The organism is Pseudomonas sp. S3_B08 (assembly GCF_054667725.1).
Map to the genome: position 1 here is coordinate 4,542,523 of NZ_CP162750.1, position 461,373 is coordinate 5,003,895.

A 461,373-nucleotide genomic window follows, 5' to 3' on the forward strand; every position below is an offset into this window, starting at 1 on the left:
CATGGTCACGCCGATCACCACATACTGAATCAGCAGCGGTGCATGGGGATTGATGAACTGCGGCAACACCGCGAGCATGAACACCAACGCCTTGGGGTTGCTGATGTTCACCAGAAAGCCGCGAAACACCAAAGCCAGCGGCTTGCCGATCGGCCGCACTGCGGCGTCATCGCTCATGTCCATGGGCAGCGCCCGCCATTGCTTGATCGCCAGGTAAACCAGATAGGCGACACCGAACCATTTGATCGCATGGAATGCTGTGGCCGAAGCGGTGAGCACAGCGCCAACACCCGCGCCGACAATCGCGATCTGCACCGCCAGACCGATCTGCAGGCCCAGTGCGTTCCAGTAGCCGCGCCAGAACCCGTATTGCAGACCGCTGGACATCGACGCGATGGCGCCCGCGCCCGGGGACAGGCTGATCACCCAGCAGGCGGCAAAAAATGCCAGCCATGTTTGAAGCTCCATCGCACACCTCGGCTGATGCTGTAACAAGTCGTCAAAACTAATGCTGTTTGGGGCTAAAAGCAAAAGATCGCAGCCTTCGGCAGCTCCTACAGGGATCGTATTCCAAATGTAGGAGCTGCCGAAGGCTGCGATCTTTTGATCTTGCTGGAAAAGCTACTTCTCAAAGCCACTCGACGGAAACACATCTGTCCCGCGCCAACGCCGCACCGAACGCTGGAAGAACAGGCTGTTCGGCACCTGCACCATGGCGCTGCCGGTGCCCAACTCTTCGGCCTCGACCAGCGTGGTGTAGAGCAGATTGATCGCGATCACCCGGCCTTTGACGCCAGGCTTGTCGGTGGTATCCACCAGCTCGACTACGTCGCCGAGGCGGAACGGCCCGACGGTGAAGATCAGAATCGCGCAGAGCAGGTTCGACAGCACGCTCCACATGGCGAAGAACGCCACCGCCGCCACCGCGACAAATCCCGACAGCGCCGTCCACAGCACCGTGGCCGAAACGCCGAGGCGCTCGAGCACGAAGAGCAGCGCGCTGCCCATGATCAGCCAGCGCAACACGCCGCGTAGCGGCATCAGCAACTGCGGCGGAAACGGATAGCGCTCACCCAGGCGAGTGAGGCCTTTGGCGACGAAACGCTGGGTCAGGTAACCGGCCAGCAGAATCAGCAGAATCTGCGCGGTGAACCACAACGGTTCGACCCACACCGCCGAGAAAGGCAGCTTGAAGGCTTCCATCAGGACAACGCCTCCAGCTCCGCCTGCATGCTTTCCAGGGTTTCCAGCGCTTCCATCCAGGCTTCTTCCAGCTCGGCTTCACGAACCTTCAATTTCGCCTGTTCGGCGAGCAGATCACGCAATTCATTCTTGCGCGCCGGCTCGTAGATATCGCTGTCACCGAGGCTGGCATCGACCTTGGCCAGTTTCTCGTGGAGCTTGCCCAGCTCGGCTTCAAGCTTGTCGGCCTCGCGCTTGTGCGGCGCCAGTTGCTGACGCAACGCTGCCGCCGCCTGGCGCTGCGCTTTCTTGTCGGTCTTGTCCGGGTTGACAGGCGTGTTGCTGACCGGCGCATTGCGCTGACGGTATTCCACCAGCCAGCGCGCGTAGTCTTCGAGATCGCCGTCGAACTCTTCGACCTTGCCGTCAGCGACCAGATAGAAGTTGTCGGTGGTGCTCTTGAGCAAGTGCCGATCGTGAGAGACCACCAGCACCGCACCGCTGAATTCCTGCAGGGCCATGGTCAGCGCCAGACGCATTTCCAGATCGAGGTGGTTGGTCGGTTCGTCGAGCAGCAGCAGGTTCGGCCGTTCCCAGGCGATCAACGCGAGGGCCAGACGCGCCTTCTCGCCACCGGAGAAATTCAGCACCGGCTCATCGATGCGCGCACCCCGGAAGTCGAAGCCGCCAAGGAAGTCGCGCAAGGTCTGCTCGCGCTCACCCGGCGCGAGGCGCTGCAAGTGCAGCAACGGGCTGGCCTTGGAGTCCAGCGAATCGAGCTGATGCTGGGCGAAGTAGCCGACCACGGTGTTTTCGCCACGGGTCAGGCGCCCGGCCAGCGGTTCGAGCTCGCCGGCGAGGTTCTTGATCAGCGTCGATTTACCCGCACCGTTCGGCCCAAGCAGACCGATCCGCGCACCCGGGGTCAGTTGCAGCTTGACCTTCTCGAGGATGGTCTTGTCGCCATAACCCAGGCGTGCATCGGACAGGTCGATCAGCGGACTGGAGATCTTGGTCGACTCGCGGAAGACAAAGTCGAACGGCGAATCGACGTGGGCCGCCGACAATTCTTCCATGCGCTCCAGCGCCTTGATCCGGCTCTGCGCCTGACGGGCCTTGGTCGCTTGCGCCTTGAAGCGAGCGATGTAGCTTTCCATGTGCGCACGCTGCGCCTGCTGCTTCTCGTAGGCCTGTTGCTGCTGGGCCAGACGCTCGGCACGGGCGCGCTCGAACGCGGTGTAGCCGCCCCGGTAGAGAGTCAGTTTGCGCTGATCGACATGGGCAACGTGATCGACCACTTCGTCGAGGAAATCCCGGTCGTGGGAAATCAGCAGCAAGGTGCCCGGATAACTCTTCAGCCACTCTTCGAGCCAGATGATCGCATCGAGGTCCAAGTGGTTGGTCGGTTCGTCGAGCAGCAGCAGATCCGACGGGCACATCAGTGCCTGCGCCAGATTCAGACGCATCCGCCAGCCACCGGAGAAATCGCCTACCTGACGATCCATCTGCTCATTGGTGAACCCAAGACCGGCGAGCAGCTTGCGCGCCCGCGCATCGGCGGTGTAACCGTCGGCGCTGTCGAGTTCGGCGTGCAGGCGCGCCAGCGCGGTGCCGTCGTGGGCCTGCTCGGCGGCGGCAAGCTCGCGTTGCACCTCGCGCAGACGCAGGTCGCCATCGAGCACATAATCGACCGCCAGGCGTTCGAGGGTGTCGACCTCCTGGCGCATGTGCGCGATACGCCAGTCGGCCGGCAGCAGGCAGTCGCCCGAATCCGGGTGCAACTCGCCGCGCAGCAGGGCGAACAGGCTGGATTTGCCGGCACCGTTGGCACCGATAAGGCCGGCTTTGTGGCCGGCGTGCAGGGTCAGCTCGGCGTCTTCTAGCAGACGTTGCGGGCCACGCTGTAAAGTCAGGTTCTGAAGTCGGATCATAATGGCGGCGGAGTCTACCAGCTTCGCTCACAACTGGCGCGAGTAGCACGATGTCCTCTGACCTGTGGAGCTTTGCCCTTGATGTCTACGCCCGCCCGGGTGTGGAAGATGCCTGCCTGCAATTGCAAACGGCGGGCGCCAATGTCTGCCTGCTGCTGTGCGGTTTGTGGCTGGAGCAGCGCGCGGTGGCCTGCGATCAGCCGCGCGTACGCCTGCTCAAGGCTCTCACCGCGCCATGGGATATCGAAGTGGTGCAGCCGCTGCGAACCCTGCGCCTGCAATGGAAAGCGCGGGCCATCGACGATGCGGTGGTGGCCGGCATGCGCGAGCAGATCAAATCACTGGAGCTTGAAGCTGAGCGCACCTTGCTTTCACGCCTTGAAGGTGTGGCGCAGGAGTGGACGCGCAACGATGCAGGTTCGGTGACCTGGCTTGAAGACCTGGCCGGCAATGCCGCCAGCCTGAACCGCGACGAGCTGCAAGTGCTGCGCGTCGCGGCAACCGGCACTTAGGAAGCGCTGGTCGGGGTGCTGCTGACGTTCGACGAAGCAGCTGGCGCTGGCGCAGTCGAAGTGGTCGAGTGGGCGGCGGACGACGGTGCCGACGCAGCTGGAGCAGCCGGGGTAGCGGCAGTGACAGGCTTGGCCGCTGGAGCGGTGGCCGGTTTGGTCGCGGCTGGTTTGGCAGCTGCAGGCTTTTTCACCGCTGGTTTTGCGGCTGGCTTGGCGGCCGGTTTTGCAGCAGCGGTCGCAGGCTTGGCAGCAGGCTTGGCGGCCGGTTTCGCAGCGGTTTTTGCCGCAGGTTTTGCTGCCGATGTTGCGGCTGGTTTGGCAGCCGGTTTTACCGTCACTTTCGCAGCAGGTTTGGCGCCGGCCGGCTTGGCCGCAGTCCTGGCAGCAGGCTTCGCAGCGGCAGTCTTGGCAGCAGGTTTTGCTGCTGGTTTCGCTGCTGCTTTGGCAGCAGGTTTGGCGGCTGCGGTTTTCGCCGGTGCAGCTTTGCTCGCGGCCGGTTTTGCAGCGGCTTTGGCAGGGGTGGCTTTCACTGCTGGCCTGGCTGCAGCAGGTTTGGCTGCGGTGGTTTTAGCCGCCGGTTTTGCCGCGCTCGCCGCCGGCTTCTTCGCTGCAGTTTTCGCCGCTGGTTTGGCAGCCGCTTTCACTGGCGCCTTGGCCGCTGGTTTGGTGGCGGTTTTCGCAACAGCAGGTTTCGCCGCAGCGGTCTTCGCCGGGGCTTTGCTTGCAGCAGGTTTAGCAGCGACTTTCTTCGCTGGTGCTGCTGCCGGTTTGGCCGAACGCGACGACAGAACTTTGCCCACTGCTTCCTGAACGCGGCCAACACCCTGGGCCAGTTTCAGGCTTTCCTGGGCATCGCGCTTGAGCTGCAGAATGTAGCTGCGGGTCTCGGACTGGCGATCTTTCAAAGCGTCCAGCAGGTCTTCGAGTTCTTTCACGGAAGACTTGGCTTTGTTCTGAGCCTTGGCTTTGCCGGCAGTGGCGGCGTCCTGCAACTTGGTGCGCGATTTGTGCAGTTTTTCCTGCGCCTTGCCACGCTGTTTTTCCAGCTTGGCGAGCAGTTTTTCAGCATCAGCCAAGGCTTGCGAGCAAGCGTTTTCCAAATGCTCGAGCAGGCTGCCCGACAATTGTTGGAGTAAGTGCAACGGAGTATTTACAGGCTTCTTGGTGGCCGACATGGTTTACCTCCTGGCTGACGTGAGTGCGGCTCATACTAGACCTCTGCTGATACCGCCGCTAGGGCATGTTGACAGTATCTGCACCGTTGCGTTGCACCGCAGCCGAAATGTTCTGCGCCGAGGAAAAAGCAGTTCACCGATGCAGACGTTTGCACTGGCATAATCCCCCGCATCTCAGGTCGGAGAGTGCCCATGTCGCGCTACTTTATTTTGTCCCTCTGCGTGTTTTTTTCGACGGCGTATGCCGATGAAAAAACCACGGCGAACGATGCTCATGATCTGGCTTACAGCCTCGGTGCCAGCCTCGGCGAACGACTGCGCCAAGAGGTGCCGCAGTTGCAGATCCAGGCGCTGATCGAAGGTCTGCAACAGGCATATCAGGGCAAGCCACTGGCGTTGAGTGAAGCGCGCATTGAACAGATTCTGGCCGACCATGAATCGCAAAATGCCGAGCAGGCTTCACGGCAGTCGAGCGATGCTGCGATGGAAAACGAGCAACGCTTTCTCAGTGCGGAAAAAGCCAAACCGGGGGTGAAGGAACTGGCCGATGGCATTCTCCTGACTGAACTGGTTCCGGGCACTGGCGCCAAGGCCGGCCCGGACGGCAAAGTGCAGGTGCTGTATGTCGGCAAGCTGCCGGACGGCACTGTGTTCGATCAGAACACCCAGCCGCAATGGTTCAACCTCGACAGCGTGATTGCCGGTTGGCGCACCGCCTTGCAGAACATGCCGGTGGGGGCGAAATGGCGGCTGGTGATTCCATCGGATCAAGCCTATGGCGCCGACGGTGCCGGCGACCTGATTGCGCCGTTCACGCCTCTGGTTTTTGAAGTGGAGTTGCGTGGTGCGACGAGCTGATCAGGCATAAAAAAACGGTGCGCTTGCGGGCGCACCGTTTTTCATGAAGGACGTGGATCAGGCCTGAACCGAATATTCTTCCTTGTGTGCCGTGTGCAGCACTTCGATCAGGCAATCCTCAAGTTCAAAGCGCTCATGCAGCAAGCCGCCCAATTCCTTGAATTTCTCCGCAACGCATTTGCCTTCGTCGCACAGATCATTGAATGCGAGCAGCTTCTCGGTAATGACGTCGATGCGCGGGTAGATGGTCTCGGCGAGTTCCAGGCCGCGCTTGTCGTTGAACGCCTTGGCTTCGCCGGTCAGCTGTTCATAGATTTCGAAGTGACCCGCCGATACGTAATCGACCAGTACACCGCAGAACTCCAACAAGGGTTTGCGGCTTTCGGACAGCGAATCAGGCTGCGCACCGAGCTTGTCGTAGGCGACGATCAGCTCTTCACGCTCCTGCAACCAGCGGTCGATCAGCAGATGAACCCCACCCCAACGTTCCTGAGCATTCTGACAACTTTCGAGCATGGCGATCTCTCTTCCCTTGTGGGTCATGCTGCTCTACACCCGCGCCCCTGTTCTGATTTGACTGGTGGACGATCGGGCAGAGCGTCATCGAGCAACATAAATCCAATGACACGTGCCGGCCAGATTATGCCCGCACGCCTATGGCTTCAAGGTACGCAGGAGATAAAGTTCATACAAGTGTTTAATCCCTGACCAGCATGTGGTGCGACGCTTCGTCGCTGACCGGTCGTTGCAGAGCACTCCAGATCAGACGCAGCAACTGATAAACCGCAAGGATCGACACACCGACAAAAAACAGCAGGCTCCATTCGGGGATGCTCAAATCGAACAGTGTCCAGGAAATATCCGCACAATCAGCGCCGCCGTTGAACATCCGTTGCAAGGCGCAGATCCACGGCAGTTCGCTGAACAGTGACTCCACGGTGGGCGAGCATTTGACCAGTTGCAGCATGGAGTCACTCTGAATCAACACCTGCCGCCACGCAGCGGTGGTTCCCCCCAGACTGGCGCCGAGCGCAAACAGCCAGTACCACCATAAGCCAACGCGCCGGGGGCCATGCACCGCCGCCACGCCACAGCCGATGCACAGCAATGTGAGGAACAACCGCTGCACCAGGCACAGACTGCAAGGCGTCAGTCCGACCGCGTATTCGAGGTAATAGGAAGCTCCCAGAGCAAAGGCCCCCGCAATGAAAGCCATGAAGAACAAGGAGCGTGAGCAGGCCAACGACATGGCTTTTCCGTAACAGTAGAGACAGACGGTTACGGTAGAGGAAAGCGTGTCAGCCTTTCAAGGCAAGGGCCTGGCGACAGTTCACCACAGGTGTAGGGAAAACCCGACAGGCTCGATAGGAAACGGTGAAGCGCTTTGTAGGACTTTGTCTGTAGAGCGCAAAGAAGGGGAATTTTCGGTCATTGAAGTTCACGAGGGAGCAACCTCCCTCGCCATTCAGACCTTCGCCGCAACCGGCAACGGCGCCGCCAGCAAGCGTTCATCCAGCAGCCCCAGACCTTCCTGGAACAACTGATTGCTGCGCTCGGTATCGCCAAGCTGTGCAAGCAGACGGGCCAACTCCGCACAGGTCTCCGGATTGCGCTGCACGCGCAGACTGCTTTCCAGATAGTCACGGGCCTTGCCCCAAAGGCTGGTTTGCAGACACAGGCGTCCAAGGGTCAGCAGCAGGCTCGGATCGGCCGGGTGCTCCTTGAGCCAGCCCTCGGCCGTCTGCAACTGACGCGCAGGATCACTGCCACGAACCAGACCATAAAGCCGCGCCAGATGGCTGTCGTATTTGCGCTTGAGCGCTGTACGCAGGACCTCTTCGGCCTCGACCTGAGCGCCCAGCTGGCGCAATTGCTCGGCATAGGCCAGTACCAAAGGTGCTTCCTGACGCTGCGCCGAAGTCAGCTGTTCCCACGCCCGCTTGAGCGATTGCAGACCCACCGTACCGTCTTCTTCACGATGCGCTGCCAGCGAGAGGTTCTCACCCCAGGCGCGCCGTTCGAGCTCGGCCAGTTCTGCCGGCGGCAGCACTTTGTCCTTGCGCAACTCAGGCAGCAAACGAATCACCGCCGACCATTCGCCACGCTGCTGATGCAGACGTTGCAATTGACGCAACGTCTGCGCGCTGCGCGGATGCCGTTCATGCATTGCCTGCAAGGTCACCAGCGCACCGTCGGTGTCGCCACGATCGGTCTGCAATTGTGCGTGACTCAGAGCGATCGCCAATTCGGCTTGCGGCTGACGCTCCAGCGCACGTTCGAGCAAACGATCACTTTCTTCGTACTGACCTTGCTCGTTCGCCGCACGTGCGGCGCCGAGGTAATAAAGCAATGGCTGGCGCTCGGCTTCCGCCGCGCGGGTCAGATGCCGTTGCGCACTGGCCCAGCGACCTTCAGCCAGATCCAGCTGCCCGTGCTCGATCGCCACTTGCACGCGGCGGCTGCGATTGCGTCGCGACCACGGATTGACCACGCCGGTGGAGGTCATCACCAGCTCGACCAGCACCTTGATGCCCCAGAACAGCAGCCACAGCACCGCTATCACCGCCAAGGTCGCCCACAGGCTCGATTCGTAGCGGAAGCTCTTGTACGCCACCAGCACGTAACCGGAATGCTCGGCAATCGCCAGGCCCAGCGCTGCCGTCGCGGCGATGACCAGAAACACGATTACATAGAGGCGCTTCATGGGGTCGCCTCCTGCGCAGCATTGGCGGCAGGCTTGGCGAACGGTTTCACCGATTCTTCAGCATTGACGTTACGCCGCTCCAGATACCCCTGCACCGCACTCAAGGTGCCGGTCAGATCCGGCGTCTTGACGGTGACCGGTTCCTTGCTCAGCTCGGAGACCTGTTCCAGCATGACTTTGCTTTGCGGATTGTCCGGGTTGAAATTGCCCTTGAGCACATCGCGTGCCTCGGCCAGCGCCTGGGTGTACACCGCCGCCTGACCGTTGAGCGCCGCCCACTGCGCTTGCTCCAGCGCCAGGCTCAGGGCCAGGCGCACCTGGCTCAGGCTTTGCCCGGCCAGCAGCGGTTTGACGTTTTTGTCAGCGTTGAAATCGATGCGGATATAGCGCGACACCTTGTCCCACCACTGCGCCCAGCGACCGGCGCCATCGCCATCGGCGGTCAGCCCCAGCAGGGACTCGCCGCGATCCTTGTACTCCGGCGCCAGCTCGGTGAGGTCGATGACCTGATCGCGCAGCGCGCCGAGACGCAGGAACAGCCCGGTGCGATCCGGCTGTTCGGTGCTGCGCAAGGCGACCAGGGTTTTCGCCACTTGCTCGCGCGCGGCGAAGGAACCCGGATCGTTCTGCTCACGGAGAATTTCATCGGCGCCCTGCACCAGTGCCTGGGCGCTGCTGATGTCCTGCAGCGCTGAAAGGCGCAGGCTGGCCAGACGCAGCAAGTGCTCGGCCTCGGCCAGACGCCAGTCCTTGCGGCTGGCGCCGAGGACGGTTTCCAGACGTTGATTGAGGCGCTGCTGATCGCCCTGCAATTGCGTGACCAGACGCTGGCGCTCGGCGAGCTCGTCAGCACCGGGCAGCTGCGCCAGGCGTTCGGTCAGACGCTGTTCGTTGAGCTTCAGACTCTGCGCCTGATCGTTCAGCGCCTGCACCTGACTCGACTGTTGCTGCGTGTTGTTCTGCAGGTGGCGCACCTGCCAGACACCCCAGCCGCCAATGGCGACACCGGCGGCGCCGAGCAGCAGGGCGACAATTGCCAGTCCATTGCCTCGGCGCGGCTCTTTGGCCGGTGGTGGAGTTTCAACCTGGGCATCGAGCGCAGGCTGGACGTCATCTTTTGGCAAGGCTGTTTCGCTCACGTATCCATCCTTTGCATTAGAAAACGGCACGGGACATTCCCGTAACGCCGTCAGCAAAGCCGCGGCACTCGCGCCGCGGCAATCCACAACTGTTTGAGCCCCGGCGGCACGTGCCAGCTCGGCGACTCTCGGACTTGGAACAAACAACGGCAACGGCGCGATCTTCGGCCAGGCATCGCCGGCCATCTGCCGCAGGTGCTCGAAACCCTGTCCACTGCTGACCACCAGCCCGTTCAAGCGTTCCGCTTCGATCCGCCGTGGCAGCTCGTTCAGCGGATAGGCTGGCAGTTCACGGCGATACAACTCCAGATACTCGACACTAGCACCAAGCGCGCGCAGGCGCTCGGCGAGCAGTTCACGACCGCCCTCGCCGCGCAGGATCATCACCTGCGCGCCGGGCTGGCTGACCGCCTCGCGCAGACGCGGCAATTGCAACAAGGCTTCACTGTCATCGCCGTCAACCGGAAAGCTCACATCGAGACCGTGTTCGCGAAGAATGCCTGCGGTCGCCGCGCCGACGCTGAACCACGGCATGCTCAATGGCGGCGCACCTTCAGACTTGAGCAAGTCCACCGCGATCCGCGCCGCCGGTTTGCTGACCACGATCACTGCGCTGCAAGCGGGCAATCGCGAAATCGCTTGGCGAATAGTGTCAGAGACCGGCAGCGGAACAATGTCCAAAAGCGGCAGACAACTGCTGAAAATCCCGTGCCCGGCCAGCTGTTCGGCCAGCGCCGCGCAGTCGTCTGCCGGGCGCGTCAGCAGCAGGCGCCAGGCTGTCACTCGTGACCCGCCTCGCCGTAGACAGCTTTGAGAATGTCGTCAGCGCCTTGCTTGAGCAAGTCTTCAGCGACCTGCACACCCAAGGTTTCCGCGTCGGCACGCGGCGCCCGGGCTTGGGCACTGAGAAGCTTGCCACCGCTCGGCTCACCGACCAGACCGCGCAACCACAACTGCTCGCCCTCAAGCACGGCGTAGCAGGCGATCGGCACTTGGCAGCCGCCGTTCAAATGTTTGTTGAGGGCGCGTTCGGCGTTCACCCGCGAAGCGGTATCGGCGTGATGCAAAGGTGCGAGCAAGGCGTGGATTTCGTGGTCGGCGCTGCGGCATTCGATGCCGACCGCGCCTTGGCCACCGGCCGGCAGGCTGTCATCGACACTGATCGCCGAAGTGATGCGATCTTCGAAACCCAGGCGGATCAAGCCCGCCGCAGCGAGGATGATCGCGTCGTACTCGCCGGCGTCGAGCTTGGCCAGACGGGTGTTGACGTTGCCACGCAGGAAACGGATCTGCAGATCCGGGCGACGCGCCAGCAATTGCGTTTGCCGACGCAGGCTCGAGGTGCCGACGATGGCACCGGCAGGCAGCGCTTCAAGACTGGCGTAGGTGTTGGAGACGAAAGCATCGCGCGGGTCTTCACGCTCGCAGATGCAAAACAGGCCCAGGCCTTGCGGGAAGTCCATCGGCACGTCTTTCATCGAATGCACGGCGATATCCGCTTGGTTTTCCAGCAGCGCGGTTTCCAGTTCCTTGACGAACAGGCCCTTGCCGCCGATCTTCGACAGTGGCGAGTCGAGCAGCTTGTCACCGCGACTGACCATGGGCACCAGCGTCACCAGCAGGCCCGGGTGGGCCGCCTCGAGACGGGCTTTGACATATTCGGCCTGCCAGAGGGCCAGCGCACTTTTACGGGTGGCGATGCGGATTTCGCGAGGGGACATGGAACAATCCGTACTGAATAGATACGGCGGATAATAACAGCTCAGTCAATTTCACTTTGACCTGAATCAGAACCGGCGCGGCCTCCCTGGCCTGCCATGCCGGGTAAAAGAACGCGAAAGGCCCGGAGAAGACCGGGTCACAGCCCCTGCATCATCTTGCGCACACCGGCAACATGCCGCCGGCTGACAATCAGCGCATCGCCATTGAGGCCTTTGAGGAACAACTGGAAATGTCCCAGTGGGGTGCGTTGCAAGCGCTCGATGCGGTCGCGAGCGACCAGCGCGTTGCGGTGGATACGCACAAAGCGTTCGCCGAATTCGTCTTCGAGGGCTTTGAGGGGTTCGTCGAGCAGCACCTCGCCGGCTTCGTGACGCAGGGTCACGTATTTGTGGTCGGCGATGAAGTAGACCACCTGATCCAGCGGAATCAGCTCGATGCCTTTACGGGTCCGTGCGCTGATGTGGCTGCGTGGGCCGTTGCCACTTTCGGCAGCGGGACGGGTCAGGGCCGAGAGTTGCGCCCGGTTGGGACGTTCAGCCCGCTTCAGGGCTTCATTCAAGTGTTCGGTTCGCACAGGTTTCACCACATAGCCCACGGCGCTGGCCTGCAGGGCTTCCACGGCAAATTCATCGGGACTGGTGCAAAACACCACGGCCGGCGGCGTCTCTCGTTCGCACAGTCGGGCAGCAACCTGCAGGCCATCGAGGCCCGGCATGCGGATATCGAGCAGCACGATATCCGGCTTGTGGCTGTCGATCAGCGCTAACGCCTCCTCGCCATTCGTGGCACTGGGCTCCAGGACTGTGTAACCCTCGAGCTCGCTCACCATACGGCTTAGGCGCTCGCGAGCCAGGGGTTCGTCATCAACGATCAGGACATTCATATTGCGCTGGATTCCTGCGTGAGTCTCGCACAAGGATAGCGTAGACAGGTGTAGTGACCTCCGTCACCGCGATCCACGCTAAGACTAGCCCGAGCGCCAAAAAGTGCCGTACGTCGGCCAGCAATATTTGCCAGCGTCCGGGTCGAACGGCTCAGAGCCCAGTGTTTCCTGCGTTTCTCGCGGTGGGTGACCGTTGTACAACTCACCCGCCCCCTCTTCTTATAGCCAGTGGCCGGACCTTTGCATGATCCGCATTCGCACCGACCCTTATGTCCACTGTAGACGTTCGTCGGAACGATATTGCTCAATCAAAAAATATCCTTTTGTAAATTCCTTGCAGACCGCGCCGGACATGCCTGACACATCCGCGAAAAAACGTATCGACCGGTGTCAGCGACAGGATTGGCAACCCTGTTATTATCCGCGCCAGCGTTTCACGCCATTTCTTCAAGCCGATACGAGCGAATTCATGAGCACTGACAAGACCAATCAGTCCTGGGGCGGCCGCTTCAGTGAACCCGTCGACGCCTTCGTCGCCCGCTTCACCGCCTCCGTCACTTTCGACCAGCGCCTGTATCGCCACGACATCATGGGCTCAATTGCCCACGCCACCATGCTGGCCAAGGTCGGCGTGCTGACCGATGCCGAGCGCGACAGCATCATCGATGGCCTGAAGACCATTCAGGGCGAAATCGAGGCCGGCCAGTTCGACTGGCGCGTCGACCTCGAAGACGTGCACATGAACATCGAAGCACGCCTGACCGACCGCATCGGCGTCACCGGTAAAAAGCTCCACACTGGGCGCAGCCGCAACGACCAGGTCGCCACCGATATCCGCCTGTGGCTGCGCGATGAAATCGACCTGATCCTCGCCGAGATCACCCGCCTGCAAAAAGGCCTGCTGGAGCAAGCCGAGCGTGAGGCCGCAAGCATCATGCCGGGCTTCACCCACTTGCAGACCGCGCAGCCGGTAACTTTCGGGCACCACATGCTGGCCTGGTTCGAAATGCTCAGCCGCGACTACGAGCGTCTGGTCGACTGCCGCAAGCGCACCAACCGCATGCCATTGGGCAGCGCCGCACTGGCCGGCACCACCTACCCGATCGACCGCGAATACACCGCGCAACTGCTCGGCTTCGACGCCGTCGGCGGCAACTCGCTGGACAACGTCTCCGATCGTGACTTCGCCATCGAATTCTGCTCGGCCGCAAGCATCGCGATGATGCACCTGTCGCGCTTCTCCGAAGAGCTGGTGCTGTGGACCAGCGCGCAGTTCCAGTTCATCGATCTGCCGGATCGTTTCTGCACTGGCAGCTCGATCATGCCGCAGAAGAAAAACCCTGACGTGCCCGAACTGGTACGCGGCAAGACCGGCCGCGTCTTCGGCGCGCTGATGGGCCTGCTGACCCTGATGAAGGGCCAGCCGCTGGCCTACAACAAGGACAATCAGGAAGACAAGGAGCCGCTGTTCGACGCCGCCGACACCCTGCGCGATTCGCTGCGCGCGTTTGCCGACATGATCCCGGCGATCAAGCCGAAACACGCGATCATGCGTGAAGCGGCACTGCGCGGTTTCTCCACTGCGACTGACCTGGCGGATTATCTGGTGCGCCGTGGCCTGCCGTTCCGTGATTGCCATGAAATCGTTGGCCACGCGGTGAAATACGGCGTCGACACCGGCAAGGATCTGGCCGAGATGAGCCTCGAAGAACTGCGTCAGTTCAGCGATCAGATCGAGCAGGACGTGTTTGCCGTGCTGACCCTGGAAGGCTCGGTGAATGCCCGCGATCATATCGGCGGGACTGCGCCGGCGCAGGTCAAGGCTGCGGTGGCGCGCGGTCAGGCCCTAATCGCCAGCCGCTAGAAGCATCGCGGGCAAGCCCGCTCCCACAGGGTTCTTCGTGGAACACAATTTTGCGTTCGACCCATAGCCCTGTGGGAGCTGGCTTGCCAGCGATGACTGACTTCTGAGCGCTACAAAATTCACTTCTTGGCAGCAATCATCGCCAAAAACGCCGGCATGGCCGCGTCTTTATCCGCCGCAATCTTCTGCACATGCGGATTCTGCTCTAACCGCTCCAGCAGCGCTTTCGCCTGCGGCATCTCGGCCAGCAGATCAATCCCGAACAGCTTCTGCCCGACCGCACAGGCCAGCGGCACGCTGTAGAGGAAATACAAATCGGCAATGCTCAGGCTGTCACCCGCCACATACGGGGCGAACTGGCCATGACGGCCCAGCGCGGCGAAGCCCAGCAGCAGCTCGGTCCGGGTTTTCTCTTTGATCGGCTCCGGCAATGTCATACCGAAAAACGCCTCGCCATAGCAGGCACGCCCCGGCAACTCGATGTACAACTCGATCTCCTTGGCAATCGCCAATACCTGCGCGCGCTCGAACGGATCGCTGGGCAGGAGCGGCGTGCCCTTTTGTGATTGTTCGAGGTATTCGAGAATGATCGCGGTTTCGTTGATATAACCGGCGTCGACACCCAGCACCGGGACCTTGCCGCGCGGGCTGATCGCCAGTGACTCCGGGGTTTGCGCCGGGTAGAACGTCACCTCTTCGAAGGGCAGGCCTTTTTCCAGCAGCGCCAGTTTGACCATGTTGTAGTAGTTGCTGACAGCAAATCCGTAGAGCTTGAACATCACAGAGCCTCCAGGCCGTGCGGGGTGGGCAGTGCCTGTTTATAGATCGCCGCGACGTTTCCCGCCAGCAGCATCACGCCGCTGAATGCGGGTAAACTGGCGCCTTTCCCTGAGGAGCCTGCCATGAGCGAGCCGACAGATATCGTCAACGATGACGACGAAGAAGCATTCACCGAAGCGACGCTGATCGAAGCCATCGAAAACCAGATCGAAAGCGACAACCCGCCGGCGGCCAAGGCGACATTGAACAAGCTGACCCTGGTCGGCATGGAACGTGAGGAGATCCTCAACCTCATGGCTCACGTGCTTGCCTATGAGATTGACGCGATGCTCGATGAAGACCGCGCGTTCAACACCGAATGGTATGAAGCAGCCTTGCGCGCATTGCCAGAGCTGCCACCGGAAAAGCTCTAAGATCAAAAGATCGCAGCCTTCGGCAGCTCCTGCACCAATCTCCTGTAGGAGCTGCCGAAGGCTGCGATCTTTTTTATGCGGACTACACTGGAATTCGCCTCAAGACAAAATCCCCTGATCCGAGCACTGGACATGCTGCACCAGCGGGTTCACCTTAGAGGCGCTGTCGTCCAATTCCTAGAAAGTCTGGAGTCCTTATGTCGCTTACCCCTGAGTTGGTTGCCGAACTGGAAGTCCTTGCACTCTTCAACCTGGACAGTTCCCAGGAAGGTCTGAAAATTCATCAGACCGCTGCCCCGAAACACATAGCCGCCGCCAAACGCCTCTTCGAAAAAGAACTAACCGACCAGCCCGATGGCGGTTATCTGACCAGCCTCGGCCGCGATGCCGCGCAAAACGTGCAGACCGTACTGACGATTCTGAGAGAGCAGGAAACCGCCTGACTTTTTCCGACTTTGCCCACGGAAACTCCTGCCACGGGATTTCCGCGGGCCAGCCTGATCACTGCCAATGAAAATCTGACGTCAAAAAACAAATTCAGCTTAAACCTCCTGCTGCGCAGAGGCTAAACTGCGGCCATTCCGAGACCCTCTACGTCCGAGCCTGCAAGCCGGTTTGAGCTGACATGACGCGCACCCACGAAATCCGCCCCGACCTGGACGAAGGCATCGACCGCAAGGTACTCAGCCAACTGCGCGCCCGTTTTCTCAAACTCAATGAAGGCCGCCTCGGCCGCGCCCTCGAAGGTTTGTCGACGCGCCAGCAAAGCGTGCTGACGCTGTTGCCGCTGTTCTTTCACGTCAATCATCCGTTGCTGCCCGGCTATGTCTCGGGCAGTACGCCGGCCGGTCTCTCGAATTATGAGCCGGACGCCAATGCGCTGACCGAGGCGCAGCGCCTGACCCGCTCGTTTTCTTACAAACCGCGCCATGGCAGCAACCCGCCGCGACCGATTCACGGTCTGTTCCTGATGGGCAGCCTCGGCACGCTGGCACAGGCCGATCAGAGCGACATGGATGTGTGGGTCTGCCATGCCCCAGATCTGAGCGAAAGCGAACTCGCCGAGCTACGCAAGAAATGCCAGTTGCTGGAAACCTGGGCCGCGAGCCAGGGTGCCGAGGCGCATTTCTTCCTGATCGACCCGGCGCGCTTCGTCAAAGGCGAACGTGATGCTCAGCTCAGTTCGGAAAACTGCGGCAGCACCCAGCACTATCTGCTGCTCGACGAGTTTTATCGCACGGCGATCTGGCTGGCCGGGCGCACGCCGATCTGGTGGCTGGTGCCAGTCTATGAAGAAACAGCCTACGACGCTTACACCCACACCCTGCTGTCCAAACGCTTTATTCGCGCCGACGAAACCCTGGATCTCGGGCCGATGGCGACCATTCCGCCCGGGGAATTCATCGGTGCCGGATTGTGGCAGTTGTTCAAAGGCATCGAGTCGCCCTACAAGTCGGTGCTCAAACTGCTGCTGACCGAGGTGTACGCCAGCGAACATCCGCAAGTGCAGTGCCTGAGCCTGCGCTTCAAGAAAGCCGTGTTCGCCAATCAGCTCGATCTCGATGAGCTTGACCCGTACATGGTCGTGTACCGGCGTATCGAGGAATACCTGCTCGCCCGCAACGAACCGGAGCGTCTTGAGCTGGTGCGCCGCGCGCTGTATCTGAAGGTCAACCGCAAGCTCACCGGCAACAGCCGCAGCCAGGGTTGGCAACGCGCACTGCTCGAACGCCTGGCCGGCGAGTGGCACTGGGATCAGCGGCAACTGGCGCTGCTCGACAGCCGCAGTCAGTGGAAAGTCCGCCAGGTCAGCGCCGAGCGCCGCGCGCTGGTCAACGAACTCAACTACAGCTATCGCTTCCTGACCCAGTTCGCCCGCAGCGAACAGACTGTCAGCCTGATCAACAAGCGCGACCTCAATGTGCTCGGCCGGCGCCTGTATGCGGCTTTCGAGCGCAAGGCCGACAAGGTCGAGTTCATCAATCCGGGCATCGCCCCGGACCTGGCCGAAGACACCCTGACCCTGGTGCAGTCGCCGAACAAAAAGGAGCCGGGGCAGACCCAGTGGGGTTTGTACAACGGCAGCCTGACGGCGCTGGAGTGGGAACATTTCGCGCCGATCAAGCGCAGTCGCGAGCTACTTGAACTGCTGACCTGGTGCCACCGCAACGGCGTGATCGACAGCAGCACCCGCCTGGCCCTGCATCCGGGCACCAGCGACTTGAGCGAGTTCGAGCTGTTCAACCTGCTCGGCAGCCTGCAGCAGTGCATCGCCCTGCCCTTGTCCACCGTCGCCGAAGAGCCCTTGCTGCGCGCCGCCGTGCCCAGCGAAGTGCTGCTGCTGATCAACGTCGGCGTCGATCCGCTCAAGCATCACCGTGATCTGAATATTTTGATGACCACCGAACGCACCGACTCGCTGAGCTATGCCGGCGTGCGCGAGAACCTGGTGCTGACCCTCGATCAGGTCACGCTCAACAGCTGGAACGAAGTGCTGGTCAATCGTTTCGACGGCCCGCATGCGCTGCTCGACTGCCTGCGCGATTACCTCAACAACCTGCCGCGCGGCCCGGTGCAGCCGTCGCTGAAAGTGCGCTGCTTCTGCCACAACCGCGCGCAATTCATTGCCCGCCGCGTCGAAGAAATCGTCGACACCGCGCAGACCCTGTTGCTCAGCGAGCTGAATCACCGCTACCTGATTCAGGTGCAGCAGCACTATCACGTGCTGGAGCTGGTGCCGGGTCAGGTCAACCATGTCGCCCTCGCCACCCTGCCGGCACTGCTCGATTATCTGGGCGAAGAACAACCGCGCTACAGCCCGCTGCACCTCGACCCGATGGCGCTGGAAGATCACGACCTCGCGCTGATCCTGCCGATGGGTCAGCCGGAGTGCATTCAGGTGTTCTATCGCATCAGCGAACAGCAGGCGGAGCTGTACGTGCTGGATGAATTCAATGCGCTGTGGCAACAGCAGCTGCCATACCACGACGAGCAGAGTCTGCTGGTGCCGCTGCAGCGTTTTCTGCAATCGATCCAGTACCGCCGTGAAGCGCAATTGCCGATGGACGGTGGCCCTGCGGGCAGCCCCGAGACTTTGTATTACCAGCTGTTGCCGTCAGGCCCGGGGCGCTCGCGCAGGGTCGAAACCCGACCAGCACCGCAGACCCCGGTGAACAAACCGTTCTACGACGTGCAGGCAATCATCGGCAAAGCCGCACCCGGCGAAGTGCAGGTCACCTTGTACTGCAATCAGCGGGAATTCAGCGAGCTGGAGCATGGCGACCAGTTGTTCAGCGTGGTCGCCCGGGAGATCGTCGAGCAGCGTCGCGAGACCGAGCGTTATCGCTGCTACATCACCGACCTCGACCTGTCGGGTCTGCTCGGTGACGGGCACAGTTCAAGCAATCTGTATCTGCGCTACAAGGCGGACCTGGAGCGCTCGTTGAATGAAGCGCTCGAACAGGTTTGAAGCGGGGATTTATTCGGGAAAGGCGCCGCCGTTGACCGGTTGCGATTCCACTTCCAGCAAGGTCAGTTTCAGCGATTTGCCGCCCGGCGCCGGCCAATCGATATGCTGACCGACCTTCAGGCCCAGCAGCGCACTGCCGACCGGCGCCAGAATGGAAATTTTGCCTTCGTCGGCGTTGGCGTCCTTGGGATAGACCAGCGTCAGGTGGTAATCCTTGCCACTGCCTTCTTCGCGGCAATGCACGCGGGAATTCATGGTCACGACATCGGCGGGCACTTCATCGTGGCCGACCACGGTATCGGCGCGGTCCAGCTCGGTTTGCAGCGCAATCACGCCCGGCGCAGCCTGGTCTTTGTCGCTCAGGCTGTCGATCAGGCGCTCCAGACGTTGCACGTCCAGACGGGTAAGGGTGATGGAAGGTGCGGTCATGATCCAGGCAGACTCCTTTCTTCTGCACAAAAAAAGCAAAACCCCGCCAAAAAAGACGGGGTTTTCACCGTGCCTCGGTGGTTTGAGGCGTTCGCGGACACTATCACAGCTCAAAAAATATACAAGTCACGCCCTTTTTTGCCTGGGTGAAACCCTTGTGGCGAGGGGATTTATCCCCGTTCGGCTGCGCAGCAGCCGTATAGATTTTGGGGCCGCTACGCGACCCAACGGGGATAAATCCCCTCGCCACATTATCAACAGGCTTGGGATTTTCGTGCGGTAGCCTGCTGGCAAATCACCCGGCGCCGCTGATCGTCCGCCGAGCGCCATTCGCGAATGTCTTCAACGTGGCGTGCGCAGCCGAGACAGACTTTCTGTTCGTCCAGTCGGCATACGCCCGTGCACGGCGAAGGCACCGCCGGGCTGACGTTGCTGTAGAGCGGTTTCGGCGGGCGAACAGGCGCGGCATCCGTCACGAATCACAGACCTTCGAAATCGAATTCGGCGCCAGCCTGCTGCTTGACGAGGCGCTGAAGCATTTCGCCCAATTGCTCTTCGCTCTTGTCGCACATCCAGCGCTCGCTTTCTTCGTCGTAGTCGAAGTGGAAACCACCGGACACGGCCGCCAGCCACAGCTGACGCAACGGCTCCTGGCGGCTGAAGATCAGCTGCGAGCCATTTTCGAACTTGACGGTCAAGACACCTGCCGAGCTCTCCAGGTCGATATCCAGGTCGCTGTCATCAAAGATATCTTCCAGCGTCTGCTGGGTAGCATCGACCAGATCGTGGAAACGGGCTTCGGACAAACTCATTGCGGCAACCTCAAAAATGTCTGATCAGGCTCAAGCGCCGAAAGATACGGACGCTGCCGACCGATTGCAAAGATTAACGACCAAGCACCTGTCGGCCCATCCAACACCGCCCCCGTGGGAGCGAGCCTGCTCGCGAAAGCGGTGTGTCAGGCAACGAGCCTGTTGAATTTGCCGACGCCTTCGCGAGCAGGCTCGCTCCCACGGGGATGATGCGCATCACAGGAGCCCCGCCGGACGGGAACCCCCTCGCATAGGCAAGCTGCCGGGTGGCCGGTATACTCCGGCGCAATTAACGCATTTTCAAGGATTTCGCCATGAAGCGCCTGATCTCTTCCCTTGCTGCGCTCGTCGCGGTTGCCTGCCTCGTTTCGGCCTGTGGTCAAAAAGGCCCGCTGTACCTGCCGGATGACGATCAGGACCCGGCCGAACAAGCCCAGTCTTCGCAGAAGCAGCCATCCAAGGCTCACAAGCACGACGTTTACTAAGGGATCGCCATGGACGCTTTTAACTACCGTGGCGGGGAGCTGTTCGCGGAAGGTGTGGCGCTGTCCGCCATCGCCGACCGCTTCGGCACGCCCACCTATGTCTACTCGCGCGCGCACATCGAAGCGCAATATCTGGCCTACGCCGATGCGCTGGCCGGTATGCCGCATCTGGTCTGCTTCGCGGTCAAAGCCAACTCCAACCTCGGCGTACTGAATGTCCTGGCCCGTCTCGGCGCCGGTTTCGACATCGTTTCCCGTGGCGAGCTGGAACGTGTACTGGCCGCTGGTGGCAGCGCCGACAAGATCGTTTTCTCCGGCGTCGGCAAGACCCGTGACGACATGCGCCGCGCCCTCGAAGTCGGCGTGCACTGCTTCAACGTCGAGTCCACCGATGAGCTTGAGCGCCTGCAAGTAGTCGCCGCCGAGCTGGGTGTTCGCGCCCCGGTTTCGCTGCGCGTGAACCCGGACGTCGATGCCGGCACCCACCCGTACATTTCCACCGGTCTCAAAGAGAACAAGTTCGGCATCGCCATTGCCGACGCCGAAGACGTGTACGTGCGCGCCGCGCATCTGCCGAACCTGGAAGTGGTGGGCGTTGACTGCCATATCGGTTCGCAACTGACCACGCTGCCACCATTTATTGACGCCTTGGATCGCCTGCTGGATCTGGTCGACCGTCTGGGCGATTGCGGGATTCACCTGCGCCACATCGATCTCGGTGGCGGCCTGGGCGTGCGTTACCGCGATGAGGAGCCGCCGCTGGCTGCCGACTACATCAAAGCCGTGCGCGAACGTCTCGACGGGCGTGATCTGGCGCTGGTGTTCGAGCCAGGCCGCTTCATCGTTGCCAATGGCGGCGTGTTGCTGACACAGGTCGAATACCTCAAGCACACCGAGCACAAGGATTTCGCCATCGTCGACGCGGCGATGAACGACCTCATCCGTCCGGCGCTGTATCAGGCGTGGATGGACGTCACGGCGGTGAAACCGCGCGACAGCGCTGCACGCAAGTACGACATCGTCGGCCCGATCTGCGAAACCGGCGACTTCCTCGCCAAGGACCGCGAGCTGGCGCTGGAAGAAGGCGATCTGCTGGCGGTGCATTCGGCCGGCGCCTACGGTTTTGTCATGAGTTCCAACTACAACACCCGTGGCCGTGCCGCCGAGGTGCTGGTGGATGGTGATCAGGTTTTTGAAGTGCGTCGCCGCGAAACCGTGGCCGAGCTGTTTGCCGGCGAAAGCCTGCTGCCGGAGTAACCCATGCTGCTGCGTTTTACCAAAATGCACGGCCTGGGCAACGACTTCATGGTCCTCGACCTGGTCAGCCAGCACGCGCACATTCAGCCCAAACACGCCAAGCAATGGGGCGACCGCCACACCGGTATCGGTTTTGACCAGTTGCTGATCGTCGAAGCACCGAGTAACCCGGATGTGGATTTCCGCTACCGGATCTTCAACTCCGACGGTTCGGAGGTGGAGCAGTGCGGCAACGGTGCGCGCTGCTTCGCCCGCTTCGTGCTCGACAAGCGTCTGACCGCCAAACGGCAGATCCGCGTCGAGACCAAGGGCGGCATCATTGAACTGGACGTGCGTAACGACGGCCAGATCGGCGTGAACATGGGCGCGCCGCGCCTGGTGCCGGCAGACATTCCATTCCAGGCGCCGGCCCAGGCCAGCAGCTATCCGCTGGAAGTCGATGGCACCACGGTCGAACTGGCCGCCGTGTCGATGGGCAATCCCCATGCGGTCATTCGCGTGGACGACATCAACAGCGCACCGGTGCATGAACTGGGGCCGAAGATCGAACACCACCCGCGCTTTCCGGCGCGGGTCAATGTCGGCTTCCTTCAGGTCATCGATCGCCATCGCGCGCAACTGCGTGTTTGGGAGCGCGGCGCCGGGGAAACCCAGGCCTGCGGCACCGGCGCCTGTGCGGCGGCGGTGGCGGCCATCAGTCAGGGGTGGATGGATTCGCCGCTGTTGATCGACCTGCCCGGCGGACGTCTGTCCATCGAGTGGGCCGGCCCGGGCGAACCGGTATTGATGACCGGTCCGGCAGTGCGTGTATACGAAGGACAAGTGCGTCTTTGAGCGAGCAGAAATCATGACCGACAAGCCACAGGTACCCGCCCGACCAGCCGACGAATCAGCGCCCGAGAGCCTCGAGGCAGCCGCGGTAGCCGCCTACCTGGAGGCTCATCCGGACTTCTTCGTCGAGCACGAAGAGCTGCTGCCGTCGTTGCGCATTCCGCACCGACGCGGCGACACCGTGTCGCTGGTCGAGCGGCAGATGACCATCCTGCGCGACCGCAATATCGAGATGCGCCATCGCCTTTCGCATCTGATGGACGTGGCCCGCGACAACGATCGCCTGTTCGAAAAGACCCGCCGCCTGATTCTCGCGCTGATGGATGCATCGACCCTGGAAGACGTGGTCATCAGCGTTGAGGACAGCCTGCGTCAGGATTTCCAGGTGCCTTTCGTCAGCCTGATCCTGCTCGGCGACAACCCCGCACCGGTCGGCCGCTGGGTGACTCACGCCGACGCGCAAACCGCGATCGGCGGCCTGCTCACCGAAGGCAAAAGCGTCAGCGGCAGCCTCCGTGAACATGAGCTGGATTTCCTCTTCGGCGAAGAACAGCGCCAGCAGATCGGCTCGACCGCCGTGGTTGCCGTCAGCCATCAGGGCATTCACGGCATTCTGGCCATCGCCAGCCGTGACCCGCAGCATTACAAGAGCTCGGTCGGCACCCTGTTCCTCAGTTACATCGCCGAGGTCATGGGCCGTGTGCTGCCACGGGTCAACAGCTCGCTGCGCTCGGTACGCTGACCATGGAACGACAACTGGACGCTTACTGCGAACATCTGCGCAGTGAGCGACAGGTGTCGCCGCACACCCTGTCGGCTTATCGCCGCGACCTCGATAAAGTCCTCGGCTGGTGCATCAAGCAGAACATCGGCAGCTGGGCCGCGCTGGACATCCAGCGCCTGCGCAGCCTGATCGCCCGGTTGCATGCGCAAGGCCAGTCCTCGCGCAGCCTCGCCCGCCTGCTCTCGGCGGTGCGCGGGCTCTATCACTACTTGAATCGCGAAGGCCTGTGCGACCACGACCCGGCCACCGGCCTGGCCCCGCCGAAAGGCGAACGGCGCCTGCCGAAAACCCTTGATACCGACCGCGCATTGCAGCTGCTGGAAGGTGCGGTCGAGGACGATTTTCTCGCCCGGCGTGATCAGGCGATTCTTGAGCTGTTCTATTCTTCTGGCCTGCGCCTGTCCGAGCTGACCGGGCTCAATCTCGATCAACTCGACCTCGCCGACGGCATGGTTCAGGTGCTCGGCAAGGGCAGCAAGACCCGACTGTTGCCGGTTGGCACCAAGGCCCGCGAAGCCTTGGAACACTGGTTGCCGCTTAGAGCCATGACCAACCCGGCGGACGATGCGGTTTTTGTCAGCCAGCAAGGTCAGCGTCTCGGCCCGCGCGCGATTCAGGTGCGGGTCAAACTGGCTGGCGAGCGCGAACTGGGGCAGAACCTGCATCCGCACATGCTCCGGCACTCGTTCGCCAGCCATTTGCTCGAGTCTTCACAGGATCTGCGCGCGGTGCAGGAATTGCTCGGCCACTCCGATATCAAAACCACGCAGATCTATACCCACCTCGACTTCCAGCATCTGGCGGCGGTCTACGACAGCGCCCATCCCCGGGCCAAACGCATGAAAGGCGATGATTCATGAGCATTCAGTTGATCACCTTCGACCTCGACGACACTTTGTGGGATACCGCGCCGGTGATCGCCAGCGCTGAAACCGTGTTGCGCGAATGGCTGAGCGAGCATGCGTCGAACCTGGGCGCGGTGCCGGTGGAGCATTTGTGGTCGATTCGCGAGCGAGTGCTGGCGGGCGAACCGGGCCTCAAACACCGCATCAGCGCGCTGCGCCGACGTGTGCTGCTCCATGCGCTGGAAGAAGCCGGGTATGCCCACGGCGAAGCGTCGGAGCTGGCTGACAAGGCTTTTGAAGTGTTCCTGCATGCGCGGCATCAGATCGAAGTGTTCCCGGAGGTCGAGCCGCTGCTGGAGCTGCTCGCCAATCATTACGCCCTCGGCGTGGTCACCAATGGCAATGCCGACGTGCGCCGGCTGGGGCTGGCGGATTACTTCAAGTTCGCCTTGTGCGCCGAAGACATCGGCATCGCCAAACCGGATGCGCGGCTGTTTCATGAAGCGTTACAGCGCGGTGGTGTGGGTGCTGAAGCGGCGGTGCATGTCGGCGATCATCCCGGCGATGACATCGCCGGGGCGCAGCAGGCGGGGTTGCGCGCGGTGTGGTTCAACCCGACAGGCAAGTTCTGGGAGGCGGAGCGCTTGCCGGATGCGGAAATTCGCAGCCTGACCGAATTGCCCGCCGTGCTCTCGCGCTGGAATGCTTCCTCGAACTGATCTACAGCCCTGTGGGAGCGAGCCTGCTCGCGAATGCGGTGTGTCATCCAACATGTATATCGGCTGACATGCCCTCTTCGCGAGCAGGCTCGCTCCCACAGGGACTGCATTTGTTTTCAACGAATTTATTTCAGGCATGAAAAAGCCCGCAGCGACGGCGGGCTTTTTCAGCAAGCGAGCGACGCGCCTCAGATAGGGCGGCTGCCGTACTTGTTATCCGGCTTCTTGGGCGGATCGGCGACCACGTTGGCCTCCACTTCCTGCACCTTGCCGCCGCGCGCAAGGAATTCTTCCATGGCCTTGGCCAGGGCGTCACGCTCCTTGTTCTTGGCTTCGATGCTCGGCAACTCGTCGACCGAGACCGCAGCCTTGGCTTTGCCTTTGGCAGCCGGGGCCGGCGTGTCGTCACCGCCATCGTCTTCGGTAACGTCTTCCGCTGCCGCTCCCAGGCCTTCCTCGGCCTCGTCTTCGTCGCCTACTTCGAGGTCGTCGTTTTCCAGATCATCGTCGCTCATGTTCTACCTCATGACTTGCCAAAAGCAGATTAGTTATAGACCAGCTTTGGCGGCTGTCGAAGCCGCCGTTGAAAAATCTTCTGCCGCTGCCCGGCAGCGGCTCATGCCTGTTCACCGTGCAAGGTGGCGAGGACTTTACGGGCACCGCCATGATCACGGTGCTCGCCCAGATAAATCCCTTGCCAGGTACCCAGTGCCAGCCGCCCTGCCGCAACCGGCAGACTGATCTGGCAACCGAGCACGCTGGCCTTGAAGTGCGCCGGGAGGTCGTCCAGGCCTTCGTCGTTGTGCTCGTAGCCGTCTGTTCCTTGTGGGATCAGACGATTGAAAAATCGTTCGAAGTCGCGACGAACTGCCGGATCGGCGTTCTCGTTGATGGTCAACGACGCCGACGTGTGCTGCAGCCACAAATGCAACAGACCGACCCGACAGGTCTTGAGTTCAGGCAAGCCTGCGAGCAACTCGTCCGTCACCAGATGAAAGCCCCGGGGCCTTGCCCGCAGGGTTATCAGAGTCTGTTGCCACATACAGTTCTCCGCTCGTTCGGGGCGCATTCTAGCGTGCTCTGAAAAAAAACAAAGGCCCTAATATTCCTGCAGCGATGTAAGCGATTGCCCGCAGAAAAAGCCTCGTCGTAAAGACGACCAAAGCCGTAAGAAAAATCCTTTCAGCCGCACCTTGAATGACAAATCCCGGACAAAAAAATGCCCGGCGAACCGGGCAGTTTTTTATCGCGCGTACTTACAGGTTGTAGCCGCGTTCGTTGTGTTGTGCCAGATCGAGGCCGACCGACTCTTCTTCCTCGGTTACGCGCAGACCCATGACGGCGTCCAGCACCTTGAGGATGATGAAAGTCACGATCGCGGTGTAGATCACCGTGAAGCCGACGCCTTTGATCTGAATCCAGACCTGCGCGCCGATGTCAGTCACGGTGCCGAAGCCGCCCAGTGCCGGTGCGGCAAACACACCGGTGAGGATCGCGCCGAGGATACCGCCGATACCGTGCACGCCGAAGGCATCCAGGGAGTCGTCATAGCCGAGTTTGCGTTTCAGGGTGGTGGCGCAGAAGAAGCACACCACGCCTGCGGCCAGACCGATCACCAGTGCACCCATCGGGCCTACAGTGCCAGCGGCCGGAGTGATCGCGACCAGACCGGCGACCACACCCGAAGCAATGCCCAGTGCGCTTGGCTTGCCGTGGGTGACCCACTCGGCAAACATCCAGCCCAGTGCCGCAGCGGCGGTGGCGATCTGGGTAACCAGCATGGCCATACCGGCAGTGCCGTTGGCAGCGGCAGCGGAACCGGCGTTGAAGCCGAACCAGCCAACCCACAGCATCGCCGCGCCCATCAGGGTGTAGCCGAGGTTGTGCGGAGCCATCGGTGTGGTCGGGAAGCCTTTGCGCTTGCCCAGTACCAGGCACGCGACCAGACCGGCGATACCGGCGTTGATGTGCACCACGGTGCCGCCAGCAAAGTCGAGCACGCCCCAGTCCCACATCAGGCCGCCGTTACCGGACCAGACCATGTGCGCGATCGGTGCATAAACCAGCGTGAACCAGATGCCCATGAAGATCAGCATCGCAGAGAACTTCATGCGCTCGGCGAACGCACCGACGATCAGCGCCGGGGTGATGATCGCGAAGGTCATCTGGAAGGTGATGAACACCGCCTCAGGGAACAGCGCCGCCGGGCCGGTGATGCTCGAAGGCGTGACACCGGCGAGGAACGCCTTGCCCATGCCGCCGAAGAACGAATTGAAGTTGACGACGCCCTGCTCCATGCCGGTGGTGTCGAAGGCAATGCTGTAGCCATAAATGACCCACAGGATGCTGATCAGACCGGTAATGGCGAAGCACTGCATCAGCACGGAAAGAATGTTTTTCGAGCGAACCATACCGCCGTAGAACAGCGCTAGGCCGGGGATGGTCATGAACAGCACGAGCGCTGTCGAGGTGAGCATCCAGGCGGTGTCGCCGGAATTGAGGACTGGCGCTGCCACTTCGTCTGCCGCCATGGCGATGCCGGGCATTACGATGGACAACAGGGCGCCTAGCCCTGCGAATTTACGCAGAGTCATATTGTTTTCTCCTGGGGCGTTGGGTTTGTGGCAGCGCTTAGATCGCGTCGGTATCGGTTTCGCCGGTACGGATGCGGATCGCCTGTTCCAGATTGACCACGAAGATCTTGCCGTCACCGATCTTGCCGGTGTTGGCCGCTTTGGTTATCGCCTCGATAACCCGATCCAGATCCTTGTCGTCGATGGCCACGTCGATTTTCACCTTGGGCAGAAAATCGACCACATATTCCGCGCCGCGATACAGCTCGGTGTGACCCTTCTGCCGGCCGAAGCCTTTGACTTCAGTGACGGTAATGCCCTGCACGCCGATTTCGGACAGCGACTCGCGCACGTCGTCCAACTTGAACGGCTTGATGATGGCAGTGACTAGCTTCATGAAACTCTCTCCCGAATTGGTGGACTTGCCCCAGGAAAACAAACCCGTCTCAAGTCTAAGCGCAGTGCCTGGCTTTGTAACGCATCGTTGACGCCAGCTAACCGCATCAGACGAAACTCCCCGCTTCGTCTGCCGCACTGCATTCGTCACAGCGACTGCATCAGTGCATGGGTCGAGGGTGACTAAGCAGAAACCTTGCCAGCTCGGCAAAAACCCTGCATTTCAATCGCTTGGCACCTGTTGCAAGCGCTCGGGCAGAAAAGCTTTTGCCGATACGCACAACAACGGTGCGCCACCGTCCGTCCCCCTGCGCGAAAAGCGTGCATCCGTGCAACGGGATTGACTATAGACACTGCGTGATACACTGCCGGCCATTGTTTCCAGGACATTTCCCATGCTCGCGCCCAAAGACTTCCTCGACGCCCTGAGCGGCACCGCCTCCCGCCTCTTCAACGGCGAAACCCCGCTGCCGAAAGCCGAAATCGAAAGCCAGTTCAAAATGCTGCTGCAAAGTGCCTTCAGCAAACTTGATCTGGTCAGCCGGGAAGAGTTCGATAGTCAGATGGTAGTGCTGGCGCGTACTCGCGCCCGCCTCGAAAGCCTCGAAGCCAAAGTCGCCGAGATGGAAGCGAAGCTGACACCGCCCGCTGAATAATTCGCGTCCCCTGTGGGAGCTGCCGAAGGCTGCGATCTTTTGATCTTCAGCCCTTCAACCATCCCCGCAACGTCCTACAACCTTAATGACCGCCGTCCGATTGCGCCCAAAAGCCCAGGTTTCTAAGCTCATCTGATGCTGAATGTTCAGCAGAGGGTTGGGCGACCCGGGCAGGGCCATGGTGGAAAAGGGCTTCGCGGATGCAGCAATCGCTATGAGCCCGCATGCCGGAGCTGGGCTCTGCGCAAATCGTAAGTCGACTGAAGATTCATCCAGAACTCAGGCGTAGTGTTGAGCTGAATGGCGAGGCTGATTGCCAGATCGGCGCAGATCCTGAGCTGGCATTTCACAAGCTCTTCGATCTCGCTTTCGGGCCATTTCGTGGGCATGGCCAGATCCATGACGGTCATGCTCAACGGCTCCATGAATTCCTTATTCAGAACCTCGCCCGGAAGAATCGGGCGCATACCACTGCGGTCCATTTTTTTTCGCCTCCAGAGGCTGCGTTGAGTGGCCAAACTGGAACATCCGACTCCGGATACAAGATCTTCACACCCCTTTCGCCAGCGTCCTACAAATATTAGGGCATGGCCCTACAAACATCAGCGTCTGCGCCTGATTCCGTGAGCTCTTCGCTGTGATTAGGCTGGTGGCTTTCGCCTGCGCTGGTCGATCCTATTCGTCGAGTTCCAGGCGATACACATTGATCGCCAGACACTCTGGTTCTGGATCCCTCTTGTCTGATTTGCTCAAGCTCAAAGAAAACACGCTGGTTCAGCATCCAGATGGTGGTTACATCTTTGGCACGATCCCCGATATGCCAAAATTCGGCTTGCCAGGCGGGAAGATTTATCTGCGGGTAGGTATTCACCGTCGAGCGAATAGTGGTTTTGGCGTAGTGCACATTTGGGAAGCCCATAGTGCCGATTTGCTCAAGCATGGTTGCCAGACTGCCGATGGGGTAGCAGCGATTGTTGCGAAAATGATCGTCCCGGGGGCGCAAATCTATTGTGAGTTCAAAGAACAACGATGTGGAAACAGGGTCGCGGTACTGAGGACATCTATGGGAACACTGATTCTTGAACCGCGACACGAGCGCGCCACAGGATTTGGTTACTTCGTGGTGACTTGGTACCCGCAAAAACGTGCACATGGCACGTTAGTGGGGCAGATACCACGAGCACCACCAAATCAGAAATAAAAAAAGGCGTCCGATGGACGCCTTTTAAGTATTTTTTGAGGAGTAGTCGCAGCGATTCTTTAGCTCCTGGCTTTACGGCCTTGGGTTCAGAATCCGACAGGCTAGCCCGTCGTCACTACTTCAGAGAAACCAGCTTTCTCTGCTGCCAAAAATGCGGGGGAGCTTTTGCTGGTGCCCAGTCCCGACGAATGCGCAGTTGCAGTCCTCGAATGGGATGATCCTTCAATGCCGTGCGAGAGTCAACGCTCTAATTCAGGCAAGCAGTGACAGCCCATCGGGTCTGGATACGTCTTGTAAACCTCTATTTCAGCACCGAAACCCGGCTCAACTACCCTTCAAAAACCCGCATGAAGCGGCTCCCCGATTCAGCTCAAGGAACGACCATGTCCCTCTCCATTGTCCACAGTCGCGCCCAGATTGGCGTGGAAGCCCCCGCTGTTACCGTCGAAGTCCATCTGGCCAACGGTCTGCCGTCGCTGACCATGGTCGGCCTGCCTGAAGCGGCGGTGAAGGAGAGCAAGGATCGCGTACGCAGCGCGATCATCAATTCCGGACTGCAATTTCCGGCGCGGCGGATCACCTTGAATCTGGCGCCGGCGGACCTGCCCAAGGATGGCGGGCGGTTTGATCTGGCGATTGCCTTGGGGATTCTGTCGGCGAGTGTGCAGGTGCCCTGCCTGACCCTGGATGAGGTGGAATGTCTGGGTGAGTTGGCGCTGTCGGGTGCCGTGCGGCCGGTGCGTGGTGTGCTGCCGGCGGCACTGGCGGCGCGCAAGGCCGGGCGGGCGCTGGTGGTGCCTCGAGCGAATGCAGAAGAGGCGTGCCTGGCATCCGGGCTCAAGGTGTTTGCGGTCGATCATTTGCTGGAAGCGGTGGCGCATTTCAATGGGCACACGCCGGTCGAGCCTTACGTTTCCGATGGTTTGATGCACGCTGCCAAGCCCTATCCCGACCTCAACGAAGTGCAGGGTCAAACAGCCGCAAAGCGCGCACTGCTGATTGCCGCAGCGGGAGCTCACAATTTGTTGTTCAGCGGGCCACCGGGAACCGGCAAGACGCTGCTGGCCAGTCGTCTGCCGGGTTTGCTGCCGCCGCTTTCCGAATGCGAGGCGCTGGAAGTGGCAGCGATTCAATCGGTCGCCAGCGGGGTTCCCTTGACTCACTGGCCGCAGCGGCCGTTCAGGCAACCGCACCATTCGGCTTCAGGGCCGGCATTGGTCGGTGGCAGCTCGAAACCGCAACCCGGCGAGATCACCCTCGCCCACCACGGCGTGCTGTTTCTCGATGAGTTGCCTGAGTTTGATCGCAAGGTGTTGGAAGTTTTACGCGAGCCTTTGGAGTCGGGACATATCGTCATCGCGCGGGCCAAGGATCGCGTACGTTTCCCCGCGCGATTTCAATTGGTTGCCGCGATGAATCCGTGCCCCTGTGGATATCTTGGCGAACCCAGCGGCAAATGCTCGTGCACACCGGATATGGTCCAACGCTATCGCAACAAGTTGTCAGGGCCGCTGCTGGATCGTATCGATCTGCACCTGACCGTGGCGCGGGAGGCAACCGCGTTGAATCCGGCAGCCAAGCCCGGCGAAAACAGCGCCAGCGCTGCGGCGTTGGTCGCCGAAGCGCGGGAGCGCCAGCAGAAACGTCAGGGCTGTGCCAATGCGTTTCTCGATCTGCCGGGGCTCAAGCGTCACTGCAAGTTATCCACAGCTGACGAGAAATGGCTGGAGGCGGCCTGCGAGCGACTGATCCTGTCGCTGCGCTCGGCGCATCGCCTGCTCAAGGTCGCGCGCACGCTGGCGGATCTCGAGCAGGCCGATGCGATTACCCGCGAGCATCTGGCCGAGGCACTGCAATACCGGCCGGCGACACCTTAATGCTCGGTCAGATCAACCAGCGGTGCCTGACGCACTTCGGTATCACGCCCGGCCTGAATCTCGGTCACGCGCTTCAAGGCGTTATCCACCGCAGCTTTATCCGCCAACAGGCTGTAGCTGATCTGGAACTGCTTGTGCTGTTTTGGGGCGATGGTCGGCACCAGATTCAACGGCCGCTGATAGCGACGGTTGTAGGAAAAACTGGTTCCCGGTTCCAGGCCGGTGACGTAGCCCTGCCCCTGGGTGTCGGTGTTTTTCCACAGCGAGAACACCGGCAACTGCTCGGTGTTGAAGCCTACGGATACGCCGAGACTACCGGCCTTGTTGTGCAACACGGTCAAGGTGTCGCCCTTGGCGTCGGCGTAAGGCACGACGTTGTAGACGGTTTCGTCGTAATCCTTGGTTGGCGCGCGATAGGTCTGCCAGTCGGGCAGATCACCCTTGGCCTTGTCGTTGAACGGCGACACCTGCTTCACCGGCGCAGCGAATTTTGCCCCTTGCTCAAGAAACGGTGTGCTGAAATTGCTGTGATACAGCGCCTGATATTCCTTCGCATAGTCGCCGTTGTTGGTCAGAGTGTCGTTAAGGACGAAGCTTGCGCTGCCCGGTTCGGTGACCAGTTCGGTCGCTACCGAGAAATCGACTTTCTTGAATGCCTGCTCTTTCAGCTCGCCACGCAGCGTGATGGCATACGGCGGCTTCTCGTCGATGTGCAAAGTGACGGTGCTGGCCGGGATGTTGGCGGCGCGACCGTGCAAGGTCAGCAATTCGCCGTTATCCATGCCAGGATGGCCAACCCACTCGTAACCGCAACGGGTGACCAGCTCATTGAAGCCCTCCAGCCAGCCCAGACCACCGCGACCGTTGAGCTCGATGAACGCCGGGTTGACCACGTCCTTGACCGGCGAATCCCAGCCCATGCGCACGTCGCCCACCGAGGCCTGCAACACGTTCATGCCACGGGTCGGCACCACCGAGAGTTTCATCGTGCCGTTATCGATGTCGACGATGCTGACGCCCTCCTGACGACCGCCATGCAGAGTACGCAGGGTCACGGAAAACGGTTTGGCGGTTTTTACACCGAGTTGCTCGCTGGTGATCGTCCGGTTTTTTGCCGGAGTGCTGGCGTCGAGCAGGACATAGTCCCAGGCCATGGCGTGAGAAGCGGCAGAGAATGCGCCGAGGGCGACGAGGAGTTTGAGCGGGGTCATGGCAGCAGCCCTTTATTGGAGTTGTGCCATTTTTATAGCGCTGCGGAAACGTTTCAGCAAGTGCAAAGAAGAGGTGGGAGAAAAGCATTCGCAAGCAGGCTCGCTCCCACAGGGACATCGGGCCTTCACAATATTTGTGAATTACGCCGACTACTGTGGGAGCGAGCCTGCTCGCGATAGCTGTTTCAAAGATGCATCAACGGAAGCGGTCAACCTCGGAACGCAGATCCGCCGCCAGCTTCTCCAGCTCTTTCGCGGTGACAGCCAGGTTCGACACCACCTCACGCTGCTCGCTGTTGGCCAAGGCGATGCTCTGCAAGTTGCTGCTCAGCAACGTTGCAGTGCTGCTTTGCTCCTGAGTGGCCGTGGTAATCGCGGCAAACTGCTGCCCCGCCGAACGGCTCTGCTCGTCAATCCGCGCCAGCGCCGAGGCGACATTGGCGTTGCGCGACAGACCTTCCTGCATCAGCACATTGCCCTGTTCCATGGTGCTGATCGCATTACCGGTTTCCTGCTGAATGCTGTGGATCATGCTGGAGATTTCGTCGGTCGCCTGACGGGTACGCGAGGCGAGGCTGCGCACTTCGTCCGCGACCACGGCAAAACCGCGACCTTGTTCACCGGCACGAGCGGCTTCGATGGCAGCGTTGAGCGCCAACAGGTTGGTCTGCTCGGCGATCGAGGTGATCACACCGACAATGCCGCCGATTTCCTGAGAACGCTGCCCCAGCGTGTTGATCACGCTGGCGGTGCTGTTCAGCGCACCGGCGATCTGCTCCAGCGACGACGACGCTTCTTCCATCGAGCTTCGGCCGATCTGCGTCTGCTGAGCGTTTTCCTGCGCCAGGCGCTGGGTCGCGCCCATGTTGTCGGCGATGTTCAACGACGTCGCGCTGAACTCTTCCACGGCGCCGGCCATGCTGGTGATTTCGCCCGACTGTTGCTCCATGCCTTCGTAAGCACCACCGGACAAACCGGACAGCGCCTGCGCACGGCTATTGACCTCTTCCGAAGCGCGGCGGATGTGCTCGACCATGGTCGACAGCGCCTGGCTCATCTGGTTGAACGCGCGGGACAGCTGCCCGATTTCATCGTGGCTCGATACGTTCAGACGCACGCTCAGATCACCAGCACCCAAGGCCTCAGCCTGACGCACCAGATCGCCCAACGGCGCGAGTTTGCTGCGCAGCAGCCAGACCACGGAACCGACCGCAAGCAACATCGCCAGCAGGCTGCCGATCGCCAGTTGCGTACCGACGCTCCAGGTCACCGCGCGGATCTCGGCTTTCGGCATGCTCGCCACCACCGACCAAGGGCCACCTTCGAACGGCACGGCGATGCTGTAGAAGTCCTCGCCCTTGTCGCTCCAGAACTCACCCTTGCCCGGGGTTTTGACCAGGTTGTTGATGGTCGGGGCGGCTTGATCCAGGTTTTCGACGCCGGCAATCGGCACCAGCCATTTGTTCTGCTCGTCGAGCAGGGCCAGCGAGCCGGTCTTGCCAATGCGGAAGCGCTTGAGATTGGCGAACTGCGCGTTCTGCGCGTCGGTGTAATCGAAACCTACGTACAACACGGCGATGATCTTGCCGCCCGCATCGCGCACCGGTGTGTACTGCGACATGTAGTAGCGCTCGAACAGCAGCGAGCGACCGACATAACTCTGCCCCGCCATCAACTTCGCGTAGGCCGGGTTGGCATGATCGAGCACGGTGCCGATGGCACGGGTGCCGTCCTGCTTGCTGACGTTGGTGCTGACGCGAATGAAGTCTTCGCCGCTGCGCACGAACACCGTAGCCACGCCGGCAGTCATCTGCTTGAACTCGTCAACTTCCTTGAAGTTGTTGTTCAGCACTTCGTTGCCCAGATGCAGACCCGGGGTCTGCACGCCGGCCACGGTCACTGGCTGATCAGGGTGCACACTCAGGCCACTGCCGAAGCGTTTTTCGAACAGACCGCTCAGGCGCAGGGTGCTTTCGCGCAGCGTACCGTGGAAGGTACTCAGTTGATCGGCCAGCAGCCGGGCCTCACTGGCCAGATGCTCTTCACGGGTGGCGAGGTTGGCGGAATCCAGCGAACGCAAGGCGAACACCGTACTGCCGCTGATGACTATCGCCAGTATCACAGCAAGGGCAAGACCCAGCTGCGAGGCGATCCGAGCACGAGGTTGAGACATGAACAGCTCCTGGCCGAGCCACCGAATCCTCCTTGATCGCGGTAATTGCCCGGAAAATATTCTAATAGTGGGGTGTAGCGCGAAACCGGCACGACGGTTCCACAAGCTCGTAGTCGGCGGTAAAACCGAATACTTGAGCGCATTGCGTGGGTATGGCGCAGTAGTGGCATTGTGCCGGCTCGAACGTTTCAGCTCAAGCGCGCCACCGCCGGCAGTTGCATGGCGCGGACTTCGCTCTGCAGAAAATCGCTGAGGCGGCGCAAACGTTCACCTCCCGGACGCGGTTTCGGCCAGACCAGGTAATAATTCAGGCCACTGGCGACGGCCGTTGGCCACGGCAGGCTCAAGCGCCCCTGCGCAACATCTTCGGCAACCATCAACAGATCACCCATCGAAACGCCGTAGCCGCGCGCCGCCGCGATCATGCCCAGCTCCAGCGTATCGAACACTTGCCCGCCCTTGAGCGAGACCTGATCGGACAGGCCCATGCGCTCCAGCCAACTGCGCCAGTCGCGGCGATCGGGGGTCGGGTGCAGCAGTTCGGCGGTCGCCAGACGCGCTACGTCCCAAGGTTGATCATTGAGCAGGTTCGGCGCACCGACCGGAATCAATTCCTCGGGAAACAGCAGGCTCGCTTCCCAGTCCGGCGGGAAATGCCCGTCACTGAGCAACACCGCGCAATCGAACGGTTCATTGTTGAAGTCCACCGAATCGATATCCATCCATGCGCTGGTCAGTTGCACCTCATTGCCCGGCTGCAAATGGCGGAAGCGACTCAACCGCGCCAGCAGCCAACGCATGGTCAGGGTCGATGGCGCTTTCATGCGCAGGATGTCGTCCTCGGCACGCAAGGTATTGCAGGCGCGCTCAAGGGCGGCGAAGCCTTCGCGGATTCCGGGTAGCAGCAGCCGTGCCGATTCGGTCAGTTGCAGGTTGCGCCCGCTGCGATGAAACAGCCGGCAGGCGAAGTGTTCTTCAAGGGTGCGCATGTGCCGACTGACCGCGCTCTGGGTGATCGACAATTCTTCCGCCGCGCGGGTGAACGAGCTGTGTCGCGCTGCCGCTTCGAATGCGCGAAGGGCATACAACGGCGGAAGGCGTCGGGACATACAAAAAGCTCCAGTAGCGGGGATATAGCCAATCCGGCGGGTACGTTTCAGGATGAGTATTAATCATGCCACCCATCCTTTTTATCCCTTTGTGCAAAGCCTGCCAAGCGCCGAGAATCGACGCTCTTCTGCTTCCTCTGATATTTGGGTGGTGATGACCATGCAGCATCCTGTGCGTACCGAACTCTGGGCCATCCTGCGGCTGGCGGGGCCGCTGATTGCTTCGCAGTTGGCGCACATGCTGATGGTGCTGACCGATACTCTGATGATGGCGCGCCTGAGCCCCGAGGCGCTGGCCGGGGGCGGCCTCGGTGCGGCGAGCTACTCGTTCGTGTCGATTTTCTGCATCGGCGTGATTGCAGCGGTCGGCACTCTGGTGGCGATCCGTCAGGGTGCCGGCGACATCATCGGTGCCGCGCGCCTGACCCAGGCCGGGTTGTGGCTGGCCTGGCTGATGGCCCTCGGCGCCGGGCTGCTGTTGTGGAACCTCAAACCGGTGTTGCTGCTGTTCGGCCAGACCGAAACCAACGTCAACGCCGCCGGGCAATTCCTCATCGCCCTGCCCTTCGCCCTGCCCGGTTATCTGAGCTTCATGGCGCTGCGCGGCTTTACCAGTGCAATCGGCCGGGCGACGCCAGTGATGGTCATCAGCCTCGCCGGCACGGTGGCCAACTTCCTGCTCAACTACGCGCTGATCACCGGCATGTTCGGCCTGCCGCAACTGGGTCTGACCGGCATCGGTCTGGTCACGGCGATTGTCGCCAACTGCATGGCACTGGCGCTGGCCTGGCATATCCGTCGGCATCCGGCTTATGACGCTTATCCGTTGCGCGCCGGTCTGTCGCGGCCGAACCGGCAATACCTGAAAGAACTCTGGCGCCTGGGCCTGCCGATTGGCGGCACCTATGCGGTGGAAGTCGGGCTGTTTGCCTTTGCCGCGTTGTGCATGGGCACCATGGGCAGTACGCAAATGGGTGCGCATCAGATCGCCCTGCAGATCGTGTCGGTGGCCTTCATGGTCCCGGCCGGGATGTCCTATGCCATCACCATGCGCGTCGGCCAACACTACGGCGCCGGGCAACTGGTCGATGCACGGATGTCCGGGCGTGTCGGTATCGCTTTCGGCGCCGTGGTGATGCTCGGCTTCGCCCTGGTGTTCTGGCTGTGGCCGAACCAGTTGGTCGGCCTGTTCCTGGACCATAATGACCCGGCGTTTGCCGAGGTGATCCGTCTGGCGGTGAGCCTGCTGGCAGTAGCGGCGTGGTTCGAGCTGTTCGACGGCACGCAGACGATTGCCATGGGCTGTATTCGCGGGCTCAAGGATGCCAAGACTACGTTTCTCGTGGGGCTGGCTTGCTATTGGCTGATTGGCGCACCGGCGGCGTGGTGGATGGCGTTCCATTTGAACTGGGGGCCGACGGGCGTCTGGTGGGGATTGGCGCTGGGCCTGGCGTGTGCGGCGGTGAGCCTGACGCTGGCATTCGAATGGAAGATGAAGCGGATGATTCGGCGCGAGCCGCAAGCTCAAGGTTTCAACATCCCCCAGGCCGAATGAGGGTTTCCTTTGTGGGAGCGAGCCTGCTCGCGAAGACCGAGTGCCAGGCCCAGATCATTCAGCTGACATAACGCCTTCGCGAGCAGGCTCGCTCCCACGGGGATTTGCGCCGGCCGCAACAATTGTGATCAACCGACGATTTCCAGGGCCGGCTGCTGGTTCGATCCAGACGTCAGATATTCCACCAGCTCATCCAACGGCAACGGCCGGCTGATCAGATAACCCTGCACCTGATCGCAGCCGAACCCGCGCAACAACTCCAGTTGCTCCGGCGTCTCGACGCCCTCGGCGACCACTTCCAGATGCAGGTTGTGCGCGAGGTTGATCATCGCGTGCACCAGTTTGCGGTTCTCTTCGCGCTGTTCCATGCCGCCGACAAAACTCTTGTCGATCTTCAGCAAGGTGATGGGCAGGCTGTTGAGGTGCACGAACGACGAAAACCCGGTGCCGAAATCGTCCAGGGAGAAGCGCACACCGAGGCGGCCGAGCGCATCCATGGTCTGTTTGACCAGATCGCTGCGCCGCATTACCGCGGTTTCGGTCAGTTCGAATTCCAGCCACTGCGCCTCGACGCCGCGCTCGGCAATCAGACGGCTGAGTGTCGGCAGCAACTGGCTGTCCTGAAACTGGCGGAACGACAGGTTGATCGCCATGTGCAGCGCCGGCAGACCCTGCTCGCGCAAAGCCTGCATGTCGCGCAAGGCGCGAGAAATCACCCAGTAACCCAATGGCACGATCAGACCGCTCTGCTCGGCCAGCGGGACGAACTCGCTCGGTGGCAACAGACCGCGCTCGCCATGACGCCAGCGCACCAGCGCTTCGAGGCCGACAATCTGGCCGTCCTCAAGATTCAGGCGTGGCTGGTAATGCAGTTCCAGCTCATCGCGGCGCAAGGCCCGGCGCAGCTCGCTTTCGAGATCGGCCATGCTCCGCGCGTTGCGATTGATGCGTTCGTTGAAGATATGAAAGGTGCAGCCCTGCGTGCTCTTGGCCTGCTGCATGGCGATGTGCGCGTGCCACATCAATGGATCGGCGCCGCCATTGGCGCGGGCATGGGCGATGCCAAGGCTGGAGCCGATCAGCAGGCTCTCGCCGTCGACCCAATAAGGTTCGGCCAACGCCTCAGTGATGCGTTCGGCCATCCACTCGGCGCGTTGCGGCGCGCGGCGGGTATCGATCAGCAGAGCGAATTCATCGCTGCCCAGCCGTGCCAGTTGATCGCCGGCCTCCAGCTGACTTTTCAGGCGCGCGACAACTTGCAGGATCAAGCGATCGCCGGCCTGATGACCAAGGGCATCGTTGGCATGGCGGAAGTTGTCGAGATCGAGATGGCCTAGGGCAAGACCGCGCCCGTCGCCCTCGGCAAGACGCGCAGTAAGCAGGGTCTGAAAGCCCTGGCGATTGGCGATGCCGGTCAGCGGGTCCTGTTCGGCGAGGCGCTGGAGAGTGTTTTCCAGCACGCCGCGCTCGCGCACATGGCGCAGGCAGCGCTGGAGCATGCCGGCGTCGAGAGCGTCGAACACCAGCCAGTCGCTGACACCGACCGGCGCGGTGGCCGGCTCGTGCTCCAGCAGCAGAACGGTCGGCAGGCTGCAACGCCCGGGCGGCGGTTGCAACGCTGGCAGGGTCAGCAGTACCGCGTGGCGGTTGTCCTCGAACAGGCGGCTGACCGAATCCCAGTTCGGCGCACTGATCAGCACCGCCGCGCTCCCCATCGGAGCCAGACACTCACGCAACAACGCTGTCCACGCTGGCTCTTCGGCCAGTAGCAGCAAACGCAAGGGTTCGACAGGCGTAGACAAGCTGACTCCCTAGACTCTGCAATGATGTAGGCGGGGCATTATGCCGGTGTGCTGAACAATGACCAATGCGTTGTCTGATGACAACGACCTCTAAACGTTATTTTGTGTCACGAATGAGAACATTAGCCGCAAAATCCCCGCGTATCCTGCGTGAAAGTAACAAAACCGGCAAATTTGAATCGCGTGTTGCGTCACAAGTCGGACAGAGCAGCACAAATCGCTGAGCCTGTTAAAATGCCGGCCCATTTCGTCAACGACTCCCGAATTTTCGTATGTCCCGACTCAATCCCCGGCAGCAAGAAGCCGTGAACTACGTCGGCGGCCCTCTATTGGTGCTCGCCGGTGCTGGCTCCGGCAAGACCAGCGTGATCACGCGCAAGATCGCGCACCTGATCCAGAACTGCGGCATCCGCGCCCAGTACATCGTCGCCATGACCTTTACCAACAAGGCCGCGCGCGAAATGAAAGAGCGGGTCGGCACCCTGTTGCGTGCCGGCGAAGGGCGTGGCCTGACCGTCTGCACCTTCCACAACCTGGGCCTGAACATCATCCGCAAGGAGCATGCGCGGCTGGGCTACAAACCCGGTTTCTCGATCTTCGACGAAACCGACGTCAAAGCCCTGATGACCGACATCATGCAGAAGGAATACGCGGGCGACGACGGCGTCGACGAGATCAAGAACATGATCGGCGCCTGGAAAAACGACCTGATCCTGCCCGCCCAGGCCCTGGAAAACGCGCGCAATCCCAAGGAACAGACCGCCGCCATCGTCTACACCCACTACCAGCGCACGCTCAAGGCGTTCAACGCGGTGGACTTCGATGACCTGATCCTGCTGCCGGTAAAGCTCTTCGAAGAACACGCCGACATTCTCGAAAAGTGGCAGAACAAGGTCCGTTACCTGCTCGTCGACGAATACCAGGACACCAACGCCAGTCAGTATCTGTTGGTGAAGATGCTCATCGGCAAGCGCAACCAGTTCACCGTGGTGGGCGACGATGACCAGTCGATCTATGCCTGGCGTGGCGCGCGTCCGGAAAACCTGATGCTGCTCAAGGACGACTATCCGTCCTTGAAAGTGGTGATGCTGGAGCAGAACTACCGCTCCACCAGCCGCATCCTGCGTTGCGCCAACGTGCTGATCTCGAACAACCCGCACGAATTCGAAAAACAGCTGTGGAGCGAGATGGGCCACGGCGACGAGATCCGCGTGATCCGCTGCCGCAACGAGGACGCCGAAGCCGAGCGCGTGGCCATGGAAATCCTCAGCCTGCATTTGCGCACCGACCGCCCGTACAGCGATTTCGCGATTCTCTATCGCGGTAACTACCAGGCCAAGCTGATCGAATTGAAGCTGCAGCACCACCAAGTGCCGTATCGCCTGAGCGGCGGCAACAGCTTCTTCGGTCGCCAGGAAGTGAAGGACCTGATGGCTTACTTCCGCCTGATCGTCAATCCGGATGACGACAACGCCTTCCTGCGCGTGATCAACGTGCCGCGTCGCGAGATCGGCTCGACCACCCTGGAAAAGCTCGGCAACTACGCCACCGAGCGCAAGATCTCGATGTACGCCGCCACCGACGAAATCGGTCTGGGCGAACATCTCGACAGCCGCTTCACCGATCGCCTGGCGCGCTTCAAGCGCTTCATGGACAAGGTTCGCGAGCAGTGCGCCGGCGAAGATCCGATTTCGGCGCTGCGCAGCATGGTCATGGACATCGACTACGAGAACTGGCTGCGCACCAACAGCTCCAGCGACAAGGCGGCGGACTACCGCATGGGCAACGTCTGGTTCCTGATCGAGGCGTTGAAAAACACCCTCGAAAAAGACGAAGACGGCGAAATGACCGTCGAGGACGCCATCGGCAAACTGGTGCTGCGCGACATGCTCGAGCGCCAGCAGGAAGAAGAGGACGGCGCCGAAGGTGTGCAAATGATGACGCTGCACGCCTCCAAAGGGCTGGAATTTCCCTACGTGTTCATCATGGGCATGGAAGAGGAAATCCTCCCGCACCGCTCCAGCATCGAAGCCGACACCATCGAAGAAGAACGCCGCCTGGCCTACGTGGGCATCACCCGCGCCCGCCAGACCCTGGCATTCACCTTCGCAGCCAAGCGCAAGCAGTACGGCGAAATCATCGACTGCGCGCCGAGCCGCTTTCTGGATGAGCTGCCGCCGGACGATCTGGCCTGGGAAGGCAACGACGACACCCCGACTGAAGTCAAAGCCGTGCGTGGTAATAGCGCATTGGCCGATATACGCGCGATGTTAAAGCGCTAGAATCGACTACTTTTTAATCTACCTTCGGCGCCCATCGCGCCACCAGAGGAAGCTGTTGTGGAAGCACTGCACAAAAAAATCCGCGAAGAAGGCATCGTGCTTTCCGATCAGGTCCTGAAAGTCGACGCTTTCCTGAACCACCAGATCGACCCGGCCCTGATGAAGCTGATCGGTGACGAATTCGCCGCGCTCTTCAAGGACTCCGGGATCACCAAGATCGTCACCATCGAAGCCTCGGGCATCGCCCCGGCGATCATGACCGGTCTGAACCTCGGCGTGCCGGTGATCTTCGCCCGCAAGCAACAGTCGCTGACCCTGACTGAAAACCTGCTCTCGGCGACCGTCTACTCGTTCACCAAGAAGACCGAAAGCACCGTGGCCATTTCCCCGCGCCACCTGACCAGCAGCGACCGCGTGCTGATCATCGACGACTTCCTGGCCAACGGTAAGGCCTCGCAAGCGCTGATCTCGATCATCAAACAGGCCGGCGCCACCGTCGCCGGTCTGGGCATCGTTATCGAAAAGTCGTTCCAGGGCGGCCGCGCCGAACTGGACTCGCAGGGCTACCGCGTCGAGTCGCTGGCCCGGGTGAAATCGCTGAAGGATGGCGTCGTTACCTTCATCGAGTAACCAGCGGCACCGAGTTTCCCCTGTGGGAGCGAGCCTGCTCGCGAATGCATTGTGTCAGTCACCCTGTTGAGTGAATGACACACCGCTTTCGCGAGCAGGCTCGCTCCCACAGGGGGTTCTGGGGGTGGTCAGTTATTGCGTGGTGGCTTTTAAGCCGGTGAGGAGCAGCCGCTGGAAAAGGTCTTCCTTCAACCCCTCCGGATTGGTCAGCTGCATCCGCTCAAGGTGTTCCGGGAACGTTGAGGCCTCCGGCGCATCCAGCGCTGCCTTGCCCAATTCCAGAATCTCAGTCAGCTTGAACTTGCTCTTCAGCCAGTTCAGCGCCCGCAGCAGATCCCGTTCGATCACAGTGAAATCACAGCCCAGCGGATACTCCGGAAACAGGTTCGGATGTCGCGCGGCAATCGCCTGCAAGCGTTGCGGTGTGTTATCGGCAAACCGTGGATCGATACGGAAATCCTTTGGCAGCTTGCCGACTTTCTGCGCCTGTTCGATCAGTCCCGGCTGGAAGCGAGAATCGCTGATGTTGAGCAGCGCTTCGATCACCGCTGCGTCGGATTTTCCGCGCAGGTCGGCGATGCCGTACTCGGTGACGACGATGTCGCGCAGGTGCCGCGGGATCGTGCAGTGGCCGTAGTCCCAGACGATATTGGAACTGACCTCGCCGCCCGATTCGCGCCAGCTGCGCAGGATCAACATCGATCGCGCGCCCTCCAGCGCATGGCCCTGAGCAACAAAGTTGTACTGGCCGCCAACCCCGCTGAGCACGCGTCCGTCTGCCAATTGATCAGCCACGCCGGCGCCGAGCAGAGTCATGGTGAACACGGTGTTGATGAAGCGCGCATCGATGCGCTGCAAGCGCTTGAGCTCTTCCTGGCCGTACAGCTCGTTGATGTAGCTGATACGGGTCATGTTGAATTCCAGCAGCTTGCTTTGCGGCAACTCGCGCAGCCGTTCATAAAAGCTGCGCGGGCCGAGGAAGAAGCCGCCGTGGACGCAGATACCGTCAGGCTGTGCCGCTTCATCTAGGCTGCCGGCGTTGGCCTGCTCTTGGGTCGGCACATCCGGATAGACCTTGCGCCGGATGATCCCGGCATCCGCCAAAACCAGCAGCCCGTTGACGAACATCTCGCTGCAACCGTAGAGGCCTTTGGCAAATGGCGCGGTGCCGCCCTCGCGCTGAATCAATTGCGCCCATTGGCTGAGGTTGATGTCATCGAGCACCGCCTGATAGCCGGCGTTATCGGCCTGCCGCGCGAGTAGCGCAGCAGTCAACGCATCCCCCATCGAGCCGATACCAATTTGCAATGTACCACCATCGCGCACCAGCGCACTGGCGTGCAAACCAATGAAATGATCCTGAAAGCCCACCGGCATGTTCGGCGTGGAAAACAGCGTGCTGCTGTCCTTTTCGTCGATCAGCAGATCAAACGTGTCGATATCGACTTCCGCATCGCCGGGCATGTACGGCAGATCCGTATGGACCTGGCCGACCAGCACAATGGTCTCCCCCGCCTCGCGGCGCTTGGCGATCATCGGCAGCAGGTCGAGGGTGATGTCCGGGTTGCAGCTCAGGCTCAGACGATCGGGATGCTCACTGTTGCTGGCCAGCAGTTGCGCCACAAGGTTCAGGCCCGCCGCATTGATGTCGCGGGCAGCATGGCTGTAATTGCTGCTGACGTAATCCTGCTGCGCCGGCGCGCTGTTGAGCAGACTGCCCGGCTGCATGAAGAACTGTTGGATTCGGATGTTGGCGGGCAGGCTGTCATGCTGGAGATCGGCGAGAAAATCAAACTCCGGATAATCACCAAACACGCGTTCGACGAAAGGCTCGATAAAGCGCTTCTGCAACCCATCGCCCAGATTCGGCCGACCGAGGCACAGCGCGGTATAGATCGTCAGCTGCCGCTCGGGCAGGCCCTTGATGCGCCGGTATAGCGCGTTAACGAAGTGATTCGGCTTGCCCAACCCCAGCGGCAGGCCCATGTGGATGTGCGCAGGCAAACGCGCCAGCACGTCGTCCACCGCCTGTTCGATCGAACACAACTGCACCATCTGAAGCCTCCCGCCCGTTCCGTTGATAGGGGTAGACCGAGATTGCCGGGGAATTACTTCAGAGGGAAGGTGATTGGTGCGAAAAAATGGCCAAAGTTTCGACATAGGGCGAATCGCCTCTGTTAAGTCAGCAAGACGAACTGCCTCACAAGCGCACAGCTTTTTTCCTACATCACCTGTAATTCAATCACGCGCAACTACCAGACGCGTCTCAATTGTACTTATTTCATACATAGCTAGCATTGGACGCAAGATTCAAACGCTTTGCAAAAAAGGACCTCTCGCTTCGGAAGCACTGACCTCTAATGAAAAGCAACCTGATACTCTGCTGCTTTGGTGTAGGCATTGCGATTTTAACGAGCGCATCCCCCTATTTAATTGGCGCCTCAATCAATCTGTATCTGGCAAGCGACAGCTTTCATTTGTACGCGCTCGCGGGCGCTTCGCTCCTCCTCATCGCCACGCCCCCATTAAAGCTGGCAGCCAACATCTATCTACAAAAAACCGCGTCCAAAACAAGATTTATTCTGAAGAAGGCAATCCTGAATCACCTACTAGACAGAAGCTTCGAGCATACGCAAAAACCAGGCGAGCGGATCGAACTCATCGATGGCGACGTTGATGGCTCGATATATTTATATCACTCAATTTATCTGGATGTATCGCTGAACTGCAGCATCATTATCGCTGCGCTCCTGGTGACTGCCCACTATCATCCACTTCTGGCACTCGCACCACTTAGCGGCCTCGTTTATGCTATTGCGGCATATATTCTAAATCGAAAAAATAGCAACTCACTGTTTGCTGAGTACGTTCAAGAAAACACCGTAACAATAGGCGCCATCTGTGAGCTTTTGCTTAATGCAAAGCCATACACCAACAGGATCAAGATCGATATAAAAAATATCGAGCGCCTCGCTTTTCGCTCAAGCCTCAAAGCTACAACATTCGAATCAATGTCAGGCACATGTTATCCGGTAGCGATAGTGGTTTTATTATTGGTATCGGCCCATCTGCTAAGCGTTGGCGAAACGAATATAGGCTCAATTTTTGCCTCAGCCATCTATCTTGAACGCGTTCTGAGCCCCACGATGTCACTGATATCTATCTACTACTCGAGCAGAGAGGCATCTTATAGACGTAGTCGAATTCGTAGCTACGAACTGCAGCACGAGGGGCATTGAACTATGTTTATATGCTTGCGAAATAACCTGACCGTTTTTCTGCTTTCGGTTATTTGCCTTACCGTAGCAAGTATATGTCAATTGTTAATACCATCAGTCGTCGCAAAGAGCCTGTCGGCTCTTACTACTGGCTCCATTAACGCTGAATTTTATTTCACTCTTATCGCTGTTTTTCTAACCAAGCTATCAAGCCAAGCTCTGGGCAATTCCTTGGCAACGCTCATGGAAGCAAGATCCCGTTTTCTACTTGTCAACTTCATTGTGCATGATAAACGCCCCTCTCCATTATGTTCTCGGGTGACATTGATAAAAGAAGACGCGGAAAAAATTGCTTCCGTCATTCATGACACAATCCATCTCATAGGCTCTTGCATTTTGACGGTTTCCGCAGCCTATATTCTGCTCCAGGAAAACATCTATTTCTTCCTGCCCATCGCTTTAATTATTGTGTTGACGTGGGTGCAATTAAGATTTGCCAAGCCTGTAATCCAGCGGTTATATGCAGCAGAAATGTCGAAGGAAGATTTGTACAAAGAGTCGCTTATCAGCGCCTTCAACGTTTCCAGCGATGGCAAGCAAAGTAAAATGCAACTCATCAGTAGCTATGGATATTTGAAGGACACGGTAAGAGCACGCTACAAGTATCTGAAAGCAAGCGCCATACAATCCTTCTGGCCGGAAATGGCTATATCGGCGGGGACGGTATCGGTTATTTTCTTCAGCGCCGCTGCCACGCCGGAATTATTTGGCGAGCGTCTTATTGCTTGTCTCGGTTATATCGGAATTTTTACCATGGCCAGCACGGGTTCGATAAGACTCGGCATAACGATGATTGGCGTGAAGGTATCCGTCGATAGAATCTTCAGAGGGCATCGATATGAATGATCTGTTTATCCAGCAAATACGCCTGAAGCCAGACGTGACGGTGGGTGACCCGCTACAAAACCTCTTCCCCCTTGAACTGCGCAACTCGATAACGGTTTTTATTGGCGAAAATGGTGCTGGAAAGTCCACATTACTTGAAGCTATTGCCATCAAGTCAGGTTGCAATCCAGAAGGCGGTGGGAAGAATTTCAATTTCTCGACTGAGAACACTCATTCAAAACTGCACGAAAGCCTGACGCTCTCAAAAGGCTACCGAAGGGAGAAGGACGTTTTTTTCTACAGGGCAGAAACCTTCTACAACTTGAATACTGCAATTCGCAAGCTTGATGCAGAGGCGAGCTTTGATCCCGAAATAAAGACCTATTACGGCGGCGTGGATATGCACTGCCTATCGCACGGTGAAGCCATGGAGGCGTTGTTTCAACATCGATTCAAAGCCCAAGGTCTGTATGTGCTCGACGAGCCGGAAGCATCGTTATCCCCGTTGAGGCAATTGGTATTTATCCACCGGATCCTAGAGCTTTCGCGCGGCGGCGCGCAGTTCATCATCGCTACTCATTCTCCCCTCATCATGTCGATCCCGGGATGTGATCTGAGGCAGATATCGGGAGGGCGCTGCGAGCAAATAGCGCCCGAAGATACCGATGCTTACGCCGTGTACAAAGCGGTGCTCAATTCTGCCGGTGCCTATATTACGAAAAACATGCAGTGAGATTGCGGGCACAAAAAAAACCGTCCTGAGACGGTTTTTTCGAAGGCGACGCTGATTACAGACCGGACATCTCTTTGATCGCGCCCTTGAGCTCTTCATCGGAGCAATCGGCGCAGGTGCCTTTTGGCGGCATGGCGTTGATGCCGGTGATGGCCTTGGCGAGGATGCCGTCCAGACCACCCTGATGATCGGCCCGCTCCTTCCAGGCTGCCTTGTCGCCGATCTTCGGCGCGCCGAGCAGGCCCGTGCCGTGACAAGCGTTGCAGTGCTTGGCGATCACGTCTTTAGGGGCCTTTGCTCCGCCGCCACCGCCAGCGGTAGCAGCCACTTCCATACCCTTGCATTCCTGCCCTTGAACACACACCTGGCCGACGGGCTCAAGACGTTTGGCGATGTCGTCATTTGTCGCAGCTTGAGCGCTGACAGCCCAGAGGGCCAGTACGGTTGCTGGTGCAGCCAGCATTTTCATAATTAGGTTCACGCGTTCACCCTCAATGGTGGCTATTCACGCCTGCGGCCACGGTTCGCAGGCGGGCGCAAGTATAGCGGGTAGGCCGCTGTACTGAAACAACCCCATGGTTAGAGGGGTCTTGTTGCCCATCGGTAAAACGGTTCCGGGGCCTTTGCCGTATTGGCTTGGCGCCTTCTGCTTAGAAATTCGCCGGCGTGGCTGCGCTGATTAGTCGCGCCGGCACGTCGAACGGGTTACGGAAACGATGCGGCTTGGTACTTTCAAAATAGTAGCTGTCGCCGGCTTCGAGGATAAAAGTTTCCAGCCCCACCACCAGTTCGAGGCGGCCTTCGACCAGAATTCCGGTTTCCTCGCCCTCGTGGGTGAGCATTTCTTCGCCAGTGTCGGCGCCCGGCGGGTAGATTTCGTTGAGGAAGGCGATGGCGCGGCTCGGGTGGGCGCGGCCGACCAGTTTCATGGTCACGGCGCCGTCGGAGATGTCGATCAGCTCATTGGCCTTGTAGACGATCTGGGTCGGCTGGTCCTGCAGGATCTCTTCGGAAAAGAACTCGACCATTGACATGGGAATGCCGCCGAGCACCTTTCTCAGCGAACTGATCGATGGGCTGACGCTGTTCTTTTCGATCATCGAAATGGTGCTGTTGGTGACGCCCGCGCGTTTGGCGAGTTCACGCTGGGAAAGCCCTTTGAGCTTGCGGATCGATTGCAGTCGTTCACCGACGTCCAAGGCGGGAGCCTCCTGATGTTGTAAGAATATTGAGCGTTATCATGGCGACAGCGTTCAGTATTTACAACACTTGGCCCCCGCAGCGGCGTCAACCCTCGGAATAGAGCCTTGGCACACGTTTCAGGTTGCAGAAGATCTGATACGGGATGGTATCGGCCCACTTCGCCACATCGCTGGCGAGGATGTTTTTGCCCCACAGTTCGACGTTGGAACCGAGGCCCGCTTCCGGTATGTCGGTCAGGTCGATGCAGAGCATGTCCATCGACACACGCCCCAGCAGGCGGCTGAGTTTGCCGGCCACCAGCACCGGCGTGCCGGTCGGCGCCTGACGCGGGTAACCGTCGGCGTAACCCATGGCGACCACGCCGATGCGCATCGGCTTGTCGGTGATGAATCTGGCGCCATAACCGATCGGTTCGCCGGCCGGCAATTCACGCACGCTGATGACTTTCGATTCGAGGGTCATCACCGGTTGCAGGCGTTCAGCGACGGCGTTGGCTTCTTCGAAGGGGGTCGCGCCGTAGAGCATGATGCCCGGGCGTACCCAGTCGCTTTGGATTTCTGGCCAACCGAGCACGGCTGGCGAGTTGCGCAGGCTGACTTCCGCCGCCAGACCCTGACGCGCCGCTTCGAACACCGCGACCTGCTCGGCGCTGCTTTGCGCATGCAGTTCATCGGCGCGGGCGAAGTGGCTAATCAGCACGATTTTCGCCACCTTGCCGCTGGCCAGCAGACGCTGATAGGCCGCTGGATAATCTTTCGGATGCAGGCCGACGCGGTGCATGCCGGAATCGAGCTTGAGCCACACCGTGATCGGTTTGCTCAGGACTGCCTGTTCGATCGCTTCGAGCTGCCACAGCGAATGCACCACGCACCAGAAATCATGCTCGACGATCAACGCCAGCTCATCGGCTTCGAAGAAGCCTTCCAGCAGCAGTACCGGCGCGCGAATTCCGGCAGCGCGCAGCTCCAATGCTTCTTCGATGCAGGCCACGGCAAAACCGTCAGCGTCGGCTTCCAGCGCCTGAGCGCAACGCACCGCGCCATGGCCGTAGGCGTCCGCCTTGATCACGGCGAGCGCCTTGGCGCCGGTGACTTCGCGGGCAATTCGGTAGTTGTGGCGCAGGGCTTGGAGGTCGATCAGGGCACGGGCAGGACGCATGGCGGCAGACTTCTGGGCGGTCATGGGAAGAAAAACCGGCGCTGACTGACGACGCGAACCGTCAACAGCACCGGGAGAGGGATCTGTAAAACGTTATGGCAGCGCGGCGACGATGGATATCTCCACCAGAATGCTCGGCTTGGCCATCTTCGCTTCGACGGTGGCACGGGCCGGCGGGGCGCCTTTTGGCAGCCACTGATCCCACACCGCGTTCATCCCGGCGAAGTGCGCTTCAATGTCGTTCAGGTAGATCGTCGCCGACAACAGATGCTGCTTGTCCGTCCCGGCCAGATCGAGCAGGCGCTCGATATTGGCGAGCACCTCGCGGGTCTGCTGTTCAATTCCGGCGTCAAAGTCGTCGCCGACCTGTCCGGCCAGATACACGGTGCCGTTGTGGCTGACGATCTGACTCATGCGCTCATTGGTGAGCTGGCGCTGGATTGACATGTTTTGCGGACTCCTGGATCTGGTTGCCGTAACGGGAAATATCGAGGCCTTCGGCGCTGATCTGCGGCTTTTTCTTCGCCATCAGGTCGGCGAGCAAACGGCCGGAACCGCAGGCCATGGTCCAGCCGAGCGTACCGTGACCGGTGTTGAGGAACAGGTTCTTGAACGGCGTGGCGCCAACGATCGGCGTACCGTCCGGCGTGGTCGGACGCAGGCCGGTCCAGAAACTCGCTTCGGCCAGATTGCCGCCCTGAGGATAAAGGTCGTTGACGATCATCTCCAGGGTTTCGCGCCGGCGCGGGTTCAGCGACAGGTCAAAACCGGCGATCTCGGCCATGCCGCCGACGCGGATGCGGTTGTCGAAACGGGTGATCGCGACCTTGTAGGTCTCGTCGAGAATGGTCGAGGTCGGCGCCATGTCCGGGTTGGTGATCGGCACGGTCAGCGAGTAGCCCTTGAGCGGATACACCGGGGCCTTGATGCCCAGCGGCTTGAGCAACTGCGGCGAGTAGCTGCCCAGCGCCAGTACGTAGCGGTCAGCGGTTTCCAGCTTGCCGTCGATCCACACGCCGTTGATGCGATCACCGGCGTAATCGAGCTTCTGGATGTCCTGGCCGAAACGGAATTCCACGCCGAGCTTGCGCGCCATTTCGGCGAGGCGCGTGGTGAACATCTGGCAGTCGCCGGTCTGGTCGTTGGGCAGACGCAGCGCGCCAGCGAGAATGTCAGTCACGCCTGCCAGAGCCGGTTCGACGCGGGCGATGCCGGCGCGGTCGAGGACTTCAAAGGGCACGCCGGATTCTTTCAGCACGGCGATGTCTTTGGCGGCGTTATCCAGTTGCGCCTGAGTACGGAACAACTGCGTGGTGCCGAGGCTGCGGCCTTCGTAGGCGATACCGGTTTCGGCGCGCAATTCGTCGAGGCAGTCGCGGCTGTACTCGGACAGACGCACCATGCGCTCCTTGTTCACCGCGTAACGGCTGGCGGTGCAGTTGCGCAGCATTTGCGCCATCCACAGGTATTGGTCGATATCAGCGGTGGCCTTGATCGCCAATGGCGCATGGCGTTGCAGCAGCCACTTGATGGCCTTGAGCGGCACGCCCGGCGCGGCCCACGGCGAGGCGTAACCCGGCGAGACCTGGCCGGCGTTGGCGAAACTGGTCTCCATGGCCGCAGCAGGCTGCCGGTCGACCACCACCACTTCAAACCCGGCACGGGCCAGATAGTAAGCACTGGCGGTACCGATGACGCCGCTACCCAAGACCATGACGCGCATTTTCAATCCCTCATCGCGGCTTTTCGCCGAACTGTTTGTTAGAGCAATGATGGGCGCAGTGTAAAAAAGAAATGCCAGTGCTTTTCACTATATAAGCGCCTATATTTGGCGACAATTCTCGGCAAAAACCCTTTTCACGGAGGCGCATCCCCTATGCGTACCAACACTCAGACCAAACGTGAGCTGGACAAGATCGACCGCAACATCCTGCGCATCCTCCAGGCGGACGGGCGGATTTCCTTTACCGAACTCGGGGAAAAGGTCGGTCTCTCGACCACGCCCTGCACCGAGCGCGTGCGGCGCCTGGAGCGCGAGGGGATCATCATGGGCTACAACGCCCGGCTCAATCCGCAGCACTTGAAGGGTAGCTTGCTGGTGTTTGTCGAGATCAGCCTCGACTACAAATCCGGCGACACATTCGAAGAATTCAGACGCGCGGTGCTGAAGCTGCCGCATGTGCTGGAGTGCCATTTGGTGTCAGGGGATTTCGACTATCTGGTGAAAGCGCGGATTTCCGAGATGGCCTCGTACCGCAAACTGCTCGGCGACATTCTGTTGAAGCTGCCGCATGTGCGTGAATCGAAGAGCTATATCGTCATGGAAGAGGTGAAAGAGAGCCTTTGCCTGCCGATTCCGGATTGATCACCGCAATGATCGTTCCCACGCTCTGCGTGGGAATGCAGCCCGGGACGCTCTGCGTCCCAAAGGCCGAACGCGGAGCGTCCGAAGAGGCATTCCCACGCAGAGCGTGGGAACGATCGCTTACACCAACACCTGCCGATTCGCCGCCATGTACTCGAAAATCTGCTTCTCGACCCGTGGATGTATCAACTCCACCGGCCGCCGCTCGTTCGGGCACGGCAGGGTCTTGGTCGTACCAAACAATCGACAGATCAGCGGCCGCTCTTCATACACCGTGCAGCCATTCGGCCCCAGGTGCACACAGTTGAGTTCTTCCAGCGCGGCATCCTGCTCGGCGCGGGATTTGCGCGGCAGCCGGGCCATTTCCTCGGGCGACGTGGTCACCGGGCCGCAGCAGTCGTGGCAGCCCGGCACGCAGTCGAACGTGGGGATCTGCTGACGCAGGGTGCGGATTTTCTGACTGTTGCAGCTCATCGAAACGGTGACCAAAGTGGCGGGCTGATGATTGTGCCGCAAAAGTCCGGATCCAGACACCGCAGGCCGACCGATGTTGCCCACGTTCGGGCGCGCGGCTTATGCTCCGTCAAATTTTCTCGACACTCAGCCGTTGGATGATGCCCATGACCGCCCGCGCCCAGACCACCGCGAGCCAACCCCACGTTGCCTCTTATTACGCCGCCAGCAGCCAGCCGCAGCCTGATCATCCCGTGCTGCAAGGCGAGGTGGTGGCGGATGTCTGCGTGGTCGGCGGTGGCTTTTCCGGGTTGAACACGGCGCTGGAACTGGCCGAACGCGGTTTCAGCGTAGTGTTGCTGGAAGCGCACCGGATCGGCTGGGGCGCCAGCGGTCGCAACGGCGGGCAGTTGATTCGCGGTGTCGGTCACGGCCTTGACCAGTTCGCCAATGTCATCGGTGCCGAGGGCGTGCGCGAGATGAAACTCATGGGCCTGGAAGCGGTGGAGATTGTCCGTCGGCGCGTTGAGCGTTTCGGCATTGCCTGCGACCTGACCTGGGGCTACTGCGACCTCGCCAACAAGCCTTCCGATCTCGACGGTTTTGCCGAAGATGCCGAAGAACTCCGCAGCCTGGGTTATCGCTACGAAACCCGTCTGTTGCAGGCCAGTGAAATGCACACCGTGGTCGGTTCCAAGCGCTATGTCGGCGGTTTGATCGACATGGGTTCCGGGCATCTGCACCCGCTGAATCTGGCGCTGGGCGAAGCGGCAGCGGCGCAGCAACTGGGCGTGCAATTGTTCGAGCAATCGGCAGTGACGCGCATCGATTACGGCCCCGAAGTGAAGGTGCACACCGCGCTAGGCTCGGTGCGGGCGAAGACTCTGGTGCTGGGCTGCAATGCCTATCTCCATGACCTCAACCCGCAACTGAGCGGCAAGGTCCTGCCCGCCGGCAGCTACATCATCGCCACCGAACCGTTGAGCGCAGAGCAGGCGCACAACCTGCTGCCGCAGAACATGGCGGTCTGCGATCAGCGGGTGGCGCTGGATTACTACCGGCTCTCGGCGGATCGACGCTTGTTGTTTGGCGGCGCATGTCATTACTCGGGACGCGATCCGAAAGACATCGGCGCCTATATGCAACCGAAGATGCTTGAAGTGTTCCCGCAACTGGCCGGGGTGAAAATCGATTATCAGTGGGGCGGGATGATCGGCATCGGTGCCAACCGCTTGCCGCAGATTGGCCGGCTCGCCGACCAGCCGAACGTGTATTACGCCCAGGCCTATTCAGGGCATGGGGTGAATGCCACACACCTGGCCGGCAAGCTGCTGGCCGAGGCGATCGGCGGGCAGCATGGCGGCGGCTTTGATCTGTTCGCCAAGGTGCCGCACATCACCTTCCCCGGCGGTAAGCACTTGCGCTCGCCGTTGTTGGCGTTGGGGATGTTGTGGCATCGGCTGAAAGAGTTGGTCTGAGGGTATCTCGGCGGCCCTTGATCCGCTTTCGCGAGCAGGCTCGCTCCCACAGTAACCGCGTTTATTCAGGCAGAACGCAGTCACTGTGGGAGCGAGCCTGCTCGCGATGAGGCCCGCAAGAACAATACAGATCTCATATCCGCCAAAACGGCTTCAACCCCTCCTCCCTTGCCTGCTCTCGCGTCAGCCCGACATCCCTGAGTTGCTCCGGCGTCAGTCCCAACAACGCCTTGCGCGTGTGCAGACGATGCCAGAACAGCTCCCAGCGACTGAGGCCGGACGGCGCGTTACGCAGCAGATTGCGAGCGTTGTCCTTTTGCCCTGCCGCCAGTTCCTGACTGTGTAACGTCAGCCGCACATCGCTCAAGCCGTTCATTTTCGTTGCTCCTGTTTACTTGGGTAGCCAGAGATTCCATGATGCGCGGGCGAGCAAAACCATTACAGACTCAAAGAACCAGTATTAACTCCATACAGATTTGCCGATTCATCGACTGAATGACTGATTTTTGCCGCATCTGTACTGGTTTTCACCAAGACGCACCGAGGCCACCATGACTCTGTATGTAAACCTCGCCGAATTGCTCGGCACCCGCATCGAACAAGGCTTCTATCGTCCCGGCGACCGCTTGCCGTCGGTGCGTGCCTTGAGCGTCGAACACGGAGTCAGTCTGAGCACGGTGCAGCAGGCGTATCGCGTGCTAGAAGACAGCGGTCTGGCCACGCCAAAACCCAAGTCCGGCTATTTTGTCCCCGTCGGACGCGAGTTGCCGGAGCTGCCCGCAGTAGGCCGCCCCGCGCAACGGCCGGTAGAGATTTCGCAATGGGATCAGGTGCTGGAATTGATCCGCGCCGTACCGCGCAAGGACGTCGTGCAATTGGGACGTGGCATGCCCGATGTTGGCTCACCTACCATGAAGCCGCTGCTGCGCGGGCTGGCGCGAATCAGCCGCCGGCAGGACATGCCTGGTCTGTATTACGACAACATCCACGGCAACCTCGAACTGCGCGAACAGATCGCACGGCTGATGCTCGATTCCGGCTGTCAGTTGAGCGCCAGCGATCTGGTGATCACCACTGGCTGCCACGAAGCGCTGTCCACCAGCATCCATGCGATCTGCGAGCCGGGTGACATCGTCGCGGTGGACTCGCCGAGTTTCCACGGCGCCATGCAGACCCTCAAAGGCCTGGGCATGAAAGCCCTGGAGATTCCCACCGATCCGCTCACCGGGATCAGCCTCGACGCCCTGGAACTGGCGCTGGAACAGTGGCCGATCAAGGCCATTCAGCTCACCCCAAACTGCAACAACCCGCTCGGCTACGTCATGCCCGAGTCGCGCAAACGCGCGTTGTTGACGCTCGCCCAGCGTTTCGACGTGGCGATCATCGAAGACGATGTGTATGGCGAGCTGGCCTATACCTACCCGCGCCCGCGTACGATCAAATCCTTCGACGAAGACGGCCGCGTGTTGCTCTGCAGCTCGTTCTCCAAGACCCTGGCGCCGGGGCTGCGCATCGGCTGGGTGGCGCCGGGCCGATATCTGGAGCGAGTGCTGCACATGAAATACATCAGCACCGGCTCCACCGCACCACAACCGCAGATCGCTATCGCCGAATTCATCAAGGCCGGCCATTTCGAGCCGCACTTGCGGCGTATGCGCATGCAGTACCAACGCAATCGTGACGCGATGATCGACTGGGTGACGCGCTATTTCCCGGCCGGCACCCGCGCCAGTCGCCCGCAGGGCAGCTTCATGCTCTGGGTGGAGCTGCCGGAAGGTTTCGACACGCTGAAACTGAATCGTGCGCTGCACGATCAGGGCGTACAGATTGCCGTTGGCAGCATCTTTTCCGCCTCGGGCAAGTACCGCAATTGTTTGCGGATGAACTACGCTGCCAAACCAACAGCGCAGATCGAAGAAGCGGTGCGCAAGGTCGGCGCTGCGGCAATCAAATTACTCGCTGAGACCGACTGACCTTTTTTGCGCGCCCGGCGTCCAAATTGCCGACCTCAGCCGCCAACCGGAACGACCCTACGTGAGCTTCAGACAGCCCCTACTCGCTTTACTGATACTCGCCTCGTTCCTCAGCGGCTGCGCCAGCCTTGATGTGCCGCGCGAACCAAGCCAGGCCCTGCCGGCGTCGGACTCCAGCTTCGGCCGTTCGATTCAGGCTCAGGCCGCGCCCTACAAAGGGCAGTCGGGGTTTCGCCTGCTCTCGGACAGTGGCGAGGCCTTTACCGCCCGCGCCGAGCTGATTCGTCATGCGCAGGTCAGCCTCGATTTGCAGTACTACATCGTCCACGACGGCATCAGCACGCGGATGCTGGTGGAGGAAGTGTTGAAGGCGGCCGACCGTGGCGTGCGCGTGCGCATCCTGCTCGACGACACCACCAGCGACGGCCTCGACCAGATCATCGCGACCCTTGCGGCACATCCGCAGATCCAGATTCGTTTGTTCAATCCGTTGCACCTGGGGCGCAGCACCGGCGTAACACGCGCGGCCGGGCGACTGTTCAATCTGTCCGTGCAGCATCGGCGCATGCACAACAAGTTGTGGCTGGCGGACAACAGCGCGGCCATCGTCGGCGGGCGCAATCTGGGCGATGAATATTTCGACGCCGAAGCCAACCTGAATTTCACCGACATCGACATGCTCAGCATCGGCCCGGTGGCCGAGCAGCTCGGGCACAGTTTCGACCAGTACTGGAACAGCGCGCTGAGCAAGCCGATCGACGAATTCCTCTCCAGCCAACCGACCGCCGTCGACCTGCAAAACACGCGCACGCGCCTGGAAGAATCGCTGGAAGAAACCCGCAAGCAGAACCACGCGCTCTATCAACAGTTGATGAAATTCACTACCGACCCGCGCATGGACATCTGGCGCAAAGAGCTGATCTGGGCCTGGAACCAGGCGCTGTGGGATGCGCCGAGCAAGGTCCTGTCCAAGGGCGAACCCGATCCGCATCTGCTGCTGACCACACAACTGGCGCCGGAACTGACCGGCGTCAGCAAAGAGCTGATCATGATTTCCGCCTACTTCGTGCCCGGCCAGCCGGGGCTGGTTTACCTGACTGGGCGCGCCGATGCCGGGGTCTCCGTAAGTCTGCTGACCAATTCGCTGGAGGCTACCGACGTGCCGGCGGTGCATGGCGGTTACGCGCCCTATCGCAAGGCGTTGCTTGAACACGGGGTGAAACTCTATGAGTTGCGCCGCCAGCCTGGGGATAACTACGGCAGCGGGCCACGCGTGTTCTACAGCAAGTCGTTTCGCGGCTCGGATTCCAGCCTGCACAGCAAGGCGATGATCTTTGATCGACGCAAATCGTTTATCGGCTCGTTCAATTTCGACCCGCGCTCGGTGCTGTGGAACACCGAGGTCGGCGTCCTGGTGGACAGCCCGGAACTGGCCGAGCACGTGCGCGCACTGGCGCTGCAAGGCATGGCGCCGACCTTGAGTTATCAGGCGAAACTCGAGGACGGCAAGGTCGTCTGGGTCACCGAGGACAACGGCCAGATGCATACCCTGACCAAAGAACCGGGGAGCTGGTGGCGGCGCTTCAACTCATGGTTCAGCACCAGCGTCGGCCTGGAGCGGATGCTGTAAAAAGCAAAGATCGCAGCCTTCGACAGCTCCTACAGTTGGAAATGCGTTTGCCCTGTAGGAGCTGCCGAAGGCTGCGATCTTTTGATCTCAAGCAGTCTGGATTTTGCCGAAGGCGCCCTGGCGCAACAACAGGATAACCAACCCGAAAGCCCCCGCCGCCATCAACAGTGGCAACGCATGCCCGTTGATCCACTGACTCCCCGCCCCCGCCGCCAACGGCCCGACCAGACAACCGACACCCCACAACTGGGCAATATGCGCATTGGCGCGCACCAGCGCATCGTCACGATAACGCTCGCCAATCAGAATCAGCGACAGGGTAAACAAGCCGCCAGCACTGGCGCCGAACAGCACCCAAAGCGGCCAGATCAGCAGCGTGTCGAGCAACATCGGAATGGCCAGACTCGACAGCATCAACACCACCGCGCAACCAGCGAACAGCGTGCGCCGCGACAGGTAATCGGCCAATGCGCCGATCGGCAATTGCAGCAGCGCATCGCCGACCACCACGGTGCTGACCATGGCCAGCGCGATTTCGGCGGTGAACCCCTGTTGCAGGCAGTACACCGGCAGCAGCGTCAGGATCATCGCTTCGAACGCGGCGAACAATGACACCGCCCAGGCAATCGCCGGCAGCTCACGGGCGAAGCCCCACAGATCACCAAACGTGACGCTGTTGGCCTCGCTGCTCGGCGCGCCGCTGCGCCCCAGCAGCAGGAAAGGCGAGAGCGTCAGCAGACCGGCCCCGACCCAGAAACCGTAATCATGCTCGGTACCCAGCGCACCCAGCAGCAACGGACCGGACAGCTGGCTCAGCGCATAGCTGCTGCCATACAGCGCCACCAGACGCCCGCGCCACTGCTCGACCACCAGCTGATTGATCCAGCTCTCGCCGAGGATGAACACGATGGTCAGGATCACACCGATCAGCAACCGCAGCAGCAACCAGATCGGATAACTCGGCAGCAGCGCCAGCAGGCCGATCGACAATGCCCCGGCCCACAGGCACAGGCGCATCAGGTTCGCCGTGCCGAAATACGCAGCGAGATGGCTGGAAACCTTCGCCCCCAGCAACACGCCGATCGCCGGCATGGCTGCCATCACACCGATCGCGAACGAGCCGTAGCCCCAGCCCTCCAGACGCAACGACACCAGCGGCATGCTGACCCCCAGGGCCAGGCCGACACTCAAGACAGACGCCAACACGGCGAAATACGTCGCCCACCGCATGTTCCACGCTCCTGTGGATATTTTTATATGCACCACAAAATCACTGTGGGAGCGAGCCCCTGTGGCGAGGGGATTTATCCCCGTTGGGTCGCGCAGCGGCCCCAAAACCTGCAACCACGATGTACCAGGTACACCGCGTGCAATGGTTTAGCGACTGCTTCGCAGCCGAACGGGGATAAATCCCCTCACCACAGAGGCTCGCTCCCACAGGGGATCTCTGTTTGGTCAGGAAGCCCGGAGTGACCGGGCTCGCTAACGTCTTACAGCTTGATCCACGTCGCCTTCAGCTCGGTGTACTTGTCGAAGGCGTGCAGCGATTTGTCGCGACCGTTACCCGACTGCTTGAAGCCACCGAACGGCGCGGTCATGTCGCCGCCATCGTACTGGTTGACCCACACGCTACCGGCGCGCAGGGCCTTGGCAGTCAGGTGCGCCTTGGAGATGTCCTGGGTCCACACCGCTGCGGCCAGACCGTATGGCGTGTCGTTGGCGATCTGGATGGCTTCTTCGGCGCTATCGAAAGCGATCACCGACAACACTGGGCCGAAAATCTCTTCCTGAGCAATCTTCATCGCATTGCTCACACCATCGAAAATGGTTGGCTCGACGTAAGTGCCACCGGTCTCCTGGAGGATGCGCTTGCCGCCGGCGACCAGTTTGGCGCCATCGCTATGGCCGGATTCGATGTACGACAGCACGGTGTTCATCTGCTGGGTATCGACCAGCGCACCGACGTTGGTCGCCGGGTCCAGCGGATTGCCGGGCTTCCAGGTTTTCAGCGCCTCGATCACCATCGGCAGGAATTTGTCCTTGATCGAGCGCTCGACCAGCAGACGCGAACCGGCGGTGCAGACTTCGCCCTGGTTGAAGGCGATGGCGCTGGCGGCGGATTCAGCGGCGGCCTGCAGATCCGGCGCATCGGCGAAGACGATGTTCGGGCTCTTGCCGCCGGCTTCCAGCCAGACGCGCTTCATGTTCGATTCGCCGGCGTAGACCATCAGTTGCTTGGCGATCTTGGTCGAGCCGGTGAAGACCAGCGTGTCGACATCATTATGCAGACCCAGCGCCTTGCCGACGGTGTGGCCATAGCCCGGCAGCACATTGAGCACGCCTTTCGGAATACCGGCTTCAATGGCCAGCGCAGCGATACGGATGGCGGTCAGCGGCGACTTTTCCGACGGCTTGAGGATCACCGAGTTACCGGTCGACAGCGCCGGGCCGAGTTTCCAGCAAGCCATCATCAGCGGGAAGTTCCACGGCACGATAGCGCCGACCACGCCCACCGGCTCGCGAGTCACCAAGCCCAGTTGATCATGTGGGGTCGCGGCGACTTCGTCGTAGATCTTGTCGATCGCTTCACCGCTCCAGCTCAGCGCCTGCGCCGCACCCGGCACGTCGATGTACAGCGAATCGCTGATCGGCTTGCCCATGTCGAGGGTTTCCAGCAGCGCGAGTTCTTCGGCGTGCTGTTTCAGCAGGCTGGCGAAGCGGATCATGGTGGCTTTGCGTTTGGTCGGCGCCAGGCGCGACCAGACGCCGGAGTTGAAGGTGGCGCGGGCGTTTTCTACAGCACGGTCAGCATCGGCGGCGTCGCAGCTGGCGATCTTGCCGAGCAAGCGGCCATCGACCGGGCTGATGCATTCGAAGGTTTCGCCGGAAACGGCGTCGGTGTATTCGCCATTCAGGAAGGCGCGGCCTTCGATTTTCAGATCGCGGGCGCGTTGTTCCCAGTCGGCACGAGTCAGGGTGGTCATTCGGGTGTCCTCCTCTTATTGAATACGAGCACCGCAAGCGCTGCGGCGCTGTTCAAGAATTCTGCCCGGCCAGCCTGCACTTTCGGCCCGAGGCACCCGCCACCCTAAACCAGCGACCGGGTTTGTTTCAATATATTTGACATAAGCTGGCCATACGGCCTTGCGGTGTTCATTTTAATAAACATAGACTTTGGCCCATTCCAGCCAACGCGCCGTCATTAACGGAGAAAACAACAATGAACATCCAGAACGTCGTCGACATCAGCCTCGCCAGCAGCGAAGCCGAGCGTTATCGCCCGGACCCGGCGAAAGTGCTCAAGGGCGACCCTGAGCAAGCGGTGTTTCATCAATACGACAGCCCTTGTGGGCAAATGGGTGTTGGTGTGTGGGAAGGCGCGGTGGGCCAGTGGACGGTGAATTACACCGAGCATGAGTACTGCGAGATTCTGCAGGGGGTTTCGGTATTGCGTGACAGCGATGGCAATGCCAAGACCTTGCGCGTTGGCGATCGCTTCGTGATCCCGGCGGGGTTTCGCGGAACCTGGGAAGTGCTGGAGGCTTGCCGCAAGGTTTATGTGATCTTTGAACAGAAGGCTTGAGATGTTTGCTGGCTGATCGGCCCTCATCGCTGGCAAGCCAGCTCCCACAGGTTTTGTGCATGACACAGGTTCTGTGAAGACCGGCAATCAATGTGGGAGCTGGCTTGCCAGCGATAAGGCCTAACCGGTCACCGCAGAATCCAAGCAAAAAAAAGGCCCGTATCTCACGATACGGGCCTTTTTTCGCAGTCAGGAAAAATCAATTACTTGATTTTGCCTTCCTTGTACATCACGTGCTTGCGAACAACCGGATCATATTTCTTGATCTCGATTTTGTCCGGGGTAGTACGCTTGTTCTTGTCGGTAGTGTAGAAGTGACCAGTACCGGCGCTCGAGATCAAACGAATCAATTCACGCATGATTAGCTCCCTTAAATCTTGCCATCGCGGCGAAGTTCGGCGAGCACGACAGTGATGCCACGCTTGTCGATGATACGCATGCCTTTGGCAGATACGCGCAGACGCACAAAACGTTTCTCTTCTTCAACCCAGAAGCGGTGATGCTGCAGGTTCGGCAGGAAACGACGACGGGTTTTGTTGTTTGCGTGGGAAATGTTATTCCCAGTCACCGGACCCTTACCGGTAACTTGACATACTCTCGACATGCCTCAGCCCTCTAAAACCACATGCCCAACCCGGCATGGGTTGGCCGCTTAATCTCTCAGTCATTTGGCGCCAGGCGCCGCGTTTCTTTAGAGGTCTTACCGGCTACACCTACAGTGAAGGAACCGGGCCCCTAGAAAAGAGCGCTGCTTTATACCAGAAAGACCGGGGTGCAACAACAATCGGTGTGCAATCAATCGGCAAAAGGGCGATTTTTTCCGCCGCAGACGCCTTGGACAAAGGCTGCGGCCAGTTTTGACCACTCGTCGCAGAAATCCCGTCCTACAGGCGATTCAGACTTTTCATCGGGCGGCCCACGCTCGAAACCGCGCAAGAGTGCGCCTGAAAATGCAAAAAGGGGATAGTCATTTGCAATTCAGAGCTCTAGGGTAGGACTTTTCCAGACTGCACTTGCAGATGGGCCTTCGATCTGTAAAGGAAACCGACCATGCGCCTCGCTGCCCTACCCCTGTTGCTCGCCCCGCTCCTGCTGACCCCCCTCGCCCAGGCCGCCGCGTTGAGCGTGTGCACCGAGGCCAGCCCTGAAGGGTTCGACGTGGTGCAGTACAACTCACTGACCACCACCAATGCTTCGGCTGACGTATTGATGAACCGCCTGGTGGATTTCGACACCGCCAGCGGCAAGGTCATTCCGAGCCTTGCCGACAGCTGGGAAGTCAGCACCGACGGCCTCACCTATGTGTTCAAACTGCACCCGCAGGTGAAATTTCACACAACCGATTACTTCAAGCCGAGCCGCGAGCTGAGTGCCGAAGACGTAAAATTCAGCTTCGACCGCATGCTCGACCCGGCCAACCCGTGGCACAAAGTCGCGCAGAGCGGCTTCCCCCATGCGCAGTCGATGCAACTGCCAAGCCTGATCAAGAAGATCGACGCCCTCGACCCGCTGACCGTGCGTTTCACGCTTGATCATCCGGATTCGACCTTCCTCGCGACCCTGAGCATGGGTTTCGCCTCGATCTATTCCGCCGAATACGCTGACAAACTGATGAAGGCCGGCGCCACCGACAAACTCAACAGCCAGCCGATCGGCACCGGCCCGTTCGTGTTCAATCGCTTCCAAAAAGATGCAGCGATTCGCTACAAGGCCAATCCGGACTATTTCCGTGGCAAGCCTGCCGTCGACCCGTTGATCTTCGCCATCACGCCGGACGCCAACGTGCGCCTGCAAAAGCTGCGGCGCAATGAATGCCAGATCGCCCTGTCGCCGAAACCATTGGATGTACAGGCCGCGCTGAAGGAACCGACGCTGAAAGTCGAAAAGACTGACGCTTTCATGACCGCTTTCGTGGGCATTAACAGCCAGCATCCGCCGCTGGACAAGCCGGAAGTGCGCCAGGCGATCAACCTCGCTTTCGACAAGGCCAACTACATCAAAGCCGTGTTCGAAGACACCGCCGAGGCAGCCAATGGGCCATACCCGCCGAACACCTGGAGCTACGCGAAGAACCTGCCGGGCTATCCGCACGACGTGAACAAGGCGAAGGCTTTGCTGGCCAAGGCCGGCTTGAAGGACGGCTTCCAGACCACAATCTGGACGCGGCCATCGGGCAGCCTGCTCAACCCGAACCCAAGCCTCGGCGCGCAGATGCTGCAGTCGGATCTGGCCGAGATCGGCATCCAGGCAGAAATCCGCGTGATCGAATGGGGCGAACTGATTCGCCGCGCCAAGGCCGGCGAACATGATCTGCTGTTCATGGGCTGGGCCGGCGACAACGGCGACCCGGACAACTTCCTCACCCCGCAATTTTCCTGCGCGGCAGTGAAGTCCGGGACCAACTTCGCCCGCTACTGCAACGCCGATCTGGACAAGCTGATCAGCGCCGGCAAGACCACCAGCGAGCAAGGCGTGCGCACCAAGCTGTATGAGCAGGCACAAGCGCAGATCCAGCAGCAGGCATTGTGGCTGCCACTGGCGCACCCGACGGCCTACGCTTTGACGCGCAAGGATGTTCAGGGTTATTCCGTCAGCCCGTTTGGCCGCCAGGATTATTCCAAGGTCAGCCTCAAATAACCTGCCTGACACACCGGTGGATGGAAACAATCTGTGGGAGCGAGCCCGCTCGCGAAAGCGGTCTTTCAGCAAACAATGATGCTGACTGATAAAACGCCTTCGCGAGCAGGCTCGCTCCCACAAGGTCCAGAATCGGCGCCGAGAACTACATCCAACCACACTCCGCCATCGACAGCGGCTCGCCGTCGCCGACGATGAAGTGATCGAGCACTCGCACGTCAATCAGTTCCAGGGTTTTCTGCAGGCGCTTGGTCAGCAGCCGATCTGCCTGACTCGGATCGGTGTTGCCGGACGGATGGTTGTGACACAGAATCACCGCCGCCGCGTTATTGGCCAGCGCGCGCTTCACCACCTCCCGGGGGTGCACGCTGGTGTTGTCGATCGAGCCGCGAAACAGCGCCTCGAAATTCAGCACCTGATGTTTCGAATCGAGAAACAGGCAGCCGAACACCTCGTGCGGCTCATGCCGCAGCATCGCCTTGAGATAATCGCGGACGACCTGAGGGTTTTCCAGTGCCGGTTTCTGTCGTGAACGCTCGGCCAGATGGCGCTTGCTCATTTCCTGCGCGGCTTGCAGCTGCGCGAACTTGGCCGGGCCGAGGCCCAGTTGTTTGCTGAATGCGTCCTGATCGGCCTCGAGCAGCAAACGCAGGCCACCGAATTGCGTCAGCAGATGTCTGGCGAGGTCCACAGCGCTTTTTCCGGGCAATCCGGTGCGCAGAAAAATCGCCAACAACTCAGCGTCCGAAAGACTCCCTGCGCCGTGTTCCAACAGCCTTTCCCGCGGCCGTTCCGCCGCCGGCCAATCGCGAATACTCATAGCACCTCCTTGTCTGTGGGCGCCGCTGTTCCGTAGCGGTCGCTGTGATATCGTAGCCCATCTTTTTGGCGGTCGATTCAACCCTGGGGAGGGGTATCGCGCCGCCGTCATCAACGAAATGAAAGGCAGACCTATGCAGCGGCTGTATCGGAAACGCATCGTTCTGGGCGTCGGCGGCGGCATTGCGGCCTACAAGAGCGCCGATCTGGTTCGCCGCCTGATCGACCAGGGTGCCGAAGTGCGCGTGGTCATGACCCATGGCGGCGCCGAATTCATCACCCCGCTGACCATGCAGGCCCTGTCGGGCCACCCGGTTCACCTCGACTTGCTCGACCCTGCCGCCGAAGCCGCCATGGGTCATATCGAGCTGGCGAAATGGGCCGATCTGGTACTGATCGCCCCGGCCACCGCCGACCTGATCGCCCGTCTGGCCCAAGGCATCGCCAACGATCTGCTGACCACCTTGGTGCTGGCCACCGACGCCGTGGTTGCTGTCGCGCCAGCGATGAATCAGGCGATGTGGCGCGACCCGGCGACCCAGGCCAACCTGCAACTGCTGGAAAGCCGTGGCCTGAAGACTTTCGGCCCGGCCTCGGGCAGCCAGGCCTGCGGCGACGTCGGCATGGGCCGCATGATGGAAGCCACCGATCTGGCACTGCTCGCCGCCGATTGCTTCCAGCGCCAGGCATTGACCGGCAAGCATGTGGTGATCACCGCCGGCCCGACTCAGGAAAACATCGACCCGGTGCGCTACATCACCAACCACAGCTCCGGCAAAATGGGTTTTGCCCTCGCCGAAGCAGCCGTGGAAGCCGGCGCCCGTGTCACTTTGATCAGCGGCCCGGTGCACTTGCCGACGCCTGATCGCGTGACGCGGATCGATGTGGTCAGCGCCCGCGACATGCTCGCCGCCTGCGAATCGGCCATGCCTTGCGACGTGTTCATCTCGTCGGCAGCGGTGGCGGACTACCGCCCTGAAGTCGTCGCCCCGCATAAACTCAAGAAAGATCCTACGAGCGGTGACGGCTTCGTCCTGCAAATGGTGCGCAACCCGGACATCCTTGCCACTATCGCGACCCGTCCCGACCGTCCGTTCAGTGTCGGCTTCGCCGCCGAAACCGAACACCTGCTCGACTACGCTGCACGCAAGCTGAAGGACAAGAATCTCGATCTGATCGTCGCCAACGACGTCGCCAACCCGAGCATCGGTTTCAACAGCGAAGAAAACGCCTGCAGCGTCATCGACCGTGAGCTGCACGCCACGGTTTTCGCCCAGACCAGCAAGAGCAAGATCGCTCGCCAACTGGTCACTTTTATCGCCGAACGTCTGAACCAGGTTTAATTTACATGCACGCTTTGCAAGCCAAGATCCTCGATCCACGCATCGGTAGCGAATTCCCGCTGCCGCAATACGCCACTCCGGGCTCCGCCGGCCTCGACCTGCGCGCCATGCTGGAACAGGACATCTTGATCAAACCGGGTGAAACCGTGCTGATTCCCACCGGCCTGTCGGTGTACATCGGCGACCCGAATCTCGCCGCGCTGATCCTGCCGCGCTCGGGCATGGGCCACAAACATGGCATCGTGCTGGGCAATCTGGTCGGCCTGATCGACTCCGATTACCAAGGCCCGCTGATGGTCTCCTGCTGGAACCGCGGCCAGAGCGACTTCACCATGACCGTGGGCGAACGCCTGGCGCAATTGGTGCTGGTGCCGGTGGTGCAGGCGCATTTCGAAATGGTTGAAGAGTTTGTCGAGACCGAGCGCGGTACCGGTGGTTTTGGCCATACCGGCACCAAATAACCGGATAGAAATTATTGTGGTGAGGGGATATATCCCGGTTGGGCTGCGAAGCGGCCCCAAGATTTTGGGTCTGCTGCGCAGCCCAACGGGGATAAATCCCCTCGCCACAAAAAATGCGCTACATCTGCAGCAGGTTTTAACACCGTAAATCAAGGTTTTGCCGGCCGAAAGCCACGCCAGCCGGGGCGTCATGGCCCTTTCATAGCACGAACTCTCTGTGGAAAACGCCGTCATACCCTTCAGTTTGAGCCTGCCGTCGAATCATTCGCCGGTCTGTCCCGCCCTTTTCGAGATGGAGCATGTCCACAGATGAGCACCCCCGCCAAGATCGCCCCGACGCTGCCTGACAGCATTTTCCGCGCCTACGACATTCGTGGCACCGTGCCGGAATACCTCAACGGTGAAACCGCCTACTGGATCGGTCGCGCCATCGGCTCGCAGAGCCTGGCTCAGGGCGAACCGAACGTGTCGGTCGGTCGTGACGGTCGCCTGTCCGGCCCGGAGCTGGTCGCGGAACTCATTCGCGGCATCGCCGAGAGCGGTTGCCACGTCAGCGATGTCGGCCTGGTGCCAACGCCGGCACTGTACTACGCCGCCAACGTGCTGGCCGGCAAGTCCGGGGTGATGCTCACCGGTAGCCACAATCCGTCGAACTACAACGGCTTCAAAATCGTCATCGCCGGCGACACCCTCGCCAACGAGCAGATTCAGGTGCTGCACGAACGCATCAAGAACAACGACCTGAGCACTGGCCAGGGCAGCGTCACTCAGGTCGAAATCCTCGACCGCTACAACACCGAAATCGTCCAGGACATCAAACTGGCCCGCCGCCTGAAAGTCGTGGTCGACTGCGGCAATGGCGCGGCCGGCGTGATCGCCCCGCAACTGATCGAAGCGCTGAACTGCGAAGTCATCCCGCTGTTCTGCGAAGTCGACGGCAACTTCCCGAACCATCACCCGGATCCGGGCAAACCGGAAAACCTCGTAGACCTGATTGCCAAAGTCAAAGAGACCAACGCCGATATCGGCCTGGCCTTCGACGGTGACGGCGACCGCGTTGGCGTGGTGACCAACACCGGCAGCATCGTCTACCCGGATCGTCTGCTGATGCTGTTCGCTCGCGACGTAGTGGCGCGCAACCCGGACGCGGAAATCATCTTCGACGTCAAATGCACCCGTCGCCTGGTGCCATTGATCAAGGAATACGGTGGTCGGCCGCTAATGTGGAAGACCGGTCACTCGTTGATCAAAAAGAAAATGAAACAATCCGGCGCACTGTTGGCCGGCGAAATGAGCGGGCACATCTTCTTCAAGGAACGCTGGTTCGGTTTCGACGACGGCATCTACAGCGCCGCACGTCTGCTGGAGATCCTCAGCAAGGAAAAATCCACCGCGGAAGAGCTGTTTGCGACCTTCCCGAACGATATTTCCACGCCGGAAATCAATATCCATGTGACCGAAGAGAGCAAATTCAGCATCATTGATGCACTGCACGATGCTCAGTGGGGCGAAGGCGCCGACCTGACCACCATCGACGGCGTGCGTGTCGATTACGCCAAAGGCTGGGGCCTGGTGCGCGCGTCCAACACCACACCGGTGCTGGTGCTGCGCTTCGAGGCCGATGACGAGGCTGAATTGCAGCGCATCAAGGATGTGTTCCACGCCCAACTGAAACGCGTTGCACCTGATCTCCAACTACCGTTCTGATCCACCCGGAGCCCTGAATGACCCTCGAACGCGAAGCCGCCGCCAACACTGCCAAGGTCCTGTCCGAAGCGCTGCCTTACATCCGACGCTATGTCGGCAAGACCCTGGTGATCAAATACGGCGGCAACGCGATGGAAAGCGAGGAGCTGAAAACCGGCTTCGCCCGCGACATCGTGCTGATGAAAGCCGTGGGCATCAACCCGGTGGTCGTGCACGGTGGCGGCCCGCAGATCGGTGATCTGCTCAAGCGCCTGTCGATCGAAAGCCACTTCGTCGACGGCATGCGCGTTACCGACGCGGCGACCATGGACGTGGTGGAAATGGTCCTTGGCGGTCAGGTCAACAAGAGCATCGTCAACCTGATCAACCGCCATGGCGGCAGCGCCATCGGCCTGACCGGTAAGGATGCCGGGCTGATCCGGGCGAAGAAGCTCACCGTCTCCCGCCAGACCCCGGAGATGACCCAGCCGGAAATCATCGACATCGGCCATGTCGGCGAAGTCGTCGGCATCAATACCGAGCTGTTGAATCTGCTGGTCAAAGGCAACTTCATCCCGGTCATCGCGCCGATTGGCGTCGGTGAGAACGGCGAGTCGTACAACATCAACGCCGACCTGGTGGCGGGCAAGGTTGCCGAAGCACTGAAAGCTGAAAAGCTGATGCTGCTGACCAACATTGCCGGCCTGATGGACAAGTCGGGCACCGTGCTGACCGGCCTGAGCACGCAGCAGGTCGACGACCTGATCGCCGATGGCACGATCTACGGCGGCATGCTGCCGAAGATCCGCTGCGCACTGGAAGCGGTTCAGGGTGGCGTAGGTAGTTCGTTGATCATCGACGGTCGTGTGCCGAACGCGATCCTGCTGGAAATCTTCACCGATACTGGCGTGGGTACGCTGATCAGCAATCGCAAGCGTCCTTGATCGCTGATACACCGGAGATCGCAATCTGCGGCAGCGCCTGCAAATTTCGTTGATGCGAAATTTCTGTAGGAGCTGACGAAGGCTGCGATCTTTTTTGTGCGCGCAGGAAACGCCTGACTCGACACAGCGAAACGTCCGACATCCCTCCAGAACAAATCTCCATAGGATCTTCCCCTCATCCAACGGAGATCTTCCCATGCAAAAAAACAGCGTTCCTTACGGCAGTGACATTTCGGCTGGCACTTACGCCTGCGTGGACTGCGGCCGAGAGTATTCAGCCCCTTCGCAGACTTCGATGCCGCCCTGCCCTGACTTCACCGAAGCCTCTCACCCACTCAAGGGCTGGAAAGTGCTCACCGGCCAAGGAGATGCACCCCAGGATCCCTACCCAGCCGCCAGCGACAAATAACCGGAGCGGCGACTCATGCAGATCTCGTTCACGATCGACGCCGATGCTTTCGAGCAGGAACAAAAGGAACCGGTAAAAAAGACCTTGCGCATCGGCGACGCTGAAATCGCCCATGCCCTGGAGCGCATCGCCAAAGCCAGCCTGACCGAATACCTGAAAATGCTGGTTGAGGGCGGCATGCCCAGCCGGGCGGACGAAGCCAAACAGGATCGCCTGCTGTATCTGATTCAGAGTTACTTTGGGCAAACCCTGCCGACCGAATCGCAGATCTCGACGATCTTTCAACTGACACAGAGCCAAAGCAAAACCCTGCTGAAAAACACCGTTTCGCGTTTTCGCAACCAGCTCGACGACATCCTGCAGCACAGCATGCGCGCCGTAATCCAGTCCGCCGAGCATGCGCAAAACGTGTTTCTGGTGGTGATCAGCTCGGACGTGATCCGCGATGAATTGAACATGCTCATCACCCAGAACGAGCCGACCTTCAAACCCATCACCAAACGCAAGGGCAGCGCCGGGCAATTCGAGATCAGCGAAGATTCCCACGCATTGCTCTGTGCAACGCTGGGTCTGAATGCCGTTCAGTGACATCGTCGCGGTCAGTGGCTTGCTGCTGACCCTGACCACGTTCATGTTCAATCTGGCATGGCCGGCGCTTAATGCAGCGTTGGCTGAGGATGAATTTCAAAAAGGTTCGCAGGGCCGAAAGCGCAGTCGAGACAAGGTGATGGCTGCTTTCTGCTGGCAAGCAGTGCCACTGACGTGCGCGTTTGTGGCGCTGTTTTACGTCAACTTGCCGGCTGCGGTTAGCATCATCGACAGCAGCACGCTGGATTTGTGGGATTTCGATGTGGATCGCACGTTGTACGTGATGGTGGTTGTAGCGCTGCTGGTGTTTGCGCTGGTCAATGCGGGACTGGCGCTGAGACTGCTGATCAAATGGCAAAAACTGCGTAGACCACTGTAGGAGCTGCCGAAGGCTCGGGCCGCGATCGGACGATCTTTTGATCTTGATCCTGAAAAACAAGATCAAAAGATCGCAGCCTTCGGCAGCTCCTACAGGTGCGTATCACACGCCAAATTGGGCGCGGTACGCTTCCACGGCTGGGAGGTGTTGCTTGAGCTGCGGATCGTCGGCGAGGAACTCCAACACCTGATTCAGCGAGACGATGCTGATCACCGGAATGCCGAAGTCACGCTCGACTTCCTGGATGGCCGACAATTCGCCGTTGCCACGCTCCTGGCGGTTCAGCGCGATCAGCACACCGGCGGCTTTGGCGCCGTCTTGGGAAGCGATGATCTGCATCACTTCACGAATGGCGGTGCCGGCGGTGATCACGTCGTCGATGATCAAGACTTCGCCAGTCAGCGGCGCGCCAACCAGGCTGCCGCCCTCGCCGTGGGCCTTGGCTTCCTTACGGTTGAAGCACCACGGCAGATCACGATCGTGATGCTCGGCCAGCGCAACGGCGGTCGTGGCCGCCAGCGGAATACCTTTATAAGCCGGGCCAAACAGAACGTCGAAGGGGATGCCGCTCTCGGTGATGGCCGCAGCGTAGAAACGTCCCAGCTGGGCAAGGGCCGAACCCGAATTGAACAGGCCGGCATTGAAGAAGTAGGGACTGGTGCGCCCGGACTTCAGGGTGAACTCACCGAAGCGCAAAACGCCGCGATCGATGGCAAAACGAATGAAATCGCGCTGATACGCTTGCATGAAAAAAACCCCAAATACCACGGATTTAGCTAATTAGCTTGACGCCGTGTATCATACACGCACGCGATTTTTGGGGCCATTTATGCGGATCATCAGTGTGAACGTCAATGGTATTCAGGCGGCAGTCGAGCGCGGTTTGCTCAGTTGGCTGCAAGCCCAGAATGCCGACGTCATCTGCCTGCAGGACACCCGTGCCTCCGCCTTTGAACTGGATGACCCAGCCTTCCAACTGGATGGCTACTTCCTTTATGCCTGCGATGCTGAAGTCCCTGCCCAAGGCGGCGTGGCTTTGTATTCGCGGTTGCAACCGAAGGCTGTCATCAGCGGTCTCGGTTTCGAGACGGCCGACCGCTACGGGCGCTACCTGCAAGCAGATTTCGACAAAGTCAGTATTGCCACCTTGCTGTTTCCTTCGGGGATGAACGGCGATGAGGACTTGAACCAGAAGTTCAAGCTCATGGACGATTTCGGCAAGTACCTGGACAAACAGCGACGCAAACGTCGCGAGTACATTTATTGTGGCTCGCTGTACGTTGCGCAGCAGAAGCTCGACATCAAGAACTGGCGCGACAGCCAGCAATCTCCAGGCTTCCTGGCGCCGGAACGCGCCTGGATGGACGAGATTGTCGGCAACATGGGCTATGTCGATGCGCTGCGCGAAGTCAGCCGCGAAGGCGATCAGTACAGCTGGTGGCCGGATAACGAACAGGCCGAGATGCTCAATCTGGGCTGGCGTTTCGATTATCAGATCCTGACCCCGGGCCTGCGTCGCTCGGTGCGCAGTGCACGCCTGCCGCGTCAGCCACGGTTTTCGCAGCACGCGCCGCTGATCGTCGACTACGACTGGACGCTGACCATCTAAGCGACGTATCGCAGCCAAAGAAAATGCCCGCATCGTGAGATGCGGGCATTTTTTATGCGCCGTGCTTCCTAAACCGCAGCGAAGAATGGCAAGGCCAGGTACAGCTTGATCACGATGACGTTAACGATATCGATGAAGAACGCTCCTACCATCGGCACCACCAGAAACGCGATTTGCGAAGGCCCATAGCGCTGCGTCACCGCTTGCATGTTGGCAATGGCCGTAGGCGTGGCACCCAGCCCAAAGCCGCAATGTCCCGCAGCGAGCACGGCGGCATCATAGTTGCTGCCCATCACCCGGAACGTTACGAAAATCGCGAACAGCGCCATGACCAGCGCCTGCACGGCCAGAATGATGAAGATCGGCAATGCCAACGCCGCCAGATCCCAAAGCTTCAGCGACATCAGCGCGATCGCCAGAAACAGCGAGAGGCTGACATTGCCGAGCACGGAAACTTCACGTTCGAACACCTGATACAAGCCAAGTGCTGACAGACTGTTGCGCAACACCACACCTACAAACAGCACGCAAACAAACGTCGGCAGTTCGAACGCAGTGCCATGCAGAACGCCATTCAGAAGGTTGCCAGCGAGCAGGCTGACGGCAATCAGCGCCAGCGTCTCGACGAACGAAAACGGCGTGATTGAGCGTTCCTTGTTTGGCTGTTCAAAACCTCTTGGCAGTCGCGGCGCTTGTTGCGGATTGCAACCCGGCACTTGCACGCGCTTGATCAGCAACCGGGCAACGGGCCCACCGATCAGACCACCCAGCACCAGACCGAACGTCGCTGAGGCCAGCGCCAGCTCTGAAGCCGACGCCAGGCCATATTTCTCGCTGAACACCGCGCCCCATGCCGCGCCAGTGCCGTGGCCGCCGGCCAGCGTGATCGAGCCCGTCAGCAAGCCCATCAAAGGGTCGAGCCCGAGCAGGGTTGCCAAGCCGATACCCATGGCATTTTGCACCACCAGCAAGCCAATGACCGCCAGCAGGAAGATACCGACTATGCGGCCGCCCTTCTTCAGACTGGCAAGGTCAGCACTCAAGCCAATGGTGGCAAAGAAAGCCAACATCAGGGGGGTTTGCAATGATGTATCGAAGCGCACTTCAATGTCGAAAGTGCGCAATATCAACAGGAGCACGGCAACCACCAGGCCACCCGCTACCGGTTCAGGAATATTGTAACTTCGCAGAAAGCCGACACGCGTAACAAGTCCGCGTCCGAGCAGCAGTACTAAAGAAGCGGCCACGAGCGTGCCGTAGAAATCGAGCTCAATCATGTGGATTATTCTTGGCTAAGTATTCACGAGGCGAGCGTTTACCTGGGCTCGACGGGTGAACCGGCTGATTTTCTCAACACTGATTACTGGGGAATTCAAGTGCCATCGATGGCTTGAACATATCGGAATGTTTCAACCGAAACATTACATCGGGCAACTTTAACAACCAGCTCGCGCCAATAACAAGAACGGGAATAAGCACTGGACCGATCAGTTGTGACCAAAGATGTAATAGAGGAACATCAGCAAATAAATGCCAAACCGCACATCGTTAACAGACTAGTCCTACAACAAAAACCAATTATTAAGTTGCACAAATAAAAATACCCCGATAAGTCGGGGTATTTTCATATTGTGATACAACAGACTTTCACTTGATCAATCGCCAGGTGAACGGATATCTGTATGGGAAACCTTCGTTGGCTTTGACCCCTGCAATGATCGTCAGGACCAGTGCGGCGATCGCCAACAAACCAAACAGGAAGAAACCAATGATCAGCAGCATGAGCAGGAAGCAGATCATTGAGGCTATCGCCACCGTGATCTGAAAATTCAGCGCCTCTTTGCCCTGTGCATCGATAAAAGGGTCTTTCTCGCGCTTCATCTGCCATAGAATCAACGGCCCGATCAGATTGCCGAACGGAATCCAGATCCCCAGCAAGGCGGACAGGTGACAGGACATTGCCCACTGGCGAACCTCCTGGCTCGGTTTGGGCAGCAAATCTTGCTCGTCACTCATCATGTCCTCCTTGTGGTCGAAAACCTCAGTCGGCCAGTGCAGCCTTCTGCAGTTCGAAGATCTCGGTCATGCCTTTCTTCGCCAGTTCCAGCATGGCGTTCAAGTCTTCAGGCTGGAACGGCGCGCCTTCAGCAGTGCCCTGCACTTCGATGAAACCGCCGGTGCTGGTCATCACTACGTTCAGGTCGGTTTCAGCAGCGGAATCTTCAAGATAGTCCAGATCCAGCACCGGCTCGCCCTGGTACATGCCCACCGAGACTGCACCGATCATCTGCTTGAGCGGGTCACCGCCTTTCAGGCCGCCGCGCTTCTTGATCACTTTCAGGGCATCGACCAGCGCAACCATGGCGCCGGTGATTGACGCGGTGCGAGTACCGCCATCGGCCTGGATCACGTCGCAATCGACATACAGGGTCACGTCGCCAAGCTTGGACATATCCAGCGCCGCGCGCAGGGAGCGGCCGATCAGACGCTGGATTTCGAGAGTACGACCGCCCTGCTTGCCACGGCTGGCCTCACGCTGGTTACGCTCGCCGGTGGCGCGCGGCAGCATGCCGTACTCGGCAGTCAACCAGCCCTGGCCCTGGCCTTTGAGGAAACGCGGCACGCCATTTTCGATGCTGACGGTGCAGATGACTTTGGTATCACCGAATTCGACCAGTACGGATCCCTCGGCGTGTTTGGTGTAGTTGCGGGTGATGCGGATCGAGCGGAGCTGATCGGCAGCGCGACCACTTGGACGTTTCATAGGGATACCTGTACTGAGGACGGAAAACTGCCGAGCATTATAGAGCGCTGCACCGCGAGTGGGCACTGGTTAAAACCGCCGGCCGACGACCGAAGCCCCTCAAGCGCGCATAACCGACGGGCTGCAGCGCTTTGTCACACCGTGTGTTTGGGCGCATTCGCCGCACTGCGCTACAATCCTGCGCCTTTGCTGCCAGTCGGCTTAAATTCATTGAAATCGCGCCTGCGAAACAGCGTTTCGCGCCGATCTGCATTGCGAGGTCACCGCCATGGTGCACAGCATGACCGCCTTCGCCCGCGTCGAGAAAGCCGGCGTTCAGGGCACCCTGAGCTGGGAACTGCGCTCGGTCAACAGCCGCTATCTGGAACCGCACCTGCGCTTGCCCGAATCGTTTCGCGACCTCGAAGGCGCCGTGCGTGAAGCGCTGCGTCAGGGTCTGTCGCGGGGCAAACTGGAATGCACGCTGCGCTTCACCGAAGAAAGCACCGGCAAACCGCTGCAAGTGGACCGCGAACGCGCCGCACAACTGGTTGCCGCTGCGGAAACCGTGGCCGGGCTGATCAAGAATCCCGCCGCGCTGAATCCGCTGGAAGTGCTGGCCTGGCCCGGCGTGCTGGTGGCCGATGCGACCGACCCGCAAGCGCTGAACGCCGAAGCGCTGGCGCTGTTCAATCAGGGCTTGAAGGATCTTAAGGCTGGCCGCGAGCGCGAAGGCGCGGAGCTGGCTCGTCTGATCAACGACCGCCTGACCTCCATCGAAGAGGACGTGGTGACCCTGCGTGAACTGGTGCCGCAGATGCTCGCCACCCAGCGCCAGAAGGTCCTCGATCGCTTCGCCGACATGAAGGCCGAGCTCGACCCGCAGCGCCTGGAACAGGAAATGGTCATCCTCGCGCAAAAAAGCGACGTGGCCGAAGAACTGGATCGCCTGAGCACTCACATCATCGAAGTCCGCCGGGTGCTCAAGTCCGGTGGTGCCGCCGGGCGGCGTCTGGACTTCCTGATGCAGGAGCTCAACCGCGAAGCCAACACACTCGGCTCCAAAGCCTTCGACCCGCGCAGCACCCAGGCCGCCGTCAACCTCAAGGTGTTGATCGAGCAGATGCGCGAACAAGTGCAGAATATTGAGTAAGGCTACCCTGACATGACCCAACACACCGGCACCCTGTACATCATTTCCGCGCCATCGGGCGCGGGCAAGAGCAGTCTGGTCAAGGCGTTGACCGACGCCGACCCGGAGATCCGCGTTTCGGTCTCGCACACCACCCGCGCCATGCGCCCGGGCGAAGTGGATGGCGTGAACTACCATTTCGTGACCCGCGAAGAGTTCGTGAAGATGGGCGAGCACGGCGACTTTCTTGAACGCGCCGAGGTCTTCGGCAACTTCTACGGCACCTCGCAAAGCCGCCTGCAGCAGACGCTGGACGAAGGTCACGACCTGATTCTGGAAATCGACTGGCAAGGCGCCGAGCAAGTGCGCAAGCTGATGCCGCAAGCACGCTCGATCTTCATCCTGCCGCCATCGTTGCAAGCCCTGCACCAGCGCCTGACCAACCGCGGCCAGGACAGCGACGAGATCATCGACGGCCGCATGCGCGAAGCGGTCAGCGAGATGAGCCATTACGTCGATTACGATTACCTGATCATCAACGACGATTTCGCCCACGCGCTGGACGATCTGAAAGCGATTTTCCGCGCCAATCAGCTGCAACAGAAACGCCAGCAAGTGCGTTTCGGCAAATTGCTGGCTGAGTTGCTCGGCTAAAACAGCACTTCCCAAAATGCCTGCAAGCGCTTTACATTGGTGCTTGCAGCGCGTTGAAGGGTCTGGTCAAAAAATCAGCGCTTCCCTAATCGCTGGTGATTTTTTAAACTGCTCAGTCCGCTCGCCCAACCGGGCAGCGCGCATATTGCATTCGCTCCGAGGAATACCATGGCCCGCGTAACCGTTGAAGACTGCCTAGAACACGTGGAAAACCGCTTTGAGCTGGTCATGCTCTCTACCAAGCGTGCCCGTCAACTGGCCACCGGCGGCAAAGAGCCATTGGTGCAGTGGGAAAACGACAAGCCGACCGTTGTCGCGCTGCGTGAAATTGCTGAAGGCCTGATGAGCTACGAGTTCATCGCCGAGCAGGAAATCGTCCAGGATGAACCGCTGTTCGCAGCGTTCGAGGACGAGTCGAACGAGGCCGTCTAAGCCTATGCCTGGTCGACGTAGCACGGCGCGGGGTCACAGCTTTCGGCAGGAATCATCATGCCGAGCATAGACGCCCTCGCCGATCGCTTATCGACCTACCTCGGCAACGACCAGGTCAACCTGGTCCGCCGAGCGTATTTCTACGCCGAACAAGCCCATGACGGTCAACGCCGTCGCAGCGGCGAGGCGTATGTCACGCATCCTCTTGCCGTGGCCAATATTCTTGCCGACATGCACATGGACCATCAGAGCCTGATGGCCGCGATGCTGCATGACGTGATCGAAGACACCGGTATCGCCAAGGAAGCGCTGCAAGCGCAGTTTGGTGAAACCGTGGCCGAACTGGTCGACGGGGTCAGCAAACTGACCCAGATGAATTTCGAGACCAAGGCCGAAGCGCAGGCGGAAAACTTCCAGAAAATGGCCATGGCCATGGCGCGCGACATCCGGGTGATCCTGGTCAAGCTCGCCGACCGCCTGCACAACATGCGCACGCTGGAAGTGCTGTCCGGCGAAAAACGCCGGCGTATCGCCAAGGAAACCCTCGAGATCTACGCACCCATCGCCAACCGGCTGGGCATGCACGCGATCCGCATCGAATTCGAAGACCTCGGCTTCAAGGCCATGCACCCGATGCGTTCCGCGCGGATCTACCAGGCGGTCAAACGCGCCCGGGGCAACCGCAAGGAAATCGTCAACAAGATCGAAGAATCCCTCGGTCACTGCCTCGCCATCGACGGCATCCAGGGCGAAGTCAGCGGTCGCCAGAAACACCTCTACGGCATCTACAAGAAAATGCGCGGCAAGCGTCGGGCCTTCAACGAAATCATGGACGTTTACGCGTTCCGGATCATCGTCGACAAGGTCGATACCTGCTACCGCGTATTGGGTGCTGTGCATAATTTGTACAAACCGTTGCCAGGGCGCTTCAAGGATTACATCGCGATCCCCAAGGCCAACGGCTATCAGTCGCTGCACACCACGTTGTTCGGCATGCACGGTGTACCGATCGAGATCCAGATCCGCACCCGCGAAATGGAAGAAATGGCCAACAACGGCATCGCCGCCCATTGGCTGTACAAATCCAGCGGCGACGAGCAGCCCAAAGGCACGCACGCCCGCGCTCGCCAGTGGGTCAAAGGCGTGCTGGAAATGCAGCAACGCGCCGGCAACTCGCTGGAATTCATCGAAAGCGTGAAGATCGACCTGTTCCCGGACGAGGTCTACGTGTTCACGCCCAAAGGCCGGATCATGGAGCTGCCAAAAGGCTCCACGGCGGTCGACTTTGCCTACGCAGTGCACACCGATGTCGGCAACAGCTGCATCGCCTGCCGGATCAATCGTCGTCTCGCGCCGCTGTCCGAACCGCTGCAAAGCGGCTCCACGGTCGAGATCGTCAGCGCTCCCGGCGCCCGGCCGAACCCGGCATGGCTCAACTTCGTCGTTACCGGCAAGGCGCGTACGCACATTCGTCATGCGCTGAAGCTACAACGCCGCTCCGAGTCCATCAGTCTTGGCGAACGCCTGCTGAACAAGGTCCTCAACGGTTTCGACAGCTCCCTGGAGAAGATCCCGGCAGAGCGCGTCAAAGCAATGCTTACCGAGTACCGCCTCGAACTGATCGAAGACCTGCTCGAAGACATCGGCCTGGGCAACCGCATGGCCTATGTCGTTGCCCGTCGCCTGCTCGGCGAAGGTGAGCAGCTGCCGAGCCCGGAAGGTCCGCTGGCGATTCGCGGTACCGAAGGCCTGGTGCTCAGCTACGCCAAATGCTGCACGCCGATCCCGGGCGACCCGATTGTCGGGCACCTGTCGGCGGGCAAAGGCATGGTCGTGCACCTGGATAACTGCCGCAACATCAGCGAAATCAGGCACAACCCGGAAAAATGCATCCAGCTCTCGTGGGCCAAGGATGTCACCGGCGAATTCAACGTCGAGCTGCGCGTCGAGCTGGAACACCAGCGTGGCCTGATCGCCCTGCTGGCCAGCAGCGTCAACGCGGCCGACGGCAATATCGAGAAAATCAGCATGGACGAACGCGATGGTCGCATCAGCGTCGTGCAGTTGGTGGTCAGCGTCCACGACCGTGTGCACCTGGCCCGCGTGATCAAGAAACTGCGCGCCTTGACCGGGGTGATCCGCATCACCCGCATGCGCGCATAACCTGCCCATTACAAGGAGTCCTACATGACCAAAACCGTCATCACCAGCGACAAGGCCCCGGCCGCCATCGGTACTTACTCCCAGGCGATCAAGGCAGGCAACACCGTGTACATGTCGGGCCAGATTCCTCTGGACCCAAAAACCATGGAACTGGTTGAGGGCTTCGAAGCCCAGACCGTCCAGGTCTTCGAGAACCTCAAAGCCGTGGCCGAAGCTGCCGGCGGTTCGTTCAAGGACATCGTCAAACTGAACATCTTCCTCACCGACCTGAGCCACTTCGCCAAGGTCAACGAGATCATGGGCAAGTACTTCGACCAGCCATACCCTGCCCGCGCCGCCATTGGCGTGGCCGCCCTGCCGAAGGGTGCGCAGGTTGAAATGGATGCCATTCTGGTCATCGAGTGATGCGCACGGCGCGGCCTTCACGCCGCGCCGACTGCCGCAAGAAAAGGTTTTGAAAGGATTTCACCATGCGCAAAGCGCTAGCTCTCTCGCTGCTCGCCCTGTTTCTCGGCGGCTGCGCCAGCGACCCTGCCGACCGTGACATCAGCGGCACCTGGATCAACCAGGTGGCGATCGATGCCGCCGCCAAGGGCGGTCCCCTGCGTGAAGCGCTGCAGGCTTACGGCCCGAATCTGGAGTGGGACGTCAACACCAAGGCCGGCCAGGCCCGCTATACCAACGGTTTTGAGAACGTCGAAGGACGGCTGCTGGGCGAAGAGTCCGGCGCCTGGAAAGTCGATTTCTACGGCAGCTCCGCCAGCGAACTGAAACGCGATGGCGGGCGCCTGCAGCAAGCTGCCAGCGACAACGAACCCGAACAAGTCTTCGATCGCGCACAGATCCCCGTGCCGGAAGGCGCGCCAATCGGTGCCAGCTTCGAACGCGCGCTCTACTCAGCATACCTGGGCGGCAACTGGACCATCGCCAGCGGCCAGGGTGAAGGCGGCACCGTGCAGTTCCAGGCCGACGGCCAGGTGACCGGCCTGCCGGGCGTTGACCGTTATGCCTTGTGTCTGGCCGGCGATTGCGCGTCCATGAGCAATGGCAACGACAGCATGTGGCTGCAACTCAATGGCCAGGGCAATAACTGGATCTTTGTGCGCAAGGGCAAGGAGCTGGAGATTCTGCAGGCAGTCAATGCTGCGCTGGCAGATGAGCAACCGCAGTTTGCCGCGGGTGAGCGCAAGTGGTTGCTGGAAAAACAGTAACCTGCTTCCGAAACCTCAGAAGATCAAATGTGGGAGCGAGCCTGCTCGCGAACGCGGTGGGTCAGTCAAACTGATAATGACTGACATACCGCATTCGCGAGCAGGCTCGCTCCCACAGTGGTTTTTGTGTTGCTGAAAATTCAGCACTTACCTTCAAGAATCGCTGCGTAGCCTTCACGATAGCTGGGATACTTCGGCACCCACCCCAACGCTTTCGCCCGCGCATTGCTGCAACGCTTGCTGCCGGTGCGCCGCACACTGGCGTCGTCCGCCCATTCAGTCACACCCAGATATTCGCGCAACCAGCCCACCACCTCGGCCAATGGCGCTGGCGCGTCATCCACACCGATATAGAGCTCGTCCAGCTTGACGCCCTCGCGGTCTTTTTCCAGCAAGAACGCCAGCAGCCCCGCTGCATCATCGGCATGAATACGATTGCCATACAGCGGTGGCTCCGTAGCCACGCGATAGCCGCGACGCACCTGAGTCAGCAGCCACTCGCGGCCCGGGCCGTAAATGCCGGTCAGCCGCAGCACACTTGCCGGGATGCCGCTATTGAGCGCGACCTGCTCGGCTTCGAGCATCAAGCGACCTGAATAACCGGCCGCGACCGTCTCGGAGGTCTCATCCACCCATGCTCCGTCCTGCTGCCCGTACACGCTGCTGCTGGACACGAAGATCAGCCTCTCGGGCACTTGCCCATAGTCACCCAGCCAGCTCAGCACATTCTGCAAACCCTGCACGTAGGCCTTGCGATAGCCCTCTTCGTCGTGATCGGTGGCCGCGGCGCAATACACCAGATAGTCGACAGCGCCTATCGGCCAGGTCGCCGGGCACTCTTCGCTGAACAGGTCGCCGGCGACGCCGATGACACCCTCCGGCAGCTTGGAAACGTCGCGGCGCAGGCCATGAACCTGCCAGCCAGCCGCCAGCAATTGCGTGGCCAGACGACTGCCGACATCACCACAACCGGCAATCAAAAGAGAAGGCGCGGACATCAGAAAACTCCCATCAGAAAGGCACAGACTAGCTCTGGCACAGGACGAACGGCTAGCAATGAAGGAAAAAAAGTTACTCTATTACTTTTGTTAACAAGAATTACTTGCAATAATGCACGCCACTTTTGTTCTCGGCCTCACGAGGCCTGGAAGAGCAACAACGTTTTTCTATCTCAGGTCCGGCCAGCATGACACGTAATCAAACTCCCGCTTCGCCAACCACTCGACCTCGCGCCTGGAGCGCCGTCGCGGCTCTGTTGCTCAGCCTGATGCTGGCACCGACCGCCGCCTTCGCCGACGCTCAAGCACCCGCCACCCCAGCCGCCACCGAGCAGAGCGCACCCGCTGCCGCTCCGGCTGCACCAGCCGCCACCGATCCGGTGCAGGCTGTCGACGCCGCCGACGCACCTGAAGCCCTCGAAGCCGACAACACCTTGGGCATGGCCCACGACCTTTCGCCGTGGGGTATGTACCAGAACGCCGACATCATCGTGAAAATCGTGATGATCGGTCTGGCCATCGCTTCGATCATCACCTGGACTATCTGGATCGCCAAAGGCTTCGAGCTGATGGGCGCCAAGCGTCGTCTGCGTGGCGAAATCGCTGCACTGAAAAAAGCCACCACCCTTAAAGAAGCAAGCGCCACGGCCGGCAAGGAAGGCACCCTCGCCAACCTGCTGGTGCACGACGCGCTCGAAGAGATGCGCCTGTCGGTCAACAGCCGCGAGAAAGAAGGCATCAAGGAACGCGTCAGCTTCCGCCTTGAGCGCCTCGTTGCTGCCTGCGGTCGCAACATGAGCAGCGGCACCGGCGTCCTCGCCACCATCGGTTCCACCGCACCGTTCGTAGGTCTGTTCGGTACCGTGTGGGGCATCATGAACTCCTTCATCGGCATCGCCAAAACCCAGACGACCAACCTTGCAGTTGTCGCACCGGGCATCGCTGAAGCGCTGCTGGCCACTGCACTGGGTCTGGTTGCGGCGATTCCTGCGGTGGTGATCTACAACGTCTTCGCCCGTTCCATCGCCGGTTACAAGGCACAGGTCTCCGATGCCTCGGCAGAAGTCCTGTTGCTGGTCAGCCGCGATCTCGACCACCAGCCTGAGCGCAGCTCGCAGCCGCACATGGTTAAAGTGGGGTAATCGGCCATGGGCCTGCATTTGAAAGAAGGCGCAGACGACGATCTGGCCGAGAACCACGAAATCAACGTCACGCCGTTCATCGACGTGATGCTGGTGCTGTTGATCATCTTCATGGTGGCCGCGCCGTTGGCCACTGTGGACATCAAAGTCGACCTGCCGGCCTCGACCGCCAAACCGGCGCCGCGGCCAGAGAAACCGGTGTTCCTCAGTGTGAAAGCTGACCAGCGCCTGTTCCTCGGCGACGATGAAGTGAAAGCCGAAACCCTCGGCGCTACCCTCGACGCCAAGACCCAGGGCAAGAAAGACACCACCATCTTCTTCCAGGCCGACAAAGGCGTGGATTACGGCGACCTGATGAGCGTGATGGACAGCCTGCGCGCCGCCGGTTACCTGAAGGTCGGTCTGGTCGGACTTGAGACGGCAGCCAAGAAATGATCACGACGCGCCATAAGCTGACGCGTTACAGCGGTAGCCTGGCCGTGGTGCTGGGCGTGCACGCGCTGACCATCGCGCTGGCGCTGAACTGGACCGCCCGCCCGCCCATCGAATTGCCGCCGCAGGCAATGATGGTCGAGCTGGCCCCGTTGCCTGCCCCGCCACCGCCGGCTCCGCCGAAAGTCGTCACACCGCCGCAGCCACCGGCTCCGGTGGAAGAATTGCCGATTCCGAAACTGGCTGAAGCACCGAAAGCGGAAATCGCGGTACCGAAACCCAAGCCGAAGCCCAAGCCAAAACCGCCGAAGCCGGTCGAGAAAAAGCTGCCAGAGCCGCCGAAGGAAAAACCTTCCGAGGAGAAACCGGCCGATACCCAGCCGACCCAGGCACCGACGGAGAAATCCGCCCAGCCTGCACCAGGTCCGTCGCCGGCTCAGTTGGCGGCCAAGGCCAGTTGGCAAGGCACTCTGCTCGCGCATCTGCAGAAGTACAAGAAGTACCCGCAGAGTGCGCAGTCGCGGGGCAAGGAAGGCTTGAATCGTCTGCGTTTCGTGGTCGATGGCGAAGGTAATGTGCTGTCGTTCGAACTGGTGGGCCGCTCTGGCAACGCTGATCTGGACCGGGCCACCCTGGACATGATCCGCCGCGCGCAACCGCTGCCCAAGCCGCCGGCCGACATGCTCAACAACGGCTCGATCGAAATTGTTGCGCCGTTTGTTTATTCGCTGGAACGCCGCCGCTAAGCAACACCGCAATACCTGTGGGAGCTGGCTTGCCAGCTCCCACAAGGTTCTCCGCCAGCCGAGAGAACCAAGCCAAGAGGCACCGAAAGGTGCCTTTTGCATATCTGCCAGCGGCAAACCGACCTCGACCGGTGTCGCACTCAGCCCGCAGTCTGATAACGTGCGTCTATCGATTGCAGCCGGTATGCTTGGCGCGCATCTTCATGGACGCTTGCTATGACCCTCACAGAATTACGCTACATCGTTACCCTCGCCCAAGAGCAGCATTTCGGCCATGCCGCCGAGCGTTGCCACGTCAGTCAGCCGACGCTGTCGGTGGGCGTGAAAAAACTTGAAGACGAACTCGGTGTGCTGATTTTCGAGCGCAGCAAAAGCGCCGTGCGCCTGACCCCGGTCGGCGAGGGCATCGTCGCCCAGGCGCAGAAAGTCCTCGAACAAGCCCAGGGCATCCGTGAACTGGCCCAGGCCGGCAAGAACCAGCTGACCGCACCGCTGAAAGTCGGCGCCATCTACACCGTCGGCCCGTACCTGTTCCCGCATCTGATTCCACAACTGCACCGGGTCGCCCCGCAGATGCCGTTGTACATCGAAGAAAACTTTACCCACGTGCTGCGCGACAAACTGCGCAACGGCGAGCTCGACGCGATCATCATCGCCCTGCCGTTCAATGAAGCCGACGTGCTGACCCTGCCGCTTTACGACGAGCCGTTCTACGTGCTCATGCCGGCCCAGCATCCGTGGACCAAGAAAGAATCCATCGACGCCGGCCTGCTCAACGACAAGAGCCTGCTGCTGCTCGGTGAAGGTCACTGTTTCCGCGATCAGGTGCTCGAAGCCTGCCCGACCCTGACCAAGGGCAATGACGGCGCCAAGCACACCACGGTGGAATCCAGCTCGCTGGAAACCATTCGCCACATGGTCGCGTCCGGCCTGGGCATCTCGATCCTGCCGCTGTCGGCGGTGGACAGCCATCACTACGCCCCCGGCGTGATTGAAGTGCGCCCACTGACCGCGCCGGTGCCATTCCGCACCGTAGCGATCGCCTGGCGCGCGAGCTTCCCACGGCCGAAAGCCATCGAGATCCTCGCCGACTCCATTCGCCTGTGCTCGGTGGCCAAGCCAGCGGCGCCGGTCACGGCCGGTTAAGCGAGCGTCATGACGGAGCTGTCGCAAGTGTCGGTGACGGCACTCAAGGGTGTCGGCGAAGCCATGGCCGAGAAACTGGCCAAGGTCGGCCTCGAGAATCTGCAGGACGTGCTCTTCCACTTGCCGCTGCGTTATCAGGATCGCACCCGCGTGGTGCCGATCGGCGCATTGCGACCGGGGCAGGACGCCGTGGTCGAAGGCACCGTCAGCGGTGCCGACGTGGTCATGGGTCGCCGCCGCAGTCTGGTCGTGCGCTTGCAGGACGGCACCGGCGGGCTGAGCCTGCGCTTCTACCATTTCAGCAACGCGCAGAAGGAAGGGCTCAAGCGTGGCACGCGGGTTCGCTGCTACGGCGAAGCCCGGCCCGGCGCCTCAGGCCTGGAAATCTACCACCCCGAATACCGCGCCATCACCGGTGACGAACCGCCGCCAGTGGATGAAACCCTGACCCCGGTCTACCCGCTCACCGAAGGCCTGACCCAGCAGCGCCTGCGCCAGTTGTGCATGCAGACCTTGACGCTGCTCAAGCCGAGCACCCTGCCGGACTGGCTGCCGACCGAACTGGCCCGCGACTACCAACTGGCACCGCTGGCCGACGCGATCCGTTACCTGCACAACCCGCCCGCCGATGCCGATGTCGATGAACTCGCCCTTGGCCATCACTGGGCGCAGCATCGCCTGGCTTTCGAAGAACTGCTCACGCATCAACTTTCACAGCAGCGTCTGCGCGAAAGCATGCGTTCACTGCGCGCGCCGGCGATGCCGAAAGCCACAAAGCTGCCACCGAAATACCTGAAAAACCTCGGCTTCAACCCGACCGGCGCGCAACAGCGCGTCGGCAACGAAATCGCCTACGACCTCAGTCAGCACGAACCGATGTTGCGGCTGATTCAGGGTGACGTTGGCGCGGGGAAGACCGTGGTTGCCGCCCTCGCCGCACTGCAAGCGCTGGAGGCCGGTTACCAGGTTGCATTGATGGCGCCGACCGAGATCCTCGCCGAACAGCACTTCATCACCTTCAAACGCTGGCTCGAACCGCTGGGCATTGAAGTCGCGTGGCTGGCCGGCAAGCTTAAGGGCAAGAACCGCGTCGCCGCGCTGGAACAAATCGCCAGCGGCACACCGATGGTGGTCGGCACCCACGCGCTGTTTCAGGACGAAGTACAGTTCAAGAATCTGGCGCTGGTGATCATCGACGAACAGCACCGCTTCGGCGTGCAGCAGCGTCTGGCGCTGCGGCAGAAAGGCGTCGGCGGGCGCATGTGTCCGCATCAGTTGATCATGACCGCCACACCGATTCCACGGACGCTGGCGATGAGCGCCTACGCCGACCTCGACACCTCGATCCTCGATGAATTGCCGCCCGGGCGTACCCCGGTCAACACCGTGCTGGTCACCGACACCCGCCGCGTCGAAGTCATCGAACGGGTGCGCAGCGCCTGTGCCGAAGGTCGTCAGGCCTATTGGGTGTGTACGCTGATTGAAGAATCGGAAGAGCTGACCTGTCAGGCCGCCGAAACCACGTTCGAAGACCTCACTGCCGCCCTTGGCGAATTGAAGGTCGGGCTGATTCACGGGCGCATGAAACCGGTAGAGAAAGCCTCCGTCATGGCCGAGTTCAAGGCCGGCAACCTGCAACTGCTGGTCGCCACTACAGTGATCGAAGTCGGCGTCGACGTGCCCAACGCCAGCCTGATGATCATCGAAAACCCCGAGCGCCTCGGCCTCGCGCAGCTGCACCAGTTGCGCGGTCGCGTCGGCCGGGGCAGCGCCGCCAGCCATTGCGTACTGCTCTACCATCCGCCGCTGTCGCAGATCGGTCGCCAGCGCCTGGGCATCATGCGCGAGACCAACGACGGTTTCGTCATCGCCGAAAAGGACCTCGAACTGCGTGGCCCCGGGGAAATGCTCGGCACCCGCCAGACCGGCCTGCTGCAATTCAAGGTCGCCGACCTGATGCGCGACGCCGATTTATTGCCCGCCGTGCGCGATGCAGCCCAGGCTTTGCTGGAGCGCTGGCCGACCCACGTCAGCCCATTGCTTGACCGTTGGCTGCGGCATGGGCAGCAATACGGCCAAGTGTGAGCACCGTCGCAGTTTGTGCAGGATCGTTCCTACAGAGCTGGTTATACTCCTGCCATTGTTTCAAAAACGGATACAGACCATGACCGAAGCTGCTCTCGTCCCCGAATCTCCGCAAGCTCCGTCTGTTATTCGGCTGCTGCTCAACAAGCTGGGCGTTGCCTACGAAGAAGTGCTCGACCACCACGGCCTCAATGCCTCGCGCAAAGTGCAGGCCGTGTTGCTGGACGACGCCGTGGGCGCGTTGATGGTGCTGTTTCCACAGAGCCAGTTGCTGGATCTCAATCGCCTCGCCGAACTCACTGGTCGCCGACTCACAGCGGTGTCCACCGAACGCCTGGAAAAGATGCTCGGCAAACACAATCTGAGCCTGCTCCCAGGCCTGCCGGCGCTAACCAGTTCGCCGTGCCTCTACGAAGAAAGCCTGCTGCGCGAGCCGAAGCTGCTGATCAACTCCGGCGAGCCGGGCCTGCTGCTGGAAATCAGCAGCGAAGACTTCAAATCGATGCTGACCAAGGCCAGCGCCGCCAACTTCGGCGAAGCCCTGAGCAGCATCCGCCCGAACCTCGACCGCCCGGACGATGACCGCGAGGAAATCACCCAGGCCGTGCAGGCGTTCACCGCACGCCGCATTCAGCAGCGTCTGGAAGCGACCATCGAGATTCCGCCGCTGGCCGAAACCGCGCAAAAAATCATCAAGCTGCGCGTTGACCCCAATGCCACCATCGACGACATCACCGGCGTGGTTGAAACCGACCCGGCGCTGGCCGCGCAAGTGGTGAGCTGGGCGGCGTCGCCGTACTACGCCTCGCCGGGCAAGATTCGTTCGGTGGAAGACGCGATCGTCCGCGTGCTGGGCTTCGATCTGGTGATCAACCTCGCGCTGGGCCTGGCCCTCGGCAAGACCCTGAGCCTGCCCAAAGACCACCCGCAACACACCACGCCGTACTGGCAGCAGTCGATCTACACCGCCGCCGTCATCGAAGGCCTGACCCGCGCCATGCCGCGCGCCCAGCGCCCGGAAGCAGGCCTGACGTATCTGGCCGGTCTGCTGCATAACTTCGGTTACCTGCTGCTGGCCCACGTGTTCCCGCCGCACTTCTCGCTGATCTGCCGCCACCTGGAGGTCAACCCGCACCTGTGCCACAGCTACATCGAGCAACACCTGCTCGGTATCAGCCGTGAACAGATCGGCTCGTGGCTGATGCGCTACTGGGACATGCCGGATGAACTGGCCACCGCCCTGCGCTTCCAGCACGACCCAAGCTACGACGGCGCCTACGCCGAATACCCGAACCTCGTCTGCCTGGCCGTACGCCTGCTACGCAGCCGCGGGATTGGCTCCGGGCCGGATGAAGATATTCCGGATGCCCTGCTTGAACGCGTCGGCCTGAGCCGTGACAAAGCCAACGATGTCGTCAGCAAAGTGCTTGAGGCTGAAGTGCTGCTGCGTGAACTGGCTTCGCAGTTCAGCCAGGCATAAACAATCCGCTCTCACGAGATCATTTCAAATCGGTGAGAGCGGGCTTTCATCAGTGCTTATCAAGAAAAGTAGCGCGCTATCCACCCGCCAACAGGAAGGCTAAGCTCGTCTTTATAAAGTTCACCGCAGATGGCAATTTTGCCTTGGGACGTGATCACTGCATCCAGGGCAGACGCCATTCGATCGGGCTGACTGAAAGCCAACCAGCCCTTATCAGTGTTGAATGACTTATCGAGCGTACCGGTGAGTAAGTAACGTGCGCACACTGCCTGCGTATCGTAAAAAATATCTCCGCTGCCACTTGTGCCGGCAACGATCAACTTACTGTCCTCCGCTCCGCCAAACGCGCAAGATTGCCACTGCTGACCTTTCTCAGGTGATAGCTTGGAATACAACGGTTTACCTTCGTTGAACACTAGATTCGGTGAGCCGTTCTCGTTGAGCACGACAATTACACCTGTACCCTCGGGAAAATTGTCTTCGAATTGACCTCCTACTATGGCAATCATCCCGTCCTTTGTTCTGACGGCAATATCGCGAAAACGGGGCATATAACGGGACGTAAGCACCACATCGGGAAATTCCTCGTCCCGCACTCCATCCTCTTTGAAACGCACAACATAGGTACCAAAGGTACCTGCATCAAAGTAATCGCCAATTACTACTAAACTACCGTCCGCCTGTGCAGCCACTCCACGCGCGGCATTATCACCAGCAATTCCCAACTCAACCCAGGTCGAACCGGTCTTGTTAAAGGTTTTGTCTAATGTTCCATCAGGATTGAGTCGTATAACCGAACCCTTGGTTTGCGAAGAAGAAGGATCGTAAGTAAAAGTAGCCAGGACAATTTTGCCGCCTGGCAACTCGATGCCGCGTACTCCAGAATTGTCGCCGCCCTGAACAACTGACACGGCATCCAGGCCCGCACTTCGCCGGGCAGTACGCAACGCTCCTCTGCTAAGAGTTGCGGGCACCGCACGGTCTGGAAGAACAAGGACTCCGCCCTTGCCAAACTTGTCGTTGAGACTGCCATCGTCCAGAAGTCGAACAACCAAAAGACCGTTTTCATTAGGTCGCCATGAGTACTCCAAGACGATCAGGAATCCGCCATCACTGAGTAGGCTGGAGCCTAAAATGCTAACAATGTGTTTCTCAGGAATCGTAATGCGCGCAAAACCCCGCTGTTCCACCCCGAAGCCGGTGCCTGCATCGAGTTGCCCTTTTTGAGTGAGTCGCACGATCACGAAGCCGCGGGGATAACCCGGCTCATTCGCCACCGCAACCAGCCTGCCATCGGGCAGAGAAACAATGGCATGAGGAGCGATGCTGGCGAATTCAGGGAAATCCCAAATGCGTGCTCCGTTGTTACCAAACTCAAGATCGGGCGTGCCAGACTTGGTAGTCATGATAGTTATTCTCCAAACAGGTTCAGTCCCTTTACCGCTGGACCATCTCCTCATGAAGCACCAAGACGCCAGTAAAAGCACCTGTCACTTCTGACAGGTGCTTATGGTATTTAGAGACAAATGACCGACTTGGCGAGCCAGCGACCAATATCAGGCCTTACTCGGTTTAGCCTTGCGCGGCTTCAAATACTTCATCAAGCCCTGAAACCACATCACCAGCGCCGGATTGCCCTTGAGCTGGATCGACTTGTCCTGAATCCCCTGCATAAACGCCAACTGCTTGTTCTTCGCCTGCATTGTGGCAAAGCCATAACCGGCATCTTTAAACGCAATCGCAAACGCCGGCTCCGGCACCACGCCAGACTTGCTGGTGATGCGCTGATCCTTGACCACGAAATGCCGCGCCACTTTCCCGTCCAGCGTCTGCAACTGAAACACCAGATCCTTGTCACCCAACTGCTGCTGGAACGCAGGATTTGTCCGGCTGGCCTTACCCATCAACAAACCCATCATCCACAGGAGAAAACGAAATTTCATGCGCACAGCCTCAAAAGGAAAATGAACGGCCGGGGCAGTGTAAGGGATTCGGACGATAACGCCAGTATCTGACACTGTTGGAAGAGGATGCAGACCATTTCCCGCACGATGACCACCAAGTCACGATTCAGCGCTCGCCCACTGATCGTTCCCCCGCTCCGCGTGGGAATGCATCCCGAGACGCTCCGCGTCTCACCACTCACCTTTCCTACACCTGTTGAAACACATCCCTGTAGGAGCTGGCGAAGCCTGCGATCTTTTGATCTTGCGGCCCGCGAATCTATGGGAAATTTCCTGCAAAGTGCGGGGCTGTCCATGAACTAGGCGAGCTCGAAGATCACCGATAGGCTTTCTGCGTCATCGGGTATTCGGTGACCGGATGTGCAAGTCCGAATTCGGGAGCAATTACTTCTTACTCCAAGGGATTTACACCGATGACCAATTCAACTACCAACACGGAGGACACCTCCCCCTACGAATCTTTCGATTCAAGAAAACTACATGAAGCCGCCGAACGCGCCCTCGATCACCAGTTCTGCAAACCCGACCTCCCTCAGGCCCCACGCCGCGAAGGCCTGTTCAGCCTGAACCCGGACATCGACGCCGAAGCCCTCCTGGCCAACGCCTCGGAAGACCTGCTATCCATCAGCATCATCGCTGCGGACCTTGCGGACGACATAGATGGCTCACGCCGCTCGATTGCATTGGCATTGAGTAGGATGGCGGACGGGGTCAGATTGATGGTGGAAGGGACGCTTGATCACATTGAAGTGCGAAGCGTGGCGGCCAAGCCGTAGCGAGATTGGTGAATGAAAGAAAGGGGACGTTAAGTCCCCTTTTTGAATATTCCCTGCTTCACCACTGGCAACCTGTTTCAGGTTTCGCATCCACGTTGTAATCGTTTTCAAACGAATACTTCTTTGCAGACTTGTAATTCGTATACGTCATCGCATCAACCCGGCCACCCTGAGTGACCATCTGATACTCACCTGTCAGTGCGCCATCAACTACTTCAACCCAAGTTGTCGTGTACTGGTAGGGCCGGCCATACACGAGTTCTTCTTGTTCAGTACTGCGATGAACCAGCCCGATAGCCTTTTTCGACTTGCTGTACTTGACGCCAGCACCGCTCCATTTGGCGACAGAGTCGTAATAGGTTCGGAATTCAAAATTTATGGGTTTGCCTTCGTAGGAGCGAAAGCAAAAAACCTCGGTCGTGACCTCGCTATGAGCCGCCAGAGGAACGAAAACGAGCAACGCGGAAAACAATGCAGACGAAAATTTCAAACCGAACATTCCTTTAGCGGTTCATGGGTACAGAACACACAGTTACAGCAACTCAACGAGCTCTTGTCACGCCTCGGGCGCCACAGCACTGCGCTCACCCACCCTCGCCGGGATCTTCGAAACCGTCCCCGCTTCAGACATTCGCGATGCGTATTGCTTGTACGCCGCCACCGCCCGCTCTTTATCGTTCACGGCCCAATAACTGTCAGCGAGATTCAGGTAAGCAACCGTCCTGTTTGGGTGGTTGGCAATCACTGCATTGAGCAACTCAATCGACTCAGCGTAGTAACCCGCCTCGCCGAGCAGAAAACCGAGGTCGTTGGACCAGCCGGGACGCTGCGGGTAGTAGTACTTTGCGACGATATAGCTATCCGGGGGACAAGTGTCATGCGAGCCACCGCCCATCAACGCGTAGCTCATCGTATCCTTGAAGGAAGAGTCATCACCCTTTCGGTAGGCTGCCAGCGCCATATCCAGCAAATCAGCCGAATTGACGGTCATCAATTTCTTTCTAACGCCCTCAATACTGCCAGTACGAGCAACCTGCAGCTTCTGCAGCACTTCACGCCCATCGAAAGAAGCGAGAGTGATGGGGCCCAGTGTCTGCACCGGCAACTCCACTGCGCTAACAAGCGACCGGTCACAGGAGTCGTTATTCGCCACCTCCAGCAGAGCTTTCAGCTCAAACTGCTTTGAACCTCTGTTGAAGGCGAACAACAGGTTGAAGTTGTAAACCGCGTTATCTTCCTCGCTGGTTACCAGCGCGATGTAATCCCCAGCCTCAACGAACGGTTGCTTGACCACAGCTTCCTCAGCCTGTGGATCAATGACGGTCATGACGCCAGGGCGACCTTTGAGTACATGGACGCTGAAGACACCCTGAAGCGCAGACGAGTACTGACTCTTGATCAGAGGCAGCGCCTTCGACGTATCGAGTAAGATGTCCTCGTCACGCGCTTGTTCCGGCGCAATCAACAATCGGTTAGAAACTTCGTCCGCATCGCCCGCCAGTACAAACACCTTTTGCCGTGATGCATCACCCAGCAAGCTAGCCGGAATTTCCTTCAGGACTTGTGGGGCAGCGAGTGCGTATGAAGTGGTTAGCAGCCCAAGGCTCAACACGATAAAGCGGAAGAACATATTCACTCTTTCAGTCCCTGAATTTCGGATCGCTTAACGACGCGTTGCGGAATCTTCTGCGCTTTACCGGCGGCACTCATCGCGTCGCGGTACTCGCGATAATAACGCTGCGCTTCCTCTTGGCGATCAAGGCGCCACAGCGAATCAGCCATGTTCAGCATCAGCACTGTGCGTTTGCCGACAGCCTCAACGCCTCGATAAAACTTCATCGCCAACTCATCGTTGCCGCCCTCGGCCAAGTAAAAACCGAGGTCGTTGTAAGCCTGAACACTTTGCGCGGGGGGATGACACGCCATGTAGGATTCCGGGCTCAAAAAGCTCAGGCTCCATTCGATGGACTCTGCTCGGAACTGCGCAGGCTGGATACCCGAAGCATTTTTCAGCAGGTCCTTGGGTGACTTAGTCTCCAAGACAGGATTGAGCACCCCGCCCTCTTCGGAAACCCATTGATTGCCTACCCATTTACCCTCACAAAACCGCTCGTAACTCTCAGCAAGCACGCAACCGGTTTCCATCGAGATCACATCGCAATGCCCTTGTGATGTCGCTATTTCCTCACCGTTCTCACCTATGACTACGCCGTACTCCACCGCAGTCGCCAGTAGAAATTTTTTGTCAGGGCTGAGCCATTCAGGATAAGCCTGAGCACCAATGCCGGCATGGAACAACGGGAACGTTTTTCCATTCGCGGTGAACCAGGCATTGGTAGATTCCACGACGGGTGAAGTCCATTTTTTTTGCCTGGAACGTCACTGTGTTTCCGGCGGCTCCCACTATTGGCGGGTCAACGGCAAAGACATTGGTAGCGCTGAACAAGCTGCCGATCATCAACACCCACTTAAGGCTGGCCATAGACGATCCTCTTCATCGCCGGGCTTTCTGACATTAACTGTCCCTTCGTAACGCCATAGGCTTTGATCAGCTCTTCCCGAGATCCCTTCGAGCCGAAAGAGCGTTGGTTATTATCGAAGCTGTATTGCTCCAATCGCCCTGCTGTCGAGTAATACCCATGCCACTCCGCGCAGGCACCACAACCGCCATAGCCGCCTATCGAAACAAGACTGCCCTTGGTGCCTTCCACGCAATCCATCGCCACAACAACATTGCTCAACATCTTCGTCTTCGCACCGTCGGAAGTGAGCTGTGAAACTTTGCCGATATCGCGACGAAGCACTTTGCCGCCGATGTTGATGGTTTGGTCAGAGCAAACCGGGATGACGTGGGTTTGCGCACCATCCACCGTCACCGATCGGCAGGACGACACCAACACCACTTCAACACCGCCGCACTGCATGACATCGCGTTGGGTAAAGGTGTCCGAAGGCGCGGCGAAAGCTGGCAGAGAGAGCAGCAGCGAAACGCTGCCCGCGAGAAGACGGTTCATCCACTCACTCCTCATCCATCGGCGACGATTCCACGTCGGTCATGCTCAGCAGCCGGAATTCGTTGTTCACAAACTCGTAATAACGATCCCGATTACCGCTTTCCAACACATTCCCATGCGCATCTTCTTCGCCGTCGAGCGTGATGCCGGACACGATGATCAAGCGGCTGTCGGGCTGGTAAACAATGCCGAACGTGCTGCCGTCGTAAGCATTCGGCAGACCGCCAACGACTTCCCCAGTCTGAGCGTCCAGCACTTCGCCGCAAATGGCGCTGCCGCCACAGCCGAGCCTGTGCAGGATGTAATGGCCGGCGAAGTTGACCTTGCCTTTCAGGGCTTGCACCCGCGCTAGGTCCATCATTGGGCTGCTGTTTTCCTGCGGCACCAGTTTATGGTTGGGGCCGGTGAAAACTGGCGTGACGGTGTAATCCTTGAAGGCTGGATCGGCAGCGAATGCCATGGACGCGGCAGCCAATATCAAGCTGCCGAGAAGAACCGAAAATCCTTTCACGTAGTAACTCCGTAAATGCAGCGGGGACCGTCGGCTTACTCAGCCTGCCCTTCGTAACGCTGTGTCTGCGGGTCGAATTGCCACAGATGTGGCCGGGTCATGGCCTTTTCACCCTTGTAGCGAATCCGTCCGCGCTTGTCCCTGATGTAGGAGTAGATCTCGATGTCCTTGAACTCACCTCCCCCCTTGGCTGGGCCGTCCAGAACTTTGACCCCGGCGAAGTAACCGCCGCCCGAATACCTCAAATAACCACGGCACTGGATCAGGAAGGCGAATGTGCTATCCATTGATGAGCCAATGCCGACGCGGGAATTGAAGATGAAGTCCTCGATGCCATCGCCATTTAGATCGCCGCGAAAAACCACGTGGCCCGGATCGATAGAAAATTCTTTTCCATCGAGACTGGAAAGTATGTCTTCCGGATGTTCACTGCTCTGCGGCCATTGCGATAAGAAATATTTTGAGTCAGCTTCCTGATTGCAAACATCTGCCGCCATAACCGCTATCGGGAACCAGCTCACACATAACACCAGCAATCGTTTCACTTCGCATCCTTTGAATTAATCAATTCCAACTCACCATCCCGATACAACACCTCACACCCCACCCACGCCGGATCCACCTGCGGCATCACCGCCGACGGCTTGCGCAACTCGCGCAACAGCGTCGAGCCATGGGACAAGCGCCCACCCATCCGCGCAATCACCGCACGCGCTGTTTGGTAATGCGCATGTCGCCCCGGATCGAGGGTGTCTTCGAGCAAAATATCCTCGCCCAGAATGCCTTGCACCTGCCCCGGATAAATCATGAACTCGGTGGCCTGCTCCGCACCTTCGCGACCGTCCTGCCAGAAGCTGCCGTCTCGGGTGCGAACGTCGGGATGCGGTGCAAACCAGTGCTCGCGATCCGCCAGCGGCATCGCGTGGTGCAGGCGGAAGAAGATGCGCATCAGGTTGTCGCGATACCACTCGCGTACTTGCAGGTAGTAACCGCGTAGGCCCGGCAGGCCGGTCGAATGCGCTAGGCGGATCAGCCCTGACCATTGCGGGAATGCTTGTAACGGCAGCTCAGTCGCCGTAGGTCGAGGCGTAGCGGGATCGGTTTCCCACGGCAATCGATGCGGGCTGTTTTGGAGGTTGTCGTACGCGGTCGGCGGGCGGCCCAGCCAGTCGCCGCCACTGCTGGCCAGCGCCGTGGCGATGCACAGATTGCCTTGCACCACGAACACGTAAAACCGGGTGAACCAGTCCGCAAGTTGTTGGCCATTGGCACTCTGGGCGAAGAGTTCGGCCAGCTCCCGATCAAAGCGCTGCAAGCCATTTTCAAGGCTCAGCAAATGGCTGCGAGCCTTGCGTTGCATGCGCAAAAACAGCGGCAACGAACGCAACATCTTCAGTGGCTGCCACGGCAAATGCGGCGTCGCACCACCGACTTCACCGGCGTAGTTAGCGGCGCTGATGCCCCAGTCGGCCAGCCGGGCAAGAAACAGATCATTGTTGATATAGGACGCGCCGCCGAACACGGCGGTGAACGGCTCGTTGTCCTGCAACACCCGCGCATCCCAACGCGCCATGATCGCAGGGATACTCGCTGCCGCGCGGCGCTGGGCGTATTCCACCAGCACGCTCGGTTGCGGCGGCAGGATCTCGGCGATGTTGGCGGCGGTCAGGTGCCGGCGCCAGCCGTAATCGCTGATCGGCCGGTATTGCAGCAGCCACAGTTGTGAGCCGTCCCAGGCCCATTCGACATCGCCGGGCACGTAGTGGAACACGCGCAGTACGTCTTGCAAAAAGCGCCAGAGCAGGTCTTCGGTCAAACCGTGGGACGGCGTGAACGTGCCGCTGCGCCAGGCATCGCCGAGCCGCGAAAGCGTTGCCCGCGAGGGGCTGACGTGACCGTCGGCCAGCGATTCGAGATGGCCTTCCACCCACTCAAGTTCTACCGAGAGATGGCGCACGAAAGCGATGCCGGAAACGACCGGCGTGATGAAGCGCTGCACCACCACTTCCTCGACGCCCTCGGCCGTCAGTTCGGCGATGCGTTTCGGCACATTGGCGGTCGGCTCGCGCAGATAAGTCGTGCTCAAACCGGCATTCGCCGAATCGGCCTGATCCTCGCCATAACTGGAGGAGCGCACCGCCCAGATCACATCAGGTTGGGCGGCAAGAAATACCGGCAGACGCGGATCGCTGCAATCGTTGAGCGTCAGCGCTGCCGGCACCGCTTGCCGCGCCAGTTCAGCCAGACGCAAACGCCCGCCCTTGGTGTGAGCGACAAACCCGCGCTCGCCCGACTCCAGCCACTCGGCGAATTCGGCGGGCGAGTCGATCCACGGGTAATGGCCCCAACCGGGTTTCAGGCTGATGGTCAGATCTGCGCGGGCGAGAATCGCCGACCACGCTGCCGCTTGCTCGATACCGAGCACAGCGTCCTGATCGCCCCAAACCACCTCGACCGGATCGGTGATCCACTCCAGCAGCGGCAACGCGGTGTCGGCGCGAATCAGATCCCAGTGCGGCACAAACGCACGGCAGCGCGCATAGCCGGCGCCCATGCGCTGGTACTGCGCGGGCGTCCAGGTCTGGTTGGAGAACTTGCGCGCGAACAGCGTGGGTTTGTTCGACAGCAGCCAGTGGATGGTCTTGCGGATCGGCAGCGGCGACATCAACGCCGGCAAGCGACGCTGCCACAAAAATGCCCCAACCGGCGCCAACAGAACACTGCGGGAAAAGTGCCCGGGCCGACGCTGCAACGCGTGCAGCACCAGCAACGCATTGACCCCGACTGCCATGATCGCGCTGCCCTTCTGCGTCATCGCCACCAAGGTCTGCGCGTAGTCCGCCAGATCCTCGCAGGGTGGCAGCGGATTGGCGCCGAAGCCCGGCAACTCCAGCGGCACCACGTCGTAGCGCTGGAAGTGCGGCAGTGCGTCGTCCCACCAATCGGCGGCGCTACCGTTGCCGGCCAGCAGGTACATCAACGGCTTGCTCATGAGCGATCCTCAGGTCAGATCGCGCAGAGCGGCGTCGAGTGTTGGATAGCGGAATGTGTAGCCGGCCTCGGTCAAACGCTGCGGCACCACGCGCTGACCGTCGAAGAACAGCTGCGCCATCTCCCCCGCCATTGCACGCACTGGCGCGGCGGGAATGTGCAACCACACCGGACGCTTGAGGACCTTGCCGGCCTGCTCGGCAAACGCTGCCTGACTGACCGTCTCGGGCGCGACCATGTTGTAGGTGCCACGCAGATTTTCGTCGTTGAAAGCCCGCGCGATCACCTGAAGCACATCGTCGCGATGCACCCAGCTCATGATTTGCCGACCATCGCCCATGCGCCCGCCGAAACCCAGGCGGAACGGCAGCAGCAACGGCGTCAACGCACCGCCGGGACCGAACACTACGCCGAGACGCAGCACTACCTGACGCACGCCAAACTCGGTGGCCGGTTGCGCGGCGGCTTCCCAACGCGCGCAGAGTTCGGCCATGAAGCCGTCGCCCTTGCTGGCGTGTTCGTCGAGGCTTTCGCTGGCATCGCGCACGCCGTAGAAACCGATGGCCGAGGCTTGAATCCATAGCGAGGGTTTCTGCTTGGTGTTCTTCAGCCAGGTCATCAACGCTTCGGTGGTGCCGACCCGGCTGGCGAGCAGTTGTGCCTGACGCTTGGGAGTCCAGCGTGGGCCGGCGACGGGTGCGCCTGCGAGATTGATAACCACGTCGAAGGTTTCGTCGTGGCTGAGTTCGCTGAGCGAATGCACACAGCGGACGCGGCCGTTGAATAGATTGGCCGCGCTCAACGGATCGCGCGTCAGTACGCTGACCGAGTGGCCCGCGTCGAGTAATTGATTGACCAAGGCTTCACCGATGAACCCGGTGCCGCCGGTGATTAGCACTCGCTTGTAGGCGCCATCGGCAAACGGGTTGGATTGGCTCGGTGCCTTTACTGAAGAAGCCTTTCGTCGGTCATGCCGATACAGCCAGAACAGTGGCGGCAACAACACCAGCAATGCAAAACCGTCGAGCCACAGGTGCGACCAGACCTGTTGTTGCGCTGAGAGCCACATGTCCTGCGGCGCCCATAACAGGATGCCGGCAATCAACCAGCCCCAGATTGCCGGGGTTTTCAAGCGATTGCCCAAGTGCACCAGCGCGAGCATATACAGCGAATAACTTTGCAGCGTCGCGCCGAACAGCGCGAGCCACCAGACTTGTTGTTCGTGGCCGGCGGTGGGAACCGCATCGGCATCCCAGAACGACAGTTCGAGGACTTGCAGGTAGCCATCGAGCAAGCCGGAGTCACCGGCCCAGGTCAGGGTAAGACCGGCGAGGATGTGCGTGATCGCAGCGGCATATAGCCAAAGCACCAACGCTGGGCGAAGCGAGGAAGAAGAGGCTGGCATTCCGTGTCCTGAGCGCGTTCCTTGGGGGTGGGGAGTTTAAAGGAAAATCGCGGTCGTCAGATGCTCAAGCGTTAAACGTTTTAGCGTGAGGGATTCAGACAAAACTTTTGCAAAAACCGCCTCAAACAGCCCCTCGAAATTCAAATGCAGTGGCTGGCTTTGATCGGCGCCGTGGCTGACGATCCCAATCGCCCCACGTTGAAGACGCCCAACTGGTCACCTTTGTCAGCCGCCATTTGATAACAGGCTAAAAGAAAAAGAGGACAGACCATAAAAGAAAAAAGGGACAGACCGCGTTTTTCGGGTAATTGCTAAAATCGTGGTCTGCCCCCATTTCACTGTCCCCATTTCACCCATGTCTCCATTTCACCCAAACGGGGCAGATTTACTCATGCTCAACGATAAAATAGCCATCGCACGAAACTAACAAAGCCGAACCCCCATGCGACTTCGAAATTTCATTTATCCTGCGCGGTAAAATATTTTTTAATACTTGCAGCGTCTTTATAACTGCAAACCACCTTCGCTCCAGAAACTAAGTCCTTTCCATCCTTGCAGTTTTCCAAAGCTGGATCAGATGGGTCACCTGTGAAATAGAGCAATGAAGCGTTTTCACCATCGACCCTGAGCGGAAGCTCCATGACTGAATACGAAAAACCATCAAACGCGGAGTCAGACAGCTTGCTCTTCACCAAGACATACATTGATTTACCGCGTCGCTCCGGAGATTTCCAATCGTAGAAGAAGACGGAGGCAATTTGATCACCCTCAACTTTCCAAACATATTTGAAAAATGTTTTATCTGAACCAATCGGAGAATAATATATTTCGGCGTCAGCAACATACTCTCCGTTCACCAGTTTTTTCAGACTATTTTTTAAAAAGAACACTGCAATCTTTTTTTCTCCTACTGAAGCCACGACCGCTGGATGAAACTCACTCAATGTAGGTGCCGCATCTGCTAACACATTGGATACGACCAAGCTTATGACCATCGCAAAAATGCAACGAATTTTAGACAGTTTCAAATATTTTTTCATTTTTATATATCCTCTGGAAATGCTTCCGACGTTCATCATAACTATCAGTATCTCTGTTAATAATACGAGTAACAGCATCTACGTTTTCGTCCGCATCACCCTTATCCGCTTCTACAAAAATATTGTTTTTAAGCCAGAAATAAACACCCGAACGAACAGAGTATTTAAACTGTGTATGCAAGATATCCGGCTGACCAACAAAATCAACTTCTTCATCCCAGAACGTTTTATGATAATCCTTAAAGGCTTGATAGTTTGCTTTACCCGTTAAATGTTTAAGACCTCTACCACGATATTTCCACCCCTCACCAGACGATATATTGCCGTTACCTAATTTCCCGCCATATGCTCGATTCGCTATCGCGATCTGATTTTCGTGAGACACATATTTATTAGATCCTGGATATCCATAAAGTGTTGCTTCATCAGGGTGATCCCTAAAATACTTAAATGTACCCTTTAGGCCAGGCACTCCATAGGTAAAGTCCTCTACCACCGCGCACTTCGATCCAATTTCCTGCCTTACCTGAGCAAAAAAGTGACTCAACCTCAACGGAGTATCTAATTTATATCTTTCACAGTTTTCATTTAGCTGGGTGGCAACTTCCGCCAATAAGACATCTTGTTCGGAGGTATTTTTTAGTCCTTCAAATACCCTTTTTAACATCTCGACGGTGATCTTTATTTTTCCGCGACTACCGATCTGATTACCAAGAAATGCAATTGGATGAAAATGCCATAAAACGCCATCACCTAAGCCTTTAGACTGTATAACTGAATCATCCCAAAATATTAAACTATCTATTCGTTCTTTTTCGTGATTTAGAACAGATGGGTAATTCTCCAGCAATGTATCCAGCCGCGCCCATTTGGAAGAGTCCGACTTAGATTTCCACTCCGTAGGGTGATATGCAATGAGCTTTGACCAATGATCCCTGAACTCAATATTCTTGAGTGCAATCGGGAAATCTTCGGGAGTGACTTTTTGATCTCTGTTACCAAATCGATCCAAGTCGTTATATAAGGTCTGGAAGAATTCTGGCATATCATCAGGATCCAGAAAACCATCAGAATTTGAATTTGATTCCTTAACGACGCGAAAGCCTAGTTTTTCCCAGTCGTGCTGAGCAATAAGCTCCGCCCCTTCTTTTTTGAGCAAACCCGATTTGCTTTCTGATTCATCAACTACGGTTACTTCGTACCACTCTTCAGGGTCCTTATAGATAACAGTTTTCCCAAGCTCCACAAAGGTTTCATTCGAAATTGTCACAACCCCAGTTAGAGGGGGCTTACTTTTCAAAGTTGTATTCGCTGGCAAGTGCAAGTATTGCTTTCCTTGCTTCACTGCTGCCTTGTTTTTCAAGAAATCCTCAATTCTCGGATCTGCCGAAAAAATTTCCACATGGACTTGATAACTTCTCGAAACCCCTCCATCAGGACCTGCCAATGTTTCATTTAAACCAAGAAAGCCGATTACGTCACCTGCCTTAATTGCCGTATCCATAGCTACGACCTTGTCAAACTCCGTAGGAATCAATCCAAGCAGTTGAACATAAGGCTTTTCAACACAAGCCCAAAAAGTTGCTGGGACAGGAGTGGAATGGCTTTTCAAACCGGTTGCAGTGCCAGAAGTACTTGGCACGAAGCAACATTCCGCCATTTTGTATGACTTAGAGCCAATCTTCAGGCTAAAAACTTTCCCACTATCAAATTCTATTACGCTATTTGTACAAAGTACTAAATCTTCGTTTTGCCCCAGACTATTTACCTGTCTCATTGCAGCCCCAGCTAAAGCGCCGTTACTCTGCGGTGAGGGGGCTACCCTTAAGGTAAGCCCAGAGCCGGTAACTATAGCTCTGACCTTGCCCTTCCAATAATCTGGCTTCTTTCGCTCCGGTGCAGTTATTGCTTTCCAGCTCGCACTGCCATCACCTCTTGGGTATGCAACACCGTTTTGCTTGTAGGCGAACCAGAAATCCTGTCCTGGCGTGCGTCCACCTACTGTACCTTTAATTAGTTTGCCTTTCGCGTGGATGTGATCAGAGTGCTCTTCAAGTATTTCAATTTGAGTTCCAGCAGAAATCGAACCGTATTCGATGCAGCCAGTCGCACCAGCAACATCGCTTCGAGCTTTAAACCCACTTGCGATCATCTTTATTTTCTGATGGCCCGTCTGTTCTGGTTCATCCGCGTACCTCTGGTATGGTAGCAAATGCATATACAGGCTATAAAATACGAGTTCATTACTAGTATTGGGCACGACCTCTTTATTAGGTGGTGATTTATAGTCGTGCTTGACAAGGCAGAATGAATTTGAGTACTTCAATTCCTCTGTAGTACTCGAACCTTCAAACTCAGTCTTTAAATAATCCTCATTCAACCGATAGGCTACGACGACACCATCTCCAATACAACGAATAGGTTCATCTCTCACACACTGCGGAGCAGTCTTATGCGTGATATGAATACCGCCATGCCAAAATCCATGATTCCCAAGTAAAAAGTTACCTGAGCTTTCACTCTCAAGTGCTTTAAAGATTTCTTCAGCATCCTTAAATTGCGATCCGTCCGCTTTTCTAAACGGGTACTGAAAATTCATTAATGGTGTAGATTCTACCGGTGCAGGTGCAGGTGCAGGTGCAGGTGCGGGCGCAGGTGCGGATCCTTCCCCCGTCCGAGTCGATTCCTTAACCCTTAGAAATTTTGTAGGGACTGGCCAAAAATATGCTTTGCTATAGGCACCAAACTTTGCAGTAGCTGGACCAGAGCTTTGCGCCCCAAAAAACTCACCATATTGAGAGTCCAGCGTACTATCATAGTGCTCTACGATACCCGTATGATTTAGCGTTTTATTATCTCGATTAGAGATTACGTTAATCCAGAGTACGATATCTCCTCGCCTCACATTAGCAGGACTAATTACATCATAGTATTGAAGTGCGGCTGCACTATTTAGCCCCGCCGTATTCTGGTAAGGAACTTGATATCCAGCGCCTGTGAGCAACAGGTTTACCATATGAGAGCAATCGACGATTTTTTTGCCATTTTCTACGACGAAACCATCTCCTCCTTCCTTATATCTATAGTTAGCACTCGTATAGTTACTTGATAAATCTAGTGGCTCTGTCATTTCTGCTTCCTGCAATAATCAGTAGCAATAGCTCGCTTTAGTAATTTCAGCGGTCTGTTTATTTAGACGTTCCAAATGTGCGATAGACCCTTTGCTGCCTTTTTTGGCAGCCACTTGGTAGCACGCAACCGCCCGGGACATGTCCTTCGTTACCAGCTCTCCAGTTTCAAAGGCACGCCCGAGTGCATTTATCGCAAAAGCACTTCCCATACGGGCCGCTTGCGTCAGCGCTTCCTCGGCCTGTGCTGGATGCTGGCAAGGGCCATTGGAGGAAATGTTGTTTCCATCGCAATAAAACAACGAGAGGCTCATCGCCCCCTCAGGCAGAGTGGTCGCTGCTGCCTTGAATAGCTGCTCAACCTTCTCCGCTTGCAACTGCGGAGCCATTCCGGAAAGACTCAAGCTTGCTGCATTCAAACTAGCCTGGGGATCACCGGAAGCGGCTGCGCATAGATAGTTTTCCAAGGAAGCTTCAAACAACTCACCTGTGAGTCGGTACTGCTCCAGCCCCCCTAGGCCTCTAAAGGCCTCTGCACGTTGAAAGCAAAAATTCTCTGCCTCGCTCATGCGGGGCTTGCTCGTCTCTACGAGATCTTTCTCACTGATCGACCAATCTTCAACCCCCTCAAGCACCCAACACGCTTGGCGAGAAAAATTAAAAATCTTGATGTTGCTATTACCTGCTCGCTTATCCACTACGTTGAAATGATTATCGTCAATCTCCTCAACCTCTACGCCTTCAGTCTTGTCCGCGCCTACAGGCGCCATCAACGGAAACGCTAAATTGGTGCTAGTAAGCCCCATCGTTTTAGGCTCAAAAACCCCATGATCTCCCACCGGTTTCAAAACCAGCGACTTCACCGTCATCGCAGTCAAACGCTGCTGGGTTTCAGCATTCGCAGAAAACGCCGGCAGAAACTGGGAAAAATCCTCGGACGGGCATTCATCCGCATAAGCGCTGCCATGAAACAGGCTCAACAGCGACGCGGTGAAAACCGCTATCGCGATGCCATTGCTCTTCTTCAAAACACGATTCATGTCGATCACTCGGAAAACACAAAAAAAGCCTTCGGTTTAACTTTCTCAGGCGGTGCATTCAACAACGCCTGATCCATCAAACTCCCCGCCTTATCCTTATCCGCCGCCCCCGGCAGCACCGGCGGTTTAATCCCGATGCCAGTCCCCGATCCCGCAGAACCACCCGCATTGATCTTGATCACCGGCCCAACCACCGTGACCCCACCGCCATCCAGCTTGATAAAGCTCCCACCCCCAAGAATGGTCAGCTCTGTCCCCGCCTCAATAACGATCTTGTCCCCAGCCTTGAGGTGAATCTCTTTCCCCACGCTGGTCAGCTGCGCCGTGCCCAACTTCACATGCTGGTTCCGCCCAACCGTCAGGTGATCATCCAGCTTCGCTTCAATCTTGCGTTCAGAGATCGTGGTGCGGTGCTCTTCAGCCTTCAGCTCGGTGTAGGTGTTCTTAACCACCGTGTCATGACGTTCATTACCGACGCGAATCTTCTGGTCATGCTCAACGTTCTCATCCCAATCGCGCTGGGCGTGGATGTAGATCTGCTCGGCACCTTTCTTGTCTTCGATGCGCAGTTCGTTGTACCCACCACCACCCGGCGAGCTAAGCGTTTTGAACACGCTGCGAGTCTTGTTCGCCGGCAGTGCATACGGCACCGGGTTTTCCTTGTGGTACAGGCAGCCGGTCACCAGCGGTTGGTCGGGGTCGCCTTCGAGGAAGGTGACGAGGACTTCCATGCCGATGCGCGGGATGCTGATGGCGCCGTAGCGGTCGCCGGCCCAGGAGCTGGAGACGCGTAGCCAGCAGCTGGTTTTGTCGTCGGCCAAGCCTTCGCGGTCCCAGTGGAATTGCACTTTGATGCGGCCGTATTGGTCGCAGTGGATTTCTTCGCCTTTTGGGCCGGTGACCATGGCGGTCTGGCTGCCGAGCACGCGCGGTTTCGGGTGTTCGAGGGCCGGGCGGTAGAACACGTCCCACGGGGTGGCGAGGAATCGGTTGCGGTAGCCCTGGTGGAAGTCATCTTTTTCGTCGGTGGTGTCGCTGGTCACGCCTTCTTCGAGGACTTGCGGTTGTTTGCCTTCGTGGAAGATTTCGGTGAGCAGCCAGAGGTCGTTCCACTCGCTGCGCGGGTGGTCGGACATTTCCATGAAGTGGCCGCTGACCAGTTTGGTCTGGTCGCCGCGACCTTCGGCCTGGCGGTAGTCGGCGCGGTGGCGTTCGAGGGCGCGCTGGCTGAGGAACTTGCCTCGGGCGCGGTCGATGAAGCGGCCGGGGTAGTCGTAGTCTTCGAGATCCGGTTCAGTGCTGTCGCCGTCCGGTTTGTAGGCCGCTTCCATTCGCAGGCGCGGTTTTTCGAAGTCGTAGTCGCGGCGCGTGGTGCGGGTGGTGCGGGTTTCCAGGCGCAGTTTGAAGGCTTTGATCACCGGCTCGTCGGCGACCATACCGCTGCCCTGCACATAAGCAGTTGGCTGCCCAAGGTTCTGGAACACGGTCTGGTCGTCGCCGAACACCAGCAGGTGGGCCTTTTCGCTGTGCTGGAAGTGGTAGTGAATGCCTTCCTCTTCGCACAGGCGCTGAACGAAATGCAGGTCGGTTTCGTCGTACTGCACGCAGTAGTCGCGATCCGGGCACGGCTGGCTGAGCTGGAAGCTGTAGGCGTTGCTCTTGATGCCGTGCTCTTCGAGGATCAGCGCGATGATTTTCGGCGCCGACATCTGCTGGTAGATACGCTGGTTGGTGCGGTGATGCAGGTATTGCAGTTGCGGCACGATCGAGACTTTGTAGCGGGTCAGGCGCTTGCCGGCATCGCCCTGGGCGACGCGGTAGATCTGCCCGTGAATGCCCGAGCCCTGTGGATCGAACGCGAGAAACGCCTGCTTGTGCAGCAGTTGTTCGAGATCCAGGTCGGGGTTTTCGCTGACCAGTTCGAGGTCGAAGCGATACGCCTGGCTGATGCCTTCGGTGCCGGTGAACGACAGCACTTGCAGGTCGCCGACGTAGTCTTCGACCTTGAGGCTGAAGTGGGTTTCGTTAGCTGAGTTGAACATCGTGTGCTCCCTGTTCGAATGTCATCCGTTACGCCCGAAGTCGCAGACGTTGCAGCCAGGACGAAGTGGCGCCCAAGGCGTCACGCAATTGTTGGGCAGTGATGGTGCGTTCTGCCGGGTTGAAGCTCAGCGCGGTTCGCAGCGCTTGCCAGCCGTGCTGGGGTAGATTCGCTGGGGCGCGCAGCTCGCGCTCCAGGTGCTCGTCGCGGGCCTGGGTCGAGGGTAAGCGGCGGAACGGGTGTTTGCCGCCCGCCAGTTCATAGATCACGCAGGCCACGCCGTACACGTCCGCGCTGGCCGACAACGGTTGGCCCTCAAGCAGTTCGGGGGCGGCGTAGCCCGGGGTCCAGGCATTGAAGCGCTCGCGGCTCAGATGCGGCAGGCCGGGCAAGGTGCCCTCCTCTGCCTGTCCCAGACCGAAGTCGAAAAGGCGCAGGCCGTCTTCGCTGAGCATGACGTTGCTCGGTTTCAGATCACCGTGCAGCACGCCGCGACGGTGGGCGTAGGCCAACGTGTCGAGCAGCGGCAGGACGATGTCACGCAATTCTTGCCACGGCAGGCCGAGAGGCCGCTCGCAGAGCAATTTGTCCAGGGTCAGGCCACGCATGTATTCCATGGTGATGAAGGCCCGCTGGCAGTCGGTGTCGACTTCAAAGGTGTGCGCACGCACGACATTGTCGTGGCGCAGGCGTCGGGTCAGGGCGAACTCGCTGTAGAGCAAGGCACTGGCATCCGGCGATTCGGCAAATTCTTCGCTGAGGATTTTCAGCGCAATGTAAGGGTCGGGATCGCCGAACTGCTCATGCAGCAGATCCCGCGCCCGGTAAACAGCGCCCATGCCACCGGCCCCGAGCAGACGCTCGAGGTGGTAGCGACCGGCGAGTACATCCGGCAGCGCACCGATGCTGGCCTTGGTCGGCGCCAGCAACGGTTCGGCCTGGTTGCCCTTGGCGAAGGCGAAGTAGGTCAGGTTGTTGGCCTGTTCTTCGCTGATCAGCAGGTCATCGATGGGCGATTCGAGTTCACTCATTGGCGGATCACCACGGCAGTCAGGTTGTCGCGAGCGGCGCCCCGCAGAGCGCCGTCGAACAAACGTTCCAGCGCCACGTGCGGCGCGCTGAGGCTGAGGGCGTTGCCGAGGGCATCGCTGCTCAGGCCCTGATACAAACCATCGCTGCAGAGCAAAAACACATCGCCCGGGTAGACCTCGAGTTCAAGCACATCCAGGGTCAGTGTGTCGGCGGCGCCGACGGCTCGGGTGAGTGCCTGAGCCGCTGGGTGCGCTGCCGCCTGTTCGACGCTCATTTGCTGCTCGTCGATCAGCTGCTGTTGCAGCGAATGGTCCTTGGACAGCTGATACAGCCGCTGCCCGCGCCACATGTAGCAACGACTGTCGCCGGCCCAGATGCAGGCCGCGCGATTGCCTTCCACCAGCAGCGCGACGACGGTGCTGCCCATGATGCTGTCGTGGCGTCCGGCGGTGACGGTCAACTCCTGCCCCAAGCGCCGGTTCAGCCAGTGCAGGCACTGGCGGATGGCTTTGAGGCGTTCGTCGAAGTCCTCGTGTTGCGGCAACTCAGCCAGGCTGGCAACGATCAACTGGCTGGCGATGTCGCCACCCTGATGACCGCCCATGCCGTCCGCGACCACCCACAGCCCATGCTGCGGCGAGTCGAGGAAGGCATCTTCGTTGCGCGCCCGCACCTTGCCCGGGTCGGTACGCGCCGCGCTGCGCCAGGGACTGGCCACCAGCATCAGAGCTGCACCGGCATACGGAAGGTGCGCAACACGCCCATGTCGAACGGGTTCGGCGTGCGCTGGCTGGTCAGCAGGTAGTTGGCGCGCAGGCCGCCCACGTCGGCTTTCAGTACCAGCACGTCACGACCGTTCAGGTACTCGGTCTGCATCAGGTCGAACAAACGGAACAGCGACCATGGGCCGGAATTCTTCTCGATGCCGATCGGACGCCCCGCCATCTTGTCCATGACCAGACTGGTGCGACCGTCTTCAGCATCGGTCGGCCACTTGAAGGTCATTGGCAGGATCGGGCCGTGGCGGTATTCCATGGTCTTGTCGCCGAACTTGAATTCGGAACGGCTGACCGCCGGATCGAGGGTGTACGGCTCAAGCTTGAACTGCACCGTCGGCTCGGCCGGGTTGATCGAGAAGAAGCTCTGGCGAATGGTCTGCGCCGCCGCCATCTGATCGAGGTAGACCTTCGATACCGGCAGGCTGTGACCGTCGACGCTGCGCATGCGGTAGTTGCCCGGATCGCCGCTGACGAATGGACGCATGTAGCTGTCGAAGAAACGGTCGACGGTACCTTGAGCACGGAAGAACTCGCGGAAGTCGCTGATCGCCACATCGCTGGTGCTGCTGGCGCTGAACGGATAACGCTTGCTGATGGTTTTGCCGTACACGCTGTACAGCTCGTTCTGATAACGGCCGTTCAGGTATTGATAGGCATCGTTGAGCACGAGACGCCACGAGTCCTCGGCCAGCACGTTGAACCACACGCTCAGCGGACGCGGCAGACGACCGGAGGCATTGCGCAGGTTGGTCAGCGCATCACGCTGGCCGCTCATGCGCGTCTTGGCCATCTCGAACGCGGCTTGCTCCGGCGTGCTGGAACGGGCCAGACCGGCCAGTTGCAGTTGCAGGTCGTTGAGTGCGCTGAACGCTGGCGTCAGGTCGGCGCCCGGGCCGTTGTTGTCGTCGAGCAGACGATGCAGTGGTTCGAAGCGGCGTTGCAGGGATTTCTTCGCGGTGTCCGGCAGGTTCTTCGCCACGTTCAGCGCCGAAGCCTTGTCGGCGGCAGCGGCGGCGAGTTTGCCGACCTTGCCCAGTTTGCCTTTCTGTCCGGCCAGCGCATCGGCAGCTTCGCCGGCTTCATCGACCGGATCAGCCGCGGCTTCGAAGCGGGTGTTTTCACGCACTTCGGTGAGCAGCGCGAGGACCGGCGAGTTCGCCGAAGTCAGGCCCGCCAGTTGCTCGGCGCCTTCGCCAGCGTCGCTGATCGGTGGCAGTGCGACCTGGCCAACGGCTTCGCTCCAGTAGTTGGCGTAGTCGCGGAAGTACAGCTGCTCAAGCTCGACCATCAGGCGACGCAAATCCATGTCGCTGATGCCCGCGCCTTCGCCCAGCACCCAGTTGTCACGCAGGATGTCGGTGACCAGCGCCGCGCCCTGCACCGAGAAATACTGCTGATAACCCTGCTGGGTGTAGAAACCCGGGATCACGTATTCAGTGCCGATGAACAACGAACCTTGCGGGCCGAGGTGCTGGCTGAAGCGGTAGTCCGGCAGGTTGCGCGCCTGCTCGCGGAGCATGCGGTAAACCACGTTGGCCAACGATTCGCTGCGCAGGACCTGACGCGCCTGCGTCACCAGTTGATCGTTCAGCGGGTAGATGAACGGCTGCTTGAGCAAGCGCTCAAGGTGCGTGTTCAGACCATTCTGCACCGCAGTGTTACCGGTGTAGCGCTGCGACCAGTCAGTGGCGACCCAGTCCTTGAGCCACGCCGCGTCGCGACGATCCTTCATGTTCAGCATCAGGTACGCGCGCAGGCTGTTGAGCAGGCGATCGCGGTCCTTCATGTTGGCGCGGATCTGCCCCTCGAGCATGGTCGCCACCCGTGGCAGCAACTGCGCTTCCAGCTCACGCTCGTAGGCGGTTTTCACCACCGGGTTGATCTCTTCGCCCTGATACAGGCCGCCACGCTCGTGGTACGACACGTCGCTCTTGTTCGGGAACACCTGGGTCGCGGCGTAGCTGGTGTCGAGGACTTTCAGCACGCCCATGGCGTCATCGCGCGGCGTCACGGCCGAGCGTTGCTGGGTCCAGTTCTGCGCCAGCGTGCGCAGGTTTTCCAGACGCTCGTAGTTGGCCGAGAAACCACCGGCCCAGAGCATGCCGAACAGTGCCAGTGCCGCCAGTGCACCGACGTACAGCGCACGCTGGCCCCAATGAATGCGGCTGCGCTCGCGCTTGTCCAGACCGGCCAGATCGGCCTCGGGGAAAATCACTTGGCTGAGCAAGTGGTGGATGAACCGCGAACGGCCGCTGCGCAGAGTCGGCAGCACGCCGGCGTTCATGCCCAGGCTGGCGCCGATGCCGGCGGTGGTCGAATCCATTTCCTGAGTCAGGTGCGGTGCGCTGGTCAGGTAGAAACCGCGCAGTTGCGTGGCGCGCTGATAGCGGTTGCCGGTGAACGCCATGTCGACGAACAGGCACAGGCGCTCGCCGATCTGCCCGAGCTGATGCGGGAAGTCGAGGATGCGGCCACGGCGCTGAGTGTCGCGCTCGGAGTGCATGCGCATGATCACTTGGCTGTTCAGGCGGCGCAGCAGCTCTTCGAACTCGTTGCGCAGGACCGTGACGTCGGTGCCGACCTGATCCTTGCGGAAACTGGTGCCGAGCACCTGATCGCTTTCTTCGCGGGTCAGTTGGTCGAAGAACTCGTCGAAGCCGAGCAGCTTGTCAGCCTTGCTCAGGACCAGATACACCGGCACGTCGACGTGCAGCTTCTGATGCACGTCCTGCAAACGGCTGCGCACCTGGCGTGCGAGGGTTTCGATGTCCTGCTCGCTGCCGCCGGTGAGGGTTTCCACCGGAATGGTCACCAGCACGCCGTTCAACGGACGTCCGCGACGACGCTTGCGCAGCAGCTCCAGCAGGGTTGTCCAGGCGTTGCCGTCGACTTCGGCGTCCGGTTGAGTGGTGTAACGCCCGGCGGTGTCGATCAGTACACCGTGATCAGCGAAATACCAGTCGCAATGACGGGTGCCGAGGGTGTCGCGGGTCAGCTTGCGGTCGATCTTGTTGATCGGAAATTCCAGACCGGAAAAGTCCAGCAGGCTGGTCTTACCCGAGGCCTGCGGACCGATCAGCAGGTACCACGGCAAGTCACTGCGCCAGCGCTCGCTGCGACCGCGATACAGGCTCGACGTCTTCAGGGTTTTCAGCGCGTCCTTGAACCGCGCCTTCAACTCTTTCTGTTCTTCGTCGATCAGCTCTTCGCGGCGAATGCGGTCCTGACCGTCCTCGCTTTCTTCCTCGGCTTTCTTGCGGATACCCGCGCGCCAGCTGACGAAGACCATGGTCAGGCCCCAGATCAGGAACAGCACGCTGATGGTCAGCAGACGCGAGGTCGCGCTTTCCCAGAACTTGTAATCATCCACCGCCAACAACGGGCCGACGAACCACACCAGCAGCGCCACGAACAGCACCAGCAGCAGAGTCCAGACCCAGGTCTGGCGCAGGAAGGCGCCGACTTTCTTGAAAAACTTTTTCATCACACGTCCCTGTTTTACGGCTGCGCCTGCGGTTGCACCGCGGCTGGATCAAGCGGCTGATAAGGATGCAGAACGGTGTCGCGTTGTTCGCTCAGGACCCAGGCGAAGCCCGAATACATCACCACCAGACAGACCAGAGTAAAGAGCACCACCATCCACGCCGGCACGATGCGCACCAGGTTGCGGCGCTGATCGTTGAGGCCTTCCCAGTGCGGCGACAACTCGCGCGGCACGTCGCCACGCAACTGACGGATCTGCCGGTACAAGGCGTCGCGGATGCCTTCAAGCTCAAGCATGCCGCGCGCCTGCACGCGGTACTTGCCCTCGAAACCGAGGGACAGGCACAGGTACATCAGTTCGAGCATCGGCAGGTGCTTGACCGGGTTTTTCGACAGCCGATCGAGCAGCTGGAAAAACTTCTCGCCGCCGAAGGTTTCGTTGTGGAAGCTGCTCAGCAGGCTCATCTGCGACCACTCGCTTTCGTTGCCCCACGGCGTGGTCACGACGGCTTCGTCGACCACGGTGCAGAGCACGTAACGCGCGGCCATTACCTGGCTGCTTTCCGCACCGTTGTGCAGGGCGCGCACTTCGAACAACTTCAGCCCGGCGGTCAGCCGCTCATTGAGCGCGTACAGATCTTCGCGGGTCTCGCTGTGCTTGAGACGCACCACTTCCGAGAGCAGGCCGGACGAGGCCGCCACCAGCGAGTTGAGGCTGATATTGAACGCCTCCGCCGGACGCAGGCGCGCGGCGTAGATCATTCGTTCTTCCAGTTGCTCGAAACGCGGCGGCGCGGCGAAGTCGGTCAGCGGACTCGATGCCGGTCCGTGGCCCTGACGGTCGAGCAGGACGGTTTTGTCGTCCTGGTTGTAATCCGTTTCCTTGATCATGTCGGTCAGTTCCTGATGGCCCAGAATTTCAGTTCAAGCTCGGCGAATTCGCCGGACACGTGGAACGCGAAACCGCCGGAGCGCTCGAGTTGTGCCAGGTCTTCGGAACTGAGTTCGAGGATGAAATAGGTTTTGTTCGAGTGGAACGCGATCTGCCGTGGGGCCACCGGCAACGGTTTGACCTTGATCCCCGGCAAGTGCAGGTTGACCAGTTGGCGGATGCGCTCCACCGGGCCGACCTTGAGGTGCTGCGGCAAGCGCTGACGCAGTTCTTCGGAGTCGCAGTTGGCACTGGCTGCCAGCACGAACGAGGCCGAGCCGAGCAGTTTGTGATCGTGCAACGGCGAGACGATGATGCCGTACTGACGCGCCTGCAGGATCAGTTCGATGGCGTGCTGTTCGAGCACCATCGACAGCACTTGGCGGATCGCTTCCATCAGTTTGCGAAAGCTCGCGCCCTGATCGGCGTGGGAATAGCGGCTGTCCAGACGCGGGCGTTTGCTCTCGCCGGAGAAGGTCGCCAGATCGCCGAGCATGGTCAGCAGCGTGCGGTACAACTCTTCCGGATGCACCTGCTCCAGACCCAGATAGTGACGCAGCAGCAGTTCGGTGCGGTTGATCAGTTGCAGCATCATGAAGTCACCGACTTCCGCACCGCCGACCTTGCCGTTGGAGCGAATCCGCTCGGCAATGGTGTCGCCACGGTGGCTGAGCATGCTGATGACTTCTTTCAGGCACGACAGCAAATAGCTGGAGGCGTGGGCCTGAATGTAGGTCGGCACGAAGTCCGGGTCGAGGCTGATCACGCCGTCGGGCGTGGTATCGAGCACGTCGCAGATTTTCAGCTTCACGTAGGCCTGATCGCTCTGCTGCTCGCCGAGCAACAGTTTGAAATCCGGGCGACCGCAGCTGACCTGACTGGCGGAATCGTCGCCGGCATTGGAGTCGGCGACTTCGGCGTCATACGCGGTGTAGCGCGCGAGCACGTCGGATTGCTCCGGGCGCCGGGCCTCGATGTGGTTGCCAGTGACCAGCGGCAGCGCCAGATAGATCGGCGTGTTGCCGGTGTTCGGCGGCACGTCCAGCGCCAGCGGCTCAGTGTTGCCACCGAGTTCGAACAGGCTGCCGTCCGGCAGAATCCCCGAGGCTTCACTGATCACCAGTTTGCCCATGTTGAGGAACTGCAAGTCGATTTCCAGATTGAGAAAACCCCAGGTGTAGCCACCGAGCAATTGCGTGCGGGTTTTCATCTGGTGATCGTAGTAGCGATCGTTGTGCTGGAAGTGCTGCGGTCGCAGCAGCATGCCTTCCTGCCAAATGACTTTATGGGTGTTCATGATCAGTCATCCGCCTTGGCGAGCACTTGTTGGGTGTTGCGGATACCGGCCTGATCGAGGGTCAGATCAGCCTCGGTGAGTTCCAGCGGAGTGATCTGCACGGTGTGCCGCCATTGGGTATCGGCAAGGTCGCGATAAGCGGCGAGGACGCCCACGTAACGGCTGCCCTCCTCCACGCTGAGTTTCAGTTCCACTGTTTCACCCGGGCGCAGTTCGAGTTCTTCGCTGGCCACCAGATCCGGGTTGAGGGATTCCTTGGCGCGTTCGTAGAGGCTGAAGAAGTCAGCGTTCTCGAAGGTCACCGGGTGCTTGAGTTCGAACAGGCGCACGACGATCGGCGACGGCCGCCCGTTGAGGTCCGGATTGAGCTGATCGCTGCCGGTCAGCTTGAGGTTGATCTTGGTCACTTTCGAGTACGGCGACAGCGACGAGCAACCAGCGAGCAGCACCAGCACGGTGAGCGCAGTCAGCGTCTTGAAAAAGCGGTCGAGCGGCGAGACATGCGCATCATCCTTGGTGGTCGGTGTGGAGGGTGGAGATCAGGCGGATCTGTTCTTCGTAGGCCTGGGCAAAGTCGCGGGCCAGCAGACGCTCGCTCCAGTCATCGTCCTGACGCAGTGCCTGGTGATAGCGGCCGAACGCTCTCCAGCGCCCACCCGATGTTGCAATCAATGGCTTGCTGTCGCGCTCGAAACGCAGGGTCAGTTGCTCTGGCGAGAAGTGCTCCAGCGTGCCGCGTACGGCGGCGCGACTGGCAGTCAGCAGCGCCACTTGGTGCGCCTGCAAATCACGGAATGCGCGGGAGATCGCCTGCTCGGCCGGCAGATGGCCGGGCTTGCTTGGCTGCAACAGAATTTGCAGTGCTTCGCTCGGGTCGACGGCGAATTTCAGCGGGTTCTTGTTGGTGCCCTGCACGGTGGTCTGGGCCAGACGCAGCTCGTTTTTCAGCTCCGAGCGGGTGCGCAGGCTCTGCTGCAAACCACCGATGCTCTGGCGCAGCAGCCGCGCAGCGTTGAGCGCCAGCGCTTCGCGTTCGTCGTGGCTGAGGCCTTTGACGTCGACGCCCAGCGCCGCGCCGAAGTGTTCCCAGAAACCTTCGCTCTGACGCTCGACGGCTTTCGGTGCAGGCGCCGGCTCAGGTTCGACCGGGGCGGCAATCAGCTCCGGGACCATCAGGCTTTCCATGTCGATGCGCGCGTAGTCGGCACGCTGACGGGAGTCTTCCGGCTTGGCGGTGGGCGACAGCAGCTCATCGATTTCCGAGTAGACGCGCTCTTGCTGTTCGAGGGCGTTGAGCGGGTCGAGGTCGAGGAACGCGTCGTCCGGAATGATGCTGCCAGCGGCGCGCGGGCGGCCGACTTCGCCGTCGAAGGTCGCCGGGTCACGGACCAGCCGCGCACGGATCTCGAAGTCGCCGAGAATGTAGGTGCTGCCGTGCTCGATGCGCACCGGCTCGCCCTTGTGCAGGCGCGCGCCGCTGCTGCCGTCCTGGACACCGTTGCTGCTGGTGTCGGTGAGGAAGAACGAGCCCTCGCGGTAGCTGACAATCGCGTGATGATTGGACAGGTGCCGCTTGCGGTCAGGGATGATCCAGTCGCAGTCCTCGCCGCGCCCGATCACGCCGCCGGCCTGCTTGAAGGTCCGCTGGCACAGCTCGGTGGGCACGAACTGCTTGGTGTTCAGCATTTCGAAAACCAATTCCATGTTTGATGCTCCTTGCGGTCACTTGCCGCGATTGACCGCTTGCGGATCACCCAACGGGCGATAGTCGTTGTCGTTGAATTTGTAATTGCCGCTACAGCCGCCAAGGCCGCATAGAACGACGAGGGTCAGCAGGACAGCGTGCCAGTGACGAACAGACATCAGAGGGTCTCCAGGTGTAGACAAAGCACAAAGCGCCGACCCTTGCGGGCGGCGCTGAAATAAGTTTTTGGGGTGGGCTCGAAGCCTCTAGATCGGGGCCTTGAGCCATAGCCTGGAGGTACGGCGACCTCCCGTGGCGAGGGGACTTGTCCCCGTTGGAGTGCGCAGCGCCCCCATAACCTGCCAGCGCGATTTCTCAGTGAAACCGTATGTACCGGACTGCGACTGCTGCGCAGCCGAACGGGGATAAATCCCCTCGCCACAGGGTATGTGTTGGGTTCGAAGAAGTGCTGTAGCTCAACCATCAAAGTCACCCAAATTGATATTCAGGCGCCCGAGGCGGTACAGCAGCGTGCGCCGTGGCAGGCCCAGCTCGCGGGCCGCGAGGGTCTGGTTGCCGTCGTTCTTGCGCAGACAATCGAGCAGCAAAGTGCGCTCGACTTGCTCCAGGCGTTCGCGCAGATTCAGGCCGCTGTTGTCTTCGGGCATCGGTTCCAGACGCAGGGAAAAATGCTCGGCGAGCAACTCGCCACCCTCGCAGAGCAACACCGCGCGCTCGACCAGTGCCTTGAGTTCGCGAACGTTGCCGGGGAAGGTGTAACCGCACAGATGCTCCAGCGCCGAGTCCGACCAGCGCACCGGGTCACGCTGCAGAAAGGTGCAGGTCTTCTCGGCGAAATGCCGGGCCAGATCGAGGATGTCGCCTTCGCGCTGACGCAGGGCCGGCAGCTCGATCGGGAATTGTGCGAGGCGGTAGTACAAGTCCTCGCGGAACTTGCCTTCGCTGACCAGTGCCGCCAGATCACGGTGCGTTGCGGCGATGATGCGCACGTCGATCTTGTGCGTGTCGTTGGAACCCAGCGGACGAATCTCGCCTTCCTGCAACACACGCAGAATCTTCGCTTGCAGCGACAACGGCATGTCGCCGATTTCATCGAGCAGCAACGTGCCGCCATTGGCCGCGTCGAACAGCCCTGTGCGATCTCGATCGGCGCCGGTGAAGGCGCCCTTGCGATAGCCGAACAGTTCGCTTTCCAGCAGGTTTTCCGGGAACGCCGCGCAGTTCTGCACGATGAACGCCTGGGAGCGACGCGGGCCGCAATCGTGGATCGCCCGCGCCACTACTTCCTTGCCGGTGCCGGTCTCGCCACGCAACAGCACGGTGTACGGGCTGTGAAGGATCTTGCTGATCAGCGAATAGGTCTGGCGCATCGCCGCGCTTTTGCCGATCAGGCCGTAGCCGCTGATGCTCGGCACGCTGCGTGTGGCGGTGGCCGATTCGGCGGCTGGCTGACGCAGGCGTTGCAGCAGATGCAGTTGGCCGAGCACGAACGAGCCGAGCTGGCCGAGGGAATCGGCAAACCCCTGCAGGTCAGTACGCCGACGGCTGGCACACAGCAGCAAACCCTCGACCGACTTGTGCTGATTGACCAACGGCACGCACAACAGCGACTGCCACGGCGTGCTCGCCGCCGGCAGAAAACTGGTTTCGTGCAGGCTGCCGGTCAGGTCGTCGAGGCACACCACGCGGTTCTGGCACAGGGCGAATTGCAGCAGTTGCTCGCCGTTGTAATCCGCCGGCAGGCTCGCCGCCTGACGCGGTTGCAGCGCACCGTCGAGGCACTCGGCGTTCATCCCCAGGCAAGTGTGGGTGGCATCGAGCAGATACAGCTGCGTCAATTCACAGCCGCTCAGCTCGGCCAACCCACGGACGAATTCACCCAGCAGCGCAGCACTGTCCGCCGCCCGCGACAGACTGGCGAACTGCGCCAGCAACGCTTCGGCATAGACCAGTGGCTGCGGCACCTGAGTGAACATCACGCCCACCTCAGACGAACTCGCAGGTCACGCTGGAGTTGCCGTCGAGCGTGGCATGCACACGCTTGAGGCTCTCGCCGGTCGCCATCGCATCAAGCAGACGATCGGCCACCAGCGGCAGCACGTGTTGATCGAGCAGATGATCGATCAGGCGCGCACCGCTTTCGCTTTGCGTGCAACGCTCGGACAGGTGATCGACGAGGTTCTGGCACCAGCTGAACTCCAGCTGACGACGGTTCAGGCGCTCGCCGAGACGGCCGAGTTTGATCTCGATCAGCTCGCGCAGCACCGGGCCGCCCACCGGGTAGTACGGCACCACTTTCATCCGCGCCAGCAGCGCCGGTTTGAAGTGTTTGCTGAGTACCGGGCGAATGGTTTCTTCGAGCACTTCGGCGGTCGGCCGCGCGCCGTATTCGCAGAGTTCGCTGATCTTGTCGCTACCGAGGTTGGAGGTCATCAGGATCAACGTGTTGCGGAAGTCGATCTCGCGACCTTCGCCGTCGTTGGCCACGCCTTTGTCGAAGATTTGGTAGAACAGGTTGAGCACGTCCGGATCAGCCTTCTCGACTTCATCGAGCAACACCACCGAATACGGCTTCTGGCGCACGGCTTCGGTGAGCATGCCGCCCTCGCCGTAACCGACGTAGCCCGGTGGCGCACCAATCAGACGCGAGACGGTGTGCTTTTCCTGGAACTCGGACATGTTGATGGTGGTGATGAAGCGGTCGCCGCCGTACAGCAGGTCAGCCAGGGCCAGCGCGGTTTCAGTCTTGCCGACGCCGCTCGGGCCGACCAGCAGGAACACACCGACCGGTGCATCAGGCTTGTTCAGACCGGCAGCGGTTGCGCGCATCGAACGATCCAGCGCGTGCACGGCTTGCTCCTGACCACGGATGCGTGTGCGCAGGTCGGTGGCGAAACTGGCGACCTTGGCGTTGTGCTCGCGGGCCAGTTGCGCCAACGGCACGCCGGTCCAGGCGCTGATCACTTCGGCAACCAGACGCGGGCAGACTTCGAAGCTGACCAGGCGTTCTTTGACTTGCGCGGCAGTCAACGCGGCGTGGGTTTCATGCAGCTGAGCTTCCAGAGCTTCGACGCTCTGGCCTTCTTCGACTTCGGCGACCACAGTTTCAATCACGGTGCCTTCGGCGTCTTCTTCCACGCTGACGGTCGGCTCAACAGCTGCAGCCTCGCGGGCCTTGGCCAGTTGCTGACGCAGTTCCAGCAGACGCTCGGCGAGCTCTTTCTGCTCAGTCCACAGGGTCTCGAGCGCAACCATCTCGCTTTCGGCTTCGTCCAGCCGCGCTTCCAGCGCCTCCAGCGCTTCGTGGTCGATCAGCAGACCGGCCTCGGCATCGCGGCGCAGGGCCTGACGCTGGCGGCCGCCTTCAGCCAGTTCGCCACGCAGGCGCTCGAGGCTTTCCGGGGCCGCAGCGAGGCTGATGCGCACGCGGGCGCACGCGGTGTCGAGGACGTCTACAGCCTTGTCCGGCAGTTGCCGACCGGCCAGGTAACGCGCGGACAATTCAGCAGCGGACACCACCGCGTCATCGCGCAGGTAGATGCCGTGGCTCTTCTCGTAGACCTGAGCCAGACCACGCAGAATGGTCACCGCTTCGCTGACGGTCGGTTCGTGCAGTTGCACGGGCTGGAAGCGACGCGCCAGCGCCGGGTCTTTCTCGAAGTATTTCTTGTACTCGGCCCAGGTGGTGGCAGCGATGGTGCGCAGTTCGCCACGGGCCAGTGCCGGTTTCAGCAGGTTGGCCGCGTCGGAACCGCCGGCATTGCCGCCCGCGCCGATCAGGGTGTGAGCTTCGTCGATGAACAGAATGATCGGTTTTGGCGAGGCTTTGACCTCATCAATCACGCCTTTCAAACGACGCTCGAATTCACCTTTGACGCTGGCGCCGGCCTGCAACAGGCCCATGTCCAGCGAGAGTAATTCAACGCCTTTGAGCACCTGCGGCACTTCACCAGCAGCGATGCGCGAGGCGAGGCCTTCGACGATGGCGGTCTTACCGACACCGGCCTCACCGACGACGATCGGGTTGTTCTTGCGCCGACGGGCAAGGATGTCGACCATCTGGCGGATCGCGCCATCGCGGCAGAGCACCGGGTCGAGTTTGCCGTCGCGGGCCTGTTGGGTCAGGTTGTGGGTGAAGCGCTGCAACAGCGATTCGCCCTGTGCGGCCGGTTTGCCGTTGGCCGCCGGTTGCTCCTGTTGCGACAGGGCAAATTCTTTCAGGCGATCAATGTTCAGTTTGGCAAGCAGCGGTTGATAGCGGCTGCCGGCATAACGCATCGGGTTGCGCAGCAACGCCAGGATCAGCGCCGCGTCTTCGACCTGGGTCTGGCCCAGTTCGAGGTTGGCCACCAGCAGTGCGTCTTGCAGCCATTGCACCAGTTCCGGGGCGAACACCGGGTTGCGCGAAGCACTGTGCTCGACCCGCGACTGCAATGCAGCGGTCAGTTCACCGGCGTCGACGTCAGCATCTTGCAGCGCGCGCGACAGCAAGCCGTTCGGGCGCTCGAGCAAGCCCAGCAGCAAGTCTTCGACGAGGATCTTGCTGCCGCCACGGGCGACGCAACGCTCGGCCGAACGTTCCAGATCACGACGGGTTTCGGCGTCCAGCGCCTGGATGAGTTGTTGCAGGTCTACGTTGATCATGGCTCACGTCCTTAATGAATTTTGCTGCCCAGGGTTACCACGCCGTCCGCTTTCTCGCGTCCCAGCCAACTGGTCCAACCGAGGCGACAGGCGTTCTGCTCACCGATGCGCAGTTCGCGGATTTCTTCCTGGCGCAGGACCAGGCGAATGTCGTAATCGAGCGGGTCACGCAAGGTGAACCGCACCAGCGCGCAGAGCGGCTGGTAGCCGAACCCGATCGGCAGGAATTCATGGAATCGCTGCCAGTCGAGTTCGGTGATGTGAATGCGGAATTTGCCGCTGCGGTCGCGCACGTGCTCGCCCAGCACCAGGTCTTCCCCGAGTACGCTGTTGGCGCGGCCCAAACGATTGCGCTGCTCGTCGAGAATTTCCACGCGGCGCTCGATGCACTGCTCGATGACCAGGTCTTCGTGCTTGAAGTAGTAACGCAGCACGGCTTCGATCAACGCCGCCGAGTGCGCCCGCAAGCTGAGCAAACCGAGGTACGGCAGCAGGCGTTTCCAGTTGAGTTCCTTGGCCTTGCGGATCTCGTCGCCGCCCAGGCCGATCAGCGCAAAGAGTTGCGCCGAGAACGGGTCGATCGCGCCGCTCTGGAAGCTCGCGCGGTAGCGGTACTTGCGCCAGATCGGCAGCATCAGTCGTTGCAGGCGATGGTGGAACAGGTCGAGGAAATTGCGCGTCGGGTTGCCGTCCTCGCTGTCGCCCAGGGCTTGTTCGCCATAGAACGCTGGCAGCGGCGAACCGGAGCCGACCAGGCCGATCAGGTTGAAGCGCATGCGCGCGCGCATCTTGCCGTGCTCTTCGAAAAACTCGACGCGATCGACGTCGCTGCGCGGAAAGCCCAGGCTCGGGTTGGCCTGGAACTCGACCTGGTCGTACAGATCGTCTTCGCTCAGATGCGGGTGTGCCTCGCGCAGCCGGTCGATCACCAGCAGCACGGCCTGAAACAGCGAGTACTCGCGTATTACCTTGGTCAGCCCGCTTAAAGCAGGGGCTGCAGGCCCATACGTGGTGTCCATTGGTACACCTCTCCCTGTGTGCTTTTTACCCGCAGTTCATGGAATGAATTGAGACTGGCGTAAAGCGCGAAAAACTCGTTGAGAACCGAAGCGAAGACGAACAGGTCGCCTTCGCCGATATAGCCTTCCGGGTCGATGGTCAGTTCGGTGCGCAAACCGCGCACCGGCAGACCGCGATGCAGGCGGTCGACGTGGTGATGCTTGATGTGCTTGAGGCCGCCGAGCAGGCGCTTGCTGACCTTTTCCGCGTGCTGGTCGTAGTAGCGAGGCAGGTCGTAGGTTTCCAGAATCACCTTCAACGCATTGACGTCCGCCAGCGACAGATAGTTAAGCGACATGTTGCTGATCAGCTTCCACAGGAAGTCACGGTTCAGCGGCGGCGCGAAACTCGGAGTGGCCGGGGTGATGTTGCGGAAACTGAGGAATTCCGGGGTCTGCTCGCTGGCCATGCAGATGTCGCCGAGCTTGAGCTTTTTCGGCAGGTTCTGGTTGGTGCACATCAGCTCGATCGACAGGGTTTCGTGGGCTTCGGTGTGGCGGATGCCGAAGCTCAGGTAAGTGTCGAGGCCGTCATGCAATAAGGACGAACGCTGGCGAATGCTGTAATGCGGACGGCTGTTGGGCACGTCGAAACTCGGGTCGTGCTCGAAGGACTCGAACGGCACGTATTCCTGATAACCGAGACCGCCGGGCTTCCAGCCAGTGACGGTTTCCACCGAGAACACACCGCAGTTTTCCAGGTCGTATTCCGCTGGTAGCAACAGGTACTCGTCCTGCTTGCCATCGAGACGGATCGGCAGCGCGTCGTGCTCGAACAGATTGACGATCGGCGTGCAGAACAGCTTCACGTTATCGAGGGTCGGGCGCATGCGCATGATGCCGCTCTTGCGGATGTCGAAGCGCAGTTCGAGACCACGCATCTGCTTGAGCGTGTCTTCCGGCAGCGCCTTGAGAATGTCCAGACCGTTGACGTCGACGAACAGGAACTTGTCCTGGAAGGCGAAATATTCCTGCAGGTAGCGATAGCCACGGAAGGTGTTCAGCGGATACGGAATCAACGCTTCTTCTTCGGCAAAGCCCACTGGTTTGACCCGATCACCGGGAATCTTGAACGCCATCGGCTTGCCGCTGACGCCATCAATCGGCTTGCCGGCGGCGTCGAGCGGGATCAGCTCGATGCCGTCGAGGTTGCGCAGCAGGCTCAGGTAGAGCATCTGGCTGATGTAGCGCTCACCGGCAAAGTGCAGGCGCAACTTGCTCAGCTCCAGTTCCCCGAGGTGGCCGTCAGCGCTCATCTCCAGGCGCAGGCTGAGCAGCGAGCCATCGCCCTTGACCGAGTAATTCAGCGCGGCCAGATCCAGCGGCAACACTTCGGTCGGGTAGCACGTACGGAAGCGGCAGCGCACGTCTTCGATCGGCTTGCTCTCGATCGGCGTATCGCGCTCAACCAGCAGCGCCGGCCCGGAACGCTTGAGCGGATCAAACTGCAGAATGCTGAACGCCGGCAGCGGGCGCATGTAGTTCGGCCACAGCAGCTGCATCAGCGAATGGCTGAGCTCCGGCAGTTCGTCATCGAGCTTCTGGCGCAAACGCCCGGTCAGGAACGCAAAGCCTTCGAGCAACCGCTCCACATCCGGGTCCCGCCCGGCCTGCCCCAGATACGGCGCCAGCGCCGGACTACGCTCGGCGAAACGGCGACCGAGCTGGCGCAGTGCGGTGAGTTCGCTTTGGTAGTAGTGGTTAAAGGACACGGGGTACCTGCCTGGTAATGGAGCTCATGGAATTACCGACCTGTGAATTACGTTCAACGCCCGACTTGGTCATTGGATTGCACCTGCAGGCCGACTTGGCTGAATGCGACCTGTGATGTTTCGCAAAGCCCAGCGCAACTCGATGACTTGAGTGGTGAGGATCGCCAGCAACGTGACGCAACCTTGGGCCACGCCGTAGAACAGGGCTCTGAACGGGTTGTCGGGTAGCATCCAGAGCAGGATGAAGCCCACCATCAGAAAAAGGATGACCAGCTTGGCAACCAGATTTGGAGTCAGCGCAACGATCAGATTGACGCCCAGAAAAATGTAAAACAGTGAGTAAGTCGCAATTCCGATGGCGACGCCATGGGAGGTAAATCCGCCGTTAAAAAGCTTGTAAGCATGCACAACCGCGTAATTCAAGAATGCATAAGCCACGCATCCGAGGGCGTGGGTTAATAAACATAGGTCGAGACGGACGTAGCTATTCATACTGCTATCAGTTTTCCAGAATCTCGTAGGGTGTATTACTGATGAAAATATTCAGCCAGCTTTCTTCCCATTGCGGCATGGAAATTACAAAAGCCTTATCTTTCTTTTCGAAGGAGATCCAAGTAATTCCAACCTCAGCATCATCTTCAAATGTACGCATATCCAATGACTGAGTATCATACAACGGGGTTCGATATACCTTTTCTGGCTCTTTTGAATCGATAACTCTTAAATACGCCATGCCACCAAGCATGAAGATCCTGCCGACACGTACATTCTCAATTGTGTAGCGGCCCGAGGGACTAGCTGTAGTTGTACTTGCAGGATAATCCAGCATTGCGTTCAAGCAATAAACGAGCAACGCAATAAACACCAAGAGCAAACTGATAGGCACTAGCCATTTCTTTTTAAGCGTAGTCATTTTTTCGCCACACCCAGTTCGACAGCGGATTGTACACGAGTAAAAATGCGCATCATTTATTCCAAACATTAATAACTGTCGCGGGAACGTTTTGATATTGAACATCAGACAAAACCTGGAAATCACCGCCTTTTTTAAATTCCATCCGATATTTTACAAAGTGAGAATTTGTAATATAGAAATAACGCGAGCTCTCTATTTCCCTAAACATCGCCTGAGAATCTTCCGCACTGATATAGGGGTTTGAAGCGATGTCTGACTTCATCTGCGCTGCACCGGTATTTGCGGTGGCCGCATAGGCAGGGTTGGCTATACCATCAAAGTTCCAGAACCCCAATGGCTGACTGAAATTGTCATCCGGTGAGTCATTGAAGTCATACGCGTCCTCAGCATAAAACCCAATTCGCTCCACAAACAGCTGAATGCTATCTACGGAAATCACCAGTTTTCCTTCTGGAAATACGCGGACATTAAAGTTTGCCAGCGCAGCTCGCAACTCATCAGTCTTGTCTATCAGGCCAAATTTAACTGCTCGACTATTGCTGTATCCAAACTCTTCAACCTTCCTGGCGCTCGCAAACTTAAAAGGATAGACACCCGGCGCCGAGCCAAGATACTTATCTTTAATCTTCTTGCTTATATTATTACGACCTGCAGTATTATCCCAAGCAGACTTAAGCTCTTCAATGACAGCTTTCGCAGGTTCAAACTGCATCAACCAGTCCATTTTTACGATAGTGTCATTCACGTAGGCGATGTCAGCAAGAGCAATATGGTCTTTGACCTCTTTACTCATCGCACCATCGGCGGTTGGCCATGGCGCGCCATCAAACCAGTGGCGCATAAGCTTCGCAGCAACTGGCCATTTCATCTTATCCATCGCATCAGGTATATCTGTGATTTTGAATTGACGGACAGCTGCAGACTTACCAGTTTGGTTACTGGCCGGCGTCAGACTTGATGCTATTTTCGTATCCGCCATAACAAAATCCTTTTATCCAATTACGACTTCAGATTGCTGTTCAATAGTCAACTCATAGGACTCCGCTATAGAGGACGAGATTTTTTGCGTCTTCCCGTCGGCTCCCGTGACCCCACTGATAACTTTCCCCGAGGCTGTTTTGAAGCTGTATGCCACTCCCGCCAGTGGCTTCCCAGAGTCCTGACAATTGATCACGTAGTGCTCGTTGAACGGCCATTTGATCTCCACCGGCAACGGCGGCACAAACGGTGCCGGCGTATGCGAATTGCCAATAATCACCGTGCCGGATCCAGCCGTAACCTTGTTGCCATGGGTCCCCACCGAATCAACCGTCGCGGCAGGCTTGCCGTTGATCAACACAGTGGTCGCCAAACCGCCCGACATCGCACCACCACACGCCGACGCATCGCCTTGGCGGGCGGCCGCGAGGCCGTCGAAGAATACGTCGCCGGAACCGGCGGCGATCGGGTTGGTGCCGTGGCCGGGGAGCGGGCAAGCGGTGGGGTCGGATACGCGTGCTGCGGGTTTGCCAGACATCGGGGATCTCCTTAGGTGACCTTGACTTGACCGCTGCCATCCAGGCGCGCGGAAAAACTGACCTGACGCTTGAACCCCTCGACTTCCAGCAGGCCTTCGATACTGAAGGCCAGGCGAAGTTGATCGTGGTCACGCGGCAGGGAAATGACACGCACATTGCTCAGGCGTGGCTCGTAGGCTTCGATGAAGTTTTCGATAGCCAGACGTGCCTGACTCAGGGAGTCGTGCAGGCTCAGACGCATGTCATTGAGATCGGGCAACCCGTAGTCGGCCAGCGTTTGCACGCTGCCGGCCCGGGTGCTGAGCATTTTGGCCAGATGGGCAGCCACTGACGCCATGGCACAAGCCTCAAGGCTGTTGCCCTTGCGTAGTTGTGCGTCGCCGTTGAGGCGTTCGAACAGGCTGCCGTATCCGTCCATGAGTCGCTCTTACTCTTTGTCCAGCTTGCCAACCAGCGACAGGGTGAAATCGGCACCCATGTACTTGAAGTGCGGACGCACGTTCAAGCTCACGCGGTACCAGCCCGGCTCGCCTTCAACGTCGCTGACGATCACTTGCGCAGCGCGCAGCGGACGACGGCCACGCACTTCGGCGCTCGGGTTTTCCTGGTCGGCAACGTACTGACGGATCCACTTGTTCAGTTCCAGCTCGAGGTCGGTACGCTCTTTCCACGAACCGAGTTGCTCGCGCTGCAGCACTTTCAAGTAGTGAGCCAGGCGGTTGACGATCATCATGTACGGCAGTTGGGTGCCGAGCTTGTAGTTCAGCTCTGCCGCCTTGCCTTCTGCGCTGATGCCGAAGAACTTCGGCTTCTGCACCGAGCTTGCGGAGAAGAACGCCGCGTTGTCGGAGCCTTTGCGCATGGTCAGGGAGATGAAGCCTTCCTCGGCCAGTTCGTATTCACGACGGTCGGAAACCAATACTTCGGTTGGGATCTTGGTTTCGATTTCGCCCATGCTTTCGAAGTGGTGCAACGGCAGGTCTTCAACCGCGCCACCGCTCTGCGGGCCGATGATGTTCGGGCACCAGCGGAATTTGGCGAAGCTGTCGGTCAGCTTGGTGCCGAAGGCGTAAGCGGTGTTGCCCCACAGGTAGTGCTCGTGGCTGTTGGCAACGGTTTCCTTGTACACGAACGATTTCACCGGGTTTTCTTCCGGATCGTACGGGTTACGCAGCAGGAAACGCGGCACGGTCAGACCAACGTAGCGCGAGTCTTCCGAAGTACGGAAGCTCTGCCATTTGGCGAATTGCGGGCCTTCGAAGTGGTCTTTCAGATCTTTCAGATCCGGCAGGCCGGTGAAGCTTTCCAGACCGAAGAATTTCGGCCCGGCGGCAGCGATGAACGGCGCGTGGGACATGCACGAAACGCTGGCCACGTACTGCATCAGCTTGACGTCTGGCGAGCTTGGCGACATGTAGTAGTTGGCGATGATCGCGCCCACCGGCTGACCACCGAACTGGCCGTATTCAGCGGTGTAGATGTGCTTGTACAGGCCCGACTGCATGACTTCCGGCGAATCTTCGAAATCGTCCAGCAGGTCTTCTTTGGAGACGTTGAGGATTTCGATCTTGATGTTTTCGCGGAAGTTGGTGCGGTCGACCAGCAACTGCAGACCACGCCACGACGATTCCAGCGCCTGGAAATCCGGGTGGTGCAGGATCTCGTCCATCTGACGGCTGAGCTTGGCATCGATCTCGGCGATCATGCGGTCAACCATGGCTTTCTTGACCGGCTCACCGTTGTTCTGCGGCTTGAGCAGCTCTTCGATGAACGCCGACACGCCACGCTTGGCGATGTCGTAGGCTTCGTCGTCCGGAGTCAGACGGGTTTCGGCGATGATGCTGTCGAGAATGCTGTATTCGCCGCTGGCGGCGCTCTTCTCTTGTGCTGCGCTAGTGCTCATTGTGTTGGCTTCCTTGGCTACTGGAGTCTCAGGCGTCCGGGGCTGCGGCGTTCAGGCCCAGCTCACCGAGTACGCGACCGCGGGATTCGTCGTCGGCGAGCACGCCTTCGATCGCTTTACGGAACGCAGGTGCGTTACCCAGCGGGCCTTTGAGGGCCACCAGCGCATCGCGCAGTTCCATCAGTTTTTTCAGCTCAGGCACTTGCTCGACCAGGCTGGCCGGGTTGAAGTCCTTCATCGAATTGACGCGCAATTGCACGGCCAGCTCTTCAGCCTCGCCATCTTCCTGCAGACGGTTCGGCACGCTCAGCGTCAGACCCAGCTCTTGCTTGGCCAACACTTCGTCGAAGGTCATCTTGTCGATGCTGATCGGCTTGCGATCTTCGATTTTGCGATCGTCCTTGCGGTGGGTGTAGTCACCGATTGCCAGCAGCTTCAGCGGCAGTTCAATCTCTTCCTGAGCTCCGCCGGTGGCGGGTTTGAAGGTGACGTTGATGCGTTCCTTGGGGGCTACCGAGCCTTCTTTGGCCATGGCTTTTCTCCTTGCGGTTGTGGCCCTGGGGCCTATTCGAGTACCACTTCGAGGTCGAGGTGGCACAGCCTGCGATAAATCTCTTCCTTGCTTTCACGTACGGCGTGGTTCTGCGGCAACAACTCGCAGCAACTGTGCAGCAGGTGCAGCACTTGCAATGCAAGATCGGGCTCCCAGGCGTGCAGGCCTGAGTCCTGTAATGTCTGATCGAGGGTTTCGAGCTGGTTCTTGGCCAGTTCGTATTTCTTGGCCAGGAAACACAGCCGCGCGAGGGTGAACTGCCAGAAGAAGCGTTCGCGGCCACCGTGGGCCGATTGCAGACCCTGCTTGAGAATCTGCACGGCCGGCTTCAAGCCTTCCTTGCGCAGAATCGGCTGGACTTCCTCGAGGGCTTTTTCCCAGGCCGGCTGGGTTTCGACGTTCTCGCTTTCGACCTTGCGCGGCGCGCTGGCGCTTTGCAGGTGCGGCATGACATTGGCGGCGATCCACGCCCGGGTGGACGGATCGGCAAACGGCGCGCCGTCATGGAAGCGCAACTCGATGATGCCCGGCAGGCGCTGAATCAAAAGCGCGAAGTGGATTTCCACTTCGCGCATGGCCAGCTCGGCGTTGAGGTTCTGGAGACATTCCCAGACCATCCTCTGGCCATCGAACCAGAACGGCGCCTTCGCCAGGCTCGCCTCCAGTTCCACCAGCAGGTCGGCGTATTTGCCCTGATCGAAACGGTCCTGATAGAGCTTGAGCTTTTCCAGCGGCAGACCGCGCAGCACGGTGATCTGCTCGGCGTTGCGCTCGGGCACTGCGTCGATGGTCATCCACAACAGCGTGCGATTGAGGCGCAGGGCACGCAGATCGGTAGCCTTCTGCTTGAGCCACCAGGCACACAACGGCCGGGCGCTGTCCTGCTGGGCGCGCAGGGCTTTGTGCGCATCCCGCTCGTTGTCGATCGGTGCGCCAGGAGTGAGCAGCTGGGTCGCGGCCTGCTTGACCTGCGCCACCGCCGCGCCCACCACGCCGGGCGCCGGCTGGTTGTCGGCGGCACGCTGGATCATGGTTTTCAGGCGGCGGGAGATCGGCAGCAGCAGTGGCGCGTCATCGCCCAGATGTTCAGTGCACGCGGCCTCAAGACCGGCCAGGTGCTCAGAGAGCTGCCGGAACATCGGCAACTGCTCTTTGATCGCAATGTTTTCGGTGATGACCTGCTCGAGACGCGGCACCAGCCAGCCGATCGCGGCGGCACGGGTGCGGGGTTTGAGCGGGTGGACGTCGGCCCAGTTGTTTTCCGACAGATGGTGCAGCAGACCGAGGCCGGCAAGCAGCCCGGGGAAGGATTCGCGCTGGTACAGCGACCACGTCAGCCAGGCGCCGACACGCAGATCCTTGGATTGGGTACGCAGCAGATTTTCACTGTTTTCGCGGATTTTCAGCCAGTCGATCTGCCCGCTTTCGTGCATCGACGAAGCCTTGGCCAGCTCACTTTCCAGCGCCTCGAACTCGCTCGAAAAACGAACGTCTTCGCCCGCGAAATTCTCTTTGGAAACAGAGACTTTTGCGAGTTCGAGGTAATGGGCGGAAAGTTTGCTTGAGTAGGACATCCATGGCCTTTATTAAGGATTACAGTCATGCGCGCGAATGGAGTTTCAGCAACGCGGGACAGTATCGAAGAGCAGTTCAGCGACTCATCCAATTGAGATGTGCTCTTTCAAGTGGGCGCATCGTAATCACTATGATGGCCACTAGCAAGCATCTGATTAAACAACAAGACGAACTGTTCATTGCGATCTGTAGGAGATCGCCCTATATGTCGCAGGGGTTTCCCTGATGCCGTTTATAAATCAGCGCATTTTCCCGGCTCCCGCCAAACCATTGTCCCAGAGCCTCGGCCGCAGCCGGGCGAGTTTACCTGACGCCCGCACCCTCGAGCGGCGTGCAGCATGCCAAATTCAAAAAAAAATAGAAGTAGGACACTTCCTAAAATGACCGGGTTCCATCGAGAAGTTTGCAGCGACAACGATCAATGCAAAAAGTGCCACTATAATGATGGCATTTCATTATTCTGAAACTTTACTCCCCCGGCAAATACTGGCACTTCGATAGTTATCCGAGCCGCGTCCTACAGACACTTCTCGCATCCCAACCAAGACTTCCACACCGGAATACTCTGACAAATTTCAGGGATACTTCTTACATCAATTAGTTTGCCGCGCCGCTAGCTTGCCTTGGCAACTTTTCATGCGCGGCGATCAGGGAGGACGGTATCGCGCGTTGACTCACTTTGCTTAAGGACAAGCCCATGTTCGGCAAAGGCCACTGCGCGCCATTCTCACTGCATATCCCGGCCATTCGTCACGACTTCAAGGTGCTCGCGTTCACTGGCACCGAAGCGATCAGTCAGCTGTACGCATTTCGCATCGAGCTGGTGAGCGAGTACGCGGATTTCGATCTGGAAAGCCTGCTCAGCCAGCCTGCTTTTCTGCAATTCGGGTTAGCGGGCGAAGGCATTCACGGGCGGATCGAAAATGTCATGCTCGGCGAATCGGGAAAGCGCCTGACCCGCTATGAGCTGTCACTGGTACCGGCGCTGCATTATCTGCAAATGAGCCACGACCAGCGGATTTTTCAGCAACTGACAGTGCCGCAGATCATCGCGCAAGTCCTCAAAGGCCATGGCATCCAGGCCGATGACTTCACGTTCAATGTCGCCGCCGGTGAGCCTCGTGAGTACTGCACGCAATACGGCGAAAGCGACTTCCTGTTCATTCAGCGTCTGTGCGCCGAAGAGGGTATTGCCTGGCACCACCAGCATTCGCTCGACAGGCACTTGCTGGTGTTCAGCGACAGCCCGGTGTTCGCGCGCAAATTGGGTACGACAGCCTTTCGGGTGGATAGCGGCATGGTCGCCGAACACCCGGTGGTCAACCACCTGAGCATGGGCTTCAACACCCGTACCAGCACGGTCACCCGCCGCGACTATGACCTCATGCGCCCAAGCCTGCTGCTGGAAAGCCGCTTCACCGCCGAGTTCACGCCGGCTCTGGAGGACTATCGCTATCCACTGCTGATCAAGTCCGAGAAGCACGGCAAACAGCTGGCGCGTCAGGCCTTGGAGCGCCATCGCAGCGACTATCAATGGATTGAAGGCAAAAGCAATCAGCCGATTTTGCGCAGCGGTCACCTGTTCAAGCTGAGCGAACATCCCAGGGCCGACTGCAACGAGTTGTGGCTGTTGGTCAGTCTCAGTCACGAAGGCAAGCAACCGGCAGTACTCGAAGAGGCTTTCAGCAGCGAGGCGAATCCTGCCGATGGTTTTTCCCAGGGCTACCGCAATACCTTCAGGGCCATTCCCGCAGAGGTGGTTTACCGTCCGCCTTTGCCCGCGCCAAGACCCTTGCTGGTCTGCCAGACCGCGCGCGTTACCGGGCCTCCCGGAGAGGAGATCTTCTGTGATGAATACGGCAGGGTTCGTGTCGAGTTTCCCTGGGATCGCGCTGAACGCAACAGCGAAAAAAGCAGCTGCTGGTTACGCGTAGCGTCCAGTTGGGCAGGTGACGGATTCGGTGCGGTGACCATTCCCCGGGTCGACATGGAAGTGGTCGTGACCTTCCAGGAAGGCGACCCGGACCAACCGCTGATTACCGGCTGCGTCGCCAACAAGGTCAATGCCGTCGCCCATCCCTTGTCGGCGAGTAAAACCCGCACGGTATTACGCAGCCAGAGCTCACCGCGCAATGGCGGCTACAACGAACTGTCGATCGAGGATCGCGCCGGGCAGGAGAAGATCTACCTGCGCGCGCAGCGCGACCTCGAGCAACTGATCCTCAACGACAGCCGCAGCCTGATCACTCGCGACCGCCATGAGCATGTCGGCAATGACAGCACCAGTCTCATCGAGGGCAAGGATTCGCGCACTCATCAAGGACTGCGCAGCACAGTAATCAACGCCGATGACTTGTTGCAGGTCAGCGGTACCAGCAGCCAGACCCTGGGCGCTCTGGTGATCCAGGCCGGCCAGCAGGCGCATGTCACGGCAAGCAACGTGGTGATCGATGCCGGCATGAGCCTGACGCTGTCAGCGGGCGGTCATCACATCGTGATCAATGCCGGCGGGATTTTCAGCAGCGTGCCCATCGTTCAGGGCGGCGCGCCACTGCCGGCTCTCGCACCGCTACAACCGCTGCAAGTTGAGGCCGGCCTGCCAGCTGCGATCAACGCCACGCCGCTGTCGATCGTCAACAGCGCCCGCCAGCAGGCAGCGGATTTTTGCCCGCTGTGCGAAGCCTGCGCAGCGGGTCTGTGCGAGCTGGGAGAAGTCGCATGAGCCCGGTCGAACAATGGTTGCACGCTCAGTCCCGCGCCGGCTGCGATCTGTATCTGATGCTCGACACCGACGGCCACAGCGCAGAGCACGCTGCGTTGACCCGCGACCTCGGCACCGAGCGGTTTCGTCCGCTCTACACCGGCACGCCGGCCGAGTCGCTGGTGCCGACCGGCCCGCTGCTGTTGCAGATCGATACGGCGCAGCATCCCGCGATCCAGACCTTGCTCGCCACGCCCGAGCGCAATTGGGGCTGGCTGGCCAGTGCCCGTCACGTCGAACTTGATCTGCTGGCGGCGCATTGGCGCGATCGCCTGATAACCGGCGAACGTCCGAATCAGGCGGTGTACCGCGTGCATGACAACCGGGTTCTGGGACGTGCGCTGGCGCACCTGCAACCCGAGCACCGCGCGGCGTTTCTCGGGCCATTCAACAGCGTTTGCTATTGGCACGCAGAACGATGGAACGCCATCGACAACCCGGACCCCGGCCACCACCCGCTGCCGATGGATCCGCCGTGGCTGCACACGCCGACCCCGGAACTGATCTACGCCAACGTGCTGTTCGACAACACCCGCCGTTACCTGGTCGGCGAACACACCGAAGCCATGGCCGAGCTGGCCGAACAACTGGACGTCGATGAATGGTTGTGGGGCCTGATTCAACTGACGCACCTGTGGGGCTGGCAACAACCGGAGCACGTGCATTTCTTGCTGACCCGCAGTTTGCAGTTACCGGGATATCGGCCAGGCAAATCATGGCTGCCCAAACCCGGTGAAGATCCGGCGATGCATTTTGAGCGGGTATATCAGGAAGCGTTGTATTGGCAGGGAGAGGTAGGTCGATGAGGAACTTGAAACGAGGGTTGCTGCTGAGTGGTTGCCTGGGATTGCTGGTGGGTTGTACGACGGTGAAGACCCCGAACACCTTTATGTTTGTTCCGGATTTTCCACCTGGATTCAAGTACGACCTGACGGCCACCTATGTTCCGGCCAAGGGCCAAACATGCACCGTGCCTGGCGGGAGAAACACTCAGCTGGGATACAACAAAACCAATATGAAGTACCAAGGGACTTCCGAGATCCCGCTGTACAGAACCGTAAGCGAATGTCCGCTGGCGCTGAATTACATCGAGATCAAGGTCATCGGTATTTATGGTTCAGGGCGAAGCAACTTCAGCTATGACTACGCCTCGATTGCTGTACGTCCGGAGTTGCTGGAACGACAGATGGGTAGTTTCAGAGATGACGAGACAGCTGAGTTCTTTGGTGAGTGCATGTGGTCTTTTCGCACGGTGGGCCCGAAGCGTTATCTGATCAAACTGCTGACCTGCAAAAAAATGGATGCACAGGGCAATGTCGGGCGGAGCCGTCCTTTCACGGCGTACACGCTGACTCAGCTTTCTGGAAAAACGGTGACTCTGAAAATCCAATTATCTGAGCGGGAAAAGCCCGCTTTTGGTGACACGTGGGTAAAAGTGCCCGGCGGATGGAAGCGCTGCATGGGGAAAGCCTTTGAGGATCAGGATGCGTTCTGTTTCGGCAATTACAAAGACTTCAGCACATTCAGGATGGTAGACGAGCGCATCTGCACTATTTACCCCGATTGCACTGAAAACAAGGATCAGACCCCATGAGCATTGAGCCGACAGATTCCGGCATTGCGGCCTTTATGCAAGGCAACATCCACGCCTGCCCAAGACGCGGACAAGCCACAAGTTTTCAATTGGTGGACGAGTTCGGTGATGGCAAACCCTACGCCGGTTTGACCTACGAAGCCGTCGATTACGAAGATATTGTTTATACCGGCAAACTGGATTCCTCGGGCTCCGGAAAAGTTCTTGATCATTACTGCGGTCCCGTAACCCTGAAGCTCAGTCAGTTTTATCAGGGTAAAGAGGAAGTATATGCGCGACTGAAGGAACGACCGCACTACCCTCTCCCCATCACCGAACTCCAAGTCCGCGCCGAAAAAACCCGCTTCTTCCACAAAACAGGCACTCGCACCCAGGCCAACCCCGCCAAGGACCTGTCCGAAACCGATGCGTACTGCCAGGTCGAAGTCAGTGAACTGGTAAAATACATCGCCCACTTGCCGCCGCTGGCTGCTCGTCGCGACGCTCCGAAGAGGGCGGCGCACAAGCTCATGCGCCCCGCTGCGAAGTCCAGAGACTTCACGGTCGTCGATAAAACTTCTGCGGATGGCGGACTGCACACCATCTTGAGTGCGGCGGAGATGGCCACCGTCGAGTTGGGGTTTTCCCCGCCGCCGCCCAAGGGCGTCGCACTGCTGCCGAACAAACACCATGTGCTGGAAGTACGGCCGATGAGAGCGCTACGGCCAATGCTGTCGACAGGCGACGCGTTCTGCGCGCTCAACCTTTATCAGCTGTCGGTGATGGCGACGCTGAGCTACACCGATTTCGGACAGGAACCCAACACTCAACCGGTGCAGACCGACACGGTAAGCTTTCCGCTACAGCCCAGCAGCGGCAACTGGTTCGGCCACGCGCTGCCGCAGTTCGATGAGTTGTGGAAGGTCGATGACTCACAATCGCAGAAATACTATCCACTGTATGAAGACGTGCCGTATTCGAAACGCCTGGAAGTGGTGCCGTTTGACCCGAATCTTTACCCCGAAGTGAATGACCCCGCGTTAGGGAATCAACAAGAACACCCCGCCAGACTGCATTTTTTCGATGATCGCAAACAGGTCGAAAGCACGGACACTCAGGCTTTCATCTGCCACCACGACGAACTGATCCTGATCAGCGTACGCGGTACCAGTGAGATCTGGCCCGACGGCCGGCGTGACGGCGATGCCTATCAGGTTCCCTTTGCCGAAGGCGAAGGCAAAGTGCACCGCGGTTTCTACGGTGGCGCTTTGGCGGCTTATCCATTTATCGTGACTTATCTGGAAAAATTCTACAGCGGGCAAAAGCTGCTGATCACGGGTCACAGTCTGGGCGGTGCAGTTGCACTGATCCTGTCCGAGATGCTGAGACGCAACCTGGAGTTCTCCCCGCAAATCGTGCTCTACACCTACGGCGCCCCCCGTGCCGGCGACACCACCTTCATCGAAAGCGCCAGATCGCTGGTGCATCACCGCATCGTCAATCAGAACGATCCGGTACCGAGCGTGCCGGCGACCTGGATGAACACCTTTGCCAAGCCTGGGCCGATGTACGCAACCAACGCCGTGGTGCTGGGCTTCAACCCGGTCGCCGGCCTCGGCCTGCTGATCTGGGGAATCATCAATTTCTTTGGCGACGACTATGGGCATCACGGTGCTTTGCGCCATTTCATGCCCGTTGAGTTCGACAAGGACCACCGATCCTCCCTTCTCTGGGAGCCGGGTTGCAGCACGATCGTCGATCACGGCTGCGCCAAGGCCCTGCGCGCTACCAACGGCTTGCCCGAACGCGGATCGTTTCTGCGGCAGTTGTTCGACCGGGGTCACCACTCAATGGTCGGCAGCTACATCCCCGGCTGCTGGGCCAGCTTGCGCCGTTGGCAGGAAGCACTGCAGCTCAAGCGTTCGCTGGTGACCAATCGCGAATTCGAGTGGATCAGCAGCGCGCTGGAGAATATTCAGCAACAGCTGCGGGCCGTTAAGCGCGATCTGCAAAACAACCACCGTTCTTACGTGCGAGAGCAGGAGCGCGCGCACAAGACGCTGATGCTCAATCAGGAAATAGACAAGATCAGCATGACCAAAGCCCGCCTGACAGCGCTGCGCAGTCAACGGGTCACTGAGACCGACGTTTACGGCAGCTATGCCGACCAGCCCGAATGGGTCGAGGAAGGTCTGCTGCGCTGGAACGCCCACCCTGAAAACCTGGTTCAGGAGCAACTGGCGATGATCCCGCCAGCCGCTGAAGACCACGACGCCGCTATCGCCGCGATGACCGGTGGGCATGCAGTTGGCGCGCCGTTTCAGCTGGATATTGATTCGATTGTGTAGCGCCTGAACAACGGGCGGGCAAAACATGGCTGTGCCAGAATCCAACGCTCGAAAATGCGCTCCCTCTACTACAACTGCCAAGGAGCTTCATTTCATGGAACTGAAACCACTGTTTTTCGCCGCACTGATGTGGCTGCCCGCCTCCCAAGCGTCAGCGGACACCCCACAGCTGGAAGGCCATTACTACCTGACCGGCGCAATGGAAATGGGCGCCGAGTTGCTGTTGCGAAACGACGGCACCTTTGATGCCGGTGTGGCGTATGGCAGCGCCGATGGCTTTGCCAAAGGCACCTGGAAAGTCGAGAACCAGACAGTACTGCTGGAAAGCAAAACCAAGCCTGCCTCCAACAGCGATCTGGGCGGACTGTTCCAGGACCTGCAACTGGCGATCGAGCCAAACTGCCTGGCCGTGGATTTCGGCAACGGCAAGGCCTGCTTCCGACGCCAGTAAGCCAACAGACAGCCACAAAAAATGGGCACCCGACCGCAATCGGTGTGCCCATTTTTCATTTGCGGTTCTCCCCGTCATTCAGGGGAGCACGCCGCCATCAAGGATTGACGCTGTCTTTCAACGATTTGCCTGGCTTGAACGCCACGGTGTTGCTGGCCTTGATCTTGACCGGTTCGCCGGTCTGCGGGTTTTTGCCGGTGCGGGCGCCGCGGTGGCGTTGCAGGAAGGTGCCGAAGCCGACCAGCGTCACGCTGTCCTTGCGGTGCAGGGCGCCGGTGATTTCTTCGAGGACGGCGTTGAGGACGCGATTGGCCTGTTCTTTGGTCAGGTCTGCCTTTTCGGCGATTGCAGCGGCGAGTTCTGGTTTACGCATTAGTGAAGCCCCTTTGACGGTTTTTTGTTGTTATGTCCGTGCTGTTCTCGTTGGAACAGCGCCCAAGGCGCCGCAGGCTCTACTCTGCGGCAGACGGGAGTGAGAATGGCACGCCGCCAACGGCGGCGCCAGTCTCCCCAAGACCTTTGTCGGGGCAAAAGAGCGGTGTTTGCGACAGAACGACCGGCATTTACGCCAGCAACGGCGGCAGTTGTTTGTTGAGGGCCAGTTTTTCCATGACTGCCCCGCCGGTCAGGGCGTATCCGAGTAACTGACCGTCGGCACTGTGGCACAGCGCTTTGATGTCGGCGCCCTGCCCTTCGACGCTCCAAATGCCTTCGCTGCCCCGTGGCGGCGGCGAAACCACCAGCGGGCACACCGGGGTTTTCACGGTGATCGGCATCGGCCCATAGCTGACCGCGGTCGGGTTTCCGGCGAGGGTTTGCGCCAACGCGCGCGCGCAACTCATTAGCGGCATCACGTAAAGCAGGTTGAGCCCGTCGACTTCGGCGCAATCGCCCAAGGCGTAAATGTTGGCGTGAGAGGTCTTCAGGTAACGATCGACCATCACGCCGCGATTGATCTGCACGCCGGCAGCCGCTGCCAGATCGATGCGCGGGCGCAGACCGATCGCCGAGACCACCACATCGCACGGGATGATCTGACCGTCGGACAGGTGCGCTTCCAGGCCATCGACTACTTGCTCAAGGCGGGTCAGCACCGGGCCGAGGTGAAACTTCGCCCCGATACTTTCCAGCCCGGCCTGCACGGCCGCCGCAGCGGCAGGATGCAAAAGCATTGGCATGACTTGTTCGCACGGCGCGACCAGTTGCACTTCGTAGCCGCCGAGAATCAGGTCATTGGCAAATTCACAGCCGATCAGCCCGGCGCCGAGCAACAACACCCGACGCTTGCCCGCGGCTGCGGCACGAAAGCGCGCGTAGTCTTCCAGATCGTTGATCGGAAATACCAGTTCCGCGCCGTCGCCTTCGATCGGCACGCGCACGGTTTCCGCGCCCCAGGCCAGGATCAGATCACGATAAGGCACGGCTTCTTCACCGATCCACAAGCGTTTGTGGCCGGCGTCGATGCCGCTGATGCGCGTGTGGGTGCGCACTTCGGCCTTCAACTGCTCGGCCATGGCGCCGGGTTCGGCCATGCTCAGGCCGTCGGCGTCCTTGTTCTTGCCGAAGCCGGTGGAGAGCATCGGCTTGGAGTAAGAGCGGCCGTCATCGGCGGTGATCAGCAGCAGCGGGGTTTCGCTGTCGAGCTTGCGAAACTCGCGGGCCAGGTTGTAGCCCGCAAGCCCGGTGCCGATGATGACGACTGGTGCGCTCATGCCTTACTCCTCTATTTGCTTAGTTGATTTCAATCATTTCGAAGTCCATTTTGCCGACGCCGCAGTCGGGACACAGCCAGTCTGCCGGTACGTCTTCCCAGCGGGTGCCCGGCGCGATGTCGTCATCCGGCCAACCCTCGGCTTCGTTATAGATCAGGCCACAGACGATACATTGCCACTTCTTCATTCAGGTACTTCCTCAGGGTTCAGGCGTAGTGCCGGCGCGGACGGTCGATGGGTGTTGCGCTGCCATCCTGCTCAGGGCGTTTTGTACTGAGGGTGCCGCGCAGATGCAAGCCTGTTCGGCGCAACGGCGGCCGGCGCCGCTCAATCCTGTCGCCTGCCATGGTAAGCTCGCCGCCTCATTTGCGGCCAATAATGACTCATTGTGCAACATTCAAATGCCTGCCCCGCCCCGCTCTGGCTGACCCAAGACCGCCTGACGCCCCGCCCCGATCCGTTGACCCTGGACTGGTTGTTCGACGAAGGTTCGCTGACCCGCCGTTTGACCCGTTTGTCCGAGGATGGCTTCAGCGTGTCGCCGTTGTTCGAAGGCTGGGACACCCTGCGCGCTGATGAATGCGCGGCGCTGGATCTGGCCGAGGGCAGCGAAGGCTGGGTGCGTGAGGTGTATTTGCGTGGTCATGGCGAAGCCTGGGTGTTTGCCCGCAGCGTCGCCTCGCGCGCCGCCCTGCAAGGTGATGGTTTACACATGGATGAGCTGGGCAGCCGCTCGCTGGGCGAATTGCTGTTTTGCGATCGGGCATTTCAACGCCGCGCCATTGAAGTCTGCCACTACCCTGAACAATGGTTGCCGCCAGCGGTGCAAGCCCCTGAATTGTGGGGCCGGCGTTCGCGTTTCGACCGTGGTGCGCTGAGCGTGCTGGTCGCGGAAATCTTCCTGCCGAGCCTGTGGGACGCCGCCCGCGCCCATCCGGAGAACTGCTGATGTATCAAAGCCTGCTCAAGTCCCTCAACCGTCTGAACCCGCGCGCCTGGGATTTCGTTCAGTTGACGCGCATGGACAAGCCGATCGGCATTTACCTGCTGCTGTGGCCGACATTGTGGGCATTGTGGATTGCCGGCAAGGGCTCGCCGTCGCTGGCCAACGTGGTGATTTTTGTTCTTGGCGTAGTGCTGACCCGTGCCGGCGGCTGCGTGATCAACGACTGGGCCGACCGCAAGGTCGACGGCCACGTCAAACGCACCGCGCAACGGCCGCTGGCCAGCGGCCGGATCAGCTCGAAGGAAGCGCTGGTGTTCTTTGCCGTGCTGATGGGGATCAGTTTTCTGCTGGTGCTGTGCACCAACGCACCGACGATCTGGCTGTCGCTGGGTGGTCTGGCGCTGGCGTTCACTTATCCGTTCATGAAGCGCTACACCTACTACCCGCAAGTGGTGCTGGGCGCGGCGTTCTCCTGGGGCATGCCGATGGCCTTTACCGCCGAGACCGGCGAGTTGCCAGCGGCGGCGTGGCTGCTGTGGATTGCCAACCTGCTGTGGACGGTGGGCTACGACACTTACTACGCGATGACCGATCGTGATGACGATCTGAAGATCGGCGTGAAATCCACGGCGATTCTGTTTGGCGAGGCAGATCGGGTGATCATCCTCAGCTTGCAGGCATTGTCGCTGGCCTGCCTGATCCTGGCCGGATCGAAGTTCGAACTGGGGATCTGGTTCCACCTCGGCTTGCTGGTAGCTGCGGGATGTTATGCGTGGGAGTTCTGGTACACACGCAGCAAGGACCGCATGCGTTGTTTCCAGGCGTTTTTGCACAACCACTGGGCAGGGTTGGCGATATTTGTCGGGATCGTGCTGGATTACGCACTGCGCTAATGCATGACACCTGTGGGAGCGAGCCTGCTCGCGAAGGCGTCATGTCAGTCACCTCTGCGATAACTGACACATCGTTTTCGCGAGCAGGCTCGCTCCCAAAGCGTCTGGGTTGCATCTATTTGGCCTTGGCGACTTTCCACGCGCCGTCCATTTTGCCGTCGCCGGTCATGTCGCCGGCCTTCTTGTCCATCACGAAGGTGTACAACGGCATGCCCTGGTAGGCCCACTGCATCGTGCCGTCGTCACGCTTGATCACCGTCCAGTCGCCCATGGATTTGTCACCCGCCTGCGCCATCAACGGCGGCCAGTTTGCCGCGCACTTGTCGTTACACGCGGACTTGCCAGCGGAGTCCTTGGCGAAGGTGTACAGGGTCATGCCCTTGTGGTCGGTGTACATGCCGTCCTTCTCCATCGCCGGATCGGCCGCCATGGCCAGCCCCGGCAATGTCAGGGCGGCGGCCATCAGCAGGGCTTTGAACGAAGCAGTCATCTGAGTCATGGAAACCTTCTTTTGTGGTTGTCAGGATTCGGACTTAGAGCTTAGTCGAGGATGGGTGCAAATGTTGCGGGCCTGAAATACTGTCACACGACTGCAATAATTCCGTTATCTAATGCGGCGCAAGACAGTTAAATGACAAGAGGATTAAGGCATGGTTGGCAGGAGCATTCTGATCGTCGACGACGAAGCGCCCATTCGCGAGATGATCGCCGTGGCGTTGGAAATGGCCGGCTATGACTGCCTCGAGGCAGAGAACTCGCAGCAGGCTCACGCCATTATTGTCGACCGCAAACCGGACCTGATCCTGCTCGACTGGATGCTGCCCGGCACCTCGGGCATCGAACTGGCACGGCGCCTCAAGCGTGACGAGCTGACCGGGGACATCCCGATCATCATGCTCACCGCCAAGGGCGAAGAGGACAACAAGATCCAGGGCCTGGAAGTCGGCGCCGACGACTACATCACCAAACCGTTTTCCCCGCGTGAACTGGTCGCCCGCCTCAAGGCTGTGCTGCGCCGCGCCGGACCGACCGATGGCGAAGCGCCGATCGAAGTCGGCGGCCTGCTGCTCGACCCGATCAGCCACCGCGTGACCATCGACGGCAAACCCGCCGAGATGGGCCCGACCGAATACCGCCTGCTGCAATTTTTCATGACCCATCAGGAACGCGCCTACACCCGTGGCCAGTTGCTTGACCAGGTCTGGGGTGGCAACGTCTACGTCGAAGAGCGCACCGTCGACGTGCACATCCGGCGCCTGCGCAAGGCCCTCGGCGACGCCTACGAAAATCTGGTACAAACCGTGCGCGGCACCGGTTATCGGTTCTCCACAAAAGCGTAAAAGCAGCTGCAAGTTTCCAGCTACAAGCGGCAAGTGAAAGCCGATCCGTTTTAGCTTGGAGCTTGCGGCTTGAAACTTGAAGCTGCGGCTAAGGACGCCCCTGTGAATCAAAACTGGCATGGCACCCTGATTCGCCACATGCTGTTGCTGGTCACCGCCTGCCTGGTGATCGGCCTGATCACCGGCTATTACGGCTGGAGCCTCGCGGCGGGTCTGGGCCTATATCTGGCCTGGACGCTCAAGCAATTGCTGCGTCTGCACGAATGGCTGCGCCAGCACCAACCCGACGAAGCGCCGCCCGATGGCTATGGTCTGTGGGGCGAGGTGTTCGACAGCATCTATCACCTGCAACGCCGCGACCAACGGGTGCGCGGGCGTCTGCAAGCGGTGATCGACCGGGTGCAGGAATCCACCGCCGCGCTGAAAGACGCAGTCATCATGCTCGACAGCGACGGCAATCTCGAATGGTGGAACCGCGCCGCCGAAACCCTGCTCGGCCTGAAGACTCCGCAGGACAGCGGCCAACCGGTGACCAACCTGGTGCGCCATCCGCGCTTCAAGGAATACTTCGAGCAGGACAGCTTCGCCGAGCCACTGGAAATCCCTTCGCCGACCAACGATCGCGTGCGCATTCAGCTGTACCTGACCCGCTACGGCAACAATGAACACCTGATGCTGGTCCGCGACGTGACGCGCATCCATCAGCTGGAACAGATGCGCAAGGATTTCATCGCCAACGTCTCCCACGAGCTGCGCACACCGCTCACGGTGATCTGCGGCTATCTGGAAACCCTGCTGGACAATGTCGAAGAAGTGAACCCGCGCTGGAGCCGAGCCCTGCAACAGATGCAACAACAGGGCGGGCGCATGCAGACGCTGCTCAACGATCTGTTGCTGCTGGCCAAGCTGGAAGCCACCGACTATCCGTCGGACAACCAGCCAGTGCAGATCGACACCTTGCTGCAATCGATCACCAGCGATGCGCAGCAGTTGTCCGGGGCGAAGAACCAGCGCATCAGCCTCGAGGCCAATGCCGGAGTGCTGCTCAAGGGCAGCGAAGCGGAGTTGCGCAGCGCGTTCTCCAATCTGGTGTTCAACGCGGTCAAGTACACCCCCGCCGAGGGCAACATCCGCATTCGCTGGTGGGGCGACGATCAGGGCGCGCACCTGAGCGTGCAGGATTCCGGCATCGGTATCGACAGCAAACACCTGCCGCGCCTGACCGAGCGTTTCTACCGCGTCGATTCCAGCCGCAACTCCAACACGGGCGGCACCGGCCTCGGCCTGGCCATCGTCAAGCACGTGCTGCTGCGCCACCGCGCGCGCATGGAGATCAGCAGCGTGCCCGGCCACGGCAGCACGTTCACCTGCCATTTCGCCCCGGCTCAGGTGGCCAGCGCACGGGCGATCAGCGCCGCCGAGTGATGCCGCCCGGCACACGCCACTAGGCAATCGCACGGTCAGCCGCTACATTGGCTGACTTGTGCCTGCCTTTCAGGCGCTGTTTCTCCCTACTTTCGAATCACACGGAACCCGCAAAACTCCATCATGGACCCTTCCCCTGGCTTGTCCCTCGCAACCATTTTTGCCGACTTCGGCATGATTCTTTTTGCTCTGATCCTGGTTTTGCTCAACGGTTTTTTCGTTGCAGCGGAATTCGCCATGGTCAAATTGCGCTCGACCCGGGTCGAGGCCATCGCTGAACAACATGGCTGGCGCGGACATATCCTGCGCACCGTGCACAGTCAGCTCGATGCCTACCTGTCGGCGTGCCAGCTCGGCATCACCCTCGCCTCTCTCGGTCTGGGCTGGGTCGGTGAACCGGCGTTCGCGCATATTCTCGAGCCGCTGCTGAGCGCAGTCGGCGTCGACTCGCCCGAGATCATCAAAGGCGTGTCGTTCTTCACCGCGTTCTTCATCATTTCGTACCTGCACATCGTGGTCGGCGAGCTGGCGCCCAAGTCATGGGCGATCCGCAAACCCGAGCTTTTGTCGCTGTGGACCGCGGTGCCGCTGTACCTGTTCTACTGGGCGATGTACCCGGCGATCTACCTGCTCAACGCCAGCGCCAACGCGATTTTGCGTATCGCCGGGCAAGGTGAACCCGGCCCGCACCATGAACACCATTACAGCCGCGAAGAACTGAAATTGATCCTGCACTCCAGCCGTGGCCAGGATCCGAGCGATCAGGGCATGCGCGTGTTGGCTTCGGCGGTGGAAATGGGCGAGCTGGAAGTGGTCGACTGGGCCAACTCCCGCGAAGACCTGATCACCCTGGAGTTCAACGCGCCGCTGAAGGAAATCCTGGCGATGTTCCGTCGCCACAAGTTCAGCCGTTATCCGGTGTACGACAGCGAGCGCCAGGAGTTCGTCGGCCTGCTGCACATCAAGGATCTGCTGCTGGAACTGGCCGCGCTGGACCACATTCCAGAGTCGTTCAACCTGGCCGAGCTGACCCGCCCGCTGGAGCGCGTGTCGCGGCACATGCCGCTTTCGCAGCTGCTGGAGCAGTTCCGCAAGGGTGGCTCGCACTTCGCCGTGGTCGAAGAGGCTGACGGCAACATCATCGGCTACCTGACCATGGAAGACGTGCTGGAAGTGCTGGTCGGCGACATTCAGGACGAGCACCGCAAGGCAGAGCGCGGCATCCTTGCCTATCAGCCGGGCAAGCTGCTGGTGCGTGGCGATACGCCGTTGTTCAAGGTCGAACGTCTGCTGGGCATCGATCTTGATCACATCGAAGCGGAAACCCTTGCCGGGCTGGTTTACGAAACCCTGAAACGGGTGCCGGAAGAGGAAGAAGTGCTGGAAGTCGAAGGCCTGCGGATCATCATAAAGAAGATGAAAGGGCCGAAGATTGTTCTGGCCAAGGTGTTGATGCTCGATTGATGGGAGTTTGGGGGGCTCTTGTGGCGAGGGGATTTATCCCCGTTGGACGGCGCAGCCGTCCCAAAACCATTGAATGCAGTCAGTTAGTACAGAGTTGCAATATTTGGGGCCGCTTCGCGGCCCAACGGGGATAAATCCCCTCGCCACAAAAACCCTCAACACCCTATCGCGCCTACTGCTTGCCCAACGCAAAGTTGGGCAACGCCCCCAGCGGCTGGTTGAACTGATAGGGAATCGACACCAGCCCCTCTCCGGTATTGCGCTGCACCACGAAGTGCAGGTGCGGGCCGCTGCTGTTGCCGGTGTTGCCCGACAGCGCCAGCGGGCTGCCGACCTTGACCCGCTGGCCTTCGCGCACACTCACCGAACCCTGTTTCAGATGCAGGTACACGCCCATCGTGCCGTCGTCGTGCAGCACCCGGACGAAATTGCCGGAGGCATCGGTACCGCGCCCGCTCTGGGAATTCTCGGTTTTCACCACTACTCCCGCTCGCGCGGCGATGATCGGCGTGCCCACCGGCATGGCGATGTCCATGGCGTAGCGGTTCTTCGGCCCGTAGTGGCTGTATTGGCCGTTGGCGCCCTGACTCAGGCGAAACGGCCCGCCACGCCAGGGCAGCGGATAGCGATAGCTCTGTGCGGTGCCTGCGGGGTCGCCCAGCGAATACTGGAACTGCGGCGAATACACCAGCGGCTGGTCACGGCTGATCGCCGTCAGCAGCGCCAGCCGTGTGTTGCTGCGCGGCGGCAGCACGCGACGGATCGCCCGCGCGGGCACGCCGCGCACATTGCTCGTGCCAATGAAGGCCAGGGCAACCTCGACCGGCGCGTACAAATCGTTGCGCGCAAACACCACGTCGACGCCTTTCTGCTTCTTGATGTCCAGGTACACCTGGCGGTCGAGGCGCTCGACCATACGGTCCTGAAACACGAACACCTTTGCGCCTTTGCTCGGGCGGTCGCTGTACGAGACCACGCCGTTGGCATCGGTGGATTTGTAGATGGTCATGGCCATCGCCAGCTGGGAGGCCAGGCAGAGACCGCAGAAAAACAGCAGGCGCGCGAACATGGGCAAAAGTCTGTCGAAGGAAGGCCTGGGAATCAGCCTAGCAGCTGAGACAGACCAGGCTAGTCGACAGATGTTTCAAATGATCGTCCCCACGCTCTGCGTGGGGATGCAGCCCGGGACGCTCTGCGTCCCCTGCACAGAGGACACGGAGCGTCCGGTTGAGGCATTCCTTTGCTGCGCGTGGGAACGATCAGAGCACGGGAGACAAGTGGTGTTTTGGCTGGCCCCTTCGCGAGCAGGCTCGCTCCCACATTTGGAATGCGTTCCAGGGTGGGAGCGAGCCTGCTCGCGAAGGCGGCCTATCGGGCGACGAAGCTTACGCGCCGGGTACGAAATGCTTCTGCGCCGTGCCCCGGGCGATCAGGCGCGAGATGTAGTCGAGCTTCTGCGCATCCTGGTCGACAAAGCGGAAGGTCAGTTGCAGCCAGTCGCTGTCGGCTTTCTGCTCGTGGGCGACGATGGCGTGCAGGTAACCATTGAGCCGCGCGATCTCGGCGTTGTCGCCCTGCTCCAGATCGAGCACGGCGCTGTCGAGGATCTGCGGCAGGGTTTCGGTGCGCTTCACCACCAGCAGGGCTTCCTTGATGCTCAAGGCCTTGATCACGCATTGCTGAGTACCGCTCGGCAGGCGCAACTGGCCCTGACCACGACCGCCCACCGGCGCCTTGGATGCACCGGGCGCCTGAACTGGCGGGCTGTTGAGCAAACCGCGCGACGGCGCAGCGGCTGGAGCGGGTGCAGCAGCGGCAGGCCTGGCCGCAGCGCCGCCGACCACGGCAGGCTTGCCGCCGGTCAGTGCGCTCAGGGAATCGTTGCCGAATGCCGAATTCATCTTGGTCGGCGCGCTGTTCATCAAGGTGTCGAGCTTGCCGACCTTGTTCAGTGCCTGCTTGACCTTGGTCAGCAGCTGCTCGTTGGTGAACGGCTTGCTGACGTAGCCGGAAACGCCGGCCTGAATCGCCTGCACGACGTTTTCCTTGTCGCCACGGCTGGTGACCATGACGAACGGCATGGTCTTGAGGTTGTCCTGCTCGCGGCACCAGGTCAGCAGTTCGAGGCCGGACATTTCCGGCATTTCCCAGTCGCACAGCACCAGGTCGAAAGCCTCTTTGGCCAGCATCGCCTGGGCCTTTTTGCCGTTGATGGCGTCCTCGGTGCGGATCCCCGGGAAGTAATTACGCAGGCACTTTTTCACCAGGTCACGAATGAACGAAGCATCGTCCACGACCAACACACTGATCTTGCTCATCCAACACCCCTATTAAAATCCCGGCAAGCATAACGCTGGCTGATGGCACATTGCCAAAACTCTTCAGTCACGCCGGGACTTTTCGTTCGCGGGTGCTGCTTTTAATACGAATCCGCTTCTGAAAAGCAGAAACAAAAACGCCCGGCCAGAGGGCCGGGCGCTTTTCTCAGGCAATCTTACTTATCGTCAGCTTCGCCCGGAACATTAGCGGTTTCAGCGCTTGTGCCTTCAACTTCTTCCTTCATGCGCTTGAGGCCCATGTGGCGCACGTCGGTGCCGCGCACCAGGTAGATCACCAGTTCGGAGATGTTGCGCGCATGATCGCCGATGCGCTCCAGTGAACGCAGAACCCAGATGATGCTCAGCACCCGCGAGATAGAGCGCGGGTCTTCCATCATGTAAGTGGCCAGCTCACGCAGGGCGGTTTTGTATTCGCGGTCGATGATCTTGTCGTACTGCGCCACCGACAAGGCCAGATCGGCGTCAAAACGCGCGAAGGCGTCCAGCGCATCGCGCACCATGTTGCGTACCTGGTCGCCAATGTGACGAACCTCGACGTAACCGCGCGGCGCTTCGCCTTCTTCGCACAGCTGGATGGCACGACGGGCGATCTTGGTGGCTTCGTCGCCGATACGCTCGAGGTCGATCACCGATTTGGAAATGCTGATGATCAAACGCAGGTCAGAGGCTGCCGGCTGACGACGGGCGAGAATGCGCAGGCATTCTTCGTCGATGTTGCGTTCCATCTGGTTGATCTGGTCGTCGATCTCACGGACCTGCTGAGCCAGGCCGGAGTCGGCCTCGATCAGCGCCGTGACCGCGTCGTTGACCTGCTTCTCGACCAGCCCGCCCATGGCAAGGAGGTGACTGCGCACTTCCTCCAGTTCAGCGTTGAACTGCGCGGAAATGTGATGGGTAAGGCCTTCTTTGGAAATCATTGTTCGCTCCGCGAAAGTTGCAAGCTTCAAGCTGCAAGCTTCAAGCAGTTATGTATAAGTCCTGATATCGCACCAATTCTTTCTTGCCGCTTGAAGCTTGCGGCTTGCCGCTGCTGCAATCAGCCATAGCGACCGGTGATGTAGTCTTCGGTCTGCTTCTTCGCCGGATTGGTGAACAGAGTATCGGTGTCGCCGAATTCCACCAGTTTGCCCATGTACATGAACGCGGTGTAGTCGGACACCCGTGCCGCCTGTTGCATGTTGTGGGTCACGATGACGATGGTGAACTTGGACTTCAGCTCGTAGATCAGCTCTTCGACTTTCAGCGTCGAGATCGGGTCGAGAGCCGAGCACGGTTCGTCGAGCAGCAGCACTTCCGGCTCGACCGCGATGGTGCGCGCGATCACCAGACGCTGTTGCTGACCACCGGACAGGCCGAGGGCCGAGTCGTGCAGACGGTCTTTGACCTCGTCCCACAATGCCGCGCCTTTCAACGCCCATTCAACGGCTTCGTCGAGGATGCGCTTCTTGTTGATGCCCTGGATGCGCAGGCCATAGACCACGTTTTCGTAAATGGTCTTCGGGAACGGGTTGGGCTTCTGGAACACCATGCCGACGCGACGACGCAGTTCGGCAACGTCTTCGCCCTTGCGATAGATGTTGTTGCCGTACAGGTTGATCGCGCCCTCGACACGGCAGCCGTCGACCAGATCGTTCATCCGGTTGAAGGTACGCAGCAGCGTCGACTTACCGCAGCCGGACGGGCCGATGAACGCCGTCACGCGCTGTTTCGGGATGTTCATGCTGACGTCGAACAGTGCCTGTTTGTCGCCGTAGTAGAGGCTCAGGCCCGGCACTTCGATGGCGACGGTTTCCTGCGCCAGGTTGAGGCTCTGCTTGTCGCGGCCCAGGGCAGACATGTTGATGCCGTGGCTGTGTGTTTCGTGCTGCATGGGAGGCTCCCTGTGCTAACAAATTCGGTTCGGTTTTGTAGGAGTGAGCCTGCTCGCGATTCAGGCGCTGCGGTTTGTCTATGAAACCGCGGTGATGCCTTCGCGAGCAGGCTCGCTCCCACATAAAAATCAGTGCTGCAAAATCAGCTATCCAGTGCTTTGTATTTTTCGCGCAGGTGGTTGCGGATATACACCGCCGACAGGTTCAGCGTCGCGATCACCAGCACCAGCAGCAGCGCCGTGGCGTACACCAGCGGGCGGGCTGCTTCGACGTTGGGGCTCTGGAAGCCGACGTCATAAATGTGGAAGCCCAGGTGCATGATCTTCTGGTCCAGGTGCAGGTACGGGTAGTTGCCGTCCACCGGCAGCGACGGCGCCAGTTTCACCACACCCACCAGCATCAGCGGCGCCACTTCACCGGCGGCGCGGGCCACGGCGAGGATCATGCCGGTCATCATGGCCGGGCTGGCCATCGGGATAACGATTTTCCACAGCGTTTCCGCTTTGGTCGCGCCGAGGGCCAACGAGCCTTCACGCACGGTACGAGGAATCCGCGCCAGACCTTCTTCGGTCGCCACAATCACCACCGGCACTGCCAGCAGCGCGAGGGTCAGCGAAGCCCAGAGCAGGCCCGGCGTACCGAACGTCGGCGCCGGCAGAGCTTCAGGGAAGAACAAGCGGTCGACCGAACCACCCAGCACGTAGACGAAGAAGCCCAGACCGAACACGCCGTAAACGATCGCCGGTACGCCGGCGAGGTTGTTCACCGCGATACGAATGACGCGAGTCAGGGTGTTCTGCTTGGCGTATTCGCGCAGGTACACCGCTGCCAGCACGCCGAACGGGGTGACGATCATCGCCATGATCAGGGTCATCATCACGGTGCCGAAGATCGCCGGGAAGATCCCGCCTTCGGTGTTCGCTTCACGCGGGTCGTCGGAGAGGAATTCCCAGATCTTGCTGAAGTAGAAACCAACCTTGGTCAAGGTGCTCATGCCGTTTGGCTGGTAGGCATGCACGACTTTGCCCAGACCGATTTCGATTTCCTTGCCGTTGGCGTCACGGGCGGTCAAGGCGTCGCGGTTGAACTGAGCATGCAAATCAGACAGACGTGCTTCGATGTCTTTGTAGCGCGCGTCCAGCTCGGCGCGCTCGGACTCCATGTCCGCTTGTGCGGTGGCGTCGAGTTTGCCTTCCAGCTCGAGTTTGCGCCCGTGCAGACGGATTCGCTCGAGGCCGGCATTGATTGCGCCGATGTCGGTTTTTTCCAGCGTTTTCAGTTGAGCCGCAAGATCGTTCACACGGTCGATGCGCGCTTGCAGTTCAGGCCATGCGGCCTCGCCTTCGGCGATGACCTTGCCATCCTGTTTGACGTTGACCAAATAGCCGTAGAAGTTGCCCCACTCGCGACGCTCGATCGCCATCAGCTCGGGCGGCGTGGTCTGCTTGGTCAGCCACTCGCCGACGATCCAGGTGAAGTCGTTGCCGTTCAGGTCACGGTTGCCGACCTTGATCAGCTCGCGGGTCATGAATTCCGGGCCTTCGTCCGGCACCGGCAGACCGGCGCTCTTCAGACGTGCGCGCGGCACTTCTTCTTTCTGCACCACTTCGCCGATCACCAGGTGATTGGCCTGGCCCGGTACGTCGTAATGCGCGTGGATCAGGTCCGCCGGCCAGAAGTGACCGAGACCGCGCACGGCAATCACCGCCAACAGGCCAATGGTCATGATGACCGCGATGGACACCGCGCCACCGCTGATCCAGACGCCCGGGGCGCCGCTCTTGAACCATCCTTTCAGGGAGTTCTGTTTCACAGACTTCTACCTTTGCTTAAAGCGACGAGTATTTCTTGCGCAGACGCTGACGAATCAGTTCTGCCAGGGTGTTCATGACGAAGGTGAACAGCAGCAGCACCAGCGCCGAGAGGAACAGCACGCGGTAGTGGCTGCCGCCGACTTCCGACTCGGGCATTTCCACCGCGACGTTGGCGGCCAGGGTGCGCAGGCCTTCGAACAGGTTCATCTCCATGACCGGGGTGTTGCCGGTGGCCATCAGCACGATCATGGTTTCGCCGACCGCACGGCCCATGCCGATCATCAGCGCCGAGAAGATGCCCGGGCTTGCGGTCAGGATCACCACGCGGGTCATGGTCTGCCATGGCGTCGCACCCAGGGCCAGCGAACCCAGGGTCAGGCCGCGCGGCACACTGAACACGGCGTCTTCGGCGATCGAGTAGATGTTCGGGATCACCGCGAAACCCATGGCCAGACCGACCACCAGGGCGTTGCGCTGGTCGTAGGTGATGCCCAGGTCATGGGAGATCCACATGCGCATGTCGCCGCCGAAGAACCAGTTCTCCATGAACGGGCTCATGTACAGCGAGAGCCAGCCCACAAACAGGATCACCGGAATCAGCAGCGCACTTTCCCAGCCGTCCGGGACTTTCAGGCGGATCGATTCAGGCAGGCGGCTGAAGGTGAAACCGGCGACCAGAATGCCGATCGGCAGCAACATCAGCAGGCTGAAGATGCCCGGCAGATGCCCTTCTACATATGGAGCCAAGAACAGACCGGCGAAGAAACCGAGGATCACCGTCGGCATCGCTTCCATCAGTTCGATCACCGGTTTGACCTTGCGGCGCATGCCCGGGGCCATGAAGTACGCGGTGTAGATCGCAGCGGCGACGGCCAGTGGCGCGGCCAGCAGCATGGCGTAGAACGCGGCCTTCAGAGTGCCGAAGGTCAGCGGCGAGAGGCTCAGTTTCGGTTCGAAATCGGTGTTGGCGGCGGTCGACTGCCAGACGTATTTAGGCTCGTCGTAGTTCTCGTACCAGACCTTGCTCCACAGCGCGCTCCACGATACTTCCGGGTGCGGGTTGTCGAGCAGCAACGGCTGCAGCTTGCCGCCGGCTTCGACGATCACTCGGTTGGCGCGCGGCGACAGACCGAACAGGCCCTGGCCTTCAACCACCTGATCGACCAGCAACGTGCGGTGTGCGGTGCTGTGGAACACGCCGAGCTTGCCGCTGGCATCGAGGGCGAGGAAGCCTTTGCGGCGCTCTTCGGCAGCGATTTCAACGATCGGCGTGGTGCCCATCTGGAAGGTGCGGATCTGCTTCAGACGCTGCTCGCCATCGGTATCGCGAGCCATGAACCACTGGGCCAGACCGCCCTTGGAATCGCCGACGATCAGCGAGATACCGCCGACCAGCTGCGCGGTGGCGGTGACTTGGGCGTCGGCATTTTCCAGCAGTTTGTAGCGCCCGTTGAGGCTCTTGTCGCGCAGGCTGAACACGTCGGCCTGAGCACGACCGTTGACCACGTACAGCCACTGCTGGCGCGGGTCGACGAAGATGTTTTTCACCGGCTCGGTCATCTGCGGCAGATCGATGCGCGTCTGCTCGTTGGTGACTTCGCCGGTCATCATGTTTTCTTCGCTGGTCAGCGACAGCACATTGAGTTGCGAGCCAGTGGAGCCGACCAGCATCAGGGTCGAATCGGTGGCATTGAGGCTGACATGCTCCAGCGCGCCGCCGCTTTCGTTCAGCGCGATCGGTGCTTCGCCATAGGGATATTCGATGGCCGGGCTGATGGTTTTCTTGCCATCGGGATAGCTGACTTTATAGGTATGACGGAACACCAGCGCCTGACCGTTGGACAGACCCACGGCCACCAGCGGATGACCCGGCTGGTCTTCGCCAATAGACGTCACAGTGGCGCCCGCAGGCAGCGGCAGATCGACACGCCTCAATTCAGCGCCACTGTCGAGATCGAAGAACAGCGCCTGGCCCTTGTCGGATACACGCATGGCCACCTGATTCTGCTCTTCGAGCGAGATCATCAGCGGCTTGCCCGCGTCCTGCATCCAGGCCGGGGTGATCGAGTCTTTCGCGGTCAGGTCGGCGCCTTGAAACAGTGGCGCAACGACGTAGGCGAGGAAGAAGAAGATCAGGGTGATGGCCGCGAGCACCGCCAGGCCGCCAACGAGGACGTACCAACGGGTGAAGCGATCCTTGAGCGCGCGGATGCGGCGCTTGCGTTGCAGCTCAGGCGTATTGAAATCAATGCGCTTGGGAGGGGAAGACGTAGTCATTGGGGAATTGGCCAGATCATTCATGCGCACACCCTAGCGATCCTGTATGACAGAAAGATGACAGTGCAGTGACGCAGCAAATCCGCCAGCCGGAAGTCCGGCAGCGGAGTCGAGAATTCGAGGTTGTGAAACCTGTGCAGGAGCTGTCGAGGGAACCGAGGCTGCGATCTTTTGATCTTGCGATCAGAGGCCAGATCAAAAGATCGCAGCCTCGTTTCACTCGTCAGCTCCTACACGGTTCCAGCAGGTCCGGGGGTTGCCCCGGATCTGCGGTGTTACTTCTTGGCGACAGCGCCGCCTTCTTGCAGACCGAGGTCAGCCAGTGCTTTGGCAGCAACCTTGGCAGGCAGCGGGATGTAGCCGTCTTTCACTACCACTTCCTGGCCCTGCTTCGACAGCACCAGCTTCACGAACTCGGCTTCCAGCGGGGCCAGAGGCTTGTTCGGGGCTTTGTTGACGTAAACGTAGAGGAAGCGCGACAGCGGATACTTGCCGTTCAGGGCGTTTTCTTCGGTGTCTTCGATGAACTCGCCGCCTTCTTTCTTGGCCAGGGCTACAGTTTTCACGCTGGCAGTTTTGTAGCCGATGCCCGAGTAGCCGACGCCGTTAAGCGAGCTGCTGATCGACTGCACTACCGAAGCCGAACCTGGTTGTTCGTTGACGTTAGGCTTGTAGTCGCCTTTGCACAGGGCTTCTTCCTTGAAGTAGCCGTAGGTGCCGGACACCGAGTTACGGCCGAACAGCTGGACCGGCTTGTTGGCCAGGTCACCGGTCACGCCCAGGTCACCCCAGGTCTTGACGTCAGCTTTGGCACCGCACAGGCGCGTCGAGGAGAAAATCGCATCGACCTGAGCCATGGTCAGGTGCTTGATCGGGTTGTCCTTGTGCACGAACACGGCCAGAGCATCCACGGCAACCGGGATCGCCGTCGGCTTGTAGCCGTACTTCTGCTCGAAAGCCTGCAGCTCGTTGTCCTTCATCTTGCGGCTCATCGGGCCCAGGTTGGCGGTGCCTTCGGTGAGTGCAGGTGGCGCGGTGGAAGAACCGGCAGCCTGAATCTGGATGTTGACGTTCGGGTATTCTTTTTTGTAGTTCTCGGCCCACAGGGTCATGAGGTTGGCCAGGGTATCGGAACCGACGCTGGACAGGTTGCCCGACACACCAGTGGTCTTGGTGTAGCTCGGGATAGCAGGGTCAACAGCGGCGAACGCGTTGGCAGTCGCAACGCCAGCAGCGACAAAAGTCATTGCCGCCATCAAACGCTTCAGTTTCATGCCTTACTCCTAGCAGATAGGGTGTGTTAAGTCGGGGCCAAGTATCAGCAGGCCATGTGAACACTCTATGGCTGAAATATGACAATTGGATGAAAGGCCAGCATCGGGTTTTGCTGGATGATTTGTGGCGTCCCCATTCGCGAGCAGGCTCGCTCCCACAATTGAAATGCATTCCAACTGTGGGAGCGAGCCTGCTCGCGAAGTGGCCGGTATTGGTGTAGTAGATCCTGGGCTTTAGCGCCCCTTCTTCCAGAGCCAGGCGCCTACCAGAATTCCCATCCCGCACAGCACTGCCACATAGTAGGCAGGCCCCATCGCGCTTTCCTTCAGCAGCAGGCTCACCACCATTGGCGTCAGGCCACCGAAGATCGCGTACGCGACGTTGTAGGAAAACGACAGGCCACTGAAGCGAACCACCGGCGGGAACGCCTTGACCATCACGTACGGCACCGCGCCGATGGTACCGACCAGCAAACCGGTCAGTGCGTACAGCGGGAACAGCCAGTCCGGGTGGTCGGCAAGGCTGTGGTAGAAGGTCCAGGAGCTGATCAGCAGGCCCAGGCAACCGAACACGAATACGCGACCGGCGCCGAAGCGATCAGCCAGTGCGCCGGCGCCGATGCAGCCGAGGCTGAGGAACACGATGGCAAGGCTGTTGGCCTGCAGCGCCGTGGTCGGCGAGAAGTGGTAGACCGTTTGCAGCACGGTCGGGGTCATCAGGATCACTACGACGACGCCAGCCGAGAGCAGCCAGGTCAGCAGCATCGAAATCGCGATGGCGCCGCGATGGTCACGCAGCACCGCGCGCAACGGCACTTCTTCGGCCAGTGCCTTGCGCAATTGCAGTTCGGCGAACACCGGTGTCTCGTGCAGCCAGCGGCGCAGATACACCGAGAACAGGCCGAACACGCCGCCGAGCAGGAACGGGATCCGCCAGGCGTAATCCGACACTTCGGCTGGCGTATAAATGCTGTTGATTGCCGTGGCGACCAGCGAGCCGAGGAGGATGCCGGCAGTCAGGCCACTGGTGAGCGTGCCGCAGGCATAACCGATGTGCTTTTGCGGTACGTGTTCGGAAACGAAGACCCACGCCCCCGGCACCTCACCGCCAATAGCGGCGCCCTGGATCACCCGCATCAGCAGCAACAGGATCGGCGCCCAGATGCCGATCTGCGCGTAGGTCGGCAGCAGGCCCATGATCAGCGTCGGCACGGCCATCATGAAAATGCTCAGGGTGAACATCTTCTTGCGCCCCAGCAGGTCACCGAAGTGCGCCATGACGATGCCGCCCAAAGGACGCGCCAGATAGCCGGCGGCGAAGATGCCGAAGGTCTGCATCAACCGCAGCCACTCGGGCATGTCGGCCGGGAAGAACAGCTTGCCGACGACGGTGGCGAAGAAGACGAAGATGATGAAATCGTAGAACTCCAGCGCCCCGCCAAGGGCGGACAGCGACAGAGTCTTGTAGTCATTGCGGGTCAACGGTCGTGCGGGTTGCTCGGGCTGCGCGAGGCTCGAAGGCGCTGTGGTCATGGCAAGGGCTTCTCTTATAGTCGAATCTGTCGCCACAACAACGCTGGCGGTGGCTCGGACAGGTTCGGCACCATAGCAAATTGTTCGAAAAAGCACATAGAGGCGCGTAATTGACGGTCGAAATCAGAACCGGGTGGTCGTCGCGGGGTCTATCGACCGATATACTCGCCACCTGCGCAGGATTTGTAAGAGGTTGCTGTGCGAAAACGTTGTTGGCCCGTCCTTTGCTCGGGATTTAGCCTTTTTCGCAGAGTTTCCCTTTAGGCGCCTGATGGAAAACGTGACGAACGCAGTGTGTTCGGTGTTGAATCGTTTTTCTTGAAGACGGCTACCACCCGCAATACCCACGAAGAGTCACGGGTCAGAGGCCCCTCGGCATGATAGAGCTCGAACAAGAAGATCCGATCCCACAGGGCGACCTGGCCCTGCAAATCACCGCACTTCCCCGCGAAACCAACGGCTTTGGCGATATTTTCGGCGGCTGGCTGGTCGCGCAGATGGATCTGGCCGGCACCGCCATGGCCAGCCGGGTGGCCGGTGGCCGCGTTGCCACTGTCGCCATCGACCGCATGGCGTTTCTCGTCCCGGTCGCGGTCGGCGCGCAGTTGTCCTTTTATACCCAGACCCTGGAAATCGGCCGCAGCTCGATCCAGATGATGGTCGAAGTGTGGAGCGATGACCCACTCTCCAGCGAATGGCGCAAGGTCACCGAAGCGGTTTTCGTTTTCGTCGCCATCGACGGCAGCGGTCGCACCCGTTCGGTGCCGCCACGCGCGCGTTAAACCTCGCGACCGTTTTGCGGTCGATAGTCGTCCCCAGTGTCTGATCGAGAGTTGCCCATGAACACGCCCAACGTTGAAGCCGTGAAACAGGATGAACTGAACTGCTGGCGCATCCGCCACGGCAAGGCCGAAGTGCTGGTGGCCCAGCAAGGCGCGCACATCCTCAGTTATCAGATCGACGGCCAGCCGCCGATCATCTGGCTCAACGACAAGGCCGAGTTCAAGACCGGCAAGAGCATCCGCGCCGGCGTGCCGGTGTGCTGGCCGTGGTTCGGCAAATTCGAACGCAACCCGAGCAGCGTGCAGGCCATGTACACCGGCGAGCAGCCGGCCCCCGCGCACGGTCTGGTGCGGGCGATGGACTGGGAGTTGGGCAACATCGAATCAGAGGCTGACGGCATCAAGGTCGAATTCAAGCTGCCCTACCCGGAAGGTGGCCTGCCGGGCTGGCCCCACGAAGTCGATCTGACCCTGACCCTGCATCTGGCGGATCAACTGCATTACAGTCTGACCAGCCATAACCGGGGGACTGACAGCGTCACGCTGAGTCAGGCGCTGCACACCTATTTCGCCGTGAGTGACGTGCGTAATGTGCATGTCGACGGCGTGGCCGGGCTCAACTACATCGAGACCCTGGACGACTGGAACACGGCCAGCCTGAGCGGCGATCTGCATTTCGCCGGCGAGACCGACCGCATCTACCTCAATGCTCCGCCGCAATTGAGCATCGTTGATCCGACCTGGGAACGACGCATCGTGCTGACCTCTACCGGCTCGCGCACTGCGGTGATCTGGAACCCGTGGATCGACCGCGCCGCCGCACTGCCGGACATGGACAACGATGGCTGGCAACGCATGCTGTGCATCGAAACGGCGAATGTGATGGATGATCTGGTGACCCTGGCGCCGGGTGCGCGCCATACGATGGGTGTTAGCGTGGCCGCTACGCCGCTCTAAGCTCTAGCGCAATACAAAAGGGCAAAGAGCCCCGTGGCGAGGGGATTTATCCCCGCTGGGTCGCGAAGCGGCCCCCGCTTTTTTTTAAATCAAAAGCTGGGGCCTGCTGCGCAGTCCAGCGGGGATAAATCCCCTCGCCACAGATAAATCCCTTCACCACAGATAAATCCCTTCACCACAGATAAATCCCCTCACCACAAAGGCTCGCTCCCAAATTTATGCGCGGCGCGCTTTAGAGGTCAGCTTCCTGCACCACCCGCACCTTCTCCGCCTCCAGCGCATACGCCGCATCCGCCGCATCCGCCAGGTCATTACTGACCTTTTCGATTTTAAGCGTGCCGGTCACCCAAAGCGGTGTGTAGATGTCCTCCAGCTTCAACCCTTTTGGATACCGCACCAGCACCAGTTGATTCGGCGGTGGTGGCGGCACGTGGATGCAGGCGCCCGGATACGGCACAAGGAAGAACAGCGTGCTGCGGCCCTTGGCATCCGACTCAAGCGGCACCGGGTATCCGCCGATGCGGATGTGTTTGTCGTTCATCGACGCTACGGTTTTCGTCGAATACATCACCGCTGGCAGACCTTTGGCCTGCTTCATCCCGCCCTTCTCGGTGAAGGTGCCGGTGGCTTCGGGGGAGTTGTGGTCGATTTCCGGCATGGCCTCAAGGGCCTTTTGATCCGACTTGGGCATCAGTTCCAGCCAGTCGGTTTCCGGCAGTTCGCCGGCGTGGGCGAGATAGCTGCCCAGCAAGAGGAGAGTCAACAGAAGACGGCGCATGAAGGTGCTCGGCAGGCAAAGGAATGGACGGTAAGTCGCCGCGCATTCTAGCCCTCCCGGCCGCGCTGGCCGAGAGGGCTTTGTCGCTTTCGATCAGTTCTTTTTGATCAGACCGTAGATCACCAGCAACACCACAGCGCCGACCAGTGCGCCGAGGAAACCCGCGCCCTCGCCCGCCTGATAGATGCCCAGAGCCTGGCCGCCGTAGGTGGCCGCCAGCGAACCGCCGATACCGAGCAGGATGGTCATGATCCAGCCCATGCTGTCATCGCCCGGTTTCAGGAACCGAGCCAGCAGGCCGACGATCAAGCCGATAAAGATGGTTCCGATAATTCCCATGGCATTTCCCTCTGATTTGGAAGATATGCGAAAGACTAGCCAGTGTTTCGCATCCTGCCATGAGAGAACAGCGGCCCCTGAATGGTTCCGCCGCTGCCACATGAAAGCGTTTTTACTCGGCGATCAGCGCTTCGACCTTGATGATCTGCGCTTGCAGCGTGGCCATGTCGGCGCAGCGCAGGTTGGCGTGGCCGACCTTGCGTCCGGCCTTGAAAGCTTTGCCGTAGTGATGCAGGTGGCAGTCTTCGATGGCGATGACTTTTTCCACCGGCGGCACTACGCCGATGAAGTTGAGCATCGCGCTCTCGCCGACCTTGGCGGTCGAACCCAGCGGCAGGCCGGCCACGGCGCGCAGGTGGTTTTCGAACTGGCTGCACTCGGCACCTTCGGTGGTCCAGTGCCCGGAGTTGTGCACGCGCGGGGCGATTTCGTTGGCTTTGAGGCCACCGTCGACTTCGAAGAACTCGAAAGCCATCACGCCGACGTAGTCGAGGTGCTTGAGCACACGGCTGGAATAATCTTCCGCCAGCGCCTGCAACGGGTGATCGGTGCTGGCCACCGACAGCTTGAGGATGCCGCTGTCGTGGGTGTTGTGCACCAGTGGATAGAACTTCGTTTCACCATCGCGGGCACGCACGGCGATCAGCGACACTTCGCCGGTGAATGGCACGAAGCCTTCCAGCAGGCAGGCAACGCTGCCCAGTTCGGCGAACGTACCGGCAACATCTTCCGGCTTGCGCAGGACTTTCTGGCCCTTGCCGTCATAACCCAGGGTGCGGGTTTTCAGCACGGCCGGCAGACCGATCGAAGCGACGGCGGCGTCCAGGTCGGCTTGCGACTGGATGTCGGCGAAGGCCGGGGTCGGAATGCCGAGGTCCTTGAACATGCTCTTTTCGAACCAGCGATCACGAGCGATGCGCAGGGCTTCGGCGCTCGGGTAGACCGGCACGAATTGCGAGAGAAATGCCACGGTTTCGGCCGGGACGCTTTCGAATTCGAAGGTCACCAGATCGACTTCATCGGCCAGTTGGCGCAGATGATCCTGATCGCCGTAATCGGCCCGCAGGTGTTCGCCCAGCGCGGCCGCACAGGCGTCCGGCGCAGGGTCGAGAAAAGCGAAGTTCATCCCCAGCGGAGTGCCCGCCAGGGCCAACATGCGACCCAACTGGCCGCCACCGATTACACCGATCTTCATCTCAACAACCTCAGGCAATACGTGGGTCTGGATTGTCCAGGACGCTGTCTGTCTGCTCGGCACGGAAGGTTTTCAGTACCGCGTGGAACTGCGGGTGCTTGGCGCCGAGGATGCTCGCCGAGAGCAGGGCGGCGTTGATTGCGCCAGCCTTGCCGATGGCCAGGGTGGCAACCGGAATGCCAGCTGGCATCTGCACGATCGACAGCAGCGAATCGACGCCCGAGAGCATGGCCGACTGCACCGGCACGCCCAGCACCGGCAGGTGGGTCTTGGCCGCACACATGCCCGGCAAGTGGGCTGCGCCACCGGCACCGGCGATGATCACCTCGATGCCGCGGCTTTCAGCCTCTTCGGCGTACTGGAACAGCAGATCCGGGGTGCGGTGGGCGGAAACCACCTTGACCTCGTACGGGATGCCGAGCTTTTCCAGCATATCGGCGGTGTGGCTAAGGGTGGACCAATCGGACTTGGAGCCCATGATCACGCCAACCAGTGCACTCATCGTCGCGCCTCTTCTCTCTGGAGCGCCCGCAGGCGCGTCATAAAACAACAAGCCACGCAGGTTGCGTGGCTTGATTGTACGAAAAATGGCCGGACGTGCCGGCCGAAGGCCGCGCAGTATACCGCAAAGAAAGCAATAAACAGCCCCCGAAACGACCATCTGTCAAATGAGCGAAACGCCCGGTTCTATTGACCTTGAGGTCAGCGAAAGAACACCGCAAAAATCCCCCTGTGGGAGCGAGCCTGCTCGCGAAAGCGTTGCGTCAGACGATACCTCAGCGCCTGAAACTCCGCATTCGCGAGCAGGCTCGCTTGTATGGTTAGACTTGAAGGGGTGGTGGGACGAACAGTTCGCATCTGACTGCTGTAACAGTACAGACCGTGGGAGACCTCGCCCCACCCCTTCCACCAAAAGCGCCGATAGAGAATGCTTCGTTCAAGCGACGATAGAAACAAGCCTGCGCCTCTGGGTGAAACCCCTACAAGTCGTAAAACCTTAGCGTGGAGAAGTGTCAGTGGCAATGCGCGTGTCGAAGTCAATTGTGGGTGTGGACGTCGCCAAAGCTGAACTTGTTATTTATTTAGCAGATCCAGATCTGCTCACCTCGATAACCAATGAAAAGCCCGTCATAAAGCGCTGGCTTAAAACGTTGCCGGGACCCACCGCCATAGCTGTTGAGGCGACAAATGTTTATCACGTCGACTTGGTTGAGTTGGCTCATGAGTCAGGCCACGACGTTTTCATCATCGACGGTTTTCAACTCAGTAATTATCGTAAAGGTGTCGGTGGCCGTAGTAAAACGGACGCATCTGACGCCCGTCTTCTCGCCCGTTTTCTAAAAAATGAAGGCGAAGATTTACGCCCCTGGACCCCACCTCCGGCGGTCTACGGCAAGCTGCAAAGCCTTCTACGACGTAGAGCTTCGCTGATACAGGCCAAAACCAGCCTGACCCAGAGCTGGGCAAATGACGCCAGCTTGAAAGCCGTGTTCGCAACTTTCGTAAAGTCCATGGAAAGGCTGGATTTGCTAGTTCAGAAAAAGCTCAAGGAAATCTTGCGTGAAGCTGGTTTGCTGGAAGAAGTTGCCAGATGCCAAGCCATCGAAGGTATAGGCTTTCTAACTGCAACTGCTTTGGTCATGGCATACAACCGAGGCGACTTTACCAGTGGCGACTCTTATGTCGCGTTTTTAGGCATGGATCTGAGAGTGAGCGACTCGGGCCAAAAAAATGGCCGTAGATATTTAACCAAGCGCGGATGCTCGGAGGTGCGACGGTTACTGCATAACGCCGCCATGTCAGCCTGCCGATCAAATGCCTGGAAGGCGTTCTACAACCACCATCTCAGCTGTGGAAAAGCGACTACACAGGTACTGGTGATGCTCAGCCGTAAACTCGCCCGCATAGCGTTCGCCCTGATGAAAAACCAGAGCGAATATCAATCGAAAGGGGCAGTTATCGCTTGAGGATAACCATAGAATCTCCCACATTCGATCTTCATCAGCTTCAAGCGCTTTGTGCGGCGCCACCTTCTAGTTTTCGCCAAAGCAACCGCACGTTGGCCTTGCGCACCAGGGCGCAGCGGTACAGGCGGATCTCCAGCGGCACATGCCATTGCGGGCCGCCGCACACCACCAGTTCACCGCGAGCCAGTTCGGCGCGTACGCTCAGTTGCGGCACCCAGGCAATGCCGAGGCCTTCCAGGGCCATGCTTTTCAGGCTGTCGGCCATCGCGGTTTCGTAGATCGTGGTGAAACGCAACTGGCGCTGGCGCAGCAAGCCGTTCACCGAACGCCCAAGAAACGCCCCGGCGCTGTAAGCCAGCAACGGCACGCTGGCCTCGCCTTCCAGATCGAACAGCGGTTTGCCATCCAGATCTGCCGCGCACACCGGCAGCATTTCGGTCTGGCCCAAGTGCAGCGACGGGAAAATCTCCGGGTCCATCTGCATCGCCGAATCCGGGTCGTAGAACGCCAGCATCAGATCGCAGCCACCTTCACGCAAAGCGTGCACGGCGTCGCCAACGTTGGTCGCCACCAGCCGTGTGGCGATGTTCAGCCCTTCGTTGCGCAACTGGGCGATCCAGCGCGGGAAAAAGCCCAGCGCCAGCGAGTGCGCCGCTGCGACTTGCATGACCTCGCCCTGCCCGCCTTCCAGATGATGCAGGTGGCGCAGGACTTCACCGAGCTGTTCGACCACGGTGCGCGCAGTCACCAGAAACAACTGCCCCGCCGCCGTCAGTTCGACCGGCGTGCGCGAGCGATTGACCAGGGTCAGCCCCAGCGCGGCTTCGAGGCTGCGGATCCGCCGACTGAATGCCGGCTGGGTCACGAAGCGCCGTTCGGCCGCCTGCGAGAAGCTGCGGGTGGCGGCCAGGGCACTGAAGTCCTCGAGCCATTTGCTTTCCAGATTCATCACGTCCTCCCGGACACGCACCAAAACAGGTCACACGTCTGCCGCACAGGCGGCGTCACACGGGCATTATGCCGAATGTGCATAGGGCAGTGCTGAACAGCATTGGCCCAAAAATCCCCACAAGCCTAGCATTCGCAGCGTTCCGGCACAGACCGGGTCCTTATCGAGATGATTTCTATCATGTCCTCCGCTGCATCTTTCCGCACAGAAACCGACCTGCTTGGCGCCCTCGAAGTACCGGCCCATGCGTATTACGGCATCCAGACCCTGCGAGCGGTGAATAACTTCCGCCTCTCGGGCGTTCCGATTTCGCATTACCCGAAACTGGTTGTGGGCCTGGCGATGGTCAAACAGGCCGCCGCTGACGCCAACCGCGAGCTGGGTCACCTGAGCGAAGCCAAGCACGCTGCCATCAGCGAAGCCTGTGCGCGATTGATCCGCGGCGATTACCACGAAGAGTTCGTGGTCGACATGATTCAAGGTGGCGCCGGCACCTCCACCAACATGAACGCCAACGAAGTGATCGCCAACATTGCTCTGGAAGCGATGGGCCACGAGAAAGGCGAATACCAGTACCTGCACCCGAACGACGACGTGAACATGGCGCAGTCGACCAACGACGCCTACCCGACGGCGATCCGCCTGGGTCTGCTGCTCGGTCACGACGCGCTGCTGGCCAGTCTCGACAGCCTGATTCAGGCGTTCGCGGCCAAGGGTAAAGAGTTCGACCACGTCCTGAAAATGGGCCGTACCCAGCTGCAAGACGCCGTGCCGATGACCCTCGGCCAGGAATTCCGCGCGTTCGCCACCACCATGGGCGAAGACCTCGCGCGTCTGAAGACGCTGGCCCCGGAACTGCTGACCGAAGTCAACCTGGGCGGCACCGCGATCGGCACCGGCATCAACGCCGACCCGCGTTATCAGGCGCTGGCGGTACAGCGTCTGGCGCTGATCAGCGGGCAACCGCTGGTACCGGCCGCCGACCTGATCGAAGCGACCTCCGACATGGGCGCCTTCGTGCTGTTTTCCGGCATGCTCAAGCGCACTGCGGTCAAGCTGTCGAAGATCTGCAACGACCTGCGCCTGCTGTCCAGCGGCCCACGCACCGGCATCAATGAGATCAACCTGCCGGCGCGTCAGCCAGGCAGCTCGATCATGCCCGGCAAGGTCAACCCGGTGATCCCGGAAGCCGTGAACCAGGTCGCGTTCCAGGTCATCGGTAACGACTTGGCGCTGACCATGGCAGCCGAAGGCGGCCAGCTGCAACTGAACGTGATGGAGCCGCTGATCGCTTTCAAGATCCTCGACTCGATCCGCCTGCTGCAACGTGCCATGGACATGCTGCGCGAGCACTGCATCGTCGGCATCACCGCCAACGAAGCGCGCTGCCGTGAACTGGTCGAGCACTCGATCGGTCTGGTCACCGCACTGAACCCGTACATCGGCTACAAAAACGCCACCCGCATCGCCCGTATCGCTCTCGAAAGCGGCCGCGGCGTGCTGGAACTGGTGCGCGAAGAAGGTCTGCTCGACGAAGCCATGCTCGCCGACATCCTGCGCCCGGAAAACATGATTGCCCCGCGTCTGGTTCCGCTCAAAGCCTGAGCCGACGCGAACTTGTAGCACCGCTCACCAGGTCGAGGGACTAGACACCTCTCACCTTTTGAGGGCTTGGGGATTTTGTCCCCGAGCCCTTTTTTTTAACTTCTTTGCGGGCAGGACGTTAGATGCTTTGTGTATTCGATACCGCCAAGATCGCAGCCTTCGGCAGCTCCTACAGGATTGACGTGCACCTGTAGGAGCTGCCGAAGGCTGCGATCTTTTGATTTGCAGCAACCTCGTTTCGTCGCTTGCACCACTACCGTGCAGACGGGCGCGCCACTGATCGGTATAGTGCCGCCCCTCTTCGCGTGAGCGGTCGTCGGTAACGAGGCCATAACCCATGCGAAACCCGAACTAATAACAAAACCCGCGATATGGATCCGGGACGAAACCTTCGCCTCACCCGTCGTGCCGCGCGCAGACCGGTGTAACACGATGTTTCTCCGATCCAGCATTTGCACCCACAAAAAACAGCGAGGATAAATCCATGCTCGAAGTCATCAACGACTTCCTCTCAGGGAAAGTACTGATCGTGCTCATTGTCGGGCTCGGTAGTTACTTCACGATTCGCTCGCGTTTCGTTCAACTGCGTCATTTCTTCCACATGTTCGCGGTGTTCCGCGACAGCCTCAAAGGCAGCGCCGGGCAACTCAGCTCGTTCCAGGCCTTGATGCTCAGCCTCGCCGGCCGCGTCGGTGCAGGCAACATCGCCGGTGTCGGCATCGCCGTGACTCTCGGTGGTCCGGGTGCGGTGTTCTGGATGTGGGTGACCGCTCTGGTCGGCATGTCCAGCAGCTTCTTCGAGTGCACCCTGGCCCAGGTCTACAAGCGCGCGGATGGCGACGGCCTGTACCGTGGCGGTCCGGCCTACTACATCCAGCACGGGCTCAAGCTCAAAGGCATGGCGATAGTGTTCTCCGTTCTGCTGCTGGTCACCTACGGCTTCGCCTTCATCGGCCTGCAGTCCTACACCGTGACCCACTCGCTGCAGAACGCCTTTGACTTCAACCCGCAACACACCGGTATCGTCCTGGCGGTGCTGCTGGCCATCACCTTTATCGGCGGGATCAAGCGCATCGCTTCGGTCTCCGACCTGCTGGTACCGATCAAGACCCTGGCCTACATCGGCGTGACCCTGTACGTGATCGGCACCCAGATCGAACACGTGCCGGCCATGCTGGAAACCATCTTCAAGAGCGCCTTCGGCCTCGACCCGGCCTTTGCCGGCCTGCTCGGCAGCGCCATTGTCATGGGCGTGAAGCGTGGCGTGTTCGCCAACGAAGCGGGCCTGGGCAGTGCGCCGAACGTCGCGGCCGTGGCCGCCGTCAAGCACCCGGGCGCGCAGGGCGTGGTCCAGGCTTTCAGCGTATTCCTCGACACCTTCGTGATCTGCACCTGCACCGCGCTGCTGATCCTGCTGTCGGGCTTCTACACCCCGGGCTTCGAAGGTGACGGCATCGTCCTGACCCAGAACTCGCTGGCGGCCGTGGTCGGTGACTGGGGCCGCATGTTCGTCAGCGTCGCGCTGTCGCTGTTCGTCTTCACCTGCATCCTCTACAACTACTACCTGGGCGAGAACAGCTTGCAGTTCCTCAGCCGCAACCGCGCCCTGCTGATGCTGTTCCGCGGCCTGGTGCTGGCGCTGGTGGTATGGGGTTCGATGCAGGACCTGACGACGGTGTTCGCCTTTGCCGACATCACCATGACCTGCCTGGCCTTCGTCAACCTGGTGGCCCTGGCCATGCTGTTCAAGGTCGGCCTGCGGGTGATGCGCGACTACGATGAGCAGCGTCGCGCCGGCGTCAAACAGCCAGTGTTTGATTCGAGCAAATTCGCCGATCTGGATCTGGATCGCAACGCCTGGCCGGTGAACCCGCCAGCAGCGGCGGGCCAGACTGAAACTGCGCCGCAAGGCGTACCTGCAGCGCAACGCTGACAGGTGAATGACGGGCGCATCCCCTGCGCCCGTCAGTTATTGTGATGCAATAACTTGTAGGAGTGAGCCTGCTCGCGATGGCGGGCTTTCAGCCAACATCATTGTTGAATGACACGCCGCTTTCGCGAGCAGGCTCGCTCCCACAGGGCCCTCATCGTTTCGGAGAATCCTATGAGCTCGTCGACCTATCCCGCCGCTCAACACGTCATGGTGCTCTACACCGGTGGCACCATCGGCATGCAGGCCAGCGCCAACGGGCTGGCCCCGGCGTCCGGTTTCGAAGCGCGGATGCGCGACTACCTGCACAGTCAGCCTGAGCTGGTAGTGCCGCAGTGGCAATTTCGGGAAATGTCGCCGCTGATCGACAGCGCCAACATGACCCCGGCCTACTGGCAGCAACTGCGCGAAGCGGTGGTCAATGCCGTGGACGTGCAAGGCTGCGACAGCGTGCTGATTCTGCACGGCACCGACACCCTGGCCTACAGCGCGGCGGCGATGAGTTTTCAGTTGCTCGGTCTGCATGCCCGCGTGTGTTTCACCGGTTCGATGCTGCCAGCGGGTGTGACCGACAGCGATGCCTGGGAAAACCTCGGCGGCGCGCTGGTCGCCCTCGGCCAAGGCCTGGCGCCGGGCGTGCACCTGTACTTCCACGGCGAACTGCTGGCACCGACCCGCTGCGCGAAAGTGCGCAGCTTCGGCCGCCATCCGTTCAAACGCCTGGAGCGTCAGGGCGGTGGTGTGAAGGCGCCTTCGATTCCAGGCGCGCTGAACTACAACCAGCCGAAGCAACTGGCGAAAGTCGCGGTGTTGCCGCTGTTTCCCGGCATCAGTGCCGAAGTCCTCGACGGCCTGCTCGACAGCGGCATTCAAGGTCTGGTGCTGGAATGCTACGGCAGCGGGACCGGGCCGAGCGATAACCCCGAGTTCCTCGCCAGCCTTTGCCGTGCACGGGATAAAGGCGTGGTGGTGGTGGCAGTGACGCAATGCCATGAAGGCGGGGTCGAGCTGGATGTCTACGAGGCTGGCAGCCGCTTGCGTGGGGTGGGCGTGTTGTCCGGTGGCGGCATGACGCGCGAGGCGGCGTTCGGCAAGTTGCATGGCTTGCTGGGGGCCGGGCTGGAAACGGCTGAAGTGCGCCGATTGATCGAACTGGATTTGTGTGGTGAGTTGATCTGAGCTCGGCGCTGGATTGCCCCTCACCCTAACCCTCTCCCAGAGGGAGAGGGAACTGACCGTAGTGTCTTGCGCTATACACTGACCTTATAAACAGTGTCGATTATGGATTCGGCGGCGGTGTCTCACGTCGGTGTAGTTCTGCAATATCCCCCGTTCGGCCCCCTCTCCCTCTGGGAGAGGGCTGGGGTGAGGGCCTGCGGCATGCAACTTGCTGCGTTCCAGCCACCTCCAGGCTGGAAGATCCCATGCTCCACTCCCACCTCACCACCCTCAACGCGGTCTCGCTGATCCTCAACACGTTCAAGGCCGAAGGCCTGTCGAGCGAGGCGCTGCTGGCCGGCAGCGGCATCGTGGCGGCGGATCTGCAGCGGGCCGATACGCGCATCACCACCCATCAAGAGATGCAGGTCTGCACCAACGCGGTCGCGCTCAAGCGTGACATCGGTCTCGAATTGGGCCGGCGCATGCACGTGTCCTGTTACGGCATGCTCGGTTACGCCCTGCTGACCTGTGCCACCTTCGGTGACGCTTTGCGGCTGGCGATCCGTTATCCGGCGCTGTTGGGCACGTTGTTCGAACTGAGCCTGGAAGACGATGGCGAGCAGGTCTGGTTCGTCGCTGCTGATTACCGTGAAAGCGCGGCGATGGCGGTGTTCAACGCCGAATTCTGTCTGGTGTCCCTGAAAGTCATCTGCGACGACTTGCTCGGCCATTCCCTGCCGCTGCGCGCCACGCGCTTCGAACATGCAGCGCCGGACTACCGCGACAGCTACGCCGAACCCTTCGACTCGCCGCTGCACTTTTCGGCCAAGGACAACGCCTTCGCCTTCGACCGCCACTGGCTCGATCAGCCGCTGCCGCTGGCCGACGCGATCACCCATCAGGCGATGGCAGAGCGCTGCCGCAAACAGAATCTGGAGTTCACCGGACGCCAGGCCTGGCTGGGGCGGATTCGGCAGTTGCTCAGCGCGCAATTGAACGCTGCGCCGGGCTTAGAGGGGTTGGCGCAGCAGATGAAGTGCTCGCCGCGGACTTTACGTCGGCATTTGAAAGACATGGGCAGCAGCTATCAGGAACTGCTCGATGAACTGCGCTTCGAACGGGCCAAGCAGATGTTGTGTGAGGACCAGTTGCCGATCTATCGGATTGCCGAGACGCTGGGCTTCAGCGAGACCGCGAGTTTCCGCCATGCGTTTGTGCGCTGGAGTGGCGTGGCGCCGAGTCAGTTCAGATCCTGAAGATCAAAAGATCGCAGCCTTCGGCAGCTCCTACAGGGATCGGTGAGCTGCCGAAGGCTGCGATCTTTGGTTGTGAGGGGCGAATTGCGGTCAGAGGTTTTGGCCATATCGATCCCCTTTTGGCCGCTCCCGACGTTCTCCGATTCAAACTGCGCCGCAACACTGAAAGCCACCGAATCAGCCTTGCGGAGAACAACAAATGCTGACGATCTACTCAGACGATCACCACTTGCACCATGGCCGCTGCGAACTCATCGATGGCCAGCTCAAGCCGTGCTTCGAAATGCCGTCGCGTGCCGACCACGTACTGCAACGCGTGCAGAAGCAAAACCTCGGGGCGGTCGAAGCGCCGAAGGATTTCGGCCTGGAGCCGATCGCGCGCATTCACAGCCGTGACTATCTGGAATTTTTCAAAGGTGCATGGCAACGCTGGACCGAGTTCAACACCGACGGCGACTTGCTGCCCTACACCTGGCCGGCGCGCACGCTGCGTGCGATCAAGCCGACCAGCCTGCACGGCCAGCTCGGTTATTACAGCTTCGACGGCGGCGCGCCGATTACCGCCGGCACCTGGCAAGCGGCCTATAGCGCGGCGCAAGTGGCGCTTACCGCGCAGGCTGAAATCCAGCGTGGCGCACGCGCGGCCTTCGCCCTGTGCCGTCCGCCGGGACATCACGCCGCCAGCGACTTGATGGGCGGTTATTGCTACCTCAACAATGCCGCCATCGCCGCTCAGGCCTTCCTCGATCAGGGCCACAAGAAAGTCGCGATCCTTGACGTCGACTACCACCACGGCAACGGCACTCAGTCGATTTTCTATGAACGCAGCGACGTCCTGTTCACTTCGATCCACGGTCACCCGGAAGCGGAGTTTCCGTTCTTCCTCGGCTATGACGACGAGCGTGGCGAAGGCGCCGGTGAAGGGTTCAATTTCAACTATCCGCTGCCGGCCGGTTCCGGCTGGGATGTCTGGAGTGCAGCGCTGGATCAGGCCTGCGACGAGATTGATCGCTACGGAGCGGACATCGTTGTCGTCTCCCTCGGCGTCGATACGTTCAAGGACGATCCGATCTCGCAGTTCAAACTCGACAGCCCGGATTACCTGGCCATGGGCAAGCGCATCGCCGCCCTCGGCAAGCCGACCCTGTTCGTCATGGAAGGTGGCTACGCGGTGGAAGAAATCGGCATCAACGCAGTGAACGTGCTGGAAGGTTTCGAACAATGAAAAAGCGACTGATCGCCTCGGCGCTGTGCGCAGCCATGCTGAGCGCTGGCGCCCACGCCGAAGAACGCACGCTGCGCGTTTATAACTGGTTCGACTACATCACGCCCAAGGCGCTGGACGACTTCAAGGCACAGAACAGCCAGACCAAACTGATCTACGACATCTTCGACACCAACGAAGCGCTCGAGGCCAAGCTGCTCACCGGCAACTCCGGCTATGACGTGGTAGTGCCGTCCAACGTGTTCCTCGCCAAGCAGATCGAGGCCGGAGTGTTCCAGCCGCTTGATCGCAGCAAGTTGCCGAACTGGAATCATCTCGATCCGAAGCTGATGAAGCTGATCGAAGCCAATGATCCTGGAAACAAATTTGCCGTGCCGTACATGTACGGCACCATTCTGATCGGCTTCAACCCCGCCAAGATCAAAGCAGCCCTGGGCGATAACGCGCCGGTAGACAGTTGGGACCTGATCTTCAAGGAAGAGAACATCAGCAAGCTCAAGCAGTGCGGCGTCGCCCTGCTCGACTCACCGTCGGAGATTCTGCCGCTGGCTCTGCAACACCTGGGCCTGGACCCCAACAGCAAGAAGCCGGCGGATTACGCCAAGGCCGAAGCGCTGCTGATGAAGATTCGTCCTTACGTGACCTACTTCCATTCGTCCAAGTACATGGCCGACATCGCCAACGGCGACATCTGCGTGGCCGTCGGTTATTCCGGCAGCTTCTCGCAAGCGGCCAACCGCGCCAAGGAAGCGAAAAACGGCGTGGTGGTGGAAATGCGCTTGCCCAAAGAAGGCGCGCCGATCTGGTTCGACATGCTCGCCATTCCCAAGGGCGCGAAGAACACCGAGGACGCCTACACCTTCATCAACTATCTGCTGCAACCGGCGGTGATTGCCCCGGTCAGCGATTTTGTCGGCTATCCGAACCCGAACAAGGACGCCACCGGCCTGGTCGATCCAGCCATTCGCAACAACCCGAACCTGTACCCGACCGACGCGGCAATGAGCACGCTCTACACCTTGCAGCCGCTGCCTCGGGATGCCGAACGCGCACGCACGCGAGCGTGGACGAAAATCAAGTCCGGGACCTGAAACCGGCTCGTTTGCTCAAGACCCGCCTCGGCGGGTCTTTTTTTTGCCTGGCAGCTTTATCTACCGCACGGGTCGCTGTTGCGCCTTTTAACTTGCCCTGCTCCGCCGCCCTTGCGGCGTCCCGACAGAGCAGGAAACCACCATGACCGCCATTCCCAAAGCCAGTGCCGTCGATATCGTGACTCAGCTGGTTACTGGCCCCTCACTGCAGGAAGTCGCTTCAAAAACGCTGCGCGATGCCCTCAAGACGCTGTATCCGAATCTCGACATAGACCCGCGTCTGGCGATGGTCGTGCAACCCACCTGGGCCATTGTGGATGGTCGAGTCGTACCCGACGGGTATCAGGCTGGATCGCTGACCAACGCCCTGGTGCGGCTCGGCCTGTCCGGCACCACGGTGACGTACCTTGATGGCGAGCATTATCTGACCCTGCAACCCGGCATGCCCGCACCCGCGCATCTGCCGGTAAAGATCGATGCCATCGGCCTGTTGCTCAACGAACTGGCGCCACTGCTGTTCATCGCCTACAAGGAGCAGCACGTCGAATACTGGGACGAGTTCACCTACCCCGGGCAACCGCGCTGGCAGCAGTTGTCCGAGGCACTGCGCAACCTGTGGAACGTCGATGCCAGCGTCGGCTGGGACGCTGACGAGATCGCCATGGCCCGGGCGATTTTCAAACAGCCCGACCCGCAACAACGCCTGGCCCCCGCCCCGTACTCGGCAAAGGCATATCTGATTGACCTCGATCGCGGTAGCTCCGACAAGTCATCGCACTTGACCCTGGTCGATGCCGCAGTAGTGATCGGCACAATCGCAGACCGCAAGTTGATTCTCACCCACGCGGTCACCCAGGGCTTTCAGCGTTTCGATTCACTGGAGGAACTCGGCGAGGCTCTGCTGCGGATATATGGCGCAAGCGCCTCGGGCGAAGATCTCAAGTGGCGGCTGGTCGAACCCCAGGGCAATTTCTTCGACCAGCAGGCCTGCACGCTGATTTCCATGGAAGCGGATGCCTTGGGCGAGATCAGTTTTTTTCAGGATTCCCCTGGTAAACGCGTCTATCCGCATACCGGCACGGCCGGCAAACCGGCTCAACCGACACCGCGCCTCGAAGCGCACTTCGAGCGTTTGCAGCCGATGCTTCCGGACTGGCTGAACGACGCACTGCCCATGGATCAGACGCGTTACAGCCGGCACCTGCTGGATCTGACAACGCTGCAGCACGAAAACAACGGCAAATCCTTTCAAAGCGAAATCACCAGCCTGCAGGCGTTCACTCGTGCAGCGCTGATCAAACAGATTCTCAAGGAGCAGCCCGGCGCCAAAGACGTGAACATCGACAACATCGAAATCACCATCACCAGTCTCGTGGTCTGGGGCACGTTTGTATTGCCGGGAAATACTCAGGCTCAGACATGGACGCTGACCGAGCTTGCCCTGCAAAACCTCGCAGGCCTGCCCTTGGGCAACAAGACTGTGCGGTACAAGGATGGCAGCCCGGTACCCGAGTGGATGAGCGCGACTTTTCTGGAAAAACTGGTCAGCACGGTCGACATCGGCAAGACCTACCCGGCGCATCTCAAGGCCATGCTGCTAGACGACCCCGTGCAAGCGCCGCTGTTGCAAGGGCTCTACACCAGTCAGTTGCGCATTGAGCTGCCATTGCTGGCGTTGCAGCACAAGATCCGGGGTAGAGCCGGCCTCGATGAATCGGGTTATCGATACGTGGTCGCCGCATTCGCCACGACTGGCGCGGAACGCTACGTCGATGGCGAGGAAATCGTCATTCGCCCTTTGGCCTTCGTCGCTCATCGCAGCCGCTCCACCGCAGACACTGTCGACAACATGTATGTCATAGGCCCGCGCGATGCCGACAAAGGACCGTGCGTGCTGTATCGACCGCTGTTCGACAAGACTCTGCTGCAATATCCGGGGCCCGCGAATCTGCTTTTTGCGATCCAGCATTCGCGACATTTGCGTGACTCGGTACTGGCCTGGTTGCCGGACGATGTGCGCTTCAATTACAGCCAGTTCGTCTTCACCGCCAGGCTGCCGTCGGTGTGGACGATCCCGCAACTGATGATCAATCCGACCACTGCGCTGGATATGTCAGGCGCGGTCGCGCTGGGCACTCAGGTGATCGCCAGCGATGTCCTCGCAACCCTGCACGAACGCAACGTCAAGGCGCTTGTCACTCAAGCCGACCGGCAGTCGGTCTCCGATGCAGAAGCACGCTGGGCCTCGCTGAAACAGGGCGGCTGGGTGATGCTCAATGCCGCGCTGCCGTTCCTGGGCCGCAGCGTAGGCACAGCGGCGTGGATCTGGCAGATCATGGATGATCTGCAGGAAATCACCGACGGCGCCAACGAGCAATCGGGGAAGATCGCCTGGACGGCCATCGCCGATATTCTCCTGGCGCTGGGCATGGTGCTCGCCCACCGTGCGGCGGTGGGCGATGCGCCATCGACACCCGTGGCCACGGAGCTCGAAGAGGACGCAGCGACGACCAGACCTGCCGCCAGAATCGTCAAAGCGCTGCGCCAGCCCGATATCACCGGCCCGCAATTGACCCAATTCCATGGCACATCGATCGACAGCATCACGGCGCTGAAGCGATCCCCGACGGCACTCGCCACGCTGTTGGACGGGTTCGAGGTCGGCAAGCCCAAAGCCCTTGGCGCAGCCACCCGGGAAGGCGCGTACCGAGACCTCTACGCCCACGCAGACAAATGGTACGCCCGGGTCGGTGAGCGCTGGTTCGAAGTCGCGCGCAACGCGCATGGCGATGTGCACATCGTCGATACGCGTCAGCCCGCCCGACCAGCCGGGCCCAGGCTTGCCTATACCGCCAATGGCCAATGGGTGATAGATCTGCGTTTGCGCCTGCGCGGAGGCGGGCTGGAGGACGGGCGCAAGGTGGCGCAAGGCAAAAAAAACCAGGAGGTGGCCGTATTGTCCGAGCAGATTACCGCGTTCGATTTGACGATGGAGAGCAAAGGCAGCCGTCTCGATGCCGAACGCAACAGCCTGCGCGATGCCCCTGCGCAGGCACGCGAACAAGCGCTTGCGCAGTACCTCGCCACGCTCGATTCACAGCACAACGAATATGCCGCGAACATTCAGCTGATCAAGACACTCAACTGCAAGCAATCGATTCCCAACTACCGCACGGTCATGCCGGAGCGGTTGGACATGCAATTGTTTCTGGGGCAGGAGTGGCTCAGTAATAACGCTTCGGATTACCAGCAACGCGTACTGAGGGTGCAGGCGATACTGGACGACGAACTGCGCGGCGAATCGCAGGCAGTCACCTCTGCGTTTGAACAGTTGAACGATGCCACTCAAACCATTATCGAGAAAATGGAGTCGGCTGAAGCCTGCCTGGATGAACTGACCAGGCTGGGACCTGATGGTCTGGAGATAAAGCAGAAATACAACATCAGCCTGGCGCCCTACCCGCTGGATGATCTGAAGACTCTGCAAATCAGTCTCGGCCAGTACACCTGCATCAAGCCCGGCGATTCCACCGCTCATGTCGAGGCACAACAAGCGCTGGCCAGTCTGTTCGAAGATGCTGCGCTGAACGTTCAGAGTTCGCGGGACCTGAGCGCCGATGAAAGCCTCAGTGATCTGCGCATACGCATCGACGCCCTGAGTCAGGTGAGCGAACAGTTCGCTTCCGTGGACAAGCGTTTCGATGACCTGGCGAGTGAATATTCCGAACACATACACACGGAACGCCTCAGGCAATTGCAGGCGCGCGTGGCCGCATTCAAGGATAGCGCCGACAACCGACTCGCCGACCTGTTGCGCTACCGGCATCTACTGGTGCCGCAAGCCGGTCCGTCGAGACCCGCAACGTCAGCTTCGAATCGGCAGATCATCAAGACACGCAACAAGGGCACCCTGGTCGGCCAGCGGAAAAAAAGCCTCGACGGCAAGAACACCGATCTGGTCGAAGTCGGTACGGCGCTGACGAGAGTGATCGCGACATTCAAGGAGGAATCGCCAGGTATCTGGGTCGAGCAGAGTGCAAGGCCTGCACCGTTGCCTAAAGCCCGGCCCAACCTCAACAAGAGCATCAGCGAAGGGCAGGCATTGATCGACGGGCTGGCGGCGTTTCATCGGCGCATCGAGGCGCGTCTCAAACGCGGCTCGCGCATTCCAGTGGAGGTCGAAGAGGAATACCACAACCACGCCACCCTATTGCGCAAAGCCTGTGCGGCGATCGATGAAGCGTTAACGGCGAGTAACCTCACCGCTGCTCTGCATGAACCGTCCGAAGAGCTCAACCACAAGCTCGACGCTGCGGCTACGACACTGGAGCAAAAAGGCACCAGCACGCGAATCCGCCTGGTCAAGCAACAACTGCCAACAGCTGCCGGGGTCGAGTGGCTCAAGGACAAGGGCGAAGTGAGCATCTCGAAAACCCTGACCCGACGGCGTCTGAGGCGCCATCAGAACGATTTTCTCGACGAGTATCAGATTCGTGATGCGCATACCGACAAGGTCCTCTGCTATGCGCATTTCCATTACAGCAGCGTCGACGCGCCCGTTGGTGCATTTGTGCGTGGACATATGAAAACGCTCGCTCAGCACCGCATGGGGGGCGTCGCCGAAATAACGGGTGTGGATAATCAGAGGCTGATAGAAATCCATCGCAGCGAAATTTCCACTCGCAGCGCCGAAACGCTGTTCTTCAATCTCTCCAAGCCTGCCGCAGACGCGACAGCGCCGCTTTGATCGCAGGCTCTGGTACGGCGGCAAAACCCAGCACCAGGCCGGCGCGCTGATCCATGGGCGTAGTCGAGTCGGGTAACCAGTAGCTGCTCAGGCCGTTGATTTCGACATCGACATCAGCGGCCTGAGCGATCAATTGCTGCTCGCGCGCGATGCTGTCCACGGCGACGGTCAGGTGCAGCCCGGCCGACACGGCCGGCAACTGACCGACACCGGCGACCGTCGGCCAGCCTTCGAGCAGGCAGTTGCGCCGGCTCAGCGCAGCCCGGCGCATGCGACGGATATGTCGCTGGAAATGCCCGGCAGCCATGAATTCGGCCATCACCGCTTGGGTGCTGACCTCCGAATGCCGCACATCGACGGCGCGGCGTTGCGCAAACGCGTCGACCAGCGCTGGCGGCAGCACCAGATAACCAAGGCGCAACGCCGGAAAAGCGACCTTGCCGAAGGTGCCGACGTAGAGCACACGCCCCTGACGATCAAGTGCGGCCAACGGCGCCAGCGGTGCGCCGGTGTAGCGGTACTCGCCGTCGTAATCATCCTCGACGATCCAGCCGCCGACACGCTCGGCCCAGGCGAGCAATTCCAGACGCCGGGCCAGACTCATCACCACTCCGGTCGGGTACTGATGAGACGGCGTGACATAAGCCACCCGACAATCGCTGAGCTGAGCCATGGCGCTGCAATCAATGCCGTCGCTGTCTACCGCCACCCCATGCAATTTCGCCCCCGCCACAGCGAAGGCATGCCCGGCCGCGCGGTAGCCCGGATTCTCGATCGCCACACCGTCCCCCGGCTCGACCAGCAACTGTGCACAAAGGCTGATGCCCTGCTGCGCGCCACTGGTGATCACAATTTGCTCAGCCGTGCACTGCATGCCGCGCGAGCTGCGCAAATACGCAGCAATCATGCCGCGCAGCCGCGCGTCACCGGCTGGGTCGCCGTAACACAGCTGCTGCAGATCCGGTTTACGCCAGAAAGCCGCGTTCAGCTTGGCCCAGACCTCGAACGGGAACAGATCAAATGCAGGCACACCCACCCGAAAAGCGCGCGGCGGACCGCTCGGTGGTCGAGGTAAATGGTGCTTTTCAATGCGAGAAAAGCCACCACTGTGGATAACTTTGCTGGATGAATTCACAGGTAAATCCAGCCAATTTGTGGATAAGGCTGTGGGTAAGCCTGTTGACAAGCCTGTGGATGAATTTGTGGATAGTTTTTTCTCAGGCGTGGATGCCTGAGCCAATTGCGCCACGTAAGTACCGTCGCCGACGCGCCCTTCGATAAAGCCCTCGGCATACAACTGATCGTAAGCGCGCACCACGCTGTTGCGGGAAATGCCCAGCGCCGAGGCCAGATCTCGGCTGGCCGGCAATCGCGTGCCACTGGCCAGGCGTCCATCCAGCACCCGCAGGCGCAGAGCCTGATAGAGCTGGCGACTCAGGCCTTGGCGGCGATCAAGCGCGATACCGGCCGGGTTGAAGGGCATCGACAAGGGTGGCAGATTGGGCATGGCGAATGGACCTATGAAATGGCTCATCAATGGCTCTTACAACGGACCAATAGCCTGCCTAGGATGCAGGCATTCGCCAAGGAAAATCTGTCCATGTACACGCCACGCGCCTTTGCCATCGAAGACTTGTCCCAACTGCACGAACTGATCCTCGCCACGCGCCTGGCCATTCTGGTCAGCCACGGCGAAAGCGGCCTGCAAGCCAGCCACGTGCCGGTGCTGCTGCATCGCGAACAGGGCGAATACGGCACGCTCTACGGCCATCTGGCCAAGGCCAATCCGCAGTGGAAGGACCTGCGGGACGGCGCCGAGGCGATGCTGATCTTTGCCGGACCAGACGCCTACGTCAGCCCAGGCTTCTATCCGAGCAAGGCCGAGCACGGCAAGGTCGTGCCGACCTGGAACTACATCGCCGTGCACGCCTACGGTCAGGCCGAGACCTTCAGCGATGGCGGCCGCTTGCTCGACATCGTCAGCACCCTGACTGACCGTCACGAAGCGGGCCGCGCCCAGCCATGGTCGGTGGACGATGCGCCAGCCGAATACATCGACGGCATGCTCAAGGCCATCGTCGGGTTTGCCATTCCCATCGACCGCCTCGAAGGCAAACGCAAGCTCAGCCAGAACCGCAGCGCTGAAGACATTGCCGGCGTGCGCGAAGGCCTCGCCGCCAGCCCCGACGCCAACGATCAAACCCTCGCCCGCTTGATGCGCTAAGGAAATCACCATGACTGAGATCGACATTCGCCAGGTCAGCGCCGACGACCACGATGCCTGGCTGCCGTTGTGGCAAGCCTATTTGCGCTTCTACAACACCGAACTGCCGGACGCCGTCACCCAGAGCACCTGGCAGCGCTTTCTCGACCCGAATGAACCGACCCACGCCGCCCTCGCGTGGGCCGATGGCAAAGCATTGGGCATGGTGCATTACATCTATCATCGCTCGAACTGGAGCATCGAAAATTCCTGCTATTTGCAGGATCTGCTGGTGGTGCCGGAAGCCCGTGGCACGGGAGTCGGTCGGCTGTTGATCGAGCATGTCTACGCTACCGCCAAGGCCGATGGTTGCTGCAAAGTCCACTGGCTGACCCATGAAACCAACGCCACGGCGATCCAGCTCTACGAGCGCATTGCCGAACGCCCGGGCTTCATCCAGTTTCGTAAAGCCCTTTAAGGAGACGCGCACATGACTGCTTCACTCGCTGACTGGAAAGGCGTCCCCGCCCCCTCCGCCACGCTGCTCGAAGGCCGTTTCATCCGCCTGGAAAAACTTGACCCGGTACGCCATGCCGAGCAGCTTTACGCCGCTCTCGAAGGTCCGGGTGCTGATCCGAAACTCTGGGATTATCTGCCTTACGGTCCGTTTCGCGAGCGCAGCGCGTTCAACGACTGGCTGAACAATCATGCGGCCAACAGCGACCCGTATTTCTTCAGCGTCATCGACCGTGCGACTGGTCAGGTCCAAGGCATCCTCAGCCTGATGTCGATCGTCCCGGCGCAGGGCCGCATCGAAATCGGCCACGTCACTTTCGGTGCGCCAATGCAGCGCTCGCCGAAAAGCACCGAGGCGGTGTACCTGCTGGCCAAATATTCGTTCGAGCTGGGTTACCGGCGCCTGGAATGGAAGTGCAACAACGGCAACGCCCGCTCCAAATACGCGGCCGAGCGTCTGGGCTTCAGCTTCGAAGGCGTGTTTCGCCAGCACATGGTGGTCAAGGGGCAGAACCGCGATACCGCGTGGTATTCGATTCTGGATGCGGAATGGCCGGCGATTGGTGCAGGGTTCGAGCGCTGGCTGAGCGATGAAAACCAGACGCCTGCTGGCCAACTCAAAGGTCTGGCCGAATGCCGTAGCTGAACTTCACGGATACCCCTGTGGGAGCGAGCCTGCTCGCGAAGGCGCTGTGTCAGTCACTGCAAATGTGGCCTGACTGACCGCTTTCGCGAGCAGGCTCGCTCCCACAATGGGCGGGGTCTTTCTTAACAACGCAGTTCTTGCGCCAGCACCGCAATGTGCTCTGGCCCGATCCCGCAGCAGCCACCCAGATGACTGGCGCCGCGCTGTTGCCAGTCCAGCGCCCAGTGCAGATACCCCGGCGGATCAAGATCGTCACGCAACGGGTCGAGCCCGTCATTGGCCGTGGCTTCTTTCGGTTGCGGAGGAAACGCGTTGGCATACGCGCCGATATTGATCCTGACGCCGAGACGCTCAAAGGTTGCGCGCGCCGCGTCGATGGCCGCGCCAATCACTTCAGGCTGACTGCAATTGAACAGCAGGGTCTCGACGCCAAGTTCAGCCGCCAGCGCAGCCGCTTCGGCTACCGGCTCACCGGAGCGCAGGCGTGGCACTTCATCGGTGTCTTCATCCTTGAGCGTGAATGAAAGCCAGAACGGTTTGCCGTCCTTCGGCAGCCCGGCGTGGATAGCGCGGGCCTCGACGATCGAGCTTTGCGTTTCTGCCAGCCACAGGTCCACATGTGGCGCCAGACCGTTAACCAAAGGCGTCAACAGTTCGGTCACGCGATCCGCTTCGAACAGATCCGGACGATACGAACCAAACAGCGGCGGCAACGAACCGGCAACACGCACTGGCTTGCCGGATGTCTGCACCGCCCGCCGCGCCAACTCCCCCGCCAGTGCCGCAAGCGCCTGGCCTTCAGCCGCAAAGCGCGCCTCGCCAATGTGAAATGGCACCACCGCGTAACTGTTGCTGGTGATCACGTCGGCGCCGCTGTTGATGTAAGCGGCATGCACCGCCTCGACCGCCTGCGGCGCTTCGCTCAGCGCCAGTGCCGACCACTCGGGCTGGCGAAATGGCGCCCCGGCGCGTTGCAGTTCACGGCCCATGCCGCCATCGAGAATGACCGTACTTGCTGCGCCCATATGCTTTTCACTCATATGCTTATGAAAATAACTCACTATCAGAGTCGTTCTTATAACTATTTAATACGCACCACTCGGTTAATAACAACCTCTTTTTTCAACAGGAAGCGACTGTGAAATTCCAACCGCTATTGGCCCTGGGCCTGACCATTCTGGCCTCCACCCAAGCCTTCGGCGGCGCGACGCTGGACCGTGTCGAACAGAAAAAAGAGCTGGTCGGCGTGCTCATGGAAAGCTATCCGCCCTTCTCGTTTCTCAATGAGCAGAATCAACTCGACGGTTTCGATGTCGACGTTGCCAAAGCGGTGGCGGACAAGCTTGGCGTCAAACTGCGTCTGGAAACGCCGTCCTGGGACGTGATCGCCGCCGGCCGCTGGAGCGGGCGCTACGACATCTGCATCTGCTCGATGACCCCGAGCAAGGCCCGCGCAGAAGTGTTCGACTTCCCGGTCGAGTACTACGCCTCGCCAGCGGTAATCGTGGTCAATGCCAAGGACGATCGCATCCACAGCGCCAAGGATCTGAGCGGCAAAAAAGTCGGCCTGACCAGCGCCTCCAGCTACGAAAGTTATCTGAACAAAAATCTGGTGATCGAAGGCGCCGAGGATACGCAGTTGCAGTATCCGTTCGAGGATGTGCAGATCGCTCCTTATGACACCGACAACGTCGCCTTCCAGGATCTGGGCCTGGGCGCCGGCGTGCGCCTGGATGCAATCCTTACCAATCTGGTCACCGCACAGCCGCGTCTGAATCAGGACCAGCGCTTCAAATTGGCCGGCGAACCGCTGTACTCGGAACCGAACTCGGTGGCCATCGAAAAGGGTGACCCGCAGTGGGACGCCAAGGTGCGCGAGGTGTTCGCCCAGCTGAAACAGGACGGCACCCTGAGCAAGCTGTCGCAGAAATGGATCGGCGCCGATATCAGCCAATGACTTCCTTTCCGACCCCGCCCCAGCCACCGCAACCGGTGGCTGAAACCCGCCTGCAAAAGCTTTTCGGGTTCCGTACGCGCCTGTACCTGACGTGGGCTGCGCTTTTCTGCCTGTTCGCCGGATTCTTCCTGAGCTTCGACCTGAAGTTCGCGATCATCCTCGACAAACTGCCCAACCTCGTTGGCCTGAAGCTGGCGCCGAACGGCTTCCTGCAAGGCGCAGCGCTGACCCTGTTCCTCTGCGCCTGCTCGATCATCGCCTCGTCGCTGCTCGGTTTCATCACCGCGCTGGCGCGCCTGTCGAGCAGCGCCGTGGCGTTTGGCATCGCCAGTTTCTACACCTCGTTCTTTCGCGGCACGCCATTGCTGATCCAGATCCTGCTGATCTACCTCGGCCTGCCGCAACTGGGCATCGTCCCCGGCGCCATCGTCGCCGGCATCATTGCCCTGTCGCTGAACTACGGCGCCTACCTGAGCGAAATCTTCCGCGCCGGCATCCTCGGCGTCGATCACGGCCAACGCGAAGCATCCCTGGCGCTGGGCCTGCGCGAAAGCGTGATCTTCTGGCGCATCACCCTGCCCCAGGCCATGCGCACGATTATCCCGCCGACCACCAACCAGTTCATCTCGATGCTCAAGGACTCGTCGCTGATCTCGGTAATGGGCGTCTGGGAAGTGATGTTTCTCGCCCAGTCCTACGGGCGCTCAAGCTATCGCTACATCGAAATGCTCACCACGGCGGCGATCATCTACTGGCTGATGTCGATCGGGCTGGAGCTGATTCAGGCACGGATGGAGCGGCATTACGGCAAGGCTTATGTGCGCCGTAGTTGAGGTGCATTCAAATGGTGTCCCGGCGAATCCGCACTACGCCCATTTTCATGCCGAAGGGGCGGAACACCGCGTTCAGCGACTTCAGGGTCTGATTGCCTTCGCCATGTTCGATATGCACCAGCGTGCGCACAGAAATCTTGCACATCTTCGCGAACTGGGTCTGATGCAGACCGGTGACTTCGACCCGTAAACGGCGCACGGCGTCACCGATTTCCAGAGTGCCTTCGGCCAGTGATTGCTGAATGCTTTCGATGAGCGCCATTCGATCAAGGACAGTAAGGTCCCGTGCAGATTTGAGTTTACTCATGACGCGGCTAATTCGTTTTGTGAAAGACGCAATTTAATGCAGCGTGATGACAGTTTTGGTAATTAAACTGCAACAAAATGCAGACGGGAGCCGCTGGGGCTTCAATCGACGCAAAACAATGCAGATGTATCCCGACGTATGTCGCTGTGACCCATATCGGCTGTAGGAAAACGAACCGCCGCCACCGCGCAAAAGTCTTGTTTGCGAAATCCCGTGAGGATTTTCGACAGAACGATCCGACGTCGCCTGCACAGCATCAGGAACCGACCGACATCGTGTTTTTCAAGGCAGCAATAGAGTTGAGCCTTTCATACAAGGAGGTTGAACTCGATGCCTGCCCTACACAAATACCGTCCCCATCACCTCGCTTTGGCGATCGCGCTGACCATTGGATCTGCCGAGGCGTCCATCGAACAGCAACCTGACGTCCAGGTTTCTGCAGAGATCAGCGAAGACAAAACCGCCAAGCCTCGAAAGAAGAAAACGCCCACGCCGAAAGCGGATCCTGATGACTTGTTTGCGATCAAGGAATTCATCGGCCCGCTGGAGCACACTTCTCCGTCGCCCGGACAGGCCTCTGACGCGCCTTCGGTCGATGCCGTATGCGCGACGGTTGCGATCGAGGATTTCAGTCCGGCCTTTTATGAAGGGCTGGAGTTTCCAGAGTTCGTGGTGGAGGAAACCGACGATGAGGAATTCGATCTTGTCGACCCGTTTGAACGCGACATGTTTGCGGTCACGACGCAGCGCTCTTTTGTCTCGAGCCCACTCGAGAATGTCGGCGGCGTATCCCTGCAACTAGGCGATGGAGATGACTTGCTGGTGATCAATAAGGGCGCCCGTTGGGACGGTCGCCTGGACGGTGGCGAAGGTGCGAACGGGCTGCTGTTCAATGCCATAGAAGGCGGCGAGATCGGTGAAACGCGCAATTTCTCAGCCATGCGTATCGCACGTGGACAGTGGACCCTGCGTCACGCTTTCGAGGGTGATGCTGACGTCAAAGCCGACGCCGTGCTGATCAACTACGCATCGATCAATGGTGTCGATGTCGACCCGGGAGCGGTTTTTGGCGGTTATGGACATGTGACGGGGCTGTATGTCGCAGGAACACTGCTTGCCAGCCAGCAACACGGCTCTCCCAATATCAAAGGCAATCTGACGCTCCAAAAGGACGCTGTGTTTTCTTACGCCGTATCTGCCGACCGCGGCTCAGATCCCGTGCATGTTAAGGGCACCGCAAGCCTGGGAGGTGCGCGTGTCGAGATTTATGGCGTACCGGGCGACTACGCTCGTACCAATGAGTATCGGCTGTTGTCTGCAAACGTCATTGATGGCGAGTTCGGTGAGGTCACCACGAATCTGGCCTACATGACACCAACGCTCTCCTATGAGCCAAACGCCGTGAAACTGCACTACGTGCGCAACGATGTAGGGTTCGAAGAACTGGCCCAAACGCGCAGTGCTCGTTCGATTGCGCGGAGCATGGATAATCGAGAGGCTTCCACTCGAGCTTTCGAAATCGGCGCCAACAGGGCCGTCGCCGCACTGCTGACCAGCGATAAAACCACCGCGCCCATCGCCCTCGATCAACTTGCCGCAGGCAGCAATGCCAACCTCGCCAAAGCCACGCTGAGCAGTATCACGCCGGTCAGTACGAGCATGCTCTCGGCGATGCGCCAACTGGACAACCGCTCCGGCTCTGCTGACGGCTCGCGCAGTTCACCGCGTCAGGCCGCAGGCAACGAAGACTCCGGACGGGTGTGGGTTCAGGCGCTGGGCCACGGCGGAAAGGTTGACCGCGACGCTGACGGCATCCTCCAACATGCCACGCAAGGACTGGTCGTGGGCGCTGACTGGCGACTCGACGAGCACTGGCATGTCGGCCTGCTCGGCGGCAAATCGCAGACGAAACTCGATGCCCGCCAGTACGACGGCGACCTCGACAGCTGGCACCTCGGTGCCTATGCCGTGCGTCAGGACGGCCCGCTGTCGCTGCGTCTCGGCGCGACCTACGCCAGCCATGACGGCGGCAGCACACGGCGGGTAGCGTTCAAGGGTTTCAGCGATCGTCTCAAGGGCAATTACAACGCCAATACTCAGCAAGCATTTGCCGAGGCCGGGTTCAACCTGGGCCGCAACAACGTGACCCTCGAGCCCTACGCCAACCTCGGCTATCAGCGCTATCAGCGCGACAGCTACAACGAAAAGGGCGGCGACGCGGCGTTGAAAGTCTACGGCCAGACCCGCGACAACTTCAGCAGCACCTTCGGTCTGCGTGTTGCGCAGGTCAATACGCTGGATAACGGCATGCATTTGACCCCGCGATTGAGCGCAGGCTGGAAACATATCTACGGTGACATCGACAGTGACACCCGCCAGCAACTGCGCAAGGGCGGCAAGCGCTTCGAAGTGACCGGCGCGGCACTCGATCGGAACGCTCTGGCGGTGGATGCGGGGCTCGATCTTGGTCTTTCGGCGGCGCACACACTGGGCGTGGGCTTGACGGGTGAGCTGGGTAATGACAGCCGAACGTATGGCGTGGCGGGTCAATGGCGCATGGCGTTCTGATGGATTAAGCACGCCTCCTGTGGGAGCGAGCCTGCTCGCGAAAGCGGTGAATCATACAAAGATGCTATTGGCTGACCTGGCGCATTCGCGAGCAGGCTCGCTCCCACATTGGCTCTTCAAGGGAGCTGGGTAACGGCGGAAATCACAGGCAAAAAAAAGGGGAGCACATGCCCCCCCGAGGTTTAAAGCGTTGGATCGCGACTGTTATCTCAGCCTTCGATCTCGATGAGGATTTCGCCCGGGTTGACCCGGTCGCCCTTGGCCACGTGAATCGCGGTGACCTTGCCGGCAATGGCAGCCTGGACTTCGGTTTCCATCTTCATCGCTTCGGTAATCAATACCGCCTGGCCCGCCTTGACGGTGTCGCCCTCCTTGACCAGCACATCGACGATGTTGCCCGGCATGGTGGTGCTGACATGGCCCGGTGCCGAGGCCTGTTTGCGTTTGCTGCTGCCACCACCGACAAATTCGTTGAGCGGTTCGAACACCACTTCTTCCGGCATGCCGTCGATGGACAGATAGAAGTGGCGCTTGCCCTCGGCCTTGACGCCGACACCAGTGATGTCGACGCGGTAGGTTTCGCCGTGCACATCGATGACAAACTCGGTCGGCACACCTTCGCCGCTCGCCGAGGCAACGGCGCCCGCTTCCGGGATTGGCAACAGCACTTCCGGCGTAAGAGTGCCGGCGGCGCGTTCTTCGAGGAATTTGCGGCCGATGTCCGGGAACATGGCGAAGGTCAGTACGTCTTCTTCGGATTTGGCCAGTGCTCCGATATCGGCACGCAGCTTGGTCATTTCCGGCTTGAGCAGATCGGCCGGGCGCACGTCGATGACGTCTTCGCTGCCGATCGCCTGGCGCCGCAGCTTTTCATTGACCACGCCCGGTGCCTTGCCGTAGCCGCCCTGCAGATACAGCTTCACTTCGTTGGTGATGGTCTTGTAGCGCTCGCCGGCCAGTACGTTGAAAAACGCCTGGGTGCCGACGATTTGCGAGGTTGGGGTCACCAGCGGCGGAAAGCCGAGGTCTTCACGTACGCGCGGGATTTCTGCGAGCACTTCGCCCATGCGATTCAGAGCGCCCTGCTCTTTCAACTGGTTGGCGAGGTTGGAGATCATCCCGCCCGGTACCTGGTTGACCTGCACACGGGTATCGACGGCGGTGAATTCGCTTTCGAACTGGTGGTACTTCTTGCGTACGGCATAGAAGTACAGGCCGATTTCCTGGAGCAGCTCCAGATTCAGGCCGGTGTCGTACTCGGTGCCCTTGAGCGCGGCAACCATTGATTCGGTGCCCGGATGGCTGGTGCCCGAGGCGAAGCTGGAGATTGCGGTGTCGATGTGATCGGCGCCGTTTTCGATCGCCTTGAGCTGGCACATGGCGGCCAGGCCGGCGGTGTCGTGGGAGTGGATGAACACCGGCAACGACTGCTCGGCTTTCAGAGCACGCACCAGTTCACCAGTGGCATACGGGGTCAGCAGACCGGCCATGTCCTTGATCGCTACCGAGTCGCAGCCCATGGATTCCATTTGCTTGGCCTGGGTGACGAAAGCGTCGATGGTGTGCACCGGGCTGGTGGTGTAGGCGATGGTGCCTTGCGCATGTTTGCCGGCAGCTTTCACTGCTTCAATGGCAACGCGCAGGTTACGCACATCGTTCATCGCATCGAAGATGCGGAACACGTCGATGCCGTTCACCGCTGCTTTGGCGACGAAAGCTTTGACCACGTCATCGCTGTAGTGGCGATAGCCGAGCAGATTCTGCCCGCGCAGGAGCATTTGCAGGCGGGTATTGGGCAGCGCCGCACGCAGTTGGCGCAGGCGCTCCCATGGGTCTTCCTTGAGAAAGCGCACGCAGGCGTCGAACGTCGCGCCGCCCCAGCATTCCAGCGACCAGTAGCCGACCTTGTCGAGCTTGTCGCAGATCGGCAGCATGTCCTCGGTGCGCATGCGGGTGGCGAGCAGCGATTGGTGAGCGTCGCGCAGGATGGTGTCTGTTACGAAGATTTTCTTGCTCATTCTTGTATTCCTCACAGGCCTGCGTGGGCGGCGATGGCGGCGGCGATGGCCAGGGCCAGCTCTTCGGGTTTGCGCTTGATCGAGTAGTTGGTCAGTTCCGGGTGGCTTTCAACGAAGCTGGTGTTGAACTGGCCGCTACGGAATTCCGGGTTGCGCAGGATTTCCTGGTAGTAGGCGGCGGTGGTCTTCACGCCCTGCAGACGCATGTCGTCGAGGGCGCGCAGGCCACGGTCCATCGCCTCTTCCCAGGTCAGCGCCCAGACCACCAGTTTCAGGCACATCGAGTCGTAGAACGGTGGAATGGTGTAGCCGGTATAGATCGCCGTGTCGGTGCGCACGCCCGGGCCGCCGGGGGCGTAGTAACGGGTGATCTTGCCGAAACTCGGCAGGAAGTTGTTCTTCGGGTCTTCGGCGTTGATACGGAACTGCAACGCAAAGCCACGGTGCTGAATGTCTTCCTGCTTCACCGATAGCGGCAGGCCGGAAGCGATGCGAATCTGTTCGCGGACGATGTCGATGCCGGTGATTTCTTCGGTGATGGTGTGTTCCACCTGCACCCGCGTGTTCATTTCCATGAAGTACACCTCGCCCTCGGCGAGCAGGAACTCCACGGTGCCGGCGTTCTCGTAGCCCACAGCCTTGGCTGCACGTACCGACAGGTCGCCGATGTAGGCGCGCTGTTCCGGGGTCAGCTGCGGGCTCGGCGCGATCTCGATCAGCTTCTGGTTGCGGCGCTGGATCGAGCAGTCACGCTCGAACAGGTGCACGACATTGCCGAAGCTGTCGCCAAGGATCTGCGCTTCAATGTGCTTGGGATTGACGATGCATTTTTCCAGGAACACTTCCGCCGAACCGAACGCCTTGGTGGCTTCGGAGATGACCCGGGGGAAGTTCTGTTCGAGTTCTTCGCGGCTGTTGCAGCGACGGATACCGCGCCCGCCACCACCGGAGGTGGCCTTGAGCATTACCGGATAACCGATACGGTCGCCTTCGACCAAGGCTTCTTCGATGCCGGAGACGTTGCCTTCGGTACCGGGCGTTACCGGTACGCCGGCCTTGATCATGCTGCGGCGCGCTTCGGTCTTGTCGCCCATGCGCCGGATGACCTCCGCCGACGGGCCGATGAATTTGATGCCGCGCTCGGCGCAGATTTCCGCCAGCTCGGCGTTTTCCGAAAGGAAGCCGTAGCCGGGGTGCAGCGCATCGCAGCCGGTTTCCACCGCCAGGTTCACCAGCTTGCGCGGGTTCAGATAGCCGGCCAGTGGCTCGGCACCCACGCTGTGGGCCTCGTCCGCACGCTTCACATGCAAGGCATGGCGATCGGCGTCGGAGAAAATCGCAACCGAGCGAATGCCCATTTCGGCGCAGGCTCGTACGATGCGTACGGCAATCTCACCACGGTTGGCGATCAGGATCTTTTTTATCACTTGGAGGTTCCCTTGAGCCGGTGGCACCACGACCTGCTAGACCCAGGTCGACGCGTGACCAAATGTTTCAATTCAGTCGCAGGTCCACACTAGCGCTGCTGAGGGATTAACAAAAATGAATAAAAATTGGGTCAGGCATAAGCAAACACTTATAGTTGAAGCAACTGACCGCTGACCGAGCCTGAAAAATATGCGTAAGTCATTGATGCGTATGACATTGCGTCAATTGCAGATCTTCAACGAGGTGTGTGATTTACGCTCGTACAGCCGCGCCGCCGAGGAAATGTCCCTCACACAACCGGCCGTGAGCCTACAGATTCGTCAGCTGGAAGAGCTGATTGGCCAGCCGCTGTTCGACTATGTCGGCAAAAAACTCTACATGACCGAGGCGGCGGAAGCGCTTCAGCGCGCCAGCCGCGACATTTTCGGGCGCCTGGAAAACCTCGACATGCAACTGTCGGACATGCAGGGTTCACTGCAGGGTCAGCTGAAACTGGCGGTGGAATCCAGCGCCAAATATTTCGTGCCGCATCTGTTTGCTGCATTCAAGCGCCAGCATCCGGAAGTCAATTTGCAGCTGACCGTGGTCAACCGTGGCCAGGTCATCCGCCGCCTCTCGGACAACCGTGATGATCTGGTGATCATGTCGATGGTGCCGCAGGACATGGGCCTGGAATTCCTGCCGTTTCTCAATAATCCGATTGTCGCCGTGGCGCGCCCGGATCATCCGCTGGCACACATGGGCCCGTTGCGCTTGCAGGATCTGGAGCCTTACACGCTGCTGATACGCGAGCCGGGCTCGGGCACGCGTCTGGCCTGCGAGGAATACTTCAAGGAAAAGCGCGTGCACTTCACTCAGACCCAGGAGGTGGCGTCCGCCGAAGCTCAGCGTGAATGCGTGCTGGCGGGTCTGGGCCTGGCGCTGTTGACGCGCCACGCCCTGAACCTGGAGCTGGCGACCGGCGGCCTGATCGAGCTGCCGGTCGAGGAGTTGCCGCTGATGCGCAGCTGGTGTCTGGTGCAAGCCAAAGCCAAACGGCTGTCACCGGTGGCGCACGCCTTCCTGGCGTTCATCCGCAGCGAGCGGGCGCAGATTATTGCGCTGGTTGAGCGTTTCGACGGGAAGCGGCGGGCGCTGCCTGCCAGTGCGTGATCTCGGGAAAATCGCCGATCTCGGCCTGAAGCTGGCGAAGTTCGAAGCGATCCTCGATTGCGCGGCGAAATTCCATGCGGCGCTGATCTTCCTGCTGACGACGGGTTTTCGCGGCGCTGTTGCGTTCTTCGTAGGGCTGAGCCATTTCGAGTCTCCCAGGGCGAGTACGGGAGTTTTACGATAGGCGTGGGGGATGACGGTTTGGCTGCGCGGGGATGACAATGTGATGAAATGTGCGCAGGGATGTGCTGTTGTTGAGGACGCTTTCGCGAGCAGGCTCGCTCCCACATTTGATCCCGTTATGACCCAGAATTTATGTTCTCAGAAGCCCCCCTGTGGGAGCGAGCCTGCTCGCGAACAAGGTCGGAACGACCTTGCTCAATCGTCCAGCGCTTTCACGGCCTTGGGCGACAAACGCAAACTGCGCAGACTGCGCTTCACGCTCTTGAGGTGATTGACCAGGCTCGGCCCGCGCGCCATGGCCACGCCCATCGCCAGCACGTCGATCACGACCAGGTGGGCGATTCGCGAGGTCAGCGGCGTGTAGATCTCGGTGTCTTCATGCACATCGATCGCCAGATTGACGGTCGACAGTTCGGCCAAGGGCGTCTGGCTCGGGCACAGGGTGATCAGCGATGCCCCGCTTTCGCGAACGAGGTTAGCGGTGATCAGCAAATCCTTGGAGCGCCCTGACTGGGAAATACAGATCGCCACATCGGTCGGTTTCAAGGTAACGGCTGACATGGCCTGCATGTGCGGGTCGGAGTACGCCGCCGCGGTCAGCAGCAAACGGAAAAACTTGTGCTGTGCATCCGCGGCCACCGCTCCGGAAGCACCGAAGCCATAGAACTCGACACGCTGCGCCTGGGACATCAGCGTCACCGCGCGCTGTAACTCCACCGGGTCGAGCTTCTCGCGCACTTCCATCAGGGTGTGCAGCGTGGTGTCGAAAATCTTCAGGCTGTAGTCGGCGACGGAGTCATCTTCGTGGATCGCGAACTGGCCGAAGCTGGCGCCGGCGGCCAGGCTTTGCGCCAGTTTCAGCTTGAGATCCTGAAAGCCGGAACAACCGATGGCGCGGCAGAAGCGCACGATGGTCGGCTCGCTGATGCCGACGCTGTGAGCCAGGTCGGCCATGGAGCTGTGCATCACTGCCGCAGGGTCAAGCAGCACGTGGTCGGCGACCTTGAGCTCCGACTTGCGTAACAGGTGACGTGACTGGGCGATGTGTTGCAGCAGATTCAAGGGGCTGGACTCTTCTTGTGGGCAAGGATGTAGCAAGCTTGTAGTTATACTACATGAATGGGCATTTTGCCTGCTCAATGCGTAACTCGATGTCCCGGCATCAGGCGCGCTGAGGTGCATGTAGCCCTTACTGCGGATTTGCCTGATCACGCAGAAGCCCGGCCAGACGGGCAGCGTCCACCGGCCGGCTGATCAGATAACCTTGCACTTCGTCGCAGCGTTCGGCGCGCAGAAATGCCAGCTGATCCTCACGCTCGACACCCTCGGCGACGACTTTGAGGGCCAGTCCGTGGGCCATGGCGATGATCGCGCGAGTGATCGCCGCGTCCGCACTGCCCTCGCTCAAGCCGCGAATGAACGCCTGATCAATCTTCACGTAATCCACCGGAATGCGCTTGAGGTAACTCAACGACGAATATCCGGTACCGAAATCATCGATCGCCAGTTTCACTCCCAGATCGCGCAGTTGCTGGAACGTGGCAATGATGTGTTCGACGCTGTCGAGCAAATGACTTTCGGTCAGCTCCAGCTCGAGGTAGTGCGGCGCCAGCCCGGTTTCTTCCAGCACTTGCCGGACCAGACTGACCAGTTTGCCCTGGCGCAGCTGATGCACCGACAGGTTCACCGACACGCGGATCGGCGCCAGGCCCTGCCGTTGCCATTCGCACGCCTGCCAGCACGCCTGACGCAAAACGAATTCGCCGATCGGCCCGATCAGACCGGTCTCTTCGGCCAGGCCAATGAAATCCGCCGGCGGCACCTGGCCCATGCTCGGATGATCCCAGCGCACCAGCGCTTCAGCGGCATTCATGCGGCCGGTTTGCAGGCACAGTTTCGGTTGGTAGAACACTGTCAGTTGCTGTTCTTCAATGGCTCGGCGCAAGTGGTTTTCCAGCTGCAAGCGTTCGAGTGTGCTGGCTTGCAGGCTGTCGGTGAAGAACTGGAAATTGTTGCCACCCAGATGTTTGGCATGCTGCATGGCCATGTTCGACTGGCTGACCAGCGCGGAGATCTCACGCGCGTTGTCCGGCAACAGGCTGATGCCCATCGAAGCGCTGACTACCAATTCATGCCCGTCGACACTCAGCGGCAAACGCAGCTTGGCCGACAACCGCGTCGCCACCCGCGCCAGGCTCGACAGATTGCCGTAGGCATCGAATAGCACGGCAAACTCGTCTCCGGACAAGCGCGCAATGGTGTCGGCCTCAGGCAAGGCATTGACCAGCCGCCGCGCCATTTTTTGCAGCAGCTGATCGGCGACTTCATGGCCGAGGCTGTCATTGAGCAATTTGAAGCGATCCAGATTGATGTGCAGCAATGCGAGACTGCGGCGCCCGCCCTGCCGCACCCGCTGATGGGCTTCGTGCAGGCGTTCGCGGAACAGTGAACGGTTGGCCAGGCCGGTGAGCTCATCGTAATGGGTCAGATAACGCAGGCGTTCTTCCGACGCACGCCGTGCCGAGAGATCGGCGAAGAAGCCGACAATATGGCTGACATTGCCCCGGCTGTCGCGCACCGCGTTGAGCTGCAGCCACTGCGGATACAATTCGCCGTTCTTGCGGGTTTCCACGAGTTCACCCTGCCAACTGCCGTGCTGCTCCAGTGCATGCCGGATCGCCACATAGTGGCGATGGGCATCGCGGCTGCAGGGCAACTCGACGACGTTGCGCCCGAGCATGTCGTCGATCTCGTAACCGGTGACCCGGCTGAACGCCTGGTTGATCGCAATCAGCGCGTAGTTCGGGTCGAGAATCACGATGCCTTCGCTGGCCGCTTCGAACACCGTGGCCGCCAGCCGCTGCTGCTCTTCAAGGCTTTTGCTGGCGCTGATATCGCGGCGAGTGCCGACCATGCGGATCACCCGGCCGCTGGCGCTGCGCTCCACGGCACGGCCACGGTCCTCGATCCACACCCAGTGGCCGTCGCCATGGCGCAGGCGATATTCGACCTGATAATCCTCGGTGCGCCCCTTCAAATGCTCGACCAGGGCGAACTTGAGTGACGGCACATCTTCAGGGTGCAGTCGTGGCTTGAGGTCGCGCAGCAGCGCCGTGACGTATTCCGGGGCGAGGCCGAACAGTTCCTGAATCTGCGTGTGATGGACCTCGTCGGTCTGCAGATTCCAGTCCCACAATCCGAGCTCACTGGCCTTGAGCGCCAGCGCCAGGCGCGCTTCGCTTTTGCTCAGGGCCTGATTGGCGGCATCCAGTTCGCGGCTGCGCTGGGCCACGCGATTTTCGAGATCGACCTGCGCTTCACGCAATTGCGCCTCGGCACAGCGGCGCTGTTCGATCTCTTTGCCCAGCTCCTGATTGAGTTGTTCGCTGCGCGTTTGCGCTTGCTGTAAATGCTCGATCAGATGCTGATTCTGGAAGCGCCGAAGCAATCCACGGTCGATCAGCCGATTGACCTGCCACGCCACCACGCTCAACGAACCGAGCAGGATCAGACCCAGCCAGCCCCAGCCCCGCGCCTGATCGTCGCCGCCCCAGAACAGGTAGCCGATCGCTGGCAGCAGGCACGGTAAGGTAAACGAGAGGAACGCCGGCAGGCTCACCGCGTAGGCGACGCTGGCCGACAGCGTTGCCGCGCCGATCAGGCCGAATACCCAGGCTTGCTGCATGAAGTTGTCAGCGGGCACCAGAGCGATGCCGGCTCCGGCCAGCGTCAGGCCGGTCATGGTCGAACCGAGCAGGAACATGCGGAACCAGATTGGCCGGGCCTGACGATCGGGAATCGCCGAATCGAACGCGGCTACCTGAATCACCCGCAGCGCGACCAGCGACAGCAGCCACACCAGCCAGACGCTGACCACGAAGTAGCGCTGCGGGCTCCAGAGCAAAGCGGCGCAGACCAGACCATTGATCAACATGAAAAGCGTGGGCAACAACGAGCCCTGATACAGCAGACGCGTGCGCTCCACCGCCATTTCGACGGCATAGTGCTTGCGGATCACCCGGGGGTCCACGGAGGGCCCCGACAGTTCGGCGCTGAGGATCATGGGCAACGTTCTTGTTCTTATAGGAGGGCGTGCGCCCGAAACGTGGACGGAGCATACACAAGCCGATCCCGATGCCAAACTGCTGCCGATCACAATTGCGGGGAAATTTTCCGCCGCTTGCGCACCGCTGCAACCCCTCAGGCGAGACGGGCCGAAGCCTGCAGCCAGTGACCGACCGGTCGTCATCGGCAGCACTTTCATCGGCTAATGCAACGCACGGTTTGCCCGGGCCTGCGGCGCACCCTAGAATGCCCCGATGCGCGATGATCTCTCCCTTCTGCTGAACTCCCTCAACGATGCCCAACGCCAGGCCGTAGCAGCCCCCGTTGGCCGTCAGTTGGTCCTGGCCGGCGCCGGTTCCGGTAAAACCCGAGTGCTGGTGCACCGTATCGCCTGGTTGATCCAGGTCGAAAACGCCTCGCCTCACTCCATCCTGTCGGTGACCTTCACCAACAAGGCCGCTGCCGAGATGCGCCATCGCATCGAGCAGTTGCTGGGCATCAACCCGGCCGGCATGTGGGTCGGCACCTTCCACGGCCTCGCGCACCGCTTGCTGCGGGCGCACTGGCAGGAAGCGGGCCTGAGCCAGACCTTTCAGATTCTCGACAGCGATGACCAGCAGCGTCTGGTCAAGCGGGTGATCCGCGAACTGGGCCTGGACGAGCAACGCTGGCCGGCGCGTCAGGCGCAGTGGTTCATCAACGGCCAGAAAGACGAAGGTCTGCGGCCGCAACACATTCAGGCCAGCGGCGACCTGTTCCTCGCCACCATGCGCGGCATCTACGAAGCCTACGAGGCGGCGTGCCTGCGGGCTGGCGTGATCGACTTCTCCGAATTGCTGCTGCGCGCGCTCGATCTGTGGCGCGATCACCCGGGCCTGCTGGCGCACTACCAAAAGCGCTTCCGGCATATTCTGGTCGACGAATTCCAGGACACCAACGCCGTGCAGTACGCCTGGTTGCGCCTGCTCGGCAAGGGCGGCGACAGCCTGATGGTGGTCGGCGACGACGACCAGTCGATTTACGGCTGGCGCGGGGCGAAGATCGAGAACATCCATCAGTACTCTTCGGACTTCCCGGACTCCGAAACGATTCGTCTGGAACAGAATTACCGCTCCACCGCCGGCATCCTCAAAGCCGCCAACGCGCTGATCGCCAACAACACCGGGCGTCTCGGTAAAGAGCTGTGGACCGACGGCGGCGACGGCGAAGCGATCAACCTGTACGCCGCGTTCAACGAGCACGACGAAGCGCGCTACGTGGTGGAAACCATCGAAAGCGCGCTGAAAACCGGTCTGGCCCGTAGCGATATCGCCATTCTGTACCGCTCCAACGCCCAATCGCGGGTGCTTGAAGAAGCCCTGCTGCGCGAGCGTATCCCGTACCGCATCTATGGCGGGCAGCGCTTCTTCGAACGCGCGGAAATCAAGAACGCCATGGCCTACCTGCGTTTGCTTGAAGGTCGCGGCAACGACGCGGCGCTGGAGCGGGTGATCAACGTACCGGCGCGGGGCATCGGCGAGAAAACCGTCGAAGCGATTCGCGAGCATGCGCGGCACAGCGACGTGTCGATGTGGGAAGCGATGCGCCTACTGGTGGCCAACAAAGGCCTGACCGGGCGCGCCGCGAGCGCGCTCGGTGCGTTTATCGAACTGATCGAGAACCTCGCCGCCAAGTGCGCCGAGATGCCGCTGCACCTGATGACGCAAACCGTCATCGAGCAATCCGGCCTGATCGCTTATCACGAAGCGGAAAAAGGCGAAAAAGGCCAGGCCCGGGTGGAAAACCTTGAGGAACTGGTCAGCGCCGCGCGCAACTTCGAGAACACCGAAGAGGACGAAGAACTGACCCCACTGGCGGCCTTCCTCGGCCACGCTTCGCTGGAGGCCGGCGATACACAGGCAGACGAGCACGAAGACAGCGTTCAGTTGATGACCCTGCACAGCGCCAAAGGTCTGGAATTCCCTTACGTGTTCCTCGTGGGCATGGAAGAAGGCCTGTTCCCGCACAAGATGAGCCTGGAAGAACCGGGGCGTCTCGAGGAAGAACGGCGTCTGGCTTACGTCGGTATCACCCGGGCGATGCAGAATCTGGTCATGACCTACGCCGAAACCCGGCGCCTGTACGGCAGCGAAACCTACAACAAGGTGTCGCGTTTCGTCCGCGAAGTGCCGAAAGGCCTGATTCAGGAAGTGCGCCTGTCCAACAGCGTCAGCCGACCGTTCGGCGGCAACCAGTCGATGAGCGGCAGCAGCCTGTTCAGCGGCAGCGAGATTCCGGAAACCGGTTTTGTGCTCGGTCAGGCCGTACGTCACTCGATCTTCGGCGAAGGGGTGATCCTCAACTTCGAAGGTTCCGGCGCCCAGGCCCGGGTGCAGGTGAACTTCAGCGAAGGCAGCAAGTGGCTGATGCTCGGCTATGCCAAGCTGGAAGCGATCTAATCACCGGCACTGAACCCATGTGGGAGCGAGCCTGCTCGCGAAAGCGCTGTGTCATCAAGCAATCATTTGCCTGACACGACACCTTCGCGAGCAGGCTCGCTCCCACAGGTTATGCGACGCAAGTGCATCAATCCCTCTGAACCTATCGCCTTTTCCTACAGACAAAAGTACATCGGCTGATTGCCTCGCCAAGCTGAACGCAACCTGTCAGGCAAAAGCCCGAAACACTCTCTCGCTAGCCAGTAACACTTCAGCTGTGCAACATGGCGCGCGTGTCTCCACAAAACGGGAATACCCTTTATGAAACGTTTTCTTAGCATCGCCATGGCGTTGTGCATCGGCCTGACGATGAGCCTCGACGCCAACGCCAAGCGCTTTGGTGGTGGCAAAAGCGCCGGCGCTGCGCCGACGCACCAGACCAGCCAGATGGCTCCCTCTTCTCCAGGCGTGGGCGGCGCAGCAGCGACCGCTGGCGCTGCCGGTGCTGCTGGCGCCGCGGCCAAGGCCGGCGGTGCTTCGCGCTGGCTCGGCCCATTGGCGGGCATCGCCGCCGGTGGCCTGCTCGCGTCGATGTTCATGGGCGACGGTTTCCAGGGCATGCAGATCTTCGACATCCTGATCATGGCCCTGATCGCGTTCGTGATCTTCCGCTTCATCGCCGCCCGTCGTCGCAAGCAGCAGGAGCAATTCGCTCCGGCCGGCGCGCCGATGCAGCGTGAAGTGTTCGAGCAGAAGCCTGCCGCCATGGGTTCGATCTTCGGTGGTTCGGCTGCTCCGGCTGCCGCCCGTCCAGTGATCAACGCACCGGCCTGGTTCAACGAAGAGCGCTTCCTTGAAGCTGCGCGTAGCCACTTCCAGTCGCTGCAGCAGCACTGGGACGCCAACGAAATGGACAAGATCGCCGAGTTCGTGACCCCGCAAATGCTTGAGTTCCTCAAGCGTGAGCGTGCGGATCTGGGCGATGGCTTCCAGTCGACCTACATCGACAACCTGCAGGTGCAGCTGGACGGCGTCGACGATCGTGCCGACAAGACCATCGCCACCCTGACCTTCACCGGCGTGTCGAAAACCTCGCGTTTCGACCAGGGCGAAGTCTTCAGCGAAAGCTGGAACATGGAACGTCCGCAGGGCGACAACCAGCCTTGGCTGGTCGCCGGTATCCGCCAGAACGGCTGATCCCTGCTGCGCTTCACTTGCGGTAACAGAACCCCGGCCTCGGCCGGGGTTTTTCATTTCACGGTTGCATCTATGGCGAGCTACTGTATAAACCGGCCCATATAAACCGCGCCATTCAGCAAGAGGATCCCGGACGTGGAAGAAATCATCGAACAACTGCGCGAAGCCAACGAACCCGTACCGGTTCCTTTGGAATTGCCTGACGAAGACCTGCTGGTGGAAATCGAAGAACAACTGTTCATCGACATTCCGTTCGTCTTCAAAGAATTTTTGCTGACCGTCAGCGATGTGGTCTATGGCAGCCTCGAGCCGGTGACCGTCACTGATCCGCAATCGCGCACCTATCTGCCGGACGTGGCGGCCAATGCATGGGACGCGGGTGTTGATCGCAGCTTGATCCCGATCTGTCAGGACGGCGATGACTACTACTGTGTCGAAGAAGACGGCACCGTGGTGCTGTGGCAGGCCGAAGAAGAACTGATTGCTGAAGAAACCTGGGAATCGGTGTGGCACTGGGCGCGGGACGTCTGGCTGGAAAGCTGAGCCGCCAAACGCCCCTGTGGGTCAATGCCCCGACGATTCCTTATGGTTGTCGAGGGTTTCCAGCAAGGCCACCTGCATCCGCGTATGCACGCGGATGAACCAGCGCCAGAGCAGCGCCGCAACGGCGGCCGCGACGACGGCGATCAGCACCAGCAGCTTGTTGGTCGGCAGGATACTGGCCGACAAGGCTGCCAACAGCAGGAAAATCACCAGCAGCGAGAGAATCGGGATCACTTCGGCGATCACCCGGCGCACTCGCTGTGTATGACGCCCGGCCATCTCCGGCTTGACGCCCATCTCCGCCAGCAGCATCGACAGCGCCTTGAGCTTGCGATAAGCCGCAATCAGGAACGGTAGCGAGACCAGCAACGCCCCGCCCCAGATCAGTGCCTTCTGCCAGCTCGGATCGCTGATCCAGTCCTGCAGCCACAACGAAATGCGCTCGGCGAAATATGCGCCGGCAAAGAAGATCGCAATCACCAGCGCCAGATTGACCCCGACCTGCAACAGGATCCGTCGGATCATCGACGCCAGTAGCGCGCCCTCACCTTGCGGCTGGATGCTGCGCAACCATTCGCCATACATGCCGAGTACACGCCCGAGACGCTTGGGCACGACTGCCGAGAGCTTGATCGACAACGGATCTGCCGCGCGAATCAGGTACGGCGTCAGCAGCGTGGTGATCACCGACACGGCTACAGCGACCGGGTAGAGGAAGTTGCTGGTCACCTGCAAGGTCATGCCCAGCGCGGCGATGATGAAGGAAAATTCGCCAATCTGTGACAGACCCATGCCGACTCGCAGCGAAGTCCGTCCGTCGTTGCCGGCGATAAACGCACCGAGGCCGCAGGACAACATCTTGCCCAGCACTACGGCCACGGTAATCACCGCAATCGGCCAGGCGTATTCGATGAGAATCAGCGGGTCGAGCATCAAGCCGATGGCGACAAAAAAGATCGCACTGAACAAGTCGCGAACCGGCTCGACCAACTGCTCGATTTTCAACAACTGCTTCGACTCGGCCATGATCGCACCGATCAGGAAAGCCCCGAGAACCATGCTGTATTCGAGCTTGACCACCAGCAGGCAGAAGCCGAAACACAGGCCGAGCACGGTGATCAGCAGCATCTCGTTGCTTTCGAATTTCGCCACATAAGCCAGCAGACGCGGCACCAGCAGGATGCCGATGACCAGCGCGACGATCATGAACAGCGACAGCTTGCCGACCGTGGAGAACACTTCCCCCGAGCTCACCGTGCCGCTGACGGCGATGCTCGACAGCAACGCAATGATGCCAATGCCAAGGATGTCCTCGACAATCAGTACACCGAAGATCAACTGCGCAAAGCGCTCGTTCTTCATCTTCAGGTCATTCAGCGCTTTGACGATGATGGTGGTTGAGGAGATCGCCAGAATCGCGCCGAGGAACAACGAATCCATGGTGTTCCAGTCGAACCAGCGGCCGATTTCGTAGCCGATCCAGATCATCAGGATGATTTCGAGAAACGCGGCAATGAACGCCGTGGCGCCGACCTTGAACAGCTTGCGCAGGCTGAACTCCAGACCAAGGCAGAACATCAGGAAGATCACCCCGAGTTCGGCCAGGGTCTTGATGGTTTCTTCGTCGTGAATCAGGCCGAACGGCGGCGTATGCGGGCCGATGATGAAGCCGGCGACGATGTAGCCGAGCACCACCGGTTGTTTGAAACGATGAAACAGTACGGTTACCACGCCCGCGACCAGCATGATCACCGCCAGATCCTGAATAAAACTGATGGCATGCATGGCGTGGGCTCCTTGATGACGAGGCGCGCGGACAGACGTCAGACGTTCTGCGCGAGCAGGGTAAAAATCCGCTTTTAATGTAGGAATTGCCCTTGGGCAGGGCTTTTTTGCAGGTTAACACCGCGACTTCGCTCTGGAAGCCGGTGCAATATATGGAAACAGATCGCTACCGGCGTGACGGCGGCCCGCCGCGCGGCGTCCCGATAACGGTGCTTTTTGAATAGCCACCAGGTGCCCGCAGAGGCGCTTCCTGCAATCAGCCTTGATCCGTGAGAACGTTATGGAACCCGGAAACGCCCAGCTGTCGATGACGGTACTGATGACCCCCGACATGGCCAACTTCTCTGGCAATGTCCACGGCGGCACCCTGCTCAAATACCTCGACGAAGTGGCTTACGCCTGCGCCAGCCGTTATGCCGGGCGCTACGTGGTGACCCTGTCGGTGGATCAGGTGATTTTCCGCGAGCCGATTCATGTCGGCGAACTGGTGACGTTCCTCGCCTCGGTCAACTACACCGGCAACACGTCGATGGAAGTTGGCATCAAAGTGGTCACCGAAAACATCCGCGAACGCTCGGTGCGCCACACCAACAGCTGCTTCTTCACCATGGTCGCGGTGGATGATCAGCGCAAACCGGCCGCCGTGCCGCCGTTGCAACCGCAGAACAGCGAAGACAAACGCCGCTTCATGCAGGCGCAGCAGCGCCGGCAGATTCGTCAGGAGCTGGAGAAGCGTTATCAGGAGATCAAGGGCGACGCCTGAGACCAAAAAGCAAAAGATCGCAGCCTTCGGCAGCTCCTACATTTTGGAATGCAAACCCATGTAGGAGCTGCAGAAGGCTGCGATCTTTTTTGAACAACGACGAGATTACAGACTGATCGCGGTAGCCTCGAATTTCACCCGCGGATGCGCAATGCGATCCTGCGCCCGCACAAGTTGCAGCTCGTAACTGGCGCACGCCTGGGTTTCCAGCAACACCTCATGCACTGCCGCTGCGGTGAATTCGAATGCCGCCAACAGCGTGTCGCCCAGCAGTACCCGCGCCAGGAACAGGCCGGATGTCAGATCGCCCACCCCCACCGGCTGACGCGGAAACGCCAGCAAGGGACGGCGCAAATGCCAACTGCCCTCAGCCGTCACCAACAACATTTCGAAGCCATCCGCCGGTTTGCCCGGATAATCCAGATGCTTGACCAGTACCGCTTTCGGTCCGCGCGCCAGCAGCGCCCGTGCCATCGCCAGGCAATCGAACAGCGACTGCGGCTTGCGCCCGGAAAAACTGTCCAGCTCCAACTGGTTCGGGCACATGATGTCCGCCACGGCAGCCGCTTCATCGAGAAGGAAATCGCTGACCTCGGTGGGCACGCTGCAGCCTTTCTCCGGATGGCCCATCACCGGATCACACAGATACAGCATCTTTGGATTGACCGCTTTGATCCGCGCCACACCGCTGAGAATCGCCCGGCCCTGCGCGGCGCTACCGAGATAGCCGGACAGCACCGCGTCGCAATTGCCCAGCTCGCCAATCGCAGCGATGCCTTCGATCAGCTCGGGAATCTGCTGCGGTGCCAGCACTTCACCGGCCCACTGACCATACTGGGTGTGGTTGGAAAACTGCACGGTGTTGAGCGGCCAGACGTTGACCCCGACCCGCTGCATCGGAAAAACCGCAGCGCTGTTGCCGGCGTGGCCAAACACCACGTGGGACTGGATGGCGAGCAGATGAGGCGTACGTTTCATTCGGGTCATTCCGTAAAACGATTGAAATTCAAGCCGCGCAGTATGCGACGAAACACAGCCTGTACGACAGACCGGCGAGACAGTTAAGCTGACGCCATCTTTTGGAGTTCGATGTCGATGCTGACCCTGGAAAACATCTTCGTGCTGATGCTGTTCGCCGCCGCTGGTGCCTGGCTATGGCACAACCACGGCTTGCGCGAGCGTGCACTGGAACGGGTCAAACAGCATTGCACCAATGTCGGCGTCGAGCTGCTGGACGGTAACGTCGCGCTGAAAAAGATCGGGCTGATCAGGGATGCCAACGGTCGCCGACGACTGGCGCGGGTCTACAACTTCGAGTTCACCGTGACTGGTGAAAGCCGCCACAACGGCACCGTCACCCAGTTCGGCGCGCACAGTGCGCAGATTGAACTGGCGCCCTACCCGGCGCCGTTCGACGACACGCCGCCGGTGGTCGAAGTGCACAAGCCTCGCGCAGAAGTCATTGAGCTGAGCCAGTGGCGCCAGGAACATACCAAGTGGAAGCCTTGAGCTGACTCACTGAATCCGGCATTCAGCCAAACCGGCTTGCAGCTGTTCGATGTTCTGCGGTTCAGCGAAGATCAGCTCGATTCTTGAGTCTTTTCGCCATTCGCTGGCTTGCCAACTCAGCTCGGCATGCTCCAGGGCATTGCCCGAAACCCAGCCATCCGTGCTGTGGATAACCAGTTTCGCCCGCTTCCAGTCGAGCGCGCTCAGCCAATAGGCGATGCGTGCTTGATCAAATACCTGCTGCGGATGCCAGCGCCAACCGATGCTCCACCCACCCTCCTGCGCCTGACTCAGGCAAATCGGTTCGGCCGGATCGCTCCAGACCGCTGGCAGCTGTGCCAATCCAGTCGGCAGCGGCAGATGCCCTGCGCCTTCGTTCGCTTTTGCTTTTGCTTTCAGCCCCGGAAGCTCGCTCAGAGGCAGTTGCGCTTGCTGCGTCCAGATCAGCCTGACGGGCGGCAACTGGCTGACGATTTTCTCTCGAACCGCTTCATCGAGATCTTCGGCCTTGTTCAACAACAGCAAACCCGCGCGGGCCAACGCTTGCTGCTGGGCGTCCGGCAGGGTTCTACCCGCGTGCAGTGCCTGAGCGTCCAAAACCAGAACACAGGGCTGAACCGCCAGCACGCCCAGCCACGGCGCCTCGTTAAGTTGCTTGAGCAATTGCGCCGGATGGCCCAGCCCGGATGGCTCGATAAACAGTCGATCCGGCCTGGCCTTGCGCAGCAGGCGGCCAAGGCCGATCTGGAATGGCGCGCCATTGACGCAACACAGGCAGCCCCCGGCCACCTCACCCAGTGCGATACCATCGGCGTCATTCGTCAGCAATGCAGCATCCAGACCGATCTGGCCGAACTCGTTGATCAGCACCGCCCAGCGCTCGTCCGCAGGCCGTTGCGCCAGCAACTGGCGAATCAGGCTGGTCTTGCCGGCGCCCAACGGGCCGGCGATGACGTGGGTCGGAATGTTCTGCAACATGGCGGGTACTTTCTGCGGACAGTTATTGAGGAGATCGAAGATGCGCTGGTCGGGATGGTCGTTGCTGTTGGCGCTGCTGTCGAGTGAAGCGTGGGCTCAGGCCTGCGTGGTGCACACACAAGGCGAACGGCTCGACGTCAAAGTCTGTCAGCAGAACCGGACGATTCCGCAGAAATTGTTCAATGACGGCTTCTGCCAACCGACGCTGGCCGGGCAGAAGGTCGAGGTGCAATACGTCGACCAGTGCCCCAGCGGCGCTTTCGGCGTGTGCAGCAACGCGCAAGTCGCCAATATGCCCTATCGCCAGGATATCCACTATTACGGCGTGGCCACTGACGCTGCGTATCTCAAGCCGTATTGCGAAGGCCAGAGCCAGGGCGCCTGGCGCAAGCCCTGAATTTCAGCCGAGCCAGTCGAGGGTCAGCAGCAGACGGCGCTCACCGGGCGCCGGTTGCGGCGAACGATGGATCAGGCCGAAGCCTTCATTGCCGTGCCATTTTTCGCCTTTGAGCAACGCGACGTCGCCGCTGTTGAGCTGGCGAATCGACGCTGCACCTTGCGGTTCGGCATCGGCCTGGCCAAGTTGCAGGCGATCCATCGCGCCCTCCTCAAGCCATTGGCTGCCGATGCCAGCGTAAGTAGTGATCAAGCGCACCGGCACGTGATCGACGTGGAAACGCGGACACATGGCCTTGTCCAGCACACGCAAACGCACGCCGATACGCCGCGCACCGAGCAGGCAGGCGAAGGCACTGATCAGCCATTTAAGATCGCTCACGAAACCTTCGAAACCTTGCAGATCACGCAGCCCTGCAGCCAGACCGGCGAGATCCGGTTCGGCATCTTCGTCGGGCAATTCCACACATAGCGACTCGGCCAAGGGCTCGTTGAGTGACAGCACCAATTGCGCAAAATCGGCGATGTGCACGGGTAGCTGGCGCTGCCAGACGGCGAGATTGGTCTGGTCTTCCAGGATTCGCGTCAACGTTTCCGGTGTCAGCCCCTCGTGCTGATGACGGGTAAGAAGCGGCTGATCTTTGAGTGCGAGCATCAGGCGGCCTCTTCGTGCCAAGGGCCGAATGGATCAGGCAGCAAGCGCCAGCCTTCTACGCCCGTTGCCATTTCTTCGTCGGTCAGCAGACAGGCATCGAGTTCGGCGGAGAGCTGTAGGAAATCTATGTTCTGACCGATGAAAACCAGCTCCTGGCGGCAATCTCCTACGCTTGGAATCCAGTTTCCCATGATCGCCTGGACACTTTCCTGATCCTGCGGCCATTGATTCTTTGGCACAAAACGCCACCAGCGACCGGCGAATCCATGCCGCATCAAGCCACCAGCCTGCGACCAGCTACCGGCATCGGTGGGTTTGCTGGCCAGCCAGAAGAAGCCTTTGGAGCGCAGCAGCTTGCCGTTCAGCCAAGGCCGATCGATGAAGCTGAAGAAGCGTCGCGGGTGAAATGGCCGGCGCGCGCGGTAGGCCGTCGAGGCGATGCCGTATTCCTGTGTCTCCGGGACGTGCTCACCGCGCAATTCCTGTAGCCATCCGGGCGCTTGTGCGGCCTGATCGAAATCGAAACGACCGGTGTTGAGGATTTTCTCCAGGGGGATTTCGCCCATCACCATTGGAATGATTTCAGCCTGGGCATTGAGGCGCTTGAGGATGGCGGTGAGTTCTTCACGCTCGTGCTGGCTGATCAGGTCGATTTTGCTGATCAGTAGGACGTCGGCGAACTCGATCTGCTCGATCAACAGATCGGTGATGGAGCGCTCGTCTTCTTCACCGAGAATCTCGCCGCGAGAGGCAAGACTTTCGGCCGCCTGGTAATCGAGCAGGAAATTCACACCGTCGACCACGGTGACCATGGTATCGAGGCGAGCAATGTCGGCGAGGCTTTGCCCCTGTTCATCGCGGAAGGTGAAGGTTTCAGCGACCGGAAGCGGTTCGGAAATGCCGGTGGATTCGATCAGCAGGTAATCAAAACGATCCTCGCGGGCGAGTTTGCTGACTTCTTCAAGCAGGTCTTCGCGTAACGTACAGCAAATGCAGCCGTTGCTCATCTCAATGAGCTTTTCTTCCGCACGGTTCAGACTGACATCGCGCTGGACTTCGCTACCATCGATGTTGATCTCGCTCATATCGTTGACGATCACCGCAACGCGCAAGCCGTCTCGGTTACGTAGTACGTAATTCAAAAGTGTACTTTTTCCGGCGCCGAGAAATCCTGAAAGTACGGTGACGGGCAATTTGGCTGACATTGGATAATCCTCATAAATGGCAGCCGATTTGCGCTTTGAGGTGTGCGCTTGGCGCGTTGCGCTTCATTTACTCGGGTCAACGAAGGCAAATGATTGTGATCGGCAGCTCAGGCTGGTTCCGATTTATGTTATAGTATAACAACTTGAGTTTGCCAGTCCGACAGAGGAGATTTCGCAAATTGCTGCACCACCGATCGTGGACACTCGCAATGAACAAGGGGTTGAAATGCCTGCTTTTGAGCTTTGCTATGTCGCTGGCCAGCCAAGCCCAAGCGCACATGCCGGGGCCGGCGCACTGCACACGCAGCGCTAATCTGCTGGCGTGTGTAGACGCCGACGGCAATGCCTATAGCGTGAATACGGTAGGCACCACGCTTTACCTGCGCGGATTCGAGAAGAACGGCCATCGCTATTGGGCGCAGACCAACAGCCGCTTCGGCCAATTAACCTTTTTACCGGCATCGCCTCCGATGGCGAGGCTTGGGTTGGCTATACCCGCCGTGTCGGCTGGACAACCATCAACCGCTTCTCCAGCTCGGGCGGTAGCAGCGCAAGGTTCACTTGCAGCCGGATTACGGGCTGCTACTGAAATCCTTTTCATGAAAAAAGCATCGCTGAATGGATTGTTATAATGTAACGTAAATAGAGATCAATACGACGGTCTCAACCATGAATGCTCTTACTCTCCCGGATATCGCCGCCCAATCTGCACGCCTGGCACTGCCCCTCGACTGGGTGGGCATGCGTGGGATTGCTCTACCCGTTGTGCTCGAAAGCCAACGCCTCAGCGCCAGAGTCGACGCTGGCGTGAGTCTCGATGATGGTGAAGCGCGTGGTATTCACATGTCGCGCTTGTATCTGGCACTCGAAGCCCTCGAACAGCGAAGCCTTTCTCCCGCTCTGCTGCATCAGGTACTCAAGGGTTTTCTGATAAGTCACCAAGGTCTATCCGCCTGCGCATATCTGAACATTCACACCGACTTATTGCTGAAACGGCCGGCGTTAGTCAGCCCCCTAGCCGGCTGGAAATCCTATCCGACAACCATTTCAGCAAGCCTGAAACAGCAAATGTTCCACGTGGAACTAAAACTCGAGGTGCCCTATTCCTCGACATGCCCCTGCTCGGCAGCCTTGGCAAGGCAATTGATCCAGCAGCAATTCGTCGACGATTTCGCCAACAAGGCTCTGCAACACGCAGATGTTTTGGCATGGCTTGGCTCAACCAAAGGGATCGTAGCGACGCCGCACAGCCAACGTAGCTATGCGCAACTGCACCTGCATCTCGACAATTTCATCGACGAGCTACCGCTGACAGCGATCATCGATGACGCTGAAGCAGCCCTCGGCACAGCCGTGCAGACCGCAGTAAAGCGCCCCGACGAGCAAGCCTTCGCACTCGCCAATGGGCAAAACCTGATGTTCTGCGAAGACGCCGCGCGCCGCCTCAATCTGGCACTGCAGCGCACGCCCGGCATCAAACAATTGCATATCCGCGTGATCCACGCCGAAAGCCTGCATGCTCATGACGCCGTCGCCGAAAGCAGCTGGCAGCGGGAGCAAATATGATCCGCTGCCAATCGCTGGCCTGGGGCGCTCCCGGTCAACCGCTGACGACGCCTCTGAGTCTTGAGTTCGAGAGCGCCAGTCTGACCGCCATCATCGGCGCCAACGGCTGCGGCAAAAGCAGCCTGCTAAAGGTCATCGCCGGATTGCAGAAGCCTCTCGCTGGCAAAGTGGAAATGGCTGTTCCACGCCAAAGCGGAATTTCCTTTCTGCCGCAACAGCAGCACTTGGATCGGCAATTTCCAATAAACCTGGAAGAACTCATCGCCGCAGGTTTCTGGGGCCGCCGGCTGTCGACGCAACTGCGCACGCAGCGACTGAAAAACGCATTGGAAGACTGGCACTTGAGTGGCCTCGAACAGCGTCCGTTGATGGCCCTGTCCGGCGGTGAGCTACAACGTGCCCTGCTCGCACGACTGAGCCTTGCTGACGCCCCGGTGCTGTTGCTGGACGAACCGCACGCCGCACTCGACGAACTCGGCCAGCAATTGCTCTGGCAGCACATTCACCACTGGCACGCCGAGGGCCGGACACTGGTCATGGTCTGCCATGACCTGGCGGCGGTGCGAGAACATGTTCCGCATACGCTGCTGATCAAAAACGGCCACTGCGTGTACGGAACCAGCCGAGAACTGATCCAGCCGACACCGCACATGCAGGTCGCCTGATGCTCGCCACCGTCAGCCATTTCTGGCAGCCGTTCAGCGAATTCGTGTTCATGCGCCGCGCCTTGCTCGGCGGCCTGGTGCTGGCATGCAGCACGGCGCCCTTGGGCGTGTTTTTGATTCTCAGACGGATGAGCCTGATCGGCGACGCTGTCGCCCACGGCATTCTCCCTGGTGCAGCGCTGGGATTCTGGTTTGCCGGTTTGAGCCTTCCTGCCCTGACGCTCGGCGGCCTCGGCGCCGGTCTGAGCATGGCCGGACTTGCCGCCTGGATAACCCGGCGAACGGGGTTGCGAGAAGATGCCAGCCTCGCCGCGATCTATCCGATCTCACTGGCCAGCGGCGTTTTGATCCTTGGCATCGCCGGCAAGCGCCTCGACCTTCTGCACTTGCTGTTCGGTTCGGCGCTAGCCGTGGATGGACCGACGCTGACCGGCATGCTTTGGGTCTCGGCCATCAGCCTCATGGCCATGGCGGCGATCTACAAACCCCTGCTGTTGGACACACTCGACCCGCTGTTCTTGCGCACGGTCAGTCGTCTCGGGCCGCTGGCTCATGGGGTGTTCCTGACTCTGGTCGTGCTGAATCTGGTGATCGGCTTTCAGGCCATCGGCGCACTGATGGTAGTCGGGCTGATGATGCTTCCGGCTGCCGCGTCTAGATTCTGGAGTCGCCGTCTGCCAATACTGATTGCCGTTGCCGCCGTCATGGGCTGCGTGTCTGTGTGGCTCGGTTTGCTGCTGTCGTTCTACTACTCGCTGCCCAGCGGCCCGGCAATCGTGCTGGTTGCGGGGGTCGGCTATCTGCTGTCGGTGGTGTTGGGACCGGTTCATGGTTTGCTGCGCCGCCCGCCTTTGCTCACATCCCAATGAGGTGCTTCCCGATGCGCGCTCTACTTGTGCTGTTCAGCCTGATGCTGTCGATGTCCTTGTCGGCCGCCGAAAAACTGCCGGTGGTCACCAGCTTCAGCATCCTTGCCGACATGGTTCATCAGGTCGGCGGCGAGCACGTGCAGATTACCAACATGGTCGGCGCGGACGCCGATGCGCACACCTACGAGCCGACACCGGACGATGCCAAGGCGCTGCTCAAAGCCAAAGTGATCATCAAGAACGGCCTGGGTTTCGAACCTTGGCTGGATCGCCTGGTGACCAGCACCGACAGCAAGGCGACGGTGATCAGCGCCAGTCGCGGGGTGATTCCACGTTCGCTCGATGAAGACGGCGAGACTGTTGCGGATCCACACGCCTGGCACAATCTGGCGAACGCTGAGTTGTACGTCGCCAACATCACCAAGGCGCTGATCGCCGCCGACCCGGCCAACAAGCCTGACTACGAGCGCAACAGCCAGACCTACCTCAAGCAGATCTATGCCCTGCTCGACGAAGCCAAAAACAAACTCGGCGCGCTGCCGCCGGGTAATCGCAAGATCGTCACCAGCCACGATGCCTTTGGCTATCTGGGACAGGCCTATGGCATCGACTTTATCGCGCCACAGGGTTTGTCCACCGAACGCGAACCCTCCGCAGCCGAAGTCGCTGCGCTGATCACGCAGATTCGCCAGGCCAAGGTCAAAGCGGTGTTCATGGAAAACATCAAGGACGCGCGTCTGCTCAAGCAGATCGCGGACGAAAGCGGCGCACACATCGGTGGCACGCTGTACTCGGATGCGCTGGCGGCGAGTGGACCGGCGAGCACCTTTACCGGGCTGTTCGAATACAACCTCAATACGCTGTACAAGGCGTTGAGTCAGCCATGACTTGAGGTGTACTTCCGATCTATTCGCGAGCAGGCTCGCTCCCACAGTTGGAATGGGTTCCAGCTGTGGGAGCGCTGCGAGGGGTTTAAGCGCGGGGTTTTACCGTGCCGCAATCCTGGCCCAGCCAGACTGCCCGGGTTTCCAGGCTGCCCTTCTGGTTGATGCCGATGGCGTTGAAGGTGCCATTGGCGACGGTGGTGAATTCGCGGTCACTGAGGAATGTCGCCACGCCGGTGCCTTGGGCTTTCGGGCAGCTGAAGCGGAATTTCCACTGGTTGCCGGTGCGCTCGGTGATCTGCTGTTTGCAGCCCGATTGCGGATCGGCCAGCGGGATATCGTTGGTTGCCACCTGCTGCGGCGTCAGGCAGGCACGGATCCCCTTGCCGCCAATATTGATGCCGTTTTTCTCGAGCGCAGCGCGCTGCTGCGGGGTGATCTGGCCTTGAATCTGGCCAAGGATCGATTGCACGTCCATGGCCTGATCATCGACCTTCAGATTGCTCGAAGACATTTCCCACAACCCCGGCTGCAGCATTTGTGCCTGCGCAACCACCGGTAATGCCAAACCCAGGCCCAGCGCCAAACCCAGCAGACGAACGTTCATCGAGAAACTCCTGATCAGTTGTGGCCGTTAGACGCCGGCCGGTTGCGTCGGTTCATGCACCGATTAAATAGAGACATTCGCAGCAGAACATGGTCTGTTAAGCATTGCATCTCGCGGAGCAAGGCTGCCCCATGGATTTTTTCGGACCGCACATTTTCGGTTACCTGATCGCCCTGTTGCACACACTCGGTTCGATCGCTGCAATCCATGCGGTGCTCACCGTGCGCACAGCGCAAGGCTCGATCGCCTGGGCATTGTCGTTGATCTTCATTCCCTACTTCACGCTTATTCCATATCTGGTATTTGGTCGCAGCACCTTCGATGGCTACATCAAGGCCCGGCGCCAGGCCAACGAGCAGATGCGCCTGGCCATTTCCGAACTGAACTGGCGTCCGTGGGTGGAGGAAGCCCTGGCCGCTCGCGCTTCGAGTGCCTACGCCTCACTGCGCGCGATGCCGAAACTGGGGCGCATGCCGTGCCTGGCGAACAACGAGGTGCAACTGCTGGTGAACGGCACCGCGACCTTCGATGCAATATTTCAGGCGATCGAACAAGCCAGGGAGGCAGTGCTGGTCCAGTTCTTCATCATTCACGACGATCGGCTCGGCCAGCGCTTGCGTGATTTGCTGTTGAAGAAAGCTGCCGAAGGCGTGTCGATTCATTTGCTCTACGACCGCATTGGCAGCCATGCCCTGCCCCATCACTACGTGCAAGCGTTGCGTGATGCCGGCGTCGAGGTCAAAGCCTTTGCCACGCGCAGCGGCTGGCTCAACCGCTTTCAGGTCAATTTCCGCAACCACCGCAAAATCGTCGTGGTCGATGGCGTAGTCGGGTTTGTCGGCGGGCATAACGTCGGCGATGAATACATGGGTGAGAAACCACCGCTGGCGCCATGGCGTGACACCCACGTCAAAGTTCGCGGGCCGGTGGTGGCCTGCATGCAGGAATCGTTCGCGGAAGATTGGTTCTGGGCTGCTCGTACTCTGCCGCCGTTGATCCTTCCGGATACATACCCGGAGGATGGCGTGCTTTGCCAATTGCTCGCCAGCGGCCCGGCCGATGCTTATGAAACCTGCTCGCTGTTTTTCGTCGAAGCCATTCACGCAGCAACGCAACGCGTATGGATCACCAGCCCTTACTTTGTCCCGGACGAAGCGGTGTTCGCGGCATTGAGGCTGGCAGTTTTGCGTGGTGTCGATGTGCGCCTGCTCTTGCCGTCACGGCCTGATCACCGCATTGTCTATGCCGCGTCCAGCCTGTATGCCTTTGAGGCGGTGCGTGCCGGCGTGCGGGTGTTCCGCTATCGACCGGGTTTTCTGCATCAGAAAGTGGTGTTGATCGACAGCGAAATCAGCGCCATCGGCAGCGCCAATCTGGACAATCGCTCGTTCCGCCTGAATTTCGAAGTGATGTTGCTGACCGTCGACAGCGAGTTCGCCGCCGCCGTGGAACAAATGCTCAATGACGATTTCTCCTTGGCCGATGAAGTGGCGAAAGAAGAAAGCCGGGAGATCCACCGCCTGCAACAGGTCGGCATGCGGATCGCCCGGCTGATTTCGCCGATACTCTGAGCGCCCCGTTTCAGGGGTGGTAGATATCGTCGCGGGTCCAGGGCAGTTCGTGGCTGCCATCCGGATGCGCTTTCACGGCGAGGATCTGATGCAAATTGATCCAGCCCCGCGCAAAGGCATACGCGCAACCGGCGAGATACAGACGCCAGATACGCAGTGCTTGCTCAGGCACCAGTTTCGCCGCAGCTTCGAGGTTGTCCTCCAGTCGCTCGCTCCAGTGATCGAGCGTGCGCGCGTAATGCAGGCGCAGGCTTTCGACATCGACGATTTCCAGCCCGGCTTCACTGATCTCGGCAGAGATCATCGCCAGGTGCGGTAACTCGCCGTTGGGAAACACGTATTTTTCGATGAAGTTGCCTGCGCCGCGTCCAACCGGGCGGCCATCGGTGTGCTTGGCGGTAATGCCGTGGTTCATTACCAGGCCGCCCTCCTTCACCGCACCAAACAGGGTTTTGCAGTATTCGGCGAGATTGGCATGACCAACATGTTCGAACATGCCGACGCTGACAACCTTGTCGAAGCGGCCGTCCTGGGGCAAATCGCGATAGTCGAGCAATTGCAGTTCGACCTGATCGTCCAGCCCTTCGGCTTTGACTCGCTCCTGCGCCAGGGCCAATTGTTCCTTGCTCAAGGTAATACCAAACACTTTGACGCCAAACTCTCGCGCCGCATATCGCGCCAGACCACCCCAACCACAACCGACATCCAGCAGATATTCGCCCGGCTGCAAGCGCAGCTTGCGGCACAGATGGCGGAATTTGGCTTGCTGAGCCTGTTCGAGGGTTTCGCTGCCGGTTTCGAAATAGGCACAGGAATATGCCATGTCGCTATCCAGCCACAGCTGATAAAAGGCATTCGACAGGTCGTAGTGGTAGGAGATGGCTTTGGCGTCGGTGTCCTTGTCGTGTTGCGCGCGCACCGGCTGACTGTCTTCGTCTTCGTCGAGCAGCGCATTGCTCAACTCATCGCAAACCCGGATGACCTCGCTGATCGAGCCCTCCAGTTCCAGTTTGCCTTCGACGAACGCCGCACCCAGCGCATCCAGGCTTGGGTGGGTGAATTGAGTGACCATCTGCGGGTCCTTGACCACGATGGTTACGCTGGGCGTCGGCCCCAGATTGAACTCGTGGCCGTCCCAGAGTCGCAGGCGAAGCGGTAACTGCAGATTCTGTAAGGCCGGTGGAAGTTGCGCAAGCATGGAAAATCCCCCCTTGTTTCAGACGTCTGATCTGAGGGTAGACCAACCTTGAAAAATAGCAGGCTATCGATTCGATCGGCCTTGTCTATCGTGATCGGCACATCGGCTGAACGCCACAGGCGGCGTGCCTTACGATAGATGACTGCCTGTGCACTCGGCGGTTCGATGAATTTTCTTTCATTTAGCCTGAGGGTCGAGCCGGAGCAATGGCTCCTGAAAGCGCAGCAAACGTCCGGCGTTGCCCAACACCAACAAGGTACTCAGGTTATGCAGCAGCGCCGCGATCATCGCCCCGGCCGCGCCAAGCCAACCGAAAGCCGCGAAGACCACGATCGCCAGGGTCCAGCCCAGACCGATGATCACATTGACCTGCAAAGTACGCCGGCACTGACGACTCAAGCGCACGCAGGTACCGAGGCGGCGCAAATCGCTGCCGATCAACACAATGTCCGCTGAAGCCAGCGCAATATCGGCCCCGCCAGCGCCCATCGCCACGCCGACCACGCCGGCCTTGAGCGCGAGTGAATCGTTGATGCCGTCACCGACCACCATCGGGCGGAAGCCGTGATCGATTTCCTTGAGCACGCGATTGAGTTTGTCCTCCGGTAGCGCTTGCGCCTGCACTTCGTTCAGCCCGACTTCCTGCGCCAGGGTTAGGGCAACGCTCTGACGATCACCGGTCAACAGGAGTTGGCGTCCCAGCCCCAGTTCGCGCAATTCGCTCAAGGCAAAGCGCGCTTCCGGTTTGATGCTGTCTGCTAGCAGCAGCCAGGCGAGGAATTCACCGTTCAAAGCCAGGCCGGCAATCGGGCCATCGTGTTCAGGAACGAGGGGCGTTGTGATGCCCAGTTGCGCGAACAACTCTGGACGACCGAGCGCAGCTTCGCCCTTCTCTGTCGTCGCCACTACGCCCAAGCCTTGGCGCTCATGGATTTTGGTCAGAGGCCAATAGGCTTCCTGATCGGCCATCCCGGCGAGTGCCCGGCTCACCGGATGACTGCTCGCCGCGCCAAGACTGGCGGCCAGCGCCTGCACTTCTTTAGTGTCCACACTGAGGCTGTCGATCGACTGCAAACGCAACGTGCCGTAAGTCAGCGTGCCGGTCTTGTCGACCACCAGCGAGGTCAGATCGGCAAGTTCTTCGAGGAACGCCGAGCTGCGAATCAGAATCCCGTGGCGCGCGGCGACGGCGACACCGGCAATCGCCGTGGCCGGCGCCGACAGCACCAACGCACACGGACACGCCGCCACCAGCACCGCGAGCATCGCCTGTGCATCATGGGTGACGAACCAGGTCACCGCCGCCAGCAACAAGACCAGCACCATGTAACTGCCGGCATAGCGTTCGAGCAATCGCGTGATCGGCGGTTTCGAGCGCTCGGCGTTTTGCATCAGGGCGATGACTTTGCCCAAGGTGGATTCGTCGCCGATGCGGGTGACTTCGACGCGCAGCAATCCATCGAGGTTGATCGCGCCGCCGAACACCAGCATGCCCACGCCCGCTTCCACCGGTACCGATTCACCGGTAATCGACGCCGTATCGAGACTCGCCTGGCCGGACAATACCCGACCGTCCGCCGGCACCCGATCACCGGCCCGCACCTCGACAATATCGCCAGCACTGAGCGTGCGGTTGTCCACTTCGATGATCGAACCGTCCGCTTGCAGCTTGCGCGCATGGCTGCGGGTCAGCCGGCCAAGCGCATTGATCGCTTCCTGAGAACCGATGACGCTCCGCTCTTCCAGCACATGGCCGAAGATCATGATGATCGGCAACAACGCCGCAGTGAGCAGATCACCGGTCGCCCAGGCACCGAGCATGGCCAGCGCAATCAATTGATCGGTAATGCCGTGCAGGCTTGGATAACGCAGGCTGTACCAGGCCGAACGCATTACCGGAACCGCTACGAGCAAAGAAGCGAAACCCAGCAGCAGTTGGCTGACACCGATTTGCTCCGGGAGTATCCAGCGCCAGACCAGCCCCAGACCCAGCAGCCCGAGCGCAAGCATCGCCAGGGTCAATTGGCGCGCGGCGCGACGTTGTTCGGCCGAGGACAACAGACTTGGAGCAGCGGTGGTCGCGGTCATTGACTGGCTCCTTGAATGATCAACCGGGAATCGTCTTTCGGATTGACGGTGGTGACCGACCCGGCCTGACCGAGGATCTTCGGTATGCGCTCGCGATACAGACGCAGGAGCATTTGCGGGTCGGCAGACTTGGCCAGACTCATGACGGTTGCGGTATCGGTTGAGGCTTTTGCAAGACGCTCGCCTGCCTGCGCGTGAGCCACCTGGAGCGTGCGGTCTGCCTGTTCGTTGGCGGACTGGGCAAGTTTCTCGGCATCGGTGCGCGCGTTAGCCACTGCTTTGTCAGCCTGCTGACTGGCCGTCAGAACCGCATTGAAAGCAGTGATCGCTGGCTCCGGCAGACTCGATTGCGCATCGACCCGCGACACCTCGATACCGATGCCCTGCCCGCTCGCCTTCAGTTCAGCAAGACGCGCGTTGATGCCTTGCACCAGATCACCGCGCAATCGCTCACGGCGCTCGGCTGCCTGATTGTCGGCGCCGATCAATTCCGGGCGAGCGACCAGAATGGTGTCGAGATCTCGCGCGGCGGTCAGGGCTACGGCGCTGCGCGTCACCAACCGATCGAGCGCTGGTAGCACATGTTCGCCCTGTAACACGAACGCATAGGGATCGGAGACTTGGTAAAACACTCGCACGTCCAGTTGCACTACGCCGGCGTCACCGGTCAATAAATAACCAGACCCGGCAAGTGCATCGCTCAATGGCGTAGCGAAGGACGCCACCCGGTCAGCCTTCAGCGCCTCGTCACTGCGCAACAGATTTTCCACTCGACGCTCGATCACCCGATCAGCCGCCGGCAACAGAATCACCTGCTCAAAGGGTTGCGGCCACGCCCATAACAGCCCGGCATTCTGAACGCGATCAAGCGCGCCAAAGTGCAGTACTACTGCGCGGTTTTGCGGATCAATCTGCCGGACATTCGAGACCGCCCATGCTAATGCGGCCAAAACAGTGATCGCATACAAGGCGATGAAGGTCAGACGGCCGGCCTGAATCCACGGACTGTTCAACGCATGTGTTCCACGTGGAACTTCTTCGCTCATGGCTGCGATCCGACTTTTTTGTCGAGAGTCGGTGGGCCGTCGACCAACACACGGAACGGCGCAGCATCGGTGCGCAGAATCAGTTTGGTTTCCGGTGTGACAATGGTGCCGAGGGTATCGAGCGAGCGCAGCAGGTTGTAAAGCTGCGGCGAGCTGGCGTAGGCGCGACCATAAATCTGCGCAGCCTCGACTCGCGATTGCGCTTCAATGTCAGCGGCTTTCACCGTTGCATCAGCCTGGACGATTCGCGCATCGCGCTCGGCGGCGGAGCGAATTTGCGCCGCTTCGCGTTTGCCGATCGCTGTACGTTCCGTAGCAATGGTTTCACGCTCGGCGCGCATGCGATCGACGGTTGCGCTGAGCGTGACCGAGGGCAGAGTCAGCCGCTCGATACCGACCTGCACCACGCGCACGCCATAAGTGGCGAGCAACTGTTGGTCGATCTGCTGACGCAACTGCGCTTCAAAATCGCCGATGCGTACTTGTTTGGCATCAGTGTTGACCAGATTGGCCAGATCGAAACTGCTGGCCGTGGTCTCCAGTGCCGAGCCGACAAAGGTGCGAATCTGCCGCGCCGCTTCATCCGGCTGATTCTGCACGGCACGCATGAAACGCTGCACATGTTCAGGATCACCCTGCACCTGCCACGCCACGTAGGCCTGAACGATGATGCGCAAACCGTCCTTGGTGCCGACGTCCTGCAAACCACTTGAGGTGGTACGTAGACGCAAGTCCACTGGAATCGCCGCTTCGAACGGCGCAGGCCAGCGCCAGCTCAAACCGGGATCAAGCAATACCCGCGACGGATTTCCGAAACGCGTGATGACCGTGGCTTCGCCGGAGCGCACCTGCACCAGACTCGCGGCGGCAATGGCAAACGCCACCAGCAACGCAGCCCAGGCCACACGCCGCCATGGAATTGGTCCGGCTTCTGGCACCTCGCCGTGATGATGATGGTGATGCCCGCCGTGGCCGTGGTCGTGGCCGCTGTGGTCGTGAACGTCATGAACAGGCGACTGGCTCAATGGGTGGCTCCTGGTTGAGCGGTGGTGCGGGGGGACGACGGATCAGTCGGCAGTGCGAAAGTACGCAGATCGATGGTTGGCGCATTTGCGCTCCCGCCAAGTCGATGGTCGAGCACCAGCAACCTGCCTTTACTCAAGCCCTGACTGAGCTGGCTGAGGTATTGCTCCAGCACGAACGCCTGGCCAGCACTGGCGAAAGCTTTCTGTTCAGCGCTGAATTTCAGGTCGGCGGTCTGCGCGGCGGCATTGATCTCCCGCGCATTGGCCGTTGCCTGATCCCGCGCCGTGCTCGCCTGCAACTGCGCCTCGTTAGTGGCCTGCGCAGCCGCCCCGCGTTCGCGAGCGATCAACGCCTGCGCGCCGATCTGCGCCGCTTGCACACTGTGATAGGCATTCGCCGCGCCGGCCGGTGGATGAATCGCTTCGACGACTGTGGCAAGGATCTCCACACCACTGTTCAATCTGTTCAGATCGCTTTGCACCGAGCGACCGATTTCCTCGGCCAGCCCTGCCCTGTCGTCGCCGAGCAGACCGTCGAGGGTGCGCGAGGCAAAATCGTGAACCAGGATGCGGCTGGCGGTGCTGCGAATCAGCGTCGGTACATCGGCGCTGTTATAAGTCGCGGCGAGTGCCGCCTCGTCGTTCAAACCGATGCGATAAACGAAGCGCACGTCCATGTTGACGATTTGCAGGCCCTGTTGCGCGCCGCGGCTGCTGGCGATGACCTGGGATTTGTCATTGACGTGGCTGGCGTCCCACAAACGGTTGGCGGTCAGCGGCGCCGGGCCTTCAGCGGAGTCGGACTGCACGGCGACTGGCTTGTCGCCGACACTGGTTGCCAGTTCATGGACCACGCCGTTTTCAACGGAGATCACACGCCCCAATGGCCAAGGCAACCCGCTATGCAAACCCGGGCCGAAAACCTGTACCGGTTTACCGAAGCGCTCATAGATGCCGCGACCTTGCAGGGGAATTTCATGTACCCCTGTCAGCAGCCAACCGCAAAGGGCGACCACTGCCAACACCGGCAACAACGCCCGGCGCATGTAACTGAAGGCCCAGATCTGGCGCAAATCGATGCCGAAACGGTTGTGCATTTCATGCTGTAACGCCAGCCACGGCTGCGGCGGCCAACGCAGCATATCGGCGATAAAACTGCGCGCCAGCAGGGTCGGTTCGAGTTGTTCGCGGCGCGGGCTGAAAACAGACAGCACCGCGCGCAATAACAGTTCGATGGCAACCAACATCGGCAGGATTGCGCTGAATACCGCAACACGCGCCGGCCAGACTGCGTCTTCGCTGGCAAACAACAGACACAGCGCACCGATCAACAGAGTGATGATCACCACCCGGATCAGTTGTGCCAGCGCAGCCGCTTCCGGCCACTGCGCCGGCGGTTCCTGCGCCAGTTGCCGCTCCAGCACCAGCAGGGCAAACGCCAGCAACAACGCCAATGCCGCACCGATGCTCGCCGACAGCCCCAAGGCCGCCGCAGGCAACGTGAGATTCCACACCTGCTCAATACCAAGCAGAACCAGCAACGCCCAACGGCCGAGCCACAACGTCGGCGCACCGATTTGTCCAAGCAGATGGCGGCTCTGCTGACTCAAGCGCTCCAGAAGCCTTTCGTACCAGCCCTCGGCTGCGCCGCCCTCTTCCTCGACGGTCGAATGCGAGGCGGGCGGATGCATCACCCGCGCGCGCCATTGCGTCACCCACCACGCCGATTGCAACCCGGCGACCAGTACCAGCAACGCCGCGCTCTGATTGACCAATAACGATAACCACAGGGACTGCGGCGCAAACAGGCCGACGAAAAACGCCAGCACCCAGCCCAAACCGGCCAATGCGCCGAGTCCATAAGCCAGCCGACGTAATTTGCGTGACTGCGCATCTGCTTGCTGAAAGCGCGGCAGCCCGGTGACTGGCGTGGCGTCCAACTCAAGATCGACTTGCATAAAACCCCGGAAATGTAGGCTCAGCGTTCATAGCGTTACGATATAACGGACACTGTGAAATATTCGTACACAATTTCATCTATTCAAAGATGCCGCAGCTGTCGCTTGCCTGAAGCCTTGACCGAAATGTTCGACGAAGCTCATATTACGCACATAATTTTTATCGCGACTAACCTTGGCTATCCCCATCGAGCAATCTGGAGCAAGCGCATGAGCAACTATGACGTGGTAATTCTGGGCGGCGGCCCCGGCGGTTATAACGCGGCGATCCGCGCCGGCCAGCTCGGGCTCAAGGCCGCTTGCGTCGAAGGACGTGCAACCCTCGGCGGCACCTGTCTGAACGTCGGTTGCATGCCGTCCAAAGCCTTGCTGCACGCGTCGGAGCTGTACGCCGCTGCGGTGGGGACAGAGTTCGCCAATCTCGGCATCGAGGTCAAACCGACGCTGAACCTCGCGCAGATGATGAAGCAGAAGGACGAAAGCGTCGCCGGCCTGACCAAGGGCATTGAGTTTCTGTTTCGCAAGAACAAAGTCGACTGGATCAAGGGTTGGGGCCATATCGACGGCCCGGGCAAAGTGACGGTGACCGACGCCCAAGGCAACAAGAGCGAGCTCAGCGCCAAGGACATCATTATTGCCACTGGTTCCGAGCCCACTCCCCTGCCCGGCGTCGAGATCGACAACCAGCGCATCCTCGATTCCACCGGCGCGCTGTCATTGAGTGAAGTACCCAAACATCTGGTGGTCATTGGTGCCGGGGTGATCGGCCTGGAGCTGGGTTCGGTGTGGCGGCGACTCGGCGCGCAGGTCACCGTGGTCGAATACCTTGATCGGATCTGCCCCGGCGTCGATGGCGAGGCCGGCAAGACCTTGCAGCGCGCACTGAGCAAACAAGGCATTGCCTTCAAACTGAGCTCGAAGGTCACCAGCGCCACCAGCTCCGCCACAGGCGTGCATCTGAGCGTCGAGCCTGCCGCCGGTGGCACGGCTGAGCTGATCGAAGCCGACTATGTGCTGGTGGCCATCGGGCGCCGGCCGTACACCCAGGGCCTGGGGCTGGAGAACGTCGGCCTCAGTACCGACAAACGCGGCATGCTCGCCAACAAGCAACATCGCACCGAAGCCGCCGGGGTCTGGGTGATCGGCGACGTCACGTCCGGGCCGATGCTCGCGCACAAGGCTGAAGACGAGGCCATGGCCTGCGTCGAGCAGATCCACGGCAAGGCCGGTGAGGTCAATTACGCGCTGATCCCCAACGTGATTTACACCCAACCGGAACTGGCCAGCGTCGGTCAGACCGAAGAACAGCTCAAGGCCGAGGGCCGCGCCTACAAGGTCGGCAAGTTTCCCTTCACTGCCAACAGCCGGGCGAAGATCAACCACGAAACCGAGGGCTTTGCCAAAGTCCTTGCCGACGAGCGCACGGACGAAGTCCTTGGCGTGCACCTGGTCGGGCCGAGCGTGAGCGAGATGATCGGCGAGTTCTGCGTGGCGATGGAGTTCAGCGCGTCGGCCGAGGACATTGCCCTGACCTGCCATCCGCACCCGACGCGTTCGGAAGCGTTGCGGCAGGCAGCGATGAATGTCGAGGGGATGGCGACGCAGATGTAGGTTCCAAACCTTGCCGCCGTCTTCGCGAGCAGGCTCGCTCCCACTTTGGAAGCGTTCCCCCTGTGGGAGCGAGCCTGCTCGCGAATGGCGCCACCCGATCTACAGCGGCAGATGCCCCAACGGCAACGCCCCCGGCGCTTTCACCGTGTGAATGGCAAAGTTGCTGCGAATATCGCTCACCCCCGGCAGTTTCAGCAGGTGCGCGCTGACAAAGCGGTCATAAGCGCGCAAGTCAGGCACCACTACCTGCAACAAAAAGTCCGATTCGCCGGACACCAGAAACGCTGAGACCACCTCAGGCAGCGCAGTAACAGCGGCATAAAAAGCCTCGGCGCGTTCTTCGTTGTGCCGCTCGACCTTGACCCCGACAAACACCGTCAGCCCCAGTCCGACTTCATCGCGATCCAGATTGGCCTGGTAGCCTCGGATCACCCCCGCCTCTTCCAGTATGCGCACCCGGCGCAAACACGGCGAAGCCGACAGGCCGATTTCTTCCGCGAGCTCGACATTGCTCAAGCGCCCGTTGCGTTGCAGCGCGGCGAGAATCTTGCGGTCATAGGCGTCGAGTTTCATCTTTGGCAGATCCCGATAGTCTGACGGTTGAAAACCAGCAGGTTATGCCAAAGCTGCGAACAATTGAAGCCGACTACGCAAGCACCTGCCCTGCCCTCTCGCTCTAGACTGGCGCGAGAAAATCGACATCGAAAACGGGGTGTGATGTGGCAAGTCTTTGGCTGTTTATTCTGACGCTGGCTGTGGTTCTGCTACTGCCGGGACCGGACATGATCCTGCTATTGCAAACCGGTGCTCGGCAAGGTCGCGGTGCGGCGCTGGCCACCGCACTGGGCCTGGCCATCGCCCGCGCCTGTCACGTTGCCTTGGCGGCACTGGGGCTGGCGGCGCTGTTCAAAACGGCGCCGTGGACGTTTGACGTCGTGCGCATCGCCGGCGCGGCCTATCTGATGTGGATCGGCATCCAGTGTTTCCGCAGCTCGCTGGTGCCGAGCCTGCAAGCCCAAGAGCAGGCGCCTGCCCAAGACCAGTGGCGCGGTGCGATCCGTCGCGGTTTGCTGACCAACCTGCTCAATCCCAAGGCGTTGCTGTTCTGCTCGGTGCTGCTGCCGCAATTCATCGTCAGTCACGGCGCGCCGGTGCTGAGCCAGTTTGCCGTGCTTGGCATGGTGCTGGTCGCCGTCGGTCTGCTGTTCGACAGCGTGGTTGCCCTGACTGGCGCGGCACTGGGCCGTTGGCTGCAACACAGTCCAACCGCCCAGCGCGTTCAGCAATGGTTGTTCGGCAGCCTGTTGATTGGCTTCGCCGTACGCCTGAGCTTCCTTCAGCAGACTTAAGCCTTGCGTACCTTGCGCTGACGACGGGTGATCAGCAGTAACGCGATGGCCGCGACTACGACGATCGCGCCGATCTGCACCGGCCACTTGTACGGCCGCAGCGTCCCACGCACGGCATCGGTCACTTGGGTAACGTAACGCTTGTCGGCATTTTCGAAGTCCGGGTACGGGCATTGATTTCCGAAGTCTTGCGCCCACGGCACATAAGGGCCTTCCTTGACGTAGCGCTGATACAGCGCACTCTGGTCCTCAAGGCTGCTGTTCCAGCCGGCCGCGTTGCACAACACGGCGGCAAACGCCTGACTGGTGTGCGGCAGGTTATCGGCGGCGCGACTGGCCAGTGCCGTGGCGACAAAACGATAGTGATAACGCTGATCCGGTTGCGCGGCGCTGGCCTGCTGGCGCTGCACTTCCGCCGTGGAAATCAGCGGGCCGACATCCAGCTTCGTGCTCTCCAGCGTGTAATTGCCGCCGAAGGTGGCGTAATCAGGGGCCATCTCATAACCGAGGATGTCCATGCCCCACTCCCGGGCTGTCCACGCGGCGTTGTACAACGCACTGGCGCGTTTGCTCGGCCACCACGCCGACTCGGCCTTGAGCCGTTGCTCGCCATAGAGCCGGGCCTTGTGCTGCAGATCGTCACTGGCGAAATAACCGACCGCTTCCTCGTAACGGCCCTCACGCAGCAAGCGCCGACCGAGCAGATTGCGCAGGTTGGCGGCCACCGACAGCGGCACATAGTTGTCGCGCTCTTGCTGAGTCAATGGCGGCGGTGCCGGCACGTTCTCATCGACGTACTGCTTGAGCTCATCGACTGTCAGCACCCGTTCGGCAACGGTGGCGGCATCGAACCAGTAAAGGCTGTTGCTGCGATACAGCTGCACGAACGCCTGAAGGTATTCGCCGCGTTGCAGCGCCAGGATCGCGCTTTCGCCCTCCACCCGACATTTGGGCTGCACCGTTTCAAACGCCCAGTCCGGTGTGCGGCGATAACCCCAGTCTTCGTTCTGCGGGAAGGCCTGGGCGGCTTTGGCGTAGGCGGCGGCAGCGGCAGTCGTGTCGCCCTCACGCACTGCCAGTTTTGCCCGCAGCCACCAGGCCAGTCCGCCGTCCCCGGCGTTTACCAGAAAGGCCTTGGCAGACGCGTAGTCGCCCTGTTGATAACTCATCGCCGCCAGTCGATCGGCATTGTCGAGGCTGCCACGGGTGCTGTTTTGCAGGAGTGTGACGAGTTTCTTTTCATTCGGCGGCTGCTCACCGAAAGACCAGCCCTGACGGCTGACCAGCGACGCCGTGACCAGTTGCTGCACTGCTGGCTGCTGCAGCAGTTTGGCCAGCTGAGATTCCGGCAATTCGGCCAGTTCGTTCATCAGTTGCTTGAGCGAGGTGTAACCGACGGCCGAACCGTGCAGGTTCTGTGCTTCGTACAGTTCGATGGCGCCGCTCCAGTCGCCCGCGCTGCGCAACACCCGTGCCTCTTCACCGAGGCTGGCAACGCCCAGTTCCAGCGGATCGCTGAAGCCGTCGATGCTCAGTTGCCGTGCCTGGCGGAAGGCATCGCGCGCCTGCTCCAGCGTTTCGATGCGGTCGTGCGCCCCGTTGCTCATGGCGAAGGCAATGCGCCCGAGGGAATACGCCGCCCACGTGCTGCGCAACGGACGCTGGTCTGCCGGCAGGGCCAGCACCTTGTTGAAATACTCACTGGCCAATTGATGATCACCGGTGGCAAAGGCCACCGCGCCGGCGACGTACAAACGTATTTCCGCCGGCAGACTGGCGCCCTGCTCCTCGGCCTGACGCGCATCGCTGAGCCCACGCAGGCGCTTGACCACCGCGTATTGCTCAGCGCTCAGGCCCACCTGCTCAGCCTGTTCGCGGGCCAGCTCTGACGCGTTGTCTTCGGAATAGTCGTTGGGGTTATGGGTCGCTGCGGTGACGTTTTTCAGCCCGGCAATGGTTTTACCCAGGCGACTGATTTCGAAGCTGAAACTGCCTTCGGGCAGATCGGCGAGGGTCTGCGCGCGGTTGTCGAGCAAGCGCATCGGGAAGTCCGGGCCGCAGGCCAGCGCCGAACCCAGCGGCAGGCTGAGGCTCAGGCAGAGCAGATGGCGGGGCCAGTTACGGGTCAACATGCGAACCTCCTTGATCAATATATGCACAACGCGCCCAACCGACAGCGCGCTGCCCGCCCGCCGGCAAGCGGCCGTCACGCAGGCGGGTGAAGGTAAGCAGATTGGCACTTTGTTGCAACGAGTAACCGGCGAGCGCATCGGCGCCTGCACAATCCTGCGCCTTCAGCGTGATTTGCGCGGGCCACGGACTGTCGAGATTGCCGCGGTTATCGAGCTGGATGTCATAGAGTCCGCCCTGCCCTTTGAATGACAGATGCAGATGACTCTTCAGCACATCGCCCCGCGCCACGGCGCGCAAAGTAGTCAGGCTCCAGGCGCGACGATCGTTGGCCAGCGGCAGGCGAAACCAGATCAGCCCGGCCAGATGCTCGGGCGGATCCTCGCGCAAGGTTTTGGCCAATTGGCTTAGTTGCTGCGGATCGGCGAGCAACTCCCGGCGCTGCCCGCCGCGCTCCAGTTGCACTTCGCTTTCCACTACCGGCGCGCCACCGTCATCGCTCAACAGCGCAACGCCGTAGGCCGGCAGCGCCAGATAGAACGGTTTGTCGCTGACATGTGCCCAGGCCTTGGCCCACTTCAACGCCTGCCTGGCGTTGAAAAGACCCAGTCGCGGATCGCTCACGGCGTGGACTTGCAGCACGCTGCTGTCGACGCTCTGCAACAGCGCCGGCAAGTGCGCGCTGTCGAGCCAGGCCGGCAGTGCGGTGATGCTCAAAGGCAACGATGGCGGCAAGGTCGCGCGCAGATCTTTGAGCAATTGGGCATACGCAGGCAGCCGTGCTGTACCGGCGTCGTGATCGATCTCGACGCCGCTCAACGTGAGGCCCTGCGCCTGCCAATCGGCGATGACTTGCCGAATCTGCGCGGTGACCTGCTGCTGGTCCAGTGATTGCAGCTGACCATCGAGGCGAATCACTGCGATCAGAGGGCGACCATCGGCTTTCAACAATGCCGGATCAACCCGCGCTCTGCTCCACCGTTCGCCGGGAAAGGCCTGCAATGCCAGCACGCGCAGCGTCGAGAAATCATCGCGACTGTCACGCAAGGCCGGTTCATGCGCAGGCGTCCATTGGCGCTGCCAGACGTAGAGTTGCTGGTCGAGGGCCGGCGCGACGTGTTGCTCGCAACCCGCAAGCAAGACGCCAAGGAACAGACACACAATCAACCGCATACCTTGAAAATCCCTGAAACCACAGGGCTGCAAGGTTACACAAAAACCGTGTAGGAGCTGACGAGTGAAACGAGGCTGCGATCTTTTGATCTTGCTTCAAGACTCCAGATCAAAAGATCGCAGCGTGCCGTAGCGCCTACAGGGATGCCGCAGGCTTGCGCGCGATAATCACCTGACTCTTGGCCACCACCGCATCCAGCGCCTGCTTGATCTGCGCGCCGCGCGGGGAATCCAGCACCGCTTGCCAGGTATTGGCCCAGTGCTCGAGCATCGGGTGATCGGGGTTGCTGAGATCGACCTTGGCTTCCCAGAACAACATCATCCACATCGACCAGTAGAAGCCATATTTACTGTGGCTGATGATCTCCAGCCCGGCGTCGCTGACCATGGCCTTGAACTGGTCTTCGCTGATAATGCGTATGTGATTGGGTTTCTGGAAATACTCCGGCGCGGCGATGTCCTTTTGCAGGTCCTCGGAGCTGGGATGCGGCACGCTCAGCAGATACAAAGCGCCCGGCTTGCCGACACGCACCAGTTCGGCGAGAAACTGCGCGGGATCATCAACATGCTCGATCACCTCGGTGGAGACCACACGCGTCGCCGTTGCGTCGGCGATCGGTAGCGGGTTGCAGTCGGTAATGTGGCATTCGATGTCCCGGGCCGGGGTGTCGCTCAGGCGCTGGCGGGTGGCTTCGACCTTGGCCGCATCGATATCGGCAAGAATGATCTTCGCCCCACGCATACCGCAGAAGTGCACATTGCCGCCATCACCGCAGCCGACATCAAGCAACGTATCGTCGGCACTCACAGGGAATCCCGTGTACAGCTCGTGGGTCGCCTGGTTGTACCAGCCGCTGAGTTTCGCGTCGTAAAGGCCGAGCGAGTACGGATCAACCTTGTCGGCAACCGCAGCGACCGGTTCTGCCGCAGTTTGCGCAGGCGTTGTCGCCGAGAGTTTCTTCAAAAAGCTCAGCATGAGGTGGCTCCGGGTGAGGTAACAGCAATTCGGGAGGAACCGAGGCGCTTGACCAGCGCAGCACCGCGATTGCGCATCGGCATTTCGATCAAGCGGTAGTTGAGTTCGCTGAGCACCGCGATCAGGACGAAGGCAATCAGCATCGTAAGGATGGGATGTCCGGCGGGGCTCGGCAGGCCACTGCTCTGCAAGCGAAAGATCAGTTCACGCACCAATAGATACGCCGGAATGTGAATGAGGTAGATACCGTAGGAGCGGCTGCCGATCCATGCCAGCAACCGCTGCAAGCGTCCGGCAGGCATCAGGTAGTCACAGTTGTACGAGGCGATCCAGAGCAGCAGCGCACTGAGCACGGCGATCGAACCGATCCGATAATTGGCCAGGGTAAAACGGTCGGTGGCCATGAAGCTCAACAGCGCTCCAATGACCATCAACGCTGAAATGCCAAGCCATGGTCGGCGCAAGAACGAGGGCTGCCAGCGCTGAAAACCCGGCTGCGCACTCCACATCGCCAACAGCACGCCAAGGGCCAGCGCATCGGTGCGTACTACCATCAGCAAAGGCGTGCGCACAGTCAGAATCTGCACCGCCACCAGCGCCAGCAATGCCCAGACCAGGTGTCGGCGAAACAACAGGATCAGCAACGGAAAGAGCAGGTAGAACTGCTCCTCCAGCGCCAGGCTCCAGTAGACGAAACTGCTGCCGTATTCGTATTGGAAAAAGCTGTCGGCGAAGCGGAAATTGGCGTATTGCAGTACCCCGGCCAAGGTCGCCTGAAGATTGGCGGACAGCGTACCGAACGCACCGGACCGGTTGAAAAACACACAGGCCAGCAGGATCACCGCCAGCCATAACCAGGCCGAAGGCAACAGGCGAAAAGCCCGGCGCAGCCAGAAATGGCGCACCTGTTGCCAGCGCTCCTGACCCGTCGTGCAGCCTTGCAGCACCGGGATCAAGCTGCGGGCGATGACAAAACCGGAGATCGCAAAAAACAGGTCGACGCCCCACCACGTCTGCGCCCATTCGTGGATCCGGGCAAGCGACGGCACCGGGTCAGTGAACAGATTGTCCGGCAAATGGTGGAACAACACCGCGAGCACCGCGACCGCACGCAGGACTTCAACGTCCATGATGCGCTTGGCGTTCATGCTTGGGGAGCTTCCAAAGCAGGCGCACGATGCTCGAACAACTGCGTCAGAAACCCTCGCAAACGCTGTTCAGCCACAGTCTGGCTGCAGAACGCCTGCAAACTTACGACTGCCTGCGCCGACATCTCGGCATAGCGCTGCGGCTGGTTTTTCGCGACGTCGTAACTGGCCCGATAGGCCTCGCACAATGAGCTCCAGTTGGTCACATAACGCAGGGTTCGGAAGGCTTTGCGCGGGTCGTGGGGCCAGGCTGTCAGCTCGTCGGTGGACTCGATGAGAAAGGCATTTTCCGTGCTCAGGTAATCGATCATCGCCGTGGTACGCGGCGCCACCGCCGGCTTGCCGCAGGACATGAATTCCATCAGCGGCAGACACTGACCTTCGCCGTAGGAGGTGTTGACCACGTACCGCGTGGCCTGCACCAGTTGCTCGTAGTCCGGATCGGCGAGGTAACCGTAGATCAGAACGATGCGGCAACGGTAAGACTGGTTTTTGTACAAATGATGGAGGATATCGCTGAGCGCTTCTTCGGCGTCGTGGTGAGTGAGCTTGAGCACCAGCGTCGCGTCTTCGACATCGCGAAAACTAACGCAAAAAGCGCTGAGCATGTCTTCCCAGTTCTTGCGCCCGTCACCGGGATTGAACACCGAGGTATAAACCACGCCGTCAAGCACCAGCGTCTGCTCGGAGGCCGGCGCGGCGAAGTCGATGCCGTCGCCGCTGCGCAGGTGCGCCGGCCCGAATGCATTCAGATTGAGGGTGCGGCTGTCCGCGACCAGACCTTTGATCGTCAGGCTGTAGGCGGTGGCCAGGGCTTGCTCGGGCATTTTCGCGCCACGGGCAGCAAAGCGGTCCCAGACCGGCGCCGGCACCGCGACGATCGGGTACTCGGCACCCATCGCCTCGTGCACGGCATTGACCGTGTAGCTGGAGTGGGTGATCGCTGCGCCACAGGCATGCAAGACGCTACGCCAGTCATTGCGCGGCTCGCCCGCAAAGGCTTCATTGGGGATCGTGCTGAACTCCCACGCAAACACCGGCAGCGTCGGACAGGCCAGGTGAACGGGAGTGCGATGCGGCGGCGAGAACGACAGAAACACGCAGGGCTCGCCACGGCTCAGACACTCCAGATACAGAGCATCGACTTCCGTCTGCGGATCGGCCACTTCCACGACCCGACCGATGCGTTCGAGCACCGGACGATACTCCTTGAGCACGAAGTAATAGCTGTACTCCGAACGCCCGAGGTTCTGCGCAATGGTGTGCCGGTTGGTTTCCGAATGAATGATGATCAGCATGAGGCGTTATCCGTCACAGGCGCAGCATCGGTGGGGCCTGCTGTCAGCGCAAAGAACTCCGCGAGCCGTTTGCGCACCGGCGCGAAGGCGCAGTATTGCTGCATGCGCGCGACGGCGGCGGCAGACATCCGCTGATACTCCTGCGGCTGGGCCTTGGCCATTCGATAGCTGTTTTCGTAGGCGTTTTTCAGCGAGCCCCAGTCGGGGCGGTGCCGCAGCGTGCGGTAGATGATCCGCGTGTCCTGCGGCCAGATCGTCAGCTCTTCACTGGACCTGACCACGAACGCCACCGAGTCATCGATGTAATCTTCCATCGCCGTGTGATCGGGGGCGATCACCGGTTTACCGCTGGACATGAACTCCATCAAGGGCAGGCATAGCCCTTCGCAACGTGACGCGTTGACGTAGAAACTGGCCGCCTGATAGAGCCTGGCGTACTGCGCGTCGTCGAGGTAACCGTGCATCACCACGACCCGACAGGCGAACGGTGTGAGTTGCGCCAGCAGGGTCATCAACTCGCTGTAATAGGACGCCAGATCATTCTGGGTGATCTTGAGCACCAGCGTCGCGTCGGGCGTTTCGCGGAACGCCCAGCAGAATGCGCTGATCAGTCGATGCCAGTTCTTGCGGCCATCCTTGGGATTGAATACCGAGACGTACACCACACCCTCGACTGTGGTTTCGACCACCGATGAGGTGTCCGGCAGATCGAGTGGCGCCGGTTCGATCACGGGCACCGGCGCAGCGCCGCACACCTCAGGCCAACGCTGTTGCAGCCAGCCATGCAAAGCGTCCGGCAGCAGATCGCGAATGCCCTCCCAGTACCAGTTGTGCAGAAATTTCACCCGTGGCACTGGTTCCGCCTGCTCGTGTTCCAGATCCAGCACCCACAGGCGCAGATAATGTCGAGCAATGACCAGTCGGCGTTTGAACGTCAACGGTGGCGGGCGCGCGGCTTCAATTGCTGCGGCCAGTGCAGCCTGCTCTTCAGGGCTGATTGGCGTTGGGATCAGCGCATCGGCTGACAGGCCGAGGGTGCGTGAATCGAAAATACAGCCCTTGATCGCCAGTGCAGTCCCGGGATTGACCGGCATGGGTTGGTGTTGCTGACGAATCGTTGCGAAGCTGTCCCACAACGGCGTCGGCAAAACCAGCACCGGGAACGCTTCGCCCATGGCGCGGCGGATGGCCGTTGCCGTGTGGCTCGACAGAGTGATGACCCGGCCGTGGCGTGCGAGCATGCGTGTCCAGTCCTGACGCGGATCGTCGTCCCACTGTTCATCGGGGATCGAATCGAACTCCCAGGCCACCACGCAAATCGTCGGGCATTCCAGATCAACCGGGGTCTTCTGCGGTGGGGTGAAGGACAGGAACACACTGTCTTCACCTGCGGCGAGCAATTGCCGGTAAATCACATCGACGTCGGCGACAGATCCGGCCACGTGCACGCGCCCCAGGCTTTCCAGCACCGGGCGATAGGCTTTGAGGACAAAGTAATAGCTGTATTCCGGACGCCCCAGACTGGCACTGATGGAGCTGTCGTTGACGTCCGAGTAGAGAATGAAATTCATGGCATCCCACGATGAAGCGCCATCCCGGCGACTTCATGCTATGACGGCCGCGCGTCGGATCGGGTCGGCAGGGCCGGCACTCGTCCGTCATCATCGGGCACGTCTCTGTTCTTGTTTTAGTGGTCAGTTTCACCCCGCGTCGCGGCGTCCGGAAAACAATCGGCCAACTCGCGACGAAGGCCATTCTAAACACATCCATCGCGAGTCCGGGAACCGCCGGGCGAGAATAAATCGGACTATGCTGACGAGAACTGACCAGTCACGGTTTGCCCGGTTGAAATTGCCGAGCAATTGGCACAGATTGGCAACCAAACAACTACAACAACGGCTTCGCCTGCTGTTTGCGCGGATATTCCCCGCTGTATTTCAGACTTATCCCAAAAGCATCCGGGAAAGCGGCGCGAGTCATGACCAAGGGGTCGCTGTTTGAAAAAACGTCTGTTCGTCACGGGCCTCAGCGGCTTCGTGGGACAACACATTCAGTCTCGTCTGGCTTCGCCGGGATCGTCGTGGGCGCTGCTGCCTGCCGCATCGGCCTACGACCTTACGAACGCCGACAGCCTCATCGACCTTTGGCCCGAGATGCCGGATGCAGTCATTCATCTGGCCGGACAGACCTTCGTGCCGGAAGCCTTTCGTGACCCGGCCCGCACCCTCGATATCAATCTTTTCGGCACCCTCAACCTGTTGCAGGCGCTCAAGGCTCGCGGCTTTGCCGGCACTTTCCTGTACGTCAGCTCCGGCGACGTTTACGGGCAAGTCGGCGAGCAGCACCTGCCGATCACCGAGCAACAACCGCCGCTGCCGCGCAATCCTTACGCGGTGAGCAAACTTTCAGCGGAGTTCCTCAGCTTGCAATGGGGCCTGAGTGAAGGCTGGCCGGTGCTGGTGGCGCGTCCGTTCAACCACATCGGCACCGGGCAGAAAGACAGCTTCGTCATCGCTAGCGCAGCCCGGCAGATCTGCCGCATCAAACAGAGCCTGCAAGCACCGCAACTGCAAGTCGGCGATATCGACGTGACCCGCGATTTCCTCGATGTCGGCGATGTGATTCGCGCGTACTTCGCATTGCTGGAAAACGGCACACCGGGGCAGGTCTACAACATCTGCTCGGGCCGCGAGCAAAGCATTCGCAGCCTGATCGAGCAATTGGCCGATCTGGCCGAAGTCGACGTTGAACTGGTGCCGGATCCGGCGCGCATGCGTCGCGCCGACCAGCGCCGCGTCTGCGGCAGCCACGCAAAACTGGCCAACGCCACAGGATGGGTGCCAGCCATCACCACACAACAATCCCTGCGGGCGATCCTGTCCGACTGGGAGATGCGAGTACGACAACAATGACAAAAAGTGCACTGATTACCGGGATCACGGGCCAGGATGGCGCCTATCTGGCCAAACTGCTGCTGGACAAGGGTTACAAGGTTCACGGCCTCGTTGCTCGACGCAGCAGCGATTCACGCTGGCGCCTGCGCGAGATGGGTGTCGAAGCCGACATTGTCTACCTCGACGGCGACATGGCCGATGCCTGCTCGGTGCAGCGTGCGGTAATCAAATCGGCACCGGACGAAGTCTACAACCTCGCCGCACAGAGTTTTGTCGCCGCCTCCTGGGATCAACCGGTGACCACCGGCATCGTCGATGGATTGGGCGTGACACACCTGCTCGAAGCGATCCGTCAGTTCAGCCCGCACACGCGCTTCTATCAGGCCTCGACCAGCGAAATGTTCGGCCTCATCCAGGCAGAGCAGCAGGACGAAAACACCCCGTTCTATCCACGCAGCCCTTACGGCGTAGCCAAGCTCTACGGCCACTGGATCACCGTCAACTACCGCGAAAGCTTCAACCTGCACGCCAGCAGCGGCATCCTCTTCAACCATGAATCACCGCTGCGCGGCATCGAATTCGTTACCCGCAAAGTCACTGACGCTGCCGCGCGCATCAAGCAGGGCAAACAGCACGAGTTGGCTCTTGGCAACATTGACGCCAAGCGCGATTGGGGCTTTGCCGGCGATTACGTCGAGGCCATGTGGTTGATGCTGCAACAGGACAAACCCGACGATTTTGTGGTCGCCACGGGCGTCACCACCACCGTGCGCGAAATGTGCCGCATTGCCTTCGATCACGTCGGCCTTAACTACCGTGACTACGTGAAGATCGACCCGGCGTTTTTCCGCCCGGCCGAAGTCGAAGTGCTGCTCGGCAACCCGGCCAAGGCCCAGCGTGTGCTGGGCTGGAAACCGAAAACCGACCTGGATACCTTGATCCGCATGATGATGGATGCGGACATGAAACGCGTCGCCAAGGAGTAGGCCATGCTGATTCCGGTGATTCTGTCCGGCGGTGCCGGCACCCGTTTGTGGCCGGTGTCCCGCGAGGGCCACCCCAAGCCGTTCATGGCCCTGCCCGACGGCCAGTCGCTGCTGGGCAAGACCTACCAACGTGCGGCGGCGTTGCTGGACGGCTGGGGCGACATCGTCACGGTGACCAACCGCGAGTATTACTTCCAGAGCAAGGATCACTACTGCGCGGCGCATGTGTCGCGCCATCGCGGGCACTTTCTGCTGGAGCCGAGCGGGCGCAATACCGCACCGGCGATCGCAGCGGCAGCACTGTCATTGCAGGCGCTGCATGGTGACGACGCGGTCATGGTAGTGATGCCGGCCGATCACTTGATCGTCAATCAGGACGCCCTGAAGAGTGCGGTCGAGCACGCAGTGAATCTGGCGAAGGACGGTTATCTGGTGACCTTCGGCGTGGTTCCGACCGCCCCGGAAACCGGCTTCGGTTATATCGAAACCGGTGCGCCGCTGGACGCCAGAGGCGCGGCCAAGGTGCAGCGTTTCGTCGAGAAACCCGACCTGCATACCGCCACGCATTACCTGGAGAGCGGCAACTTCCTGTGGAATTCGGGGATGTTCTGCTTCACCACCGCGACGCTCATTGCCGAACTGCAACTGCACGCACCCGAGTTGCTGGAACAGACCCGCGCCTGCATGGCCGTCAGCGCACCGGTCGAAACGGTCGGCTGCCTGCAACAGGAGCTGTCACCGACGCTGTTTGCCGAAATCACCGACATCTCCATCGACTACGCGCTGATGGAGCGCTCGGAAAAAGTAGTGGTGGTACCTGCCGGTTTCGACTGGAGCGACATCGGTTCGTGGAGCGCGGTCGCCGCGCTGATTCCCGCCGATGCCGACAACAACCGCGCCAGCGGCGAAGCGATCTTCATCGACAGCCACAACAACTTCGTGCAGAGCGAAGGCCGGCTGGTGGCGACTGTCGGGGTGGATAATCTCATCGTTGTAGATACTGCCGATGCGGTGCTGGTGGCCCATGCCGACCGTGCGCAGGATGTACGCCGCGTGGCGAAGCAACTCAAGGACAAGTCCCACGAAGCCTATCGCCTGCATCGTACGGTCAGCCGTCCGTGGGGCACCTACACCGTTCTGGAGGAAGGCCCGCGTTTCAAGATCAAGCGCATCGTGGTCAAACCCGGTGGCAAGTTGTCGTTGCAGATGCACCATCACCGCAACGAGCACTGGGTGGTGGTCGAAGGCATGGCCAAGGTCACCAACAACGGTTCCGGCACGACCCTGGTCGCCAAGAATGAATCAACGTTCATCGCCGCCGGCCACAAGCATCGCCTGGAGAACCCCGGGGTGATCGATCTGGTCATCATTGAAGTGCAAAGCGGCGAATATCTGGGCGAGGACGATATCGTTCGCTTCGAAGATCAATATGGCAGGACGGTCTGAATGCTGCTTTCCCTGTACCGCTCGCTGCACAGCTACCGTGGATTCATCCTCGGCAGCGTGCAGCGCGAGTTTCAAGCGCGTTATCGCAATTCGCTGTTCGGCGCGCTATGGCCGATTTTCAATCCGCTGTCGATGATCATTGTCTACACGGTGATCTTTTCCCAGATCATGCGCGCACGTTTACCGGGTGTGGACGACAGCATGGCCTACAGCGTCTACCTGTGCGCTGGTCTGCTGGCCTGGGGACTGTTTTCCGAAATAACCCTGCGCAGTCAGAACATGTTTCTGGAAAACGCCAACCTGCTGAAGAAAATCAGCTTCCCGAGGATCTGCCTGCCGGTGATTGTATTGATCAATGCCGGGATCAATTTCGCCATCATCATCAGTCTGTTTCTCGGTTTTCTGCTGATCACCGGGCGCTGGCCGGGAATGGCTTTGCTGGCGCTGATTCCGCTGATTGCTCTGCAAATGATGTTCTGCGCCGGGCTGGGCATGGTCCTAGGGGTGTTGAACGTGTTCTTTCGCGATGTCGGCCAGTTGTTCGGCATCTGCCTGCAGTTCTGGTTCTGGCTGACACCGATCGTCTACCCGGTCACGATCCTGCCGGAATGGGTGCAGCGCCTGCTGCAACTCAACCCGCTGACCAACCTGTTCAGCAGTTATCAGAACCTGTTTCTCTACGGTCAGTGGCCGGTATGGAGTTCGCTGCTGCCGGTTTTCATTACTGGCGTGGTGTTCTGTCTGATCGGTCTGCGGCTGTTTCGCCAGCGCGTCGGCGAAATGGTGGATGAACTCTGATGGGACATATTCGCGTCACCGGCCTGGGCAAGGCCTATAAGCAATACCCAAACCGCTGGGCACGGCTGGCCGAGTGGCTGATTCCGTTTTCGCCGCTTCGGCATCAACAGCACTGGGTACTGCAAGATGTCGAATTCGAGATTGCTCCGGGTGAAGCGGTGGGTATCGTCGGCGCCAACGGAGCAGGCAAAAGCACCTTGCTGAAAATGATCACCGGCACCACTCAACCCACCCAAGGCAAGATTGAATTGCAAGGGCGCGTCGCAGCGCTGCTGGAGCTGGGCATGGGTTTCCACCCAGACTTTACCGGTCGGCAGAACGCAATCATGGCCGGTCAGTTGTTGGGCATGCAGCTTGAAGAAATCCAGGCCCTGATGCCCGATATCGAGCGTTTTGCCGAAATCGGCGAAGCCATCGATCACCCGGTCCGCACTTACTCCAGCGGCATGCAGATGCGCCTGGCGTTCAGTGTCGCCACCGCCCGGCGCCCGGACATCCTGATCGTCGACGAAGCGCTGTCGGTGGGTGATGCCTATTTCCAGCACAAGAGCTTCGAACGCATCCGCAGCTTTCGCAAATCCGGCACGACGTTATTGATCGTGTCCCATGATCGCTTCGCGATTCAGTCGATTTGCGACTCGGCGATCCTGCTCAAGGATGGGCGCGTGGCCATGCGCGGCAAACCGGAGCCGGTTCTCGATTATTACAATGCGCTGATGGCCGAACGTGAGGGTCAGGTAGTACGCCAGGAAACGCTCGCCGGCGGCGAGGTGCAAACGGTCTCCGGCACCGGCGAGGCGGCGATTCTGAGCGTACGCCTGCTCGATGAAAACCAGCGCAGCATTGAGGCTGTTGAAGTCGGCCAACCGGTGGTGCTCGAAGTGCAGGTCGAAGTGCGCAAGGACATCGAACGGCTGGTGCTGGGCTTCATTCTCAAGGATCGCCTCGGCCAGATGATGTACGGCATCAACACCCACCGGCTGAACAAGGCATTGACCGATCTGCGCGCCGGTGAACGCTTCACCTATCGCTTCGCCTTCATCATGGGCCTGGGCAAAGGCAACTATTCGGTGTCGCTGAGCCTGTCGCGTCTGGACTCACATCTGGATCGCAATTTCGAGTGGCGTGACTACGGGATGGTGTTCCAGGTGATCAACAGCCGTCGGGAAGACTTCGTCGGCTGTACCTGGCTGGACGCTAAAACCACCATCAGCCGCGACACCGAGGCCCGGCCTGTCGAGCGTGCGCCATGACCCGCCTCTTGGTTGAATGCACTCACGTATTCAAACACCCCAAGATCAATTCGGGGATCCAGCGCGTGGTGCGCAATGTCATCAAGCAGTTGCCCGCCAGCGCTGAAGGCGTCGAGTGCATGCCGGTGGTGGTGATCAATAGCCAGCTCTACCGCGTGCTGCAACTGGCGCCACTCGATACACCGTTCTGGAACAGCCTCGAAACCTTCGGTGAACGCCTGGAGCGCCTCGCCCATCGTTTCTGGCAGTGGCATCAGCGCCGCGATGCGCTATGCACTTCGAAACTGGCGCGGCGGCTCCTTTACGCCAGCTATCGGTTGACCCAGTTTGCCGTGCTCGGCCTGCCGATTCGGCTCGTCAGACGGATCAATCGCAGGCAGCTGCTTAAACGTTGCTCGCCGCTTCAACACCACCCGGGCGATCAACTGGTGCTGCTGGATTCATCCTGGCACTCGGACTTTTTCGCCCATGTCGAGCAGCTCAAACGCGACGGCGTCGGCATGATCGCGGTGATCTACGACCTTATTCCGCTGACGCATCCGCAGTTTTACGACACGCGGCTGGTCGAAGTTTTCAATGAGTGGTTCGACTGGATCACCCGCACGGCCGATGGCTACATGGCGATTTCCGCCGCAGTGCGTGATCAGGTGCGTGGTGAATTGCAACGCAGAGTCGGTGCCGAGCAGACTGAAAAGCGCTGGTTCGATTACTTTTATCTGGGGTCCGAGCTCGATCTGCAGCACAGCGAAGCCACGGTCGAACCGCGCCTGAGTGACCTGTTCACTGCGACCGAAGCGGTTTTTCTGATGGTCAGCACCATCGAGCCGCGCAAGAACCATGGGTACCTGCTCGACGCCTTCGAACGCGCCTGGGCTGCCGGTTCGACCGCACGCTTGTGCATCGCCGGGCGTATCGGCTGGAAATGCGAGGCGCTGCTTGAGCGAATCCGCAATCATCCGGAACTGAATCGGCGCCTGTTCATGTTCAATGACCTGAGCGACACCAGCCTCGAATACGCCTATGCGCAGGCCAGCGCGTTGGTGTTTCCTTCGTTTGTCGAAGGCTTCGGCCTGCCACTGGTAGAAGCCATGCAGCGCGGTTTGCCAGCGATGGGCAGCGACGTCGCGGTATTCCGCGAAATCGGTGGCGAGTTCATGGCGTATTTCGATCTGCTGGATCCACAAAGCCTTGCCGATCTGATCGAAACCTATCAGCGCAGCGGACAGTTTCCCGCCGCCCGCGACGTCGCTGACTGGCGCTGGATCGGCTGGCGCGAGGCCAGTGAGCAGTTGGCGACACGCAGCCTTGCCCATGTTCAGCAGGCCCTGCGCGTGCAAGCGAGGCCGCATGCGCATTGCTCTTAACGCCCGCATCCTGCAAGCGCCGCGCACCGGCATCGGCCACTACGTCGCCGAACTGGTCAACGCCTTGCGCAGCGAACCTGATGTGGACGTAAGCCTGTTTCATGGCTGGGGCTGGAGTTCGGCCCTGCCGGACGCGGCCATGCCCGGCTACTCGCGCATGACGCCATTGCTGCGAAAAATTCCCGGGGCCTATCAGGCACGCCGCTGGCTGGAGCAGAAACGTTTCGATCAGGTGCGTGCACAAAAGATTGATCTTTATCACGAGCCTAGCCTGTGGCCGCTGGCCTTCGACGGTCCGACCGTGATCACCCTGCATGACCTGACGCACCTGCATTTTCCAGAAACCCAACCACCAGCACGTTTGAGGGAAATCGAACGTCGTCTGGCCGCCGGTGTGGAGCAGGCGCGGGTCATTCTGACCGATTCGCAGGCGATCGCTGACGAGGCGCAGGCCTACTTTAATCTCCCTGCACAGCAATTCGTTGTGGCGCCGTTGGGTGTGTCCGAGCGCTTCCGTCCCCGGCCACTTGAGGAAATCGACAGTGTGCTCAAGGCTCACGCCGTCCAGGCACGGGAATATTTCCTCTGTGTCGGCACCCTGGAGCCGCGCAAGAACCTGAGCCTGGCGTTGCAGGCCCACGCCCTGCTGCCAGACGCCGTGCGCCAGCGCTTTCCCTTGTTGATTGCAGGCATGGCCGGATGGCAGCGCGAACAGTTCAACGAGCCACTGCGCCAGGCACTGGCCAGCGGCCACGTGTGCCTGCTCGGCTATCTGCCCGATGAGCTATTGGCGCAACTGCTGGCCGGCGCCCGGGCGCTGATATTTCCGTCGTTGTATGAGGGCTTTGGCTTGCCGGTGCTGGAAGCCATGGCCAGTGGCACGCCGGTGGTGACCACCCGTTCTTCGGCGATGCCGGAAGTGGCTGGCGCGGCTGGCAACTATATTGAAGCGGACGATGCCGAGGGTCTGCGTGATGCAATGGGCCGGCTGATCGACGACTCGCTGCATTGGCAGGCCTGCCGCGAAGCGGGATTGCAGCAGGCGGCACTTTTTTCCTGGCAACGTTGTGCACAGGCTACGGCTGGTGCCTACCGCCAGGCCATGGGAGGTTGAATGCGCGTTCTTCATTTCTTCAAGACGTACCTGCCCGATTCGGTCGGCGGCATCGAACAAGTCATCTTTCAGTTGTGCGAAAGCGGCGCTCAGCATGGCATCGATGGGCAAGTGCTGACCCTCAGCACCAATCCGACACCGCCCGTGGTGCAACTGGGTCAGCACGAAGTACATCGGGCGAAGCTGGATGTCCAGTTCGCCTCCACTGGCTTTTCCTGGAGTGTGTTCAAGCAGTTCCGTGAGCTAGCCGCCGAAGCCGACGTGATCAACTATCACTTCCCGTGGCCATTCATGGACCTGGTGCATTTCGCCAGCGCTGTGAACAAGCCGAGCGTAGTTACTTATCACTCGGACATCATTCGCCAGAAGCATCTGCTCAAGCTCTATCGGCCACTGATGAATCGCTTCCTCGCCAGCGCCGACCGCATCGTTGCTGCATCGCCGAACTATCTGCACACCAGCGATGTGCTGCAGCAATTTCAGGACAAGACCCGCGTTATCCCCTACGGCCTGAATAAAGCAGGTTATCCACAACCCGATACCGAACGCATGAACCGCTGGCGCCAACAGCTTGGGGATAAGTTTTTTCTGTTCGTCGGGGTGATGCGTTATTACAAGGGCCTGCACATCCTGCTCGATGCGCTCAAAGACATCGATTATCCCGTGGTGATTGTCGGTGCCGGTCCGCTGGAGCAGGAACTGCATGCACAGGCCGCCGCGCTGGGCCTGCGCAATATTCATTTCCTCGGCCGTCTGAGTGACCAGGACAAAGTGGCGTTGCTGCAATTGAGTTACGCGATCGTATTTCCTTCGCACCTGCGCTCCGAGGCTTTCGGGATTTCGTTGCTCGAAGGCGCGATGTACGGTAAACCGATGATCTCCAGCGAAATCGGCACCGGCACCAGTTTCATCAATATCCACAACGAAACCGGACTGGTGGTGCCGCCGAGCAATCCACAGGCCTTTCGGGAAGCCATGCGTACGCTATGGGACAACCCTGAGCGTGCCGCCGAGATGGGCGTCAAAGCGGAAGCGCGCTATCGGCAGTTATTCACTGCCGATGAAATGGGCCGCAAGTGGACAGAGCTGTATCAGGAACTGCTGGCTGAAAAGGCTCTGTCCTACGCTTGAGTGGAGGTCACGCGGTTTTCTGCAACCCGGCCACCGTGCGCGGCATTGCGACAAAACCCGGCAACGCTTCGACTCGTGCCAGCCAGGCGCGAACGTTGGCGTAGTCGTCCAGCGAGACATTGCCCTCCGGGGCATGCGCAATGTAGCTGTAGGCAGACACGTCAGCGATGGTCGGCTCTTCGCCCGCCAGATACGCAGTTTTACCCAACTCCAGCTCCATGACCTTGAGCAGGTTGTGCGCACGGCCAATGACTTCCTCGGCATTCAGTTGCGCACCAAACACCGTGATCAGGCGTGCCGCCGCCGGGCCAAAGGCAATCGGTCCCGCCGCTGCCGACAGCCAGCGCTGCACATGCGCTGCGCCCACCGGGTCGGCCGGCAGCCAGCGTCCGTTGCCATATTTCTGCGCCAGATAAACCAGAATCGCGTTGGAATCGGCCAGCACCACGCCGTTGTCATCAATCGCCGGCACTTGGCCAAAGCTGTTGATCGCCAGGTACTGCGGCTGCTTGTGCTCACCTTTGGCCAAATCGACGAAGATCAGCTCGGTCGGCAGTTGCAGCAGCGACAGCATCAACTCGACGCGGTGGGCGTGACCGGAACGGGGAAAGTTGTAGAGTTTGATCGCTTGCATGGTCGACTCCGCTGAAAAGTGACGTCGCTACGGGAATGAGCGCGCCGATGGAGTCATCATCTATGGGTTGCCGGAACAACAGAATAACCAGCCGCTGCAATCGATTATTTCATCTCGTGCAATAACGCCGCTGCGCTCAAGGCCGGATGCTCGCGTAGCGCCTTCACGGCGAAGTCGACAAAACTGCGGATCCGCGCCGGTGCCTTGCGCCCGCCTTGATACACCACATGGATCGGCAACGGCGGCAATTCAAACTCGGCGAGGACGATTTCCAGCTCCCCCGCCGCGACTTTGTCCGCCACTTGATAGGACAGCACTCGCGTCAGGCCCAGGCCTTTGCGCGCAGCGGTGATCGCCGACTGATTGGCCGTGACGGTCAGGCGCGGTTCGGTGCGCACACTGAGTGCTTCACCGCCGTCGAGAAACGGCCAGTTGCGTTGCTGACCGATCGCCGACGTCGCCACCACCGGCAGCCCGGCCAATGCCTGCGGATGCTCCGGGCGGCCATGTTCAGCCAGAAACCCCGGCGAAGCGCAGATTACCCGCCGCACTTCCCCAACTCGGATCGCATGCTGATTGCTGTCCGGCAGCTCACCGATGCGTACCGCGACATCAATGCCCTCCTCGACCATGTTGACCACCCGATCCAGCAACAACGCGTTGATCGACACATCCGGATAACGACAAAGGTAATCGGCCATCACTGGCGTCACGAACAGATCGCCGAACAACACCGGCGCAGTAATCGTCAACTGCCCGCGCGGCAAGGCATGGCTGCCCGCCGCCGAATCCTCGGCCTCCTGCACCTCGGCAAGAATCCGCCGGCAGTCATCGAAATAACGCTGCCCGGCTTCGGTGAGATGCACGGTGCGCGTGGTACGCACCAGCAGCTGCGTACCGATATGCTGCTCCAGCGCCGCTACCGCCCGGGTGACGCTCGCCGCCGACAGCCCCAGACGCCGCGACGCCGCCGAAAAGCCTTGCTCCTGGGCGACGACAACGAAGATCTGCATTTCCTGAAAGCGGTCCATGGGATTCCTCGGCGGCGGATACGACAATCGCAGCCGAGGCTGCGATTGTGGGAGCGTAGATCAACGGTGGATAACTTATTCCACGGTGACCGATTTCGCCAGGTTGCGCGGCTGATCAACGTCGGTGCCCTTGAGCACGGCGACGTAATACGACAGCAGTTGCAGCGGAATCGTATAAAGGATCGGCGAGAGAATGTCGTGGATGTGCGGCATCTGCACCACGTGAGTGCCTTCGCCGTTGGTCATCGCAGCCTTTTCGTCCGCGAACACGATCAACTCGCCGCCGCGAGCGCGGACTTCCTGCAGGTTGGATTTGAGCTTCTCCAGCAGTTCGTTGTTCGGCGCGACGGTCACCACTGGCATGTCGTTATCCACAAGTGCCAGCGGCCCGTGTTTGAGCTCGCCGGCCGGGTAGGCTTCGGCATGGATGTAGGAGATTTCCTTGAGTTTCAAGGCACCTTCCATTGCTACCGGGAATTGCGCGCCGCGGCCGAGGAACAGGGTGTGGTTTTTCTCAGCGAACAGCTCGGCGATTTTTTCCACGGTGCTGTCCATCGCCAGCGCTTCGCCGAGACGGGTCGGCAGGCGACGCAGTTCTTCGACCAGCGTGGCTTCGACGCCATTGGCCAGAGTGCCGCGCACCTGACCCAGCGACAAAGTCAGCAGCAACAGGCCGACCAGTTGCGTGGTGAAGGCTTTGGTCGAGGCCACACCGATTTCGCGGCCGGCCTGGGTTAACAGGGTCAGGTCGGATTCACGCACCAGCGAGCTGATGCCGACGTTGCAGATCGCCAGGCTGGCGAGGAAGCCCAGCTCCTTGGCATTGCGCAGCGCCGCGAGGGTGTCAGCGGTTTCGCCGGACTGCGAGATGGTCACGAACAGCGTGTCAGGCTGCACCACCACTTTGCGATAACGGAATTCGCTGGCGACTTCCACCTGGCACGGAATACCGGCCAGTTCTTCGAGCCAGTAACGCGCGACCATGCCGGCGTGATAGCTGGTGCCGCAGGCGACGATCTGCACATTGCGCACTTTGGCGAACAGCTCGGCAGCTTGTGGACCGAAGGCCTCAACCAGCACTTGATTGTTGCCCAGGCGACCTTCGAGAGTGCGCTGGACCACGGCCGGCTGCTCGTGGATTTCCTTGAGCATGTAATGGCGGAACTCACCCTTGTCGGCGGCTTCGGCACCATCGGTGTACTGCACGGTCTGGCGCTCGACAGCGTTGCCGTTCACGTCCCAGATCTGCACGCTGTCGCGACGGATTTCAGCGATGTCGCCTTCTTCCAGGTACATGAAGCGGTCAGTGACCTGACGCAGAGCGAGTTGGTCGGAAGCGAGGAAGTTCTCGCCCAGACCCAGGCCGATCACCAATGGACTGCCACTGCGCGCGGCGACCAGACGATCCGGTTGCTGTGCGTTGATCACTGCGAGACCGTAGGCGCCATGCAGTTCCTTGACGGTCGCTTTGAGCGCGGCAGTCAGGTCCGGTTGTTCCTTGAGCTTGTGGGTCAGCAGGTGGGCGATGACTTCAGTGTCGGTGTCCGAGCTGAAAGAGTAACCCAAGGCTTTGAGTTGTTCGCGCAGAGCTTCGTGGTTCTCGATGATGCCGTTGTGCACCACTGCAATGTCACCGGAAAAATGCGGGTGAGCGTTGCGCTCGCACGGCGCGCCATGGGTCGCCCAACGGGTGTGGGCGATACCGAGACGACCGGACAGCGGCTGTTCGGTCAGGGCGGTTTCCAGCTCACTGACCTTGCCCGGACGGCGCATGCGTTCCAGGGTCTGGTCATTGGTATAAACCGCCACACCGGCGCTGTCATAGCCCCGGTATTCGAGGCGCTTCAGGCCTTCGAGAAGGATGGCGGTGATATTACGTTCAGCTACAGCGCCGACAATGCCACACATGGTTATTTCTCCTGACTGACAGCCGCACAGATCAAAGTGATCCCGCGGGCCTGAAGCTGATCGCGTGCCTCGACAGACAGGCGATCATCGGTAATGAGGGTATGGATGCTGCTCCAGGGCAGCTCCAGGTTGGGAATCTTGCGACCGATCTTGTCGGCCTCGACCATGACGATCACTTCTCGCGCAACGTCGGCCATCACCCGGCTGAGGCCGAGCAACTCGTTAAAGGTTGTGGTGCCGCGAACCAGATCGATACCGTCGGCGCCGATGAACAGTTGGTCGAAGTCGTAAGAGCGTAGTACCTGCTCGGCGACCTGGCCCTGAAAGGATTCCGAGTGCGGATCCCAGGTGCCACCGGTCATCAGCAGCACCGGCTCGTGTTCCAGTTCGCTCAAGGCGTTGGCAACATGCAGCGAGTTGGTCATCACCACCAGACCCGGTTGCTGGCCCAGCTCGGGAATCATCGCGGCGGTGGTGCTGCCGCTGTCGATGATGATGCGCGCGTGCTCGCGGATGCGTTTTACCGCCGCGCGAGCGATCGCCTGTTTGTATTTGGAAATACTCTGCGCCGTTTCTGCGACCAGCTCTTGCGGCATGGTGATCGCACCGCCGTAACGACGCAGCAATAGACCATGGGTTTCCAGCGCGGCGAGATCCTTGCGAATCGTAACTTCCGAAGTTTCGAAACGCTTGGCCAGCTCGTCGACACTGACTTCGCCCTGCTCATTGAGCAAGGCGAGGATGTTATGGCGACGTTGGGGAGTGTTACGCTTGGACATGGCGACTTAAGTTTCGATTCGAAAGATAACGCAAGCAATGAAACTCTATCGAAAGGTTGCCGTCAAGACACGAAGAGAAAAATTCAGAAAGATTGAAATGACTGTGGGAGCGAGCCCGCTCGCGAAAGGGGAGTCCTAGCCACTCAAGACGTGACGGAGAGACCGCATTCGCGAACAGGCACGCTCCCACAGGGGATTGTGGATAAATCAGGATTTTTTGATTTTTTCCGGCCGCTTCCAGCCGTCGATGTTCTTCTGGCGGGCTCGGCCTACCGCCAACTGAGCGTTATCCACATTTTGCGTGATGGTCGAGCCGGCCGCAGTCGTCGCACCGTTGGAGATATCCACAGGCGCGACCAGCGAGTTGTTGGAACCGATGAACACATCAGCACCCAGCACGGTTTTCCACTTGTTGGCGCCATCGTAGTTGCAAGTGATGGTGCCGGCGCCGATGTTGGTGCGTGCGCCGATTTCTGCGTCGCCCAGATAGGTCAGATGGCCAGCCTTGGCACCCTCGCCCATGTGTGCATTTTTCAGCTCAACGAAGTTACCCACGTGGGCGCGCGCTTCGAGCACAGTGCCCGGGCGTAACCGCGCGAACGGACCAGCGTCACTGCCTTCACCGAGAATGGCGCCTTCTATATGACTGTTGGCCTTGATCACCACGCCTTTGCGCAGGGTGCTGTCCTTGATCACGCAGTTCGGGCCGATCTGTACGTCGTCTTCAATGATGACCTTGCCTTCGAGGATCACGTTGATGTCGATCAGCACATCGCGACCGACGCTGACTTCGCCGCGTACGTCGAAGCGGGCCGGGTCACGCAGGGTCACGCCCTCAGCCATCAGGCGGCGGCCGGCGCGCAACTGGTAATGACGCTCCAGTTCAGAGAGCTGCTTGCGATCGTTGGCGCCCTGCACTTCCATCGGGTCGTGCGGCTGTTCGGTGGCAACCACCAGACCATCGCTGACCGCCATTTCGATCACGTCGGTGAGGTAGTACTCGCCCTGCGCGTTGTTGTTCGACAGGCGACTCATCCAGTCCGCCAGACGATCGGCCGGCACAGCGAGGATGCCGGTGTTGCCTTCGGTGATGGCACGTTGCGCTTCGCTGGCGTCTTTGTGCTCGACGATTGCCGCGACCTTGCCGTCAGCATCACGCACGATGCGGCCGTAACCGGTCGGGTCATCCAGCTCGACAGTGAGCAAACCCATCTGGCCCGGCACGACATGCTTGAGCAGACGTTGCAGGGTATCGACTTCAATCAGCGGCACATCGCCGTAAAGAATCAGCACAGTGTCGGCATCAATGAACGGCACCGCTTGGGCGGTGGCATGGCCAGTGCCCAGTTGCTTGTCCTGCAACACAAAATTGAGGTCATCAGCTGCCAGCCGCTCACGCACCACATCGGCACCGTGACCGATCACCACGTGAATGCGTTGTGGATCAAGTTGCCGAGCGCTGTGGATAACATGACCGAGCATGGAGTTGCCGGCAATCGGGTGCAGCACTTTGGGCAGCGCCGAGCGCATGCGCGTGCCTTGACCGGCCGCGAGGATAACGATTTCGAGAGACATGACTGGCTACCAATCCTGGGTGGTCAGCAACTGCGACCGGGTTTGAAATTCGGAAAAGAAAAAAGGGTAGCCGAGGCTACCCTTTTTTATCAATCGCACAACAAGCGGATGACGGATTAACCGCCAAACTTCTTGCGGATCTGCTGGACGGTGCGCAGCTGGGCTGCAGCCTCGGCCAGACGAGTGGCAGCGGCGCCGTAATCGAAGTCCGCGCCTTTTTCGTTCAGGGCATTCTCGGCAGCCTTGAGAGCTGCCTGAGCCTGAGCTTCATCCAGGTCGGCGGCACGTTGCACGGTATCGGCAAGTACCTTGACCATGTTCGGCTGAACCTCGAGGAAACCACCGGAGATGTAGAACACCTCGGCTTCCCCGCCTTGCTTGATCAGGCGGATCGGACCCGGCTTGAGATTAGTGATCAGCGGCGCGTGACCCAGAGCGATACCAAGATCACCCAGTGCACCGTGCGCAATCACCATCTCGACCAGGCCGGAAAAGATTTCCCCTTCCGCGCTGACGATATCGCAATGGACTGTCATAGCCATCTGATTGCCTCAACCTAAATTAGCGCCCGTTGCCGGGCGCCGGGATTACAGTTTCTTGGCTTTCTCGATCGCTTCTTCGATGCCGCCAACCATGTAGAACGCTTGTTCTGGCAGGTGGTCGTAGTCACCGTTGAGGATGCCTTTGAAGCCAGCAATGGTGTCTTTCAGGGAAACGTATTTACCCGAAGCACCGGTGAAGACTTCAGCCACGAAGAACGGCTGCGACAAGAAGCGCTGGATCTTACGAGCACGGTTAACCAACTGTTTGTCGGCTTCCGACAGCTCGTCCATACCCAGGATCGCGATGATGTCTTTCAGCTCTTTGTAACGCTGCAGAACATACTGAACGCCGCGAGCGGTGTCGTAGTGGTCCTGACCGATCACGTTCGGGTCCAGCTGGCGCGAAGTCGAATCCAGTGGATCTACCGCCGGGTAGATACCCAGGGAAGCGATGTCACGAGACAGAACGACGGTGGCGTCCAAGTGGGCGAAGGTGGTCGCTGGCGACGGGTCGGTCAAGTCGTCCGCAGGTACGTATACCGCCTGGATCGAGGTGATCGAACCTTCCTTGGTCGAAGTGATACGTTCTTGCAGAACGCCCATCTCTTCAGCCAGGGTCGGCTGGTAACCTACTGCCGAAGGCATACGGCCCAGCAGTGCGGATACTTCAGTACCGGCCAGGGTGTAACGATAGATGTTGTCGACGAACAGCAGAACGTCGTTACCTTCGTCACGGAACTTCTCGGCCATGGTCAGGCCAGTCAGAGCTACGCGCAGACGGTTTCCCGGCGGCTCGTTCATCTGACCGTAAACCAGTGCCACTTTGTCCAGAACGTTGGAGTCCTTCATCTCGTGGTAGAAGTCGTTACCCTCACGAGTACGCTCACCCACACCGGCGAACACGGAATAACCGCTGTGCTCGATGGCGATGTTACGGATCAGTTCCATCATGTTTACGGTTTTGCCTACACCGGCACCACCGAACAGACCGACTTTACCGCCCTTGGCGAACGGGCAGACCAGGTCGATAACCTTGATGCCGGTTTCCAGCAGGTCGTTGCCGCCTGCTTGCTCGGCGAACGAAGGTGCTGCGCGGTGAATGCCCCAGCGCTCTTCGGTGTCGATCGGGCCAGCTTCGTCGATCGGGTTACCGAGGACGTCCATGATCCGGCCCAGGGTCGCTTTACCGACCGGTACGGAGATGGCTGCGCCAGAGTCGGTGACTTCCAGACCGCGCTTCAAGCCCTCGGTGGAACCCATCGCAATGGTACGCACCACGCCGTCGCCCAGCTGCTGCTGAACTTCCAGAGTGGTTGCGGCCGCGCTTTGTACAGTCAGCGCGTTGTAGATGCTCGGTACGCTGTCGCGTGGAAATTCCACGTCGATAACGGCGCCGATGATTTGAACGATACGTCCGCTACTCATAGCTGGATCCTCTGAATATTTGAACCGTTAAACCGCGGCAGCGCCGCCGACGATTTCCGAGATCTCTTGGGTGATCGCAGCCTGACGCGCCTTGTTGTAGATCAGCTGCAAATCGCTGATCAAATCACCGGCGTTGTCGGTAGCGTTCTTCATCGCGATCATCCGCGCAGCCTGTTCAGCCGCGTTGTTCTCGACCACCGCCTGGTAGACCTGCGACTCGACGTAACGGACCATCAAGCCGTCAAGCAGCTCTTTGGCGTCCGGTTCGTAGAGATAGTCCCAGTGGTGCTTGAGATCCTGATCCGGGGTTGCCACCAGTGGAATCAACTGCTCCACGGTAGGCTGTTGTGTCATGGTGTTGATGAACTTGTTGGACACCACGGACAGGCGGTCGATACGGCCGTCCAGGTAGGCATCCAGCATCACCTTGACGCTGCCGATCAGATCATTGATCGACGGCTCTTCACCCAGGTGGCTGATAGCTGCAACGACGTTACCGCCGAAGTTGCGGAAAAAGGCCGCACCCTTGCTACCGACTACACACAGATCAATCTCGACGCCGTTTTCGCGGTTTACCGCCATGTCCTTGACCAGGGCCTTGAACAGGTTGGTGTTCAAGCCGCCGCACAGACCACGGTCACTGCTCACGACGACATAACCGACGCGCTTGATTTCGCGGTCGATCATGAACGGGTGGCGGTATTCCGGGTTGGCGTTGGCCAGATGCCCAATTACCTGGCGGATACGCTCCGCATAAGGACGGCTAGCAGCCATGCGCATTTGTGCCTTGCGCATTTTGCTGACCGCCACTTTTTCCATGGCGCTGGTAATCTTTTGCGTGCTTTTGATGCTCGCAATCTTACTGCGAATCTCTTTTGCGCCTGCCATGTAACACCTATCAGGTTAGCAAGCGGGAGCCTCGCGGCTCCCGCTGCGGCTTACCAGGTTTGGGTGGCCTTGAACTTCTCGATACCGGCTTTCATGCCAGCATCGATTTCGTCATTGAAGTCACCTTTAACGTTGATCTTGGCCATCAAATCGGCGTGATCGCGGTTGAAGAAAGCAATCAGCGCTTGTTCGAAGCTGCCGACCTTGGCGATTTCAATGTCAGTCAGGAACCCACGCTCAGCGGCATACAGCGACAGCGCCATGTCAGCGATCGACATTGGTGCGTATTGCTTCTGCTTCATCAGCTCGGTAACGCGCTGACCATGCTCAAGTTGCTTGCGGGTCGCTTCGTCCAGGTCAGAAGCGAACTGGGCGAATGCCGCCAGTTCACGGTACTGAGCCAGAGCGGTACGGATGCCACCGGAGAGCTTCTTGATGATCTTGGTCTGAGCGGCACCACCCACACGGGATACCGAAACACCGGCGTTCACTGCAGGGCGGATGCCCGAGTTGAACATGGCCGATTCCAGGAAGATCTGACCGTCGGTGATGGAAATCACGTTGGTCGGAACGAACGCGGAAACGTCGCCAGCCTGGGTTTCGATGATCGGCAGTGCGGTCAGGGAACCGGTTTTTCCGGTCACTGCGCCGTTGGTGAACTTCTCTACGTATTCTTCCGAAACGCGGGATGCGCGCTCCAGCAGACGGGAGTGGAGATAGAACACGTCGCCTGGGTAAGCTTCACGGCCTGGTGGACGGCGCAGCAGCAGGGAAATCTGGCGGTAAGCCACTGCCTGCTTGGACAGATCGTCATAAACGATCAGCGCGTCTTCACCGCGGTCGCGGAAGAATTCACCCATGGTGCAACCGGAGTACGGTGCCAGGAATTGCAGCGCAGGAGATTCCGAAGCACTGGCAGCCACGATGATCGTGTTGGCCAGGGCGCCGTTTTCTTCCAGCTTGCGAACCACGTTGGCGATGGTCGATTGCTTCTGACCGATGGCTACGTAGACGCAGAAAATGCCGCTGTCTTTCTGGTTGATGATCGCGTCGATCGCCAGAGCGGTTTTACCGATCTGACGGTCACCGATGATCAGCTCACGCTGGCCACGGCCGACAGGGATCATGGCATCGACAGCCTTGTAGCCAGTCTGTACAGGCTGGTCTACCGACTTACGCCAGATCACGCCTGGAGCAACTTTCTCGACCGCGTCGGTCTCGGTGTTGCCCAGTGGACCTTTGCCGTCAACAGGGTTACCCAGAGCATCGACTACGCGGCCCAGCAATTCCTTACCAACAGGAACTTCGAGGATGCGGCCGGTGCACTTGGCGCTCATGCCTTCAGCCAGCGACTGGTAGGAGCCCAATACCACGGCACCTACGGAGTCCTGCTCCAGGTTGAGAGCCATACCGTAGACGCCGCCCGGAAACTCGATCATCTCGCCGTACATGACGTCGGCCAGACCGTGAATCCGCACGATGCCGTCAGATACGCTGACGACAGTGCCTTCGTTACGGGCTTGGGAGGTCACATCGAGCTTGTCGATGCGGCCCTTGATAATTTCACTTATTTCGGAAGGATTGAGTTGCTGCATTGCTCTGCTGCCCCTTCAAACTCAAGATTTCAATGCTTCGGCAAGTTTCGCGATTTTGCCGCGAATCGAGCCATCGATAACCAGGTCGCCGGCGCGGATCACGACACCACCAATCAAGGCAGCGTCCTCCGCAACTTGCAGGCGCACTTCCCGGTTGAGTCGTGCACTGAGAACCTTGGCGAGTTTGTCTTGCTGTTCTTGGTTCAATGCAAATGCACTGGTCACTTCAACGTCTACCGATTTCTCTTGTTCGGCCTTGTACAGGTCGAACAGAGCGGCGATCTCCGGCAGAAGCAGGAGACGGTCGTTCTCGGCAACGACGTTGATGAAATTGCGTGCCTTTTCATCAAACTTGTCGCCGCACACGTCAATGAACGTGGCGGCCTTTTCTGCGCTCGTCAGTCGCGGGGCCTTGAGCACGCGCTGCAGGGTGTCGTCTTGCGACACCGCTGCTGCCAGGCCGAGCATGGCTGACCAATTGGCCAGTTGCTGGTGGGCCTGAGCGTGCTCGAAGGCCGCCTTAGCGTAAGGTCGGGCCAACGTGGTCAGTTCTGCCATGATCGCCCTCGCTTAGATTTCAGCAGCCAGTTGGTTAACCAGCTCTGCGTGCGCGTTTTGATCGATTGTGGCACCCAGGATCTTCTCGGCGCCGCCAACAGCCAGCAAGCCCACTTGGGCACGCAGCTTGTCTTTGACGCTGTTCAGTTCCTGTTCGATCTCGGCTTGAGCCTGAACCTTCACACGGTCAGCGTCGATACGGGCTTTTTCAACAGCCTCTTCGACGATCTGGTTACCGCGTTTCTTGGCTTGCTCGATGATTTCAGCTGCCTGAGCTTTCGCTTCGCGCAGTTGCTGACCCGCTTTCTCTTGGGCCAACTCCAGGTCGCGAGCTGCACGGCTGGCAGCGTCCAGACCATCAGCGATCTTCTTTTGACGTTCGTGCAGAGCAGCGATGACCGGAGGCCATACATACTTCATGCAGAACAGTACAAAAATCAGGAACGCAACGGACTGGCCAATCAGGGTCGCATTAATGTTCACGCCAACACCTCGCAGTTACGTTGTCCATCACACCAAATTACCCGGAAGATCCGAGTAATCAGCCAGCGATCTGACCAACGAACGGGTTCGCAAAGGTGAAGAACAGAGCGATACCAACACCGATCATGGTTACGGCGTCGAGCAGACCGGCAACGATGAACATTTTCACTTGCAGCATTGGAACCATTTCTGGCTGACGCGCTGCGCCTTCCAGGAACTTGCCGCCCAGCAGGCCGAAACCAATTGCGGTACCCAGTGCGCCCAGGCCGATCAACAGTGCAACAGCGATAGCGGTTAGACCAACTACAGTTTCCATCTTTCCTCCCGACTTTTACGTCGTATGGTTTAGGTTTTTTAGATTAAAGCGGTAAAACAAATCGTTTCAGCTGCCCCGCAAGGAGCTCCCTCCCGTTTGACCGGGAGGAACATCAGACTAGTCGAGACTGGTCTTAATGGTTTTCTTCGTGCGCCATCGACAGGTAGACGATGGTCAGCATCATGAAGATGAACGCCTGCAGGGTGATGATCAGGATGTGGAATACAGCCCACGCCCACTGCAGAACTACGCCCAGGCCGCTGAGCCAGAGCAGGCCGCTGCCGAACATCACAGCGATCAGAATGAACACCAGCTCGCCGGCATACATGTTGCCGAACAGACGCAGAGCCAGAGAGATCGGCTTGGCGATCAGGGTGACGAATTCCAGCAGGAAGTTCACCGGGATCAGCAGGGCCTGAACGAAGATGTTCTTGCTGCCGAACGGGTGCAGGGTCAGTTCGCCGATGAAGCCGCCGATGCCCTTGACCTTGATGCTGTAGAAAATGATCAGTGCGAACACCGAGAACGCCATGCCCAGAGTCGCGTTCGGGTCGGTAGTCGACACGGCGCGGAACGGGATGTGGGCATCGCCGGAGATCAGGATGGCCAGCTGAGGAATCCAGTCGACCGGTACCAGGTCGACGGCGTTCATCAGGAACACCCAGACGAAGATGGTCAGTGCCAGCGGTGCAATCACCGGGCTACGGCCATGGAAGCTGTCTTTCACGCTGCCATCGACGAATTCGACCAATACTTCAACGAAGTTCTGCAAGGCACCCGGCTGACCCGAAGTCGCTTTCTTTGCCGCCATGCGGAAAAGAAGAACGAAGATCAGACCCAGCGCGACCGACCAGCCGAGGGTATCGACGTGGAAAGCCCAGAAGCCCATTTCCTTGGCTTCTGCTGCGGTGTGGGCAAAGCCCCAGCCGCCGTTGGGTAGCTGACCGAAAGTCAGGTTCTGCAAGTGGTGCTGGATATAGCCCGAAGCGGTTGTCTCTGCCATGGTTGCCTCAAACGCCCTAAGGTCTCGAAAGTCTTGTTCTCATCAGCAGGGGAGCGAACCAGCTGACCGACTGCGTCAGCACGAACACGCCGAATACTGCGATCGGCGCCAGTGGCTTCACACCTGCGAACACCAGTGCAAACAGCACTGCCGTCAAAATAAGTTTGCCTGCCTCGCCGGCATAAAAAGACCGGACGATGGACTGGGCTGCTCGGGCGCCGGAAAACCGAAATGCCCTGTGAGCGAAATAAACATTGGGCAGCAAGGCTATCAGGCCTCCGCAAAGTCCCGAGTATCCGGCAACGACTCCATGCCATTGCCAGAGCGCCAAAGCGGCAATGAGCAGAATGACAAATTGAGCCATCAACACCGGAAAAACCGCCAGGCGATGGAAAGGCAAGCGGTTTGGCGTGCGGGTTTCCATCACAGTTGCTCTCCAATGGTCGGCTGCCGAAATTCAATAACTTGGCATAATTTGTGCCGACAAAATGCGCGCAGAGTATAGGGGCGGTTCTGCCCCTATTCAACTGTCAGGTAGTGATTTCCGACTGCGCGCTACATGAGGAAATGTTTCAGCGGATGTGTGCGAGCACACCTTGAAGCTCGTCGAGCGAGTTATAACCAATCACCAATTGGCCTTTGCCCTTCTTGCCATGGCGAATCTGCACCGCAGAGCCTAGGCGCTCGGCCAAACGCTGCTCGAGGCGAGCGATGTCCGGGTCAGGTTTTGCAGCTTCCACAGGCTCCGGTTTGCCACTCAACCACTGGCGAACCAGTGCCTCGGTTTGGCGCACAGTCAGTCCTCGTGCGACAACATGTCGCGCCCCTTCGACCTGCTGATTGTCCGGCAGACCGAGCAAGGCACGCGCGTGACCCATTTCCAGGTCACCGTGCGACAGCATTGTCTTGATCACTTCAGGCAGTGCAATAAGTCGCAACAGGTTAGCCACAGTCACCCGCGACTTACCCACAGCCTCGGCGACCTGCTGCTGAGTCAGCTGGAATTCCTGCTGCAAGCGCTGCAAGGCGACGGCTTCTTCGATCGGATTGAGATCTTCGCGCTGGATGTTCTCGATCAGCGCAATCGCAATGGCGGTTTCATCCGGCACATCGCGGACCATCGCCGGGATGGTTTCCTGCCCGGCCTGCTGACTGGCGCGCCAGCGGCGTTCACCGGCAATGATCTCAAACCGGCCGCCGCCAATCGGGCGTACCACGATCGGCTGCATCACGCCTTGGGCCTTGATCGACTGCGCCAGCTCTTCCAGGGCCTGCGGGTCCATGTCACGGCGCGGCTGATATTTGCCACGCTGCAGCAGGTCCAGCGGCAGGTGTTGCAGTTCGCGGGTGTCGGCCTGCGCGGCTTGTTCTTCCAGCGCGCTGACCGTCGGACCACTCAGCAGTGCATCCAGTCCACGTCCGAGACCTCGTTTCTTGACGGCCATGGGGATTCCTTAAGTTGGCTGAGCAGCAGCAATGCGTGAATTTTTGCGCTGACGACGAACCATCTCGCCTGCCAGAGCCAGATAGGCCAGGGCACCACGCGATTGCTTGTCGTAAGCCAGCGCCGGCATGCCGTAGCTCGGTGCTTCGGCCAAGCGAATGTTGCGCGGGATCACCGTGTCGTACAGCTGATCGCCGAAGTGCTCCTTGAGCTGCGCCGAAACATCGTTCATCAGGCTCAAGCGCGGGTCGTACATGGTCCGCAGCAGGCCTTCGACTTTCAGGTTCGGGTTGAGCAGCTCGGCGATGCGCTTGATGTTATCCACAAGGTCGCTCAAACCTTCCAGCGCAAAGTATTCGCACTGCATGGGGATAATCACCCCGTCAGCGGCGACCAGTGCGTTGAGTGTGAGCATCGACAGCGACGGTGGGCAGTCGATCAAAATGTAATCGTAGTTGTCACGGATCGGCGCCAGCGCGCTGCGCAGACGGCTTTCCTTCATCTGCATTTCCAGCAGCACCACTTCGGCCGCGGTCAGATCGCGGTTGGCCGGCAGCAATTGATAACCGCCGTGCTCGGAGAAGTGCATGGCCTGACCCAGGTCGCATTCACCGATCAGCAGATCGTAGACCGAGTTTTCCAGACCATGTTTATCCACACCGCTACCCATGGTGGCGTTGCCCTGTGGATCGAGATCGATCAACAGCACCCGTCGCTTGGTCGCGACCAGGGATGCTGCGAGGTTGATGCAGGTGGTGGTTTTGCCCACACCACCCTTCTGGTTCGCTATCGCGAATACCTTAGCCATTCTTGCTTGTGTTCCCAATCATGCCGTGCGGCGCAGTATCAGCAGATGGCGTTGGCCTTGGCAACCGGGGACGGCCAGGGCGTGTTCGCTATCGAGTTTGAAATCTGCCGGCAATGCTACCAGCTCATCGGCCGGATGAACGCCCTTCATTGCCAGCCAGCGTGTATCGGCATCGCCCAAGTGGCGAGTCCAGTTGGTGAAGTTTTCCATGCTGCTGAAGGCCCGGGAAATGATCCCGTTGAATGGCTGCGCAGGCTGGAACGCTTCGACGCGACTGTGGATAACTTGCAGGTTATCCAGCTTCAGTTCGAGTTTGACCTGAGTCAGAAAGCGGGTTTTCTTGCCATTGCTGTCCAGACAGGTCACCTGCGAGTCCGGATACAGGATCGCCAGCGGAATACCAGGCATGCCACCACCACTGCCGACATCGAGCCAGCGACCGTTTTCGATAAACGACATCACGCTGAGACTATCGAGCAAGTGCCGCGAAACCATTTCGTCCGGATCGCGCACGGCGGTCAGGTTGTAGGCCTGGTTCCATTTGATCAACAGGGCCAGGTAACCCAGCAGCAATTTGTGCTGGGTTTCTGTGAGATTGACACCGAGCTCGCGGGCTCCTGTGGATAACTCTTCGGCGTGTTGCGAAGTGACCTTGGCACTCAAGCGCTTTGCTCCAACTGACGGCCCGCGCCGCGTTTTTTCAAATGAATCATCAACAGCGAAATCGCCGCCGGGGTTACGCCCGGGATCCGCGAAGCCTGGCCCAGCGTTTCGGGACGTGTGGCGCCGAGCTTGCTCTGGATCTCCTTGGACAGACCGGAGATGTTGGTGTAATCGATATCCACAGGCAATTTTGTGTCTTCGCTGGCGCGCAGACGAGCGATTTCGTCCTGTTGGCGGTCGATGTAACCGGCGTATTTGGTCTTGATCTCAACCTGCTCGGCGACCTGTGGATCTTCGGCGCCCTGCCCGGTCACTTCGACCAGACCGGCGTAATCGATTTCCGGACGGCTCAACAGGTTGAGCAAGTTGTATTCGTGGGTCAGCGGCGTGCCGAACTTGTCAGCAATAGCATCGCCCTGCGGAGTATTTGGCCGCACCCAAGTGCTTTTCAGGCGCTGCTCTTCAAGCTCAATGCTTTCGCGTTTCTTGCAGAAGGCCGCCCAGCGCGCGTCATCGACCAGACCGAGCTCGCGCCCTTTTTCGGTCAGACGCAGGTCGGCGTTGTCTTCGCGCAGAATCAGGCGGTACTCGGCGCGAGAGGTGAACATGCGGTACGGCTCTTGGGTACCGAGGGTGATCAGGTCGTCGACCAGAACGCCGATGTACGCTTCATCGCGGCGCGGACACCAGGCTTCTTTGCCCTTGGCCCGCAGCGCAGCGTTGGCGCCGGCGAGCAGACCTTGAGCGCCGGCTTCTTCGTAACCGGTGGTGCCGTTGATCTGCCCGGCGAAGAACAGACCGCCGATGACTTTGGTTTCCAGGCTGTACTTGAGGTCGCGGGGATCGAAGTAGTCGTACTCGATCGCATAACCCGGACGCACGATGTGCGCGTTTTCCATACCGCGGATCGACTGCACGATCTGCAATTGCACGTCGAACGGCAGGCTTGTGGATATCCCGTTCGGATACAGCTCATGGGTGGTCAGACCTTCCGGTTCGATGAACACCTGATGGCTTTCCTTGTCGGCAAAGCGATGAATCTTGTCTTCGATCGACGGGCAATAACGCGGGCCGACACCTTCGATTTCACCGGCAGCGGAATACATCGGCGAACGATCAAGGTTCGCCGCGATGATTTCGTGGGTACGCGCATTGGTATGGGTGATCCAGCAGCTGACCTGACGGGGATGCTGCTCCTTGCTGCCCATAAACGACATCACCGGGATCGGAGTGTCACCCGGCTGCTCAGTCATCACCGAGAAATCCACAGATTTGCCATCAATACGCGGCGGTGTACCGGTTTTCAGGCGCCCGACACGCAATGGCAACTCACGCAGACGGTGGGCCAGAGCAATCGACGGTGGATCACCGGCGCGACCGCCAGAGAAATTCTGCAAACCAATGTGGATAAGTCCACCGAGGAATGTACCGGTGGTCAACACCACGGAATCGGCGAAGAAACGCAGACCCATCTGTGTGACGACACCACGGACTTGCTCCTGCTCGACGATCAGGTCGTCAGCAGCCTGTTGAAATATCCACAGGTTTGGCTGGTTTTCCAGGATTTCGCGGACAGCGGCCTTATAGAGAATTCGGTCGGCTTGCGCACGGGTGGCCCGTACTGCCGGGCCTTTGCGGCTGTTCAACACACGAAACTGGATGCCGCCCTTGTCGGTAGCCATGGCCATCGCGCCGCCGAGGGCATCGATTTCCTTGACCAGATGGCTTTTGCCGATGCCACCGATGGCCGGGTTGCAACTCATGGCGCCGAGGGTTTCCACGTTATGCGTCAGCAACAGGGTTTTTGCCCCCATGCGTGCTGACGCCAGTGCTGCCTCGGTACCGGCATGACCGCCGCCGATGACGATCACTTCAAAACGGGAAGGGAAATCCACCACGCACCTCGTGCCTGCTTAAGTAGGTCATTCAGGAAATATTGAAACCAGGTTTCTGGACCTGGTCGGCAAGTATAGGGACTTCGCCCTTTCTAAAGAACCCTTTGCACAAAATTTAACCAGCTGTGGAGAACTCGAGGTTAAAAGAATAAAAAAAGAGAAATTTATAAAACCTTTGTTTTTATGTTTATTCTTACTGAGCACCATTTCTGTGGATAGATCGCTACAGGCCATGTTTTACAGTGTGTACAGAGGTTCAAAACTCTGTGCTCATGTGGCAATGAGGCCCTTGGATAACCGGTGTAAGCCTGTGGATGAAAGGGATGGTTATCCACAGAGCGGGTTATATCCAGTTTTCAACCCCCTTTATCAACTGACCTCAGGAGCAGTTATTCACAGGTCTTAGTCCACAGAAAATCGCCAACATGTCTTTTTCTGGACGCAAAAAAAGCGTCAGCTAGGGATTAGTGACGCTCGGCAAGCCAAGGGCAGGAAATGAAAAGGCTATTGTGAGAGGACGTAACAGAAGCTAATAATAGCCATTATCATTAAAACATCAGTTTCTCCCATGCCCCTACCCGCCCACACCGCTGCGATCGAGCAAATCTACGAGCAACATCATTCGTGGCTGTATGGTTGGCTCAAGGGCAAACTGCACAACGCCTGCGATGCAGCCGATGTGGCGCATGACACGTTTTTGCGAGTTCTGGCGGCGCGCAATGCAGCTCATATTCGTGAGCCGAGGGATTACCTGACGACTATTGCGCGCGGCCTGGTCATCGATCGTTATAGACGCAGGGCGATTGAAAGAGCTTATCTGCAGGCCCTCGCAGCTCGGCCGGAAGCGTCAGTCATTAGCGAAGAAGACAGGGCGCTGATCATTGAAACCCTGATCGCTGTGGATAAAGCATTGACCGGGCTGGGTCCGCGAACACGGCAGATCTTCATGCTTTCGCAAGTCGACGGACTGACTTATCAACAGATCGCCGTGCAATTGAGAGTCTCGCTGACCACAGTAAAAAAACACATGATCCGCGCCCTGACTGAGTGCGCCCTGGTCATGGCGCAGCCATGATGGCCGCCGCTGCAAACCGTCAGGCATTGGAAACTGCCGCCAGCTGGTACGTGCAGTTTCAGTCTCAGCCACCGAGCCTTGCCGAACAAAAGGCCTGGCAGTTGTGGATAGACAGCGATCCAGCGCATCTGGCGGCGTGGAACCAGATGGAACAATTGCAGCGCCACCTCGGTACGCTGCCGCAGGATCTGAAACGACGTGCGCTCAATAACACTGGTCAGCACCGCCGGCAGGTGCTCAAGCTGTTGCTGCTCGCAGCGGGAACAGGCTTCGTTGGCTGGAGTGCTCAACGACACACATCCCTCGGCAACGTTTGGGCCGACTATAAAACCGGTGTGGGTCAGCGTCGCACCATCAGCCTGGCCGATGGCAGCCAGATCCAGCTCAACACCGACTCGGCCATCGATGTTTCTTTCGACGCAGCGCAACGCCTGATTCAACTGCGTGCCGGTGAAATCCTCATCCAAACCGGCAAGCTTGGCGATCAGCGGCCGTTTTATGTGCAAACCCGCGACGGGCGGATTCAAGCTTTGGGCACCCGGTTCTCGGTGCATCAGATGTCCAGCTCAACCAGAGTTGGGGTGCTGGAAGATCGAGTCAGCGTTCAACCCGCCCAGTCATCCACTGCTGCGCTCATTCTGAAAGCAGGCGAAGGCGCGGATTTCGACAGTCGACATATCGGCCTCAGTCATCCCTTCCAACCATCAGACGTCGGCTGGATCAACGGCCAGTTAATCGTTCTCGACGCGCGCCTGGGCGACGTAATCGCGGAGTTGGGACGCTATCGCAGTGGTGTATTGCATTGTGATCGCCGCGCCCGGGATCTGCGGGTCTCCGGGACTTTCCGGCTCGATTCGACCGACGCAGTGCTGGCCAACCTTCAGGCCTCGTTGCCAATCAACGTGCGCTATTTCAGCCGTTACTGGATCTCGATCAGCCATAGCGCTTGATCAAAAAATGCCTGGGGAAAAATAATTTCAAGCAGGGTTATCTTTTTTCGCCCTGACCCGGCCCTACAGGTAATCGCGATAAACGCGGCTCTTCGCCACCTTAGGGCTAATCCACACATGCGTCTTCCCACGTTCCGTCAGCGCTTTTCTCCACATTGCATTGCATGCAGCTTATTGATGGCCAGCGCTGCGTCTTGTCTGGTGATCAGCAACAGCGCCTTCGCGGCGTCGGTATCCCAGCGTTACGCCATTGCCGCCGGCCCGCTGGATAGTGCCTTGAGCCAGTTCGCCGCTGCCGCCAATGTGATTTTGTCGTTCTCGCCGCAGCAGACCAGCCGCTTGCGCAGTGCCGGTTTAAATGGCGATTTCAGCGTCGAACAAGGTTTCGCTCAATTGCTGCAAGGCTCGGGTTTACAGGCAGTGCCACAAGCACCCGGCAGTTACATTCTGCAGAACGTGCCCAACGGTGACGCCCTGGAACTGGCGCCGACCAACATCAATGCGCAGTTGGGCAATCCAATGCATCTGGATTACGCCGCCGACGTCGGCTACAAGGCGCAAAACAGCCGGATCGGTACGAAAACCAGTACGCCGCTGTCGCAAACACCGCGTTCGGTGTCAGTGGTGACCGGGCAGCGGATCAAGGATCAGAAATCCCAGACTCTCACCGACGTCCTCGGCTACGTGCCGGGGATCTTCGCCCCACCGTTCGCCGCCGGTGACAGCCTGGCTGGCGACCTGTTCTATATCCGTGGTTTCAACGCCACCGATTACGGCTACGGTCTGCTGCGCGATGGACTGCGCGTGCAGGGCAATCGCTATGACACCAGCACCGAGCCGTACGGACTTGAACGGGTCGAGGTATTCCGTGGCCCGTCGTCGCTGCTGTATGGCGAAAATGCGCCGGGCGGTCTGGTCAATCTGGTCAGTAAACGCCCGACCGCCGCGCCTCAGGGCGAAGTGCAATTGGGCTATGGCTCGAACAATCGCCGGCAAATCGGCGTAGATGTCTCCGGCCCGCTCAATGACAGCGGCAACGTTCTCGGACGCGTGGTGATGCTGGGGCGCAAATCCGATACCCAGACCGAGCACGTTCCTGACGACCGGATTTATGTCGCCCCTTCGCTGACCCTGAATTTCGACGATTTCAATACGCTGACGCTGTTGGCCAACTACCAGAAAGACCACACCAACATGGAGCTTGGCCTGCCGGCCGCCGGTACGTTGCTGAGCAATCCCAACGGCCGGTTATCCAAAGACACGATGCTCGGCGATCCGGACTGGAATACCTTCGAACGGGAAACCTGGAGCAGCGGTTACGAGTTCAGCCACTCGTTCAACGATGACTGGCAGTTCCGCCAGAACTCGCGCTACATGCAGTCGCGCATCACCCGCCACGAAACCTGGCCGGGCAATCTGAACAACGCCGGTTTCGGCACGCGGTTGAACGTGACCGCTTACGATCGCTTCAACAAATCCATGGTGTATTCGCTGGATAACCAGCTCGAAGGCAAGTTCGAGGCGGGCGAGTTGGAAAACACCGTGCTGTTTGGCGTCAGCTACGATCGCACCTCGTTCAACCAGGACTGGAATGCCGGCGTTGTCGGGCCGATCGATGTGTATAACCCGGTTTACCTGCGCGATCCGACCACGCCAATTGCCGTGCAGAACACTTTGCTCGAGCAGCAGATGAAGGGTGTTTATGCACAGATTCAGAGCAAGTACGACCACTGGATGTTCTTGCTTGGCGGACGCCAGGACTGGGTCGACAGTGACTTCCGCGACAAGGTGGCGCGAGGCAGCAACATCAGCTCCGAGGACAAGAAGTTCACCTATCAGGGCGGCGTGATGTATCAGTTCGACAACGGCATGACGCCGTATGTCAGCTATTCAACAGCGTTCGTGCCGGTGCAGCAGATTTCCAATGCCGGCGCAACGCTTGATCCGATCACCAGTAGCCAGTACGAAGTGGGTTTGAAGTACGAACCGATTGGTTGGGACACCGCTTTCACCGCTTCGGTGTATGACCTGCGCAAAAAGGACGACACCTATTTCGACGCAACGACGTCAACCTATCGCCAGGTGGGCGAAAGCCGCGCCAAAGGGGTGGAGCTGGAACTCAACAGTAATCTGACGCAGAACCTCAATGTCACGGCGGCTTATACCTACACCGATGCAAAGATCACCAAGGATGCAGCGACGTCGCTGGTCAAGGGCCATCAAATGACCGGCGTGCCGCGCAACCAGGCCTCGGTCTGGGCGAAATATCGCTTCCTCGACAGTGATTTGAAAGGCATGTATGTGGCGGGGGGCGTGCGTTATTTCGACAGTGCGTTTGCCTACACTTCGCCTTCTCTCTACGGAAAACTGGATGCCGGCGACGTGACATTGGTCGACGCGGCTGTTGGATATCAGATCGATACACACTGGAGTGTCGATTTGAACGCGAAGAACCTGTTCGATAAGGAATACGTTTCGGGATGCAACGACGCAGGTCGCTGTTACTGGGGCGAGGATCGTACTTTGCTCGGTACGGTTTCCTATAACTGGTGAATGGAAAAAGGGGCCGTGGATGAATTATCCACAGCCCCTTTCTTTATTTGCCGATGCAGAAGCTGGAGAAAATCCTTCCGAGCAAATCATCAGAACTGAACGCCCCGGTAATTTCACCCAGGGAATGTTGAGCCTGGCGCAAATCCTCAGCGAGCAACTCCCCAGCGCCCGCCAGGGTCAGTTGCGCGCGGCCATGTTCCAATGCCGCGCTGGCGTGGCGCAGTGCCTCCAGATGCCGGCGACGTGCGCTGAAGCTGCTCTCCGAGGTCTGCTCGTAACCCATGCACGCCTTTAGATGATCACGCAGCAGGTCGAGGCCTTCAGCGGACTTGGCGCTGAGACTGATGGTCACATGGCCGTCGTCACTGGTTTCCAGAGCAATCGCTTCACCGGTCAGATCGGACTTGTTACGGATCAGGGTGACTTTCGCCGGATCCGGTCGAGACTCAAGGAATTCTGGCCACAAGGCAAAAGGATCCAGTGCCTCCGGTGCGGTCGCATCGACCACCAGCAAAACCCGATCCGCTTCACCAATGGCTTTCAACGCCCGTTCCACACCGATCTTTTCCACATGATCATCGGTGTCACGCAGTCCTGCAGTATCGACCACATGCAACGGCATCCCGTCGATGTGGATATGTTCGCGCAGGATATCCCGCGTAGTACCGGCAATCTCGGTGACGATGGCGGCTTCGCGACCGGCCAATGCATTCAACAGGCTGGATTTTCCGGCATTCGGCCGCCCAGCGATGACGACGGTCATACCATCACGCAACAATGCGCCCTGCCCCGCTTCACGCAGCACTGTGGATAACTCATCGCGTACCTTATCGAGCATGCCCAATACATGACCGTCGGCGAGAAAGTCGATTTCCTCTTCCGGGAAGTCGATGGCGGCTTCGACGTAGATACGCAGACCGATCAGTTGCTCGGTCAAGTTATGCACACGCTGGGAAAACGCACCCTGTAATGAACGCAATGCATTGCGCGCAGCCTGTGCAGAACTGGCTTCGATCAAATCGGCGATTGCCTCGGCCTGGGCCAGATCGAGTTTGTCATTGAGGAAGGCGCGCTCGCTGAATTCACCTGGACGGGCCAGACGGCAGCCCAGTTCCAGACAACGCTTGAGCAACATGTCCAGAACGATCGGGCCGCCATGGCCCTGCAATTCCAAGACGTCTTCGCCGGTAAACGAGTTCGGACCCGGAAAATACAAAGCCAGACCTTCGTCCAGCACCTGCTGGTCGTCACTGAAAAACGGCCCGTAATGAGCGTAACGTGGTTTCAGTTCTCGGCCGCTGATGGCTATTGCCGCAACGCTGGCCAACGGCCCGGAAATACGGACGATGCCCACACCGCCGCGCCCTTGAGCGGTGGCGACAGCGGCGATGGTTTCACGGGGTGTGCTCATAAAGCGGCATCCAGACAAAAGTGGCAGATAGCAAAACGCCCCACTAGGGGGCGCTTTGAGTGGTGTTATCCACAGTGCAAGTTACGCCTCGGCTTTTTTCGTCGCCGCTTCGATCTTACGCGTGATGTACCACTGTTGTGCAATCGACAGGCAGTTGTTCACAACCCAGTACAGTACCAGGCCCGCCGGGAACCACAGGAAGAAGAAGGTGAAGATGATTGGCATCATTTTCATGACCTTCGCCTGCATCGGATCCGGAGGCGTCGGGTTCAGCTGCTGCTGGATGAACATGGTTGCGCCCATGATGATCGGCAGAATGAAGAACGGATCCTTGATCGACAGGTCAGTGATCCACAGCATGAACGGCGCCTGGCGCATTTCCACGCTTTCCAGCAGAACCCAGTACAGCGACAGGAAGACCGGCATCTGCACGAGGATCGGCAAGCAGCCGCCCAGTGGATTGATCTTCTCTTTCTTGTACAGCTCCATCATGGCCTGCGACATTTTCTGCCGGTCATCGCCATGTTGCTCTTTCAGCGCAGCCAGTTTCGGAGCCACGGCACGCATGCGCGCCATCGATTTGTAGCTGGCGGCCGACAGCGGGAAGAAAATCCCTTTGATCAGCATGGTCAGGAAGATGATCGACCATCCCCAGTTACCGACAATGGCGTGGATATGTTGCAGCAGCCAGAAGATCGGCTGGGCAATGAACCACAGAATGCCGTAGTCGACGGTCAGTTCCAGACCTGGGGACAACTCTTTCAGTACAGCCTGACTCTTCGGACCGGCGTACAGCACAGCACTGGTTTCAACTTTCGCACCCGGAGCAGCGGTCAGAGTCGGACCGGTGTAACCAATGATGTAGTTGCCTTTGCTGTCTTTACGGGTCTGGACGATGTTGTTTTCGCCCTTGGCCGGAATCCACGCGGTCACGAAGTAGTGCTGCAACCAGGCTACCCAACCACCGGTGACCGTTTCCTTGAGCTGCGCCTTGTCCATGTCCTTCATCGACACTTTCTTGTACGGCTCGGAACTTGTCCACAGGGCGGCGCCCAGGTAAGTCGCGGTGCCAGTAGCAGTGGTCGACGAAGGATCAGCGCTGGCGTCGCGCTTCAACTGGGCAAACATTGCGCCGTTCCAGGGCTGAGCGCTCTGGTTATCCACAATGTAGGAGACAGCGACGTCGTACAGGCCACGTTTCATGGTGAAACGCTTGATGTAGTTGACGCCGTCTTTGCTGAATTTCAGGTCAACGACGAGTTGATCCTGACCGTCAGCCAGTTGGTAAACCTTCTTCTCCGAGGAATAAACCGGACGACCGGCCGGGTTTGCATCCGGGCCGTTGGTACCGATCAGACCGCTTTGCGCCAGATATACACGTTCGCCGCCGTTATCGAACAGCTGGAACGGAACGTCAGGACGATCCTGACGACGTGGATACAAAGGCAGAGTCAGTTGCGCAACGTCGCCACCCTGTGGATCGATCGCCAGATCGAGCACATCGGTCTTGACCTGAATCAGATCCTTGCTGGCGGCGACCGGCGTTTCGGCAGGTGCGCTGGTATCGCTGGCGGCGCGCGGAATATCGTCACTGGCAGCATTTGTGCCAGTGGCGGTGTCCGGCAAACCGGATGTAGTCGTACTGGAAGCAACATTCTGAGTCGGCAGGGCAGCCTGGCCATAATCCTGGTTCCATTTAAGAACCATGACGTAGGACACGATTGCCAGGGCGACGATCAGGATCGTGCGTTTGATATCCATGATTACTCGGCCATCGAAGAAGAACGGGAGGTAGGGACAGGTGGAACCGGGTCATAACCACCGGGATTCCACGGATGACAGCGACCTAAACGACGAAAGGTCAGCCAGCCACCGCGCAGAAGGCCATGATTTTCAATGGCTTCATACGCGTAGCAGGAACAACTGGGGTAGAAGCGACAGTGGCTGGCCATTAAAGGACTAATGGCATAGCGATAAAACTGGATCGGAACGAGGGCCAGTTTACGCATCGGTACTGTCTACCCCTACAGTTTCGGTTTTGACTGCCGGAACGGGATTGTTGCGTGCCAGACGCTTCCAGAGTTTGCCGAAATGCTGAATCAATTCGGGGTTTTCTACATCACCCAAACCTTTGCGCGCGACGATAACGATGTCCCAGCCGACCAGTGAATCCTGGTGCAGACGGAACGATTCGCGCATCAGACGTTTGAGGCGATTGCGCTCAACGGAGAGCTTTACGCTCTTTTTCCCGATAACCAGCCCGAGACGGGGGTGATCAAGATCGTTGTTGCGTGCAAGGAGCAGGAGATTTTTCCCCGGAACCTTGCCGGTAGGGGAGTCAAAGACTGCCTTGAAATGCCGGGGGGTAAGCAGACGCTTTTCCCGACTGAAGTCCTGACTCACCTCCAGTACCGGATTATCAAACTGCCAGACGCGCACGACCTTTGGCGCGACGACGCGACAGGACTGCGCGGCCGTTCTTGGTAGCCATGCGAGCACGGAAACCGTGGGTACGAGCGCGTTTGATAGTGCTTGGTTGGAAAGTACGTTTCATGTCGTGTTACCTGGTTCGTCCACAACGGGCCGGAATGGCCCCCGTTTTAAGAGACCGGGGATTCTAGAGAAAGCAAGCCTTCAGGTCAATTTCCAACCAGCGTTTCCTTATAAATAGATCAGGGCAGGGTTTGAGCTCGAAAGCCTGTCAGCCAGATATAGAAATAAAGAAGGGAATTATTTAAAGCTTTTCTGTAAAGCTTGTAAAAGCTAGACACGCCATCTTCTGTGGATAACTGCCATGGGGCCTTATTCTTCGGGGTGTACAGAGAATGACAACTACAGTGGAAAACCGTGTTCAGCCTGTGCTGCGCTATCGGAAAAGCTGTGTGTGAAAGGGCTTGTTATCCACAGGCTGGTTATCCACCGGGTTTAACCCCCAGTTGTCCAGTGCCCTCAGAGGCGTTTATCCACAGGGCTTATTCATGTGCCGTTGGTCGCCTTTTAATGCGTTAACGCATTGATAAATGATGGCGATGGACCTACCTGCATGTGGATAAGTGAACCGCTCGCCGCTACAATGGCCGCTTGTTTTTGCCTCACCGGCTTTCAACTTAGGGGATATCCGTGTCAGTGGAACTTTGGCAGCAGTGCGTGGAGCTTTTGCGCGAAGAGCTGCCTGCCCAACAATTCAACACCTGGATCCGTCCACTACAGGTCGAAGCCGAAGGCGACGAGTTGCGCGTCTACGCACCGAATCGTTTCGTGCTGGACTGGGTCAACGAAAAGTACCTGGGCCGCGTTCTTGAACTGCTGGATGAGCACGGCAATGGCTCGACGCCGGCGCTGTCCTTGTTAATAGGCAGCAAGCGCAGCTCGGCACCTCGTGCCGCACCCAATGCGCCGCTGGCGGCCGCGCAGGTTGCTCAGGCGCAGGCCAATAATGTGCCAGCGAGCAATCCGGCACCGACGCCAGCCCCTGCTCCGGCCAAACGTTCCACACAGAAGGCCGCTGAAGTCAGCGAAGAACCTTCCCGCGACAGCTTCGACCCGATGGCCGGCGCCGCTTCGCAGCAGGCCCCGGTTCGCGCGGAGCAGCGCACCGTGCAGGTAGAAGGTGCGCTCAAGCACACCAGTTACCTGAATCGCACGTTCACCTTCGAAAACTTCGTTGAAGGTAAATCCAACCAGCTAGCCCGTGCAGCGGCCTGGCAGGTGGCGGACAATCCCAAGCACGGCTATAACCCGCTGTTCCTTTATGGTGGCGTCGGCCTGGGTAAAACCCACTTGATGCACGCAGTGGGCAACCATCTATTAAAGAAGAATCCGAATGCCAAGGTCGTGTACCTGCATTCCGAGCGTTTCGTGGCCGACATGGTCAAAGCGCTGCAACTGAACGCCATCAACGAATTCAAGCGTTTCTACCGTTCGGTGGACGCCTTGCTGATCGACGATATTCAGTTCTTCGCCCGCAAGGAGCGTTCCCAGGAAGAGTTTTTCCACACCTTCAACGCGCTGCTTGAAGGTGGTCAGCAGGTCATTCTCACCAGTGACCGCTACCCGAAAGAAATCGAAGGCCTTGAAGAACGCCTCAAATCCCGCTTCGGCTGGGGCCTGACCGTTGCGGTCGAGCCGCCTGAGCTGGAAACCCGCGTGGCGATCCTGATGAAGAAGGCCGATCAGGCCAAAGTCGAGTTGCCCCATGACGCCGCGTTCTTCATCGCCCAGCGCATCCGCTCGAACGTTCGTGAGCTGGAAGGCGCGCTGAAACGTGTGATCGCTCACTCGCACTTCATGGGCCGCGACATCACCATCGAGCTGATTCGCGAATCCCTCAAAGACTTGCTGGCGTTGCAGGACAAACTTGTTTCTGTGGATAACATTCAGCGCACCGTCGCCGAGTATTACAAGATCAAGATTTCCGACCTGCTGTCCAAGCGCCGCTCGCGCTCGGTGGCTCGTCCGCGTCAGGTGGCCATGGCGTTGTCCAAGGAACTGACCAACCACAGCCTGCCGGAAATCGGCGATGTGTTTGGCGGCCGCGACCACACCACCGTGCTGCACGCCTGCCGCAAGATCAACGAACTTAAGGAATCCGACGCGGACATCCGCGAGGACTACAAGAACCTGCTGCGTACACTGACCACTTGATGAACACCAGCGCAGCTTATTAAGGCAAGGGACTAGACCATGCATTTCACCATTCAACGCGAAGCCCTGTTGAAACCCCTGCAACTGGTCGCAGGCGTCGTCGAGCGCCGACAGACCTTGCCGGTACTGTCCAACGTGCTGTTGGTCGTCGAAGGCCAGCAACTGTCACTGACCGGTACCGACCTGGAAGTCGAGCTGGTCGGTCGTGTGCAACTCGAAGAGCCGGCCGAAACCGGTTCCATCACCGTGCCGGCGCGCAAGCTGATGGATATCTGCAAAAGCCTGCCCAACGATGCGCTGATCGACATCAAGGTCGACGAGCAGAAGCTGGTGGTAAAGGCCGGTCGTAGCCGCTTCACCCTGTCGACCCTGCCGGCCAACGATTTCCCGACCGTCGAAGAAGGCCCGGGCTCGCTGACCTGCAGCCTGGAGCAAAGCAAACTGCGTCGTCTGATCGAACGCACCAGCTTCGCCATGGCCCAGCAGGACGTGCGTTACTACCTCAACGGCATGCTGCTGGAAGTTTCCGCTGGTGTGATCCGCGCCGTGGCCACCGACGGACACCGTCTGGCGATGTGCTCGATGCAGGCCGATATCGGTCAGCCGGATCGCCATCAGGTGATCGTGCCGCGCAAAGGTATCCTCGAACTGGCGCGTCTGCTCACCGAGCCGGATGGCAATGTCAGCATCGTCCTCGGCCAGCACCACATCCGCGCCACCACGGGCGAGTTTACTTTCACCTCGAAACTGGTCGACGGTAAATTCCCGGATTACGAGCGCGTCCTGCCGAAAGGTGGTGACAAGCTGGTACTCGGCGATCGTCAGGCGTTGCGTGAAGCGTTCAGCCGTACCGCGATTCTGTCCAACGAGAAGTACCGCGGTATCCGTCTGCAACTGGCCAGCGGTCAGTTGAAGATCCAGGCCAACAACCCGGAGCAGGAAGAAGCGGAAGAAGAAGTGGGCGTTGAATACAACGGCGGCTCGCTGGAGATCGGCTTCAACGTCAGCTACCTGCTCGACGTGCTGGGCGTGATGACCACCGAGCAGGTTCGCCTGATCCTGTCCGACTCCAACAGCAGTGCGCTGGTGCAAGAGTCCGACAATGACGATTCGGCTTACGTTGTCATGCCGATGCGTCTGTAATCAGCTGATCCTGAATGTCGTTAAGTCGTGTTTCGGTCACCGCGGTGCGCAATCTGCACCCGGTGACCTTCTCCCCCTCCCCCCGCATCAACATTCTTTACGGCGCCAACGGCAGCGGCAAAACCAGTGTTCTGGAAGCCATTCATCTGCTGGGGCTTGCCCGTTCGTTTCGCAGCACGCGGCTGTTGCCCGTCATTCAGTACGAACAGCTTGCCTGTACCGTATTCGGTCAGGTTGAGCTGGCTGAAGGCGGACACAGTGCGCTGGGGATTTCCCGCGACCGTCAGGGCGAGTTCCAGATTCGCATCGACGGCCAGAACGCCCGTAGCGCTGCGCAGTTGGCGGAGATCCTGCCGCTGCAGTTGATCAACCCGGACAGCTTCCGTCTGCTGGAAGGCGCACCGAAGATTCGCCGGCAGTTTCTCGACTGGGGCGTGTTCCACGTCGAACCGCGTTTCATGGCCACTTGGCAGCGTTTGCAGAAGGCGCTGCGCCAGAGAAACTCCTGGCTGCGGCATGGTACACTTGACGCCGTTTCGCAAGCGGTTTGGGACAGGGAACTGTGCCAGGCCAGCGCTGAAATCGATGAATACCGCCGCGCTTACATCACAGCCTTGAAACCGGTCTTCGAACAGACCTTGAGCGAACTGGTTGAGCTCGAGGGTTTGACGCTCAGCTATTACCGAGGCTGGGACAAGGACCGCGAATTGAGCGCCGTACTCGCCGCTTCCGTACAACGGGACCAGCAGATGGGGCACACCCAGGCCGGACCGCAACGAGCTGATTTGCGTCTCAGATTGGGCGCACACAATGCCGCGGACATTTTGTCCCGGGGTCAGCAGAAGTTGGTGGTGTGTGCACTGCGGATTGCCCAAGGGCACCTGGTCAGCCAGGCCCGTCGCGGACAGTGTATTTATCTGGTGGATGACTTGCCGTCCGAGCTGGACGAGAGCCACCGTCGCGCGCTATGCCGCTTGCTGGAAGACTTACGCTGCCAGGTGTTTATCACCTGTGTAGATCACGAATTACTGAGGGAAGGCTGGCAGACGGAAACGCCAGTCGCTTTGTTCCACGTGGAACAGGGCCGTATCACCCAGACCCACGACCATCGGGAGTGAAGGCATTGAGCGAAGAAAATACGTACGACTCAACGAGCATTAAAGTGCTGAAAGGCCTGGATGCCGTACGCAAACGTCCCGGTATGTACATTGGTGACACCGACGATGGCAGCGGTCTGCACCACATGGTGTTCGAGGTGGTCGACAACTCGATCGACGAAGCCCTCGCCGGCCATTGCGACGACATCAGCATCATCATTCACCCGGACGAATCCATCACCGTTAAAGACAACGGTCGTGGCATCCCGGTAGACGTGCATAAAGAGGAAGGCGTTTCCGCCGCAGAGGTCATCATGACCGTCCTCCACGCTGGCGGTAAGTTCGACGACAACTCCTACAAGGTTTCCGGCGGTCTGCACGGTGTGGGTGTTTCGGTAGTGAACGCACTGTCCGAAGAACTGGTCCTGACTGTTCGCCGCAGTGGCAAGATCTGGGAACAGACCTACGTCCACGGCGTGCCTCAGGCACCGATGGCCATCGTTGGCGACAGCGAAACCACCGGTACCCAGATCCACTTCAAGGCTTCCAGCGAAACCTTCAAGAACATTCACTTCAGCTGGGACATCCTCGCCAAGCGCATTCGTGAACTGTCCTTCCTCAACTCCGGTGTCGGCATCGTCCTCAAGGACGAGCGCAGCGGCAAGGAAGAGCTGTTCAAGTACGAAGGCGGCCTGCGTGCGTTCGTTGAATACCTGAACACCAACAAGACTGCGGTCAATCAGGTGTTCCACTTCAACATCCAGCGCGAAGACGGCATCGGCGTGGAAATCGCCCTGCAGTGGAACGACAGCTTCAACGAGAACCTGTTGTGCTTCACCAACAACATTCCGCAGCGCGACGGCGGCACTCACCTGGTGGGCTTCCGCTCGGCACTGACGCGTAACCTGAACAACTACATCGAGCAGGAAGGTCTGGCGAAGAAGCACAAAGTCGCCACCACCGGCGACGATGCCCGTGAAGGCCTGACCGCGATCATCTCGGTGAAAGTGCCGGATCCGAAGTTCAGCTCGCAGACCAAAGACAAGCTGGTGTCTTCCGAGGTGAAGACTGCGGTGGAACAGGAGATGGGCAAATACTTCTCCGACTTCCTCCTGGAGAACCCGAACGAAGCCAAGCTGGTGGTCGGCAAGATGATCGACGCCGCCCGTGCCCGTGAAGCTGCGCGCAAGGCCCGTGAGATGACCCGCCGCAAAGGCGCGCTGGACATCGCCGGTCTGCCGGGCAAGCTCGCCGACTGCCAGGAAAAAGACCCGGCGCTGTCCGAACTGTACCTGGTGGAGGGTGACTCCGCGGGCGGTTCTGCGAAGCAGGGACGTAACCGCAAGACCCAGGCGATCCTGCCGTTGAAGGGCAAGATCCTCAACGTCGAGAAAGCGCGTTTCGACAAGATGATCTCGTCCCAGGAAGTGGGCACGCTGATCACCGCTCTGGGCTGTGGCATCGGTCGCGAAGAGTACAACATCGACAAGCTGCGCTATCACAACATCATCATCATGACCGATGCTGACGTCGACGGTTCGCACATCCGTACCCTGCTGCTGACCTTCTTCTTCCGTCAGCTGCCGGAGCTGATCGAGCGTGGCTACATCTACATCGCCCAGCCACCGCTGTACAAAGTCAAAAAAGGCAAGCAAGAGCAATACATCAAAGACGACGACGCCATGGAAGAGTACATGACGCAGTCGGCCCTGGAAGATGCAAGCCTGCACCTGAACGAAGAAGCCCCGGGCATTTCCGGCGAAGCGCTGGAACGTCTGGTGAACGACTTCCGCATGGTGATGAAGACCCTCAAGCGTCTGTCGCGTCTGTACCCTCAGGAGCTGACCGAGCACTTCATCTATCTGCCGGCCGTCAGTCTGGAAACCCTGGGCGACCACGCGGCGATGCAAGAGTGGCTGGCGCAGTATGAAGTCCGTCTGCGTACCAACGAGAAGTCGGGCCTGGTCTACAAGGCCAGCCTGCGTGAGGATCGCGAGCGTGGCGTCTGGCTGCCAGAGGTCGAACTGATCTCCCACGGCCTGTCGAATTACGTCACCTTCAACCGCGACTTCTTCGGCAGCAACGACTACAAAACCGTTGTCACTCTGGGCGCGCAACTGAGCACCCTGCTCGATGAAGGCGCGTACATCCAGCGTGGCGAACGCAAGAAAGCCGTTACCGAGTTCAAGGAAGCCCTCGACTGGCTGATGGCCGAAAGCACCAAGCGCCACACCATCCAGCGCTACAAAGGTCTGGGCGAAATGAACCCGGATCAGCTGTGGGAAACCACCATGGACCCAAGCGTGCGGCGCATGCTGAAAGTCACCATCGAAGACGCCATCGGTGCAGACCAGATCTTCAACACCCTGATGGGTGATGCGGTCGAACCTCGCCGAGACTTTATCGAGAGCAACGCATTGGCGGTTTCCAACCTGGATTTCTGATCCTGATTGCTACCCGCTCATGAAAAACCCCGGCCAATGCCGGGGTTTTTTTTGGCCTCACTCATTTCCAGTGCCGACACTCTCCAACCGATACCCATACCCATAAATTGTCAGCAACTGCCAACCCCGATCCGCTGTCAGCCCGAGCTTGTTGCGCAATCGGTAGATATGCGTATCCAGTGGCCGCGAAGAAGTTGTCTCCTCGTTCGGCCAGAAGCGCTCGTACAGGTAATCCCGCGACAATGGCCGCCCCAGGTTGCTGAACAGGCAACGCGCCAGGCGGTATTCGCGTTCGGTCATGAGGATCGGTTTGCCTTCACGGGTGACGGTCAGTTCGGCGTCGTCGAAAGTCAGATCGTGAAACGTCTGTATTTCGCCCGCCGCGCTGCGCGGTTGGCTATGCCGACGCAATACCGCAGCCACCCTCGCCTTCAACTCATTGGGGCGAAACGGCTTGCTGACATAATCGTCAGCCCCGGCATTCAAGGCTTGAACGATATCGCTCTCGCCATCGCGGCTGGTGAGCATGATTGCAGCGGGTGGCGCGTCCATGTGTTCGCGGGTCCAGCGCAGCAGTGCCAGACCCGTGAGATCAGGAAGTTGCCAATCGAGAATCAACAGGTCGAAGGTTTCCCGGCGCAGCTGGCGCAACAAGTCTTCGCCGCGCTCGAAGCTGTGCAGTGACCACGGCTGCTCGCCCGCTTCGGCCATTTGCTCCAGGGTTTGCTCGACCCGGCGCAGTTCGGCGGGTTCGTCGTCCAGAATGGCAACGCGCATCGGCGGTGTTCCTTGTCGCTGGGGCTGGGATGTCGACAATAGCGACTCCCCGGCCGCGATGAAAGAAGCAGCCCGTCGGTGGTCGACGTCCGCTATGATTCTTCGGGTCTACGCCTCCGACCAGAGACCTATGAAACCCTATCCACTGCCCTGCCCTTTGCCTCATGCGTAACCCTCAACGCCGACGTGAAAGTCGTGAGCCGAGCCAGGTCCAGCGTCTGTTCCGGCGGCTGGTGCGCGAGTGGTTGTGGATAAGTCTAGTGCTGTTGCCGCTGACTGCCTTGTTGTCTTATCGCGCCCAGATCAATCTGCACAATCTGTCGCCAGCGCCCGGCGCTCTGTTGTCCGTGGCGATGGTCGCGGGTGTGCTGGGATTGTTGCTGTGGCGGCCGCGTTGGGCGCTGTGGGTAACCTTGGTCGGTATGGCCTGTGCGCTGATCGCCAGCGCCCTGCTGGCCGAAGTCCGCTACTGGTGGTCGCCAACGCCAGCAGCCCTGGGGATGTTGTTCGGTTACCTGATCTGGAACTGGCGACGCTTGAGTGTTGTGCTGACGTATTTCGGCTGGGAGCTGGCACGTCTGGACAGCGAACCGAAAGTCTTCCCTGAACGTCGGCGGACCCGCTTCACCGGTGCCGACCGTTTGCAGGGCCAGATCATGGCGCTCGAACAAGCCATGAGCCGCACCCGCGACACCCGGCGGTTCATTGCCGATGGCCTGGAATACCTGCCGGTGGCGACGCTGATCAGTGATCCGCTGGGCAAGATCCTGCTGGGCAATCGCAAGGCGCGCGAGTTGTTCGAGGATCCGCTGGTGGGCGATGACGTGCTCGATCAACTGGCACGGCTCGGCTATCCGGAATTATCCACAGCGCCGCGACCGCCGCTGGCCACCCTGCCGCTGCTGGAATTTCGCGATCACAAGGAGCGCAGTCTGCGCCTGGAAAGAGCGGCGCTGCTGCCGGTCGACGGCGATACGCCGATCGGTTGGCTGCTCAGCCTGACGGACTTGAGTGCCGAGCGTGCGGCTGAGGAGCAGCGCGGCGTCCTGCTGCGTTTTCTTTCCCACGACCTGCGCGCCCCCCATTCGGCGATCCTCGCCCTGCTGGATGTGCATCGTCATCAGGCGGGTGCTGATGCGCCGCTGTTCGAGCAGATTGAGCGCCAGGTGCGCCGCGCGCTGGATCTGACCGATGGTTTTGTCTTGTTGGCGCGGGCTGAATCCGAGACCTACCAGTTCCGCCCGACATTGTTCGCCATGCTGGTACTGGACGTGCTGGATCAGGCCCTGCCGATCGCTCAGCAGAAACGCATCGAGCTGCTCAACGAGGTCGATGAGCAATGCCAGGAGCGGCTGATTCTGGCCGATCAGGGATTGCTGACGCGCGCCCTGTTCAACCTGCTGGAAAACGCGATCAAGTACAGCCCCGCAGACAGCACTGTGCAACTGAAGGTCAGCTGTGATGGACAGTGGCTGCGCTGCGAATTGACCGATCAGGGCAAGGGCATTGCCGCCGATGAATTGCCTGACCTGTTCAGCCAGTATCGGCGTTTCTCTTCGGCCCAAGGCATCGACGGCGTGGGCTTGGGTTTGTCGATGGTCAAAGCCGTGATTGATCATCATGGCGGTACGATTGAGTGTCGTAGCGTGGTCGATGCGGGAACCACTTTCCTTATCGAGTTGCCGCTGCTCGCTGAATGAAAAAGGGGCACAAAAAAACCGGCTATAACGGCCGGTTTTTTTACATCCGAATAAAACTTATGCACGGATTTTGTTCAATTCATAAATTTATAAATGTCTATGAAAATCAATAAGTTAGAAAAAAATTGCGGTCTTTTTTAGCAAAAGCGTACACAGGTTATCCACAAAATTCAGACAGCCAGTTGGTCACTCGCTGCCGGTGCCTGTGGCGCCGGTGGCAGCGAGCCCATTTCACGCTGGGTTTTCTCGTTCCACGCCTGCACACGGTCATTCAGATCAGCGATGGCGCGCGGCCCGCTGCCTTCGGCATACATCGGTTCGCCGATGACCACGGTGATCACTCCGGCCTGTTTGCCCCAGCCGATTTTTGGCCAGAATTTGCCGGCATTGTGTGCAATCGGCAGCACCGGAAGCGCCGCATTCACCGCCAACGCACTGCCACTGCGAGAGAATTTTCCGACAGTGCCGTAGGGGACTCGTGTGCCTTCGGGAAAGATCAGCACCCAGACGTTGTCCTTGAGCAGCTCGTCGCCTTTAGCCGCGACTTGTTTGAGCGCGGCCTTCGGGTTGTCGCGGTCAATGGCGATCGGGCGCAGCATTGCCATGGCCCAGCCGAAGAACGGCACGTAGAGCAATTCGCGCTTGAGCACTTGGCTCAATGGCGAGAAATAAGCGGAGAGAAAGAAGGTCTCCCAAGTGCTCTGATGGTTCGATTGAATCACGCAGGGCCGGTCCGGCACGTTTTCCGCGCCTTTGATTTCGTAGCGGATGCCAAGGAAAACCTTGGTCAGCCACAGGGCGCAACGGCACCAGTACACGTTGATGAAACGATAGCGCGCCTTGAAGGACAGAAACGGCGCGATGAAAAAGCTCAGACTGCACCACAGCAACGCTGTTGTGCCCAGCAGCAGGTAAAAAATAAAGATTCTGAAGGCCCGCAGTATCGACATGGCGACGGTTACCGTTACGGGGCAATGCCCCGACTGTTCAAGCGCACTCCCGAGCAATCCCTGGCCAGGAAATTCAGAAGTACTCTAGTTGTGGATAAGTTCTGCGGCAATCGCCGCCAGATCGTCAAAAATCAGGGTGCCAACCGGCAGGGTTTTACCCTGAGTCTTTTCGCCTTTCCCGGTCTTCACCAAAACTGGCTGTGAATCGACGGCTTTGGCGGCCTCCAGGTCACCAAGACTGTCGCCGACGAACCAGACGTTGGTCAACGGCACCGTGTAATGCTCGGCAATGGTTTTGAGCATTCCCGGTTTCGGTTTGCGGCAATCGCAACCTTCATCCGGGCCATGCGGGCAATACACGATCAAACCGACTTCACCGCCCTGCTCCGCGACCAGCTCGCGCAGGCGCGCGTGCATGGCCTCGAGGGTGGCGAGGTCGTAATAGCCACGAGCAATGCCCGACTGGTTGGTGGCCACCGCCACCGTCCAGCCGGCCTTGCTCAACTGCGCGATCGCTTCGATCGAGCCGGGCAGCGGGATCCACTCCTCCACCGACTTGATGTAGGCATCGGAGTCGTAATTGATCACGCCGTCACGATCGAGAATCAGCAGTTTCAACAGCAATCCCTCAACTCAGCAGCGAAATGTCGGCAACACCGAGGAACAGGCCACGCAGGCGCGCCAGCAGCGCGTAGCGGTTAGCTCGCACATTGGCGTCGTCGGCATTGACCATCACCGCGTCGAAGAACGCGTCGACCGGCTCGCGCAGTGCCGCCAGGCGTGCCAGCGATTCGTTGTACTGACGCGCTGCGGCCATTGGCTGCACGGCCTGATCCGCTTGCTGGATTGCCGAGTACAGCGAGAACTCGTTGGCGTTGTCGAAATACTTGGCTTCGACCACGGTCGGTACCGAGCCTTCGACTTTGCTCAACAGGTTCGACACGCGCTTGTTCACCGCCGCCAGCGCTGCCGCTTCCGGCAGTTTGCGGAAGGCCTGAACCGCTTGCACACGCTGGTCGAAGTCCAGCGCCGAACCCGGCTTCAATGCACGTACCGACAGGTAGGTGGCGACGTCGACGCCTTCGTCTTCATAACGCGCACGCAGACGGTCGAAGATGAATTCCAGCACGGCTTCGTTGAGGCCGGCCGCCTTGACCTTGCCGCCAAATGCAGTCACGGCGAACGCCACGGCGTCGTTCAGGTCTAGATCGAGTTTCTTTTCGATCAGGATACGCAGCACGCCCAGTGCCGCACGGCGCAGGGCATAAGGGTCTTTGCTGCCGGTAGGCAGCATGCCGATACCGAAGATGCCGACCAGAGTGTCGAGCTTGTCGGCGATGGCGACAGCTGCACCGGTCAGGGTCGCCGGCAATTCGGCACCGGCACCGCGTGGCATGTACTGCTCGTTCAGCGCCAGCGCGACGTCCTGCGGCTCGCCGTCATTGAGGGCGTAGTAGTAACCGGCGACACCTTGCATCTCCGGGAACTCGCCAACCATTTCGGTGGCCAGGTCGCACTTCGACAGCAGGCCCGCGCGGGCAGCCCACGAGGCGTTGCCGCCGATACGTGCGGCGATGTACGCGGCCAGTTTGGAAACGCGCTCGGCCTTGTCGTAGACGCTGCCGAGTTTTTCCTGGAACACCACGTTCTGCAGGCGCAGGTTGAAGTCTTCGAGTTTCTGCTTCTTGTCCTGCTTGAAGAAGAACTCGGCGTCGGTCAGGCGTGGGCGCACCACTTTCTCGTTACCGGCGATGATCTGCTGCGGGTCTTTGCTTTCGATGTTGGCCACGGTAATGAAACGTGGCAGCAACTTGCCGTCGGCATCCAGCAGGCAGAAATACTTCTGGTTGTCCTGCATGGTGGTGATCAGCGCTTCCTGCGGCACGTCGAGGAAGCGTTCTTCGAACGAGCACACCAGCGGCACCGGCCATTCAACCAGCGCAGTCACTTCGTCGAGCAGTGCCGGCGGCACGATCGCCGTGCCTTCCTGACGGGTGGCCAGCTCTTCGGTGCGCTTGCTGATGATCTCGCGACGCTCGTTGGCATCGGCCAATACGTAAGCGGCACGCAAGTCGGCGAGGTAGCTCGATGGCGAACCGATGCGCACGCTCTCCGGATGATGGAAACGGTGACCACGGGATTCACGGCCAGCCTTCTGCGCGAGGATCGTGCAATCGATGACCTGGTCACCGAGCAGCATCACCAGCCACTGGGTCGGACGCACGAATTCTTCCTTGCGCGCACCCCAACGCATGCGTTTCGGAATCGGCAGGTCGTTCAGCGAATCTTCGACGATGGTCGGCAGCAGGCTCGCGGTCGGCTTGCCGGCGATGTTCTGGCTATAACGCAGTTTCGGACCGCTCTGGTCGATTTCGCTCAGCTCGACGCCGCACTTCTTGGCGAAGCCCAGGGCGGCCTGAGTCGGATTGCCATCAGCGTCGAACGCGGCCTGACGTGGCGGGCCATCGAGGTTGATGCTGCGATCCGGCTGCTGAGTGGCCAGCGCAGTGATCAGCACGGCCAGACGACGTGGCGCGGCATAAACGGTTTTGCTTTCGTAGCTCAGGCCGGCGGCTTGCAGGCCCTTGTCGATACCGGCGAGGAACGCATCAGCCAAAGTGTTCAGGGCTTTGGGTGGCAGTTCTTCGGTGCCCAGTTCAACCAGAAAATCTTGCGCACTCATTGTGCAGCCTCCAGCTTGGCCAGTACTTCGTCACGCAGGTCCGGGGTCGCCATCGGGAAGCCCAGCTTGGCGCGGGCCAGCAGGTAGGCTTGCGCAACGGAACGCGCCAGGGTGCGCACGCGCAGAATGTATTGCTGACGCGCGGTCACCGAGATTGCCCGGCGCGCATCCAGCAGGTTGAAGGTGTGCGACGCCTTCAGCACCATTTCGTAGCTCGGCAACGGCAGCGGCTGGTCGAGTTCGATCAGGCGCTTGGCTTCGCTTTCATAGAAGTCGAACAGCTCGAACAGTTTATCGACGTTGGCGTGTTCGAAGTTGTAAGTGGACTGCTCCACTTCGTTCTGGTGGAACACATCGCCGTAGGTGACTTTGCCGAACGGGCCGTCAGCCCAGACCAGGTCGTAGACCGAATCGACGCCTTGCAGGTACATCGCCAGGCGCTCGAGACCGTAGGTGATCTCGCCGGTCACCGGGTAGCACTCGATGCCGCCCGCTTGCTGGAAGTAGGTGAACTGGGTGACTTCCATGCCGTTGAGCCAGACTTCCCAGCCCAGACCCCAGGCGCCGAGGGTCGGCGATTCCCAGTTGTCTTCGACGAAGCGGATGTCGTGCACCAGCGGGTCGAGGCCGACATGCTTGAGCGAGCCCAGGTACAGTTCCTGGAAGTTGTCCGGGTTCGGCTTCAGGACTACCTGGAACTGGTAGTAGTGCTGCAGACGGTTCGGGTTTTCGCCGTAACGGCCGTCAGTCGGACGGCGGCTTGGCTGCACGTACGCGGCGTTCCAGGTTTCCGGGCCGATGGCGCGCAGGAAGGTCGCGGTGTGGAAAGTGCCGGCGCCTACTTCCATATCGTAGGGCTGAAGTACCACACAACCTTGCTCGGCCCAGTATTGCTGGAGCGCGAGGATCAAGTCTTGGAAGGTACGCACGGCTGGCGTAGGCTGGCTCACGAAATTCACCTGTTTCTTGGGCTGCGATTTAAAGAGCGGGAGTATACCCGATTCGTTGCTGCGCACGCCCCCTGGAGCCTTATGCCACGCTGCTTTTGGTGTACCGAAGATCCGCTGTACATGGCTTATCACGATCAGGAGTGGGGCACGCCGCTGCGCGATGCGCAGGGTTTGTTCGAGTTGCTTTTGCTCGAAGGGTTCCAGGCCGGGTTGTCGTGGATCACTGTGTTGCGCAAACGTGAGCGCTATCGCCAGGTGCTGTTTGGCTTCGACGTGCAGCGCGTCGCGCAGATGAGCGATGCCGAAATCGACGAGCTGATGCTCGACCCGGGCATCATCCGCAATCGCCTGAAACTCAACGCTGCGCGGCGCAATGCCCAGGCGTGGCTGGCGCTGGAGGATCCGGTGGCGTTGCTCTGGTCATTCGTAGGCGACCAACCGATCATCAATCATTTCAAGGATCGCAGCGAAGTCCCGGCGATCACCCCGGAAGCGCTGGCGATGAGCAAGGCGCTGAAAAAAGCCGGCTTCACCTTCGTCGGTCCGACCATTTGCTACGCGCTGATGCAGGCCTCGGGCATGGTCATGGACCACACCCAGGATTGCGACCGCTACGCGCAGCTTGCCAACGCCGGTTAGAATGCCCGCCTCGCGCACAGCACAAAGATCAGGAGTGACCTGTGGAAAAGTTTAAAGGCGCCTTGCTGGTAGGCGCTCTGCGGCTGTTTGCCCTGCTGCCATGGCGAGCCGTGCAGGCCGTGGGTTCGGCGATCGGCTGGATCATGTGGAAAACCCCCAATCGTTCCCGCGACGTGGTGCGGATCAACCTGTCCAAGTGTTTTCCGCAGATGGATGCGGCCGAACGTGAGCGTCTGGTCGGGCAGAGTCTGAAGGACATCGGCAAGTCGCTGACCGAAAGCGCCTGCGCGTGGATCTGGCCGGCGCAGCGCTCGATCGATCTGGTCCGCGAAGTCGAAGGCCTCGATGTGTTGAAAGACGCGCTGGCCTCGGGCAAAGGCGTGGTCGGAATCACCAGCCACCTCGGCAACTGGGAAGTGCTCAACCACTTCTATTGCAGCCAGTGCAAACCGATCATTTTCTATCGTCCGCCGAAGCTCAAGGCAGTGGATGAATTGCTGCGCAAACAGCGCGTGCAGCTGGGCAACAAGGTCGCGGCGTCGACCAAGGAAGGCATTCTCAGCGTCATCAAGGAAGTGCGCAAGGGTGGTGCCGTGGGCATTCCCGCCGACCCGGAACCGGCCGAATCCGCCGGGATTTTCGTGCCGTTTTTCGCCACCCAGGCACTGACCAGCAAATTCGTGCCGAACATGTTGGCCGGCGGCAAAGCGGTCGGTGTGTTCCTGCACGCCCTGCGCCTGCCTGACGGCTCGGGCTACAAAGTCATTCTCGAAGCCGCGCCCGAAGCGATGTACAGCACCGATACCGCAGAGTCCTGCGCGGCGATGAGCAAGGTAGTGGAACGTTATGTTGCGGCGTATCCGAGCCAGTACATGTGGAGCATGAAACGCTTCAAGAAGCGTCCGCCGGGCGAGGCGCGCTGGTACTGAGCAACTTCGATGGGGTGACGGTTGATGCAGACGGGCTCGCCTTGCTCAATCGGTAGCTCAAGGCGCCTGCCGCTCAAGCTTTTTCAGGAATACCGTCATCTCCTTCTCGGCCTGTTTGTCACCGTGGGCGCGGGCCGCTTCCAAGCCTTGTTCCCAGGCCTGACGCGCAGCGGCGTGATCGCCTAGCGCCAGCTGCGCCTTGCCCAGCAGCTTCCACGCTGCCGAGTATTTCGGATCGAAAGCGACACAACGCTGAAAATGCTCGGCAGCCTTGGCGTTTTCACCCAGGTCCAGATAACCCTTGCCCAGACCGAAGCGCAACAGCGCGTTATCCACACCCTTGGCGAGCATTTTTTCCAGGGATTCGAGCATTGGCGGATTCCTTTCTATTGTTCGTCAGAGAACCTGCGAGTCTGTCAAACCGCTTTCGCGAGCAGGCTCGCTCCCACATTTGGAATGCATTCCACTGTGGGAGCGAGCCTGCTCGCGAAGGGGCCATCACGGGCAACGTTGTCTTCAGGTCAGAAAAAGCTCAACCCCACATGGAACAGCTTCTCCACATCGCGAATATGCTTTTTATCCACAAGGAACAGAATCACGTGGTCGCCGGCTTCGATCACCGTGTCGTCGTGGGCGATGATCACTTTCTCGTTGCGGATCACTGCGCCGATGGTGGTGCCCGGCGGCAGGCCGATCTTCTCGATCGGCTTGCCGATGACCTTGCTGGACTTCGCATCACCGTGGGCAATCGCCTCGATCGCTTCCGCCGCGCCGCGCCGTAGTGAGTGCACGCTGACGATATCGCCTCGGCGCACGTGGGCGAGCAAGGTGCCGATGGTCGCCAGTTGCGGGCTGATGGCGATATCAATGTCGCCGCCCTGGATCAGGTCGACGTAGGCCGGATTGTTGATGATCGTCATGACCTTCTTCGCCCCCAGCCGTTTGGCCAGCAGCGACGACATGATGTTGGCTTCATCGTCGTTGGTCAGGGCGAGGAAGATATCGGCGTCGGCGATGTTCTCTTCCAGCAGCAGATCGCGATCCGACGCACTGCCCTGCAAGACCACGGTGCTGTCGAGGGTATCGGAGAGGTAGCGGCAGCGCGCCGGGCTCATCTCGATGATCTTCACCTGATAACGGCTTTCGATCGCCTCGGCCAGGCGCTCGCCGATCTGCCCGCCCCCGGCGATAACGATGCGTTTGTAGGTTTCGTCGAGGCGACGCATTTCGCTCATCACTGCGCGAATGTCCTCACGGGCAGCGATGAAGAACACCTCGTCATCGGCCTCGATCACTGTGTCGCCCTGCGGCAAAATCGGCCGGTCACGGCGGAAGATCGCCGCTACGCGGGTTTCGACGTTCGGCATGTGCTCACGCAACTGGCGCAGTTGCTGGCCCACCAGCGGCCCGCCGTAATAGGCGCGCACCGCCACCAGTTGCGCCGCGCCTTCGGCGAAGTCGATCACCTGCAAGGCGCCGGGATGCTGGATCAGGCGCTTGATGTAGTTGGTCACGACCTGCTCGGGGCTGATCAGCACGTCGACCGGAATCGCTTCGTTCTGGAACAGTTGTTCCTCGCGATTGAGGTATGACGCTTCGCGCACCCGGGCGATTTTGGTCGGCGTGTGGAACAGCGTGTGCGCGACCTGGCAGGCAACCATGTTGGTTTCGTCGCTGTTGGTCACCGCTACCAGCATGTCGGCGTCGTCGGCACCGGCCTGACGCAGCACCGAGGGCAGCGAGCCCCGGCCCTGCACGGTGCGGATATCGAGGCGGTCGCCGAGGTCGCGCAGGCGCTCGCCATCGGTGTCGACCACAGTGATGTCGTTGGCCTCGCTGGCCAGATGTTCGGCCAGCGAACCGCCGACCTGTCCCGCACCGAGGATGATGATTTTCATCCAGTCACTCCATGAATCCGTTTAGCCGCGCGCGGCGGCGATCTTGATCAGCTTGGCGTAGTAAAACCCGTCATGCCCGCCCTGCTGGGCCAGCAACTGGCGACCATGGGGCTGCTTGATGCCGGCCGCTGTGGCCAGATCCAGTTCACGGGCACCGGGGGTGCGCGCGAGGAACGCGGCGATGACTTCGGTGTTCTCGGTCGGCAGCGTCGAGCAGGTGGCGTAGAGCAGGATGCCGCCGACTTCGAGGGTTTTCCACATGGCGTCGAGCAGTTCGCCTTGCAGTTGCGCGAGGGCAACGATGTCGTCCGGCTGACGGGTCAGTTTGATGTCCGGATGACGGCGGATCACGCCGGTGGCCGAGCATGGCGCGTCGAGGAGGATGCGCTGGAACGGCTTGCCGTCCCACCATTTCTCGGTATCGCGACCGTCGGCGGCGATCAGTTCAGCGTCGAGGCCGAGGCGCTCAAGGTTTTCCTTCACCCGCACCAGACGCTTGGCTTCCAGATCCACCGCTACCACGCCAGCGAGCGCCGGTTCGGCTTCGAGGATGTGGCAGGTCTTGCCGCCGAGGGCGCAGCAGGCGTCGAGTACGCGCTGGCCCGGGGCCAGATCGAGCAGGTCGGCGGCCAGTTGCGCGGCTTCGTCCTGCACGCTGATCCAGCCTTCGGCGAAACCCGGCAGGCTGCGCACGTCGGCAGCGGCTTCGAGGACGATGCCGTCGCGGCTGTAAACGCACGGTGTCGCGGCGATCCCGGTTTCGCCCAGCAACGCAAGATAAGCATCGCGGCTGTGATGACGGCGGTTGACCCGCAGGATCATTGGCGGATGCGCGTTGTTCGCTGCGCAGATCGCTTCCCACTGCTCGGGCCAAAATGCCTTCAGGGATTTTTGCAGCCAGCGCGGGTGGGCCGTGCGCACCACCGGGTCGCGTTCCAGTTCGGCGAAGATCGTCTCGCTTTCGCGCTGGGCATTGCGCAGCACGGCGTTGAGCAGACCTTTGGCCCAAGGCTTTTTCAGCTTGTCTGCGCAGCCGACGGTTTCACCGATGGCGGCGTGCGCCGGCACGCGGGTGTAGAGCAGTTGATACAGACCAACCAGCAGCAGCGCCTCGACATCGGCGTCGGCGGTTTTGAATGGTTTCTGCAGCAGTTTTTCCGCCAGTGCCGACAGGCGTGGCTGCCAGCGTGCGGTGCCGAAGGCCAGATCCTGAGTGAAACCGCGATCACGATCCTCGACCTTGTCCAGTTGCGTCGGCAGGGAGCTGTTCAGCGAAGCCTTGCCGCTGAGTACGGCGGCGAGCGCCTTGGCGGCGGCCAGACGCGGGTTCATTGCGCTTCCACCGCAGCGCCGAGGACGCTGCCGACGGCGAATTTCTCACGACGGCTGTTGAACAGGTCGCTGAAGTTCAGCGCCTTGCCGCCGGGCAATTGCAGGCGGGTCAGGCACAGCGCTTGTGCACCGCAGGCGACAATCAGGCCGTCCTTGCTGGCGCTGAGGATTTCACCCGGAGCGCCAGTGCCTTCGGCCACGGTCGCGGCCAGCACTTTCAACGCTTCGCCATTGAGCGTGCTGTGGGTGATCGGCCATGGATTGAAGGCGCGGACCAGACGTTCCAGCTCCACCGCCGGACGGCTCCAGTCGATGCGTGCTTCGTCTTTGTTCAGTTTGTGCGCGTAAGTGGCGAGCTCATCGTTCTGCACCTCACCTTGCAGGGTGCCGGCAGCCAGACCGGCAATCGCCTGCACCACGGCGGGCGGACCCATCTCGGCGAGGCGATCATGCAGGGTGCCGCCAGTGTCTTGCGCGCTGATCGGCGTGACGACCTTGAGCAGCATCGGCCCGGTATCCAGCCCGGCCTCCATGCGCATCACCGTTACACCGCTTTCGGCATCGCCGTGTTCGACCGCGCGCTGGATCGGCGCCGCACCGCGCCAGCGTGGCAGCAACGACGCATGGCTGTTGATGCAACCCAGACGCGGAATATCCAGCACCGCTTGCGGCAGGATCAAACCGTAGGCGACCACCACCATCAAGTCCGGCTTCAGCGCGGCCAGCTCCGCCTGGGCCTCGGCATTGCGCAAGGTCGGCGGCTGCAACACCTGGATATTATTTTCCAGGGCGAGTTGTTTGACCGGGCTTGGCATCAGTTTTTGCCCACGGCCGGCCGGGCGATCCGGCTGGGTGTAGACCGCAACGATCTCGTACGGGCTGCTCAGCAGGGCCTTGAGGTGTTCGGCGGCGAATTCCGGGGTACCGGCAAAAACAATGCGCAGTGGCTCAGTCATGAAAGGCGTCTCATAAAAGAAAAAGGCTTGCCGCAGCAAGCCTTTGAAGAGGGGCATCAAGCGTTCTGGCGGTGCAGCTTTTCCAGCTTCTTCTTGATCCGGTCGCGTTTGAGCGTGGACAGGTAATCGACGAACAATTTGCCGTTGAGGTGGTCGCATTCGTGCTGGATGCACACCGCGAGCAGGCCTTCGGCAATCAGCTCATAGGGCTTGCCGTCGCGGTCCAGCGCCTTGATTTTGACCTTCTGCGGGCGGTCGACGTTTTCGTAGAAGCCCGGTACCGAGAGGCAGCCTTCCTGATACTGGTCCATCTCCTCGGTCAGCGATTCGAACTCGGGGTTGATGAACACCCGTGGCTCGGTGCGGTCTTCGGACAGGTCCATCACGACGATACGTTTGTGCACGTTGACCTGGGTCGCGGCGAGGCCGATGCCCGGCGCTTCATACATTGTTTCAAACATGTCGTCGACCAACTGACGCACTTCGTCGTCCACTACAGCCACTGGTTTGGCGATAGTGCGCAGACGCGGGTCCGGAAACTCGAGGATGTTTAAAATGGCCATAGGCTTCGATTGCTGCACACGTTGAGTAAAGTCGGGTCGATGGCCTGGCGGGTCCGAAGATGCAGGCTACCGTTGTGAAGCGTAGCTTCTGAAAAACAGAAGCGAGCCACGGGGGCTCTGACGATTCACGCGAATGCACATGATAAAGGGATTCACTGCATGAGGAAAACACTACTCGCCCTGCTGCTTCTGGCTTCGGCCGGCGCCGCGCAAGGGCAAGTGCAACTCAAGGATGGTTTTCCACAGCAATACACGGTGGTTTCCGGGGACACGCTCTGGGACATTTCCGGCAAATACCTGCGCGAGCCGTGGCAGTGGCCACAACTGTGGCGGGCCAACCCGCAGATCGAAAACCCCAACCTGATCTATCCCGGCGACACGCTGACCCTCAGCTACGTCAACGGCCAACCGCAACTGACCGTCCATCGTGGCGAGTCGCGCGGCACCATCAAGCTCTCGCCACGAATTCGCACCAGCCCGGTGGCCGAGGCGATTCCGAGCATTCCGCTGAAATCGATCAACAGCTTTCTGCTGAGCAACCGCATCGTCGACAAGGCCGAAGACTTCGACAAGGCGCCGTACATCGTCGCCGGCGATGCCGAACGGGTGCTCAGCGGTACAGGCGATCGCATCTTCGCGCGCGGCCATTTCGATCCGGAGCAACCGGTGTACGGCATCTTCCGCCAGGGCAAGGTCTACACTGACCCGCAGACCAAGGAATTCCTCGGCATCAACGCCGACGATATCGGCGGCGGCGAGGTTGTTGCCACCGAAGGCGACGTTGCCACTCTCGCCTTGCAACGCACCACCCAGGAAGTGCGCCTCGGTGACCGCTTGTTCGGCGGTGAAGAACGCTCGATCAATTCGACTTTCATGCCCAGCGCGCCGAAGCGTTCCATCGACGGGCTGATCATCGATGTGCCACGCGGCGTCACGCAGATCGGCGTGATGGACGTGGTCACCCTGAACAAGGGCAAACGTGACGGTCTGGCCGAAGGCAATGTTCTGGCGGTGATGAAAACCGGCGAAACGGTGCGTGACCGGATCACCGGCCAGCCGCTGAAAATTCCCGATGAACGCGCCGGCCTGCTAATGGTGTTCCGCACCTACGACAAACTCAGTTACGGCCTGGTCCTGAATGCTTCGCGCTCGCTGGCGGTGCTCGACAAGGTGCGAAATCCGTAAGCTTGCTTAACAAGTTACCAACAGAGTTATCCACAACTTGTTCCGAATGGTTCGGAGCATAGAACGATCAAGGATGATCCATTCATGTTGTCTGTCAGTACAGCCATTTCCCCGGCGGAACTGGAGGCGCGTCTGCGCCTGCACCGCATGCCGGATATCGGTCCCAAGCGTTTTGCCAAATTGCTCGAAGCCTTCGGCTCGGCGTCCAAAGCCCTCAGCGCGCCGGCCAGTGCCTGGCGCTCGCTCGGGTTGCCGGCGGCGTGTGCCGAAGCACGGCGTTGTCCGACGGTGCGCGACGGCGCCAGCCACGCAATGCGCTGGCTAGAGCGCCCCGGTCAACATTTGCTGATGTGGGACCAGGCGGACTATCCAGCGTTGCTGGCGCAGATTCCTGACCCGCCGCCACTGTTATTCGTCGCCGGCGATCCGTCGATTCTGGAAAAACCGCAACTGGCGATGGTCGGCAGCCGCCGCGCTTCGCGCCCGGGCATGGACACGGCGGCGGCGTTTTCTCGCAGTCTGGCCGGGGCCGGTTTTGTCATCACCAGTGGTCTGGCGCTGGGCATCGATGCCGCTGCCCATCAGGCTGCTCTGGACGTTGGCGGGTTGACCGTGGGGGTGCTTGGCACGGGCCTGGAGAATTTTTATCCACAGCGCAATAAACGCCTGGCTGAGGCGATGATTGCGTCGGGCAGCGCGGTGCTCTCGGAGTTTCCGCTGGACGCCGGGCCAACCGCGAGCAACTTCCCCCGGCGCAATCGCATCATCAGCGGGTTATCCCTTGGCGTGCTGGTGGTCGAGGCCAGTGTTGCCAGCGGTTCGTTGATTACCGCGCGGCTGGCGGCAGAGCAAGGGCGCGAGGTTTATGCCATTCCGGGCTCTATCCATCACCCCGGCGCGCGCGGTTGTCATCAGTTGATTCGCGACGGGGCGGTGTTGGTGGAGACTATCGAACATATCCTCGAAGCCCTGCGCGGCTGGCAGCAACCGTTGTTATCCACAGCGCCGCCGCAGGCCGATCACCCGTTGCTGACGCTGCTGCACGCGGCGCCGCACACCAGCGAGGCGTTGGCCGCGAGCTGTGGCTGGGCGTTGCCGAAAGTGCTGGCAACGTTGACCGAGCTGGAGATCGAAGGCCGTGCGGTATGCGAAAACGGTCGCTGGTTGGCGCGGTCGAGCTAGGTTTTACGATGAAGATCGGTAAACTGCGCGAAACCTGTTTGTGGAGAGTTTTTTCATGGTCAACAGTTGGCGTGTGCAACAAGCCGCGCGGGAAGTTCGCGCCGGCGCGGTGATTGCCTATCCAACCGAAGCCGTCTGGGGGCTGGGTTGCGACCCGTGGAACGAAGACGCAGTGGACCGCTTGCTGGCGATCAAGAATCGCTCGGTGAGCAAAGGGCTGATCCTGGTCGCCGACAATATCCGCCAGTTCGATTTCCTCTTCGAGGACTTCCCGCAGGACTGGATCGACCGCATGGCCAGCACCTGGCCGGGGCCGAACACCTGGCTGGTGCCGCACCAGAACCTGTTGCCGGAATGGGTCACAGGCGTGCATGACACCGTGGCGCTGCGAGTCAGCGATCACCCGCAGGTGCGCGACTTGTGCTCGCTGGTCGGGCCGCTGATCTCGACATCAGCCAATCCACAGGGGCGACCGCCCGCGCGCACGCGTTTGCGCATCGAGCAGTATTTCCGTGGGCAGGTCGATCTGGTGCTCGGCGGCAGCCTTGGCGGGCGCAAGAATCCCAGCGTGATCCGCGACCTGGCCACCGGTAACGTCGTTCGTCCTGACTGACGCCTTTCTTTTTATTTTTTGCGGACTCCTCGGCGCTATCGACGAGGAGTTTTGCGCATGCCTGCAGTTTATTCCTGCACTCGTTTAAAACTTATCCGTTGCCATTGTTCTTGCATGCGTCAGACGGATCTTCGACTCTGCAATATCTGTAAGTTTTCCCACGCGATTATCAGAACGCGTGCAGTGGCGAGATTTTTAAAAGCATCCATTCTTTCAATGTGCTTGATACAACTTCGAAATGTTAATGGCTGCGGAGAAGTAATGGATATTACGGATTTACACCTCAAGGATTATCTGCAGGGCTTTCAGGAGACACTCAAGAATCAACAGGCCGACTATCGTGTGGCCATTCTTGAGGCAGGATCGGATGCCGGGGAATTTGAACGCTTCATCAATCGACAGTTTCGCCTGCGATTGCAGCATTACATGCTCACCTCCAGAGCCCGGGCGCTGGAAACCCGCTTGGCGATCACCTCGCGCAGTACGCACTTCCTGCTCTACCAGCGAGATCAACTCATTGCAGTGCTGCGGGCAACCCCGGCGCCGTTCGAATGGGCCTCACTGGCGCAGCATCATGTGTCTCCCACTGTGGCATTGGCGCGGCATGTCGAATTCAGTCGCTTGATTACCCATTCCCAGCAGCACCGGCCGGTGTCGATCAATGGCTTGCTCGCCACCGCCGCCGAATGGGCGATCGATCGCGGATATCAGGGGGTGACGGCCTTGTGCAGATCGCCACAGCGGCAACTGTTTCAGCGCTTCGGCCTGACACCGATCGCTTCGCACGCCATGCATATCGAGCAGCGTGCCCGGGGCGATTATTGGCTGTTGTCCGCCGAATGGCGGCAAATCCTGATGGCCCTGGATCAGCCTGTGAACATGAACGTGCATCAGCCGGAGTATCGTGATGTTCATAACCGTCAGTATTGATCCGCCAATAATCGAAGAGTGGGCAGAGAAATGGCTTGTATACGAGTCGAAGAAGTTGCGCAGGAAGTTTTCCGGTCGTAGGCCAGCGGCGAAGAAACTTCACCGGAAGATGTACTTGATATAGCTGAAAGATACTCGGCGAACTCATGGAAGAGTTCACCGAGTATCAACTTGAAGCGTTATGGCAACAGAATCGTGGAACCGGTAGTGCGCCGTGCCGACAGTTCGGTTTGTGCTTTTGCCGCATCGGCCAATGCATGGCGCTGGCTGATGTCGACCTTCAGCTTGCCGCTGATGATCATCTCGAACAGCTCGTCGGCCATGCGCTGCAGGTTCTCGGCGTTGTTGGCGTAGGTCGCCAGCGTAGGCCGGGTGACGTACAACGAGCCCTTCGCGGCAAGAATGCCCAGGTTGACGCCGTCGACTGCGCCCGAAGCATTGCCGAAACTCACTACAAGGCCACGTGGTGCCACGCTGTCCAGGGACGTGAGCCAGGTGTCCTTGCCGACGCCGTCATACACCACCGGGACTTTCTTGCCGTCAGTCAGCGCCAGCACGCGCTCGGCAACGTTTTCATGGCTGTAGTCGATGGTGGCCCAGGCGCCGTTGGCCTTGGCCAGTTCGGCTTTCTCCTTCGAGCTGACGGTGCCGATCAGCTTCACGCCCAGCGCTTTGGCCCATTGGCAGGCCAGAGAGCCGACGCCACCGGCTGCGGCGTGGAACAGAATGGTTTCGCCGCCCTGCAGTTGGTAGGTCTGGCGCAGCAGGTATTGCACGGTCAGACCCTTGAGCATGACCCCGGCGGCAGTTTCGAAACTGATTTCATCGGGCAGATGCACCAGATTGTCCTGCGGCAGAACATGCAGCTGGCTATAGGCGCCGAGCGGGCCGCTGCCGTATGCCACGCGATCGCCGACCTTGAAACGGGTGACTTCGCTGCCCACCGCATCGACCGTGCCGGCGCCTTCCGAACCCAGGCCGGACGGCAACGCGGGCGGTGCATAGAGGCCGCTGCGGTAATAGGTGTCGATGAAGTTCAGGCCGATCGCCTGGTTGGCCACGCGCACCTGATTCGGCCCGGGCGCAGCGGGTTCGTAGTCAACATGTTCGAGCACTTCGGGACCGCCGTGGGCGCGGAACTGGATACGCTTTGCCATCTGCCTGCTCTCCTTGGGTCGTTGCTAAGCCCTCTATCCAACTCCCCTGCTTGATCTTCGTCAACTGCGGCGCGCCGGTCTGCGATGGTATGCTACGCGCCCATTTGCGCCGCCCGCCTGCCGGGGCGCCGCCCGATTCAAGGTGAAGCCATGACGACCCGCACCGACGCCGTAAAGGCCTATCTGCTCGATCTGCAAGACCGCATCTGCGCTGCACTGGAAACCGAAGACGGCGGCAAATGCTTCGTCGAAGACGCCTGGACCCGGCCGGCGGGCGGTGGCGGGCGCACCCGCGTGCTGGAAAACGGTACGCTGATCGAAAAGGGCGGCGTCAATTTTTCCCACGTATTCGGCAGCGGCCTGCCGCCCTCGGCCAGCGCCCATCGGCCGGAACTGGCCGGGCGTGGTTTCGAGGCGCTCGGCGTGTCGCTGGTGATCCACCCGCACAATCCGCATGTGCCGACCTCCCACGCCAACGTGCGTTTTTTCATTGCTGAAAAAGAAGGCGAAGAACCGGTCTGGTGGTTTGGCGGCGGTTTCGACCTGACCCCGTATTACGGCGTTGAGGAAGATTGCATTCATTGGCACCGCGTCGCCGAGCAAGCCTGTGCGCCGTTCGGTGCGGACGTCTATCCGCGTTACAAGGCCTGGTGCGACACCTATTTCCATATCAAGCATCGTCATGAGCCACGTGGCATTGGCGGTCTGTTCTTCGACGATCTGAACGAGTGGGATTTCGACACCAGTTTCGCCTTCATGCGCGCCATCGGCGATGCCTATATCGAGGCCTACCTGCCGATCGTGCAACGGCGCAAGAACGACGCCTTCACTGCCCAGCAGCGCGAATTCCAGGAATTCCGCCGAGGCCGCTACGTCGAATTCAACCTGGTTTACGACCGTGGCACGCTGTTCGGTCTGCAATCGGGTGGCCGCACTGAATCGATTCTGATGTCGCTGCCACCGCAAGTGCGCTGGGGCTATGACTGGAAGGCCGAGCCGGGCAGCGCAGAAGCGCGCCTGACCGATTACTTCCTGCAGGATCGCGACTGGCTGGCCGAGGCCTGAGGACGGGTGATGGATCGTTACGTCGTTTTCGGTAATCCGATCGGCCACAGCAAGTCGCCGATGATTCACCAGTTGTTCGCCGAACAGACCGGCCAGCGCCTCGACTACAGCACGCTGCTGGCGCCGCTGGATGATTTTGTCGGCTGCGCCAAGGCGTTCTTTCGCGAAGGGCGCGGCGCCAATGTGACGGTGCCGTTCAAGGAAGACGCCTACCGTCTGGCCAACAGCCTGACCGCCCGCGCGCAGCGCGCCGGTGCGGTGAACACCTTGAGCAAACTGGACGATGGCTCACTGCTCGGCGACAACACCGATGGCGCCGGTCTGGTCCGCGATCTGACGGTGAATGCCGGGTTCAGCCTGACCGGTAAGCGCATCCTTTTGCTCGGCGCTGGCGGCGCGGTGCGCGGTGCGCTGGAGCCATTGCTGGCGGAGAAGCCGGCCTCGGTGATCATCGCCAATCGCACCGTGGACAAGGCTGAACTGCTGGCCGAGTTGTTCTGCGACCTCGGGCCGGTGTCGGCCAGTGGTTTCGACTGGCTGCGCGAACCGGTGGACGTGATCATCAACGCCACCTCCGCCAGCCTGACCGGTGACGTGCCGCCGATTGCGCCAAGCCTGATCGAGCCAGGCCAGACGCTGTGCTACGACATGATGTACGGCAAGGAACCGACCGCGTTCTGCCGCTGGGCCACTGAGCACGGCGCGGCGCTGGCGATGGATGGTCTGGGCATGCTCGCCGAACAGGCAGCCGAGGCGTTCTGGCTGTGGCGTGGCGTACGCCCGGATACCGCGCCGGTACTCGCCGAGCTGCGACGCCAACTGGCCCTTTAAGCTTTGCTCCCACATTGAAATACGATCAATGTGGGAGCGAGCCTGCTCGCGAATCGCATCACCACCGCGATATCAGATCAATCCTCAAACCTGATCGGGCACTTCTCCGCCCCCTCCAGCTTCCTCAACTCCTCCACGACCGGCGACCGCGCCCGGCGCAGGGTCAGGCTGCGACCCTGGCCCAGCAGGCGTCGCGCTTCCTGATGCAGCATCTCCACCCCCGAATAATCGATGAAGTTGATCTGCTGCGCCTCGATCACCACCCGTGCGCCATGCAGGCGTTGCAGGCGCACTTGCAGGTAATGGCTGGCGCCGAAGAAGATCGAACCACCCACGCGCAACACATCGTCGTCACCGTCGCGCCAATGCTGCACCCGTGGTTGCGAGGTGCGCTTGAGGTAGAAAAACAATGACGCCAGCACCCCGGCGTAGATCGCCGTCTGCAATTCCAGCAGCAGAGTCGCCAGGCAAGTCAGGGCCATCACCACGAACTCGGCGCGGCTGACCCGCAGCAAGGCGCGAATGCCCCGGTGATCGACCAGACCCCAGGCAATCAACAGGATGCTGCCGGCCATGGCCGGGATCGGGATGTGCGCGATCAGCCCTGCGCCGAACACCGCAAACAGCGCCACCCAGATCGCCGAAAACACTCCGGCCAGTGGCGAGCAGGCACCCGCCTCATAACTCAATCCCGAACGGGTAAACGATCCGGCTGAGAGCGACCCGGAAAAGAACGCACCGACGATGTTCGACAAACCCTGTGCGCGGACTTCCTGATTGGCATCGAGCAACTGTTGCGAGCGCGCCGAAATCGAGCGGGCAATCGACAGGCTGGTGACCAGCCCAAGCATGCCCACCGCCACCGCGCTTGGCAGCAGGCGCAGGATCACCTCCAGATCCAGCGGCAAGGCGCTCAGCGGCGGCAGGCGTCCGACGAAAGCGCTGACCAGATGCACATGACCAAACATCGCCGGCCAGACCCACACCAGCAGGCTGGCCAGCACCAGCGTGAGCAACAGCGTCGGCCAGCGCGGCAGGAGTTTTTTCAGGGCCACGCCGACGATCACTGTGGCGACGCCGAGCATCAGCGAAGGCTTATCCACAGCCCCCAGATGTCGCAGCAGATCCATCACGCTGGCGAGCGCTGTGGTGTTGGCCGGCAATTCCAGCCCGAGCAGATTGGGCAATTGCCCGATGGCGATCACCACGGCGGCGCCGAGGGTGAAGCCGAGCACCACCGAATGCGAAACGAAATTCACCAGTGCGCCAAAACGCAGCAAGCCGAGCAACCATTGGAAAATCCCCGCAAGGAACGTCAGCAGCAGGATCAGGGTGATGTAGTCCTCGGAAGCCGGCACCGCGAGCGGGCTGACGCTGGCGTACAGGACAATCGAAATCGCCGCCGTCGGGCCGCAGATCAGATGCCATGACGACCCCCACAGGCAGGCGACCAATACCGGAATGATTGCGGCGTACAGACCGTATTCCGGTGGCAGCCCGGCAATCAGCGCGTAGGCAATCGACTGGGGTAAGGCGAGAATCGCACCGCTGAGGCCGACGATCAGGTCCCGCCCGACGCTGGCGCGGGTTTGCCGTGGCAACCAGCTCAGGAAAGGAAAAAGTGAATGGCGGCTGGGGAAGGCCATGGGTCCTCGCGGTTGGGGTTTTGTTCAAGGTTATCAGGGTGTCAGGTGTAAAAGCCCCTCACCCTAGCCCTCTCCCTGAGGGAGAGGGGACTGACCGAGCTGTTTGTTGAAGATTCACCGACCTGCGATTTCGGCGTTGAACGCAAGTTTCGATTCAACAGCGATCGGCTCCCTTTCCCCCTCGCCCCCTTGGGGGAGAGGGCTGGGGTGAGGGGGCAAAAATCTCCAGCCGAACGCTATTCCAGCAACCCTGAGATCAAAGCTTGGCCTTCACCGCCATCAACGCATCCTTGCCATCCACGGTCTTCACGCCATCCAGCCACTTGTCCAGCACCGCCGGATTGGCCTTGATCCACGCCTTCGCCGCTTCGGCATTGCTGATCTTCTTGTTCACCACCTCGGCCATGATGCTGTTCTCCATGTCCTGGGTGAAGGCCAGATTGGTCAGTAACTTACCCACATTCGGGCAGGCCTCGGCGTAGCCCTTGCGGGTCAGGGTAAAGACGCTGCCGGTGTCGCCGAAGTATTTTTCGCCGCCCTTCAGGTAACGCATTTTCAGCTGCACGTTCATCGGGTGCGGGGTCCAGCCGAGGAAGGTGACGAATTTCTGTTTCTTCACCGCCCGCGACACTTCGGCGAGCATCGCCTGTTCGCTGGACTCGATCAGCTTCCACTGGCCCATGTTGAAGTCGTTCTTCTTGATGATCTCCTGCAGCGAAATGTTCGCCGGCGCCCCCGAACCGATGCCGTAGATTTTCTTGTCGAACTTGTCGGCGAATTTGTTCAGGTCGGCAAAATCATGCACGCCTGCCTCCCAGACATAGTCGGGGACGGCGAGAGTGAATTCGGTGCCTTCCAGGTTTTTGGCCAATTGCGTCACATCGCCAGTAGCGACGAACTTGTCATAGAAGCCCTGCTGCGCCGGCATCCAGTTGCCGAGGAACACGTCAACCTGGCCATCCTTCAAGCCGCCGAAGGTGATCGGCACCGCAAGGGTGTCGACTTTGGCCTTATAGCCCATGCCGTCCAGCAGAAACCCGGTGATGGCATTGGTTGCGGCGATGTCGCTCCAGCCCGGATCGGCCATCTTCACGGTCTCGCAGCTTTGCTCGGCGAACGCCGAGGCGCTGCTCAATGCGATCAGACCGACAGTGACAGCTGTGGATAACTTCATGGACTTCCCCTTAACATTTTTGGTTTTGGCAGGGTTGTGGATAACGGGCCTTGCGCTCCAGATCATCAAGGTCGATGTGGTTGCGCATGTATTGCTGACTGGCATCGACCAGCGGCTGGTGATCCCAGCTCTTCAGCTTGCCGATGGTTAACGCATCGGCGACGAAACGGCGTCGGCGCTGGCTGGCCAGTACGTCCCGATGGATTGCCGGAATGTCCCACTTGGCCCGCGCTTCGGCGAGAAAGTCTTCGAACAGCTGACGATGGTGCGGCGATTGGCTCAGCTCCTCTTCTTCGCGCGGATCGTTATCCACATCGAAGAGTAGGCACGGGTCGCTTTCGCTGTAGATAAATTTGTAGGCACCCCGGCGAATCATCATCAGCGGGCTCACAGTGCCTTCGGCCATGTATTCGCCGAACACCTCGTCATGCCCGCCCTGCCCTTGCAGGTGCGGCAGCAACGAACGACCGTCCAGCGGCAGGCCCGGCTCAAGCGTGCCACCGGCTAGATCCACGAAGGTCGGCAGCAGGTCGGCGGTGGATACGGCGGCGCTGACTCGGCCGGCCTCGAATTGTCCCGGTGCGCTGATCAGCAGCGGCACTCGCGCAGCCATCTCGAACCAGTGCATTTTGTACCAGAGGCCTTTCTCACCGAGCATGTCGCCGTGGTCACCGGAGAAGACGATGATGGTGTCATCGAGCAACCCGGTTTCCTCAAGGGTTTGCAGCAGTTTGCCGACATTGGCGTCGATATAACTGCAAGCACCGAAGTAGGCGCGACGGGCATCGCGGATCTTATCCACAGGCAGCGGCTTGTCCCACAGGTCATAAACCTTGAGCAGACGTTGCGAGTGCGGATCGAGTTCGTCCTGGTTCAAAGCTGTAGGCAACGGGATATCAGCATCGTCATACAGATCCCAGAAAGCCTTGGGAATCGTGTACGGATCGTGCGGGTGGGTCATCGACACAGTCAGGCAGAACGGCTGATCGCCGTCCTCGCGAATGTGATCGAACAGATATTGCTGCGCCTTGAACACCACCTCTTCGTCGAAATCCAGCTGATTGGTGCGCACGCACGGCCCGGCTTGCAGCACCGAAGACATATTGTGATACCAGCTCGGCCGCACGTCCGGCTCGTCCCAGTTCACCGCCCAACCGTAATCGGCCGGATAGATATCGCTGGTCAGGCGTTCTTCATAACCGTGCAGCTGGTCCGGCCCGCAGAAATGCATCTTGCCCGACAGCGCGGTGCGGTAGCCGAGACGCCGCAGGTAATGCGCGTAAGTCGGAATGTCGGCGGGGAAATCAGCCGCGTTGTCGTAGGCGCCGATCTTGCTCGGCAACTGGCCGCTGACCAGGGTGAAACGCGACGGCGCGCACAGCGGGCTGTTGCAGTAAGCAGCATCGAACACCACGCCTTGGGCGGCGAGGCGGGACAGATTCGGCAGTTTGATTGGCGATGGGCCGTAGAACGGCAACATTGGCGCGGCCATTTGATCGGCCATGATGAAAAGAATGTTCTTGCGCTTCATGTGATCGCGGCATTCCATGTTGAATATTTATGCGAGAGTGCTGCGATCGAGCATGGATTCCATGCCTGTTCCGGTAAAGCCCGCGCCGGACAATGACTAGGATAAGTACAGCTTATGTATGACGCCCTCGGTGACCTCTCCCTCGATCTGCTGCGCGCTTTTGAAGCGGCGGCCCGCCATCGCAGTTTTACCGCTGCTGCGGTGGAGCTTGGCACCACGCAGCCGGCGATCAGCCAGCAAATGAAACGTCTGGAGGAGCAGCTCGGTACGCGCCTGTTCGACCGGATTTACCGGGGTATCGAGTTGACAGAGGTGGGCAGCCTGCTTTTCGAGCAAGTTGCCCTCGGTTTGCAGAATATCGACGCAGGATTAAGCGCAATCAGCACTCAACAGCAACATGAGGTGCTGCAAGTGGCCACGGATTTCGCTTTTGCCGCTTATTGGTTGATGCCGCGCCTGCATCGCTTCCATGAGGCCAATCCGCATATCGATGTCAGCCTGGTCACCAGCGAGCGCAACCACAACATGCTGCGCACCGACATCGACGTGGCGATCCTGTTTGGCGATGGTCGATTCAAGCAGGGTGAGAGCCACTGGCTGTTCAGCGAAGAAGTATTCCCGGTGTGCAGCCCGCTGCTGCTCAAGGAGCGTTCATTGCCGTTGCCCGCGCAGGCCCTGCTGGAATTGCCGCTGCTGCATCTGCGTGGTGAAAACAGCAGCAACTGGTTCGACTGGAGCGGGCTGTTCCGTCAACTTGGCCTGACCACGCCGCCGGCGCCGGGGCAGCTGCGCTTCGACAATTACACGTTATTGATCCAAGCGGCGATCGGCGGGCAAGGCGTGGCAATCGGTTGGCGCCACCTTGTGGATAACTTGCTGGTGCAGGGTTTGCTGTGCCGACCGCTGGCGGAAACCACGCTGTCGCGGCTGGGGTATTACGTGGTGTTACCGCCACGCAAACGTCGAGGTTTGTTGATTCAAGAATTTGTTGATTGGTTGATGGCGGAACAGGCCAGCAGTGCCGAATCGCTTAACGGTCTGGCCCTGCCCTCGATTGCGGTGTGAAGAGCAAAAGATCGTCCGATCTTTTACGAATCAGAAGCCGCCACAAAATTCACATGCTGCCCCACATGCAGGTTCAACCGCAGTTCATCGGCAATCCCCACCGCGACACGGTTCAAGCGTTCCAGCGGTTCGGCCAATCCCGGTTCGAGATTGCCGCCGACCTGACTGAAGTGCTCGATGGTCAATCCGGCCATGCCATGGGGCGCATTGACCAAGGTCCAGCGCAGTGAGCTGCTTTGTACCGCCTCGAGGATTTCTTCGGCAGCGTGACGTTGCAGACGCTCGTCATTGTCAGGCTCGTCGAGCACACCGAAGTTGCCGACCAGAAACAGGCGCGGCACGCTGGCCAGTTGCAAACCTTCGACCAAGGCGTCGACTGCCAGCACCTGCTCCACCGGGCCGAGCGTCACCGAGCGCTCAACGTGGTCGCTGCTGAACGGCAACCCCGGCGCGTCCAGCAGACAGATCACCGCCGAGCTGCCGGCGACGCTCTGATTGACCCGCTCGGCATCGAACAGATCGCCGGTCTTGGTGCGCAATCCCGGACGCGGCGCGAGTGCAGTGAGATCGTCGAGAATGGCGATGACTTCGTGTTGGCGACGCAGCAATTCAGCCATCAATGCACCGCCCAGGCTGGCCATGGCACCATAAAGCACCACTTTGACCACTGGGGTCTCGGCATTTTTCATGGCTGTTTTCCTTATAGTTGTCCTATATGACCTGTGACGGTGGAAACAGCCAAGGGTTCGAACCGATTGAGAGGCGACACGATGCAAGGGATCAAGGGCTATCACGCCCATGTCTATTTCGACGCGCAAACCACCGACCAGGCGCGGGCCTTGTGCGAACAGGCCGCGCAGTTGTTTGCGCTGAAAATGGGCCGCGTGCACGAACGCCCGGTGGGGCCGCACCCCGACTGGAGCTGCCAACTGGCTTTCGGTCCCGAGCTGATCGGCGAGGTGCTGCCGTGGCTGGCGCTTAACCGCAAGGGGTTGGTGGTGTTCCTGCATCCGGACACTGGCGATGACCTGCTCGACCACACCGAACACGCGATCTGGATGGGCGCGGTGCGGCCGCTGGATCTGTCGATTTTTTAACCAGGTGCTTGGACTGAACTGATAACGAATATGTCCAGACTGCCAGCCAGCGTTGTCTATCCGTTCCCTCGTATCGCTTGTCGTCCCGTATTCATTGGCTGTCGCTGCATCCGACCGCCGGTTGACCATTCATTCATCGCTTTCGGTCGCGAAAGGTAGCTGAAAGCTTCCCCGATTAGGATCGCCCCACTCCCGGCAACAGACCGGTTGGCCCAAGCCCTGTGTTTTTTCCACAGGCCCGGCCCAATTAACAACAACAATGGTGATTCTGATGTCTTCTGCAACCCGCCGTTTCTCCCGCTTCCTGCTGGTCACTCCGCCCGTACGCCTCGCGCCTCCCGTTCTGCGCTGATCCCGCCCGATCCGCTCATTCAACTAGCCGCGCTACGCCTGGAGTATTCCCATGCTGACTTTCCTTGGCTTCGCCATGGTCATCACGTTCATGTTCCTGATCATGACCAAGCGCCTGTCCGCGCTGATCGCCCTGATCATCATCCCGATCCTGTTCGCCCTGTTCGGTGGTTTCGCGCCGAAGATCGGCCCGATGATGCTTGAAGGCATCACCAAACTGGCGCCGACCGGCGTGATGTTGATGTTCGCCATTCTGTATTTCGCCCTGATGATCGACTCCGGCCTGTTCGACCCGGCCGTGCGCAAGATCCTCAAACTGGTCAAGGGCGACCCGCTGAAAGTTTCGGTCGGTACCGCCGTTCTGGCGCTCGTCGTTTCCCTCGATGGTGACGGCGCGACCACTTACATGATTTGTGTGGCCGCGATGCTGCCGCTGTACAGCCGCATCGGCATGAGCCCGCGAATCATGGCCGGTCTGATCATCCTCGCCGGTGGCGTGATGAACATGACCCCGTGGGGCGGCCCGACCGCCCGCGCGGCGAGTGCCCTGCATGTGGATCCTTCGGACATTTTCGTACCGATGATCCCGGCCATGGCCGCCGGTGTCTTGGCGATCCTGGTGATTGCCTACTTCTACGGCAAGCGTGAACGTGCCCGCCTCGGCGAGCTGCACCTGGTTGGCGACGAGATCGATCACAGTGAAATCAGCGTCTCGCAATTCCCCGACGCACGCCGTCCGAAGCTGATCTGGTTCAATGCCGCACTGACTTTCGGCCTGATGTGCACGCTGATCGGCGGCCTGTTGCCGCTGCCGGTGCTGTTCATGGTGGCGTTCAGTATTGCGATGATCGTCAACTACCCATGCCTGCAAATGCAGAAGGATCGCGTCGCCGCGCATTCCGGCAGCGTGCTGGCAGTGGTCGGGCTGATCTTTGCGGCCGGTATCTTCACCGGTATCCTGTCGGGCACCGGCATGGTCGATGCGATGTCGAAGAGCCTGTTGGCGGTGATCCCGGAATTCCTCGGCCCGTACCTGGCGGTGATTACGGCGCTGGTGAGCATGCCCTTCACCTTCTTCATGTCCAACGATGCGTTCTATTACGGTGTATTGCCGGTGCTGACCGAAGCGGCCAGCCACTATGGGATCACTGCGGTGGAAATGGCCCGTGCCTCGATCGTCGGCCAGCCCGTCCACTTGCTGAGCCCGTTGGTGCCGTCGACCTATCTGTTGGTGGCGCTGGCCGGCATCGATTTCGGTGATCACCAGCGTTTCACCCTGAAATGGGCGATCCTGGTGTGCATCTGCATTCTGATTGCTGCACTGCTGTTGGGGACTTTCCCGCTGTTCAGCACTCTATAAGCCCAAGACTCACCGTTACGGGTCCCGGCTTCGCGGTTTGAAGCCCGGACCTTTTTCGGTTTAACACTCGCTCAAAGGAATACACATGGATTGGCTGACCAACCCCGAAATCTGGGTTGCCTTTTTTACCCTGACCGCCCTGGAAATCGTCCTCGGTATCGATAACATCATCATGATTTCGATCCTGGTCAGCCGCATGCCGAAACACATGCAGCAGCGCACACGGATCTTCGGTCTTGGCCTGGCCATGGTCACGCGGATCCTGTTACTGCTGTCGATTACCTGGGTCATGCGCCTCACTGCCGACCTGTTCGAAGTGTTCGGCCAGGGCATCTCCGGCCGCGACCTGATCCTGTTCTTCGGTGGCCTGTTCCTGTTGTGGAAGAGTTCGCAGGAGATGTACCACGCGCTGGAAGGTGAAGATGAAAGCGACGACGCGCCATCGGGCAAGGGCGGCAACTTCCTCTACACCATCATCCAGATCGCGATCATCGATATCGTCTTCTCGCTGGACTCGGTGATCACTGCCGTCGGCATGGTTTCCCACGTCCCGGTCATGGTCGCGGCGATCGTCGTGGCAGTGCTGGTGATGATGCTGGCGTCGGGCAAGATCAGCGAATTCATCGACAAGCACCCGTCGCTGAAAATGCTCGCGCTGTCGTTCCTGCTGGTGGTCGGTACCGTGCTGATCGCCGAATCGTTCGACGTGCACGTGCCAAAAGGCTACGTCTACTTCGCCATGGCGTTCTCGCTGGCGGTGGAAGCGATCAACATCAAACTGCGCGGCGCGATGGCCCGGAAAAAGAAACAGCAGGATCCGGTGAAACTGCGCAAGGATGTGCCGGGCCAGTAACCCGGTAGTCCCGGCAGCACGCTACACCCCTGTGGGAGCGGGCCTGCTCGCGAAGACGGAGTGCCAGTCGACAACAATGTTGGCTGGCCCACCGCTTTCGCGAGCAGGCTCGCTCCCACATTTGTTTGTGCAACATTCAGTCACTGCGGACCTTGTGGGAGCTGGCTTGCCAGCGATAGCGGAGTGTCAGGCGACATCAATGTTGGTTGTGCTGACGCCATCGCTGGCAAGCCAGCTCCCACAGGAGACGGCGTTGATTTAAAGGGAGTGTATGAAGCGCTTTTCATGACACTTTTGTTTCAATCCACGCTTTAGCTGTGCAATGCTGGCGCCGAGGCCGTTAGCCAACTACAGCTTAAGTATCAAGAACGTAGAAACCGCGCGGTGCCTTCCACTTGCCCCTCTGGGGCGCTGCTACTACAGGGGGTCTGCATGCTCACCCTGCTCAATCTGTTGTCCGCCGTCGCCCTGTTGATCTGGGGCACGCACATCGTCCGAACCGGCATCCTGCGGGTTTATGGCACCAATCTGCGACATGTCATCGGCCAGAACATGTCGAAGAAATGGCTGGCGTTCATCGCCGGTATTCTCGTCACCGCCATGGTGCAGAGCAGCAACGCCACGGCGATGCTGGTCACTTCGTTTGTCGGTCAGGGTCTGATGGCGCTGACCCCGGCGCTGGCGACCATGCTTGGCGCAGACGTCGGTACCGCGTTGATGGCGCGGGTGCTGACCCTCGATCTGTCATGGCTGTCGCCGCTGCTGATTTTCCTCGGGGTGATTTTCTTTCTGTCGCGCAAACAGACGCGGCTCGGGCAAATGGGCCGGGTGTCGATCGGGCTGGGGCTGATCATTCTCGCCCTGCAATTGATCGTCGAGGCCGCTGCGCCGATCACTCACGCGCAAGGGGTGAAAGTGATTTTCGCCTCGCTGACCGGCGACATCCTCCTCGACGCCCTGGTCGGAGCACTGTTTGCGATGATTTCCTACTCCAGCCTCGCCGCCGTGCTGCTCACCGCCACGCTGGCCGGGGCTGCGGTGATCAGTTTGCCGGTGGCGATCGGTCTGGTGATCGGCGCCAACATCGGCAGCGGCATCCTCGCCTTCATGAGCACCAGCATGCAGAACGCCGCCGGCCGCCAGGTTGCGCTGGGCAGTCTGTTGTACAAATTGATCGGTTTGCTGCTGATCATCCCGGTGCTCGACCCGCTGGTGCACTGGATCGACAGCCTTGATTTCAGCCCGCAGGAAATGGTCATCGGCTTCCACCTGCTCTACAACACCGCGCGCTGCCTGATCCTGCTGCCGAGCGTCGGGCCGATGGCGCGGCTTTGTGCGTGGCTGCTGCCCGAGCGGCCGGAGGTCAACGGCGCCGCCAAACCACGCCATCTCGACCCGACCGCGCTGGTCACGCCGAGCCTGGCGCTGGCCAATGCCGCGCGGGAAACCCTGCGCATGGGTGATCTGCTCGACAACATGCTCGACGCCTCCCTCGATGTGTTGCGCGGCAAGCAGACCGCCGTCACCCAGGAGATGCGCCGCCTGACCGATGACGTCGAGGCGCTGTACAGCGCGATCAAGCTGTATCTGGCGCAGATGCCCCGCGAGGATCTCGGCGAGCACGACAGTCGGCGCTGGGCCGAGATCATCGAACTGGCGATCAACCTGAAACTCGCCGCAGACCTGATCGAGCGCATGCTGCGCAAGATCCAGCAGCAGAAGACTTCGCAGCGTCGTTCGTTTTCCGAAGAAGGCCTGGAAGATCTTGCCGGGCTGCAACAGCAACTGATCGCCAACCTGCGCCTGGGCCTGTCGGTGTTTCTCAGCGGCGACCGCGAAAGCGCGCGGCAGTTGTTACGGGAGAAACGCCGCTTTCGTGCGCAGGAACGGCGTCTGGCCCATGCGCATGTCAGCCGTTTGCAACGCAAGATCGTTCAGAGCCTGGAGACCAGCTCGCTGCATCTGGAGTTGATCGCCGACATGAAACGGCTCAATTCGCTGTTCTGCAGCAGCGCCTATGTGGTGCTGGAAACGGCGGACACCGGCGCGCTGGCCGTGGATGACATGGCCGACATTACGCATTCGCCTTGAACGTCTGGGGCTGGGGCCAGTCAGTTACAGTGGTTCAGCCTTGAGACCGTCATCGCTGGCAAGCCAGCTCCCACAAGGTTTTGTGAGCGCCGCAGATCCTTGTGGGAGCTGGCTTGCCAGCGATGGGGCCCTGACTGACGACACGGATCTCCAAATCAGCCGTATGGAAGCCTGTTATGCGTTGCCTGTTGTTCGCCTGTCTGTTGCTCGGTTCCCTGCCCGCTTTTGCCCTGGATCGGTTTCAGGTCGAAGGCTATGCGCTGCCCAACGGTTTGCAACTGATGCTCAAACCCGGCACCGAACGTGGCCATGTGGCGATCCGGCTGGTGGTCGGCGTTGGCCTGGATGACTTCGATTGCGACGAGAAAGAGCTGCCGCATTTGCTCGAACACCTGCTGTTCAGCGGTATCGACGCCACTGGCGAAGGCGGTCTGGAAGAGCGCATGCAGGCGTTGGGTGGTGACTGGAACGCGTTCACCAGCAATGCCGACACCACGTTCGTCATCGAGGCCCCGGCGAAAAATCAGCGCAAGGTGCTCGACCTGCTGCTCGCGCTGCTGACCCAGACACGCATCGACGACAATGCTATCAACGCCGCCAAGCGGGTGGTCGAGCGTGAGGACGGCGGGCACTACACCAGGCTGCAACGTTTCCTCGACCGTCAGGACCTCGGTCATACCGCGAGCAATCAACTGGCTGTCGAGCTGGGACTGAAATGCCCGCAGCGCGCCGAAGTCGGCCATCTGACCCAAGAGCAACTGGAGAAGGTGCGCAAGGCCTGGTATGCGCCGAACAACATGACCCTGATCGTCGTCGGCGAACTCGACAAACTGCTGCCGGCCTATCTGGAGCGTACCTGGGGTGAGCTGGAGCCGGTCGAGCCGAGCGAGCATCGGCCGCTGCCGGACATCCGCACCAGCGCCGCCCATGAACGCACCCTCACCCGTGGCTTTATCGGCGACAGCGCCAAGCTGCACTGGCTGGTGCCGGAACCGGTGCTCGACGATCAGTACGATCAGACGTTCGACATTCTCAAGGATTACCTCGACTGGGCGTTGTACCGGCAGATTCGTCTCAACCATGGCTTGTCGTACGGACCGTGGGCCGAGCGCGAAGTGTTCGGCGGTGTCGGCTTCATGAGCCTCAACGCTGACCTGGATCGCGATGACGTCGACGAAGCCATCCAGGTGCTTGAAGACCTCAAGGCCGACCTGCTGCAAAACGGTCTCGACCCGAGCACCTTCGCCCGCATCAAGCAAGCCGCCATCGCCCACCAAGCCTGGGCCGTGCAGGGCAACAGCGCACTGGCGGACTATTACTGGAGCGCGCTGGCCGACTATCAGGATGGTCGCTTTGCCAATCCCGCGCGGGAGTTGCAGGGGGTGACGCTGGAAGCGGCGAACAAGGCGATGCGCGAGCTGTTGCTGCAGCCGGGGTATATCCGGATCGAGAAGCCGTTGATCAGTGATGATCAAGTGTTGTGGCTGGCTGCAGGTGGGGTGGGGCTGGTGCTGCTGATGTTGATCGGCTGGCGTGTGTATCGTCGCCAAAAAATTGCTGGAAGCCATTAATCCTGTGGTGAGTGAGCACTTGTGGCGAGGGGATTTATCCCCGATGGGCTGCGCAGCAGCCCCGATAAGGGCAGCTCGGTATATCCAGACAGAATTCGCTCGCAGGATCTACGACGGCTGCGCCGCCGATCGGGGATAAATCCCCTCGCCACAGGGGTCATGCGGCGTTAACCTTTCCGGGATTTTCCCCATATCGTCGTGAACCGCCAAAATGCCAAAACTGACCCTCCTTATCCAGCGCATTCTCGAGCTGATGAAGCGCTACCCCGGGTTGATCGCGGCGGGTGGGTTCATTTCCGGGGTCGGCAGTTTCATCCTCGTCGATCGCCAACAGGGTCTGGCGAGCTGGATCACGGTGATCATGCTGCTCAGCTGGATCTGGCTGATGCTGGAAAACACCCTGACCGGGCTGTTCACACGGATCTTCAAACGCGAAATTCCCCAGCCGCTGCTGCGTTACGCGACGCAGATGATCCATCAGGAAAGCCTGTTTTTCGTTTTGCCATTCTTCTTCATCACCACTACGTGGAACAGCGGCCAGTTTGTCTTCACGGGGCTGCTCAGCGTTGCCGCACTGATCTCCATCGTCGATCCGCTGTACTACAAATGGCTGGCGCCACGGCGCTGGGCGTTTCTCGCGCTGCACACCCTGACCCTGTTCGCCGCACTGCTCACTGCGTTGCCGGTGATCATGCACCTGACCACCGCGCAGAGTTTCAAATGGGCGCTGGGAATTGCCGTGCTGCTGTCGTTCCCGAGCCTGGCGTCAATCTTCCCGATCCGCACAGTGCGCAATGCCCTGGCGATTCTGTTCATTACCTTCGGCATCGGCGGCGTCGGTTGGGCGCTGCGTTCGTGGGTGCCGCCGGCAACGCTGTGGATGACCGACGTAGCGATCAGCACGCAATTGCAGGATCGCACCCCCGGCGCCAGCCTCGACACCGTCAGTGCCGAGCAGATCCGCAGCGGCGGGCTCTACGCCTACACTGCGATCAACGCGCCGCGCGGTCTCGACGAGCGGATTTATCACGTGTGGACCTTCAACGGCAAAGAGGTCGACCGCATCGCCCTCGACATCCATGGCGGGCGCAAGGAAGGCTACCGGGCGTGGACGCACAAACAGAATTTCCCCGGCAACCCGGCGGGCAAGTGGCAGGTGCGGGTGCTGACCGAGGATGGCCAGTTGATCGGCGTGCTGCGTTTCGCAATTACCGACAGCACACCGGCCAAAGAAAAGTAATCCGGTTCGTGCTATTACGTAGGATCTCGTAACGGCCGTACAAGCACGGAGCTTATGACCAGCAGCCCAACCCCCGGCAGTGCCCATCTGGACACCGCGCTCAGCCCTGCCCGTCTGCGGGTCAGCGGCGACTGGACGCTCGCCCACTACACCGCGCTCAAGCATCTGAGCGAAAAGCTCCGCGGCCAGTACGACGCCAACACTTCCATCGATCTGAACGGCCTCGGAGCCCTGGACACCGCCGGCGCCTCGTTGCTGGTCGAGCTGCTCGGTTCCGAGCGCTTGGGCAAAACCGCCGAACACCCCGATTGCACCCTTTCAACTGCCGACCGCGCCTTGCTGCAAACCGTGTATTGCTCGCTGAGCGATTTCTGCGTGCCGATCAAGGAGCCGGAAGTCAGCGTCAGCGTGCAACTGCTGACGCGCATCGGCCGCGCAGTGGATACGGTGTGGAAAGACACGATGCAGCTGCTCGGCTTCGTCGGCCTGATTCTCGAAGTCATCGCCCGTGGTCTGTTGCGGCCCAAGCGCTGGCGCATTACGCCGATGATCGCGCACATCGAGCAGACCGGCCTCGACGCTGCGCCGATCGTGGCCTTGCTGACGTTTCTGGTCGGTGCGGTGGTGGCGTTTCTTGGCGCCACGGTACTGGCCAGTTTCGGCGCGACGATTTTCACCGTGGACCTGGTCGGCTTCTCGTTCCTGCGCGAATTCGGCGTGTTGCTCACGGCGATCCTGATGGCCGGGCGCACCGCCAGTGCATTCACCGCGCAGATCGGCTCGATGAAGGCCAACGAAGAAATCGACGCGATCCGCACCCTTGGCCTCGACCCGATCGAATTGCTGGTGGTGCCGCGTGTGCTGGCGCTGCTGGTGGCGCTGCCGATGCTGACGTTTCTGGCGATGCTCTCGGGGATCGTCGGCGGCGGTGTGGTTTGTGCGGTGTCGCTGGACATCTCGCCGGCGATGTTCCTCTCGCTGCTGCAATCGGACATCGGCATTCAGCATTTTCTGGTCGGGCTGGTGAAGGCGCCGATCTTCGCCTTCCTGATCGCGGCGATCGGTTGCCTGGAAGGCTTCAAGGTCAGCGGCAGCGCCGAATCGGTCGGCGCGCACACCACCTCCAGCGTGGTGCAGTCGATTTTCGTGGTGATCGTGCTTGATGCGGTGGCCGCGCTGTTTTTCATGGAGATGGGCTGGTGAGTCGTCTACCCCGCGCGCCCTCGGAGGCGGTGATCGAAGTCCGTGGCCTGTGCAATCGCTTCGGCCCGCAGAGCGTGCACGAGAACCTTGATCTGGACGTGTACAAGGGCGAGATCCTCGCCGTGGTTGGCGGCTCCGGTACCGGCAAATCGGTGCTGCTGCGCAGCATCGTCGGGCTGAATCGGCCCAGCGAGGGCATGGTCAAGGTCTTCGGTCAGAACCTGCAGAATCTGCCCGAGCATGAGCGCTCGCTGATCGAACGCCGCTTCGGTGTGCTGTTCCAGAAAGGCGCGCTGTTCTCGTCGCTGACCGTGACCGAGAACGTCGCCCTGCCCCTGATCGAACACGCCGGCCTCAGCCGTCACGACGCCGAGCATCTGGCGGCGGTGAAACTGGCGCTGGCCGGGCTGCCGTTGTCGGCGGCGGATAAATACCCGGCGTCGCTGTCCGGCGGCATGATCAAGCGCGCGGCACTGGCGCGGGCTTTGGCGCTGGATCCGGACATTCTGTTTCTCGATGAGCCCACCGCCGGACTCGATCCGATTGGCGCGGCGCAGTTCGATCAATTGATCCTGACCCTGCGTGATGCGTTGGGGCTGAGCGTGTTTCTGGTGACCCACGACCTCGACACGCTGTACACCATCACCGATCGCGTGGCGGTGCTGGCGCAGAAGAAAGTGCTGGTCGCCGGCCCTATCGACGACGTCTCGGAAACCGCCGACGCGTGGATTCACGAATACTTCCACGGCCCGCGCGGCCGCTCGGCGCTGGACGCCGCCAAACTGCTCAACGAGGTCTGATATGGAAACCCGAGCCCATCATGTGTTGATCGGCCTGTTCACGGTGATCGTCGTGGCCGGCGCCCTGCTCTTCGGCCTGTTTCTGGCAAAGTCCAGCGTCGACACCGAGTTCAAGGATTACGAAGTGGTATTCAACGAGGCGGTCAGCGGTCTGTCCAAGGGCAGCTCGGTGCAGTACAGCGGCATCAAGGTCGGTGACGTGGTCAGCCTGCGCCTCGACCCGCAGGACCCGCGCCGGGTGCTGGCGCGGATTCGTCTGGCGGGCGACACGCCGGTCAAAGAAGACACCCAGGCCAAGCTGGCACTGACCGGTATTACTGGCACGTCGATCATCCAGCTCAGCGGCGGCACACCCGAGAGCCCGAAATTGCGCGGGCACGACGGCAAGCTGCCAACGCTGGTCGCCTCGCCCTCGCCTATCTCGCGTCTGCTCAACGACAGCAGCGACTTGATGACCGGCATCAGCGCCCTGCTGCAGAACGCCAACCACATGTTCTCCGCGGAAAACGTCGAGCGCGTGAGCAAGACCCTCGCCCATCTGGAACAGACCACCGGCACCATCAATGACCAGCGCGGCGACATCAAGCAAGCCATGCAGCAACTGGCGACCGTCGGCAAACAGGCTGGCAGCATGCTCGAGCAGACCTCGCTGCTGATGCGCAACGCCAACGGCCTGCTCAACGATCAGGGCAAACAGGCCCTTGGCAGCGCCGAGCAGGCGATGAAGTCGCTGGAGCAAAGCAGCGTGACCATCAACGGCTTGCTCAGCAAAAACCAGAATTCGCTGGATAACGGCATGCAGGGCCTCAACGGCCTGGCCCCGGCGATTCGCGAACTGCGCGAGACGCTGACCTCGCTGCGCGCCATTTCCCAACGCCTTGAGGCCAACCCCAGCGGCTACCTGCTGGGCAGCGACAAGAACAAGGAATTCACCCCATGAAGCTGACTCGAATCGCCCTGCTCGGCGCTGGCCTGACCCTGATCGGCGCGTGCTCGATCTTGCCCAAGTCGGAACCTTCGGATGTCTACCGCCTGCCCGCCGCGCAAGCGCCCGCCTCGGCCAGCCCGGCGGCGGCGCAGTCGTGGTCGCTGCGCTTGAATAAATTGCAGGCCAGCGAAGCACTGAACCGGCCGAGCATTGCCGTTATCCCGCAGGGCGATGTGATCAGCAGCTACAAAGGCTCGCGCTGGAGTGATCCGGCGCCGGTGCTGCTGCGCAATCGCCTGCTCGATGGATTCCAGCGTGACGGCAGAGTGACGTTGCTGAGCACCGACGACAGCAACTTCCAGGCGGATCTGGAACTGGGCGGCAGTTTGCAGGCGTTTCAGACCGAATATCAGGGCACCCAGGCCGGCGTTGTGGTGCGGGTTGATGCGTTGCTGGTGCGTGGTTACGACCAGCGCATCCTCGCCAGCCGCCGTTTTGAAGAGCGCCAGTCGTTGAATGATGTGCAGGTGCCAGCGGTGGTCGCCGGGTTTGGCCAGGCCAGTGATCGCCTTACGGCCAAGGTTGTGGCCTGGGCCGTGGAGCAAGGCCAGAAACTCGCCCCGCAACCGCGCTGACACACCACAACTCCTGTGGGAGCGAGCCTGCTCGCGAAAGCGGTGTATCAGTCACTTAAGCGTTGACTGACACTCCGTCTTCGCGAGCAGGCTCGCTCCCACATGGGAATTTTGCTCAACCAAAGAACCAGTAGCAGACCCCGATAGCGCCCACCACACCAGCAAACTCCGCCAGCAACGCACACCCCACCGCATGCCGTGCGCGCTGAATCCCCACCGCGCCGAAGTACACCGCCAGCACATAGAAAGTGGTTTCGGTACTGCCCTGCACCGTCGCCGCGACCAGCGCCGGGAAGCTGTCGACGCCGGAGGTCTGCATGGTCTCGATGAGCATCGCCCGCGCGGCGCTGCCGGAAAACGGTTTGACCATCGCCGTCGGCAGCGCATCGACGAAGCGCGTGTCCCAGCCGGCCCACTCGACCAGATGACGAATACCGTCCAGGCCGAAATCCAGCGCACCAGAGGCGCGCAACACGCCAACCGCACAGAGCATCGCCACCAGATACGGCAAGAGGTTCTTCGCCACATCGAAGCCCTCTTTCGCGCCTTCGACGAACGCCTCGTACACCTTGACCTTGCGCAGCGCGCCGATCAGCAAGAACAGCATGATCAAGCCGAACAGCGTGAGATTGCCGAGGATCGACGACAATCCCGCCAGTGCTGTCGCAGAAAGCGTACCAAGCAGGGCCATGAAGCCGCCGAGGATCAGCGCGCCGGGCACCAGATAGGCGAGCACCACCGGGTCCCAGATGCGCAGGCGTTGCATGAAGGCAACGGAGAGGAAGCCGACGATGGTCGAGCAACTGGTCGCCAGCAGAATCGGCAGGAACACCAGCGTCGGATCCGGCGCGCCTTGCTGGGCGCGGTACATGAAGATGGTCACGGGCAGCAGGGTCAGTGACGAGGCGTTGAGCACCAGAAACAGGATCTGCGCATTGCTGGCGATGGTGGCGCTGGGGTTGAGCTCCTGCAGCGCTTTCATGGCTTTGAGGCCGATCGGCGTGGCGGCGTTGTCCAGGCCCAGACCGTTGGCGGCGAAGTTCAGCGTGATCAGGCCAAGGGCAGGGTGGCCGGCCGGGACTTCCGGCATCAGCCGCAGAAACAGCGGACCGAGCACCTTGGCCAGCCACTCGACGATCCCGGCCTTTTCGGCGATGCGCAGAAAGCCCAGCCACAGGGTGAGGGTGCCGAACAGCAGCACCATGACTTCGACCGACAGCTTGGCCATGGCGAAAATGCTTTCCACCATCGCCGCAAAGATCCCGGCGTTGCCGCCGATCAGCCACTGCGCCAGCGCCGACACGGCTGCCACGATGAAGAAGCCAAGCCACAGGCCATTAAGCATCAGTCAAATCCCCCGAAGAATGCGGCGAATGATAGCGGGGTCACCAGAAACGACAAACCCCGGATTGCTCCGGGGTTCGTATGGATCTGCCGCCCCCCGATTTACTGGGTGGCCTCAATCTACTGTAGGAGCTGCCGCAGGCTGCGATCTTTTGATTTTGTTTTTAAAAGCAAGATCAAAAGATCGCAGCCTGCGGCAGCTCCTACAGGGGGGTGTCAGTTCTTGGAAATCTCGCCAGCCGGCAGTTTTTCCTTGCTGCGCCAGTGCGGCAGGGAATTCCAGTAACGCTCGCCCTTGGCGTCGTCGTACATGCCTTCCCAGCGCGCGATAACCAGCACCGCCAAGGCATTACCGATCACGTTCAGTGCGGTACGCGCCATGTCCATGATGCGGTCGACACCAGCGATGAACGCCAGGCCTTCAAGCGGGATGCCGACGCTGCCCAGAGTCGCCAGCAGCACCACGAAAGACACGCCCGGTACACCGGCGATGCCTTTGGAGGTGACCATCAGGGTCAGCACCAGCAGCAGTTGCTGGCTGATCGACAGGTCAATGCCGTACAGCTGGGCAATGAAGATCGCCGCGATCGACTGGTACAGGGTCGAGCCGTCGAGGTTGAACGAGTAACCGGTCGGTACCACGAAGCTGCAGATGGCTTTCGGTGCGCCATAGGCTTCCATCTTCTCGATTACCCGTGGCAGCACGGTTTCCGAGGAAGCGGTGGAGTAGGCCAGCACCAGCTCATCCTTGAAGATGCGCATCAGCTTGAGCACCGAGAAGCCGAACAGCTTGGCGATCAGGCCCAGTACCACGAAGGCGAAGAACGCGATGGCGACGTAAACCAGGATCACCAGTTTTGCCAGCGGCAACAGCGAAGCGAAGCCGAAGTTGGCGACGGTCACCGCGATCAGTGCGAATACGCCAATCGGAGCGTAGTTCATGATCATGTGGGTGACTTTGAACATGCTTTCCGAAACGCCCTGGAACATCTTTACCAGCGGCTCGCGCAGGTCCGACTGCAGGCTCGACAGGCCGAGACCGAACAGTACGGAGAAGAAGATGATCGGCAGCATTTCGCCGCGAGCCATGGCCGCGAAGATGTTCGACGGGATCAGGTTGAGGATGGTCTCGATGAACGCATGTTCATGCTGCACTTCGGCGGCGGTCGCCTGGTACTTGGAGATATCCACCGTGCCCAGGGTGCTCATGTCGATGCCGGTGCCCGGATGGAACACGTTGGCCAGCACCAGGCCGACAACGATGGCGATGGTGGTGACGATCTCGAAATAGATGATCGTCTTCAGGCCGATACGCCCGAGCTTCTTGGCGTCGCCCACGCCGGCGATACCGACGATCAGCGAGGAGATGACGATCGGGATCACGATCATCTTGATCAGACGGATAAAGATATCGCCTGCCGGTTGCAGGACGTTGCTGATCCACCAGGCCTTCTCGGCGCTGAAGTGGTTGAGCAACGCACCCAGTGCAATCCCCAGAACCAGACCGATGAGGATCTGCCAGGCGAGGCTGATTTTTGCCTTCTTCATTATCTTTACCCTTACTTGCGTTTGACTCAGGCACATGCAGGAACTGGAACGCTCATCAGCGGAAAAGTCTGTGCATCTGCCTCCGTATAAGGTGCCCCGAAGCGCGTGTTTACGGCTCTTCGGCAGGCGAAAAAAGGCGCAACTATTCCGATGCAAGGTGGCGCCGTCTAATGCCGTAAACGCCTACCCTATGCCGAATCGGCATGAGCTTTTTCAATTGAAACTGGCGTCCCAAGCGGTTCGATTGTGACATTTCGGCCGGCATAAGTGCCGTGAACCGGCCATTACAGCTTAGGGCGGTCAAATGTTGTACAGCGGGAATTGGCGGAAATTTCCAGAAAAACTCCAAATCGAAAGACTAGGAGTCACACGAATCGAGCGCGATCTTTGTCGATATACGGTCGTCAGGAAACACCGCGAAATGTTTTTCCGCACAGTGTCGACGATTGTAAGAAGGGGATTGGCGCGCTGGATCAATGGTTTAGCTGATTCAAAGCCCAGCGCAGATTCGTCAGACCATCGGGTCGACGAACCTGCGGCGCAGCTTTTACCCTGACCCGGCCCTTGCGCAGGTACTCCCTGTACCCGTAGGTCACTCCGACCCTGCATCAGTCAGAACGTCCCGGCCCCCTGGTCATGCACCGACCCTCATCGGGCGGCGCAATGGAAAGCAGCGGGGCGCTGCTTTCGTGTTCGAAACCTTTGCGCGTCCTGCGTCAGTACCACTTCGGATCTTTCTTCAGGGTTTCCATCAGCAGATCCTGCATGCCCTGATCAGGTTTGCCGAAGAAGCGATAAGTCGCGTGTCGCGTCGGCGACTTGTCCTGCGGCAGACCTTCCGGTACATCGACCAGCATGGCGTAGGCGTCATCCTTGTCGAAGCTGAAGGCCACGATCAACCGGTGATTCAGGCACTTGTCCTGACTCTCGCAGAGCGGGCCGACCAGATACTGATCACCATCTTCCGTAACGGCGTGCATCTGTTGCTCGGAAGTGCCGGACAGGTTGATCACCCATTCCGGTACGCGCTCTTCCTTTTTGATCACGCCTTCCCAGGTTTCACGGTACTGCGCGTCGGAGGCGAGCAGTTCGTTGACCCGAGTCTGGCCATCATTGGCCGCCATGGCCATGGCACTGCCGCCCAGAAGCAGGGCGGCGGCCAATGTCTTGAGACCGATCATCGTTAACCTCGGCCGCGACGGCCAAAGAAGAAGGAAGCGATGAACATCACCAGGAACACGACAAAGAGAATCTTGGCGATACCCGTGGCGGTGCCCGCGATACCACCGAAGCCCAGAACGGCGGCGATGATGGCAATGATCAAGAATGTAATTGCCCAGCTCAACATGGTGATTCTCCTTACTTCTCTATTTAGGGGTGTTTCCGGTTTCCGGCGCTACGCGCCCGAATGTATTCACTGACTTAGAAAACCCAGCGCTCTTCCCGTGGCAATTGATCCAGCGGTTGCGCCTGGTCGACATCGATCATGTGCATCGAAGCGTTTTCAGCCTGGCTGCTGCTCACGGCACTGAAGTGCGTCTGAGTGCTGTGCTGCATCGAAATCAATGGCTCGGGTTTACGGCTGTTTTCCCAGCTCATGTACTGCTGGCAGACGATCAGGGTGATCAGCAACGCCAGTACACCGAACAGACCTTGCTGGATCTGCAGTGGCGAAATACGTACTTGGGCGGCGATTGGGCGAGTCATCCTGTGTTCCTCACGCTTGTTCTGTTGGGGCAGTGCTGTTCTGCCCGGGCTGAGTGAGGTATTGCAGCCTGCATGCCAGTTTTTTGATGTCAGAAATTATCAATAAAAACAATAAGTTACGTACTCTTCGGAAATTTCCTGCGACGCATCCTGCACGATGGCTCTTCTGCGGTCGTGCGCAATGCACGATTATTTCGTGGGAAATTTCGATGATATGGAATTGCTACCGGTACGCAGATGTCAGAAGAGGACGCAGGATCTGCCCTGCAAAACGCCGAATGTTTTAAAACTCAACGAAATCAATGAATTGGCCGTTATGGCAGTAGAGAGCTACCCTCCTATGGCTGGTATCGTTCAGAATCAACCATGCAACTTGCCCGATTTTTCCGGGACTAACCCAAGACTAATCACTATGGAGCGTAGGAAAAATGGAATCTGCCACTGAGCAACAAGGCCGCATTCTGCTGGTGGACGATGAATCCGCCATCCTGCGTACGTTTCGTTATTGCCTCGAAGACGAAGGCTATACGGTAGCCACCGCCAATAGCGCGGCCCAAGCCGATGCTTTGCTGCAACGTCAGGTCTTCGACCTGTGCTTCCTCGATTTGCGTCTGGGCGAGGACAACGGTCTCGACGTCCTCGCGCAGATGCGCATTCAGGCGCCGTGGATGCGCGTAGTGATCGTCACCGCCCACTCGGCGGTCGACACCGCGGTTGATGCCATCCAGGCTGGCGCCGCCGATTATCTGGTCAAGCCGTGCAGCCCTGATCAACTGCGCCTGGCCACCGCCAAGCAGTTGGAAGTGCGCCAGCTCTCCGCACGCCTTGAAGCGCTCGAAGGCGAGATCCGCAAACCGAAAGACGGTCTCGATTCCCACAGCCCGGCGATGAAAGTCGTGCTGGAAACCGCACGGCAGGTCGCAAGCACCGACGCCAACATTCTTATCCTTGGCGAGTCCGGTACGGGTAAAGGTGAACTGGCCCGTGCGATCCACGGCTGGAGCAAGCGCGAGAAGAAATCCTGCGTCACTATCAACTGCCCGTCGCTGACTGCCGAACTGATGGAAAGCGAGCTGTTTGGCCATAGCCGTGGCGCGTTTACCGGTGCCAGCGAAAGCACGCTGGGTCGGGTCAACCAGGCCGACGGCGGCACGCTGTTTCTCGACGAGATCGGCGACTTTCCTCTGACTTTGCAACCCAAGTTGCTGCGCTTCATCCAGGACAAGGAATACGAGCGGGTCGGCGATCCGGTCACTCGCCGCGCCGATGTGCGCATCCTCGCCGCCACCAACCTCAATCTCGAAGACATGGTCCGCGACGGCCGCTTCCGCGAAGATCTGCTCTATCGCCTCAACGTCATCACCCTGCATCTGCCGCCTCTGCGCGAGCGCGCCGAAGACATCCTGACCCTCGCCGATCGCTTCCTTGCACGTTTCGTCAAAGAGTACGCACGCCCAGCGCGCGGCTTCAGCGATGAGGCGCGCGAAGCGCTGCTCGGTTATCGCTGGCCGGGCAATATTCGCGAACTGCGCAACGTGGTCGAGCGGGCCAGCATCATCTGCCCGCAGGAACGCGTGGAAATCAGCCACCTGGGCATGGCCGAGCAACCGGCCAACAACGCGCCACGGGTCGGCGCGGCGCTGAGCCTGGACGAGCTGGAGAAAGCGCACATCGGCGCGGTGCTGGCCACTGCCGGCACCCTGGACCAAGCGGCGAAAACCCTCGGCATCGACGCCTCGACCCTGTATCGCAAACGCAAGCAGTACAACCTGTGAGCACTGCGCGATGAAACTGGCGATCAAGCTGCGCACGCGCCTGTTCCTGAGCATTTCTGCGTTGATCACCGTGGCCTTGCTCGGGCTCTTGCTCGGGCTGGTCAGCGTGATGCAGATGGCCGGGTCTCAGGAAGCGCTGGTGCGCAGCAACTTCGTCACCCTGGATCTGGGCCTCAAGCTGCGCCAGACCCTCGGTGATCAATTGATCATCATGCTCGCCGAGAAGCCCGACCCCGTCGCGTTCGAAGCGTCCAAGCAGCACTACTTCGAGTTGCTCGACCAAGGCATCGCCCAGCAGCAGGAGGGCGATGGCCAGCCTTACGGTTTCCGCCAGGCCAAGGCCGATTACCTGAACTTCCTCGCCTCATTCGACGTCACCGCCGAAGCGGCAAAGAACGCCAGCACCAGCGCGGATTTCCGCGAGCGCTTCAATATCCTGCGTAATGGGTTGATTGCTGAGCACAAGCACGCGCTGGACAGTATCAATGAGGTGCAGCACGCCGCTCGCGAACGTGCCCTGCTGATAGCCGGGCTGCTTGGCCTGGTCGGGCTGGCGGTGCTGATCATCGGTTTTGTCACGGCGCAGGGCATTGCTCGGCGCTTCGGCGCACCGATCGAAGCGCTGGCCAAGGCTGCCGACAACATTGGCCAGGGCAACTATGACGTGACTCTGCCGATTTCCACGGCCATGGAAGTCAACCTGCTGTCGCGGCGCTTCGGCCTGATGGCCGAGGCGTTGCGCGAACACCAGGCGATGAATGTCGACGAACTGTTGGCCGGCCAGCAGCGCTTGCAAGCGGTGCTCGATAGTATCGACGACGGTTTGTTGATGATTGATCGCCAGGGCCAGCTCGAGCACCTCAACCCTGTTGCTCAGCGCCAGTTGGGCTGGGAAGACGATCGACTGGGCCAAGGCTTGGGCACCGCGCTCGGCCGCCCGGAACTGGATGCACAACTGCAATTGGTCCTGCGCGGCGGCACGCTGGAGCGGGCGCCGGAAGATCTGAGCATCGAAGTCGATGGCGAATCGCGCCTGCTGACTTACAGCCTGACGCCGGTCAGTCATACCCAAGGGCATATTCTCGGTGCGGTGATGGTGCTGCACGACGTCACCGAGCAACGCGCGTTCGAGCGCGTGCGCAGTGAGTTTGTCTTGCGCGCTTCCCATGAACTGCGCACGCCGGTCACCGGCATGCACATGGCCTTCGGACTGTTTCGCGAGAGGGCGAAATTCCCGGCTGAATCGCGCGAAGCTGACCTGCTGGATACGGTCAACGAAGAAATGCAGCGGCTGATGCAATTGATCAACGACTTGCTGAATTTCTCGCGCTACCAGAACGGTCTACAGAAACTCACCTTGGCGCCATGTTCCATTGAGGACCTGCTGGAGCAGGCGCAACTGCGCTTTGCCGACGTGGCTGCGGCCAAAGGTGTTGCGCTGAACGTCGAGATTCAAGGCCCGCTGCCGAGGTTGCAGGCTGATCAGGCGCAACTCGATCGCGTCCTCGACAATCTGATCGACAACGCCTTGCGCCATACCGCCCGCGACGGGCAGATCCGTCTGCAGGCGCGCCGCCATGGCGAGCGGGTCATCATCAGCGTCGAAGACAATGGCGAAGGCATTGCCTACGGCCAGCAGGGGCGGATTTTCGAGCCGTTCGTGCAGGTCGGGCGCAAGAAGGGCGGTGCCGGCCTTGGCCTGGCGCTGTGCAAGGAAATCGTCCAGCTGCACGGCGGGCGCATGGGCGTCTACTCGCGGCCTGGGCAGGGCACCCAGTTCTACATGGCGCTGGCGGTTTAAGCCTCGTCGTCCATACGCCGCCCGGCCAGGCGTCGACCTCGGGTGATCAGTTCGATGAATTGCACGGCGCTCAAGGCGTGGGCGAACAGCCAGCCCTGACCGAACTTGACCCCCTCACTGCTGAGCAGCGCTGCCTGGGATTCCAGCTCGATGCCTTCGGCAATCACTTTCAGATCCAGCGCCTGCGCCATGTGAATGATGTGCGGAGCGACGCCGCTGCTCGCCGCGTCATGGCCCAGCGCATCGATGAACGCCTTGTCGATCTTCAGGCAGTCCACCGGCAAGGTCTGCAGATAGGCAAGGCTGCAATAGCCGGTGCCGAAATCATCGATCAGCACCTGATGGCCGACGTCGCGCAAGGCTTGCAGGTTTTCCCGCGCCACCACCACATCGATCAGGCCGCGCTCGGTGACTTCGAAGGCTATCTGCCGCGCGGCGACCCGGTGCAGGGCAAGCAGCCGCGCCATGACCTGGCCGATGCGCGGCACCATGACGTCGCAGGCCGCGAGGTTCACCGAGATATACAGCTGCGGATTGGCGCGCAGTAACTGGCCCAGTTGTTCGAGCAGACGCTGCAACACGAAGTCGGTCATCTGCCTGATCTGCCCGGTGTTCTCCGCCATGGGAATGAACAGGTCGGGGCTGGTCAGCGTGCCGTCCGGGCGCCGCCAGCGCAGCAGCGCTTCGGCGCCGACGCAGTGGCGGCTGTCGAGATCGAAGATCGGCTGATACAGCACCTGCAACTCACCCCGGCGGATCGCCCCGTGCAGCTCGGCATCCAGCGACTGGCGCTGACGCACCAGCAGCAAGGTCAGAAAGCCGACAACGGCCCCGGCGATCAGGCACACCGGCAACAGCCACCACCACACCGCCGGGACGTGCATGCCCGTGCGCGGCGTGATCAGCACCAATTGATATTCCGGGTTGTCGGTGGGCATGCGATAGATCAGCCGCGTTTGCGTGACTTGCAGCGCATCACGGCTCTTCGGGGGCCAGGGTTCGGTCGGTGGCCAGGTCTGTGCGGTGCCGAGCACCGGAATCGCGCGAGTGCCGTGATCGAGTACCACCAGCAGGCTGCTGCCGGGCGACAGATCGACCATGTCGGTCAAATGTCCGCGCGAGGTAGCGACACGGAAGTTACCGCGCCCGAGCATCAGTGCCGCGCGGTTTTCATCGGGTTCGGTGGTGGTATTCAGCCAATAGCTGTAGGTCGGGCCCTGAATGTCCGGCGCGCGCACCAACGACAGACCTTCCTGGCGCGGACGGTTGGAGCAGAATCGCGAAGCGTCCATATATGCCGCTTCATAGACGAAGCGGTAGTTGAAGGTGACTTGCTGCAGGGTCGCGATCATTTCTTCGTCGCAGCCACGCAAGGGCTGGGCTTCAAGATCGTCGAGACTTTCGCGCAACTGGCCGAACAATTGTTCGAGGCGAGCGAGGAAACGCTCGCCCTGGGCGTTCATTTCCTGGCTCTCGCGCATTTCCATCTGGCGTATCGCCGCGAACATACCGCCGGCGATCAACAGACTGGCGCTGAGGACAGCCGCGATCATCGCCAAAAAAGCAGGGCGATAAAACCAGCTACGCAGCGTCTCTCGGGTCGCAGCCATCAAGGATTTTCCGAAGAATTACCATGAGTTATAGCTGCTGATTGCGATTTCGCCCTGACCGTCGGGCGGGCGTCATTATTTTGTCTGATTGAGGACCAGAAGAAGTGCCGCGGTTTGCGCATCCGGCGTCCCGTCGAAGCGAGCAGGGCGGTAATGCATCTGGAACGCGGCGAGGACGTGGCGCGTGGCGACGTCCAGCTCGCCGGTCTGCGGCGTGTCGTAACCCAGGCGCGCAAGTTGCGCCTGGAACCAGCCTGGTTCCGGCAGCGGACTGCTGTTGAACACGGCTTGCTGACGCGCTACCGCTTGCTCGTTCGGCCACAGTCCCAAGCCTTCATCAGCGAGACGTTTCCACGGAAACAATGGCCCCGGATCAAGCTTGCGCAGCGGCGCGATGTCGCTGTGACCGATGATGTGCCGCGGGCTGATGCCGTTGCGTTTGCTGATGTCCTTGAGCAGCGTAATAAGCGACTGGATCTGCGCTTCGCTGTACGGATACCACAGGCGCCCGGTCGGGGTGTCCTTGTAGCCGGGATTGACGATTTCGATGCCGATGGAGCTGGAGTTCAACCAGGTGCGGCCCTGCCATTGACTCTCGCCGGCGTGCCAGGCCCGTTGGTTTTCGTCCATCAGCTTGTAGATTGTGGCGTTGTTGTCATCGCCGATCAGGTAATGGCTGCTGACGTCGCCATGGGTCAGCAATTGCAGCGAACGCTCCAGCGACGCCGAGGTGTAATGCACCACGACAAACTGGATGCGGCTGTCGTAATTGGCCGAAGGGTGGCTGGTGTCGTAACGCGGGCCGCTGGCGCAACCAGCGAGGACGAACAGCGAGGCAACAAGGGCAAAGAATTTCATGGCAGAGGACAATACGCAGAAGACAGTAATGCAACAGTGTAACGTACCGGTTTGGCCAGCGTTCGCCAGCGGGCGGAATTAAACAAAATGGAACAATTGCCTTAGCCGAGCTCCACTCGGTTGCGTCCGGCGTTTTTTGCCCGATACAGCGCCTGATCGGCTCTTTTCAACACTAGATCGCTGTGTTCTCCGACCCTGAACGATGCCAGTCCCATGGAAATCGTAATGGTCACTCGCTCGCCCTTGAAATGAAACGGGCAGGCTTCGATCGCCGCGCGCAGGGTTTCCAGCAGTTTTGCGCCAACCGCTGGCGGCGTCGCCGGCAGCAACAGCACGAACTCTTCACCGCCGAAACGGGCGATGAAATCCGAGCCGCGCAGGCGTTTGCGCAATACCGTGGCGATGATCTTCAGCACTTTGTCGCCGGCCAGGTGGCCGTAGCTGTCGTTGATGCGCTTGAAGTGATCGAGGTCGAGCATGGCCAGGCTAAGGGTGTTGCCGTGCTGCTGCCATTGCTGGATTTCATGCTCCAGGCGTTCACTCCACGCCGCGCGGTTAGGCAGGCCGGTCAACGGATCGATCAGGGCTTTCTGCCGCTGCTCTTCAAGGTGTTCACGGAAGCCCATGGCTTCCTGTTCCATATGCGCCACGCGCTCCGACAGGCTCTTCAATCTGGCGGCGACTTCCTGTTCGCGTGCGTCGCGCTGCTTCTGGTGCTGGTCCATCGTTCCCAGCAGGCCTTCCAGATGATTCTCCAGCACATGCTTGAGGTCATCGAGGTCGGCTGCTTGCTGGACGCTGCTCTGCAAGCCGTCGACCTGCTCGCGAATCTGCGTGTCCATGGCCCGCGCCGCCGAGCTGTTGTCGGCATGCCCTTCGCTGGCCGCTTGCAGGTTGCTCTGAAACGCTTCAAGGCGTTCGTTGAGCTGTTGCAGATAGGCTTCGAATTCGTGCTGACCGCTATCGGTAATCGCCAGCATCAAAGTTGCAAGATCGTCGAGGATCGGCAGCAGTTCGTACCAGTTCAACCCGTGTTTGAGCCGTTCGCGCATGGCTTCGGCTTGCGGCCGGTGACGCTCGGGCAGGGTCAGGTCGTCGAGCAGGCCGATCAGCGTGTCTTCGATATGTCTGGCTACGGAGCTGTAGGACGGCTCCGGGGAATCCGGCAGCGCGAAGAGGATGTCGTGTTCCGACTGCTCCGGGTCGATAGCGGCCAAGGCTTGAGCGATTGGCTCGGGCAAGGGCAGGCTGTCGAGGAGCAGCGGCGAGGGATCGCCGGGGTGGATCAATTCATCGGGGTTGAACGCCTCGGTTGCTTGCGCAGCGACGGTTATCTCGGTGTCAGCGGCTGGCTCAACCTGCGTTGGCTCGGCTTCAACGGCGACCACAGGCGTAGCGAACGCAACGACCTGCGGCTCATCAGGCGGTGTCTGGGCAGGCGTCTCGATGATGGTCCCGGGCGCTGCGATCGCTGACTCCGCGTTGGCCACCGGTGCCGATTGCGCAGGCTCCGGTTCAGGCTGCTGAGCTTCGACCGGCTGCGGCACTGGTGTTGCTGGTATGTCGGCCGCCGGTGCAACGGCTTCTTCACTGTCGCGAGTACCAAACAAACGCTGCAACAACCCCGGCCGACCCGGCTCGGCAGGCGTCTCCAACTGACTCAAGGCCTTGCCCTGCAAGCCACTGAGTTCGCTCAGCAGCAGCGGCATTTCCCGCGCCTGACCGACGCGGCTGTCCAGTTGTTTGACAAATTTCTTCAGCGGTTGCGCGACTTCGCGCGGCAGCGGCAAAGCCTGCAACTGGGTGACCAGCGCGGTCAGCGCGGTGCTGACCTGATCAATGCGGGTCTCACGGCGCTGCTCGGAGTCGAGCACGGCTTTTTCCAGACGCGGCAGCAGGGCCGCGAGGCCGGCGTCCATGTCATCGGTGCGCACGACTTCGCGCATTTCTTTCATGCACTGATCGACGACCTTGTCGGTGCCCTCGGCCGCCAGCGTGCTGCGCACCAGACCGCGCCGCAGCAGGTCCAGTCGCGCGGCCCAGCGGCGTTCGAGCTTGTCCTGCTGTTCGATGCTCTTGAGGTACTTCTCTTTCCAGCGCTGGGCGTCGTCGCTCATTCACAGGTTCCGCGAGGGGCAGGGCTCAACGCGGGCAATGCGTCGGCCGTGAGCGAACCCGGCAGACGAATTTCCACCGCGACCGGCAGGTGATCGGAAATGGGCTGGGCCAGTACCTCGACCTTTTCCAGGGTCAGGGTCGGGCTGAGCAGAATATGATCAAGGCAACGCTGTGGGCGCCAGCTGGGGAAGGTCGCTTCCACCTGCGGGGCCAGCAGGCCGAGATCGCGTAATGGCGAGTGTTCGAGCAGGTCGCTGGCATGGGTATTCATGTCGCCCATCAGCACCTGATGCTTGTAACCGCTGATCAAATCACGAATGTAGGCCAGTTGCAGGCTGCGGGTCCGCGCGCCGAGGGCCAGGTGCATCATCACCACCACCAGCGCTTCCGGACCTTCGCCGAAGCGCAGCAGGATCGCGCCGCGACCTTTCGGACCGGGCAGCGGGTGATCCTCGATCGCCCACGGCTTCAGGCGACTGAGCACGCCATTGCTGTGCTGGGCCAGTCGACCGAGGTTGCGATTGAGTTGTTGATACCAGTAGGGAAAGGCGCCGAGATGGGCCAGATGTTCGACCTGATTGACGTAGCCCGAACGCAGGCTGCCGCCATCGGCTTCCTGCAGCGCGACCAGATCGAAGTCGCCGAGCAGGTCACCGATCTTCTGCAGATTGCCGGAACGCCCGGTGTGCGGCAGCAGATGCTGCCAGCTGCGGGTCAGGTAATGCCGATAGCGCTCGGTGCTGATGCCGACCTGAATGTTGAAACTGAGTAAGCGCAGACGCTGGTCTGCGGGCAGGCCCGTAGACGCCAGGTGATGCTCGTTGACCTGCGGATCATGCAGGCCAACGATGCGTTCGGACTTCCAGCGGCGCATGGCGAATGCCGCGCTTAGTTGGCAGCAGCCTTGTTCGCCGCTCGCTCTTTGGCGACCAGATCGTCAGCCAGCTTCAATGCTTGCTCGGCACCGCCGGCAGAGCCGATGTCGAAGCGGTATTTACCATTGACGATCATGGTTGGCACGCCAGTGATTTCGTACTTCTTCGCCAGCTCGCGGGCCTTGACGATCTGGCCTTTGATAGCGAACGAGTCGAACGTAGCGAGGAACTTGTCCTTGTCCACGCCTTGAGTGGCGAGGAAGTCAGCCATGTCGTTCTTGTCGGTGAGCTTCTTGTGTTCTTTCTGGATCGCGTTGAACACGGCGTTGTGTACCTGGTGCTCGACACCCATGGCTTCCAGAGTCAGGAACATCTGGCCGTGAGCGTCCCATGGGCCGCCGAACATGGCGGGAATGCGCACGAAGTTGACGTCGGACGGCAGTTTTTCAACCCATGGATTGATCACTGGCTCAAAAGCGTAGCAATGCGGGCAGCCGTACCAGAACAGCTCGACCACTTCGATCTTGCCAGGCTTTGCAACCGGCACCGGATTGGCCAGTTCGACATAAGGGGCGGCAGGGGCTTCAGCGGCCTGGGCGGTGACGCCGAACAGGCTGGCAGCGACGAGGGCGGCGCTGATGATCAGATTACGCATGCTTTACTCCTGAACAATTTGGGTCGCCTCGCTCGACCTGTTGCGACACAGATCCTGGCGGGCATGAGTGCTGTAGTGTAACGGCAGCGGCCACAAAAAAGGGCGGCCAAAGCCACCCTTTTTATACTTGCTGCGAAGGATTAATCGAGCGTTAACGTGGCCGGCGCTGCGCGCCTCGTTCAGCCCTCGATTCAGGGCCTCAGTGCAGGCCCTGGATGTAGCTGGAAACCGCAGCGATGTCTTCGTCGCTCAGCTTGCGCGCGATGGTGCGCATGGTCATCGCGTCGCCGTCGTTGGCGCGACCGCCGTCTTCCTTGCGGAAATCGGTCAGTTGCTTGGCGATGTATTGAGCGTGCTGGCCACCCAGGTGCGGGAAGCCTGCGGCGGCATTGCCGGCACCGTTCGGCGAATGGCAACCGGTGCAGGCTGGCAGGCCTTTTTCCAGGTTGCCGCCACGGAACAGCGCTTCACCGCGAGCGACGATCTTCGGATCGGCGGCGCCGACGCTGCCTTTCTGGCTGGCGAAGTACGCAGCGATGTCGGCCAGATCCTGATCATTCAGGTTGGTCAGTAGCCCGGTCATTTCCAGCACCACGCGCTTGCCCGACTTGATGTCGTGCAATTGCTTGTCGAGGTAGCGTTCACCCTGACCTGCCAGTTTCGGAAAGTTTGGCGCCATGCTGTTGCCGTCCGGGCCATGGCAGGCCCCGCAAACGGCAGCTTTGGCCTGGCCTGCTGCGGCATCGCCGGCAGCATGGGCGATACCTGAAATTCCCACGGTCAACAGCAGACTCACGATCAATTTGTTCATCAGCTAATCCAACTACGGCTAAGGGTTAAGTTATGGACCGGGCTTACTCTCGCTCATCCACAGGATGATGGCCTGGTAATCCTCGGCACTGCAGTCCATGCACAAACCACGCGGCGGCATCGCCTTGAAACCCTGGGTCACGTGTTGCACCAGCGTCCCCATACCTTTCGCCAACCTCGGCGTCCAAGCTTCCTGATCGCCTCTTGCGGGCGCCATGGGTAGTTGGCCGGAATGACAGGCACCACAAACACGGTTGTACACGGCTTCCGGATCCTGTGTAGCCTGTGCGCTGTAAAGCGGCATCAAGACTCCGGCAGCCAGCAGCCATTTCGTCATAAAACGACCTTTTCAGGGTTGAGAGCGTTCTGCGTTCTAATGCGCAATCAAAGTCTGTCGCTCTCGTGAGCTTCATCCTTCGCTGGGACAAAGCACACACAAAATCTGCGGCATTATATACTGGCGTCACTGAAACGGAAGCGACACCGCGTTCCGCGCCCAATCCCGGCGCCGCCCACATCGGAAATCCCATGCAACTCAAGAATCCCATCCTCGGCCTGTGCCAACAGTCCACATTCATGCTCAGTGCCGCCAAAGTCGATCAATGCCCTGACGACGAAGGCTTCGAAGTGGCGTTTGCCGGTCGTTCCAACGCCGGCAAATCCAGCGCGCTGAACACCCTGACTCACGCCAGCCTGGCGCGCACCTCGAAAACTCCGGGTCGCACACAGCTGTTGAACTTCTTCAAGCTAGACGATGATCGCCGTCTGGTCGACCTGCCGGGCTACGGTTATGCAAAAGTACCGATCCCGCTCAAGCAACACTGGCAGCGCCACCTTGAGGCTTACCTCGGTGGTCGGGAGAGTCTGAAAGGTCTGATTCTGATGATGGACATCCGCCATCCGATGACCGACTTCGACCTGCTGATGCTCGACTGGGCCGTCGCCGCTGGCATGCCGATGCACATCCTGCTGACCAAAGCCGACAAACTCACCTACGGCGCAGCCAAGAACACCCTGCTGAAAGTACAGTCGGAAATCCGCAAAGGCTGGGGCGACTCGATCACCATCCAACTGTTCTCCGCACCAAAACGCATGGGCCTGGAAGAGGCCTACACCGTATTGGCCGACTGGATGGAACTGGCAGACAAAAACACCGAGGCGGCAGCCGAGTAAGACAATTTCAAAACTGACTGTGGTGCTGTCAGGCAAGGCGAAAGCACCGCTAAAAAGCGGAGTTTAGGGTACCTAAATGAGCATTTTTAGCGGTGCTTTTAACGCAGCATGACGGCATCACAGCCAGTTTTGGGGCAAAAAAAAGCCCCGGACTTCATTGGGGAGGGAGAAGTTCCGGGGTTTAAGTTCCGAACCGCTAGGGCGGGGTTCAGATATCTGCCAACACTTAACACAACATAGGAGCATCGAAGGGCTTCACCAGCCATTCAGTACCTCTGAGTGTTCGGTCGACAGATTAGTTCAGATTTTTTTCAAAAAGCTTTGGAATAGCCTCAAGCATTTATCGTTCTAAGCCGGTTTACGGGGCTTGCCGCGACGTCGCGTCGCGGCACCTCTACAAACTCAGTGCGCCTCATCCCAGTTGTTGCCCACGCCAACTTCCACCAGCAGCGGCACATCCAGTTTCGCCGCTTCGCTCATGTGCGTACGAATTTCGGCGCTGACCTGCTCGACCAGATCCTCGCGAACCTCCAGCACCAGTTCGTCGTGCACTTGCAGGATGACCCGGGCATCCAGCCCCGACGTGGCCAGCCAGTTATCCACTGCCACCATGGCTTTCTTGATGATGTCCGCTGCGGTGCCCTGCATCGGCGCGTTGATCGCTGTGCGTTCTGCAGCGGCGCGTTCCTGCGGCTTGTTCGAGTTGATCTCCGGCAAGTACAGGCGACGACCGAAGAAAGTTTCGACGTAACCCTGTTCCGCCGCTTGCGCGCGGGTACGCTCCATGTATTCGCGCACGCCTGGATAACGGGCGAAGTAGGTGTCGATGTAGGCCTTGGCGGTCTTGGTGTCGACGCCGATGTCCTTGCCGAGCTTCTGCGCGCCCATGCCGTAGATCAGACCGAAGTTGATCGCCTTGGCGCTGCGGCGCTGGTCCGAGGTCACTTGATCAAGCTCGACCTTGAATACTTCGGCAGCGGTTGCAGTGTGCACGTCGAGATTGTTGCGAAAGGCGTTCATCAGGCCTTCGTCGCGGGACAGGTGGGCCATGATCCGCAGTTCGATCTGCGAGTAGTCCGCCGCCAGTAGTTTGTAGCCCTTCGGCGCGACGAACGCCTGACGAATGCGCCGGCCTTCGGCAGTGCGTACCGGGATGTTCTGCAGGTTCGGATCACTGGAAGACAGGCGCCCGGTCGAAGCGACGGCCTGATGATACGAGGTGTGGATGCGCCCGGTGCGCGGGTTGATCTGTTCGGGCAGGCGATCGGTGTAGGTGCTTTTCAGCTTGCTCATCGAACGGTGCTCCATCAGCACCTTCGGCAAGCGGTGATCGTCTTCGGCGAGTTTCGCCAGCACTTCCTCAGCGGTGGACGGCTGGCCTTTGGCGGTTTTCTTCAGCACCGGCAGACCAAGCTTTTCATAGAGAATCACGCCCAGTTGCTTCGGCGAGCCGAGGTTGAATTCTTCCCCGGCGATTTCGAAGGCTTCACGCTCCAGCGCGACCATTTTGTTGCCCAGCTCAATGCTCTGAATGCCGAGCAGTTCGGCATCGACGAACGCGCCCTGGCGTTCGATGCGCGCCAGTACCGGTACCAGTGGGATTTCGATGTCGGTCAAGACGCTGGCCAGGCTCGGAATCGCGCTGAGCTTGTCGAACAGGATCTGGTGCAGGCGCAGAGTGATGTCGGCGTCTTCGGCGGCATACGGCCCGGCCTGTTCCAGAGCGATCTGGTCGAAGGTCAGTTGCTTGGCACCTTTGCCGGCGATGTCCTGGAAGCTCACCGTGGTGTGGTCAAGGTACTTCTGCGCGAGGCTGTCCATGTCGTGACGGGTCGCGGTGGAATTGAGTACGTAGGACTCGAGCATGGTGTCGAAGGCGATGCCGCGCACGCTGATGCCTTCACTCTGATCGCCGCCAATGGCGCAGTTGGCCAGAATGTTCATGTCGAACTTGGCGTGCTGGCCAACCTTGAGTTTGCTCGGGTCTTCCAGAATCGGCTTGAGTGCGCGCAGCACGGTGTCGCGATCCAGCTGCTCAGGCACGCCGATGTAGGAGTGGGTCAGCGGGATGTACGCAGCTTCGTTGGCCTGTACGGCGAACGACAGACCGACCAGTTGCGCTCGCTGCGCGTCGATGCCGGTGGTTTCCGTGTCGAAGGCGATCAGTTTGGCGTTGCGCAGTTTTTCCAGCCAGACGTCGAAGCGAGCCTGATCGAGGATGGTTTCGTACGCGGCCTCGGCAGGGGCAACAGGTGCCTCGGCTTGCGGGGCGCTGAACAGATCATGGGCGGGCGCAGGTTCGGCCGCCGCACTCAGTTCCAGACGCTTGGCATCGCGATCCAGATCATTGAGCCAGCTCTTGAATTCCAGCAGGGTGTACAGCTCGTAGAGTTTGGCCGGATCTTCCTGGCCCATCTGCAGATCATCGAGGCCGATATCCAGCTGCACGTCGACCTTGATAGTCGCCAGTTGATAGGACAGGAAAGCCATTTCCTTGTGCTCTTCGAGCTTGGCCGGCAGGGTTTTTGCGCCACGGATCGGCAGGGTCGGCACGATGTCGAGGTTGGCGTACAGCTCGGTCAGACCGCCGTTGACGCCGACCAGCAGGCCGGACGCCGTCTTCGGGCCGATCCCCGGAACGCCCGGAATGTTGTCGGAGGAATCGCCCATCAGTGCCAGATAATCGATGATCTGCTCCGGTGCGACGCCGAATTTCTCCTTCACGCCTTCCACATCCATCGAGCTACCGGACATGGTGTTGACCAAGGTAATGTGGCCGTCGACCAGTTGCGCCATGTCCTTGTCACCGGTGGAGATGATCACCGGGCGATCCGCCGCCGCACTGCTGCGGGCGAGGGTGCCGATCACGTCGTCGGCCTCGACGCCGTCGACGCACAGCAGCGGGAAGCCGAGGGCGATCACGCTCTGGTGCAGCGGCTCGATCTGCACGCGCATGTCATCGGGCATGCTCGGCCGGTTGGCCTTGTATTCGGCGTACATCTCATCACGAAATGTTCCACCCTTGGCGTCGAACACCACGGCGAAGGGGCTGTCCGGGTACTGCTTGCGCAGACTCTTGAGCATGTTCAGCACGCCTTTGACCGCACCGGTCGGCAGGCCTTTGGACGTGGTCAGTGGCGGCAGTGCATGAAAGGCGCGGTACAGGTAAGACGAACCGTCCACCAGGACGAGGGGGGCTTGGCTCATGAGCAGGATCAACCTTTTCGGCGGGTCCGGCGCTAGAATAGCGGGACCGTTGACGACAAAGGGACAAGGTTATCATGCGTACGTTAAATCGCTTGCTGCTGGTCGGGTTGATCGCTGTCTCACCACTGGCCGCGATTGCGGCGGATGATGCGCCGGGCGGCGACCCCGAGGTCACCATCCGCACGGAGGGCGACAAGACTATTCAGGAGTACCGTCAGAACGGTTTCCTGTATGCGATCAAGGTCACGCCGAAGGGCGCGCCGCCGTACTTTCTGGTGCGCGCCGACGGAACGGATGCCAACTTCATCCGCTCGGACCAGCCGGATATGCTGATCCCTGAATGGAAGATATTCGAGTGGTAGTAGATTTTTAATTCACTTGTGGCGCCGCCGTTGCGGCGCCCGTACTGGCAGTCAAGACATGTCTGTGTTCACTCCCCTGGCTCGGCCCGAGCTGGAAAACTTTCTCGCCCCTTACGGGCTCGGCCGCCTGCTCGATTTCCAGGGGATCGCCGCCGGCAGCGAAAATACCAATTTCTTCATCAGTCTGGAGCAGGGCGAGTTTGTCCTGACCCTGGTCGAACGCGGCCCGGTGCAGGAGATGCCGTTCTTCATCGACCTGCTCGACGTGCTGCACGAAGCCGAACTGCCCGTGCCTTACGCCCTGCGCACCACCGACGGCTTGGCCCTGCGTGAGCTCAAAGGCAAACCGGCGCTGCTGCAACCGCGTCTGTCGGGCAAGCACATCAAGGTCGCCAACGCCCAGCATTGCGCGCAGGTCGGCGAGTTGCAGGCGCATCTGCACCTGGCGACTCAAGGCGAACGCATGATCAAGCGCAAGACCGATCGCGGTCTGGACTGGATGCTGGAGGAGGGCACTGAATTTCTCTCGCACCTGAGCGATGAGCCGCGTGCCTTGCTGCAAAAGGCGCTGGATGAGATTACCGAGCGCAAAGAGAAGATTCTTGCGCTACCTCGCGCCAATATTCACGCCGATCTGTTCCGCGACAACGCCATGTTCGAAGGCACCCATCTGACCGGGTTGATCGACTTCTACAACGCCTGCTCGGGGCCGATGCTGTACGACGTGGCGATCGCGTTGAATGACTGGTGTTCGGACGAGGAGGGCGTGATCGATGGCCCGCGCGCCCGGGCATTCCTCGGTGCCTACGCGGCGCTGCGCCCGTTCACGGCGGCGGAGGCTGAGCTCTGGCCAACGATGTTGCGTGTGGCTTGTGTGCGGTTCTGGCTGTCACGCCTGATCGCCGCCGAGCAGTTCGCCGGGCAGGACGTGTTGATTCACGATCCGCAGGAATTCGAGCAGCGCCTGGCGCAGCGGCAGAAGGTCAATACACCGTTGCCCTTCGCCCTCTGAGTAGATTCGCCAAGCAAACACGAACCTGTGGGAGCGAGCCTGCTCGCGAAGGCGGCGGCCCGTTCAGCATTTTTGCTGACTGACCAACCGCTTTCGCGAGCAGGCTCGCTCCCACAGGGTTTGTGTTGTTACAGCGATTCCAGGCATCCGGCCAGATCATTGCCGAGTTTTTCCAGCACCTGCTCATATCCCTGAGCGGTCGCCGGCGTATAACCACCCAGCGCATCCAGCTCGGCCAGTTTCACTGGCAAACCGGCCACCAGCGTTTCCGCCAGACGTGGACGCAACGGTGGCTCGCTGAACACACAGGTCTTGCCCACTTCCTGCAAGCGCTTGCGCATCGCCGCGACATGCTGGGCGCCGGGCTGTACTTCAGCGGCCACCGCGAACACGCCCGCATGCTTCAGGCCGTAAGCGTCTTCGAAATAATCAAAGGCCTCGTGAAAGACGAAGTACGGCTTGCCTTCGACATTGGCCATACGCGTCTTCAAGCGCTGATCCAGCGCATCCAGACGTTCATCGAAGGCTTTGGCATTGCTCTGATAACGCTGGGCATTGGCCGGGTCGGCGGCGCTGAGGTCGGCGGCCATTTTGTCAGCGATTACCCGCGCATTGGCCGGTGACAACCACAGGTGTGCATCCAGCGAGCCGGGGCGATGATCGTGATCATGCTCGTCGGCTTCTTCGGCATGGGAATGGTTGTCCGCGCCAAAATGCCGCAGCTTGAGTCCCGGCAGATCCTGCACGGCGACGCTCGGCAGGCTGCGACCGCCGAGTACGCGCGGCAGGAAACCTTCCATGTCCGGGCCGATCCAGTAGAGCAGATCGACCGACTGCACCTTCCGTACGTCGGATGGGCGCAGGGCGTAATTGTGTGGGGAGGCACCCGGCGGCAGCAGCACCTCGGGAATCGCCACGCCGTCCTGCACGGCAGCGGCAATCAGCTGCAACGGTTTGATACTGGTGAGCACTTTGACCTCGGCCTGGGCCGTACCGATCAGCAGAAAACTGGCAACAAAAGCCACAAAAACAGAAAAAAGTCGGGACACGATGACCACTCAAGGAAGCGAGAACGGGTAACATAATAACGTCTCCAGCAAATCTCGTCGCCGCTCATGCCTATTACACCGATTGCCAGCCGTCCCCACGACCACTCCCATTGCGTGCACAGCGCTCTGTCCGAGGCCGATACCTTGTGCGCGCAGAAAGGTTTGCGTCTGACTGCCCTGCGCCGCCGCGTGCTGGAACTGGTCTGGCAAAGCCACAAGCCGCTGGGTGCCTACGACATCCTTGCGGTGCTCAGCGAGCAGGACGGCCGCCGCGCCGCGCCGCCTACGGTGTACCGCGCACTGGATTTCCTGCTCGAAAACGGCCTGGTCCATCGCATCTCGTCGCTCAACGCCTTCGTTGGCTGCGTGCATCCTGAACACGCGCACCAAGGCCAGTTCCTGATCTGCCGCGAGTGCCACGCCGCCATCGAACTTGAGCAAAAAGTGATCAGCGACGCGATCATCAGCAGCGCCAAAGATGTCGGTTTCATCGTCGAAGCGCAGACGGTCGAAGTGGTTGGTCTGTGCGCCGGTTGCCGGGGGCCTGATGAGCAACGCGCTGATCCGTCTGGAGCAGGTCGCCGTCACGTTTGCCGGGCAGACCGTGCTGGACAACATCGAGCTGAGCGTCGAGCCGGGGCAGATCGTCACCCTGATCGGCCCCAATGGCGCCGGCAAGACCACGCTGGTACGCGCCGTGCTCGGGCTGTTGAAGCCGAACAGTGGCAGCGTCTGGCGCAAGCCGAAATTGCGCGTCGGTTACATGCCGCAGAAACTGCATGTTGACCCGACGCTGCCGCTGTCAGTGCTGCGCTTCCTGCGCCTGGTGCCTGGCGTCGATCGTTCGCGTGCCTTGGCCGCGTTGAAGGAAGTTGGCGCCGAACACGTGATCGACAGCCCGGTGCAGAGCGTTTCCGGCGGCGAAATGCAGCGTGTGCTGCTGGCTCGGGCACTGCTGCGTGAGCCGGAACTGTTGGTGCTGGATGAACCGGTGCAGGGCGTCGACGTGGCCGGGCAGGCCGAGCTGTACAGCCTGATCACCCGTCTGCGTGACCGCCACGGTTGCGGCGTGCTGATGGTGTCCCACGATTTGCATCTGGTGATGAGCACTACCGATCAGGTGGTCTGCCTCAATCGTCACGTCTGCTGCTCCGGGCACCCCGAGCAGGTCAGCGGCGATCCGGCATTTGTCGAGTTGTTCGGCAAGAACGCGCCGAGTCTGGCGATCTATCACCACCATCACGACCACGCCCACGACCTGCACGGTTCGGTGGTCAAAGGCCCGCTCGGCGGGCAACCTCATGTTCATGGAGACGGCTGCAAGCATGGCTGATTTTCTCTTGTATGCCCTGCTTGCAGGTCTGGCCCTGGCACTGGTGGCCGGACCGCTCGGCTCGTTTGTGGTGTGGCGGCGCATGGCCTATTTCGGCGATACCCTGTCCCACGCCGCATTGCTCGGCGTGGCACTGGGCTTTTTGCTGGACGTCAGCCCGACGGTGGCGGTGACGGTCGGTTGCCTGCTGCTGGCGGTGCTCTTGGTGACGCTGCAACAGCGTCAGCCACTGGCATCCGACACGCTGTTGGGAATTCTTGCACCGAGCACCCTCTCTCTCGGCCTGGTGGTACTAAGCTTCATGCATGAAGTGCGGATCGACCTGATGGCCTATCTGTTCGGCGACTTGCTGGCAATCAGTCCGAGCGATCTTGCGTGGATTCTCGGTGGCACCGCGGCGGTGCTGGTGTTGCTGGTGACGCTGTGGCGGCCGCTGCTGGCGGTCACCGTGCACGAAGAATTGGCGCGGGTCGAAGGCCTGCCGGTTGCGGGTTTGCGCTTGGCGCTGATGCTGTTGATCGCGGTGGTGATCGCCGTGGCGATGAAAATCGTCGGGGTGTTGCTGATTACATCGCTACTGATCATCCCGGCGGCTGCGGCACAGCGTCACGCCCGTTCGCCGGAGCAGATGGCCTTGGGCGCGAGCCTGCTGGGCATGCTCGCGGTGTGCGGCGGGCTGGCGTTGTCGTGGTTCAAGGACACTCCGGCGGGGCCGTCTATCGTTGTGACGGCAGCCGCGCTGTTTCTGTTGAGTTTTGTTCTGCCCCGTCGTGGGGTGTAGACTTGGCCGCTTTTTGCGCAATTAGAGAGTCGCAGGAATGAAGCCGTTCGCCTCCCGTTATCTGCTCCTTGTCGCATTTTCAGTGCTGCTGGGCGCCTGCCAAAGCACGCCGCCGGTGGCTGAAGTCCCCGATGCGCGGGCTACGGCCATCGCACAGCTGGAGCAAAGCCTGGCCAGCAGCGAACTGGCCACCGCCGAAGACCAGTTGGCCGCTTTGCAGGCCGCGACCCCCAACGATCAGTCCCTTGAGCAGTACCAGCGGCAGCTGGCCGAGGCGTACCTGCGCCGCAGCCAGATCGTTCTGCAAAAGGGCGATGTCAACGCTGCCGCCACCGCGCTCAGCCGCGCCCGTGCTCTGATGCCCAAGGCGCCAGCGCTGACCGGCGGCGTCAACGGCGCGATCACCGAAGCGCGCAAGGCCGAGCTGGAAAAGGCCGAGGCCGCGCTGCTGGCTGCCGAAGCCAGGCCGAAAGCCAAGGTCATCGACCCGACCGCCGAGAGCACCACTGTTGCGTTGAACATCGGCGATATTCACAAGCTGCAACGGCAACTCGATGCTATCGCCGCCGATGTGGTGAATTACGAATGCGCTGTCAGCATTCAGGCGCCGCGCACCGCGGATTATCCTTGGCTGGCGACGTTGCTGAGCAAGCGAGTAAAGAAGCTCGATCCTGATTTTGATTTGCAGATCGAGAAGCAGATCTTGCGCACGGTTCCGGCGCAGATGGTTTTAAGTCCGCGCAAGCCATAAAAAGCTTCGCGAGCAGGCTCGCTCCCACAGGTGCAACAGCGTACCTGTGGGAGCGAGCCTGCTCGCGAAAGCGTCCTCTCAGCCAATAAAGATCTTAAGCCGGAATAGCCTTGGCCTTAGGCTCCCGCGCCCAGACCCGGTGCTCGCCGATCGCGGCGAAGAACGGTTTGGTCAGCGCCCCTACATCCGCGCCCTGCAACAACCCCGCATCCGCGTCGAGCTTCAACAGGTCCTGCAACTGCTTGGCCTCGCCGTGCAGCGCGATCGCCTTCAGGTGCTTGTAAGCTTCGAGCAGGTAGTGCAACGCCACGCCGTCACCGCTCAACGCGGTAATCGACGCCGCGCCACCCGGTACGAACACCGCATCGAACGCAATTGAAGGCATGCCTTCCATCGACGCATCCACCGGCAATGCCTTGCCGTCAGCGGTCTTCACTGGCGCCGAGGTCGGGCCGAGCAGTTTCGCGTGGGCGCCTTCGGCTTCAAGTGCTTTCTTCATCGCATCGATGGCTGCAGCATCAACGCCGTTGGCCGCGAGAATCGCCACTTTGCGCGTCTTGATGTTGCCTGGCAGCAGGTTGGCCTGGCTCAGCGCTGGCGATTGCTCCAGCGAGGTCTTGCGCACTTCGACCGTGCCTTTGGCGGGTGCCGGCAAACCAAGGTTTTCAGCCACACGTTTGGCCAGGGTCAGGTCGATATTGGCGAGGATCTCGTTCACTTCACGGGCACGGATGAACTCACGTTCGACCTTGCCCAGCTCGAAGCTGTAGGCAGCGATGATGTGCTCTTTCTCGTGGTCGCTCATGCTGTTGAAGAACAGGCGGGCCTGGGAGAAGTGATCGCTGAACGACTCGCTACGCTGACGGATCTTCGCTGCGTCGATGCGCTCCGGGTAGCTCTCGAAACCACCGTCCTGTGCCGCTGGCGGGGTTTCTTTTGGCCAACCGCCGTCGATCGAGTTCGGCTCGTACGAGGCACGCCCCTTGTCGATGGTGGTGCGGTGTTGCGCATCGCGCTGGCCGTTGTGGAACGGCGCCACCGGACGATTGATCGGCAGCTCATGGAAGTTCGGCCCGCCGAGTCGGCTGATCTGCGTGTCGGTATAGGAAAACAGCCGACCTTGCAGCAACGGGTCATTGGAGAAGTCGATACCCGGCACGATGTGGCCAGGGCAGAAGGCGACCTGCTCGGTTTCGGCGAAGAAGTTGTCCGGGTTGCGGTTCAGGGTCATTTTGCCCAGCGGCGTAATCGGGACGATTTCTTCTGGAATGATCTTGGTCGGATCGAGGATGTCGAAGTCGAAATCGTGTTCGTTCTCTTCTTCGACGATCTGCACGCCCAGTTCCCATTCCGGGTAATCGCCCATCTCGATCGCTTCCCACAGGTCGCGGCGGTGGTAGTCGGTGTCCTTACCGGCGAGCTTCTGCGCCTCGTCCCACACCAGCGAGCAAGTGCCGGCGGTAGGGCGCCAGTGGAATTTGACGAAACGTGATTTGCCCTCGGCGTTGATCAGGCGGAAGGTGTGTACGCCAAAGCCCTGCATGCTGCGCAGGCTTTTCGGGATGGCCCGGTCGGACATCGCCCAGATCACCATGTGCGCCGATTCCGGCACCAGCGAGACGAAGTCCCAGAACGTGTCGTGAGCCGAGCCGCCGGTCGGGATTTCGTTGTGCGGCTCGGGTTTCACCGCGTGGACGAAGTCCGGGAACTTGATCGCGTCCTGAATGAAGAACACCGGCATGTTGTTGCCGACCAGGTCGAAGTTACCCTCGTCGGTAAAGAATTTCACCGCAAAGCCGCGCACGTCACGCACGGTATCGCCGGAACCCCGTGGCCCCTGCACCGTAGAAAAACGCACGAACACCGGGGTTTTCTTGCCCGGATCCTGCAGGAAACCGGCCTTGGTCAGTGCTGCATGGTTCTCGTAAGTCTGAAAGAAACCGTGGGCGCCGGTACCGCGCGCATGGACGATACGCTCCGGAATGCGCTCATGGTCAAAGTGCGTGATCTTTTCACGCATGATGAAATCTTCCAGCAGCGACGGCCCGCGCGGCCCGGCTTTGAGGGTGTTCTGGTTGTCGGCGATCTTCACGCCCTGATTGGTCCGCAGTGCCTGACCGGTGGCGTCGGAACGGAATTCTTCCAGGCTGTCGAGCTTGGCGTTGGTGTTGGCGCGATCCGGGGTATCGGTCCCGGCCATTTCGCTTTTATCAGGTGCAGGCTTTTTGATGCTCATCAGACGTAAACTCCTCGTTTGGCCCCGGATGCCTTCCGAAGACCCTTGAGTGATTCCCGGGCACGGCACCCAGGGGTTTCAAGTCGCTTAAGTAGTGACTGATGAGCGTTTCAGCCGTTCCGTTTATCTGACCTTTGATCGCGTTATTGCCAAATTGAAGGTTAATTGCGAAATAAATGCTAAGAACCTCTATACGGACAGGCTAAAATGCGCGCCCGGCTAACCGCTGATCCTTTTCCAACGCGCCCCACAAGGTTCGCTACGTGATCGAGTTTCAAAACGTCCACAAGACTTACCGCGTTGCCGGTAAGGATATTCCCGCGCTGCACCCGACCAGTCTCGCCATCGAGAACGGCCAGGTGTTCGGCCTGATTGGCCATTCCGGTGCGGGCAAAAGTACCCTGCTGCGTCTGATCAATCGCCTGGAAGATTCCAGTGGCGGCAAGATCATCGTCGACGGCGAAGAAGTCACTGCACTGGACGCCAACGGCTTGCGCCGTTTCCGCCAGCAGGTCGGGATGATCTTCCAGCACTTCAATCTGCTCGCCTCCAAGACCGTCGCCGACAACGTGGCCCTGCCGCTGACCCTGGCCGGTGAGTTGTCGAGCAGTGAAATCAATCAACGCGTGGCCGAGCTGCTGGCGCGGGTCGGTTTGTCCGACCACGCGAAAAAGTACCCGGCGCAACTGTCCGGCGGTCAGAAGCAGCGCGTCGGCATCGCCCGTGCGCTGGCGACCAAGCCGAAGATTCTGCTGTGCGACGAGGCCACCAGCGCCCTCGACCCGCAGACCACCGCATCGGTCCTGCAACTGCTGGCAGAAATCAATCGCGAGCTGAAACTGACCATTGTCCTGATCACCCACGAAATGGACGTGATCCGGCGCGTCTGCGATCAGGTCGCGGTGATGGACGCCGGCGTGATCGTCGAGCAGGGTCCGGTGGCCGATGTGTTCCTGCATCCGCAGCACCCGACCACCAAGCGTTTCGTCCAGGAAAGCGAGCAGATCGACGAGAGCGAGCAGCGTGACGACTTCGCCCACGTGCCCGGGCGCATCGTGCGTCTGACCTTCCAGGGTGAAGCGACCTACGCGCCGTTGCTCGGCACCGTCGCCCGGGAAACCGGCGTCGACTACAGCATCCTTGCCGGTCGCATCGACCGCATCAAAGACATTCCGTACGGGCAACTGACCCTCGCTGTCACCGGTGGCGACATGGAGGCGGCGTTTGCCCGCTTCACCGCCGCTGACGTTCACATGGAGGTGTTGCGCTAATGGCTGACCTGATGAGTTTCTTCGCCAATATCGACTGGTACGAAATCTGGCTGGCGACTGGCGACACCATGCTGATGCTCGGCGGTTCGCTGCTGTTCACCGTGCTGCTCGGCCTGCCGCTGGGGGTGCTGCTGTTTCTCTGCAGCCCGCGCCAGTTGCTGGAAAACCGTGGCCTCTACGCCGTGCTGTCGCTGGTGGTGAACATCTTGCGTTCGCTGCCATTCATCATTCTGCTGATCGTGATGATTCCTTTCACCGTGCTGATCACCGGCACCTCGCTGGGTGTGGCCGGGGCGATCCCGCCGCTGGTGGTGGGTGCTACGCCGTTCTTCGCGCGTCTGGTGGAAACCGCGCTGCGCGAAGTCGATCGCGGCATCATCGAAGCGACCCAGTCGATGGGCGCGACCACGCGGCAGATCATCATGAACGCCCTGCTGCCGGAAGCCCGTCCGGGCATCTTCGCAGCGATTACTGTGACAGCGATTACACTGGTGTCCTACACGGCGATGGCCGGTGTGGTCGGCGCCGGTGGTCTGGGCGACCTGGCGATCCGTTTCGGCTACCAGCGTTTCCAGACCGACGTGATGATCGTCACCGTGGTGCTGCTGTTGATTCTGGTGCAAGTGCTGCAAATGGTTGGCGACCGCCTGGTCGTGCATTTCTCGCGCAAATAAGCGGTTTTTTAATCAAGAGGCGCGGGCCATTCGCTGGCGGGCGCCCTCACAAGGAGTTAGCTGAATGAAAAAACTGATCGCTGCTTTCGCCGCTGTTGCGGCGTTTTCGGCCCACGCCGAGACCCTGACCGTTGCCGCCACCCCGGTGCCGCACGCGGAAATCCTCGAGTTCGTCAAACCGGCCCTGGCCAAGGAAGGCGTGGATCTGAAGGTCAAGGTCTTCACCGACTACATTCAGCCGAACGTACAGGTCGCGGAAAAGCGTCTGGACGCGAACTTCTTCCAGCACCAGCCGTATCTTGATGAATTCAACAAGGCCAAGGGCACTGATCTTGTAGCCGTGACCGGTGTGCATCTGGAGCCACTGGGCGCTTATTCGAGCAAGATCAAGGATCTGAAAGACCTGCCCGGCGGTGCCAACGTGGTGATCCCGAACGACGCCACCAACGGCGGCCGTGCGCTGTTGCTGCTGGACAAGGCTGGCGTGATCAAGCTCAAGGATTCGAAGAACATCCTGTCGACCGTCAAAGACATCGCCGAGAATCCGAAAGACCTGAAGATCCGTGAACTGGAAGCCGCGACCATTCCGCGCGTGCTGACCCAGGTCGATCTGGCGCTGATCAACACCAACTACGCGCTGGAAGCCAAGCTTGATCCGTCCAAGGATGCGCTGGTGATCGAAGGCAACGACTCGCCATACGTAAACATCCTCGTGTCCCGCCCGGACAACAAGGACAGCGACGCGATGAAGAAACTGGCGGCTGCACTGCACAGCCCGCAAGTGAAGCAGTTCATTACCGAGAAGTACAAAGGCGCGGTATTGCCGGCGTTCTGATTTGGATGGCTGCAATGAAAAAGGGGACGCCAATGGCGTCCCCTTTTTTGTGTCTGGTGTCTGGCTTTGGACCTGCTTTGAAGCTGCCCCTCACCCCAGCCCTCTCCCAGAGGGAGAGGGGGCCGACCGAGGTGTCTGGCGCTATGCATCGACCTGAAAGATCCAGTCGATTATGGATTCAGCACAGCGCTTACAAGTCGGCGTATTGCTTCAGCATCCCCCAATCAGTCCCCTCTCCCTCTGGGAGAGGGTTAGGGTGAGGGGCTTTTCGCTTTCTGCGTTTATTTGCGGTTGAGCATCACCGGCAATTGCGCCACCAGTTTGGTGTTATTCAACGGCGCCCGAATAAACCCACGCTGCGTACCATCCGGCCCGATCACCGCCAGATTGCCGCTATGGTCCACCGTGTAATTCGGCTTGCTGGTATCAGCCGGAATGAACGGAATGCTCACCGCATTCGCCACCTTCTGCAGCTCTTCGATAGATGAAGGCGTCAGGCCAATGAACTGCGGATCGAAGTAGCCCAGATACTGCTTCAACTGCTTCGGCGTATCGCGGTTGGGGTCCACGCTGACCAGCACGATCTGCAATTTATCCACAGCCTCTTTCGGCAGTTCACTCTTGATCTGTCGCAGTTGCGCCAGGTTGGTCGGGCAGATGTCCGGACAGAAGGTGTAGCCGAAGAACAACAGACTCCATTTGCCTTTCAACTCATCGATTGCAACCGGTTTGCCGTCCTGATCGGTCATGGTCACGTCCGGCAGGTTGCGGCTCTGCGGCAGCAGGATGATTCCGGCGTCGATCAGCGCAGTCGGGTCGCCCTGGCCTTTGCCGCTGAGCACTTTGTTGACGGTAAGCCCGAGGATCAGCGCGATCACGGCGACGAGGATGAAGACGGTTTTCTGGGTTCGGGTCATAGGTTCAACAGTAAGTAGTGGTCTACGAGCAGGGCGATGAACAACAGGAACAAGTAATAAATAGAGTACTTGAAGGTATTGATCGCCGCGTGCGGCCGAGTGCCACGGTACAGCACCACGGCCCATTGCAGAAACCTTGCGCCCAACGCCAGCGCACAGACCAGATACAGCACGCCGCTCATGTGAATCACGTACGGCAGCAGACTCACCGCCAGCAACGCAAATGTGTAGAGCAGAATGTGCACTTTGGTGTAGTGCTCGCCATGGGTCACCGGCAGCATCGGAATGTCGGCCTTGGCGTATTCCTCCTTGCGATGAATCGCCAGCGCCCAGAAATGCGGCGGGGTCCAGGCGAAGATGATCAGCACCAGCAACAGCGGTTCGGCGCTGACATGGCCGGTGGCGGCGGTCCAGCCGAGCAGCGGTGGCGCCGCGCCAGCGAGGCCGCCGATGACGATGTTCTGCGGCGTCGCGCGTTTGAGGAAACCGGTGTAGACCACCGCGTAACCGAGTAGTGAAGCGAGGGTCAGCCAAGCGGTCAGCTGATTGGTGAAGGTCAGCAGCAGCGCCTGACCGAGCAGCGCCAGCACCAAGGCGAAGGTCAGCGCCGCCGCAGGTGAAACCCGGCCTTCGGCCAAGGGACGTTTGTGCGTGCGCGCCATTACCGCATCGATGCGCCGATCGACCACATGATTGACCGCCGCCGCACCGCCGGCACACAACGCAATGCCCAGATTGCCAAACACCAGCACTGTCCACGGTACGCCCGCGCGGGTGGCGAGGAACATGCCGACCAGCGAGGTGATCAGCATCAGCACCACGACTTTCGGTTTGGTCAGCTCCAGATAATCGCGCCACAGCGCTTGCGCCGCACGCTCGCCTGTCAGACTCGCCATGGCGTTTCTCCTTTCAATGCGATGGGCGCAACGGCAGGTTTGTGCGCACTCAAGCGCCAGCGCGCCAGCACCGGTTGGCTCACCCGCAGCAGGCTGGTGCGGGCGTGGTAATTGACCAGTACCAGCGTCAGCAACAGCGCCGCACCGCCAGCGTTATGGGCGACGGCCACCGGCAGCGGCAGATGAAACAGCACGTTGCTGATGCCGAGGGTGATCTGCGCGGCAAGGGCGATCAGCAGCAAACCGGCCAGTCGGGTCATGCCCACCACTTTCAACTGCCAGGCCAGACCGAGCAGTACGACCGTCACCAGCAGAGCGCCGATGCGGTGTGTCAGATGAATGGCCGTGCGCGCGTCGCTATCGAGTTGTCCGCCGAGATAATTCGGGCCGATGTGCTGGGTCAGGTGGAAACCGTTGGCGAAGTCCGCCGGCGGCAGCCATTGGCCGTGGCAGGTGGGGAAGTCGATGCAGGCCACCGCTGCGTAGTTGGAACTGACCCAGCCGCCCAAGGCGATCTGGCCGATCACCAGCAGCAGCCCCGCCGTCGCCCAATATTGCAGGCGCTTCGGTACCGTCAGCGCCGGCAGCACGCCGGACAACCTCAGCGTCAGCAGGAACAGCAGACTCAACGTGGCAAAGCCGCCGAGCAAGTGCCCGGTGACCACTTGCGGCCAAAGCTTGAGCGTCACCGTCCACATGCCGAACGCCGCTTGGGCGATGACCACCGCCAGCAGAAACAGCGGCAGTTTCACCGGCTGGCCCGGATGGCGCCGGTTGACCCAGGCGCGCCCGGCCAGCACTGAGATCAGCAAACCGAGGGTGCCGGCGAAGTAGCGGTGAATCATCTCGTTCCAGCCCTTGTGCGCCTCCACTGGCGCGTCAGGGAAGTGCAGTTCGGCATGGGCCAGTTGCGCCTCGCTTTTCGGCACGCTGATAAAGCCGTAGCAGCCTGGCCAGTCCGGGCAGCCGAGGCCGGCATGGGTCAGGCGCGTATAGGCGCCGAGCAACACCACAATCAGTGCCAGCAGGGTGGCAAACAGCGCGAGGCGAAATCCAGGTTTGGCCATGACGATGCCCTCATCCGATGTTCGACAGTTTCAGCAGATGCCGCAGGTCGTTAAGCAGATCCTTGCCCTTCACATTCGGCTCGTAACGCAGCACCAGATTGCCGTGCGGGTCGACGATCCACAGCTGCGGCACGGCTTTGTCGCCGGTGGTCCTGGCGAACACGCCGGCATCCAGCGGATAGCGCTGCAGTTGCGGATATTCACGGTCGAGCTTGGCGGCGTAATCGGCGCTCAGTGGTTGCGCGGCGGCGAGGGCGTGGCTGGCGCGCCCGGCTTCGCGGCCGAGGCTGATCTGGATCTGCCGCGCCAGATAAACCAGTTGCTGGCAATCGACGGCGCAATCCTTCGGCGCCGTGACCAGAATCTGCCAGCGCTGCTCGTCGGCCTGCACGCCGAGGTCGGCGCGGGTCTGGCCGTTGCCGATCAGCTCGCCGTGATAGCTGCGTCCTTCCGGCACCCAGAACTGCAATTTGTACATGCCGGTGGCGAGCAGCATCGGCCCGACCACGCCAAGCACGATCAGCAACAACTGAATGCGCCCGCGCCGGCGGCTGGGAACGGGTTTGGCCTCAGACATGCTGGGTGGATTCATGGCGCTTCCCATGGCGTTTCTCCTTTGCGTTGTGCCAGCCCAAATAGAGGTAAAGACCGAGCAGGGCCGTGGCCATGGCGAACCATTGCACGGCGTAGCCGAGGTGTTTTTCCGGGCCCATCGCGACTACCGGCCAATCGGTCTGGTAGCTGGCCGGGCCGGGTTCGGCGCGTAATTCGTAGGCGAAGCCGTCGCGCTCCAGGGTTTGCCACAATTTGCCCGGCTCGACGGCGGTAATGGTTTGCGGCCAGACATCGCTGACCGGGTCGGCGTGCAACTGGAACGTCGCGCCGGGGGCGACATAGACCCAGGCATCGAGCGTCAGCGCCTCGGCGGGTGTTGTAAATTGCGGCGGCACGCGCCGGTCGGGCCAAGGCAGCCAGCCGCGATTGACCAGCAGCCACAGACCGCTGCGTTGATCCTGAAACGGTTGCAGCAATTCAACGCCGACCTTGCCGCCACGCTGGCGGTTGTCGAGCAACAGGGTATGGGCGGGGTCGAACTGGCCGTGCAGGCGCACGCGGCGGTAAGCCGGGTCGGCGCTGGCGAGCAGTTCACTGCTGGCCAGCGGTTCGGCCACGCGACGTTCGGCATAACTGGCCAGCAGCGCGGTTTTCTCCGCGCCCCGGCCCAGTTGCCAGAAGCCCAGCGCAACCATCAGCGGCAGCAACAGCGCCACCACGACAGTGGGAATCACGCCCGGGCGAAAGCGCTTCATGGGCGCGCCATAAAGTCAGTCATCGCGATCGCTATACTCAATTGCATCGCCTGTCCCCCGGAGTCTTGCCATGTTCAAAGCAGCGATCGTCCTGATGCTGATTGCCACGGTCGTCAGCCTGTTCAGCGGCCTGTTTTTCCTGGTCAAGGACGACAGCAGCTCCAATCGCCTGGTCATCGCCTTGAGTGTTCGGGTGGCACTGGCCGTGGTCACCGTCGGCCTGATGGCCTGGGGTTTCTATAGCGGCCAGTTGGTGTCCCATGCGCCCTGGTAGCGCCAGCAGTCAGAGGACGTAAACGAAGAAGAACAAACCGATCCACACCACATCGACGAAGTGCCAGTACCAGCTCGCCGCCTCGAAACCGAACTGGTGCTCGTTGTCGAAGTGGCCTTTCATGATGCGCATCAGCATCACGAACAGGATGATCGTGCCGATGGTCACGTGGGCGCCGTGGAATCCGGTGAGCATGAAGAACGTCGCGCCGTAGATGCCCGAGCCGAGGGTCAACCCCAGCTCTTTATAGGCGTGGATGTATTCCTCGGCCTGGAAACCGAGGAACGCGATGCCCAGCAGTACGGTGATCGCCAGCCACAGTTTCAGTGCACCGCGATGGCCTTTCTTCAGCGCATGGTGGGCGATGGTGATGGTCACGCTGGAGCTGACCAGCAGAATGGTGTTGATCAGCGGCAGGCCCCACGGGCTGATGACTTCTTTTGGCGGCGGGAACAGTTTCGGATCAGGTGTGTGCAGCAGCGGCCAGACAAATTCGAAGTTCGGCCAGAGCATGTGCGCGATGCCTTTCGGCCCCTCACCGCCCAGCGCCGGCCCGGACACATGGCGCACATAGAACAGCGCGCCGAAGAAGGCGACGAAGAACATCACCTCGGAAAAGATGAACCAGCTCATGCCCCAGCGGAACGAGCGGTCCAGCTGCGGGCTGTACAGCCCCGCGCGACTTTCCTTGATCACCGCACCGAACCAGCCGAACAGCATGTACGCCAGCAGCAGGCCACCGACGAAAAAGATCAGCGGGCCGTGGGAATCCGGGCGTGCGGCCTTGAGATCGTTGAACCAGGTGGCGAGGCCGTACACGGTGACGAACATCCCGAGCGTGGCGATGATCGGCCATTTGCTCTGGGCCGGGACGTAATAATGCTCATGAGTTGCCATTTATTGTTCTCCTTATCGGCCACGCTCAACCGCCAGTGTTAACAGCCACCGGCGGATGTCGGGCGGTGATATCGAACAGCGTGTAGGACAGCGTCAGGTGCTTCACTTCCTTGGGCATGTCGCGGTCAACGATGAAACGCACCGGCATCTCGATCTGTTCACCGGGTTGCAGCACCTGCTGGGTAAAGCAAAAGCATTCGGTCTTGTGGAAAAACGCCGCGGCGTTGCTCGGCGCAATACTCGGCACCGCTTGCGCACTCATCGGTTTGTCGGTGGGATTGCGTGCGATGAAGACCATCTCGTTCACGGCGCCGGGATTGGCGGTCATCTCGTCGTGTTTCGGGTAAAAGTCCCACGGCATGTCGGCGGTGTTGGTCGAGAGAAACTGCACGCGCACCTGGCGCGACGTGTCCACTACTTGCTCCCCCGCATACTGGCCGCCGGTCTTGCCGTTGATGCCGAAGGCTTTGCACATCACGTCGTAGATCGGCACCAAGGCGAAACCGAAGACGAACATCGCCACCACCACCAGCAGCAGGCGGGTGACGAGCTTCTCCAGCGAGATCGAGTCAGCCATGGTTCATGCCTCCCTCGTGTTCCCTGGTGGCCGGTGATGCTGTGGTGAGGGGATTTATCCCCGACCGGCTGCGCAGCAGTCGTAAACCCGGCGCATGCGGTGTGCCTGATACACCCCGATTGCAGATTTTGGGGCTGCTGCGCAGCCCAACGGGGATAAATCCCCTCGCCACGGGGGATCTGTGTACATCCACAGAAGATCTGTGAGCATCCACTGGGGATCTGTGCCTCTGTACACATTGCAAAAAACAGGAGGTGTTCATTTCACTTCCGGCGGCGTGGTGAAGGTGTGATACGGCGCCGGCGACGGCACGCTCCACTCCAGCCCTTCGGCGCCGTCCCACGGTTTGGCCGGGGCCGGTGCGCCGCCACGGATGGTCTTGATGACGATGAACAGGAAGAAGATCTGCGTGGCGCCGAACATGAACGCGCCGATCGACGAGACCATGTTGAAGTCGGCGAACTGCAGGTTGTAGTCCGGAATCCGTCGCGGCATCCCCGCAAGGCCGACGAAGTGCATCGGGAAAAAGGTCAGGTTCATGCCCACGAACGACAGCCAGAAATGCAGCTTGCCGAGGGTTTCGTCGTACATGTGCCCGGTCCACTTCGGCAGCCAGTAATAGGCCGAGGCGAAGATGCCGAAGATCGCCCCGGGCACCAGCACGTAGTGGAAGTGCGCGACAACGAAGTAGGTGTCCTGGTACTGGAAGTCCGCCGGGGCGATCGCCAGCATCAGCCCGGAAAAACCACCGATCGAGAACAGGATGACGAACGCCACGGCAAACAGCATCGGCGTCTCGAAGGTCATCGAGCCCTGCCACATGGTGCTGGCCCAGTTGAACACTTTCACACCCGTAGGCACGGCGATCAGCATGGTCGCGTACATGAAGAACAACTCGCCCACCAGCGGGATGCCGACCACGAACATGTGGTGCGCCCAGACGATGAACGACAGGAACGCGATACTCGCCGTGGCGTAGACCATCGAGGTGTAGCCGAACAGCGGTTTGCGCGCGAAGGTCGGGATGATCTGGCTGACCGCGCCGAACGCCGGCAGGATCATGATGTACACCTCGGGGTGGCCGAAGAACCAGAACACATGCTGGAACAGCACTGGATCACCACCGCCGGCAGCACTGAAGAAACTGGTGCCGAAGTGGATGTCCATGAGCATCATCGTCACGCAGCCAGCGAGCACCGGCATCACTGCGATCAGCAGAAACGCGGTGATCAGCCAGGTCCACACGAACAGCGGCATTTTCATCAGGGTCATGCCGGGTGCGCGCAGGTTGAGGATGGTCGCGACTACGTTGATCGCGCCCATGATCGAACTGATGCCCATCAAGTGGATGGCGAAGATGAAGAACGTCACGCTTTCCGGTGCATAAGTCGTCGACAGCGGCGCGTAGAACGTCCAGCCGAAATTCGGCCCGCCACCGGGGGTGAACAGGGTCGAGACCAGCAGCAGAAACGCTGCCGGCAACAGCCAGAAACTGAAGTTGTTCATCCGTGGCAGGGCCATGTCGGGCGCCCCGACCATCAGCGGGATCATCCAGTTGGCGAGGCCGACGAAGGCCGGCATCACTGCACCAAAGACCATCACCAGACCGTGCATGGTGGTCATCTGGTTGAAGAATTCCGGCTGGACGATCTGCAGGCCGGGCTGGAACAGCTCGGCGCGAATGACCATGGCGAACGAGCCGCCGAGCAGGAACATGCAGAAGGCAAACCACAGGTACAGCGTGCCGATGTCCTTGTGGTTGGTGGTCAGCACCCAGCGCATCAGGCCTTTGGCGGGGCCGTGGGCGTGGTCGGCGTGACCGTGGTCATCGATGACAGCGCTCATGGCCGGTCTCCTTCACGAAAGTGGACGGGGCAGGCCAGGGCGCGCTGCCCCGACCGGTTCACTGAATACGCAATTGACCGGCTCATTTGCTTTCCGCCTGTTTCAGCTCCAGCACTTCTTTTGGCGTGACCATGTCGCCCTTGTTGTTGCCCCAGGCGTTACGTTCGTAAGTCACGACCGCTGCGATATCGACTTCCGACAGCTGTTTGCCGAACGCCGCCATGGCGGTGCCGGGTTTGCCGTGGTAGACGATGCTCAGGTGATCCTTGATCGGCCCGGTGGCGATTTTCGAGCCCTTGAGTGCCGGGAACATCGGCGGCAGGCCCTGGCCTTCGGCCTGGTGACAGGCCACGCAAGTGGTGTGGTAAACCTTGTCGCCGCGCTCCTTGAGCTCGTCGAGGGTCCATTCCTTGCTGGTCAGTTCTTTGAGCTGTGCGGCTTCGGCCTTGCGCTCGGCGAGCCATTTTTCGTAGTCGGCCTGCTCCTTGACCTCGACCACGATCGGCATGAAGCCGTGATCCTTGCCGCACAATTCGGCGCACTGGCCACGGTAGAGGCCGGGTTTGTCGATGCGCGTCCAGGCTTCGTTGACGAACCCGGGGATCGCGTCGCGCTTGACCGCAAACGCCGGCACCCACCATGAGTGAATGACGTCAGCCGAGGTCACCAGAAAGCGCACCTTGGCGCCGATCGGCAGCACCAGCGGCTTGTCGACTTCGAGCAGGTAGTGCTCGCCCTTGGCTTCTTTGTTGTGAATCTGTTCGGCGGGGGTGGCCAGGTTGCTGAAGAACTCAACGTCCTGGCCCAAGTATTTGTAGTGCCACTTCCACTGATAACCGGTGATCTGGATATCGATGTCCGGCTCGCTGGTGTCGTACATCTTGATCAGCGTCGCGGTGGCAGGGACGGCCATGGCCACCAGGATCAGCAGCGGCACGATGGTCCACATGATCTCGACGCCGGTGCTTTCGTGGAATTTGGCCGCGACCTGGCCGGTAGAGCGGCGGTGCACCATCATCGACCAGAACATGGCGCCGAAGACGATGATCCCGATCACCACACAGATCCAGAAAATGGTCATGTGCAGGTCGAATACTGCGTGACTGATTTCAGTCGCTCCAGGCGCCATATTCACAGTCCAGGCCGCGTTGGCCGGGCTGAAAATCGACCACAACAGGAGGCCCATCCAGACATGTGGATGTCGCATCATTGCGGGTTCCCCTTATCGTTCTTGTTATCCCGCCGGCGTATCGCCTGCGGCAAGGGAGCGGCTGCATCAGACTACGAACTTGAATCGCCGGGCCTTGCTGCGGGTGCAGTCGGGCGTCATCAGCTAACTCCATTCATTGGCGAGTATAGACAGCGCCCGGGAATTGCAACCCGGGCACGTAAATGAGCTGAAACAGCCGCTGCTTGCGTTCAAGTGCCCGAATGGAGAAGGATGCAGACGAGTGGTGGCGAATGGATATAACGCAGCTGCATCAAGGATGAAATAATTATGACAAATGCGTCTTAGCGTTTTTCGTAAGCCAGCTAAGTTATGTCTTCCCTATTTCATTGCCTTGTTTCCTGGAGTTTTCATGAACACCGCCGCATTGCGCGAGCAGATCCAACAAGCCCAACAGCACGAAAAAGACACCGGCCTGCTGACCCGTCAGCTGGAAAGCAAGCTGCCTCACCTGCACCCGGCGATCCAGTTGCCGGAAGCCGACGCTCATGGCGTGCTGACGCGTTTTGTCGCCGCCTACATCGATGAAGTACCGGACCTGCTGGATGCAGCCAATGAAGTCGCCAAGGAAGCGGGAATCGAATCGCAGATCAAACCGGTGCTGAAGATCGCCGAGCAGTATTTTCTCCAGCCGCCGGCGATCATGGCCGGGCATGTCGGCTTGGACAGCCTGCTCGACGAGGCCTATCTGGCACACCGTTTTGTCGAAGAGGTCAACGACCTGTACATCAAGCATTTCGGCCAGCCACTGATCCCCTTGGACATGACGGTCGCCAACCTGATTGCTCATCAATTGATCGGTGAGGAATTCGCCAACCAACTGGACGAAGCGGTGCATCACGCGATCGACGAGATGCTCAACGAAGAGAGTTTTGCTTTGGAGTCGGTAGAAGCCTACCGCGAAAAACTCAGCAGTCCGGACACTGGCGCGGCGTGGAAACGCTGGCCGTGCATGAGCCGCCGGTTGGGAGTGGGGCTTGAGCTGGATCAGCCTGCTGCGTAACCCTCATACACCATAGATGCAATGTGGGAGCGAGCCTGCTCGCGAATGCGGTCGATCATTCAACATCTCTGTTGGCTGATACACCGCTTTCGCGAGCAGGCTCGCTCCCACAGGGATTGTGCTCAGGCAGGAAGATCTAGCCAGCCGCACCAATCCCGGTATTGGTCCGCACCCGCCCCTCAAGCCGTCGCTTCAACCCACGCGATTCGATCAACAGCTTCGACCCCTTCGCCGCATTCGCCCGGCCCCATTCCTCAAGCAACTCGAGACACGAATGGTCGATGTAGCTCAGGTTGTTGAGCGGCACATGCACTGTGGTGCCGTGAGGAATGCTGCCCAGCACCTGGGTCAGCGCCGGCACTTTGAGGAACGTCGCCGCGCCGACCAGACGCAATTCCATCTCGCCGTCCTGCGGCAGGTCGATCAGGCTGATCTTCAGGCGCGAAGCCTTGAATGCCAGCTTCAACATGGTCAGACCGAAGCCGATCAGCACACCGGTGAGCAGATCAGTGAAGATGATCGCCAACGCTGTAGCGGCGTAGGTGAACATCGGCATCCGCCCGTACCGGCCCAGACCACGGAAGGCTTTCAGGTCGACCAGTTTGAAACCGGTATACACCAGCACACCCGCCAGGCTCGCCACCGGAATGCTTTGCAGCACGCTCGACAGCAACAGCACGAATGCCAGCAGCCACAGGCCATGGAAAATCGTCGAGTAGCGTGTGGTCGCACCGGCCTGGACGTTGGCCGAACTGCGCACGATCACCCCGGTCATCGGCAGCGCGCCGACCAGACCGCAGAGCATGTTGCCGACACCTTGCGCCGACAGTTCACGGTCGAAGTCCGAACGCACGCCGCTGTGCATGCGATCCACCGCCGCAGCGGACAGCAGGGTTTCGGCACTGGCGATAAACGCCACGGCGAACGCGGCAACCAGCAGTGTCGGGTCGGCCAGATTCATCAGGTCGGCCGGCTTGAGCCAATCGATCGCTTCGGCCAGGTTCGCCGGTACCTCAACGCGCTTGACCTGCAACGCCAGCATCAGGCTCGCCACCGTCGCCAGACCCACACCGAGCAATGCGCCGGGAATGAAGCGCAGCGAATGCGGACGGAATTTTTCCCACAGCCACATCACCGCAATCGTCGACAGACCGAGCAGACCCGCCTGCCAGCCAAACGATGGCAAGGCCTGCGCCACGGCCGCCGGGAACGCCGTGAGGTTGTCCAGCCCGGAAGGCTGCGGCTTGGCATCGAGCATCACATGGATTTGCGAGAGCACAATCAACACGCCAATGCCCGCGAGCATGCCGTAGACCACTGCTGGCGCCGTGACCCGAAACCAGCAGCCAAGCTTCAGCCGCCCGGCGACCAGTTGCAGAAAACCGGCGAGCAGCAGGATCGGCCCGAGCATCTCGATGCCATGCTGGCGCACCAGCTCGAAAACCAGCACCGCCAGACCCGCCGCCGGACCGCTGACCTGCAACGGCGACCCCGCCAGCCAACCGACCACCAGACCGCCGATAATGCCGGTGATCAGACCTTTTGCCGGCGGCAGCCCTGAGGCAATCGCGATGCCCATGCACAGCGGCAGGGCGACCAGAAACACAACCACGGAGGCGAGCAGCTCCCGTGGCAACACAGCTTTCAATTGAGCCGCACGCATGGCGATTCTCCCGAAGTTTTCTTCAGGCGTGGCGAGGCCGGACCGCTGAATCAGCGGCCGGCGTCATACCACACAGATTGTTGGGAAGATTTAGAAGCGCGCTTTGGGCGTCGCCACAGGAATCGGATGGCTGCCGTCGAGAGGCAGGAAACGACCCTGGTCCGCGTCGTAAGCTTTGATTTCGCTGGTTTCGATGTTGTAGACCCAGCCATGGATGAACAGATGACCGTTCGCCATGCGCGAGGCTACCGAAGGATGGGTACGCAAGTGCTGCAGTTGGGCGATGACGTTTTCCTCGGTGAGGATCGGCATGCTGTCTTTTTCGTCGGTGCAGTTGCAGTTGTCGTGCACCATGGTTTTCGCGACTTCAGCGTGGCGCAGCCAGGCTTTGACCGTCGGCATTTTTTCCAGGCTGTCGGGGTTGAGTACCGCGCGCATGGCGCCGCAATCGGAGTGGCCGCAAATGATGATGTGCTGCACGCCCAGCGCCAGTACCGCGTATTCGATCGCGGTGGAGACGCCGCCGTTCATCTGACCGTAGGGCGGCACCACGTTGCCGACGTTACGGGTAACGAACAGATCGCCCGGCGAGCTCTGGGTGATCAGCTCGGGAACGATGCGCGAGTCGGCGCAAGTGATGAACATCGCCTTGGGCGCCTGAGCGGTGGCGAGCTTCTTGAACAGTTCTTCCTGCTGCGGAAAAACGTCATGATGAAAGCGTAAAAAGCCATCAACGATCTGTCGCAGTGCTGCATCGGCGGATTGTGCTTCAGGGCTTTGCGCCGAGGCAGCCAACGACTGTTTATCCTTGTCACTCATGATTCATCCTCTTGTGCGGATTCAGGGAGTCTTCCCCGGTATTCCGGTATGAAGCCAGTGGCTGTTTAAACCATCCGGGTCATCCCGACCCGTCAGTCACTCGATGAACAAGGTAGCCGCCGAAACTTAACTGAAACTGAATCAAACGCTCTAGAACGTGTGTTCCAGGTCACAAAAAACGTGACTGGCGTGTTTCGGCGGAAGGATTCCAACCCGTCAACCCAAAGCCAATTGTCGCTAAATCAACGACATCTGGCGACCCGGCGGACAGAAGGCCGAGCAGTCGAGGTTATAGCCCTCGCGTTTGTTCAGGCCAAGCTTTTTGATGGCCTTGGCAAATCTTTGTGCGAGCAGGTCGGCAAACGGTCCTTCACCGCGCATGCGCGCACCGAAACGGCTGTCGTAGAGTTCGCCGCCGCGACTCTGGCGGATCAGGCTCAGCACATGGGCGGCACGTTGCGGATAGTGCGCCTGCAACCACTCCTCGAACAGCGGCGCGACTTCCAGCGGCAGGCGCAGCATCATGTAGGCAGCGCTTTGCGCACCGGCGGCGTGGGCCTCGGTGAGCAGGCTTTCGATCTCACTGTCATTGATCATCGGAATCATCGGCGAACACAGCACGCCTACTGGAATGCCTGCTTCGCGCATGACCCGGATCGCGCGCAGGCGTGCCTTGGGCGCTGCGGCGCGCGGTTCGAGGATGCGTTTGAGTTCATCATCCAGCGTGGTCAGGCTGATCATCACCGACACCAGCCGTTGCTGCGCCAACTCGGTCAGCAAATCGAGATCGCGCAGAATCAGCGAACCTTTGGTGACAATGGTCACCGGATGCCGGTAACGCAGCAGCACTTCCAGGGTCTGACGGGTGATTTTGTATTCGCGCTCGATGGGCTGATACGGGTCGGTATTGGAGCCGAGATTGATCGGCGCACATTGATAGCCGGGTTTGCTCAGCTGTTCCTCGAGGACCTGGGCGGCATTGGTCTTGGCAATCAGCCGGGTTTCGAAATCCAGGCCCGGCGACATGTCCCAATAGGCGTGGCTGGGCCGTGCGTAGCAATAGATGCAGCCGTGTTCGCAGCCGCGATAGGGATTGAGCGAACGGTCGAAGGGCAGATCCGGCGAGGTGTTGCGGCTGATGATCGATTTGGCCTTCTCGATGATCACTTCGGTGTTTTGCGTCTCTGGCACTTCCTGATACCAGCCATCGTCCTCGGCCACCGAACGACTGGGCGCAAAGCGGTTGTGCGGGTTGGTCGCGGTGCCGCGACCGCGAGGTGGCAATGGAGTAGACATGAAAACGCCCCGATACTGTATATGCGCACAGTATCGGGGCGATCCTCATCTGGCTAGTGCCGTCGGGCGAGTGGTCAGTTGTGGTTGTTCATGTCCGCTATGTTCGCGGAGAGGAACAGCATTCAGGGCTTTCTCTGATCGTAACCGACGTTCCCACAACTGTGTGCACATACACCCTGTCAGATATGACAGTAGACGTGGTTGCAAGCGCCGTCTTAGGTTAAAGCCTCATGACTAATAACGTCTTGCCAACCGGAATGGATTGAATGTGATGCCAATCAGAATTTTGCTTGAAATTGCAGACATGGAACGCGACGGAAGTCCCGAGGTTGTTTTTTATCATTATGGCGATAACGCCACCGAAATGATGGACTACGACTACGCGCTATTTGCCTCTTCATCGCAGGCAAACGATCGCTATGACCTGCTTTCCGAAGAGGTTATCGATAGCGACGGGGATGGCGATATCGATAACCATGACAAGAGACTGTACTTGCAGTTGGCGGATGCGTTTGTGCAGTTCAGAGGTCTGAAATCGACACGATGAACACCGCTGACTCAACATGCGAAGTCATGTCGTGCCAGCGGTCTGTCGACACATTTCGCTCAGTTATGCGAGGTGAGCTGCCCAAGATCGTCACCGGAGGTCTGCTTCATATCCTCCGTACGCAACTCGGCAACATCGGCAGCTTTCACCGGCGCACCCTTGTTGCCCCAGCTGCCACGGATGAAACTCACCACATCCGCGACTTCCTGATCCGACAGGCGCCAGGCGAAACCGGGCATTGTGAAGGTCGATGGCGCGGTGTGCGTTGCCGGCAAAGTCCCGCCCTTGAGCACGATATGAATCAGCGAGGTCGGATCGTCGGTTTGCAGCACCGGATTGCCCGCCAGCGCCGGGAACACCCGTGTGTAGCCATGGCCGTCGGTACGGTGGCAGGCGGCGCAGTTGTCGATGTACACCGACGCGCCGCGTTGGCTGTCGTCGCCGTTCCACAGCGCTTTGGCCACTTTCTCGTCGTAATGATGCGGCTGATCCGCCGGGTCATTGGCCGGCAGTGATTTGAGATAGCGGGCAATCGCGGTGAGGTCGGCGTCGCTCATGTACTGCATGCTGTGGGTGACCACATCGCTCATGCCGCCGAACACTGCGCTGCGATCACTGCGCCCGGTCTTGAGGAATTGCACCAGTTGTTCTTCGCTCCAGCTGCCGAGGCCATCCTTGTGATCGCCGCGCAGGCTCTTGGCGATCCAGCCTTCCAGCGGCGCACTGCCGGCGAGGAATTCGCTGCCGTCCGCCGCGCTCAGGGATTTTTCCTGCATGGTCAGCGCACGCGGGGTGTGACAGGCGCCGCAGTGGCCGAGGCCTTCGACCAGGTATGCGCCACGATCGATCACCGGATCGGCCGATGTGGCCTGGTAATCCTCGACCTTCGGCGCGAACAGCCAGCGCCAGCCCATCAGCGGCCAGCGCATGCTCAACGGCCAAGGAATATCGCTGGCCTTGTTCTCCTGCGCCACCGGTTCGACGCCGTGCATGAAGTAGGCGTACAGCGCCTGCATGTCGGCCTGGTTGACCCGCGCGTAGGACGGATAAGGCATTGCCGGGTACAACGTGCTGCCGTTTTTGGCCACACCGTGGCGCACGGCCTGGTCGAAGTCCTCGAAGCTGTAATCGCCCAAGCCGGTTTTGTCCGGGGTGATGTTGGTCGAGTAGATCGTGCCGATCGGCGTCTCCATCGGCAGACCGCCGGCAAACGGCTTGCCGCCCTTGGCCGTGTGGCAGGCCACGCAGTCGCCAGCGCGGGCGAGGTATTCGCCTTGTTTGATCAGCTTCTGATCAACTTCGGCCGCATAAACTGACGTGCTGCCGAGCAGGGCGAGGGTGGCGATAACGAAAGTTTTCATGGTCATCGCTCCTTAAGCCTGTACCAGCGGGCCGGGGTTTTTCAGGTATTGCTCGCGGATCGCTTTTGCCGACCAGTAGGTCAGCGCCGCCACCAGCCCGGTCGGGTTGTAGCCCAGGCCCTGCGGGAACGCCGAGGCGCCCGGGACGAATACGTTGTGCACGTCCCAGCTCTGCAAATAGCGGTTCAGGGCGCTGGTCTTCGGATCGGTGCCCATGATCGCGCCACCGTTGAGGTGGGTGGTCTGGTACGAGGCGGTGTTGAAGTGGTCGCCGACTTGCTTGCCGATCACCGCAATGGCTTTCGGGCCCATGGCTTGGGCGATCTTGCCCATCTTCTCGACCATGAAGCGGTTCATCTTGATGTCGTTTTCCTGCCAGTCGAATGTCATGCGCAGCAGCGGCAGGCCGTAGGCATCGCGGTACACCGGATCGAGATCGAGGTAGTTGCCACGGTAGGACTGATGCGCGCCGTGGGCGTCCATCGACACCTGGTGGGTGTAGTAATCGGCGGTGGCGCGTTTCCACGCGCTGCCCCACGCCGGTGTGCCCGGCGGGTTCGAGGTGCCGGCAATCGGTCGACTGCCAGCCTGGTTGACCCACATCGGCGAACCGCCGACGAAGCCGTGCGGGCCGTGGTCGAAGTTGTCGGCGTTGAAATCGTCCACCGCCACGCCGTTGCCGCCAGCGCCGATGAAGTTGTTGGTGTGGGTGTCCTTGTCGAAGAAGGCCTTGATGGTGGCCATGTTCTGGTAGGCGAAGTTACGCCCGACCACGCCTTCGCCGCTGATCGGGTCGTACGGTTTGCCGATCCCGGACAGCAGCATCAGACGCACGTTGTGCAACTGGAATGCGCCGAGGATCACCAAATCCGCCGGCTGCTCGATCTCGCGGCCCTGGCCGTCGATGTAGGTGACGCCGGTCGCTTTGGACTTGCTGCTGTCGAGGTTGACCCGCAGCACATGGGAGTTGGGCCGCAGTTCGAAATTCGGCAGGGGCTTGAGCGCCGGCAGAATGTTCACGTTCGGCGAGGCCTTGGAATACATGTAGCAGACGTAGCCGCTGCAGAACCCGCAGAAGTTGCATGGCCCCATCTGTGCGCCGTAGGGATTGGTGTACGGCCCCGAAGTATTAGCCGAAGGCAGGTTGTAGGGTTTGTAACCGACTTCTGTGGCCGCTTTGCCGAACAGCTGTGCGGATACGGTGTTCTTCTGCGCTTCAAGCGGGAACGGGTTGGAACGATCCGCCGCGTATGGGTTGCCGCCCTTGCCCTGACCGACCAGTTGGCCTTTCACCGTCCAGGCCTGGCCGGAGGTGCCGAAGACTTTTTCCGCGAAGTCGAAAAACGGTTCCAGCTCTTCATAGCTGACGCCGAAATCCTGAATGGTCATGTCTTTGGGGATGAAGCTTTTGCCGTAGCGTTCTTCATAGTGGCTGCGCATGCGCAACTCGATCGGGTCGACACGAAAGTGCACGCCCGACCAGTGCAGACCGGCGCCGCCGACGCCATTCCCCGGCAGGAACGCGCCCAGCTGGCGGTTGGGCAGGGCGATGTCGTTGACGCTGTGGCGAATGGTCACCGTCTCTTTGGAGATGTCCTGAAAGAGTTTCTTGCGCACGCTGTAGGTGAGTTCGTCGATCACCTGCGGATAGTTGCCGTCGGGGTAGGTGTCCTGCATCGGCCCGCGCTCCAGCGCCAGCACGTTCAGACCCGCCTCGGTGAGCTCCTTGGCCATGATCGCGCCGGTCCAGCCGAAACCGACGATGACTGCATCAACCTTCTTCATTACCGTTGCCATGCTTACGCCCTCTCGCCGCGAATCGACACTGCCGGGAAGGGGTATTGCTCGTTGCGTTCCACCCAATCCATGAAATCGGCGCGGGCGCCGGGGAAACCGATCATGGTCCAGCCGACCATGCCTTTATTGCCACCGTGGATCGGGTCGCAGAAGAAACCTTCCTTGGTGTTTTGCAGCAGCAGATTGAAGAAAATCTTCGCCGGCACCGCGTCGAACTGCGGTTTGCCGGCTTCCAGTTGCTTGAGCAAATCGTCTCGGGTAGCGCTGTCTTGCTCGGCAAATGTTTTACCGCTCAGACCTTTTACCCACTGATCCGTGGCGGCGATGCCGAGGCGATAGATGTCTTTGGGCACCAGTTTGCTCTGCCAGCCCATCTCCGGTGCCGCGTCGGCATTGAACGGGCCTTGCATGTACCACAGGGCACCGGCGGCGTACGGGGTGTTCATCTGCCGGTCGATGTATTCCGGCACGCCGGCTTCGAGGGCACCGGGGCCTTGTGCGTCGTTGGGGATCAACTGGGCGACGGCGGCGTTGATGAATGCCCATTCTTCGGCGGTGAAAAAGCTCGGCTGATAATCACCCGCGCCAACAGCGGCAGGTTTTGCTGCGGCCGGCGCCGGTGTACTTTCAGGTGCGGCTTGCAGCACGCTGCTGCCCAGGCCGGTACCGGCAAGCGTGACCACCGGAATCAGGGTCAGGGATTTGCGCAAGAACTCACGCCGCGGGTTGTCTCGATCTTGATCAGACATGGGGGGCACCTCATCAGGCATAGAAGTCAGCCGCTTCTGCGAGCAGCTCGAGGAATTTTGCGTTGCGACGATCAGGGTTCGGTCGGGTAAAGGCCGATCCCTCTGCAACATCATGTGACAAATGGTAGCAGGCTAAGCATCAAGAAAAACCGTTTTCCCGGAAAAAAGCCCGGCGAGGCGCCGATTCACGTTTCTTTGACGACCGGCTCACGGCGCGTTGACCGCTCAAAAGCGAAGCTGCAATTCCTCCCATGAAGATTGCCGAAACGGTCAGCCCAGCATGTATCGAGTGCGCTTTTTCCCCGCGTTATGTTTCTCGCTTGTTGCACTGTTGCATGGCATTGCCGCCCGGGCGGCCGACGCCACGCCATCTCGCCCGGCCGAGTGGGCGCAACCGGTAGAGGCGCAGTTCAACCTGTTCCGCATGTCACCGACGCTGTATCGCAGCGCCTTGCCCAGCCGCAGTGCGGTGCCGCTGTTGAACGATCTGCATGTCGTCACCGTAATCAACTTCCTGCCTGACGCTGATAGCGACTGGCTCTCCGCGCCGGGCATCAAGCAGGTGCAACTGCCGTATCGCACCAACCACGTCGACGACAGCGATGTGCTCAAGGCTCTGCGCGCGATTCAGTCCGCCGAAGCCGACGGCCCGGTGCTCATGCACTGCAAGCACGGTTCTGACCGCACCGGTCTGATGGCGGCGATGTACCGGGTGGTGGTGCAGGGCTGGAGCAAAGAGCAGGCGCTCAAGGAAATGACCGAGGGCGGTTTTGGTGACAGTCAGCATTTCCACGACAGCGTGCGCTACGTGATGCAGGCCGATGTTGATCGGTTGCACGAAGCCCTGATCAATGGCGAATGCAGCACCAGTGCATTCGCCATGTGTTCGATGAAGAGCTGGTTCGACTCGGCCCACGTTCAGCGTTGATCAGTTCAATCGGCTGGCGCAGGAAACAGTGCGCTGTCGATGGGTTTTCCGAGAAAGGCTTGCAGTGCGGCGGGCAGTGCCTGTCTGTCCCCCGAGAGCAGGTGTTCGCGCATGTCGCGGCCCGTCTGTTCGTTGAACAGACCTTCACGTTCGAAGCGCTTGAACGCCTCGCTCGCCAGCACACCCGACCATTTGTAGGCGTACAGCGAAGCCTCATAACCGGTAACCAGATAATCGCAGCTGTTGGCGAAGCGGCAGTAGGCCGGGATGGACAGGTGCGCGAACTCACTTTGCACATCCTCGACTACTTGCTGAACAGTGCGACCGTCACCGTGACAGCGGTGCAGTTCGAAGTCGACCAGCGCGTTCAGCAACAGCATTGCCGTCTCCCGGCTGCGCTGGATGCCTGTGGCGGAAAACGCGGTATTGGCCTGCGCTTCGGACAGACGCTCACCGCTCTGGTGATGCGTACCCAGCCAGCGCAGGAATTGCCCGGATAACGCCCATTTTTCGAACAGTTGCCCGACAAACTCGGCAGCGTCGCGGCTCAGATGCGAAATGCCGGACAGGTTGTAATGCGGCGAACGCGTCAGCACATGATGCAGGCAATGGCCGAATTCGTGCAGCAGAACACGCAGATCCTGCGGATCCAGCAGGTAGGGTTGCCCGTTTTCCGCTGCCGGGTAATTGCATTGAAGCGAGGCAATCGGCAGTAATGGTCGGCCTTCGGCGGTGATCCGTCGATTGCGCAGTACACCGGTCCAGGCATAGTCGTTGCCCGCGTCGCGGTGGAACGGGTCGATGTAGATGTAACCAACCGGTTGCTGACGCTCGCTGATTTCGAACAGGCGTACATTTTCTGCGAAACGCTCGTGGACGGTATTTTCGCTGATGCTGATATCGAACATATGCTCGCTGAAACGGCAGAGGCTGTGCAGTGTGGCTTGCAGCGCGAAGAACTCGCGCAGGTCCTGCTCCGTGCCGCCGGACTGCTTCAGGCGTAATTGCTCGGCGAGGAAATCGTGATCCCACGCTTCTAGCTGTTCAACCCCGTGCTCGCGGGCCAAGGCCTGCAAATCATCGGTCTCGCCCGCCAGTGACACGGCATTGCGGGCGATCTGCTGGCGCAGAAAACGGCCAACCTGATCGGTGCCGGTAGCCATCCGGTTGTGCAGGCGCAGATGGGCAAAGTTGTCAAAACCCAAGAGCCGGGCTTTGGCATGACGTGCGGCCAGCAGCGTCTGCAAAACCGGCCCGTTATCGAAGCGACCGGCCTGTGGCCCCTGATCCGAAGCGCGGGTGCACCAGGCTTTGAAATACTCCTCGCGCAGTCCGCGGTGTTGTGCCCGCCTCATGACCTGTTGGTAAGTGTTCTGATCCAGGGTCAGCCGCCACCCGGGCAGGCCGGCCTTGTCGGCATTGGCGGCCAGATGCGCCCGCGTTTCGGCCGGCAGTCCCGCCAACAGCGCGGCATCGTCGATGTCCTTGCTCCATGCCGCGTTGACCGATTTGAGGTTGCTCATGAAGCGCTTTTCCAGCAGATCGATTTCGCCGTTCAATCGCGCCAGATCCTTGCGCTGCGCACTCGACAATTCACTGCCGGCCAAGTGAAACCGGCGCAGGATTTTCGCCAGCGAGGCTTTGCGTGCATCACTGAAGCTGGCGGCTATGGAGCTCTGTGCCAATCGTTGATAAACCTGGAGCAACTGTCGATTGCCGGCCTTCGCAGTCTTGTAACGCTGCGCGGCGTGCGTACTCAGGGCTTCCTGCATCAACCACTGGGGCTCATCGGCATGACTGATCGAGAGGAATTCGATGATCGCCATGGTTTCATCCAGGCGCGCATCGGCTTCATCGATGGCAATTACCACGTCGTCCCAGTTGGGATGATCGACCTGAGTGGCGATGACGTTTTCGATGATCAGCAGGTTGTCGGCAACGATGCGCTCGACTGCTGGCAGCAGATGTTCGGCGCGTATCGCCGCCCAGGGCGGCAACTGCCAATGTTGTAAAAGTGGATTGGTATCAGGCATGGCGTCTTCCGTGAGAGAGGGCTGGATCGGCCAGCCTAATCAGGAAGCGCAGGGGCAAGGTGGTGGATAGATACCGCCACCTGCCGACGATGATCGGCAGGCAGCGGTCGTTGTCATTGTTGCTCGTCGGGCTTTTTCTTCAACTTCGGGTTGGGGAAGAACTGCACGGCCTGAACCTTTTTGTCGGCGGCAGGCTTCAGCGCGCTGGTATTGACCCGCGTGCCCAGCTCTTTGGGCACCGACAGGCCTTGCTCGTTGAGCGTGTCGGAGTAACCGCAGGCCACGCATTCGCGGTGCGGCACGCCGTCTTCGTTCCACATCATCAACTTGTCCGGCTCGCTGCACGCCGGGCAGACCGCCCCGGCGATGAAGCGCTTCTTGGTGATCAGTGGGCCGTCGCTCATGCTGCCGCGTCCTCACTCAGACCGCTGTGGCGCAGCAGCGCGTCGATCGATGGCTCACGGCCACGGAAGTCGACGAACAGCACCATCGGTGCCTGCGAGCCGCCGCGCGCCAGAATCGCTTCGCGGAACGCACGACCGGTTTCAGCGTTGAGCACGCCGTCCTCCTCGAATTTCGAGAAGGCATCGGCGGACAACACTTCGGCCCACTTGTAGCTGTAGTAACCGGCTGCGTAACCACCGGCAAAAATGTGCGCGAAACTGTTGGGGAAGCGGTTGTAAGCCGGTGGACGCATGACCGACACCTCGTCACGCACGCCATCGAGCACTTGCGCCACGCTGCGGCCATCGCCGTGGGTGGCGTGCAGTTCGAAGTCGAACAGCGAAAACTCCAGCTGACGCACCATCATCAGCCCGGACTGGAAATTCTTCGCCGCGAGCATTTTTTCCAGCAGGTCCTGCGGTAGTGGCTCGCCGGTCTCGTAGTGGCCGGAGATCAGAGCGAGGCCTTCCGGCTCCCAGCACCAGTTTTCCATGAACTGGCTTGGCAGCTCGACCGCATCCCAGGCCACGCCATTGATGCCGGATACGCCAGCGTGTTCGACGCGGGTCAGCAGGTGATGCAGGCCGTGGCCAAACTCGTGGAACAGCGTGGTCACTTCATCGTGGGTCAGCAGCGCAGGCTTGCCGCTGTCGGCCGGGGTGAAGTTGCACACCAGATTGGCCACCGGGCTTTGCAGCACGCCGTCGACGGTGCGACGACGGTCGCGGGCGCCGTCCATCCATGCGCCGCCACGCTTGTTGGCACGGGCATACAGGTCGAAGAAGAAGCGGCCGACGTGCTGGCCGTTTTCCTTGATCTCGAACAGGCGGACGTCCGGATGCCAGGTGTCGAAGCCTTTCTGCTCGGCGATCTCGATACCGTACAAACGCTGAACGATGGCGAACAGGCCGCTCAGGACTTTATCGATCGGGAAGTAGGCACGCAGGGTTTCCTGAGCAACGCTGTAACGCTGCTCGCGAAGTTTTTCACCGTAGAAACCGCTGTCCCAGCTTTGCAGATCGGCGCAGCCCTGTTCGGCGGCGTAAGCGCGCAGTTGTTGCAGATCCTGCGCGGCGAACGGCTTGCTGCGCTGGGCCAGATCGCGCAGAAAGCTCAGCACCTGATCGCTGGATTCGGCCATTTTCGTCGCCAGGCTCAGCTCGGCGAAACTGGCGAAGCCCAGCAGTCGGGCCAGTTCCTGGCGCAGGTCGAGGATCTCTTCCATCACCGGGCCGTTGTCGTTCTGCCCGGCATTCGGGCCTTGATCCGAGGCACGGGTGCAGTAGGCGGCGTAGACTTCTTCGCGCAGCGCGCGGTCTTGCGCGTAGGTCATCACCGCGTAATAGCTGGGGAATTCCAGAGTGATCAACCAGCCATCCAGACCTTTGGCCTGGGCGGCGGCAGCCATTTGCGCCTTGGCCGAATCGGTCAGGCCGGCGAGGGCGGCTTCATCGGTAATGTGTTTGGTCCACGCCTGAGTGGCGTCGAGCAATTGGTTGGAGAAGCGGCTGCCGAGCTCGGACAGCTTGCTCTGCACTTCGGCGTAACGTTTCTGCTCGGCTTCCGGCAGGTCGATACCCGACAGGCGGAAATCGCGCAGGGCGTGTTCCAGAATGGTTTTTTGCGCGACGTCGAAACTGGCAGCTTCCGGACTGTTGGCCAACGCCTCATACGCCTGGAACAGTTCGCGGTTCTGGCCCATCTCGGTGGAGTAGGCGCTCAGAGCCGGCAGGCACGACTCGTAGGCTTCACGCAATTCGGCGCTGTTGCACACGGCGTTAAGATGGCTGACCGGGCTCCATGCCGCACCGAGGCGATCGTTGAGTTCGTCCATCGCCAGCACCAGACCGGCCCAGGTCGGGTTCTTGCCCTGGGTCTTGAGGATCTCGGCGATGGCGGCGCGGTTGTCCGCGAGGATGGTTTCGATGGCGGGCAGGACGTGTTCGGCACGGATCGTGGAGAACGGCGGCAGGTCGTAGGACTGCAAAAGAGGGTTGTTCACGCTCACGGTTGGCACCTTGGCTGGAAGAAACATGCGCCCATCTTAATTACAATCGACACTCACCGCAGCTATCGGCGACAGAGAGAGAACTAATCGTGTCCCTTCGCAAATATCAGAATCACACCCCCCGCTTGAGCAACGGCGCATTCGTCGACGGTTCGGCGGTGGTGATCGGCGACGTCGAAATTGGCGCAGACAGCTCGGTCTGGCCGCTGACGGTGATCCGTGGCGACATGCACCGCATCCGCATCGGTGCGCGCACCAGCGTGCAGGACGGCTGTGTGCTGCACATCACCCACGCCGGCCCGTTCAACCCGGACGGTTTTCCCTTGCTGATCGGCGATGATGTGACCATCGCCCACAAGGTCATGCTGCACGGCTGCACCGTTGGCAGCCGCGTATTGATCGGCATGGGCAGCATCGTCATGGACGGCGCCGTGGTCGAGGACGATGTGATCATCGGCGCCGGCAGCCTGGTGCCGCCGGGCAAGCGTCTGCAGAGCGGCTTCCTGTATGTCGGCAGCCCGGTCAAGCAAGTGCGCCCGCTGACCGAAAAGGAAAACGCCTTCTTCACCTACAGCGCGGCGAATTACGTCAAGCTCAAGGACCTGCATCTGGCCGAAGGCTACGACCAGCTCTGAATCGCCTTACACCTGCTCGGGAATTTCCATGCACTACCAGACTGTACTGTTCGACCTCGATGGCACCCTGACCGACCCGCGTGAGGGCATCACCCGCTCAATTCAATTTGCCTTGGCCAATCTCGGCATCGACGAGCCGGACCTGAGCAAACTTGAACACTTCATCGGCCCGCCGCTGCTGCAAGCGTTCATGCAGTTTTACGACTTCGACGAGGCCAAGGCCTGGGAAGCGGTGAATTTCTACCGTGAGCGCTTCAAGGTCACCGGGCTCTACGAGAATCGGGTGTTCGACGGGGTGACGCCGTTGCTGGAAACCTTGAGCGGGCAGGGGCGGCAGTTGTACATCGCAACGTCCAAACCGTGGGTGTTCGCCCGCGAGATCGCCCGGCACTTCGACTTCGCCCGCCACTTCAAAGTGATCTACGGCAGCGAGCTGGACGGCACGCGGACCAACAAGGTTGAGCTGATTGCGCACCTGCTTGAGGAAGAACGCCTGAACCCGGCACAGACCCTGATGATCGGTGATCGCAAGCATGACCTGATCGGCGCCCGCAGCAACGGCCTGGATGCGGCGGCGGTGGGCTATGGGTTTGGCAGCTTCGAGGAATTGAACGCCGAATCGCCGGCTTATCACTTCGAAACTTTGAATGCGTTGCATCAGGCTTTTTTGCAGCGCTGAGCAGATGGCTATCGCTGGCAAGCCAGCTCCCACAGGTTAGCGATTCTTCAGGCTCACCGCTGTCCCTGTGGGAGCTGGCTTGCCAGCGATGAGGCCCGTTCAGCCGCTGGTGGACTCAGGAACTGCCAAGGCCCTCAAAGCCGCCTTACGCTCATCAACCGGCAATCGCCCCAACCGCTCAACCTCGGCATAGAACCTCAGCCAATCCCCACCCACCTGCCTGAACAGCGCCGCAAACGCCGGCACCCACTGGTCATACAGCCCGAACGGCAACAACCGCGCATTGTTCAGCGGCGCATTGACCCAGGCGTCATAGCGCTTGTCCCCGGCCCACTGACTGTCGCGCGTTGCCTGATACTCCCGGCGCAAGCGCTCGAATTCAGCTGCTTTGTGCTCACGCATTTGCTCAACCGACAGCGGCTGCGCATACAGCTTCTCCAGTCGTGAGCGCGTGGCGAGTACCAGTTCGATGAATTGGTCACGCTGCTTGAGCCTCGCATCCGACTCTGCCGGTAGCCCGCGAAAGGCGCGCCATTGCCGCGTACCTTCCTGCTCGACAAACGTGGCAAATGACTCGTTGAATTCGGTGTCGTCCTTCACATAGAACTTCTGGTGCGCCAGCTCATGAAAGATCAGCGTGGCCAGTCGCTCATCGCCCCAGCCCATCATCGAATTGAGGATCGGGTCATTGAACCATCCAAGCGTCGAGTACGCTTCGACCCCGCCGATCGACACATCCATACCCTGCAAACGTTGAATCGCCGCTTCGCCACGGGCGGCGCTCTGGCTGTAGTAGCCGCGATAGGCCACGCAGCCGGCAATCGGGAAGCAGTGATTCTGCGGTGTCAGGGAGAACTCTTGAGTAGCGAACACATTCCACACCACGTAGGGGCGATGGATATCGGCGTACAGGCGATAGCTCTGGTTATCCGGCAAATGCAGATGCTCGCTGGCAAAGGTACGGGCCTTTTGTGATTGAGCCAGATGCGCGCGCAATTTGGCATCGCGGCTGGGGTCGGCAATGACCTTCTCCACCGGCTCCCGGGCGCGCAGCAATTGCAATTGGCCGCTGGCGAGCTGGCTGTAATAGCTGACGCTGGCGCAACCGTTGAGCAACAAAAACAACACACCCGGAAACAAAATCGGAAAAACGCGATCAAGTAACCCAAGGCTGGAAAACGGCCTGATCAAAATAAGAAATTCCCCGGAAAGTCTGCCCCAAGACTATCCCGCCTCAAGGAGCACCGCTATGCGCATGTTCATGCTGACAGGAGGCCTGCTGACGCTGGCCGGTTGTGCCGGATTCGGAATGCCCGACCCCGACCCCTCGCAAGCCTGGATCGATCTTGACGCTCGCCAACACGACACGGCGCTGCAAGCCGTTCAAGTCGATGCCACCCAGGCCATCGACAAACGCTATTTCGAAGTGCAGCCCGGCAGCCATGAGCTGAAGGTGCGCTATCAATTCCCGGTGGAGGCCACCAATATCGGCCCGAATTCCGAACCGTTGTGGCGCGATTGCCAGATGAGCGTGAAATTCAAGGACTTCAACGCCGGCCAGCGCTATCAGTTGCAGGCGGGCAGCATCGGCTTCCGGCCTTGGGCCAAGCTGTATGACGAACAGCGCAAGGTTGTCGGTCAGGGCACACCGGCGGGCTGTCAGAGCAGTTGATCGGCGCTATGCTGGAAATCCCGTCTAAGGATATCGATCATGCGCAAGTTGACGACATTGCTGGCCGCCAGTGTGCTCGCCGGTTGTCAGAGCCCGTTGCCGGCGGCCGATCCAGACAAAGCCTGGGTCGACTTCGCCATGCCTACCCCCGGCGGCAAAGTGCTGATGGCCGAGCGCCTGGATAAACAGCGCTTGCGCGACGGACGGTTTTTTCAGGTGACGCCCGGTGGTCATGAGCTCACCGTGCGCTTTGACTTCGAAGTATTCGGGGGTGGTCAGGGCATGGATACCGATCCGCAAGAGCGGCTATGTTACATGACCGTGCCCTATGAATACTTCGAGGCCGGGCAGCGTTACCGCCTTGAGGCCCGATCGCTGGCCTTCACGCCAAGTGCACGCTTGATCAATCGTCAGGGGCAGATCGTTGCCAACGAGCGGCAGATCAATTGCGTGCCGTGATAGGCAATCAGCTATCGTTTTTCTGATAGATGATTCGCTTGGTGCCGTTCTCGCAAGTACCGACGATCATGGCCGAGTCATGCTGCTTCGCCTCCTCCGCCGTGATGATTTCCAGGGTGTACGTTGGGACCGCTTTCGCCTGAATTTTAACCTCGATTTCCTTTCTGAGCTCTTCGCACTTCTTGGGGGCTGCGAAAGCGGAAGTGGCCAGTGCACTGCAAAGGATCGCCAAGCCAATACGTTTCATCGATGAAGCTCCTTGAGGCAGCGCGCACGGGTGTGCGCTGAAGCTGCTGTCGATTATTCGACCACAATTCTGCAGAGCGGGTTCTGACTTTGCTCACACCTTGTATTAATTGCCGGCCGCTGAGCTGGTTTCGAGACTGCGTTCGCGAGCAGGCTCGCTCCCACAGGGGATCTGCGCCGTGCACAAATCCCCTGTGGGAGCGAGCCTGCTCGCGAAGGCGTCAGCCCGGCAAACGCCGAATCAGCTGACCAGCGAAGCCTCGAGGGTGATCTTCGCGTTCAGCACTTTGGAAACCGGGCAACCTTCCTTGGCCTTGTTGCTCAGTTCTTCAAACTGCTGCTGAGTTGCGCCTGGAATCTTCGCCTTGAGAATCAGCTTTACCGCAGTGATTGCGAAGCCGCCGTCAACCTGATCGAGGGTGACTTCAGCGTTGGTGTCGATGCTGTCTGCCTTCAGGCCGGCATCGCCGAGAATCATCGAAAACGCCATGGAAAAGCAGCCGGCGTGGGCCGCGCCGATCAGTTCTTCCGGATTGGTACCCTTGCCGCCTTCAAAGCGCGCCTTGAAGCCGTACGGCGCTTCGCGCAGTACGCCGGTTTCGGTGGAGATCGAGCCGAGACCGGTTTTCAGATCGCCTTCCCAATGCGCCGATGCCTTTTTCACGATAGCCATGTCTGCCTCCTCAAATGTGGCGCGGGACGCCGCGCCTTCGCGGTTTTTACTAGCAAGGCTTCTGAGGATAGACGGCGGAACAAAGTTCAGCCTGGCTGAATCGTTGACTTTTTTAGTAGGAAATTTCGCCGCTGCTATTGAATCTCGGGTATATGCCCTCATTCCATAAAACACGCTTATGGATTTGGCAGGTTTTCGCTCGCAAGAAAAACCTGCCTCCCCACCCGGAGATGCAGGTTCATGAAAAAACTGTCCGACGTAAAATTTTCCACCCTCGACCTGGTGCCAGTGCGCGAAAACGGCAGCGCGGCGCAATCGCTGCGCAACTCGCTGGACCTGGCGCAGCATGCCGAGAAATTCGGCTACACGCGCTTCTGGGTCGCCGAACATCACAACATGGACGGCATCGCCAGTTCGGCAACTTCGGTGTTGCTCGGCTATCTGGCCGGAGGCACGTCGACGATCCGCGTCGGTTCCGGCGGGGTAATGCTGCCCAACCATGCGCCGCTGGTGATCGCCGAGCAGTTCGGCACCCTCGAGAGCCTGTACCCGGGACGGATCGACCTGGGTCTGGGCCGCGCGCCCGGCTCTGACCAGATGACCGCCCGCGCCTTGCGCCGTGAGCGCTCGGGCAGCGCTGACGACTTCCCTGAAGACGTTGCCGAACTGATGCGCTACCTCGGCCCGCGCACTCCGGAACAACGGGTGATCGCCATGCCCGGCACCGGCACCAACGTGCCGGTCTGGCTGCTCGGCTCAAGCCTGTTCAGTGCGCAATTGGCGGGTGAGCGCGGCTTGCCTTACGCCTTCGCCTCGCACTTCGCGCCGCGCTTCATGCACGAGGCGATCCGCATCTACCGCAATCACTTCAAACCGTCGGCGGTGCTCGACAAACCGTACGTAATGCTCGGCGTGCCGCTGGTGGCCGCCGATACCGATGAGCAAGCCGATTATCTGGCGACGTCGGTGTACCAGCGCATTCTTGCGCTGATGCGTGGTCAGAGCCTGGTGCAGCGTCCGCCGGTGAAAACCATGGACGGCCTGTGGCTGCCCCATGAACGTGAAGCGGTGGGCGATTTCCTCGGTCTCGCCATGGTCGGCGGCCCGCAGAAGATCCGCGCCAAGCTTGAGGTTTTGATCGAGCAGACCCAGGCGGACGAGCTGATTTTCACCAGTGATCTTTACGAACACGCCGATCGCATCCATTCCTACGAATTGCTGGCCCAAGTCATGAAGGGATAACGCGAACCCTTGCAGGAGCTGTCGAGTGCAACGAGGCTGCGATCTTTTGATTATGATTTGAAATCAAGATCAAAAGATCGCAGCGTCCCGCAGCTCCTACCCGGAAAATCATCGTCCACAAAAAAGCCGACGCATCCACGTCGGCTTTTGTATTTCAGGCGCAATCAACCTCGCTTGTAGACGATGTCCTTGCTGCCGCCTTCGCAACTGCCGACGACGTCGCCATCAGCGGCCGCACCCTTGTCGACAACTTCCAGCGAATAACCGGATACGCCTTTGGCGTCGAGCTTCGCGGCGATTTCGCTTTTCAGCTCTTCACAAGGCTTGCCGGCTGCAAACGCACCACCCGCAAGGCTCAACAAACCTACTGCCAACATGAACTTCTTCATCGGTCGCACTCCCTGGTCGGATTGAATGAGGCGGGCATCGGGTCATCCACCCGATGCGCTCACCTTGTAGCGCTTTGCCATTCCCTATGGCACTCGGCCAGCGCGCAAGTTCAGAAGACTAGCTCAAACTCAGCTGGCGGCAATCTTGAAGCCGACTTTCAGCGTTACCTGAAAGTGCGCCACCTGGCCGTTTTCGATGTGGCCACGGGTTTCGGTCACTTCAAACCATTCCAGATTGCGCAGGGTTTTGTTGGCTTCGGCCAGTGCGTTGTTGATGGCGTCTTCGATGCTGGTGGTGGACGAACCGACCAGCTCGACTTTCTTGTACGTGTGATGGTCACTCATGGCGTTCTCCTTGGGTTGGAATGGCGTGTGAAATTGAGCCTAGCAGGCAATTGCACTGTTGATTTCGGCGCCGCTGCGCTGCCGAAGTTCAGAATTTCTGCACTTTCTCGAAGTGGTGAAGTCCCAACCAACACACGCCACTCATCACCAATGCAGGAGAGCCACCATGGCCAACACCTCTTTACGTAAAGCCTCGTTGCAAAGCATGGAAGCCGAGATCGAGAGTCTGCTCAAATCGTTGGAAAGCTTGAAAGACGATGCTTCGGACGAGTCGCGCAAGACCCTCAAGGCGCTGAAAAGCAATGCCGAAAGTGCATTGAAACATTCCCGTCATCTGCTCAGCGACGCGTACGAAGAAGTCAAAGTGAAAACCCGCGAGACCGGCATTGCCACTCGTGATTACGCGCAGGAACATCCTTGGACCACAGCTGGTGTGGCTGTCGGTGCAATCGGTCTGCTCGCTGCCTACTTTTTGTTCAAGCGCGGTGAGTGATCAGGCTGGCGCAGCTCGTTTTTGAGCCACTGCGCCAGTTGCCGGGCGCGCCCGTCCGCGGCGCGTTTGGGTAGCCACAACGCCAGTTGCGCCGGGGTTTCGCAGAAGCCCCACGGCGCAACCAGGCGACCCGCCTTCAGGTCTTCAGTTACTAACGGCTCCGGTGCGATTGCCACGCCGAGACCTGCAACAGCCGCCTCCAGCAAATAATACAAATGCTCAAAACCTTGCCCGAGCTTCAACGCCTTGGAATCGAGGTGGTTTTGCTGTGCCCAGCTGGGCCAGGCTTGCGGGCGAGAGGTGGTGTGCAGCAAGGGCTGCTTGAGCAATTCTGCGCCAGGAGCGTCGTGCAGGTTCTGATAACCGCTGAATAACGGGCTCATCACCGGGCCGATGCGTTCCGCCGCCAGTTCGTAGACCTGCATATCGGCCGGCCACGGTGGCTCGGCGAACAGCAATAGCGCATCGAGTCCCGGGCGCCGAGGGTCGAGATCGCCTTCACCGGCCGACAGGTGCAGTCGCAGATCAGGCAAATCGGCATTCAACCGCCCCAGGCGCGGAATGAACCAGCGCGCCAGCAGGCTCCCGGAACAACCAAGCACGAACGGCGCATCGGCAGTGCTTTGGGTCAATTCCGCACAAACAGTTCGCAAGCGATCGAACGCCTCTGCGCTGGCATCGCGCAGACGCACGCCGGCATCTGTGAGTTTCAAGCCGCGCCCGTCCTTGACGAACAGGCTCACGCCGAGATGTTCTTCAAGCGCTTTCAGCTGGCGGCTGACCGCGCCGTGAGTTACATGCAGCTGCTCGGCAGCCTGACTGACGCTGTTCAGACGGGCGGTGGCCTCGAAGGCGCGCAAGGCATTGAGCGGGGGAAGGTCGTGGCTCATGGTATCTGTGAGTTTTCCTGACAGGTTGCGGCGATCTTATCGGTTTTCAGCCTGGAAAGTCAGGGGTAGAGTGGTCGTCATTGTCTTCTGACCGAATTCACCTGGAGCGACCCATGACCCAGACTTCGAACACTTCTGATCTGCGTAACGGCCCTGACGCCAACGGCCTGTTCGGTGCGTTCGGTGGCCGTTATGTAGCGGAAACCCTGATGCCGTTGATCCTCGACCTGGCCCGCGAATACGAAGCGGCCAAGGAAGATCCGGCATTCAAAGAAGAATTGGCCTACTTCCAGCGTGATTACGTCGGACGTCCGAGCCCGCTGTATTTCGCCGAACGCCTGACCGAGTTCTGCGGCGGCGCCAAGATCTACCTCAAGCGTGAAGAGCTGAATCACACCGGCGCGCACAAGATCAACAACTGCATCGGCCAGATCCTGCTGGCGCGGCGCATGGGCAAGAAGCGCATCATCGCCGAGACCGGCGCCGGCATGCACGGCGTGGCCACGGCCACCGTTGCTGCGCGTTTCGGTCTCGATTGCGTGATCTACATGGGCACCACCGACATCGAACGTCAGCAGGCCAACGTCTTCCGCATGAAGCTGCTGGGCGCTGAAGTCATTCCGGTTGTGGCCGGCACCGGCACCCTGAAAGACGCGATGAACGAAGCCCTGCGTGACTGGGTGACCAACGTCGACAACACCTTCTACCTGATCGGCACCGTGGCCGGCCCACACCCTTATCCAGCAATGGTCCGCGACTTCCAGGCCGTCATCGGCAAGGAAACCCGCGATCAGCTGCAGGCTCAAGAAGGTCGTCTGCCGGACAGTCTGGTGGCATGCATCGGTGGCGGTTCGAACGCCATGGGCCTGTTCCACCCGTTCCTCGATGACAAGAGCGTGGAGATCATCGGCGTCGAAGCCGCCGGTTACGGCATCGAAACCGGCAAGCACGCGGCCAGCCTGAACGGCGGTGTGCCGGGCGTGCTGCACGGTAACCGCACTTTCCTGCTGCAGGACGACGATGGGCAGATCATCGACGCCCACTCGATCTCCGCCGGCCTCGACTATCCGGGCATCGGTCCTGAACACGCCTGGTTGCACGACATCGGCCGCGTCCAGTACACCTCGGTAACCGACGACGAAGCGCTTGAAGCGTTCCACAAATGCTGCCGTCTGGAAGGGATCATTCCTGCCCTGGAAAGCGCTCACGCTCTGGCCGAAGTGTTCAAACGCGCACCGAAGCTGCCGAAGGATCACCTGATGGTGGTCAACCTCTCGGGCCGTGGCGACAAGGACATGCAAACCGTAATGCACCATATGCAACAGTCGCAGCAGGAGAAACACTGATGAGCCGCCTGCAAACCCGCTTTGCCGACCTCAAGCAACAGAACCGCGCCGCGCTGGTGACCTTTGTCACCGCTGGCGATCCTGACTACGACACTTCGCTGGCAATCCTCAAAGGCCTGCCGGCGGCAGGTGCCGACGTGATCGAACTGGGCATGCCGTTCACCGATCCGATGGCTGATGGCCCGGCGATCCAGCTGGCCAATATCCGCGCACTGGGCGCCAAACAGAATCTGGCGAAAACCCTGCAAATGGTTCGCGAATTCCGTGAAGGCAACAGCGACACGCCGCTGGTGTTGATGGGTTACTTCAACCCGATCCACAAATTCGGCGTCGAGCGCTTTATCGCAGAAGCCAAGGATGCCGGCGTCGATGGCCTGATCGTGGTCGACATGCCACCAGAGCACAACGAAGAGCTGTGCGACCCGGCGCAGGCTGCTGGCCTGGACTTCATCCGCCTGACCACGCCGACCACCGACGACGCGCGCCTGCCGCGTGTGCTCAACGGTAGTTCCGGTTTTGTCTACTACGTGTCGGTCGCGGGTGTCACCGGCGCCGGTGCAGCGACTCTGGAACACGTGGAAGAGGCGGTTGCGCGTCTGCGTCGGCATACCGACCTGCCGATCAGCATTGGCTTCGGTATCCGTACACCGGAGCAGGCTGCGGCCATCGCGCGTCTGGCTGACGGTGTGGTGGTGGGCTCGGCGTTGATCGATCACATCGCCAGTGCCGATACGCCTGAGCAGGCCATCGATGGCGTGTTGAGTCTGTGTTCGGCGCTGTCCCAAGGCGTGCGCAAGGCTCGCGTCTAAAGCCGCAGGGGAAAACCAAAAGGCTTCAGAACAGGCGTTCTGAAGCCTTTTTTGTGCTCAGGGCAATTGCAGTCCGCCCGAAGCCTTGTGCAGTTTGCGCAAATGCTCGCCAATCTGCTTGACGTTGGCCTCGCTGGCGGCAATCTCGGCGGCGCGCTTGGGTTCGAGCAGCTTGCGCACTTCAGTATCGAGGTCGCCGGACAGGGCGAGCAGCTTCTTCTGCCGTTGGCTGCTTTCCGCTTCCAGTCGGCCAAACTCGCTCGGTTGCGGTAGTCCGTAACCTTTGGAGTCGAGCAGTTCCGCCGGGCGGCTGAGGAAGCCACTGTTGGCGAGAATCTCCTGCAAGGTCGCGTTGGCTTTGTCCATGCCGCCATTTTCCAGCTCGCGGGCACCGAGGTAGCGTTGCTTGACCTCGTCCTGGGCCAGCAACAACTGCCGGCGGAAACTGGCTTGCTCCAGCAGCAACAGGGCCGCGCTGGTGCGCAGGTCGGCGCGATCGAACCATTCGCGGCGTTGTTCAGCGCTGAGTGACAGCCAGTCTTCGACAGTGGTCTGCTTGATCGGCAGCTGCTTCTTCAATACATCGAACATCGCCTGATAGCGATCGCGGAACGAGTCGAAGCGGTAACCCAGACGCAGCGCTTCTTTCGGATCGTCGAGCACACTGGTGTCGGCCAGACCACGGCCCTTGAGCACTTCCAGCAAGCCGTTGGGCATGATGCTGTCGAGGCCGACCAGTTGGCTGTTATTGCTGCCGCTGCGCAACAGTTTCAAGCCTTCCACCGCGCAGTTGTTGGAGAGGAAGAAGTAATTGCCGTCGTAACTCCAGTGCATCTCGGCGGCATGTTCGACCACGCCCTCGATCTCCTCGCGAGACAGGTTCAGCGGCACTGAAGCGAGGCTGCGCAGCTCGGTCTTGGTGTATTCGTCGATCACCTGTGCCAGCGGCAACACGAACAGCCGCGACGGGTATTTGCCGACCAGTCCATCCCAGCTCGACAGCTGCACATCGCCAACGAAGGCGCGATAGGACAGCACCAGGTGCTGATCGAGGTCGAGGCGGCAATCCGGGCCGCGCGGGCGACCGGGGGCGCAGATCACCAGGCGCAGCATGCTGTGGCCCCAGCGACTGACCCAGTTCTGATTGGCCTCGGCCAGCAGGTAATCGACCGCGTAGACCCGTTCCGGATCGACTTGTCCCAAGGGTTGCTTGGCGAAGTCATTGCCCGCATTGAGAAAGGCAAAGCTCTTGCTGCAGGTGTCCTGCGCTGGCGGCGCCCAGCCGAAATGTTCCTTGTAGTAGCGATACAGCGCCGGGCGGCGGCAGGCGTAGCTCGGGTCGAGGAGGAAGTACTCCATGTTGACCGCGACAAATTCCTTGGGACTGGAAATTTCGTAGAGGTCCGGGCTGCGAGCGATCTGCCGGTTATGTTGTTCACGCTCGCCACGGCGGCCGACGTACTGTTGCCACCCGGCCAGATCGAGCAGGCGCGGATCGTCGCTGATGGTGAAGCGGCGACCGTTCTGCCCGCGACACTCATCGGGAATACCGATCAGCCCGGCGCTGTTGAAGCGTCGGGTGCAGCGCTGGATCAACGTGCGCTCAGCGCTTGGCCATAAACGCGCGCGGTCGTAGATATGCGTGATTTCGTGCAGCACTGTGGCCAGCAGTTCCTGGCGCACAGTGCCGTGGGGGCGATTGGTTTTCTCTTTCGCCGCGCTGCCATCGGTGAGAGCGGCGAGAAGCTTGCGATTCAGATCAAGCTCGGCAACCAGCGTTGCCTGCCCGTAAGCGTTGGCAGGCATGTCGTCGGTCCAGCCGACGTCGATGCGCCGATCCAGCCGCTCGATGAAACTCGGCGGCAGTTTCGCCATGGCCTCATCGATCAGCGCCTGACTGGCCTGTTGTTGAGCCGGGCTCAGACCCTCGGTCTTGAGCCGCAATTGCAGGCCGGCGTGGGCGCTGTTGCCAAGCAGCAACAACGCCCCGGCCAGCAGCCAGGCGCCAACGGACCTCACAGTGCGAGGATGGCTTCGGCGAGTACCTGATCACTGGCGTCGCGCGCTTCCGGCACCCGTGTACGCAAGGTGTTGAGAGCGGCTTCGAGGTGCGCGCCACGGATGTCGCCGTTGCTGGCGACGAAACTGGCGGCGTCGTCGTGGGCTTCGCGGATGATTTTCGAATCGCGAATCGACGTGGTGGTATCGGAAGTGAAATCGATGCTGCGCTGGGAGGCACGAACGATGATGTTACTGGTGGCTACCAGGGTGTGCGCCTGGGCCACATCGGCCAACACAAACAGGCCAAGGGCGGCAGCAATCAGCGGGCTACGCATGGAACGACTCCGGAAGGACAAGGATAACTATTGGACGAGAATTGCCTCTGCCAGTTCAAGGTCGCTGGCATGAAGTTTCGGCCGGGTTTTGCGCAGGTAATGCAGCGCGGACTCCAGCCGTGCGCCTCGCCATTCACCGTCACTGGCGACGAAGGCGGCCGCGTCATCATGGGCGGCGCGCAGCAGTTTACGGTCGAACGGCGCAGAAGACACCATGCTGGTGGCGTAACCGCTGACAACCGTGCCTTGGGTCGATGCATTGAAAGCATCGAAGGCGTTGGCAGACATCGCCCAGCAGGCGGTGAATAGAGTGGAAGAGATGAGCAAAGTTGGAAGAAAGCGCATGGGACTCGACAACTGTTAGCGAGCCTGAAGGCTAGCGCAAATGCCCGGGCCAGAGCCAGCGTTGAAACATCGGGACACGGCTGGCGTGTCCCGCAATACCGCAAGCGATCAGAGCGTCAGAATGGCCTGAGCCAATTGGGCATCGGTGGCATTGAGTTGTGGCGCCTGATGGCGGATGTGATCGAGCGCGCTTTCCAGCTTTACCCCACGGATATCGCCTTCGCTGGCCACGAAGCTGGCGGCATCGTCGCGGGCGGCGAGGACGATCTTGTCGTCACGGAACGAGGAGGTCACATCGGAAGTGGCGTCGGAAGTGGCTTTCAGCGCGCCGACGATCGAGTCGGTGGTCACGATGAAGCTGGTAGCGCTGGCGTTGGCAGCCACGGCCAGCAGGGCGGCGGCACTGAGCAGGCGAAGACGGGTCATGATGTAACTCCTTTGGATAAACCGTAGTGAGAGGTGGCTCGGTATCTGAGGAGTCAGACGCCTGTTGCGCAACGTTCGCCACGTTCTGCATGGATATTAGGCTGCCAAATCCGGTTCGCCCAGTGGTGGCCAGTGATACTCCAAAGGTTCTGCATAACTGTACTGGTGTTATCTGAGGTTTTCGTAAATTGTACCTGTTCTCGTTCAGTTATGCGTTTTAGAGCATTCAAGGCCCTGAAACGACAAAACCCGCCGTGGTTGCCCACGACGGGTTTTGCTTGTGCAATTCGGGTTGCTGGCGGTGGGTCTGACGACCAGAGCCAGCGACGCTGCTTAGCGCCAGAACGGCTTGCTCAGCTCTTCGTAGCGTTGTGCTTCGCTGATACCGGCGTCGGCCAGCAGACGCGAATCCAGACGGGCCAGTTGGTGGCGGCTGGAGATGCGGCGCTGCCACAACATCAGGTTGGCGATAACGCGCAGAGGCAGGGAAGCCTGGGTGTTTACAGCTTTGTCTTCGAAGAACAGTTCGGAACTGAGTGTACGTTCCATGGTTGACATCCTTCCGCTTGTGGCGGGATCAGGTAGTGGTTTGACTGGTGCCCATGATCCTCTCGTTTGGATAGTCTCTGTAGATACAGTTCATTTGTATTGTGAGTGAGCAGTTAACTGTTTATGGATGGTGTACGGGTCGAAATTGGGCGAACTGTACCTGTCTGCACTTGATTGGTGCATTTCGGCTCGTATCAGGGGGTTGAGTAGGAGTTTGCGGTAGGAAAAGACCGGTACAGCAGTACAGTTTTTTGCGATCCTGTTTCTCGCGGGCATCCACCGAGGCAAAACTGTGTTTGCCTCGGTGGGTATCTGTGTGAATCACACTGCCAGCATGCGCCCGGTTTCTTCCAGGTTCATATGCCAGCTCAGGGCTTCGCGCAGAATATGCGGGGTGTGACCGCCGATTGCACAGGCAGCGCTGAAGTAATCATTCAGTGCCTGGCGGAAGTCCGGATGCACGCAGTTGTCGATGATCACTCGTGCACGTTCCCGTGGCGCCAGGCCACGCAGGTCGGCGAGGCCGACTTCGGTCACCAGAATGTCGACGTCATGCTCGGTATGGTCGACGTGGCTGACCATCGGCACCACGCTGGAAATCGCGCCACCCTTGGCAATCGATTTGGTCACGAATACCGCCAGATGCGCATTGCGTGCGAAGTCGCCGGAACCGCCGATGCCGTTCATCATCCGCGTACCGCAGACATGGGTGGAGTTGACGTTGCCATAGATGTCGAACTCCAGCGCGGTGTTGATGCCAATGATGCCCAGACGCCGCACCACTTCCGGGTGATTGGAGATCTCCTGCGGCCGCAGAATCAGTTTGTCCTTGTACTTCTCCAGGTTGCCGAACACGTCGCTGTTGCGGCGCTCGGACAGGGTGATCGAACTGCCCGAGGCGAAGCTTAGCTTGCCGGCATCGATCAGGTCGAAGGTCGAGTCCTGCAGCACTTCCGAGTACATGGTCAGGTCTTCGAACGGCGAGTCGATCAAGCCGCACATCACTGCGTTGGCGATGTTGCCGATGCCGGCCTGCAGTGGGCCAAGCTTGTTGGTCATGCGCCCGGCCGCGACTTCCTGCTTGAAGAAGGTGATCAGGTGTTCAGCGATGGCATTGGTATCAACGTCCGGTACCGACACTGTGGATGGCGAGTCCGACTGCTGAGTGATGACAATCGCAACGATCTTCTCCGGTGGAATCGGGATCGCCGTGCTGCCGATGCGATCGTCGACTTTCACCAGCGGGATTGGCGTCCGCGTCGGGCGGTACGTCGGGATATAGATGTCGTGCAGGCCTTCGAGGTTGGCGTTGTGGGCCAGGTTGATTTCGACGATCACTTGTTTGGCGAAGATCGCGAAGCTGGCCGAGTTGCCCACCGACGTGGTCGGCACGATATGGCCTTGTTCGGTGATGGCGACTGCCTCGATGACGGCGATGTCCGGCAGCTTCAATTGCTGGTTGCGCAACTGCTCGACCGTTTCCGAGAGATGCTGGTCAATGAACATCACTTCACCGGCGTTGATTGCCTTGCGCAACGTGCTGTCGACCTGAAACGGCATGCGCCGCGACAGCACGCCGGCCTCGGTCAGTTGCTTGTCGAGGTCGTTGCCCAGGCTGGCGCCAGTCATCAGGCTGATCTTCAGCGGCGTGACCTTGGCGCGCTCGGCCAGTGCGTGGGGAACGGCCTTGGCTTCGCCGGCGCGGGTGAAACCGCTCATGCCGACGGTCATGCCGTCCTCAATCAGAGCGGCAGCGTCGGCAGCGCTCATCACTTTGTCCAACAACGAAGGCAGGCGAATACGGTCACGGTACATGGATTATTATCTCGGGCAACGAGTAGCAGGATGCGCAGTCTAGTGAATTTGGCCGGCGCCTGTCCCGCTACCAAGGTCGCAAACGAGGCCTCTATTTCGCGGGTTTGCAGTAAAACACCGTTACCGGATCTGCAACAACGCGGCAAATTGTCCAGCGTCTGGCGCAAACAAAAACGCCCCGACAAGTCGGGGCGTTCGCTATTGCAGTGGTGAATTACTCGACCGCTTTGACCATGTCTTCGATGACTTTCTTCGCATCGCCGAAAACCATCATGGTTTTGTCCAGATAGAACAGTTCGTTGTCCAGGCCGGCGTAGCCGCTGGCCATCGAGCGCTTGTTGACGATGATGGTCTTGGCCTTGAACGCTTCGAGAATCGGCATACCGGCAATCGGTGACTTCGGATCGTTCTTCGCGGCCGGGTTGACCACGTCGTTCGCGCCGAGCACCAGCACCACGTCGGCCTGACCGAACTCGGAGTTGATGTCTTCCATCTCGAACACCTGGTCGTAAGGCACTTCGGCCTCGGCGAGCAGGACGTTCATATGCCCAGGCATCCGACCGGCCACCGGGTGGATCGCGTACTTAACCGTTACGCCGCGATGGGTCAGCTTCTCGGTCAATTCCTTCAGCGCGTGTTGCGCGCGGGCCACGGCCAGACCGTAACCCGGGACGATGATCACGGTATCGGCGTTGGTCAGCAGGAAAGTCGCGTCATCCGCCGAGCCGGATTTCACCGGGCGGGCTTCCTGCGCACCGGCAGGACCTGCATCGGCTGTGTTGCCGAAACCGCCGAGCAGTACATTGAAGAAGGAGCGGTTCATCGCCTTGCACATGATGTACGAGAGAATCGCACCGCTCGAACCCACCAGCGAGCCGGCAATGATCAGCATCGAGTTGTTCAGCGAGAAACCGATGCCCGCCGCCGCCCAGCCGGAATAGCTGTTGAGCATCGACACCACCACCGGCATGTCAGCGCCGCCGATCGGGATGATGATCAGCACGCCCATCACGAACGCCAGCGCCAGCATCAGTGCGAACGCCGTAAGGTTGCCGGTGAACATGAAAGTCAGACCGAGAACCAGCGTTGCCAGACCCAGAATCGCATTGAGCTTGTGCTGGCCACTGAACTGTACCGGTGCGCCCTGGAACAGGCGGAACTTGTACTTGCCCGAGAGCTTGCCAAAGGCAATCACCGAACCGGAGAAAGTGATCGCACCGATTGCCGCACCGAGGAACAGCTCCAGACGGTTGCCCGCCGGGATCGCATCGCCCAGCTGTTTAACGATACCCAACGACTGCGGCTCAACTACCGCCGCAATGGCAATGAACACCGCCGCGAGGCCGATCATGCTGTGCATGAACGCTACCAGTTCCGGCATCTTGGTCATTTCAACGCGTTTGGCCATGATCGAACCGGCGGTGCCGCCGACCAGCAGGCCAACGATCACATAACCGATGCCAGCCGTGGCCAGTTCAGCGCCCAACTTATAGATCAGGCCGACCGTGGTGATGATGGCCAGTGCCATGCCAAGCATGCCGAACAGGTTGCCGCGCCGCGAGGTGGTCGGGTGCGACAGGCCTTTGAGGGCCTGGATAAAGCAGATCGACGCGATCAGGTAGAGCGTCGTCACGAGATTCATGCTCATTACTTCGGCGCCTCTTCTTTTGCTTTCGGGGCTTTCTTTTTGAACATCTCAAGCATGCGGCGAGTGACCAGGAAGCCACCGAACACATTGACCGCCGCCAGTGCCACAGCCAGCGTGCCCATGGTCTTGCCCAACGGCGTGACTGTCAGCGCAGCGGCGAGCATGGCGCCGACGATCACGATCGCCGAGATCGCGTTGGTGACTGCCATCAACGGCGTGTGCAGCGCAGGTGTAACGTTCCAGACCACGTGGTAACCGACATAAATCGCCAGCACGAAGATGATCAGGTTGTAGATACCGGGGGAGATAAGCTCTTCCATCGTCTGAATCCCTGCTTAGGCGTTTTTGCGGATGACTTGGCCGTCGCGGCACATCAGGCACGCGGCGACGATGTCGTCTTCGAGGTTGACGTCGAACTGGCCTTCCTTGGTGAACACCAGCTTGAGGAAGTCCAGCAGGTTGCGTGCGTACAGCGCCGAAGCATCGGCAGCGACTTCACCGGCGAGGTTGGTCGGACCGACGATCGTCACACCGTTTTCCACAACGACCTGATCGGCGACGGTCAGCGGACAGTTGCCACCCTGAGCGGCCGCGAGGTCGATGACCACCGAGCCCGGCTTCATCTGCGCCACGGTCTCGGCGCTGAGCAGCGTCGGCGCTTTGCGGCCCGGAATCAGCGCGGTGGTGATGACGATATCGGCCTGCTTGGCGCGCTCGTGCACAGCCTGCGCCTGACGCTGCATCCAGCTCGCCGGCATCGGCCGCGCGTAACCGCCGACACCGACGGCGCATTCGCGCTCTTCATCGGTCTCGTAAGGCACGTCGACGAACTTGGCGCCGAGGGATTCGATCTGTTCCTTCACCGCTGGACGCACGTCGGACGCTTCGATCACCGCACCCAGGCGTTTCGCTGTGGCAATCGCCTGCAAACCGGCCACGCCCGCGCCAAGAATCAGCACCCGCGCCGCTTTCACGGTACCCGCAGCAGTCATCAGCATCGGCATGAAGCGTGGGTAATAGTGAGCCGCGAGCAACACCGCTTTGTAGCCGGCGATATTCGCCTGCGACGACAACACATCAAGACTCTGCGCCCGCGAGGTGCGCGGCGCCGCTTCGAGGGCGAATGCGGTAATGCCGCATTCGGCCATCTTCGCGATGGTCTCGTTGTTGAACGGGTTGAGCATGCCCACGAGCACCGTGCCGCGCTTGATCAGCGGCAGTTCGGCATCGCTTGGCGCGACCACTTTGAGAATCAGCTCGGCGCCAAACGCGTCATTGGCGCTGCCAATGCTTGCGCCGGCCGCTTCATAGGCACTGTCGACGACACTGGCTTTGACGCCAGCGCCGCTTTGCACAGTGACCTTATGGCCTTGGCTGATCAGCTTCTTGATGGTTTCCGGGGTTGCAGCAACCCGTGTTTCACCGGTCTGGGTTTCGAGAGGAACACCAATGTGCACGTCAAATCTCCTGCGTGATCTTATTGAGTAAACCCATGCACTACGGATGGTGCGACTGGGGCGGCCGATCAGCACGATCCCGCCGAATCAGGGCGGGGCGCGGCATTTTGCAGGCGAACTTTATGCCCTTCAAGGGATTATGACGGGTGACGGAAAATTAACTACAAGTCATGCCGTGACCGAATGTCGCAGATGGCCAGTTGAACCCCTTGCAGGCCGTGCCCTGCAAGGATTCTGGCTGAATTTGAAAAAAATTCGCATCGGTGGCGTGAATAGGCAGCAATGAGTCGCCGTTAGAGGCTCAAAGCCACGTGTTTGGCAGCTTGTGGGACGTCTGTACGACTTTCGGATACAGTCTGCTCAGAAGCGACAAATAGTTATATCTGTAGGGCTTTGGTTTTTCTGACTACGGGGTTAGGTATTGCGCAAGGCCTTTATTCTTCTAGGCTGTAGCTCTGCGCCTGATTTACCAGCCAGTCACGAAATGCTTTCAGCGAAGCCGATTCGACTTTTCGCTCCGGAATCATCAGGTAATAGGCCTTGATGCTGGAGAGCGCTTGAGAGTTGGCAACCACCAGACGTTTCTCTGTCAGCTCGCGCTGAATCAGAAACGGCGGAATCAGCGCAACGCCCATGTCGTGCATGGCTGCCTGGGCAAGCATGGAGAATAGCTCGTAGCGTGGGCCTGTCATGTCGCGAGGGATATTCAGTTGCTGCGAGTTGAACCATTGGCGCCAGGCGTAAGGTCGGGTGGTCTGCTGCAGCAGCGGTAGCTCGGCGATGGCTTGCGCTGTCAGTTGCTTGCGATCGCCGAGTAGGGCGGGGCTGCACACCGGCATCGGATTTTCGCCCATCAACCTGTGGGATTCGGTACCCGACCAGTCGGCGTCGCCGAAGTAAATCGCGGCATCGAATTCGGTGTCGGCAAACAGGAATGGCCGAGTGCGGTTGGTCAGGTTGACGGTCACTTCCGGGTGCTTGAGCTGGAAATCCTTGAGCCGTGGCAGCAGCCATTGCGTGCCGAAGGTCGGGACGACGGCGAGCTCGATGACGTTGGTGCCCTGCTGGCCCATCACCGAAAGGGTGTCGCGCTCCACTGCATCGAGCTGAGTCGCCACCCGACGGCTATATGAAAGTCCCGCTTCCGTCAGCTTCACCCCACGTCGCGAGCGCCGGAACAACTCCACGCTGAGGAATTCCTCAAGGCTGGCGATCTGTCGGCAAATGGCACCCTGGGTGAGCGACAGCTCTTCAGCGGCACGGGTAAAGCTCTCATGGCGGGCGGCAGCTTCGAAGCTGATCAGTGCGGCGGTGCTGGGGATCTTCCTGCGCATGTACGTCAACCTCACTAATGCGCCGCATAAAAGGCAATTCGCGACGTTTCGGAGTGAGAAATTAGCACAACAGGATGCGAAATCCTCGTTTGCCGCGATGGCGAACCGCGCCTAGGATCAATGCCACGTTAATTCACCCGATTGCGAGGGCACACTCATGGGCGGTAAAGCTAGTTTCAATTGGATCGATCCCCTGCTGCTGGATCAACAGCTCACCGAAGAAGAGCGGATGATCCGCGACACCGCCGCGCAGTTCGCTCAACAGAGTCTGGCGCCGCGTGTGCTCGAAGCTTTCCGTCATGAGAAGACCGACCCGGCAATCTTCCGCGAGATGGGTGAAGTCGGCCTGCTCGGTGCGACCATTCCCGAACAATACGGTGGCAGTGGTCTGAATTACGTCAGTTATGGCCTGATTGCCCGTGAGGTCGAGCGCGTCGACTCCGGCTATCGCTCGATGATGAGCGTGCAGTCCTCGCTAGTGATGGTGCCGATTAACGAATTCGGTACCGAAGCACAGAAACAGAAGTATCTGCCGAAACTGGCTTCCGGCGAATGGATCGGTTGCTTCGGTCTGACCGAGCCGAACCACGGTTCCGATCCGGGCGCGATGATCAGCCGGGCGCGCAAGGTCGATGGCGGCTACAGCCTGACCGGCGCGAAGATGTGGATCACCAACAGCCCGATCGCTGACGTATTTGTGGTCTGGGCCAAGGATGACGCCGGCGATATCCGTGGATTCGTTCTGGAGAAAGGCTGGAAAGGTCTGAGCGCTCCGGCGATTCACGGTAAGGTCGGCCTGCGCGCTTCCATCACCGGCGAGATCGTCATGGACAATGTGTTCGTGCCGGAAGAAAACATCTTCCCGGACGTCCGTGGTCTGAAAGGTCCGTTCACCTGCCTCAATTCCGCACGCTACGGCATTTCCTGGGGCGCACTGGGCGCGGCCGAGTTCTGCTGGCACACCGCGCGTCAATACACTCTGGATCGTCAGCAATTCGGTCGACCGTTGGCCGCGACTCAACTGGTGCAGAAGAAACTCGCCGACATGCAGACCGAGATCACTCTGGCACTGCAAGGTTGCCTGCGCTTGGGCCGGATGAAGGACGAAGGTACCGCCGCCGTTGAAATCACTTCGATCATGAAGCGCAACTCCTGCGGCAAATCGCTGGATATCGCACGGATGGCGCGCGACATGCTCGGTGGTAACGGCATCTCCGATGAGTTCGGCGTGGCCCGTCACCTGGTCAACCTGGAAGTGGTGAATACCTATGAAGGTACCCATGACGTTCACGCGCTGATCCTCGGGCGTGCGCAAACCGGTCTGCAGGCGTTCTATTAATAGGAGGGCGGACCATGGGCGCGCTGTCGCATCTACGGGTACTGGATTTATCACGAGTGCTGGCCGGGCCTTGGGCCGGACAGATCCTCGCCGACCTGGGCGCCGAGGTGATCAAGGTCGAGCGCCCGGGCAATGGTGATGACACCCGCGCCTGGGGCCCGCCCTTTCTTAAAGACGCTTACGGCGAGAACACATCGGAAGCGGCTTATTACCTCTCGGCCAACCGCAACAAGCAATCGGTGACCATCGACTTCACCCGTTCTGAAGGTCAGAAGCTGGTGCGCGACCTGGCGGCGAAGTCGGACATTATGATTGAGAATTTCAAAGTAGGTGGTCTGGCGGCCTATGGTCTGGACTATGAGTCGCTGAGGGTTCTCAACCCGAATCTGATCTACTGCTCAATCACCGGCTTCGGCCAGACCGGCCCGTACGCGAAGCGCGCAGGGTATGACTTCATGATCCAGGGGCTTGGCGGCTTGATGAGCCTGACCGGCCGACCCGAAGGAGACGACGGTGCTGGTCCGGTGAAAGTCGGTGTCGCGCTCACGGACATTCTTACTGGGCTGTATTCAACGGTGGCGATTCTCGCGGCGTTGGCTCATCGCGATCACGACGGTGGTGGCCAGCACATCGATATGGCGTTGCTGGATGTGCAGGTCGCGTGTCTGGCTAACCAGGCGATGAACTACCTGACCACGGGCAATGCGCCAAAGCGTCTGGGAAATGCGCATCCCAACATCGTGCCTTATCAGGACTTTCCTACGGCGGATGGTGACTTCATTCTTACCGTGGGTAATGACGGGCAGTTCCGCAAGTTCGCAGAGGTGGCTGGCCAACCGCAGTGGGCGGATGATCCGCGCTTCGCGACCAACAAACTGCGGGTAGCGAACCGCGCGGTGCTGATCCCGTTGATCCGCCAAGCTACGGTCTTCAAGACCACGGCCGAGTGGGTTGCTCAACTGGAGCAGGCGGGTGTGCCTTGTGGGCCGATCAATGATCTGTCGCAGGTGTTTAAAGATCCCCAAGTGAAGGCGCGCGGTCTGGCGATAGAGCTGCCGCATGCATTGGCGGGGATGGTGCCTCAGGTGGCCAGCCCGATTCGATTGTCGGAGACGCCCGTTGAATATCGTCATGCGCCTCCTTTATTAGGTGAGCACACATTAGAGGTTCTGCAGCGGGTGCTGGGTCTGGGGGCAGGCGCGGTGGCTGCGTTGAAGGAGGAAGGCGTCCTTTAAGTCTTCTTCTATATAGAAGAAGCTCTTTTCTCATTTGATTGAATGTTTTTTAACCAATACGCAAGTTATTGAAAGAAAAGCGAAATTAATGGTTGACGGCAGATTCCAGAGGTCTATAATTCGCCCCACTTCCGGCGCAGTCGAAACGGAAAACTCCTTGAGATTCAGAGAGTTACGCAGTTTTCGACAGCGACTTGCTTCAGGTCATCGAAGTCTGGAAGAAGTTGAAAGAGCAGCGATGTGTAGCTCTTTTAACGGTTCGATCTTCTCGGTCGAAAGCGGAGAAAAAGAGGTGTTGACAGCAGCGATTAACGCTGTAGAATTCGCCTCCCGCTAACGAGAGATCGGAAGCGCAAGTGGTTGAAGTTGTTGAAGAATTCTTCGAAAACTTCTGAAAATAATCACTTGACAGCAAATGAGGCTGCTGTAGAATGCGCGCCTCGGTTGAGACGAAAGATCTTAACCAACCGCTCTTTAACAACTGAATCAAGCAATTCGTGTGGGTGCTTGTGCAGTCAGACTGATAGTCAACAAGATTATCAGCATCGCAAGTTACTCCGCGAGAAATCAAAGATGTAACCAACGATTGCTGAGCCAAGTTTAGGGTTTCTTAAAAACCCAAAGATGTTTGAACTGAAGAGTTTGATCATGGCTCAGATTGAACGCTGGCGGCAGGCCTAACACATGCAAGTCGAGCGGATGAGAGGAGCTTGCTCCTGGATTCAGCGGCGGACGGGTGAGTAATGCCTAGGAATCTGCCTGATAGTGGGGGACAACGTTTCGAAAGGAACGCTAATACCGCATACGTCCTACGGGAGAAAGCAGGGGACCTTCGGGCCTTGCGCTATCAGATGAGCCTAGGTCGGATTAGCTAGTTGGTGAGGTAATGGCTCACCAAGGCGACGATCCGTAACTGGTCTGAGAGGATGATCAGTCACACTGGAACTGAGACACGGTCCAGACTCCTACGGGAGGCAGCAGTGGGGAATATTGGACAATGGGCGAAAGCCTGATCCAGCCATGCCGCGTGTGTGAAGAAGGTCTTCGGATTGTAAAGCACTTTAAGTTGGGAGGAAGGGCAGTAAATTAATACTTTGCTGTTTTGACGTTACCGACAGAATAAGCACCGGCTAACTCTGTGCCAGCAGCCGCGGTAATACAGAGGGTGCAAGCGTTAATCGGAATTACTGGGCGTAAAGCGCGCGTAGGTGGTTTGTTAAGTTGGATGTGAAATCCCCGGGCTCAACCTGGGAACTGCATCCAAAACTGGCAAGCTAGAGTATGGTAGAGGGTGGTGGAATTTCCTGTGTAGCGGTGAAATGCGTAGATATAGGAAGGAACACCAGTGGCGAAGGCGACCACCTGGACTGATACTGACACTGAGGTGCGAAAGCGTGGGGAGCAAACAGGATTAGATACCCTGGTAGTCCACGCCGTAAACGATGTCAACTAGCCGTTGGGAGCCTTGAGCTCTTAGTGGCGCAGCTAACGCATTAAGTTGACCGCCTGGGGAGTACGGCCGCAAGGTTAAAACTCAAATGAATTGACGGGGGCCCGCACAAGCGGTGGAGCATGTGGTTTAATTCGAAGCAACGCGAAGAACCTTACCAGGCCTTGACATCCAATGAACTTTCCAGAGATGGATTGGTGCCTTCGGGAACATTGAGACAGGTGCTGCATGGCTGTCGTCAGCTCGTGTCGTGAGATGTTGGGTTAAGTCCCGTAACGAGCGCAACCCTTGTCCTTAGTTACCAGCACGTAATGGTGGGCACTCTAAGGAGACTGCCGGTGACAAACCGGAGGAAGGTGGGGATGACGTCAAGTCATCATGGCCCTTACGGCCTGGGCTACACACGTGCTACAATGGTCGGTACAAAGGGTTGCCAAGCCGCGAGGTGGAGCTAATCCCATAAAACCGATCGTAGTCCGGATCGCAGTCTGCAACTCGACTGCGTGAAGTCGGAATCGCTAGTAATCGCGAATCAGAATGTCGCGGTGAATACGTTCCCGGGCCTTGTACACACCGCCCGTCACACCATGGGAGTGGGTTGCACCAGAAGTAGCTAGTCTAACCTTCGGGAGGACGGTTACCACGGTGTGATTCATGACTGGGGTGAAGTCGTAACAAGGTAGCCGTAGGGGAACCTGCGGCTGGATCACCTCCTTAATCGACGACATCAGCTGCTGCATGAGCTCCCACACGAATTGCTTGATTCATTGAAGAAGACGATAGAAGCAGCTTTAAGCTCCAAGCTGATAGCTCTGAGCTAACAGTTACAAGCTCGAAATTGGGTCTGTAGCTCAGTTGGTTAGAGCGCACCCCTGATAAGGGTGAGGTCGGCAGTTCGAATCTGCCCAGACCCACCAATTTTGTTATGGGGCCATAGCTCAGCTGGGAGAGCGCCTGCCTTGCACGCAGGAGGTCAGCGGTTCGATCCCGCTTGGCTCCACCATAAACTGCTTCGAAGTTTGAGAGTTTAGAAATGAATATTCGAGCTGAATATTGATTTCTAGTCTTTTGATTAGATCGTTCTTTAAAAATTTGGGTATGTGATAGAAAGATAGACTGAACGTTACTTTCACTGGTAACGGATCAGGCTAAGGTAAAATTTGTGAGTTCTCTTAGTTGAGAAATTCGAATTTTCGGCGAATGTCGTCTTCACAGTATAACCAGATTGCTTGGGGTTATATGGTCAAGTGAAGAAGCGCATACGGTGGATGCCTTGGCAGTCAGAGGCGATGAAAGACGTGGTAGCCTGCGAAAAGCTTCGGGGAGTCGGCAAACAGACTTTGATCCGGAGATATCTGAATGGGGGAACCCAGCCATCATAAGATGGTTATCTTGTACTGAATACATAGGTGCAAGAGGCGAACCAGGGGAACTGAAACATCTAAGTACCCTGAGGAAAAGAAATCAACCGAGATTCCCTTAGTAGTGGCGAGCGAACGGGGACTAGCCCTTAAGTGGCTTTGAGATTAGCGGAACGCTCTGGAAAGTGCGGCCATAGTGGGTGATAGCCCTGTACGCGAAAATCTCTTAGTCATGAAATCGAGTAGGACGGAGCACGAGAAACTTTGTCTGAATATGGGGGGACCATCCTCCAAGGCTAAATACTACTGACTGACCGATAGTGAACTAGTACCGTGAGGGAAAGGCGAAAAGAACCCCGGAGAGGGGAGTGAAATAGATCCTGAAACCGTATGCGTACAAGCAGTGGGAGCAGACTTTGTTCTGTGACTGCGTACCTTTTGTATAATGGGTCAGCGACTTATTTTCAGTGGCGAGCTTAACCGAATAGGGGAGGCGTAGCGAAAGCGAGTCTTAATAGGGCGTCTAGTCGCTGGGAATAGACCCGAAACCGGGCGATCTATCCATGGGCAGGTTGAAGGTTAGGTAACACTGACTGGAGGACCGAACCGACTACCGTTGAAAAGTTAGCGGATGACCTGTGGATCGGAGTGAAAGGCTAATCAAGCTCGGAGATAGCTGGTTCTCCTCGAAAGCTATTTAGGTAGCGCCTCATGTATCACTGTAGGGGGTAGAGCACTGTTTCGGCTAGGGGGTCATCCCGACTTACCAAACCGATGCAAACTCCGAATACCTACAAGTGCCGAGCATGGGAGACACACGGCGGGTGCTAACGTCCGTCGTGAAAAGGGAAACAACCCAGACCGTCAGCTAAGGTCCCAAAGTTATGGTTAAGTGGGAAACGATGTGGGAAGGCTTAGACAGCTAGGAGGTTGGCTTAGAAGCAGCCACCCTTTAAAGAAAGCGTAATAGCTCACTAGTCGAGTCGGCCTGCGCGGAAGATGTAACGGGGCTCAAACCATACACCGAAGCTACGGGTATCATCTTCGGATGATGCGGTAGAGGAGCGTTCTGTAAGCCTGTGAAGGTGAGTTGAGAAGCTTGCTGGAGGTATCAGAAGTGCGAATGCTGACATGAGTAACGACAATGGGTGTGAAAAACACCCACGCCGAAAGACCAAGGTTTCCTGCGCAACGTTAATCGACGCAGGGTTAGTCGGTCCCTAAGGCGAGGCTGAAAAGCGTAGTCGATGGAAAACAGGTTAATATTCCTGTACTTCTGGTTATTGCGATGGAGGGACGGAGAAGGCTAGGCCAGCTTGGCGTTGGTTGTCCAAGTTTAAGGTGGTAGGCTGAGATCTTAGGTAAATCCGGGATCTTAAGGCCGAGAGCTGATGACGAGTGTTCTTTTAGAACACGAAGTGGTTGATGCCATGCTTCCAAGAAAAGCTTCTAAGCTTCAGGTAACCAGGAACCGTACCCCAAACCGACACAGGTGGTTGGGTAGAGAATACCAAGGCGCTTGAGAGAACTCGGGTGAAGGAACTAGGCAAAATGGCACCGTAACTTCGGGAGAAGGTGCGCCGGTGAGGGTGAAGGACTTGCTCCGTAAGCTCATGCCGGTCGAAGATACCAGGCCGCTGCGACTGTTTATTAAAAACACAGCACTCTGCAAACACGAAAGTGGACGTATAGGGTGTGACGCCTGCCCGGTGCCGGAAGGTTAATTGATGGGGTTAGCTAACGCGAAGCTCTTGATCGAAGCCCCGGTAAACGGCGGCCGTAACTATAACGGTCCTAAGGTAGCGAAATTCCTTGTCGGGTAAGTTCCGACCTGCACGAATGGCGTAACGATGGCGGCGCTGTCTCCACCCGAGACTCAGTGAAATTGAAATCGCTGTGAAGATGCAGTGTATCCGCGGCTAGACGGAAAGACCCCGTGAACCTTTACTATAGCTTTGCACTGGACTTTGAATTTGCTTGTGTAGGATAGGTGGGAGGCTTTGAAGCGTGGACGCCAGTTCGCGTGGAGCCATCCTTGAAATACCACCCTGGCAACTTTGAGGTTCTAACTCAGGTCCGTTATCCGGATCGAGGACAGTGTATGGTGGGTAGTTTGACTGGGGCGGTCTCCTCCTAAAGAGTAACGGAGGAGTACGAAGGTGCGCTCAGACCGGTCGGAAATCGGTCGTAGAGTATAAAGGCAAAAGCGCGCTTGACTGCGAGACAGACACGTCGAGCAGGTACGAAAGTAGGTCTTAGTGATCCGGTGGTTCTGTATGGAAGGGCCATCGCTCAACGGATAAAAGGTACTCCGGGGATAACAGGCTGATACCGCCCAAGAGTTCATATCGACGGCGGTGTTTGGCACCTCGATGTCGGCTCATCACATCCTGGGGCTGAAGCCGGTCCCAAGGGTATGGCTGTTCGCCATTTAAAGTGGTACGCGAGCTGGGTTTAGAACGTCGTGAGACAGTTCGGTCCCTATCTGCCGTGGACGTTTGAGATTTGAGAGGGGCTGCTCCTAGTACGAGAGGACCGGAGTGGACGAACCTCTGGTGTTCCGGTTGTCACGCCAGTGGCATTGCCGGGTAGCTATGTTCGGGAAAGATAACCGCTGAAAGCATCTAAGCGGGAAACTTGCCTCAAGATGAGATCTCACTGGAACCTTGAGTTCCCTGAAGGGCCGTCGAAGACTACGACGTTGATAGGTTGGGTGTGTAAGCGCTGTGAGGCGTTGAGCTAACCAATACTAATTGCCCGTGAGGCTTGACCATATAACACCCAAGCAATTTGCTGACCTGAAAAGGCACCAGATTGCGGTGTGTGAAGACGAAACGAACCGAAAGTTCGAAATTCACAAACACCTAGCTGTCACATACCCAATTTGCTGAAGCGAGGCCATCCGGTCCCGAGTCAGTACCCGAATTTCTTGACGACCATAGAGCGTTGGAACCACCTGATCCCATCCCGAACTCAGCAGTGAAACGATGCATCGCCGATGGTAGTGTGGGGTTTCCCCATGTGAGAGTAGGTCATCGTCAAGATTAAATTCCGAAACCCCAATTGCGAAAGCAGTTGGGGTTTTATTTTAGTAGAAGTTCCTGTTTTTGCTGGTTTGTTACCGTGTTGACGGGCCAGATAAAGAATTTCTTGACGACCATAGAACATTGGAACCACCTGATCCCATCCCGAACTCAGCAGTGAAACGATGTATCGCCGATGGTAGTGTGGGGTTTCCCCATGTGAGAGTAGGTCATCGTCAAGATTGAATTCCGAAACCCCTGTCTGCTAACGCAGACAGGGGTTTTGTCATTTAAGCGTGTACGAAAGATCATGCCGTTCTGCGAGTCTTGCTGCTGCGTCTTGCCCGCCACTTGCGCCACCAGATATAAACGCCCGTCCCTGACAACCCCGCAATCAACACACCCAGTACCGCGATCATTACCTGCCCTGTCACCCCGATGATCCGTCCCCCATGTATGGGCAACTGGAGTCGATAGAACTGCTCTCCAAGCGTGCCCTGTCCCGCGACCTCCTGTCCCAATAATCGGCCATCGGTACCGTGAAAGAACAACCAGGATTTACCGTGAGCGTCCGTATCGTGCTGTCCAAATCCTGCGCCGTAGAAGTTGTACTCAAAGCTGTAATACAACTCGCCGATCGCGGCCGTCAGTCCTAATCGTTCCCCTTCCTGCAATGCCCTTTCGTACGCCTGTTGATAGCTCAACTGTGTCGTCCCCAGTTGATTGGCGGGCATTCGTCCTCTGGCTTCATAAACGCTCGGCTCGATGGGCGAAAACAAAGAAACCGCAGGCTTGAACACTTGGCTCGGCAAGTTCATTGCTACGCTGCTGACGGCGATCGGTAACAGCAGTAGCCACAACCACAATCCTCCGGCGCGATGCAGGTCGAAGTTCAAGCGGTAGGCATGCCCGCCTTTGACCTTCCAAGCAGTCGCCCACTTCTTCCAGAAGGGCTTGCCGCGCGGCAAGGTCAGGAACAATGCGACAAAGCAGTCGATCACCCACGCGATCGCCACCCCACCCATCAACAGCAATCCCCAGTTACCCGGCAATGTCAGGTTGTAGTGAAACTCCAGAATGAACGGGATGAAGTTCTCCCGCTGAAAACAGCATTCACCCCAGTAGCGCGCGCCTTTTTGCTCCGCGCTGATCGGGTCCAGATAGAACACCTGATTGCGCTCATCGAACGGCTGGCCCGTCGCCGGATCTTTACGCGGAACGGCCGCCAGCAGCGCCGTATGCCCCGCCTCCTGCGGATACTCCATGTACCAGACTTGCAGTTTCGGATGTGCAGTTTGCACCGCCTCTACCAACGCGCCGGGCGGCAGGCGCTCACCCACTGACGTCGCTTTATAGAATTGCGGATTCAGCCATTCATCCAGTTCATGATTGAACGCCAGCACACTGCCTGTAAGGCCCGCCAGCAATAGAAACACCGCAATGGCCAGGCCGATATATCGATGCAATAAAACCAGAAACGCACGCATACAGAACACCCCCGAAGAAACGACAAAGCCAGCCCCTGATATCAGGGGCTGGCTTTTTTATGCACAGGACACGGCTTTAGAACTGATAGCTGACGGTCGCCGCTACGTTGCGTTCTTCGCCCATGTAGCAGAAGTTCAGACTGGCGCAGGACGCGACATAGGATTCATTGGTCAGGTTGTTCGCATTGAGCCGTACATCCACTCCTTTCAAGCCGACCTTGCCCAAGTCATAACCAATCGAGGCATCGAACAGCGTGTAAGACGGCACCTTCATTGTGTTCTCCGCATCGGCCCAGCTGTAGCCGACATAGCGCACCCCACCACCCAGGCGAAGACCATCAAGTGCGGCGCTGTCGAATTTGTAGTCAGCCCATAGCGAGGCCATGTGGCGCGGCGCTTGAGTCGGCGAGTTGCCCTTGTTCTCGATGACATCGGTCGGCGTGCTCAAGGTGCTGATCATCGATTTGGAATATTCGATGTCGGTGAAGGTGTAACTGCCGAGCACTTTCAAGTTATCGGTCAGTTGCATGTGCGCTTCCAGCTCCAGACCTTGCGAGCGTACGGCACCGACCGCGCGATAGAAGTTTTCCTGCGGCAGTTTGGTCGCGAGGTTTTCCTGGTCGATGCGGAACAGCGAGGCGGTGAACAGATTATCGGTGCCCGGCGGCTGGTACTTCAAACCGACTTCCCACTGTTTGCCATCGGTAGGAGCCAGTGGGTTGCCGGCGCTGTCGGCATAGGAGTTCGGGTTGAAAGACTCGGAGTAGCTGATGTATGGCGCCAGACCGTTATCGAACAGGTATAGCGCGCCGGCGCGGCCAGTGAGTTTCGTGCGTTGATCATTGATCTCTGTGCCAACAGGACGCCCTGCTTCAGCAATGCGGTTTTCATCGGATGTCTCGACCCAGTCCTGACGCAGGCCCAGCGAGAAGCGCCACTTGTCCATCTCGATCAGGTCTTGCAGGTACACACCGGTCTGTTCGAGGCGACGCAGATAGCTGGTGTCGCCGTACATTTCGATCGCCGAGTTGCCGTATACCGGATTGAACGCATTGATCGGCGCCAGTCCACCACTGGTCCAGTCGACCACGGTTTTGCGCCGTTGATAATCCGCGCCCATCAGGACTGTGTGCTTGGTCGCGCCGGTGAAGAATTCGGCCTGCAGCATGTTGTCGACGATAAACGCATGCAGGCGCTCATCACCGCCGGTGTAATAACGGTTCAGTTCATTGCTGGTCGGAGTGGTCCAGCCATAGGCGTAGACCTGATCCATGTTCACTTTGGAATCGAGATAGCGGAAGTTCTGCCGGGCGGTGAAGACATCGTTGAAACGATGTTCGAACTGATAGCCAAACGACTGCTGGTCACGGGAGTAGCCATCGATCCCCGGCTCGCCCTCGAAGAAGCGCGGCGAGATGCGCTCGCCATTGCGCTGATGGACTGTGCCGTCCGCCGGAACGCCGCCGTGATAGCCGCCGTCCGGATCGTGCTGCAGATAGGCTTGCAGAGTCAGCGAGGTGTCTTCGCTGAAATCGACGCTCAGCGTCGGCGCAAGGGCGAAGCGTTTTTCCTTGTTATGGTCGAATTGCGTGTCGGACTGATCGCTTAGTCCGGTCAGACGATAGGCAATGCGCTTGTCGTCATCGACCGGACCGCTGAAGTCAAAACCAACCCCATGCTGGCCTTGCGTCCCCACCGTGGCTTGCACCTGATGGTAGGCCTCATACAACGGCTTTTTGCTGGTCAATGCGACCAGGCCTCCGGGCGAACTGCGGCCGTACAGCACGGACGACGGGCCTTTGAGAATGTCCACACGCTCAAGGAAATACGGATCGACCTGCATGGTGCTGTAGGTGCCGCTGTCGCCCATCGACTTGAGGCCGTCGAGGTAGATGTTGTCCACCGAGCCGTCGTTGAAACCGCGCATCGCCACGTAGTCGTAACGGTGCGTAGCGCCATACGGGTTGGTCAGCACGCCCGGGGCGTAGCGCATCGCTTGCGAGACGGTCTGCGAGCCTTGGTCATCCATTTGCTCGCGCGTGACCACCGATACGCTTTGCGAGGTTTCCAGCAATGCGGTACTGGTCTTGGTGGCGATCTGGCTGTGCGTGGCGTTGTAGCCGGCCATGCTGCCCAGCGCGTTGCCGAGGGCAAAACCTTTGATATCAGTGGTCGGCAAGGCCAGAGCTTCGCTTTCAGCGAGTGGGCGCAGAATGTAGCTGCTGCCGTCCTGGCTGACGGCTTCCAACCCTGAGCTGCCGAGCAAATGGCTCAAGGCCTGGTCGGTCGAATATTCACCCTGCACGCCGGGTGATTGCTGACCTTGAGTCTGTTGCGGTGTCATCGCCAGGGTGATACCGGCCTGCCGGGCAAACTGATTCAACGCCTCGCCCAATGGCCCGGCAGCAATGTTGTAGCGGTGGCTGATCTCGGTGCCGGTGTTGGCGGCCAGACTCAGGCTCGGTAACACGCTGACGCCCAGCGCGGTGGTCAGCAGTGCGGCCCGAACCGCATGGCGCAGCAGTGTCGATTCTGCAGTGAAATTCAGAGGGTTCTTACAAGTGGCGCGGACAGTCATTGTGGATTTCCGTAGGCAGTCGCGGGGGCTGAGTTGAAGTGCTTACTGACTAAGCCGGACTGCCTGCGAAAACCCGCCAAAAAATGTTCAGACCGCACGCTCCAGAGTCACCCACCAACGGGTGCGATAACGCAATTGCACCGGCAGCGTCTGCGGCAGGACCGCCAGCAGCCTGTCGGTGTCCTCCAGACGGAACACCCCAGAGAGGCGCAAGTCTGCGATATCCGCCGCGCAACTCAGAAACCCCGGGCGATAACGGGCGACTTCAGCAAGAAAATCACCCAGGCGCATATTGCGCGTGACGATCAAACCGTCGAGCCAGGCGCCCGCATCCATATCCGGCGTAGGCGCTGCGCGCCAACCGCTTTGGTTGACCAGAAAACTTTGCCCGGCGAGCGCTTCGAGGGAATGACCGCCAGCGCGAACCAACACTCGGCCGCGGGTAACGCTGAGCCGCGTGCACTGATCGTCCTGACGCAAAATGAAACGCGCGTCGAACGGTTCATAACTCCCGTGGCGATTCTGTACGCGCAGCGGTCGATCGGATGCCGCGCCTTCGTCAGAGCCGCCGCAGGTAACGATGATTTCGCCACGGGTCAGTTTGATCAGGCGCTGCTGCGCGGTGTAATCCAGGTCCACGGCGCTGGCGGTATTGAGTTCGATGCGCGTGCCGTCGGGCAACTGGAAACCGCGCCGTTCGCCGGTCGCCGTCGCGTAGTCGGCGCTCCATTGCTGCCAAGCGGCGCTGTCCTTGGCCAGCCACGCGGCGGAGCCCATCAACAGCGCGCCCGACAACAACTTCAAGGCCTGGCGTCGGCCCAGCCCCTGCGCACTGTTTTCCAAGGTATTGAAAGCGACCTGCGCACCCGGCACGGCGCGCAGACTGGAGCTCAATTCGGCTTGCAGCGACTGTACCCGCTGCCAGGCGATTTCATGTTCGTGATGCTCGGCGCGCCACTGCTCGCATTGGCGAGTCAGCCGCGAATTGCCGTGGTTATTGCGCAGCCGCAGCAGCCAGTGAATCGCTTGCTTGACCACGTGTTGACGCGGCTCGACGCGGCGACCGAGTGAGAGATTATCCACAGGCATCAGCTTTCATATCGCAACACATAGCAGTGATACAGCGCATCGGCGACGTAGCGTTCCACTGAACGTACCGACACGCCCAACTGCTCGGCGATCTGTTTGTGAGTCAAACCTTCGCACTGCGCCAGGAGAAACGCCTGACGCACTTTCGGCTTCAAACCCTCAAGCATGCGCGCAATGCTTTCCAGCAGTTCCAGCACCAACGCGCGCGATTCGGCGTCAGGTACTTCGCCTTCAGGCAAATGAGCAATGGTTTCCAGATAGGCCCGCTCGATTTCCTCGCGACGCCAATGATCGATCACCAGGCCGCGCGCGATGGTCCGCAGGAAAGCGCGAGGCGCTTTGAGTTCGAGGCGTTCGGTGCGTTGCAGCAGGCGCAGGAAAGTGTCCTGAGCCAGATCCGCCGCATCCGCTGCGTTGCCCAGCCGCGCGCGCAGCCAAGCGTTGAGCCAGCCGTGATGACTACCGTAAAGCGCCTGTACGACCAACTCAGGTGAAGACATGACCACGCCAGCCCGAACGTCACAAATGATAATTAGTCGCATTGTCATCAAGGGTTACAGATTTTGCAACCGTCGTCCCTATGGCGGTTGTGAAAAATTCCCTCGCAGCCGCTCTGGCACGCCGTTCGGCGGGAATCCTGTCCTAAAACCGTCCATTTCTCACGCGGCCCTAAGATTTCTCCGCCGTTGGCCGACAGACTGGTGAGAAATGCGTGCACCAAAGTAGAGCGGCCAGAAGAACGCTGCCTGCGCTGTACATGGAATGTTGCAACCGGAACGCATCCCCACTTTTGGCATAAGAAGTCCCATGAAATGAATCTCAAGTTCAGCCATAAAATCCTCCTGGCCGCTTCGGGCGTCGTCGTCCTGGCGTTCGCGTTGTTCACGCTCTACAACGATTACTTGCAGCGAAACACCATTCGCCAGAATCTGCAGTCCTCTGTGCAGCAGGCCGGTGACCTCACCGCCAGCAGCGTGCAGAACTGGATGAGCGGACGGATTCTGGTGCTGGAAAACCTCGCGCAGAACGTTGCCCATCAAGGCAGGAATGCCGACTTGCCGGGCCTTGTCGATCAACCGGCCTTCACTTCGAACTTCCAGTTCACTTACGTCGGCCAGGCCAACGGTGTCTTCACCCAGCGCCCCGATGCGAAGATGCCGGACGGTTACGATCCGCGTCAGCGGCCTTGGTACAAGCAGGCCGTGGCCGCCGACAAAACCATGCTGACGCCGCCGTACATGGCGGCAGTCGGCGGCTTGGTGGTGACCATCGCCATGCCGGTGAAGAAGGACGGCGAACTGCTCGGTGTGGTCGGCGGTGACCTGAGCCTGGAAACCCTGGTCAAGATCATCAACTCGGTGGACTTCGGTGGCCTCGGCCATGCGTTTCTGGTCAGTGCTGACGGTCAGGTGATCGTCAGCCCGGACAAAGATCAGGTAATGAAAAACCTCAAGGACATTTACCCGAATACCAGCGTGCGCATCGAGAAGGGCAACCAGAATGTCGTGCTCAACGGTCAGGAGCGCATTCTCTCGTTCACCCCGGTCAGCGATCTGCCGAATGCGCAGTGGTACATCGGTCTGTCGATCGATCGCGATAAGGCCTACGCCGCACTCAGCCAATTCCGCACTTCGGCGTTGATCGCCATGTTTGTCGCGGTCGCGGCGATTGCTTTGCTGCTGAGCCTGTTGATCAACGTGTTGATGCGTCCGCTGACCACCATGGGCCGCGCGATGAAAGACATTGCCCAGGGCGAGGGCGATCTGACCCGGCGTCTGGTGGTCGAGAGCAAAGACGAGTTCGGTGAACTGGGCAGCGCGTTTAACCAGTTCGTTGAACGGATTCACGCATCGATTTCCGAAGTGTCGTCGGCGACTCGTCACGTTCACGACTTGTCGCAACGGGTGATGGCGTCGTCCAACGCTTCGATCGTCGGTTCCGACGAGCAAAGTGCGCGCACCAACAGCGTCGCGGCGGCGATCAATCAGCTGGGCGCGGCCACTCAGGAAATCGCGCGCAACGCGGCGGATGCTTCGCAGCACGCCAGTGGCGCTTCCGAGCAGGCCGATGATGGTCGTCAGGTGGTCGAGCAGACCATTCAGGCGATGACCGAGCTGTCGCAGAAGATCAGCCTGTCGTGCACGCAGATCGAAACCCTGAACGCGAGCACCGACAACATTGGCCACATTCTCGACGTGATCAAAGGCATCTCGCAGCAGACCAACCTGCTGGCGCTCAACGCTGCCATCGAGGCCGCGCGTGCCGGTGAAGCCGGGCGCGGTTTTGCCGTGGTTGCCGATGAGGTGCGTAACCTCGCTCATCGCACCCAGGAATCGGCGGAAGAGATCCACAAGATGATCACCTCGCTGCAGGTCGGTTCGCGCGAAGCGGTGAGCACGATGAACGCCAGCCAGGCGTCCAGCGAGCAGAGCGTGGAAGTGGCGAATCAGGCCGGTCTGCGTCTGGTCAGCGTGACCCAGCGCATCGGCGAAATCGACGGCATGAACCAATCGGTTGCAGCGGCGACTGAAGAGCAGACGGCGGTGGTGGAAACGCTGAACGTCGACGTCAACCAGATCAACCTGTTGAACCAGCAGAGCGTGGCCAACCTCAACGAAACGTTGAAGGATTGTGATGCGTTGTCGCAGCAGGCGAACCGGTTGAAGCAGTTGGTCGACAGCTTCAAGATCTGATTCACAGATCGCAGACCGCGTTATCGTTCTTCGCGAGCAGGCTCGCTCCCACAGGGAAAATGCATTCCAAATGTGGGAGCGAGCCTGCTCGCGAAAGCGGCGGTTCAATCACCGCCAAACCGATGCCTTAAACAAACAACTTCAAGACATTGCCCATCGCATCATCGGCATACCCTTGCACGAATTCCCTGAATCCCGGCAGCGCCTCTTCCCCACCGGAAGCCGGTTCGGCAATGATCGTCCAGGTCGCTCGCGACTTCCCTTCGCTCAGCGATTCCACCTGCATTGCCGCCCACAGATTCGCCACCCCCAGGGTGTTGTAAATCGTCGTCCAGGTCATGCGCTGTGCCTGTTCATCGCGCGAGTTGAGTTGTTCGACCACGACGTTGCCGTCCTTGAAGATTTTCTTGCGCAGCGAAGACACGCCCTCGCCGGTCATTTCGGTGTGTGACAGCGCCGGAATGAATCGTTCGAAGCCAGCGAAATCGCCAACGACCGCCCAGACTTGTGCCGCGTCCGCCGGCACTTCCACCGACGACACAACGTGGCAGCCTTGCGGGTTTTTGATCAGTGTGTCGGGTTGCAGATTGCTCATGGTGTTGCTCCTTTTGGATGAGTCAGATGAAGTTGATTTCTTTCAGGTAGTCGCAGCCGCGACGCAGCAGCGCCGGGGATTTCTGCGGGTAGTGCGCGCCCATCTGCTGCACGCCGGCCTCGGCGTTGGCGTGGCCGATCAGCGAGATGTCGCCGATGTCTTCTTCAAAGCCGTTGAGGTAGAAACCGAGCACGCCGAACAGCGCGTTGTCGGCGTCGACCCGGTTCAGTTGCTGCTGCCAGTCGGCGACGCTGACCAGCGCAAACTCGCTGCCGGTTTCGCGGAACGAAGCGACGTAGGCATCCCAGCTCAGCGGCTCGGGATTGTGCAGGTTGAACACCGCACGATCCGCTGAATAACGGCTGGCATGGAAGGCGATGAAGCGGGCGAGAAAGTCCACTGGCATCAGGTCGAAATTCAGCGCAAAGGCCGGTACCTGACCGAGCTGGATCGAGCCTTTGAGCATCAGCATCAAACGGTTTTTGTGCGGCTGGCAAACGCCGCTGAGACTGTTGAAACTGATGTTGCCGGGGCGATACAGATTGACCCGTACACCCCGCTCGCGCGCCCGCTCAAGGATGCGTTCGCCGACCCACTTCGACAGGTTGTAGCCGTTGCGAATGTAGATCGGCGGCGTCGCGGCGGCGGGCAGTTCCAGCACCCGACCGGCATCATCCACGGTGCTGGATGCCGACAGGGTCGAGACGAAGTTGAAGACCTTCTTACTGCGCCCCTCGCACAGCTTCAGCAGGGCGAAGATCGGCTCGACGTTGTCCGCCGCCAGGGACTCGTAATCGAGTACGTGGTTGACGTTGGCGGCGTTGTGTACCAGCGCACCGAACTCGCGGTCCAGGCGCTGATAATCCTCATCGCCCAGGCCCAGTTGCGGGCGACTGATATCAGCTGCGTAAACCCGCACACGGCTGAGATCGAGGTGCTCCAGACGGTTTTCGCGCAGTGCCTGAGCGAAGCGTTGCGTCGCCGTTTGCCCGGCGCTATCACGTACCAGACAGGCGACCTCGCTGGCGCCCCAACCGAGCAGCGCTTCGACGATGTGCACGCCGACAAAACTGTTGGCACCGGTGACGATGACCTTGTGCACATCGCCCATGCGGCTGATCGGCAGCGGTTCGATATCCAGCGCGCGCTCGGCGTCGGCCATGGCTTGGGCGCTGAGTACCGCGCTGTCGTCGGTGCCGCGCACCAGCGTCGCCAGTTTGCTGATGGTCGGCTGTTCGATGAAGCGATTGATCGAAATGCTTCGGCCGAATTCCTCACGCAAGCGCAGCAACATCCGCGACAGCAGAATCGAATGACCACCGAGATTGAAGAAGCTTTCGTCAGTGGAAATGTCGCTGGTCGGCAGCTCCAGCAATTCGGCCCAGATCTCCAGAAGCAGCGCTTCGTCAGCATTGGCCGGCAGGCATTTCGCAGCGCTGTCCTGCACCGTCACCGGCAATGCAAGCAGCGCGTTGCGATCGACTTTGCCGTTGCTGGCGAACGGCATCTGCGCCAGTTCAGTCCACGCTACCGGTTGCATGTAGTCCGGCAGAAACTGCCGGGCGTGAGCCTTCAATTCGTCGCGGGCAGTCTCGATTTGTGGCTGGGCGATAAACGCCAGAATGCGTCGCTGACTGTCGATGACCACGGCAATCTGCCGATACAAGCGGCTCTCGCGCAGGCAGCGCTCGATCTCTTCCGGCTCGACGCGAAAGCCACGGATTTTCACCTGATTATCGCGCCGCCCGCACAGCTCGATACCGTGCTCGCCCCACTGGGCCATGTCGCCGCTGCGATAGGCGCGCAGGGTCTCGCCCCCGGGCAAGGACAGGTTCAGATAGCGCTCGGCGGTCTGCTGCGGATTGTTCAGGTAACCGAGGCAGACACCAGGCCCGACGATGAACAGTTCACCGACGGTTTGATCGGGCACCGGTTGCAGATCGTCGTCGAGAATCAGCACCCGACTGTTGGCGATTGGCCCTCCCAGCGTGCGGTTGCTGTCGCCCGGTTTGAGCTGGCGCGCGGTGATCAGCACGGTGGCTTCGGTCGGGCCATACAGGTTGTGCAGGGTGCCTTGGCGGGTCAGTTGCTCGATGACGTACGGCTCGCAGACATCTCCGCCGGTCATCACCTGCACGCCCTCCAGTTGCTCCAGTGGCAGGATGCTCAACAATGCCGGCGGCAGGAAGGCGTGGGTCAGTTGCCGTCGGCGAATCAGCGCAACCAGCTGCAATGGATCGCGGCGCTGGGTGTCGTCGGGCACGACCAGTTCTGCCCCTGCGAGCAGGCTGGGGAAGATGTCGATCAGCGATGAATCGAAGCTCAGCGATGAGAACTGCAACACCCGACTCTCGGCGTGCAACTGCACGTAGTCGGCGTACCACGCGGTGAAGTGAGCGAGATTGGCCTGGCTGAGCAGCACGCCTTTCGGATGCCCGGTGGTGCCCGAGGTATAAAGCGCCATGCACGGCGCATCAAGTTCCGGGCGGTGCTGCATCAGCGGCCGATCGAGATCGGCGTTCGGCGCTTCGATGTCACTGACATCCAGCCCCGCTATCGATTCGCTGAGCGCCTGCCGTCCATCGTGAAGCAACAGCACCGCGCCGGCGTTTTCCAGGATGTATTGCTGGCGCGGCAACGGATGGCTCGGCTCCAGCGGCAAGTACACCGCGCCGCTGCCGAGAATCGCCAGAATCGAGGCGAACAGTGCCGGGCTTTTGCCTTGGCAGACAGCGACCACCCACGGCTGCGAATGTTGCTCGAGCAAGGGCAGCAGGCGCTGTTGAATCGCGCGGCTGTGGGCGTGCAACTGGCGGTAGCTGATGGACTGTCCGCCGAGGTGCAGGGCAGGTCGTTCGGCATGCTCGATCAGGCTCTGTTGCAGGCGCTCGATCAGCGGGATTTGCGCTTGTTGCAGCAGCGCCGGGTTTGCCGTGTCGTTGAGACGGTGGACATACGCCAGTTTGTCGATAAACAGCAGGTCTTCCAGCCGTTCGAAATCCGGCGCGATCAGCGCAGGGGCATGGCGGAAATAATCGGCATCGCGGGAAAAGCGGCTGACCAGCAACGCCACCTCATCGACCACATGGGCAAGCGCTCGTTGGCGTAGCGACTGACCGTTGCCGGACGGCTCATCGCCAATCGGCACACGGCTGATCAGCGACGAGCCGAGAAAGCACAGCAAGTCGAGGGTCGGCAGGCCGCCATGGTCTTGCGCGGCGACACCCAGGCGCAGGTGCAGATGCGGGATCGCGCAGAAGTCGCCGGCAGCGATAAAACCATCGTCGATGATCAGATCCACCGCCGTTTGAGCCACGCCGCTGCGGGTCACAGCATGGCCATGCTGTTCGAGCTCCCGGGCCAGATCGGTCATGGCCTGGCTGGCGCCGGTGAGCAAAATGTCGAGACGTTTCATGTCAGCCTCCTCAAACCAGATAGTCGCGCAGCGCGTGCTGCACGCACGGTGTGTCGAGCAGCGAGCTGTTGTGGAAAAACCTGACGATGTTGCCCACCAGCGGGTGGTGGCGATTGATCGGGAAGGCCAGTCCGGCGATTTCTTCGCGCAGTGAATGGCGCGTGGTTTCGCTGACCGGCAGCGCATCGATCAGGCGCAAATCGAAGGACTTCTGGATGTCGTTGGTCAGGTAATGGCCGATGAACACCGGCAGAATCTGCGCGATGGTTTCGCGGTCTGCGTCGCTGGCGGTGTGCCAATAGATGCGCACCATCCGCGCCCAGAAACTCGAGTGGCGACCTTCGTCGAGCAAGTGGTCGGCCATCAGGCCCTTGATCGACGGCTTGACCGAATCGTCGCGGGCGAACGCGGCGACATCACCGGTCACGGTGTTTTCGGCGATCGCCACGCAGATCAGTTCCACCGCGCTGCGCAGGTGTTCCGGCGCCAGCGCAACAGCGGCGGGAATCGCCCGGCTCAATTCGATTTCGTCGGGCAACGGAATCGGTTCGATACCGGTCAGTGCCACCGTTTGCTGCATGAAATCCATGGCCACCAGCGCGTGGTAATCCTCATCGACCACCACGGTCATCGCGTCGTAACGACAGGCGAACGGGAACGCCACGGCGAAGCGATTCTTGGCAATGCTGCGGGCGGTCTTGTCGACGATTTCGGTCTCGAAAATCACTACGTCATTGATGAATTTGTACAACGTCTGCACCAGGGCGAAATCACGTTGTTGCGGGCATTCACGCAGGAAGGTTTCGCTGAGCACCAGCGGCTGGCGGCTGAGTGGATAGATCAAGCGCTGATCGTCTTCGAGCAACCGCCGTGGACGGGTGCGGATGGTCGCGCGGCTTTCCCAGGCCTCGGCGAAGGATTGATAGTCGGCAGCGTTCATTGGGCCACCTCGGCAACTTCCACGCCCATGCTCAAGCGCAGCCCGTCCCACAAGGCGATGCGGCTTTCCACGGCAGCGATGGCGCTGGCGTAAACCTCGGCTGCGCGCTGCGGATCGCCATCGACCAGACGCTCCAGCAACTGTTCGGCGGCGGGGCCATGGTCTTCGGAATCGACTTCGATATGCCGTTGCAGGTAGTAGCGGAAGGTCGGCGCCTGTTCGATGCCGATGCCCCAGTCATCAAGGATGCGCTGGAACATCGTCGGAATAACGCTCTCGCGACCGTGCAGGAACGCGGCGGCAACGCTGTGTCCCGGCGCCTCCAGGGCAATGCGCAAGGTATCGCGAACAAACTGTGCCGCCGCCGGGTCGACGTCGACGCTTTGCAATGCGACGTCATAACTCACGCCTTCGCGCTGCAACGCGACGAAGCGCTCCACCGCCGAGGTGCTCGCGCCGATTTCGCGCATCGCATCCAGGTACAACTCGAAGTGGCTATAATGGCCGGCATCGAGGCGATCGTCCGATTCCTCGCCCAGCACGATCTCGTTGATCAACCGAGCGGCGTGGGGATCGCGCGGCGGCAACCAGGGCAAACGCGTGCAGGTCAGTTCCTGTTGCAGGCGCTTGGTCAGCGACATGAAGTCCCATACGGCAAATACATGGGTTTCCATGAAACGGCGTAATACCGATAACGAAGTAATCTCGGAAAAGATCGGGTGAATACTCAGTTCGGCTTTCTTCAGGGCGAGTTGCTGCTTAGTAGGCATCATGATGTCCTTTATCATTGATATGAAGTGCACGGTTCTTTGCCATTGCTTTAAACGGTCGAGCAAGTTGGATGGGAACTTGTCCGGGCAATAGCTTGATTGCGGTGTAACGCCGTTGCGGCGCCACGGTTGCTACATCTGCTGCGTAAGGTATGCCGCGCTGAACGGCGACGTTCAAACCTGGCGAGAGAAAAACTAATACAGGGCAAATGCATTTAACAAGTTTATTTTTAATTATTTTAAGTTGGCTGTTTTTTGAATATGAGAGTGGCCGATAAAACTTTCGGATCAAGTTTTATTTGGGCGTAGTTACTCCTTTCGGCTAATAACGGCCAAAATCGATAACAAGAGTGAATGCCTCACTCGAAGCAACTTTTTAAACAAGGGAAGTTTATGAATTCAAAGGGGGCGAAAGTTGGCCGGGACCGGCGCCATGACTTCCTGTTTCCCGTGACAAGGCTCCTTCCGTAGGTTCCTGTTGCGGGGACTGTGCCGTCAGGGCGGCGCGTCCCCGTTCTGTAGGGGTGGCGCTGGAAGAGTGCGGGTAAATTGCCGTCAGGGCTATTACCGATTGGTCATCGGCGGGCAGCGGAAACGCGTCGGCAGGGTCGGGGCGGTCGCCAGCGGGCACGCCGATCCGCTGCCAGACCCGGCAGCAGAGCGGTCGCGAAGATTTGTAAGGGGATTATTCGACGTACGAGATATCAGCGTGCGGTGTGGCGCTTCTGTGCGGCGGGAGTCGCGAGGTAGCGGGTGATGACCTCGACGCCACGGTTGAGGTGCTGCTCCAGCATTTCGAGCGAGCGCGGGATGTCCCGCTCGATCACGGCCTGGAGCATGGCGCGATGGTCATCCTGGGACAGCTTGCCCAGGCCCATGGCTTCCAGATTGAAACGCAGAAAACGTTCTTCTTCATTCAGACCGTCTTCCACCAGACGCAGCAGTCGCTGATTGGGCGCCTTGCTGTACAGGGCCATGTGGAACAGACGGTTGAGGCGGCCGATCTCGTTGTAGTCGTGCTGCGCTTCCAGTTCTTCGATGTAGCCGGCGGCGAGTTGATGCTCGGCCTCAGTCAGCAGCGGAATGGACTGCCGCAATGCCTCCGATTCGAGCAAAATGCGCAACTCGTAGGTTTCAGCGGCATCGCCCTGGATCAGTGGCGCGACTACGGCGCCTTTGTGCGTGGTGACGCTGAGCAGCTCTTGCGCTTCGAGCTGACGCAAGGCTTCGCGCACCGGCATGCGGCTGACCCCGAACAGATCGGCCAGATCCTGCTGGCGCAGCGCAGTGCCACAGGGCAGGCGGCCATCGAGAATGGCCGAGCGCAGGGTCTCTTCAATCACCGACCGGGCCAGATGCGCAGGAATCGGTCCTTCGACTTTGATGCTGTGCAGCGGTTTGGGCTTCTGAGTCACGACAACACACCCTGTAGGTCGCAATATTTGGATCCAAATGACACTAGTGATTGCTCTACAGGTTGTCAAACCTTGTAAAACGTTGCGCGGCAATCTCAAGTCTAGCGGGTCTTCGATGATCTCACGGTGCCATTGTTTTTTGCCGGGCTAAGCTTCACCATCAAACGCCTCCTTTTTACCCATCTGGAAACCTGCAGTGGCGGTACGTTTCGCGATCCCTCGGACCTTGCGCTGGCTTGGCTGCGCATTGCTGCTGGCCGGTGTCATGCTGGGCGGTCTGCACGCCGATTGGGATTTTTCCGCGATCAGCCGCAAGGCCACTGCTCTTTATGGGCCACTGGGCGCCGGGCAGCAGCGCATCGATGCCTGGCAGAATCTGCTGGCGACGCAGAAGCAGGCCAGTGAGATGGACAAGCTCAAAGTGGTGAACCTGTTCTTCAACAAGCAGGTGCGTTACGTCGAAGACATCGATCTGTGGCGCGAAGTGGATTACTGGGAAACCCCGATCGAAGCGCTGTGGAAGGGCGCCGGCGACTGCGAAGACTACGCCATCGCCAAGTATTTCAGCCTGCGCCATCTCGGCGTTTCCAGTGACAAGCTGCGCATCACCTACGTCAAGGCGCTGCGGCAGAACCGCGCGCACATGGTGTTGACGTACTATGCGACCCCCGATGCCATGCCGCTGGTGCTCGACAGCCTGATCGATCCGATCCAGCCGGCGGCGCAGCGAACCGATTTGCTGCCGGTCTACTCTTTCAATGCCGAAGGCCTGTATTTGCCCGGCGCCAAGGGCAACAAAAAGGTCGGCGACACCAAACGCCTGTCACGCTGGCAGGATGTGCTGAAAAAAATGCAGGCCGAAGGTTTCCCGGTCGAGACGACTAACTAGGAGCACGCGCTCAGATGTCTTTGTTCAAACAGCTGTTGATCGCTATCTGTCTGTTCCTGGTCGTGGCCTTCACCGGCAGCTTCATGGTCAGCCTGGAGAGCTCGCGCACCCAGTACGTCAACCAGTTGCGCTCCCACGCACAGGACGCGGCGACGGCGCTGGCGTTGTCGCTGACGCCGAATATCGACGACCCGGCGATGGTCGAGTTGCTGGTCAGTTCGATTTTCGACAGCGGTTATTACGCGAGCATCCGCGTGGTCGACGTGAAGACCGAGCAGACCATTGTCGAGCGTAGCGGTACCCCGGCGGTGAGCAACGTGCCGGACTGGTTCGTCAAATTGATCGGCCTCGAACCGGCTGGTGGCGATGCACTGGTCAGTCGTGGCTGGGAGCAGGCGGCGCGGGTCGAGGTGGTCAGCCATCCGATGTTCGCCGTGGCCAAGCTGTGGCAGAGCGCACTGGGCAGCCTTGGCTGGTTGCTGATCTGCGGCGCATTGAGTGCGGTGCTCGGCGCGCTGTTGCTGCGTCGGCAGTTGAAGCCGCTCGATTACATGGTCCAGCAGTCCCATGCGATTGCCCGCCGCGAATTTCTCAGCCTGCCGGATCTGCCGCGCACGCCTGAATTGCGTCGCGTGGTGCAGGCGATGAATCAGATGGTCGAGAAGCTCAAGACATTGTTCCAGGAGCAGGCCGAGCGCAGTGAAAAACTGCGTACCGAGTCCTATCAGGACAACCTCACCGGCCTGGCCAACCGTCGTTATTTCGAGATGCAACTGAACAACCGTGTGAGCAACCCGGAGCAGGCCAGTTCCGGTTATTTGCTGCTGTTGCGGGTCAAGGATCTGGCCGGGCTCAACCAGCGTCTCGGCGGCCAGCGTACCGACCAATTGCTCAAGGCTGTCGGTGAGCAACTGACCCGCGAGTGCGCCAGATATCCACAAACCCAGGACTTGGTCACGCGCATTCGCGGCGGTGAATTCGCCGTGCTGGCGCCGGGGCTGGTGCGTGAGGAAGCGCTGCAGTTGGCGCAGAATCTCGACAATGCCCTGAGCAGCCTGCATGCCACTGGCGCGACCGATGTGCCGGCGGTGGCTTCGATCGGGCTGGCGCCCTTCGCTCACGGCGACTCCCCGCAAGCGGTGCTGACACTGGGCGATCAGGCGCTCGCGCAGGCCGAAGGGCAGGGCGAGCAGAATTGGGCGTGTATCGATCAGAGTCTGGTGGCGGAGGTCGGTGATGACCATCACGCTTGGCATCGACTGCTGGATCAGGCCTTGAGTCAGCAGCGTTTCGAGTTGTATTTCCAGCCGGTGGTCGCCGCGCAGGACACGCAACTGGTGCTGCATTACAAGGTCCTGTCGCGCCTGCTCGACGAGCAGGGCCAGACCATTCCCGCCGGGCGCTTCCTGCCGTGGCTGGAGCGCTTCGGCTGGACCGCGCGGCTCGATCGGCTGATGCTCGAACGCGTGCTCGAGCAGATGAAGGGGCACGAGGATTCGCTGGCGCTGAACCTGTCCTCGGCGACCCTGGCTGACCCGCAGGCGCTGAACAAGGTCTTCGAGATTCTGCGCGCGCATTCCAATCTCGGCGCGCGTCTTACTCTGGAAATCGGCGAGGAGCAATTGCCTGAACAGGCCGTGCTGGAGCAGTTGACCCGACGCCTGCGCGAGCTCGGTTTCTCGCTGAGTCTGCAGCGCTTCGGCGGGCGCTTCAGCATGATCGGCAACCTGGCGCGGTTGGGTCTGGCGTACTTGAAGATCGATGGCAGCTACATTCGGGCGATCGATCAGGAGAGCGACAAGCGCCTGTTCATCGAAGCGATCCAGCGCGCAGCGCACAGCATCGATCTGCCGCTGATTGCCGAGCGGGTCGAGACTGAAGGGGAGTTGTCAGTGATTCGCGAGATGGGCTTGTATGGCGTGCAGGGGCAGTTGCTCGGTGAGCCGAAGCCTTGGGGGTGAGCCAATAAGCGCCCTCACCCTAACCCTCTCCCAGAGGGAGAGGGGACTGACCGTGGGATATTTACGAGATACGCCGACGTGCAAGAGCTCCACTGAATCCAAAATCGACTCGATCGCTCAGGTCGATGGATAGCGCAAGACACCTCGATCGGCCCCCTCTCCCTCAGGGAGAGGGCTGGGGTGAGGGTAAGCTTTGGATCCTGGGAGGATCAGATCAACCCACCCTCATCCTCATCGATCAACTGGCTCAACCCGCCCAGCGCTTCACGTGCCTGGGTACGATCCATCAGTTTGGCCTGGGCCGCCGCTGGCAGGTCAGTGACGCGGATCACGCCTTTCTGGGTCAGCACCTGAATCAGGTCGTCGAGTACCCGAATCATTTCAAAGTCGCTCTGCTTGAGCTGTTTGAGGCTGTTTTCCACGGCTTCGTTGGCGTACCACGCCTGAATCTCATGGTTATCGGCGGGCAGCGTTTCCGTGGCCTCGGCGTACGCCGCAGCTTCCACGCGAATCAACTGGCCTTGCGCATCGCGTTGCACGTAAAACATTGAGCATCCCTCACAAATGAACAGCGTCATGCTGTCAGCAGCATAGCCAACTGCGCGCCAGTATGCGGGGCGCCGATCAAATCGTCACCGCTACATTGCCCGCAAACGCGACGGCCGCCTCACAAGAGGCGGCCGTTGTTGTTTCAGCCTCAGCTGTTGTTGTGATCGACCTTGATGGTCGGATCGCTGCCGGCAATCAGGTTGTGCAGGTTGGCGCTCGCCCAATTGTTGCCTTCCAGTTTGATCGTCACGTCCGGCGTGGCCGCAGCGGCATCGCCCGAGTTGAATTTGCCCGCCGAGCTGACTTGCAGCGACGACGTGCCATCCACCGTGGTGATCTTCAGGAAGTTGTCGATCGTGCTGCCGGTCTCGCCCTGCAACAGGTCGCGCAGGTCGATGCGGTCGCCTTCGCTGGCTTTGAAATCCTTGATCACGTCGTTACCGGTGTCGCCCGATTTCCAGACGAAGGTGTCGCCACCGGAACCGCCGATGAGGATGTCGTTGCCCTGACCGCCGATCAGCGTGTCGTTGCCGGTGCCGCCGAGCAGGATGTCATTGCCTTTGCCGCCGTCGAGCAGGTCGGTGCCGCCCGAGCCGAACAGGATGTCATTGCCCGCGCCACCGAGCAGCGTGTCGTTGCCATCGTGCGCGCCGGATACATCGAACGCCTGATAGTGCTCGGTGATGTACTGGTGCACGTTGCTGGTGCTGACTTTGCTGACGTCGACGCCGGTCTCTTTGGCAACGAACGCCTGCATCGCCTGGTAACCCTCGCCGGCAATGCCGTTGAAGCTGACCAGATCGCCGAACAGGATGTCGTTGCCTTCGCCACCGTTGACGGTGTCGTTACCCGGCATCGTCGCTTCGGTATGGCCGATGATCGAGTTGGCCAGGTCCTTCGGATCAATGTTGGTTTGCGGCGTTTTGTCCGAGTCGTACGGCTTGAGGTCGTTGAGGCTGACGTCGTTGTTCAGACCAATGGCTTCGACGCTCGACAACCCGCTCAACAAGGCAAAGCCGCTGGTCGAATTGCTGGTCGTCGACGAGTTGGTGCTGTTGCCGGTACCCGCGAGGTTCGACAACTCATAAGTACCGTCGCCCTGCGCATGAATCGTGCCCAGGGTTTCGCTGCTCCAGCCCCACCACGAGTTGTAGGTTTGCAGCACAACGCTGCCAGCACTGTTGATGGTCAGGTAGTGCGAGTTGTCGATGTAGGTGCTGAACGTGTCGCCCTGCTTGTAGTTGCTGGCGTTCACCACGCTGTCGAGTTTCACGTTGCCATACAGCGTCGGGTTGGTCTGCTCGCCGGTCTGGTAGTAAGTCGGCTGGCCATCGGTGATGAAGTACGTGAGGTTCTTCGCCCCTGTGTTGGCGACCGCATCGGCGCTCTGGAACCAGTTGGCCGTGGTCTTGAACACGTCCTCGTAGTTGGTACCGCCGCCAGAGCCCATCGAGTTGAGTACGGCTTTGAGCATCGTCAGCGCGTTCGGGTCGTTGAGATTCACAGACACCGACTTGTTGACCTGGGTATCGAAGTCCACCAGGAAGATGTTCACCGTGCCCGAGTTGCTGCCGCCCAGGCTTTGCTTGAGGCTGTTGAACACCGAGGTCAGCGAGTCTTTCGCGGCGTTCAGCGACGAAGTGCTCATGCTGCCCGAGCTGTCGACCATGAACGCAATGTTGTAGTTGGTGCCCGGCACCACGGTCAGGCCGCCGATGTCAGCGACGATGATGTCGTTGGCGTCGGTGCCGATGACGTTGTCATCACCCGAGGTGGCGGTGACCGCGTTGTACACCGCAGGCACTACCGTGACCGGAATGGTCGCGGTGCTGCTCGCGGAGCCACCGACCTGTTCGGTGGACGTCGAGGTCACGGTCAGGTTGAACTGGCCGTTGTAGTAGGTCGGCGGAGTCACGGTCAGAGAGCCGAGGTTCCAGCCGGTGACGTTGGCTTCGCCATTGCTCGCGGTAACGGTGAAGGTATGCCCCGCGCCATCGCTGAGCACCGAACCGACCGGTGCGCCGCTGATCTTCACGCTCAGGGTTTCCGAGCCGTCGGTGTCGGTCAGCGCGGTGCTGATTGCCGACAGTTTCACCGTGGTGCCTTCAGCGCCGGTGTTGAGCTTGTAGCCGTCGTAATAACCTTCGCCGTTGGTGCCGTGCAGATCGGAGACGGTCACGCCCGAGTTGATCAGATCCTGCACACCGGTGTAGATCGGCACGCCGGCGTTGCTCAGATCGATTGGCGTGCCGCCGTTGACCGACAGGTTGACGTCGTAGCTGCCCGGGCCGCTCTGATTGTGGTGGTAGATGTCGAGCGTGTAGTAACCGCTGGTGGTCGGGGTGAACGAGCCGTTGATCGCACCGCCCGCGCCCCAGGTACCCGACGCCACGTTCTTGCCGCCGATGGTGATCAGCAGGCTGTCATCGGCCACGCCGCTGAAGCTGTAGGTCTTGCCGGCTTCCAGGTAGATCAGGCCCGAGGTCTTCGACGCCGTACCGGCGGCGACACTGCCGTCAGACTGCACGTTGGTGACGTTGGCGCTGGAGTTCGGTTTGCCGGCCGCATCGATGACGTTTTTCAGGGTGGTCGAGTTAGCGCCGCTGCCGTCAGTGCCCAGCCCCGAGAGACCGGTCCAGACTTCCTTGATCAGGCCAGTGGATTTCACGCTGTTGTCAGCCACGGCTACGGTCGGCGCATCCGCCACTGGCGTGATGTCGATCTTCACCGTGCCGGTGCTGCCCAGCGTCTGGCCATCGGTAGGCTGGAACTTGATCTGTGCGTAGTCCGCCTGATTGTTGCCCAGACCTGTGCCGCCGTAACCGTTGGTGCCCGACTCGTTGGCATCCGGCAGGAAGCGCAGCTTGCCGGCATCGATGTCGGCCTTGCTGAAGGTCTGGTTATTGGCAACATCCTTCCAGGTCGAGCCGTCCAAATACTGCAGTTTGCCCTCGCCCGGCAGCTGCGTGATCTTGATACCAAGGCTGCTCGCCGGGCTGTCGACATCGCTGACGCCAAAGGTCGACCAGCCGAGTACCAGCGGCGTGTCTTCGGTGCCGGTGACATTGCTCGGCGCAGCGACCGGTGCATCGTTGACCGCCACCACGTTGACTGTGGTCGTCGCCGTGTTCGAGTAGTTGCCGCCATCGGTCACCGTCACGGTGATGACGCGCGGCACGGTGCTCGGGTTTTCGCTGCTGTTGGTGAAGCTGATGTTCTTGATGGCCTGCATGTAGTCGGCCAGGGTCGCGTTACCCGAGAGGGTCAGGGTCACCGTGCCGTTGGTGCTGTTGGCATTGATGGTGATGCCGTTGACGCTATTGCCCAGATTCAGCGCATCGCCGTCCTGACGGTTGGTCAGTACCACAGTGGCGCCGGTCAGCATCGTGCTGTCCGGGTCGGTGATGCTGATGTCGGTGTCAGCGATCGACACGCCGGCGCCCGGGGTGTTCTCGGTGAACGTCACTTTGTAATCGGCACCGGTCGCACCGCTGGAGTTGTTGGCATCCAGATCCAGCACCGGTGGCGCATCGTTGTCGATGATCGAGGTGCTGACGCTGCCATTGGTGCTGCTGACCGCGAGGTTCTCGAAGTTGCCGCCGGTAGCCGAATCGATCTTGACCACGAAGTTCTCGGTGCCTTCGGTGATCTTGTCATCGAGGGTGACGACGTTGAACTGCGCGCTGCTGGCGCCCGCCGGGATCTTCACGGTGTACACGCCGGTGAAGTCCGAACCGTCGGCAGCAGTGCCGCTGTAGACGATTTTCAGGGTCACTTCGGTCTGCGCCGGGTGATTGAGGCTGACGGTATAGCTGGCGGTCTGGCCTTCGGTCACCGAGCTGCTGCCAGTGATGCTGACGGTGGTGGTGTCGATGGTGTCGGTGACGCTGGTCACTGCTGGCGTGGTGCTCGATACCAGTTTTTCGAAGTTGCCACCGGTGGCGCTGCTGATGGTCGCCTGCACGGTGCCGGCGTCTTTGTAGACGTCGTCAGCTGGCGCTGGAACGTTCACGGTGCCGGTGGTTTCGCCCGCTTTGATGGTGATCACGGCACCGTTCGACAGGGTCACGGTCACTGGCGAGCCAGCGGCGTTGGTCAGGGTCGCGGTGTAAGTGATCTGGCCACCTTCAGCCACCGAACCGGTCGCCGACAGGGACAGGTTGGTGGTGTCGACGGTGTCGGTCACGGTGGTGCTGACCGGGGTCTTGTCGGCGACGAGGTTTTCGAAATTGCCGCCGCTGACGTTGGTAATCGAGTTGGTCAGCGGCGCGTTGCCGGTCAGCGCATCGTTCGGTGCGACGGCGGTTACGGTGCCGGTGGTCTGGCCGACGGCGATGGTGATGTTCTGGCCGTTGGCCAGAGTTACCACAACTGGCGAGCCGGTGACTGGCGCGCCGACGGTCGCGGTGTAGACGACGTTGCCGCCTTCTGCCGCTGTGGCGGTTGCGCTCAGTTTTACGGTGGTGGTATCGATGGTGTCGGTGACGCTGGTGACTGCTGGCGTGGTGCTCGGTACCAGGTTTTCGAAGTTGCCACCGGTAGCTTTGCTGATGGTCGCCTGCACGGAGCCGGCGTCTTTATAGACGTCATCGGAAGGTGCCGGAACGGTCACATTACCGCTGGTTTCGCCAGCCTTGATGGTGATCACAGCGCCATTCGACAGGGTCACGGTTACAGGCGAGCCTGCGGCGTTGGTCAGGGTCGCGGTGTACGTGATCTGGCCACCTTCGGCCACCGAGTTGGTGGCGCTCAAGGACAGATTGGTGGTGTCGACGGTGTCGGTCACGGTGGTGCTGACCGGGGTCTTGTCGGCGACGAGATTCTCGAAATTGCCGCCGCTGACGTTGGTGATCGCATTGGTGATCGGAGCGTTGCCAGTCAGCGCATCGTTCGGTGCGACGGCAGTTACGGTACCGGTGGTCTGTCCGACCGCGATAGTGATGTTCTGGCCGTTGGCCAGAGTGACCACCACTGGCGAACCTGTGACTGGCGCGCCGACGGTTGCGGTGTAGACGACGTTGCCGCCTTCGGCCGCCGTGGCGGTTGCGCTCAGTTTTACGGTGGTGGTGTCGATGGTGTCGGTGACGCTGGTCACTGCTGGCGTGGTGCTCGGTACCAGATTCTCGAAGTTGCCACCGGTAGCGCTAGTGATCGTTGCCTGGACGGAACCGGCGTCTTTGTAGACGTCATCGGACGGTGCAGGAACAGTTGCGGTGCCGGTGGTTTCGCCTGCTTTGATAGTGATCACGGCGCCGTTCGACAACGTGACTGTCACAGGTGAGCCAGCGGCGTTGGTCAGCGTAGCCGTGTAAACAATCGAACCACCTTCAGCCACGGAGCCGGTCGCACTCAGCGACAGGTTGGTGGTGTCGGTAACGTCCGTGACAGAAGTCGAAACTGGAGTTTTGTCCGCCACCAGATCTTCGAAATTGCCACCGGTCACGCCAGTGATCGAGTTGATGATCGGAGCATTACCAGCCAACGCATCGTTCGCAGCAACAGCGGTTGCGGTGCCAGTAGTCTGGCCGACGCCGATGGTGATGGTCTGACCATTGGCCAGAGTCACAACCACTGGCGAGCCGGTGACCGGAGCACCCACAGTGGCGGTGTAGGTGACCGTGCCGCCTTCAGCCACCGATGTATCGGCGGTCAGTTTGACTGTCGAGGTATCGATGGTGTCGGTGACTGTCGTCACGGCCGGAGCTGTGCTCGGTACCAGATTCTCGAAGTTGCCACCGGTAGCGCTGGTGATCGTCGCCTGCACAGAACCGGCGTCTTTGTAGACGTCGTCGGACGGGGCCGGAACGGTTGCGGTGCCGGTGGTTTCGCCAGCCTTGATGGTGATCACAGCGCCGTTCGACAAGGTCACGGTCACTGGCGAACCAGCGGCGTTGGTCAGGGTCGCGGTGTAGGTGATCTGGCCACCTTCGGCCACCGAGTTGGTGGCGCTCAAGGACAGATTGGTGGTGTCGACGGTGTCGGTCACGGTGGTGCTGACCGGGGTCTTGTCGGCAGCCAGATCTTCGAAATTGCCGCCGCTCACGCCAGTGATCGAGTTGGTGATCGGAGCGTTGCCGGTCAGCGCATCGTTCGCAGCAACAGCAGTTGCAGTGCCAGTAGTCTGGCCGACGCCGATGGTGATGGTCTGGCCGTTGGCCAGAGTCACAACCACTGGCGAGCCGGTGACCGGAGCGCCGACGGTGGCGGTGTAGGTCACGGTGCCGCCTTCAGCCACCGAAGTGTCGGCGGTCAGTTTGACGGTCGAGGTGTCGATGGTGTCGGTGACTGTCGTCACGGCCGGAGCTGTGCTCGGTACCAGATTCTCGAAGTTGCCACCGGTAGCGCTGGTGATCGTCGCCTGCACAGAGCCGGCATCTTTGTAGACGTCATCAGACGGTGCAGGAACCGTCGCAGTGCCGCTGGTTTCGCCAGCCTTGATGGTGATCACTGCGCCATTCGACAACGTCACGGTCATTGGTGAGCCAGCAGCATTGGTCAATGTCGCGGTGTAAGTGATCTGGCCACCTTCAGCCACCGAGTTGCTGGCGCTGAGCGACAGGTTGGTGGTGTCGGCAACATCCGTGACAGTGGTCGAAACCGGTGTTTTATCTGCAATCAGATCTTCGAAGTTGCCGCCGCTCACGCCAGTGATCGAGTTGGTGATCGGAGCATTACCGGCCAACGCATCGTTCGCAGCAACAGCAGTTGCAGTGCCAGTGGTCTGGCCGACGCCGATGGTGATGGTCTGGCCGTTGGCCAGAGTCACGACCACAGGCGAGCCAGTAACTGGTGCACCAACCGTGGCGGTGTAAGTCACGGTGCCGCCTTCGGCTACCGAAGTATCGGCGGTCAGTTTGACTGTCGAGGTATCGATGGTGTCGGTGACTGTCGTCACGGCCGGAGCTGTGCTCGGTACCAGATTCTCGAAGTTGCCACCGGTAGCGCTGGTGATCGTCGCCTGCACAGAACCGGCGTCTTTGTAGACGTCGTCGGACGGGGCCGGAACGGTTGCGGTGCCGGTGGTTTCGCCAGCCTTGATGGTGATCACGGCGCCGTTCGACAGGGTCATGGTCACTGGCGAGCCAGCGGCGTTGGTCAGGGTCGCGGTGTAGGTGATCTGGCCACCTTCGGCCACCGAGTTGGTGGCGCTCAAAGACAGATTGGTGGTGTCGACGGTGTCGGTCACGGTGGTGCTGACCGGGGTCTTGTCGGCGACGAGATTCTCGAAATTGCCGCCGCTGACGTTGGTGATGGCGTTGGTGATCGGGGCGTTGCCGGTCAGCGCATCGTTCGCAGCAACAGCGGTTGCAGTGCCAGTAGTCTGGCCGACACCGATGGTGATGGTCTGGCCGTTGGCCAGAGTTACCACAACTGGCGAGCCGGTGACCGGAGCGCCGACTGTGGCGGTGTAGGTCACGGTGCCGCCTTCAGCCACCGAAGTGTCGGCGGTCAGTTTGACTGTCGAGGTATCGATGGTGTCGGTGACAGCCGTCACGGCCGGAGCTGTGCTCGGTACCAGATTCTCGAAGTTGCCACCGGTAGCGCTAGTGATCGTTGCCTGGACGGAACCGGCATCTTTGTAGACGTCATCGGACGGTGCCGGAACGGTCACATTACCGCTGGTTTCGCCAGCCTTGATGGTGATCACAGCACCGTTCGACAGGGTCACGGTCACTGGCGAGCCAGCGGCGTTGGTCAGCGTAGCGGTGTAAACGATCGAGCCACCTTCGGCCACGGAACCGGTCGCACTCAGCGACAGGTTGGTGGTGTCGGTAACGTCCGTGACAGAAGTCGAAACTGGAGTTTTGTCTGCAACCAGATCTTCGAAATTGCCGCCAGTTACGCCTGTGATCGAGTTGGTGATCGGGGCGTTGCCGGTCAGCGCATCGTTCGCAGCAACAGCAGTTGCAGTGCCAGTAGTCTGGCCAATGCCGATGGTGATGGTCTGACCGTTGGCCAGAGTTACCACAACTGGCGAGCCGGTGACCGGAGCGCCGACTGTGGCGGTGTAAGTCACGGTGCCGCCTTCAGCGACCGAAGTATCGGCGGTCAGTTTGACGGTCGAGGTATCGATGGTGTCGGTGACTGTCGTCACGGCCGGAGCAGTGCTTGGTACCAGGTTTTCGAAGTTGCCGCCGGTGGCGCTGGTGATCGTCGCCTGGACGGAACCGGCGTCTTTGTAAACGTCATCGGACGGTGCCGCAACGGTCACATTGCCGGTGGTTTCGCCTGCTTTGATGGTGATGACAGCGCCGTTCGACAAGGTCACGGTCACTGGCGAGCCAGCGGCGTTGGTCAGCGTAGCGGTGTAAACGATCGAGCCACCTTCGGCCACGGAACCGGTCGCACTCAGCGACAGGTTGGTGGTGTCGGTAACGTCCGTGACAGAAGTTGAAACTGGAGTTTTGTCCGCCACCAGATCTTCGAAGTTGCCGCCGCTCACGCCAGTGATCGAGTTGGTGATCGGAGCATTACCGGCCAACGCATCGTTCGCAGCAACAGCAGTTGCAGTGCCAGTAGTCTGGCCAACGCCGATGGTGATGGTCTGGCCGTTGGCCAGAGTCACGACCACAGGCGAGCCGGTGACTGGCGCGCCAACGGTGGCGGTGTAAGTCACGGTGCCGCCTTCGGCTACCGAAGTATCGGCAGTCAGTTTGACGGTCGAAGTGTCGATGGTATCGGTGACATTGGTCACCGCTGGAACCGCGCTTGGCACCAGGTTCTCGAAGTTGCCGCCGGTCGCACCCTCGATGGTCACTTCGACTTTGCCGGCATCTTTATAGACGTCATCTTTAGGTGCGTCGACGGTCACGGTGCCGGTGGTTTTGCCTGCATCGATAGTGATGGTGGCGCCGTTCGACAGGGTCACGGTCACCGGTGTGCCGGCCGGGTTGGTCAGGGTTGCGGTGTAGGTGATCTGGCCGCCTTCGGCGACCGAGTCGCTGGCGCTCAGGTTCAGATTGGTGGTGTCGGTAGTGTCGGAAACCACGGTGTCTGCGGACTTGCCGTCGACCACCAGTTTTTCGTAATTGCCACCCGTGGCGTCATCAATGGTCACGCTCAACGAGCTGCCGCCCGCCAGCGGGCTGTTCGGCGCGACGTAGTTGACGCTGCCGGTGGTTTCGCCAACGGCGATGGTGATGGTCTGGCCGTTGGACAGGCTGACGGTGACCGGCGAACCGGTCACTGGCGCGCCCACCGTGGCGGTGTAGACCACGGTTTCGCCTTCAGCGACGTTCGCAGTGGCGCTCAGCGACACGGTGGTGGTGTCGATGGTGTCGTTGACCGTAGTCACCGCCGGCGCTGTGCTGGCGACGAGGTTTTCGAAGTTGCCGCCGGTTGCGCTCTGGATGGTCGCTTCAACGCTGCCGGCGTCTTTGTAGACGTCGTCTTTCGGTGCATCGACGGTCACGGTGCCGGTGGTTTTGCCGGCCTCGATGAGGATAGTCGCACCGTTCGACAGGGTCACGGTGACCGGTGTGCCGGCGGCGTTGCTCAAAGTCGCGGTGTAGGTAATCTGGCCGCCTTCGTTCACCGCGCCGGTCGCGCTGAGCGACAGGTTGGTGGTGTCGACGGTGTCGGTCACGGTGGTGCTGACCGGGGTCTGGTCGGCGACAAGATTTTCGAAATTACCGCCGCTGACGTTGGTGATCGAGTTGGTCAGCGGCGCGTGGCCGGCAAGGACGTCGTTCGGCGCGGTGGTGCTCACGCTGCCGCTGGTCTTGCCGACTTCGATAGTGATGTTCTGACCATTGGCCAGGGTGACGACCACAGGCGAACCGGTGACCGGCGCGCCGACGGTGGCGGTGTAGGTGACGGTGCCACCTTCGGCCGCGGTTTCGGTGGCGGTCAGCTTGACCGTCGAGGTGTCGACGGTGTCGGTGACATCAGTGACCGCTGGCGTGGTGCTTGGCACCAGGTTTTCGAAGTTGCCGCCGGTGGCGTCCTTGATCGTGACTTCAACTTTGCCAGCGTCTTTATAGACGTCGTCGGCAGGTGCCGGAACGGTGACGGTGCCGCTGGTTTTGCCGGCCTCGATGGTGATCACCGCGCCGTTGCTCAGATTCACGGTCACCGGGGTACCGGCCGGGTTGCTCAGGGTCGCGGTGTAGACAATCGAACCGCCCTCGGCCACGGAGCCGGTCGCGGACAGCGACAGGTTGGTGGTGTCGGCGACGTCGGTTACCGAGGTCACCGCCGGGGTTTGGTCGGCGACGAGATTTTCGTAATTGCCACCGCTGGCGCCGTCGATTTTCACGCTCAGAGTGTTGCCGCCGGCCTGTGCATCGTTTGGCGCGGTGAAGTTGACGCTGGCGCTGCTGGCGCCGACCGGAATGGTGATGGTCTGGCCGTTGGACAGGGTCACCAGCACTGGCGAACCGGCGACCGGGGCGGTCACGGACGCGGTGTATACAACCACGCCGCCTTCCACCGCGCTGGCGCTGGCGGTCAGCGCAACGGTGCTGTTGTCGATGGTGTCGGTGACATCAGTTACCGCAGGCGTCTTGTCGATCACCAGATTTTCAAAGTTGCCGCCGCTGGTCTTGGTGATGCTCGCATCGACCTTGCCGGCGTCCTTGTACACATCATCGCCAGGCGCGGCGACGGTCGCAGTGCCAGTGCTCGCACCCTTGGCAATGTTGATCACCGCGCCGTTGCTCAGGGTCACGCTCATGGCGGTGCCGGCCGGATTGCTCAGGGTGGCGGTGTAGACGATCGAGCCGCCCTCGGCAACGCTGCCGGTGGCGCTCAGGCTGATGTTGGTGGTGTCGACGGCGTCGGTGACTTTGGTCACCACAGCCGAACGGTCGGCCTCAACGCGCTCGAAATTGCCGCCGCTGTGGCTGGCGATCGCCGTCCGCACGTTGCTGCCATCGATGTACGGGGTGTTGGCGGGCGCCGGGAAATTCACCGAGCCGCTGGTAGCACCGGCAGCGATGTTGATCACCGCGCCGTTGGCCAGGGTAACGGTCATCGCAGTGCCGGCCGGATTGCTCAGGGTCGCGGTATAGGTGATCTGGCCACCTTCGCTGACGGTATCGCTGGCAGTCAGGGTCAGTGCGGTTGTGTCGACGGTGTCGTTGACCGTGGTGCTGACCGGGGTCTTGCTGACGTCGAGTTTCTCGAAGTTGCCGCCGCTGGCATCGGTCATGGTTACGGTGAGCTTGCTGACGTCCTTGTAGACGTCATCGCTCGGTGCGGCAATCGTCACCGAACCGCTGGTCTTGCCGGCTTCGATGGTGATGGTCTGGCCATTGCTCAGGTTGACGGTCACCGGCGTCTGCGCGGCGTTGGTCAGCGTTGCGGTGTAAGTGATCGTAGAGCCTTCGAGCACATAGCTTTCTGCGCTGAGGGTCAGGTGCGTGGTGTTGACCGTGTCGGCAACATTGGTCACCGCAGGCGTAGTATCCGGCACCAGATTTTCGAAGTTGCCACCGGTGGCGTCCTTGATGGTCACTTCGACTTTGCCGGCGTCTTTGTAGACGTCATCGGCAGGTGCCGGAACGGTCACGGTGCCGGTGGTCTTGCCGGCTTCAATGGTGATGACCGAGCCGTTGCTCAGATTCACGGTCACAGGCGCGCCGGCCGGGTTGCTCAGCGTCGCGGTGTAGGTGATCTGCCCGCCTTCGTTGACGTTGCCGGTGGCAGTCAGCGCGACGCTGGTGGTGTCGACGGTGTCGGTCACAGTGGTGCTGACCGGGGTCTTGTCGGCGACCAGATTCTCGTAGTTGCCACCGCTGACGTTGGTGATCGAGTTGGTCAGCGGTGCGTGACCGATCTGCACGTCATTCGATACCGGGGCGGTAACGCTGCCGGTGGTCTGGCCGACGGCGATGGTGATGTTCTGGCCGTTGGCCGGGGTCACGACAACTGGCGAGCCGGTGACGGGCGCGCCGACAGTGGCGGTGTAGGTGACGGTGCCGCCTTCAGCGACCGAGGTGTCGGCGGTCAATTTGACCGTCGAGGTATCGATGGTGTCGGTGACTTGAGTGACCGCTGGCGTGGTACTCGGAACGAGGTTCTCGAAGTCGCCGCCGGTGGCGCTGGTGATGGTGGCCTGCACGGAGCCGGCGTCTTTGTAGACGTCGTCGGACGGAGCCGGGAAGCTCACATTACCGCTGGTTTCGCCTGCCTTGATGGTGATGACGGCGCCGTTCGACAAGGTCACGGTCACTGGCGAGCCAGCAGCATTGGTCAAGGTTGCGGTGTAAGTGATCTGGCCGCCTTCCGCCACGGAAGCGGTCGCGCTCAGCGACAGATTGGTGGTGTCGGCCACGTCGGTGACGGTGGTCGAAACTGGAGTTTTGTCCGCCACCAGATCTTCGTAGTTGCCACCGCTTACGCCAGTGATCGAGTTGGTCAGCGGAGCGTTGCCGGTCAAGGCATCGTTCGGTGCGGTGTAGGTGATGGAGCCGGTGGTCTGGCCGACGGCGATGGTGATGTTCTGACCATTGGCCAACGTCACGACCACAGGCGAGCCGGTGACTGGCGCGCCGACGGTGGCGGTGTAAGTCACGGTGCCGCCTTCGGCAACCGAGGTGTCTGCGCTCAGCTTCACCGTCGAGGTATCGACGGTGTCAGTGATTTCGGTCACAGCCGGCGTAGTGTTCGGCACCAGATTTTCGAAGTTGCCGCCGGTGGCGTCCTTGATGCTGACTTCGACCTGGCCGGCGTCTTTGTAGACGTCATCGGCCGGCGCTGGAACGCTAACGGTGCCGGTGGTTTTGCCGGCATCAATGGTGATCACCGAGCCGTTGCTCAGGGTCACGGTTACCGGGGTGCCGGCCGGATTCGTCAGCGTGGCGGTGTAGGTGATCTGGCCACCCTCGGCCACGGAACCGGTGGCGCTGAGGCTCAGGCCAGTGTCATCCACCGAATCGGTAATCGTGGTGACCGCAGGCGTGTTGCTTGGCACCAGATTTTCGAAATTGCCACCGGTTGCACCAGTGATCGTGGTGCTGACGGTGCCGCCATTGTTGTAGACGTCGTTGGCTGCAGTCGGCACGTTGACGGTGCCCACGGTTTCGCCTGCCGCAATGGTGATGGTCGAACCGTTGGACAGGGTGACGGTAACCGGCGTCTGCGCCGGGTTGGTCAGTGTCGCGGTGTAAGTGATCTGACCGCCTTCAACGATATTGTTGGTCGCTGTCAGGGTCAGGCCAGTGTCATCCACCGAATCGGTGATGGTGGTGACCGCAGGCGTGTTGCTTGGCACCAGGTTTTCGAAGTTGCCACCGGTAGCGCCAGTGATCGTGGTGCTGACGGTGCTGCCATTGTTGTAGACGTCATTGGCCGCAGTCGGCACGTTGACGGTGCCAACGGTTTCGCCAGCCGCAATGGTGATGGTCGAACCGTTCGACAGAGTGACGGTTACCGGGGTTTGTGCCGGATTGGTCAGTGTCGCGGTGTAAGTGATCTGACCGCCTTCAACGATGTTATTGGTCGCAGTCAGGGTCAGGCCGGTGTTGTCGACCGAATCGGTGATCGTCGTGACCGCAGGCGTGTTGCTTGGGACCAGGTTTTCAAAGTTGCCGCCGGTAGCGCCAGTGATCGTGGTGCTGACGGTGCCGCCATTGTTGTAGACGTCGTTGACCGCAGTCGGCACGTTGACGGTGCCCACGGTTTCGCCTGCCGCAATGGTGATGGTCGAACCGTTGGACAGGGTGACGGTAACCGGCGTCTGCGCCGGGTTGGTCAGTGTCGCGGTGTAAGTGATCTGACCGCCTTCAACAATGTTGTTGGTCGCAGTCAGGGTCAGGCCGGTGTTGTCGACCGAATCTGTGATGGTGGTAACGGCTGGTGTGGTGTTCGGCACCAGGTTTTCGAAGTTGCCACCGGTAGCGCCAGTGATCGTGGTGCTGACGGTGCCGCCATTGTTGTAGACGTCGTTGGCCGCAGTCGGCACGTTGACGGTGCCCACGGTTTCGCCAGCAGCAATGGTGATGGTCGAACCGTTGGACAGAGTGACGGTTACCGGCGTCTGCGCTGGATTAGTCAGCGTCGCGGTGTAGGTGATCTGGCCGCCTTCGACGATGTTGTTGGTCGCGGTCAGCGTGAGGCCGGTGTTATCAACCGAGTCTGTGATGGTGGTAACGGCTGGTGTCGGGTTCGGCACCAGATTTTCGAAGTTGCCGCCGGTAGCCCCGGTGATCGTGGTCGTAACGGTGCTGCCATTGTTGTAAACGTCATTGGCTGGGGTCGGCACGTTGACGGTGCCAGTAGTCTGGCCAGCGCCAATGGTAATGGTCGAGCCATTCGACAGCGTAACGGTAACCGGAGTTTGCGCCGGGTTAGTCAGCGTCGCGGTGTAGGTAATCTGGCCGCCTTCGGTCACGCTCGAACCAGCCGTCAACGTGACGGTAGTGGTGTCGACGGTGTCGGTGACTTGCGTGGTCGCCGGGATAGTCGGCGGGGTCACGGTGATGCCGTTGCCGCCGCTGGTGCCAGTGACGGTCACGTCGATCTGGGTCGGATCGTTATATACCGTGTCGTTCGGCGCCAGCGGCACGTTGACGGTGCCGGTGGTGGCGCCGGCGGGAATGACGATGACTGCGCCGTTGGACAGGGTGATAGTCAGGTCGTTCAGCGGCGCCTGGGTCAGGGTCGCGGTGTACACCAGCACGCCGCCGGCTTCGGTGATGGTCGGCGTGGCGCTGAGGCTCAGGGTCGAGTCACGCAGTGCGTTGGTGGTGGTGTCGGTGGTCAGGCCGCCCGTGGTGTCCTGCGCGACTTGCCCGGCAGAATTGATGCCCGCCGTGGGGAAGCCAATGGTCGGATCGACGCGGCCAGCGGTGGCGTCGAGCATGACGAAGCTGTGACCACCACCGGCCGCACCGCCGGTACCTGCGGCGGTCGGGCCGGCCGCGGTGGACTCGAGTGCGGTGGTCGGGTCGACACCGGCGGCGATGGCTTGCTGCAGTTCTTCTACAGAAGGCGCGGCCTGCGCCGTGGCTTCGGCCAGGTCAGTGCTGGAGTCAGGCGAGCTGGCGCTCCACTGGGTGTCACGGCCCAGATCGAGCATGCGGCCATCGGCCAGTTCCAGCGACACCGCGCCGGACAGACCGGTATCGATCTGGTCGCCGACATACAGGCGATCGCCTTCAACGAGTACGCGACGCACGCCCTCTGGGGACACCACGAAAACCTGACCGACAATGCTTTTGACGACGGCAACAACACTGCTCATTGAAGACTCTCCGGGGTGTCACATTCAGTTGACTTCCATGGACCTGACGGGCGTCGGCGCCACTTCAGTCTGGACGTACTTTCTATAAATGGATAACTTATTGACGCTGTATTTCCGTCAATAATCTGGCTATAAATTATCGCGATTAACTTTATGCCAAACTATTGACCTTCTGGGAGCCATCCTAAACAATCGCCCCACTAATGTCACATTGATATTTCCGCGGCGACCTGTCCTTCAGCCTGTCATCCAGTTCCTGTTTTGAACTTTCCGACATACGGTCTTTCGGGTTGCCATCATCCGACGCAGCACCACGTTTCTGCTGTGATTCAAGACAAGAAGTTCCGGGAAAATTCCAACCATGCGTTCGCTTTTGCTCCTTGCCACTCCCTTCGCTCTCGCCGCCTCTTTTGTACAAGCACAATCCTTACCAGAAGCCATGCAACAGGCGCTGGATGTCCATCCGGAGATTCAGGCGGGGGTCAATAGTCGATTGGCGGCGGATTATCAGTTAAAGGCTGCGAAAGGGGGATACCTGCCCAAGGTCGATCTGCTGGGCGGTTATGGCCGTGAAGGCACTGACAGTGTGACCACGCGAGCGAACGGTGGAAGCAATCACTGGGAGACGTTGAACCGCAGCGAGTCAAGTTTACGTCTCTCGCAAATGGTTTTTGACGGTTTCGCGACGTCCAACGAAGTTGCGCGTCAACAAGCCAACGTCAGCTCCCGTGCTTACTCGCTGCTGGGCACTTCCGAGCGTACTGCACTGACCGTCGCCCAGGTGTATCTGGACGTGCTGACCCGTCGCGAATTCGTGCGTCTGGCCGAGGAGAACCTCAAGAGCCACCAGCGCATCTACGACCAGATCCAGTTGCGCACCCAGCGCGGCGTCGGCAGCGGTGCCGACCTTGATCAGGCCGAAGCGCGCATGGCCCAGGCCCGCAACAACCTGATCACCGAACAGACCAACCTCGCCGATGCGGAAACCAACTTCCTCAGCGCCGTCGGCCAGATGCCCGATCAGCTCGAGCGCCCGGCGCCGTTCATGGCGATGATGCCGGCCAACCTCAATGAAGCCCGCGCGCAAATGCTGGAAAACAGCCCGATCCTGCGTTCCGCCGAGTCGGACATCGCCGCTGCCGAGAAGCAGTTCGCCACCGCCAAATCGACCTTTTACCCGCGCTTCGACGCCGAACTGGGCCGTACCGCCGATAACGATATCGACGGCCAGAACGGCCACAACAATGAATGGCAGGCCATGCTGCGCATGCGCTTCAACCTGTATTCCGGTGGCAGCAACAAGGCTGATCTGGAGTCCAAGTCGTACCTGGCCAACCAGGCGCTGGACATCCGCAACAACGCCCTGCGTCAGTTGAACGAAGAGCTCGGCCTCGCCTGGAACGCGCTGAACAACGCCAACGCTCAGGTGCCGATCGCTCAGCAATACGTCGATCGCAGCACTTCGGTGCGTACTGCCTACCAGCGTCAATTCAGCCTCGGCGAACGCACCCTGCTGGATTTGCTCGACAGCGAAAACGAGCTGTTCACCGCCTCGCGGCGTCTGGCGGAAATCAAGAACATTCAGTTATTTACTCAGTATCGAATCAAGGCGACCATGGGCCAATTGCTCAAAAGCCAGGGAGTGGTCGCGCCGTTGGCATCCGTTGTGCAGAACGACGTGAAGCCCAAGGTCCAGCTGCCTGGGATGAACTGAGTTATCCCTTTCAACTGTTAAAGAGTGTCGAGCGTGGAATCAGAAGTCAGTCGAGTTCAACTCAGCCATGATCCACGCGCGTTGCATGACGATCCGTTGCTGGATGGTCTGCTCGCCCTGTGCATGCTGCACCAGAAGCCTGCCAGCGCGGCGATGCTGACCACCGGCCTGCCGCTGCCCAAACAACGTTTGAGTGTCGAGTTGCTGCCGCGCGCAGCGGCTCGCGCCGGGCTGCAGGGGCGGGTGTTGCAGCGCAAACTCGAAGAAATTCCGGCGATCGCCATGCCCGCGCTGTTGCTGCTCAAGGATGGCCGCAGCGCCGTTCTGCTCGGCTGGCAGGGCGACAATGAAGCACGAGTGCTGCTCAGCGAAAGCGATGGCGGCGAGTCTGTGGTCAGCCGCGAACTGCTGAGCGACGATTACACCGGCAAAGTGTTCTTCGCCCAGCCGCAGCACAAATTCGACGTCAACCACGGCACGCTGATCCCGCGTGCACGCTCCTGGTTTCGCGACACCCTCAAGCGTTCGCGCTGGCTGTACGCCGATGCGATCGCCGCCAGTTTTCTGATCAACATCATCGCCATGGCCGCGCCGCTGTTCGTGATGAACGTCTACGACCGCGTAGTGCCGAACCAGGCCGAAGCAACCCTGTGGGTGCTGGCGCTGGGCATCACCGGCGCTTACATCTTCGACTTGATCCTCAAGAGCCTGCGCAGCCTGTGCCTGGATCTGGCCGGGAAGAAAACCGACCTGATCATCTCCGCCACGCTGTTCGAGCGCATTGTCGGCATGGCGATGAAATACCGCCCGGCGCGGGTCGGCAGCTTTGCCCAGAACATCCATGAGTTTCAGAGCCTGCGCGACTTTCTCGCCTCGCTGACCCTGACCAGTCTGATCGACCTGCCGTTTACCATCCTGATTTTCATCGTCATCGCCATTCTCGGCGGGCATCTGGTGTGGATTCCGGTGCTGGCGTTCCCGATTGCCCTGTTGATCGGCTACGCCTTGCAGAAGCCGTTGATCGCGACCATGGAGCGCACCATGGCGCTGGGCGCCGAGCGCCAGTCAAGCCTGATCGAAACCCTCGCCGGCCTGGATGCGGTCAAGGTCAACAACGCTGAAAGCGAGCGCCAGTATCAGTGGGAGCAGACCATCGGCACCCTCAGCCGTCTCGAGCTGCGAGTGAAAATGCTCTCCGGTTTGGCGATGAACATCACCTTGCTGATCCAGCAACTGGCCGGGGTGATCATGATCGTCTTCGGCGTGTACCAGATCATCGCCGGCAACCTGAGCATGGGCGGGCTGATTGCCTGCTACATGCTCAGTGGTCGTGCGCTGAGCCCGCTGGCGTCGCTGTCCGGCCTGCTCACGCGCTATCAACAGGCGCGGGTGACCATGACTTCGGTCGACCAGATGATGGAACTGCCGCAGGAGCGCAATTTCGAAGAGCGCCCGCTGAGCCGCAAGGTTTTGCAGGGTGCGATCGAATGCCGTCAGCTCAGCTTCACCTACCCGGACCAGCAGAACCCGGCGCTGAAGAACATCAACCTGGTGATCCGTCCCGGCGAGAAGATCGGCATCATTGGCCGCAGCGGTTCGGGCAAGAGTTCGCTGGCGAAACTGCTGGTGGGCCTGTACCAACCGGACGACGGTGCCTTGCTGGTCGACGGCGTGGACATCCGTCAGATCGACGTCAGCGAACTGCGCTACAACATCGGTTACGTACCGCAGGACATCCAGCTGCTGTCCGGCACCCTGCGTGACAATCTGGTGTCCGGCGCGCGTTACGTCGAAGACGAGCTGGTGCTGCAAGCCGCCGAACTGGCCGGCGTCCATGAATTCGCTCGTCTGCACCCGCAAGGCTACGAGCTGCAAGTCGGCGAGCGCGGGCAGAACCTTTCCGGCGGCCAGCGGCAGAACGTCGCCCTGGCCCGGGCGCTGTTGCTCAATCCGCCGATTCTGCTGATGGATGAGCCAACCAGTGCGATGGACAACACCGGTGAAGAACGCCTCAAGCAACGCCTCGCAGCAGTGATTGAAAACAAGACCGTGGTGCTGGTCACGCACCGGGCATCGCTGTTGTCGCTGGTCGATCGCCTGCTGGTGATCGATCGCGGGCAGATTCTCGCCGACGGCCCGAAAGCCGCCGTGATGGAAGCGTTGAAGAAGGGGCAGATCAGTGTTGCTTAAGTCCGGTGTCAAGGAGTCGATCCGTCGCTACTTCAAGGGCTCTGCCTCGCTGCAGGGTCAGCCGCTGCCGGAGGTCAACAAGGCGCTGATCGAAGACGCCCCGCGCGTCGTGCGCCTGACCATCTGGGCGATCATCGGCTTCTTTGTGTTCCTCATGCTCTGGGCCAACTTCGCCGTAATCGACGAAGTGACCAAGGGCGACGGCAAGGCGATTCCGTCTTCCAAGATCCAGAAAATCCAGAACCTGGAGGGCGGTATCGTCTCCGAGCTGTTCGTCAAGGAAGGCCAGATCGTCGAGGCCGGCGCGCCGCTGATTCGTCTCGACGACACCCGATTTGCCTCCAACGTCGGCGAAACCGAGGCTGATCGCCTGTCGATGCTGCTGCGGGTCGAGCGTCTGAGCGCGGAAGTCGATGATCGTCCGCTGAATTTCCCCGAGGACGTACTCAAAGCCGTGCCGGGTCAGGCAAAAAGCGAAGAGTCGCTGTACATCAGCCGTCGTCAGCAACTGCACGACGAAATCGGCGGCCTGCAGGAGCAATTGATCCAGCGCCAGCAAGAGCTGCGTGAGTTCAGCTCCAAGCAGGCGCAGTACCGTCAGCAACTCGGCTTGCAGCGTCAGGAAATCAACATGTCCGAGCCGCTGGTGGCGCAGGGCGCGGTCTCGCCGGTGGAAGTGTTGCGCCTCAAGCGTGCCGAAGTGGAAACCCGTGGCCAGCTCGACGCGACCACGCTTGCCATCCCGCGCGCCGAATCGGCGATCAAGGAAGTGCAGCGCAAGATCGACGAGACCCGCGGCAAATTCCGCAGCGAAGCGCTGACCCAACTCAACGAAGCGCGCACCGATCTGAACAAGGCCCAGGCCACCGGCAAGGCGCTGGAAGACCGCGTCAGCCGTACGCTGGTTACCTCACCCGTGCGGGGTATCGTCAACAAGTTGCTGGTCAACACTATCGGCGGCGTGATCCAGCCGGGCAGCGACATGGTTGAAATCGTGCCGCTGGACGACACCCTGCTGGTCGAAGCCAAGATCCGCCCGCAGGACATCGCGTTCCTGCATCCGGGTCAGGAAGCGATCGTCAAATTCACCGCCTATGACTACACCATTTACGGCGGCCTGAAGGCACAGCTGGAGCAGATCGGTGCGGACACCATCACCGACGAAGACAAGAAAACCACCTACTACGTGATCAAGGTGCGTACCGAGCGCAGCCACTTGGGCACGGATGAAAAGCCTTTGCTGATCATTCCCGGGATGGTCGCTTCGGTGGATATCATCACTGGCAAGAAGTCGGTGTTGAGCTATTTGCTCAAGCCGATCATTCGGGCGCGGGCTGAGGCGTTGCACGAGCGCTAGATCTTCGGCGCTGGTGACGGCCTATTCGCGAGCAGGCTCGCTCCCACAGGAGATTGCATTCCAACTGTGGGAGCGAGCCTGCTCGCGAAGGCGTCCTCCGAAGCGCTACATATCCGTCGGTAAGTGACACAAATGGTCACCCACCCCCTCACCATTCGCCATATCGTTATTCATTAACGGTATTTAATTTCCAATTCTTATAGCTATAAAGTCACCGACCTGCGTACCTGCCGACCAATCGGCGCGCCGCACGACCTGAACCGACACGCAATCCAGCGTGAGTGTCTGATCGACGAGCGCGTCCACGAGCGCGCCGTGCGTGGGAGATGATTGATGTCCGCCGCTACTGCCACCGAAAGCGCCGCAACTGCCGCGCCGCAAATCTTCGAAATTCGCCCCTTCAGCGGCGCCGTCGGCGCCGAGATCGTTGGCCTCGACCTGCGCCGGCCGGTCAATGATCAGGACTTCGCGCGCATTCACCGCGCGCACCTGGATCACCACGTCGTGGTCTTTCGCGATCAGCAGATCACCCCGCAACAGCAAATCGATTTCAGCCGTCGCTTCGGCGTGTTGCAGATCCATGTGCTCAAGCAGTTCCTGCTGGCCAATCACCCGGAAATCCTCATCGTTTCCAACATTATCGAGAACGGCCAGAACATCGGTCTCGGTGACGCCGGCAAGTTCTGGCATTCCGATCTCTCCTATAAAGAGCTGCCAAGTCTCGGCTCGATGCTGCACGCCCAAGAGCTGCCCGCCGAGGGCGGCGACACGCTGTTCGCCGACATGCACAAAGCCTGGGACGACTTGCCCGCTGCCTTGCGCACTGCGGTCGAAGGACGTTCCGCTGCGCATTCCTATACCGCGCGCTACAGCGAAACCAAGTTCGAAGGTAACTGGCGCCCGACCCTGACCCCGGAACAACTGGCTCAGGTCGCCGAAGTGGTGCATCCGGTGGTGCGCACCCATCCGGAAAACGGCCGCAAGGCCTTGTTCGTCAGCGAAGGCTTTACCACGCGCATCGTCGGCTTGCCGGAAGACGAAAGTCGTCAGTTGCTCGGCGAACTCTTCGCTCACAGCGTGCTGCCGCAAAATATCTACCGCCATCAATGGGAGCCGCATGATCTGGTGTTCTGGGACAACCGCTCGCTGATCCACCTCGCCGCCGGCTGCCCTGCGCATCTGCGCCGCAAGTTGTATCGCACGACCATCCAGGGCGATGCGCCTTTCTGATTTGCCGGAGATCGATCATGAACGCCCCTTTGCCAGGCCGCGCGGTCAGCAACCCGATCGCCCACAGCGAAGCGTTGCTGGCCGTCGATCACGTCAGCCTCGAATACCGCACGCCGCAGCGCGTGGTGCGCGCTACCCATCAAGTCAGTTTCGCCGTCGACCCGGCTGATCGTTTCGTCCTGCTCGGCCCGTCCGGGTGCGGGAAATCGACCTTGCTCAAAGCGGTCGCCGGATTCATCCAGCCCTGCGAAGGCGAGATCCGCCTGCAAGGCCAGCGCGTCGATGCGCCGGGGCCGGACCGCATTGTGGTGTTTCAGGAATTCGACCAGTTGCCGCCGTGGAAAACCGTGAAGCAGAACGTGATGTTCCCGCTGCTGGCCTCGCGCACCTTGAACAAGAAAGACGCCGAAGAGCGTGCGCTGCACTACCTGGAAAAGGTCGGTCTGGCAGCGTTCGCCGACGCCTATCCACACACCTTGTCCGGCGGCATGAAGGCGCGGGTGGCGATCGCCCGGGCGTTGGCCATGCAACCAAAAATTCTTTTGATGGACGAACCCTTCGCTGCACTCGATGCGTTGACCCGCCGCAAGATGCAGGAGGAATTGCTGCTGCTCTGGGAAGAGGTTCGTTTCACCCTGCTGTTCGTTACTCATTCGATCGAAGAAGCCCTGGTGGTGGGCAATCGCATCCTCTTGTTGTCGCCACATCCGGGGCGGGTGCGCGCCGAAGTGCACAGCCATCAATACGATCTGCACAGCCTCGGCGGCGTGGCGTTTCAGGCGTCGGCGCGGCGCATTCATCGTCTGCTGTTCGATGAGGGCCAGGCGCCGGAGACCGAACGTGATCACGATTTCAACGACATTCGCATCGCCTATTGAGCGGCCAGGAGGACTACCCGATGAGCCATTCATCATCCGTGCGTGAAGAATTCGAAACCGTGCTCGAGCCGCTGACCGCAGTGCCGGTCGAGCGCGAGTTGCCGCTTGGCACGCGCCTGTGGCAACAGGGCTGGTTGCGCAAAAGCCTGATCCTGATTGTGCTGGCGATCATCTGGGAGGTGGTCGCGCGGATTCAGAACAATGACCTGATGCTGCCGAGTTTTCTGCAAACCGCGCAGGCCCTGTTCGACGGGCTGCTCAGTGGCGAGCTGCTGGCCAAGGTCTGGATCTCGCTGGTGGTGCTGATCAAGGGCTACCTGATCGGCATCGTCCTCGCGTTCGCCCTGACGACACTGGCGGTCTCGACCCAGTTGGGACGTGATCTGCTCAGCACCATGACTTCGATGTTCAATCCGTTGCCGGCGATTGCCCTGCTGCCGCTGGCGCTGCTCTGGTTCGGCTTGGGGCAGAACAGTCTGATTTTCGTGCTGGTGCATTCAGTGTTGTGGGCGTTGGCGCTGAACACCTATGCCGGATTTCTCGGTGTGTCCGAGACGCTGCGCATGGCCGGGCGCAACTATGGCCTCAAGGGTTTGCGCCTTGTGTTGTTCATCCTGATCCCGGCGGCACTGCCGTCGATTCTCGCCGGTTTGAAGATTGGCTGGGCGTTTGCCTGGCGCACCTTGATCGCTGCCGAACTGGTGTTTGGCGCGACCAGCGGCAAGGGCGGGCTGGGCTGGTACATCTTCCAGAATCGCAATGAGCTGTACACCGACAAGGTGTTTGCCGGGTTGGCGGTGGTGATCCTGATTGGCCTGTTGGTGGAGAATCTGGTGTTTGCCACCCTCGAGCGCGTGACCGTCAAGCGCTGGGGTATGCAGCGCTGAGGTCTTCGTTGGGTGGGCCGGCCTCTTCGCGAGCAGGCTCGCTCCCACATGAGAACGCATTCCAAGGTGGGAGCGAGCCTGCTCGCGAAGAGGCCAGCGCTGGCATCGTCACTCTTTAGGGATGTTTGCTAGCATTGCGCCCGGATCAATCCAGATCAGCCAAGAGTGCTCAGCATGCAACTCCCGGACATGAACCTTCTGGTCGCCCTCGATGCCTTGCTCGACGAGGGCAGTGTGGTCGGTGCGGCGCGGCGGATGAACCTCAGCCCGGCGGCCATGAGCCGCACGCTGACGCGAATTCGCGAAGCCATCGGCGATCCGATTCTGGTGCGCGCCGGGCGTGGCCTGGTGCCGACCCCCAAAGCCCTCGAACTGCGCGAACAGGTGCGCGACGTGGTCGAGCAGGCGGCGCTGCTGTTCCGCTCCGCCGACAGCGTCGAGCTGGGCACCTTGCGCCGGCGCTTCAGCATTCGCGCCAATGATTTCTTCGTCGGCGTTTACGGCGGCAAGCTGTTCGACACCCTCGACCAGCTCGCCCCGCATTGCGAATTGCGCTTCGTCCCGGAAGGCGACGGCGACGATGAGGCACTGCGCGAAGGGCGTATCGATCTGAGCGTCAGCAACACCCGTCCGCTCACGCCGGAAGTGAAAGTGCAGAACCTGTTCTCCACGCATTTCGTCGGCCTGGTGCGGGAGAACCATCCTTTGCTCGACGGCGAAATCACTGCCGAGCGCTACGCCGGTTTTTCCCATATCAGCATGTCGCGCCGTGGCATCGCTCGCGGCCCGATCGACACGGCGTTGAATGCGTTGGGGCTGGAGCGTCGAGTGGCGGTGATCGCGCCGAGTTTCCATGCGGCGATGTTTGCCCTGCCGGACTCCGACCTGATCCTGCCGGTGCCTAAAGAAGCCCTGCTCAGCGTGCGGCGGCTGGGCCTGAAACTGCGTTCATTCGACCTGCCGATTCCGCTGCCAATGCTGATGCTGACCCAGGCCTGGCACCCGCGCTTCGACAAGGACCCGGCCCACCGCTGGCTGCGCGAAACCCTCAAGACCTGCTGCGATGAAACGTGGCTGGCGGCACAGCCGTAAATCATCAGACACCATCGAATCCCTGTGGGAGCGAGCCTGCTCGCGAAGGCGTCGAGTCAGTCACCTCAATGGCGACTGGTCCACCGCTTTCGCGAGCAGGCTCGCTCCCACATAGGCATTCACCGTTGTGTCTGATGCACTTATAACCTGTCAATAAGTCAATTTTCGTCAGCATCAAGCCCCACTAAAATGCTCCGGTATTTTCACCCCCGGAGCTTTTCATTCATGACATCCCTGACGGTCTCGGCGCCTCTCGCCGCGACCAGCCCGGCGACGGCGGCTGCGCCACCGGTGTTCGGGGCGCGGATCATCATTGGTCTGGTCGGCGTGCTGTTGGCCGTGCTGGTCTCGGGCCTCAACGAGATGGTCACCAAAGTCGCACTCGCCGATATTCGCGGTGCGCTGCACATCGGCTACGACGAAGGCACCTGGCTGGTCGCCAGCTACACCGCCACGTCGGTCGCGGCCATGGCCTTTGCGCCGTGGTGCTCGGTGACCTTCTCGCTGCGTCGCTTCACCCTCTGCGCGATCGGCCTGTTTACTCTGCTCGGCGTGCTGTGCCCGTTCGCCCCAAACTACGAAAGTCTGTTGTTGATGCGCATCCTCCAGGGCCTCGCCGGTGGTGCATTGCCGCCGATGCTGATGACCGTCGCGCTGCGCTTTCTCCCGGCGAACATCAAACTTTACGGACTGGCCGGCTACGCACTGACCGCGACTTTCGGCCCGGGACTCGGCACGCCGCTGGCCGGTCTGTGGACCGAATACGTCGGCTGGCAATGGACCTTCTGGCAGATCATCGTGCCGTGCCTGATCGCCATGGCCGCAGTGGCTTACGGATTGCCCCAGGATCCGCTGCGCTTGGAGCGTCTCAAGTCGTTCAACTGGAAAGGCCTGCTGCTGGGCTTTCCAGCGATCTGCATGCTGGTGATCGGTCTGTTGCAGGGCAATCGACTGGACTGGTTCGAGTCGAATCTGATCTGTGGATTACTCGGTGCCGGTTCGCTGCTGCTGGTGGCTTTTATGATCAATGAATGGTCGCAGCCGATTCCGTTTTTCAAGCTGCAGATGCTCGGCATCCGCAACCTGCTGTTCGCCCTGATCACCCTCGCCGGGGTGCTGATCGTGCTGCTGGCGGTGGTGTTGATTCCGTCGAGTTATCTGGCCCAGGTGCAGGGTTATCGTCCGGCGCAAACCGCGCCGATCATGCTCATTGCCGCGCTGCCGCAGTTGATCGCGCTGCCATTGGTGGCGGCGCTATGCAACTTGCGCTGGGTCGATTGCCGCTGGGTGCTTGGCATTGGTCTGAGCATGCTCGCGCTGTCCTGCCTCGGCGGTTCACACCTGACTTCGGCGTGGATTCGCGATGATTTCTACGTTCTGCAATGGCTGCAGATTTTCGGCCAGCCGATGGCGGTGTTGCCGCTGCTGATGTTGTCGACCGGCAGTATCACGCCGATGGAAGGCCCGTTCGCGTCGGCGTGGTTCAACACCGTCAAAGGTCTCGCCGCAGTGGTCGCCACCGGCGTGATCGAAGCGCTGACCACCGCGCGCCTGCATTTCCATTCGACCATGTTGGTCGACAGCCTGGGCAATTCGCCGCTGGCCGATCACAGCGATCCGGGCCTCGCTCACCGCGTGCACGAGCAGGCGGTGGTGCTGACTTCGGCCGATCTCTACGTGTGCATGGCCGGCGTCGCCGTGGCGTTGATCCTGCTGATTTTCTGGCTGCCGACGCGGATTTATCCGCCGCGCGCGCCGACCTGATCGCTGTACTGAAACTGAAGGTTTTTTATGACTCAATCCAAGCAAAAACTCGCGGTGGCCGTGGCTGCCGCGCTGGCGGTGGGCGTGCTGGTGTACCTGGCGATGCCCGGGTTGTTCGGCCAACGCACCGAGCAAACCACCAATGACGCCTTCGTCTCCGCCGACTACACGCTGGTGGTGCCGCGCGTGGCCGGGTTCATCAAGCAGGTGCTGGTCGAAGACAACCAGCAGGTCAAGGCCGGGCAATTGTTGGCGCTGATCGATGACCGTGATTTGCGCGCAGCGGCGGAAGCGGCGGACGCGCAAACCCTGGTCGCGCGGGCGCAATTGCAGAACGCCAATGCGACCCTTGAGCGGCAGGCGTCGCTGATCGCTCAGGCGCAGGCCACCGTGGTCTCGGCCAAAGCGCAAATGGCTTTTGCGCAGCAGGAACTGAACCGCTACAACCATCTCGCCGGAGTCGGTGCCGGCACCGTGCAGAACGCGCAGCAGGCGCGCACGCGCATTGATCAGGCTTCGGCGCGTCTCGACACCGCGACGGCGAAACTGGCGGCCGAACGCAAACAAGTCGAAATCCTCACTGCCCAGCGCAACGCCGCTGAAGGCAATCTGAAACACGCGCAGGCGGCACTGGAAATCGCCAGTTTCAACCTCTCTTACACGCGCATCATCGCGCCGCAGGACGGCATGATCGGCGAGCGCGCGGTGCGTGTCGGTGCCTACGTCACCCCGGGCAGCAAATTGTTGGCGGTGGTGCCGTTGCAGCAGGCTTATGTGGTCGCCAATTTTCAGGAAACCCAGTTGACCGACGTGCAGCCGGGTCAGGATGTGCAAGTGCGGGTCGACAGCTTGGGCGGCGAAGCCCTGACCGGCCGCGTCGAGAGCATTGCGCCAGCGACCGGCGTGACCTTTGCTGCGGTGAAACCGGATAACGCCACCGGTAACTTCACCAAAGTGGTGCAGCGGATTCCGGTGAAGATCATGCTGGAACCGGGCCAGCCACTGGCCGAGCGCTTGCGGGTGGGGATGTCGGTCGAGGCGAGTATTGATACCGCCAGCTCGAAGGCGTCCGGGCGCGAGGTGACGCAGCGATGATCGGTGTTGAATCGGTTGGCCTCATCGCTGGCAAGCCAGCTCCCACAGGGGTCATTGGCAGGCTGAACCATTTTGCACAACCTGCACAATCCTTGTGGGAGCTGGCTTGCCAGCGATGGGGGCATAGGCAGCAGCTCACCCTGAGTGCCTTGCTTGCAGTCAGCCTCAGTGCTTGTACCGTCGGCCCGGACTTCCAGAAACCCGAAGCCACCCAACCTGCCGACTGGGCCAAACCGGCGCGGTCCGCCCCAAGCCAGGCCGTCAGCGAACCCTTGAACGAACGCTGGTGGGAAACCTTCCAGGACCCGCAGCTGTCCGCGCTCACCCAGCGCGCGCTGAACAGCAACCTCGACCTGCAACTGGCCAGCAGCCGCCTGCAACAAAGCCGCGCCGCGCGCCAGGTGATCACCGCCGAGCGTTATCCGAACAGCACCGCCAGCGGCAGCTACGCACGTAAACGCAACAGCGGCGAAGGCTTGAACGATCCATCGGGAAATAACGGCGACGAGGCTTTCAACCTGTGGGATGCCGGTTTCTCGGCGTCATGGGAACTGGACTTCTGGGGCCGCGTGCGCCGTGAAACCGAAGCCGCTGATGCCAATCTCGAAGTGGCAGAAAACGACCGTCGTGACGTACTGCTGACCGTGCTCGCCGACACCGCGCAAAACTACATTCAGCTGCGCGGCGTGCAGAACACCCGCGCCGTCACCGAGCAGAACCTCGACGTCGCCCGCCACAGCCTGAAACTCTCGCAGCTACGGCTGGCCGATGGCGTGGCGACCGATCTGGACGTCGCCGAAGCCGCCGCGCAAGTCGCCGCCATCGAGGCACGGCTGCCGGCGCTCGAGCAGCGTCAGGCGCAACTGATCAACGCGATCAGTCTGTTGATGGGCGAGCCACCGCAAGCTCTCGCTCAAACGTTATCCACAGACGCGGCAGTGCCGCAGTCGCCACTGCAAGTCGCCATCGGCCTGCCGTCGCAATTGGCCGAACGCCGCCCCGATATCCGCCAGGCCGAAGCGCGTCTGCACGCCGCCACCGCCAACATCGGCGTGGCCAAGGGCGATTTCTATCCGCGCATCACCCTGTCCGGCAACCTCGGTTCCCAGGCCATGCAGCTGAGCGATTTCGGTTCATGGGGCTCGCGTGCCTTTGCCATCGGCCCGCAATTCAGCTTGCCGTTGTTCGACGGCGGTCGCCTTCGCGGCATGCTGCAACTGCGCGAAGCCCAGCAACAAGAAGCGGCCATCGCCTACCAGCAGACTGTGCTGCGTGCCTGGCATGAAATCGACGACCAGCTGACCGCCTACAACGCCAGCCAGCGCCGGCGCGACAGCCTCGCCGAAGCCGTGCGTCAGAACCAGATCGCCCTGCGCACCGCGCAACAGCAATACGTCGAAGGCGTGGTCGATTTCGTCAACGTCCTCACCGTGCAGAGCGCCTTGCTCGCCACGCAGGAGCAATGGGTAGAAAGCTCGACCGGGGTGTCACTGGCGATGGTCGGTTTGTACAAGGCGCTTGGCGGTGGATGGCAGTCGGTCTATCCGGCAGCGCAACTGGCCGCAGGCTCACCTGACGTCGCCAGACCCTGAACCCGCAGCGCCAGCTATGATCAACTCCATTGCAGCAAACGGCGCAACGCCGGACCTGAATTGCAGAGGAGTTGCATCATGGAAAATCCGCAGCACAGCCTACCGGCCCTGTTCAAACAACTCGGCCTCGATGACGATCCGACCGGCATCGACAAATTCATCGCCAGCCATTCGCCGCTCAAACCGGAATTGCATCTGGCTGACGCGTTTTTCTGGACGGAAAGTCAGGCGCAGTTTCTGCGCGAGGAGATTCTGGATGATGCGGATTGGGCGGAGGTGGTGGATCAGTTGAATGTGATGTTGCGTAAGGGGCGACTAGGGTGAACCTTTGCGACCTCTGTAACCACAGCAATTGATAAGCTTCGATATCGACCGAAATTTCGATCGCATTCGAGGTTTTTACCATGCAAAGCGTTCTGGCCGATATGGCCGTCAGTATTTCTCAATTGAAGAAAAATCCTGCTGCCGTGCTAAAAGACGCAAATGGGGGGGCTGTGGCAGTGCTCAATCATAACCGGGTCATGGGCTACATGGTGCCTGCTGATGTGTACGAAGCATTGGTCGAGCGGCTTGATGATCTTGAGCTTATGCAGATTGCGCGTTCCCGAGCTCACGAGACACCCATGCCCGTAGATCTGGATGACTTATAAGCTTGAGTTTCTGTTGTCTGGAAACAAGCTGCGTCATTGGTTGCCGGGGCGATTCACGAAAGAAACGCAGCGTGTAAAAAAAATTGTAGGAAAAGGCTGAAATGTAAAAAAAACATGCCTACTGTAAAAAAAACTGGGCTTTAATCGTCGCAGTGGATTTTTTCTGTGGAAGATGACGATGCCAGCTGTTGGATATGCCTACCTGCGTGACGCGCTGAAGCTCAAGGCATTTGCTCCCAAGCGCGTTGCGATGATCAAACCGGTCACCCGAGTTACCTTGATCGGTGATTGTCTTGCTGTTCCAGCCGCCGTCGCGCCTGTACAGGGATCAACGATCGAGCACATTCTGTTTGCGCTAAAACATGAAGGAATAAACCTGTGCATTCTTGCCCAGGCCTTGGAATCTGTTGAAGCGAGCGATCTGTTAAGTGAGCTTGGCAGATCCCCGAACGGGGTATACATCCGTAAAGCCTGTTTTCTATGGGAAAGCTTTACTGGCAAACAACTGGACTACTCAGTCCCGGTTCGAGGCAGTGTCGTCGCCTTGTTCGATCCCAAGCGCTACGTCACCGGGCCAGCGGTTCGGAATAGTCGCTGGCGAGTCGATTTCAATGGTTTGGGGTCATTGCATTACTGCGCCACTGTTGAGCGAACGGTGAAACTACAGGAGCTGATCGATCGGGACATCATTGGGCGAGCCCAGGTTTTCATGGCGACGTTGCCGCCGGAGATGATGGATCGGGCAATCAATTGGGCCTACCTGCATGAGACTCGTGATTCCTTCGCTATCGAAAAAGAAGAGCCCAGCGAAGAAAAGTCGCGGCGCTTTGTTCGGCTCTTACGTCAAGCTTACGAGCGCACAGAGCTCAGCGAGGACTATCTGGTCGAGTTGCAAAACAGCACGGTCTCGAATCCCTTCGATAAAGCAGTGCTTTTCCGTCATCAACAGAACCATTTACACAACGGCTTGAGAGGCGCCGCCGGAGTCAGTTATGTGCCGCCAGATCCGCAATTGTGTCGTGAGTTGATGGAGAATTTGATGGCGTTCGCCAATCACTCGGCGAAGCAGGTGGATCCGCTGATAGCAGCGGCGGTTGTGGCGTTTGGGTTTGTTTTTCTTCACCCGTTCATGGATGGCAACGGTCGGCTCTCACGATTTCTTATTCACCAGACGCTTTGCCATTCCGGTGCACTGCAAAACGGCTTGTTGCTGCCCGTTTCCGTGGCGATGAAGCATGAGGAATCCAGCTACTTGGAAGCGCTGAAAGAGTTTTCGAAACCAGCAAGAGAGTTCTGGAATGTCACTTGGCTGGATTCCGATGAGATGACGTTCGATTTCATCGGTCACGACGCTATCTACCGATTCTGGGATGCTACTCAATGCGCAGAATTTACTTTGCAGATGGCCATGCGGGCACTGGAAGTGGAGCTACGCGAGGAGACCGCGTTTCTTGAAAAATACGATTTCGTCATCAAAGCGGTGAATGACCGTTTCGATGTTCGGGGAAGCGATCTTTCGAAGTTGGTAATGATGTGCCTGGACAACGCTGACAAGGTTTCAAAGCATCGCCGCAAGCAATTTCAGTACAGCGTGCCGGAGGAGGTGTTCGAGTACATCGAGGAAATGTGTTTAGTACATGAAGGTAAGTAGCGATTAGATTTTTTGGAGGGCAAGCTTAATAATTGGCTTACCCTCCCTAGAATTAGTTAAGGGTTATTTCGTCAGGGTCAGAAGGCTCTATAGATTCAGTGCTGACGGTAGACATGTAGGTTTTTTTGTTGTTGGTATTGTATGTCGATAAAAAACTTAGTTCGTCAGGATCTGAGGGTTCCGTGGTCGCCGTCGATAAAGTGCTTTCAGGAAAAATTTGATCTTCGTCAGTTGCTTCAAGCGTCTTGGTTATAATAGTTGAGCTGGCTCCAGCTAGATATCCAGCACTGAACTGGATGTCATCATTGTCATCGCTCTCTAATGTTCGCGTTTGGATCGTTGAGTCTGTCGGAAGGTAGCTTCGGCAAGTTACACTGGTTTGTGTTGACGTTATGTAAATATTTATACTAGGTTGGCGCGGTGTTGATTCACTATAGTTGAGTATGTATGGCTTCATTTTGATATCTCCAGCTTTATTGTCATAGATTTTTTTATACTGCTGTTGCTTTGTAGGCTGATTTTCTTTATTTTTTCCGAGCTTAGAAAAAAATTAAGTATGTTAATTGTCTCCTCTCTTGCTGGAGATTTCTCAGTATAGTTGCTGATCGCGTAGAGGGTGAAACCTCCATCGTTGCGGGCTTCTTTTATTAATGAAAGTAAAGCTGACAGGTTTTGTTTTTGAAGCTCACCCATTTCATTTATGATCATTAACTCATGGCTTTCGGATGGGGCAGTCTGATCGCTGGTTGACAGATAGCTGATGCTAAGAAAGACAGAAAGCCAAAGACCTAGCCCAAGGAATACTGAGACTGCTAAGTTAGATTCAATATTTCTTATATAAGAAGCATGGACTGTGCTTTCTTTTTCTGATGAATACCAATTGGTATAGGCTAGTACTGCTTGATTTTGGGGTGAAGGGTCAAGCTTTAGGTCGGAAAATTTAGATCTTATCGTGTTCTTGAGTTTTAAAAAGCCCCAGATATATAAGCCCGAAGTTGCTGTAAATAAAGAACAGACTAGTAGGGCTGCGCAGGAGGCGTAGAAGGCATTTTTATTACCAAGCTTCCATATTTCATTAAATACATAAGCGTAAAACCCTAGCAGCACAACATATGTCGACGCATAAGCCGATGCTTTATTATCAAAAGAAGATTTGATGCTTGAGTTTTGGTTGAATCTCTCTTTTAGCGACTCATACTGTATTTGTGCCGCTTCTGTTGACGCTGAAGTGGCTGCTAAATGATTTCTATAAGAAATAGTTTTATAGTCAACGTCGTTTTGGACTGGCATCGGGCAAAGGGTGTCAAAATTGATGGTGTGAGCAAGCTTAAGTTGTTTGTTGAAAGTAATTAAATATACTTTCCATTTCCAAAATGAGATCGCGAGGAGAGATATTCTTTTGTTCGCTCCCGGATGGTACTGGCCGAATCGCTCATCGCACGAAACATGGAAAATCGGGGAATGGTTAAAAAGTATGCATAAGATAGCTTCAAATGCGCTCATGGAGCAGCTCCATAATGCCACGTGATATATCTAGACCAGTCTCAAACTCTAGCCATGCCCATTGACCATTTGCATTCATTTCTAAAAAATAAAAAACGTTATCCTTCACTATGAAATCAAAACAGCCAAAGCAGATGTCTAGTTTGCTCATAAATCTTATGCATTTTTCATATATGTCTGCTGGGAGTGCGTGTTTCTCGTAAGTTATTTTGTTGTCTTTTTTTCTCCAATCGACTTTGTTTTCAGAAATAATTTTTACGCTAAACACCTCTTTGCCAGTAAATGTAGCTCTTATTTCATAGTCTTTTTCTTGGTATTCTTGGAAGTATGCCGGTGTGTAACTTATAAGATCGTCGGTAATGCTTGGGTCGTAGATATTTGTTTGAATAATTTCTTTGCTTTGAGGATGTTCGATTGCTCCGCTGGCTAGTGGCTTTACTATAATAGATTTTGTTTTGGTTTTATGCCAAGTCGTTATGGCATTGCTAATGTTAGATTTGGGTGTAAGAAATCCAATTTTAGCTGCTAGAGCAAGCTGTAGTATTTTATTGTTAGCTCTTCGCATTATGCTCGGGCGTGACAAACAAATCCCTTCAAAACTTTCTGCAATCCCTTCAACAAGCGAGTAGGACTCTTTGTGAGAAAAATTGTGATAGCACTCATTATACACGCCATCAAGATTTTCTAAGATTGGTTTTCTAAAATATATTGCATCGCAAGTTTTGGTAGTAATTATTCCAAAAGAATTCTCTATAGAAAATCCGTAATTGTCGATTTGAAATATATAATTGGAAAATTGGTCTAGGTTTAATCGATAAAAATCAGTATCGTAGTATTTGTTTATAAGGTAATCACAGGTTAGATCGTAAGTACTCGTGATCATTAGTATCATTGGTAAGGCAATCCTTGCGATGTGATGTTGCAGTAAATCATTACGCTATCGAAAAGCCATTACTGTGTCTACGAAATTGACAACGTCACCTGGATGATCCGATGCGCTAGCCGGGGTGAATAGATTTGTTTCAAAACTTGACTGAAATTCCCCTCCAGTGCGATATTGATAGTTAGCAAACTAACAGTGTCCGTTATCCCGTGTCCGATTCCCTCGACAGTCTCCAGATGAACATCAGCAGCGCCATGGTGGTGGCCGCCCGGCATTGGCGGAAGATCTGCCAGACCACGCTGGTCAATTACGGAATTTCCGAAGCCTGCGCCGTGCCCTTGTTGATGATCGGGCGTTTGGGCGAGGGCGTGCGTCAGGTGCAAGTCGCCCAGGCTGCGGGGATGGAGAGTCCTTCGCTGGTGCGTTTGCTCGATCAGCTGTGCCACGCCGGTTACGTCTGTCGCACCGAAGATGCCCAGGATCGCCGGGCCAAGTGCCTGAGCCTGACCGATACCGGTCGCGAGCTGGTGCAGGCGGTGGAGGCTGAGCTGGTGCGCTTGCGTCATGAGGTGCTGGAAGGCATCGAGCGCAGTGATCTGGAAGCTACGCTTCGGGTACTCAGGGCTTTTGAGGCGGCGAGTTCGCCTGTGGTGGTCAATTCTTGAACGGTTTTTTCACTGGCATGCCGCCGGCCCGTGACTGGTTTTACGGGGTCCGTACCTTTGCAGCGTCGATGATTGCGCTGTACATCGCGTTGCTCATGCAAATGCCGCGTCCGTATTGGGCGATGGCCACGGTGTACATCGTCTCCAGCCCGTTTCTCGGCCCGACCAGCTCCAAAGCGCTGTACCGCGCGGCCGGTACATTTCTCGGCGCAGCGGCGGCGGTGCTGTTCGTGCCGATGTTCGTGCAGAGCCCGTACGTGCTGGTGGTGGTGATTGCCTTGTGGACCGGCATTCTGCTGTTCATGTCCCTGCATCTGCGCACCGCCAACAGTTATGCGCTGATGCTGGCCGGTTACACCTTGCCGCTGATTGCCCTGCCGGTGGTGGATAATCCGCTGGCGGTGTGGGACGTGGCCGAGGCGCGTACCGAAGAGATTTTCCTTGGCATCGCCGTCGCTGCGGTGGTCGGTGCGATGTTCTGGCCGCGACGGCTGGCGCCGGTGTTCAATGATGCCGTGAGCAAGTGGTTCGCCGATGCGACGAGCTACAGCCTGAAGTTTCTCAGCCGCGATGTGCAGCCGGAAGAAGTCACCGCGCTGCGCATGGCCATGGTCGCCAATTTCAACAGCCTCGAGTTGATGATCGGCCAGTTGCCCCACGAAGGCGCGCGGCCACAAACCGTGCGCAACACCAAGGAATTGCGCGGGCGCATGATCCATCTGTTGCCGGTGATCGATGCCCTTGAGGATTCGCTGTACGCCCTCGAACGCCGCACCCCGGAACTGGTGGAAAAATTCCAGCCATTGCTGACCGCGACCCGGGAATGGCTGGACCACGCGGACGCCAATCTCGAGCGCTGGCAAGCACTGAGAGATCAACTCGACGCGTTGCAACCGAGCGCCGAAGCGCTGGAGGAGCGCAAACAGTTGCTGTTCTCCAATGCGATTTACCGCCTCGGTGAATTCATCGATCTGTGGCAGGACTGCCGCAGCCTGCAGGATGCGATTCTTTGCGAGCGCCAGGACAGCTGGCGCGCGGTGTACCGGCACTGGCGCCTGGGCCGGTTGACGCCGTTCATCGATCGCGGGCTGATGCTCTACTCGGTGACCTCGACCATTCTGGCGATCATCGTTGCTTCGGTGCTGTGGATCCTGCTCGGCTGGCCGGACGGTGGCAGCGCGGTGATTCTGGCGGCGGTGGCGTGCAGCTTCTTTGCCTCGATGGACGACCCGGCGCCGCAGATTTACCGGTTCTTTTTCTGGACCGGGATGTCGGTGCTGTTCGCCAGTCTTTACCTGTTTCTGATTCTACCCAACCTGCACGATTTCCCGATGCTGGTGCTGGCGTTTGCCGTGCCGTTCATTTGCATCGGTACGCTGACCGTGCAGCCGCGTTTCTACCTCGGCATGCTGCTGACGCTGGTCAATACCTCGTCGTTCATCAGTATTCAGGGTGCCTACGACGCGGACTTTTTCGCCTTCGCCAACTCCAATCTGGCTGGACCGCTGGGGCTGTTGTTCGCCTTCATCTGGACGCTGGTAGCGCGGCCATTCGGTGCCGAACTGGCGGCCAAGCGTCTGACCCGATTCAGCTGGAAAGACATCGTCAGCATGACCGAACCGGCCAGCCTCGCCGAGCATCGGCAGTTGGGCGTGCAGTTGCTCGATCGGCTGATGCAGCACCTGCCGCGTCTGGCCCTGACCGGTCAGGACACCGGCATCGCGATGCGTGAAGTGCGTGTCGGTCTGAACATGCTCGATCTGCTTGCCTACACCCCGCGCGTCACCGGCGTGCCAAATGCCCTGTTGCGACAAGTGGTGGGGGAGGTCGGCGAGTATTTTCGCGCCTGCCTCAAAGCCGACGAACGCCTGCCGGCGCCGAGCGGTCTGCTGATGACCCTCGATCGCACGCGCCGAGCGCTGAACGGCCAGGGTGACGATGAAACCCGTCTGCACCTGTTGCACGCCTTGAGCGGTCTGCGTCTGGCCTTGCTGCCCGGCGTCGAGTTCGTCTCCAGCGCCGAGCCCGAAGAACCGCTGCCCGATGGAGCGCCCCTATGATCGGTGATCTGGATATCAGCGGCATCTTCCTGCCGACCCTGCTGGTGCTGATGGGCATCACTTACGTGCTGTTTTTGTTGGTGCATGGCGTGCTGCAACGCCTGCATTTTTACCGTCTGGTCTGGCACCGGGCATTGTTCAACGTGGCGCTCTACGCCGTGCTGCTGTACGGCGTGGACTCACTCAGTCGATACCTGATGACATGAAAAAACCGTTTCTGACCATCGGTCGCGTGGTTCTGACCCTGCTGATCGTGACTTTTGCCGTTGTCCTCGTCTGGCGCATGGTGATGTATTACATGTTCGCGCCGTGGACCCGCGACGGCCACATTCGTGCCGACATCATTCAGATCGCTCCGGACGTGTCCGGGCTGATCCAGCAGGTCGAGGTAAAGGACAACCAGTTGATCAAGCGCGGTCAGGTGCTGTTCAGCATCGACCAGGATCGCTTCAAACTGGCTCTGCGCCAGGCCAAGGCCGCCGTTGCCGATCGCGAAGAAACCCTCGCCCAGGCGCAGCGTGAAGCCAAGCGTAACCGTGGCCTCGGCAACCTGGTGCCGGCCGAACAACTGGAAGAAAGCCAGTCGCGCGTCGCCCGTGCGCAGTCGGCATTGGCCGAAGCCTTAGTGGCGGTCGACAGTGCGCAGCTCAACCTCGATCGCTCGGTGATCCGTAGCCCGGTCGATGGTTACGTCAACGACCGCGCGCCGCGTCCGCAGGAATTCGTCACCGCCGGGCGCCCGGTGTTGTCGGTGGTCGACAGCAACTCCTTTCACATCGACGGCTATTTTGAAGAAACCAAACTCGACGGCATCCACGTCGGGCAATCGGTGGATATCCGCGTGATCGGCGACCGCGCCAGGTTGCGCGGGCATGTCGAAAGTATCGTCGCCGGCATCGAAGACCGCGACCGCACCAGCGGCAGCAACCTGCTGCCCAACGTCAACCCGGCGTTCAGTTGGGTGCGCCTGGCACAGCGGATTCCGGTGCGCATCGCATTCGATGATGTACCGGCCGACTTCCGCATGATTGCCGGGCGTACCGCCACCGTGTCGATCATCGACGACCAGCATGAGGAGCCGCAGCCATGAGCAGGGCCTGGTTGATCGCCGGGTTGGGCGTGATGCTCTCGGCCTGTCAGATGGTCGGCCCGGATTATCAGGTGCCCGCCGACGCGGCGGTGCAGCGCAAGGATATTCAGGGTGAGCTGGCAGTCGCCGGCAAACCGGTGGTCTCGGCGCCGGTGCCAGCGGACTGGTGGCGGCTGTATAAAGACCCGCGCCTCGATCAACTGGTACAGCAGGCCATGGCTTCCAACACCGATTTGCGTGTAGCGGCGGCGAACCTGTCGCGGGCACGTGCTCAGGTGGATGAAGCCGAGGCCGCTGGCGGCTGGAGCGGCGGGGTGAAAATGGGTGCGCAACGTCTGCAGGAATCCGGTCAGGCGTTCCTGCTGCCGGAGAAAGTCCCGGTGGCCAACATCGCCGATATCGGTATCAGCGCTTCGTACCAATTCGACCTGTGGGGCACCTTGCAGCGCGGTATCGAAGCGGCCAAAGCCAATGCCGATGCTACTCAGGCCGCAGCCGACACTGCGCGTATCACCTTGGTGGCGGACGTGGTTCGCGCCTATACGCAAGTCTGCGCAGCCAACGAAGAGAGGGAAATCGCCGAGCATTCTCTCGACCTGCAATCGCAAAGCACCACGCTGATCCAGCGTCTGCGCGATGCCGGGCGTGGCGACGAGACCCAGGTCACCCGTTCGCAGACCCAATTCAAATCCCTGCGCGCCGACTTGCCGCGTTATGAAGCGGCGCGTCAGGCCGGGCTGTTCCGATTGTCGATGCTGCTGGCCAAACCGGTCGAGCAGTTGCCGGCAGGTACAGCCAGTTGCGCCGAGTTGCCGAAGATCGCGCAACTGGTGCCGGTCGGTGACGGCGCTGCGCTGCTCAAGCGCCGTCCCGACATTCGTCAGGCTGAACGGCGCCTCGCGGCGGCAACCGCCGGCATCGGCATTGCCACCGGCGAGCTGTACCCGGACATCAGCATCGGCGCGACCATCGGCACCGTCGGCATCATTGATGACCTCGGCGACCCGTCGACCAACCGCTGGGGCTTCGGCCCGTCGTTGAGCTGGAAAGTACCGACCAACGGCGCCCGCGCGCGCATCCGTGAAGCCGAGGCCAACACTCAAGGCGCGCTAGCGCATTTCGACGGCGTGGTGCTCAACGCCATCCGCGAGACCCAGACCGGTCTGGCCCAGTACAGCGCGCTGCTGCAACGCCGCGATGCGCTGGCCGAAGCCGAGCAGTCGGCCAAGCTCGCCGCCGAGCAGACGCACCGCTTCTTCCAGGCCGGCCGCGAGTCGTTCCTTGCCGACCTGCAAGCAACCCGCACCTACACCGATGTCACCGCGCAACTGGCCGCCGCCAACACCCAGGTCGCAATGAGCCAGATCGATTTGTTCCTCGCCCTGGGCGGTGGCTGGGAAAGCGGACGAACGAACACCTCGAGCGCCAGCAAACCCTGAGGCCGTTGCTATGCTTTGAAGTGTTGGAGGGGCGCCCCATGCCAAGCGCTCCTGCAATGCACATTGCTCGTGCTGGCCCAGGGGAAACCAATAATGAAAAACCCTTACGCTCTTGGCTTCTGGTGCGCTCTGGTCGCACTGGTGCTGCTCTCGGCCACGTATTTCTACGGGATCATGCTGGCCCACCAGATCGACACGGCAATGGTTTTCCTCGACAGCGCCGTTGCGTTGATCGCGGTGATGGCGATCGTCGTCGTCGCGTGGACCTCGATTCAGCTGCAACGGGTCAAGAAGCGCCAGCTCGAGCGCGGCAAGATGCTCGTGCTGATCTGGGACACCAAAGTCGCCCTGCGCCGGGTTGAAACCGTGTTCGACCGCTACTTCTGGGGCAGTTACTGGCAGCCCGGGCGAACCTTCGCCGAGGTCATGGGCGAGCTCACCGGCACGCCGCTGGAAAAGAGCCTCGAAGGGCTGAAGAAGCAATGCCTGGAACTCGACAAGCAGATCGCCGATGACGGCTGGCACTGGCTGAGCAACGCCCGCGAGCTGTCCGACGTCGCCACGGCCATGGCTCGTGAACGCTATCAGCTGGATTTCTGCGATGTGCGGGCGGATACCACCGGCGGAGCGGTGATCGATCGCGACTTTGAAGTGCTGGTGTATACCTGGACCGCGCGGCTGAAGAGCTTTGATCATCAGTTGGATGAAATCGAGGTTCAATATTCCTGAAATCAAAAGATCGCAGCCTTCGGCAGCTCCTACAGGACAATCGGATTGCAAATGTAGGAGCTGCCGAAGGCTGCGATCTTTTTGCTCTCCCAAGTGTCCATAGACACTCTTTAACCTTTAAACATTGGGCCGTCGCCCGCGCCCGGTGCTAATCTCCACCGCTTAATTGCGCACAGTCGAGCCGCGACCCGATCCCGGGTTCAAGGAAGACGACTTCATCCACAGCCACGGAAACCGATCAGGTCATTCATGAATAAATCAGCAGGCGTGCTTCTCGGAATTGTTGTTGCCATCGGCGCGATCAGCGCAGGCGGGGCCTGGTACACCGGGACCAAGATCGAAGGCGTACTGAACAACGCCGTGACCAACGCCAACAAAGAGCTGCAGACCGCCATGGCCGGCTCCAACGGCACCGCGTCGCTGGAACTGGTATCGCTGGAGCGCCACACCTTCACCAGCACCGCGCACTATCGTCTCAAGGGCGAGGGCGAGATGTTCGGCGATGCCCCGGTCGAGCTGCTGTTCGTCGACCACATCGAACACGGCCCGCTGCCGTTCTCGCGCCTGGTTTCGCTGAAGTGGCTGCCGGTCATGGCCACCAGCAACTACGAGCTGGAAAAGAGCCCGTCCACGGAAAAATGGTTCGCCGCCACCAACGGCGCCGCGCCGCTCAAGGGCGTGACCAACATCGGCTACGACGAATCGACCACCAGCACCCTCAACCTGGTGCCGTTCGAAACCGCGCTGGATGAGCAGTCGAGCCTGAAGTTTTCCGGTCTGAGCATGGACATCGCTGCCAGCGCCCAGGCGCAGAAGGTCAAGGCCGACGGCTACATGGACAACCTGAAACTGGTCACCGTGTCGGAAGACCAGGCGCCGGTGCAGGTCGAGCTCAACGGTTTGACCCTGGCCAGCAACCTCGCCAAGAGCAGCTACGGCTACTACACCGGGGAAAACACCCTGGAAGTGACCAGCAGCAAAACCACCTTCGGTGCCAAGCCGATGGTGCTGGGCGTGAAGAACTTCGAAATGAAGAACCGCACCGAAGAAAGCGGCAGCAACGCCTCGGGGCGTGCCGACTACAAAATCGGCGAAGTGACGCTCAACGACAAGAAAGTCGGTTCGGCGGCCATGGCCATGAGCCTGAACAACCTCGACATTCCGTCGACCATGTCGCTGATGCAGATCTACCAGACCAAATTGCAGCCATACGAAAAAGCTGCCGCCGAGGCCGCCGCGCAGGGTTTGCCGGCACCGGAGCTGAATCTGACCGAAGCGGAAAACGCCCAGGTCAAAGCCGATCTGCAGAAGTTGCTGGCGGCCGGCCCGCAACTGGCGCTGGAGAACCTGTCGTTCAACACCGCCAACGGTGAAAGCCGCGCCAATCTGGTGATCGACCTGACCAAGCCGCAATCGATGGATCTGCCGCCGGATCAACTCGGCAAGCAACTGATCGCGCTGCTCGACCTGAACATTCAGGTATCCAAGCCGATGCTGGTCGATCTGCTCAGCGTGCAGGCGCAACTCGATGGCCAGACTGACGCCAAAGCCATCGTCGATCAGTCCAAGGAAGCGGCGGACATGTTCGCCGGCATGGCGGTCGGCTCGCAACTGGCTGTCGCCGACGGCACCAACGTGGTGACCAAACTGCATTACGCGGCCAATCAGGTCGAATTCAACGGCCAGAAGATGACCGTCGAGCAGTTCATCGGTTTCCTCATGAGCAAGTTTGCCGGCGTCACCCAAGAGCAATAAACCCAACCGCGCCCCCCAGACGCCCGGCCCCTGTGTGAACAGGCGCCGGGCGTTTTGCTGTACGGATTTTGTACGGATGGACCGATTCTGAACAAATATTGCGTTGTGAAAATTCGCTCTCGCTTGCGTGCAGACTGCCTCACCAAGCTTGGCCGAAGGCTGTTTTTGTCGGCCACCGTTACGAATGGGCAAGGAGGGCATTGCGACCCGGCTGGCCATGTAAGGATGCTGACAAATGCCGCGTATTGATGGCCCTGTATTACATCGTGGTTTACGCCCTTTGTTCCGATTCGCCCTGTGCAGCCAGTTGCTCTGGCCGCTGCTGGCGTTGGCCGACACACCCTACGACGAGATGGTACGCGATGCCCGGGCCGGGCATTACACGCCTGCGTTGACCGTGCTGCGTCAGGTGCCGCCTGGCCAGGCCAGCGAAGGCCAGATCAGCGATCATCTGCAAATCGCCAGTTGGGCCGGGCTCGATGCCGAAGTGGTCAAGGTCTATGAAACCCAAGGCCGTGACCGCGTTCTGCCGGTGCAGGCGCTGACTGCCGTTGCGCGTGCCTATCGCAACCTCAAGCGCTGGGATCAGGCCACCCAGGTGTACAACAAGGCGCTGGCGCTGGAGCCGGACAACGCCGACCTGCAACTGGGTCTCGCGCTGACCCAGGCCGATTCCGGCAAACCCGATCAGGCCGTCACCCGCGCCCAGGCGCTGGTCGCCGCCAAACCCGACGATCCGTCACGCCGTCTCGCCTTGGGCTATGCACTCGGTCGCGCCGGCAAACAGTACGACGCACTCTTCGAATACGATCAGGCCTTCATCCGCGCCGGCAACAAGCCGGAAGTTGCCCGCGAGTACGTGGTCGCCCTGCAAAAGGCCCGCCTGCCAGAACCGGCGCTGCGGCTGGCCAGTCAACGTCCCGGCCTGATTGATCCGGTGACCTTGCGCCGGCTCGAAGGCGATCTCGCCGCCGAACGCGTGCGCCTCGCCGAACTGGCCACCCGCAGCGAAAAGGAACGCTACGTCATCGCCGACCGCGCGCTGGCCGATTACGACAAATTGCTCGCGACCTGGACGCCTGACGCCACTGCTCACGACGACGTGACGCGCTGGCGCATCGACCGCATGGGCGCGCTCAAGGCGCGGGCGCGCACCGCCGACGTCATCAGCGAATATCAAAAGCTGCAAGCCGAAGGCGTGGAGATTCAGACCTATGCCCTGCGCTGGGTGGCAGCGTCTTATCTCGATCAGCGTGAGCCCGAGACTGCCACCGATCTGTATCGCCAGGTGCTTTCGGCGCCGGACGCCGATGTCGGTGATCGTCTTGAAGACAGCACTGCGCTGTATTACTCCTTGCTAGAAAGCGACCGCGCCGATGAAGCGCGCAAGGTCGCTGAAGACGCAGCGAAAGCCCAGCGTCCGCGCGTCGAGCTCAAAGGTCTGCCCATCGGCAACCCCAACGATGAATGGATGGACGCCCAGCAACTCGCCGCCCAGGCCGGCACCTATGGTTCCGACCTGCCTCACGGTGAAGAGCGTTTGCAGACTCTGGTCGATCAGGCGCCGGGCAACCTTGGCTTGCGTCTGGCCCAGGCCGATCTTTACCTCGCCCGCCAGTGGCCGCGCCGCGCGGAAAATCAGCTCAAGGAAACCGAGAGCATGGCGCCCCGCGATGCCGGCCTGGAGGTCGCTCAGGCGCGCACCGCGATGGAGTTGCAGGAATGGCGGCAGAACGATGCGCTGGTCGACGATGTGGTCGCGCGTTATCCGGACAACCGCCAGGTGCAGCGTCTGGCTCGCGAACGGGAAGTCCATGACATGGCCGAACTGCGCGTCGAAGCCTACGGCGGCAAGGCCAACGGTGGCGGCAGCGGCGATGCCGGTGCGGTCAGCGGCAGCCGTGATTTCGGTATCCAGAGCACCCTTTACAGCCCACCGATCAATGAAGACTGGCGAGTGTTCGCCGGCGCCGGTTATGCCACCGGTGATTTCGCCGAAGGCACCGGCCACCATCGCTTCCAGCGTGTCGGCCTGGAACGGCGCACCCGTGACATGACCCTCGAAGCCGAGGTGTCGAATCACGATTACGGCTTCGGTGACAAACAAGGCGCACGCCTGGCGATAGCCCGCGACATCAACGATCACTGGCAGTACGGCGGCAGCCTCGAATACCTCTCGGCGGAAACGCCGCTGCGCGCGCTCAACAGCGACATCAAGGCCAATGGCGGCAGTGCGTTCCTGCGCTGGCGCGCCAACGAAAGCCGCGAGTGGCGCGTGTCGGTCAGCCCGTCGCACTTCAGTGATGGCAACAACCGCGTCGAAGCCTTGGTGACCGGGCGCGAGGGCATCTACACCGCGCCGAACATCCAGGTCGACGCCGGCCTGGAAGTCGGCACCAGCCACAACTCGAAATCCGACGACGTGCCCTACTTCAACCCGAAGTCGGACTTCAGCGTGATGCCGCTGGTCAACGTCAACCACGTGCTCTACCACCGTTACGAGACTTCCTGGAGCCAGCAATTCCAGGCCGGCGCGGGCACTTACAGTCAGCGCGACCACGGCACCGGCGGCATGGCGTTGCTCGGTTACGGCCAACGGTACGCCTGGAACGACGTGTTCGATGTGGGCGGCATGTTCAGTGTGATCAACCGGCCTTATGACGGTGATCGGGAAACTGATCTGCGTCTGCTTGTCGACCTCACTTTCCGCTTCTAGAAGAGTTTGAAGATGCCTTTTATCTCGCGTTTCATCCTTTTGCTGGGAGCGCTGCTGGTCAGCGCCTGCGCCCAGCAAGCCCCGGCCTTCGCGCCGCCCTCCGAGCGCCCGGTCGCGGCCAGTGAACAACCGTGGCCAAAAAACCACGTGCTCGGCATCGCCTACCACGATGTCGAAGACCGTGATCCTGATCAGGCCGTGGTGGCGGTGCGCACCGAGCGCATGATCGAGCAGCTCGCCTGGCTGCGCGAGAACGGCTACAAACCAGTGACCGTCGACCAGATCATGGCCGCACGCAAGGGCGGCCCGGAGCTGCCGGCGAGAGCGGTGCTGCTCAGTTTCGACGACGGTTACGCCAGCTTCTATACCCGCGTGCTGCCAGTGCTGCGCGCCTACAACTGGCCAGCCTTGCTGGCGCCGGTTGGCACCTGGATCGACACGCCGCTCAATCAACCGGTGGATTTCGCCGGCACACCGCGTAACCGTGACAACTTCCTGACCTGGCAGCAGATCCGCGAAATTTCCAAGTCCGGGTTGGTAGAGATCGCCGCTCACACCGATGCCAACCACAAAGGCATCCTTGGCAACCCGCAGGGCAACCTGCAACCGGCCGCCGCGACCCGGCGTTATGACCCGGTGACCAAGCGCTATGAATCCGAAGCCGATTTCCAGGCACGCATTCGTACCGACGTGAAGAACATTTCCGAGAAAATCCGCAAGGCCACCGGTTACAAACCACGGGTCTGGGTCTGGCCGTACGGCACCGCCGACGGTACCTCGCTGACCGTGGTCGGCGAGGAGGGCTATGAAATGGCCCTGACGCTGGACGACGGCCTCGACACCCTCGATAACCTGATGAGCGGGCCGCGCTTTCTCGTCGCGTCCGATCCTGACGGCGAGCATTTCGCCAACAGCATCGTCTCGGTGCAGGCCGAAGCGCCGATGCGCGTGGTGCATGTCGATCTCGACAACGTCTACGACCCGGACCCGGCCCAGCAGGACATCAACCTTGGCAAACTGGTGCAGCGCATGGCTGACCTGGGCGCCAGCACGGTGTTTCTGCAAGCCTTCGCCGATCCCAAGGGCGATGGTCTGGTGCATTCGCTGTACTTCCCCAACCGTCACTTGCCGATGCGCGCCGACCTGTTCGATCGCGTCGCCTGGCAACTGCGCACCCGTGCCCACGTGAAGGTCTTTGCGTGGATGCCGGTGCTGAGTTTCGAACTGGATTCGAAGCTGCCGCGCGTGACCCGCTGGGACCCGAAAACCGCCATCACCTCGGTCGACCCGAAGCAGTACAAACGCCTGTCACCGTTCAATCCCGAAGTGCGCAAGATCATCGGTGAAATCTATGAAGACGTGGCGCGGCTGACCTCGGTCGACGGCATTCTCTACCACGACGATGCGGTGCTCTCGGATTTCGAGGACGCCAGCCCGGATGCCCTGAAGGCCTACGCCGCTCAAGGTCTGCCAGGTTCGATTGCCGCGCTGCGCGACGATCCGGCGGCGATGCAACGCTGGACGCGTTTCAAGAGCCGCTACCTGATCGACTTCACCAACGAACTGACCGCGAAAGTCCGTGCGATTCGCGGCCCGCAAGTGCTGACCGCGCGCAACATCTTCGCCGAACCGATGCTCAATCCGGAGAGCGAAGCGTGGTTCGCGCAGAACCTCGACGACTTCCTCGCCACCTACGACTGGACGGCGCCGATGGCCATGCCGTTGATGGAAAAACAGACGCTGGCCGAGTCCGGCCCGTGGCTGGAAGAACTGGTCGCCACAGTGAAGAAACGTCCCGGCGCGCTCAACCGCACCGTGTTCGAATTGCAGGCGCGTGACTGGAACCAGAAGGATCAGGCCGATATCGACGCCGTGCATCTGGCGGACTGGATGGGCCGGCTCAAGCGTCAAGGCGCAACCAGCTTCGGTTACTACCCGGACAACTTCCTCGACAACCTGCCAGACCTGAAAACCGTAAGGCCTGCACTCTCCAACAAATGGAATCCATAACATGCTGGATAGACTGTTAGCCCTGCTTGTTCTGGCGATTGTCCTTGGCGTTCCGCTGGGGCTGATCTTCCTCGTGACCGGCCAGTTCCTGATGTCGTTCGTGTTCTTCTACCCGCTGTTCATGTCCGGGTTGTGGATCGCCGGCGGCCTGTATTTCTGGCTGCACTGGGAGCGCCACTGGCCATGGCAGGACGACACGCTGCCGCCACCGCTGGAAGGCGAGCCGCTGATTTCGATTCTGATTCCTTGCTACAACGAAGGCGATAACGCTGCCGATACCATCCACGCGGCGCTGGCCCAGCACTACCCGAACATCGAAGTCATCGCGATCAACGACGGCTCCAAGGACAACACTGCCGCTGTGCTTGATGCGCTGGCCAAGGAAGATCCGCGACTGCGGGTTCTGCATCTGGCGGAAAACCAGGGCAAGGCTGTAGCCCTGCGCATGGGCGCGATCGCTGCGCGCAGCGAGTATCTGGTGTGCATCGACGGCGACGCCTTGCTGGCCCCAAACACTGCGGCTTATCTGGTCGCGCCGATGCTGGATAACGCACGCCTTGGCGCAGTGACCGGCAACCCGCGGATCCGCACGCGTTCGACCTTGATCGGGCGGGTGCAGGTCGGCGAGTTCTCCTCGATCATCGGCCTGATCAAACGTACGCAACGGGTCTTCGGGCGCATCTTTACCGTCTCCGGGGTGATCGTCGCGTTCCGCCGCACCGCGCTGAACCGGGTCGGCTACTGGAGCCCGGACATGATCACCGAAGACATCGACATCAGCTGGAAGCTGCAACTCGATCACTGGAGCATCTTCTACGAACCGCGCGCACTGTGCTGGATCCTCATGCCGGAAACCCTCGGCGGTCTGTGGAAGCAGCGTCTGCGCTGGGCTCAGGGCGGCGCCGAAGTGCTGTTCAAGAACATTCGCGGCATCTGGCAGTACCGCCATCGCTACCTGTGGCCGCTGCTGTTCGAATACTGCCTGTCCACCGGTTGGGCCTTCACTTTCCTGCTGTCGGTGATTTTCTGGGGCATGGGCAAGTTCATGGTCATGCCCGACGCGATCGCCGTGGATCACCTGATGCCACCGGCCTTCACCGGTCTGTTGCTGGCGTTTGTCTGCCTGGTGCAGTTTGCCGTCAGCATCGTCATTGACCGGCGCTATGAGCCGGGTCTGGGCAAGACCATGTTCTGGGTGGTCTGGTATCCGTTGGTGTTCTGGCTCGTCAGTCTGCTGACCACCCTGGTCAGTTTCCCCAAAGTGTTGTTCAGCCAACACAAAAAACGCGCGCGCTGGGTCAGTCCTGATCGGGGCATCCGCCCGCTGGGCGACGACCAGGAGGAAGTCATCAAATGAAAATTATCCGCACTCGCCAGCGGCCCTTTCTGGTGGTGATCGACGTGATCCTCACCGTCCTGGCCTGGGTTGGCCTGCTGTTCCTGCTGGTACGCGGGTTATGGCCGTTGATCGAAACCACCGGCGGCCCGCGCATCGATCATTCGGCGTTCGACGCCTTGGGCACTTTGCAGGTTTATATGTGGGTGGCGCTCGTCAACGCGGTGATCCTGATCGGTTGGGCGCGTTACCAGCAACGCAAAAGCCGCAGCTTCGCCCAGCGCCGTTTGCCGTCGCCGGTAATTGGTGATGAAGGTCTGAGCAAGAGTTTCAAGTTGTGCGACGAGCGTTTCCAGAAACTGCGCACGCCGGGGGTGATGACCATTCATAACGATCAGGACGGCGACATCAGCCATGTGGAAACGCATTTCTGGCCGTTACAGCAGCAGGCCTTGCCCGCGCCGCTGGGGCAACAGCGGGTGATCTTTCTGCATGCCGATGAAGATGACAATCGCGAGCCGGTGAACCGCCTGACGTGACCTCCACTGTAGGAGCTGCCGAAGGCTGCGATCTTTTGATTTTGCTTATGTAAAAACGAGATCAAGAGATCGCAGCCTCGTTGCACTCGTCAGCTCCTACAGGACCGGTGTCAGGCCTGGATCAGCGTCCAGGCCTCTTTCATCCGCAGAGGTTGCTTCATCCGCTCGGCCAGCAGCGCCATCGCGCGTTGCTTGTCGCAGGCCACCGCCGCAACGACAATGCCGTCTTTTGCAAACAGGCCGATGAACGGCGGCTGTTCCGGCTCACCGCTGAACTCGACCTCGTCCCACTCCTGCGCGTGACCGAGATAGTCGTAGTTCTTGCCGAAGTGGTACGTCCAGAAGAACGGCACATCCAGATAATGTTCCTCGCCACCCAGCATGTTGGCGGCGGCAATCCGCGCGTGTTGCTGGGCCAGGCGCCAATGCTCGATGCGAGTTGGCTGGCCGCTCAGCGGAAACGTGGCGATATCGCCGATGGCCCATAAACCATCGCTCACGCGCATGCCGTCATCGACACGCAACGATTGGTCTTCTTCCTTGGGTAATGAGTCAAAAGGTGCAGTGGCCGGGTGAACGCCGACGCCGGCGAGAACCAGATCCGCTGCCAGGCGCAGACCGTTGTCGAGCAGCACGCCCTCGACCTTGTCTTCGCCGAGTATCTGCGTGGCCTCATGTTCACTGATGAGCTTCACCCCGTGCTCTTCGTGCAACCTGCGGATCGCTTTGCCCACCGCTTCGCCGAATTGCTTGGCGAACGGTATTGCATGGCGGGCAAGCACGGTAACGTCGAGGCCGTACTCGCGCAGGGCCGACGCGCATTCGAGGGCGATGAAACTGTCGCCGATGATCACCGCGCGCTGGCCAGGTTGAGCGGCGTTGATGATCTGTTCAGCCTGAGTTTTCGAACGCAGGACGAAGACGTTGGCCAACTCGGCACCAGGCAACTGCAATGGATTGGGCGCGCCACCGGTGGCGAGTACAGCGGCGTCGTAGCGCAGGATGCCGCCGTTGTTCAGATGCAGCGTTTTGCCTGGGGCGTCGAGTGAAGTCACTTCGCCTTGCACACGTTCAATCCGTTGCGCTTGATAGAACGCCTCATCGCGCAGCGGCGGGACATCTTTGGGCGACATTTCCCCGGCGAGGACAAATTTGCTCAACACCGTGCGGTCGTATCCGGCACCCGGTTCGCCATCGACCAGCACGATGCGCCCGCCAAAACCTTTCTCCCGCAGGGCCGCCGCGCAAGCCGTACCCGCCGCCCCGGCGCCGACCACCACGAACGTTCTTGGGTCGTCAGCGGGCGGGGTGTGCGGATCGGGCAACGGCTGGTCATCGACCCAGACTTCATCGCCGCGCAACTCCAGCGGATAGCGCTTGAGACTGTCCAGCGATGGCGGTTCGCACAGGCCGCCGTCCTCGGCGCGGTACGCGGCTTTGTGCCAGGGGCAGATCAACCTGCCGTGACACAACGCCCCCTCGGCCAACGGTGCGCCGGCATGTGGACACAGGCCCTGAAACGCTCGCAACTCGCCGTTGGCACGCAGCAGGACGATCTTGCAGTCGCCGATTTCGACTTGCAGGCCACGGTCTTGCGGGACATCGGCGAAACGGGCGACACGGTGCAGGGACATGTTCGGCTTCCTCGCAGGCATTTCTCTTGTGAGTTGGCGGCGCCGCGCGAGGTTCAGCCATTTGCTACTGCCAAGGCACGAACGGTACAGCTATAGTTTGCGGGCCGACGACGGCCTCACTGCACAAGGTGCTCCCGGAATGACCCGATTGACCTCTCTCAACCCATGGCTGGCGGCCATCGCCGTGACCCTTTGCGTGCAGTTCCCGGCACAGGCCCAGGAGCGCTTCACCCTGAGCATCCCCGGCGTGTCGGATAACCGTCTGTTCACCTCGGCAGCGGCAAGTGACGCACCCGGCTGCGGCGGCAAGAACCAGTCGCCGGCGTTGAGCTGGAACGCCGGCCCGGCCGGTACCCAGAGCTACGCCATCGTCATGCACGACCCGGATGGCCAGAAAGGCTTGGGCGTCGATCACTGGATTCACTACGGCATCAAACCCACCACCCACCAGATCGCGGCCGGCGTCGGTGCCAAATCCGCCCTCGAAGGCGTCGGCGGCACCAACAGCAAAGGCAACACCCATTACATGGGTCCATGCCCGCCAGTGGGCGACAGCGCGCACCACTACATCATCCAGATCTACGCCCTCGACCTCGCCCCGGACGCCCTGCCTGCCGGCCTGACCCGCGCCGAGCTGATGGAAAAAATCAAAGGCCACGTGCTGCGTAACAGCAGCGCGGTGCGGCGTTATCACCGCTGAGGTTCGGCCGCTCTCGGGCGGCTGATTGCCCTGAATCCCCAGCCATTTGGCATTGCCCCGCGAAAACGCGCACTATCAAGCCATTGCCAATGCGCTGGAGGACACCGTGGCAGCAAAAATCGACCGCATCGCCCAGCTACTCAACTGCCCGGAAAAGGGCGAACAAATGCGGCGTGCAGTAACCGAGACACGTAAGGAATTTCTGCTGAATCAGCCGGAAGACGACCTCGTTGAAGAAGACGAGGTATTTGACGAGGCTGAGGAGGAGGGGGTGACGACGATGAATATGACGAGTTTGACTGGACGACGGAGTGACGGCGTTCCAGCGATCTTGTCATCGCTCACAAAAAAGCCCCGGACCATCACAGTCCGGGGCTTTCTCGTTTGATTCATGGTGCACCAGGCGGGATTCGAACCCACGACCCCTGCCTTCGGAGGGCAGTACTCTATCCAGCTGAGCTACTGGTGCAGCGGGCGACATCATACCTAGGTCGGCTCGGGGCGTCCATGCCGGGTTTGGCGGGTTTTGTCAGTGTGCGTGTCGGCGCAAAATCGCTGCATTCCTTAAAGCGGTAACGTCCTGCAAAACCCTCGCTTGGCGCTTTGCGGGGGTTGATCTAAGGTTTTTCCTGCGGCAAGGGTTTTGGTTGCGTTGATCTGAAAAGCGGCATTTTTGTTCTTTTTTTCGAACGACCTATTGTCCTTTACCCCCTTTGAACCTACGATCCGTTTGAGATTTCAAACGCTCGTTGACGGGATGTTGCAGCGCAGGTGCGCTTGGTCGTGCACTGCAGATGCGCCACAATCCGCTCACTGATTTCCCTGACGGCAGCCTTGCGAGGCGCCTTTCTACAATCATAATTTGCTCCGCGCAGGCCGCGGTGCTGTTAAGGAAAGCCGACATGCAGCTTAAAGACACCCAGTTGTTCCGCCAGCAAGCCTTCATCGATGGCGCTTGGGTCGATGCCGACAACGGTCAGACGATCAAGGTCAACAACCCGGCCACCGGCGAAATCCTCGGCACCGTGCCGAAGATGGGCGCCGCTGAAACCCGCCGTGCCATCGAGGCCGCCGACAAGGCGCTGCCGGCCTGGCGTGCACTGACCGCCAAAGAGCGTGCCGGCAAGCTGCGTCGCTGGTTCGAACTGATGATCGAGAACCAGGACGACCTCGCGCGCCTGATGACCCTCGAGCAGGGCAAGCCGCTGGCCGAAGCCAAGGGCGAAATCGTTTACGCCGCATCGTTCATCGAGTGGTTCGCCGAAGAAGCCAAACGCATCTACGGTGACGTGATTCCAGGCCACCAGCCGGACAAGCGCCTGATCGTGATCAAGCAGCCGATCGGCGTCACCGCTGCGATCACTCCGTGGAACTTCCCGGCAGCAATGATCACTCGCAAGGCCGGCCCGGCGCTGGCCGCTGGTTGCACCATGGTGCTCAAGCCGGCATCGCAAACTCCGTTTTCCGCTTTCGCCCTGGCCGAACTGGCTCAGCGCGCGGGCATTCCTGCGGGCGTGTTCAGCGTGGTCTCCGGCAGCGCTGGCGACATCGGCAGCGAGCTGACCAGCAACCCGATCGTGCGCAAACTGT

The 461,373-nt window shown here is 59.9% G+C and carries 393 protein-coding genes, 3 tRNA genes, 4 rRNA genes and 8 pseudogenes (2 of these 408 cut by a window edge); 186 read left to right on the forward strand and 222 right to left on the reverse strand.

Features of this window, described 5'->3' with window-relative positions; genetic code table 11:
• The 3 genes from rhtB to AB4N73_RS20640 all read right to left on the reverse strand — a co-directional run.
• Positions 1-468, reverse strand: partial view of a homoserine/homoserine lactone efflux protein gene (rhtB, locus tag AB4N73_RS20630; protein WP_024014759.1) — the 5' portion only. The gene continues 165 nt to the left of window position 1, outside the view; the window shows 468 of its 633 coding nt (coding positions 1-468); it begins with the start codon at positions 466-468; the stop codon falls past the left edge of the window.
• Positions 469-621: 153 nt separating this feature from the next.
• Positions 622-1,203: a mechanosensitive ion channel family protein gene (locus tag AB4N73_RS20635; RefSeq protein ID WP_056791670.1), complete on the reverse strand. Its 582-nt coding sequence runs from the start codon at positions 1,201-1,203 to the stop codon at positions 622-624.
• Positions 1,203-3,113, reverse strand: a complete 1,911-nt coding sequence (locus AB4N73_RS20640; RefSeq protein ID WP_056791667.1) for an ATP-binding cassette domain-containing protein — start codon at positions 3,111-3,113, stop codon at positions 1,203-1,205. Before AB4N73_RS20640 ends, AB4N73_RS20635 begins: the two co-directional genes overlap by 1 nt.
• Before the next feature lie 50 nt (positions 3,114-3,163).
• Here AB4N73_RS20640 and AB4N73_RS20645 point away from each other — a divergent pair, with 50 nt between their 5' ends.
• Positions 3,164-3,625 carry a TIGR02444 family protein gene (locus AB4N73_RS20645; RefSeq protein ID WP_256807759.1) on the forward strand — a complete coding sequence of 154 codons (462 nt, stop codon included), beginning with the start codon at positions 3,164-3,166 and terminating at the stop codon, positions 3,623-3,625.
• Here AB4N73_RS20645 and AB4N73_RS20650 read toward each other — a convergent pair.
• Positions 3,622-4,800 carry an AlgP family protein gene (locus AB4N73_RS20650; protein WP_256807757.1) on the reverse strand — a complete coding sequence of 393 codons (1,179 nt, stop codon included), beginning with the start codon at positions 4,798-4,800 and terminating at the stop codon, positions 3,622-3,624. The two genes, AB4N73_RS20645 and AB4N73_RS20650, sit on opposite strands and share 4 nt — an antisense overlap.
• Before the next feature lie 192 nt (positions 4,801-4,992).
• Here AB4N73_RS20650 and AB4N73_RS20655 point away from each other — a divergent pair, with 192 nt between their 5' ends.
• A complete protein-coding gene (locus AB4N73_RS20655; RefSeq protein WP_256807755.1) occupies positions 4,993-5,658 on the forward strand; it encodes an FKBP-type peptidyl-prolyl cis-trans isomerase in 666 nt (221 codons plus the stop codon).
• A gap of 57 nt (positions 5,659-5,715) precedes the next feature.
• Here AB4N73_RS20655 and AB4N73_RS20660 read toward each other — a convergent pair whose 3' ends face one another.
• From AB4N73_RS20660 to AB4N73_RS20695, 8 genes and pseudogenes are all read right to left on the reverse strand, one after another.
• Positions 5,716-6,174, reverse strand: coding sequence for an Rsd/AlgQ family anti-sigma factor (locus AB4N73_RS20660; protein WP_056791659.1), 459 nt, complete (start codon positions 6,172-6,174; stop codon positions 5,716-5,718).
• A 181-nt stretch (positions 6,175-6,355) separates the two neighbouring features.
• Positions 6,356-6,907 (reverse strand): disulfide bond formation protein B, encoded by a 552-nt coding sequence (locus AB4N73_RS20665; RefSeq protein ID WP_041476921.1) that lies wholly within the window; start codon positions 6,905-6,907, stop codon positions 6,356-6,358.
• A 216-nt stretch (positions 6,908-7,123) separates the two neighbouring features.
• Entirely contained in the window at positions 7,124-8,362 is a 1,239-nt protein-coding gene (locus AB4N73_RS20670; RefSeq protein ID WP_042607105.1) for a heme biosynthesis protein HemY, read from the reverse strand.
• The gene (locus AB4N73_RS20675; protein WP_056791721.1) at positions 8,359-9,501 is read right to left on the reverse strand and encodes a uroporphyrinogen-III C-methyltransferase; all 1,143 of its coding nucleotides are present in this window, start codon (positions 9,499-9,501) and stop codon (positions 8,359-8,361) included. The genes AB4N73_RS20670 and AB4N73_RS20675 overlap by 4 nt, the downstream gene beginning before the upstream one ends.
• A gap of 36 nt (positions 9,502-9,537) precedes the next feature.
• A pseudogene (locus tag AB4N73_RS20680) lies at positions 9,538-10,284 on the reverse strand (uroporphyrinogen-III synthase); the annotation flags it as partial.
• Positions 10,281-11,222: a hydroxymethylbilane synthase gene (gene hemC / locus AB4N73_RS20685; RefSeq protein ID WP_460142487.1), complete on the reverse strand. Its 942-nt coding sequence runs from the start codon at positions 11,220-11,222 to the stop codon at positions 10,281-10,283. The gene hemC and the pseudogene AB4N73_RS20680, both read right to left, overlap by 4 nt.
• A gap of 137 nt (positions 11,223-11,359) precedes the next feature.
• Positions 11,360-12,106, reverse strand: a complete 747-nt coding sequence (locus tag AB4N73_RS20690) for a LytR/AlgR family response regulator transcription factor (protein ID WP_016772598.1) — start codon at positions 12,104-12,106, stop codon at positions 11,360-11,362.
• Positions 12,103-12,258: pseudogene (locus AB4N73_RS20695) on the reverse strand (sensor histidine kinase); the annotation flags it as partial. The gene AB4N73_RS20690 and the pseudogene AB4N73_RS20695, both read right to left, overlap by 4 nt.
• 317 nt (positions 12,259-12,575) lie before the next feature.
• Between AB4N73_RS20695 and argH the strand changes: the two are divergent.
• Positions 12,576-13,970 carry an argininosuccinate lyase gene (argH, locus tag AB4N73_RS20700; protein ID WP_039757402.1) on the forward strand — a complete coding sequence of 465 codons (1,395 nt, stop codon included), beginning with the start codon at positions 12,576-12,578 and terminating at the stop codon, positions 13,968-13,970.
• 119 nt (positions 13,971-14,089) lie between these two features.
• On the opposite strand, the gene AB4N73_RS20705 is transcribed toward argH, so the two are convergent.
• Positions 14,090-14,749 carry a glutathione S-transferase family protein gene (locus AB4N73_RS20705; RefSeq protein ID WP_150742927.1) on the reverse strand — a complete coding sequence of 220 codons (660 nt, stop codon included), beginning with the start codon at positions 14,747-14,749 and terminating at the stop codon, positions 14,090-14,092.
• 123 nt (positions 14,750-14,872) lie between these two features.
• Between AB4N73_RS20705 and AB4N73_RS20710 the strand changes: the two genes are divergently transcribed.
• From AB4N73_RS20710 to AB4N73_RS20720, 3 genes are all read left to right on the forward strand, one after another.
• A complete protein-coding gene (locus tag AB4N73_RS20710) occupies positions 14,873-15,163 on the forward strand; it encodes a hypothetical protein (RefSeq protein ID WP_150637099.1) in 291 nt (96 codons plus the stop codon).
• 197 nt (positions 15,164-15,360) lie between these two features.
• Complete coding sequence (locus tag AB4N73_RS20715; RefSeq protein ID WP_003229392.1) at positions 15,361-15,606, forward strand: TIGR02647 family protein; 246 nt, start codon at positions 15,361-15,363, stop codon at positions 15,604-15,606.
• A gap of 182 nt (positions 15,607-15,788) precedes the next feature.
• Complete coding sequence (locus AB4N73_RS20720) at positions 15,789-18,632, forward strand: class I adenylate cyclase (protein WP_252877095.1); 2,844 nt, start codon at positions 15,789-15,791, stop codon at positions 18,630-18,632.
• A gap of 9 nt (positions 18,633-18,641) precedes the next feature.
• Here AB4N73_RS20720 and rnk read toward each other — a convergent pair whose 3' ends face one another.
• The 3 genes from rnk to cyaY all read right to left on the reverse strand — a co-directional run bounded on the left by rnk (position 18,642) and on the right by cyaY (position 19,873).
• The gene (rnk, locus tag AB4N73_RS20725; RefSeq protein WP_024014769.1) at positions 18,642-19,061 is read right to left on the reverse strand and encodes a nucleoside diphosphate kinase regulator; all 420 of its coding nucleotides are present in this window, start codon (positions 19,059-19,061) and stop codon (positions 18,642-18,644) included.
• 254 nt (positions 19,062-19,315) lie between these two features.
• Entirely contained in the window at positions 19,316-19,537 is a 222-nt protein-coding gene (locus AB4N73_RS20730; protein ID WP_076564524.1) for a DUF1289 domain-containing protein, read from the reverse strand.
• Between the two features lie 3 nt (positions 19,538-19,540).
• A complete protein-coding gene (cyaY, locus tag AB4N73_RS20735; protein WP_056791639.1) occupies positions 19,541-19,873 on the reverse strand; it encodes an iron donor protein CyaY in 333 nt (110 codons plus the stop codon).
• A gap of 314 nt (positions 19,874-20,187) precedes the next feature.
• Here cyaY and lptM point away from each other — a divergent pair, with 314 nt between their 5' ends.
• The 6 genes from lptM to AB4N73_RS20765 are packed head-to-tail and all read left to right on the forward strand — an operon-like array spanning position 20,188 to position 24,794.
• Positions 20,188-20,358: an LPS translocon maturation chaperone LptM gene (gene lptM, locus AB4N73_RS20740; protein ID WP_016772589.1), complete on the forward strand. Its 171-nt coding sequence runs from the start codon at positions 20,188-20,190 to the stop codon at positions 20,356-20,358.
• A 9-nt stretch (positions 20,359-20,367) separates the two neighbouring features.
• Positions 20,368-21,615: a diaminopimelate decarboxylase gene (gene lysA / locus AB4N73_RS20745; protein WP_056791636.1), complete on the forward strand. Its 1,248-nt coding sequence runs from the start codon at positions 20,368-20,370 to the stop codon at positions 21,613-21,615.
• A gap of 3 nt (positions 21,616-21,618) precedes the next feature.
• Positions 21,619-22,449: a diaminopimelate epimerase gene (dapF, locus tag AB4N73_RS20750; protein WP_056791632.1), complete on the forward strand. Its 831-nt coding sequence runs from the start codon at positions 21,619-21,621 to the stop codon at positions 22,447-22,449.
• A gap of 13 nt (positions 22,450-22,462) precedes the next feature.
• Entirely contained in the window at positions 22,463-23,188 is a 726-nt protein-coding gene (locus AB4N73_RS20755; protein ID WP_236167760.1) for a DUF484 family protein, read from the forward strand.
• 2 nt (positions 23,189-23,190) lie between these two features.
• Positions 23,191-24,090, forward strand: coding sequence for a tyrosine recombinase XerC (gene xerC, locus AB4N73_RS20760; RefSeq protein WP_460142488.1), 900 nt, complete (start codon positions 23,191-23,193; stop codon positions 24,088-24,090).
• Positions 24,087-24,794 carry an HAD family hydrolase gene (locus tag AB4N73_RS20765; RefSeq protein ID WP_460142489.1) on the forward strand — a complete coding sequence of 236 codons (708 nt, stop codon included), beginning with the start codon at positions 24,087-24,089 and terminating at the stop codon, positions 24,792-24,794. The genes xerC and AB4N73_RS20765 overlap by 4 nt, the downstream gene beginning before the upstream one ends.
• Positions 24,795-24,982: 188 nt before the next feature.
• Here AB4N73_RS20765 and sutA read toward each other — a convergent pair whose 3' ends face one another.
• The 4 genes from sutA to glnK all read right to left on the reverse strand — a co-directional run bounded on the left by sutA (position 24,983) and on the right by glnK (position 27,764).
• Positions 24,983-25,309, reverse strand: a complete 327-nt coding sequence (gene sutA / locus AB4N73_RS20770; protein ID WP_236167761.1) for a transcriptional regulator SutA — start codon at positions 25,307-25,309, stop codon at positions 24,983-24,985.
• 101 nt (positions 25,310-25,410) lie between these two features.
• A complete protein-coding gene (locus AB4N73_RS20775; RefSeq protein ID WP_071172132.1) occupies positions 25,411-25,836 on the reverse strand; it encodes a secondary thiamine-phosphate synthase enzyme YjbQ in 426 nt (141 codons plus the stop codon).
• Positions 25,837-26,050: 214 nt separating this feature from the next.
• Entirely contained in the window at positions 26,051-27,388 is a 1,338-nt protein-coding gene (locus tag AB4N73_RS20780; protein WP_041476939.1) for an ammonium transporter, read from the reverse strand.
• Positions 27,389-27,425: 37 nt separating this feature from the next.
• On the reverse strand, positions 27,426-27,764 hold the full coding sequence (glnK, locus tag AB4N73_RS20785) for a P-II family nitrogen regulator (RefSeq protein ID WP_002555808.1): 339 nt from the start codon (positions 27,762-27,764) through the stop codon (positions 27,426-27,428).
• A 394-nt stretch (positions 27,765-28,158) separates the two neighbouring features.
• Between glnK and AB4N73_RS20790 the strand changes: the two genes are divergently transcribed.
• Positions 28,159-28,419: an accessory factor UbiK family protein gene (locus tag AB4N73_RS20790; RefSeq protein WP_201229224.1), complete on the forward strand. Its 261-nt coding sequence runs from the start codon at positions 28,159-28,161 to the stop codon at positions 28,417-28,419.
• 212 nt (positions 28,420-28,631) lie between these two features.
• Here AB4N73_RS20790 and AB4N73_RS20795 read toward each other — a convergent pair whose 3' ends face one another.
• Positions 28,632-28,901, reverse strand: coding sequence for a HigA family addiction module antitoxin (locus AB4N73_RS20795; protein ID WP_460142490.1), 270 nt, complete (start codon positions 28,899-28,901; stop codon positions 28,632-28,634).
• Between the two features lie 254 nt (positions 28,902-29,155).
• Here AB4N73_RS20795 and AB4N73_RS20800 point away from each other — a divergent pair, with 254 nt between their 5' ends.
• On the forward strand, positions 29,156-29,620 hold the full coding sequence (locus tag AB4N73_RS20800) for a hypothetical protein (protein ID WP_082530345.1): 465 nt from the start codon (positions 29,156-29,158) through the stop codon (positions 29,618-29,620).
• A 383-nt stretch (positions 29,621-30,003) separates the two neighbouring features.
• Positions 30,004-31,497 carry a YifB family Mg chelatase-like AAA ATPase gene (locus tag AB4N73_RS20805; RefSeq protein ID WP_071172128.1) on the forward strand — a complete coding sequence of 498 codons (1,494 nt, stop codon included), beginning with the start codon at positions 30,004-30,006 and terminating at the stop codon, positions 31,495-31,497.
• Here AB4N73_RS20805 and AB4N73_RS20810 read toward each other — a convergent pair.
• The 3 genes from AB4N73_RS20810 to AB4N73_RS20820 all read right to left on the reverse strand — a co-directional run bounded on the left by AB4N73_RS20810 (position 31,494) and on the right by AB4N73_RS20820 (position 35,990).
• Positions 31,494-32,708: an aldose 1-epimerase family protein gene (locus tag AB4N73_RS20810; RefSeq protein WP_460142491.1), complete on the reverse strand. Its 1,215-nt coding sequence runs from the start codon at positions 32,706-32,708 to the stop codon at positions 31,494-31,496. The two genes, AB4N73_RS20805 and AB4N73_RS20810, sit on opposite strands and share 4 nt — an antisense overlap.
• A gap of 196 nt (positions 32,709-32,904) precedes the next feature.
• On the reverse strand, positions 32,905-34,881 hold the full coding sequence (locus tag AB4N73_RS20815; protein ID WP_016772578.1) for a methyl-accepting chemotaxis protein: 1,977 nt from the start codon (positions 34,879-34,881) through the stop codon (positions 32,905-32,907).
• Between the two features lie 188 nt (positions 34,882-35,069).
• Positions 35,070-35,990 carry a LysR substrate-binding domain-containing protein gene (locus tag AB4N73_RS20820; RefSeq protein ID WP_236167765.1) on the reverse strand — a complete coding sequence of 307 codons (921 nt, stop codon included), beginning with the start codon at positions 35,988-35,990 and terminating at the stop codon, positions 35,070-35,072.
• A gap of 160 nt (positions 35,991-36,150) precedes the next feature.
• On the opposite strand from AB4N73_RS20820, the gene AB4N73_RS20825 reads away from it, so the two are divergent.
• A complete protein-coding gene (locus AB4N73_RS20825) occupies positions 36,151-37,545 on the forward strand; it encodes a NorM family multidrug efflux MATE transporter (protein ID WP_236167766.1) in 1,395 nt (464 codons plus the stop codon).
• 128 nt (positions 37,546-37,673) lie between these two features.
• Here the strand turns inward: AB4N73_RS20825 and AB4N73_RS20830 are convergent, their stop codons facing one another.
• A complete protein-coding gene (locus AB4N73_RS20830; protein ID WP_056791613.1) occupies positions 37,674-39,347 on the reverse strand; it encodes a putative bifunctional diguanylate cyclase/phosphodiesterase in 1,674 nt (557 codons plus the stop codon).
• A 272-nt stretch (positions 39,348-39,619) separates the two neighbouring features.
• Between AB4N73_RS20830 and rep the strand changes: the two genes are divergently transcribed.
• Together rep and AB4N73_RS20840 are read left to right on the forward strand one after the other, a co-directional pair.
• On the forward strand, positions 39,620-41,629 hold the full coding sequence (rep, locus tag AB4N73_RS20835; protein ID WP_016772574.1) for a DNA helicase Rep: 2,010 nt from the start codon (positions 39,620-39,622) through the stop codon (positions 41,627-41,629).
• 57 nt (positions 41,630-41,686) lie between these two features.
• Positions 41,687-42,259: a xanthine phosphoribosyltransferase gene (locus AB4N73_RS20840; RefSeq protein WP_042607125.1), complete on the forward strand. Its 573-nt coding sequence runs from the start codon at positions 41,687-41,689 to the stop codon at positions 42,257-42,259.
• A gap of 132 nt (positions 42,260-42,391) precedes the next feature.
• Here the strand turns inward: AB4N73_RS20840 and AB4N73_RS20845 are convergent, their stop codons facing one another.
• Positions 42,392-44,314, reverse strand: a complete 1,923-nt coding sequence (locus tag AB4N73_RS20845) for an acetyl-CoA hydrolase/transferase C-terminal domain-containing protein (protein ID WP_460142492.1) — start codon at positions 44,312-44,314, stop codon at positions 42,392-42,394.
• A 305-nt stretch (positions 44,315-44,619) separates the two neighbouring features.
• Here AB4N73_RS20845 and AB4N73_RS20850 point away from each other — a divergent pair, with 305 nt between their 5' ends.
• The 3 genes from AB4N73_RS20850 (at position 44,620) to AB4N73_RS20860 (ending at position 47,095) form a co-directional block, all read left to right on the forward strand.
• Positions 44,620-45,498 (forward strand): ABC transporter transmembrane domain-containing protein, encoded by an 879-nt coding sequence (locus AB4N73_RS20850; protein WP_460142493.1) that lies wholly within the window; start codon positions 44,620-44,622, stop codon positions 45,496-45,498.
• Positions 45,499-45,720: 222 nt separating this feature from the next.
• A complete protein-coding gene (locus AB4N73_RS20855; RefSeq protein WP_460142494.1) occupies positions 45,721-46,383 on the forward strand; it encodes a hypothetical protein in 663 nt (220 codons plus the stop codon).
• Entirely contained in the window at positions 46,376-47,095 is a 720-nt protein-coding gene (locus AB4N73_RS20860) for an AAA family ATPase (RefSeq protein ID WP_252879090.1), read from the forward strand. Before AB4N73_RS20855 ends, AB4N73_RS20860 begins: the two co-directional genes overlap by 8 nt.
• Before the next feature lie 55 nt (positions 47,096-47,150).
• On the opposite strand, the gene AB4N73_RS20865 is transcribed toward AB4N73_RS20860, so the two are convergent.
• The 5 genes from AB4N73_RS20865 to dadA all read right to left on the reverse strand — a co-directional run bounded on the left by AB4N73_RS20865 (position 47,151) and on the right by dadA (position 51,179).
• On the reverse strand, positions 47,151-47,564 hold the full coding sequence (locus AB4N73_RS20865; protein ID WP_039757383.1) for a c-type cytochrome: 414 nt from the start codon (positions 47,562-47,564) through the stop codon (positions 47,151-47,153).
• Positions 47,565-47,745: 181 nt separating this feature from the next.
• Entirely contained in the window at positions 47,746-48,294 is a 549-nt protein-coding gene (locus tag AB4N73_RS20870) for a cupin domain-containing protein (RefSeq protein ID WP_016772566.1), read from the reverse strand.
• Between the two features lie 88 nt (positions 48,295-48,382).
• Complete coding sequence (gene alr, locus AB4N73_RS20875; RefSeq protein ID WP_460142495.1) at positions 48,383-49,456, reverse strand: alanine racemase; 1,074 nt, start codon at positions 49,454-49,456, stop codon at positions 48,383-48,385.
• Between the two features lie 93 nt (positions 49,457-49,549).
• Positions 49,550-49,903 (reverse strand): RidA family protein, encoded by a 354-nt coding sequence (locus AB4N73_RS20880; protein ID WP_460142496.1) that lies wholly within the window; start codon positions 49,901-49,903, stop codon positions 49,550-49,552.
• Positions 49,875-51,179, reverse strand: coding sequence for a D-amino acid dehydrogenase (dadA, locus tag AB4N73_RS20885; RefSeq protein WP_460142497.1), 1,305 nt, complete (start codon positions 51,177-51,179; stop codon positions 49,875-49,877). Before dadA ends, AB4N73_RS20880 begins: the two co-directional genes overlap by 29 nt.
• 153 nt (positions 51,180-51,332) lie before the next feature.
• Between dadA and AB4N73_RS20890 the strand changes: the two genes are divergently transcribed.
• Positions 51,333-51,821, forward strand: a complete 489-nt coding sequence (locus tag AB4N73_RS20890) for an Lrp/AsnC ligand binding domain-containing protein (protein WP_010465173.1) — start codon at positions 51,333-51,335, stop codon at positions 51,819-51,821.
• A 120-nt stretch (positions 51,822-51,941) separates the two neighbouring features.
• Here the strand turns inward: AB4N73_RS20890 and AB4N73_RS20895 are convergent, their stop codons facing one another.
• Positions 51,942-52,295 (reverse strand): YkgJ family cysteine cluster protein, encoded by a 354-nt coding sequence (locus AB4N73_RS20895; protein WP_041476668.1) that lies wholly within the window; start codon positions 52,293-52,295, stop codon positions 51,942-51,944.
• Positions 52,296-52,441: 146 nt separating this feature from the next.
• On the opposite strand from AB4N73_RS20895, the gene AB4N73_RS20900 reads away from it, so the two are divergent.
• Positions 52,442-53,752: an NAD(P)/FAD-dependent oxidoreductase gene (locus tag AB4N73_RS20900; protein WP_460142498.1), complete on the forward strand. Its 1,311-nt coding sequence runs from the start codon at positions 52,442-52,444 to the stop codon at positions 53,750-53,752.
• Between the two features lie 133 nt (positions 53,753-53,885).
• Here the strand turns inward: AB4N73_RS20900 and AB4N73_RS20905 are convergent, their stop codons facing one another.
• The gene (locus tag AB4N73_RS20905) at positions 53,886-54,128 is read right to left on the reverse strand and encodes a DUF1127 domain-containing protein (protein ID WP_460142499.1); all 243 of its coding nucleotides are present in this window, start codon (positions 54,126-54,128) and stop codon (positions 53,886-53,888) included.
• A 175-nt stretch (positions 54,129-54,303) separates the two neighbouring features.
• Here AB4N73_RS20905 and AB4N73_RS20910 point away from each other — a divergent pair, with 175 nt between their 5' ends.
• The gene (locus AB4N73_RS20910) at positions 54,304-55,725 is read left to right on the forward strand and encodes an aminotransferase-like domain-containing protein (protein WP_041476641.1); all 1,422 of its coding nucleotides are present in this window, start codon (positions 54,304-54,306) and stop codon (positions 55,723-55,725) included.
• A gap of 61 nt (positions 55,726-55,786) precedes the next feature.
• Positions 55,787-57,355, forward strand: coding sequence for a phospholipase D family protein (locus AB4N73_RS20915; protein ID WP_150742914.1), 1,569 nt, complete (start codon positions 55,787-55,789; stop codon positions 57,353-57,355).
• A gap of 87 nt (positions 57,356-57,442) precedes the next feature.
• Here the strand turns inward: AB4N73_RS20915 and AB4N73_RS20920 are convergent, their stop codons facing one another.
• Positions 57,443-58,585 (reverse strand): MFS transporter, encoded by a 1,143-nt coding sequence (locus AB4N73_RS20920; RefSeq protein WP_041476639.1) that lies wholly within the window; start codon positions 58,583-58,585, stop codon positions 57,443-57,445.
• A 260-nt stretch (positions 58,586-58,845) separates the two neighbouring features.
• A complete protein-coding gene (locus AB4N73_RS20925) occupies positions 58,846-60,339 on the reverse strand; it encodes an aldehyde dehydrogenase (protein WP_041476638.1) in 1,494 nt (497 codons plus the stop codon).
• 236 nt (positions 60,340-60,575) lie between these two features.
• Here AB4N73_RS20925 and AB4N73_RS20930 point away from each other — a divergent pair, with 236 nt between their 5' ends.
• Positions 60,576-60,938: a cupin domain-containing protein gene (locus AB4N73_RS20930; protein ID WP_016772555.1), complete on the forward strand. Its 363-nt coding sequence runs from the start codon at positions 60,576-60,578 to the stop codon at positions 60,936-60,938.
• Positions 60,939-61,141: 203 nt separating this feature from the next.
• Here the strand turns inward: AB4N73_RS20930 and rpmG are convergent, their stop codons facing one another.
• Positions 61,142-61,297 carry a 50S ribosomal protein L33 gene (rpmG, locus tag AB4N73_RS20935; protein WP_016772554.1) on the reverse strand — a complete coding sequence of 52 codons (156 nt, stop codon included), beginning with the start codon at positions 61,295-61,297 and terminating at the stop codon, positions 61,142-61,144.
• An 11-nt stretch (positions 61,298-61,308) separates the two neighbouring features.
• On the reverse strand, positions 61,309-61,542 hold the full coding sequence (gene rpmB / locus AB4N73_RS20940) for a 50S ribosomal protein L28 (RefSeq protein ID WP_007920377.1): 234 nt from the start codon (positions 61,540-61,542) through the stop codon (positions 61,309-61,311).
• Positions 61,543-61,988: 446 nt separating this feature from the next.
• Between rpmB and AB4N73_RS20945 the strand changes: the two genes are divergently transcribed.
• Positions 61,989-63,575 (forward strand): ABC transporter substrate-binding protein, encoded by a 1,587-nt coding sequence (locus tag AB4N73_RS20945; protein ID WP_460142500.1) that lies wholly within the window; start codon positions 61,989-61,991, stop codon positions 63,573-63,575.
• A gap of 145 nt (positions 63,576-63,720) precedes the next feature.
• Here the strand turns inward: AB4N73_RS20945 and radC are convergent, their stop codons facing one another.
• Complete coding sequence (radC, locus tag AB4N73_RS20950) at positions 63,721-64,395, reverse strand: RadC family protein (protein ID WP_095181239.1); 675 nt, start codon at positions 64,393-64,395, stop codon at positions 63,721-63,723.
• A gap of 133 nt (positions 64,396-64,528) precedes the next feature.
• Between radC and coaBC the strand changes: the two genes are divergently transcribed.
• The 6 genes and pseudogenes from coaBC (at position 64,529) to AB4N73_RS20980 (ending at position 70,204) form a co-directional block, all read left to right on the forward strand.
• Positions 64,529-65,737 carry a bifunctional phosphopantothenoylcysteine decarboxylase/phosphopantothenate--cysteine ligase CoaBC gene (gene coaBC, locus AB4N73_RS20955; protein WP_016772551.1) on the forward strand — a complete coding sequence of 403 codons (1,209 nt, stop codon included), beginning with the start codon at positions 64,529-64,531 and terminating at the stop codon, positions 65,735-65,737.
• Between the two features lie 5 nt (positions 65,738-65,742).
• Positions 65,743-66,198 (forward strand): dUTP diphosphatase, encoded by a 456-nt coding sequence (dut, locus tag AB4N73_RS20960; RefSeq protein WP_460142501.1) that lies wholly within the window; start codon positions 65,743-65,745, stop codon positions 66,196-66,198.
• 303 nt (positions 66,199-66,501) lie between these two features.
• A pseudogene (locus AB4N73_RS20965) lies at positions 66,502-67,905 on the forward strand (phosphomannomutase/phosphoglucomutase); the annotation flags it as partial.
• A gap of 17 nt (positions 67,906-67,922) precedes the next feature.
• Positions 67,923-68,828 (forward strand): acetylglutamate kinase, encoded by a 906-nt coding sequence (gene argB, locus AB4N73_RS20970; protein ID WP_016772548.1) that lies wholly within the window; start codon positions 67,923-67,925, stop codon positions 68,826-68,828.
• A gap of 424 nt (positions 68,829-69,252) precedes the next feature.
• The gene (locus AB4N73_RS20975; protein WP_016772546.1) at positions 69,253-69,825 is read left to right on the forward strand and encodes a hypothetical protein; all 573 of its coding nucleotides are present in this window, start codon (positions 69,253-69,255) and stop codon (positions 69,823-69,825) included.
• Complete coding sequence (locus AB4N73_RS20980) at positions 69,812-70,204, forward strand: hypothetical protein (RefSeq protein ID WP_095181238.1); 393 nt, start codon at positions 69,812-69,814, stop codon at positions 70,202-70,204. Before AB4N73_RS20975 ends, AB4N73_RS20980 begins: the two co-directional genes overlap by 14 nt.
• A 102-nt stretch (positions 70,205-70,306) precedes the next feature.
• Here AB4N73_RS20980 and pyrE read toward each other — a convergent pair whose 3' ends face one another.
• Positions 70,307-70,951 carry an orotate phosphoribosyltransferase gene (pyrE, locus tag AB4N73_RS20985; RefSeq protein ID WP_056791572.1) on the reverse strand — a complete coding sequence of 215 codons (645 nt, stop codon included), beginning with the start codon at positions 70,949-70,951 and terminating at the stop codon, positions 70,307-70,309.
• An 82-nt stretch (positions 70,952-71,033) separates the two neighbouring features.
• Here pyrE and AB4N73_RS20990 point away from each other — a divergent pair, with 82 nt between their 5' ends.
• Positions 71,034-71,813, forward strand: a complete 780-nt coding sequence (locus AB4N73_RS20990; protein ID WP_016772543.1) for an exodeoxyribonuclease III — start codon at positions 71,034-71,036, stop codon at positions 71,811-71,813.
• Positions 71,814-71,881: 68 nt separating this feature from the next.
• Here AB4N73_RS20990 and gltS read toward each other — a convergent pair whose 3' ends face one another.
• The 3 genes from gltS to rph all read right to left on the reverse strand — a co-directional run bounded on the left by gltS (position 71,882) and on the right by rph (position 74,577).
• Positions 71,882-73,090 carry a sodium/glutamate symporter gene (gene gltS, locus AB4N73_RS20995; protein ID WP_056791569.1) on the reverse strand — a complete coding sequence of 403 codons (1,209 nt, stop codon included), beginning with the start codon at positions 73,088-73,090 and terminating at the stop codon, positions 71,882-71,884.
• A 370-nt stretch (positions 73,091-73,460) separates the two neighbouring features.
• The gene (locus tag AB4N73_RS21000; RefSeq protein ID WP_460142502.1) at positions 73,461-73,829 is read right to left on the reverse strand and encodes a DUF4870 domain-containing protein; all 369 of its coding nucleotides are present in this window, start codon (positions 73,827-73,829) and stop codon (positions 73,461-73,463) included.
• 25 nt (positions 73,830-73,854) lie between these two features.
• Positions 73,855-74,577, reverse strand: coding sequence for a ribonuclease PH (gene rph, locus AB4N73_RS21005; protein ID WP_460142503.1), 723 nt, complete (start codon positions 74,575-74,577; stop codon positions 73,855-73,857).
• A gap of 268 nt (positions 74,578-74,845) precedes the next feature.
• On the opposite strand from rph, the gene AB4N73_RS21010 reads away from it, so the two are divergent.
• The 6 genes from AB4N73_RS21010 to AB4N73_RS21035 all read left to right on the forward strand — a co-directional run bounded on the left by AB4N73_RS21010 (position 74,846) and on the right by AB4N73_RS21035 (position 80,148).
• The gene (locus AB4N73_RS21010; RefSeq protein WP_016770639.1) at positions 74,846-75,709 is read left to right on the forward strand and encodes a YicC/YloC family endoribonuclease; all 864 of its coding nucleotides are present in this window, start codon (positions 74,846-74,848) and stop codon (positions 75,707-75,709) included.
• A gap of 12 nt (positions 75,710-75,721) precedes the next feature.
• Positions 75,722-76,342 (forward strand): guanylate kinase, encoded by a 621-nt coding sequence (gmk, locus tag AB4N73_RS21015; RefSeq protein ID WP_039757364.1) that lies wholly within the window; start codon positions 75,722-75,724, stop codon positions 76,340-76,342.
• A gap of 168 nt (positions 76,343-76,510) precedes the next feature.
• Entirely contained in the window at positions 76,511-76,774 is a 264-nt protein-coding gene (rpoZ, locus tag AB4N73_RS21020; protein ID WP_008030604.1) for a DNA-directed RNA polymerase subunit omega, read from the forward strand.
• 57 nt (positions 76,775-76,831) lie between these two features.
• Complete coding sequence (spoT, locus tag AB4N73_RS21025; protein ID WP_007920338.1) at positions 76,832-78,937, forward strand: bifunctional GTP diphosphokinase/guanosine-3',5'-bis pyrophosphate 3'-pyrophosphohydrolase; 2,106 nt, start codon at positions 76,832-76,834, stop codon at positions 78,935-78,937.
• 24 nt (positions 78,938-78,961) lie between these two features.
• The gene (locus tag AB4N73_RS21030; protein WP_014340863.1) at positions 78,962-79,342 is read left to right on the forward strand and encodes a RidA family protein; all 381 of its coding nucleotides are present in this window, start codon (positions 78,962-78,964) and stop codon (positions 79,340-79,342) included.
• A gap of 65 nt (positions 79,343-79,407) precedes the next feature.
• Entirely contained in the window at positions 79,408-80,148 is a 741-nt protein-coding gene (locus AB4N73_RS21035; RefSeq protein WP_024014801.1) for a hypothetical protein, read from the forward strand.
• Positions 80,149-80,288: 140 nt separating this feature from the next.
• Here the strand turns inward: AB4N73_RS21035 and AB4N73_RS21040 are convergent, their stop codons facing one another.
• Positions 80,289-81,146: an SDR family oxidoreductase gene (locus tag AB4N73_RS21040; protein ID WP_457264916.1), complete on the reverse strand. Its 858-nt coding sequence runs from the start codon at positions 81,144-81,146 to the stop codon at positions 80,289-80,291.
• Positions 81,147-81,334: 188 nt separating this feature from the next.
• Here AB4N73_RS21040 and exbB point away from each other — a divergent pair, with 188 nt between their 5' ends.
• The 6 genes from exbB (at position 81,335) to AB4N73_RS21070 (ending at position 88,177) form a co-directional block, all read left to right on the forward strand.
• Positions 81,335-82,288 carry a tonB-system energizer ExbB gene (gene exbB, locus AB4N73_RS21045; protein WP_041476629.1) on the forward strand — a complete coding sequence of 318 codons (954 nt, stop codon included), beginning with the start codon at positions 81,335-81,337 and terminating at the stop codon, positions 82,286-82,288.
• Positions 82,289-82,294: 6 nt separating this feature from the next.
• Positions 82,295-82,723 (forward strand): TonB system transport protein ExbD, encoded by a 429-nt coding sequence (gene exbD, locus AB4N73_RS21050; RefSeq protein WP_016772535.1) that lies wholly within the window; start codon positions 82,295-82,297, stop codon positions 82,721-82,723.
• Complete coding sequence (locus AB4N73_RS21055) at positions 82,720-83,466, forward strand: TonB family protein (protein WP_460142504.1); 747 nt, start codon at positions 82,720-82,722, stop codon at positions 83,464-83,466. Before exbD ends, AB4N73_RS21055 begins: the two co-directional genes overlap by 4 nt.
• 216 nt (positions 83,467-83,682) lie before the next feature.
• The gene (locus tag AB4N73_RS21060) at positions 83,683-84,612 is read left to right on the forward strand and encodes a hydrogen peroxide-inducible genes activator (protein ID WP_024014805.1); all 930 of its coding nucleotides are present in this window, start codon (positions 83,683-83,685) and stop codon (positions 84,610-84,612) included.
• A 9-nt stretch (positions 84,613-84,621) separates the two neighbouring features.
• Positions 84,622-86,697, forward strand: a complete 2,076-nt coding sequence (gene recG / locus AB4N73_RS21065) for an ATP-dependent DNA helicase RecG (RefSeq protein WP_460142505.1) — start codon at positions 84,622-84,624, stop codon at positions 86,695-86,697.
• Between the two features lie 79 nt (positions 86,698-86,776).
• Positions 86,777-88,177: an aminoacyl-tRNA deacylase and HDOD domain-containing protein gene (locus tag AB4N73_RS21070; protein ID WP_041476626.1), complete on the forward strand. Its 1,401-nt coding sequence runs from the start codon at positions 86,777-86,779 to the stop codon at positions 88,175-88,177.
• Between the two features lie 59 nt (positions 88,178-88,236).
• On the opposite strand, the gene AB4N73_RS21075 is transcribed toward AB4N73_RS21070, so the two are convergent.
• Both AB4N73_RS21075 and AB4N73_RS21080 read right to left on the reverse strand, forming a co-directional pair.
• Positions 88,237-89,583, reverse strand: coding sequence for a delta-60 repeat domain-containing protein (locus AB4N73_RS21075; protein ID WP_460142506.1), 1,347 nt, complete (start codon positions 89,581-89,583; stop codon positions 88,237-88,239).
• Between the two features lie 150 nt (positions 89,584-89,733).
• Positions 89,734-90,120, reverse strand: a complete 387-nt coding sequence (locus AB4N73_RS21080; protein WP_460142507.1) for a helicase — start codon at positions 90,118-90,120, stop codon at positions 89,734-89,736.
• 434 nt (positions 90,121-90,554) lie between these two features.
• On the opposite strand from AB4N73_RS21080, the gene AB4N73_RS21085 reads away from it, so the two are divergent.
• Complete coding sequence (locus tag AB4N73_RS21085) at positions 90,555-90,917, forward strand: DUF6124 family protein (protein WP_460142508.1); 363 nt, start codon at positions 90,555-90,557, stop codon at positions 90,915-90,917.
• 58 nt (positions 90,918-90,975) lie between these two features.
• Here the strand turns inward: AB4N73_RS21085 and AB4N73_RS21090 are convergent, their stop codons facing one another.
• The 32 genes and pseudogenes from AB4N73_RS21090 to tssA all read right to left on the reverse strand — a co-directional run bounded on the left by AB4N73_RS21090 (position 90,976) and on the right by tssA (position 129,191).
• The gene (locus AB4N73_RS21090; protein WP_423664852.1) at positions 90,976-91,407 is read right to left on the reverse strand and encodes a hypothetical protein; all 432 of its coding nucleotides are present in this window, start codon (positions 91,405-91,407) and stop codon (positions 90,976-90,978) included.
• 66 nt (positions 91,408-91,473) lie between these two features.
• The gene (locus AB4N73_RS21095; protein ID WP_460143601.1) at positions 91,474-92,547 is read right to left on the reverse strand and encodes a tetratricopeptide repeat protein; all 1,074 of its coding nucleotides are present in this window, start codon (positions 92,545-92,547) and stop codon (positions 91,474-91,476) included.
• 2 nt (positions 92,548-92,549) lie between these two features.
• On the reverse strand, positions 92,550-93,263 hold the full coding sequence (locus AB4N73_RS21100) for a tetratricopeptide repeat protein (protein WP_460142509.1): 714 nt from the start codon (positions 93,261-93,263) through the stop codon (positions 92,550-92,552).
• A 122-nt stretch (positions 93,264-93,385) separates the two neighbouring features.
• The gene (locus AB4N73_RS21105) at positions 93,386-93,931 is read right to left on the reverse strand and encodes a hypothetical protein (RefSeq protein WP_460142510.1); all 546 of its coding nucleotides are present in this window, start codon (positions 93,929-93,931) and stop codon (positions 93,386-93,388) included.
• A gap of 4 nt (positions 93,932-93,935) precedes the next feature.
• Positions 93,936-94,391: a hypothetical protein gene (locus AB4N73_RS21110; RefSeq protein ID WP_460143602.1), complete on the reverse strand. Its 456-nt coding sequence runs from the start codon at positions 94,389-94,391 to the stop codon at positions 93,936-93,938.
• Positions 94,392-94,477: 86 nt separating this feature from the next.
• A complete protein-coding gene (locus tag AB4N73_RS21115; protein WP_110644516.1) occupies positions 94,478-94,987 on the reverse strand; it encodes a hypothetical protein in 510 nt (169 codons plus the stop codon).
• Complete coding sequence (locus AB4N73_RS21120; RefSeq protein ID WP_460142511.1) at positions 94,984-97,434, reverse strand: alpha/beta hydrolase; 2,451 nt, start codon at positions 97,432-97,434, stop codon at positions 94,984-94,986. Before AB4N73_RS21120 ends, AB4N73_RS21115 begins: the two co-directional genes overlap by 4 nt.
• Positions 97,435-97,443: 9 nt before the next feature.
• Positions 97,444-98,838 (reverse strand): TIGR01777 family oxidoreductase, encoded by a 1,395-nt coding sequence (locus AB4N73_RS21125; RefSeq protein WP_315435193.1) that lies wholly within the window; start codon positions 98,836-98,838, stop codon positions 97,444-97,446.
• Between the two features lie 458 nt (positions 98,839-99,296).
• Complete coding sequence (locus tag AB4N73_RS21130; RefSeq protein ID WP_136493193.1) at positions 99,297-99,878, reverse strand: hypothetical protein; 582 nt, start codon at positions 99,876-99,878, stop codon at positions 99,297-99,299.
• On the reverse strand, positions 99,853-103,008 hold the full coding sequence (locus tag AB4N73_RS21135; protein WP_460142512.1) for a glycoside hydrolase family 19 protein: 3,156 nt from the start codon (positions 103,006-103,008) through the stop codon (positions 99,853-99,855). Before AB4N73_RS21135 ends, AB4N73_RS21130 begins: the two co-directional genes overlap by 26 nt.
• 18 nt (positions 103,009-103,026) lie before the next feature.
• Positions 103,027-104,046, reverse strand: a complete 1,020-nt coding sequence (locus tag AB4N73_RS21140) for a sel1 repeat family protein (RefSeq protein WP_315435195.1) — start codon at positions 104,044-104,046, stop codon at positions 103,027-103,029.
• Positions 104,047-104,051: 5 nt separating this feature from the next.
• Positions 104,052-106,088 carry a type VI secretion system tip protein VgrG gene (locus AB4N73_RS21145; protein ID WP_315435196.1) on the reverse strand — a complete coding sequence of 679 codons (2,037 nt, stop codon included), beginning with the start codon at positions 106,086-106,088 and terminating at the stop codon, positions 104,052-104,054.
• Between the two features lie 28 nt (positions 106,089-106,116).
• Positions 106,117-107,118 (reverse strand): serine/threonine-protein kinase, encoded by a 1,002-nt coding sequence (locus AB4N73_RS21150; RefSeq protein WP_217849762.1) that lies wholly within the window; start codon positions 107,116-107,118, stop codon positions 106,117-106,119.
• Entirely contained in the window at positions 107,115-107,843 is a 729-nt protein-coding gene (locus AB4N73_RS21155; RefSeq protein WP_041476618.1) for a PP2C family protein-serine/threonine phosphatase, read from the reverse strand. The genes AB4N73_RS21150 and AB4N73_RS21155 overlap by 4 nt, the downstream gene beginning before the upstream one ends.
• Positions 107,843-111,382, reverse strand: a complete 3,540-nt coding sequence (gene tssM, locus AB4N73_RS21160) for a type VI secretion system membrane subunit TssM (protein WP_056790861.1) — start codon at positions 111,380-111,382, stop codon at positions 107,843-107,845. The genes AB4N73_RS21155 and tssM overlap by 1 nt, the downstream gene beginning before the upstream one ends.
• A gap of 14 nt (positions 111,383-111,396) precedes the next feature.
• Positions 111,397-112,272 carry a type IVB secretion system protein IcmH/DotU gene (gene icmH / locus AB4N73_RS21165; protein WP_460142513.1) on the reverse strand — a complete coding sequence of 292 codons (876 nt, stop codon included), beginning with the start codon at positions 112,270-112,272 and terminating at the stop codon, positions 111,397-111,399.
• A gap of 5 nt (positions 112,273-112,277) precedes the next feature.
• Positions 112,278-113,609 carry a type VI secretion system baseplate subunit TssK gene (gene tssK, locus AB4N73_RS21170; protein ID WP_016772510.1) on the reverse strand — a complete coding sequence of 444 codons (1,332 nt, stop codon included), beginning with the start codon at positions 113,607-113,609 and terminating at the stop codon, positions 112,278-112,280.
• 2 nt (positions 113,610-113,611) lie between these two features.
• Positions 113,612-114,111, reverse strand: a pseudogene (gene tssJ, locus AB4N73_RS21175) (type VI secretion system lipoprotein TssJ).
• 5 nt (positions 114,112-114,116) lie between these two features.
• Entirely contained in the window at positions 114,117-115,313 is a 1,197-nt protein-coding gene (tagH, locus tag AB4N73_RS21180; RefSeq protein WP_016772508.1) for a type VI secretion system-associated FHA domain protein TagH, read from the reverse strand.
• 18 nt (positions 115,314-115,331) lie between these two features.
• Positions 115,332-115,472, reverse strand: coding sequence for a hypothetical protein (locus tag AB4N73_RS21185; RefSeq protein ID WP_003229566.1), 141 nt, complete (start codon positions 115,470-115,472; stop codon positions 115,332-115,334).
• Positions 115,473-115,769: 297 nt separating this feature from the next.
• The gene (locus tag AB4N73_RS21190; RefSeq protein ID WP_256807610.1) at positions 115,770-117,290 is read right to left on the reverse strand and encodes a sigma-54 interaction domain-containing protein; all 1,521 of its coding nucleotides are present in this window, start codon (positions 117,288-117,290) and stop codon (positions 115,770-115,772) included.
• A gap of 10 nt (positions 117,291-117,300) precedes the next feature.
• Positions 117,301-119,958, reverse strand: a complete 2,658-nt coding sequence (tssH, locus tag AB4N73_RS21195; protein WP_150637161.1) for a type VI secretion system ATPase TssH — start codon at positions 119,956-119,958, stop codon at positions 117,301-117,303.
• An 11-nt stretch (positions 119,959-119,969) separates the two neighbouring features.
• Positions 119,970-120,977, reverse strand: a complete 1,008-nt coding sequence (tssG, locus tag AB4N73_RS21200; RefSeq protein WP_056790879.1) for a type VI secretion system baseplate subunit TssG — start codon at positions 120,975-120,977, stop codon at positions 119,970-119,972.
• Positions 120,941-122,728: a type VI secretion system baseplate subunit TssF gene (gene tssF, locus AB4N73_RS21205; RefSeq protein ID WP_256807608.1), complete on the reverse strand. Its 1,788-nt coding sequence runs from the start codon at positions 122,726-122,728 to the stop codon at positions 120,941-120,943. Before tssF ends, tssG begins: the two co-directional genes overlap by 37 nt.
• Positions 122,729-122,797: 69 nt before the next feature.
• On the reverse strand, positions 122,798-123,220 hold the full coding sequence (locus AB4N73_RS21210; protein WP_256807601.1) for a hypothetical protein: 423 nt from the start codon (positions 123,218-123,220) through the stop codon (positions 122,798-122,800).
• A 7-nt stretch (positions 123,221-123,227) separates the two neighbouring features.
• A complete protein-coding gene (locus AB4N73_RS21215) occupies positions 123,228-123,641 on the reverse strand; it encodes a hypothetical protein (protein WP_064365134.1) in 414 nt (137 codons plus the stop codon).
• Between the two features lie 52 nt (positions 123,642-123,693).
• A complete protein-coding gene (locus AB4N73_RS21220; protein WP_256807599.1) occupies positions 123,694-124,623 on the reverse strand; it encodes a DUF6402 family protein in 930 nt (309 codons plus the stop codon).
• A 12-nt stretch (positions 124,624-124,635) separates the two neighbouring features.
• The gene (locus AB4N73_RS21225; protein WP_122087903.1) at positions 124,636-125,160 is read right to left on the reverse strand and encodes a PAAR domain-containing protein; all 525 of its coding nucleotides are present in this window, start codon (positions 125,158-125,160) and stop codon (positions 124,636-124,638) included.
• 11 nt (positions 125,161-125,171) lie between these two features.
• Positions 125,172-125,579: a type VI secretion system baseplate subunit TssE gene (tssE, locus tag AB4N73_RS21230; RefSeq protein ID WP_007920274.1), complete on the reverse strand. Its 408-nt coding sequence runs from the start codon at positions 125,577-125,579 to the stop codon at positions 125,172-125,174.
• 9 nt (positions 125,580-125,588) lie between these two features.
• Complete coding sequence (tssC, locus tag AB4N73_RS21235) at positions 125,589-127,064, reverse strand: type VI secretion system contractile sheath large subunit (protein WP_016772499.1); 1,476 nt, start codon at positions 127,062-127,064, stop codon at positions 125,589-125,591.
• A 28-nt stretch (positions 127,065-127,092) separates the two neighbouring features.
• Positions 127,093-127,596: a type VI secretion system contractile sheath small subunit gene (gene tssB, locus AB4N73_RS21240; protein ID WP_016772498.1), complete on the reverse strand. Its 504-nt coding sequence runs from the start codon at positions 127,594-127,596 to the stop codon at positions 127,093-127,095.
• A 32-nt stretch (positions 127,597-127,628) separates the two neighbouring features.
• Complete coding sequence (tssA, locus tag AB4N73_RS21245) at positions 127,629-129,191, reverse strand: type VI secretion system protein TssA (protein WP_056790892.1); 1,563 nt, start codon at positions 129,189-129,191, stop codon at positions 127,629-127,631.
• A gap of 698 nt (positions 129,192-129,889) precedes the next feature.
• On the opposite strand from tssA, the gene tssI reads away from it, so the two are divergent.
• The 5 genes from tssI to AB4N73_RS21270 all read left to right on the forward strand — a co-directional run bounded on the left by tssI (position 129,890) and on the right by AB4N73_RS21270 (position 136,325).
• Positions 129,890-131,914, forward strand: coding sequence for a type VI secretion system tip protein TssI/VgrG (tssI, locus tag AB4N73_RS21250; protein ID WP_460142514.1), 2,025 nt, complete (start codon positions 129,890-129,892; stop codon positions 131,912-131,914).
• Positions 131,911-132,759, forward strand: a complete 849-nt coding sequence (locus AB4N73_RS21255) for a DUF4123 domain-containing protein (RefSeq protein WP_095181220.1) — start codon at positions 131,911-131,913, stop codon at positions 132,757-132,759. The genes tssI and AB4N73_RS21255 overlap by 4 nt, the downstream gene beginning before the upstream one ends.
• On the forward strand, positions 132,756-133,547 hold the full coding sequence (locus tag AB4N73_RS21260; protein ID WP_095181219.1) for a hypothetical protein: 792 nt from the start codon (positions 132,756-132,758) through the stop codon (positions 133,545-133,547). The genes AB4N73_RS21255 and AB4N73_RS21260 overlap by 4 nt, the downstream gene beginning before the upstream one ends.
• Entirely contained in the window at positions 133,544-135,874 is a 2,331-nt protein-coding gene (locus tag AB4N73_RS21265) for a lipase family protein (RefSeq protein ID WP_305381790.1), read from the forward strand. Before AB4N73_RS21260 ends, AB4N73_RS21265 begins: the two co-directional genes overlap by 4 nt.
• A 94-nt stretch (positions 135,875-135,968) precedes the next feature.
• The gene (locus AB4N73_RS21270) at positions 135,969-136,325 is read left to right on the forward strand and encodes a hypothetical protein (protein ID WP_150637178.1); all 357 of its coding nucleotides are present in this window, start codon (positions 135,969-135,971) and stop codon (positions 136,323-136,325) included.
• Positions 136,326-136,422: 97 nt separating this feature from the next.
• Here AB4N73_RS21270 and AB4N73_RS21275 read toward each other — a convergent pair whose 3' ends face one another.
• The 3 genes from AB4N73_RS21275 to AB4N73_RS21285 all read right to left on the reverse strand — a co-directional run bounded on the left by AB4N73_RS21275 (position 136,423) and on the right by AB4N73_RS21285 (position 138,224).
• Positions 136,423-136,698, reverse strand: a complete 276-nt coding sequence (locus tag AB4N73_RS21275; RefSeq protein ID WP_003213368.1) for an HU family DNA-binding protein — start codon at positions 136,696-136,698, stop codon at positions 136,423-136,425.
• 190 nt (positions 136,699-136,888) lie between these two features.
• Positions 136,889-138,037 carry an NAD(P)/FAD-dependent oxidoreductase gene (locus AB4N73_RS21280; RefSeq protein ID WP_095181216.1) on the reverse strand — a complete coding sequence of 383 codons (1,149 nt, stop codon included), beginning with the start codon at positions 138,035-138,037 and terminating at the stop codon, positions 136,889-136,891.
• A 19-nt stretch (positions 138,038-138,056) separates the two neighbouring features.
• On the reverse strand, positions 138,057-138,224 hold the full coding sequence (locus AB4N73_RS21285) for a rubredoxin (protein WP_305381791.1): 168 nt from the start codon (positions 138,222-138,224) through the stop codon (positions 138,057-138,059).
• A 201-nt stretch (positions 138,225-138,425) separates the two neighbouring features.
• On the opposite strand from AB4N73_RS21285, the gene AB4N73_RS21290 reads away from it, so the two are divergent.
• Complete coding sequence (locus tag AB4N73_RS21290) at positions 138,426-138,986, forward strand: chorismate--pyruvate lyase family protein (protein ID WP_076564594.1); 561 nt, start codon at positions 138,426-138,428, stop codon at positions 138,984-138,986.
• Positions 138,986-139,876: a 4-hydroxybenzoate octaprenyltransferase gene (gene ubiA / locus AB4N73_RS21295; RefSeq protein ID WP_353187235.1), complete on the forward strand. Its 891-nt coding sequence runs from the start codon at positions 138,986-138,988 to the stop codon at positions 139,874-139,876. The genes AB4N73_RS21290 and ubiA overlap by 1 nt, the downstream gene beginning before the upstream one ends.
• Positions 139,877-139,991: 115 nt before the next feature.
• On the opposite strand, the gene AB4N73_RS21300 is transcribed toward ubiA, so the two are convergent.
• Entirely contained in the window at positions 139,992-140,375 is a 384-nt protein-coding gene (locus AB4N73_RS21300) for a COG4315 family predicted lipoprotein (protein WP_252877130.1), read from the reverse strand.
• Positions 140,376-140,526: 151 nt separating this feature from the next.
• Here AB4N73_RS21300 and phoB point away from each other — a divergent pair, with 151 nt between their 5' ends.
• From phoB to AB4N73_RS21315, 3 genes are all read left to right on the forward strand, one after another.
• Positions 140,527-141,216 (forward strand): phosphate regulon transcriptional regulator PhoB, encoded by a 690-nt coding sequence (gene phoB / locus AB4N73_RS21305; RefSeq protein ID WP_007896474.1) that lies wholly within the window; start codon positions 140,527-140,529, stop codon positions 141,214-141,216.
• Between the two features lie 138 nt (positions 141,217-141,354).
• Positions 141,355-142,641 carry a phosphate regulon sensor histidine kinase PhoR gene (gene phoR, locus AB4N73_RS21310; RefSeq protein ID WP_231991049.1) on the forward strand — a complete coding sequence of 429 codons (1,287 nt, stop codon included), beginning with the start codon at positions 141,355-141,357 and terminating at the stop codon, positions 142,639-142,641.
• Between the two features lie 123 nt (positions 142,642-142,764).
• The gene (locus AB4N73_RS21315) at positions 142,765-144,105 is read left to right on the forward strand and encodes a hemolysin family protein (RefSeq protein WP_016772486.1); all 1,341 of its coding nucleotides are present in this window, start codon (positions 142,765-142,767) and stop codon (positions 144,103-144,105) included.
• A gap of 172 nt (positions 144,106-144,277) precedes the next feature.
• On the opposite strand, the gene AB4N73_RS21320 is transcribed toward AB4N73_RS21315, so the two are convergent.
• From AB4N73_RS21320 to AB4N73_RS21355, 8 genes are all read right to left on the reverse strand, one after another.
• The gene (locus tag AB4N73_RS21320; protein WP_150742875.1) at positions 144,278-145,174 is read right to left on the reverse strand and encodes a peptidoglycan DD-metalloendopeptidase family protein; all 897 of its coding nucleotides are present in this window, start codon (positions 145,172-145,174) and stop codon (positions 144,278-144,280) included.
• Positions 145,175-145,490: 316 nt separating this feature from the next.
• Positions 145,491-146,423 (reverse strand): response regulator, encoded by a 933-nt coding sequence (locus tag AB4N73_RS21325; RefSeq protein WP_041476598.1) that lies wholly within the window; start codon positions 146,421-146,423, stop codon positions 145,491-145,493.
• Between the two features lie 176 nt (positions 146,424-146,599).
• Positions 146,600-147,361 carry a phosphate signaling complex protein PhoU gene (gene phoU, locus AB4N73_RS21330; RefSeq protein ID WP_016772483.1) on the reverse strand — a complete coding sequence of 254 codons (762 nt, stop codon included), beginning with the start codon at positions 147,359-147,361 and terminating at the stop codon, positions 146,600-146,602.
• A gap of 119 nt (positions 147,362-147,480) precedes the next feature.
• Positions 147,481-148,314 carry a phosphate ABC transporter ATP-binding protein PstB gene (pstB, locus tag AB4N73_RS21335; protein WP_041476597.1) on the reverse strand — a complete coding sequence of 278 codons (834 nt, stop codon included), beginning with the start codon at positions 148,312-148,314 and terminating at the stop codon, positions 147,481-147,483.
• A 143-nt stretch (positions 148,315-148,457) separates the two neighbouring features.
• Positions 148,458-150,128 (reverse strand): phosphate ABC transporter permease PstA, encoded by a 1,671-nt coding sequence (gene pstA / locus AB4N73_RS21340; RefSeq protein ID WP_016772481.1) that lies wholly within the window; start codon positions 150,126-150,128, stop codon positions 148,458-148,460.
• A gap of 16 nt (positions 150,129-150,144) precedes the next feature.
• Positions 150,145-152,430, reverse strand: a complete 2,286-nt coding sequence (locus tag AB4N73_RS21345) for an ABC transporter permease subunit (protein WP_024014834.1) — start codon at positions 152,428-152,430, stop codon at positions 150,145-150,147.
• Positions 152,431-152,681: 251 nt separating this feature from the next.
• On the reverse strand, positions 152,682-153,680 hold the full coding sequence (locus tag AB4N73_RS21350) for a phosphate ABC transporter substrate-binding protein PstS (RefSeq protein ID WP_016772480.1): 999 nt from the start codon (positions 153,678-153,680) through the stop codon (positions 152,682-152,684).
• 234 nt (positions 153,681-153,914) lie between these two features.
• Complete coding sequence (locus AB4N73_RS21355; RefSeq protein ID WP_016772479.1) at positions 153,915-155,213, reverse strand: MFS transporter; 1,299 nt, start codon at positions 155,211-155,213, stop codon at positions 153,915-153,917.
• Between the two features lie 377 nt (positions 155,214-155,590).
• Between AB4N73_RS21355 and AB4N73_RS21360 the strand changes: the two genes are divergently transcribed.
• Together AB4N73_RS21360 and AB4N73_RS21365 are read left to right on the forward strand one after the other, a co-directional pair.
• Positions 155,591-155,995, forward strand: a complete 405-nt coding sequence (locus AB4N73_RS21360; protein WP_003229628.1) for an acyl-CoA thioesterase — start codon at positions 155,591-155,593, stop codon at positions 155,993-155,995.
• A 57-nt stretch (positions 155,996-156,052) separates the two neighbouring features.
• Positions 156,053-156,952 carry a D-hexose-6-phosphate mutarotase gene (locus tag AB4N73_RS21365; RefSeq protein WP_460142515.1) on the forward strand — a complete coding sequence of 300 codons (900 nt, stop codon included), beginning with the start codon at positions 156,053-156,055 and terminating at the stop codon, positions 156,950-156,952.
• Positions 156,953-157,184: 232 nt separating this feature from the next.
• On the opposite strand, the gene AB4N73_RS21370 is transcribed toward AB4N73_RS21365, so the two are convergent.
• The 4 genes from AB4N73_RS21370 to purE form a co-directional block, all read right to left on the reverse strand.
• Positions 157,185-157,730 (reverse strand): DUF3299 domain-containing protein, encoded by a 546-nt coding sequence (locus AB4N73_RS21370; RefSeq protein WP_460142516.1) that lies wholly within the window; start codon positions 157,728-157,730, stop codon positions 157,185-157,187.
• 93 nt (positions 157,731-157,823) lie between these two features.
• Positions 157,824-158,069, reverse strand: coding sequence for a GlsB/YeaQ/YmgE family stress response membrane protein (locus AB4N73_RS21375; RefSeq protein WP_016772475.1), 246 nt, complete (start codon positions 158,067-158,069; stop codon positions 157,824-157,826).
• A gap of 112 nt (positions 158,070-158,181) precedes the next feature.
• A complete protein-coding gene (locus AB4N73_RS21380; protein WP_041476593.1) occupies positions 158,182-159,264 on the reverse strand; it encodes a 5-(carboxyamino)imidazole ribonucleotide synthase in 1,083 nt (360 codons plus the stop codon).
• A 10-nt stretch (positions 159,265-159,274) separates the two neighbouring features.
• Positions 159,275-159,766 carry a 5-(carboxyamino)imidazole ribonucleotide mutase gene (gene purE, locus AB4N73_RS21385; protein ID WP_007920220.1) on the reverse strand — a complete coding sequence of 164 codons (492 nt, stop codon included), beginning with the start codon at positions 159,764-159,766 and terminating at the stop codon, positions 159,275-159,277.
• A gap of 514 nt (positions 159,767-160,280) precedes the next feature.
• Here purE and AB4N73_RS21390 point away from each other — a divergent pair.
• Complete coding sequence (locus AB4N73_RS21390; RefSeq protein WP_076563955.1) at positions 160,281-161,231, forward strand: IS110 family transposase; 951 nt, start codon at positions 160,281-160,283, stop codon at positions 161,229-161,231.
• Positions 161,232-161,271: 40 nt separating this feature from the next.
• Here the strand turns inward: AB4N73_RS21390 and AB4N73_RS21395 are convergent, their stop codons facing one another.
• Complete coding sequence (locus tag AB4N73_RS21395) at positions 161,272-162,180, reverse strand: LysR substrate-binding domain-containing protein (protein ID WP_024014837.1); 909 nt, start codon at positions 162,178-162,180, stop codon at positions 161,272-161,274.
• A gap of 180 nt (positions 162,181-162,360) precedes the next feature.
• On the opposite strand from AB4N73_RS21395, the gene aspA reads away from it, so the two are divergent.
• From aspA to AB4N73_RS21430, 7 genes are all read left to right on the forward strand, one after another.
• A complete protein-coding gene (gene aspA / locus AB4N73_RS21400) occupies positions 162,361-163,785 on the forward strand; it encodes an aspartate ammonia-lyase (protein ID WP_016772472.1) in 1,425 nt (474 codons plus the stop codon).
• A gap of 484 nt (positions 163,786-164,269) precedes the next feature.
• On the forward strand, positions 164,270-165,718 hold the full coding sequence (locus tag AB4N73_RS21405) for an alanine/glycine:cation symporter family protein (RefSeq protein ID WP_016772471.1): 1,449 nt from the start codon (positions 164,270-164,272) through the stop codon (positions 165,716-165,718).
• A 171-nt stretch (positions 165,719-165,889) separates the two neighbouring features.
• On the forward strand, positions 165,890-166,894 hold the full coding sequence (locus AB4N73_RS21410) for an asparaginase (RefSeq protein WP_150637185.1): 1,005 nt from the start codon (positions 165,890-165,892) through the stop codon (positions 166,892-166,894).
• Between the two features lie 245 nt (positions 166,895-167,139).
• Positions 167,140-168,132: an AraC family transcriptional regulator gene (locus AB4N73_RS21415; RefSeq protein WP_460142517.1), complete on the forward strand. Its 993-nt coding sequence runs from the start codon at positions 167,140-167,142 to the stop codon at positions 168,130-168,132.
• 199 nt (positions 168,133-168,331) lie between these two features.
• On the forward strand, positions 168,332-169,357 hold the full coding sequence (locus AB4N73_RS21420) for a histone deacetylase family protein (RefSeq protein WP_150637187.1): 1,026 nt from the start codon (positions 168,332-168,334) through the stop codon (positions 169,355-169,357).
• Positions 169,354-170,448, forward strand: coding sequence for a polyamine ABC transporter substrate-binding protein (locus tag AB4N73_RS21425; RefSeq protein ID WP_150637189.1), 1,095 nt, complete (start codon positions 169,354-169,356; stop codon positions 170,446-170,448). The genes AB4N73_RS21420 and AB4N73_RS21425 overlap by 4 nt, the downstream gene beginning before the upstream one ends.
• Before the next feature lie 142 nt (positions 170,449-170,590).
• Complete coding sequence (locus AB4N73_RS21430) at positions 170,591-175,195, forward strand: dermonecrotic toxin domain-containing protein (protein WP_460142518.1); 4,605 nt, start codon at positions 170,591-170,593, stop codon at positions 175,193-175,195.
• Here the strand turns inward: AB4N73_RS21430 and pdxR are convergent.
• Complete coding sequence (gene pdxR, locus AB4N73_RS21435) at positions 175,152-176,702, reverse strand: MocR-like pyridoxine biosynthesis transcription factor PdxR (RefSeq protein WP_460143603.1); 1,551 nt, start codon at positions 176,700-176,702, stop codon at positions 175,152-175,154. The two genes, AB4N73_RS21430 and pdxR, sit on opposite strands and share 44 nt — an antisense overlap.
• Before the next feature lie 93 nt (positions 176,703-176,795).
• Between pdxR and AB4N73_RS21440 the strand changes: the two genes are divergently transcribed.
• The 3 genes from AB4N73_RS21440 to AB4N73_RS21450 are packed head-to-tail and all read left to right on the forward strand — an operon-like array spanning position 176,796 to position 178,560.
• Positions 176,796-177,419 (forward strand): FMN-binding negative transcriptional regulator, encoded by a 624-nt coding sequence (locus tag AB4N73_RS21440; protein ID WP_133335576.1) that lies wholly within the window; start codon positions 176,796-176,798, stop codon positions 177,417-177,419.
• Between the two features lie 10 nt (positions 177,420-177,429).
• Complete coding sequence (locus AB4N73_RS21445) at positions 177,430-177,876, forward strand: GNAT family N-acetyltransferase (protein ID WP_236167797.1); 447 nt, start codon at positions 177,430-177,432, stop codon at positions 177,874-177,876.
• A 12-nt stretch (positions 177,877-177,888) separates the two neighbouring features.
• Positions 177,889-178,560 (forward strand): GNAT family N-acetyltransferase, encoded by a 672-nt coding sequence (locus AB4N73_RS21450; RefSeq protein ID WP_122698744.1) that lies wholly within the window; start codon positions 177,889-177,891, stop codon positions 178,558-178,560.
• Between the two features lie 122 nt (positions 178,561-178,682).
• Here AB4N73_RS21450 and AB4N73_RS21455 read toward each other — a convergent pair whose 3' ends face one another.
• Positions 178,683-179,585 carry a homocysteine S-methyltransferase family protein gene (locus AB4N73_RS21455; protein WP_460142519.1) on the reverse strand — a complete coding sequence of 301 codons (903 nt, stop codon included), beginning with the start codon at positions 179,583-179,585 and terminating at the stop codon, positions 178,683-178,685.
• Between the two features lie 113 nt (positions 179,586-179,698).
• On the opposite strand from AB4N73_RS21455, the gene AB4N73_RS21460 reads away from it, so the two are divergent.
• Positions 179,699-180,517, forward strand: coding sequence for an ABC transporter substrate-binding protein (locus tag AB4N73_RS21460; RefSeq protein ID WP_095181205.1), 819 nt, complete (start codon positions 179,699-179,701; stop codon positions 180,515-180,517).
• The gene (locus AB4N73_RS21465) at positions 180,514-181,350 is read left to right on the forward strand and encodes an amino acid ABC transporter permease (RefSeq protein ID WP_122698746.1); all 837 of its coding nucleotides are present in this window, start codon (positions 180,514-180,516) and stop codon (positions 181,348-181,350) included. Before AB4N73_RS21460 ends, AB4N73_RS21465 begins: the two co-directional genes overlap by 4 nt.
• A gap of 7 nt (positions 181,351-181,357) precedes the next feature.
• Here the strand turns inward: AB4N73_RS21465 and AB4N73_RS21470 are convergent, their stop codons facing one another.
• Complete coding sequence (locus tag AB4N73_RS21470; RefSeq protein WP_056790965.1) at positions 181,358-181,657, reverse strand: helix-turn-helix domain-containing protein; 300 nt, start codon at positions 181,655-181,657, stop codon at positions 181,358-181,360.
• A gap of 330 nt (positions 181,658-181,987) precedes the next feature.
• On the opposite strand from AB4N73_RS21470, the gene AB4N73_RS21475 reads away from it, so the two are divergent.
• Positions 181,988-184,225 (forward strand): autotransporter outer membrane beta-barrel domain-containing protein, encoded by a 2,238-nt coding sequence (locus AB4N73_RS21475; RefSeq protein WP_460142520.1) that lies wholly within the window; start codon positions 181,988-181,990, stop codon positions 184,223-184,225.
• A 209-nt stretch (positions 184,226-184,434) separates the two neighbouring features.
• Here AB4N73_RS21475 and oadA read toward each other — a convergent pair whose 3' ends face one another.
• Complete coding sequence (gene oadA, locus AB4N73_RS21480; RefSeq protein WP_083353857.1) at positions 184,435-186,243, reverse strand: sodium-extruding oxaloacetate decarboxylase subunit alpha; 1,809 nt, start codon at positions 186,241-186,243, stop codon at positions 184,435-184,437.
• 11 nt (positions 186,244-186,254) lie between these two features.
• Positions 186,255-187,670 carry an acetyl-CoA carboxylase biotin carboxylase subunit gene (locus tag AB4N73_RS21485; RefSeq protein ID WP_024014853.1) on the reverse strand — a complete coding sequence of 472 codons (1,416 nt, stop codon included), beginning with the start codon at positions 187,668-187,670 and terminating at the stop codon, positions 186,255-186,257.
• Between the two features lie 190 nt (positions 187,671-187,860).
• Between AB4N73_RS21485 and AB4N73_RS21490 the strand changes: the two genes are divergently transcribed.
• On the forward strand, positions 187,861-188,823 hold the full coding sequence (locus AB4N73_RS21490) for a LysR family transcriptional regulator (RefSeq protein WP_252868494.1): 963 nt from the start codon (positions 187,861-187,863) through the stop codon (positions 188,821-188,823).
• Here AB4N73_RS21490 and AB4N73_RS21495 read toward each other — a convergent pair.
• The 3 genes from AB4N73_RS21495 to AB4N73_RS21505 all read right to left on the reverse strand — a co-directional run bounded on the left by AB4N73_RS21495 (position 188,765) and on the right by AB4N73_RS21505 (position 193,069).
• A complete protein-coding gene (locus tag AB4N73_RS21495; RefSeq protein WP_080902479.1) occupies positions 188,765-188,968 on the reverse strand; it encodes a PA3496 family putative envelope integrity protein in 204 nt (67 codons plus the stop codon). The genes AB4N73_RS21490 and AB4N73_RS21495 overlap by 59 nt on opposite strands.
• A gap of 233 nt (positions 188,969-189,201) precedes the next feature.
• Positions 189,202-190,068, reverse strand: a complete 867-nt coding sequence (gene hexR / locus AB4N73_RS21500; protein ID WP_007962240.1) for a transcriptional regulator HexR — start codon at positions 190,066-190,068, stop codon at positions 189,202-189,204.
• A gap of 127 nt (positions 190,069-190,195) precedes the next feature.
• On the reverse strand, positions 190,196-193,069 hold the full coding sequence (locus AB4N73_RS21505; protein WP_252877142.1) for an EAL domain-containing protein: 2,874 nt from the start codon (positions 193,067-193,069) through the stop codon (positions 190,196-190,198).
• Positions 193,070-193,325: 256 nt separating this feature from the next.
• Here AB4N73_RS21505 and uvrD point away from each other — a divergent pair, with 256 nt between their 5' ends.
• From uvrD to AB4N73_RS21520, 3 genes are all read left to right on the forward strand, one after another.
• On the forward strand, positions 193,326-195,509 hold the full coding sequence (uvrD, locus tag AB4N73_RS21510; RefSeq protein ID WP_016772450.1) for a DNA helicase II: 2,184 nt from the start codon (positions 193,326-193,328) through the stop codon (positions 195,507-195,509).
• Positions 195,510-195,809: 300 nt separating this feature from the next.
• A complete protein-coding gene (locus AB4N73_RS21515) occupies positions 195,810-196,685 on the forward strand; it encodes a Tim44 domain-containing protein (protein WP_016772449.1) in 876 nt (291 codons plus the stop codon).
• Positions 196,686-196,820: 135 nt separating this feature from the next.
• The gene (locus AB4N73_RS21520; protein ID WP_056790981.1) at positions 196,821-197,228 is read left to right on the forward strand and encodes an SMI1/KNR4 family protein; all 408 of its coding nucleotides are present in this window, start codon (positions 196,821-196,823) and stop codon (positions 197,226-197,228) included.
• A 21-nt stretch (positions 197,229-197,249) separates the two neighbouring features.
• Here the strand turns inward: AB4N73_RS21520 and AB4N73_RS21525 are convergent, their stop codons facing one another.
• Entirely contained in the window at positions 197,250-199,013 is a 1,764-nt protein-coding gene (locus AB4N73_RS21525; protein WP_150743150.1) for a cation:proton antiporter, read from the reverse strand.
• A gap of 280 nt (positions 199,014-199,293) precedes the next feature.
• On the opposite strand from AB4N73_RS21525, the gene AB4N73_RS21530 reads away from it, so the two are divergent.
• The gene (locus AB4N73_RS21530) at positions 199,294-199,776 is read left to right on the forward strand and encodes an acyl-CoA thioesterase (RefSeq protein WP_016772447.1); all 483 of its coding nucleotides are present in this window, start codon (positions 199,294-199,296) and stop codon (positions 199,774-199,776) included.
• 105 nt (positions 199,777-199,881) lie between these two features.
• On the opposite strand, the gene pdxY is transcribed toward AB4N73_RS21530, so the two are convergent.
• Positions 199,882-200,754: a pyridoxal kinase PdxY gene (gene pdxY / locus AB4N73_RS21535; RefSeq protein ID WP_041476573.1), complete on the reverse strand. Its 873-nt coding sequence runs from the start codon at positions 200,752-200,754 to the stop codon at positions 199,882-199,884.
• Between the two features lie 117 nt (positions 200,755-200,871).
• Here pdxY and AB4N73_RS21540 point away from each other — a divergent pair, with 117 nt between their 5' ends.
• Positions 200,872-201,285 (forward strand): DUF3301 domain-containing protein, encoded by a 414-nt coding sequence (locus tag AB4N73_RS21540; protein WP_038861179.1) that lies wholly within the window; start codon positions 200,872-200,874, stop codon positions 201,283-201,285.
• A 6-nt stretch (positions 201,286-201,291) separates the two neighbouring features.
• Here the strand turns inward: AB4N73_RS21540 and AB4N73_RS21545 are convergent, their stop codons facing one another.
• On the reverse strand, positions 201,292-202,263 hold the full coding sequence (locus AB4N73_RS21545) for a CobW family GTP-binding protein (protein WP_460142521.1): 972 nt from the start codon (positions 202,261-202,263) through the stop codon (positions 201,292-201,294).
• Between the two features lie 40 nt (positions 202,264-202,303).
• On the opposite strand from AB4N73_RS21545, the gene AB4N73_RS21550 reads away from it, so the two are divergent.
• The gene (locus AB4N73_RS21550) at positions 202,304-202,660 is read left to right on the forward strand and encodes a hypothetical protein (RefSeq protein WP_016772443.1); all 357 of its coding nucleotides are present in this window, start codon (positions 202,304-202,306) and stop codon (positions 202,658-202,660) included.
• 3 nt (positions 202,661-202,663) lie between these two features.
• Here AB4N73_RS21550 and AB4N73_RS21555 read toward each other — a convergent pair whose 3' ends face one another.
• Both AB4N73_RS21555 and zigA read right to left on the reverse strand, forming a co-directional pair.
• Complete coding sequence (locus tag AB4N73_RS21555) at positions 202,664-203,314, reverse strand: DUF1826 domain-containing protein (RefSeq protein WP_460142522.1); 651 nt, start codon at positions 203,312-203,314, stop codon at positions 202,664-202,666.
• The gene (zigA, locus tag AB4N73_RS21560; RefSeq protein ID WP_122506277.1) at positions 203,314-204,519 is read right to left on the reverse strand and encodes a zinc metallochaperone GTPase ZigA; all 1,206 of its coding nucleotides are present in this window, start codon (positions 204,517-204,519) and stop codon (positions 203,314-203,316) included. The genes AB4N73_RS21555 and zigA overlap by 1 nt, the downstream gene beginning before the upstream one ends.
• 248 nt (positions 204,520-204,767) lie before the next feature.
• Here zigA and AB4N73_RS21565 point away from each other — a divergent pair.
• The 5 genes and pseudogenes from AB4N73_RS21565 (at position 204,768) to AB4N73_RS21585 (ending at position 208,506) form a co-directional block, all read left to right on the forward strand.
• A pseudogene (locus AB4N73_RS21565) lies at positions 204,768-205,108 on the forward strand (glutamine synthetase).
• Positions 205,109-205,188: 80 nt separating this feature from the next.
• Entirely contained in the window at positions 205,189-206,085 is an 897-nt protein-coding gene (folE2, locus tag AB4N73_RS21570) for a GTP cyclohydrolase FolE2 (RefSeq protein ID WP_305381820.1), read from the forward strand.
• Positions 206,082-206,750: a metal ABC transporter ATP-binding protein gene (locus tag AB4N73_RS21575; protein ID WP_460142523.1), complete on the forward strand. Its 669-nt coding sequence runs from the start codon at positions 206,082-206,084 to the stop codon at positions 206,748-206,750. The genes folE2 and AB4N73_RS21575 overlap by 4 nt, the downstream gene beginning before the upstream one ends.
• Positions 206,750-207,619 (forward strand): metal ABC transporter permease, encoded by an 870-nt coding sequence (locus tag AB4N73_RS21580; protein ID WP_071171361.1) that lies wholly within the window; start codon positions 206,750-206,752, stop codon positions 207,617-207,619. Before AB4N73_RS21575 ends, AB4N73_RS21580 begins: the two co-directional genes overlap by 1 nt.
• 11 nt (positions 207,620-207,630) lie before the next feature.
• The gene (locus tag AB4N73_RS21585) at positions 207,631-208,506 is read left to right on the forward strand and encodes a metal ABC transporter substrate-binding protein (protein WP_423663693.1); all 876 of its coding nucleotides are present in this window, start codon (positions 207,631-207,633) and stop codon (positions 208,504-208,506) included.
• Between the two features lie 85 nt (positions 208,507-208,591).
• Here AB4N73_RS21585 and AB4N73_RS21590 read toward each other — a convergent pair whose 3' ends face one another.
• Complete coding sequence (locus AB4N73_RS21590) at positions 208,592-209,110, reverse strand: DUF3617 domain-containing protein (RefSeq protein WP_016772436.1); 519 nt, start codon at positions 209,108-209,110, stop codon at positions 208,592-208,594.
• 131 nt (positions 209,111-209,241) lie between these two features.
• Here AB4N73_RS21590 and cls point away from each other — a divergent pair, with 131 nt between their 5' ends.
• Positions 209,242-210,681, forward strand: a complete 1,440-nt coding sequence (gene cls, locus AB4N73_RS21595) for a cardiolipin synthase (protein WP_460142524.1) — start codon at positions 209,242-209,244, stop codon at positions 210,679-210,681.
• Between the two features lie 10 nt (positions 210,682-210,691).
• On the opposite strand, the gene cfaB is transcribed toward cls, so the two are convergent.
• The 5 genes from cfaB to hflK (AB4N73_RS21620) all read right to left on the reverse strand — a co-directional run bounded on the left by cfaB (position 210,692) and on the right by hflK (AB4N73_RS21620) (position 217,996).
• Complete coding sequence (gene cfaB / locus AB4N73_RS21600; protein WP_095181188.1) at positions 210,692-211,879, reverse strand: C17 cyclopropane fatty acid synthase CfaB; 1,188 nt, start codon at positions 211,877-211,879, stop codon at positions 210,692-210,694.
• A 177-nt stretch (positions 211,880-212,056) separates the two neighbouring features.
• On the reverse strand, positions 212,057-213,967 hold the full coding sequence (locus tag AB4N73_RS21605) for a heavy metal translocating P-type ATPase (protein ID WP_375122903.1): 1,911 nt from the start codon (positions 213,965-213,967) through the stop codon (positions 212,057-212,059).
• Positions 213,964-215,013, reverse strand: coding sequence for a protease modulator HflK (gene hflK, locus AB4N73_RS21610; protein ID WP_460142525.1), 1,050 nt, complete (start codon positions 215,011-215,013; stop codon positions 213,964-213,966). Before hflK (AB4N73_RS21610) ends, AB4N73_RS21605 begins: the two co-directional genes overlap by 4 nt.
• Positions 215,010-216,038, reverse strand: coding sequence for a protease modulator HflC (hflC, locus tag AB4N73_RS21615; RefSeq protein ID WP_252885058.1), 1,029 nt, complete (start codon positions 216,036-216,038; stop codon positions 215,010-215,012). The genes hflK (AB4N73_RS21610) and hflC overlap by 4 nt, the downstream gene beginning before the upstream one ends.
• The gene (gene hflK, locus AB4N73_RS21620) at positions 216,035-217,996 is read right to left on the reverse strand and encodes a protease modulator HflK (RefSeq protein WP_460142526.1); all 1,962 of its coding nucleotides are present in this window, start codon (positions 217,994-217,996) and stop codon (positions 216,035-216,037) included. Before hflK (AB4N73_RS21620) ends, hflC begins: the two co-directional genes overlap by 4 nt.
• A gap of 210 nt (positions 217,997-218,206) precedes the next feature.
• Here hflK (AB4N73_RS21620) and lpdA point away from each other — a divergent pair, with 210 nt between their 5' ends.
• On the forward strand, positions 218,207-219,607 hold the full coding sequence (gene lpdA, locus AB4N73_RS21625; RefSeq protein WP_056791033.1) for a dihydrolipoyl dehydrogenase: 1,401 nt from the start codon (positions 218,207-218,209) through the stop codon (positions 219,605-219,607).
• 99 nt (positions 219,608-219,706) lie between these two features.
• On the opposite strand, the gene AB4N73_RS21630 is transcribed toward lpdA, so the two are convergent.
• Positions 219,707-220,180 (reverse strand): Lrp/AsnC family transcriptional regulator, encoded by a 474-nt coding sequence (locus AB4N73_RS21630; RefSeq protein WP_073470845.1) that lies wholly within the window; start codon positions 220,178-220,180, stop codon positions 219,707-219,709.
• A 146-nt stretch (positions 220,181-220,326) separates the two neighbouring features.
• Between AB4N73_RS21630 and AB4N73_RS21635 the strand changes: the two genes are divergently transcribed.
• Positions 220,327-220,956: a LysE family translocator gene (locus AB4N73_RS21635; RefSeq protein WP_460142527.1), complete on the forward strand. Its 630-nt coding sequence runs from the start codon at positions 220,327-220,329 to the stop codon at positions 220,954-220,956.
• Here AB4N73_RS21635 and AB4N73_RS21640 read toward each other — a convergent pair.
• The 6 genes from AB4N73_RS21640 to AB4N73_RS21665 all read right to left on the reverse strand — a co-directional run bounded on the left by AB4N73_RS21640 (position 220,953) and on the right by AB4N73_RS21665 (position 229,252).
• Entirely contained in the window at positions 220,953-223,088 is a 2,136-nt protein-coding gene (locus AB4N73_RS21640) for a hypothetical protein (RefSeq protein ID WP_460142528.1), read from the reverse strand. The two genes, AB4N73_RS21635 and AB4N73_RS21640, sit on opposite strands and share 4 nt — an antisense overlap.
• Positions 223,075-224,259 carry a DUF3142 domain-containing protein gene (locus tag AB4N73_RS21645; RefSeq protein ID WP_460142529.1) on the reverse strand — a complete coding sequence of 395 codons (1,185 nt, stop codon included), beginning with the start codon at positions 224,257-224,259 and terminating at the stop codon, positions 223,075-223,077. Before AB4N73_RS21645 ends, AB4N73_RS21640 begins: the two co-directional genes overlap by 14 nt.
• A 136-nt stretch (positions 224,260-224,395) precedes the next feature.
• Positions 224,396-225,235, reverse strand: a complete 840-nt coding sequence (locus tag AB4N73_RS21650; protein WP_095181181.1) for a class I SAM-dependent methyltransferase — start codon at positions 225,233-225,235, stop codon at positions 224,396-224,398.
• On the reverse strand, positions 225,229-226,383 hold the full coding sequence (locus tag AB4N73_RS21655; protein WP_460142530.1) for an acyltransferase family protein: 1,155 nt from the start codon (positions 226,381-226,383) through the stop codon (positions 225,229-225,231). The genes AB4N73_RS21650 and AB4N73_RS21655 overlap by 7 nt, the downstream gene beginning before the upstream one ends.
• Positions 226,380-227,681, reverse strand: a complete 1,302-nt coding sequence (locus tag AB4N73_RS21660) for a glycosyltransferase (RefSeq protein ID WP_056791055.1) — start codon at positions 227,679-227,681, stop codon at positions 226,380-226,382. Before AB4N73_RS21660 ends, AB4N73_RS21655 begins: the two co-directional genes overlap by 4 nt.
• A complete protein-coding gene (locus tag AB4N73_RS21665; protein ID WP_460142531.1) occupies positions 227,675-229,252 on the reverse strand; it encodes a glycosyltransferase in 1,578 nt (525 codons plus the stop codon). The genes AB4N73_RS21660 and AB4N73_RS21665 overlap by 7 nt, the downstream gene beginning before the upstream one ends.
• 426 nt (positions 229,253-229,678) lie before the next feature.
• Between AB4N73_RS21665 and AB4N73_RS21670 the strand changes: the two genes are divergently transcribed.
• The 8 genes from AB4N73_RS21670 to AB4N73_RS21705 are packed head-to-tail and all read left to right on the forward strand — an operon-like array spanning position 229,679 to position 238,667.
• Positions 229,679-230,593 carry a GDP-mannose 4,6-dehydratase gene (locus AB4N73_RS21670; RefSeq protein ID WP_460142532.1) on the forward strand — a complete coding sequence of 305 codons (915 nt, stop codon included), beginning with the start codon at positions 229,679-229,681 and terminating at the stop codon, positions 230,591-230,593.
• Complete coding sequence (gene gmd / locus AB4N73_RS21675; RefSeq protein ID WP_105704732.1) at positions 230,590-231,561, forward strand: GDP-mannose 4,6-dehydratase; 972 nt, start codon at positions 230,590-230,592, stop codon at positions 231,559-231,561. Before AB4N73_RS21670 ends, gmd begins: the two co-directional genes overlap by 4 nt.
• Before the next feature lie 3 nt (positions 231,562-231,564).
• Entirely contained in the window at positions 231,565-233,007 is a 1,443-nt protein-coding gene (locus tag AB4N73_RS21680; RefSeq protein ID WP_375122915.1) for a mannose-1-phosphate guanylyltransferase/mannose-6-phosphate isomerase, read from the forward strand.
• Positions 233,008-233,805: an ABC transporter permease gene (locus tag AB4N73_RS21685; protein ID WP_150637248.1), complete on the forward strand. Its 798-nt coding sequence runs from the start codon at positions 233,008-233,010 to the stop codon at positions 233,803-233,805.
• A complete protein-coding gene (locus AB4N73_RS21690; RefSeq protein WP_095181174.1) occupies positions 233,805-235,058 on the forward strand; it encodes an ABC transporter ATP-binding protein in 1,254 nt (417 codons plus the stop codon). Before AB4N73_RS21685 ends, AB4N73_RS21690 begins: the two co-directional genes overlap by 1 nt.
• Positions 235,055-236,422: a glycosyltransferase family 4 protein gene (locus tag AB4N73_RS21695; RefSeq protein ID WP_460142533.1), complete on the forward strand. Its 1,368-nt coding sequence runs from the start codon at positions 235,055-235,057 to the stop codon at positions 236,420-236,422. Before AB4N73_RS21690 ends, AB4N73_RS21695 begins: the two co-directional genes overlap by 4 nt.
• Positions 236,406-237,536, forward strand: a complete 1,131-nt coding sequence (locus tag AB4N73_RS21700) for a glycosyltransferase family 4 protein (protein ID WP_460142534.1) — start codon at positions 236,406-236,408, stop codon at positions 237,534-237,536. Before AB4N73_RS21695 ends, AB4N73_RS21700 begins: the two co-directional genes overlap by 17 nt.
• Complete coding sequence (locus tag AB4N73_RS21705; RefSeq protein ID WP_150637255.1) at positions 237,537-238,667, forward strand: glycosyltransferase family 4 protein; 1,131 nt, start codon at positions 237,537-237,539, stop codon at positions 238,665-238,667.
• 7 nt (positions 238,668-238,674) lie between these two features.
• Here AB4N73_RS21705 and AB4N73_RS21710 read toward each other — a convergent pair whose 3' ends face one another.
• The 18 genes from AB4N73_RS21710 to mnmG form a co-directional block, all read right to left on the reverse strand.
• The gene (locus AB4N73_RS21710) at positions 238,675-239,301 is read right to left on the reverse strand and encodes a glutathione S-transferase family protein (protein ID WP_236167828.1); all 627 of its coding nucleotides are present in this window, start codon (positions 239,299-239,301) and stop codon (positions 238,675-238,677) included.
• 104 nt (positions 239,302-239,405) lie between these two features.
• Positions 239,406-240,332, reverse strand: coding sequence for a LysR family transcriptional regulator (locus AB4N73_RS21715; RefSeq protein WP_041476539.1), 927 nt, complete (start codon positions 240,330-240,332; stop codon positions 239,406-239,408).
• Positions 240,333-240,407: 75 nt separating this feature from the next.
• Positions 240,408-242,240: a glutamine--fructose-6-phosphate transaminase (isomerizing) gene (gene glmS / locus AB4N73_RS21720; RefSeq protein ID WP_056791089.1), complete on the reverse strand. Its 1,833-nt coding sequence runs from the start codon at positions 242,238-242,240 to the stop codon at positions 240,408-240,410.
• A gap of 2 nt (positions 242,241-242,242) precedes the next feature.
• Positions 242,243-243,019 carry a DeoR/GlpR family DNA-binding transcription regulator gene (locus AB4N73_RS21725; protein WP_016772409.1) on the reverse strand — a complete coding sequence of 259 codons (777 nt, stop codon included), beginning with the start codon at positions 243,017-243,019 and terminating at the stop codon, positions 242,243-242,245.
• A 207-nt stretch (positions 243,020-243,226) separates the two neighbouring features.
• A complete protein-coding gene (glmU, locus tag AB4N73_RS21730) occupies positions 243,227-244,594 on the reverse strand; it encodes a bifunctional UDP-N-acetylglucosamine diphosphorylase/glucosamine-1-phosphate N-acetyltransferase GlmU (RefSeq protein WP_460142535.1) in 1,368 nt (455 codons plus the stop codon).
• A 116-nt stretch (positions 244,595-244,710) separates the two neighbouring features.
• A complete protein-coding gene (locus AB4N73_RS21735; protein WP_016772407.1) occupies positions 244,711-245,136 on the reverse strand; it encodes a F0F1 ATP synthase subunit epsilon in 426 nt (141 codons plus the stop codon).
• A 45-nt stretch (positions 245,137-245,181) separates the two neighbouring features.
• Positions 245,182-246,561, reverse strand: coding sequence for a F0F1 ATP synthase subunit beta (gene atpD, locus AB4N73_RS21740; protein ID WP_016772406.1), 1,380 nt, complete (start codon positions 246,559-246,561; stop codon positions 245,182-245,184).
• A 27-nt stretch (positions 246,562-246,588) separates the two neighbouring features.
• Entirely contained in the window at positions 246,589-247,449 is an 861-nt protein-coding gene (gene atpG / locus AB4N73_RS21745) for a F0F1 ATP synthase subunit gamma (protein WP_007911960.1), read from the reverse strand.
• Between the two features lie 50 nt (positions 247,450-247,499).
• A complete protein-coding gene (atpA, locus tag AB4N73_RS21750) occupies positions 247,500-249,044 on the reverse strand; it encodes a F0F1 ATP synthase subunit alpha (protein WP_016772405.1) in 1,545 nt (514 codons plus the stop codon).
• Positions 249,045-249,065: 21 nt separating this feature from the next.
• A complete protein-coding gene (locus tag AB4N73_RS21755) occupies positions 249,066-249,602 on the reverse strand; it encodes a F0F1 ATP synthase subunit delta (protein WP_016772404.1) in 537 nt (178 codons plus the stop codon).
• A gap of 12 nt (positions 249,603-249,614) precedes the next feature.
• Complete coding sequence (locus tag AB4N73_RS21760) at positions 249,615-250,085, reverse strand: F0F1 ATP synthase subunit B (protein ID WP_016772403.1); 471 nt, start codon at positions 250,083-250,085, stop codon at positions 249,615-249,617.
• A 58-nt stretch (positions 250,086-250,143) separates the two neighbouring features.
• Positions 250,144-250,401, reverse strand: coding sequence for a F0F1 ATP synthase subunit C (atpE, locus tag AB4N73_RS21765; RefSeq protein WP_003097235.1), 258 nt, complete (start codon positions 250,399-250,401; stop codon positions 250,144-250,146).
• Positions 250,402-250,534: 133 nt separating this feature from the next.
• Positions 250,535-251,404, reverse strand: coding sequence for a F0F1 ATP synthase subunit A (gene atpB / locus AB4N73_RS21770; protein ID WP_016772402.1), 870 nt, complete (start codon positions 251,402-251,404; stop codon positions 250,535-250,537).
• A 16-nt stretch (positions 251,405-251,420) separates the two neighbouring features.
• Positions 251,421-251,828 (reverse strand): F0F1 ATP synthase subunit I, encoded by a 408-nt coding sequence (locus tag AB4N73_RS21775; RefSeq protein ID WP_016772401.1) that lies wholly within the window; start codon positions 251,826-251,828, stop codon positions 251,421-251,423.
• 148 nt (positions 251,829-251,976) lie between these two features.
• Positions 251,977-252,849: a ParB/RepB/Spo0J family partition protein gene (locus AB4N73_RS21780; protein ID WP_007960777.1), complete on the reverse strand. Its 873-nt coding sequence runs from the start codon at positions 252,847-252,849 to the stop codon at positions 251,977-251,979.
• 9 nt (positions 252,850-252,858) lie between these two features.
• Complete coding sequence (locus AB4N73_RS21785) at positions 252,859-253,656, reverse strand: ParA family protein (protein WP_016772400.1); 798 nt, start codon at positions 253,654-253,656, stop codon at positions 252,859-252,861.
• A gap of 18 nt (positions 253,657-253,674) precedes the next feature.
• A complete protein-coding gene (gene rsmG / locus AB4N73_RS21790) occupies positions 253,675-254,319 on the reverse strand; it encodes a 16S rRNA (guanine(527)-N(7))-methyltransferase RsmG (RefSeq protein WP_095182341.1) in 645 nt (214 codons plus the stop codon).
• Positions 254,316-256,214, reverse strand: coding sequence for a tRNA uridine-5-carboxymethylaminomethyl(34) synthesis enzyme MnmG (gene mnmG, locus AB4N73_RS21795; RefSeq protein WP_252877167.1), 1,899 nt, complete (start codon positions 256,212-256,214; stop codon positions 254,316-254,318). Before mnmG ends, rsmG begins: the two co-directional genes overlap by 4 nt.
• 568 nt (positions 256,215-256,782) lie before the next feature.
• Here mnmG and AB4N73_RS21800 point away from each other — a divergent pair.
• From AB4N73_RS21800 to AB4N73_RS21810, 3 genes are all read left to right on the forward strand, one after another.
• Positions 256,783-257,289 carry a sigma-70 family RNA polymerase sigma factor gene (locus AB4N73_RS21800; RefSeq protein ID WP_375122920.1) on the forward strand — a complete coding sequence of 169 codons (507 nt, stop codon included), beginning with the start codon at positions 256,783-256,785 and terminating at the stop codon, positions 257,287-257,289.
• Entirely contained in the window at positions 257,289-258,239 is a 951-nt protein-coding gene (locus tag AB4N73_RS21805) for a FecR domain-containing protein (RefSeq protein ID WP_375122921.1), read from the forward strand. Before AB4N73_RS21800 ends, AB4N73_RS21805 begins: the two co-directional genes overlap by 1 nt.
• Positions 258,240-258,356: 117 nt before the next feature.
• Positions 258,357-260,792, forward strand: a complete 2,436-nt coding sequence (locus tag AB4N73_RS21810; RefSeq protein WP_460142536.1) for a TonB-dependent siderophore receptor — start codon at positions 258,357-258,359, stop codon at positions 260,790-260,792.
• Positions 260,793-260,835: 43 nt separating this feature from the next.
• Here AB4N73_RS21810 and mnmE read toward each other — a convergent pair whose 3' ends face one another.
• From mnmE to rpmH, 5 genes are all read right to left on the reverse strand, one after another.
• On the reverse strand, positions 260,836-262,203 hold the full coding sequence (mnmE, locus tag AB4N73_RS21815; RefSeq protein WP_252877171.1) for a tRNA uridine-5-carboxymethylaminomethyl(34) synthesis GTPase MnmE: 1,368 nt from the start codon (positions 262,201-262,203) through the stop codon (positions 260,836-260,838).
• 81 nt (positions 262,204-262,284) lie between these two features.
• On the reverse strand, positions 262,285-263,964 hold the full coding sequence (gene yidC / locus AB4N73_RS21820; protein ID WP_041476523.1) for a membrane protein insertase YidC: 1,680 nt from the start codon (positions 263,962-263,964) through the stop codon (positions 262,285-262,287).
• Between the two features lie 2 nt (positions 263,965-263,966).
• Positions 263,967-264,212 carry a membrane protein insertion efficiency factor YidD gene (yidD, locus tag AB4N73_RS21825; RefSeq protein ID WP_027901580.1) on the reverse strand — a complete coding sequence of 82 codons (246 nt, stop codon included), beginning with the start codon at positions 264,210-264,212 and terminating at the stop codon, positions 263,967-263,969.
• Entirely contained in the window at positions 264,205-264,606 is a 402-nt protein-coding gene (gene rnpA / locus AB4N73_RS21830; RefSeq protein ID WP_460143604.1) for a ribonuclease P protein component, read from the reverse strand. The genes yidD and rnpA overlap by 8 nt, the downstream gene beginning before the upstream one ends.
• A 16-nt stretch (positions 264,607-264,622) precedes the next feature.
• The gene (gene rpmH, locus AB4N73_RS21835; RefSeq protein ID WP_003213577.1) at positions 264,623-264,757 is read right to left on the reverse strand and encodes a 50S ribosomal protein L34; all 135 of its coding nucleotides are present in this window, start codon (positions 264,755-264,757) and stop codon (positions 264,623-264,625) included.
• A gap of 566 nt (positions 264,758-265,323) precedes the next feature.
• Here rpmH and dnaA point away from each other — a divergent pair.
• Genes dnaA through gyrB form a run of 4 tightly spaced genes read left to right on the forward strand, consistent with a single transcriptional unit; the run spans position 265,324 to position 271,531 of the window.
• Positions 265,324-266,847 carry a chromosomal replication initiator protein DnaA gene (gene dnaA, locus AB4N73_RS21840; protein ID WP_024014947.1) on the forward strand — a complete coding sequence of 508 codons (1,524 nt, stop codon included), beginning with the start codon at positions 265,324-265,326 and terminating at the stop codon, positions 266,845-266,847.
• A gap of 39 nt (positions 266,848-266,886) precedes the next feature.
• The gene (dnaN, locus tag AB4N73_RS21845) at positions 266,887-267,990 is read left to right on the forward strand and encodes a DNA polymerase III subunit beta (protein ID WP_016772390.1); all 1,104 of its coding nucleotides are present in this window, start codon (positions 266,887-266,889) and stop codon (positions 267,988-267,990) included.
• Between the two features lie 14 nt (positions 267,991-268,004).
• Complete coding sequence (gene recF / locus AB4N73_RS21850) at positions 268,005-269,108, forward strand: DNA replication/repair protein RecF (protein ID WP_056791117.1); 1,104 nt, start codon at positions 268,005-268,007, stop codon at positions 269,106-269,108.
• Between the two features lie 5 nt (positions 269,109-269,113).
• A complete protein-coding gene (gene gyrB / locus AB4N73_RS21855) occupies positions 269,114-271,531 on the forward strand; it encodes a DNA topoisomerase (ATP-hydrolyzing) subunit B (protein ID WP_024014948.1) in 2,418 nt (805 codons plus the stop codon).
• Between the two features lie 57 nt (positions 271,532-271,588).
• On the opposite strand, the gene AB4N73_RS21860 is transcribed toward gyrB, so the two are convergent.
• Positions 271,589-272,308, reverse strand: coding sequence for a response regulator transcription factor (locus AB4N73_RS21860; RefSeq protein ID WP_073470814.1), 720 nt, complete (start codon positions 272,306-272,308; stop codon positions 271,589-271,591).
• 164 nt (positions 272,309-272,472) lie between these two features.
• Here AB4N73_RS21860 and AB4N73_RS21865 point away from each other — a divergent pair, with 164 nt between their 5' ends.
• Entirely contained in the window at positions 272,473-274,008 is a 1,536-nt protein-coding gene (locus tag AB4N73_RS21865) for a sensor histidine kinase (protein ID WP_460142537.1), read from the forward strand.
• Positions 274,009-274,178: 170 nt separating this feature from the next.
• On the opposite strand, the gene AB4N73_RS21870 is transcribed toward AB4N73_RS21865, so the two are convergent.
• From AB4N73_RS21870 to glyQ, 4 genes are all read right to left on the reverse strand, one after another.
• Complete coding sequence (locus AB4N73_RS21870; protein ID WP_056791126.1) at positions 274,179-274,958, reverse strand: lysophospholipid acyltransferase family protein; 780 nt, start codon at positions 274,956-274,958, stop codon at positions 274,179-274,181.
• Between the two features lie 84 nt (positions 274,959-275,042).
• Positions 275,043-275,582, reverse strand: a complete 540-nt coding sequence (gene gmhB, locus AB4N73_RS21875) for a D-glycero-beta-D-manno-heptose 1,7-bisphosphate 7-phosphatase (protein WP_164488352.1) — start codon at positions 275,580-275,582, stop codon at positions 275,043-275,045.
• Positions 275,583-275,586: 4 nt separating this feature from the next.
• On the reverse strand, positions 275,587-277,641 hold the full coding sequence (gene glyS / locus AB4N73_RS21880) for a glycine--tRNA ligase subunit beta (RefSeq protein WP_056791129.1): 2,055 nt from the start codon (positions 277,639-277,641) through the stop codon (positions 275,587-275,589).
• A complete protein-coding gene (glyQ, locus tag AB4N73_RS21885) occupies positions 277,638-278,591 on the reverse strand; it encodes a glycine--tRNA ligase subunit alpha (RefSeq protein WP_003187265.1) in 954 nt (317 codons plus the stop codon). Before glyQ ends, glyS begins: the two co-directional genes overlap by 4 nt.
• Before the next feature lie 81 nt (positions 278,592-278,672).
• Between glyQ and AB4N73_RS21890 the strand changes: the two genes are divergently transcribed.
• Complete coding sequence (locus tag AB4N73_RS21890) at positions 278,673-279,230, forward strand: DNA-3-methyladenine glycosylase I (RefSeq protein ID WP_056791133.1); 558 nt, start codon at positions 278,673-278,675, stop codon at positions 279,228-279,230.
• Positions 279,231-279,271: 41 nt separating this feature from the next.
• Positions 279,272-280,159: a lysophospholipid acyltransferase gene (locus AB4N73_RS21895; RefSeq protein ID WP_039757181.1), complete on the forward strand. Its 888-nt coding sequence runs from the start codon at positions 279,272-279,274 to the stop codon at positions 280,157-280,159.
• Positions 280,160-280,216: 57 nt separating this feature from the next.
• On the opposite strand, the gene AB4N73_RS21900 is transcribed toward AB4N73_RS21895, so the two are convergent.
• The 5 genes from AB4N73_RS21900 to def all read right to left on the reverse strand — a co-directional run bounded on the left by AB4N73_RS21900 (position 280,217) and on the right by def (position 284,908).
• Complete coding sequence (locus AB4N73_RS21900; protein WP_041476513.1) at positions 280,217-280,531, reverse strand: tetratricopeptide repeat protein; 315 nt, start codon at positions 280,529-280,531, stop codon at positions 280,217-280,219.
• Positions 280,532-280,680: 149 nt separating this feature from the next.
• The gene (gene trkA / locus AB4N73_RS21905) at positions 280,681-282,057 is read right to left on the reverse strand and encodes a Trk system potassium transporter TrkA (RefSeq protein WP_016772381.1); all 1,377 of its coding nucleotides are present in this window, start codon (positions 282,055-282,057) and stop codon (positions 280,681-280,683) included.
• 21 nt (positions 282,058-282,078) lie between these two features.
• Positions 282,079-283,389, reverse strand: coding sequence for a 16S rRNA (cytosine(967)-C(5))-methyltransferase RsmB (gene rsmB, locus AB4N73_RS21910; RefSeq protein WP_460142538.1), 1,311 nt, complete (start codon positions 283,387-283,389; stop codon positions 282,079-282,081).
• Positions 283,386-284,345 (reverse strand): methionyl-tRNA formyltransferase, encoded by a 960-nt coding sequence (gene fmt / locus AB4N73_RS21915; RefSeq protein ID WP_252879164.1) that lies wholly within the window; start codon positions 284,343-284,345, stop codon positions 283,386-283,388. Before fmt ends, rsmB begins: the two co-directional genes overlap by 4 nt.
• Positions 284,346-284,401: 56 nt before the next feature.
• Entirely contained in the window at positions 284,402-284,908 is a 507-nt protein-coding gene (def, locus tag AB4N73_RS21920) for a peptide deformylase (RefSeq protein ID WP_041476509.1), read from the reverse strand.
• Between the two features lie 159 nt (positions 284,909-285,067).
• Here def and AB4N73_RS21925 point away from each other — a divergent pair, with 159 nt between their 5' ends.
• From AB4N73_RS21925 to AB4N73_RS21940, 4 genes are all read left to right on the forward strand, one after another.
• Positions 285,068-286,093, forward strand: a complete 1,026-nt coding sequence (locus tag AB4N73_RS21925; RefSeq protein ID WP_056791148.1) for a LysM peptidoglycan-binding domain-containing protein — start codon at positions 285,068-285,070, stop codon at positions 286,091-286,093.
• 84 nt (positions 286,094-286,177) lie between these two features.
• Positions 286,178-287,275 (forward strand): DNA-processing protein DprA, encoded by a 1,098-nt coding sequence (gene dprA, locus AB4N73_RS21930; protein WP_236167870.1) that lies wholly within the window; start codon positions 286,178-286,180, stop codon positions 287,273-287,275.
• A 55-nt stretch (positions 287,276-287,330) separates the two neighbouring features.
• Positions 287,331-287,888 (forward strand): L-threonylcarbamoyladenylate synthase type 1 TsaC, encoded by a 558-nt coding sequence (locus tag AB4N73_RS21935; RefSeq protein WP_039757175.1) that lies wholly within the window; start codon positions 287,331-287,333, stop codon positions 287,886-287,888.
• Between the two features lie 57 nt (positions 287,889-287,945).
• Complete coding sequence (locus AB4N73_RS21940) at positions 287,946-288,818, forward strand: hypothetical protein (RefSeq protein WP_460142539.1); 873 nt, start codon at positions 287,946-287,948, stop codon at positions 288,816-288,818.
• 179 nt (positions 288,819-288,997) lie between these two features.
• Here AB4N73_RS21940 and AB4N73_RS21945 read toward each other — a convergent pair whose 3' ends face one another.
• The gene (locus tag AB4N73_RS21945) at positions 288,998-289,975 is read right to left on the reverse strand and encodes a quinone oxidoreductase family protein (protein WP_305381889.1); all 978 of its coding nucleotides are present in this window, start codon (positions 289,973-289,975) and stop codon (positions 288,998-289,000) included.
• A 150-nt stretch (positions 289,976-290,125) separates the two neighbouring features.
• Here AB4N73_RS21945 and hemF point away from each other — a divergent pair, with 150 nt between their 5' ends.
• Both hemF and aroE read left to right on the forward strand, forming a co-directional pair.
• Positions 290,126-291,040 carry an oxygen-dependent coproporphyrinogen oxidase gene (gene hemF, locus AB4N73_RS21950; RefSeq protein WP_024014963.1) on the forward strand — a complete coding sequence of 305 codons (915 nt, stop codon included), beginning with the start codon at positions 290,126-290,128 and terminating at the stop codon, positions 291,038-291,040.
• Positions 291,041-291,049: 9 nt separating this feature from the next.
• Positions 291,050-291,871: a shikimate dehydrogenase gene (aroE, locus tag AB4N73_RS21955; protein WP_252868530.1), complete on the forward strand. Its 822-nt coding sequence runs from the start codon at positions 291,050-291,052 to the stop codon at positions 291,869-291,871.
• Positions 291,872-291,948: 77 nt separating this feature from the next.
• Here the strand turns inward: aroE and AB4N73_RS21960 are convergent, their stop codons facing one another.
• From AB4N73_RS21960 to betC, 3 genes are all read right to left on the reverse strand, one after another.
• Positions 291,949-293,517 (reverse strand): SulP family inorganic anion transporter, encoded by a 1,569-nt coding sequence (locus AB4N73_RS21960; RefSeq protein WP_406227940.1) that lies wholly within the window; start codon positions 293,515-293,517, stop codon positions 291,949-291,951.
• Between the two features lie 256 nt (positions 293,518-293,773).
• Entirely contained in the window at positions 293,774-294,691 is a 918-nt protein-coding gene (gene choX / locus AB4N73_RS21965) for a choline ABC transporter substrate-binding protein (RefSeq protein ID WP_460142540.1), read from the reverse strand.
• A gap of 10 nt (positions 294,692-294,701) precedes the next feature.
• Positions 294,702-296,222 (reverse strand): choline-sulfatase, encoded by a 1,521-nt coding sequence (gene betC, locus AB4N73_RS21970; protein WP_460142541.1) that lies wholly within the window; start codon positions 296,220-296,222, stop codon positions 294,702-294,704.
• 114 nt (positions 296,223-296,336) lie between these two features.
• On the opposite strand from betC, the gene AB4N73_RS21975 reads away from it, so the two are divergent.
• Positions 296,337-297,287 carry a choline sulfate utilization transcriptional regulator gene (locus AB4N73_RS21975; protein ID WP_460142542.1) on the forward strand — a complete coding sequence of 317 codons (951 nt, stop codon included), beginning with the start codon at positions 296,337-296,339 and terminating at the stop codon, positions 297,285-297,287.
• Positions 297,288-297,310: 23 nt separating this feature from the next.
• Here the strand turns inward: AB4N73_RS21975 and AB4N73_RS21980 are convergent, their stop codons facing one another.
• On the reverse strand, positions 297,311-297,976 hold the full coding sequence (locus tag AB4N73_RS21980; protein WP_236167879.1) for an NAD(P)-dependent oxidoreductase: 666 nt from the start codon (positions 297,974-297,976) through the stop codon (positions 297,311-297,313).
• Between the two features lie 81 nt (positions 297,977-298,057).
• Between AB4N73_RS21980 and AB4N73_RS21985 the strand changes: the two genes are divergently transcribed.
• The 10 genes from AB4N73_RS21985 to AB4N73_RS22030 all read left to right on the forward strand — a co-directional run bounded on the left by AB4N73_RS21985 (position 298,058) and on the right by AB4N73_RS22030 (position 309,416).
• Positions 298,058-298,384 (forward strand): DOPA 4,5-dioxygenase family protein, encoded by a 327-nt coding sequence (locus tag AB4N73_RS21985; RefSeq protein WP_310218525.1) that lies wholly within the window; start codon positions 298,058-298,060, stop codon positions 298,382-298,384.
• A gap of 403 nt (positions 298,385-298,787) precedes the next feature.
• Entirely contained in the window at positions 298,788-300,095 is a 1,308-nt protein-coding gene (locus tag AB4N73_RS21990) for a CitMHS family transporter (protein ID WP_056791180.1), read from the forward strand.
• 85 nt (positions 300,096-300,180) lie between these two features.
• Entirely contained in the window at positions 300,181-300,948 is a 768-nt protein-coding gene (locus AB4N73_RS21995; protein ID WP_056791183.1) for a TerC family protein, read from the forward strand.
• 432 nt (positions 300,949-301,380) lie between these two features.
• Positions 301,381-303,039, forward strand: a complete 1,659-nt coding sequence (locus tag AB4N73_RS22000) for a Na/Pi cotransporter family protein (RefSeq protein ID WP_110599651.1) — start codon at positions 301,381-301,383, stop codon at positions 303,037-303,039.
• A gap of 176 nt (positions 303,040-303,215) precedes the next feature.
• Complete coding sequence (locus tag AB4N73_RS22005; protein ID WP_460142543.1) at positions 303,216-304,610, forward strand: M16 family metallopeptidase; 1,395 nt, start codon at positions 303,216-303,218, stop codon at positions 304,608-304,610.
• Positions 304,611-304,821: 211 nt separating this feature from the next.
• A complete protein-coding gene (locus AB4N73_RS22010; RefSeq protein WP_423521965.1) occupies positions 304,822-305,850 on the forward strand; it encodes a DUF5924 family protein in 1,029 nt (342 codons plus the stop codon).
• A 54-nt stretch (positions 305,851-305,904) separates the two neighbouring features.
• Positions 305,905-307,053: an ABC transporter permease gene (locus AB4N73_RS22015; protein ID WP_305381897.1), complete on the forward strand. Its 1,149-nt coding sequence runs from the start codon at positions 305,905-305,907 to the stop codon at positions 307,051-307,053.
• On the forward strand, positions 307,050-307,853 hold the full coding sequence (locus tag AB4N73_RS22020; RefSeq protein ID WP_460142544.1) for an ABC transporter ATP-binding protein: 804 nt from the start codon (positions 307,050-307,052) through the stop codon (positions 307,851-307,853). Before AB4N73_RS22015 ends, AB4N73_RS22020 begins: the two co-directional genes overlap by 4 nt.
• 1 nt (position 307,854) lies before the next feature.
• On the forward strand, positions 307,855-308,793 hold the full coding sequence (locus AB4N73_RS22025; protein WP_016772359.1) for an MlaD family protein: 939 nt from the start codon (positions 307,855-307,857) through the stop codon (positions 308,791-308,793).
• Positions 308,790-309,416, forward strand: a complete 627-nt coding sequence (locus AB4N73_RS22030) for an ABC-type transport auxiliary lipoprotein family protein (protein ID WP_460142545.1) — start codon at positions 308,790-308,792, stop codon at positions 309,414-309,416. The genes AB4N73_RS22025 and AB4N73_RS22030 overlap by 4 nt, the downstream gene beginning before the upstream one ends.
• 115 nt (positions 309,417-309,531) lie before the next feature.
• On the opposite strand, the gene AB4N73_RS22035 is transcribed toward AB4N73_RS22030, so the two are convergent.
• The 5 genes from AB4N73_RS22035 to AB4N73_RS22055 all read right to left on the reverse strand — a co-directional run bounded on the left by AB4N73_RS22035 (position 309,532) and on the right by AB4N73_RS22055 (position 314,015).
• Complete coding sequence (locus tag AB4N73_RS22035; protein ID WP_041476489.1) at positions 309,532-310,761, reverse strand: nucleoside recognition domain-containing protein; 1,230 nt, start codon at positions 310,759-310,761, stop codon at positions 309,532-309,534.
• A gap of 215 nt (positions 310,762-310,976) precedes the next feature.
• Positions 310,977-312,308, reverse strand: coding sequence for a glutamate/aspartate:proton symporter GltP (gene gltP / locus AB4N73_RS22040; RefSeq protein ID WP_039757150.1), 1,332 nt, complete (start codon positions 312,306-312,308; stop codon positions 310,977-310,979).
• Between the two features lie 716 nt (positions 312,309-313,024).
• Positions 313,025-313,489 (reverse strand): inhibitor of vertebrate lysozyme family protein, encoded by a 465-nt coding sequence (locus AB4N73_RS22045; RefSeq protein WP_016772356.1) that lies wholly within the window; start codon positions 313,487-313,489, stop codon positions 313,025-313,027.
• A 2-nt stretch (positions 313,490-313,491) separates the two neighbouring features.
• Complete coding sequence (locus AB4N73_RS22050) at positions 313,492-313,656, reverse strand: DUF1328 domain-containing protein (protein WP_003177151.1); 165 nt, start codon at positions 313,654-313,656, stop codon at positions 313,492-313,494.
• A gap of 74 nt (positions 313,657-313,730) precedes the next feature.
• Positions 313,731-314,015 carry a hypothetical protein gene (locus AB4N73_RS22055; RefSeq protein WP_024014979.1) on the reverse strand — a complete coding sequence of 95 codons (285 nt, stop codon included), beginning with the start codon at positions 314,013-314,015 and terminating at the stop codon, positions 313,731-313,733.
• Between the two features lie 428 nt (positions 314,016-314,443).
• Between AB4N73_RS22055 and algB the strand changes: the two genes are divergently transcribed.
• Complete coding sequence (gene algB / locus AB4N73_RS22060) at positions 314,444-315,790, forward strand: sigma-54-dependent response regulator transcription factor AlgB (protein ID WP_024014980.1); 1,347 nt, start codon at positions 314,444-314,446, stop codon at positions 315,788-315,790.
• Positions 315,791-315,800: 10 nt separating this feature from the next.
• Positions 315,801-317,591 carry an ATP-binding protein gene (locus AB4N73_RS22065; RefSeq protein WP_056791205.1) on the forward strand — a complete coding sequence of 597 codons (1,791 nt, stop codon included), beginning with the start codon at positions 315,801-315,803 and terminating at the stop codon, positions 317,589-317,591.
• Here the strand turns inward: AB4N73_RS22065 and AB4N73_RS22070 are convergent.
• The 7 genes from AB4N73_RS22070 to AB4N73_RS22100 form a co-directional block, all read right to left on the reverse strand.
• Positions 317,588-319,201 (reverse strand): EAL domain-containing protein, encoded by a 1,614-nt coding sequence (locus AB4N73_RS22070; RefSeq protein ID WP_095182299.1) that lies wholly within the window; start codon positions 319,199-319,201, stop codon positions 317,588-317,590. The genes AB4N73_RS22065 and AB4N73_RS22070 overlap by 4 nt on opposite strands.
• 75 nt (positions 319,202-319,276) lie before the next feature.
• Complete coding sequence (locus tag AB4N73_RS22075; protein ID WP_353188719.1) at positions 319,277-320,059, reverse strand: N-acetylmuramoyl-L-alanine amidase; 783 nt, start codon at positions 320,057-320,059, stop codon at positions 319,277-319,279.
• Between the two features lie 101 nt (positions 320,060-320,160).
• Positions 320,161-322,176, reverse strand: coding sequence for a diguanylate cyclase (locus AB4N73_RS22080; protein ID WP_460142546.1), 2,016 nt, complete (start codon positions 322,174-322,176; stop codon positions 320,161-320,163).
• On the reverse strand, positions 322,173-323,051 hold the full coding sequence (locus tag AB4N73_RS22085) for an endonuclease/exonuclease/phosphatase family protein (protein WP_024014985.1): 879 nt from the start codon (positions 323,049-323,051) through the stop codon (positions 322,173-322,175). Before AB4N73_RS22085 ends, AB4N73_RS22080 begins: the two co-directional genes overlap by 4 nt.
• Before the next feature lie 14 nt (positions 323,052-323,065).
• A complete protein-coding gene (locus AB4N73_RS22090; protein ID WP_016772349.1) occupies positions 323,066-323,707 on the reverse strand; it encodes a thiol:disulfide interchange protein DsbA/DsbL in 642 nt (213 codons plus the stop codon).
• A 199-nt stretch (positions 323,708-323,906) separates the two neighbouring features.
• A complete protein-coding gene (locus AB4N73_RS22095; protein ID WP_056791217.1) occupies positions 323,907-324,518 on the reverse strand; it encodes a c-type cytochrome in 612 nt (203 codons plus the stop codon).
• Positions 324,519-324,548: 30 nt separating this feature from the next.
• The gene (locus AB4N73_RS22100; protein ID WP_016772347.1) at positions 324,549-324,854 is read right to left on the reverse strand and encodes a c-type cytochrome; all 306 of its coding nucleotides are present in this window, start codon (positions 324,852-324,854) and stop codon (positions 324,549-324,551) included.
• A gap of 191 nt (positions 324,855-325,045) precedes the next feature.
• Here AB4N73_RS22100 and yihA point away from each other — a divergent pair, with 191 nt between their 5' ends.
• Positions 325,046-325,690, forward strand: a complete 645-nt coding sequence (gene yihA / locus AB4N73_RS22105; protein ID WP_056791221.1) for a ribosome biogenesis GTP-binding protein YihA/YsxC — start codon at positions 325,046-325,048, stop codon at positions 325,688-325,690.
• Positions 325,691-326,092: 402 nt separating this feature from the next.
• On the opposite strand, the gene polA is transcribed toward yihA, so the two are convergent.
• Entirely contained in the window at positions 326,093-328,897 is a 2,805-nt protein-coding gene (gene polA / locus AB4N73_RS22110) for a DNA polymerase I (RefSeq protein ID WP_460142547.1), read from the reverse strand.
• Positions 328,898-328,971: 74 nt separating this feature from the next.
• On the opposite strand from polA, the gene AB4N73_RS22115 reads away from it, so the two are divergent.
• Complete coding sequence (locus AB4N73_RS22115) at positions 328,972-329,259, forward strand: DUF2782 domain-containing protein (protein ID WP_095182295.1); 288 nt, start codon at positions 328,972-328,974, stop codon at positions 329,257-329,259.
• Between the two features lie 58 nt (positions 329,260-329,317).
• Positions 329,318-330,271, forward strand: a complete 954-nt coding sequence (locus tag AB4N73_RS22120; protein WP_460142548.1) for a homoserine kinase — start codon at positions 329,318-329,320, stop codon at positions 330,269-330,271.
• Positions 330,272-330,399: 128 nt separating this feature from the next.
• On the opposite strand, the gene AB4N73_RS22125 is transcribed toward AB4N73_RS22120, so the two are convergent.
• Positions 330,400-331,320, reverse strand: coding sequence for a zinc ABC transporter substrate-binding protein (locus AB4N73_RS22125; RefSeq protein WP_460142549.1), 921 nt, complete (start codon positions 331,318-331,320; stop codon positions 330,400-330,402).
• Between the two features lie 66 nt (positions 331,321-331,386).
• Between AB4N73_RS22125 and AB4N73_RS22130 the strand changes: the two are divergent.
• The 4 genes and pseudogenes from AB4N73_RS22130 to AB4N73_RS22145 form a co-directional block, all read left to right on the forward strand.
• Positions 331,387-331,860, forward strand: a pseudogene (locus tag AB4N73_RS22130) (Fur family transcriptional regulator); the annotation flags it as partial.
• A 7-nt stretch (positions 331,861-331,867) separates the two neighbouring features.
• Complete coding sequence (gene znuC, locus AB4N73_RS22135; RefSeq protein WP_024014991.1) at positions 331,868-332,653, forward strand: zinc ABC transporter ATP-binding protein ZnuC; 786 nt, start codon at positions 331,868-331,870, stop codon at positions 332,651-332,653.
• Positions 332,646-333,434, forward strand: coding sequence for a zinc ABC transporter permease subunit ZnuB (gene znuB, locus AB4N73_RS22140; protein ID WP_016772340.1), 789 nt, complete (start codon positions 332,646-332,648; stop codon positions 333,432-333,434). The genes znuC and znuB overlap by 8 nt, the downstream gene beginning before the upstream one ends.
• Before the next feature lie 37 nt (positions 333,435-333,471).
• Positions 333,472-334,185, forward strand: a complete 714-nt coding sequence (locus tag AB4N73_RS22145) for a PA5502 family lipoprotein (RefSeq protein ID WP_016772339.1) — start codon at positions 333,472-333,474, stop codon at positions 334,183-334,185.
• Between the two features lie 94 nt (positions 334,186-334,279).
• On the opposite strand, the gene katE is transcribed toward AB4N73_RS22145, so the two are convergent.
• Positions 334,280-336,421, reverse strand: coding sequence for a catalase HPII (gene katE, locus AB4N73_RS22150; RefSeq protein WP_024014993.1), 2,142 nt, complete (start codon positions 336,419-336,421; stop codon positions 334,280-334,282).
• A 263-nt stretch (positions 336,422-336,684) separates the two neighbouring features.
• On the opposite strand from katE, the gene AB4N73_RS22155 reads away from it, so the two are divergent.
• The 3 genes from AB4N73_RS22155 to AB4N73_RS22165 all read left to right on the forward strand — a co-directional run bounded on the left by AB4N73_RS22155 (position 336,685) and on the right by AB4N73_RS22165 (position 339,201).
• The gene (locus AB4N73_RS22155; protein WP_016772338.1) at positions 336,685-337,692 is read left to right on the forward strand and encodes a methionine ABC transporter ATP-binding protein; all 1,008 of its coding nucleotides are present in this window, start codon (positions 336,685-336,687) and stop codon (positions 337,690-337,692) included.
• A complete protein-coding gene (locus AB4N73_RS22160) occupies positions 337,692-338,366 on the forward strand; it encodes a methionine ABC transporter permease (protein WP_016772337.1) in 675 nt (224 codons plus the stop codon). The genes AB4N73_RS22155 and AB4N73_RS22160 overlap by 1 nt, the downstream gene beginning before the upstream one ends.
• A gap of 64 nt (positions 338,367-338,430) precedes the next feature.
• Positions 338,431-339,201 (forward strand): MetQ/NlpA family ABC transporter substrate-binding protein, encoded by a 771-nt coding sequence (locus tag AB4N73_RS22165; RefSeq protein WP_252879183.1) that lies wholly within the window; start codon positions 338,431-338,433, stop codon positions 339,199-339,201.
• Positions 339,202-339,482: 281 nt separating this feature from the next.
• Here AB4N73_RS22165 and AB4N73_RS22170 read toward each other — a convergent pair whose 3' ends face one another.
• From AB4N73_RS22170 to AB4N73_RS22190, 5 genes are read right to left on the reverse strand one after another with little or no spacing between them, the layout of a single operon-like run.
• Positions 339,483-340,118, reverse strand: a complete 636-nt coding sequence (locus AB4N73_RS22170) for an SCO family protein (RefSeq protein ID WP_460142550.1) — start codon at positions 340,116-340,118, stop codon at positions 339,483-339,485.
• Entirely contained in the window at positions 340,115-341,014 is a 900-nt protein-coding gene (gene cyoE / locus AB4N73_RS22175; protein WP_375122938.1) for a heme o synthase, read from the reverse strand. The genes AB4N73_RS22170 and cyoE overlap by 4 nt, the downstream gene beginning before the upstream one ends.
• Positions 341,002-342,081: a COX15/CtaA family protein gene (locus tag AB4N73_RS22180; RefSeq protein WP_095182287.1), complete on the reverse strand. Its 1,080-nt coding sequence runs from the start codon at positions 342,079-342,081 to the stop codon at positions 341,002-341,004. The genes cyoE and AB4N73_RS22180 overlap by 13 nt, the downstream gene beginning before the upstream one ends.
• Before the next feature lie 10 nt (positions 342,082-342,091).
• On the reverse strand, positions 342,092-342,685 hold the full coding sequence (locus AB4N73_RS22185) for a hypothetical protein (RefSeq protein ID WP_056791251.1): 594 nt from the start codon (positions 342,683-342,685) through the stop codon (positions 342,092-342,094).
• On the reverse strand, positions 342,651-343,391 hold the full coding sequence (locus tag AB4N73_RS22190; RefSeq protein ID WP_460142551.1) for an SURF1 family protein: 741 nt from the start codon (positions 343,389-343,391) through the stop codon (positions 342,651-342,653). Before AB4N73_RS22190 ends, AB4N73_RS22185 begins: the two co-directional genes overlap by 35 nt.
• Before the next feature lie 70 nt (positions 343,392-343,461).
• On the opposite strand from AB4N73_RS22190, the gene AB4N73_RS22195 reads away from it, so the two are divergent.
• A complete protein-coding gene (locus AB4N73_RS22195) occupies positions 343,462-343,665 on the forward strand; it encodes a twin transmembrane helix small protein (RefSeq protein WP_016772330.1) in 204 nt (67 codons plus the stop codon).
• Between the two features lie 9 nt (positions 343,666-343,674).
• Here AB4N73_RS22195 and AB4N73_RS22200 read toward each other — a convergent pair whose 3' ends face one another.
• The 4 genes from AB4N73_RS22200 to coxB form a co-directional block, all read right to left on the reverse strand.
• Positions 343,675-344,562: a cytochrome c oxidase subunit 3 gene (locus AB4N73_RS22200; protein WP_095182286.1), complete on the reverse strand. Its 888-nt coding sequence runs from the start codon at positions 344,560-344,562 to the stop codon at positions 343,675-343,677.
• Between the two features lie 25 nt (positions 344,563-344,587).
• Positions 344,588-345,139 (reverse strand): cytochrome c oxidase assembly protein, encoded by a 552-nt coding sequence (locus AB4N73_RS22205; RefSeq protein ID WP_252877194.1) that lies wholly within the window; start codon positions 345,137-345,139, stop codon positions 344,588-344,590.
• Between the two features lie 258 nt (positions 345,140-345,397).
• On the reverse strand, positions 345,398-346,984 hold the full coding sequence (gene ctaD, locus AB4N73_RS22210; protein ID WP_016772327.1) for a cytochrome c oxidase subunit I: 1,587 nt from the start codon (positions 346,982-346,984) through the stop codon (positions 345,398-345,400).
• An 82-nt stretch (positions 346,985-347,066) separates the two neighbouring features.
• Positions 347,067-348,194, reverse strand: a complete 1,128-nt coding sequence (coxB, locus tag AB4N73_RS22215) for a cytochrome c oxidase subunit II (RefSeq protein WP_016772326.1) — start codon at positions 348,192-348,194, stop codon at positions 347,067-347,069.
• A gap of 370 nt (positions 348,195-348,564) precedes the next feature.
• On the opposite strand from coxB, the gene AB4N73_RS22220 reads away from it, so the two are divergent.
• Positions 348,565-349,215: a hypothetical protein gene (locus AB4N73_RS22220; RefSeq protein WP_460142552.1), complete on the forward strand. Its 651-nt coding sequence runs from the start codon at positions 348,565-348,567 to the stop codon at positions 349,213-349,215.
• Between the two features lie 136 nt (positions 349,216-349,351).
• On the opposite strand, the gene AB4N73_RS22225 is transcribed toward AB4N73_RS22220, so the two are convergent.
• The 3 genes from AB4N73_RS22225 to AB4N73_RS22235 form a co-directional block, all read right to left on the reverse strand.
• On the reverse strand, positions 349,352-350,878 hold the full coding sequence (locus AB4N73_RS22225) for a SulP family inorganic anion transporter (RefSeq protein WP_460142553.1): 1,527 nt from the start codon (positions 350,876-350,878) through the stop codon (positions 349,352-349,354).
• Positions 350,879-350,968: 90 nt separating this feature from the next.
• A complete protein-coding gene (locus AB4N73_RS22230) occupies positions 350,969-351,697 on the reverse strand; it encodes a carbonic anhydrase (RefSeq protein ID WP_016772323.1) in 729 nt (242 codons plus the stop codon).
• Between the two features lie 237 nt (positions 351,698-351,934).
• Positions 351,935-352,993, reverse strand: coding sequence for a PA0069 family radical SAM protein (locus AB4N73_RS22235; protein ID WP_136493272.1), 1,059 nt, complete (start codon positions 352,991-352,993; stop codon positions 351,935-351,937).
• Positions 352,994-353,264: 271 nt separating this feature from the next.
• On the opposite strand from AB4N73_RS22235, the gene AB4N73_RS22240 reads away from it, so the two are divergent.
• Complete coding sequence (locus tag AB4N73_RS22240; RefSeq protein WP_095182282.1) at positions 353,265-353,540, forward strand: hypothetical protein; 276 nt, start codon at positions 353,265-353,267, stop codon at positions 353,538-353,540.
• A 59-nt stretch (positions 353,541-353,599) separates the two neighbouring features.
• On the opposite strand, the gene AB4N73_RS22245 is transcribed toward AB4N73_RS22240, so the two are convergent.
• Genes AB4N73_RS22245 through AB4N73_RS22255 form a run of 3 tightly spaced genes read right to left on the reverse strand, consistent with a single transcriptional unit; the run spans position 353,600 to position 357,447 of the window.
• A complete protein-coding gene (locus tag AB4N73_RS22245; protein WP_460142554.1) occupies positions 353,600-354,901 on the reverse strand; it encodes a c-type cytochrome in 1,302 nt (433 codons plus the stop codon).
• Between the two features lie 12 nt (positions 354,902-354,913).
• Positions 354,914-356,698: a GMC family oxidoreductase gene (locus tag AB4N73_RS22250; RefSeq protein ID WP_024015017.1), complete on the reverse strand. Its 1,785-nt coding sequence runs from the start codon at positions 356,696-356,698 to the stop codon at positions 354,914-354,916.
• Positions 356,699-356,700: 2 nt separating this feature from the next.
• Positions 356,701-357,447 carry a gluconate 2-dehydrogenase subunit 3 family protein gene (locus AB4N73_RS22255; protein ID WP_095182280.1) on the reverse strand — a complete coding sequence of 249 codons (747 nt, stop codon included), beginning with the start codon at positions 357,445-357,447 and terminating at the stop codon, positions 356,701-356,703.
• A gap of 280 nt (positions 357,448-357,727) precedes the next feature.
• On the opposite strand from AB4N73_RS22255, the gene AB4N73_RS22260 reads away from it, so the two are divergent.
• A complete protein-coding gene (locus AB4N73_RS22260) occupies positions 357,728-358,375 on the forward strand; it encodes a phosphatase domain-containing protein (protein WP_256807407.1) in 648 nt (215 codons plus the stop codon).
• Positions 358,376-358,380: 5 nt separating this feature from the next.
• On the opposite strand, the gene AB4N73_RS22265 is transcribed toward AB4N73_RS22260, so the two are convergent.
• From AB4N73_RS22265 to prlC, 3 genes are all read right to left on the reverse strand, one after another.
• Positions 358,381-360,408: a M3 family metallopeptidase gene (locus AB4N73_RS22265; protein WP_460142555.1), complete on the reverse strand. Its 2,028-nt coding sequence runs from the start codon at positions 360,406-360,408 to the stop codon at positions 358,381-358,383.
• Between the two features lie 113 nt (positions 360,409-360,521).
• Positions 360,522-360,812: a YheV family putative zinc ribbon protein gene (locus tag AB4N73_RS22270; RefSeq protein WP_095182278.1), complete on the reverse strand. Its 291-nt coding sequence runs from the start codon at positions 360,810-360,812 to the stop codon at positions 360,522-360,524.
• Positions 360,809-362,860, reverse strand: coding sequence for an oligopeptidase A (gene prlC, locus AB4N73_RS22275; RefSeq protein WP_460142556.1), 2,052 nt, complete (start codon positions 362,858-362,860; stop codon positions 360,809-360,811). Before prlC ends, AB4N73_RS22270 begins: the two co-directional genes overlap by 4 nt.
• Before the next feature lie 89 nt (positions 362,861-362,949).
• Here prlC and AB4N73_RS22280 point away from each other — a divergent pair, with 89 nt between their 5' ends.
• Complete coding sequence (locus AB4N73_RS22280) at positions 362,950-363,495, forward strand: gamma carbonic anhydrase family protein (RefSeq protein WP_150637331.1); 546 nt, start codon at positions 362,950-362,952, stop codon at positions 363,493-363,495.
• A 28-nt stretch (positions 363,496-363,523) separates the two neighbouring features.
• The gene (locus tag AB4N73_RS22285) at positions 363,524-364,174 is read left to right on the forward strand and encodes an HAD family hydrolase (RefSeq protein ID WP_252887083.1); all 651 of its coding nucleotides are present in this window, start codon (positions 363,524-363,526) and stop codon (positions 364,172-364,174) included.
• 99 nt (positions 364,175-364,273) lie between these two features.
• On the opposite strand, the gene AB4N73_RS22290 is transcribed toward AB4N73_RS22285, so the two are convergent.
• Positions 364,274-365,365 (reverse strand): aminopeptidase, encoded by a 1,092-nt coding sequence (locus tag AB4N73_RS22290; protein WP_252887084.1) that lies wholly within the window; start codon positions 365,363-365,365, stop codon positions 364,274-364,276.
• A 58-nt stretch (positions 365,366-365,423) separates the two neighbouring features.
• On the opposite strand from AB4N73_RS22290, the gene AB4N73_RS22295 reads away from it, so the two are divergent.
• Together AB4N73_RS22295 and AB4N73_RS22300 are read left to right on the forward strand one after the other, a co-directional pair.
• On the forward strand, positions 365,424-365,846 hold the full coding sequence (locus AB4N73_RS22295) for a PA0061/PA0062 family lipoprotein (RefSeq protein ID WP_460142557.1): 423 nt from the start codon (positions 365,424-365,426) through the stop codon (positions 365,844-365,846).
• A gap of 39 nt (positions 365,847-365,885) precedes the next feature.
• Positions 365,886-366,305: a PA0061/PA0062 family lipoprotein gene (locus AB4N73_RS22300; protein ID WP_460142558.1), complete on the forward strand. Its 420-nt coding sequence runs from the start codon at positions 365,886-365,888 to the stop codon at positions 366,303-366,305.
• A gap of 7 nt (positions 366,306-366,312) precedes the next feature.
• Here AB4N73_RS22300 and AB4N73_RS22305 read toward each other — a convergent pair whose 3' ends face one another.
• Together AB4N73_RS22305 and AB4N73_RS22310 are read right to left on the reverse strand one after the other, a co-directional pair.
• Positions 366,313-366,552 carry a DUF1161 domain-containing protein gene (locus tag AB4N73_RS22305; RefSeq protein WP_252887086.1) on the reverse strand — a complete coding sequence of 80 codons (240 nt, stop codon included), beginning with the start codon at positions 366,550-366,552 and terminating at the stop codon, positions 366,313-366,315.
• Positions 366,553-366,792: 240 nt separating this feature from the next.
• Positions 366,793-367,224, reverse strand: coding sequence for an OsmC family protein (locus AB4N73_RS22310; RefSeq protein ID WP_016772308.1), 432 nt, complete (start codon positions 367,222-367,224; stop codon positions 366,793-366,795).
• A gap of 240 nt (positions 367,225-367,464) precedes the next feature.
• Between AB4N73_RS22310 and AB4N73_RS22315 the strand changes: the two genes are divergently transcribed.
• Positions 367,465-368,466, forward strand: coding sequence for an LLM class flavin-dependent oxidoreductase (locus AB4N73_RS22315; protein WP_056791299.1), 1,002 nt, complete (start codon positions 367,465-367,467; stop codon positions 368,464-368,466).
• Positions 368,467-368,630: 164 nt separating this feature from the next.
• Here the strand turns inward: AB4N73_RS22315 and AB4N73_RS22320 are convergent, their stop codons facing one another.
• Entirely contained in the window at positions 368,631-368,855 is a 225-nt protein-coding gene (locus tag AB4N73_RS22320) for a DUF1161 domain-containing protein (protein WP_071173980.1), read from the reverse strand.
• A 129-nt stretch (positions 368,856-368,984) separates the two neighbouring features.
• Positions 368,985-369,200 carry a dodecin gene (locus AB4N73_RS22325; RefSeq protein WP_016772305.1) on the reverse strand — a complete coding sequence of 72 codons (216 nt, stop codon included), beginning with the start codon at positions 369,198-369,200 and terminating at the stop codon, positions 368,985-368,987.
• 166 nt (positions 369,201-369,366) lie between these two features.
• On the opposite strand from AB4N73_RS22325, the gene AB4N73_RS22330 reads away from it, so the two are divergent.
• Complete coding sequence (locus AB4N73_RS22330; protein WP_039757078.1) at positions 369,367-369,693, forward strand: ElaB/YgaM/YqjD family protein; 327 nt, start codon at positions 369,367-369,369, stop codon at positions 369,691-369,693.
• On the opposite strand, the gene AB4N73_RS22335 is transcribed toward AB4N73_RS22330, so the two are convergent.
• Positions 369,666-370,583: a LysR family transcriptional regulator gene (locus tag AB4N73_RS22335; protein ID WP_252877202.1), complete on the reverse strand. Its 918-nt coding sequence runs from the start codon at positions 370,581-370,583 to the stop codon at positions 369,666-369,668. The two genes, AB4N73_RS22330 and AB4N73_RS22335, sit on opposite strands and share 28 nt — an antisense overlap.
• Before the next feature lie 113 nt (positions 370,584-370,696).
• Here AB4N73_RS22335 and trpB point away from each other — a divergent pair, with 113 nt between their 5' ends.
• A complete protein-coding gene (gene trpB / locus AB4N73_RS22340) occupies positions 370,697-371,929 on the forward strand; it encodes a tryptophan synthase subunit beta (protein ID WP_016772302.1) in 1,233 nt (410 codons plus the stop codon).
• Positions 371,929-372,738: a tryptophan synthase subunit alpha gene (trpA, locus tag AB4N73_RS22345; protein WP_016772301.1), complete on the forward strand. Its 810-nt coding sequence runs from the start codon at positions 371,929-371,931 to the stop codon at positions 372,736-372,738. The genes trpB and trpA overlap by 1 nt, the downstream gene beginning before the upstream one ends.
• Positions 372,739-372,795: 57 nt before the next feature.
• Here the strand turns inward: trpA and AB4N73_RS22350 are convergent, their stop codons facing one another.
• The 10 genes from AB4N73_RS22350 to AB4N73_RS22395 form a co-directional block, all read right to left on the reverse strand.
• Positions 372,796-374,757, reverse strand: coding sequence for a DUF7844 domain-containing protein (locus AB4N73_RS22350; protein WP_315435052.1), 1,962 nt, complete (start codon positions 374,755-374,757; stop codon positions 372,796-372,798).
• Complete coding sequence (locus AB4N73_RS22355; RefSeq protein WP_041476450.1) at positions 374,754-375,074, reverse strand: DUF2388 domain-containing protein; 321 nt, start codon at positions 375,072-375,074, stop codon at positions 374,754-374,756. Before AB4N73_RS22355 ends, AB4N73_RS22350 begins: the two co-directional genes overlap by 4 nt.
• A gap of 27 nt (positions 375,075-375,101) precedes the next feature.
• Complete coding sequence (locus AB4N73_RS22360) at positions 375,102-375,419, reverse strand: DUF2388 domain-containing protein (RefSeq protein WP_056791311.1); 318 nt, start codon at positions 375,417-375,419, stop codon at positions 375,102-375,104.
• Positions 375,420-375,527: 108 nt separating this feature from the next.
• Positions 375,528-375,845 carry a DUF2388 domain-containing protein gene (locus AB4N73_RS22365; protein ID WP_016772298.1) on the reverse strand — a complete coding sequence of 106 codons (318 nt, stop codon included), beginning with the start codon at positions 375,843-375,845 and terminating at the stop codon, positions 375,528-375,530.
• Between the two features lie 333 nt (positions 375,846-376,178).
• Positions 376,179-376,394, reverse strand: a complete 216-nt coding sequence (locus tag AB4N73_RS22370; RefSeq protein ID WP_007911656.1) for a DUF1127 domain-containing protein — start codon at positions 376,392-376,394, stop codon at positions 376,179-376,181.
• A gap of 321 nt (positions 376,395-376,715) precedes the next feature.
• The gene (locus tag AB4N73_RS22375) at positions 376,716-378,209 is read right to left on the reverse strand and encodes an acetyl-CoA hydrolase/transferase family protein (RefSeq protein WP_071173986.1); all 1,494 of its coding nucleotides are present in this window, start codon (positions 378,207-378,209) and stop codon (positions 376,716-376,718) included.
• Between the two features lie 214 nt (positions 378,210-378,423).
• Positions 378,424-379,857 carry an NAD(P)(+) transhydrogenase (Re/Si-specific) subunit beta gene (locus tag AB4N73_RS22380; protein ID WP_041476447.1) on the reverse strand — a complete coding sequence of 478 codons (1,434 nt, stop codon included), beginning with the start codon at positions 379,855-379,857 and terminating at the stop codon, positions 378,424-378,426.
• On the reverse strand, positions 379,857-380,177 hold the full coding sequence (locus tag AB4N73_RS22385) for an NAD(P) transhydrogenase subunit alpha part 2 (protein WP_003220416.1): 321 nt from the start codon (positions 380,175-380,177) through the stop codon (positions 379,857-379,859). The genes AB4N73_RS22380 and AB4N73_RS22385 overlap by 1 nt, the downstream gene beginning before the upstream one ends.
• A 15-nt stretch (positions 380,178-380,192) precedes the next feature.
• Positions 380,193-381,314 (reverse strand): Re/Si-specific NAD(P)(+) transhydrogenase subunit alpha, encoded by a 1,122-nt coding sequence (locus AB4N73_RS22390; RefSeq protein ID WP_041476446.1) that lies wholly within the window; start codon positions 381,312-381,314, stop codon positions 380,193-380,195.
• A 434-nt stretch (positions 381,315-381,748) separates the two neighbouring features.
• Positions 381,749-382,648: a LysR family transcriptional regulator gene (locus tag AB4N73_RS22395; protein ID WP_460142559.1), complete on the reverse strand. Its 900-nt coding sequence runs from the start codon at positions 382,646-382,648 to the stop codon at positions 381,749-381,751.
• Between the two features lie 157 nt (positions 382,649-382,805).
• Here AB4N73_RS22395 and AB4N73_RS22400 point away from each other — a divergent pair, with 157 nt between their 5' ends.
• The 8 genes from AB4N73_RS22400 to rrf (AB4N73_RS22435) all read left to right on the forward strand — a co-directional run bounded on the left by AB4N73_RS22400 (position 382,806) and on the right by rrf (AB4N73_RS22435) (position 391,298).
• On the forward strand, positions 382,806-383,987 hold the full coding sequence (locus AB4N73_RS22400) for an acyl-CoA dehydrogenase (protein ID WP_024015035.1): 1,182 nt from the start codon (positions 382,806-382,808) through the stop codon (positions 383,985-383,987).
• A 14-nt stretch (positions 383,988-384,001) separates the two neighbouring features.
• Positions 384,002-385,222 carry a CaiB/BaiF CoA transferase family protein gene (locus AB4N73_RS22405; protein WP_460142560.1) on the forward strand — a complete coding sequence of 407 codons (1,221 nt, stop codon included), beginning with the start codon at positions 384,002-384,004 and terminating at the stop codon, positions 385,220-385,222.
• Between the two features lie 630 nt (positions 385,223-385,852).
• Positions 385,853-387,389, forward strand: a 16S ribosomal RNA gene (locus tag AB4N73_RS22410).
• Between the two features lie 123 nt (positions 387,390-387,512).
• A tRNA-Ile gene (locus AB4N73_RS22415) sits at positions 387,513-387,589 on the forward strand.
• Between the two features lie 10 nt (positions 387,590-387,599).
• Positions 387,600-387,675: transfer RNA gene (locus AB4N73_RS22420), tRNA-Ala, on the forward strand.
• A gap of 238 nt (positions 387,676-387,913) precedes the next feature.
• Positions 387,914-390,807: ribosomal RNA gene (locus AB4N73_RS22425) — 23S ribosomal RNA — on the forward strand.
• A gap of 154 nt (positions 390,808-390,961) precedes the next feature.
• Positions 390,962-391,077 (forward strand): 5S ribosomal RNA (gene rrf, locus AB4N73_RS22430).
• A 105-nt stretch (positions 391,078-391,182) separates the two neighbouring features.
• Positions 391,183-391,298 (forward strand): 5S ribosomal RNA (gene rrf, locus AB4N73_RS22435).
• The 16S, 23S and 5S rRNA genes sit together here with 2 tRNA genes alongside, the layout of an rRNA operon.
• Positions 391,299-391,364: 66 nt before the next feature.
• Here the strand turns inward: rrf (AB4N73_RS22435) and AB4N73_RS22440 are convergent.
• The 4 genes from AB4N73_RS22440 to AB4N73_RS22455 form a co-directional block, all read right to left on the reverse strand.
• Positions 391,365-392,543 carry a PepSY-associated TM helix domain-containing protein gene (locus tag AB4N73_RS22440; protein ID WP_095181160.1) on the reverse strand — a complete coding sequence of 393 codons (1,179 nt, stop codon included), beginning with the start codon at positions 392,541-392,543 and terminating at the stop codon, positions 391,365-391,367.
• A gap of 76 nt (positions 392,544-392,619) precedes the next feature.
• On the reverse strand, positions 392,620-395,121 hold the full coding sequence (locus AB4N73_RS22445) for a TonB-dependent siderophore receptor (protein WP_236169889.1): 2,502 nt from the start codon (positions 395,119-395,121) through the stop codon (positions 392,620-392,622).
• Between the two features lie 87 nt (positions 395,122-395,208).
• The gene (locus AB4N73_RS22450) at positions 395,209-396,210 is read right to left on the reverse strand and encodes a FecR domain-containing protein (protein ID WP_236169888.1); all 1,002 of its coding nucleotides are present in this window, start codon (positions 396,208-396,210) and stop codon (positions 395,209-395,211) included.
• On the reverse strand, positions 396,210-396,710 hold the full coding sequence (locus AB4N73_RS22455; protein WP_041479723.1) for a sigma-70 family RNA polymerase sigma factor: 501 nt from the start codon (positions 396,708-396,710) through the stop codon (positions 396,210-396,212). Before AB4N73_RS22455 ends, AB4N73_RS22450 begins: the two co-directional genes overlap by 1 nt.
• A gap of 312 nt (positions 396,711-397,022) precedes the next feature.
• Between AB4N73_RS22455 and AB4N73_RS22460 the strand changes: the two are divergent.
• Together AB4N73_RS22460 and AB4N73_RS22465 are read left to right on the forward strand one after the other, a co-directional pair.
• Positions 397,023-398,048: pseudogene (locus tag AB4N73_RS22460) on the forward strand (HAMP domain-containing protein); the annotation flags it as partial.
• Positions 398,049-398,117: 69 nt separating this feature from the next.
• The gene (locus AB4N73_RS22465) at positions 398,118-398,903 is read left to right on the forward strand and encodes a methyl-accepting chemotaxis protein (RefSeq protein ID WP_370593577.1); all 786 of its coding nucleotides are present in this window, start codon (positions 398,118-398,120) and stop codon (positions 398,901-398,903) included.
• A 127-nt stretch (positions 398,904-399,030) separates the two neighbouring features.
• Here AB4N73_RS22465 and AB4N73_RS22470 read toward each other — a convergent pair whose 3' ends face one another.
• The 5 genes from AB4N73_RS22470 to AB4N73_RS22490 all read right to left on the reverse strand — a co-directional run bounded on the left by AB4N73_RS22470 (position 399,031) and on the right by AB4N73_RS22490 (position 406,038).
• Positions 399,031-399,498, reverse strand: coding sequence for an SRPBCC family protein (locus AB4N73_RS22470; protein ID WP_236169887.1), 468 nt, complete (start codon positions 399,496-399,498; stop codon positions 399,031-399,033).
• Between the two features lie 22 nt (positions 399,499-399,520).
• Entirely contained in the window at positions 399,521-402,913 is a 3,393-nt protein-coding gene (locus AB4N73_RS22475; protein WP_460142561.1) for a non-ribosomal peptide synthetase, read from the reverse strand.
• 10 nt (positions 402,914-402,923) lie between these two features.
• A complete protein-coding gene (locus AB4N73_RS22480) occupies positions 402,924-403,853 on the reverse strand; it encodes a diiron oxygenase (RefSeq protein WP_460059745.1) in 930 nt (309 codons plus the stop codon).
• Positions 403,850-404,626 carry a DUF3050 domain-containing protein gene (locus AB4N73_RS22485; protein ID WP_236169884.1) on the reverse strand — a complete coding sequence of 259 codons (777 nt, stop codon included), beginning with the start codon at positions 404,624-404,626 and terminating at the stop codon, positions 403,850-403,852. The genes AB4N73_RS22480 and AB4N73_RS22485 overlap by 4 nt, the downstream gene beginning before the upstream one ends.
• A gap of 701 nt (positions 404,627-405,327) precedes the next feature.
• Positions 405,328-406,038 carry a GntR family transcriptional regulator gene (locus AB4N73_RS22490; protein WP_056786898.1) on the reverse strand — a complete coding sequence of 237 codons (711 nt, stop codon included), beginning with the start codon at positions 406,036-406,038 and terminating at the stop codon, positions 405,328-405,330.
• A gap of 196 nt (positions 406,039-406,234) precedes the next feature.
• On the opposite strand from AB4N73_RS22490, the gene lapG reads away from it, so the two are divergent.
• Both lapG and lapD read left to right on the forward strand, forming a co-directional pair.
• Complete coding sequence (lapG, locus tag AB4N73_RS22495; RefSeq protein WP_056786901.1) at positions 406,235-406,927, forward strand: cysteine protease LapG; 693 nt, start codon at positions 406,235-406,237, stop codon at positions 406,925-406,927.
• Between the two features lie 14 nt (positions 406,928-406,941).
• On the forward strand, positions 406,942-408,888 hold the full coding sequence (lapD, locus tag AB4N73_RS22500) for a cyclic di-GMP receptor LapD (RefSeq protein WP_056786903.1): 1,947 nt from the start codon (positions 406,942-406,944) through the stop codon (positions 408,886-408,888).
• A gap of 209 nt (positions 408,889-409,097) precedes the next feature.
• Here lapD and AB4N73_RS22505 read toward each other — a convergent pair whose 3' ends face one another.
• Positions 409,098-409,436, reverse strand: a complete 339-nt coding sequence (locus AB4N73_RS22505) for a hypothetical protein (protein ID WP_016772279.1) — start codon at positions 409,434-409,436, stop codon at positions 409,098-409,100.
• 149 nt (positions 409,437-409,585) lie between these two features.
• Positions 409,586-424,624, reverse strand: a complete 15,039-nt coding sequence (locus AB4N73_RS22510; RefSeq protein WP_460142562.1) for a retention module-containing protein — start codon at positions 424,622-424,624, stop codon at positions 409,586-409,588.
• 361 nt (positions 424,625-424,985) lie between these two features.
• Here AB4N73_RS22510 and AB4N73_RS22515 point away from each other — a divergent pair, with 361 nt between their 5' ends.
• From AB4N73_RS22515 to AB4N73_RS22575, 13 genes are all read left to right on the forward strand, one after another.
• Positions 424,986-426,338, forward strand: coding sequence for a TolC family outer membrane protein (locus AB4N73_RS22515; protein ID WP_460142563.1), 1,353 nt, complete (start codon positions 424,986-424,988; stop codon positions 426,336-426,338).
• A 33-nt stretch (positions 426,339-426,371) separates the two neighbouring features.
• Positions 426,372-428,528 carry a type I secretion system permease/ATPase gene (locus tag AB4N73_RS22520; RefSeq protein WP_051600365.1) on the forward strand — a complete coding sequence of 719 codons (2,157 nt, stop codon included), beginning with the start codon at positions 426,372-426,374 and terminating at the stop codon, positions 428,526-428,528.
• Positions 428,518-429,885: an HlyD family type I secretion periplasmic adaptor subunit gene (locus tag AB4N73_RS22525; protein ID WP_024011116.1), complete on the forward strand. Its 1,368-nt coding sequence runs from the start codon at positions 428,518-428,520 to the stop codon at positions 429,883-429,885. Before AB4N73_RS22520 ends, AB4N73_RS22525 begins: the two co-directional genes overlap by 11 nt.
• Before the next feature lie 333 nt (positions 429,886-430,218).
• Positions 430,219-431,115: a TauD/TfdA dioxygenase family protein gene (locus AB4N73_RS22530; RefSeq protein WP_130928977.1), complete on the forward strand. Its 897-nt coding sequence runs from the start codon at positions 430,219-430,221 to the stop codon at positions 431,113-431,115.
• Positions 431,116-431,132: 17 nt separating this feature from the next.
• A complete protein-coding gene (locus AB4N73_RS22535; RefSeq protein WP_310219475.1) occupies positions 431,133-431,993 on the forward strand; it encodes an ABC transporter ATP-binding protein in 861 nt (286 codons plus the stop codon).
• A 20-nt stretch (positions 431,994-432,013) separates the two neighbouring features.
• Entirely contained in the window at positions 432,014-432,880 is an 867-nt protein-coding gene (locus AB4N73_RS22540; protein ID WP_041477414.1) for an ABC transporter permease, read from the forward strand.
• Between the two features lie 174 nt (positions 432,881-433,054).
• The gene (locus AB4N73_RS22545; RefSeq protein WP_016772273.1) at positions 433,055-433,972 is read left to right on the forward strand and encodes a LysR family transcriptional regulator; all 918 of its coding nucleotides are present in this window, start codon (positions 433,055-433,057) and stop codon (positions 433,970-433,972) included.
• Between the two features lie 225 nt (positions 433,973-434,197).
• Entirely contained in the window at positions 434,198-435,736 is a 1,539-nt protein-coding gene (locus AB4N73_RS22550) for an MFS transporter (protein ID WP_353188565.1), read from the forward strand.
• A 27-nt stretch (positions 435,737-435,763) separates the two neighbouring features.
• Complete coding sequence (locus AB4N73_RS22555) at positions 435,764-436,831, forward strand: HlyD family secretion protein (protein WP_460065934.1); 1,068 nt, start codon at positions 435,764-435,766, stop codon at positions 436,829-436,831.
• Complete coding sequence (locus tag AB4N73_RS22560; RefSeq protein WP_460065937.1) at positions 436,828-438,423, forward strand: efflux transporter outer membrane subunit; 1,596 nt, start codon at positions 436,828-436,830, stop codon at positions 438,421-438,423. Before AB4N73_RS22555 ends, AB4N73_RS22560 begins: the two co-directional genes overlap by 4 nt.
• Before the next feature lie 78 nt (positions 438,424-438,501).
• Positions 438,502-438,747 carry a DUF2789 domain-containing protein gene (locus AB4N73_RS22565; RefSeq protein WP_460142564.1) on the forward strand — a complete coding sequence of 82 codons (246 nt, stop codon included), beginning with the start codon at positions 438,502-438,504 and terminating at the stop codon, positions 438,745-438,747.
• 80 nt (positions 438,748-438,827) lie between these two features.
• Entirely contained in the window at positions 438,828-439,073 is a 246-nt protein-coding gene (locus AB4N73_RS22570) for a type II toxin-antitoxin system Phd/YefM family antitoxin (RefSeq protein ID WP_186568449.1), read from the forward strand.
• Positions 439,074-439,251: 178 nt separating this feature from the next.
• Entirely contained in the window at positions 439,252-440,724 is a 1,473-nt protein-coding gene (locus AB4N73_RS22575; protein ID WP_460142565.1) for a Fic family protein, read from the forward strand.
• Positions 440,725-441,177: 453 nt separating this feature from the next.
• Here AB4N73_RS22575 and AB4N73_RS22580 read toward each other — a convergent pair whose 3' ends face one another.
• Both AB4N73_RS22580 and AB4N73_RS22585 read right to left on the reverse strand, forming a co-directional pair.
• Positions 441,178-442,227 carry a hypothetical protein gene (locus AB4N73_RS22580; RefSeq protein WP_460142566.1) on the reverse strand — a complete coding sequence of 350 codons (1,050 nt, stop codon included), beginning with the start codon at positions 442,225-442,227 and terminating at the stop codon, positions 441,178-441,180.
• Complete coding sequence (locus AB4N73_RS22585) at positions 442,214-443,119, reverse strand: hypothetical protein (protein ID WP_460142567.1); 906 nt, start codon at positions 443,117-443,119, stop codon at positions 442,214-442,216. The genes AB4N73_RS22580 and AB4N73_RS22585 overlap by 14 nt, the downstream gene beginning before the upstream one ends.
• A 227-nt stretch (positions 443,120-443,346) precedes the next feature.
• Here AB4N73_RS22585 and AB4N73_RS22590 point away from each other — a divergent pair, with 227 nt between their 5' ends.
• From AB4N73_RS22590 to pgaD, 11 genes are all read left to right on the forward strand, one after another.
• Positions 443,347-443,775, forward strand: coding sequence for a MarR family winged helix-turn-helix transcriptional regulator (locus tag AB4N73_RS22590; RefSeq protein ID WP_016772266.1), 429 nt, complete (start codon positions 443,347-443,349; stop codon positions 443,773-443,775).
• The gene (locus tag AB4N73_RS22595; protein ID WP_150637842.1) at positions 443,772-445,835 is read left to right on the forward strand and encodes an FUSC family protein; all 2,064 of its coding nucleotides are present in this window, start codon (positions 443,772-443,774) and stop codon (positions 445,833-445,835) included. Before AB4N73_RS22590 ends, AB4N73_RS22595 begins: the two co-directional genes overlap by 4 nt.
• Positions 445,832-446,041, forward strand: a complete 210-nt coding sequence (locus AB4N73_RS22600; protein ID WP_016772264.1) for a DUF1656 domain-containing protein — start codon at positions 445,832-445,834, stop codon at positions 446,039-446,041. The genes AB4N73_RS22595 and AB4N73_RS22600 overlap by 4 nt, the downstream gene beginning before the upstream one ends.
• Entirely contained in the window at positions 446,038-446,925 is an 888-nt protein-coding gene (locus AB4N73_RS22605) for an efflux RND transporter periplasmic adaptor subunit (protein WP_056786955.1), read from the forward strand. The genes AB4N73_RS22600 and AB4N73_RS22605 overlap by 4 nt, the downstream gene beginning before the upstream one ends.
• The gene (locus AB4N73_RS22610; protein ID WP_073471477.1) at positions 446,922-448,364 is read left to right on the forward strand and encodes an efflux transporter outer membrane subunit; all 1,443 of its coding nucleotides are present in this window, start codon (positions 446,922-446,924) and stop codon (positions 448,362-448,364) included. The genes AB4N73_RS22605 and AB4N73_RS22610 overlap by 4 nt, the downstream gene beginning before the upstream one ends.
• Before the next feature lie 93 nt (positions 448,365-448,457).
• Complete coding sequence (locus AB4N73_RS22615; RefSeq protein WP_150742987.1) at positions 448,458-449,093, forward strand: NADH:ubiquinone oxidoreductase subunit N; 636 nt, start codon at positions 448,458-448,460, stop codon at positions 449,091-449,093.
• 249 nt (positions 449,094-449,342) lie between these two features.
• Positions 449,343-450,848, forward strand: a complete 1,506-nt coding sequence (locus tag AB4N73_RS22620) for a YdgA family protein (protein WP_460142568.1) — start codon at positions 449,343-449,345, stop codon at positions 450,846-450,848.
• A 235-nt stretch (positions 450,849-451,083) separates the two neighbouring features.
• Complete coding sequence (gene pgaA / locus AB4N73_RS22625) at positions 451,084-453,564, forward strand: poly-beta-1,6 N-acetyl-D-glucosamine export porin PgaA (protein ID WP_460142569.1); 2,481 nt, start codon at positions 451,084-451,086, stop codon at positions 453,562-453,564.
• A 12-nt stretch (positions 453,565-453,576) separates the two neighbouring features.
• Positions 453,577-455,574, forward strand: a complete 1,998-nt coding sequence (pgaB, locus tag AB4N73_RS22630; RefSeq protein ID WP_024011127.1) for a poly-beta-1,6-N-acetyl-D-glucosamine N-deacetylase PgaB — start codon at positions 453,577-453,579, stop codon at positions 455,572-455,574.
• A 1-nt stretch (position 455,575) separates the two neighbouring features.
• Positions 455,576-456,931 carry a poly-beta-1,6-N-acetyl-D-glucosamine synthase gene (gene pgaC / locus AB4N73_RS22635; protein ID WP_095181141.1) on the forward strand — a complete coding sequence of 452 codons (1,356 nt, stop codon included), beginning with the start codon at positions 455,576-455,578 and terminating at the stop codon, positions 456,929-456,931.
• A complete protein-coding gene (gene pgaD, locus AB4N73_RS22640) occupies positions 456,928-457,449 on the forward strand; it encodes a poly-beta-1,6-N-acetyl-D-glucosamine biosynthesis protein PgaD (protein WP_095181140.1) in 522 nt (173 codons plus the stop codon). The genes pgaC and pgaD overlap by 4 nt, the downstream gene beginning before the upstream one ends.
• A 110-nt stretch (positions 457,450-457,559) precedes the next feature.
• On the opposite strand, the gene AB4N73_RS22645 is transcribed toward pgaD, so the two are convergent.
• Complete coding sequence (locus tag AB4N73_RS22645) at positions 457,560-459,083, reverse strand: FAD-dependent oxidoreductase (RefSeq protein WP_460142570.1); 1,524 nt, start codon at positions 459,081-459,083, stop codon at positions 457,560-457,562.
• Positions 459,084-459,222: 139 nt separating this feature from the next.
• Here AB4N73_RS22645 and AB4N73_RS22650 point away from each other — a divergent pair, with 139 nt between their 5' ends.
• Complete coding sequence (locus AB4N73_RS22650) at positions 459,223-459,783, forward strand: YbhB/YbcL family Raf kinase inhibitor-like protein (protein WP_016772253.1); 561 nt, start codon at positions 459,223-459,225, stop codon at positions 459,781-459,783.
• A 106-nt stretch (positions 459,784-459,889) separates the two neighbouring features.
• A pseudogene (locus AB4N73_RS22655) lies at positions 459,890-460,098 on the forward strand (hypothetical protein).
• 77 nt (positions 460,099-460,175) lie between these two features.
• On the opposite strand, the gene AB4N73_RS22660 reads toward AB4N73_RS22655, so the two are convergent.
• Positions 460,176-460,252: transfer RNA gene (locus AB4N73_RS22660), tRNA-Arg, on the reverse strand.
• Between the two features lie 433 nt (positions 460,253-460,685).
• Here AB4N73_RS22660 and gabD point away from each other — a divergent pair.
• Positions 460,686-461,373 carry the 5' end (the start) of an NADP-dependent succinate-semialdehyde dehydrogenase gene (gabD, locus tag AB4N73_RS22665; RefSeq protein ID WP_024011131.1) on the forward strand. 755 nt of this gene lie beyond the right edge of the window, so 688 of the gene's 1,443 nt are visible here — the first part of the coding sequence; the start codon lies at positions 460,686-460,688; its stop codon lies off the right edge, out of view.

What these genes read in the sequence shown, in the direction of transcription:
- dnaN (WP_016772390.1), top strand. Translation starts at nt 266,887, where the DNA reads ATGCATTTCACCATTCAACGCGAAGCCCTGTTGAAACCCCTGCAACTG.
- radC (WP_095181239.1), bottom strand. Translation starts at nt 64,395, where the DNA reads ATGAGTATTCGCGATTGGCCGGCGGCGGAACGGCCGCGGGAAAGGCTG.
- AB4N73_RS22335 (WP_252877202.1), bottom strand. Translation starts at nt 370,583, where the DNA reads ATGAGCCACGACCTTCCCCCGCTCAATGCCTTGCGCGCCTTCGAGGCC.
- AB4N73_RS20945 (WP_460142500.1), top strand. Translation starts at nt 61,989, where the DNA reads ATGCGCCTCGCTGCCCTACCCCTGTTGCTCGCCCCGCTCCTGCTGACC.
- AB4N73_RS22455 (WP_041479723.1), bottom strand. Translation starts at nt 396,710, where the DNA reads ATGTCTTCACCTGAGTTGGTCGTACAGGCGCTTTACGGTAGTCATCAC.
- exbB (WP_041476629.1), top strand. Translation starts at nt 81,335, where the DNA reads ATGACACGTAATCAAACTCCCGCTTCGCCAACCACTCGACCTCGCGCC.
- AB4N73_RS21140 (WP_315435195.1), bottom strand. Translation starts at nt 104,046, where the DNA reads ATGAATCGTGTTTTGAAGAAGAGCAATGGCATCGCGATAGCGGTTTTC.
- AB4N73_RS20920 (WP_041476639.1), bottom strand. Translation starts at nt 58,585, where the DNA reads ATGCGGTGGGCGACGTATTTCGCCGTGTTGGCGTCTGTCTTGAGTGTC.
- AB4N73_RS21705 (WP_150637255.1), top strand. Translation starts at nt 237,537, where the DNA reads ATGCGCGTTCTTCATTTCTTCAAGACGTACCTGCCCGATTCGGTCGGC.
- AB4N73_RS22065 (WP_056791205.1), top strand. Translation starts at nt 315,801, where the DNA reads ATGAAACTGGCGATCAAGCTGCGCACGCGCCTGTTCCTGAGCATTTCT.
- AB4N73_RS22100 (WP_016772347.1), bottom strand. Translation starts at nt 324,854, where the DNA reads ATGACGAAATGGCTGCTGGCTGCCGGAGTCTTGATGCCGCTTTACAGC.
- coxB (WP_016772326.1), bottom strand. Translation starts at nt 348,194, where the DNA reads ATGATGCGACATCCACATGTCTGGATGGGCCTCCTGTTGTGGTCGATT.
- pgaB (WP_024011127.1), top strand. Translation starts at nt 453,577, where the DNA reads ATGCCTTTTATCTCGCGTTTCATCCTTTTGCTGGGAGCGCTGCTGGTC.
- AB4N73_RS21350 (WP_016772480.1), bottom strand. Translation starts at nt 153,680, where the DNA reads ATGAAACTGAAGCGTTTGATGGCGGCAATGACTTTTGTCGCTGCTGGC.
- cls (WP_460142524.1), top strand. Translation starts at nt 209,242, where the DNA reads ATGGATTTTTTCGGACCGCACATTTTCGGTTACCTGATCGCCCTGTTG.
- AB4N73_RS22615 (WP_150742987.1), top strand. Translation starts at nt 448,458, where the DNA reads ATGAAAAACCCTTACGCTCTTGGCTTCTGGTGCGCTCTGGTCGCACTG.
- AB4N73_RS21475 (WP_460142520.1), top strand. Translation starts at nt 181,988, where the DNA reads ATGCCTGCCCTACACAAATACCGTCCCCATCACCTCGCTTTGGCGATC.
- AB4N73_RS22475 (WP_460142561.1), bottom strand. Translation starts at nt 402,913, where the DNA reads ATGAAACGTCTCGACATTTTGCTCACCGGCGCCAGCCAGGCCATGACC.
- AB4N73_RS21470 (WP_056790965.1), bottom strand. Translation starts at nt 181,657, where the DNA reads ATGAGTAAACTCAAATCTGCACGGGACCTTACTGTCCTTGATCGAATG.
- AB4N73_RS22185 (WP_056791251.1), bottom strand. Translation starts at nt 342,685, where the DNA reads ATGGGAAGCGCCATGAATCCACCCAGCATGTCTGAGGCCAAACCCGTT.
- AB4N73_RS21355 (WP_016772479.1), bottom strand. Translation starts at nt 155,213, where the DNA reads ATGACCACAGCGCCTTCGAGCCTCGCGCAGCCCGAGCAACCCGCACGA.
- AB4N73_RS21995 (WP_056791183.1), top strand. Translation starts at nt 300,181, where the DNA reads ATGGATTGGCTGACCAACCCCGAAATCTGGGTTGCCTTTTTTACCCTG.
- ctaD (WP_016772327.1), bottom strand. Translation starts at nt 346,984, where the DNA reads ATGAGCGCTGTCATCGATGACCACGGTCACGCCGACCACGCCCACGGC.
- AB4N73_RS22085 (WP_024014985.1), bottom strand. Translation starts at nt 323,051, where the DNA reads ATGCGCCGCTGGAAGTCCGAACGCATCGTTGGCCTGCATGATCCGCAG.
- AB4N73_RS22530 (WP_130928977.1), top strand. Translation starts at nt 430,219, where the DNA reads ATGTCCGCCGCTACTGCCACCGAAAGCGCCGCAACTGCCGCGCCGCAA.
- AB4N73_RS20765 (WP_460142489.1), top strand. Translation starts at nt 24,087, where the DNA reads ATGAGCATTCAGTTGATCACCTTCGACCTCGACGACACTTTGTGGGAT.
- AB4N73_RS21030 (WP_014340863.1), top strand. Translation starts at nt 78,962, where the DNA reads ATGACCAAAACCGTCATCACCAGCGACAAGGCCCCGGCCGCCATCGGT.
- AB4N73_RS21945 (WP_305381889.1), bottom strand. Translation starts at nt 289,975, where the DNA reads ATGGCAAAGCGTATCCAGTTCCGCGCCCACGGCGGTCCCGAAGTGCTC.
- AB4N73_RS22480 (WP_460059745.1), bottom strand. Translation starts at nt 403,853, where the DNA reads ATGAACGCTGCCGACTATCAATCCTTCGCCGAGGCCTGGGAAAGCCGC.
- lptM (WP_016772589.1), top strand. Translation starts at nt 20,188, where the DNA reads ATGAAGCGCCTGATCTCTTCCCTTGCTGCGCTCGTCGCGGTTGCCTGC.
- AB4N73_RS21680 (WP_375122915.1), top strand. Translation starts at nt 231,565, where the DNA reads ATGCTGATTCCGGTGATTCTGTCCGGCGGTGCCGGCACCCGTTTGTGG.
- lpdA (WP_056791033.1), top strand. Translation starts at nt 218,207, where the DNA reads ATGAGCAACTATGACGTGGTAATTCTGGGCGGCGGCCCCGGCGGTTAT.
- AB4N73_RS20635 (WP_056791670.1), bottom strand. Translation starts at nt 1,203, where the DNA reads ATGGAAGCCTTCAAGCTGCCTTTCTCGGCGGTGTGGGTCGAACCGTTG.
- atpD (WP_016772406.1), bottom strand. Translation starts at nt 246,561, where the DNA reads ATGAGTAGCGGACGTATCGTTCAAATCATCGGCGCCGTTATCGACGTG.
- choX (WP_460142540.1), bottom strand. Translation starts at nt 294,691, where the DNA reads ATGAAGTTATCCACAGCTGTCACTGTCGGTCTGATCGCATTGAGCAGC.
- AB4N73_RS21860 (WP_073470814.1), bottom strand. Translation starts at nt 272,308, where the DNA reads ATGCGCGTTGCCATTCTGGACGACGAACCCGCCGAACTGCGCCGGGTC.
- AB4N73_RS22405 (WP_460142560.1), top strand. Translation starts at nt 384,002, where the DNA reads ATGGGCGCGCTGTCGCATCTACGGGTACTGGATTTATCACGAGTGCTG.
- AB4N73_RS21060 (WP_024014805.1), top strand. Translation starts at nt 83,683, where the DNA reads ATGACCCTCACAGAATTACGCTACATCGTTACCCTCGCCCAAGAGCAG.
- AB4N73_RS21155 (WP_041476618.1), bottom strand. Translation starts at nt 107,843, where the DNA reads ATGCTGGTGGCCAGTCCCTGGCGCAGCGCGGCGCGTACCGACCCGGGC.
- AB4N73_RS22080 (WP_460142546.1), bottom strand. Translation starts at nt 322,176, where the DNA reads ATGAGCGACGACGCCCAGCGCTGGAAAGAGAAGTACCTCAAGAGCATC.
- polA (WP_460142547.1), bottom strand. Translation starts at nt 328,897, where the DNA reads ATGAGCCAAGCCCCCCTCGTCCTGGTGGACGGTTCGTCTTACCTGTAC.
- AB4N73_RS20755 (WP_236167760.1), top strand. Translation starts at nt 22,463, where the DNA reads ATGACCGACAAGCCACAGGTACCCGCCCGACCAGCCGACGAATCAGCG.
- tssB (WP_016772498.1), bottom strand. Translation starts at nt 127,596, where the DNA reads ATGGCCAAAGAAGGCTCGGTAGCCCCCAAGGAACGCATCAACGTCACC.
- AB4N73_RS22205 (WP_252877194.1), bottom strand. Translation starts at nt 345,139, where the DNA reads ATGGCTGACTCGATCTCGCTGGAGAAGCTCGTCACCCGCCTGCTGCTG.
- AB4N73_RS21190 (WP_256807610.1), bottom strand. Translation starts at nt 117,290, where the DNA reads ATGTTCACTCAGGTGCCGCAGCCACTGGTCTATGCCGAAGCGTTGCTG.
- glyS (WP_056791129.1), bottom strand. Translation starts at nt 277,641, where the DNA reads ATGAGTGCGCAAGATTTTCTGGTTGAACTGGGCACCGAAGAACTGCCA.
- AB4N73_RS21695 (WP_460142533.1), top strand. Translation starts at nt 235,055, where the DNA reads ATGACCCGCCTCTTGGTTGAATGCACTCACGTATTCAAACACCCCAAG.
- AB4N73_RS21145 (WP_315435196.1), bottom strand. Translation starts at nt 106,088, where the DNA reads ATGTTCAACTCAGCTAACGAAACCCACTTCAGCCTCAAGGTCGAAGAC.
- AB4N73_RS22505 (WP_016772279.1), bottom strand. Translation starts at nt 409,436, where the DNA reads ATGTTTTACGTGCAACGCGATGCGCAAGGCCAGTTGATTCGCGTGGAA.
- AB4N73_RS20820 (WP_236167765.1), bottom strand. Translation starts at nt 35,990, where the DNA reads ATGTCCCGACGCCTTCCGCCGTTGTATGCCCTTCGCGCATTCGAAGCG.
- AB4N73_RS21590 (WP_016772436.1), bottom strand. Translation starts at nt 209,110, where the DNA reads ATGAACGTTCGTCTGCTGGGTTTGGCGCTGGGCCTGGGTTTGGCATTA.
- AB4N73_RS21220 (WP_256807599.1), bottom strand. Translation starts at nt 124,623, where the DNA reads ATGGCGGATACGAAAATAGCATCAAGTCTGACGCCGGCCAGTAACCAA.
- AB4N73_RS22315 (WP_056791299.1), top strand. Translation starts at nt 367,465, where the DNA reads ATGAAAAAACTGTCCGACGTAAAATTTTCCACCCTCGACCTGGTGCCA.
- recF (WP_056791117.1), top strand. Translation starts at nt 268,005, where the DNA reads ATGTCGTTAAGTCGTGTTTCGGTCACCGCGGTGCGCAATCTGCACCCG.
- AB4N73_RS21010 (WP_016770639.1), top strand. Translation starts at nt 74,846, where the DNA reads ATGGTGCACAGCATGACCGCCTTCGCCCGCGTCGAGAAAGCCGGCGTT.
- AB4N73_RS21425 (WP_150637189.1), top strand. Translation starts at nt 169,354, where the DNA reads ATGAAAAAGCGACTGATCGCCTCGGCGCTGTGCGCAGCCATGCTGAGC.
- AB4N73_RS22095 (WP_056791217.1), bottom strand. Translation starts at nt 324,518, where the DNA reads ATGAACAAATTGATCGTGAGTCTGCTGTTGACCGTGGGAATTTCAGGT.
- aspA (WP_016772472.1), top strand. Translation starts at nt 162,361, where the DNA reads ATGTCCTCCGCTGCATCTTTCCGCACAGAAACCGACCTGCTTGGCGCC.
- AB4N73_RS21445 (WP_236167797.1), top strand. Translation starts at nt 177,430, where the DNA reads ATGACTGAGATCGACATTCGCCAGGTCAGCGCCGACGACCACGATGCC.
- AB4N73_RS21805 (WP_375122921.1), top strand. Translation starts at nt 257,289, where the DNA reads ATGGCCGCCGCTGCAAACCGTCAGGCATTGGAAACTGCCGCCAGCTGG.
- tssE (WP_007920274.1), bottom strand. Translation starts at nt 125,579, where the DNA reads ATGGACGGATACGGCAGCCTGTTCGAACGCCTCAACGGCGACGCACAA.
- gmk (WP_039757364.1), top strand. Translation starts at nt 75,722, where the DNA reads ATGACCCAACACACCGGCACCCTGTACATCATTTCCGCGCCATCGGGC.
- AB4N73_RS20660 (WP_056791659.1), bottom strand. Translation starts at nt 6,174, where the DNA reads ATGCTCGAAAGTTGTCAGAATGCTCAGGAACGTTGGGGTGGGGTTCAT.
- glmU (WP_460142535.1), bottom strand. Translation starts at nt 244,594, where the DNA reads ATGTCTCTCGAAATCGTTATCCTCGCGGCCGGTCAAGGCACGCGCATG.
- AB4N73_RS22600 (WP_016772264.1), top strand. Translation starts at nt 445,832, where the DNA reads ATGATCGGTGATCTGGATATCAGCGGCATCTTCCTGCCGACCCTGCTG.
- AB4N73_RS22515 (WP_460142563.1), top strand. Translation starts at nt 424,986, where the DNA reads ATGCGTTCGCTTTTGCTCCTTGCCACTCCCTTCGCTCTCGCCGCCTCT.
- AB4N73_RS22540 (WP_041477414.1), top strand. Translation starts at nt 432,014, where the DNA reads ATGAGCCATTCATCATCCGTGCGTGAAGAATTCGAAACCGTGCTCGAG.
- AB4N73_RS22610 (WP_073471477.1), top strand. Translation starts at nt 446,922, where the DNA reads ATGAGCAGGGCCTGGTTGATCGCCGGGTTGGGCGTGATGCTCTCGGCC.
- AB4N73_RS21225 (WP_122087903.1), bottom strand. Translation starts at nt 125,160, where the DNA reads ATGTCTGGCAAACCCGCAGCACGCGTATCCGACCCCACCGCTTGCCCG.
- AB4N73_RS20650 (WP_256807757.1), bottom strand. Translation starts at nt 4,800, where the DNA reads ATGTCGGCCACCAAGAAGCCTGTAAATACTCCGTTGCACTTACTCCAA.
- AB4N73_RS22385 (WP_003220416.1), bottom strand. Translation starts at nt 380,177, where the DNA reads ATGGAAGAGCTTATCTCCCCCGGTATCTACAACCTGATCATCTTCGTG.
- AB4N73_RS22030 (WP_460142545.1), top strand. Translation starts at nt 308,790, where the DNA reads ATGAAGCTGACTCGAATCGCCCTGCTCGGCGCTGGCCTGACCCTGATC.
- spoT (WP_007920338.1), top strand. Translation starts at nt 76,832, where the DNA reads ATGCCGAGCATAGACGCCCTCGCCGATCGCTTATCGACCTACCTCGGC.
- AB4N73_RS22075 (WP_353188719.1), bottom strand. Translation starts at nt 320,059, where the DNA reads ATGAAATTCTTTGCCCTTGTTGCCTCGCTGTTCGTCCTCGCTGGTTGC.
- tssI (WP_460142514.1), top strand. Translation starts at nt 129,890, where the DNA reads ATGTTCGGCAAAGGCCACTGCGCGCCATTCTCACTGCATATCCCGGCC.
- AB4N73_RS22590 (WP_016772266.1), top strand. Translation starts at nt 443,347, where the DNA reads ATGAACATCAGCAGCGCCATGGTGGTGGCCGCCCGGCATTGGCGGAAG.
- dut (WP_460142501.1), top strand. Translation starts at nt 65,743, where the DNA reads ATGCACGCTTTGCAAGCCAAGATCCTCGATCCACGCATCGGTAGCGAA.
- AB4N73_RS22510 (WP_460142562.1), bottom strand. Translation starts at nt 424,624, where the DNA reads ATGAGCAGTGTTGTTGCCGTCGTCAAAAGCATTGTCGGTCAGGTTTTC.
- phoB (WP_007896474.1), top strand. Translation starts at nt 140,527, where the DNA reads ATGGTTGGCAGGAGCATTCTGATCGTCGACGACGAAGCGCCCATTCGC.
- AB4N73_RS21135 (WP_460142512.1), bottom strand. Translation starts at nt 103,008, where the DNA reads ATGACAGAGCCACTAGATTTATCAAGTAACTATACGAGTGCTAACTAT.
- rpoZ (WP_008030604.1), top strand. Translation starts at nt 76,511, where the DNA reads ATGGCCCGCGTAACCGTTGAAGACTGCCTAGAACACGTGGAAAACCGC.
- AB4N73_RS21655 (WP_460142530.1), bottom strand. Translation starts at nt 226,383, where the DNA reads ATGAACGCCAAGCGCATCATGGACGTTGAAGTCCTGCGTGCGGTCGCG.
- AB4N73_RS22000 (WP_110599651.1), top strand. Translation starts at nt 301,381, where the DNA reads ATGCTCACCCTGCTCAATCTGTTGTCCGCCGTCGCCCTGTTGATCTGG.
- znuC (WP_024014991.1), top strand. Translation starts at nt 331,868, where the DNA reads ATGAGCAACGCGCTGATCCGTCTGGAGCAGGTCGCCGTCACGTTTGCC.
- AB4N73_RS21545 (WP_460142521.1), bottom strand. Translation starts at nt 202,263, where the DNA reads ATGTTGCAGAACATTCCGACCCACGTCATCGCCGGCCCGTTGGGCGCC.
- AB4N73_RS22145 (WP_016772339.1), top strand. Translation starts at nt 333,472, where the DNA reads ATGAAGCCGTTCGCCTCCCGTTATCTGCTCCTTGTCGCATTTTCAGTG.
- AB4N73_RS20790 (WP_201229224.1), top strand. Translation starts at nt 28,159, where the DNA reads ATGCTCGCGCCCAAAGACTTCCTCGACGCCCTGAGCGGCACCGCCTCC.
- AB4N73_RS21585 (WP_423663693.1), top strand. Translation starts at nt 207,631, where the DNA reads ATGCGCGCTCTACTTGTGCTGTTCAGCCTGATGCTGTCGATGTCCTTG.
- AB4N73_RS21935 (WP_039757175.1), top strand. Translation starts at nt 287,331, where the DNA reads ATGGTCAACAGTTGGCGTGTGCAACAAGCCGCGCGGGAAGTTCGCGCC.
- AB4N73_RS20670 (WP_042607105.1), bottom strand. Translation starts at nt 8,362, where the DNA reads ATGAAGCGCCTCTATGTAATCGTGTTTCTGGTCATCGCCGCGACGGCA.
- AB4N73_RS21580 (WP_071171361.1), top strand. Translation starts at nt 206,750, where the DNA reads ATGCTCGCCACCGTCAGCCATTTCTGGCAGCCGTTCAGCGAATTCGTG.
- AB4N73_RS22050 (WP_003177151.1), bottom strand. Translation starts at nt 313,656, where the DNA reads ATGTTGAGCTGGGCAATTACATTCTTGATCATTGCCATCATCGCCGCC.
- AB4N73_RS21080 (WP_460142507.1), bottom strand. Translation starts at nt 90,120, where the DNA reads ATGAAATTTCGTTTTCTCCTGTGGATGATGGGTTTGTTGATGGGTAAG.
- AB4N73_RS21450 (WP_122698744.1), top strand. Translation starts at nt 177,889, where the DNA reads ATGACTGCTTCACTCGCTGACTGGAAAGGCGTCCCCGCCCCCTCCGCC.
- cyaY (WP_056791639.1), bottom strand. Translation starts at nt 19,873, where the DNA reads ATGAGTTTGTCCGAAGCCCGTTTCCACGATCTGGTCGATGCTACCCAG.
- AB4N73_RS21055 (WP_460142504.1), top strand. Translation starts at nt 82,720, where the DNA reads ATGATCACGACGCGCCATAAGCTGACGCGTTACAGCGGTAGCCTGGCC.
- AB4N73_RS20930 (WP_016772555.1), top strand. Translation starts at nt 60,576, where the DNA reads ATGAACATCCAGAACGTCGTCGACATCAGCCTCGCCAGCAGCGAAGCC.
- AB4N73_RS21515 (WP_016772449.1), top strand. Translation starts at nt 195,810, where the DNA reads ATGAAACGTTTTCTTAGCATCGCCATGGCGTTGTGCATCGGCCTGACG.
- AB4N73_RS22310 (WP_016772308.1), bottom strand. Translation starts at nt 367,224, where the DNA reads ATGGCTATCGTGAAAAAGGCATCGGCGCATTGGGAAGGCGATCTGAAA.
- AB4N73_RS22115 (WP_095182295.1), top strand. Translation starts at nt 328,972, where the DNA reads ATGCGTACGTTAAATCGCTTGCTGCTGGTCGGGTTGATCGCTGTCTCA.
- AB4N73_RS21900 (WP_041476513.1), bottom strand. Translation starts at nt 280,531, where the DNA reads ATGCTCGAATCCCTGGAAAAAATGCTCGCCAAGGGTGTGGATAACGCG.
- lysA (WP_056791636.1), top strand. Translation starts at nt 20,368, where the DNA reads ATGGACGCTTTTAACTACCGTGGCGGGGAGCTGTTCGCGGAAGGTGTG.
- AB4N73_RS21505 (WP_252877142.1), bottom strand. Translation starts at nt 193,069, where the DNA reads ATGATCCTCAGCGCCGAACTGTCGGGGCCCTCCGTGGACCCCCGGGTG.
- AB4N73_RS22035 (WP_041476489.1), bottom strand. Translation starts at nt 310,761, where the DNA reads ATGCTTAATGGCCTGTGGCTTGGCTTCTTCATCGTGGCAGCCGTGTCG.
- AB4N73_RS22195 (WP_016772330.1), top strand. Translation starts at nt 343,462, where the DNA reads ATGTTCAAAGCAGCGATCGTCCTGATGCTGATTGCCACGGTCGTCAGC.
- AB4N73_RS21375 (WP_016772475.1), bottom strand. Translation starts at nt 158,069, where the DNA reads ATGGGAATTATCGGAACCATCTTTATCGGCTTGATCGTCGGCCTGCTG.
- AB4N73_RS22365 (WP_016772298.1), bottom strand. Translation starts at nt 375,845, where the DNA reads ATGACCCGTCTTCGCCTGCTCAGTGCCGCCGCCCTGCTGGCCGTGGCT.
- AB4N73_RS20860 (WP_252879090.1), top strand. Translation starts at nt 46,376, where the DNA reads ATGAATGATCTGTTTATCCAGCAAATACGCCTGAAGCCAGACGTGACG.
- AB4N73_RS20640 (WP_056791667.1), bottom strand. Translation starts at nt 3,113, where the DNA reads ATGATCCGACTTCAGAACCTGACTTTACAGCGTGGCCCGCAACGTCTG.
- AB4N73_RS21925 (WP_056791148.1), top strand. Translation starts at nt 285,068, where the DNA reads ATGAGGAAAACACTACTCGCCCTGCTGCTTCTGGCTTCGGCCGGCGCC.
- rep (WP_016772574.1), top strand. Translation starts at nt 39,620, where the DNA reads ATGTCCCGACTCAATCCCCGGCAGCAAGAAGCCGTGAACTACGTCGGC.
- AB4N73_RS22400 (WP_024015035.1), top strand. Translation starts at nt 382,806, where the DNA reads ATGGGCGGTAAAGCTAGTTTCAATTGGATCGATCCCCTGCTGCTGGAT.
- AB4N73_RS20775 (WP_071172132.1), bottom strand. Translation starts at nt 25,836, where the DNA reads ATGTGGCAACAGACTCTGATAACCCTGCGGGCAAGGCCCCGGGGCTTT.
- AB4N73_RS22230 (WP_016772323.1), bottom strand. Translation starts at nt 351,697, where the DNA reads ATGAGTGACAAGGATAAACAGTCGTTGGCTGCCTCGGCGCAAAGCCCT.
- AB4N73_RS22295 (WP_460142557.1), top strand. Translation starts at nt 365,424, where the DNA reads ATGCGCATGTTCATGCTGACAGGAGGCCTGCTGACGCTGGCCGGTTGT.
- AB4N73_RS22395 (WP_460142559.1), bottom strand. Translation starts at nt 382,648, where the DNA reads ATGCGCAGGAAGATCCCCAGCACCGCCGCACTGATCAGCTTCGAAGCT.
- AB4N73_RS22235 (WP_136493272.1), bottom strand. Translation starts at nt 352,993, where the DNA reads ATGTCTACTCCATTGCCACCTCGCGGTCGCGGCACCGCGACCAACCCG.
- AB4N73_RS21150 (WP_217849762.1), bottom strand. Translation starts at nt 107,118, where the DNA reads ATGAGTGAACTCGAATCGCCCATCGATGACCTGCTGATCAGCGAAGAA.
- AB4N73_RS20900 (WP_460142498.1), top strand. Translation starts at nt 52,442, where the DNA reads ATGACCGCCCGCGCCCAGACCACCGCGAGCCAACCCCACGTTGCCTCT.
- AB4N73_RS21870 (WP_056791126.1), bottom strand. Translation starts at nt 274,958, where the DNA reads ATGTCGATACTGCGGGCCTTCAGAATCTTTATTTTTTACCTGCTGCTG.
- tssK (WP_016772510.1), bottom strand. Translation starts at nt 113,609, where the DNA reads ATGAACACCCATAAAGTCATTTGGCAGGAAGGCATGCTGCTGCGACCG.
- AB4N73_RS21120 (WP_460142511.1), bottom strand. Translation starts at nt 97,434, where the DNA reads ATGAGCAAGCCGTTGATGTACCTGCTGGCCGGCAACGGTAGCGCCGCC.
- trpB (WP_016772302.1), top strand. Translation starts at nt 370,697, where the DNA reads ATGACCCAGACTTCGAACACTTCTGATCTGCGTAACGGCCCTGACGCC.
- AB4N73_RS22260 (WP_256807407.1), top strand. Translation starts at nt 357,728, where the DNA reads ATGTATCGAGTGCGCTTTTTCCCCGCGTTATGTTTCTCGCTTGTTGCA.
- AB4N73_RS20720 (WP_252877095.1), top strand. Translation starts at nt 15,789, where the DNA reads ATGACGCGCACCCACGAAATCCGCCCCGACCTGGACGAAGGCATCGAC.
- AB4N73_RS22190 (WP_460142551.1), bottom strand. Translation starts at nt 343,391, where the DNA reads ATGAAGCGCTTTCGCCCGGGCGTGATTCCCACTGTCGTGGTGGCGCTG.
- yidC (WP_041476523.1), bottom strand. Translation starts at nt 263,964, where the DNA reads ATGGATATCAAACGCACGATCCTGATCGTCGCCCTGGCAATCGTGTCC.
- AB4N73_RS22550 (WP_353188565.1), top strand. Translation starts at nt 434,198, where the DNA reads ATGACATCCCTGACGGTCTCGGCGCCTCTCGCCGCGACCAGCCCGGCG.
- hemF (WP_024014963.1), top strand. Translation starts at nt 290,126, where the DNA reads ATGACGACCCGCACCGACGCCGTAAAGGCCTATCTGCTCGATCTGCAA.
- AB4N73_RS21940 (WP_460142539.1), top strand. Translation starts at nt 287,946, where the DNA reads ATGCCTGCAGTTTATTCCTGCACTCGTTTAAAACTTATCCGTTGCCAT.
- xerC (WP_460142488.1), top strand. Translation starts at nt 23,191, where the DNA reads ATGGAACGACAACTGGACGCTTACTGCGAACATCTGCGCAGTGAGCGA.
- AB4N73_RS20645 (WP_256807759.1), top strand. Translation starts at nt 3,164, where the DNA reads ATGTCCTCTGACCTGTGGAGCTTTGCCCTTGATGTCTACGCCCGCCCG.
- AB4N73_RS21105 (WP_460142510.1), bottom strand. Translation starts at nt 93,931, where the DNA reads ATGAACCGTCTTCTCGCGGGCAGCGTTTCGCTGCTGCTCTCTCTGCCA.
- AB4N73_RS22305 (WP_252887086.1), bottom strand. Translation starts at nt 366,552, where the DNA reads ATGAAACGTATTGGCTTGGCGATCCTTTGCAGTGCACTGGCCACTTCC.
- AB4N73_RS21440 (WP_133335576.1), top strand. Translation starts at nt 176,796, where the DNA reads ATGTACACGCCACGCGCCTTTGCCATCGAAGACTTGTCCCAACTGCAC.
- pstB (WP_041476597.1), bottom strand. Translation starts at nt 148,314, where the DNA reads ATGCAGCACGAAACACACAGCCACGGCATCAACATGTCTGCCCTGGGC.
- AB4N73_RS22015 (WP_305381897.1), top strand. Translation starts at nt 305,905, where the DNA reads ATGACCAGCAGCCCAACCCCCGGCAGTGCCCATCTGGACACCGCGCTC.
- yidD (WP_027901580.1), bottom strand. Translation starts at nt 264,212, where the DNA reads ATGCGTAAACTGGCCCTCGTTCCGATCCAGTTTTATCGCTATGCCATT.
- dprA (WP_236167870.1), top strand. Translation starts at nt 286,178, where the DNA reads ATGTTGTCTGTCAGTACAGCCATTTCCCCGGCGGAACTGGAGGCGCGT.
- AB4N73_RS22380 (WP_041476447.1), bottom strand. Translation starts at nt 379,857, where the DNA reads ATGAGCATGAATCTCGTGACGACGCTCTACCTGATCGCGTCGATCTGC.
- AB4N73_RS21365 (WP_460142515.1), top strand. Translation starts at nt 156,053, where the DNA reads ATGAACACGCCCAACGTTGAAGCCGTGAAACAGGATGAACTGAACTGC.
- betC (WP_460142541.1), bottom strand. Translation starts at nt 296,222, where the DNA reads ATGAAGCGCAAGAACATTCTTTTCATCATGGCCGATCAAATGGCCGCG.
- AB4N73_RS22170 (WP_460142550.1), bottom strand. Translation starts at nt 340,118, where the DNA reads ATGACCCGAACCCAGAAAACCGTCTTCATCCTCGTCGCCGTGATCGCG.
- rph (WP_460142503.1), bottom strand. Translation starts at nt 74,577, where the DNA reads ATGAAACGTCCAAGTGGTCGCGCTGCCGATCAGCTCCGCTCGATCCGC.
- zigA (WP_122506277.1), bottom strand. Translation starts at nt 204,519, where the DNA reads ATGTCAGCCAAATTGCCCGTCACCGTACTTTCAGGATTTCTCGGCGCC.
- AB4N73_RS22330 (WP_039757078.1), top strand. Translation starts at nt 369,367, where the DNA reads ATGGCCAACACCTCTTTACGTAAAGCCTCGTTGCAAAGCATGGAAGCC.
- AB4N73_RS22160 (WP_016772337.1), top strand. Translation starts at nt 337,692, where the DNA reads ATGGCTGACCTGATGAGTTTCTTCGCCAATATCGACTGGTACGAAATC.
- AB4N73_RS21525 (WP_150743150.1), bottom strand. Translation starts at nt 199,013, where the DNA reads ATGCATGCCATCAGTTTTATTCAGGATCTGGCGGTGATCATGCTGGTC.
- rpmH (WP_003213577.1), bottom strand. Translation starts at nt 264,757, where the DNA reads ATGAAACGTACTTTCCAACCAAGCACTATCAAACGCGCTCGTACCCAC.
- gltS (WP_056791569.1), bottom strand. Translation starts at nt 73,090, where the DNA reads ATGATTGAGCTCGATTTCTACGGCACGCTCGTGGCCGCTTCTTTAGTA.
- AB4N73_RS22005 (WP_460142543.1), top strand. Translation starts at nt 303,216, where the DNA reads ATGCGTTGCCTGTTGTTCGCCTGTCTGTTGCTCGGTTCCCTGCCCGCT.
- AB4N73_RS21985 (WP_310218525.1), top strand. Translation starts at nt 298,058, where the DNA reads ATGCAAGGGATCAAGGGCTATCACGCCCATGTCTATTTCGACGCGCAA.
- cyoE (WP_375122938.1), bottom strand. Translation starts at nt 341,014, where the DNA reads ATGGCGAGTCTGACAGGCGAGCGTGCGGCGCAAGCGCTGTGGCGCGAT.
- AB4N73_RS21780 (WP_007960777.1), bottom strand. Translation starts at nt 252,849, where the DNA reads ATGGCCGTCAAGAAACGAGGTCTCGGACGTGGACTGGATGCACTGCTG.
- pdxR (WP_460143603.1), bottom strand. Translation starts at nt 176,702, where the DNA reads ATGCCCAATCTGCCACCCTTGTCGATGCCCTTCAACCCGGCCGGTATC.
- ubiA (WP_353187235.1), top strand. Translation starts at nt 138,986, where the DNA reads ATGTATCAAAGCCTGCTCAAGTCCCTCAACCGTCTGAACCCGCGCGCC.
- AB4N73_RS22010 (WP_423521965.1), top strand. Translation starts at nt 304,822, where the DNA reads ATGCCAAAACTGACCCTCCTTATCCAGCGCATTCTCGAGCTGATGAAG.
- atpA (WP_016772405.1), bottom strand. Translation starts at nt 249,044, where the DNA reads ATGCAGCAACTCAATCCTTCCGAAATAAGTGAAATTATCAAGGGCCGC.
- AB4N73_RS20925 (WP_041476638.1), bottom strand. Translation starts at nt 60,339, where the DNA reads ATGACCACCCTGACTCGTGCCGACTGGGAACAACGCGCCCGCGATCTG.
- AB4N73_RS21640 (WP_460142528.1), bottom strand. Translation starts at nt 223,088, where the DNA reads ATGTTGACCCGTAACTGGCCCCGCCATCTGCTCTGCCTGAGCCTCAGC.
- AB4N73_RS21890 (WP_056791133.1), top strand. Translation starts at nt 278,673, where the DNA reads ATGCCACGCTGCTTTTGGTGTACCGAAGATCCGCTGTACATGGCTTAT.
- AB4N73_RS21110 (WP_460143602.1), bottom strand. Translation starts at nt 94,391, where the DNA reads ATGGCATTCGCTGCCGATCCAGCCTTCAAGGATTACACCGTCACGCCA.
- aroE (WP_252868530.1), top strand. Translation starts at nt 291,050, where the DNA reads ATGGATCGTTACGTCGTTTTCGGTAATCCGATCGGCCACAGCAAGTCG.
- AB4N73_RS21865 (WP_460142537.1), top strand. Translation starts at nt 272,473, where the DNA reads ATGCGTAACCCTCAACGCCGACGTGAAAGTCGTGAGCCGAGCCAGGTC.
- AB4N73_RS21540 (WP_038861179.1), top strand. Translation starts at nt 200,872, where the DNA reads ATGCTGACCCTGGAAAACATCTTCGTGCTGATGCTGTTCGCCGCCGCT.
- AB4N73_RS22320 (WP_071173980.1), bottom strand. Translation starts at nt 368,855, where the DNA reads ATGAAGAAGTTCATGTTGGCAGTAGGTTTGTTGAGCCTTGCGGGTGGT.
- AB4N73_RS22485 (WP_236169884.1), bottom strand. Translation starts at nt 404,626, where the DNA reads ATGATGCCTACTAAGCAGCAACTCGCCCTGAAGAAAGCCGAACTGAGT.
- AB4N73_RS21735 (WP_016772407.1), bottom strand. Translation starts at nt 245,136, where the DNA reads ATGGCTATGACAGTCCATTGCGATATCGTCAGCGCGGAAGGGGAAATC.
- yihA (WP_056791221.1), top strand. Translation starts at nt 325,046, where the DNA reads ATGCAACTCAAGAATCCCATCCTCGGCCTGTGCCAACAGTCCACATTC.
- AB4N73_RS20990 (WP_016772543.1), top strand. Translation starts at nt 71,034, where the DNA reads ATGCGGATCATCAGTGTGAACGTCAATGGTATTCAGGCGGCAGTCGAG.
- algB (WP_024014980.1), top strand. Translation starts at nt 314,444, where the DNA reads ATGGAATCTGCCACTGAGCAACAAGGCCGCATTCTGCTGGTGGACGAT.
- AB4N73_RS22650 (WP_016772253.1), top strand. Translation starts at nt 459,223, where the DNA reads ATGACCCGATTGACCTCTCTCAACCCATGGCTGGCGGCCATCGCCGTG.
- AB4N73_RS21420 (WP_150637187.1), top strand. Translation starts at nt 168,332, where the DNA reads ATGCTGACGATCTACTCAGACGATCACCACTTGCACCATGGCCGCTGC.
- gmd (WP_105704732.1), top strand. Translation starts at nt 230,590, where the DNA reads ATGACAAAAAGTGCACTGATTACCGGGATCACGGGCCAGGATGGCGCC.
- AB4N73_RS20850 (WP_460142493.1), top strand. Translation starts at nt 44,620, where the DNA reads ATGAAAAGCAACCTGATACTCTGCTGCTTTGGTGTAGGCATTGCGATT.
- AB4N73_RS22360 (WP_056791311.1), bottom strand. Translation starts at nt 375,419, where the DNA reads ATGCGCTTTCTTCCAACTTTGCTCATCTCTTCCACTCTATTCACCGCC.
- AB4N73_RS22180 (WP_095182287.1), bottom strand. Translation starts at nt 342,081, where the DNA reads ATGGCCAAACCTGGATTTCGCCTCGCGCTGTTTGCCACCCTGCTGGCA.
- AB4N73_RS20705 (WP_150742927.1), bottom strand. Translation starts at nt 14,749, where the DNA reads ATGTTCAAGCTCTACGGATTTGCTGTCAGCAACTACTACAACATGGTC.
- AB4N73_RS21715 (WP_041476539.1), bottom strand. Translation starts at nt 240,332, where the DNA reads ATGGACCGCTTTCAGGAAATGCAGATCTTCGTTGTCGTCGCCCAGGAG.
- AB4N73_RS22120 (WP_460142548.1), top strand. Translation starts at nt 329,318, where the DNA reads ATGTCTGTGTTCACTCCCCTGGCTCGGCCCGAGCTGGAAAACTTTCTC.
- hflK (WP_460142526.1), bottom strand. Translation starts at nt 217,996, where the DNA reads ATGCAAGTCGATCTTGAGTTGGACGCCACGCCAGTCACCGGGCTGCCG.
- AB4N73_RS21130 (WP_136493193.1), bottom strand. Translation starts at nt 99,878, where the DNA reads ATGAAAAAATATTTGAAACTGTCTAAAATTCGTTGCATTTTTGCGATG.
- AB4N73_RS21040 (WP_457264916.1), bottom strand. Translation starts at nt 81,146, where the DNA reads ATGTCCGCGCCTTCTCTTTTGATTGCCGGTTGTGGTGATGTCGGCAGT.
- def (WP_041476509.1), bottom strand. Translation starts at nt 284,908, where the DNA reads ATGGCCATTTTAAACATCCTCGAGTTTCCGGACCCGCGTCTGCGCACT.
- dapF (WP_056791632.1), top strand. Translation starts at nt 21,619, where the DNA reads ATGCTGCTGCGTTTTACCAAAATGCACGGCCTGGGCAACGACTTCATG.
- AB4N73_RS21415 (WP_460142517.1), top strand. Translation starts at nt 167,140, where the DNA reads ATGCTCCACTCCCACCTCACCACCCTCAACGCGGTCTCGCTGATCCTC.
- AB4N73_RS21575 (WP_460142523.1), top strand. Translation starts at nt 206,082, where the DNA reads ATGATCCGCTGCCAATCGCTGGCCTGGGGCGCTCCCGGTCAACCGCTG.
- fmt (WP_252879164.1), bottom strand. Translation starts at nt 284,345, where the DNA reads ATGACTGAGCCACTGCGCATTGTTTTTGCCGGTACCCCGGAATTCGCC.
- AB4N73_RS21630 (WP_073470845.1), bottom strand. Translation starts at nt 220,180, where the DNA reads ATGAAACTCGACGCCTATGACCGCAAGATTCTCGCCGCGCTGCAACGC.
- AB4N73_RS21710 (WP_236167828.1), bottom strand. Translation starts at nt 239,301, where the DNA reads ATGCAAGCGATCAAACTCTACAACTTTCCCCGTTCCGGTCACGCCCAC.
- phoU (WP_016772483.1), bottom strand. Translation starts at nt 147,361, where the DNA reads ATGATTTCCAAAGAAGGCCTTACCCATCACATTTCCGCGCAGTTCAAC.
- znuB (WP_016772340.1), top strand. Translation starts at nt 332,646, where the DNA reads ATGGCTGATTTTCTCTTGTATGCCCTGCTTGCAGGTCTGGCCCTGGCA.
- AB4N73_RS22045 (WP_016772356.1), bottom strand. Translation starts at nt 313,489, where the DNA reads ATGATCGGTCTCAAGACATTGGCCGCCGCCCTGCTTCTGGGCGGCAGT.
- AB4N73_RS21990 (WP_056791180.1), top strand. Translation starts at nt 298,788, where the DNA reads ATGCTGACTTTCCTTGGCTTCGCCATGGTCATCACGTTCATGTTCCTG.
- AB4N73_RS22545 (WP_016772273.1), top strand. Translation starts at nt 433,055, where the DNA reads ATGCAACTCCCGGACATGAACCTTCTGGTCGCCCTCGATGCCTTGCTC.
- pgaC (WP_095181141.1), top strand. Translation starts at nt 455,576, where the DNA reads ATGCTGGATAGACTGTTAGCCCTGCTTGTTCTGGCGATTGTCCTTGGC.
- uvrD (WP_016772450.1), top strand. Translation starts at nt 193,326, where the DNA reads ATGCGCGATGATCTCTCCCTTCTGCTGAACTCCCTCAACGATGCCCAA.
- AB4N73_RS22620 (WP_460142568.1), top strand. Translation starts at nt 449,343, where the DNA reads ATGAATAAATCAGCAGGCGTGCTTCTCGGAATTGTTGTTGCCATCGGC.
- AB4N73_RS22450 (WP_236169888.1), bottom strand. Translation starts at nt 396,210, where the DNA reads ATGCCTGTGGATAATCTCTCACTCGGTCGCCGCGTCGAGCCGCGTCAA.
- AB4N73_RS21395 (WP_024014837.1), bottom strand. Translation starts at nt 162,180, where the DNA reads ATGAATCTGGAAAGCAAATGGCTCGAGGACTTCAGTGCCCTGGCCGCC.
- AB4N73_RS20815 (WP_016772578.1), bottom strand. Translation starts at nt 34,881, where the DNA reads ATGTCTCAACCTCGTGCTCGGATCGCCTCGCAGCTGGGTCTTGCCCTT.
- AB4N73_RS22055 (WP_024014979.1), bottom strand. Translation starts at nt 314,015, where the DNA reads ATGACTCGCCCAATCGCCGCCCAAGTACGTATTTCGCCACTGCAGATC.
- AB4N73_RS21095 (WP_460143601.1), bottom strand. Translation starts at nt 92,547, where the DNA reads ATGTTCTTCCGCTTTATCGTGTTGAGCCTTGGGCTGCTAACCACTTCA.
- gltP (WP_039757150.1), bottom strand. Translation starts at nt 312,308, where the DNA reads ATGAAGAAGGCAAAAATCAGCCTCGCCTGGCAGATCCTCATCGGTCTG.
- AB4N73_RS21215 (WP_064365134.1), bottom strand. Translation starts at nt 123,641, where the DNA reads ATGACTACGCTTAAAAAGAAATGGCTAGTGCCTATCAGTTTGCTCTTG.
- cfaB (WP_095181188.1), bottom strand. Translation starts at nt 211,879, where the DNA reads ATGCTTGCGCAACTTCCACCGGCCTTACAGAATCTGCAGTTACCGCTT.
- AB4N73_RS21260 (WP_095181219.1), top strand. Translation starts at nt 132,756, where the DNA reads ATGAGGAACTTGAAACGAGGGTTGCTGCTGAGTGGTTGCCTGGGATTG.
- AB4N73_RS20665 (WP_041476921.1), bottom strand. Translation starts at nt 6,907, where the DNA reads ATGTCGTTGGCCTGCTCACGCTCCTTGTTCTTCATGGCTTTCATTGCG.
- AB4N73_RS20710 (WP_150637099.1), top strand. Translation starts at nt 14,873, where the DNA reads ATGAGCGAGCCGACAGATATCGTCAACGATGACGACGAAGAAGCATTC.
- AB4N73_RS20905 (WP_460142499.1), bottom strand. Translation starts at nt 54,128, where the DNA reads ATGAACGGCTTGAGCGATGTGCGGCTGACGTTACACAGTCAGGAACTG.
- pgaD (WP_095181140.1), top strand. Translation starts at nt 456,928, where the DNA reads ATGAAAATTATCCGCACTCGCCAGCGGCCCTTTCTGGTGGTGATCGAC.
- AB4N73_RS21370 (WP_460142516.1), bottom strand. Translation starts at nt 157,730, where the DNA reads ATGCGCCGTCTTCTGTTGACTCTCCTCTTGCTGGGCAGCTATCTCGCC.
- AB4N73_RS21645 (WP_460142529.1), bottom strand. Translation starts at nt 224,259, where the DNA reads ATGCGGTTGATTGTGTGTCTGTTCCTTGGCGTCTTGCTTGCGGGTTGC.
- AB4N73_RS20855 (WP_460142494.1), top strand. Translation starts at nt 45,721, where the DNA reads ATGGAAGCAAGATCCCGTTTTCTACTTGTCAACTTCATTGTGCATGAT.
- AB4N73_RS21380 (WP_041476593.1), bottom strand. Translation starts at nt 159,264, where the DNA reads ATGAAGATCGGTGTAATCGGTGGCGGCCAGTTGGGTCGCATGTTGGCC.
- glmS (WP_056791089.1), bottom strand. Translation starts at nt 242,240, where the DNA reads ATGTGTGGCATTGTCGGCGCTGTAGCTGAACGTAATATCACCGCCATC.
- AB4N73_RS21285 (WP_305381791.1), bottom strand. Translation starts at nt 138,224, where the DNA reads ATGAAGAAGTGGCAATGTATCGTCTGTGGCCTGATCTATAACGAAGCC.
- AB4N73_RS22560 (WP_460065937.1), top strand. Translation starts at nt 436,828, where the DNA reads ATGATCGGTGTTGAATCGGTTGGCCTCATCGCTGGCAAGCCAGCTCCC.
- AB4N73_RS22440 (WP_095181160.1), bottom strand. Translation starts at nt 392,543, where the DNA reads ATGCGTGCGTTTCTGGTTTTATTGCATCGATATATCGGCCTGGCCATT.
- AB4N73_RS21725 (WP_016772409.1), bottom strand. Translation starts at nt 243,019, where the DNA reads ATGTCCAAGCGTAACACTCCCCAACGTCGCCATAACATCCTCGCCTTG.
- AB4N73_RS21550 (WP_016772443.1), top strand. Translation starts at nt 202,304, where the DNA reads ATGCGCTGGTCGGGATGGTCGTTGCTGTTGGCGCTGCTGTCGAGTGAA.
- pyrE (WP_056791572.1), bottom strand. Translation starts at nt 70,951, where the DNA reads ATGCAAGCGTATCAGCGCGATTTCATTCGTTTTGCCATCGATCGCGGC.
- AB4N73_RS21800 (WP_375122920.1), top strand. Translation starts at nt 256,783, where the DNA reads ATGCCCCTACCCGCCCACACCGCTGCGATCGAGCAAATCTACGAGCAA.
- AB4N73_RS22090 (WP_016772349.1), bottom strand. Translation starts at nt 323,707, where the DNA reads ATGCGTAATCTGATCATCAGCGCCGCCCTCGTCGCTGCCAGCCTGTTC.
- AB4N73_RS20690 (WP_016772598.1), bottom strand. Translation starts at nt 12,106, where the DNA reads ATGAATGTCCTGATCGTTGATGACGAACCCCTGGCTCGCGAGCGCCTA.
- AB4N73_RS21270 (WP_150637178.1), top strand. Translation starts at nt 135,969, where the DNA reads ATGGAACTGAAACCACTGTTTTTCGCCGCACTGATGTGGCTGCCCGCC.
- trpA (WP_016772301.1), top strand. Translation starts at nt 371,929, where the DNA reads ATGAGCCGCCTGCAAACCCGCTTTGCCGACCTCAAGCAACAGAACCGC.
- AB4N73_RS21490 (WP_252868494.1), top strand. Translation starts at nt 187,861, where the DNA reads ATGCGTAAGTCATTGATGCGTATGACATTGCGTCAATTGCAGATCTTC.
- lapD (WP_056786903.1), top strand. Translation starts at nt 406,942, where the DNA reads ATGTCTTTGTTCAAACAGCTGTTGATCGCTATCTGTCTGTTCCTGGTC.
- tssM (WP_056790861.1), bottom strand. Translation starts at nt 111,382, where the DNA reads ATGAAAAAGTTTTTCAAGAAAGTCGGCGCCTTCCTGCGCCAGACCTGG.
- AB4N73_RS20895 (WP_041476668.1), bottom strand. Translation starts at nt 52,295, where the DNA reads ATGAGCTGCAACAGTCAGAAAATCCGCACCCTGCGTCAGCAGATCCCC.
- AB4N73_RS20655 (WP_256807755.1), top strand. Translation starts at nt 4,993, where the DNA reads ATGTCGCGCTACTTTATTTTGTCCCTCTGCGTGTTTTTTTCGACGGCG.
- AB4N73_RS22445 (WP_236169889.1), bottom strand. Translation starts at nt 395,121, where the DNA reads ATGACTGTCCGCGCCACTTGTAAGAACCCTCTGAATTTCACTGCAGAA.
- AB4N73_RS22375 (WP_071173986.1), bottom strand. Translation starts at nt 378,209, where the DNA reads ATGTACCGTGACCGTATTCGCCTGCCTTCGTTGTTGGACAAAGTGATG.
- tssA (WP_056790892.1), bottom strand. Translation starts at nt 129,191, where the DNA reads ATGTCCTACTCAAGCAAACTTTCCGCCCATTACCTCGAACTCGCAAAA.
- tssC (WP_016772499.1), bottom strand. Translation starts at nt 127,064, where the DNA reads ATGAGCACTAGCGCAGCACAAGAGAAGAGCGCCGCCAGCGGCGAATAC.
- AB4N73_RS22270 (WP_095182278.1), bottom strand. Translation starts at nt 360,812, where the DNA reads ATGAGCGACGGCCCACTGATCACCAAGAAGCGCTTCATCGCCGGGGCG.
- AB4N73_RS20980 (WP_095181238.1), top strand. Translation starts at nt 69,812, where the DNA reads ATGCCGTTCAGTGACATCGTCGCGGTCAGTGGCTTGCTGCTGACCCTG.
- AB4N73_RS21315 (WP_016772486.1), top strand. Translation starts at nt 142,765, where the DNA reads ATGGACCCTTCCCCTGGCTTGTCCCTCGCAACCATTTTTGCCGACTTC.
- AB4N73_RS20780 (WP_041476939.1), bottom strand. Translation starts at nt 27,388, where the DNA reads ATGACTCTGCGTAAATTCGCAGGGCTAGGCGCCCTGTTGTCCATCGTA.
- tssG (WP_056790879.1), bottom strand. Translation starts at nt 120,977, where the DNA reads ATGGACACCACGTATGGGCCTGCAGCCCCTGCTTTAAGCGGGCTGACC.
- folE2 (WP_305381820.1), top strand. Translation starts at nt 205,189, where the DNA reads ATGAATGCTCTTACTCTCCCGGATATCGCCGCCCAATCTGCACGCCTG.
- AB4N73_RS21345 (WP_024014834.1), bottom strand. Translation starts at nt 152,430, where the DNA reads ATGAATGATCTGGCCAATTCCCCAATGACTACGTCTTCCCCTCCCAAG.
- AB4N73_RS21660 (WP_056791055.1), bottom strand. Translation starts at nt 227,681, where the DNA reads ATGCTGATCATCATTCATTCGGAAACCAACCGGCACACCATTGCGCAG.
- mnmE (WP_252877171.1), bottom strand. Translation starts at nt 262,203, where the DNA reads ATGAGCACACCCCGTGAAACCATCGCCGCTGTCGCCACCGCTCAAGGG.
- dadA (WP_460142497.1), bottom strand. Translation starts at nt 51,179, where the DNA reads ATGCGCGTCATGGTCTTGGGTAGCGGCGTCATCGGTACCGCCAGTGCT.
- AB4N73_RS20825 (WP_236167766.1), top strand. Translation starts at nt 36,151, where the DNA reads ATGCAGCATCCTGTGCGTACCGAACTCTGGGCCATCCTGCGGCTGGCG.
- AB4N73_RS22565 (WP_460142564.1), top strand. Translation starts at nt 438,502, where the DNA reads ATGGAAAATCCGCAGCACAGCCTACCGGCCCTGTTCAAACAACTCGGC.
- AB4N73_RS21185 (WP_003229566.1), bottom strand. Translation starts at nt 115,472, where the DNA reads ATGTCTGTTCGTCACTGGCACGCTGTCCTGCTGACCCTCGTCGTTCTA.
- glnK (WP_002555808.1), bottom strand. Translation starts at nt 27,764, where the DNA reads ATGAAGCTAGTCACTGCCATCATCAAGCCGTTCAAGTTGGACGACGTG.
- purE (WP_007920220.1), bottom strand. Translation starts at nt 159,766, where the DNA reads ATGAGTGCACTGGTTGGCGTGATCATGGGCTCCAAGTCCGATTGGTCC.
- exbD (WP_016772535.1), top strand. Translation starts at nt 82,295, where the DNA reads ATGGGCCTGCATTTGAAAGAAGGCGCAGACGACGATCTGGCCGAGAAC.
- AB4N73_RS21785 (WP_016772400.1), bottom strand. Translation starts at nt 253,656, where the DNA reads ATGGCTAAGGTATTCGCGATAGCGAACCAGAAGGGTGGTGTGGGCAAA.
- AB4N73_RS20975 (WP_016772546.1), top strand. Translation starts at nt 69,253, where the DNA reads ATGCAGATCTCGTTCACGATCGACGCCGATGCTTTCGAGCAGGAACAA.
- phoR (WP_231991049.1), top strand. Translation starts at nt 141,355, where the DNA reads ATGCTGTTGCTGGTCACCGCCTGCCTGGTGATCGGCCTGATCACCGGC.
- AB4N73_RS21685 (WP_150637248.1), top strand. Translation starts at nt 233,008, where the DNA reads ATGCTGCTTTCCCTGTACCGCTCGCTGCACAGCTACCGTGGATTCATC.
- AB4N73_RS21810 (WP_460142536.1), top strand. Translation starts at nt 258,357, where the DNA reads ATGCGTCTTCCCACGTTCCGTCAGCGCTTTTCTCCACATTGCATTGCA.
- rnk (WP_024014769.1), bottom strand. Translation starts at nt 19,061, where the DNA reads ATGACCGCACCTTCCATCACCCTTACCCGTCTGGACGTGCAACGTCTG.
- AB4N73_RS20845 (WP_460142492.1), bottom strand. Translation starts at nt 44,314, where the DNA reads ATGGTGCAGTTGTGTTCGATCGAACAGGCGGTGGACGACGTGCTGGCG.
- AB4N73_RS22570 (WP_186568449.1), top strand. Translation starts at nt 438,828, where the DNA reads ATGCAAAGCGTTCTGGCCGATATGGCCGTCAGTATTTCTCAATTGAAG.
- pdxY (WP_041476573.1), bottom strand. Translation starts at nt 200,754, where the DNA reads ATGAAACGTACGCCTCATCTGCTCGCCATCCAGTCCCACGTGGTGTTT.
- pgaA (WP_460142569.1), top strand. Translation starts at nt 451,084, where the DNA reads ATGCCGCGTATTGATGGCCCTGTATTACATCGTGGTTTACGCCCTTTG.
- AB4N73_RS21210 (WP_256807601.1), bottom strand. Translation starts at nt 123,220, where the DNA reads ATGAATAGCTACGTCCGTCTCGACCTATGTTTATTAACCCACGCCCTC.
- AB4N73_RS21255 (WP_095181220.1), top strand. Translation starts at nt 131,911, where the DNA reads ATGAGCCCGGTCGAACAATGGTTGCACGCTCAGTCCCGCGCCGGCTGC.
- AB4N73_RS22165 (WP_252879183.1), top strand. Translation starts at nt 338,431, where the DNA reads ATGAAAAAACTGATCGCTGCTTTCGCCGCTGTTGCGGCGTTTTCGGCC.
- AB4N73_RS22605 (WP_056786955.1), top strand. Translation starts at nt 446,038, where the DNA reads ATGAAAAAACCGTTTCTGACCATCGGTCGCGTGGTTCTGACCCTGCTG.
- tagH (WP_016772508.1), bottom strand. Translation starts at nt 115,313, where the DNA reads ATGGAATTGGTTTTCGAAATGCTGAACACCAAGCAGTTCGTGCCCACC.
- AB4N73_RS22585 (WP_460142567.1), bottom strand. Translation starts at nt 443,119, where the DNA reads ATGATACTAATGATCACGAGTACTTACGATCTAACCTGTGATTACCTT.
- AB4N73_RS21980 (WP_236167879.1), bottom strand. Translation starts at nt 297,976, where the DNA reads ATGAAAAATGCCGAGACCCCAGTGGTCAAAGTGGTGCTTTATGGTGCC.
- AB4N73_RS21650 (WP_095181181.1), bottom strand. Translation starts at nt 225,235, where the DNA reads ATGCTGAGCTTTTTGAAGAAACTCTCGGCGACAACGCCTGCGCAAACT.
- AB4N73_RS21960 (WP_406227940.1), bottom strand. Translation starts at nt 293,517, where the DNA reads ATGGCCTTCCCCAGCCGCCATTCACTTTTTCCTTTCCTGAGCTGGTTG.
- AB4N73_RS21085 (WP_460142508.1), top strand. Translation starts at nt 90,555, where the DNA reads ATGACCAATTCAACTACCAACACGGAGGACACCTCCCCCTACGAATCT.
- atpB (WP_016772402.1), bottom strand. Translation starts at nt 251,404, where the DNA reads ATGGCAGAGACAACCGCTTCGGGCTATATCCAGCACCACTTGCAGAAC.
- AB4N73_RS21690 (WP_095181174.1), top strand. Translation starts at nt 233,805, where the DNA reads ATGGGACATATTCGCGTCACCGGCCTGGGCAAGGCCTATAAGCAATAC.
- AB4N73_RS22370 (WP_007911656.1), bottom strand. Translation starts at nt 376,394, where the DNA reads ATGGAACGTACACTCAGTTCCGAACTGTTCTTCGAAGACAAAGCTGTA.
- hflK (WP_460142525.1), bottom strand. Translation starts at nt 215,013, where the DNA reads ATGAGCGAAGAAGTTCCACGTGGAACACATGCGTTGAACAGTCCGTGG.
- atpG (WP_007911960.1), bottom strand. Translation starts at nt 247,449, where the DNA reads ATGGCAGGCGCAAAAGAGATTCGCAGTAAGATTGCGAGCATCAAAAGC.
- AB4N73_RS22300 (WP_460142558.1), top strand. Translation starts at nt 365,886, where the DNA reads ATGCGCAAGTTGACGACATTGCTGGCCGCCAGTGTGCTCGCCGGTTGT.
- recG (WP_460142505.1), top strand. Translation starts at nt 84,622, where the DNA reads ATGACGGAGCTGTCGCAAGTGTCGGTGACGGCACTCAAGGGTGTCGGC.
- AB4N73_RS21070 (WP_041476626.1), top strand. Translation starts at nt 86,777, where the DNA reads ATGACCGAAGCTGCTCTCGTCCCCGAATCTCCGCAAGCTCCGTCTGTT.
- AB4N73_RS21465 (WP_122698746.1), top strand. Translation starts at nt 180,514, where the DNA reads ATGACTTCCTTTCCGACCCCGCCCCAGCCACCGCAACCGGTGGCTGAA.
- AB4N73_RS22470 (WP_236169887.1), bottom strand. Translation starts at nt 399,498, where the DNA reads ATGAGCAATCTGCAACCCGACACACTGATCAAAAACCCGCAAGGCTGC.
- AB4N73_RS21430 (WP_460142518.1), top strand. Translation starts at nt 170,591, where the DNA reads ATGACCGCCATTCCCAAAGCCAGTGCCGTCGATATCGTGACTCAGCTG.
- AB4N73_RS22325 (WP_016772305.1), bottom strand. Translation starts at nt 369,200, where the DNA reads ATGAGTGACCATCACACGTACAAGAAAGTCGAGCTGGTCGGTTCGTCC.
- AB4N73_RS22645 (WP_460142570.1), bottom strand. Translation starts at nt 459,083, where the DNA reads ATGTCCCTGCACCGTGTCGCCCGTTTCGCCGATGTCCCGCAAGACCGT.
- AB4N73_RS21325 (WP_041476598.1), bottom strand. Translation starts at nt 146,423, where the DNA reads ATGAGCAAGATCAGTGTGTTGGTCGTGGACGATGCTTCGTTCATTCGT.
- tssH (WP_150637161.1), bottom strand. Translation starts at nt 119,958, where the DNA reads ATGATCAACGTAGACCTGCAACAACTCATCCAGGCGCTGGACGCCGAA.
- AB4N73_RS21265 (WP_305381790.1), top strand. Translation starts at nt 133,544, where the DNA reads ATGAGCATTGAGCCGACAGATTCCGGCATTGCGGCCTTTATGCAAGGC.
- AB4N73_RS21360 (WP_003229628.1), top strand. Translation starts at nt 155,591, where the DNA reads ATGATAGAGCTCGAACAAGAAGATCCGATCCCACAGGGCGACCTGGCC.
- AB4N73_RS21280 (WP_095181216.1), bottom strand. Translation starts at nt 138,037, where the DNA reads ATGAGCGCACCAGTCGTCATCATCGGCACCGGGCTTGCGGGCTACAAC.
- AB4N73_RS21320 (WP_150742875.1), bottom strand. Translation starts at nt 145,174, where the DNA reads ATGTTCGCGCGCCTGCTGTTTTTCTGCGGTCTCTGCCTGGCCTCCCAG.
- AB4N73_RS21405 (WP_016772471.1), top strand. Translation starts at nt 164,270, where the DNA reads ATGCTCGAAGTCATCAACGACTTCCTCTCAGGGAAAGTACTGATCGTG.
- AB4N73_RS22555 (WP_460065934.1), top strand. Translation starts at nt 435,764, where the DNA reads ATGACTCAATCCAAGCAAAAACTCGCGGTGGCCGTGGCTGCCGCGCTG.
- katE (WP_024014993.1), bottom strand. Translation starts at nt 336,421, where the DNA reads ATGAGCATCAAAAAGCCTGCACCTGATAAAAGCGAAATGGCCGGGACC.
- AB4N73_RS21410 (WP_150637185.1), top strand. Translation starts at nt 165,890, where the DNA reads ATGAGCTCGTCGACCTATCCCGCCGCTCAACACGTCATGGTGCTCTAC.
- AB4N73_RS21455 (WP_460142519.1), bottom strand. Translation starts at nt 179,585, where the DNA reads ATGGGCGCAGCAAGTACGGTCATTCTCGATGGCGGCATGGGCCGTGAA.
- AB4N73_RS22220 (WP_460142552.1), top strand. Translation starts at nt 348,565, where the DNA reads ATGAACACCGCCGCATTGCGCGAGCAGATCCAACAAGCCCAACAGCAC.
- AB4N73_RS21700 (WP_460142534.1), top strand. Translation starts at nt 236,406, where the DNA reads ATGCGCATTGCTCTTAACGCCCGCATCCTGCAAGCGCCGCGCACCGGC.
- hemC (WP_460142487.1), bottom strand. Translation starts at nt 11,222, where the DNA reads ATGTCCCCTCGCGAAATCCGCATCGCCACCCGTAAAAGTGCGCTGGCC.
- AB4N73_RS22250 (WP_024015017.1), bottom strand. Translation starts at nt 356,698, where the DNA reads ATGGCAACGGTAATGAAGAAGGTTGATGCAGTCATCGTCGGTTTCGGC.
- trkA (WP_016772381.1), bottom strand. Translation starts at nt 282,057, where the DNA reads ATGAAAATCATCATCCTCGGTGCGGGACAGGTCGGCGGTTCGCTGGCC.
- AB4N73_RS20795 (WP_460142490.1), bottom strand. Translation starts at nt 28,901, where the DNA reads ATGGACCGCAGTGGTATGCGCCCGATTCTTCCGGGCGAGGTTCTGAAT.
- AB4N73_RS20715 (WP_003229392.1), top strand. Translation starts at nt 15,361, where the DNA reads ATGTCGCTTACCCCTGAGTTGGTTGCCGAACTGGAAGTCCTTGCACTC.
- alr (WP_460142495.1), bottom strand. Translation starts at nt 49,456, where the DNA reads ATGCGTCCTGCCCGTGCCCTGATCGACCTCCAAGCCCTGCGCCACAAC.
- rpmB (WP_007920377.1), bottom strand. Translation starts at nt 61,542, where the DNA reads ATGTCGAGAGTATGTCAAGTTACCGGTAAGGGTCCGGTGACTGGGAAT.
- AB4N73_RS20805 (WP_071172128.1), top strand. Translation starts at nt 30,004, where the DNA reads ATGTCCCTCTCCATTGTCCACAGTCGCGCCCAGATTGGCGTGGAAGCC.
- AB4N73_RS20810 (WP_460142491.1), bottom strand. Translation starts at nt 32,708, where the DNA reads ATGACCCCGCTCAAACTCCTCGTCGCCCTCGGCGCATTCTCTGCCGCT.
- AB4N73_RS21125 (WP_315435193.1), bottom strand. Translation starts at nt 98,838, where the DNA reads ATGCCAGCCTCTTCTTCCTCGCTTCGCCCAGCGTTGGTGCTTTGGCTA.
- AB4N73_RS22255 (WP_095182280.1), bottom strand. Translation starts at nt 357,447, where the DNA reads ATGTCTGATCAAGATCGAGACAACCCGCGGCGTGAGTTCTTGCGCAAA.
- atpE (WP_003097235.1), bottom strand. Translation starts at nt 250,401, where the DNA reads ATGGAAACTGTAGTTGGTCTAACCGCTATCGCTGTTGCACTGTTGATC.
- AB4N73_RS22285 (WP_252887083.1), top strand. Translation starts at nt 363,524, where the DNA reads ATGCACTACCAGACTGTACTGTTCGACCTCGATGGCACCCTGACCGAC.
- AB4N73_RS22245 (WP_460142554.1), bottom strand. Translation starts at nt 354,901, where the DNA reads ATGAAAACTTTCGTTATCGCCACCCTCGCCCTGCTCGGCAGCACGTCA.
- AB4N73_RS21275 (WP_003213368.1), bottom strand. Translation starts at nt 136,698, where the DNA reads ATGCGTAAACCAGAACTCGCCGCTGCAATCGCCGAAAAGGCAGACCTG.
- argB (WP_016772548.1), top strand. Translation starts at nt 67,923, where the DNA reads ATGACCCTCGAACGCGAAGCCGCCGCCAACACTGCCAAGGTCCTGTCC.
- AB4N73_RS21000 (WP_460142502.1), bottom strand. Translation starts at nt 73,829, where the DNA reads ATGAGTGACGAGCAAGATTTGCTGCCCAAACCGAGCCAGGAGGTTCGC.
- AB4N73_RS22575 (WP_460142565.1), top strand. Translation starts at nt 439,252, where the DNA reads ATGCCAGCTGTTGGATATGCCTACCTGCGTGACGCGCTGAAGCTCAAG.
- AB4N73_RS22535 (WP_310219475.1), top strand. Translation starts at nt 431,133, where the DNA reads ATGAACGCCCCTTTGCCAGGCCGCGCGGTCAGCAACCCGATCGCCCAC.
- AB4N73_RS21605 (WP_375122903.1), bottom strand. Translation starts at nt 213,967, where the DNA reads ATGACCGCGACCACCGCTGCTCCAAGTCTGTTGTCCTCGGCCGAACAA.
- AB4N73_RS22265 (WP_460142555.1), bottom strand. Translation starts at nt 360,408, where the DNA reads ATGCCTGATACCAATCCACTTTTACAACATTGGCAGTTGCCGCCCTGG.
- AB4N73_RS22465 (WP_370593577.1), top strand. Translation starts at nt 398,118, where the DNA reads ATGGCGTCGTCCAACGCTTCGATCGTCGGTTCCGACGAGCAAAGTGCG.
- AB4N73_RS20890 (WP_010465173.1), top strand. Translation starts at nt 51,333, where the DNA reads ATGCGTACCAACACTCAGACCAAACGTGAGCTGGACAAGATCGACCGC.
- AB4N73_RS22025 (WP_016772359.1), top strand. Translation starts at nt 307,855, where the DNA reads ATGGAAACCCGAGCCCATCATGTGTTGATCGGCCTGTTCACGGTGATC.
- AB4N73_RS22200 (WP_095182286.1), bottom strand. Translation starts at nt 344,562, where the DNA reads ATGGCAACTCATGAGCATTATTACGTCCCGGCCCAGAGCAAATGGCCG.
- AB4N73_RS22355 (WP_041476450.1), bottom strand. Translation starts at nt 375,074, where the DNA reads ATGCGTAGCCCGCTGATTGCTGCCGCCCTTGGCCTGTTTGTGTTGGCC.
- oadA (WP_083353857.1), bottom strand. Translation starts at nt 186,243, where the DNA reads ATGAGCAAGAAAATCTTCGTAACAGACACCATCCTGCGCGACGCTCAC.
- AB4N73_RS21665 (WP_460142531.1), bottom strand. Translation starts at nt 229,252, where the DNA reads ATGAATTTCATTCTCTACTCGGACGTCAACGACAGCTCCATCAGTGCC.
- AB4N73_RS20865 (WP_039757383.1), bottom strand. Translation starts at nt 47,564, where the DNA reads ATGAAAATGCTGGCTGCACCAGCAACCGTACTGGCCCTCTGGGCTGTC.
- AB4N73_RS22225 (WP_460142553.1), bottom strand. Translation starts at nt 350,878, where the DNA reads ATGCGTGCGGCTCAATTGAAAGCTGTGTTGCCACGGGAGCTGCTCGCC.
- AB4N73_RS21975 (WP_460142542.1), top strand. Translation starts at nt 296,337, where the DNA reads ATGTATGACGCCCTCGGTGACCTCTCCCTCGATCTGCTGCGCGCTTTT.
- AB4N73_RS21035 (WP_024014801.1), top strand. Translation starts at nt 79,408, where the DNA reads ATGCGCAAAGCGCTAGCTCTCTCGCTGCTCGCCCTGTTTCTCGGCGGC.
- AB4N73_RS22240 (WP_095182282.1), top strand. Translation starts at nt 353,265, where the DNA reads ATGCCAATCAGAATTTTGCTTGAAATTGCAGACATGGAACGCGACGGA.
- rpmG (WP_016772554.1), bottom strand. Translation starts at nt 61,297, where the DNA reads ATGCGTGAATTGATTCGTTTGATCTCGAGCGCCGGTACTGGTCACTTC.
- argH (WP_039757402.1), top strand. Translation starts at nt 12,576, where the DNA reads ATGAGCACTGACAAGACCAATCAGTCCTGGGGCGGCCGCTTCAGTGAA.
- AB4N73_RS20910 (WP_041476641.1), top strand. Translation starts at nt 54,304, where the DNA reads ATGACTCTGTATGTAAACCTCGCCGAATTGCTCGGCACCCGCATCGAA.
- AB4N73_RS21530 (WP_016772447.1), top strand. Translation starts at nt 199,294, where the DNA reads ATGGAACCCGGAAACGCCCAGCTGTCGATGACGGTACTGATGACCCCC.
- icmH (WP_460142513.1), bottom strand. Translation starts at nt 112,272, where the DNA reads ATGATCAAGGAAACGGATTACAACCAGGACGACAAAACCGTCCTGCTC.
- AB4N73_RS22580 (WP_460142566.1), bottom strand. Translation starts at nt 442,227, where the DNA reads ATGAGCGCATTTGAAGCTATCTTATGCATACTTTTTAACCATTCCCCG.
- AB4N73_RS22070 (WP_095182299.1), bottom strand. Translation starts at nt 319,201, where the DNA reads ATGGCTGCGACCCGAGAGACGCTGCGTAGCTGGTTTTATCGCCCTGCT.
- AB4N73_RS21555 (WP_460142522.1), bottom strand. Translation starts at nt 203,314, where the DNA reads ATGCTCGCACTCAAAGATCAGCCGCTTCTTACCCGTCATCAGCACGAG.
- AB4N73_RS20880 (WP_460142496.1), bottom strand. Translation starts at nt 49,903, where the DNA reads ATGTCAATCCAGCGCCAGCTCACCAATGAGCGCATGAGTCAGATCGTC.
- AB4N73_RS21755 (WP_016772404.1), bottom strand. Translation starts at nt 249,602, where the DNA reads ATGGCAGAACTGACCACGTTGGCCCGACCTTACGCTAAGGCGGCCTTC.
- AB4N73_RS21300 (WP_252877130.1), bottom strand. Translation starts at nt 140,375, where the DNA reads ATGACTCAGATGACTGCTTCGTTCAAAGCCCTGCTGATGGCCGCCGCC.
- rsmB (WP_460142538.1), bottom strand. Translation starts at nt 283,389, where the DNA reads ATGAACCCGCGTCTGGCCGCCGCCAAGGCGCTCGCCGCCGTACTCAGC.
- sutA (WP_236167761.1), bottom strand. Translation starts at nt 25,309, where the DNA reads ATGAGCGACGATGATCTGGAAAACGACGACCTCGAAGTAGGCGACGAA.
- AB4N73_RS21075 (WP_460142506.1), bottom strand. Translation starts at nt 89,583, where the DNA reads ATGACTACCAAGTCTGGCACGCCCGATCTTGAGTTTGGTAACAACGGA.
- AB4N73_RS21775 (WP_016772401.1), bottom strand. Translation starts at nt 251,828, where the DNA reads ATGGAAACCCGCACGCCAAACCGCTTGCCTTTCCATCGCCTGGCGGTT.
- AB4N73_RS21495 (WP_080902479.1), bottom strand. Translation starts at nt 188,968, where the DNA reads ATGGCTCAGCCCTACGAAGAACGCAACAGCGCCGCGAAAACCCGTCGT.
- coaBC (WP_016772551.1), top strand. Translation starts at nt 64,529, where the DNA reads ATGCAGCGGCTGTATCGGAAACGCATCGTTCTGGGCGTCGGCGGCGGC.